This window comes from Streptomyces sp. CC0208 (assembly GCF_003443735.1).
In the GTDB taxonomy this organism is placed as follows: domain Bacteria; phylum Actinomycetota; class Actinomycetes; order Streptomycetales; family Streptomycetaceae; genus Streptomyces; species Streptomyces sviceus.
The window spans coordinates 5,473,655-5,935,027 of the sequence record NZ_CP031969.1; the positions used below are offsets into that span (position 1 = coordinate 5,473,655).

411 protein-coding genes, 9 tRNA genes and 3 pseudogenes (2 of these 423 only partly in view) are annotated in these 461,373 nt (G+C 70.4%); 231 read left to right on the forward strand and 192 right to left on the reverse strand.

The genetic code is table 11. The features are described from left to right. From D1369_RS25140 to D1369_RS25155, 5 genes are all read left to right on the forward strand, one after another. On the forward strand, positions 1-847 hold the 3' end of the coding sequence (locus tag D1369_RS25140) for a (2Fe-2S)-binding protein (protein WP_007382392.1). Its footprint begins 1,037 nt before the window's first position; only the last 847 of its 1,884 coding nucleotides appear in the window; its start codon lies off the left edge, out of view; it ends in the stop codon at positions 845-847. Then, positions 844-3,153 (forward strand): molybdopterin cofactor-binding domain-containing protein, encoded by a 2,310-nt coding sequence (locus tag D1369_RS25145; protein ID WP_007382391.1) that lies wholly within the window; start codon positions 844-846, stop codon positions 3,151-3,153. Before D1369_RS25140 ends, D1369_RS25145 begins: the two co-directional genes overlap by 4 nt. Continuing rightward, positions 3,150-3,278 (forward strand): hypothetical protein, encoded by a 129-nt coding sequence (locus D1369_RS44565; RefSeq protein WP_007382390.1) that lies wholly within the window; start codon positions 3,150-3,152, stop codon positions 3,276-3,278. Before D1369_RS25145 ends, D1369_RS44565 begins: the two co-directional genes overlap by 4 nt. A gap of 34 nt (positions 3,279-3,312) precedes the next feature. Further along, positions 3,313-3,843 (forward strand): AAA family ATPase, encoded by a 531-nt coding sequence (locus D1369_RS25150; RefSeq protein WP_037900256.1) that lies wholly within the window; start codon positions 3,313-3,315, stop codon positions 3,841-3,843. Between the two features lie 144 nt (positions 3,844-3,987). Further along, on the forward strand, positions 3,988-5,145 hold the full coding sequence (locus tag D1369_RS25155; RefSeq protein ID WP_037900253.1) for an SUKH-4 family immunity protein: 1,158 nt from the start codon (positions 3,988-3,990) through the stop codon (positions 5,143-5,145). Here the strand turns inward: D1369_RS25155 and D1369_RS25160 are convergent. Beyond that, positions 5,100-5,696, reverse strand: a complete 597-nt coding sequence (locus D1369_RS25160) for an FABP family protein (RefSeq protein WP_037900251.1) — start codon at positions 5,694-5,696, stop codon at positions 5,100-5,102. The genes D1369_RS25155 and D1369_RS25160 overlap by 46 nt on opposite strands. Positions 5,697-5,804: 108 nt before the next feature. Further along, positions 5,805-5,876 (reverse strand) — tRNA-Cys (locus tag D1369_RS25165). Between the two features lie 201 nt (positions 5,877-6,077). On the opposite strand from D1369_RS25165, the gene D1369_RS25170 reads away from it, so the two are divergent. The 4 genes from D1369_RS25170 to D1369_RS25185 all read left to right on the forward strand — a co-directional run bounded on the left by D1369_RS25170 (position 6,078) and on the right by D1369_RS25185 (position 11,438). After that, positions 6,078-7,544, forward strand: a complete 1,467-nt coding sequence (locus D1369_RS25170; protein WP_007382386.1) for an MFS transporter — start codon at positions 6,078-6,080, stop codon at positions 7,542-7,544. A gap of 197 nt (positions 7,545-7,741) precedes the next feature. Next, complete coding sequence (locus tag D1369_RS25175; RefSeq protein ID WP_007382385.1) at positions 7,742-9,532, forward strand: DEAD/DEAH box helicase; 1,791 nt, start codon at positions 7,742-7,744, stop codon at positions 9,530-9,532. A 306-nt stretch (positions 9,533-9,838) separates the two neighbouring features. Further along, entirely contained in the window at positions 9,839-10,480 is a 642-nt protein-coding gene (locus tag D1369_RS25180) for a helix-turn-helix domain-containing protein (RefSeq protein ID WP_007382384.1), read from the forward strand. A 166-nt stretch (positions 10,481-10,646) separates the two neighbouring features. Further along, a complete protein-coding gene (locus D1369_RS25185; RefSeq protein WP_007382383.1) occupies positions 10,647-11,438 on the forward strand; it encodes a S16 family serine protease in 792 nt (263 codons plus the stop codon). 23 nt (positions 11,439-11,461) lie between these two features. On the opposite strand, the gene D1369_RS25190 is transcribed toward D1369_RS25185, so the two are convergent. The 7 genes from D1369_RS25190 to D1369_RS25220 form a co-directional block, all read right to left on the reverse strand. Beyond that, positions 11,462-11,644, reverse strand: coding sequence for a hypothetical protein (locus D1369_RS25190; protein WP_007382382.1), 183 nt, complete (start codon positions 11,642-11,644; stop codon positions 11,462-11,464). 11 nt (positions 11,645-11,655) lie between these two features. Continuing rightward, entirely contained in the window at positions 11,656-12,231 is a 576-nt protein-coding gene (locus tag D1369_RS25195) for a helix-turn-helix domain-containing protein (protein ID WP_037900247.1), read from the reverse strand. A gap of 73 nt (positions 12,232-12,304) precedes the next feature. Beyond that, a complete protein-coding gene (locus tag D1369_RS25200; protein ID WP_007382380.1) occupies positions 12,305-13,270 on the reverse strand; it encodes a glycine betaine ABC transporter substrate-binding protein in 966 nt (321 codons plus the stop codon). Positions 13,271-13,724: 454 nt separating this feature from the next. Beyond that, positions 13,725-14,528, reverse strand: coding sequence for an ABC transporter permease (locus D1369_RS25205; protein WP_007382379.1), 804 nt, complete (start codon positions 14,526-14,528; stop codon positions 13,725-13,727). Next, positions 14,525-15,769, reverse strand: coding sequence for a betaine/proline/choline family ABC transporter ATP-binding protein (locus D1369_RS25210; protein ID WP_007382378.1), 1,245 nt, complete (start codon positions 15,767-15,769; stop codon positions 14,525-14,527). Before D1369_RS25210 ends, D1369_RS25205 begins: the two co-directional genes overlap by 4 nt. Then, complete coding sequence (locus D1369_RS25215) at positions 15,762-16,409, reverse strand: ABC transporter permease (RefSeq protein ID WP_007382377.1); 648 nt, start codon at positions 16,407-16,409, stop codon at positions 15,762-15,764. Before D1369_RS25215 ends, D1369_RS25210 begins: the two co-directional genes overlap by 8 nt. A 23-nt stretch (positions 16,410-16,432) precedes the next feature. Further along, positions 16,433-16,915: an Lrp/AsnC family transcriptional regulator gene (locus D1369_RS25220; protein WP_007382376.1), complete on the reverse strand. Its 483-nt coding sequence runs from the start codon at positions 16,913-16,915 to the stop codon at positions 16,433-16,435. 126 nt (positions 16,916-17,041) lie between these two features. Here D1369_RS25220 and hppD point away from each other — a divergent pair, with 126 nt between their 5' ends. From hppD to nthA, 5 genes and pseudogenes are all read left to right on the forward strand, one after another. Beyond that, positions 17,042-18,187: a 4-hydroxyphenylpyruvate dioxygenase gene (gene hppD / locus D1369_RS25225; protein WP_007382375.1), complete on the forward strand. Its 1,146-nt coding sequence runs from the start codon at positions 17,042-17,044 to the stop codon at positions 18,185-18,187. Positions 18,188-18,433: 246 nt separating this feature from the next. After that, positions 18,434-18,604: pseudogene (locus D1369_RS25230) on the forward strand (SDR family NAD(P)-dependent oxidoreductase); the annotation flags it as partial. Positions 18,605-18,676: 72 nt separating this feature from the next. Next, positions 18,677-18,958, forward strand: a complete 282-nt coding sequence (locus tag D1369_RS44570; protein WP_037900241.1) for an SH3-like domain-containing protein — start codon at positions 18,677-18,679, stop codon at positions 18,956-18,958. Then, positions 18,951-19,259: an SH3-like domain-containing protein gene (locus D1369_RS44575; RefSeq protein WP_037900240.1), complete on the forward strand. Its 309-nt coding sequence runs from the start codon at positions 18,951-18,953 to the stop codon at positions 19,257-19,259. The genes D1369_RS44570 and D1369_RS44575 overlap by 8 nt, the downstream gene beginning before the upstream one ends. Further along, positions 19,249-19,833: a nitrile hydratase subunit alpha gene (nthA, locus tag D1369_RS25245; RefSeq protein WP_007382373.1), complete on the forward strand. Its 585-nt coding sequence runs from the start codon at positions 19,249-19,251 to the stop codon at positions 19,831-19,833. The genes D1369_RS44575 and nthA overlap by 11 nt, the downstream gene beginning before the upstream one ends. On the opposite strand, the gene D1369_RS25250 is transcribed toward nthA, so the two are convergent. Beyond that, positions 19,811-21,301 carry a tetratricopeptide repeat protein gene (locus tag D1369_RS25250; RefSeq protein ID WP_118082619.1) on the reverse strand — a complete coding sequence of 497 codons (1,491 nt, stop codon included), beginning with the start codon at positions 21,299-21,301 and terminating at the stop codon, positions 19,811-19,813. The genes nthA and D1369_RS25250 overlap by 23 nt on opposite strands. 92 nt (positions 21,302-21,393) lie before the next feature. On the opposite strand from D1369_RS25250, the gene D1369_RS25255 reads away from it, so the two are divergent. After that, positions 21,394-22,800, forward strand: coding sequence for an FAD-linked oxidase C-terminal domain-containing protein (locus D1369_RS25255; protein WP_007382370.1), 1,407 nt, complete (start codon positions 21,394-21,396; stop codon positions 22,798-22,800). 16 nt (positions 22,801-22,816) lie between these two features. On the opposite strand, the gene D1369_RS25260 is transcribed toward D1369_RS25255, so the two are convergent. Beyond that, on the reverse strand, positions 22,817-23,329 hold the full coding sequence (locus tag D1369_RS25260; RefSeq protein ID WP_007382369.1) for an SsgA family sporulation/cell division regulator: 513 nt from the start codon (positions 23,327-23,329) through the stop codon (positions 22,817-22,819). A 298-nt stretch (positions 23,330-23,627) separates the two neighbouring features. Here D1369_RS25260 and D1369_RS25265 point away from each other — a divergent pair, with 298 nt between their 5' ends. Continuing rightward, entirely contained in the window at positions 23,628-25,247 is a 1,620-nt protein-coding gene (locus D1369_RS25265) for an RDD family protein (protein ID WP_118082620.1), read from the forward strand. Positions 25,248-25,336: 89 nt separating this feature from the next. Next, positions 25,337-25,966, forward strand: a complete 630-nt coding sequence (locus tag D1369_RS25270; protein WP_037900234.1) for an RDD family protein — start codon at positions 25,337-25,339, stop codon at positions 25,964-25,966. Between the two features lie 1,040 nt (positions 25,967-27,006). Here the strand turns inward: D1369_RS25270 and D1369_RS25275 are convergent. Further along, complete coding sequence (locus D1369_RS25275; RefSeq protein WP_037900231.1) at positions 27,007-27,267, reverse strand: hypothetical protein; 261 nt, start codon at positions 27,265-27,267, stop codon at positions 27,007-27,009. A 337-nt stretch (positions 27,268-27,604) separates the two neighbouring features. Between D1369_RS25275 and D1369_RS25280 the strand changes: the two genes are divergently transcribed. Further along, positions 27,605-29,956, forward strand: coding sequence for an immune inhibitor A domain-containing protein (locus D1369_RS25280; protein ID WP_007382364.1), 2,352 nt, complete (start codon positions 27,605-27,607; stop codon positions 29,954-29,956). Between the two features lie 113 nt (positions 29,957-30,069). Next, positions 30,070-30,414, forward strand: coding sequence for a hypothetical protein (locus tag D1369_RS25285; protein WP_007382363.1), 345 nt, complete (start codon positions 30,070-30,072; stop codon positions 30,412-30,414). Between the two features lie 16 nt (positions 30,415-30,430). Here the strand turns inward: D1369_RS25285 and D1369_RS25290 are convergent, their stop codons facing one another. Further along, positions 30,431-31,018: an isochorismatase family protein gene (locus D1369_RS25290; RefSeq protein ID WP_007382362.1), complete on the reverse strand. Its 588-nt coding sequence runs from the start codon at positions 31,016-31,018 to the stop codon at positions 30,431-30,433. A gap of 228 nt (positions 31,019-31,246) precedes the next feature. Next, positions 31,247-32,593, reverse strand: coding sequence for a nicotinate phosphoribosyltransferase (locus D1369_RS25295; RefSeq protein WP_007382361.1), 1,347 nt, complete (start codon positions 32,591-32,593; stop codon positions 31,247-31,249). A gap of 58 nt (positions 32,594-32,651) precedes the next feature. Here D1369_RS25295 and clpS point away from each other — a divergent pair, with 58 nt between their 5' ends. From clpS to D1369_RS25335, 8 genes are all read left to right on the forward strand, one after another. Continuing rightward, complete coding sequence (gene clpS / locus D1369_RS25300; RefSeq protein WP_007382360.1) at positions 32,652-32,969, forward strand: ATP-dependent Clp protease adapter ClpS; 318 nt, start codon at positions 32,652-32,654, stop codon at positions 32,967-32,969. Positions 32,970-33,010: 41 nt separating this feature from the next. Next, positions 33,011-33,613 (forward strand): DUF2017 domain-containing protein, encoded by a 603-nt coding sequence (locus tag D1369_RS25305; protein WP_037900226.1) that lies wholly within the window; start codon positions 33,011-33,013, stop codon positions 33,611-33,613. Positions 33,614-33,936: 323 nt separating this feature from the next. Continuing rightward, on the forward strand, positions 33,937-35,397 hold the full coding sequence (locus D1369_RS25310; RefSeq protein WP_007382358.1) for an amino acid permease: 1,461 nt from the start codon (positions 33,937-33,939) through the stop codon (positions 35,395-35,397). 75 nt (positions 35,398-35,472) lie between these two features. After that, positions 35,473-35,895: a M67 family metallopeptidase gene (locus D1369_RS25315; protein ID WP_007382357.1), complete on the forward strand. Its 423-nt coding sequence runs from the start codon at positions 35,473-35,475 to the stop codon at positions 35,893-35,895. A gap of 40 nt (positions 35,896-35,935) precedes the next feature. Beyond that, positions 35,936-36,958: a LacI family DNA-binding transcriptional regulator gene (locus D1369_RS25320; protein WP_037900211.1), complete on the forward strand. Its 1,023-nt coding sequence runs from the start codon at positions 35,936-35,938 to the stop codon at positions 36,956-36,958. An 88-nt stretch (positions 36,959-37,046) separates the two neighbouring features. Next, positions 37,047-37,142, forward strand: coding sequence for a putative leader peptide (locus D1369_RS44790; protein WP_020121180.1), 96 nt, complete (start codon positions 37,047-37,049; stop codon positions 37,140-37,142). Between the two features lie 115 nt (positions 37,143-37,257). Continuing rightward, positions 37,258-37,536, forward strand: a complete 279-nt coding sequence (locus tag D1369_RS25330; RefSeq protein WP_007382355.1) for a MoaD/ThiS family protein — start codon at positions 37,258-37,260, stop codon at positions 37,534-37,536. A gap of 6 nt (positions 37,537-37,542) precedes the next feature. Next, a complete protein-coding gene (locus tag D1369_RS25335) occupies positions 37,543-38,493 on the forward strand; it encodes a cysteine synthase (protein WP_007382354.1) in 951 nt (316 codons plus the stop codon). Positions 38,494-38,509: 16 nt separating this feature from the next. Here D1369_RS25335 and D1369_RS25340 read toward each other — a convergent pair whose 3' ends face one another. Then, complete coding sequence (locus D1369_RS25340; protein ID WP_007382353.1) at positions 38,510-38,962, reverse strand: type II toxin-antitoxin system PemK/MazF family toxin; 453 nt, start codon at positions 38,960-38,962, stop codon at positions 38,510-38,512. Between the two features lie 234 nt (positions 38,963-39,196). On the opposite strand from D1369_RS25340, the gene D1369_RS25345 reads away from it, so the two are divergent. Continuing rightward, positions 39,197-39,949 carry an MBL fold metallo-hydrolase gene (locus tag D1369_RS25345; RefSeq protein WP_007382352.1) on the forward strand — a complete coding sequence of 251 codons (753 nt, stop codon included), beginning with the start codon at positions 39,197-39,199 and terminating at the stop codon, positions 39,947-39,949. A gap of 71 nt (positions 39,950-40,020) precedes the next feature. On the opposite strand, the gene D1369_RS25350 is transcribed toward D1369_RS25345, so the two are convergent. Together D1369_RS25350 and D1369_RS25355 are read right to left on the reverse strand one after the other, a co-directional pair. Then, positions 40,021-41,274: a PTS transporter subunit EIIC gene (locus D1369_RS25350; protein WP_118082621.1), complete on the reverse strand. Its 1,254-nt coding sequence runs from the start codon at positions 41,272-41,274 to the stop codon at positions 40,021-40,023. A 103-nt stretch (positions 41,275-41,377) separates the two neighbouring features. Beyond that, positions 41,378-42,670 (reverse strand): PTS transporter subunit EIIC, encoded by a 1,293-nt coding sequence (locus D1369_RS25355; RefSeq protein ID WP_037900206.1) that lies wholly within the window; start codon positions 42,668-42,670, stop codon positions 41,378-41,380. A gap of 125 nt (positions 42,671-42,795) precedes the next feature. On the opposite strand from D1369_RS25355, the gene D1369_RS25360 reads away from it, so the two are divergent. The 4 genes from D1369_RS25360 (at position 42,796) to rdgB (ending at position 44,977) form a co-directional block, all read left to right on the forward strand. Beyond that, the gene (locus tag D1369_RS25360; RefSeq protein ID WP_007382349.1) at positions 42,796-43,029 is read left to right on the forward strand and encodes a PTS glucose/sucrose transporter subunit IIB; all 234 of its coding nucleotides are present in this window, start codon (positions 42,796-42,798) and stop codon (positions 43,027-43,029) included. 47 nt (positions 43,030-43,076) lie between these two features. Continuing rightward, positions 43,077-43,814 (forward strand): ribonuclease PH, encoded by a 738-nt coding sequence (gene rph, locus D1369_RS25365; protein ID WP_007382348.1) that lies wholly within the window; start codon positions 43,077-43,079, stop codon positions 43,812-43,814. Between the two features lie 145 nt (positions 43,815-43,959). Then, a complete protein-coding gene (locus tag D1369_RS25370; RefSeq protein WP_007382347.1) occupies positions 43,960-44,364 on the forward strand; it encodes a hypothetical protein in 405 nt (134 codons plus the stop codon). Positions 44,365-44,374: 10 nt separating this feature from the next. Next, entirely contained in the window at positions 44,375-44,977 is a 603-nt protein-coding gene (gene rdgB, locus D1369_RS25375) for an RdgB/HAM1 family non-canonical purine NTP pyrophosphatase (RefSeq protein ID WP_007382346.1), read from the forward strand. A 53-nt stretch (positions 44,978-45,030) separates the two neighbouring features. Here rdgB and D1369_RS25380 read toward each other — a convergent pair. The 4 genes from D1369_RS25380 to bcp all read right to left on the reverse strand — a co-directional run bounded on the left by D1369_RS25380 (position 45,031) and on the right by bcp (position 47,042). Next, positions 45,031-45,114, reverse strand: a tRNA-Leu gene (locus tag D1369_RS25380). Next, complete coding sequence (locus D1369_RS25385; protein WP_037900202.1) at positions 45,114-45,788, reverse strand: HNH endonuclease; 675 nt, start codon at positions 45,786-45,788, stop codon at positions 45,114-45,116. The genes D1369_RS25380 and D1369_RS25385 overlap by 1 nt, the downstream gene beginning before the upstream one ends. After that, complete coding sequence (locus D1369_RS25390) at positions 45,785-46,435, reverse strand: HNH endonuclease signature motif containing protein (RefSeq protein WP_007382344.1); 651 nt, start codon at positions 46,433-46,435, stop codon at positions 45,785-45,787. Before D1369_RS25390 ends, D1369_RS25385 begins: the two co-directional genes overlap by 4 nt. Before the next feature lie 139 nt (positions 46,436-46,574). Continuing rightward, positions 46,575-47,042: a thioredoxin-dependent thiol peroxidase gene (bcp, locus tag D1369_RS25395; RefSeq protein WP_007382343.1), complete on the reverse strand. Its 468-nt coding sequence runs from the start codon at positions 47,040-47,042 to the stop codon at positions 46,575-46,577. A 93-nt stretch (positions 47,043-47,135) separates the two neighbouring features. On the opposite strand from bcp, the gene D1369_RS25400 reads away from it, so the two are divergent. Both D1369_RS25400 and D1369_RS25405 read left to right on the forward strand, forming a co-directional pair. Then, positions 47,136-47,465, forward strand: a complete 330-nt coding sequence (locus D1369_RS25400; protein ID WP_007382342.1) for a DUF3618 domain-containing protein — start codon at positions 47,136-47,138, stop codon at positions 47,463-47,465. Between the two features lie 44 nt (positions 47,466-47,509). Beyond that, the gene (locus tag D1369_RS25405; RefSeq protein ID WP_007382341.1) at positions 47,510-47,860 is read left to right on the forward strand and encodes a co-chaperone GroES; all 351 of its coding nucleotides are present in this window, start codon (positions 47,510-47,512) and stop codon (positions 47,858-47,860) included. 62 nt (positions 47,861-47,922) lie between these two features. On the opposite strand, the gene D1369_RS25410 is transcribed toward D1369_RS25405, so the two are convergent. Then, entirely contained in the window at positions 47,923-50,334 is a 2,412-nt protein-coding gene (locus D1369_RS25410; protein ID WP_037900199.1) for a transglycosylase domain-containing protein, read from the reverse strand. Positions 50,335-50,536: 202 nt separating this feature from the next. Here D1369_RS25410 and D1369_RS25415 point away from each other — a divergent pair, with 202 nt between their 5' ends. From D1369_RS25415 to D1369_RS25430, 4 genes are read left to right on the forward strand one after another with little or no spacing between them, the layout of a single operon-like run. Next, entirely contained in the window at positions 50,537-51,337 is an 801-nt protein-coding gene (locus D1369_RS25415; protein ID WP_007382339.1) for an ABC-2 family transporter protein, read from the forward strand. Continuing rightward, positions 51,330-52,151: an ABC transporter permease gene (locus D1369_RS25420; protein WP_007382338.1), complete on the forward strand. Its 822-nt coding sequence runs from the start codon at positions 51,330-51,332 to the stop codon at positions 52,149-52,151. Before D1369_RS25415 ends, D1369_RS25420 begins: the two co-directional genes overlap by 8 nt. A 14-nt stretch (positions 52,152-52,165) precedes the next feature. Further along, the gene (locus D1369_RS25425; protein WP_037903356.1) at positions 52,166-53,161 is read left to right on the forward strand and encodes an ATP-binding cassette domain-containing protein; all 996 of its coding nucleotides are present in this window, start codon (positions 52,166-52,168) and stop codon (positions 53,159-53,161) included. 33 nt (positions 53,162-53,194) lie between these two features. Beyond that, positions 53,195-53,896 (forward strand): DUF1707 domain-containing protein, encoded by a 702-nt coding sequence (locus D1369_RS25430; protein ID WP_007382336.1) that lies wholly within the window; start codon positions 53,195-53,197, stop codon positions 53,894-53,896. Positions 53,897-53,974: 78 nt separating this feature from the next. Here D1369_RS25430 and D1369_RS25435 read toward each other — a convergent pair whose 3' ends face one another. Next, the gene (locus tag D1369_RS25435) at positions 53,975-55,309 is read right to left on the reverse strand and encodes an SGNH/GDSL hydrolase family protein (protein WP_037900196.1); all 1,335 of its coding nucleotides are present in this window, start codon (positions 55,307-55,309) and stop codon (positions 53,975-53,977) included. Positions 55,310-55,504: 195 nt separating this feature from the next. Between D1369_RS25435 and D1369_RS25440 the strand changes: the two genes are divergently transcribed. The 3 genes from D1369_RS25440 (at position 55,505) to D1369_RS25450 (ending at position 59,206) form a co-directional block, all read left to right on the forward strand. Then, positions 55,505-56,881: a DUF445 domain-containing protein gene (locus D1369_RS25440; protein WP_237557629.1), complete on the forward strand. Its 1,377-nt coding sequence runs from the start codon at positions 55,505-55,507 to the stop codon at positions 56,879-56,881. 81 nt (positions 56,882-56,962) lie between these two features. Continuing rightward, positions 56,963-58,417 carry an MFS transporter gene (locus tag D1369_RS25445; protein ID WP_007382333.1) on the forward strand — a complete coding sequence of 485 codons (1,455 nt, stop codon included), beginning with the start codon at positions 56,963-56,965 and terminating at the stop codon, positions 58,415-58,417. Positions 58,418-58,834: 417 nt separating this feature from the next. Continuing rightward, entirely contained in the window at positions 58,835-59,206 is a 372-nt protein-coding gene (locus D1369_RS25450; RefSeq protein ID WP_037900195.1) for a VOC family protein, read from the forward strand. Positions 59,207-59,213: 7 nt separating this feature from the next. Here the strand turns inward: D1369_RS25450 and D1369_RS25455 are convergent, their stop codons facing one another. After that, positions 59,214-59,516, reverse strand: coding sequence for a hypothetical protein (locus tag D1369_RS25455; RefSeq protein ID WP_007382331.1), 303 nt, complete (start codon positions 59,514-59,516; stop codon positions 59,214-59,216). A gap of 154 nt (positions 59,517-59,670) precedes the next feature. Here D1369_RS25455 and D1369_RS25460 point away from each other — a divergent pair, with 154 nt between their 5' ends. Together D1369_RS25460 and D1369_RS25465 are read left to right on the forward strand one after the other, a co-directional pair. Next, positions 59,671-60,096, forward strand: coding sequence for an Hsp20/alpha crystallin family protein (locus tag D1369_RS25460; RefSeq protein WP_007382330.1), 426 nt, complete (start codon positions 59,671-59,673; stop codon positions 60,094-60,096). Positions 60,097-60,189: 93 nt separating this feature from the next. Next, on the forward strand, positions 60,190-60,627 hold the full coding sequence (locus D1369_RS25465; RefSeq protein WP_007382329.1) for a DUF2267 domain-containing protein: 438 nt from the start codon (positions 60,190-60,192) through the stop codon (positions 60,625-60,627). Between the two features lie 18 nt (positions 60,628-60,645). Here D1369_RS25465 and D1369_RS25470 read toward each other — a convergent pair whose 3' ends face one another. Further along, the gene (locus D1369_RS25470) at positions 60,646-61,029 is read right to left on the reverse strand and encodes a hypothetical protein (protein ID WP_037900192.1); all 384 of its coding nucleotides are present in this window, start codon (positions 61,027-61,029) and stop codon (positions 60,646-60,648) included. Positions 61,030-61,205: 176 nt separating this feature from the next. Between D1369_RS25470 and D1369_RS25475 the strand changes: the two genes are divergently transcribed. Next, positions 61,206-61,781, forward strand: coding sequence for a GNAT family N-acetyltransferase (locus D1369_RS25475; RefSeq protein ID WP_007382327.1), 576 nt, complete (start codon positions 61,206-61,208; stop codon positions 61,779-61,781). Continuing rightward, positions 61,778-62,320, forward strand: coding sequence for an HAD domain-containing protein (locus D1369_RS25480; RefSeq protein WP_007382326.1), 543 nt, complete (start codon positions 61,778-61,780; stop codon positions 62,318-62,320). The genes D1369_RS25475 and D1369_RS25480 overlap by 4 nt, the downstream gene beginning before the upstream one ends. 49 nt (positions 62,321-62,369) lie before the next feature. On the opposite strand, the gene D1369_RS25485 is transcribed toward D1369_RS25480, so the two are convergent. After that, positions 62,370-62,756 (reverse strand): hypothetical protein, encoded by a 387-nt coding sequence (locus D1369_RS25485; RefSeq protein WP_158680129.1) that lies wholly within the window; start codon positions 62,754-62,756, stop codon positions 62,370-62,372. A 92-nt stretch (positions 62,757-62,848) separates the two neighbouring features. Then, entirely contained in the window at positions 62,849-63,265 is a 417-nt protein-coding gene (locus D1369_RS25490) for an SsgA family sporulation/cell division regulator (RefSeq protein ID WP_007382324.1), read from the reverse strand. Between the two features lie 195 nt (positions 63,266-63,460). On the opposite strand from D1369_RS25490, the gene D1369_RS25495 reads away from it, so the two are divergent. Continuing rightward, positions 63,461-65,251, forward strand: a complete 1,791-nt coding sequence (locus tag D1369_RS25495) for a sigma-70 family RNA polymerase sigma factor (protein WP_240436096.1) — start codon at positions 63,461-63,463, stop codon at positions 65,249-65,251. A gap of 11 nt (positions 65,252-65,262) precedes the next feature. Next, positions 65,263-66,060, forward strand: a complete 798-nt coding sequence (locus D1369_RS25500) for an SAM-dependent methyltransferase (RefSeq protein WP_037900188.1) — start codon at positions 65,263-65,265, stop codon at positions 66,058-66,060. Positions 66,061-66,071: 11 nt separating this feature from the next. Here the strand turns inward: D1369_RS25500 and D1369_RS25505 are convergent, their stop codons facing one another. The 3 genes from D1369_RS25505 to D1369_RS25515 form a co-directional block, all read right to left on the reverse strand. Then, positions 66,072-66,374, reverse strand: coding sequence for a zinc-ribbon domain-containing protein (locus D1369_RS25505; RefSeq protein WP_007382321.1), 303 nt, complete (start codon positions 66,372-66,374; stop codon positions 66,072-66,074). Positions 66,375-66,551: 177 nt separating this feature from the next. Beyond that, the gene (locus D1369_RS25510; RefSeq protein WP_007382320.1) at positions 66,552-67,220 is read right to left on the reverse strand and encodes a hypothetical protein; all 669 of its coding nucleotides are present in this window, start codon (positions 67,218-67,220) and stop codon (positions 66,552-66,554) included. Positions 67,221-67,311: 91 nt separating this feature from the next. Next, on the reverse strand, positions 67,312-68,136 hold the full coding sequence (locus D1369_RS25515) for an ATP-binding cassette domain-containing protein (protein WP_007382319.1): 825 nt from the start codon (positions 68,134-68,136) through the stop codon (positions 67,312-67,314). 137 nt (positions 68,137-68,273) lie between these two features. Here D1369_RS25515 and D1369_RS25520 point away from each other — a divergent pair, with 137 nt between their 5' ends. After that, positions 68,274-68,882, forward strand: a complete 609-nt coding sequence (locus tag D1369_RS25520; protein WP_037900187.1) for a dihydrofolate reductase family protein — start codon at positions 68,274-68,276, stop codon at positions 68,880-68,882. A 22-nt stretch (positions 68,883-68,904) separates the two neighbouring features. Here the strand turns inward: D1369_RS25520 and D1369_RS25525 are convergent, their stop codons facing one another. The 3 genes from D1369_RS25525 to D1369_RS25535 all read right to left on the reverse strand — a co-directional run bounded on the left by D1369_RS25525 (position 68,905) and on the right by D1369_RS25535 (position 71,162). Further along, complete coding sequence (locus D1369_RS25525; RefSeq protein WP_007382317.1) at positions 68,905-69,894, reverse strand: BtrH N-terminal domain-containing protein; 990 nt, start codon at positions 69,892-69,894, stop codon at positions 68,905-68,907. Between the two features lie 207 nt (positions 69,895-70,101). Beyond that, positions 70,102-70,317, reverse strand: coding sequence for a DUF397 domain-containing protein (locus D1369_RS25530; RefSeq protein ID WP_007382316.1), 216 nt, complete (start codon positions 70,315-70,317; stop codon positions 70,102-70,104). Continuing rightward, positions 70,317-71,162, reverse strand: coding sequence for a helix-turn-helix transcriptional regulator (locus tag D1369_RS25535; RefSeq protein ID WP_007382315.1), 846 nt, complete (start codon positions 71,160-71,162; stop codon positions 70,317-70,319). Before D1369_RS25535 ends, D1369_RS25530 begins: the two co-directional genes overlap by 1 nt. 204 nt (positions 71,163-71,366) lie before the next feature. On the opposite strand from D1369_RS25535, the gene D1369_RS25540 reads away from it, so the two are divergent. Then, on the forward strand, positions 71,367-72,008 hold the full coding sequence (locus D1369_RS25540; protein ID WP_007382314.1) for an ATP-binding protein: 642 nt from the start codon (positions 71,367-71,369) through the stop codon (positions 72,006-72,008). 58 nt (positions 72,009-72,066) lie between these two features. Here the strand turns inward: D1369_RS25540 and D1369_RS25545 are convergent, their stop codons facing one another. Then, positions 72,067-73,101 (reverse strand): hypothetical protein, encoded by a 1,035-nt coding sequence (locus D1369_RS25545; RefSeq protein WP_007382313.1) that lies wholly within the window; start codon positions 73,099-73,101, stop codon positions 72,067-72,069. Positions 73,102-73,202: 101 nt separating this feature from the next. On the opposite strand from D1369_RS25545, the gene D1369_RS43070 reads away from it, so the two are divergent. Continuing rightward, positions 73,203-73,778, forward strand: a complete 576-nt coding sequence (locus D1369_RS43070) for a hypothetical protein (protein WP_158680128.1) — start codon at positions 73,203-73,205, stop codon at positions 73,776-73,778. A 37-nt stretch (positions 73,779-73,815) separates the two neighbouring features. On the opposite strand, the gene D1369_RS25550 is transcribed toward D1369_RS43070, so the two are convergent. Next, the gene (locus D1369_RS25550) at positions 73,816-76,956 is read right to left on the reverse strand and encodes a DEAD/DEAH box helicase (RefSeq protein ID WP_037900183.1); all 3,141 of its coding nucleotides are present in this window, start codon (positions 76,954-76,956) and stop codon (positions 73,816-73,818) included. Positions 76,957-77,342: 386 nt separating this feature from the next. Between D1369_RS25550 and D1369_RS25555 the strand changes: the two genes are divergently transcribed. Next, entirely contained in the window at positions 77,343-78,107 is a 765-nt protein-coding gene (locus tag D1369_RS25555; RefSeq protein ID WP_007382311.1) for an SDR family oxidoreductase, read from the forward strand. A gap of 129 nt (positions 78,108-78,236) precedes the next feature. Here D1369_RS25555 and D1369_RS25560 read toward each other — a convergent pair whose 3' ends face one another. After that, positions 78,237-79,085: a hypothetical protein gene (locus D1369_RS25560; RefSeq protein WP_007382310.1), complete on the reverse strand. Its 849-nt coding sequence runs from the start codon at positions 79,083-79,085 to the stop codon at positions 78,237-78,239. A 373-nt stretch (positions 79,086-79,458) separates the two neighbouring features. Here D1369_RS25560 and D1369_RS25565 point away from each other — a divergent pair, with 373 nt between their 5' ends. Both D1369_RS25565 and D1369_RS25570 read left to right on the forward strand, forming a co-directional pair. After that, the gene (locus D1369_RS25565) at positions 79,459-79,938 is read left to right on the forward strand and encodes a hypothetical protein (RefSeq protein WP_237557628.1); all 480 of its coding nucleotides are present in this window, start codon (positions 79,459-79,461) and stop codon (positions 79,936-79,938) included. 236 nt (positions 79,939-80,174) lie between these two features. Then, positions 80,175-80,531: a hypothetical protein gene (locus tag D1369_RS25570; RefSeq protein ID WP_007382308.1), complete on the forward strand. Its 357-nt coding sequence runs from the start codon at positions 80,175-80,177 to the stop codon at positions 80,529-80,531. A gap of 63 nt (positions 80,532-80,594) precedes the next feature. Here D1369_RS25570 and D1369_RS25575 read toward each other — a convergent pair whose 3' ends face one another. After that, a complete protein-coding gene (locus tag D1369_RS25575) occupies positions 80,595-81,605 on the reverse strand; it encodes an SEC-C domain-containing protein (RefSeq protein WP_007382307.1) in 1,011 nt (336 codons plus the stop codon). A 116-nt stretch (positions 81,606-81,721) separates the two neighbouring features. After that, positions 81,722-83,194, reverse strand: coding sequence for a hypothetical protein (locus tag D1369_RS25580; protein WP_007382306.1), 1,473 nt, complete (start codon positions 83,192-83,194; stop codon positions 81,722-81,724). A gap of 324 nt (positions 83,195-83,518) precedes the next feature. Here D1369_RS25580 and D1369_RS25585 point away from each other — a divergent pair, with 324 nt between their 5' ends. Further along, a complete protein-coding gene (locus D1369_RS25585) occupies positions 83,519-84,307 on the forward strand; it encodes a class E sortase (protein WP_007382305.1) in 789 nt (262 codons plus the stop codon). 628 nt (positions 84,308-84,935) lie between these two features. Here D1369_RS25585 and D1369_RS25590 read toward each other — a convergent pair. Further along, positions 84,936-86,327, reverse strand: a complete 1,392-nt coding sequence (locus D1369_RS25590; RefSeq protein WP_037900179.1) for an MFS transporter — start codon at positions 86,325-86,327, stop codon at positions 84,936-84,938. A gap of 68 nt (positions 86,328-86,395) precedes the next feature. Between D1369_RS25590 and D1369_RS25595 the strand changes: the two genes are divergently transcribed. From D1369_RS25595 to D1369_RS25610, 4 genes are all read left to right on the forward strand, one after another. Further along, the gene (locus D1369_RS25595; RefSeq protein ID WP_037900174.1) at positions 86,396-86,923 is read left to right on the forward strand and encodes a helix-turn-helix domain-containing protein; all 528 of its coding nucleotides are present in this window, start codon (positions 86,396-86,398) and stop codon (positions 86,921-86,923) included. A gap of 38 nt (positions 86,924-86,961) precedes the next feature. Continuing rightward, on the forward strand, positions 86,962-87,267 hold the full coding sequence (locus D1369_RS25600) for a DUF6412 domain-containing protein (RefSeq protein WP_086023254.1): 306 nt from the start codon (positions 86,962-86,964) through the stop codon (positions 87,265-87,267). An 86-nt stretch (positions 87,268-87,353) separates the two neighbouring features. Continuing rightward, positions 87,354-88,067 carry a YidC/Oxa1 family membrane protein insertase gene (locus tag D1369_RS25605; protein WP_007382301.1) on the forward strand — a complete coding sequence of 238 codons (714 nt, stop codon included), beginning with the start codon at positions 87,354-87,356 and terminating at the stop codon, positions 88,065-88,067. A 127-nt stretch (positions 88,068-88,194) separates the two neighbouring features. Then, positions 88,195-89,052 carry a fumarylacetoacetate hydrolase family protein gene (locus D1369_RS25610; protein WP_007382300.1) on the forward strand — a complete coding sequence of 286 codons (858 nt, stop codon included), beginning with the start codon at positions 88,195-88,197 and terminating at the stop codon, positions 89,050-89,052. A gap of 122 nt (positions 89,053-89,174) precedes the next feature. Here D1369_RS25610 and D1369_RS25615 read toward each other — a convergent pair whose 3' ends face one another. The 3 genes from D1369_RS25615 to D1369_RS25625 are packed head-to-tail and all read right to left on the reverse strand — an operon-like array spanning position 89,175 to position 91,670. Then, positions 89,175-90,032 (reverse strand): LLM class F420-dependent oxidoreductase, encoded by an 858-nt coding sequence (locus tag D1369_RS25615; RefSeq protein WP_037900173.1) that lies wholly within the window; start codon positions 90,030-90,032, stop codon positions 89,175-89,177. A gap of 58 nt (positions 90,033-90,090) precedes the next feature. Beyond that, complete coding sequence (locus D1369_RS25620) at positions 90,091-90,600, reverse strand: heme-degrading domain-containing protein (RefSeq protein WP_037900170.1); 510 nt, start codon at positions 90,598-90,600, stop codon at positions 90,091-90,093. Continuing rightward, complete coding sequence (locus tag D1369_RS25625) at positions 90,597-91,670, reverse strand: Gfo/Idh/MocA family oxidoreductase (protein WP_037900168.1); 1,074 nt, start codon at positions 91,668-91,670, stop codon at positions 90,597-90,599. The genes D1369_RS25620 and D1369_RS25625 overlap by 4 nt, the downstream gene beginning before the upstream one ends. 48 nt (positions 91,671-91,718) lie before the next feature. Here D1369_RS25625 and D1369_RS25630 point away from each other — a divergent pair, with 48 nt between their 5' ends. The 6 genes from D1369_RS25630 to D1369_RS25655 all read left to right on the forward strand — a co-directional run bounded on the left by D1369_RS25630 (position 91,719) and on the right by D1369_RS25655 (position 98,230). Next, entirely contained in the window at positions 91,719-93,041 is a 1,323-nt protein-coding gene (locus D1369_RS25630) for an ROK family transcriptional regulator (RefSeq protein ID WP_118082622.1), read from the forward strand. 460 nt (positions 93,042-93,501) lie between these two features. After that, positions 93,502-94,944 carry a non-reducing end alpha-L-arabinofuranosidase family hydrolase gene (locus D1369_RS25635; protein WP_202477003.1) on the forward strand — a complete coding sequence of 481 codons (1,443 nt, stop codon included), beginning with the start codon at positions 93,502-93,504 and terminating at the stop codon, positions 94,942-94,944. Between the two features lie 262 nt (positions 94,945-95,206). Further along, positions 95,207-95,962 carry a hypothetical protein gene (locus tag D1369_RS25640; RefSeq protein WP_007382294.1) on the forward strand — a complete coding sequence of 252 codons (756 nt, stop codon included), beginning with the start codon at positions 95,207-95,209 and terminating at the stop codon, positions 95,960-95,962. A gap of 113 nt (positions 95,963-96,075) precedes the next feature. After that, a complete protein-coding gene (locus tag D1369_RS25645; protein WP_007382293.1) occupies positions 96,076-96,855 on the forward strand; it encodes an HAD-IIA family hydrolase in 780 nt (259 codons plus the stop codon). Between the two features lie 121 nt (positions 96,856-96,976). Next, entirely contained in the window at positions 96,977-97,522 is a 546-nt protein-coding gene (locus D1369_RS25650; RefSeq protein ID WP_007382292.1) for a hypothetical protein, read from the forward strand. Positions 97,523-97,528: 6 nt separating this feature from the next. Beyond that, positions 97,529-98,230 carry a class F sortase gene (locus D1369_RS25655; RefSeq protein WP_118082623.1) on the forward strand — a complete coding sequence of 234 codons (702 nt, stop codon included), beginning with the start codon at positions 97,529-97,531 and terminating at the stop codon, positions 98,228-98,230. 280 nt (positions 98,231-98,510) lie between these two features. Here D1369_RS25655 and D1369_RS25660 read toward each other — a convergent pair whose 3' ends face one another. Further along, on the reverse strand, positions 98,511-99,290 hold the full coding sequence (locus D1369_RS25660) for a GAF and ANTAR domain-containing protein (protein WP_037900163.1): 780 nt from the start codon (positions 99,288-99,290) through the stop codon (positions 98,511-98,513). A 162-nt stretch (positions 99,291-99,452) separates the two neighbouring features. Here D1369_RS25660 and D1369_RS25665 point away from each other — a divergent pair, with 162 nt between their 5' ends. Continuing rightward, positions 99,453-100,493 (forward strand): glycoside hydrolase family 6 protein, encoded by a 1,041-nt coding sequence (locus D1369_RS25665; protein ID WP_007382289.1) that lies wholly within the window; start codon positions 99,453-99,455, stop codon positions 100,491-100,493. 98 nt (positions 100,494-100,591) lie between these two features. On the opposite strand, the gene D1369_RS25670 is transcribed toward D1369_RS25665, so the two are convergent. The 3 genes from D1369_RS25670 to D1369_RS25680 all read right to left on the reverse strand — a co-directional run bounded on the left by D1369_RS25670 (position 100,592) and on the right by D1369_RS25680 (position 105,119). Beyond that, positions 100,592-102,529, reverse strand: a complete 1,938-nt coding sequence (locus tag D1369_RS25670) for a kelch motif-containing protein (RefSeq protein ID WP_007382288.1) — start codon at positions 102,527-102,529, stop codon at positions 100,592-100,594. Then, positions 102,526-104,520 (reverse strand): cellulose synthase catalytic subunit, encoded by a 1,995-nt coding sequence (locus tag D1369_RS25675; protein WP_007382287.1) that lies wholly within the window; start codon positions 104,518-104,520, stop codon positions 102,526-102,528. Before D1369_RS25675 ends, D1369_RS25670 begins: the two co-directional genes overlap by 4 nt. A gap of 525 nt (positions 104,521-105,045) precedes the next feature. Further along, a tRNA-Lys gene (locus tag D1369_RS25680) sits at positions 105,046-105,119 on the reverse strand. 153 nt (positions 105,120-105,272) lie between these two features. Between D1369_RS25680 and D1369_RS25685 the strand changes: the two genes are divergently transcribed. From D1369_RS25685 to D1369_RS25705, 5 genes are all read left to right on the forward strand, one after another. Continuing rightward, positions 105,273-106,607: a peptidoglycan-binding protein gene (locus tag D1369_RS25685; RefSeq protein ID WP_007382286.1), complete on the forward strand. Its 1,335-nt coding sequence runs from the start codon at positions 105,273-105,275 to the stop codon at positions 106,605-106,607. A gap of 40 nt (positions 106,608-106,647) precedes the next feature. After that, positions 106,648-107,757, forward strand: coding sequence for an SPFH domain-containing protein (locus tag D1369_RS25690; protein WP_118082624.1), 1,110 nt, complete (start codon positions 106,648-106,650; stop codon positions 107,755-107,757). A gap of 96 nt (positions 107,758-107,853) precedes the next feature. Next, the gene (locus D1369_RS25695) at positions 107,854-108,459 is read left to right on the forward strand and encodes a lytic polysaccharide monooxygenase (RefSeq protein ID WP_007382284.1); all 606 of its coding nucleotides are present in this window, start codon (positions 107,854-107,856) and stop codon (positions 108,457-108,459) included. A gap of 94 nt (positions 108,460-108,553) precedes the next feature. Further along, a complete protein-coding gene (locus D1369_RS25700) occupies positions 108,554-108,988 on the forward strand; it encodes a DUF3592 domain-containing protein (protein ID WP_037900160.1) in 435 nt (144 codons plus the stop codon). 42 nt (positions 108,989-109,030) lie between these two features. After that, positions 109,031-110,677, forward strand: coding sequence for a long-chain-fatty-acid--CoA ligase (locus tag D1369_RS25705; RefSeq protein ID WP_007382282.1), 1,647 nt, complete (start codon positions 109,031-109,033; stop codon positions 110,675-110,677). Positions 110,678-111,054: 377 nt separating this feature from the next. Here D1369_RS25705 and D1369_RS25710 read toward each other — a convergent pair. The 6 genes from D1369_RS25710 to ehuB form a co-directional block, all read right to left on the reverse strand. Next, positions 111,055-111,128, reverse strand: a tRNA-Lys gene (locus D1369_RS25710). A gap of 157 nt (positions 111,129-111,285) precedes the next feature. Then, positions 111,286-112,044 carry an IclR family transcriptional regulator C-terminal domain-containing protein gene (locus D1369_RS25715; RefSeq protein ID WP_037900158.1) on the reverse strand — a complete coding sequence of 253 codons (759 nt, stop codon included), beginning with the start codon at positions 112,042-112,044 and terminating at the stop codon, positions 111,286-111,288. Positions 112,045-112,264: 220 nt separating this feature from the next. Next, on the reverse strand, positions 112,265-113,041 hold the full coding sequence (gene ehuA, locus D1369_RS25720) for an ectoine/hydroxyectoine ABC transporter ATP-binding protein EhuA (protein WP_037900152.1): 777 nt from the start codon (positions 113,039-113,041) through the stop codon (positions 112,265-112,267). A 10-nt stretch (positions 113,042-113,051) separates the two neighbouring features. Continuing rightward, positions 113,052-113,702: an ectoine/hydroxyectoine ABC transporter permease subunit EhuD gene (gene ehuD, locus D1369_RS25725; protein WP_007382279.1), complete on the reverse strand. Its 651-nt coding sequence runs from the start codon at positions 113,700-113,702 to the stop codon at positions 113,052-113,054. Then, on the reverse strand, positions 113,702-114,397 hold the full coding sequence (gene ehuC, locus D1369_RS25730; RefSeq protein WP_007382278.1) for an ectoine/hydroxyectoine ABC transporter permease subunit EhuC: 696 nt from the start codon (positions 114,395-114,397) through the stop codon (positions 113,702-113,704). The genes ehuD and ehuC overlap by 1 nt, the downstream gene beginning before the upstream one ends. Further along, the gene (ehuB, locus tag D1369_RS25735; RefSeq protein WP_007382277.1) at positions 114,394-115,299 is read right to left on the reverse strand and encodes an ectoine/hydroxyectoine ABC transporter substrate-binding protein EhuB; all 906 of its coding nucleotides are present in this window, start codon (positions 115,297-115,299) and stop codon (positions 114,394-114,396) included. The genes ehuC and ehuB overlap by 4 nt, the downstream gene beginning before the upstream one ends. Before the next feature lie 97 nt (positions 115,300-115,396). Here ehuB and D1369_RS25740 point away from each other — a divergent pair, with 97 nt between their 5' ends. Next, positions 115,397-115,891, forward strand: a complete 495-nt coding sequence (locus D1369_RS25740) for a DUF3830 family protein (RefSeq protein WP_007382276.1) — start codon at positions 115,397-115,399, stop codon at positions 115,889-115,891. A gap of 3 nt (positions 115,892-115,894) precedes the next feature. Here D1369_RS25740 and D1369_RS25745 read toward each other — a convergent pair whose 3' ends face one another. Together D1369_RS25745 and D1369_RS25750 are read right to left on the reverse strand one after the other, a co-directional pair. Continuing rightward, complete coding sequence (locus D1369_RS25745) at positions 115,895-117,307, reverse strand: amidase (protein WP_118082625.1); 1,413 nt, start codon at positions 117,305-117,307, stop codon at positions 115,895-115,897. A gap of 21 nt (positions 117,308-117,328) precedes the next feature. Further along, positions 117,329-118,276, reverse strand: a complete 948-nt coding sequence (locus D1369_RS25750; protein ID WP_007382275.1) for a D-2-hydroxyacid dehydrogenase — start codon at positions 118,274-118,276, stop codon at positions 117,329-117,331. A gap of 198 nt (positions 118,277-118,474) precedes the next feature. Between D1369_RS25750 and D1369_RS25755 the strand changes: the two genes are divergently transcribed. Beyond that, the gene (locus tag D1369_RS25755) at positions 118,475-119,320 is read left to right on the forward strand and encodes an aspartate/glutamate racemase family protein (RefSeq protein ID WP_037900149.1); all 846 of its coding nucleotides are present in this window, start codon (positions 118,475-118,477) and stop codon (positions 119,318-119,320) included. Continuing rightward, complete coding sequence (locus D1369_RS25760) at positions 119,317-120,048, forward strand: hypothetical protein (protein WP_007382273.1); 732 nt, start codon at positions 119,317-119,319, stop codon at positions 120,046-120,048. Before D1369_RS25755 ends, D1369_RS25760 begins: the two co-directional genes overlap by 4 nt. A 72-nt stretch (positions 120,049-120,120) precedes the next feature. Here the strand turns inward: D1369_RS25760 and D1369_RS25765 are convergent, their stop codons facing one another. After that, a complete protein-coding gene (locus tag D1369_RS25765) occupies positions 120,121-120,387 on the reverse strand; it encodes a hypothetical protein (RefSeq protein ID WP_118082626.1) in 267 nt (88 codons plus the stop codon). Between the two features lie 175 nt (positions 120,388-120,562). Between D1369_RS25765 and D1369_RS25770 the strand changes: the two genes are divergently transcribed. Further along, a complete protein-coding gene (locus tag D1369_RS25770; protein WP_007382271.1) occupies positions 120,563-121,684 on the forward strand; it encodes an LLM class flavin-dependent oxidoreductase in 1,122 nt (373 codons plus the stop codon). Here D1369_RS25770 and D1369_RS25775 read toward each other — a convergent pair. After that, positions 121,681-123,495: a GGDEF domain-containing phosphodiesterase gene (locus D1369_RS25775; RefSeq protein WP_037900145.1), complete on the reverse strand. Its 1,815-nt coding sequence runs from the start codon at positions 123,493-123,495 to the stop codon at positions 121,681-121,683. The genes D1369_RS25770 and D1369_RS25775 overlap by 4 nt on opposite strands. 284 nt (positions 123,496-123,779) lie before the next feature. On the opposite strand from D1369_RS25775, the gene D1369_RS25780 reads away from it, so the two are divergent. Then, positions 123,780-125,063: a M6 family metalloprotease domain-containing protein gene (locus D1369_RS25780; RefSeq protein WP_007382269.1), complete on the forward strand. Its 1,284-nt coding sequence runs from the start codon at positions 123,780-123,782 to the stop codon at positions 125,061-125,063. 96 nt (positions 125,064-125,159) lie between these two features. On the opposite strand, the gene D1369_RS25785 is transcribed toward D1369_RS25780, so the two are convergent. The 7 genes from D1369_RS25785 to D1369_RS25815 all read right to left on the reverse strand — a co-directional run bounded on the left by D1369_RS25785 (position 125,160) and on the right by D1369_RS25815 (position 131,490). Beyond that, a tRNA-Lys gene (locus D1369_RS25785) sits at positions 125,160-125,233 on the reverse strand. Continuing rightward, positions 125,224-125,811, reverse strand: coding sequence for a bifunctional DNA primase/polymerase (locus D1369_RS25790; RefSeq protein ID WP_007382268.1), 588 nt, complete (start codon positions 125,809-125,811; stop codon positions 125,224-125,226). The genes D1369_RS25785 and D1369_RS25790 overlap by 10 nt, the downstream gene beginning before the upstream one ends. A 127-nt stretch (positions 125,812-125,938) precedes the next feature. Beyond that, complete coding sequence (locus tag D1369_RS25795; RefSeq protein ID WP_007382267.1) at positions 125,939-126,307, reverse strand: hypothetical protein; 369 nt, start codon at positions 126,305-126,307, stop codon at positions 125,939-125,941. A gap of 118 nt (positions 126,308-126,425) precedes the next feature. Beyond that, the gene (locus tag D1369_RS25800; RefSeq protein ID WP_007382266.1) at positions 126,426-127,781 is read right to left on the reverse strand and encodes an AAA domain-containing protein; all 1,356 of its coding nucleotides are present in this window, start codon (positions 127,779-127,781) and stop codon (positions 126,426-126,428) included. After that, on the reverse strand, positions 127,778-129,370 hold the full coding sequence (locus D1369_RS25805; protein WP_007382265.1) for a hypothetical protein: 1,593 nt from the start codon (positions 129,368-129,370) through the stop codon (positions 127,778-127,780). Before D1369_RS25805 ends, D1369_RS25800 begins: the two co-directional genes overlap by 4 nt. An 85-nt stretch (positions 129,371-129,455) precedes the next feature. Beyond that, positions 129,456-130,586, reverse strand: a complete 1,131-nt coding sequence (locus D1369_RS25810; protein WP_118082627.1) for a hypothetical protein — start codon at positions 130,584-130,586, stop codon at positions 129,456-129,458. Further along, complete coding sequence (locus D1369_RS25815; protein ID WP_007382262.1) at positions 130,537-131,490, reverse strand: phosphatase PAP2 family protein; 954 nt, start codon at positions 131,488-131,490, stop codon at positions 130,537-130,539. Before D1369_RS25815 ends, D1369_RS25810 begins: the two co-directional genes overlap by 50 nt. 209 nt (positions 131,491-131,699) lie before the next feature. Between D1369_RS25815 and D1369_RS25820 the strand changes: the two genes are divergently transcribed. Then, complete coding sequence (locus tag D1369_RS25820; RefSeq protein ID WP_007382261.1) at positions 131,700-132,296, forward strand: histidine phosphatase family protein; 597 nt, start codon at positions 131,700-131,702, stop codon at positions 132,294-132,296. A 32-nt stretch (positions 132,297-132,328) separates the two neighbouring features. On the opposite strand, the gene D1369_RS25825 is transcribed toward D1369_RS25820, so the two are convergent. Beyond that, positions 132,329-133,735: a tetratricopeptide repeat protein gene (locus D1369_RS25825; protein ID WP_118082628.1), complete on the reverse strand. Its 1,407-nt coding sequence runs from the start codon at positions 133,733-133,735 to the stop codon at positions 132,329-132,331. Between the two features lie 265 nt (positions 133,736-134,000). Here D1369_RS25825 and D1369_RS25830 point away from each other — a divergent pair, with 265 nt between their 5' ends. After that, the gene (locus tag D1369_RS25830; protein ID WP_237557627.1) at positions 134,001-134,381 is read left to right on the forward strand and encodes a hypothetical protein; all 381 of its coding nucleotides are present in this window, start codon (positions 134,001-134,003) and stop codon (positions 134,379-134,381) included. 66 nt (positions 134,382-134,447) lie between these two features. After that, entirely contained in the window at positions 134,448-135,317 is an 870-nt protein-coding gene (locus D1369_RS25835; protein ID WP_007382258.1) for a fused MFS/spermidine synthase, read from the forward strand. Between the two features lie 9 nt (positions 135,318-135,326). On the opposite strand, the gene D1369_RS25840 is transcribed toward D1369_RS25835, so the two are convergent. Next, on the reverse strand, positions 135,327-135,836 hold the full coding sequence (locus D1369_RS25840; protein WP_007382257.1) for a hypothetical protein: 510 nt from the start codon (positions 135,834-135,836) through the stop codon (positions 135,327-135,329). A gap of 98 nt (positions 135,837-135,934) precedes the next feature. Between D1369_RS25840 and D1369_RS25845 the strand changes: the two genes are divergently transcribed. From D1369_RS25845 to D1369_RS25900, 12 genes are all read left to right on the forward strand, one after another. Further along, positions 135,935-136,639 carry a response regulator transcription factor gene (locus D1369_RS25845; RefSeq protein ID WP_037900141.1) on the forward strand — a complete coding sequence of 235 codons (705 nt, stop codon included), beginning with the start codon at positions 135,935-135,937 and terminating at the stop codon, positions 136,637-136,639. Further along, complete coding sequence (locus D1369_RS25850; protein WP_037900139.1) at positions 136,636-138,045, forward strand: HAMP domain-containing sensor histidine kinase; 1,410 nt, start codon at positions 136,636-136,638, stop codon at positions 138,043-138,045. Before D1369_RS25845 ends, D1369_RS25850 begins: the two co-directional genes overlap by 4 nt. Before the next feature lie 74 nt (positions 138,046-138,119). Further along, on the forward strand, positions 138,120-139,520 hold the full coding sequence (locus D1369_RS25855) for a cellulose binding domain-containing protein (RefSeq protein WP_037900136.1): 1,401 nt from the start codon (positions 138,120-138,122) through the stop codon (positions 139,518-139,520). A gap of 201 nt (positions 139,521-139,721) precedes the next feature. Next, a complete protein-coding gene (locus D1369_RS25860; RefSeq protein ID WP_007382253.1) occupies positions 139,722-141,026 on the forward strand; it encodes an extracellular solute-binding protein in 1,305 nt (434 codons plus the stop codon). A gap of 13 nt (positions 141,027-141,039) precedes the next feature. Beyond that, entirely contained in the window at positions 141,040-142,017 is a 978-nt protein-coding gene (locus D1369_RS25865; RefSeq protein WP_007382252.1) for a sugar ABC transporter permease, read from the forward strand. Then, complete coding sequence (locus D1369_RS25870) at positions 142,014-142,910, forward strand: carbohydrate ABC transporter permease (protein ID WP_007382251.1); 897 nt, start codon at positions 142,014-142,016, stop codon at positions 142,908-142,910. Before D1369_RS25865 ends, D1369_RS25870 begins: the two co-directional genes overlap by 4 nt. Before the next feature lie 26 nt (positions 142,911-142,936). Next, the gene (locus tag D1369_RS25875; protein WP_007382250.1) at positions 142,937-144,250 is read left to right on the forward strand and encodes a glycoside hydrolase family 36 protein; all 1,314 of its coding nucleotides are present in this window, start codon (positions 142,937-142,939) and stop codon (positions 144,248-144,250) included. Next, positions 144,247-146,235 carry a beta-galactosidase gene (locus tag D1369_RS25880; protein WP_037900132.1) on the forward strand — a complete coding sequence of 663 codons (1,989 nt, stop codon included), beginning with the start codon at positions 144,247-144,249 and terminating at the stop codon, positions 146,233-146,235. The genes D1369_RS25875 and D1369_RS25880 overlap by 4 nt, the downstream gene beginning before the upstream one ends. A 257-nt stretch (positions 146,236-146,492) precedes the next feature. Further along, a complete protein-coding gene (locus tag D1369_RS25885; protein ID WP_007382248.1) occupies positions 146,493-146,804 on the forward strand; it encodes a trypco2 family protein in 312 nt (103 codons plus the stop codon). After that, positions 146,788-150,969: a trypsin-like peptidase domain-containing protein gene (locus D1369_RS25890; protein ID WP_158680127.1), complete on the forward strand. Its 4,182-nt coding sequence runs from the start codon at positions 146,788-146,790 to the stop codon at positions 150,967-150,969. Before D1369_RS25885 ends, D1369_RS25890 begins: the two co-directional genes overlap by 17 nt. 65 nt (positions 150,970-151,034) lie before the next feature. Continuing rightward, the gene (locus D1369_RS25895) at positions 151,035-151,244 is read left to right on the forward strand and encodes a type II toxin-antitoxin system VapB family antitoxin (RefSeq protein WP_007382246.1); all 210 of its coding nucleotides are present in this window, start codon (positions 151,035-151,037) and stop codon (positions 151,242-151,244) included. Further along, on the forward strand, positions 151,241-151,660 hold the full coding sequence (locus tag D1369_RS25900) for a PIN domain nuclease (RefSeq protein ID WP_007382245.1): 420 nt from the start codon (positions 151,241-151,243) through the stop codon (positions 151,658-151,660). The genes D1369_RS25895 and D1369_RS25900 overlap by 4 nt, the downstream gene beginning before the upstream one ends. 74 nt (positions 151,661-151,734) lie before the next feature. Here the strand turns inward: D1369_RS25900 and D1369_RS25905 are convergent, their stop codons facing one another. The 4 genes from D1369_RS25905 to D1369_RS25920 all read right to left on the reverse strand — a co-directional run bounded on the left by D1369_RS25905 (position 151,735) and on the right by D1369_RS25920 (position 156,565). After that, positions 151,735-153,177, reverse strand: a complete 1,443-nt coding sequence (locus tag D1369_RS25905) for a GH1 family beta-glucosidase (protein WP_007382244.1) — start codon at positions 153,175-153,177, stop codon at positions 151,735-151,737. Positions 153,178-153,294: 117 nt separating this feature from the next. Continuing rightward, entirely contained in the window at positions 153,295-154,203 is a 909-nt protein-coding gene (locus tag D1369_RS25910) for a carbohydrate ABC transporter permease (protein ID WP_007382243.1), read from the reverse strand. A gap of 11 nt (positions 154,204-154,214) precedes the next feature. Beyond that, positions 154,215-155,228: a sugar ABC transporter permease gene (locus tag D1369_RS25915; RefSeq protein ID WP_007382242.1), complete on the reverse strand. Its 1,014-nt coding sequence runs from the start codon at positions 155,226-155,228 to the stop codon at positions 154,215-154,217. Positions 155,229-155,233: 5 nt separating this feature from the next. Continuing rightward, a complete protein-coding gene (locus D1369_RS25920; protein ID WP_007382241.1) occupies positions 155,234-156,565 on the reverse strand; it encodes an extracellular solute-binding protein in 1,332 nt (443 codons plus the stop codon). A gap of 371 nt (positions 156,566-156,936) precedes the next feature. Here D1369_RS25920 and D1369_RS25925 point away from each other — a divergent pair, with 371 nt between their 5' ends. Next, positions 156,937-157,992 carry a LacI family DNA-binding transcriptional regulator gene (locus D1369_RS25925; RefSeq protein ID WP_007382240.1) on the forward strand — a complete coding sequence of 352 codons (1,056 nt, stop codon included), beginning with the start codon at positions 156,937-156,939 and terminating at the stop codon, positions 157,990-157,992. 72 nt (positions 157,993-158,064) lie between these two features. Continuing rightward, positions 158,065-158,844: a serine/threonine protein kinase gene (locus tag D1369_RS25930; protein WP_082319560.1), complete on the forward strand. Its 780-nt coding sequence runs from the start codon at positions 158,065-158,067 to the stop codon at positions 158,842-158,844. Between the two features lie 9 nt (positions 158,845-158,853). Here the strand turns inward: D1369_RS25930 and D1369_RS25935 are convergent, their stop codons facing one another. Then, a complete protein-coding gene (locus D1369_RS25935; RefSeq protein ID WP_007382238.1) occupies positions 158,854-159,750 on the reverse strand; it encodes an SDR family oxidoreductase in 897 nt (298 codons plus the stop codon). Between the two features lie 174 nt (positions 159,751-159,924). On the opposite strand from D1369_RS25935, the gene D1369_RS25940 reads away from it, so the two are divergent. Then, positions 159,925-160,800, forward strand: coding sequence for a LysR family transcriptional regulator (locus tag D1369_RS25940; protein WP_037900130.1), 876 nt, complete (start codon positions 159,925-159,927; stop codon positions 160,798-160,800). A gap of 49 nt (positions 160,801-160,849) precedes the next feature. On the opposite strand, the gene D1369_RS25945 is transcribed toward D1369_RS25940, so the two are convergent. From D1369_RS25945 to D1369_RS25960, 4 genes are all read right to left on the reverse strand, one after another. Beyond that, positions 160,850-160,925: transfer RNA gene (locus D1369_RS25945), tRNA-His, on the reverse strand. Positions 160,926-161,001: 76 nt separating this feature from the next. Further along, a complete protein-coding gene (orn, locus tag D1369_RS25950; RefSeq protein ID WP_007382236.1) occupies positions 161,002-161,604 on the reverse strand; it encodes an oligoribonuclease in 603 nt (200 codons plus the stop codon). A 102-nt stretch (positions 161,605-161,706) separates the two neighbouring features. Further along, positions 161,707-162,936 carry a helix-turn-helix domain-containing protein gene (locus D1369_RS25955; RefSeq protein ID WP_118082629.1) on the reverse strand — a complete coding sequence of 410 codons (1,230 nt, stop codon included), beginning with the start codon at positions 162,934-162,936 and terminating at the stop codon, positions 161,707-161,709. 377 nt (positions 162,937-163,313) lie between these two features. Beyond that, on the reverse strand, positions 163,314-163,619 hold the full coding sequence (locus tag D1369_RS25960; protein ID WP_007382234.1) for a hypothetical protein: 306 nt from the start codon (positions 163,617-163,619) through the stop codon (positions 163,314-163,316). A 334-nt stretch (positions 163,620-163,953) separates the two neighbouring features. Between D1369_RS25960 and D1369_RS25965 the strand changes: the two genes are divergently transcribed. Beyond that, positions 163,954-164,481 (forward strand): universal stress protein, encoded by a 528-nt coding sequence (locus D1369_RS25965; protein ID WP_007382233.1) that lies wholly within the window; start codon positions 163,954-163,956, stop codon positions 164,479-164,481. A 225-nt stretch (positions 164,482-164,706) separates the two neighbouring features. Here D1369_RS25965 and glmS read toward each other — a convergent pair whose 3' ends face one another. Then, the gene (glmS, locus tag D1369_RS25970) at positions 164,707-166,524 is read right to left on the reverse strand and encodes a glutamine--fructose-6-phosphate transaminase (isomerizing) (RefSeq protein ID WP_007382232.1); all 1,818 of its coding nucleotides are present in this window, start codon (positions 166,522-166,524) and stop codon (positions 164,707-164,709) included. 13 nt (positions 166,525-166,537) lie between these two features. Continuing rightward, on the reverse strand, positions 166,538-166,795 hold the full coding sequence (locus tag D1369_RS25975; protein ID WP_007382231.1) for a hypothetical protein: 258 nt from the start codon (positions 166,793-166,795) through the stop codon (positions 166,538-166,540). 165 nt (positions 166,796-166,960) lie between these two features. Here D1369_RS25975 and D1369_RS25980 point away from each other — a divergent pair, with 165 nt between their 5' ends. Beyond that, the gene (locus D1369_RS25980) at positions 166,961-168,523 is read left to right on the forward strand and encodes a metallophosphoesterase family protein (RefSeq protein ID WP_037900128.1); all 1,563 of its coding nucleotides are present in this window, start codon (positions 166,961-166,963) and stop codon (positions 168,521-168,523) included. 11 nt (positions 168,524-168,534) lie between these two features. Here the strand turns inward: D1369_RS25980 and D1369_RS25985 are convergent, their stop codons facing one another. The 12 genes from D1369_RS25985 to D1369_RS26040 all read right to left on the reverse strand — a co-directional run bounded on the left by D1369_RS25985 (position 168,535) and on the right by D1369_RS26040 (position 184,102). After that, positions 168,535-169,428 (reverse strand): DUF4429 domain-containing protein, encoded by an 894-nt coding sequence (locus D1369_RS25985; RefSeq protein WP_007382229.1) that lies wholly within the window; start codon positions 169,426-169,428, stop codon positions 168,535-168,537. 23 nt (positions 169,429-169,451) lie between these two features. Beyond that, positions 169,452-171,131, reverse strand: coding sequence for an RICIN domain-containing protein (locus tag D1369_RS25990; protein WP_118082630.1), 1,680 nt, complete (start codon positions 171,129-171,131; stop codon positions 169,452-169,454). Positions 171,132-171,296: 165 nt separating this feature from the next. Next, positions 171,297-173,069 (reverse strand): IucA/IucC family siderophore biosynthesis protein, encoded by a 1,773-nt coding sequence (locus D1369_RS25995; protein WP_007382226.1) that lies wholly within the window; start codon positions 173,067-173,069, stop codon positions 171,297-171,299. After that, positions 173,066-173,617: a GNAT family N-acetyltransferase gene (locus tag D1369_RS26000; protein WP_007382225.1), complete on the reverse strand. Its 552-nt coding sequence runs from the start codon at positions 173,615-173,617 to the stop codon at positions 173,066-173,068. Before D1369_RS26000 ends, D1369_RS25995 begins: the two co-directional genes overlap by 4 nt. Continuing rightward, on the reverse strand, positions 173,614-174,891 hold the full coding sequence (locus tag D1369_RS26005) for a lysine N(6)-hydroxylase/L-ornithine N(5)-oxygenase family protein (protein ID WP_007382224.1): 1,278 nt from the start codon (positions 174,889-174,891) through the stop codon (positions 173,614-173,616). Before D1369_RS26005 ends, D1369_RS26000 begins: the two co-directional genes overlap by 4 nt. After that, positions 174,875-176,317, reverse strand: a complete 1,443-nt coding sequence (gene desA, locus D1369_RS26010) for a lysine decarboxylase DesA (protein WP_007382223.1) — start codon at positions 176,315-176,317, stop codon at positions 174,875-174,877. Before desA ends, D1369_RS26005 begins: the two co-directional genes overlap by 17 nt. Positions 176,318-176,461: 144 nt before the next feature. Continuing rightward, positions 176,462-177,271, reverse strand: coding sequence for a siderophore-interacting protein (locus D1369_RS26015; RefSeq protein WP_007382222.1), 810 nt, complete (start codon positions 177,269-177,271; stop codon positions 176,462-176,464). Between the two features lie 34 nt (positions 177,272-177,305). After that, positions 177,306-178,352 carry an ABC transporter substrate-binding protein gene (locus tag D1369_RS26020; protein ID WP_007382221.1) on the reverse strand — a complete coding sequence of 349 codons (1,047 nt, stop codon included), beginning with the start codon at positions 178,350-178,352 and terminating at the stop codon, positions 177,306-177,308. Between the two features lie 128 nt (positions 178,353-178,480). Continuing rightward, complete coding sequence (locus D1369_RS26025; RefSeq protein WP_007382220.1) at positions 178,481-179,641, reverse strand: acyl-CoA dehydrogenase family protein; 1,161 nt, start codon at positions 179,639-179,641, stop codon at positions 178,481-178,483. Positions 179,642-179,648: 7 nt separating this feature from the next. Then, positions 179,649-180,569 (reverse strand): hydroxymethylglutaryl-CoA lyase, encoded by a 921-nt coding sequence (locus tag D1369_RS26030; RefSeq protein WP_007382219.1) that lies wholly within the window; start codon positions 180,567-180,569, stop codon positions 179,649-179,651. Further along, complete coding sequence (locus tag D1369_RS26035; protein ID WP_007382218.1) at positions 180,566-182,479, reverse strand: biotin carboxylase N-terminal domain-containing protein; 1,914 nt, start codon at positions 182,477-182,479, stop codon at positions 180,566-180,568. The genes D1369_RS26030 and D1369_RS26035 overlap by 4 nt, the downstream gene beginning before the upstream one ends. A gap of 6 nt (positions 182,480-182,485) precedes the next feature. Next, complete coding sequence (locus D1369_RS26040) at positions 182,486-184,102, reverse strand: carboxyl transferase domain-containing protein (RefSeq protein ID WP_007382217.1); 1,617 nt, start codon at positions 184,100-184,102, stop codon at positions 182,486-182,488. A gap of 97 nt (positions 184,103-184,199) precedes the next feature. Between D1369_RS26040 and D1369_RS26045 the strand changes: the two genes are divergently transcribed. The 3 genes from D1369_RS26045 (at position 184,200) to D1369_RS26055 (ending at position 186,960) form a co-directional block, all read left to right on the forward strand. Next, entirely contained in the window at positions 184,200-184,793 is a 594-nt protein-coding gene (locus tag D1369_RS26045; protein ID WP_007382216.1) for a TetR/AcrR family transcriptional regulator, read from the forward strand. A gap of 106 nt (positions 184,794-184,899) precedes the next feature. Then, the gene (locus D1369_RS26050) at positions 184,900-186,057 is read left to right on the forward strand and encodes an acyl-CoA dehydrogenase family protein (protein ID WP_007382215.1); all 1,158 of its coding nucleotides are present in this window, start codon (positions 184,900-184,902) and stop codon (positions 186,055-186,057) included. Between the two features lie 36 nt (positions 186,058-186,093). After that, entirely contained in the window at positions 186,094-186,960 is an 867-nt protein-coding gene (locus D1369_RS26055) for an acyl-CoA thioesterase II (RefSeq protein ID WP_007382214.1), read from the forward strand. A 7-nt stretch (positions 186,961-186,967) separates the two neighbouring features. On the opposite strand, the gene D1369_RS26060 is transcribed toward D1369_RS26055, so the two are convergent. Both D1369_RS26060 and D1369_RS26065 read right to left on the reverse strand, forming a co-directional pair. Then, a complete protein-coding gene (locus tag D1369_RS26060) occupies positions 186,968-187,756 on the reverse strand; it encodes a phosphatase (RefSeq protein ID WP_007382213.1) in 789 nt (262 codons plus the stop codon). Between the two features lie 70 nt (positions 187,757-187,826). Next, positions 187,827-189,293, reverse strand: coding sequence for a PucR family transcriptional regulator (locus tag D1369_RS26065; protein ID WP_205574490.1), 1,467 nt, complete (start codon positions 189,291-189,293; stop codon positions 187,827-187,829). Positions 189,294-189,432: 139 nt separating this feature from the next. On the opposite strand from D1369_RS26065, the gene D1369_RS26070 reads away from it, so the two are divergent. The 3 genes from D1369_RS26070 to D1369_RS26080 are packed head-to-tail and all read left to right on the forward strand — an operon-like array spanning position 189,433 to position 193,572. Further along, positions 189,433-190,881 (forward strand): sodium:solute symporter, encoded by a 1,449-nt coding sequence (locus D1369_RS26070; protein WP_007382210.1) that lies wholly within the window; start codon positions 189,433-189,435, stop codon positions 190,879-190,881. Positions 190,882-190,924: 43 nt separating this feature from the next. Then, the gene (speB, locus tag D1369_RS26075; protein WP_007382209.1) at positions 190,925-191,893 is read left to right on the forward strand and encodes an agmatinase; all 969 of its coding nucleotides are present in this window, start codon (positions 190,925-190,927) and stop codon (positions 191,891-191,893) included. Next, a complete protein-coding gene (locus D1369_RS26080) occupies positions 191,890-193,572 on the forward strand; it encodes a thiamine pyrophosphate-binding protein (protein ID WP_007382208.1) in 1,683 nt (560 codons plus the stop codon). Before speB ends, D1369_RS26080 begins: the two co-directional genes overlap by 4 nt. Before the next feature lie 12 nt (positions 193,573-193,584). Here D1369_RS26080 and D1369_RS26085 read toward each other — a convergent pair whose 3' ends face one another. The 3 genes from D1369_RS26085 to D1369_RS26100 all read right to left on the reverse strand — a co-directional run bounded on the left by D1369_RS26085 (position 193,585) and on the right by D1369_RS26100 (position 198,563). Continuing rightward, entirely contained in the window at positions 193,585-194,391 is an 807-nt protein-coding gene (locus D1369_RS26085) for an endonuclease (RefSeq protein ID WP_007382207.1), read from the reverse strand. A 204-nt stretch (positions 194,392-194,595) separates the two neighbouring features. Further along, entirely contained in the window at positions 194,596-196,095 is a 1,500-nt protein-coding gene (locus D1369_RS26090) for an FG-GAP and VCBS repeat-containing protein (protein ID WP_007382206.1), read from the reverse strand. Between the two features lie 251 nt (positions 196,096-196,346). Beyond that, positions 196,347-198,563: a glycosyltransferase family 39 protein gene (locus D1369_RS26100; protein WP_007382205.1), complete on the reverse strand. Its 2,217-nt coding sequence runs from the start codon at positions 198,561-198,563 to the stop codon at positions 196,347-196,349. Between the two features lie 143 nt (positions 198,564-198,706). Here D1369_RS26100 and D1369_RS26105 point away from each other — a divergent pair, with 143 nt between their 5' ends. The 5 genes from D1369_RS26105 (at position 198,707) to D1369_RS26125 (ending at position 206,610) form a co-directional block, all read left to right on the forward strand. Further along, positions 198,707-199,549: a serine hydrolase gene (locus D1369_RS26105; RefSeq protein WP_007382204.1), complete on the forward strand. Its 843-nt coding sequence runs from the start codon at positions 198,707-198,709 to the stop codon at positions 199,547-199,549. Positions 199,550-199,738: 189 nt separating this feature from the next. After that, positions 199,739-200,797, forward strand: a complete 1,059-nt coding sequence (locus D1369_RS26110; protein WP_037900126.1) for an esterase-like activity of phytase family protein — start codon at positions 199,739-199,741, stop codon at positions 200,795-200,797. A gap of 70 nt (positions 200,798-200,867) precedes the next feature. After that, a complete protein-coding gene (locus D1369_RS26115; protein ID WP_007382202.1) occupies positions 200,868-204,596 on the forward strand; it encodes an ABC transporter ATP-binding protein in 3,729 nt (1,242 codons plus the stop codon). 74 nt (positions 204,597-204,670) lie between these two features. After that, positions 204,671-205,060, forward strand: coding sequence for a hypothetical protein (locus D1369_RS26120; RefSeq protein WP_007382201.1), 390 nt, complete (start codon positions 204,671-204,673; stop codon positions 205,058-205,060). 110 nt (positions 205,061-205,170) lie between these two features. Next, positions 205,171-206,610, forward strand: coding sequence for a S28 family serine protease (locus D1369_RS26125; protein WP_007382200.1), 1,440 nt, complete (start codon positions 205,171-205,173; stop codon positions 206,608-206,610). 22 nt (positions 206,611-206,632) lie between these two features. Here D1369_RS26125 and D1369_RS26130 read toward each other — a convergent pair whose 3' ends face one another. Beyond that, positions 206,633-207,274, reverse strand: coding sequence for a hypothetical protein (locus tag D1369_RS26130; protein ID WP_007382199.1), 642 nt, complete (start codon positions 207,272-207,274; stop codon positions 206,633-206,635). A 132-nt stretch (positions 207,275-207,406) separates the two neighbouring features. Further along, positions 207,407-209,191, reverse strand: a complete 1,785-nt coding sequence (locus D1369_RS26135; protein ID WP_037900121.1) for a glycoside hydrolase family 3 protein — start codon at positions 209,189-209,191, stop codon at positions 207,407-207,409. A 359-nt stretch (positions 209,192-209,550) separates the two neighbouring features. Here D1369_RS26135 and D1369_RS26140 point away from each other — a divergent pair, with 359 nt between their 5' ends. The 3 genes from D1369_RS26140 to D1369_RS26150 all read left to right on the forward strand — a co-directional run bounded on the left by D1369_RS26140 (position 209,551) and on the right by D1369_RS26150 (position 211,764). Continuing rightward, positions 209,551-209,808, forward strand: coding sequence for a hypothetical protein (locus D1369_RS26140; protein ID WP_007382197.1), 258 nt, complete (start codon positions 209,551-209,553; stop codon positions 209,806-209,808). 77 nt (positions 209,809-209,885) lie between these two features. Continuing rightward, entirely contained in the window at positions 209,886-211,124 is a 1,239-nt protein-coding gene (gene aroA / locus D1369_RS26145) for a 3-phosphoshikimate 1-carboxyvinyltransferase (RefSeq protein WP_037900119.1), read from the forward strand. Positions 211,125-211,131: 7 nt separating this feature from the next. Further along, positions 211,132-211,764 carry a GNAT family protein gene (locus D1369_RS26150; RefSeq protein ID WP_007382195.1) on the forward strand — a complete coding sequence of 211 codons (633 nt, stop codon included), beginning with the start codon at positions 211,132-211,134 and terminating at the stop codon, positions 211,762-211,764. A gap of 150 nt (positions 211,765-211,914) precedes the next feature. On the opposite strand, the gene D1369_RS26155 is transcribed toward D1369_RS26150, so the two are convergent. The 3 genes from D1369_RS26155 to D1369_RS26165 form a co-directional block, all read right to left on the reverse strand. Next, a complete protein-coding gene (locus tag D1369_RS26155) occupies positions 211,915-213,261 on the reverse strand; it encodes a VanZ family protein (protein WP_007382194.1) in 1,347 nt (448 codons plus the stop codon). A gap of 82 nt (positions 213,262-213,343) precedes the next feature. Continuing rightward, entirely contained in the window at positions 213,344-213,715 is a 372-nt protein-coding gene (locus tag D1369_RS26160) for a hypothetical protein (protein ID WP_050789703.1), read from the reverse strand. A 375-nt stretch (positions 213,716-214,090) separates the two neighbouring features. After that, positions 214,091-215,179 carry a LysR family transcriptional regulator gene (locus D1369_RS26165; RefSeq protein WP_007382192.1) on the reverse strand — a complete coding sequence of 363 codons (1,089 nt, stop codon included), beginning with the start codon at positions 215,177-215,179 and terminating at the stop codon, positions 214,091-214,093. 51 nt (positions 215,180-215,230) lie between these two features. On the opposite strand from D1369_RS26165, the gene D1369_RS26170 reads away from it, so the two are divergent. Next, positions 215,231-215,809, forward strand: a complete 579-nt coding sequence (locus tag D1369_RS26170) for an alpha/beta hydrolase (protein WP_037900116.1) — start codon at positions 215,231-215,233, stop codon at positions 215,807-215,809. Here D1369_RS26170 and D1369_RS26175 read toward each other — a convergent pair. The 4 genes from D1369_RS26175 to D1369_RS26190 all read right to left on the reverse strand — a co-directional run bounded on the left by D1369_RS26175 (position 215,793) and on the right by D1369_RS26190 (position 219,975). Then, the gene (locus D1369_RS26175) at positions 215,793-217,028 is read right to left on the reverse strand and encodes an MFS transporter (protein WP_007382190.1); all 1,236 of its coding nucleotides are present in this window, start codon (positions 217,026-217,028) and stop codon (positions 215,793-215,795) included. The genes D1369_RS26170 and D1369_RS26175 overlap by 17 nt on opposite strands. A gap of 84 nt (positions 217,029-217,112) precedes the next feature. After that, positions 217,113-217,913 carry a sugar phosphate isomerase/epimerase family protein gene (locus D1369_RS26180; protein WP_118082632.1) on the reverse strand — a complete coding sequence of 267 codons (801 nt, stop codon included), beginning with the start codon at positions 217,911-217,913 and terminating at the stop codon, positions 217,113-217,115. 448 nt (positions 217,914-218,361) lie between these two features. After that, a complete protein-coding gene (locus D1369_RS26185) occupies positions 218,362-219,300 on the reverse strand; it encodes a bifunctional helix-turn-helix transcriptional regulator/GNAT family N-acetyltransferase (RefSeq protein ID WP_007382188.1) in 939 nt (312 codons plus the stop codon). 78 nt (positions 219,301-219,378) lie between these two features. Further along, entirely contained in the window at positions 219,379-219,975 is a 597-nt protein-coding gene (locus D1369_RS26190; protein WP_007382187.1) for a dihydrofolate reductase family protein, read from the reverse strand. Positions 219,976-220,935: 960 nt separating this feature from the next. On the opposite strand from D1369_RS26190, the gene chvE reads away from it, so the two are divergent. Further along, entirely contained in the window at positions 220,936-222,027 is a 1,092-nt protein-coding gene (gene chvE / locus D1369_RS26195; protein WP_007382186.1) for a multiple monosaccharide ABC transporter substrate-binding protein, read from the forward strand. Positions 222,028-222,047: 20 nt separating this feature from the next. On the opposite strand, the pseudogene D1369_RS26200 reads toward chvE, so the two are convergent. Both D1369_RS26200 and D1369_RS26205 read right to left on the reverse strand, forming a co-directional pair. Continuing rightward, positions 222,048-222,182, reverse strand: a pseudogene (locus tag D1369_RS26200) (IS3 family transposase); the annotation flags it as partial. Between the two features lie 96 nt (positions 222,183-222,278). Next, a complete protein-coding gene (locus tag D1369_RS26205; protein WP_037900113.1) occupies positions 222,279-222,746 on the reverse strand; it encodes a lamin tail domain-containing protein in 468 nt (155 codons plus the stop codon). Between the two features lie 539 nt (positions 222,747-223,285). Here D1369_RS26205 and D1369_RS26210 point away from each other — a divergent pair. Next, positions 223,286-223,594, forward strand: a complete 309-nt coding sequence (locus D1369_RS26210; protein WP_240436097.1) for a hypothetical protein — start codon at positions 223,286-223,288, stop codon at positions 223,592-223,594. 155 nt (positions 223,595-223,749) lie between these two features. Here the strand turns inward: D1369_RS26210 and D1369_RS26215 are convergent, their stop codons facing one another. Together D1369_RS26215 and D1369_RS26220 are read right to left on the reverse strand one after the other, a co-directional pair. Next, positions 223,750-224,052, reverse strand: coding sequence for a DUF6292 family protein (locus D1369_RS26215; RefSeq protein WP_007382181.1), 303 nt, complete (start codon positions 224,050-224,052; stop codon positions 223,750-223,752). Positions 224,053-224,538: 486 nt separating this feature from the next. Continuing rightward, positions 224,539-225,585 carry a LacI family DNA-binding transcriptional regulator gene (locus D1369_RS26220; RefSeq protein ID WP_007382180.1) on the reverse strand — a complete coding sequence of 349 codons (1,047 nt, stop codon included), beginning with the start codon at positions 225,583-225,585 and terminating at the stop codon, positions 224,539-224,541. A gap of 295 nt (positions 225,586-225,880) precedes the next feature. On the opposite strand from D1369_RS26220, the gene D1369_RS26225 reads away from it, so the two are divergent. The 3 genes from D1369_RS26225 to D1369_RS26235 are packed head-to-tail and all read left to right on the forward strand — an operon-like array spanning position 225,881 to position 229,016. Continuing rightward, the gene (locus D1369_RS26225; protein ID WP_037900112.1) at positions 225,881-227,038 is read left to right on the forward strand and encodes a Gfo/Idh/MocA family oxidoreductase; all 1,158 of its coding nucleotides are present in this window, start codon (positions 225,881-225,883) and stop codon (positions 227,036-227,038) included. After that, positions 227,035-228,189 carry a dihydrodipicolinate synthase family protein gene (locus tag D1369_RS26230; RefSeq protein ID WP_007382178.1) on the forward strand — a complete coding sequence of 385 codons (1,155 nt, stop codon included), beginning with the start codon at positions 227,035-227,037 and terminating at the stop codon, positions 228,187-228,189. The genes D1369_RS26225 and D1369_RS26230 overlap by 4 nt, the downstream gene beginning before the upstream one ends. After that, complete coding sequence (locus D1369_RS26235; protein WP_007382177.1) at positions 228,186-229,016, forward strand: sugar phosphate isomerase/epimerase family protein; 831 nt, start codon at positions 228,186-228,188, stop codon at positions 229,014-229,016. Before D1369_RS26230 ends, D1369_RS26235 begins: the two co-directional genes overlap by 4 nt. A gap of 206 nt (positions 229,017-229,222) precedes the next feature. Here the strand turns inward: D1369_RS26235 and rbsD are convergent, their stop codons facing one another. The 5 genes from rbsD to D1369_RS26260 form a co-directional block, all read right to left on the reverse strand. Beyond that, entirely contained in the window at positions 229,223-229,612 is a 390-nt protein-coding gene (rbsD, locus tag D1369_RS26240; protein ID WP_007382176.1) for a D-ribose pyranase, read from the reverse strand. Beyond that, positions 229,609-230,511 (reverse strand): ribokinase, encoded by a 903-nt coding sequence (locus D1369_RS26245; RefSeq protein WP_007382175.1) that lies wholly within the window; start codon positions 230,509-230,511, stop codon positions 229,609-229,611. The genes rbsD and D1369_RS26245 overlap by 4 nt, the downstream gene beginning before the upstream one ends. Positions 230,512-230,577: 66 nt before the next feature. Then, positions 230,578-232,515 carry a substrate-binding domain-containing protein gene (locus D1369_RS26250; protein WP_007382174.1) on the reverse strand — a complete coding sequence of 646 codons (1,938 nt, stop codon included), beginning with the start codon at positions 232,513-232,515 and terminating at the stop codon, positions 230,578-230,580. Continuing rightward, positions 232,505-234,031, reverse strand: a complete 1,527-nt coding sequence (locus D1369_RS26255; protein ID WP_037900110.1) for a sugar ABC transporter ATP-binding protein — start codon at positions 234,029-234,031, stop codon at positions 232,505-232,507. Before D1369_RS26255 ends, D1369_RS26250 begins: the two co-directional genes overlap by 11 nt. Continuing rightward, entirely contained in the window at positions 234,028-235,047 is a 1,020-nt protein-coding gene (locus D1369_RS26260; RefSeq protein WP_007382172.1) for a LacI family DNA-binding transcriptional regulator, read from the reverse strand. The genes D1369_RS26255 and D1369_RS26260 overlap by 4 nt, the downstream gene beginning before the upstream one ends. A gap of 127 nt (positions 235,048-235,174) precedes the next feature. On the opposite strand from D1369_RS26260, the gene D1369_RS26265 reads away from it, so the two are divergent. Together D1369_RS26265 and D1369_RS26270 are read left to right on the forward strand one after the other, a co-directional pair. Next, a complete protein-coding gene (locus D1369_RS26265) occupies positions 235,175-237,427 on the forward strand; it encodes an ATP-dependent RecD-like DNA helicase (RefSeq protein ID WP_007382171.1) in 2,253 nt (750 codons plus the stop codon). 231 nt (positions 237,428-237,658) lie between these two features. Beyond that, on the forward strand, positions 237,659-238,948 hold the full coding sequence (locus D1369_RS26270; protein WP_007382170.1) for a citrate synthase: 1,290 nt from the start codon (positions 237,659-237,661) through the stop codon (positions 238,946-238,948). A gap of 822 nt (positions 238,949-239,770) precedes the next feature. Here D1369_RS26270 and D1369_RS26275 read toward each other — a convergent pair. Together D1369_RS26275 and D1369_RS26280 are read right to left on the reverse strand one after the other, a co-directional pair. Then, positions 239,771-241,993 (reverse strand): heavy metal translocating P-type ATPase, encoded by a 2,223-nt coding sequence (locus tag D1369_RS26275; protein WP_037900107.1) that lies wholly within the window; start codon positions 241,991-241,993, stop codon positions 239,771-239,773. A 20-nt stretch (positions 241,994-242,013) separates the two neighbouring features. Then, positions 242,014-242,253, reverse strand: a complete 240-nt coding sequence (locus tag D1369_RS26280; RefSeq protein WP_020116519.1) for a heavy-metal-associated domain-containing protein — start codon at positions 242,251-242,253, stop codon at positions 242,014-242,016. 126 nt (positions 242,254-242,379) lie between these two features. Between D1369_RS26280 and D1369_RS26285 the strand changes: the two genes are divergently transcribed. Then, positions 242,380-243,423 carry a zinc-dependent alcohol dehydrogenase family protein gene (locus D1369_RS26285; protein ID WP_007382167.1) on the forward strand — a complete coding sequence of 348 codons (1,044 nt, stop codon included), beginning with the start codon at positions 242,380-242,382 and terminating at the stop codon, positions 243,421-243,423. On the opposite strand, the gene D1369_RS26290 is transcribed toward D1369_RS26285, so the two are convergent. The 4 genes from D1369_RS26290 to D1369_RS26305 form a co-directional block, all read right to left on the reverse strand. Continuing rightward, complete coding sequence (locus D1369_RS26290) at positions 243,404-243,970, reverse strand: GNAT family protein (protein ID WP_007382166.1); 567 nt, start codon at positions 243,968-243,970, stop codon at positions 243,404-243,406. The two genes, D1369_RS26285 and D1369_RS26290, sit on opposite strands and share 20 nt — an antisense overlap. 81 nt (positions 243,971-244,051) lie before the next feature. Further along, the gene (locus tag D1369_RS26295) at positions 244,052-244,252 is read right to left on the reverse strand and encodes a MerR family transcriptional regulator (RefSeq protein ID WP_031037805.1); all 201 of its coding nucleotides are present in this window, start codon (positions 244,250-244,252) and stop codon (positions 244,052-244,054) included. Positions 244,253-244,667: 415 nt separating this feature from the next. Continuing rightward, positions 244,668-245,441, reverse strand: a complete 774-nt coding sequence (locus D1369_RS26300) for a helix-turn-helix domain-containing protein (RefSeq protein ID WP_037900104.1) — start codon at positions 245,439-245,441, stop codon at positions 244,668-244,670. 233 nt (positions 245,442-245,674) lie between these two features. Further along, positions 245,675-246,592 (reverse strand): sugar phosphate isomerase/epimerase, encoded by a 918-nt coding sequence (locus D1369_RS26305; protein WP_007382164.1) that lies wholly within the window; start codon positions 246,590-246,592, stop codon positions 245,675-245,677. 131 nt (positions 246,593-246,723) lie between these two features. Here D1369_RS26305 and iolC point away from each other — a divergent pair, with 131 nt between their 5' ends. The 10 genes from iolC (at position 246,724) to D1369_RS26355 (ending at position 261,690) form a co-directional block, all read left to right on the forward strand. Beyond that, a complete protein-coding gene (iolC, locus tag D1369_RS26310) occupies positions 246,724-247,674 on the forward strand; it encodes a 5-dehydro-2-deoxygluconokinase (RefSeq protein ID WP_007382163.1) in 951 nt (316 codons plus the stop codon). Beyond that, positions 247,671-248,552 carry a hypothetical protein gene (locus D1369_RS26315; RefSeq protein ID WP_037900103.1) on the forward strand — a complete coding sequence of 294 codons (882 nt, stop codon included), beginning with the start codon at positions 247,671-247,673 and terminating at the stop codon, positions 248,550-248,552. Before iolC ends, D1369_RS26315 begins: the two co-directional genes overlap by 4 nt. Before the next feature lie 10 nt (positions 248,553-248,562). Continuing rightward, the gene (gene iolB, locus D1369_RS26320) at positions 248,563-249,378 is read left to right on the forward strand and encodes a 5-deoxy-glucuronate isomerase (RefSeq protein ID WP_007382161.1); all 816 of its coding nucleotides are present in this window, start codon (positions 248,563-248,565) and stop codon (positions 249,376-249,378) included. Continuing rightward, positions 249,375-251,252 (forward strand): 3D-(3,5/4)-trihydroxycyclohexane-1,2-dione acylhydrolase (decyclizing), encoded by a 1,878-nt coding sequence (gene iolD / locus D1369_RS26325; protein ID WP_118082634.1) that lies wholly within the window; start codon positions 249,375-249,377, stop codon positions 251,250-251,252. The genes iolB and iolD overlap by 4 nt, the downstream gene beginning before the upstream one ends. 16 nt (positions 251,253-251,268) lie before the next feature. Next, positions 251,269-252,771 (forward strand): CoA-acylating methylmalonate-semialdehyde dehydrogenase, encoded by a 1,503-nt coding sequence (gene mmsA, locus D1369_RS26330; RefSeq protein WP_007382159.1) that lies wholly within the window; start codon positions 251,269-251,271, stop codon positions 252,769-252,771. 161 nt (positions 252,772-252,932) lie between these two features. Further along, on the forward strand, positions 252,933-254,324 hold the full coding sequence (locus tag D1369_RS26335) for an APC family permease (RefSeq protein WP_007382158.1): 1,392 nt from the start codon (positions 252,933-252,935) through the stop codon (positions 254,322-254,324). Positions 254,325-254,539: 215 nt separating this feature from the next. After that, positions 254,540-257,164 carry a CocE/NonD family hydrolase gene (locus D1369_RS26340; RefSeq protein WP_007382157.1) on the forward strand — a complete coding sequence of 875 codons (2,625 nt, stop codon included), beginning with the start codon at positions 254,540-254,542 and terminating at the stop codon, positions 257,162-257,164. Further along, complete coding sequence (locus D1369_RS26345) at positions 257,161-258,030, forward strand: ABC transporter permease (RefSeq protein WP_007382156.1); 870 nt, start codon at positions 257,161-257,163, stop codon at positions 258,028-258,030. Before D1369_RS26340 ends, D1369_RS26345 begins: the two co-directional genes overlap by 4 nt. Before the next feature lie 147 nt (positions 258,031-258,177). Beyond that, positions 258,178-259,698, forward strand: coding sequence for a von Willebrand factor type A domain-containing protein (locus D1369_RS26350; RefSeq protein ID WP_007382155.1), 1,521 nt, complete (start codon positions 258,178-258,180; stop codon positions 259,696-259,698). 72 nt (positions 259,699-259,770) lie between these two features. Continuing rightward, complete coding sequence (locus D1369_RS26355; protein ID WP_007382154.1) at positions 259,771-261,690, forward strand: AMP-dependent synthetase/ligase; 1,920 nt, start codon at positions 259,771-259,773, stop codon at positions 261,688-261,690. Between the two features lie 76 nt (positions 261,691-261,766). Here the strand turns inward: D1369_RS26355 and D1369_RS26360 are convergent, their stop codons facing one another. Continuing rightward, positions 261,767-262,165 (reverse strand): rodlin, encoded by a 399-nt coding sequence (locus D1369_RS26360; protein ID WP_007382153.1) that lies wholly within the window; start codon positions 262,163-262,165, stop codon positions 261,767-261,769. Between the two features lie 242 nt (positions 262,166-262,407). Between D1369_RS26360 and D1369_RS26365 the strand changes: the two genes are divergently transcribed. The 3 genes from D1369_RS26365 to D1369_RS26375 all read left to right on the forward strand — a co-directional run bounded on the left by D1369_RS26365 (position 262,408) and on the right by D1369_RS26375 (position 264,241). Beyond that, the gene (locus tag D1369_RS26365) at positions 262,408-262,824 is read left to right on the forward strand and encodes a rodlin (protein ID WP_037900102.1); all 417 of its coding nucleotides are present in this window, start codon (positions 262,408-262,410) and stop codon (positions 262,822-262,824) included. Between the two features lie 263 nt (positions 262,825-263,087). Further along, on the forward strand, positions 263,088-263,315 hold the full coding sequence (locus tag D1369_RS26370; protein ID WP_037900099.1) for a chaplin: 228 nt from the start codon (positions 263,088-263,090) through the stop codon (positions 263,313-263,315). Between the two features lie 146 nt (positions 263,316-263,461). Then, positions 263,462-264,241 carry a chaplin gene (locus D1369_RS26375; protein WP_240436098.1) on the forward strand — a complete coding sequence of 260 codons (780 nt, stop codon included), beginning with the start codon at positions 263,462-263,464 and terminating at the stop codon, positions 264,239-264,241. 74 nt (positions 264,242-264,315) lie between these two features. Here the strand turns inward: D1369_RS26375 and D1369_RS26380 are convergent, their stop codons facing one another. After that, a complete protein-coding gene (locus D1369_RS26380; RefSeq protein WP_007382149.1) occupies positions 264,316-265,602 on the reverse strand; it encodes an NAD(P)-binding domain-containing protein in 1,287 nt (428 codons plus the stop codon). After that, positions 265,602-266,918, reverse strand: a complete 1,317-nt coding sequence (locus D1369_RS26385) for a hypothetical protein (RefSeq protein WP_037900093.1) — start codon at positions 266,916-266,918, stop codon at positions 265,602-265,604. Before D1369_RS26385 ends, D1369_RS26380 begins: the two co-directional genes overlap by 1 nt. Before the next feature lie 123 nt (positions 266,919-267,041). On the opposite strand from D1369_RS26385, the gene D1369_RS26390 reads away from it, so the two are divergent. Continuing rightward, entirely contained in the window at positions 267,042-268,355 is a 1,314-nt protein-coding gene (locus tag D1369_RS26390) for a glycosyl hydrolase (RefSeq protein ID WP_037900091.1), read from the forward strand. A gap of 19 nt (positions 268,356-268,374) precedes the next feature. Here D1369_RS26390 and D1369_RS26395 read toward each other — a convergent pair whose 3' ends face one another. Genes D1369_RS26395 through D1369_RS26435 form a run of 9 tightly spaced genes read right to left on the reverse strand, consistent with a single transcriptional unit; the run spans position 268,375 to position 279,161 of the window. Next, on the reverse strand, positions 268,375-269,472 hold the full coding sequence (locus D1369_RS26395) for a GNAT family N-acetyltransferase (RefSeq protein WP_007382146.1): 1,098 nt from the start codon (positions 269,470-269,472) through the stop codon (positions 268,375-268,377). After that, complete coding sequence (locus D1369_RS26400) at positions 269,469-270,119, reverse strand: lipopolysaccharide biosynthesis protein (protein ID WP_118082635.1); 651 nt, start codon at positions 270,117-270,119, stop codon at positions 269,469-269,471. The genes D1369_RS26395 and D1369_RS26400 overlap by 4 nt, the downstream gene beginning before the upstream one ends. Then, positions 270,116-271,261, reverse strand: coding sequence for a glycosyltransferase (locus D1369_RS26405; RefSeq protein ID WP_118082636.1), 1,146 nt, complete (start codon positions 271,259-271,261; stop codon positions 270,116-270,118). Before D1369_RS26405 ends, D1369_RS26400 begins: the two co-directional genes overlap by 4 nt. Before the next feature lies 1 nt (position 271,262). Continuing rightward, positions 271,263-272,015 carry a polysaccharide deacetylase family protein gene (locus D1369_RS26410; protein ID WP_037900085.1) on the reverse strand — a complete coding sequence of 251 codons (753 nt, stop codon included), beginning with the start codon at positions 272,013-272,015 and terminating at the stop codon, positions 271,263-271,265. Further along, a complete protein-coding gene (locus D1369_RS26415) occupies positions 272,005-274,035 on the reverse strand; it encodes a lipid II flippase MurJ (protein ID WP_240436099.1) in 2,031 nt (676 codons plus the stop codon). The genes D1369_RS26410 and D1369_RS26415 overlap by 11 nt, the downstream gene beginning before the upstream one ends. Continuing rightward, positions 274,032-275,399, reverse strand: coding sequence for an O-antigen ligase family protein (locus D1369_RS26420; protein WP_037900082.1), 1,368 nt, complete (start codon positions 275,397-275,399; stop codon positions 274,032-274,034). Before D1369_RS26420 ends, D1369_RS26415 begins: the two co-directional genes overlap by 4 nt. A 6-nt stretch (positions 275,400-275,405) precedes the next feature. Then, positions 275,406-276,830, reverse strand: coding sequence for an exopolysaccharide biosynthesis polyprenyl glycosylphosphotransferase (locus D1369_RS26425; protein WP_118082637.1), 1,425 nt, complete (start codon positions 276,828-276,830; stop codon positions 275,406-275,408). Continuing rightward, the gene (locus D1369_RS26430) at positions 276,827-278,002 is read right to left on the reverse strand and encodes a glycosyltransferase (protein WP_118082638.1); all 1,176 of its coding nucleotides are present in this window, start codon (positions 278,000-278,002) and stop codon (positions 276,827-276,829) included. Before D1369_RS26430 ends, D1369_RS26425 begins: the two co-directional genes overlap by 4 nt. Positions 278,003-278,051: 49 nt before the next feature. Beyond that, positions 278,052-279,161, reverse strand: coding sequence for a DUF3344 domain-containing protein (locus tag D1369_RS26435; protein ID WP_007382139.1), 1,110 nt, complete (start codon positions 279,159-279,161; stop codon positions 278,052-278,054). A gap of 257 nt (positions 279,162-279,418) precedes the next feature. Here D1369_RS26435 and chpG point away from each other — a divergent pair, with 257 nt between their 5' ends. The 8 genes from chpG to D1369_RS26475 all read left to right on the forward strand — a co-directional run bounded on the left by chpG (position 279,419) and on the right by D1369_RS26475 (position 284,187). Beyond that, on the forward strand, positions 279,419-279,658 hold the full coding sequence (gene chpG, locus D1369_RS26440; protein ID WP_037900077.1) for a chaplin ChpG: 240 nt from the start codon (positions 279,419-279,421) through the stop codon (positions 279,656-279,658). Positions 279,659-279,824: 166 nt separating this feature from the next. Next, positions 279,825-280,337 carry a hypothetical protein gene (locus D1369_RS26445; RefSeq protein WP_037900073.1) on the forward strand — a complete coding sequence of 171 codons (513 nt, stop codon included), beginning with the start codon at positions 279,825-279,827 and terminating at the stop codon, positions 280,335-280,337. 148 nt (positions 280,338-280,485) lie between these two features. Further along, positions 280,486-280,767 (forward strand): hypothetical protein, encoded by a 282-nt coding sequence (locus D1369_RS26450; RefSeq protein WP_007382136.1) that lies wholly within the window; start codon positions 280,486-280,488, stop codon positions 280,765-280,767. Positions 280,768-280,952: 185 nt separating this feature from the next. Continuing rightward, a complete protein-coding gene (locus D1369_RS26455; RefSeq protein ID WP_007382135.1) occupies positions 280,953-281,453 on the forward strand; it encodes a DUF5949 family protein in 501 nt (166 codons plus the stop codon). A 37-nt stretch (positions 281,454-281,490) separates the two neighbouring features. Next, positions 281,491-282,063, forward strand: coding sequence for a vitamin K epoxide reductase family protein (locus tag D1369_RS26460; protein ID WP_037900072.1), 573 nt, complete (start codon positions 281,491-281,493; stop codon positions 282,061-282,063). Positions 282,064-282,186: 123 nt separating this feature from the next. Further along, positions 282,187-282,699, forward strand: a complete 513-nt coding sequence (locus D1369_RS26465) for a hypothetical protein (protein WP_007382133.1) — start codon at positions 282,187-282,189, stop codon at positions 282,697-282,699. A 158-nt stretch (positions 282,700-282,857) separates the two neighbouring features. Continuing rightward, on the forward strand, positions 282,858-283,337 hold the full coding sequence (locus D1369_RS26470; protein WP_037900069.1) for a tyrosinase cofactor: 480 nt from the start codon (positions 282,858-282,860) through the stop codon (positions 283,335-283,337). Next, on the forward strand, positions 283,321-284,187 hold the full coding sequence (locus D1369_RS26475; RefSeq protein ID WP_007382131.1) for a tyrosinase family protein: 867 nt from the start codon (positions 283,321-283,323) through the stop codon (positions 284,185-284,187). The genes D1369_RS26470 and D1369_RS26475 overlap by 17 nt, the downstream gene beginning before the upstream one ends. Positions 284,188-284,327: 140 nt before the next feature. Here D1369_RS26475 and D1369_RS26480 read toward each other — a convergent pair whose 3' ends face one another. The 3 genes from D1369_RS26480 to D1369_RS44795 all read right to left on the reverse strand — a co-directional run bounded on the left by D1369_RS26480 (position 284,328) and on the right by D1369_RS44795 (position 286,046). After that, positions 284,328-284,627: a chaplin gene (locus tag D1369_RS26480; protein ID WP_037900068.1), complete on the reverse strand. Its 300-nt coding sequence runs from the start codon at positions 284,625-284,627 to the stop codon at positions 284,328-284,330. A gap of 138 nt (positions 284,628-284,765) precedes the next feature. Beyond that, a complete protein-coding gene (locus D1369_RS26485) occupies positions 284,766-285,725 on the reverse strand; it encodes a D-2-hydroxyacid dehydrogenase family protein (protein WP_007382129.1) in 960 nt (319 codons plus the stop codon). A 96-nt stretch (positions 285,726-285,821) separates the two neighbouring features. After that, positions 285,822-286,046 (reverse strand): TrmO family methyltransferase, encoded by a 225-nt coding sequence (locus D1369_RS44795; protein WP_346426751.1) that lies wholly within the window; start codon positions 286,044-286,046, stop codon positions 285,822-285,824. Between the two features lie 929 nt (positions 286,047-286,975). Here D1369_RS44795 and D1369_RS43075 point away from each other — a divergent pair. Further along, the gene (locus D1369_RS43075; RefSeq protein WP_158680126.1) at positions 286,976-287,854 is read left to right on the forward strand and encodes a hypothetical protein; all 879 of its coding nucleotides are present in this window, start codon (positions 286,976-286,978) and stop codon (positions 287,852-287,854) included. Here D1369_RS43075 and D1369_RS26495 read toward each other — a convergent pair. The 5 genes from D1369_RS26495 to D1369_RS26510 all read right to left on the reverse strand — a co-directional run bounded on the left by D1369_RS26495 (position 287,820) and on the right by D1369_RS26510 (position 294,986). Continuing rightward, the gene (locus D1369_RS26495; RefSeq protein ID WP_007382127.1) at positions 287,820-290,006 is read right to left on the reverse strand and encodes a DNA methyltransferase; all 2,187 of its coding nucleotides are present in this window, start codon (positions 290,004-290,006) and stop codon (positions 287,820-287,822) included. The two genes, D1369_RS43075 and D1369_RS26495, sit on opposite strands and share 35 nt — an antisense overlap. Positions 290,007-290,247: 241 nt before the next feature. Continuing rightward, on the reverse strand, positions 290,248-291,276 hold the full coding sequence (locus D1369_RS43080; RefSeq protein WP_158680125.1) for a HEPN domain-containing protein: 1,029 nt from the start codon (positions 291,274-291,276) through the stop codon (positions 290,248-290,250). Between the two features lie 9 nt (positions 291,277-291,285). Continuing rightward, positions 291,286-292,560 carry a DUF262 domain-containing protein gene (locus D1369_RS26500; protein WP_007382125.1) on the reverse strand — a complete coding sequence of 425 codons (1,275 nt, stop codon included), beginning with the start codon at positions 292,558-292,560 and terminating at the stop codon, positions 291,286-291,288. Between the two features lie 1,126 nt (positions 292,561-293,686). Then, positions 293,687-294,199 carry a GNAT family N-acetyltransferase gene (locus D1369_RS26505; protein WP_007382124.1) on the reverse strand — a complete coding sequence of 171 codons (513 nt, stop codon included), beginning with the start codon at positions 294,197-294,199 and terminating at the stop codon, positions 293,687-293,689. Between the two features lie 13 nt (positions 294,200-294,212). Then, the gene (locus D1369_RS26510) at positions 294,213-294,986 is read right to left on the reverse strand and encodes a GntR family transcriptional regulator (protein WP_007382123.1); all 774 of its coding nucleotides are present in this window, start codon (positions 294,984-294,986) and stop codon (positions 294,213-294,215) included. A gap of 134 nt (positions 294,987-295,120) precedes the next feature. Between D1369_RS26510 and D1369_RS26515 the strand changes: the two genes are divergently transcribed. The 13 genes from D1369_RS26515 to D1369_RS26570 all read left to right on the forward strand — a co-directional run bounded on the left by D1369_RS26515 (position 295,121) and on the right by D1369_RS26570 (position 302,434). Further along, on the forward strand, positions 295,121-295,468 hold the full coding sequence (locus D1369_RS26515) for a hypothetical protein (protein WP_007382122.1): 348 nt from the start codon (positions 295,121-295,123) through the stop codon (positions 295,466-295,468). Between the two features lie 5 nt (positions 295,469-295,473). After that, complete coding sequence (locus D1369_RS26520) at positions 295,474-296,817, forward strand: FtsK/SpoIIIE domain-containing protein (protein ID WP_007382121.1); 1,344 nt, start codon at positions 295,474-295,476, stop codon at positions 296,815-296,817. 82 nt (positions 296,818-296,899) lie between these two features. Continuing rightward, on the forward strand, positions 296,900-297,112 hold the full coding sequence (locus tag D1369_RS26525) for a hypothetical protein (protein ID WP_007382120.1): 213 nt from the start codon (positions 296,900-296,902) through the stop codon (positions 297,110-297,112). Next, positions 297,109-297,309, forward strand: a complete 201-nt coding sequence (locus tag D1369_RS26530) for a hypothetical protein (protein WP_007382119.1) — start codon at positions 297,109-297,111, stop codon at positions 297,307-297,309. The genes D1369_RS26525 and D1369_RS26530 overlap by 4 nt, the downstream gene beginning before the upstream one ends. A gap of 73 nt (positions 297,310-297,382) precedes the next feature. After that, positions 297,383-298,066: a DUF2637 domain-containing protein gene (locus D1369_RS26535; RefSeq protein WP_007382118.1), complete on the forward strand. Its 684-nt coding sequence runs from the start codon at positions 297,383-297,385 to the stop codon at positions 298,064-298,066. Positions 298,067-298,088: 22 nt separating this feature from the next. Further along, on the forward strand, positions 298,089-298,283 hold the full coding sequence (locus D1369_RS26540; protein WP_007382117.1) for a mobile element transfer protein: 195 nt from the start codon (positions 298,089-298,091) through the stop codon (positions 298,281-298,283). Between the two features lie 14 nt (positions 298,284-298,297). Then, positions 298,298-298,453: a hypothetical protein gene (locus tag D1369_RS43085; RefSeq protein WP_007382116.1), complete on the forward strand. Its 156-nt coding sequence runs from the start codon at positions 298,298-298,300 to the stop codon at positions 298,451-298,453. Between the two features lie 12 nt (positions 298,454-298,465). Next, positions 298,466-298,780 carry a hypothetical protein gene (locus D1369_RS26545; RefSeq protein ID WP_007382115.1) on the forward strand — a complete coding sequence of 105 codons (315 nt, stop codon included), beginning with the start codon at positions 298,466-298,468 and terminating at the stop codon, positions 298,778-298,780. Positions 298,781-298,869: 89 nt separating this feature from the next. Further along, positions 298,870-299,076: a hypothetical protein gene (locus D1369_RS26550; RefSeq protein WP_007382114.1), complete on the forward strand. Its 207-nt coding sequence runs from the start codon at positions 298,870-298,872 to the stop codon at positions 299,074-299,076. Then, positions 299,073-299,486 carry an ASCH domain-containing protein gene (locus D1369_RS26555; protein ID WP_007382113.1) on the forward strand — a complete coding sequence of 138 codons (414 nt, stop codon included), beginning with the start codon at positions 299,073-299,075 and terminating at the stop codon, positions 299,484-299,486. Before D1369_RS26550 ends, D1369_RS26555 begins: the two co-directional genes overlap by 4 nt. Then, positions 299,479-300,846: a replication initiator protein RepSA gene (gene repSA, locus D1369_RS26560; protein ID WP_007382112.1), complete on the forward strand. Its 1,368-nt coding sequence runs from the start codon at positions 299,479-299,481 to the stop codon at positions 300,844-300,846. Before D1369_RS26555 ends, repSA begins: the two co-directional genes overlap by 8 nt. Then, positions 300,843-301,040, forward strand: a complete 198-nt coding sequence (locus D1369_RS26565) for a helix-turn-helix domain-containing protein (RefSeq protein ID WP_007382111.1) — start codon at positions 300,843-300,845, stop codon at positions 301,038-301,040. Before repSA ends, D1369_RS26565 begins: the two co-directional genes overlap by 4 nt. After that, a complete protein-coding gene (locus tag D1369_RS26570; protein WP_007382110.1) occupies positions 301,040-302,434 on the forward strand; it encodes a site-specific integrase in 1,395 nt (464 codons plus the stop codon). Before D1369_RS26565 ends, D1369_RS26570 begins: the two co-directional genes overlap by 1 nt. A 178-nt stretch (positions 302,435-302,612) precedes the next feature. Here the strand turns inward: D1369_RS26570 and D1369_RS26575 are convergent. Beyond that, positions 302,613-302,685: transfer RNA gene (locus tag D1369_RS26575), tRNA-Arg, on the reverse strand. Between the two features lie 323 nt (positions 302,686-303,008). Between D1369_RS26575 and D1369_RS26580 the strand changes: the two genes are divergently transcribed. The 6 genes from D1369_RS26580 (at position 303,009) to D1369_RS26605 (ending at position 310,296) form a co-directional block, all read left to right on the forward strand. After that, a complete protein-coding gene (locus D1369_RS26580; RefSeq protein WP_007382109.1) occupies positions 303,009-304,616 on the forward strand; it encodes a dynamin family protein in 1,608 nt (535 codons plus the stop codon). A 3-nt stretch (positions 304,617-304,619) separates the two neighbouring features. Further along, positions 304,620-306,560 (forward strand): YfjP family GTPase, encoded by a 1,941-nt coding sequence (locus D1369_RS26585; protein ID WP_037900067.1) that lies wholly within the window; start codon positions 304,620-304,622, stop codon positions 306,558-306,560. Between the two features lie 196 nt (positions 306,561-306,756). After that, a complete protein-coding gene (locus D1369_RS26590) occupies positions 306,757-307,218 on the forward strand; it encodes a single-stranded DNA-binding protein (RefSeq protein WP_007382107.1) in 462 nt (153 codons plus the stop codon). A gap of 282 nt (positions 307,219-307,500) precedes the next feature. Further along, positions 307,501-308,913: a TQXA domain-containing protein gene (locus D1369_RS26595; protein ID WP_007382106.1), complete on the forward strand. Its 1,413-nt coding sequence runs from the start codon at positions 307,501-307,503 to the stop codon at positions 308,911-308,913. Positions 308,914-308,945: 32 nt separating this feature from the next. Then, the gene (locus D1369_RS26600; protein ID WP_007382105.1) at positions 308,946-309,308 is read left to right on the forward strand and encodes a hypothetical protein; all 363 of its coding nucleotides are present in this window, start codon (positions 308,946-308,948) and stop codon (positions 309,306-309,308) included. A gap of 544 nt (positions 309,309-309,852) precedes the next feature. Continuing rightward, positions 309,853-310,296: a cytidine deaminase gene (locus tag D1369_RS26605; protein WP_007382104.1), complete on the forward strand. Its 444-nt coding sequence runs from the start codon at positions 309,853-309,855 to the stop codon at positions 310,294-310,296. On the opposite strand, the pseudogene D1369_RS44010 reads toward D1369_RS26605, so the two are convergent. Next, positions 310,292-310,654 (reverse strand): annotated as a pseudogene (locus D1369_RS44010) (hypothetical protein); the annotation flags it as partial. The gene D1369_RS26605 and the pseudogene D1369_RS44010 sit on opposite strands and share 5 nt — an antisense overlap. A gap of 288 nt (positions 310,655-310,942) precedes the next feature. Here D1369_RS44010 and ettA point away from each other — a divergent pair. From ettA to D1369_RS26625, 3 genes are read left to right on the forward strand one after another with little or no spacing between them, the layout of a single operon-like run. Continuing rightward, on the forward strand, positions 310,943-312,607 hold the full coding sequence (ettA, locus tag D1369_RS26615) for an energy-dependent translational throttle protein EttA (RefSeq protein ID WP_118082639.1): 1,665 nt from the start codon (positions 310,943-310,945) through the stop codon (positions 312,605-312,607). Positions 312,608-312,613: 6 nt separating this feature from the next. Beyond that, positions 312,614-313,027 (forward strand): thioesterase family protein, encoded by a 414-nt coding sequence (locus D1369_RS26620; RefSeq protein ID WP_118082640.1) that lies wholly within the window; start codon positions 312,614-312,616, stop codon positions 313,025-313,027. Further along, on the forward strand, positions 313,024-313,692 hold the full coding sequence (locus tag D1369_RS26625; protein ID WP_118082641.1) for a hypothetical protein: 669 nt from the start codon (positions 313,024-313,026) through the stop codon (positions 313,690-313,692). Before D1369_RS26620 ends, D1369_RS26625 begins: the two co-directional genes overlap by 4 nt. A 7-nt stretch (positions 313,693-313,699) precedes the next feature. Here D1369_RS26625 and D1369_RS26630 read toward each other — a convergent pair whose 3' ends face one another. The 5 genes from D1369_RS26630 to D1369_RS26645 form a co-directional block, all read right to left on the reverse strand. Continuing rightward, positions 313,700-314,656, reverse strand: a complete 957-nt coding sequence (locus tag D1369_RS26630; RefSeq protein WP_007382101.1) for an ABC transporter ATP-binding protein — start codon at positions 314,654-314,656, stop codon at positions 313,700-313,702. Continuing rightward, entirely contained in the window at positions 314,653-314,796 is a 144-nt protein-coding gene (locus D1369_RS43090; protein WP_158680124.1) for a hypothetical protein, read from the reverse strand. Before D1369_RS43090 ends, D1369_RS26630 begins: the two co-directional genes overlap by 4 nt. Beyond that, complete coding sequence (locus D1369_RS26635) at positions 314,793-317,573, reverse strand: ABC transporter permease (protein WP_118082642.1); 2,781 nt, start codon at positions 317,571-317,573, stop codon at positions 314,793-314,795. Before D1369_RS26635 ends, D1369_RS43090 begins: the two co-directional genes overlap by 4 nt. After that, positions 317,566-320,772, reverse strand: coding sequence for an FtsX-like permease family protein (locus tag D1369_RS26640; protein ID WP_162951075.1), 3,207 nt, complete (start codon positions 320,770-320,772; stop codon positions 317,566-317,568). The genes D1369_RS26635 and D1369_RS26640 overlap by 8 nt, the downstream gene beginning before the upstream one ends. A 186-nt stretch (positions 320,773-320,958) precedes the next feature. Next, positions 320,959-321,372, reverse strand: coding sequence for a globin (locus tag D1369_RS26645; protein ID WP_031052899.1), 414 nt, complete (start codon positions 321,370-321,372; stop codon positions 320,959-320,961). 68 nt (positions 321,373-321,440) lie between these two features. Between D1369_RS26645 and D1369_RS26650 the strand changes: the two genes are divergently transcribed. Next, complete coding sequence (locus tag D1369_RS26650) at positions 321,441-322,421, forward strand: methyltransferase domain-containing protein (protein ID WP_118082644.1); 981 nt, start codon at positions 321,441-321,443, stop codon at positions 322,419-322,421. Positions 322,422-322,445: 24 nt separating this feature from the next. Here D1369_RS26650 and D1369_RS26655 read toward each other — a convergent pair whose 3' ends face one another. The 7 genes from D1369_RS26655 to D1369_RS26685 all read right to left on the reverse strand — a co-directional run bounded on the left by D1369_RS26655 (position 322,446) and on the right by D1369_RS26685 (position 333,455). Next, the gene (locus D1369_RS26655; RefSeq protein WP_118082645.1) at positions 322,446-324,221 is read right to left on the reverse strand and encodes an FHA domain-containing protein; all 1,776 of its coding nucleotides are present in this window, start codon (positions 324,219-324,221) and stop codon (positions 322,446-322,448) included. A gap of 49 nt (positions 324,222-324,270) precedes the next feature. Further along, on the reverse strand, positions 324,271-325,617 hold the full coding sequence (locus D1369_RS26660; protein WP_007382092.1) for a VWA domain-containing protein: 1,347 nt from the start codon (positions 325,615-325,617) through the stop codon (positions 324,271-324,273). Positions 325,618-325,715: 98 nt separating this feature from the next. Next, positions 325,716-327,038 carry a protein phosphatase 2C domain-containing protein gene (locus tag D1369_RS26665; RefSeq protein ID WP_007382091.1) on the reverse strand — a complete coding sequence of 441 codons (1,323 nt, stop codon included), beginning with the start codon at positions 327,036-327,038 and terminating at the stop codon, positions 325,716-325,718. Then, positions 327,039-329,567, reverse strand: a complete 2,529-nt coding sequence (locus D1369_RS26670) for a serine/threonine-protein kinase (protein WP_007382090.1) — start codon at positions 329,565-329,567, stop codon at positions 327,039-327,041. Continuing rightward, positions 329,564-330,892, reverse strand: coding sequence for a hypothetical protein (locus D1369_RS26675; protein WP_007382089.1), 1,329 nt, complete (start codon positions 330,890-330,892; stop codon positions 329,564-329,566). Before D1369_RS26675 ends, D1369_RS26670 begins: the two co-directional genes overlap by 4 nt. A gap of 56 nt (positions 330,893-330,948) precedes the next feature. Continuing rightward, positions 330,949-332,013: a glutamate ABC transporter substrate-binding protein gene (locus D1369_RS26680; protein WP_050789880.1), complete on the reverse strand. Its 1,065-nt coding sequence runs from the start codon at positions 332,011-332,013 to the stop codon at positions 330,949-330,951. A 26-nt stretch (positions 332,014-332,039) separates the two neighbouring features. Next, entirely contained in the window at positions 332,040-333,455 is a 1,416-nt protein-coding gene (locus tag D1369_RS26685) for a hypothetical protein (RefSeq protein WP_050789702.1), read from the reverse strand. A 257-nt stretch (positions 333,456-333,712) separates the two neighbouring features. Here D1369_RS26685 and D1369_RS26690 point away from each other — a divergent pair, with 257 nt between their 5' ends. Next, the gene (locus D1369_RS26690; RefSeq protein WP_240436182.1) at positions 333,713-334,294 is read left to right on the forward strand and encodes an AAA family ATPase; all 582 of its coding nucleotides are present in this window, start codon (positions 333,713-333,715) and stop codon (positions 334,292-334,294) included. On the opposite strand, the gene D1369_RS26695 is transcribed toward D1369_RS26690, so the two are convergent. The 8 genes from D1369_RS26695 to D1369_RS26730 all read right to left on the reverse strand — a co-directional run bounded on the left by D1369_RS26695 (position 334,282) and on the right by D1369_RS26730 (position 343,236). Further along, positions 334,282-335,253: a BadF/BadG/BcrA/BcrD ATPase family protein gene (locus D1369_RS26695; protein WP_037900060.1), complete on the reverse strand. Its 972-nt coding sequence runs from the start codon at positions 335,251-335,253 to the stop codon at positions 334,282-334,284. The two genes, D1369_RS26690 and D1369_RS26695, sit on opposite strands and share 13 nt — an antisense overlap. Further along, positions 335,244-336,509, reverse strand: a complete 1,266-nt coding sequence (locus D1369_RS26700) for a 6-phospho-beta-glucosidase (RefSeq protein ID WP_007382084.1) — start codon at positions 336,507-336,509, stop codon at positions 335,244-335,246. The genes D1369_RS26695 and D1369_RS26700 overlap by 10 nt, the downstream gene beginning before the upstream one ends. 6 nt (positions 336,510-336,515) lie before the next feature. Beyond that, positions 336,516-337,409 (reverse strand): carbohydrate ABC transporter permease, encoded by an 894-nt coding sequence (locus tag D1369_RS26705; protein ID WP_037900059.1) that lies wholly within the window; start codon positions 337,407-337,409, stop codon positions 336,516-336,518. Between the two features lie 2 nt (positions 337,410-337,411). After that, positions 337,412-338,353: a sugar ABC transporter permease gene (locus D1369_RS26710; protein ID WP_007382082.1), complete on the reverse strand. Its 942-nt coding sequence runs from the start codon at positions 338,351-338,353 to the stop codon at positions 337,412-337,414. Between the two features lie 2 nt (positions 338,354-338,355). Further along, positions 338,356-339,711, reverse strand: coding sequence for an ABC transporter substrate-binding protein (locus D1369_RS26715; RefSeq protein ID WP_007382081.1), 1,356 nt, complete (start codon positions 339,709-339,711; stop codon positions 338,356-338,358). A 54-nt stretch (positions 339,712-339,765) separates the two neighbouring features. Next, positions 339,766-340,959, reverse strand: a complete 1,194-nt coding sequence (locus D1369_RS26720; protein WP_007382080.1) for an ROK family transcriptional regulator — start codon at positions 340,957-340,959, stop codon at positions 339,766-339,768. A 182-nt stretch (positions 340,960-341,141) separates the two neighbouring features. Next, positions 341,142-341,981: a hypothetical protein gene (locus D1369_RS26725; protein WP_118082646.1), complete on the reverse strand. Its 840-nt coding sequence runs from the start codon at positions 341,979-341,981 to the stop codon at positions 341,142-341,144. A 151-nt stretch (positions 341,982-342,132) separates the two neighbouring features. Next, on the reverse strand, positions 342,133-343,236 hold the full coding sequence (locus D1369_RS26730; RefSeq protein ID WP_007382078.1) for a mechanosensitive ion channel family protein: 1,104 nt from the start codon (positions 343,234-343,236) through the stop codon (positions 342,133-342,135). 282 nt (positions 343,237-343,518) lie between these two features. Between D1369_RS26730 and D1369_RS26735 the strand changes: the two genes are divergently transcribed. Then, positions 343,519-344,055: an HNH endonuclease gene (locus tag D1369_RS26735; RefSeq protein ID WP_007382077.1), complete on the forward strand. Its 537-nt coding sequence runs from the start codon at positions 343,519-343,521 to the stop codon at positions 344,053-344,055. A gap of 90 nt (positions 344,056-344,145) precedes the next feature. On the opposite strand, the gene D1369_RS26740 is transcribed toward D1369_RS26735, so the two are convergent. Genes D1369_RS26740 through D1369_RS26750 form a run of 3 tightly spaced genes read right to left on the reverse strand, consistent with a single transcriptional unit; the run spans position 344,146 to position 346,753 of the window. Further along, positions 344,146-345,528: an FtsX-like permease family protein gene (locus D1369_RS26740; protein WP_007382076.1), complete on the reverse strand. Its 1,383-nt coding sequence runs from the start codon at positions 345,526-345,528 to the stop codon at positions 344,146-344,148. After that, complete coding sequence (locus D1369_RS26745) at positions 345,525-346,223, reverse strand: ABC transporter ATP-binding protein (protein WP_007382075.1); 699 nt, start codon at positions 346,221-346,223, stop codon at positions 345,525-345,527. The genes D1369_RS26740 and D1369_RS26745 overlap by 4 nt, the downstream gene beginning before the upstream one ends. Continuing rightward, positions 346,220-346,753, reverse strand: a complete 534-nt coding sequence (locus D1369_RS26750) for a PadR family transcriptional regulator (RefSeq protein WP_007382074.1) — start codon at positions 346,751-346,753, stop codon at positions 346,220-346,222. Before D1369_RS26750 ends, D1369_RS26745 begins: the two co-directional genes overlap by 4 nt. 197 nt (positions 346,754-346,950) lie before the next feature. Here D1369_RS26750 and D1369_RS26755 point away from each other — a divergent pair, with 197 nt between their 5' ends. The 3 genes from D1369_RS26755 to D1369_RS26765 all read left to right on the forward strand — a co-directional run bounded on the left by D1369_RS26755 (position 346,951) and on the right by D1369_RS26765 (position 349,596). Next, positions 346,951-347,163 (forward strand): hypothetical protein, encoded by a 213-nt coding sequence (locus D1369_RS26755; RefSeq protein WP_037900058.1) that lies wholly within the window; start codon positions 346,951-346,953, stop codon positions 347,161-347,163. Further along, on the forward strand, positions 347,164-349,218 hold the full coding sequence (gene malQ, locus D1369_RS26760; protein WP_007382072.1) for a 4-alpha-glucanotransferase: 2,055 nt from the start codon (positions 347,164-347,166) through the stop codon (positions 349,216-349,218). 81 nt (positions 349,219-349,299) lie between these two features. After that, positions 349,300-349,596 carry a hypothetical protein gene (locus D1369_RS26765; protein ID WP_007382071.1) on the forward strand — a complete coding sequence of 99 codons (297 nt, stop codon included), beginning with the start codon at positions 349,300-349,302 and terminating at the stop codon, positions 349,594-349,596. Between the two features lie 45 nt (positions 349,597-349,641). Here the strand turns inward: D1369_RS26765 and D1369_RS26770 are convergent, their stop codons facing one another. Both D1369_RS26770 and D1369_RS26775 read right to left on the reverse strand, forming a co-directional pair. Next, complete coding sequence (locus D1369_RS26770) at positions 349,642-350,208, reverse strand: TetR family transcriptional regulator (RefSeq protein ID WP_007382070.1); 567 nt, start codon at positions 350,206-350,208, stop codon at positions 349,642-349,644. A 232-nt stretch (positions 350,209-350,440) separates the two neighbouring features. Next, the gene (locus tag D1369_RS26775) at positions 350,441-350,950 is read right to left on the reverse strand and encodes a MarR family transcriptional regulator (protein ID WP_007382069.1); all 510 of its coding nucleotides are present in this window, start codon (positions 350,948-350,950) and stop codon (positions 350,441-350,443) included. 104 nt (positions 350,951-351,054) lie between these two features. On the opposite strand from D1369_RS26775, the gene D1369_RS26780 reads away from it, so the two are divergent. From D1369_RS26780 to D1369_RS26795, 4 genes are all read left to right on the forward strand, one after another. Further along, a complete protein-coding gene (locus D1369_RS26780) occupies positions 351,055-352,002 on the forward strand; it encodes an EamA family transporter (protein ID WP_007382068.1) in 948 nt (315 codons plus the stop codon). A gap of 39 nt (positions 352,003-352,041) precedes the next feature. Then, positions 352,042-353,373, forward strand: a complete 1,332-nt coding sequence (locus tag D1369_RS26785; protein ID WP_037900054.1) for a sigma-70 family RNA polymerase sigma factor — start codon at positions 352,042-352,044, stop codon at positions 353,371-353,373. A gap of 67 nt (positions 353,374-353,440) precedes the next feature. Continuing rightward, a complete protein-coding gene (locus tag D1369_RS26790; protein ID WP_037900050.1) occupies positions 353,441-354,199 on the forward strand; it encodes an SDR family oxidoreductase in 759 nt (252 codons plus the stop codon). Positions 354,200-354,356: 157 nt separating this feature from the next. Beyond that, complete coding sequence (locus tag D1369_RS26795; protein WP_007382065.1) at positions 354,357-355,607, forward strand: M14 family zinc carboxypeptidase; 1,251 nt, start codon at positions 354,357-354,359, stop codon at positions 355,605-355,607. A gap of 25 nt (positions 355,608-355,632) precedes the next feature. Here D1369_RS26795 and pepN (D1369_RS26800) read toward each other — a convergent pair whose 3' ends face one another. Next, the gene (pepN, locus tag D1369_RS26800) at positions 355,633-358,209 is read right to left on the reverse strand and encodes an aminopeptidase N (RefSeq protein WP_007382064.1); all 2,577 of its coding nucleotides are present in this window, start codon (positions 358,207-358,209) and stop codon (positions 355,633-355,635) included. Between the two features lie 149 nt (positions 358,210-358,358). On the opposite strand from pepN (D1369_RS26800), the gene D1369_RS26805 reads away from it, so the two are divergent. After that, positions 358,359-358,838, forward strand: coding sequence for a DUF1203 domain-containing protein (locus D1369_RS26805; protein ID WP_037900048.1), 480 nt, complete (start codon positions 358,359-358,361; stop codon positions 358,836-358,838). A gap of 102 nt (positions 358,839-358,940) precedes the next feature. On the opposite strand, the gene D1369_RS26810 is transcribed toward D1369_RS26805, so the two are convergent. After that, positions 358,941-359,957, reverse strand: coding sequence for an aspartate-semialdehyde dehydrogenase (locus D1369_RS26810; protein ID WP_007382062.1), 1,017 nt, complete (start codon positions 359,955-359,957; stop codon positions 358,941-358,943). A 305-nt stretch (positions 359,958-360,262) separates the two neighbouring features. On the opposite strand from D1369_RS26810, the gene D1369_RS26815 reads away from it, so the two are divergent. Together D1369_RS26815 and D1369_RS26820 are read left to right on the forward strand one after the other, a co-directional pair. Further along, complete coding sequence (locus tag D1369_RS26815) at positions 360,263-360,787, forward strand: sigma-70 family RNA polymerase sigma factor (RefSeq protein ID WP_007382061.1); 525 nt, start codon at positions 360,263-360,265, stop codon at positions 360,785-360,787. Between the two features lies 1 nt (position 360,788). Next, positions 360,789-361,493, forward strand: a complete 705-nt coding sequence (locus D1369_RS26820; protein ID WP_037900045.1) for a hypothetical protein — start codon at positions 360,789-360,791, stop codon at positions 361,491-361,493. 63 nt (positions 361,494-361,556) lie between these two features. Here D1369_RS26820 and D1369_RS26825 read toward each other — a convergent pair whose 3' ends face one another. Together D1369_RS26825 and D1369_RS26830 are read right to left on the reverse strand one after the other, a co-directional pair. Continuing rightward, complete coding sequence (locus D1369_RS26825) at positions 361,557-364,850, reverse strand: S8 family serine peptidase (protein WP_037900043.1); 3,294 nt, start codon at positions 364,848-364,850, stop codon at positions 361,557-361,559. A 242-nt stretch (positions 364,851-365,092) separates the two neighbouring features. Next, entirely contained in the window at positions 365,093-365,635 is a 543-nt protein-coding gene (locus D1369_RS26830; RefSeq protein ID WP_007382058.1) for a CGNR zinc finger domain-containing protein, read from the reverse strand. Positions 365,636-365,757: 122 nt separating this feature from the next. Here D1369_RS26830 and D1369_RS26835 point away from each other — a divergent pair, with 122 nt between their 5' ends. The 6 genes from D1369_RS26835 to D1369_RS26860 all read left to right on the forward strand — a co-directional run bounded on the left by D1369_RS26835 (position 365,758) and on the right by D1369_RS26860 (position 372,123). After that, on the forward strand, positions 365,758-366,201 hold the full coding sequence (locus D1369_RS26835; protein WP_037900040.1) for a VOC family protein: 444 nt from the start codon (positions 365,758-365,760) through the stop codon (positions 366,199-366,201). A gap of 2 nt (positions 366,202-366,203) precedes the next feature. After that, positions 366,204-367,085, forward strand: coding sequence for a pyridoxamine 5'-phosphate oxidase family protein (locus tag D1369_RS26840; protein ID WP_007382056.1), 882 nt, complete (start codon positions 366,204-366,206; stop codon positions 367,083-367,085). A gap of 9 nt (positions 367,086-367,094) precedes the next feature. Further along, the gene (locus D1369_RS26845; RefSeq protein WP_007382055.1) at positions 367,095-367,541 is read left to right on the forward strand and encodes an NUDIX hydrolase; all 447 of its coding nucleotides are present in this window, start codon (positions 367,095-367,097) and stop codon (positions 367,539-367,541) included. Between the two features lie 233 nt (positions 367,542-367,774). Further along, positions 367,775-369,541, forward strand: a complete 1,767-nt coding sequence (locus D1369_RS26850) for a TIGR03767 family metallophosphoesterase (protein WP_007382054.1) — start codon at positions 367,775-367,777, stop codon at positions 369,539-369,541. Positions 369,542-369,640: 99 nt separating this feature from the next. Further along, positions 369,641-370,777 carry a serine hydrolase domain-containing protein gene (locus D1369_RS26855; protein ID WP_037900038.1) on the forward strand — a complete coding sequence of 379 codons (1,137 nt, stop codon included), beginning with the start codon at positions 369,641-369,643 and terminating at the stop codon, positions 370,775-370,777. A gap of 143 nt (positions 370,778-370,920) precedes the next feature. Then, positions 370,921-372,123: a glycosyltransferase gene (locus tag D1369_RS26860; RefSeq protein WP_118082647.1), complete on the forward strand. Its 1,203-nt coding sequence runs from the start codon at positions 370,921-370,923 to the stop codon at positions 372,121-372,123. A gap of 67 nt (positions 372,124-372,190) precedes the next feature. Here D1369_RS26860 and D1369_RS26865 read toward each other — a convergent pair whose 3' ends face one another. Together D1369_RS26865 and pepN (D1369_RS26870) are read right to left on the reverse strand one after the other, a co-directional pair. Beyond that, the gene (locus D1369_RS26865) at positions 372,191-373,249 is read right to left on the reverse strand and encodes a hypothetical protein (protein WP_037900036.1); all 1,059 of its coding nucleotides are present in this window, start codon (positions 373,247-373,249) and stop codon (positions 372,191-372,193) included. A 206-nt stretch (positions 373,250-373,455) separates the two neighbouring features. Further along, positions 373,456-376,050: an aminopeptidase N gene (gene pepN / locus D1369_RS26870; RefSeq protein WP_037903315.1), complete on the reverse strand. Its 2,595-nt coding sequence runs from the start codon at positions 376,048-376,050 to the stop codon at positions 373,456-373,458. Between the two features lie 136 nt (positions 376,051-376,186). Here pepN (D1369_RS26870) and D1369_RS26875 point away from each other — a divergent pair, with 136 nt between their 5' ends. Beyond that, a complete protein-coding gene (locus D1369_RS26875) occupies positions 376,187-376,849 on the forward strand; it encodes a DsbA family protein (protein ID WP_007382049.1) in 663 nt (220 codons plus the stop codon). Between the two features lie 267 nt (positions 376,850-377,116). Here the strand turns inward: D1369_RS26875 and D1369_RS26885 are convergent, their stop codons facing one another. Together D1369_RS26885 and D1369_RS26890 are read right to left on the reverse strand one after the other, a co-directional pair. Further along, complete coding sequence (locus D1369_RS26885; RefSeq protein WP_007382047.1) at positions 377,117-378,541, reverse strand: FGGY-family carbohydrate kinase; 1,425 nt, start codon at positions 378,539-378,541, stop codon at positions 377,117-377,119. Between the two features lie 21 nt (positions 378,542-378,562). Further along, the gene (locus tag D1369_RS26890; RefSeq protein ID WP_007382046.1) at positions 378,563-379,606 is read right to left on the reverse strand and encodes a 2-hydroxyacid dehydrogenase; all 1,044 of its coding nucleotides are present in this window, start codon (positions 379,604-379,606) and stop codon (positions 378,563-378,565) included. A gap of 97 nt (positions 379,607-379,703) precedes the next feature. On the opposite strand from D1369_RS26890, the gene D1369_RS26895 reads away from it, so the two are divergent. The 3 genes from D1369_RS26895 to D1369_RS26905 all read left to right on the forward strand — a co-directional run bounded on the left by D1369_RS26895 (position 379,704) and on the right by D1369_RS26905 (position 382,869). Next, positions 379,704-381,146, forward strand: coding sequence for an FGGY-family carbohydrate kinase (locus D1369_RS26895; RefSeq protein WP_118082648.1), 1,443 nt, complete (start codon positions 379,704-379,706; stop codon positions 381,144-381,146). A gap of 304 nt (positions 381,147-381,450) precedes the next feature. Continuing rightward, positions 381,451-382,080 carry a histidine phosphatase family protein gene (locus D1369_RS26900; RefSeq protein WP_007382044.1) on the forward strand — a complete coding sequence of 210 codons (630 nt, stop codon included), beginning with the start codon at positions 381,451-381,453 and terminating at the stop codon, positions 382,078-382,080. Between the two features lie 12 nt (positions 382,081-382,092). Further along, positions 382,093-382,869 carry an SAM-dependent methyltransferase gene (locus tag D1369_RS26905; protein ID WP_007382043.1) on the forward strand — a complete coding sequence of 259 codons (777 nt, stop codon included), beginning with the start codon at positions 382,093-382,095 and terminating at the stop codon, positions 382,867-382,869. A gap of 171 nt (positions 382,870-383,040) precedes the next feature. Here the strand turns inward: D1369_RS26905 and D1369_RS26910 are convergent, their stop codons facing one another. The 7 genes from D1369_RS26910 to D1369_RS26940 all read right to left on the reverse strand — a co-directional run bounded on the left by D1369_RS26910 (position 383,041) and on the right by D1369_RS26940 (position 390,819). Further along, positions 383,041-384,426 carry an amino acid permease gene (locus D1369_RS26910; RefSeq protein WP_007382042.1) on the reverse strand — a complete coding sequence of 462 codons (1,386 nt, stop codon included), beginning with the start codon at positions 384,424-384,426 and terminating at the stop codon, positions 383,041-383,043. A 112-nt stretch (positions 384,427-384,538) separates the two neighbouring features. Continuing rightward, positions 384,539-385,435 carry a TauD/TfdA family dioxygenase gene (locus D1369_RS26915; RefSeq protein ID WP_007382041.1) on the reverse strand — a complete coding sequence of 299 codons (897 nt, stop codon included), beginning with the start codon at positions 385,433-385,435 and terminating at the stop codon, positions 384,539-384,541. Between the two features lie 14 nt (positions 385,436-385,449). Next, on the reverse strand, positions 385,450-386,787 hold the full coding sequence (locus D1369_RS26920; protein WP_007382040.1) for an LLM class flavin-dependent oxidoreductase: 1,338 nt from the start codon (positions 386,785-386,787) through the stop codon (positions 385,450-385,452). Further along, entirely contained in the window at positions 386,784-387,518 is a 735-nt protein-coding gene (locus D1369_RS26925; protein WP_007382039.1) for an ABC transporter ATP-binding protein, read from the reverse strand. Before D1369_RS26925 ends, D1369_RS26920 begins: the two co-directional genes overlap by 4 nt. Continuing rightward, complete coding sequence (locus tag D1369_RS26930; protein WP_007382038.1) at positions 387,494-388,342, reverse strand: ABC transporter permease; 849 nt, start codon at positions 388,340-388,342, stop codon at positions 387,494-387,496. The genes D1369_RS26925 and D1369_RS26930 overlap by 25 nt, the downstream gene beginning before the upstream one ends. Further along, positions 388,339-389,421, reverse strand: coding sequence for an ABC transporter substrate-binding protein (locus D1369_RS26935; protein WP_007382037.1), 1,083 nt, complete (start codon positions 389,419-389,421; stop codon positions 388,339-388,341). The genes D1369_RS26930 and D1369_RS26935 overlap by 4 nt, the downstream gene beginning before the upstream one ends. Before the next feature lie 180 nt (positions 389,422-389,601). Next, complete coding sequence (locus D1369_RS26940; protein WP_007382036.1) at positions 389,602-390,819, reverse strand: ROK family protein; 1,218 nt, start codon at positions 390,817-390,819, stop codon at positions 389,602-389,604. A 421-nt stretch (positions 390,820-391,240) separates the two neighbouring features. Here D1369_RS26940 and D1369_RS26945 point away from each other — a divergent pair, with 421 nt between their 5' ends. Next, positions 391,241-391,816, forward strand: coding sequence for a biotin transporter BioY (locus D1369_RS26945; protein ID WP_007382035.1), 576 nt, complete (start codon positions 391,241-391,243; stop codon positions 391,814-391,816). Between the two features lie 186 nt (positions 391,817-392,002). Here the strand turns inward: D1369_RS26945 and D1369_RS44015 are convergent, their stop codons facing one another. The 3 genes from D1369_RS44015 to D1369_RS26955 all read right to left on the reverse strand — a co-directional run bounded on the left by D1369_RS44015 (position 392,003) and on the right by D1369_RS26955 (position 393,560). Next, entirely contained in the window at positions 392,003-392,347 is a 345-nt protein-coding gene (locus tag D1369_RS44015; RefSeq protein ID WP_237557626.1) for a hypothetical protein, read from the reverse strand. Further along, positions 392,316-392,744 carry a hypothetical protein gene (locus tag D1369_RS44020; protein ID WP_240436100.1) on the reverse strand — a complete coding sequence of 143 codons (429 nt, stop codon included), beginning with the start codon at positions 392,742-392,744 and terminating at the stop codon, positions 392,316-392,318. Before D1369_RS44020 ends, D1369_RS44015 begins: the two co-directional genes overlap by 32 nt. 90 nt (positions 392,745-392,834) lie before the next feature. Continuing rightward, a complete protein-coding gene (locus tag D1369_RS26955) occupies positions 392,835-393,560 on the reverse strand; it encodes an LPXTG cell wall anchor domain-containing protein (RefSeq protein ID WP_037900031.1) in 726 nt (241 codons plus the stop codon). A gap of 194 nt (positions 393,561-393,754) precedes the next feature. On the opposite strand from D1369_RS26955, the gene D1369_RS44580 reads away from it, so the two are divergent. Then, positions 393,755-396,559 (forward strand): serine/threonine protein kinase, encoded by a 2,805-nt coding sequence (locus D1369_RS44580; RefSeq protein ID WP_276147311.1) that lies wholly within the window; start codon positions 393,755-393,757, stop codon positions 396,557-396,559. Positions 396,560-396,628: 69 nt separating this feature from the next. On the opposite strand, the gene D1369_RS26965 is transcribed toward D1369_RS44580, so the two are convergent. Further along, positions 396,629-398,041 carry an amino acid permease gene (locus tag D1369_RS26965; protein WP_037900026.1) on the reverse strand — a complete coding sequence of 471 codons (1,413 nt, stop codon included), beginning with the start codon at positions 398,039-398,041 and terminating at the stop codon, positions 396,629-396,631. Between the two features lie 205 nt (positions 398,042-398,246). Here D1369_RS26965 and D1369_RS26970 point away from each other — a divergent pair, with 205 nt between their 5' ends. Further along, positions 398,247-398,732, forward strand: a complete 486-nt coding sequence (locus D1369_RS26970) for a ribose-5-phosphate isomerase (protein WP_037900024.1) — start codon at positions 398,247-398,249, stop codon at positions 398,730-398,732. A 230-nt stretch (positions 398,733-398,962) separates the two neighbouring features. Then, entirely contained in the window at positions 398,963-399,772 is an 810-nt protein-coding gene (locus D1369_RS26975) for a DNA-formamidopyrimidine glycosylase family protein (RefSeq protein ID WP_007382031.1), read from the forward strand. Between the two features lie 10 nt (positions 399,773-399,782). On the opposite strand, the gene D1369_RS26980 is transcribed toward D1369_RS26975, so the two are convergent. Next, positions 399,783-401,012 (reverse strand): GNAT family N-acetyltransferase, encoded by a 1,230-nt coding sequence (locus tag D1369_RS26980; protein ID WP_007382030.1) that lies wholly within the window; start codon positions 401,010-401,012, stop codon positions 399,783-399,785. A 169-nt stretch (positions 401,013-401,181) separates the two neighbouring features. Between D1369_RS26980 and D1369_RS26990 the strand changes: the two genes are divergently transcribed. After that, complete coding sequence (locus D1369_RS26990) at positions 401,182-402,363, forward strand: PP2C family protein-serine/threonine phosphatase (RefSeq protein WP_007382029.1); 1,182 nt, start codon at positions 401,182-401,184, stop codon at positions 402,361-402,363. 173 nt (positions 402,364-402,536) lie between these two features. Further along, a complete protein-coding gene (locus D1369_RS26995; protein WP_007382028.1) occupies positions 402,537-402,995 on the forward strand; it encodes an HD domain-containing protein in 459 nt (152 codons plus the stop codon). On the opposite strand, the gene D1369_RS27000 is transcribed toward D1369_RS26995, so the two are convergent. Then, positions 402,992-404,119 (reverse strand): acyltransferase family protein, encoded by a 1,128-nt coding sequence (locus D1369_RS27000; protein ID WP_007382027.1) that lies wholly within the window; start codon positions 404,117-404,119, stop codon positions 402,992-402,994. The genes D1369_RS26995 and D1369_RS27000 overlap by 4 nt on opposite strands. A 365-nt stretch (positions 404,120-404,484) precedes the next feature. Between D1369_RS27000 and D1369_RS27005 the strand changes: the two genes are divergently transcribed. After that, entirely contained in the window at positions 404,485-404,679 is a 195-nt protein-coding gene (locus D1369_RS27005) for a hypothetical protein (protein ID WP_007382026.1), read from the forward strand. 76 nt (positions 404,680-404,755) lie between these two features. On the opposite strand, the gene D1369_RS27010 is transcribed toward D1369_RS27005, so the two are convergent. Then, positions 404,756-404,826 (reverse strand) — tRNA-Gly (locus tag D1369_RS27010). A 375-nt stretch (positions 404,827-405,201) separates the two neighbouring features. Here D1369_RS27010 and D1369_RS27015 point away from each other — a divergent pair. The 5 genes from D1369_RS27015 to clpX all read left to right on the forward strand — a co-directional run bounded on the left by D1369_RS27015 (position 405,202) and on the right by clpX (position 410,021). After that, a tRNA-Pro gene (locus D1369_RS27015) sits at positions 405,202-405,278 on the forward strand. Positions 405,279-405,459: 181 nt separating this feature from the next. Further along, the gene (gene tig, locus D1369_RS27020) at positions 405,460-406,848 is read left to right on the forward strand and encodes a trigger factor (protein WP_007382025.1); all 1,389 of its coding nucleotides are present in this window, start codon (positions 405,460-405,462) and stop codon (positions 406,846-406,848) included. A gap of 369 nt (positions 406,849-407,217) precedes the next feature. Next, the gene (locus D1369_RS27025; RefSeq protein WP_050789879.1) at positions 407,218-407,823 is read left to right on the forward strand and encodes an ATP-dependent Clp protease proteolytic subunit; all 606 of its coding nucleotides are present in this window, start codon (positions 407,218-407,220) and stop codon (positions 407,821-407,823) included. A gap of 70 nt (positions 407,824-407,893) precedes the next feature. Further along, positions 407,894-408,574 (forward strand): ATP-dependent Clp protease proteolytic subunit, encoded by a 681-nt coding sequence (locus tag D1369_RS27030; protein WP_007382023.1) that lies wholly within the window; start codon positions 407,894-407,896, stop codon positions 408,572-408,574. Positions 408,575-408,734: 160 nt separating this feature from the next. Then, positions 408,735-410,021, forward strand: a complete 1,287-nt coding sequence (gene clpX / locus D1369_RS27035) for an ATP-dependent Clp protease ATP-binding subunit ClpX (protein ID WP_007382022.1) — start codon at positions 408,735-408,737, stop codon at positions 410,019-410,021. 73 nt (positions 410,022-410,094) lie between these two features. Here the strand turns inward: clpX and D1369_RS27040 are convergent, their stop codons facing one another. Next, entirely contained in the window at positions 410,095-411,084 is a 990-nt protein-coding gene (locus D1369_RS27040) for a hypothetical protein (RefSeq protein WP_007382021.1), read from the reverse strand. 136 nt (positions 411,085-411,220) lie between these two features. Between D1369_RS27040 and D1369_RS27045 the strand changes: the two genes are divergently transcribed. The 15 genes from D1369_RS27045 (at position 411,221) to D1369_RS27115 (ending at position 431,532) form a co-directional block, all read left to right on the forward strand. After that, entirely contained in the window at positions 411,221-413,851 is a 2,631-nt protein-coding gene (locus D1369_RS27045; RefSeq protein WP_007382020.1) for a valine--tRNA ligase, read from the forward strand. Between the two features lie 129 nt (positions 413,852-413,980). Beyond that, a complete protein-coding gene (locus D1369_RS27050; RefSeq protein ID WP_007382019.1) occupies positions 413,981-415,465 on the forward strand; it encodes a folylpolyglutamate synthase/dihydrofolate synthase family protein in 1,485 nt (494 codons plus the stop codon). A gap of 10 nt (positions 415,466-415,475) precedes the next feature. Further along, positions 415,476-415,868, forward strand: coding sequence for a DUF4233 domain-containing protein (locus tag D1369_RS27055; RefSeq protein ID WP_007382018.1), 393 nt, complete (start codon positions 415,476-415,478; stop codon positions 415,866-415,868). Between the two features lie 62 nt (positions 415,869-415,930). Next, positions 415,931-416,344, forward strand: a complete 414-nt coding sequence (ndk, locus tag D1369_RS27060) for a nucleoside-diphosphate kinase (RefSeq protein WP_007382017.1) — start codon at positions 415,931-415,933, stop codon at positions 416,342-416,344. A gap of 309 nt (positions 416,345-416,653) precedes the next feature. Further along, complete coding sequence (locus tag D1369_RS27065; RefSeq protein WP_004931372.1) at positions 416,654-417,673, forward strand: rod shape-determining protein; 1,020 nt, start codon at positions 416,654-416,656, stop codon at positions 417,671-417,673. 115 nt (positions 417,674-417,788) lie between these two features. After that, on the forward strand, positions 417,789-418,736 hold the full coding sequence (gene mreC, locus D1369_RS27070) for a rod shape-determining protein MreC (protein ID WP_118082649.1): 948 nt from the start codon (positions 417,789-417,791) through the stop codon (positions 418,734-418,736). A gap of 11 nt (positions 418,737-418,747) precedes the next feature. Further along, on the forward strand, positions 418,748-419,425 hold the full coding sequence (mreD, locus tag D1369_RS27075) for a rod shape-determining protein MreD (protein WP_118082650.1): 678 nt from the start codon (positions 418,748-418,750) through the stop codon (positions 419,423-419,425). 80 nt (positions 419,426-419,505) lie between these two features. Next, positions 419,506-421,755, forward strand: a complete 2,250-nt coding sequence (mrdA, locus tag D1369_RS27080; RefSeq protein WP_007382013.1) for a penicillin-binding protein 2 — start codon at positions 419,506-419,508, stop codon at positions 421,753-421,755. Further along, positions 421,752-422,951: a rod shape-determining protein RodA gene (rodA, locus tag D1369_RS27085; protein ID WP_007382012.1), complete on the forward strand. Its 1,200-nt coding sequence runs from the start codon at positions 421,752-421,754 to the stop codon at positions 422,949-422,951. The genes mrdA and rodA overlap by 4 nt, the downstream gene beginning before the upstream one ends. 64 nt (positions 422,952-423,015) lie before the next feature. Beyond that, on the forward strand, positions 423,016-424,515 hold the full coding sequence (locus tag D1369_RS27090; protein WP_007382011.1) for a CYTH and CHAD domain-containing protein: 1,500 nt from the start codon (positions 423,016-423,018) through the stop codon (positions 424,513-424,515). Positions 424,516-424,591: 76 nt separating this feature from the next. Then, on the forward strand, positions 424,592-426,562 hold the full coding sequence (locus D1369_RS27095) for a TIGR03960 family B12-binding radical SAM protein (RefSeq protein WP_007382010.1): 1,971 nt from the start codon (positions 424,592-424,594) through the stop codon (positions 426,560-426,562). A 190-nt stretch (positions 426,563-426,752) separates the two neighbouring features. Next, on the forward strand, positions 426,753-427,286 hold the full coding sequence (locus D1369_RS27100) for a CbrC family protein (protein WP_037900017.1): 534 nt from the start codon (positions 426,753-426,755) through the stop codon (positions 427,284-427,286). Positions 427,287-427,416: 130 nt separating this feature from the next. Then, the gene (locus tag D1369_RS27105; RefSeq protein ID WP_240436183.1) at positions 427,417-428,124 is read left to right on the forward strand and encodes a S1 RNA-binding domain-containing protein; all 708 of its coding nucleotides are present in this window, start codon (positions 427,417-427,419) and stop codon (positions 428,122-428,124) included. 353 nt (positions 428,125-428,477) lie between these two features. Then, a complete protein-coding gene (locus D1369_RS27110; protein ID WP_007382007.1) occupies positions 428,478-431,105 on the forward strand; it encodes an NACHT domain-containing protein in 2,628 nt (875 codons plus the stop codon). Between the two features lie 181 nt (positions 431,106-431,286). Continuing rightward, positions 431,287-431,532 (forward strand): hypothetical protein, encoded by a 246-nt coding sequence (locus D1369_RS27115; protein ID WP_240436101.1) that lies wholly within the window; start codon positions 431,287-431,289, stop codon positions 431,530-431,532. Between the two features lie 36 nt (positions 431,533-431,568). Here D1369_RS27115 and D1369_RS27120 read toward each other — a convergent pair whose 3' ends face one another. The 3 genes from D1369_RS27120 to D1369_RS27130 form a co-directional block, all read right to left on the reverse strand. Continuing rightward, positions 431,569-432,408 (reverse strand): class II glutamine amidotransferase, encoded by an 840-nt coding sequence (locus D1369_RS27120; RefSeq protein ID WP_007382005.1) that lies wholly within the window; start codon positions 432,406-432,408, stop codon positions 431,569-431,571. 105 nt (positions 432,409-432,513) lie between these two features. Further along, on the reverse strand, positions 432,514-433,212 hold the full coding sequence (locus D1369_RS27125; RefSeq protein WP_007382004.1) for a DUF899 family protein: 699 nt from the start codon (positions 433,210-433,212) through the stop codon (positions 432,514-432,516). A 163-nt stretch (positions 433,213-433,375) separates the two neighbouring features. Next, positions 433,376-433,960: a TerD family protein gene (locus D1369_RS27130; RefSeq protein ID WP_007382003.1), complete on the reverse strand. Its 585-nt coding sequence runs from the start codon at positions 433,958-433,960 to the stop codon at positions 433,376-433,378. A 94-nt stretch (positions 433,961-434,054) separates the two neighbouring features. Between D1369_RS27130 and D1369_RS27135 the strand changes: the two genes are divergently transcribed. From D1369_RS27135 to D1369_RS27220, 18 genes are all read left to right on the forward strand, one after another. Continuing rightward, positions 434,055-434,582: a GNAT family N-acetyltransferase gene (locus D1369_RS27135; RefSeq protein ID WP_037900014.1), complete on the forward strand. Its 528-nt coding sequence runs from the start codon at positions 434,055-434,057 to the stop codon at positions 434,580-434,582. Positions 434,583-434,597: 15 nt separating this feature from the next. Further along, positions 434,598-435,785 (forward strand): hypothetical protein, encoded by a 1,188-nt coding sequence (locus D1369_RS27140; protein WP_007382001.1) that lies wholly within the window; start codon positions 434,598-434,600, stop codon positions 435,783-435,785. A 48-nt stretch (positions 435,786-435,833) separates the two neighbouring features. Further along, on the forward strand, positions 435,834-436,598 hold the full coding sequence (locus tag D1369_RS27145; RefSeq protein WP_007382000.1) for a TIGR03936 family radical SAM-associated protein: 765 nt from the start codon (positions 435,834-435,836) through the stop codon (positions 436,596-436,598). A gap of 263 nt (positions 436,599-436,861) precedes the next feature. Next, positions 436,862-441,067: an Rne/Rng family ribonuclease gene (locus D1369_RS27150; RefSeq protein WP_118082651.1), complete on the forward strand. Its 4,206-nt coding sequence runs from the start codon at positions 436,862-436,864 to the stop codon at positions 441,065-441,067. 211 nt (positions 441,068-441,278) lie between these two features. After that, positions 441,279-442,346: a glucose-1-phosphate thymidylyltransferase gene (locus tag D1369_RS27155; protein ID WP_007381998.1), complete on the forward strand. Its 1,068-nt coding sequence runs from the start codon at positions 441,279-441,281 to the stop codon at positions 442,344-442,346. Then, positions 442,343-443,329 carry a dTDP-glucose 4,6-dehydratase gene (rfbB, locus tag D1369_RS27160; protein WP_007381997.1) on the forward strand — a complete coding sequence of 329 codons (987 nt, stop codon included), beginning with the start codon at positions 442,343-442,345 and terminating at the stop codon, positions 443,327-443,329. The genes D1369_RS27155 and rfbB overlap by 4 nt, the downstream gene beginning before the upstream one ends. Continuing rightward, positions 443,293-444,222, forward strand: coding sequence for a dTDP-4-dehydrorhamnose reductase (gene rfbD, locus D1369_RS27165; RefSeq protein ID WP_050789701.1), 930 nt, complete (start codon positions 443,293-443,295; stop codon positions 444,220-444,222). The genes rfbB and rfbD overlap by 37 nt, the downstream gene beginning before the upstream one ends. Next, entirely contained in the window at positions 444,219-446,219 is a 2,001-nt protein-coding gene (locus tag D1369_RS27170) for a glycosyltransferase (protein ID WP_007381995.1), read from the forward strand. Before rfbD ends, D1369_RS27170 begins: the two co-directional genes overlap by 4 nt. 8 nt (positions 446,220-446,227) lie before the next feature. Beyond that, entirely contained in the window at positions 446,228-446,821 is a 594-nt protein-coding gene (rfbC, locus tag D1369_RS27175; RefSeq protein ID WP_007381994.1) for a dTDP-4-dehydrorhamnose 3,5-epimerase, read from the forward strand. A 206-nt stretch (positions 446,822-447,027) separates the two neighbouring features. Beyond that, positions 447,028-447,348 (forward strand): 50S ribosomal protein L21, encoded by a 321-nt coding sequence (gene rplU / locus D1369_RS27180; protein ID WP_007381993.1) that lies wholly within the window; start codon positions 447,028-447,030, stop codon positions 447,346-447,348. 14 nt (positions 447,349-447,362) lie between these two features. Further along, the gene (gene rpmA, locus D1369_RS27185) at positions 447,363-447,617 is read left to right on the forward strand and encodes a 50S ribosomal protein L27 (protein ID WP_007381992.1); all 255 of its coding nucleotides are present in this window, start codon (positions 447,363-447,365) and stop codon (positions 447,615-447,617) included. A gap of 134 nt (positions 447,618-447,751) precedes the next feature. Further along, positions 447,752-449,188 carry a GTPase ObgE gene (gene obgE / locus D1369_RS27190; protein WP_007381991.1) on the forward strand — a complete coding sequence of 479 codons (1,437 nt, stop codon included), beginning with the start codon at positions 447,752-447,754 and terminating at the stop codon, positions 449,186-449,188. Positions 449,189-449,289: 101 nt separating this feature from the next. Beyond that, positions 449,290-450,807 carry an FG-GAP-like repeat-containing protein gene (locus D1369_RS27195; protein WP_007381990.1) on the forward strand — a complete coding sequence of 506 codons (1,518 nt, stop codon included), beginning with the start codon at positions 449,290-449,292 and terminating at the stop codon, positions 450,805-450,807. A gap of 202 nt (positions 450,808-451,009) precedes the next feature. Beyond that, positions 451,010-452,560, forward strand: coding sequence for an alkaline phosphatase D family protein (locus tag D1369_RS27200; protein WP_007381989.1), 1,551 nt, complete (start codon positions 451,010-451,012; stop codon positions 452,558-452,560). Continuing rightward, positions 452,557-452,931 (forward strand): hypothetical protein, encoded by a 375-nt coding sequence (locus D1369_RS27205; protein WP_007381988.1) that lies wholly within the window; start codon positions 452,557-452,559, stop codon positions 452,929-452,931. The genes D1369_RS27200 and D1369_RS27205 overlap by 4 nt, the downstream gene beginning before the upstream one ends. Positions 452,932-453,037: 106 nt before the next feature. Continuing rightward, positions 453,038-454,537 carry a bifunctional cytidylyltransferase/SDR family oxidoreductase gene (locus D1369_RS27210; RefSeq protein ID WP_007381987.1) on the forward strand — a complete coding sequence of 500 codons (1,500 nt, stop codon included), beginning with the start codon at positions 453,038-453,040 and terminating at the stop codon, positions 454,535-454,537. A gap of 131 nt (positions 454,538-454,668) precedes the next feature. Continuing rightward, positions 454,669-456,726, forward strand: a complete 2,058-nt coding sequence (locus tag D1369_RS27215) for a hypothetical protein (RefSeq protein ID WP_007381986.1) — start codon at positions 454,669-454,671, stop codon at positions 456,724-456,726. Between the two features lie 163 nt (positions 456,727-456,889). Continuing rightward, the gene (locus D1369_RS27220; RefSeq protein ID WP_007381985.1) at positions 456,890-458,083 is read left to right on the forward strand and encodes a glycosyltransferase family 2 protein; all 1,194 of its coding nucleotides are present in this window, start codon (positions 456,890-456,892) and stop codon (positions 458,081-458,083) included. Here the strand turns inward: D1369_RS27220 and D1369_RS27225 are convergent. Then, positions 458,067-460,079, reverse strand: coding sequence for a hypothetical protein (locus D1369_RS27225; RefSeq protein WP_162951076.1), 2,013 nt, complete (start codon positions 460,077-460,079; stop codon positions 458,067-458,069). The genes D1369_RS27220 and D1369_RS27225 overlap by 17 nt on opposite strands. 158 nt (positions 460,080-460,237) lie before the next feature. Next, positions 460,238-461,373: the 3' portion of a hypothetical protein gene (locus D1369_RS27230; RefSeq protein WP_050789699.1), read on the reverse strand. It continues 868 nt past the right edge of the window; only the last 1,136 of its 2,004 coding nucleotides appear in the window; its start codon lies beyond the right edge, outside the window — the gene reads right to left on this strand; its stop codon occupies positions 460,238-460,240.

The window sequence follows — 461,373 nt, forward strand, 5'->3', positions numbered from 1 at the left end:
CCTCGGAGAGGACTTGGCGGCTCCCAGTGCCCCCGAGGGCGCCGAAGAGGCCGTAGAAGCCGCTGACGGCCCCGCCGAGCCCGGTGCCGAGCACGCCCCGGCCGCGGGCGACGACGAACCGGCGCCGGAAGCGGCCGAGGAGCACGCGAGCGACGCCGCCGAGGACCAGGACGAGCCGGCCCCCGTGTTCCCCGGTGAGGAACACCCCCTCGCCTCCTACGTCCTGCGCGTCAACGGCGTCGACCGTCCCGTCACCGACGCGTGGATCGGCGAGTCGCTGCTCTACGTGCTGCGCGAGCGGCTCGGACTCGCCGGTGCCAAGGACGGCTGCTCGCAGGGCGAGTGCGGGGCGTGCAACGTCCAGGTCGACGGACGGCTCGTCGCCTCCTGCCTGGTGCCCGCCGTGACCGCCGCCGGCAGCGAGGTCCGTACCGTCGAAGGACTCGCCGAGGACGGCCGGCCCTCGGACGTGCAGCGGGCGCTCGCCCGGTGCGGCGCCGTGCAGTGCGGCTTCTGCGTGCCCGGCATGGCGATGACCGTGCACGACCTCCTGGAGGGCAACCCCGCGCCCACCGAGCTGGAGACCCGCCAGGCGCTGTGCGGCAACCTCTGCCGCTGCTCCGGCTACCGGGGTGTCGTCGACGCCGTCAAGGAGGTCGTCGCCGAGCGCGAGGCCCACGCGAAGGGCGACGCTGAGACGGACGGCGACGAGGCACGTATTCCGCACCAGGCGGGCCCCGGAGGCGGAAGCGTCCACCCGTCGGCGTTCGACTCACCGGGGTTCCCGAACGCCTCCGGATCACATGAGCAGGCGTACGGACAGGGACAGGACGGAGGCCAGGCGTGAGCAACGAAGCCGCCACCGCGACCACCGCCGCGGAGGCAGCACCCGCCCCCGAGCCGATTCCGCACGGCATCGGCGTCTCCCTGCCGGCCTCCGACGCGCGCGCGAAGACCGAGGGCACCTTCCCCTACGCTGCCGACCTGTGGGCCGAGGGCCTGCTGTGGGCGGCCGTCCTGCGCTCCCCGCACGCGCACGCGCGCATCGTGTCCATCGACACCTCCCACGCGCGTGAGATGCCCGGAGTCCGCGCGGTCGTCACCCACGAGGACGTGCCCGGCAGCCCGGTCCACGGCCGCGGCAAGGCCGACCGCCCGGTCTTCGCCTCCGAGGTCGTCCGCCACCACGGCGAGCCCATCGCGGCCGTCGCCGCCGACCACCCCGACACCGCGCGCATGGCCGCCGCCGCCGTCATCGTCGAGTACGAGGTGCTCGACCCGGTCACCGACCCGGAACAGGCCTTCGAGGCGGAGCCGCTGCACCCCGACGGCAACCTGGTCCGGCACATCCCGCTCCAGCACGGCGACCCCTCCGCGACCGGCGAGATCGTCGTCGAGGGCCAGTACCGCATCGGCCGCCAGGACCCCGCCCCCATCGGCGCCGAGGCAGGACTCGCCGTGCCCCGCCCCGACGGCGGTGTCGAGCTCTACCTCGCCTCCACCGACCCGCACGGCGACCGCGACACGGCCGCCGCCTGCTACGGCCTGGAGCCCGAGCGCGTCAAGGTCGTCGTCACCGGCGTCCCCGGCGCCACCGCCGACCGCGAGGACCAGGGCTTCCAGCTCCCGCTCGGCCTGCTCGCGCTCAAGACCGGCTGCCCGGTCAAACTGACGGCCACGCGCGAGGAGTCCTTCCTCGGCCACGTCCACCGTCATCCCACGCTGCTGAGATACCGCCACCACGCCGACGCCGACGGCAAGCTGGTGAAGGTCGAGGCGCAGATCCTGCTCGACGCGGGCGCCTACGCCGACACCTCCTCGGAGGCCCTGGCCGCCGCCGTGGGCTTCGCCTGCGGGCCGTACGTCGTCCCGAACGCCTTCATCGAGGGCTGGGCCGTCCGCACCAACAACCCGCCCTCCGGCCATGTCCGCGGCGAGGGCGCGATGCAGGTGTGCGCCGCCTACGAGGCGCAGATGGACAAGCTGGCCAAGAAGCTGGGCGTCGACCCGGCGGAACTGCGCCTGCGCAACGCCCTCGCCACCGGGGACGTACTCCCGACCGGCCAGACGGTGACCTGCCCGGCCCCGGTCGCCGAACTGCTTCAGGCGGTACGGGACTTCCCGCTGCCCGAGCTGCCCAAGGACACCCCCGAGGACGAGTGGCTGCTGCCCGGCGGCCCCGAGGGCGCGGGCGAACCGGGCGCGATCCGCCGGGGCGTCGGCTACGGCCTCGGCATGGTGCACATGCTGGGCGCCGAGGGCGCGGACGAGGTCTCCACGGCGACCGTACGCGTCCAGGACGGCGTCGCGACCGTGCTCTGCGCGGCCGTCGAGACCGGCCAGGGCTTCACCACGCTGGCCCGCCAGATCGTCCAGGAGACGCTCGGCATCGACGAGGTCCACGTCGCCCCCGTCGACACCGACCAGCCCCCGGCGGGCCCGGGTGCGCGCGGCCGCCACACCTGGGTCTCGGGCGGCGCGGTGGAACGCGCGGCCAAGATGGTCCGCACCCAGCTTCTCCAGCCCCTGGCGCACAAGTTCGGCATGTCCACCGAGCTGCTCCAGATCACCGACGGCAAGATCACCTCGTACGACGGAGTCCTGTCGACTACCGTCACCGAGGCCATGGACGGCAAGGAACTGTGGGCCACCGCCCAGTGCCGCCCGCACCCCACCGAACCCCTCAACGAGATCGGCCAGGGCGACGCCTTCGTCGGCATGGCGTTCTGCGCGATCCGCGCGGTGGTCGACGTAGACATCGAACTCGGTTCGGTGCGCGTGGTCGAGCTGGCGCTCGCCCAGGACGTGGGCCGGATCCTCAACCCGGCCCAGCTGGAGGCCCGTATCGAAGCGGGCGTCACGCAGGGCGTCGGGATAGCGCTGACGGAGAACCTGCGCAGCGCGCGCGGGCTGATCCGCCACCCGGACCTGACGGGGTACGCCCTGCCGACGGCTCTGGACGCGCCGGAGATCCGGATCGTCAAGCTCGTCGAGGAGCGGGACGTGGTCGCCCCCTTCGGCGCGAAGGCGGCCAGCGCGGTGCCGGTGGTCACGTCACCGGCGGCCGTCGCCTCCGCCGTGCGCGCGGCCACGGGCCGCCCGGTCAACCGGCTCCCGATCCGCCCGCAGGCCGCGGTGGTGACGGACCGGTGAGCACGCCAGGGCAGGAGCCCCGCGAGTACGAACCGCCGCCCGGTCTGGGCAAGTTGGCGCTGTGGATCCTGCTGTTCGTGGTGGCGGCGATCGTGGTCGTGGTGGGCGGCGTGTACTTCACCTGATCGAAGTGCCTTCGGCCGTCGGGGGGTTCACGTGATGCGCGGGGTCGTCCTGGTCACCGGTGTGATGGCGGCCGGGAAGTCGACGGTCGCGCAGGCGCTCGCGGAGCGGTTGCCGCGGGCGGCGCATGTCCGCGGCGACGTGTTCCGGCGGATGATCGTGTCGGGGCGCGAGGAGTACACACCCGGCGCCTCCGACGAGGCCGTCGCCCAACTCCGTTTGCGGCACCGGCTGTCGGCGGCGACGGCGGACGCCTACGCCGAGGCCGGATTCACGGCGGTCGTGCAGGACGTCGTCCTGGGCGAGGACCTGACGGCGTACGTCGGACTGGTCCGGACCCGGCCGCTGTACGTCGTGGTCCTGGCACCGGACGCCGGGACGGTGGCCGCCCGGGAGACGGCCCGGACGAAGACGGGTTACGGGCCCGCCTGGACGGTCGCCGCGCTGGACGAGGCACTGCGGGAGTCGACCCCGCCGGTCGGGCTGTGGCTGGATTCCTCCGCGCAGACCCCCGCGCAGACGGTGGAGGCGATTCTCGCGGGGCGGGAACGCGCGAGGGTGGCCTGACGTCTCCTTGGTACGGGGGTTGATACGGGGGCGTTGTCAGTGGTGGCGCGTAGTGTTTCGAGCAGTGGGGGACGAGCGCAGGCCCGACGGGTTCGCCGTGCCGTGCCCGGCCAGGGGACTGCGTACGAAGCACACGGGGGAGCCATGAGCACGACCGATGCCGCCGTAGCGGCGATCAGACTGACCGAGGACGAACTGCAGCCCTACATCTCACATGTGTCGACCCGCCGCTGGCTCAGCGGCCCGGGACTGCCCGGCGACAGCGACCTGTTCACCTTCGAGGAGCTGCGCAGGGAGGGTCTGCGGACGGTGGCGGACGCCACCGGCGACCCGGCCGGCCTGCTCCGCGAGGAGCTGCGCGACCAGTTGGTGATAGGCGGACTCACGGACCTGCACGGCAGGGAGAGGGAGTCGGTCCTGCTCGACGGGGTCACCGGCGAGGTCTCGACGACGGCGTTCTTCCCCGCCCGCCCCGACCTGATGGACCGCACCCCCCTGGCGCCGTCCCTGCCCACCCTGGTCCGCTTCGCGGCGGCCACGGACGAACTGACGGAGGTGCGCGGCCAGTTCGCCGCGTACGCCGGCCGCTTCGGTCCCACGGCCGTGGAGGACGCGACGCGCCAGCTGCTGACCGTGTTCGAGGAGGGCACGGGCGGCGATGTCCCGACGTTCTGGAAGATCGCGGCCCTGATCCGCCCCCTGACCCTGGTGGCGGGTCCCGGCACGGACTCCGGCCTGGCCCTGGACCTCCCGCCGCGTCTCCTGGACCAGGAGTTCGGCCGCAGCCATGTCGTCCGCTTCGAGGACATCGACTTCCCGTCCACGCTCACGCACGCCCCGACCCGGCGCTTCCTCGCCGAGACGGGCCTGCCCGAGGACGGCGTCCTCTTCCACACCGACCCGGACGCCCCGCTCCCGACCCTCGCCGAGCACCGGGCCGACCATCTGACCGCCCTCCCGCCCCGCGCCGGCCACCTGATCGTCCTCGGCCATCTGATCGAGGACAACACCCTGGTCGTCGACGGCGAGACGGGCGAGGTCCTGAACTGGAGCGAGCGCGAAGGCACACTCCATCCCCTGAACACCGACATCTCCACGCTCGCCTTCACCCTGTGGCTGCTGCACCGGGAGCGCCGGATAGACGAGTCGCTCGCCCACGAGCTGACCAACACGCTGTACGTCCAGGTCGCCAAGACGATGATCCGGGCCCTGTCCACCATCGACCCCACGGGCACCACGACGGACGCGGACTGGCACTACTGGACGGAGCTGTTCCAGGACGAGGTGGGCGGGGTGCTCTGACCGGCTGCGCGCCGCAGAGTCGCCGAGAGGTGGTGCTGCAGGGGCTGCCCGACCGCCGCGAGCTCGTGGACGAACGTGAAGGTGTCGCTGTCGCCGTCGGGAGCCAGGGTGTAGCGCCGGCGCGTGGCTGTCACCTCCTTCGCGGTCGGGGTCAGCGCCACGGTGTGCGTGGCGAGATCGACCGCGCCCTCTCCCGCCTGCCCGACCAGGATCTCGGTGATGCCGGTGGGCTGGGTGACCAGCGCCTCCACCCGCCCGCCCGGCTGAACCCGCCACCACCCGCTCTCCCGCGCCGCGGGCCGCAACGGCGCCCCGTCCCCGTCGAGCAGCCAGGCCCGGGCCTCGTACCGCAGAAAGGGCCGCCCGTCATGACTGAAGCGAACCTCCTGCGCGTACGCGAAGTCGCCATCGAGCGTCGGATACCCACCTCGCCCCCGCCCCCGCCACACCCCCAGAAACCCGAGCACGGGCTCGAGCAGCGGGTGCGGAGCAGGCGCCTGCTCCACCCCCAGGGCATCAGGAAAGGGAGGCTCCACCACACCGTCAACCACGCCCGCACGCCTCCTCACCCACGACCACTACTGCCGCAAGCCTAGGGCGCCGCCCCACAGGGCAAGGGGCGGCACCTCGAACGAGATGCCGCCCCTTGCCCACAACAGAGGCCGTGGCGGGAATCGAACCCGCGTAACTCGCTTTGCAGGCGAGTCCCTGAACCACTCGGGCACACGGCCGGGGTAACCCGGTGACTTGACCGTAGGGGGGTGTGGGGGGTGGTTCAAGGGGGGCGTGGGGGCTGCAACGGGACTGCCATACGCCGTTCACGAACGGGACGGGACCGGTGGGGATCGGCTGTGGTCGTACGACCAAGGTCTCAGGCCGGAGCGTGCTTTCGACAGGGGTCAACCGGGGCTGTGGCCCTTACTCTGGCGGGCATGGCTGTCCTGGAACCGCGTGACACCGGTGTCACCGATGACCCTGAGGTCCCGTCCGTCGACGAGGTGGAGGAGGGGGTGCTGGGACGTTCGTACCGGGCGCTGAGCATCGGCATCGTGTCCGTCGTGCTGCTGATCGCGTTCGAGGCGACCGCCGTGGGGACCGCGATGCCGGTCGCGGCGCGGGAGTTGGACGGGGTAGCGCTCTACGCATTCGCGTTCTCCGGGTACTTCACCACCAGCCTGTTCGGGATGGTGCTGGCCGGGCAGTGGGCGGATCGGCGGGGGCCGCTCGGGGCGTTGAGCGGTGGGATCGCCGCGTTCGTCGCCGGGTTGCTGTTGTCCGGGACCGCCGGCGCGATGTGGCTGTTCATTCTCGGGCGGGCCGTGCAGGGGTTCGGCGGCGGGCTGGTCATCGTGGCGCTGTACGTCGTCGTCGGGCGGGCCTATCCGGAGCGGCTGCGGCCCGCCATCATGGCCGCGTTCGCGGCCGGGTGGGTGGTGCCGTCGATCGTGGGGCCGCTCGCGGCCGGGGCGGTGACCGAACACCTCGGGTGGCGGTGGGTGTTCGTCGGGATTCCGGTGCTGGTGGTCTTTCCGCTGGTGCTCGCGCTTCCGCAGATACGGCGGCGCGCGGCGGGCCCGGTCGACGGCACCGACGGACAGGTCTCCTTCGACCGGCGCCGCATCCGGCTCGCCCTCGGGATCTCCCTCGGCGCCGGACTCCTCCAGTACGCGGCCCAGGATCTGCGCCCCCTTTCCCTGCTCCCGGGTCTCGCGGGCGTGGCGCTGCTCGTGCCGGCTGTGCTCGGGCTGCTTCCGCGCGGGACGTATCGGGCGGCGCGGGGGCTGCCCTCCGTCGTGCTGTTGCGCGGGGTCGCGGCGGGGTCCTTCGTGGCCGCCGAGTCCTTCGTGCCGTTGATGCTGGTCACCCAGCGGGGGCTGTCGCCGACGCTGGCCGGGTTCTCGCTCGCGGCGGGCGGGGGTACGTGGGCGCTGGGGTCGTGGGTGCAGTCGCGGGCGCGGGTGGAGCCGTACCGGGAACGGCTGATGACCGGCGGCATGGTGCTGGTCGCGGCCGCGATCGCCGGTGCGCCGAGCGTGCTGATCGACTCCGTGCCGGTGTGGATCGTCGCCGTCGCCTGGGGGTTCGGCTGCTTCGGGATGGGGCTGGTGATCTCCTCCACCAGCGTGCTCCTGCTGCAGCTCTCCGCGCCGGAGGAGGCCGGTACCAACTCCGCCGCCCTGCAGATCTCCGACGGTCTGTCGAACGCGGTGCTGCTGGCGGGGGGCGGTGCGGCGTTCGCGGCGCTGGGCGGCGGGACGGTGGGTCATACGGTGACGGAGGCGTCCGGCTCCCATCCGGCCGCGTTCGCCGTGGTATTCCTTCCGATGGCGGGGGTGGCCCTGGCGGGGGCCTGGGTGACGACCCGGCTGCGTGCCGGAGCCGAGTCTTCCGGTACATGACCGGCCCAAGATCGCGGCCCACCTGCCGCGCTTCGCCCGCTGACTGTGACCTCGGTCCCACCCGCGGGGGACCCGGCCCCGTCCGCGCGTTGACACCACCGGCCCGCCGGTAAGGTGACCCGGTCGTCATACACAGCCGAAGACACCGCGAAGACACCGCGAAGACACCGCCGAACCGCTCGACCCCGACGGAGACCGTGACTACCACCGCCGCCTCCTCCCATCACCTTTCCCCCGCCTTCCCCGGCCGGGCCCCCTGGGGCACCGCCAGCAAGCTGCGTGCGTGGCAGCAAGGGGCGATGGAGAAGTACGTCCAGGAGCAGCCGCGTGACTTCCTGGCCGTCGCGACGCCGGGGGCCGGTAAGACGACCTTCGCGCTCACGCTCGCGTCCTGGCTGCTGCACCACCATGTCGTGCAGCAGGTGACGGTCGTCGCGCCGACCGAGCATCTGAAGAAGCAGTGGGCCGAGGCGGCGGCGCGGATAGGGATCAAGCTCGATCCCGAGTACAGCGCGGGGCCGCTCGGCAGGGACTACCACGGCGTCGCCGTCACCTACGCGGGTGTGGGCGTACGGCCCATGCTCCACCGCAACCGGGTCGAGCAGCGCAAGACCCTCGTGATCCTCGACGAGATCCACCACGCCGGTGACTCCAAGTCCTGGGGCGAGGCGTGCCTGGAGGCCTTCGAGCCCGCCACCCGCCGGCTCGCGCTCACCGGTACGCCCTTCCGGTCCGACACCAACCCGATCCCCTTCGTGACGTACGAGGAGGGCAACGACGGCATCCGGCGGTCGGCCGCCGACTACACCTACGGGTACGGCAACGCGCTGGCCGACCATGTCGTGCGGCCCGTCATCTTCCTCTCCTACAGCGGGCAGATGCGCTGGCGGACCAAGGCCGGTGACGAGATCGCCGCCCGGCTCGGCGAGCCGATGACCAAGGACGCGATCAGCCAGGCCTGGCGTACGGCCCTGGATCCGCGCGGTGAGTGGATGCCGAGCGTGCTGCGCGCCGCCGACCAGCGGCTCACCGAGGTCAGGAAGGCCATCCCGGACGCGGGAGCGCTGGTCATCGCCTCCGACCAGGACTCCGCCCGCGCCTACGCCAAGCTCATCCGCGAGATCACCGGCAACAAGGCGACCCTCGTGCTGTCCGACGACGCCGGGGCCTCGAAGAGGATCGACGACTTCAGCGAGAGCAACGACCGGTGGATGGTCGCCGTGCGGATGGTGTCGGAGGGCGTCGACGTCCCCCGGCTGGCGGTGGGGGTGTACGCCACCACCATCTCCACGCCGCTGTTCTTCGCCCAGGCCGTCGGCCGTTTCGTACGGTCCCGGCGGCGCGGCGAGACCGCCTCCGTCTTCCTGCCGACCGTGCCCGATCTCCTCACCTTCGCCAACGAGATGGAGGTGGAACGGGACCACGCCCTCGACAAGCCGAAGAAGGAGGGCGAGGAAGACCCGTACGCCGACTCCGAGAAGGAGATGGAGGAGGCGAACAAGGAGCAGGACGAGGACACCGGCGAGCAGGAGCAGTTCGCCTTCGAGGCGCTGGAGTCCGAGGCCGTCTTCGACCGGGTGCTGTACGACGGCGCCGAGTTCGGCATGCAGGCCCACCCCGGCAGCGAGGAGGAGCAGGACTACCTCGGCATTCCGGGCCTCCTTGAGCCGGACCAGGTGCAGCTCCTGCTCCAGAAGCGGCAGGCCCGGCAGATCGCGCACAGCCGCAAGAAGCCGGACACCGAGGCGGACCTGCTGGAGCTGCCCGCCGAGCGGCGGCCCGTCGTCTCGCACAAGGAGATGATGGAGCTGCGCAAGCAGCTCAACACCATGGTCAGCGCGTACGTCCATCAGAGCGGCAAGCCGCACGGTGTGATCCACACCGAGCTGCGCCGGGTGTGCGGCGGGCCGCCGAGCGCCGAGGCCACGGCCGGGCAGTTGCGGCAGCGGATCGCCAAGGTGCAGGAGTGGGCCACCCGGATGCGGTGACGACCGCGTCCGCTCGTGCTCGGCGACTGTCACACCGTACGTATCAGGACAAACGGAGTGGTCCGTACCGGCTGCTGCCCGGATTCTGGACGGAGGCTTCCGCTGAGCGAACCCCCTTCGCTACTGTCACGCTACGCACACGCCCCGTGGCAGCGCCGCCGCGGAGCGCAGCCGTGAAGCGACGCGGCCCGGTAAGAGACCGGGCCGCCGGCCGATCGGCGGCCTCTGAAGCGCGTCGCCGACGGGACTCGGTGACGCACCGCCGCTCGGAGGTTGCCGACCTCACCACTTGGAGGAGTGGGCGTCGTGACCGCGGAGACCTCTCAGACGCTTGACCGGGGACTGCGTGTCCTCAAGCTCCTGGCCGACACGGACCACGGGCTCACCGTCACCGAGCTTTCCAACAAACTGGGTGTGAACCGGACCGTGGTGTACCGGTTGCTGGCCACGCTGGAGCAGCACGCCCTCGTACGGCGTGATCTCGGCGGGCGAGCCCGGGTGGGGCTGGGAGTGCTGCGCCTCGGACGGCAGGTGCATCCGCTCGTACGGGAGGCCGCGCTGCCCGCGCTGCGGTCGCTCGCCGAGGACATAGGGGCAACGGCTCATCTCACACTGGTGGACGGCGCCGAGGCGCTGGCCGTGGCCGTCGTGGAGCCCACCTGGACGGACTATCACGTGGCCTATCGGGCCGGGTTCCGGCATCCACTGGACCGGGGCGCCGCGGGTCGGGCGATTCTCGCGGCCCGGCAGCAGGGGTTCGGGGACCCGGGGTACCTGCTGACGCACGGGGAGCTGGAGGCCGGCGCCAGCGGGGCGGCCGCTCCTCTGCTCGGGGTCACCGGCGTCGAGGGCAGTGTCGGGGTCGTGATGCTGGCGGACGCGGTGCCGGAGCGGGTGGGGCCGCGGGTGGTGGACGCGGCACGGGAGGTCGCGGAGGCACTGCGTTGAGCGCGGCGCGTCCTGGCGGACGGCCACTGCCGGTCCCGCGCACACCGGGCATCGGCGTCGAACCGCTCCCCGACACGTCCTACGGCGTTTCGCGCGCGCGAGACGGGATCCGTACGCGGCCTGACCGGCTCGTGGCCGGAAGTGGCCGCCGCGTTAGATTGATCTCGTGCTCTCTCGTCTCACGCGCCCCCAGGCCGTCGCCGTCTGCGCCCTGCCCGTCGTGGCACTGGTCGCCACGGCCCTCTTCGCGCCGCTGCCGTTCGCACTGGCGCAGCCCGGGATGACGGCGAACGTCCTCGGCAAGAACGAGGGCGCGGCGGTGATCACGATCTCCGGGGCCAGGACCCGTACGACGAGCGGGCAGCTGCGGATGACGACCATCGAGGCGACCGGGCCCGACACACATGTCTCGCTCGGCGACCTCTTCGACAGCTGGTTCCGCACCGACCGGGCCGTCATGCCCCACGACGCGGTCTACCCGAGCGGGCAGAGCGTCAAGGAGATCGAGGAGCACAACACCGCCCAGATGAAGGAGTCCCAGGACGCGGCGACCCAGGCGGCCCTCGGCTACCTCAGGCTCAGCGACGACAAGGTCAAGGTCACGCTGAAGCTCGCGGACGTCGGGGGGCCGAGCGCGGGGCTGCTGTTCACCCTGGGGATCATCGACAAGCTCGACGGTGACGGCGCCGGGGGCGACCTCACGGGCGGCCGCGTCATCGCGGGGACGGGCACGATCGACGCGCACGGGACGGTCGGCGCGGTGGGCGGTGTGGCACTGAAGACGCAGGCCGCGAAGCGGGACGGGGCGACGGTGTTCCTGGTCCCGAAGGACGAGTGCGCCGACGCGAGGGCGGAGCTGCCGAAGGGGCTGCGGCTGATCCCGGTGACGTCCCTGAAGGGGGCGGTCGGCGCGCTGACCGCGTTGGAGTCGGGCAGGGGGTCCGTCCCCGCCTGTTAGTGCTGCTGGTGCTGCTGGTGTTGCTAGTGCGCGAAGGCGGGCCTCGGGGAGGCCAGCCGGAGGCCGACCTCCACGAGGGTCCAGCCGAGCCGGGTCCTGATGGCGTACGGCCGCCTGGCCTGCGCGGCCAGGCGGTGGGCGGCGGCCTCGGCGCGGAGGTCGGTGGCGCGGGTGTGGTGCAGGGCGAGGTGGGTCTCGGGGTGCATGGCGGGGCCTCTCAGTCCGTCTCGATGGGGAACAGGTGCGTGTGGATGCGTACTTGCTCCGCGTCGGGGTCGTCGTCGGTGACCCGGCCGCGGTAGTCGCTGATCAGGGCGTGCATCTTGTCGACGAGCTCGGCGCCCAGTTCGGGTGTGAGCTGGAGCGTCGCGTCGCTCATGTCGGCGGAGCGGATCCAGTCCTTGGACCAGCGCTCGCGGGTGTGGAGCCAGTTGGACAACTCGCGAGCGTGGGTGGCGGCCACCTCGTGCAGGAAGATCTCGGCCATCCCGCGCAGTTCCGGTCCCGCCCCGTCCAACTCGGTGGCGTCGAAGGTCAGGCCGTCGGCCGCGGCCTTCCACCAGCGCTCGCGCCCCTTACCGTGCTCCGGGGCATCCGCGATGAAGCCGTATTCGGCGAGCTGTCGCAGGTGGTAGCTGGTGGCGCCGCTGGACTCGCCCAGCCGCTCGGCGAGCATCGAGGCGGTGGCGGGGCCGCGTCGGCGCAGGGCGTTGAGCAGTTCCATCCGCAGGGGATGGGCCAGCCCGCGCAGTGAACGGGCGTCGAGTTTCCGTATGTTGGGCTCTTCCGGCATGAGTACAAAGGTATCTCTGCAAAGGCTTCTTTGCAACGGGTTCTTTGTAACTCGGCCCGGCGAGGGCCGGCTCCTACTTCACGAACCCCTCGGCCTTCATCCAGTCCAGCGCCACCTCGTGCGGATCCTCCCCGGCCACGTCCACCTTGGCGTTGAGCTCCCGCGCCACCGTGTTGTCCAGCCTCTTCGTGACCGGGTCCAGTACCTCCGCGATGGCCGGCCACTTCTTCAGGGACTTGGAGTTGATCTCGGGCGCCGCGTTGTAGTTGGGGAAGAACTTCCGGTCGTCCCGCATCACCGCGAGGTTCATGGACTTGATGCGGCCGTCGGTCGTGAAGACCTCCCCGTAGCGGCAACTGCCCTTCGCGACCTGGGTGTAGATGATCCCGGTGTCCATCTGGGTGAGGTTCTTCGCCGGGATGCTCATCCCGTACGCCTTCTCCATGCCCGGCAGTCCGTCGGCGCGGTTGGCGAACTCGCTCTCCACGCACAGCGTCACCGCGCCGGGGTCCTTCTTGGCCAGCGCGGCCACGTCGGAGAGCGTCCTCGTGCGGTACTTCCGGAAGGCGGCCTGGTTCATGGCGAGGGCGTAGGTGTTGTTCAGGGGCGCCTTCGGCAGCCACGTCAGCCCGTTGTCCAGGTCGGCCTTCCGCACCGCCGCCCACTGTTCCTGCGGGTCGGCGATCGGCTCGCTGTGGCCCTGGTACGTGATCCACGCCGTGCCCGTGTACTCGTACATCCCGTCCGCGTCCCCGGACTTGACCGCTTCCCGGGCCCCGACCGATCCCTGGATCCCCGTGCGGTCGAGCACGTCCGCCCCGGCCGCCTGGAACGCGATCCCCATGATCGCGCCGAGGATCAGCTGCTCGGTGAACTCCTTCGACGTGACCGTCAGATCCGCACCCTTGAGCGGCTCACCCCGACCGATCGACCCCGGCTTCACGTCGTCGACCATCGGGGAGCCACTGGTCAGCCCACAGCCGGCCAGCACGGCCAGCACGGCCAGCACCGCGGCGAGTGTCAGACGGGTGCGTCTCACGTGGTCGCCTCCCAGGGCCGTGGTGTGTGGGGTCGGTGGGTTGGTCGGGGTGGGGTGGGGCTTCGGGGGGCGGCGGTAGGGGAGCCGCTGGTCGGTCCGCAGCCGGACAGCACGGCCGGCGCCCCGGCGAGTGTCAGACGGGTTCGTCTCACGTGGTCGCCTTCAGGAGCCGTGGTCCGTGGGGCCGGTGGGTTGGTCGGCATGGGCCGGGACTTGAGGTCGTCGGCCGTGCGGGGGCGCAGCCCGCAGGAGGTGGGTGGGGCCGGTGTCCTGGTCGGCGCCAGACGCCTCCGCCTTACGTCCCCGTCTCCAACCCTCCTGGCCCGGCCGGCCGGTCGGTCAGCAGGGTGGGTCGCTGTGAGTGTGGAGCTCAGGGTCAGGGCGTCGAGGGCGCGGCCTCGTTCGACGTAGGTTGCCGGGTCTGCGGTATCGGCGTTGATCGGGCGCTGGCGGCTCATGTCTCCGCCTCCAACCCCCGTGGCCTGAGCAGCAGTTCCGCCAGTGAGGCCAGCCAGTCGACCAGTAGGGCGAGGGTCACTGTGAGGATCGAGCCCAGGATCAGGACCGGCATCCGCTGGTTGGTGATGCCGGTCGTGATCAGGACGCCGAGGCCGCCGCCACCGCCGAAGGTCGCCAGGGTCGCCGTGCCGACGTTGAGGACCAGGGCCGTACGGACGCCCGCGAGGATCAGGGGGACGGCCAGCGGGAGTTCGACGCGGGTCAGTGCGCCCAGGGGGGACATGCCGATGCCGCGTGCCGCCTCCAGCAGGGTCGGGTCGTTCGCCTTCAGGCCCGCGATGGTGTTGGACAGGACGGGCAGGACGGCGTAGGCGACGATGCCGATCAGGGCCGCCTTCGTGCCCGTGCCGAGCCAGATCACCAGCAGGGCCAGCAGGCCGATCGCCGGGGTCGCCTGGCCCATGTTGGCGACCGCCATCGCCACCGGGCTCACCTTCCGGAAGGCGTCGCGGGTCAGCGCGATCCCCAGCGGGATCGCGATGATCAGCACGAAGAACGTCGAGATCACCGTCAGTTGCACGTGCTGCCACAGGGCCTTGGACACCTGCCCGTTCGACAGCGCGTTCTCGGTGAGCGGGTCCAGGTCGGCCTGCGCGAACCACAGCCAGGTCGCGAGCAGCACGGCGAGCAGGAACACGGGCAGGAAGGTCAGCTTCCGCCAGGTCACGCGTCTTCTGGGCGCGACCGGCGGGGGAGGAGCGGCCGTCTCCTCCAGCTCGGGGGCCTCGGCAGCCGTCACGCCTTCCGCCCCCCTCCGTCGGCGCCCTCCTGCTCGGCGTGCGTCCGGTCGGCCCTGATCTCCTCCAGTTGGTGCTGGTGCTCCATGGCCTCGAGCCGGTCGGCCTCCAGGAGCTCGTGCACGGAGTTCATGAGCGTCTCCATGTCGACGACCCCCGTGTACTCCCCGCGCCCCCCGGTCACCGCGACCCGCCCCGCGCTGTCGGTCAGCACCGCCTCCAGCGCGTCCCGCAGGGTCGCGTCCCTGGTCACCGTGTCGCTCACCAGCGTCCCGGCCCGCGCCAGCGACCCCTTGGCGCGCATCATGTCGCCGCGCCTGAGCCACTTGTAGGGCCGCCCGCGCCGGTCGAGCAGCAGGACCTCGTTCGTCCCGCTGGCCCGGAGCTTGGTGAAGATCTCCTGGAGGGGGTCGTCGACCGTCACCGTCGGATAGTCGGTGATCTCCACATCCCGTACCCGGGTGAGGTTCAGCCGCTTCAGCGCCGCCCCGGCGCCGACGAACCCGGACACGAAGTCGTCGGCCGGGTTGGTCAGGATCGCCTCCGGGGTGTCGAACTGGGCGATGTGGGAGCGTTCGCGCAGCACGGCGATCCGGTCGCCCAGCTTGATCGCCTCGTCGAAGTCATGGGTCACGAAGACGATCGTCTTGTGCAGCTCGCGCTGGAGCCGGATCAGCTCGTCCTGGAGATGGTCACGGGTGATCGGGTCGACCGCGCCGAACGGCTCGTCCATCAGCAGGACGGGCGGATCGGCCGCGAGTGCCCTCGCCACCCCCACCCGCTGCTGCTGGCCGCCGGAGAGCTGACGCGGATAGCGGCCGTGGAACTCGCCGGGGTCGAGCCCGACGAGGTCGAGCAGTTCCTCCACACGGTCGCCGATCCGGCCCTTGCCCCAGCCGATCATCCTCGGCACGAGCGCGATGTTCTGCGCGACCGTCATGTGCGGGAAGAGCCCGGCCGACTGGATGGCGTAGCCCACCTTGCGGCGCAGCTTGACCGGATCGATGTCGGTCACGTCCTCACCGTTGATCCGGATGCGGCCACCGGTCGGCTCGATCAACCTGTTGATCATCTTGAGCGTGGTCGACTTACCGCATCCGGACGGACCCACGAAGATGACGGTCTCGCCCGCCTTGATCTCCATGCTGACGCTGTCCACGGCGGGCTCCGGAGCGCCGGGGTACCTCTTGGTCAGGTGCTCCAGCTCGATGGACGCACCTGAGGCGCCGGACGTCTCAGCCACGGATCCCCCTCGGAATGGTCAGCCGTCCGATCAGGACGTACGCGGCGTCGAACAGCAGGGCGAGGACGATGATCCCGAGCGTGCCGGCGAGCACCTGGTTGAGCGCGTTCTTGCTGCCCAGGGAGGCGATGCCGCGGAAGATCTCGTTGCCGAGGCCCGGCCCGGAGGCGTAGGCGGCGATCGCGGCGATGCCCATCAGCATCTGGGTCGAGACCCGGATCCCGGTCAGGATCGGCGGCCAGGCGAGCGGCAGCTCGACCCGCACCAGGCGCATGACCCGGGACATCCCGATGCCCGTGGCCGCGTCCACCAGGGCCGGGTCGACCCCGCGCAGGCCCACGATCGCGTTCCGCACGATCGGCAGCAGCCCGTACAGGGTCAGGGCGATCACCGTGGGCGGGACGCCGAGCCCCACGACCGGGATGAGCAGACCGATCATGGCGAGCGAGGGAACGGTCAGGATCGTCGAGGTGGCCGTCGTGGCGAGGTCGCCCGCCCACTCGCTGTGGTAGGTCACGACCCCGATCAGCACCCCGATCAGCGTCGCCACGACCATGCACTGGAAGACGACGCTCGCGTGCTGGTAGGCGTCCGCGAGCAGCTGCTGGTGGCGGTTGCCGAGGTACTCCCAGAAGGTCACACCCGCTCACCCCAGTGGCTAGGTCACTCCCGAAGGGCCGCATCCCCCGCCGCCTGCTCCACCAGCGGGATGATCCGCAGCGGAACGGGGTTCTCCATGACGATCGCGGTGGCGGCCCGGACGATCCCATCGAAACCGACGACCCGGTCGATCACACGTTGGAGATCGGCGTTGGAGCGGGCCACAAGGCGGCACAGCATGTCCCCGCTGCCGGTGGTGGTGTGCAGCTCAAGGACCTCCGGCACGGTCGCCAAGTGCGCCCGGACATCGGCCCCTTGCCCCTGCCGGATCTGGAGCGTGGCGAACGCGGTCACCGGATAGCCGAGCGCCGCCGGATCGACCTGCGGACCGAATCCCCGGATGACTCCGTTCGACTGAAGCCGGTCAAGCCGTGCCTGCACGGTCCCCCGGGCCACCCCCAGCCGCCGGGACATCTCAAGGACACCGATCCGCGGCTCGCGCGCGAGGAGCACGATGATCCGCCCGTCCAGTGCGTCGATCCCCACAGCGGCCTCCCGGAGAGATGGTCATCCTGTACAGAAAGGCCGCCGATACGGCCGTATCGCTGAACATGTTGTCCAGTGGATACGGGAACTATTGCGCACCTTGCAGAGCGGGGCCAGGCTTCGCCCATGACGCAGACCACACACCACACTCCCGACACCGCCCGGCAGGCCGATCCCTTCCCGGTCAAGGGAATGGACGCGGTCGTCTTCGCCGTCGGCAACGCCAAGCAGGCGGCGCACTACTACTCGACCGCCTTCGGTATGCGGCTCGTGGCCTACTCCGGACCGGAGAACGGCAGCCGCGAGACCGCGAGCTACGTGCTGGAGAACGGCTCCGCCCGGTTCGTGTTCACCTCGGTCATCAAGCCCGCCACCCCCTGGGGCCACTTCCTCGCCCAGCACGTGGCCGAGCACGGCGACGGCGTGATCGACCTCGCCATCGAGGTCCCGGACGCCCGCCGCGCCTACGACTACGCCCTCGAACACGGCGCCCGCTCGGTGGCCGAGCCGTACGAGCTGAAGGACGAGCACGGCACGGTCGTCCTCGCCGCGATCGCCACCTACGGCGAGACCCGCCACACCCTGGTCGAGCGCACCGGCTACGACGGCCCGTACCTGCCCGGCTTCGCCGCCGCCGCCCCGATCGTCGAGCCGCCCGCCCACCGCACCTTCCAGGCGATCGACCACTGCGTCGGCAACGTCGAGCTCGGCCGGATGAACGAGTGGGTCGGCTTCTACAACAAGGTCATGGGCTTCACGAACATGAAGGAGTTCGTGGGCGACGACATCGCCACCGAGTACAGCGCGCTGATGTCGAAGGTCGTGGCCGACGGCACGCTCAAGGTGAAGTTCCCGATCAACGAGCCCGCCATCGCCAAGAAGAAGTCCCAGATCGACGAGTACCTGGAGTTCTACGGCGGCGCGGGCGTCCAGCACATCGCGCTGAACACCAACGACATCGTGCAGACCGTGCGGACCATGCGCGCGGCCGGAGTCCAGTTCCTCGACACCCCCGACTCCTACTACGACACCCTCGGGGAGTGGGTCGGCGACACCCGGGTGCCGGTCGACACGCTGCGGGAGCTGAAGATCCTCGCCGACCGCGACGAGGACGGCTATCTGCTGCAGATCTTCACCAAGCCGGTCCAGGACAAGCCGACCGTGTTCTTCGAACTCATCGAGCGGCACGGCTCGATGGGCTTCGGCAAGGGCAACTTCAAGGCGCTGTTCGAGGCCATCGAAAGGGAGCAGGAGAAGCGGGGCAACCTCTAGGCCGTCTCCTCCGACTCGCCGCGGCCGGCGGCGAGTCGGGCGACCTGCTGCCGGGCCACGCGCGGCCACGTGCGGATCCGGACCGAGGCCGCCGCGAGGAACGGCAACGGCCGGGCGCCACCCGCTTCCGCCTCTTCGACGGCGCCACGATCCGCCGCCGCCTCGACAACAAGCCCCGCCACCGGATCCGGGACCTCGACGCCTTCGTGGGCCGCGCGTCGTAGGGGAAGCGGATCCGCGGGACGAGACGCGTGCCGGGAGCTGGTCCGGGAGGCCGCCGCGTGGGGTGGTGGGCTGACCGCCCCGGTCAACAACGCCGGCGTGCAGCCCACCCAGCCCCTGCCCGGGATGACGGCCGCGCGGTGGCGGGCCGTCGTGGACACCAACCTCGGCAGTGTCTTCGCGTGCACCCAGGCTCCGTGCCCCCTTTGATCCGCCCGGCAGGGCGGCAGCGTGTCCCGGTCCGCACAAGCCTCGTAGGCTGGCCCCATGGCCAGGATCAACGACGTGGGCGGCACGCAGGGATTCGGCGCGATCGACACCACCGACGACACCGAGCCCTTCCGTGCGGACTGGGAGGCACGGGTCGTCGGCCTCTTCAACACCCTGCGCGCGCAAGGGGTCTTCAACACGAACGAGTTCCGGGACGCGATCGAGTCGATGCCGCCGGGGGAGTACCTGGCGGCGTCGTACTACGAGCGCTGGTTCACCGCGATCTGCGCCCTGCTCGAACGCAAGGGCGTGATCGAGCCGGGTGAGCTCGATGACTGACGCGGCCCCCGACCGTTTCCCGCCCGGCACCCGGGTCCGCACCTACCGCCACGACCCGCCGCACCACACCCGCCTGCCGCGGTACGCGCGCGGCAAGCGGGGCGTGGTCGTCGAGCCGGAGGGCCCCGGCGAACTGGCCGACCTCAGCGCGCAGGGCCGCGGGGACGCGCCCGTCGAGCAGATCTACGCGGTCCGCTTCGAGGCCCGCGACCTGTGGGGCGAGGGCGACCACCACGTCGTACTGGACCTGTGGGAGAGCTACTTGGAAGCGGACGAAAGGAGCGGGTCCGATGAGCGGTGACCACCACACCGACGCGACGATCGCCCGGCGGGTACGGCGCCTGGAGACCCTCCTGGAGGAGAAGGGGCTGATCACCGGCGAGCGGCTGGACGAGGCGATCGACGCGTTCCTCGCGGAGTCCTCACCGGCGAACGGCGCCCGGGTCGTGGCCCGCGCCTGGACCGACGACGCCTACCGGGCCCGGCTGCTCGCGGACGGCACCGCCGCCGTGCAGGAACTCGGGTACATGGACGGCTCGTACCAGCGCCTGCGGGTCGTGGAGAACACCGAGTCCCACCACAACGTCATCGTCTGCACCCTGTGCTCCTGCTACCCGCTGCGCCTCCTCGGCCCGTCCCCCAGCTGGTACAAGTCCGAGGCCTACCGCTCCCGTGTGGTCCGCGAACCACGGGAGGTACTGCGGGAGTTCGGTCTCTCGCTTCCCGGATCCGTGGACATCACGGTGTGGGACTCCAGCGCGGAAACCCGCTACCTGGTGCTGCCGCGCAGGCCGGACGGCACGGAAGGGCTCGGCGAGGAGGAGCTGGCCGCGCTGGTGACGAGGAACGCCCTCATCGGTACGGCCGCGGTGTGACCGCCTTCGCATCCGCCGCCGCCCCGTCCGCCGCCGCCCCGTCCGCCGCCGTTCCGCCCTCGTCCGCCCCGCCCTCCTCCGGCAGCCCCTCGTCCGGCACGTCCCCCAACGCCGCCAACGCCTCCCGCGCCGCCCGCACCCCCGAGGGCGAGAAGTAGGGGTTGATCTGCAGGGCCTCCCGCAGATGCCGGCGCGCGGGGGCGTACCGCTGCGACGCCCGCTCGATCATGCCCAGGTGATACGCGTACGGCGCGCTGCGCACCCCGCCCCCGTGCACCTTGTCCGTCGCGATCCGGGCGTACCGCAGGGCCTCCCGGTCCTGGCCGGCCCGGTGCAGTGCCCACCCCAGCGCGTCGGCCACCGCGATCCCCGGCTGCCGCAGCCACTCGGCCCGCAGGCGCCGCACCGCGGACGCCGGATCGCCGTGGTCCGCCTCGAACTGCCCGAGCACCAGCTCCTCGTCCGCCCCGCCCGCCGCGGCGCGTTCCACCGCCGCCCGCAGCAGGTCGTACTGCACCCGGGCGGCCTGTCCCAGCCCCAGCGACTCGTACAACTCGCCCAGTTCCAGGGCGTACTGCGGCAGCGGCTGCTTCGCGAGGGCCGCCCGGTAGGCGTTCAGGGCCTCCGTCGTGCGGCCGAGCGCCGCGAGGGCCCGGCCCTGACCGGCCTGGGCCGCCCGCTGGTCGGGGTCGATCCGGACCGCCTCCTGGAAGTGGCGCAGCGCGTCCTCGCGGTCACCGCGCTCCCAGGCGAGCTGCCCGGCCCGCTCCAGATACGCGGCCCGCTCGGCCGGGGCCCGCGCGCCCGCCGCCGCGTCGGCCAGCTGGGCCGCCGCGTCCTCCCGCCAGCCCCGGTCCCGGTACACGGCCGCCGCCCGGGCCATCACCGCCGGCCCCGACCGCAGCTCCGTCAGCCGCTCCAGAGCCCCACGGGCCGCCTTGTAGTCACCGAGCCCCGTGTACGCGTCGATCAGCGCCGGATACGTCGTCCACCGCCTCGGCTCCAGCTGCCGCGCCTCCTCGCCCCAGGTCCGCGCGGTCCGGAAGTCCCGGCGCGTGTTCGCGAGGACGGCCAGACCCTCGAGGGCCTCGGCACTCCTGCGCACCTTCAAGGACGTCCGCAAACTGTCCTCGGCCTTCGCGTAGAACGTCGTGTCGGCGGTCCGCCGCCCCTGTTCGACGTACGCCGTCCCGAGCACCGCCCACGACTGGGCGTCCTCGGGATGCCGACGCAGCCGGCTCTCCCGCTCGCCGATCAGGGCCGCCAGGTCGGGCAGCGCGGCCGACACGCCGGCGGCGACCGCCGTCAACGCCTGGGCGCCCGGGGCCGGGCCGGGCGCACGGGTCGCCGTCCGCTCCGCGGGCAGCAGCATCAGCACCGTACCGAGCACCGCGCAGCCCGCGACCGCGGCCAGCACCACACGCCCGTGCAGCCGGGCCCGGCGGCTCTCCGTGGCTTGCTTCTCCATGGCGCTCACTGTGCGTCAATACGACGACCACACCCCGGCGCTCGGCAGTCGGCGCTGGTGGGGTTCACACCGATGGCCCCCGGTGCGACGCTGTGATCATGAGCCGTATCGAAGCCCCCCGCGACGAGGTCACCGGCAACCTCGTCGACCGTCTGCTGAGCGGTCTGCCCGCCGAGGCCGTCCTCGCCGACCCGGACGTCACGGTCTCCTACGCCAACGACATGGCGAGCTTCTGCCCGGCCGGCACCCCCGCCGTGGTCGTCCTGCCGCGCACGGTCGAACAGGTCCAGCACGTCATGCGCATCGCCACCGAACTGCGGGTCCCGGTCGTCCCCCAGGGCGCCCGCACGGGCCTGTCGGGCGCGGCCAACGCCTCCGACGGCTGCATCGTGCTGTCCCTGACGAAGATGGACCGGATCCTGGAGATCAGCCCCGTCGACCGCATCGCCGTCGTCGAACCCGGCGTCGTCAACGCCACCCTCTCCCGCGCGGTGAACGAACTCGGCCTCTACTACCCGCCGGACCCCTCCAGCTGGGAGATGTGCACGATCGGCGGCAACATCGGCACCGCGTCCGGCGGACTGTGCTGTGTGAAGTACGGGGTCACGGCGGAGTACGTCCTCGGACTGGACGTGGTCCTCGCCGACGGGCGGCTGATGTCCACCGGCCGCCGTACCGCCAAGGGGGTCGCGGGGTACGACTTGACCCGCCTGTTCGTCGGTTCCGAAGGCTCGCTCGGGATCGTCGTACGGGCGACCCTGGCCCTCAGACCGAAGCCGCCCGCGCAGCTGGTGCTGGCCGCCGAGTTCTCCTCCGGGGCCGCCGCCTGCGACGCCGTGTGCCGGATCATGGAGGGCGGGCACGTGCCGTCCCTCCTCGAACTGATGGACCGTACGACCGTCAAGGCCGTCAACGACCTGGCGCACATGGGACTCCCGGAGACCACCGAGGCCCTGCTCCTCGCGGCCTTCGACACCACGGACCCGGCCGCCGACCTCACCGCCGTCGGCGCGCTGTGCGAGGCGGCCGGTGCCACCCAGGTCGTCCCGGCCGAGGACGCGGCCGAGTCGGAACTGCTGCTCCAGGCCCGCAGGCTCTCCCTCACCGCCCTCGAAGCCGTCAAGGGCACCACGATGATCGACGACGTGTGCGTGCCCCGCTCCCGGCTCGGCGAGCTGCTCGAAGGGACCGAGCGGATCGCCGAGAAGCACCGGCTCACCATCGGTGTCGTCGCCCACGCGGGTGACGGCAACACCCACCCCACGGTCTGCTTCGACGCCACCGACCCCGACGAGGCCGGCCGGGCCCGCGAGTCCTTCGACGAGATCATGGCGCTCGGCCTGGAGCTCGGCGGCACGATCACCGGGGAGCACGGGGTGGGCGTACTGAAGAAGGAGTGGCTGGCGCGCGAGATCGGCCCGGTGGGCGTGGAGATGCAGCGCGCGGTGAAGGGGGTCTTCGACCCGCTGGGGATCCTGAACCCGGGCAAGCTGTTCTGAGGCCTCGCGGTACGGCTCACTCCCCGTCCTTGGACTCGTCGCTCGGCCAGGGGTCGCACAGCCACAGGTCGTCGGCCGATGGGGGTCCCCCCGCTTGAGCGGAGCCGAAAGTGGGGGAGGGCGCCAGCAGCTCGGCGAGACCGTCGTCGATACCGAGCTGCTCCGCCTCGGTGCCCGGGGGGACCGCCCGCAGCGTGCGCTCCAGCCAGGCCGAGACCTGCGCGGCCGGGGCCTCCAGGAGGGCGTCGCCGTCGGGGGAGCTCAGCGCCATCAGCACGACACCGTGGCCCGCGACCTTCGTCGGCCACACCCGTACGTCCCCGTGCCCGCACGGGCGGAAAACCCCCTCCACGAGCAGTTCGCGGGCGAAGGTCCAGTGGACGGGGTGGTCCGAGCCGATGTGGAAGGTGACGTGGACGGCGAAGGGGTCGTCGCTGCGGTAGCCCAGCCGGGCCGGGACCGGGATGCTGCGCTCGGGCGACAGGATGAGTTGGAGCTCCAGTTCGCGCTCTACCACCGTGTGGTGCATGTCGTTCGTTCCTCTCTCGGCTCTCGTCCGGGTCCCGCGGTGGGCCCGTACGAGGGAGAGGGGGCAGGGGGCGGGATCATTACGCGGGTTCGGCGAACTTTTTTCCGGGCGTACGGCGGCAGGCGTCACGGCCGGCGTCACGGCCGGCCTCACGGCCGGTACGAGGGCCGGTATCACGGCCGGTGTGAGGTCGTGCTCAAAAGGGGTGGGTCCGGTGGGACTGGCGGTGGGTCTTGCGCCGGTCTGATAGATGTGGAGCCCCCTCTATTGACCCCCGAGCAGATACGGGACGACGGACATGAGCGCCCCAACCCCGGCCCCCGGTGACGACAGGCCCCGCGAGGGCTACTACCCGGACCCGTCCATTCCTGGATACGTCCGTTACTGGAACGGTGCCTCCTGGGTGCCGGGCACCAGCCGTCCCGCCCCGGCGGACGGCGAACCGCTCGCACCGCCGGCCGGCCCGGGCTCCGAGCAGGCCCCGTCGCCGGTGGAGGAGACGGGCCCGCACTTCTTCGACGAGGACCCGGCCGAGGCACCCCCGCACCCCGACACCCAGCACGGCAGCCGTCCCGAACCGGCGTCCGCGTGGGCCGCCGACCGGGCCCACCAGGGGGGCTTCGGCGGTGACCAGGACCGCCGGGTCTCGTGGGGGTCCCCGCAGGCGGCCGCGCAGGCTCAGCAGGGGGCGCCCCAGGGGGTTCCGCACCAAGGGGGTCAGCAGGGGCCGCAGGGAGCTCAGCACGGCGTACCGCGGACTCCGCAGGGCGCCGACCCGAGGGTGCCCGGTCCGGGGCGGCCCGCCGAGGGTTCCGCGCCGGTCCAGCCGGACGGGCAGGCGGCCCGTACCGACGGCACCGCGACGATCCCGCCCGCCGAGCCGGACGAGGACGGCGGCACGCGCGTCTTCCGCAGACCCACGGCCGGGTCCCAGCAGGCGGGGGCGGCCCAGCAGTCCGACGACGGCACCATGAAGTTCCGCGCGCTCTCCCCGCGCACGGCGCAGCAGGGCGCGGGGCCCGGGGCGCAGAGCGGAAGCACACCCGGACCCGCGTATGCCGGTCCCACCGCACAGGGCGGCCCGACGGCCGGCGCGCAGCCCTCCGAGGCCCCGGGCTTCGGTGCCGGCAAGGCGGCCGCCGAGCGCGCCGCGGCGGCCGGTGCCGCGGGCCCGCAGGGTCCCGCCGCCGCCGCTGCCGCGCCCCTCGCCGGCCCCCAGCAGTCCGCCCCCGTCCCCGGCCCGCAGACGGCTCCTCCGGGGGTGCCGCAGCAGGGCGTCCCCCAGCAGGCCACTCCCATGAGCGCGGGTCCCGGTGGCGGTCAGCCGTCCTGGGCCCAGCAGGTGCACCGGCTCGCCGGGCCGGACGCGGAGCAGCCCGTCCCCTGGAAGCCGCCGGTCGAGGACATCTTCCAGGCGGCCGCCCGCCGCCAGGCCTCCGCCAGGCCCGCCGGCCTCGGCAAGCGCCTGGCCGCGCGTCTCCTCGACACCCTCGTCGTGGGCGCCGTGACGGCCGTGGCCGCGGTCCCCCTCGGCACCAAGGCGGCCGACCACATCAACGAGAAGATCGACGCGGCCAAGCTGTCCGGCGAGACCGTGACGATCTGGCTGCTGGACGGCACCACGTCGGTGTACCTCGCCGTCGTGGTCGCCGTGCTCCTCGTCGCAGGCGTCCTGTACGAGGCGCTGCCCACCGCCAAGTGGGGCCGCACCCTCGGCAAGAAGCTGCTCGGCCTGGAGGTGCGGGACATCGAGGGCCACGAGCCCCCGGCGTTCGGCGCGGCTCTGCGCCGCTGGCTGGTCTACAGCGTCCCGGGCCTGCTCGGCATCGGTCTCGTGGGTGTCGCCTGGTGCCTGTTCGACCGGCCGTGGCGCCAGTGCTGGCACGACAAGGCGGCGCATACGTTCGTGGCGGGCTGAGCGGGTCCGGCGAACGGCGTAGGGGATTCGGTACTCCGGACGGCCGCTCGCCGGATGCGGAACCGGGGGGTTCGCGGTCGACTCGGGCCATGAGCAGTGAACCGCCCCCCGGCTCCGGCCAGCAGCCGCCGGATGACGACCCGTTCAGGAAACAGCCCCCGCCGGCCGAGGGCTCGGGATCGCCGTACAGCACACCGCCCCCGCCCTACGGGGACACCCCCGGCGGCGACCCGTACGGCGGCGGCTCCTACCCCACCGACCCGCTGGCCGGCATGCCGCCGCTGGCGCCCAGCGGCCGACGCACGCTGGCCCGCATCATCGACATGATCCTGGTGGCCATCGTCGTCGGGCTGGTCACCTGGGGCTTCGGGGTGAACGAGTACGACGTCAACGGCGACGACGTGCAGTACGGCAAGTCGCTCGCGCAGTCACTGCTCGCCGCGGTGCTCTACATCGCCTACGACACCATCATGATCACCCGGTCCGGGCAGACCCTCGGCAAGAAGTGGCTCGGCATGCGGGTGGCCAACCTCGACAACGGCTCCACGCCCTCCACCCAGACCACCCTGATCCGCTCAGCGGTCCTCTGGATCCCCTTCGCCTTCTGCTGCGCCTGCATCTGGACCGCCATCTCGGGCGGCTGGAGCTACTTCGACAAGCCCTACAAACAGGGCCTGCACGACAAGGCGGCGAAGACGGTGGTGGTCAGCACGGGCTGACTCCGACGGTTCGATCGTCACCCGCCCGGGAAGCGAAGGGCTCGCTGGGTCCGGAGCCAACCGGCCCGACCGGGAGCACCGAACGGTCGACGGCGGTCCCGGGCCAACGTGGTGCTGGGGCGGCGGTGTTGGAGCCCGGGGTGTCGCATTGGGCACGGGCTCGTTGGCGGTGCGGCCAGGTCGGTGGCGGCGGGGCCTGAGGCGCGTCTCCGGGACGGCCTGTGTGCCTGCGTTGGGCGCGGGCTCTTCGGCCTACGGAGGAGCGGATGGGGCGACGTGGCCGGACTCGTGACGGCGGGGCCGGAGGCGCGACCTCGGGACCGGCGCGGCGGGGCGAGCGGTCAGCAGCGCCGCGCGCACGCGACGCCCGATGCGGCGCACGTGGTGCTGGGGCGGCGGGGCCTGAGGCGCGTCTCCGGGACGGCCTGTGTGCCTGCGTTGGGCGCGGGCTCTTCGGCCTACGGAGGAGCGGATGGGGCGACGTGGCCGGACTCGCGACGGCGGGGCCGTAGGCGCGACCTCGGGGCCAGCGCCGCGGTGCTGAGCGGTCAGCAGCCGCGCGCACGCGACGCCCGACGCGGCGCACGTGGTGCTGGGGCGGCGGTGTTGCAGCCCGGGGTGCGGCATTGGGCACGGGCTCGTTGGCGGTGCGGCCAGGTCGGTGGCGGCGGGGCCTGAGGCGCGTCTCGGGGACGAGCCTGTGTGCCTGCGTTGGGCGCGGGCTCTTCGGCCTACGGAGGAGCGGATGGGGCGACGTGGCCGGACTCGTGACGGCGGGGCCGGAGGCGCGTCCCCGGGACCGGCGTGGCGGGGCGAGCGGTCAGCAGCGCCGCGCGCACGCGACGCCCGACGCGGCGCACGTGGTGCTCGGGCGTGAGCCTTGGCGCTTGTGGTCGCGCAGCGGGTGCGTGACTGCCGAGCCGTCGGCAACCGATGGCGGACGCCACGCCCGCCTCGGCGCGCACCCGGCGATGCGAAAACGACGCCCGCCCCGACGAACCCGGACCGACCCGGAGCACCCGCCTAAGCGAACGCAGTGCTCACGCGGCGGTCTTGGAGTGCGTGGCCGCGGCGGGGACGGGCTCCTCCGTGCGGCGTTCGGCGGGCCTGTTCAGCGCGACGACGCGGGACTTCGGCTGCGGCACCGTCATGGCGACCAGCAGGCCGAGGACGAGCGCCGAGACCGCGATGACCGCGGTCCCCACGGCCGAACTCGTCTGCGACAGCAGCAGCATGGCGAGCGTCGAGCAGATGACGGTGATCGAACCGTAGGCGATCTGTGCGGCGGTCGGACGAGGCATGGCAATCGTGTCCTCGGAATCGGGGGTCCACGGGGGACGTCGGCCTGGCATTCCGCCGACGTCCGGGCGTTCCGCCAATCGACTCTAATCGCCTGTGTGCCCGACTGGAACGAACAGTAAGCGTGACCTAACCAACAGTGCCGGAGCACAGGGGGCGCACGGAGTCATGACGTCCATCAAGTGGACAGTCGTGCGCGCCTGTCGTGTTGCGGGCACGTGTCCGCAATACGAACACCGGCTCCCAATAATGCACTTGTCGGGTCCAAGTCAAGATCTGTCTTTTCTCCCCAACCTTTAGTCAAATACCGGTCACTTGCCTGATAGGGGAGAGGTACAAGTGACGGACAGATCCTGGACGTTCAGGACGGCAGCAACGGTCGTGGCGATAGCCGCGGCCTCGGCCACGTTCTCCACGTTCGCCGTGGCGCAGGCCGCGGACAGCTCCGCGAAGACTTCCGCGGCCGACCGGCGCGACCCGCAGCCGGCCAAGGCCAGGGAGCACGACTTCGACGGCCCGCTGACCAAGACCCAGGAGGCGCAGCGAAAGGAGGCGCTCGACCAGGTCATATCCGGGGACGCGGCGGTCAAGAACCGAGGCGGCTCCCAGGTGGTCGAGCTCAAGAGCCGCAAGGGCGACAGCAAGTACGTCGAACTCGGCCGCGAGAAGACCGACAAGATCTTCACGATCCTCGTGGAGTTCGGCGACCAGGTCGACCCCCGCTACGGCGGCACGGCCGGCCCGCTGCACAACCAGATCGCCAAGCCGGACCGCAAGACGAACAACAGCACCGCCTGGCAGGCGGACTACAACCAGGCGCACTTCCAGGACCTGTACTTCGGCACCGGCAAGAAGACCGAGTCGCTGAAGAAGTACTACGAGAAGCAGTCCTCGGGCCGCTACTCGGTCGACGGCGAGGTCACCGACTGGGTCAAGGTCCCCTACAACGAGGCCCGTTACGGTTCCAACAAGGCCTCCACCGGCGCCTGGTACGCGGTCCAGGACGGCGTGAACGCCTGGGTCGCCGAGCGCGAGGCGGCCGGTGACACCGCCGCCGAGATCAAGACGGAGCTGGCCCAGTTCGACCAGTGGGACCGCTACGACTTCGACGGCGACGGCAACTTCAACGAGTCCGACGGCTACATCGACCACTTCCAGATCGTGCACGCCGGCGAGGACGAGTCCGCGGGCGGCGGCGCCCAGGGCGAGGACGCCATCTGGGCGCACCGCTGGTACGCCTTCGGCACCGACGCCGGCTCCACCGGCCCGGACACCAACAAGCTCGGCGGCACCCAGATCGGCGACACCGGCATCTGGGTCGGCGACTACACCATCCAGCCGGAGAACGGCGGCCTGGGCGTCTTCGCCCACGAGTACGGCCACGACCTCGGCCTGCCCGACGAGTACGACACCTCCGGCGGCGGCGAGAACTCCACCGGCTTCTGGACGCTGATGTCCTCCGGCTCCTGGCTCGGCACCGGCAAGGACTCCATCGGCGACCTGCCCGGCGACATGAACGCCTGGGACAAGCTCCAACTGGGCTGGCTCGACTACGACGTGGCCACGGCCGGCAAGCGCTCCCACCACAAGCTGGGCGTCGCGGAGTACAACACCAAGAACCCGCAGGCGCTCGTGGTCCAGCTGCCGAAGAAGACGGTCACCACCCCGGTGGTCACCCCGGCGCAGGGCGCGACCCAGTGGTGGAGCGGCAGCGGCAACGACCTGCGCAACACCCTGACCCGCCCGGTCGACCTGACCGGCAAGTCCTCGGCGGCGCTGACCCTCGACGCCTGGTGGGACACCGAGAAGGACTACGACTACGTCTACGCGGAGGTCTCCACCGACGGCGCCAACTGGACGCCGATCGACGGCACTCTGGCCGACGGTACCGCGATCCCGCGTGACGGCAGTGGCAAGCCCACCCTCACCGGCACGGTCGAGGCGTACCAGAAGCTGACCTTCCCGCTGAACGCCTACGCGGGCCAGAAGATCCAGCTGCGCTTCCGCTACCAGACCGACGGCGGGGTCGCCCAGAAGGGCTTCACGGCCGACGAGATCACGGTGACCGCCGACGGCGCGACCCTGTTCTCCGACAACGCCGAGACGGCGGACGCCGCCTGGACCGCGAACGGCTTCTCGCGCATCGGCTCCTCGATCACGGACGAGTACGCGCAGTACTACCTCGCCGAGAACCGCCAATACGTGTCGTACGACAAGGTGTTGAAGGTCGGCCCGTACAACTACGGCTTCTCGAAGACCCGTCCGGACTGGGTGGAGCACTACGCCTACCAGAACGGTCTGTTGATCTGGAAGTGGGACACCTCCCAGGCGGACGACAACACCAGCCAGCACCCGGGCGAGGGTCTGATCCTCCCGGTCGACTCCCACCCGACCGCGCTGAAGTGGTCCGACGGCACGCTGATGCGCAACCGCATCCAGGCCTACGACTCCACCTTCAGCTGGTACCCGACCGACTCGATCACGCTGCACAACGCCGACGTCGCGACGAAGATCAAGTCCAAGCCGGGCGTCCCGGTCTTCGACGACGGCACGTCGAGCTACTACGACGCGACGAACCCGCTCGCCGGTGTCAAGATCACTGACACCGACACCCGGATCAAGATCGTCAAGGAGCCCCTGGACGGCTCGACGATCACGCTCCAGGTCGGACCTTCGGCCAAGAAGAAGTAAAACCGCAGGTCAAAAGCGTATCGGCGGCAACCCCTGGCGGGTTGCCGCCGATCGTGTTTAGGTGCGTCCTGTGGCTTCCTTATTGACACCGACACCCACGGGGGTATGACCGCATGGCCGCAGGAGGTTTCTGCAAGCTGCCGAACGGCAGGGTGGTGGTGGCGCTGAACCTGCCCCGCCCGCCCGCCGACGGCTATGGCAGCGTGCGGGTACTGGTCCACGCCCACAACCGGGCGCGCGCCCTGACCAGGCTGCGCAACCTGGGGCTGCGGGCGGTGTACCTGCGCGGCAACGGCGCGCCCCCCACCCCCGACGAGATCACGGCCGTACTCCACCACCCGGACGGACTGATATGGCGTACCGCCCCTGACAACGCTGTCGCGGGCGGACCCGAGCTGGTCCAGGAGCTGTGGCATCCGATCAGGTCACTCCTGAGGAGGCCGGCGGCACCGGCCTGAGCCCGGGTGCCGCTGCCTAGACGACCGGCTTCCCGGACAGCTCCACGCCCGCCTCCCGCAGCTCCTCGATCGCCCGCTCGGTCGTCGCCTCGGCGACCCCGGCGGTGAGGTCGAGGAGGACCTGCGTGCGGAAGCCCTCCCGGGCCGCGTCCAGCGCCGTGGCCCGTACGCAGTGGTCCGTGGCGATTCCGACCACGTCCACCTCGGTCACCTCCCGCGCCCGCAGCCAGTCGCTCAGCGTCACGCCGTTCTCGTCGGCGCCCTCGAACCCGCTGTACGCCGCCGCGTACGCCCCCTTGTCGAAGACCGCGTCGATCGCCCCGGAGGCGACGGCCGGCGCGAAGTTCGGGTGGAACCCCACGCCCTCGGTCCCGGCGACGCAGTGCGCGGGCCAGGAGTGCACGAAGTCGGGGTTGTCGGCGAAGTGGCCGCCGGGCGCGATGTGGTGGTCCCGGGTGGCCACCACGTGCTGGTAGCCGGAGCCCGCCGCCTGCCCGATCAGCTCGGTGACGGCGGCGGCCACATCGGCGCCTCCGGCCACCGCGAGACTGCCTCCCTCGCAGAAGTCGTTCTGCACGTCGACGACGATCAAGGCGCGGCGCATGTGGGTGTCCTTCGACTAAGAGTGAACTTACGAGCCTAGAGACTTCGGGGACCGGGCGGGAGGGGGCATTGCGGGGCGCGTTCGGGACGACAGCCGCCGCGCCCGTCCGGCGGATCACGCCGGCGTCGCGCGGGCCGGTGCGCCGAGCTGCGGCGTTGTCGTCGGTTGCCGGATCCGCCGTGCTCGAACGACCTCGTGCGGGAGCCGGCCCGATCGGCCGGACAGACCCTAGCTACCCGTGCGCGCGTTGACATACTCCGTCGGAATGACCGGCTCCCCGCGCGAGAGCTGGGTCGCCGACAGCGGCAGGTTGGCCCGGGCGGCGGCATGCCGGTCCCGTACGACGTCCAGCGGCTCGCGGGCGACGACCTCGCCGCCCTTGACCAGCTCCACCAGCAACTGCCGGTCCGTGAGCCCCGCCGGGACGGGCCCGGTGCCCACCACCTCGGCCTCCGCGATCCCCTCCGCGTCCAGCCGCCGGGCCGCCCACTTGCGGCCGCCGACCGAGGTCTTGCCTCCGGACGACTTCTTCGCGACCGGGATCAGCGGTGCCTTCGGGTCGTCGGACTCGGCCCGCGCGACCAGCTTGTAGACCATCGAGGCGGTCGGATGCCCGGACCCGGTCACAAGCTGGGTGCCGACGCCGTACGCGTCCACCGGGGCCGCGGCCAGCGAGGCGATGGCGTACTCGTCGAGGTCGGAGGTGACGATGATCCGCGTCCCCTTGGCGCCCAGCTCGTCCAGCTGCTGCCGCACCCGGTGCGCGACCAGGAGCAGATCGCCGGAGTCGATGCGCACGGCCCCCAGCTCGGGCCCGGCGACCTCGACGGCCGTACGGACGGCCTCGGTGACGTCGTAGGTGTCGACCAGCAGGGTGGTGCCCCGGCCCAGCGAGTCCACCTGTGCCTGGAAGGCGTCCCGCTCCTGGTCGTGCAGCAGGGTGAAGGCGTGGGCGGAGGTGCCCACCGTCGGGATGCCGTAGCGGAAACCGGCCGCGAGGTCGGAGGTGGTGGCGAAGCCGCCGACGTAGGCGGCGCGGGCGGCGGCCACGGCGGACAGCTCGTGGGTGCGGCGGGCGCCCATCTCGATCAGCGGCCGGTCACCCGCGGCCGAGGACATCCGGGAGGCGGCCGCGGCTATCGCGGAGTCGTGGTTGAGGATCGACAGGATCACGGTCTCCAGGAGCACGCACTCGGCGAAGGAGCCCTCCACCCGCATGATCGGCGAGCCCGGGAAGTACACCTCGCCCTCCGGGTAGCCCCAGATGTCGCCGCCGAAGCGGTAGGAGGCGAGCCAGTCCAGGGTCTCCTCGTCGACGATGGAGCGCTCGCGCAGGAAAGTGAGGACGTTCCCGTCGAAGCGGAAGTTCTCCACCGCGTCCAGGACCCGGCCGGTGCCCGCGACGACGCCGTAGCGCCGCCCTTCCGGCAGCCGCCGGGTGAAGACCTCGAACACGCTGCGCCGCTCGGCGGTACCCGCCTTCAGGGCGGCCTGCAGCATGGTCAGCTCGTACTGGTCCGTGAAGAGCGCCGTCGAGGGAACGTCCACCGGCAGCCCAAGGTCCGCTGTGTTCATAACAACGGATGCTACCCCACTTCGCGTCAGTGTGACGATTTGTGGGACGCGTGGCAGCATGGGCCGTGTGACGTCACCCGCTCCCGTAGAGATCGAACGCACCGAGTCGGCGGAGGAGGTCTTCGCCGTACCCGAGCCGGACGTCCCCTGGGTCACGATCGTCCACAACGACCCGGTCAACCTGATGAGCTACGTGACCTACGTCTTCCAGACGTACTTCGGCTACTCGAAGGACAAGGCCACCAAACTGATGCTCGACGTCCACCACAAGGGCCGGGCGGTCGTCTCCAGCGGATCCCGCGAGGAGATGGAACGCGACGTGCAGGCCATGCACGGCTACGGTCTGTGGGCCACCCTCCAGCAGGACCGGAAATGACCCGACCCCGCCCGCAGGACCGGAAGTAGCGACAATCCCTGATGCCCGGAACCTTCGAACCGCTCCCTGGCGGCGGCGCGGCCGTCGCCCTCGATGACGTCGAGATCTCCATCATCCGGTCGCTGGCCGTCCAGCTCCTGGAGCTGATCGGTCCCGGACCCGCCGAGGACGCCTCCGACGACCCGCTCGCCGAGCTCTTCACGGACGGCCCGAGCGAGCCGCCGTCCGACCCGGTCCTCAAGCGACTCTTCCCGGACGCCTACAGCGACCCGGAGGGCACTCCCGGGGCCGAGGCGGCCGAGGAACAGCGGGCGTACTCCTCGGAGTTCCGCCGCTACACCGAGAACGACCTGCGCACCGGCAAGCGCGAGAACGCCCTCGCGGTGGTCCGCTCCCTTGACGCACTGCACTCCGGGGGCGACGGCGGGGCGGTCCTCAAGCTGTCGACGGGCGAGTCCCAGCAGTGGCTCGGCGCCCTCAACGACCTGCGGCTCGCGATCGGCTCCCGCCTCGACATCACCGACGAGGAGGACACCGACCTCCTCTACCGGCTCCCGGACGAGGACCCCCGTAAGCCGATGGTGATGGCGTACCTGTGGCTGGGCGGTCTCCAGGAGACCCTCGTGACCACCCTTATGCCGTGAGATGTGACGATTCCGTGTTCGCTCAGAGGACGCTCAAATCCGGATAACGATCATGTCACCGCACTGACGGCATTCGCGTATTCCGGGTGCCGTTTGTCCCCTTCTTCCTGTGACCTGCGCCATATCCGGCACGGGTGATCAATGCTGCGGCCGTGATAAATCTTCACGACCGCCCGGCGAACACCACCCGTATGTTCGGCCGGGTGCGCCACCGAGCCGGCAACCGCCGGCCAGGCACGACTCCATTCAATCCGGGGGGATCGAAACCCGATCCGAGGCCGACCAGAGGCCCGGTTCGGCATGGAGAAAGGCGCACCACACACATGACCTCCGCTCAGGTCGAAGACAAAGGCTCAGGCTCGGAGAAGGCCCCGAACGCGTCCGAAGCGAACGCGTCCGAAGAGGGGTACGAGCGCGGACTCGGCAGCCGCCAGGTCCAGATGATCGCGATCGGCGGCGCCATCGGCGTCGGCCTCTTCCTCAACGCCGGGGCGAACATCGCCAAGGCCGGTCCGAGCCTCATCCTGATGTACGCCGTCGCCGGCGTGATCATCTTCTTCATCATGCGGGCCCTCGGCGAGCTGCTGCTCTACCGCCCGGTCTCCGGTTCCTTCGCGGAGTACTCCCGCGAGTTCCTCGGCCCGTTCTTCGGCTACTTCACCGGCTGGACGTACTGGCTGCTGTGGGTCGTCACCGGCATGGCGGAACTCACCGCCGCCGCGATCTACGTCAACTACTGGTTCCCCGCCGTCCCCCAGTGGACGACGGCCCTGGTCTTCCTGGTCGTCCTGTTCGTGGCCAACCTGATCTCGGTGAAGCTGTTCGGCGAGATCGAGTTCTGGTTCTCGATGATCAAGGTCACCGCCCTCATCGGCATGATCGTGATCGGTCTCGGTGTCCTGACCTTCGGCTTCAGCGCGGCCGGCGACACCGCCGCGGTCTCCAACCTCTGGGCCTTCGACGGTTTCTTCCCGAAGGGCGTCGGCTCGTCCCTGATGACCCTCCAGGGCGTGATGTTCGCCTACCTCGCCGTGGAGCTGGTCGGCGTCACCGCGGGTGAGTCCGAGAACCCCGAGAAGACCCTCCCCAAGGCGATCAACACCCTGCCCTGGCGCATCGGCCTCTTCTACGTCGGAGCCCTCACCGTCATCCTGTGCGTGGTGAAGTGGACCGAGTTCGCGGCGGGCGTCAGCCCCTTCGTGAAGGCCTTCGCCGTGATCGGCATCCCGGCGGGCGCCGGAATCGTGAACTTCGTCGTCCTCACCGCGGCCCTGTCCTCCTGCAACTCCGGCATGTACTCCACGGGCCGCATGCTGCGCACCCTCGCCGACAGCGGAGAGGCCCCGCAGGCCTTCAACAAGCTCTCCGTCACCCGCACCCCGGCGCTGGCCATCACGGTCTCGGTCCTCTTCATGGGCATCGGCGTGGTGCTGAACTACGTGGTGCCGGAGAAGGCCTTCGGATACGTCGTCTCGGTCGCGACCGCGGCGGGCATCTGGACCTGGCTGATGATCCTGGTCAGTCATGTGCGCTACCGCCGCGAGGTCGTGGCGGGGCGTCTGCCCGCGTCCTCCTTCCCGGCACCGGGCGGCTCGGTCGGCAGCTGGATCGCGATCGTGTTCCTGCTCTTCGTGACCGGCCTGATCGCGTACGACGCCGACTCGCGCGTGTGTCTGTACGTGATGGCCGGATGGGCCGCCGCGCTGGGCGTCGGCTGGGTTGTCCTGAAGACCCGGAACCCGGAGATCGTGGACCGGCGTGACCCGGAGTCCGAGAAGGTCTGAAGCCAGTAAGTCCGGCATGTGGGCCGTCCTGTACCGATCCTCGGTACAGGACGGCCCTCTGCTTATCCTTTCGGCATGCTGACCATCACCCAGGCCCTCGTCGACCAGATCGTCGCGCACGCGCGCAAGGACCACCCCGACGAGGCGTGCGGAGTCGTCGCGGGCCCGGCCGGGTCGGACCGCCCCGAGCGCTTCATCCCCATGCTCAACGCCGCCATGTCGCCGACGTTCTACGAGTTCGACTCCGGCGACCTGCTCAAGCTGTACCGCGAGATGGACGACCGCGACGAGGAGCCGGTGGTCATCTACCACTCCCACACCGCGACCGAGGCCTACCCGTCCCGCACGGACATCTCCTACGCCAACGAGCCCGGCGCCCACTACGTCCTCGTCTCCACCGCCGACACCGACGGTCTCGGCGACTTCCAGTTCCGCTCCTACCGGATCGTCGACGGCGAGGTCACCGAGGAGGACGTGAAGATCGTCGCGGCGTACTAGGCTCGCGGGTACGGACCGACTTCCCGTACTGGAGAAGGTGTTGACACCGCACACGCACGGACGACGGCCCACCCTGGAGGATGTCGCACGACGTTCGGGGGTGTCGAGGTCCACGGTGTCACGGGTGATCAACGACGAGCCGAGAGTGAGCGCGGAGGTCGTCGAACAGGTCCGCCGGGTCATCGCCGAACTCGGCTACGTGCCCAACCAGGCCGCCCGCCAACTCGTCACCCGCCGCACCGGCGCCGTCGCCGTGGTCGCCAGTCAGCCGCAGAACCGGCTCTTCCTCGACCCGTTCTTCGACTGCCTGCTGCGCGGAGTACGCCGCGAACTCGCCGAGCACGGCGCCCAGGCCGTCCTGCTGTTCCTGGACGAACCCGACGACCACACCCGCGTCGCCGACTACCTCGGCGGCGGCCATGTCGACGGCGCCGTGCTGTTCTCCCTGCGCCCCGGCGACCGGCTCCACGAGATGGCCGACCGGCTCGACATCCCGGTCGTCTTCGGCGGCCGCCCCCTGCCGCGCGACGGCGACACCGTGCGCCCCCACGCCTACGTCGACGGCGACAACCGCGGGGGAGCCCGGCAGGCCGTCCAGCACCTCGTCTCCCTGGGGCGCACGCGGATCGCGACCGTCACCGGGCCCCACGACCAGGAGGACTCCGCCGCCGAACGGCTCGCCGGCTACCGGGACGTCCTCCCGGACGCACCGCCCGAGCTGACCGAGCGCGCCGACTACACCGAGCAGGGCGGCGCCGACGCCATGGCCGCCCTCCTCGACCGGGACCCCGGCCTGGACGCCGTCTTCGTCGCCTCCGACCTCATGGCCGCGGGCGCGCTGCGTACCCTGCGCGAGCGCGGCCGCCGGGTCCCCGAGGACGTGGCGGTCATCGGCTTCGACGACCTGACCGAGATCAGCGAGGCGACGGACCCGCGGCTGACCACGGTGCACCAGGACGTGGAGCGGATGGGGCGGCTCATGGCCCGCCTCCTCTTCGACCGACCCGCACAGCCGCCCTCGGTGGTCGTACCGACCCGACTGGTGGTCAGAGCCTCCGCCTGAGCTGCCGCATCTCAGCGGGCGGGCCGATTCCGTCCGCATGGTGGGATCACATTCCGGGACCCGGACCGGGAATCGATACGATGACCCCATGGTTTCTTACGACGTGAGCGAGAAGACGCCGGGCACCCTGCTCGTGGCGCGGCTGCACGTCGACCTGTGCAGGCTCGCCAGCGCCATCTGTTGACGCTGCCCCTGCCGCCGTTAGGCCGTGAGCCGCGGCGCCTCACACACGCACGACCCGCTGTTCCAGCGCTGCCGCGCGCCACCGACCAGACACCATCCGACAGGAGCCCTGAGCCATGGCCATCGAGGTCCGCATCCCGACCATCCTCCGCACCTACACCGACGGCCAGAAGGCGGTGGAGGGCAACGGGAACACCCTCGCCGAGCTCTTCGCCGACCTCGAGACCCGGCATGCGGGCGTCCAGGCCCGCATCGTGGACGGCGGCGAGCTGCGCCGCTTCGTCAACGTCTACCTGAACGACGAGGACGTCCGCTTCCTCGACGGCATCAACACCAAGCTCACCGACGGCGACAACGTCACGATCCTGCCGGCCGTCGCCGGCGGCATGGCCTGATCGTCGATGCGCTACGACTCCCCGCTGGCCGCGGTGGGCAACACCCCTCTGGTGCGCCTGCCGCGGCTCTCGCCGTCCGCCGACGTACGCATCTGGGCGAAGCTGGAGGACCGCAACCCGACCGGCTCGGTCAAGGACCGCCCCGCCCTGCACATGATCGAGCAGGCGGAGAAGGACGGCCGCCTGACCCCGGGCTGCACCATCCTGGAGCCCACCTCCGGCAACACCGGCATCTCCCTGGCCATGGCGGCCAAGCTCAAGGGCTACCGCATGGTCTGCGTGATGCCCGAGAACACCTCCCAGGAGCGCCGCGACCTGCTCGGGATGTGGGGGGCCGAGATCATCCCGTCCCCCGCCGCGGGCGGCTCCAACACCGCCGTACGGGTCGCCAAGGAGCTCTCCGCCGAGCACCCCGACTGGGTGATGCTCTACCAGTACGGCAACCCCGACAACGCCGGCGCCCACTACGCGACCACCGGCCCGGAGATCCTCGCCGACCTCCCCTCGATCACCCACTTCGTCGCGGGCCTCGGCACCACCGGCACCCTGATGGGCGTAGGCCGCTACCTGCGTGAGAACAAGCCGGACGTGAAGATCGTCGCCGCCGAGCCGCGCTACGACGACCTGGTGTACGGGCTCAGGAACCTGGACGAGGGCTTCGTACCGGAGCTGTACGACGCCTCGGTGCTGACCACCCGCTTCTCCGTCGGCTCCGCCGACGCGGTCACCCGCACCCGCGAGCTCCTCCAGCAGGAGGGCATCTTCGCGGGCGTCTCCACCGGCGCCGCCCTGCACGCGGCGATCGGCGTCGGCAGCAAGGCGCTGAAGGCGGGGGAGTCCGCCGACATCGTGTTCGTCGTGGCCGACGGCGGCTGGAAGTACCTCTCGACGGGCGTCTACACCGCCGCGACCACGGAGGAAGCGATCGAGACGCTGCAGGGCCAGCTCTGGGCGTGAGGTTCCGCGCCTCGCCCTACGTCGCCAGGTGACGGACCTGATCCCACAGGACCGGGTCCACCACCCCCGCCTTGCGCCGGAAGTCCCCCACCGGCACCTCCCGCAGCTCGTCCGTCTCCAGGAAGCTCGCGCGCCCCTGAGCGTCGCCCACCGAGCCCGGAGGCAGTGGGATCACCCCGGCCCGCTCGTCGTGGTACTTGCTGGTGATCTTCGCGACGGTCGCGCGCCGGCCGCGCACCGACAGCACGAGACACGGCCGGTCCTTGGCTCCCGGCCCGTCCTCGTACGGCACCACCGCCCACCAGATCTCGGCGGGCCGCGGCCGCCCGCCCGTCGTACGCCCGGACGGCCGAGTCGTACGGTCCGCGCGGCCCCGGGGCCGGTGCCCCCGCCCCCACCCGTCCACGAGCGTGGCGACCAGCGCGAGCAGTATCACCGCGGCGAGCGCGAGCCACCAGGACGTGTCCATGAGGACGACGTTACCGGCGCGCGATCTGCCCCGCGCGCCCTCTGCGGAACCCGTGACCCCTCTCTCACTCCCCACACGCCCCTGGTCCAGCCGAACCGGTGACAGCACAGGTGAGTTCGCCCACAACAGCCCTTGGCGGAGGAGCGACCGGAGGTTTTGCGCCTTACGCTCGACGGACCGCACGACCCCCGTCTCTTTCCCAGAAAAGTTCCCGCCAGCGGAGGTTTCTTTTTTATGAAGCTCACCGTCGTCGGCTGCTCGGGGTCGTTCCCGTCCGCGGAATCGGCCTGCTCGAGCTACCTCGTCGAGGCCGACGGCTTCCGGCTGCTTCTCGACATGGGCAACGGTGCCCTTGGCGAGCTGCAGCGCCACTGCGGTCTCTACGACCTCGACGCGATCTTCCTCAGCCATCTGCACGCCGACCACTGCATCGACATGTGCGCGTACTTCGTCGCGCGCTACTACCGCCACGACGGCGGCCGCTGCGACCCCATCCCGGTCTACGGCCCCGAAGGCACCGAACACCGTCTGACCACGGCCTACGCCGACACCCCCACCGCCTCCTCCATGAGCGAGGTCTTCGACTTCCACACGGTCAAGCCGTCCACCTTCGACATCGGCCCGTTCACGGTCCACACGGAACGAGTGGCGCACCCGGTGGAGGCGTACGGCATCCGCGTCGAGCACGGCGGGAAGTCCCTGACGTACTCCGGCGACACGGGTCTGAGCCCCGCCCTGACCGAACTCGCCCGCGACACCGACCTGTTCCTGTGCGAGGCCGCCTTCACGCACGGCAAGGAGAACATCCCCGACCTGCACCTCAACGGCCGCGAGGCGGGTGAGACCGCGACCCGGGCAGGCGCCCGCCGCCTGGTCCTCACCCACATCCCCCCGTGGACCGACCCCCAGGTCAACCTCGCCGACGCGCGCGCGGTCTTCGACGGCACGGTGTCCCTGGCGACGCCGAGGCAGTCGTACGAGATCTAGCCCCTACGACATGGCGAAGGCCCCCGGAGCGGTTCAGGGCTCCGGGGGCCTTCGCGTGCGTCAGCGGGTTCTCACGCCTTCGTGAGGTCCTCGATCTCCTCATCGGGCTCGCGGCCCGGGGTGGGGAGGTTGAACTTGACGATGGCGAAGCGGAAGACGGCGTAGTAGATGGCGCCGAAGACCAGGCCGATCGGGATGATCAGCCAGGGCTTCGTGGCCAGGTTCCAGTTCAGCCCGTAGTCGATGACGCCCGCGGAGAAGGTGAAGCCCGCGTGGACTCCCAGCGCCCAGGTCACCGCCATGGAGACGGCGGTCAGGACCGCGTGGATCGCGTAGAGCACCGGCGCGATGAACATGAACGAGAACTCGATCGGCTCGGTCACACCCGTCACGAAGGAGGTCAGCGCGAGCGAGATCATCATGCCCATCACGGCCTTGCGGCGCTCGGGGCGGGCGGAGTGGGCGATCGCGATCGCGGCGGCCGGCAGACCGAACATCATGATCGGGAAGAAGCCCGCCATGAACTGGCCGGCCGTCGGGTCACCGGCGAAGAAGCGGGTCAGGTCACCGTGCACGACGGCGCCCGTGGCGTCCTTGAAGTCGCCGATCTGGAACCAGGCGACGGAGTTCACGAACTGGTGCATGCCGATGGGGATCAGGGCGCGGTTGATCAGACCGAACAGCCCCGCACCGAAGGCGCCGAGGCCGGTCATCCACTCGCCGAAGTTGGAGATGACCTCACCGATCGGCTCCCAGACCAGACCGAAGAAGACGCCCATGAGGGTACCGACGAAGGCCATGATGATCGGCACCAGGCGGCGGCCGTTGAAGAAGCCGAGCCAGTCCACCAGCTTGGTGCGGTGGAAGCGCTGCCACAGCACGGCGGACAGCAGACCCATGATGATGCCGCCGAGGACACCGGGGTTGTTGTAGGTCGCGGCTATGTCCGCACCGGCCTGGACCTTCGCCTCGGTCACCGGGAAGGCCTTCAGCACGTTGCTGTAGACCAGGAAGCCGACCACGGCGGCCAGCGCGGTGGAGCCGTCGGACTTCTTGGCGAAGCCGATGGCGACACCGATACAGAACAGCAGCGGCAGGTTGTCGAAGATCGCGCCACCGGCGGTGGCGAACACGGACGCGACCTTGTCCCAGCCGAAGCCGTCCTTGCCGAACACATCGGGCTGGCCGAACCGGAGCAGGATCCCCGCCGCCGGCAACACGGCGATCGGGAGCTGCAGGCTTCGGCCGACCTTCTGCAGGCCTTGGATAAGACCGGCTCCCCGCTTCTTGGCGGGGGCCGCCGTTGTCTCGGTGGCGGTGCTCATGACGCTTCCTCCATCGGGTGGTGGTCTACACCACTCAGTGGTGTAGACCTGTTGTACACGATGGGGGCGTTATAAGGAACCCGTCAGTTCTGCAACCGGAGGACTACACCTGGGTGACGTCCTCGACCTCCTCCTCGGGCTCCCGGCCCGGCGTCTTGAGGTCGAACTTCGTGATCGCGAACCGGAAGATCACGTAGTAGAGGACCGCGAAACACAGGCCGATCGGCACGATCGCCCACGGTCTCGTCGCGAGGTTCCAGTTGATGACGTAGTCGATGAGACCGGCCGAGAAGCTGAAACCGTCATGCACCCCCAGCCCCCACGTCACCGCCATCGACACCCCCGTCAACACCGCGTGCACCACGTACAGCAGCGGCGCGACGAACAGGAACGAGTACTCGATCGGCTCGGTGATCCCCGTCACGAAGGACGTCAGGGCCACGGAGAGCATCAGGCCGCCGATCTCCTTGCGCCGCCCCGGCCTTGCACAGTGCGTGATCGCCAGCGCCGCCGCCGGCAGCGCGAACATCATGATCGGGAAGAACCCCGAGGTGAACTGCCCCGCGTTCGGATCCCCCGCCAGGAACATGTTGATGTCGCCGTGCACCTCGGTGCCGTCCGGCTTGGTGTACGTCCCGAACTGGAACCAGATGGGCACGTTCAGGAACTGGTGCAGCCCGATCACCAGCAACGCCCGGTTCGCCACACCGAACAGCCCCGAACCCCACGCCCCCGCGCCCTTCAGCCAGTCGCTGAAGCTCTCGAGACCGTCACCGATCGGCGGCCACACCCACAGGCACAGCGCGGCGAACACGATCGCCACGAACGCCATGATGATCGGCACCAACCGCCGCCCGTTGAAGAACCCGAGCCAGTCCACCAGCTTCGTGCGGTGGTACCGCTGCCAGAAGAACGCCGTCAGCAGCCCCATCACGATGCCGCCGAACACCCCCGGATTCTGGTAGGTGAACGCCACCACCGTCTGGTCCACCGTCGCCTGGCACCCGATGCCCTGCACAGCCTTCGCCCCGCTCGGACAGTCCTCCGGGAACTGCCTCAACACCGAGTAGTAGACGAGGAATCCGGCCACCGCCGCCAGCGCCGTCGACCCGTCCGACTTCTTCGCCATCCCGATGGCCACACCCACACAGAACAGCAACGGCAGCCCCAGCTGACCGTCGAGCAGGGCCCCACCCGCACCCGCCATCACCTTGGAGACGTTCGTCCAGCCAAGACCGTCGTCCCCGAACACGTCCGGCTGTCCGAGCCGGTTGAGGATGCCCGCGGCCGGCAGCACGGCGATGGGCAGCTGAAGACTGCGGCCCATCTTCTGCAACCCCTGGAACGCCGACTGCCACCGCCGGCGCGCGGGTGAGATCTCCGTCTCTGAACTCATCAGTTGGCGACCGCCTGTCGGGTGGTGTAGACCAGTCACGGACGATGGTTGCTGTGACGTCATCTTTCGGTACGTACAGCGCAATCGCCCGCGAAGTTGGGCCACCTGTGCAGGAGGAGAACGACATGGCCACCAAGGCAGAGAAGATCGTCGCCGGACTCGGCGGCATCGGCAACATCGACGAGATCGAGGGCTGCATCACGCGCCTGCGCACCGAGGTCCACGACGCGGCCCTAGTCGACGAAGCCGCCCTCAAGGCCGCCGGCGCCCACGGCGTCGTCAAGATGGGCACCGCCATCCAGGTCGTCATCGGCACCGACGCCGACCCGATCGCCGCCGAGATCGAGGACATGATGTGAGCTGAGCGCGCCGAAAGCCCACCCGGGAGGCCGATAGGCTCGACGCCATGTCTCGAATCGACGGCCGCACCCCCGAACAACTCCGCCCGGTCACCATCGAACGCGGCTGGAGCAAGCACGCCGAGGGCTCCGTCCTCGTCTCCTTCGGCGACACCAAGGTCTTCTGCACCGCCTCCGTCACCGAAGGAGTCCCCCGCTGGCGCAAGGGCAGCGGCGAGGGCTGGGTGACCGCCGAGTACTCCATGCTGCCCCGCGCCACCAACACCCGCGGCGACCGCGAGTCCGTCCGCGGCAAGATCGGCGGCCGCACGCACGAGATCAGCCGCCTCATCGGCCGCTCCCTGCGCGCGGTCATCGACTACAAGGCGCTCGGCGAGAACACCATCGTCCTCGACTGCGACGTCCTCCAGGCCGATGGCGGCACCCGCACCGCCGCCATCACCGGCGCCTACGTTGCCCTCGCCGACGCCGTCGCCTGGGCCCAGGGCAAGAAACTGATCAAGGCCGGCCGCCGCCCGCTGACCGGAACCGTGTCCGCCGTCTCGGTGGGCATCGTGGGAGGGGTGCCCTTGCTGGACCTCTGCTACGAGGAGGACGTCCGCGCCGAGACCGACATGAACGTCGTCTGCACCGGCGACGGCCGCTTCGTCGAGGTCCAGGGCACCGCCGAGGCCGAGCCCTTCGCCCGCGACGAGCTCAACTCCCTCCTCGACCTCGCGGTCCTGGGCTGCTCGGAACTCACCGTCCTGCAGAGCAAGGCGCTCGATACGGTCCTCGAAAGGTAAAGGGACCGCCAAGAACGGTGGCCGGCGCGCGCAACCCGACCCGCCGTCCCAGCGTCTTCGGGAGTACGGGCGCCCGCTGTGCACAAGGGGCGCCCGGCCAGTCAACGGGGGCCTCCCGAGGCCTGCCACAGGGAGGAACAGATCCATGGCCGCGAGCCGACGCCGCCGAAGTCGCCCTATCACCATCGCCGCCGCGGTGGCCGCCGTAGCGCTCACGGCCGGCCTCACCACCGGCTGCGACGCCGTCAGCAAGGCCCTGGACTGCGTCCAGACCGCCGAGGCCGTCGCCGACAGCGTCACCGACCTCCAGCAGGCCGTGGAGAACGCGTCGAACGACCCCACCCAGATCGACGAGGCCCTCGCCGCCATCGACCAGAACCTCGACGAGATCGGCGACAAGACCGACAACGCCGACGTCAACCAGGCGGTCGACCACCTCAACTCCGCCGTGTCCAACGTCCGTACGGCGGTCAAGAACGGCGACGAGACCCCCGACCTGAGCCCCGTCACCGACGCGGCCGGCGAACTGACCAAGGTCTGCACGCCGTAATACTGGTGGCATGACCCGCCTGATCCTCGCCACCCGCAACGCCGGCAAAATCACCGAGCTCCACGCGATCCTCGCCGACGCAGGTCTGCCCTTCGACCTCGTCGGCGCGGACGCGTACCCCGAGATCCCCGACGTCAAGGAAACCGGCGTCACCTTCGCCGAGAACGCCCTCCTGAAGGCCCACGCCCTGGCCCAGGCCACGGGGTTGCCGGCGGTCGCCGACGACTCGGGGCTCTGCGTGGACGTCCTGAACGGCGCTCCCGGCATCTTCTCGGCCCGCTGGTCGGGACGCCACGGAGACGACAAGGCCAACCTGGAACTGCTCCTGGCCCAGCTCTCGGACATCGCCGACGAACACCGAGGCGCCCACTTCGCCTGCGCGGCGGCACTCGCCCTGCCGGACGGCACGGAGCGGGTCGTCGAGGGCCGGCTGCGGGGCGTCCTGCGTCACACCCCGGTAGGCACGAACGGCTTCGGCTACGACCCGATCCTCCAGCCGGAGGGCGAGACACGGACGTGCGCCGAACTGAGCGCCGAGGAGAAGAACGCGATCAGCCACCGGGGGCAGGCGTTCCGGGCGCTGGTGCCGGTGGTGCGGGAGTTGTTGGGCTGAGGTAGAAGCGGACACGGCCTGCGCATCGATGCTCGATTCGCAGGCCGTTTAGGTGCGGCGGAAGGGATTCGAACCCTCAAGCCCGATCAAGGGCCACAGGACCTAAACCTGCTGCGTCGCCGTTGCGCCACCGCCGCTAGCCGCCTGCCATCGTACCGGGAGCCGCTCGCCGCTTTCCGCCTCCCCTGCACCAGGTGCTGGTGATCGCGTGGCAGTTGGGGCACAGCAGGCGCAGATTCTCGCGCCGGTCATCGCTCCAGTCTCCATTGATGTGATCGATCTCCAGGGTCATGGGCCTGCCGAACCACTCGGGTCCGACACCGCACCGTGCGCACTTCTCGGGTACTCCGACTTCGTTCAGGGCGCGGCGTAGGAGCTTTGTCGCCGTTCGGTGTCCGTTCTCGTGCTGAACCAGCACCTCGTCATGGGGCTTGGCGTTCGGGGCCGGTCTTCCCCGCTGGTGCGCCTGGCCCAAGAAGTGTGCCGTCGTGAGGTGATCGTCGGCGATCCATTCACGCAGCTTCCGTCTCTGCGCACCATTGTCCGCGCGGTCCAAGTGGCGCAGTACCTCTGCCAGCGAAGTCGACTCGGCAACTGCCGTCCGTAGTTCGTCGGGGGTGGGCCGGGCGGATCTGCCGCACGGGCGGAAGTGCGAGATGTCGATGTCGAAGTGGGCGAATCGCTTTGTGAGGTACTTGCGCAGATAGCCATATGGCCGGGTGCCGAAGAAGGCGATGACCTGGTCGAGGTCGGAACACCGGGCTGCCGCCTCGGTCAGCCGCTCGCGGGTGTAGTGCGTACCGCTGGTCATGCGGCGCGCCCCTTCCCGCGACCCCGGTAACTGTCCGTTGTCGAGTGGCAGTTGGGACACAGCAGCCGCAGGTTTCCGATGCGATTGTTCCGCCAGTTACCGTCGATGTGGTCGACCTCCAGCGGGAGCGGCTCCCCGAGCCACACGCCCTCGATCCCACATAGGGCGCATCGCTCATCCACCCCCTCCTCGCGCATCGCTCGCTTCAGGCGGCTGCTCGGTACCCGTCGGGCATCGGCCGAGGTGTCCTCGACGAGGATCTCCTGGGCGGTCCGGCGTCGCTGGTTGTACCGCTGCCGCTCCGTACGAACCACCAGCGAGAAGTGGGAGGTGTCGATGCCGTGTGCCTTGATGCGGCGCGAGATGTTCGTGTGGTGGCCGCCGACCATCCCCAGCCCGAGCCGCCGTAGGACCTCGTTGACGCTTGTCGACACGGCGACCACTGGTTCCAGGACTTCTCTTGTCCACTTGACGCCCTCCCGCTCGAAGTGCGAGACGTCCACTCCCAGCTTCTTCATCCGCTCGTGCACATACCGGCGCTTCCAGCTCTTGGGATCCACCCCCAACCTTTCGCAAGCCTCCGACAACGTCCGAGCCCCCCGAGCCGCCTCCTCCATCCGCTCCTTGGTGTACGCACTGGCCCCCACCGAACCCCCTCCGTCCCCGACCGCATGTTCGCGACCTCGTACGGAGTAACGAACCGCTTATCGGACAGTCACGCCCGAAACGTAAAGCGGCTCGCCCCGGGTGTTCCGGTGCGAGCCGTTCGGCAGGGGGACGTGGGGCTCAGATACCCAGGTCCTTGATGATCTTCGCCACATGGCCCGTCGCCCGGACGTTGTACAGGGCCCGTTCGACCTTGCCCTCCTCGTCCACGATGATCGTGGAGCGGATGACGCCCATGTAGGTCTTGCCGTAGTTCTTCTTCTCGCCGTAGGCGCCGTAGGCCTCGGTGACGGTCTTGTCCGGGTCGGCGAGGAGGGTGACCTTGAGGGATTCCTCCTCGCGGAACTTCGCCAGCTTCTCCGGGGCGTCCGGGGAGATGCCGATGACGTCGTAGCCCGCGCCGGCCAGCACCTCCAGGTTGTCGGTGAAGTCGCAGGCCTGCTTCGTGCAGCCGGGGGTCAGGGCGGCCGGGTAGAAGTAGACGATGACCTTGCGGCCCTTGTGGGCGGAGAGGGACACGTCGTGGCCGTCGGCGTCGGGGAGGGTGAAGGCGGGGGCCACGTCCCCGGGCTGGAGTCGCTCGCTCATTGGGTCAGCCTAACCGGGGGTCCTGACAGTGCGGGCGCGGGCGGAACTGACAGACTGTCCAGGACAAGTAGCAGCGACCCCGGAGGCTCTACCGTGGCGGACACGTCGGACATCAGAACCCCGGCGCAGATCGAGGCGGACATCAAGCGCCGCCGCGAGGTGCTGGCAGACACGCTCGACGAGATCGGGGTGCGGGTGCACCCGAAGACGATCGTCGGCGACGCCAAGGCCAAAGTCGTCTCCAACATCGACCACACGCTCGGGCGGGCGTACGTCTCCGTCAACAAGGCGGTCACGGACGTGAAGGCCCAGTTCGTGGACGAGGAGGGCGCTCCTCGCCTGGAGCGTGTCCTGCCCGTCGCTCTCGTCGCCGTGGGACTCGTGGGGCTGCTCGCCCTGGGAACCCGGCGCCGCAAGGGCTGACCCGGCCGCGTACACGGGCGTCGAGGACAGGTAGGTTCAGTGGCGTGAGCGCCAAGAGAAACGACACCCCGCAGGACAAGCTGCCCATCCGGATGCTGCACGACCGCGTACTCGTGCGGCAGGAGAACGGTGAGGGCGAGCGGAGGTCGGGAGGCGGCATCCTCATTCCCGCCACCGCGGCCGTCGGACGCCGGCTGGCCTGGGCCGAGGTCGTCGCCGTGGGGCAGAACGTACGGACCGTGGAGCCGGGTGACCGGGTGCTGTACGACCCGGAGGACCGGGCCGAGGTCGAGGTGCGCGGGACCGGTTACGTCCTCATGCGTGAGCGTGATCTGCACGCCGTGGCGGCCGACCGGTTCGAGGGCTCCGAGGACTCGACGGGCCTGTACCTGTAGGCAGCGGTCCGAAAGGGGCCGGTGACGACGTCACCGGCCCCTTTCGCCGTGTCGCGGGACGGTCAGTCCCGTCTGGACGTGCTCACCAGGCCCGCGCCCTCCGTCGTCGCCCCGCCGCTCGGTGTGTCTCCGGTGGTGCCGCCGGTCGTCTCGCCCGTCGCGCCGCCGTCGGTGGTGCCGCCGTCGGTCGTGGTGCCGCCGTTGTTGGTGCCCCCCGTGGTCCCGCCCGTGGTCGTGCCGCCGTCGGTCGTGCCCCCGGTGGTGCCGCCCGTCGTGGTGTTGCCGCCGGTCGTGGTCGTGCCGCCGTTGTCCTGGCCCCGGGTCGGCCCCTCGGTCTGGCCCTCGGTGTCCTGGCCGCCGGTGGTGTCGCCCGTGGTGCCGCCGTCGTCCTGGCCGCCCGTGGTCGGGTCGACGGGGGCCTGGCTGCTGGGGGCCTGCTCCTCGGCGCCCTCCTGGAGTTCGAGGTCGAACTCGCCGGCCGGCTTCCCCTTGAGGGCGGCCTTGGTGTACTGCGCCCAGATCTCGGCGGGCGGTCCGCCGCCGTTGACGCGCTGCAGGCCCATCGCGCCGTACAGCGACTTGTGCGCGGCGGTCACCGGGTCCTGGCCCATGACGGAGACGACCGTGGCGAGTTCGGGGGTGTAGCCGGCGAACCAGGCCGCGGTGTCCTCCTCGGCGGTGCCGGTCTTGCCCGCGGCGGGGCGGTCCGCGCCCTGGGCGGCGGTGGCGGTGCCGTTCTCGACGACGCTCTGGAGGATCGAGGTGGTGGTGTCGGCGGCCTCGCGGCTGACGGCCTGCTCGGTCTTCTGCCGGGGCAGCTCGACGGTGTCCTCGCCGTCCCTGGTGATCTTGTCGATCATCGTGTACGTGCCGTGCCGGCCGTGGTTGGCGAGGGTGGCGTAGGCCTCCGCCATGTCGAGGACGCTCGCGGTGTTCACGCCGAGCGCGATGGACGGGGACGCCGTCAGGTCGGGGGTGTCGGAGGGGATGCCCAGGTCGATCGCGGTCCGCTTGACCTTGTCGGAGCCGACGTCGACGGCCATCTGCGCGTACACCGAGTTGACGGACCTGTTGGTGGCCTCGCGGACGGTGATGTCGCCGTAGGAGTCCTGGTCCTCGTTCTCGGGGGCGTAGGTGCCGCCGTTCCACCCGACGACCGGCCGCCTGTTGGTGCCGTCGTAGTAGGTGTTGGGGGTGATGAGCTCGCCGTCCTGGGTCTCGGAGTGGTTCTGGACGGCTGAGGCGAACACGATGGGCTTGAAGATGGAGCCGACCTGGAAGTCGCCTCGGGTCGCGCCGTTCGTGTACTGCTTGACGTAGTCGATGCCGCCGTACACGGCAACGACCTTGCCGGTCTTCGGGTCGACGGAGGCGCCGCCCGCGCGGACGTAGTTGTCGGCCTTGTTGTTCTTCTTGTCGAGCTTCTTCATCACCTGGTCGTTCACCGCCTTCACGAAGGCGTCCTGCTTGCTCTTCTCCAGGGTGGTGGTGATGCGGTAGCCGCCCGCCTCCAGCTGGTCCTTGGTGAGGATCTTGTTCTTGATGATGTAGTCCTCGACCGCGTCCTTGATGTAGCCGCGCTGCCCGGACAGGCCGGTGGAGACGGTCTGCTCCTTGGGCATCGGGAACTTCAGTCCGGTGCGCTCGGACTGGGCGAGCCAGCCCTTCTTGACCATGCCGTCCAGGACGTAGTTCCAGCGGGCCTGGGCCGCCGCCTTGTTCTCGGGGTGCGCGACGACGTCGTACTCGCTCGGCGCGTTGACCAGCGCGGCGAGGTAGGCGGCGTGGGCGGGGTCGAGGTCGACGGCGTCCTTGCCGTAGTAGGCCTGGGCGGCGGCCTGGATGCCGTAGGCGTTGCGGCCGAAGTAGCTGGTGTTGAGGTAGCCCTCGAGGATCTGGTCCTTGGACTTCTCGCGGTCCAGCTTGATCGAGATGAAGAACTCCTTGGCCTTGCGGGTGACGGTCTGCTCCTGGGCCAGGTAGTAGTTCTTCACGTACTGCTGGGTGATCGTGGAGCCGGACTGCTTGCCCTTGCCGGTGGCGGTGTTCCAGCCGGCGCGGAGCATGGCCTTGGGGTCGATCGCGGACTCGGTGTAGAAGTCGCGGTCCTCGGCGGCGAGTACGGCGTGCTGGGCGTCCTTGGAGACCTGTGCGAGGGAGACGTTCTCGCGGTTGACCTCGCCGTCGCGGGCGAGCTGGCTGCCGTCGGCGTAGAGGTAGACGTTGGTCTGCTTCATGGCGAGCGCGTTGGCCGGCGGGATGTTGACCATGGAGTAGCCGAGGAAGAACAGGCCGGCCAGGGCGATCAGTCCGATGACGAAGGTGCCCAGCAGCATGCGCCAGGTCGGGATCAGCCGTCGCCAGCCGGTGCGCTTGGGCCGCTTGGCCTTGTTCTTCCCGTCGGGCTCTGCGGGCGCCTGTGGGTCTGTCGGTGCCCAGCCCTCGGTCGTCGGCTGCTGCGGCTGGTCGCTCATCTCGTGCACGGACTCCTGTTTCGCGTCGTACGTTCCCGTACGACCTCGTACGCCTTCTGCGTCCCCTGTTGAAGACTCTCGCACCCTGCGTTCCGTTCCCGGATATGGCGCGCGTCTCGCCGGGAAAATGGGTGGCCCGCCCTGTCACCTGCGCACTAGGCTCCTGCGCTTTGGTGCCGGCGGGCCGAGGAGGGCTGTTGATGTGGGTTCCTGGCGGTTGTACGCGGCCGTCGTGGCAGGGGGATTCCGACGATACGCGACATATCGCGCGGCAACGTTCGCGGGGGTGTTCACCAACACCGTCTTCGGTGTGATCCTCGTCTACACGTATCTCGCGCTGTGGGACGAGAAGCCCCATCTGGGGGGCTACGACCAGGCGCAGGCGGTCACCTACGTCTGGCTGGGGCAGTGTCTCTACTCGACGCTGGCCATTCAGGGCGGCGGTGCCGAGAAGGACGTGATCGAGCGGATCCGCACGGGTGAGATCGCGGTCGACCTGTACCGCCCGGCCGATCTCCAACTGTGGTGGCTGGCGAGCGACTTGGGCCGTGCGCTGTTCCAGCTGATCGGGCGGGGCGTGATCCCCTTCGTGTTCGGCGCGCTGTTCTTCCCGATGGCGCTGCCCACCGACGTCATGTCCTGGGCGGCCCTGCTCGTGGCGCTGGCGCTGGCGATGGTCGTCAGCTTCGGGATCCGCTATCTGGCGGCTCTGAGTGTGTTCTGGCTGATGGACGGCATGGGGATCATGCAGGGCGTGATGATCACGGGCGTCTTCTGCTCCGGCATAGTGTTCCCGCTCAACGCCTTCCCGGGCGTGCTGGGCGACATCGTGCGGGCGCTGCCGTGGGCGGCGCAGCTCCAGATGCCGGCGGACGTGCTGATGGGGGAGACCGACCCATTCGGCGCGTACGCCTTCCAGGCGACCTGGGCGGTGGTGCTGCTGGCGGCCGGGCGGCTGCTGCAGTCGGCGGCGACCCGGCGGGTGGTGGTGCAGGGTGGCTGAGACGTCCCGTCTGGGCGAGGGGGTGCGCGCCTACTGGCTGATCGCCGGCATGTGGATCCGGTCCGCGATGACCTACCGCACCTCCTTCGTCGTCACGATGTGCGGCAACCTGCTGATGACCGGTCTGGACTTCGTCGGGATCCTGCTGATGTTCTCGCAGGTCGACTCGCTGGGCGGCTGGGGGCTGCCCGAGATCGCCTTCCTCTACGGCCTCTCGGTGACCGCCTTCGGGATCGCCGACCTGGTGCTCGGCTCGATGGACGTGCTGGGCTCGCGGATCCGGGACGGCTCCTTCGACATCCTGCTGGTGCGGCCGGCGCCGGTGCTCGCGCAGATCGGCGCGGACCGTTTCGCGGTGCGCCGCCTGGGCCGGATCACCCAGGGCGTGGTGGTGCTGGGGTGGGCGCTGACCTCGGTGCACGTCGACTGGAGTGCGGCGAAGGTGCTGCTGGTGCCGGTGATGGTGGTGAGCGGCGCGGCGATCTTCTGCGCGGTGTTCGTGGCGGGCGCGGCCTTCCAGATCTTCGCGCAGGACGCCTCCGAGGTGCAGAACGCGTTCACTTACGGCGGTACGACCCTGCTGCAGTACCCGCCGACGGTGTTCGGGAAGGACTTCGTGCGCGGGGTGACGTTCGTGCTGCCCCTCGCCTTCGTCAACTGGGTGCCGGCCTCTTATGTGTTGGGCAGGCCGTACCCGCTGGATCTGCCGCGGTGGGCGGCCTTCACCCCGCCGCTGGTGGCGGTGGCGTGCGCCGCGCTGGCGGGGCTCGCGTGGCGGGCAGGGCTCGGGTCGTATCGGAGTACGGGGAGTTAGAGGTGGACGTGGCGATGGACCAGGCGGCGGACGGGGCGACGGGCGCCTTCATTGAACTCGACCGCGTCGAGAAGGTCTTCGACGTGCGCAAGAAGACCGGTTTCCTCAAACGGGAGCGGCGCCAGGTGCGGGCGGTCGACTCGATCTCCTTCACCGTGGCGCGCGGCGAGATGGTCGGGTACATCGGCCCGAACGGTGCCGGCAAGTCGACGACGATCAAGATGCTGACGGGCATCCTGACCCCGTCCGGCGGCCGGCTGCGGGTGGCCGGCATCGACCCGTCCCGCGAGCGCACCCGCCTGGCCCACCGGATCGGGGTCGTCTTCGGACAGCGGACCACGCTCTGGTGGGACCTCCCGCTGATCGACTCCTACAAGCTGATGCACCGCATGTACCGCATCCCGGACGCCCGTTACCGCGAGAACCTCGACCGCTGCGTCGAACTCCTCGAACTGGCCGACCTGTTGGACGTCCCGGTACGACAGCTGTCCCTGGGCCAGCGCATGCGGGGCGACATCGCGGCGGCCCTGCTGCACGATCCCGAGGTGCTGTACCTGGACGAGCCCACCATCGGACTCGACGTCATCTCCAAGGCCAAGGTGCGGGGATTCCTGCGGGAGTTGAACACCGAGCGTGGCACGACGGTCCTGCTGACCACCCACGACCTCCAGGACATCGAGCAGCTCTGCTCACGCGTGATGGTCATCGACCACGGGCGCCTGATGTACGACGGTCCGCTCGCCGGACTCCACGAGGTGGGCGAGAGCGAGCGCACCCTGGTGGTGGACCTGGAGCGGGAGTTGCCGCCGATCGAGGCGGCGCCCGCGCGCGTGGTGAGGGTGGAGGGACCGCGGCAGTGGCTGGCGTTCCCGGCGTCCGAGTCGGCGGCGGCGCTGGTGGCGCGGGTCGCGGCGGAGTATCCCCTGGTGGATCTGTCGGTGCGGGAGCCGGACATCGAGGCGGTGATCGCAAAAATGTATGCGGGAGAAGCGGAGAAAGCGGTGTCGTAGCCGTGGGGGGAGGTAACTCGTAGGCTGCCTCACATGACGGAAGAACTCCCGGAGCTGCGTGCCTCCGACGCCGATCGTGAGCGAGTCGCCGAGGTCCTGCGGGACGCCCTCGCCGAGGGGCGGCTCGACATGGAGGAGTTCGAGGAACGGCTGGACGCCACGTACCGGGCGCGGACGTACGGCGAACTCGCGCCGATCACCCGGGACCTGCCGGTCGGGCAGGTGGCCGTTCCCAAGGTCGACATGCTGAAGCGGCCCGAGCAGGACGGGAGTTGGGCGTCCCGGATCGTCGGCGGCGAAGGCTCCTCGACGTGGGCCGTCGCCGTGATGTCCGGGTTCCAGCGCAAGGGGCGGTGGACCGTGCCCCGGCGGTTCAACTGCTTCGCCTTCTGGGGCGGCGGGGACATCGACCTGCGGGAGGCGAACTTCGCCGCCGGCGAGGTCGAGATCAACTGTGTCGCGATCATGGGCGGGATGCAGGTGATCGTGCCGCCGGGGGTCGAGGTCGTGGTGCGCGGGATCGGGATCATGGGCGGGTTCGACCACCGTGAGGAGGGTGTCCCGGCGGAGCCGGGGGCACCTCGGGTGGTCGTGACCGGGTTCGCGTTCTGGGGCGGCGTCGGGGTCGAGCGGAAGGTCACCAGGGCCGAGCGGCAGCGGCTCCGTGAGGAACGGCGGCAGCAGCGGCTGGAGCGCCGGTCCGCTGCGCGGGAACTCCGACGCGGGGAGCACTGAGCGGTCGGGGGCGGGTGCGGGGCTGTATCGATGTGCGGCTCCGCCGCGTGGGCGCGACCGGCCCCCACCGGCCCGCGGTCACAGACGTGCCGCCGCCGAACCCTTCAGGTACTCCAGATCGAACGAGTCCGCCATCCGCTCGTACCCCTTGTCGTTGGGGTGGAGCCGGTCCCCCGAGTCGTACATCGAGCGGAGGCTGCGGGGGTCGTAGGGATCCCTCAGCGCCCTGTCGAAGTCGATCACCGCGTCGTAGACCCTGCCCGCACGGATCTCCGCGTTGACGGTCTGGCGGACGCCCTCGCGGGCCTCGGTCCAGGTGGTGCGCTTGCCGACGGGCATGAGGGTCGCGCCGACGACCTTGATGCCGCGCGCGTGCGCCTGGCGGACCAGGTCGCGCAGGCCGGTGAGGAGTTCGTGGGGGTCGACGGTGCCCGGCGTGCGGAGGATGTCGTTGATGCCGAGGTCGATGACCACGATCTTGACGTTGGGGCGGTCGAGCACGTCCCGCCGGAAGCGGCGGATGCCCGCCTGGTTCTCCAGGGGGCGGCCCCGGGCGTCCGCGAGGACCCGGTTCCCGCCGATCCCCTCGTTGACGACGCTGTAGCGGGGCAGTTCCCGCCCGGTGGCGAGCGCGGTGCGCAGGCGCCGGTTCAGGAAGTCCGGCCAGCGGGCGTTCGCGTTGGCCGTGGAGTTCTTGCCGTCGGTCAGCGAGTCACCGAAGGCGACCACCGTGCCGTCGGCCTCGTCGCTCAGCACGTCCAGCGCGGTGAGATACCGCCAGTGGTCGACCTGTTCCGTGTACCCCGTCCCGGTCTCGTCGGCGGTGAGGTCGCCCGGCCCTGCGTACGAGGTCTGCCGGGCCGTCGGGTGGTAGGTGACCGGGCCGGACAGGGTGGGGGAGTAGGTGGTGACGAGGACGTCGGCGCCCGCCGGGACGGCCAGGGTGACGGCGTCGCTGAGCACCTGCCCGCCCGCCGCGATGACGACCGTGGTGTTGCCGGCGAACGTGAGCCGCCGCGTGGTGCCCGACTGCGCCGCGGGGGTCCCCGGGGCGGCGGCGAGGGCGAGTGACGCGTGCGTGATGGTCAGCGGGGTCCGGCCGTAGAGATTGGACAGCGTGATACGGGCACTCGTACCGCCGACGCTGGTGTGGACGACGTTGCGGACGGAGCGGCCGGTCATGCCCTCGGTCCCGGTGCCGGGTTCGGCGCCGACCGGGGAGGCGGACCAGGTGCCGACCCAGACTCCGGCGGAGGCGGGCGCGGCGGAGGGACGGGCGGGCCGGGCGCCGGACAGTGAGGTCCGGTCCGCGGTGCCGGTGTCGGCCGCCACTGAGACGTAGAGGGCGGTGGACAGGGCCGCGATCAGGGCGACGATCGCGGCGAGCAGGGCGTAACCATGACGCCGAGTCATGCGGTGTTGTTCTCCTAGGGCGATGGGAGCCCGGGGCTCCGATCTGATGAACTCATGATGAGGCATGCATCGGGGGAGAAGTGACGAGACCCCCTTCCGGTTCCCTCGTCCGGATTGACGCCGGGAACTCCTGTTCTGTTCCAGGAGTCGGTCAGGAAGGGACAATGTGTGAGGGATCACCGAACGGTGGAGCGGATGGAACGCACGAAACCTGAGGAAACGGCACCGGCCGACGTGGAGCCGCAGGCCCGGAGCGACGGAGCCGTGACGTCCACGAGCCGCGCCGCCCCCGCCTCGGCCGTACGTGCGATGAACACCTTCAGCGAGGCCGACCTGGAGAAACAGCGCGGGGTGCGGCGCATGAAGCTCACCGCGACCGGGCTGCTGCTGTTCGTGGCCGTGGTGTACGTCCTCGCCAAGTGGGCTGACAACTCCGGGGCCGGGCCCTGGGCCGGCTATGTCGCCGCGGCCGCCGAGGCCGGCATGGTCGGTGCGATGGCCGACTGGTTCGCGGTCACCGCCCTCTTCCGCCACCCCCTCGGCCTGCCCATCCCGCACACCGCGATCATCCCCACCAAGAAGGACCAGCTGGGGGTGTCGCTGGGCGAGTTCGTCGGCGAGAACTTCCTCTCGGAGGACGTCGTACGACAGCGGCTGCGGGCCGTGGGGATCGGCAGCCGGCTGGGCGTCTGGTTGGCCGATCCCGAGCACGCCGACCGGGTCACGGCGGAGCTGTCGGCCGCGCTCAGGGGCGCCCTGACCGTGCTGCGGGACTCCGACGTCCAGGCCGTGGTCGGCGAGGCGATCACGCGGCGGGCCGACGCCCAGGAGATCGCGCCCGGCATCGGGAAGATGCTGGACAAGGTCGTCGCCGACGGCGGGCACCGGCGGGTCGTCGACCTGGTGGTGGCCCGGGCCCACGACTGGCTCGTGCTCCATGACGAACAGGTCATGGACGCGGTGCAGGGGGGCGCGCCCGGCTGGACCCCGCGGTTCGTCGACAAGAAGGTCGGCGAGCGGGTCTACAAGGAGCTGCTGCGGTTCGTGACCGAGATGCGGGACATGCCGTCCCATCCGGCGCGCGGAGCGCTTGACCGGTTCCTGACGGACTTCGCGTCCGACCTCCAGTCCGACACGGACACCCGCGCGCGGGTCGAGCGGCTCAAGGGCGAGGTGCTGGGGCGCGGCGAGGTGCAGGACCTGATCGCGTCCGCCTGGACCGCCGTACGGTCGATGATCGTCTCCGCCGCCGAGGACGAGCGCAGCGAGCTGCGGCTGCGGGTACGCGCGTCGCTGCTGTCGCTGGGCGCGCGGATGGCCGTCGACCCGAAGGTGCAGGCGAAGGTCGACGGCTGGGTGGAGGGGGCCGCGGTGTACGTGGTCACCACCTACCGGCGGGAGATCACCTCCCTCATCACGGACACGGTGGCGGGCTGGGACGCCGAGCACACGACACGGAAGATCGAGGCGCACATCGGCCGCGACCTGCAGTTCATCCGGATCAACGGCACGGTGGTCGGATCCCTCGCGGGGTTGTTGATCTACACGGTGTCGCGGGCGCTGGGGGCGTAACCGGGCAGGTGGCGGGCACACGGGTGGGGTTCGCCCGATGAGGAGCTCGACGACGAGCTCGACGAGGAGGGGGGCCCTTCCGTGACCACCGCTCAAGCCGGTACCGGCCGCACCGTGACGACCGACATCCCCGCCAGACTCGACCGGCTTCCCTGGTCACGCTGGCACTGGACGATCGTCATCGGACTCGGCACCGTGTGGATCCTCGACGGCCTGGAGGTCACGGTCGTCGGCAACATCGCAAGCCGGCTGTCGGAACCGGGGAGCGGCCTGTCGATCTCCTCCGGGCAGGTCACCGGTATCGCGGCGGCGCTGTACGTGGCGGGCGCGTGCGTGGGGGCGCTGTTCTGGGGGCGGCTGACGGACAAGTGGGGCCGCAAGAAGCTGTTCATGATCACGCTGGCGGTGTATCTCGCGGCCACGGCGCTGACGGCGGTGTCCTTCGACTCCTGGTGGTTCTTCCTGTTCCGCTTCCTGACCGGGTTCGGGATCGGCGGGGAGTACGCGGCGATCAACTCCGCGATCGACGAGCTGATCCCGGCGCAGTACCGGGGCCGGGTCGACCTGATGATCAACGGGAGCTTCTGGCTGGGTGCGGTGGGCGGCTCGCTGCTGTCGATCGTCGCGCTGAACACGGACTTCTTCGCGAAGGACGTGGGGTGGCGGCTGACGTTCGCGCTGGGTGCGGTGCTGGCGTTCGTGATCCTCTTGGTGCGACGGCATGTGCCCGAGAGTCCGCGGTGGCTGCTGATCCACGGGCGGGACGAGGAGGCCGAGCGGATCGTCTCCTCGATCGAGGAGCGGGTGGAGGCGGAGCGGGGTGGCGAGGCTCTGCCGCGGCCCGAAGGTGAGCTCACGATCCGTCAGCGGCGGAGCGTGACGTTCGTGGAGATCGCGCGGACGGTGTTCTCGGACTACCGGCGCCGGTCGGTGCTGGGGTTCTCGCTGTTCATCGGGCAGGCGTTCCTGTACAACGCGATCACGTTCGGCTTCGGGGCGATCCTGACGACGTTCTTCGACGTGCCGACGGGGGACACCGGGTACTACTTCGCGGTCATCGCGATCGGCAACTTCTGCGGGCCGCTGCTGCTGGGGAAGCTGTTCGACACGGTGGGGCGGCGGGTGATGATCTCGTCCACGTATCTGCTGTCGGGGCTGCTGCTGTTCGGGACGGCGTGGCTGTTCGACCGGGGCTCCCTGAGCGCGGCCACGTTGACGGCGTGCTGGTGTGCGGTGCTGTTCTTCGCGTCGGCGGGGGCGTCGAGCGCCTACCTCACGGTGTCCGAGGTGTTCCCGATGGAGACGCGGGCCATGTCGATCGCGTTCTTCTACGCGCTGGGCACGGCGGCGGGCGGCATCAGCGGACCGCTGCTGTTCGCCGACCTGACGAGTACGGGGAAGGTCGGGGACACGGTGCTGGCCTTCCAGATCGGCGCGGGGTTGATGTGCGCGGCGGGGTTGGTGGCGGCGTTCTTGGCGGTGCGGGCGGAGGGGCGGTCGTTGGAGGACATCGCTAAGCCGCTGACGGCGACGTGATGTGGGTGCGGGTTGGGTGGGGGCGGGTGTTTGTGCGCAGTTCCCCGCGCCCCTGATGCCTGCGGCGGCCTGCGCGGCCTCGGTGGGGCTTGTGTAGCGCCTGCGGTGTGGTTTGGGGTCGGGGCCGGGGTGGGGGGTGTCCGTCCTCGGTCCGGCGGTTCTGCTGCTTGAGCAGGGCTCTGTAACGGACGCCGGCCGCTGCGGGCGGACACCCCCCACCCCGTCCCCTTCCCGCCGTACGCGGCCAACGGCCCACGGCCCATTCCGACTCGGGTGACTGCACCCACCTAGGGGCGCGGGGAACTGCGCGACCAGCCCCCACGCACCCGCACCCGCCCGACGACCCGACCCGGCACCCCCCTAGGCGTCCTGTGGGAACGTCGATGTCAGAAAAGGCCGAGAGACGAGGAGCCTGCCGTGAGTATCCGCAGGGTCGTGCCCGACATCCACGTCGAGTCGGGGGAGGCGTTGACCGCCAACCGTGAGTTCTACGGGCTGCTCGGTTTCGAGGAGGTCATGGACATGGGGTGGGTCGTGACGCTGGCGTCGCCCGCCAACCCGTCCGCCCAGATCAGCTTCCTCACCGAGGAGCGCACCGCCCCCGTCGTCCCCGACCTGAGCGTGGAGGTCGAGGACGTCGACGCCGTGTACGCGCAGGTCCTCGCGTCGGGCGCGGAGGTCGTACGGGAGCTGCGGGACGAGGAGTGGGGCGTACGGCGCTTCTTCGTCCGGGATCCGAACGGGCGGGTGGTGAATGTGCTGACCCACCGGTCCGGGGGAGACCGGTGAGATCCGCTCAGGCGTTGCGGTCGGCCACCGCCCACGACGCCAGCGCCACCGCGCCCGCCGCGCCGAACACCGCGGGCCACGCGCCCACCTTCTTGGCCAGCGGGTGGGACCCGGCGAACGCGGCCACGTACGCGGCCGTCAGCGCCCCGGCCGCCTTCCCGCCGGCCCGCACCCGCCACTGCTGGGCCGCCGCGGCCCCGGCGACGGCCAGCACCGCTCCGCCCAGTTGCCGCTTCCTCGTCCAGCGGGCCACGCCGTACCCGCCGACGAGTCCGCCCGCCGCGACCACGGAACTGGGAACCTTCGCCATGTCTGCCTCCTCGGTCGATGTGGGTCGAGGCTAGCTCCGGAACAGGGGCGCAAAACGAACCTGAGTCGGGGCTTGTCAAGTTTCCTGGCTTCGAGCTATATAAGAAGGCGTAGGGCATCGCACAGCGGAGTCTGTGGAAAGGAGATGGACTGTGATGCTCATGCGTACCGACCCCTTCCGTGAGTTCGACCGGCTCACGCAGCAGGTTTTCGGTTCCAACGCCCGTCCCGCCGCGATGGCGATGGACGCGTACCGGTCGGGTGACGACTTCGTCGTCCACTTCGACCTCCCCGGTGTCGACCCCGAGACGATCGACCTGGACGTCGAGCGCAACGTCCTGAACGTCCGCGCCGAGCGCCGTCTGCCCGCCCCCGAGGGCGCGGAGATGATCGTCGCCGAGCGCCCCACGGGCTCCTTCACCCGTCAGCTCTTCCTCGGCGACACCCTCGACACGGAACGCATCGACGCCTCGTACGACGCCGGTGTCCTCACCCTGCGCATCCCGGTGGCCGAGCAGGCCAAGCCGCGCCGCATCCACATCACGGGCGGCGACAGCGGCCGCAAGCAGATCAGCCGCTGACCGCGGCGGCCGAAGAACGAACGAAGGCAGTCGCGCCCCCGCGGGCCCGGCAGGTCCGCCCGCGGGGCGCAACGACCCCCAGGAGACCCGTACATGAGCGCACTCAGCGCGGAACGAGCTACCAGAACGACACGGTGGAGCGACCTCGTCGACGCCGTGCGGGATGCCGGGCAGTACCCGAGCCAGGCGGAGGCGGAACAGGTCGTCCGCGTCGTCCTGTCCGCTCTCGGCGGCCTTGTCACCGGCGACGAACGTGTCGACCTCGCCCGGGCCCTGCCCGAGGAGGCCGCCAGGCTTGTCGCCTCCCGGATTCCGCTCAACAGGCCGTTGGCCGCACCGCGGTTCGTGGACGCGGTGGCCGGCCGCATCGAGGGCGCGACGTCGGCGACGGCCCGCTGGGACGTCAGCTCGGTCCTGGGCGTGCTGCCGGAGCTGGTGGGCGACGAGCTCGTCGATCGAGTTCTGGCCCAACTGCCGTCCGGCTACGCCCTGTTGTTCGGCAAGGCGGAGCTGACCCCGGCGGCGGCCTGACGCACCCGCCCGCCCCGCCTAGAGGGTTTCGCCCTTCCGCGCCTCGGCCCGCAGCCGCAGCTCCGTCACATACCCGGCGGAGACGACACAGCCGGCGGCGGCGAGGGCGAAGCCCACGGCGGCGGGATTGACGTAGGCGGGAATCACATCGGCGGTGTAGCTGCCGCCGCCCGTCATCTCGCAGTCGAACGAGAGGGGGGTGAAGCTCACCGAGTAGTCGATGACATGGACGGCCCGGTCGTCCCCACGGCACGGGGGGATCGGCGCCGAGCCCGTGCCGCCGTCCTCCGCCTCCAGGAACGCCCCGGCCAGATGCAGCAGCCCCCACACGTACACGGCGACCGCCCCGCTCCCCGCGAGCACGGCGGTGCCGCGCAGACGCGAAATCAACGACGACGACATTCCGGCCCCCTGACTGCCTCGTTTCCGGGTCCGCAGAGTTCAGCAGCACAGGAGGCGTACGGCTGTGACGGAGCCCACACCTCCGGCAACAGGGCTGTCACAGACCGGTGGTGGAAAACGGCTGGCGCGAAGGGCGCGGGCGGGCGAGTCTTCCCTCACACGATGAGGAGGGGCCGATGGCGTACGTCTTCCTGGAGACCGAACGGCTGCGGTTGCGGGCATTCGCCGAGACCGACGTCGACCATCTCGTGGCCCTGGACGGCGACCCCGAAGTGATGCGCTTCCTCACCGGCGGCACACCGACACCCCCCGAGACGATCCGCGCCCGCACCCTGCCCCGCCTCCTCCACGACCACCCCGGTCTCGGCACCCGTGGCTTCTGGGCGGCCGAGGAGAGGTCCACCGGCACCTTCCTCGGCTGGTTCGAGTTCCGCCCCCTCGACGACGACAGCCCGGCCGTCGTGGAACTCGGCTACCGCCTCAACCGGGCCGCCTGGGGCCGGGGTTACGCCACGGAGGGCTCCCGCGCCCTCATCGACAAGGGCTTCACCGACCTCGGGGTCCAACGCGTCACCGCCAACACCATGACGGTCAACCGGGCCTCCCGCCGCGTGATGGAGAAGTCCGGCCTGACCTTCCTCCGTACGTTCTTCCGTGACTGGCCGGAGGCGATCGAAGGCTCCGAGCAGGGCGAGGTGGAGTACCACCTCCTGCGCGGGGACTGGGAACAACGCCGACGCGAGCAGCCGTGAACGCCGGCCGCGCTCTCCTCTATCTCGACGTGGACGGCCCCCTGAACCCCTACGCCGCCCGGCCCGAACGCCGACCCGAGGGGTACACCACCCACCGCATGAAGCCCGACGGCTGGATCGCCCAGCACCCCGGCCTGCCCCCGTCCGCCGTCAAGCCGCTGCGGGTCTGGCTCAACCCCGACCACGGGCCCGCGCTGCTGGCCCTGGCGGACCGCTACGACCTCGTCTGGGCGACCACCTGGCGGCAGGAGGCGAACACCTTCATCGCCCCCGTCCTAGGCCTTCCGGACCTTCCCGTCGTCGACTGGCCCACGACTGTCACCCCCGGCCCGAACGGCACCTTCTGGAAGACCCGCCACCTCGTCAGCCACGCCGGCGGCCGCCCCTTCGCCTGGCTCGACGACGAACTCGACGACCGGGACCGGCAGTTCGTGGCCGCACACCATGACGGCCAGGCCCTGCTGCACCGCGTCGACCCCCGACTCGGGCTGCGGGAAGCGGACTTCGCCGAGCTCGCCGCCTTCGCCCGGAGCCTGTGACGCCGGTCCGGGCCTCAACGGGCCATGCCGCCAGGTGCGTTCGCGTGCGTCAGGGAACGAGCGTGAAACTCGCGCGGTAGCTGTAGCCCGGCATGACGGGCGTGAACGCGAAGCCGTGCCCCATGGTGAGGATGTCCGTGTAGCCGTCGGGGTGGTCGACGTCGTTCATGACGTAACTGATGGTGTAGGAGACCTTGGCGGGAGTCGACCCCGACCACTCGTAGCAGGTCAGGTACTGCGGGTGCTCGTCGAAGTCCCTGACGGCCGAGGGGTTGTCCGCACTGAGATAGATGTGGCGGATGTACTGCGGAGCACTGGACCAGTCCTGGCAGATGACCTCGGTCACCGGGACGGCTGCCGAGGCGGTGGAGCCCGGTGCGGTCAACAGCACGAACAGGGCGGCGGCAACAGCCGGCAGGACAGCAGGTCTTCGCATGGTCAGCTCCATGGATTCGCCGTTGGGCCACTCATTCTGACAACGGCCGCCACCTTCCACAGGTCGGAATCGAGCCCCTGCCGAGCGCCGTCTCACACCTCGTCGAGCAGCGAGGCGAGGCCGTGATCGAGGTCCGGGCCCAGGTCCTCGGCGCCGGGTTCGACGACGTCGTAGGAGCGCAGCAGGAAGCGGCGGAGGCCGGCCGTGCCGAAGCGGATCACGGCGAGGCCGAGCGGTGAGTGGAACTCGATGACGGTCCGGGCCCATCCGCACGGCCGTATCCGTACGTCCCCCTCCCCGGCCGGCGACCCGAGTCCCTCCTCCAACAGCGCCCGTCCGAACATCCACGTCAGGCCCTCGCCGTCGGCCGAGACATGCGCGGGGAAGTCGATGTGCACGGCGAACGGCTCGGCGGAGCTGTAGCGCAGGGTGGGGCGCACCGGGAGTTCCGGGTGGCCGGGGGTGATCAGGCGGGCGCGGACGGTCTGTCTCAGGGTGGTGAGGCGCATGAGCGGCGGTCTCCGTCTCGGGTGTGCGGTGTGGGTCAATTGCCTTGTCGAGCCCCAGAAGTACCGATCGATTACGCGGGGCCGGAGTTCGTTCATGTGATCTGAATCACGGCCGGAACTGAATGGTTGAAAGTTCTGTCATCTACGCTGACAAACCCTTTCGCCCCCGACCGCCGGGAACTGGAGCGTTCCTGCATGACCGATCGACCGGCCCGAGTGCCCGCCCGGACGTCCCCCTCCACGACCGCAGAGACCGCCGTGACCGCCGAGTACGTGCGGATCTACGAGCAGGAGCAGCCGCGCCTCGTCGCGTATGCCCGCTCGCTCACCCGTAACACCTGGGCGGCCGAGGACCTCGTCGCCGAGGCGCACTTCCGCGTCTGGCGGCGACTGTCCGCGGGACACGAGATCGACAACGTCCCGGCGTACCTCATGACGACCGTCCGGCACCTCGCGTCCTCCGTCGCGAGCGCCACGCACGAGACCCCGCGGGACCCGCAGGTCCCCGAGCAGGCGTCGGCCGGACACGCGGCGGCCGGACATGCGGCGGACCCGGCCGAACAGGTCTCCGCCACCGACCTGTTGGTGCGTGTCCTCGGCGAACTCCCCGAACGCTGGGTGCGCGCCCTGTGGCTCGCCGACGCCGAGGGCCAGCCGCTGGAGACGGTCGGTCGGCAGATCGGCGCCAAGCAGGGCGCGACGGCCGTACTGCTGCACCGCGCCCGCGAGGGCATGCGCCAGGCGTTCCTGCGCTCGCAGACCGAGGCCCCCGACGATCCCGCGTGCGAGGTCCACTGGGTCCGGATGCCGGCCTACGTCCGCGGCAACGCGACCCCGCGCCAGTCCGAGCGCCTCCTCGCCCACGTCGACGCCTGCGACGGGTGCCGCGGCCGCCTCGCCGTCCTGATCCGCGCCAACGACCGGCTGCCCGCGCTCGTCGGCCCGGCGCTGCTGGTCTTCGTGGTGGGCGGCGGCACGGGGAAGTTCCTGGCCTCTCTGACGGCCGGGTCCGCGGGGGCGGCTTCGGTGACCGGCCAGGGTCTTCTCCACACGGCCCGTGCGGCGGGCCCGAGGACCAAGGCTGCCCTCGCCTCCGGTACGGCGGTCGCGGCGGCCGTAGCGGTCGTACTGACTCTCGGCCTGAACGAGTCCCCCGCGACGGTCACTTCGCCGGGGCGGGGGCCGGTGGCGCAGGGGCCGGTGGCGGAGGATCCGGTGGCGCAGGGCCCGGCGGCCCAGGATCCGTCCGCGGGGCCGTCCGCGGGGGCGGTGGGGGAGACGCCGGGGGTTGCCCTGTCGGTTGGGGCCGAGAGGGCCCGGGGTGGGGTTCGGGATCGCGCTCGGGGCGACGAGGCGGGTACGGACGTCACCGGGGACGCCGGGGACGGTTCGGGCGGTTCGGCCGGTTCTGAGGGTGGGGGTGCCATCGGCGATCCCGGGACGCCGGAGGTGCCGGACCCCGGGCCCAGTCCTGCGGAGCCCTCGCCGGGGGATGAGCAACCGGAGCCGCCCGCGGAGCCGACGCCGGTTCCGCCGAAGAAGCAGCAGCCCAAGCCCAAGCCCAAGCCCGAGCCGAGGAAGCCGAAGCCCGGCGCGCCGGGGGACGAGACGCCCGTACCGGAGCCCGGCACGCCAACGCCCGCTGATCCTCCGCCCGCTGATCCTCCGCCCGCTGATCCTCCGCCGGTTGAGAACCCGCCGGTTGAGAGCCCGCCGGTTGAGGAGACGCCGGACCCGCCGACGTACTCGGAACCCCCGACCGCGCCGGAGTCGCCGCAACCACCGGCTCCCCCGGCCGCACCGGAACCCCCCGCCACCCCGGCCCCTCCGCCCCCCACCGGCGACGACTGCGGACCCGAACCCGTACCCGTACCCGAACCCGGGTCTGATCCCTTCCTCGGAACATCCGTCCCCGACAAGGGAGTTGAACCCGGCGTAGGGACAGCTGACGTGAGCCTCGCCGGTCAGGAGGTCGGGGCCGCCTGAGAGGAGCCCCCGTGGGAGAGAACGGCTTTCGCGCGCAGGAGATCGACACCAGCAAGCCGCACCCCGCACGGATCTACGACTACCTCCTCGGCGGCAAGGACAACTACGAGGTGGACCGCCAGGCCGGCGAACAGCTCGTCGCGGCGGCCCCGGAGGCGCGGATCGGCGTACGGGCCAACCGTGCCTTCCTGCGCCGGGCCGTCCGCCACGTCGTCGGCACCGGCGTCCGGCAGATCCTGGACATCGGCACCGGCCTGCCCACCTCGCCGAACGTCCACGAGACGGCCCTGGAGGTGGCGTCGGACATCCGCGTCGCCTACGTCGACAACGACCCGATCGTGCACAGCCACGCCGGCGCCCTGCTCAGCGCCGAGGGCACGACCGGCATCGTCCTGGCCGACCTGCGCGACCCGCGGGCGATCCTGGAGGCCCCCGACGTACGAGCCGTCATCGACTTCGACGAGCCGGTGGCCCTGCTCCTGGTCGCCGTCCTCCACTTCCTCGCGGACGCGGACAAGCCGCAGGAGATCATCGCCACCCTCCGCGACGCCCTCGCTCCCGGCAGCCACCTGATCCTGTCCCACGCCACCGGGGACTTCGCCGACCGCAGCGGGGCGGCGGCTGTCTACCGCAAGGCCACGGCCTCCATGAACCTGCGCACCCGGACCGAGATCGAGCGCTTCTTCGACGGCTTCGAGCTGCTCGACCCGGGCGTGGCCCAGGTCCCGTTCTGGCGCCCGGACACACCCCCGCCGCCCCGCTCGCACGAGATCGGCTTCTTCGGCGGGGTGGCCCGCAAGTCCGGCTGAGACCTCAGTCCTCAGTGCTGGTACGGCTGCTGCGGGGCCTGACCGCCGTACACCTGACCGCTCTGCCCGCCACCGGCGGCGGCCTGCGCCTGCAGCTGCTCCGCCTCCTGCGCGTTCACCTTGTTCTCCGCCCCGCAGAAGGTGCACTGCGTCGCGTACTTGGTGGAGATCGGGAACAGCGGCACGAAGAACAGCGTGAACTTCGTGACCCGCTTGCGCAGGGTGTGCGCGGCCGGGTTCCCGCACCGCCCGCACACCAGGGTGAGTATCGCGAGCTGGTACAGGTATCCCTTGGTGCCAAAGAGGATGAGCATGGTGTCGTCGCCTTCCGGGGTCGTTGCTTGAGAGGCAGTATCCCCGCAGCCGACGCCCGACCGCTCAGAGCTGCGGCAGTACGTGGTCGAAGAAGACCAGGCCCTCATCGAGGACAGGATGCAGCCCGGCGACCTTCTCTGCTGTGATCCAGCGCACGGTACGTCTGTCGGTGACCGTCATCCGGGCTCCTGACCGATGGCGGCGCCGACGCGGCCGGCCGCCCGCGCAGAGGTCCACCAGCTCGCCACGACCAGGGGCAGCACGGCCAGCAGAGGCAGCAGCGGGAAGCGGGAACCGGTGCCGTCGGAGGAGAACGCGGCACGGACGGCCGCGTTCGCCGGTGAGGCGGAGACCACCAGCAGCAGCACCGAGCCGATGAGCAGCGTTCCGGCCGCGCCCGCCGTCGTGCGCACCAATGGGGGACTGCCGACCGCTCCCAGCGCGCTGCCCGTCAGGGCGCAGACCAGGCCGGTGGCCAGACCGCCGCCGAGCACCGACGCCACGTTCTGGGGCGTCCGGCAGACCAGCAGGGAGCCCGCTGCCGCGAAAGTCACCAGCGCCAGACCGAGGACGAGGGGGATGACGAGCGCGGCGAACTGAGGTCGGCGGGTGCCGGTCGCGGCGGCGAGACAGGCGCGGGCGGCCGGCGGTTCCGCGGCCAGCAGGGAACGGGTGAGCCAGGCGAGGGCGGGCACCAGCACGGCGGCGTTCCAGCCGAGCTGACTGCCGAGCCGGGACTGGCCGTCCAGTGAGATCGCCACCAGCCCGGCGTACAGCACCACGGGCGGGAGCCAGCGCTGGGAACGCAGCAGGAGGGCGCCGTAGTAGCGCAGGAGCGCGGTCAAGGTCGGCCTCCGGCCAGGTGGGAGTCCTGCGCCCAGATCGGGGCGTGGGCGCCGTCCGGGACCCCGCCGTAACACCGAAGCCGCCCCCTGCTCACCGCTGTCCCCCGCTCACGCGCCGGACGTGAGCCCCCGGCTCGGCGAGCAGCGCGCGCAGCACCGCGTCCGAGTGGGCCTCGTCCGTCTCCAGCCGAACGCCCCCGTCCGCAAGCACGCCGACCGCCCGCACGCCGGGCAGCGCGGACAACTCCGCCACCCCGCCCGTCAGACCTGTGCAGTCGATCCGCACCGGCGCGCCGACGACCTCCCGCGTCACGGCGACCGTGCCACCGTCGACGGTCCACCGCAGATCGGTGCGCTCCGCGAGCCGGGCCGGATCATGATCGACGTAGACCACGGTCGCGCCCTCCGCCACCCGCCGCTCCACCTCCTCGTCCAGGGCGACCCGCGAGTCGGCGTCGAGTCCCGTCCATGCCTCGTCCAGCACCAGCAGTTCCGGCTCGGCGAGAAGTGCCTGTACGACCGCCACCTTCTGGCACGTCCCCTTGGACAGCCGGGCCAACGGCCGCCCCGTGTGCTCCTCGGCCCCGAACCGCGCCAGCAGCCGCGCCCCGCGCCGCTCCGCCTCCACGTCCGACAGACCGTGCACCCGCCCCATCAGCCGCAGATACTCCAACGCGCCGAAGGGCAGCGCGGGCGGGAAACGCTCCGGCACGTATGCAGTACGCGCCGGCCGCCCGAGCACCCGCCCCCGATCCGGCCGTGCCGCCCCGGCGACCACCCGCAACAACGTCGATTTCCCGCACCCGTTGGCGCCCTGGACCCGGATCAACCGACCGGTCGGCAACTCCAGATCCACATCACGCACCACCCAGGGCCCACGCCACCCGTAGCGCAGCCCGACCCCCTCAAGTCTCACCCGGCCAGGATAGGAGGGAGCTCGGTGCGGTGTGATGTGGTGCGCCCTGGCTGAGCCCCTACGGCATGTCGAACGTGCCGTCCCCCGATCGACGTGAGAGTGAAGCAGGCACACCCAGGACCCCAGGAGCCCCCGTCATGACCGTAACCGCCGACCTGGCCATCTCCCTCGACGGCTGCATCGCCGGCACCGACGTCACCCTCGACAACCCCGGCGGCACGGGCGCCGAACCCCTCTTCGAGTGGATCCACAACCTGGCGAGCTGGCGCGAACGCCAGGGCATGACGGGCGGCGAGGAGAACCGTGACTCCGAGCTGATGCGGGAGTGGTTCGACGCGACGGGGGCAGTGGTGATGGGCCGCACGATGTACGACACGGGGGCGGACTTCTGGGGCGAGGACCCGCCGTTCCGCACCCCCGTCTTCGTCCTCACCCACCGCCCTCGCCCCACCCTGGTCAAGCAGGGCGGCACGACCTTCACCTTCGTCACGGACGGCATCGACAGCGCGCTCGCCCAGGCCAGGGAGGCCGCCGGGGACAGGAACGTGGACATCGCGGGCGGCGCGAGGACGGTACGGCAGTACCTGCGGGAGGGGCTCATCGACGAGCTGCAGCTGCATGTGGTGCCGGCGCTGCTGGGGGACGGGCTGCGGCTGTTCGAGGGGGTGGGGGCGGGCCGCCTCGAACAGGTGAGGGCGGAGGCCACGCCTCTGGCGACCCACCTGAAGTACCGCATCGTGAAGTGACCTGTCTGCACCGGGACTCGGTTCAGCCCTCCAGGCGGCTCAGCGCCTCCATGGCCTCGCGCTCGATGCGTGACAGTTCGAGAAGGGCGGTGCCCGCCTGTACGAGGAACTGCTCATCCCCCGACTCACCGGCCTCGCTGATCAGCGCCGCGACCTCGGTCCACAGGGCGGCCGCCTCGGCGTACAGCCGGTGCCCGGTGCGCAGGTGATCACTGTCGACGAACTCGGCACACTCCGCGAGGAAGTCACGGTAGAGATTGCGGAACAGGGCGCCGCCCGTACCGGCCTTCTCCATCAGGAGGGCGGCCTGCGGCAGGTCCCGCCGCGGGTCGTCGGCCCGCTGGAGCCAGGTGAGCACCAGCTTGCCGCTCTTCTCGATGCCGCGGTGACCCAGGTTGGCGATGGGTGGGTTGAGGAAGGCCTCCGCGCAGCCGGTGATGGCGGGAACGACCGCTTCGTGAAGGGAGGACAGCCCGTGGGGAGCGGTGAGGGTGAAGGACCGGTGCTTGGCGGTCATGGGCCCACGCGCGGCCCTGGCCTCGGCCAGACTCGTCAGACTGGTGGAGACGGCACCCCCCTGCTGCTCGGTGTCCACGAGATGGGCGACCCGGTCGTCATAGCCGTACATGGCGACGACATGCCCCCCGAAATGCACCTTCGCCGTGAAGTAGTCCAGGTGATAGCTGTCGAGCTGCAGCCCGAGGGGCCGACCGGCGCCGATCGCCTCCACTACGTCGGCCCACGCCTTGCGGGGCGAGGCGGTCTCCCGTACGGCGAGCTCCAGGCCCAGTGCGTCCGCCAGGTTCCGCGTCAGCTCGAACGGCTTGACCCGCCCCCCGAGGAAGGGGAAGTCCATCCTCCTGCTGTCCCAGTAGATGAAGGACAGGCCACGGCCGAGCCCGAAGAGCATGGGTTCGGAGAGATCGATGCGCTGGTGGCGGAGGAGTACGCCGAGGGTGGTGGTTTCGCAGTGGTGGGTGGCGCGGACATCGATGCCGTCTACGGCGGTCACTCGATGCCCTCCTGGTCGGGAGCTTGGTTCCGTTCATCATCGCCGCGATGACGCCGCTCACCGCTCACCGCTCATCGATTTCTCGCTTCAGCCGTTCCGTGAGATCGATGCCTTCCCGCACAGCCGTGTCGATCACGGTCGTCTGCTTCTTCAAGTTCTCTTGTTTACGCGGAGTCAACGCAGCCCATGCCTACTGCGAGGTGAACCTCAGAGCGTCGGCTCAACGGGGAAGGGAAGGGGCAAGTTGACGCTCGCCAGGAACTTGGCCCAGGCTCCCGCTGATATGACGAGGTACCGGCGCTCAGGTGCCTTGGAATCCCGTACGAGGATTTTGGGCTGAACGACGGCGGCTTCCACGCACTCGGTCCCGCTGCCTCCGCTGTAGGAGGACTTGAACCACTCGTGCGTCGGTGCCTTCGTCATCAAAGCTCCTTGCTTATACGGCGGATGACCGCCGTCGAGGACTCAAGGTCGAGCGCCTGTGCGCTGAGGTACTCGAACGCCAATCTATATCGCTCCAGTTCGCGTTGCTTCTCCATGAAGAGGCCGCCTCCGAGCAAGTCCACGTACACCACGTCGAGTTCAGGCGTGGGTCCCCTTAGGACGGCAAAGCTGCCCACGGAAGCCGCGTGCGCACCCGACGAGAAGGGGAGTACCTGGACGGTGACGTGTGGTCGTTGCGCCATGGTGAGTAGGTGCTGGAGCTGGTCCTGCATGACCTCGCAGCCCCCAACTCTGCGCCGCAGTGCCGCCTCATCGATGACACACCACAGCAGCGGGGGTTCCTTCCGTTCGAGGAGCTCCTGCCTCTTCATGCGGATGTCGACCATGTGCTGAACTTCGCGCTCGGGGCACTGCACTTCCGAAGCCCGGTGGACGGCTTCCGCGTAGGCGCGGGTCTGCAGGAGACCGGGGATGTACATGCAGGCGTAGTGGTCTTCGCGTACGACCTCGTCCTCAAGCGTGAGCATGAGGTTCATCGACTCGGGGATGGGGTCGTCGAGTGAGCGCCACCAGCCCTGGATCTTGGCGCCTTTCGCGAGTTCTACGAGGGCAAGACGTTCCTCGTCGGAGGCGTCGTACTCACGGCAGAGGGCGTCAACGGCCGGCCACTTGACGGTGCCCTCCTTCGTTTCGTAGCGGCTCAGGGTCGCCTTCGAGATGCCGACGCGGGCGCCTGCCTCTTCGAGGGTCAACCCCTTTCGCTCGCGGAGACGACGGAGGTCGGCGCCGAGTTGGCGCCTTCGTGTCGTGGGTCCAACTGCCATTCCTGCGGCCCTTCGTGTCGATCTAGCAGATCGTCCTGGTTATCCCAAGGAGACGGCAAGGTGGCGTGCGCCGGGGGCGCTCGTGGTCTGCCTGCACCACCAGAGGTACGAGATGAGAGTTCCATTTTGAGAGTTCCGGTGCAACTCTCTGTATGCGGACAGTTGCGCCCCGCAACTCAACCCAGACCAATGAGGTGTTGATGGATGGACTGCATCGCTGGTGTCCCGAGGAAGCCCTGGAGTCTCCCCTTCACTGCGGATCCGCAGGAGGTCGCGGCGCTCCGGCGGATCATGCGGCTTCACTTGGGGCTGTGGGGCCTTCATGGTGTCGTCGATGCCGCTCAGCTCTGTGTGAGCAAGCTCGTGTCGAACGTCATCAGGCACGTGGGCGCCGGTACGCCCGCCACCCTTGTGGTGTCCATGAGCGGACCTCGGCTACGGATTGAGGTCCACGACTCCGACACCCGCGCCCTGCCGGTGCTCCTCGATGCCGGACTGGATGCTGAGTCCGGTAGGGGCATGTCGCTGGTCAGTGCTGTTACTGACCGTTGGGGCGTTCAGCTTCGGGCCGACCAGAAGGTGACGTGGTGTGAGCTGCCGACAGGGTTGCCCTCAGCCGAGGGGCACTCCGGGGGCGCTCGTGTGAATCGGGCGGAGGCCTTGCTGAGCGATTACGGCTGCCAGCATGCGCACCCGGGGCGGGCCAGGGACAGAGTGATCGCACTGGTCGAGGAAGCAGCAATCGATGTCGTTGTCGATGTCTTGCATTGGCTGAGGGCTCATGGGCACGACGCCGACGAGGCCCTTGATCGTGCACAGACGCGCTTTGAGGCTGAGGCTGAGTAGCTGACGGAGGACTACCGGCGCCCGCACCGATAGTCCTCCGGCTCAGCCCCTTACCCGCTCAGGAGGCCAGGGCAGGACAATCCGTGCAGCGGAAGCCAAAAGCGCTGCCCGATGTCGTTGTGCCTGCGCCGAACTCAGAGAAACCGCCGCTGTCATTTTGGTACACGATGCCAATCCCGTGTTCAGCGAGCAGATCACGGAGATCTTCGCGGGGGAGCGTCGGTGTGAGCACCATCAGATGGAGGGGCTGGTCGTGGCTGAGACGTCTCAAATAGCGTCGCGCATGGAGGAGTTGAGCTAGAGCTTGAGTGATGGACTCGCTAGCTGCACTACCTGTCGGCTCATACAGGGTGTTGTTCGTCTGGTTGTAGAGGTCGAATACAAGTTGAGACGTCGAGTTGCGCATCGACAGCTCCAACTGAACGATCGTTTCCCCGGCGGCAGCCTCCCGATCCTCGAAGGCATCTGCCAGATCATCTCGGGTCGCCATCCCCACCTGGTCGCCGCTGATCGGCTGCTGTTGGCGCCTTTGTCGTCGGTAGGCCCGGGCGAGACGACCTGCGGTCCGATGTAACCGAAATCTGGAAGTGGGCGCTGGCTGGAGCGTGTCAGAAGCCTCCCGGATACAAGGGCCGATGGGGCGCAGCCGGAAGACAATGACATTGCGGTCGTGACCTAGTTCGTCTTTGGCTTCCCGTATCTCGAACGGGTTGCGATCGTCAACCTTGAACTGGCCTATGTACCTGTGTGTTCGTGTGTCGCTTCCCGGAACTTTCCCCACGGCAACAAATAAATGTAGAGTACGCCCCTTGGTGGCATGCTCCAGAATCGCGGCATTTCCGCCACTGAGGGTCTGGTTGCCGCGCTTACCGGCTCCGGTGTAGGTGAATACGGGGCCTATGTCATCATCTTCGGCGAGCCATCCGTCACGGTATCCGTAACGCTCGCCAACCTTGCTGTCGGAGAATAAGAGGACGTTTCTCTTCTCCTTCGCCGGACAGATTCCTGCATAACCACTGCCGCCAAGTACGGGATGGATGTCTGCGCGAGTGAGGACGTCACCGGGTTGAAACCCGGGTGTGGGAGTTGCCATGGGTCGAGGTTAATAGCTTCAGCGGTCACAGAGTGCAGGAAGTGGCTCAGTCTGGCGGGAGGGGCGTTGTGATAGCTCTGGGATCCAGCGAGGATGGTGCGATGAGTGATGCTACGGGGACGGTCATCTCGGGCGTTATCGCTTTCGCGGCTGCGGTGATCGGGGCTGTGATCGCTGGACGGTACGCCAAACGTGGAGCGGAAGCGGGCGGGCGTAAGGCGGTTGAGGCAGCGCTAGCGCAGGTACATGGCCAGGCGGCAGCGGAGCACTGGCAATGGGTGCGCAGCCAGAGACATCAGTCCTTTGCTGCCCTCCTTGCGGCTTATGCCGCCCTTGACGAAGTGCTTGCCCGTATCGCACCTGGGGTGCGCATTGGGACTGGGTTTGATGAGGCGACAGGGCGAGAGGTGCGCGAGCGTGCACTCGAAATGCAGGCTAAAACCAGCCAATTGGCACTATGGGGTCCAATTGAGGCAAACTCTTTGGCTTACGCCATCATGGGAAAGTCGGTGGCGGCCGTGCGTGCCTTGCTGCACATCGAGAGTGTGAGTGCGCCTAGCCCTAGCGTTGATTGGTCCAGTTTTGAGCGTGCTAGGGATGAGATGGTGCAAGCGCACGCAACCTTCCTTCAGCGGGCTGGTGAGATTATTCGCGATCCCCGGCAGCCGGTCGGGTAGTGGCCTCGTGCTGCTAGTGGAAGCAGAGATGACCTTCCTAACCCGCAGCGATAGCCGAGTACGACCAGACGTCCGCAGGCAACTCATGATGTAGCTGCCAGGTGATCGCCATCGGTTTGCTGCCCTCATGCCGGACGTAGGTCGCAGGCCCGAGCAGCATCCACGGTTGGGCTTTGCCGATGTCGGTGTCTTTGTAACGCCGCATGAACAGCAGCACGTGGCTGCCGCGTTGGACATGCTCTCGGTAGCGCAGACCAGTGGGGGAGGTCTCTGCGGTGGTGCTCTGGGACTCCCAGTGAAAGAGCGAGGGGCTCAGCGCGTAATCCTTGTACCTGACCGTGGGGGAGAAGTCCTTCTCGTTCTTCTCGAGCGTGATCAGTAGTGCGTCCGTCTGGTTTGGCTGGTCCCACAGGACGCCCTGCGCGAAGGAGCCAGGCATCTGCCCGTTGAGGCGAGCGACACCAAGCGCGGCCAGGATCTCCGAGCGGTTGTACGCGCTGTGGATCTTCAGAGGAATATGCGTGTGTGGGCCTTCCAAGGGGATGGGGAAGTGATCGGCTTGGCCCATTACGTAGCTGAGGACCTGGCGCAGTTCGCTACGAAGGGATCGCTGTTCGCGGAGTGATTCCAGGCCTTGCGTGTAGGAGTCGAATCCACCGGCCTTGTCCCAGAGGTTGAAGAAGAGCATGCGCGCATACGTCTTGTCTCTTGGATTCAAATCCTCGTACGTAGGGGCGTTATCGTTCAGCAGGCGAGTATATGCCTCGGCGCGCTCTAGGTCGTCGACATGGAGGAACGCATGCACGCGCTTCAGTAGGTCTTCCTCGCCGGGCTGTTCAGGTAGCTCAGCCAGGCCGGCGCGGCGCAGGACGGATGTCCACGAGTTACTTGACTTGTACAACTCCTTGATCTCGCGTCGGCTCTCCCTGAGGTAGTCCGCCAGGCGCGGTGTACTGAAGGCCCTGGCTTCTTTAGCTAGGGTCTGAACGGTTGCCTTGATCTGGGCGCGGATGTTGTCCAGCACGATGTCCTTGGATTTACCTTCAAGGATGATCTGGCAACCGGACGGCAGCAGGGGAAAGTCATGCTCAGCGTGTTCAAGGAGGCGATTGCGCGACAGGTTGGTCATCGCCCGGAACTGCTCCTCGAATCGGAACTCCGCACGATGCTGACCAATGAAGTCGAGCACCGTGAGTACCGGCTTGTCCGGCGTGCGGCGCAGTCCCCTGCCGAGTTGTTGGAGGAAGACGGTGGCGCTGTTCGTCGGCCGGAGCAGCAGCAACGTATCGACGTCGGGGATGTCCAAGCCTTCGTTGAACAGGTCTACGGAGAAGATCACCTGGAGCTCTCCAGCCTTGAGTTCGGCGAGGATCCGCTCGCGAATCTCGGGCTTGGACTCGCTGTCCAAGGCTGCAGCCTTAATTCCCGCTTCTTGGAAGCATTTCGCCATGAAATGAGCATGCTTCCGGGTAACGCAAAAGCCGAGGGCCCGCATGTTCGTCGGGTCGGAGACCTTGTCTCGTACCTGTTTGATGACGATACGAGCCCTGGCATGGTCGGCGGAGAACAAATCACCGAGTTGGCTTTGATCGTATGTGCCCGAACGCCAGTTGAGGCGGGTGAGGTCCGTGCCGTCGGGCACACCGAAGTAGTGGAACGGGCACAGAAGATCGTTATCTAGCGCCTCCCATAGCCGCATCTCGGCAGCGATCCTGCCCTCGAAGAACTCGTCCTGTACATTGAGCCCATCGGCCCGTTCGGGAGTGGCGGTCAGGCCGAGAAGCTGCTTCGGCTTGAAATGGTTGAGAACACGGCGATATGTCGTAGCCGTAGCGTGATGGAACTCGTCGACGACGATGATGTCGAAGTGTTCCGGAGTGAATTGTTCGAGCCGCTGGCCGGTAAGCGACTGGACGCTGGCAAAAACGTGCTGCCAGTCGCGCGGTAGCTCGCCGCTGAAGAGTGGCTCACCGAAGGACGCGTCGTCGAGCACTTCGCGATACTTGCGCAGTGACTGGTTCAGGATCTCCTTACGGTGTGCCACGAAGAGCAACCGCGGGTACTTCTTGCCGCCCCACTGTTTGTGCAGGCTGCGGTAGTCAAGGGCGGCCATGACGGTCTTGCCGGTACCGGTAGCGGCTACCAACAGGTTGTGAGAGTGACCGCGGACCTCCCGCTCGACGCGCAGGCGCTCCAGCATGTCGGCCTGGTGCGGGTAGGGCCGAACCTCAAGGCCGGAGAGGCTGATCTTTGAGTCCTGGGGAGACGTTGAGCTACCGGCCACGCCCAACGCTTCGTCCAACTTGAGGGCGTCGCGAGCTGGATCGTACGTCTCAAAAGCGATGTCGTTCCAGTAGGAGTCAAAGCTGGCCTCGAACTTGTTCAATACAGCCGGTGTCGCCACGGATGACAGGCGTACGTTCCACTCTAGGCCGTCGAGAAGTGCTGCCTTGGAGAGGTTGGAACTGCCTACATACGCGGTATCGAAGCCGCTGTTGCGGCGAAACAGCCAGGCCTTGGCATGGAGGCGGGTTGAGCGGGTCTCGTAGTTGACCTTTACCTCGGCGCCGAAATCTTGGACAAGACGGTCCAGGGCGTGCCGGTCGGTAGCGCCCATGTACGTCGTGGTGATGACGCGAATGGGTACGCCGCGATGGGCGGCTTCACGAAGTGAACTCTCCAAAACGCGGATGCCATACCACTTGACGAACGCGCACAGCAGGTCGATGCGGTCGGCCGTGGCCAGCTCTGCGCGCAACTCGGCGCCGAGGTTGGGGTCGTCCGGGGCGTTGGTGATCAACGCGGTTTCAGAGAGGGGCGTCAACGGGCGAATCGCGTAGACACCGGGGGCTTCCTGCTCCGCGAGGGCGAGCAACTGTCGGGGGCCGTCGATGATGGCGCTGCTGCGTGCACTCTCGTTCAGTTCGGGCGCGCTACGTGTCAGCGATTGCAGGATCTCGTTGGCGACGGCTACCTGCTCCTGCTGCGGCAGTTGAGCCAACCGGCGGCCGATGGTTTCGCCGATATACCTAGCCAGCACGTGTGGGGTGGACTCTGCGGTGACCTCTGCGTCGATGGCTTTCCAGCCTGCAGCTTCGAGTCCCTGTATCTGGTCGTGCAACGCCTGAGTGACCAGCCGTTCGTGGACGCCAGCCCTGAGGTCACCCGATTCCGTCACGACCGCTCCCTCGTTCCCTCGCGCCGATGTGGATCTGTTCTAACAGCAGTCACTGACAATCGAAGGCGTTGTGTCGAAAAGTGATCGTTTTCAAGCCGTGGTTGCCGTAGATGCCACCCGCTTCCTTGCAGTGTCGTGCTTCCACGGCCTGCCTCAAGGGCGCTCCAGCACGGGGGAGAAGGGAGGCGCAGTCCTGGTTCGATGGTGCGCCGAGTTTGTCTGGCGGCTGACGGCCGGTGGGGGCGCGGGTGTGGATCGCGTGGGCTGAAGAGTGCGCCCCAGGGGCGTGATCTCCTGTGCAGTGTCCTGCCGAGGTCGGTTCGGCGGGTCCGATGGCCTCCGGCCGAAGCCCTGGGTGGCTGCCCGCCGCGGATATCTTGTCCGCCATGACTCAGATCCTGAGAAGCGGTCAGCATCACGAGCCCCTGGTCGGCAAGGTCGTCGTCGTGACCGGCGCGGCCCGGGGGCAAGGGGCCGCCGAGGTTGCCGCGTTGGGGCGGGCCGGGGCCACGGTGGTGGGGGCTGATGTGCGGCCGGAGGGCAGTGAGTGCCGGCGGCTTGATGTCAGTAGTGAGGCCGACTGGGCTGAGTTCGCCGCTGAGCTCAAGGAGACGTACGGCCACGTGCATGGGCTGGTCAACAACGCCGGGATCATTCAGCGGGATCGGATCGACAGTGTTCGGGCCGAGGACTTCGCGCAGGTGCAGGCCGTGAATACGGTTGGGCCGTTGCTGGGGATTCAGTACCTCGCGCCGCTCATGCCGCCCGGGTCGTCCATCGTGAACGTCGGGTCGTCTGCTGCGCTCACCGGGTACTACCCCGTTGCGTACACCGCCAGCAAGTGGGCTCTGCGCGGGGTGTCCAAGGTTGCCGCGATGGAGCTGGGGCCTCGGGGGATTCGGGTCAATACCGTGCATCCCGGGTACATCGAGACCGAGATGACCGCCGGGGCCACGGAGGCTTTCCGGAACGCGATGCTCGGGGAGACGCCGTTGGGGCGGAGCGGGAGCGTTGATGACATCGCTCCGCTTGTGGTGTTTCTGATCTCCGATCAGTCCTCGTTCATCACGGGGGCGGAGATTCCCGTCGACGGCGGGCTCAGCGCGCACGGCGGGGTCAAGTCCATCTCGGATGCGATGCGGGCCGACTGAGGGGGCTTGCTCGCGGTCCCGTCTCCTGCCTTGTTGCCGTCGGACTGCCCGCCTCTCCGGTGTGATGCCGGGCGCCTTGATGCATGGCGCCCGGCACCGGATTGCCGACGCGTGGTGCTGTCGGACTGGTTACCTGACGTCGACGAAGTCGCCGGGTGCCGTCGCCGCGGCGGTGGTCGGCGTGCCGGCGAAGACGTAGCGGTAGTAACCGTCGACCGTGGCCTTGGTGGTGGTCTCCAGGACGCCGGTGCTGTTCGTCTTGACGGTCTTGAGCGTGGTGTAGGTGTTGCTGCCCTTCTTGCGGAACTGAAGCTTCGCGGGCTGGGACACATAGCCCGCGAACTTGCCCGTCTGCCAGTTCGCGCGGGCGAGCTTGCCCGTGACCGTGATGGTCTTGCCCTTCTTGACCGGCTCGGGTGTGGCGTTGGCGGTCAGCGTGGAGGCCTTCTTGATCGAGACGGTGGCGACGTCGTCGTTGTAGCTGGCGTTCGCGTACAGGTCCCAGCCACCCAGGAACAGCTTCCAGATCCCGGCCACACCGTTGTCCTTCATGTCGGTGGCGGGGTGGATGTTGAAGACGGCCTTGCAGGTGTACGTGCCCTGGGTCGCCGTCTCCGTGCAGTTGGGGTCGTCGTCCGTCCCCAGACCGCCGGTGATGCCCTCCGTGGTCGAACTGTCGGTGCCCTGCCACAGGAAGGCCTCGGTGACGGCGACGCCGCTCTCGTCCTTGGCGGTGTAGGTGACGGTGACGGTCTTCGTGCCGGTGGTGCCGAGGACGATGTCCTTGCCCCCGTTGATGACCGCGCCCGAGAACTTCATGTTCCCCAGCGAGTCCCTCGGCTGAACGGACTGCGAGGTGAAGGAACTGAGCTTCGCCTCCGCACCCGGCCGTACCGCCGCCTGGGCGGCCACCGGAAGAGCGAGCGCGGACAGGACGACGGCGCCGGAGATGGCGGCGGCCGCAACGCGTATACGCATGAATCCCCCACGGGAAAGTGAGAGGCCCGCCCAAGTCCCCCCTTGGCCAGGCCTGTTGATCTCCGCATCATATGGACACGCTTCACAGCCAGTGAAGATCCTTTGGGTAAATAGTGTGTCTTTCCCGGCGCGTGGGGGTGGTGGTCCGGTTGGCCGGCAGCTGCTCAATCGCCGATGCGATTCTGCGGCTTCGCGTGCAGGGGCGGTGAAGCACTTCTCGCCCGTGTGTCCTTGCCGACGGCGAGGTCGCGCCGGTTTGTCGCCATCGGGTAGGGATTTCGTGAAAAGGCGGGTGGCCGTTCTGTGGCAGGCGGAGCATTCCGGTGCACGTGTCATGTACCGGATCGACGACGTCGCACCACGGGAGTTGCGGATGAAGCGTTTACGGAGAACACAGCTGCTCGGCCTCGGCGTCATGGCGCTGATGCTCGGGCTGGTCGCCGCTCCGACCGCGCAGGCGGCGCCGACCGGTGCGACAACTGCCGCCGCTCCCGCGGCCGTTGAGTGCAGCGGCAGCTGGGACGGCAAGAACTACTGGGCCAAGAGTCCTTCAGGGAGCAGCGGGGGTGGCTACGCGCGCACCTACTGGAACGCCTCGACCAAGCAGAACTGCGCGAAGTTCTTCTCCAGCCCCTACGACGGGCAGGCGTCCAACATCACGCTGTATCTCTTCGACGAGAGCGGCGACTACTCCTCCGACCCGCCGCAGGAGCATCCGGCGAACTACCACTACTACGCCGGGCCGCTCTACACCTGGTTCGACGCGACCAACAGGTGCATCCACCTGGGCGGGTCACTGGTCCGGGGTGGTGTGAAGTACACCCTCAGCACCCCTGACATCCGGTGCGGCTGATCCAGCGGCGTTGAACCGTCCAACGGCACCGAGCCCTTCATGGGTGCCGTCGGGCCGCCCGCTTCTTGTGAGCGGGCGGCCCGGAAGGACGGGGCCCAGGCGAGTTCAGGGTCGGTCGCTCGTCATGTCGGCCGGGATCGGGGGCGCGCCCTTCGCGTCTCGCCCGCGCGCCGGGTGAGTCGGCGGCTTGAGGCCGGAGGAGGTGGATTGTCAGTGGGCGTCGCCATGATGGACCCGTGGATGATCTCGCTGCGCTGCGGCAGGAGTTCTCGGGGGCCGAGGACGCGTTTCTTGTGATCGTGATTCGGGATCACCGGTGGGACAAGGGGGCCTTCTCCCGGCTGGAGCGGGCGATGCGGGGCGTGTGTGAGGCGTACGAGGAGTGTGGTCGGCAGGACTTGCCGCGGTGGCTGGTGGAAGGGTTCTGGCTGTGTGCCGACTGGCTTCCTGATCAGACGGAGCATCCCCGGTTTCCCAGGCCGGAACCGCCGGCGTATTACGAGGCGGCTCTGACGAGGTTGCGCGATCTTCAGTACTGGCTCGTGACGGGAGAGTCGCCGTACCTGCCCGGCAGCGCGGTGGCAGAGCTGTAGGACCACTCCGAGCCGGCGAAAACAGCAGGGGCCGAGTTGGATTTCCTCGGCCCCCTCACCGCGTCACTCCCCGTGACACTCCCCATACCCCCGCCCCGACCCGCACCAGCAAGCCGTCCCCCGCTGCGGCGGCCACTCCACCGCGCGGCCCCGTGCCGCCAGAGTTGTCGCGTACTGGGGGAGCAGGGAGGTCTCCGCAGGGGACATGCCCTCCGAGGCGGCGAAGGCCTCGTACGACGGGACCGTGCCCGACACGATGCCCAGGTTCGCCGTGCCGGAGGCGGCGAGCTCGCGCAGGGACGCCTCTATGGTCGCCAGGTGCTCCTCGTGGGAGGGGTACTCCGAGGACAACGAAGGGTACGCGCTCAGCAGTTCCGTCAGTTCGGGGGCGGACCAGTGCAGGACCGCCACCGGGAAGGGGCGGGACAACGCCGCCCGGAACGTGCCGAGTTCGGCGCGCAGGCGGGAGATCTCCGCCTCCAGCTCCGCCGGGTTCTCCGAGCCGAGGGACCAGACGCGCTTCGGGTCGTGCAGTTCGTCCAGGGAGACCGGGGAGACGTGGAGGGTGTCCGCCAGGACGTCCCAGTCGTCGTGGGCCAGGCCCAGCATGCGGCGGACGCGGTGGCGGCCGAAGAGGAGGGGATGGGCGGAGTACGGGGGCTCCGCATCGTCCGTCAGGAGGACTCTCGCGCCCTCCGTGAACGTCTCCTGCGCCTGCTCCAGCTCGTCGTGGGACTCCAGGGCCTCCGCGACGATCACCCAGGGGGCCGGGTCCCGGGGGGCCGCCACGCGGACGCCCTCGATGATCGCGCGGGCCTCGGCCTCGTGGCCGTACTCCCAGAGGTTCGCGGCCTTCAGGGCACGGACGAGAAACGGGTTGTCCAAGCCCTCCTGCGCGGCCAGCAGGCGGTCGTAGAGGGAGGACGCGGCGGGGCGGTCGCCGGCCAGCTCCAGATGGGCCGCGGCCTGCACGAGCAGGGCTTCGGCGTCCTCGGGATACCGGTCGGCGGTCCGCTCCAGGCGCGCCGCTTCGGCGTTGTGGTCGACGTTCTCGGCAGGCGTGTCGGGGCGCATGGGTGACACCGTACTGCCGATCAGTGACAAAGAAGAGGGAGGTGCAGGCCAGGGCCCGGTTAACAGGAGAAGAGCCCCGGGCCCGGCCCGCACCCCCCGCCCCTTCACGTGTCACCTCAGATCGTCACGCCGTCGATCTGCAGCGTCTGCACCGCCTTCGCCGCGAACGGCACCGCCACCGACTTCCCGCTCAGGAAGGTGTTGGAGTACGAGGCGTACTTGTCGCCACCCGTCGTCACCGTGTTCCAGCGCGGGACCAGGCCGCCGGAGCCGCCCGTCACCGTCGTGAACTTCGACAGGTCGAAGGTCAGGGTCTGGGCCGAGGTGGAGGTGTTCAGGGCCACGATGACCAGGCGCTTGGCCGAGGAGTCGTAGGCCGCGACCGCGTTGCTCACGCCCGTGTCGATGATCTTCATGCCGGGGCGGATGTGGCGGCTGAACTGGGCGAGCACGTAGTACTTCGTCTCGATCGCGCCGGCCTGAAGGGTACTGGCGTCGTACTTGATCACTCCCCAGCCCGCCGTCGGGTCCATGACCTGCCAGTAGACCCAGGCCGTGGGGTGCAGCCAGCGGAAGTCGTAGAGGAGGTTGAAGGCCGTGGTGTAGCCGGTGCCGTCGCTGTCGCCGGTCTCGGAGTTCCACAGCTTCTTGCCGGCCGTCGTGACCACGTCGGTGTAGAGGAGGTCCCGGCGGCCGTTCGAGCCCTGGTAGCCGTGCACGTTGACCTGGTTGACGTACCCCTTCGTCGTCGAGCTGAAGGAGTTCCAGGTGGTGCGGGCGAGGTCGTAGCTGGTCTCGTCCGAGGCCGAGATCTTCACCCCGGTCAGGCCGCGGTTGTTCAACTCGCTGCGCAGGTACGGCAGTACGGCCGACTGGACCGACGCGTCCATGTGGCAGCCCTCCTGCGTGCCGGTCGCCGTCCACCAGGACGAGGAGGGCTCGTTGAAGGCGTCCACCGTCGAGAAGTTCACACCCCAGTTGTTCTTGGCGTACAGGGCGGTCGCGGCGAGGTGGGAGGCGTGCTGGCGGTAGTTCCAGGTCTGGAGGTTGTTGCCGCCGCCGGAGGCGCCGGAGGGGTTGTGGTTCTGGCACATCCACCACATAGGCGAGTTGGCGAACAGCTCGCTGACAGCCCCTCGCTGCGTCGCCTTCACCAGCATCGCCCGCTGGTTGGCGTCCGCCGTCCAGTCCCAGGCCGAGGACGTCGGGTCCTCGTTGTTCCAGTCCTGCCAGTAGCCCTCGATCTGCTTGAAGGCGGGGATGTTCGGCGAGGCGGTCATCGACGTGCCGCCCACGGAGTTCCAGCTGGACGCGCCCAGGTTGTAGCGGGCGATGTTCAGGCCGAGGCCGGGGAGCGAAGTGCCGTTGTAGGAAGTCGACTTGGTGGTGAAGAAGATGTCGGCGAAGTCGTCCCGGGCGCCGAACACGTTGGCCCACCAGGCCAGCGAGGTGCCCCAGCCCTCCCAGGTGCCGTACGACGTTCCCGGGCTCACCGCGATCGTGGCGTCCGCACGGGCGGTACCGGTGGCCAGGGCGCTGCCGAGGAGGGTGCCTCCTGCGGCTGTCAGCAGCGTTCTGCGTCGGATCATGGCTACTCCGAACTCCGATGGATCGACGCGGCCGTGTGACCCGCGTCGTGGCCTGCCCCGTTCATGCCACGTCGAAGCATCGGGTGTGGCCAATGGGGTTGTCGAGAGTTCTGACAGCCCTTCTTACAACCGGTGGAGGAAGTTCGGTATACCGGACGCGCCGACGGCTTCGCCGCCTCCAGGTCTGCCGCTGCGCCGCCACCCGTCGACCGCTTCGCCGACGCCCCGTCCACCGTCCCGCCCGCTCTACGAGGCCCTCGACCCTGGTGACTTGAAGGTCCTGCCCTTATCGTGCGGGCGGCCCCGGCCGAGGAGGCGTGACCCATGCGGCAGCGCATCATGCACCACGGAGCCCGGCGTCGGCGCGAGCGTCGCCGGCGCGCGGTGTGGACCGGCGGCGAACTGCTCGTCACCGTGGGCGTCGTTCTGTTGCTGCTCGTCGTGCACCAGCTGTGGTGGACCAACCGTGAGGCCCGGGAGGGTGCTCAGCGCAGGGTCGAGGCGCTGGAACGGGAGTGGGGACGGGGTGGGGGAGGCGACGCCGGTACGGCCGCGGACTCCGGGTCCGCGCCCCCGTCCTCTGCTACGGCGGCTCCGGGATCCCGGGCCGGTCAGAACCCCGGCGCCGCCACCCCGGACTCCACCACCCCCACGCCCGACCTCTCCCAGGCGTACGCCGTCCTCAGCATCCCCCGGCTGCGCCTCCGCGTCCCCGTCGCCGAGGGGGTCGGCAAGCGGAGCGTCCTCAACAAGGGGTACGTCGGTCACTATCCCGGCACCGGGCAGCCGGGCGGCGCCGGGAACTTCGCGCTCGCCGGGCACCGCAACACCCACGGCGAGCCCTTCCGGTACATCAACAGGCTCGCGCCGGGGGACACCGTCCGGGTGGAGACGCGGAGCGCGGTCTACACGTACGCCGTGGACAGGACCCTGCGCCAGACCTCGGCCCGCGACTCGGGAGTGATCGGTCCGATCCCGCGCTCGACGGCCCATCCCGCCCACGGCTACACCACGCCCGGTCACTACATCACCCTCACCACGTGCACCCCGGAGTACACGTCCCGGTACCGGCTGGTGGTGTGGGGCAAGCTCGTCTCGACACGCCCGCGTTGACGGCGTCACCGCTCCGACGATCCCGGCACGCGGGAGCGTTGACCGCGTCACCGCGCCGGAACTCCGACTGCCGAGGGTGTGGATGGCGTCTCTTCTCTCGCAGTCTGACCACGCGGCGGTGTTGCAGGCGTCACCGCTCCGGCCCTCGGACTGCCCGTCGGCGTCGATGGCGTTCACCGCTCCCGCAGTCCTGGTAGGCGGCGGTGGTGACGGTGTCTCTGCTCTCGCGGTTCCAGGGGCGGCGTTGCTGGCGTCAGCGCTCCGACAGCCCGACCACGCAGGAGCGTTGACCACGTCACCGCTCCGACAGCCCGACCACGCGGCGGCGTTCCCGGCGTCACCGCTCCGGCACTCGGACTGCCCGCCGGCGTAGACGGCGTTCGCCGCTCCCGCAGTCCCGGTACGCGGCGGGTGTTGGCGGCGTCTCTGCTCTCGCGGTTCCAGCGGCGGCGCTGCCGGCGTCAGCGCTCCGACAGTCCACCGCGCGGGAGGGTTGACCGCGTCAGCGCTCCGACAGTCCACCGCGCGGGAGGGTTGACCGCGTCACCGCTCCGACAGCCCGACCACGCGGCGGCGTTCCCGGCGTCACCGCTCCGGCACTCGGACTGCCCGCCGGCGTGGACGGCCTTCACCGCTCCCGCAGTCCCACCACGCTCGCCGCCGCCACCAGTGCCAGTCCCGCCGACACCAGCATCGCGATGTCCGCGCCGTGGGCGAGGCCGCCGCCGGAGGAGGTGGCGATCGCGATGGTCAGGGCGACTCCGGCGCAGGAGCCGATGTAACGGAAGGTCTGCTGGGCGCCCGAGCCCATCGCCGCCCGCGCGGCCGGGACGGACTCCACGGCCAGCAGCGGGAGCGCCGCGTTCAGCAGGCCGCTGCCGATGCCGGCCACCACGAGGCCGGGGAGCAGCCGTACCCAGGAACCGGCGTCGAGCGAGCCCAGCATGGTCAGGACGCCCGCCGCGTGCAGCAGGAAGCCGATCGCGAGCTGCCAGCGCGGCGGCACCCGGCCGGCCAGGCGCCGGACCTGGAGGGCGACCACGAAGGACAGGCCGGACCAGAGGAGGAAGAGCCAGGCCGTGTCCATCGCGGACAGGCCGACGGTCTGCTGGAGGAGGGCCGGGAGGAAGCTGAACAGGCCGATCACCGCGAGACCCGTGAACAGTCCGCTGGAGGACGACGCGAGGAAACGGCGGTGGCGCAGCAGGCCCAGGTCGAGCATGGGGGTGGCCGAGCGGCGTTCCACCGCGGCGAACACGGCGAGCAGGACCACGAACGCCAGCACCAACAGGCCGACCGGTGCCCGCAGCCAGCCGTCCCGGCCCAGGGTCAGCGCGGCCACCAGGGCGACCAGGGCGAGCCCGAAGGTCACCGCGCCGGCGAGATCCGGGCGGCCGCCGCGCGGGGCCCGGGACTCGGTCAGGAGCCGTGCGGACAGGGCGGCCACTAGCACGGCGGCGGCGCCGAGAACGCCGTAGGACACTCTCCAGCTCGGCATCGCGCCGCTCAGCAGGGGGCCGACCGCGATGCCGCCGCTCACGAACGCGCCCCACACGCCGGTCGCGTGCAGACGGCCCCTGGGGGAGGGGAAGGCGTGGACGATCAGGCCCAGGCTGCTCGCGAGGAGCGCCGCGCTGGCCGCGCCCTGGGCGATCCGGGCCAGCGTGAACAGCCAGGTGGACGAGGTCAGGGCGCCGAGGGCGGTGGTGAGGCCGAGGGCCAGGGTGCCCGCGACGAAGATCCGGCGGCGGCCGTAGTCGTCGGCGAGGCTCCCGGCGACCAGGAGGAGGGCGGCGAGGCCGAGCGGGGTGCCGTTCAGGAGCCAGGCCTGGGCGGACAGCGGGGTGTGCAGGTCGGCGGCGACGTCGGGGAGCGTGACCATGGGCGCGGTGTACGTCATGAGGGCCACGGCGGTCGCGGCGCTGGTCAGGGCCAGGGTCGCGGAAGGGCGCGGGGAGGCTGGGGCCGGGGCGGCCGACACCTTCGCCTCCACGAGAGTTCGTTCACTGAACCTAGTCATGGCGAGAACCGTAGCAGAGTAGGTTCGGTCATTGAACCCACAGGCGGAAAGTGGTTACAGTGGGCGCCATGGCACTGGGCAAGGACTACGCGACACAGGAATGCTCGATCGCCCGCGCGTTGGAGATCGTCGGCGAGCGCTGGACCCTGCTCGTCATCCGGGACGCCCTCTACGGCGTCCGGCGCTACAACGACTTCCTCGTCCACCTCGGCATCCCGCGCGCGGTCCTCGCCGCCCGCCTCCAGATGCTCACCGAGGAGGGGATCCTCGAGAAGCGCAGGTACCAGGACTCCCCGCCGCGCGACGAGTACGTCGTCACCGACCGCGCCATCGCCCTGTGGCCCGCCATGCGCGCCCTCGGCCGCTGGGGCCGCGAGCACTACGCCGAGACCGTGCTGCGCGTCTTCCGGCACGCCGAGTGCGGCACCGAACTCGGCTCCTACGGCGAATGTCCCGCCTGCGCGATCGTCGTACCGGTCGCGGAGGTGCTGATGGTGCCGGGCCCCGGACTCGATCCGGACCCGGCGGATCCGGTCAGCCGGGCGCTGCTCAAGCCGAAGAGGCTCTTGCAGCCGATCGCGGTCGATCAGGTATAACCGGGGGAGGACTCGCAGCGAGAGGGGGAGTGGCCGTGATGCGCGACTGGACGACACCGCGCCCCGCCGCCCTGCTGCTGTTCCTCGTCCTCGACCTCGTCCTCCTCGACGCCGGCAGCTTCTCCGCCGCCGTCGCGCTGGCCGCCACCGCGGCGGCCGGCTCCGCGCTCGCCGCCTGCTCGCTGATCGCCTCGCGCTGCGCGCCCGCCGTACCGCCCACCCGGGTCCGCACCGCCATCCGCGACCGCGCCCGCCGTACGGCCTTCCTCTCGCAACGCGACCCCGACGCCAAGGGCCGCCCCCGCCCCCGAGCGCCCGGTCACGCCCTCCCGGCGACCGCGTAGGGGCTCACTCTTCAGGGACACCCCGCGCGGGTCGTCATGCCGCCTTCTTCGCTTCCGGCACGACGAGACCCCCGGAGGGCTCACCCATGTCCGTCTTCGCTGATCTGGTCCAACACCTCGCCGACCTGCTGCACCCCCTGTTCGGCGCCACCGCGGCCGCCGCCGCGATCGTCCTGTTCACCGCTTTCGTACGACTGCTCGTGCACCCCCTGTCCCGCGCCGCCGCCCGCGGCCAGAAGGCCCGCACCAAGCTCCAGCCGAAGATCGCCGAGCTGCGCAAGCAGCACAAGGACCAGCCCGACAAGCTCCAGAAGGCGGTGCTGGCCCTGCACGCAGAGGAGAAGGTCTCACCGCTGTCCGGCTGTCTGCCCGGGCTGTTCCAGCTCCCCGCGTTCTTCCTGCTCTACCACCTCTTCTCCAACACGACGATCGGCGGGAAGGCAAACGAACTGCTCAGTCACCAACTGTTCGCCGCGCCGCTCGGCGGCCGCTGGGCGGACGCGCTCGGAGACGGCGGGATGTTCAAGGGAGCGGGGCTCGTGTACGTCTGCCTGTTCGCATTCGTGGTCGTGGTGGCGACGTTCAACTACCGCCGCACGAAGCGGATGATGGCCACGAACCCGGTCATGCCGGTGACGGACGGGCAGCCGGTGCCCGGGGCGGGCGCGATGACCAAGCTCATGCCCTTCATGTCCTTCTTCACGCTCTTCACCGTGGCGGTGGTGCCCCTGGCCGCCGCGCTGTACGTGGTGACCAGTTCGACGTGGGCCGCGGTCGAGAGGGCCGCCCTCTACCGCTGACCGGCATGGTGACGGTCCAGTACGTGAACCGGGTATTGCGGACCGGACGCTCAGCTTGGAGGATCGACCAGTCATCCGATGGCTGCACCCACCGGGTGGCGCCCCGCGATCGAGGGAGATTGTGATCATGAAGTTGCTGCGAGTCGGTACGGCGGGAACGGAGACGCCCGCGCTGCTCGACGCCGACGGGGTCCTGCGGGACCTGTCCGGTGTCGTGGACGACATCGACGGGACGCTGCTCGCCGACGACGCGGCACTCGGCCGGGTCCGCGCGGCCGCGGAGGCCGGGGACCTGCCGGCGCTGGACGCCACGGGGCTCCGCGTCGGGCCGCCGATCGCCCGGATCGGGAAGATCGTCTGCATCGGCCTGAACTACCACGACCACGCGCGCGAGACGGGAGCCGAGCCGCCCGCCGAGCCGGTGATCTTCTTCAAGGCTGCGGACACGGTGGTCGGGCCCTATGACACGGTTCTGGTCCCCCGGAAGTCGGTGAAGACCGACTGGGAGGTCGAGCTGGCGGTCGTCATCGGGCGTACGGCCCGGTATCTGTCGTCCGTCGAGGAGGGACTCGCCCACGTCGCCGGATACGCGGTGGCGCACGACGTGTCCGAGCGGGAGTTCCAGATCGAGCGCGGCGGGACGTGGGACAAGGGGAAGAACTGCGAGACCTTCAATCCCCTCGGACCGTGGCTGGTGACCGCGGACGAGGTTCCGGACCCGCAGAGCCTGTCCCTGAAGCTGTGGGTCAACGGCGAGCTGAAGCAGAACGGTACGACCGCCGAGCAGATCTTCCCCGTCGGTGAAGTGGTGCGGTACGTCAGCCAGTTCATGACGCTGTACCCCGGTGATGTGATCAACACGGGTACGCCCGCGGGGGTCGCGATGGGGGAGCCCGAGCCCAAGCCGTATCTGCGGGCCGGGGACGTGGTGGAGCTGGAGATCTCGGGGCTCGGGCGTCAGCGGCAGGAGTTCAAGGACGCGTAGACGCTCCGCTGGGGGAACCGGGAACTGCGCCTTGTTCGGCGGCTGCGGGCCGTCTGTGGCTTGTCGCGCCCACGCGGCGGAGCCGCATATTGATACAGCCCCGCGCCCCTGGTAGCTGATCTTCACGCCAGTAGCGATGCGAGGTTGCGCCAAGCCTCCCTCGTGAGGGTGTAGCGCGGGCCGCCGTCCACGATCTGCAGGGCCACGTGGTCCGCGCCCGCCTCGGTGAACTCGCCGATGCGGGCGCGGATCCGGTCGTCCGTGCCCCAGGCGAAGACCGCGTCGACCAGGCGGTCGCTGCCGCCGTCCAACAGGTCGTCCTCCGTGAAGCCGTTGCGGAGGAAGTTGTTGGTGTAGTTGGGCAGGCCCAAGTAGATGGCCAGGCAGTCGCGGGCCACGGCGCGGGCCCGCGCGGGGTCGGACTCCAGGACGACCTTCAGCTCCGGGGCCAACAGGGGCGCCTCGCCCAGGAGTTCACGGGACCGTGCCACCTGGTCCGCCGTGATCAGGTACGGGATCGAGCCGGCCGCGCGGTCCCGGGCCAGCTCGATGGTCCTCGGGCCCAGCGCGGCCAGGGCGCGGCCCTCGGCCGGGACTCCCGCCTTGTCCAGGGCGTCCAGGTAGGCCACCAGGGCCGAGTACGGGCGCCGGTACTGCTCGGCGAGCTTGGCGTGGCTGACGCCCAGGCCCAGGACGAAGCGGCCGGAGTGGGCGGCGTTCAGGTCGGTGAAGCTCGCGGCGGCGGTCTCGGGTTCATGGTCCCAGATGCTCTGGATGCTGGTGCCGACGACAATCCGGGACGTCGCATCAAGGAGCGGGGCGGCGTTGGCGGCCGAACTGCTGCCGCCCAGCCAGATCGCGCCGAACCCGAGTTCCTCCAACTCGGCGGCGGCCTCGGCGCGTTCGCCCCGCAGTGCCGGGTCTTCGCCGCGCAGGCCGCCGCCGTTCCAGATGCCGTACTTTCCGATGATCTGCTTCATGGCAGGTGCCAACGCGGGAGAACCCGGCGATCATTCCTGTTCCGCCGACGGGCTTCCGTCAACGGTCCTTGCTCAGGAACTCCTCCAGCGCCTCGACCACGAAACGGTGGTCCTGGAGCTGGGGCAGGCCCGAGACCGTCACGGTGCCGACGACGCCCACGCCCTCCACCGTGATCGGGAAGGAGCCGCCGTGCGCCGCGTACTCGTCCGGGTCCAGACGCGAGGACTCCTCGAAGGTGCTGCCCTTGGCGCGGAAGCGGGCTCCGACCAGGTAGGAGGCGGAGCCGTAGCGCTCCACGACCCGGCGCTTGCGGTCGATCCAGGCGTCGTTGTCCGGGGCGGAGCCCGGCAGAGCCGCGTGGAAGAGCTGCTGGCCGCCGCGGCGGATGTCGACGGCCACCGGGGCCTGCCGCTCCCGGGCCAGCTCCACCAGCAGGGAGCCCAGCGCCCACGCGTCCTCGTAGGTGAACTGCCGGAAGACCAGGCGGCGTTCCTGCGCCTCCAGCTCCTCCAGCGGCGGGGTGAGTTCCGGCTGGAACTTCGGGGTCAGCCCGGTGTTGTGCGTCACAGCTGCACCGCCACTCCGTCGTGGGCCGAACGGCGCGCCGCCTCCAGTACGTCGAGGGCGGCGGCCGCCTCCAGCGCGGTCACCGGGTTGGTGCCGCCCTCGGTGAGGGCCCTGGTCACGGCCGCATAGTAAGCGGGGTAGTCGCCGGGGAGGGTGGGGACGGGGCTGCCGCCGCCCGTCACGGGGGACTCTCCCGCGCCCAGCCGGCCCCACAGCGACTCGGGCTCCCGGCCCCAGCCGGCCGCGGTGCCGGGGCGCTCGCCCTCCCTCAGGGCCGCCTCCTGCGGGTCCAGGCCGTACTTCACATAGCCCGCCTTGGAGCCCAGCACCCGGAAACGGGGGCCGAGTTGGGCGGTGGTGGCGGAGACATAGAGGTGGGAGCGGACGCCGTTCGCGTGGGTGATCGCGATGAACGTGTCGTCGTCGATCTCGGCGCCCGGGCGGCGGACGTCCGCCTCGGCGTACACGGAGGCGGCGGGCCCGAAGAGGGTCAGGGCCTGGTCGACGACATGGCTGCCGAGGTCGTAGAGCAGACCTCCGATCTCTGCCGGGTCGCCGGACTCGCGCCAGCCGCCCTTGGGCTGCGGCCGCCACCGCTCGAAACGGGACTCGAAGCGCCAGACGTCGCCCAGTTCGCCCTCGTCGAGGAGGCGGCGCAGGGTCAGGAAGTCGTTGTCCCAGCGCCGGTTCTGGAAGACGGACAGGAGCAGGCCGCGCTCCTCGGCTCGGGCGGCGAGCTCGCGCGCCTCGGCCGCCGTGCCGGCGATCGGCTTGTCGACCACCACCGGGAGACCGGCCTCCAGGGCGGCGGTGGCGAGCGGGACGTGCGTCTTGTTGGGGGACGCGATGACGATCAGGTCCAGTTCGGCGGCGCGGGCGAACAGTTCGTCGGCGCCTGCGACGGTACGGACGTCCGGGAACTCGGCGCGGGCCTGTTCCTGCCGCTCGGGGTTCGAGGTGACCACCGTGTCGAGGGTGAGGCCCTCGGTGGCGGCGATCAGCGGGGCGTGGAAGACGGAGCCCGCGAGGCCGTAGCCGACGAGGCCCACGCGGAGGTCAGCAGCAGTCATGCCCTCCACTTTCGCAACGGTGTTGCCAAAGTGCAAGCGTGACGGAGAATGGCAGGCGTGAACAGGACGAACGGCGGCGTCAACCTCCCGGCCCTGCGCAGCCACAACACCGCGCTCGTGCTCGACCTGCTGCGGGGCGCGGGCACCGGGGGAATCAGCCGACTGGAACTCGCCGAGCGGACCGGGCTGACCCCGCAGGCCGTCAGCAAGATCACCGGGCGGCTGCGGGAGACGGGCCTCGCGGTGGAGGCGGGACACCGGGCCTCGACAGGCGGCAAGCCACGGACCGTCCTGCGGCTGGTGCCGGGGGCGGGCCACGCGGTCGGCATCCACCTGGACCGGGACGCGCTGCGGGCGGTGCGGGTGGATCTCGCGGGGACGGTGGTTGGCGAACGGTGCGCCGCGGTGGACCTGGGGGCGGGGGCGGAGGCCGTCGTGGGGGCGGTCGCGGGGGAGGTCGAGGCGCTGGTGAGGGGGGTGCGGGGAGAGGACGGGGCGGGAGGCGTCGGAGAGGTGGAGGCCGGTTCGACGGTGGGCACCGCCGGGTCGTCGGAACCGGGGGTCGTGTCGGCGGCGAGGGCGCGAGGGCGGAACGCGGGGGGAGTCGCCGGGGCGGAGGCGGGTTCAGCTGCGGGCGGCGCCGGGGCGGCGGTGCTCGGGTCCGATGCCAAGGGTGTTGCTGCGCGGTCGGATTCCTCGCGTCCCGCCGCCGGCGCCCTCCCCGCCCTCCTCGGCGTCGGCGTCGCCCTCCCCGGCCCCCTCGACCACACCCGGGGTGTGCTGCACCGCGTCACCGGTTTCCCCGAGTGGGACGGCTTCCCCCTGCGGGACGCGCTCGCGCGGCGGCTCGGGGTGCCCGTCGCGGTCGACAAGGACACCAACGCGGCCGCGCTCGGGCTCGCGGTCGCGGGGGAGCGCGGGTCGTTCGCGTATCTGCATCTCGGTACGGGCCTCGGTGCCGGGCTCGTCATCGGCGGGACCGTGCACCGGGGTGCGCGGACCGGGGCCGGGGAGTTCGGACACCAGGTCGTCCAGCTCGACGGGCCGCCCTGCGACTGCGGTGACCGGGGCTGCGTCGAGGCTTTGTGCCTGGCGGCGGTGGCCCGCGGCGACCTCGCCGAGGCGGCACGGGTCCTCGGCATCGCGGCCGGCAACCTCGTCGGCCTGCTCGACATCGACCTGGTCCTGCTGGGCGGCCGTACCGTCACCAGCGCCCCGGACCCGTTCCTACGAGGGGTCGAAGCCGTCCTCGACGAACGCGCCCGGCGCACCGGCGAGGAGCCGGTCCCCGTCCGCACCGCGCCCGACGAGGTCGCCGAAGGCGCGGCACAACTCGTCCTGGCCCCACTCTTCGGCCGGGCCGACGCCTGACGCACGAAACCGACGGAGGTCTTCATGCCGGGGGCATCATTCGTACGGCGCGGGGCTGGTCCTGTGGGCGGTGGGACGGGTGTGCACGGCCCCGTCGGACTGCGTTCGCGGCCCGGACGGTCTCGACCTGGGCGTCGTCCGGGCGGACGAAGAGCCTCGGGTGAGCGACCTGGTCGGGGTCCGTAATGATCGCTAAGCCCCGCCCGTACCGCTACCTGATGCTCACGCCGGAGACCCGTACAACCACGGGACTTGAAGCCGCCTGGTTTCGGCCTGCGAACGTTTCTGCCCGTGAATTTTGCGCAAGGTATTGACGCTGATCACCGGAACCTTAATATCCAGTTGCTCGATACTTCGACCCGTGTTCGCCATGTCGAACACTCTGGGCCGCACCGCACCGCCTCCGGACAGCCCCTGACGGGCCAACCGGAGCCGCTTGCTCAAGGATGACGAGGCCCTTATGCGCAGACGTAGTTTCCGTCTCAGACGCCCGTCTGCGGTGCTCGCCGCCACGGTTGCGGCTCTGGCCGCGTTCGCGGCGCTGCTCGTCGCCGGCCCGGCTCAGGCGGCCACCACCAGCGATGTGCGCGGTGTTGATTCCGGCCGGTGTCTCGATGTGTCGGGCTTCAGTCAGACCGACGGCGCGAACGTGTACATCTGGGACTGCCACGGTGGAATCAACCAGCAGTGGACGTTGACGGACAGCAGCCAGTTGACCGTGTACGGCAACAAGTGCCTGGATGCCCGGGGCGGCGCCACCACGGCCGGGACCCCGGTGCAGATCTGGACGTGCACCGGCAGTGACAACCAGCAGTGGCGGGTGAACCCCGACGGCACGATCGTCGGCGTGCGGTCCGGGCTGTGCCTGGAGGCCTCGGGCTGGGGCAAGACCAACGGCACGGAGGCGCGGCTCTGGTCGTGCCATGGCGGCGCCAACCAGAAGTGGACCGGTCTGTCAGGGGCGAACAACATGTGTGCTCTTCCGTCGACGTACCGCTGGACATCGACCGGCCCGCTGGCGGAGCCGAAGGCGGGGTGGGCCTCGCTCAAGGACTTCACCAGCGTCGTCCACAACGGCAAGCACGTCGTCTATGCCACGACGCACAACACCCTCGCCGGTGACGACGGGCGCTGGGGACTGACGACCTTCAGCCCCTTCACGAACTGGTCCGACATGGCCACCGCCACCCAGAACACGATCCCCTTCGACGGCATCGCGCCGACGCTGTTCTACTTCGCCCCGAAGAACCTCTGGGTGCTCGCCTACAACGGGGGTTGGCCCTACAGCTTCTCCTACCGCACTTCGAGCGACCCCACCAACCCCAACGGCTGGGGCCCGCAGCAGGAGCTGTTCACGGGCACCCTCCCGAAGGGGGGTCCCCTCGACGTGACCCTCATCGGCGACGACACGAACATGTACATGTTCTTCGCCAACGACGAGGGCGACATCTACCGCGCCGGCATGCCCATCGGCAACTTCCCGGGCACCTTCGGCTCGGTCACGAAGATCATGAGCGACACAGCGCTCAACCTGTTCGAGGCGCCGGAGGTCTACAAGGTCCAGGGCCAGAACCAGTACCTCATGATCGTCGAGGCCCAGAACTACACAGGGTACGGCCGCTACTTCCGCGCGTTCACGGCCACCAGCCTCGACGGCACGTGGACACCGCAGGCCGGGGCCGACACCGTGACCAACCCCTTCGCCGGCAGTGCCAACAGCGGCGCGACGGCCTGGACCAGGGACATCAGCCACGGCGATCTGGTTCGCACCAACCCCGACCAGACCAAGACCATCGACCCCTGCAATCTGCAGTTCCTCTATCAAGGGCGCGACCCCAGCACCGACGGCGGGGACTACGGCACGCTGCCGTACCGGCCGGGCGTATTGACACTGCAGCGCTAGCCGGCGTCGCAGCGAGCGATCAGGAACGGGTCGAGCACGGCCCTCCGGGGAGTCATCACGCGGTCCTGACTGCGTGGGCCGCCTCCACGCGGGGGGCCGCGTGCCGCACCGCCCGATCGGCCTCGCCAAGCCGCTCCGGCCGCGAGGCGGGACCTCGACGCCCCGAGCCGTGCGCCCCGCGTCCGCTGATCGAGGGGACTTCGCGGGTCGGACGGTGCGGCATCACACGGTGGCCGATCCCGCCCGGCATGGTCATGTGTTCATGCGACGGTATGTGCACGGCCATACGCCCGCCCTTCTCGGCCTCGCGGCGGCAGCCGCCCTGATGTCCGCTTCCCCGGCGACAGCCGGCCCGGCCCCGGCCCCCGACCCCGTCGGCCAGTCCTGCGCCCCCGCCGACCGGGCCTTCCCGCTCACCACCCGTATCCACGGCGGTCCCGCCGCTTACGAGCCCGGTGGTGGCTTCGGTACCTGGTATCTGGATCTCGTCAACACGACCCGGCACACCTGCGCCGGGATCCACCCCGTCGTCGTCCTCGTCGACAAGCGGCACGCCCTGAAGCCCGCGCAGGCCCGCCTGGAGTTCTACGACGGCCCCCGCACCCGCGCCGTCCGGTTCGAGTCCACCGACGGGGACGAACTCGTCGGGGCGTTCGGCGGTGCCGGGCTCACCGTCGGCCCCGGAAAGACCCTCACCGTGAAGGTACGGCTCGCGCTCGCCGCGGACGCCGTACCGAACGAGGTCACCGCCAACGCGGCCGTCGTCCAGCGGCACGGCGACGACGGCGACTGGGTGGGGCAGTCCAACGACTACCGCTTCGGCATCGGCTCCGTCGCGGACACGCCGTCCGACACCCCCACCACCCCCGCCACCCCCACCCCGGACGGCCTCCCCTTCACGGACGCGGCCGAGGAACTCGCCACCACCGGCCCCGCCATGGCCGCCGCCGCCCTCGCGGCCGTCGCCCTCCTCCTGGTCACCGCGGGCGCGATCCTCCGGGCCCGCGGCCGCCGCTGACCCCAGACCTTCCGGGACCTGTCCCCTGCCGGCCATTCCCCCAAGATCCGGCCACTGTCTAGGCTGGGGCCGACGCAGCACGGCGTACACGCGTACGGCAGGAGATCCCGCACATGGCAGACCGCAAGCCCATCGATTCGTGGCTCACCGACATGGACGGTGTACTCATCCACGAGGGCGTGCCCATCCCCGGCGCCGACGCCTTCCTCAAGAAGCTCCGTGAGTCCGGCAAGCCCTTCCTGGTGCTGACCAACAACTCCATCTACACCCCGCGCGACCTGCACGCCCGTCTGCGCCGCATGGGCCTGGACGTCCCGATCGAGAACATCTGGACCTCCGCCCTGGCCACCGCGCAGTTCCTGGACGACCAGCGGCCCGAGGGCACGGCGTACGTCATCGGCGAGGCGGGTCTGACCACCGCCCTGCACGACATCGGTTACATCCTCACCGACCACGAGCCGGACTACGTCGTCCTCGGCGAGACCCGTACCTACTCCTTCGAGGCCATGACCAAGGCGGTCCGGCTCATCAACGACGGCGCCCGTTTCATCTGCACCAACCCCGACGAGACCGGGCCCTCCGCCGAGGGCGCGCTGCCGGCCACCGGTGCCGTCGCCGCCCTGATCACCAAGGCGACCGGCAAGCAGCCGTACTTCGCGGGCAAGCCCAACCCGCTGATGATGCGCACCGGACTCAACACCATCGGCGCGCACTCCGAGACCAGCGCGATGATCGGCGACCGCATGGACACCGACGTCCTGGCCGGCATGGAGGCCGGCATGCAGACCTTCCTGGTGCTCACCGGCCTGACCCGGCCCGAGCAGGTCGAGGACTTCCCGTACCGGCCCTCGAAGGTCGTGGACTCGATCGCGGACCTCGTGGACCGCATCTGAGACCTGGTCCGAGATGGTCCGAGACCTGAGCCGAGACTGACCCGAACGGAGCAACGCGGCACCCCCTCGGGATGCGGGCCCGCGGCCCCCGGGGGACTCTCCAGATATCTGGAGGTTCACGATGGGTTCACTACACCTCACTCTCTGTACCGCGGCCCTGGCTGTCGCCGCCCTCGCCCCGACCGCGCAGGCGGCCCAGGCGGCGGACGGCGGCGGAGTCTCGGTGACCCCGTCGACCCCCGCTCCCGGCGCCGACCTCGCACTGCGGGTGACCGGGTGCGCGGGCAGGACGGCCACCGCCGCCTCGGCCGCGTTCGTCGCGGACGCCCGGCTGACCGGGGCCGGCGGCGGCCTCAGCGGCGAGACCCGCGTCCGCTCCTCGATCGAGCCCGGCCCCTACGACGTGCGGATCACCTGCGCCGACCTCGAGATGAAGGGCAGGATCACCGTCGCGGCGGCGAAGGGCGGCACATCCCCGTCGGCCCCGGCGACCCCGGCCGCCCCCGTCGACGCCGGCGGCGGCTGGACCGCCACCCACCTCTCCGCCATGGAGCCGCACGCCGTCACGCCCGGCACCGGGCACGCGGTGACGGGCCTGGTGCTCGCCGGGGTCGCGGCGGTGGCCGTCGTGCTGCGCCGCAGCCGCCGGAGTTGCGGGACGGACTGAGCTGCGATGTCCGACCGTTTCCTCGCCCAGGAAGGCGGCCCCGCCCACCGCGGACACGTCCTCGGGACCGGACGGCTGCTGACCGGCCTGACCTGGGCGGTGCTGCTGCTCGGGCTGTGGCTGTGGGGGGCCGACGTCACGGACGTACGGCACGGCGTGTCCGCGCCGACCACCGGTGACCTGGCCGCGGTCGGGCGCCCGCCAACGTCAGTCGAACTGCCGCCCGCCGCACGGCCCCTGACGGGAGCGCTGCCGCAGCGCCTCGACATCCCGGACCTCGGGGTGCAGGCGCCCGTGGTGGCCCGCGGTCTGGACGCCCGGGGCGCCCTCGACCCGCCGCCCTTCGACCAGCCCGGCGTCGTCGGCTGGTACGCGGCCGGCGCGAAACCCGGGGCCGCCGGGACCGCGCTGATGGTGGGACACCTCGACACCGAGACCCGGCCCGCCGTCTTCCACGGGATCAGCGCCCTGAAGCCGGGGGAGACGGTCCGGGTGATCCGTGACGACGGCAGGGTCGCCGAGTTCACCGTCGACGACGTGCGCGTCCTCACCCGCGAGGGCTTCGACGCCCACCAGGCCTACGGCCCGCGCCGGTCGGGCCGCGCCGAACTGCGTCTCATCACCTGCGGCGACACCTTCGACCGGGCGAGTCGCAGCTACACGGCGAACGTGATCGTCTCGGCGTATCTGACCGGCACCGGCCTGTAGGACTCCCGTGGGCGTTACCTGGCCCGGTCGGCGACCCGCTCCCCCCGAAGCCGCCGACCGGGCTGGTCCTCGACCGCGCGTGCTCGGGCTGCGGGAGTAACCCGGCGACGGCACGGGAGGCCTGGAGGCTCGGTGGTGATCACTGCGGCCAGGGGCTGGGGCCGTAACCAATGAGGAGACTCTAGAACAGGTGAGCGCCCGGGCCTAGAGGCTGTTGGAGCTGCTGGACGCCAAGTCCCCTGCCGTGGCTCTCCGCCACACACCCTGGTGGTCCGGGGTTCTACGCGGGTCCGTCCGTGCTCCGGTCGATCTGCCGGCGCAGTTCGGCGTCGTCCGCGACGCCTTCGATGACCGCGCTCGCCACCTGGTCCAGGGGCAGCCGATGGCGTCGCGCGTACTGCCGTAGCGCCATGAACGCCTGGTCTGCGGGGACGCTCCAGCGCTCGGCGAGCATCCCCTTGGCCTGCTCGATGCGGACCCTGCTGGACAGGGCTTTCTGCAACTGACCGGACAGGGTGCGGTACCGGGCGTAGGTGTGACGGTTCTGCAGACCGAGGGCGGCGGCGTCGGCGAGGGCCTGGGCGACATGGAGCTCGGAGGTGACGTCGTCGGCCGGGGAGGTGCCGGGCAGCGTGGGCGCGAACACGTTGAGAGCGCCCAGCAGGTTCTCGCTGCGGCGCAACGGCACCGCGAACGTTGTCACGATGTCGTGCCGCAGGGCCCGTTCGGTGAAGTCGGGCCAGCGGGCGGCCGCATGGGCGACCCGTATGGAAACCGGTGGTACGGGCCGCCCCGAGCCGTAGCTGTCCAGGCAGGGTCCGCCGCCGTGCTGCGCCTCCAGCAGGTCCAGCGCCACCTGTTCGTGCCGGCTGCTCGCGGCCAGCGACACCGACCGGCCGCCGTCGATGAGCATCACCCCGGCCGCCCGCGCGTCGAGCAGTTCCACGCAGTGGTCGGAGACCCGTTGTAAGTACCGGGTGGCCTCGAAGCCCTCGACGAGGGTGTCCGCCGCCTCCACCAGTGCCGAGGCCAGCCGGATCTCCCTGGTGGCGTACCGCATCGCTGAGCACTCCCCTTCATCGACGAGCGCCCCGTACGAAGCGCACCCACCCCGACCTTCGGGGCTGTAACAGCTCCTGGACAAGGCTCCGGCGACCTCGTGGGCGGCGCGACCGATGTGTCACGATTGAGACTTGCCACAGTGCACCCAGGGGGGAATTGGATGTACGTCAGCAGGGGGGCCAGGAGGGCGGCCCGCGCACGGGCGTCCGCGGCGGTGCTGGGGGCGGCACTGCTGCTCGCCGCGTGTTCGTCGCCGGAGGATCCGAAGAAGGAGGGCGACGGCGACAAGGCCGGCGCCGGGATCACCCAGCAGCCCAAGGAAGCCGACCCGTTCTGGGTCAACCCGGACGGCAACGCGGCCAAGCAGGTCGCGGCGTACCGGAAGAGCGGCAAGGACGACGAGGCCGAACAGATCCGCAAGATCGCCCAGCAGCCGACCGGCGAGTGGATCGGCCCGGAGAACCCCGAGCAGGAGGCGCGCGGCTTCACCGAGGCCGCGGACCGGGCCGGCCGTACGGCCCTCCTGGTCCTCTACAACATCCCGCACCGCGACTGCGGCCAGTACTCCCAGGGCGGCGCCGCCGACGGCAACGCCTACCGGACCTGGATCGACGGCGTGGCCGCGGGCATCGGCGACCGCTCGGCGACGGTGATCCTCGAACCGGACGCCGTCCTGCACCTGGTCGACGGCTGCACCAAGGACGAGTTCCACGAGGAGCGCTACGACCTGCTCACCGGCGCCGTCGAGAAGCTCAAGTCCCTGAAGAACACGAAGGTCTACCTGGACGCGGGCAACGCGGGCTGGGGCCACCCCGACCAGATCTTCGAACCCCTGAAGTGGGCCGGCATCGCCAAGGCCGACGGCTTCTCGGTGAACGTCTCCAACTTCTACTCCACCAAGGACTCCATCACCTACGGCAAGCAGCTCTCCGCCAAGGTCGGCAACAAACACTTCGTCATCGACACCAGCCGCAACGGCAACGGCCCGTACAAGGACGGCGACGAGAACGAACGCTGGTGCAACCCACCGGGCAGGGCCCTGGGGGAGACGCCGACGACAAAGACAGCGGACCCGCTGGTGGACGCCTACCTGTGGGTCAAGCGCCCGGGCGAGTCGGACGGCGAGTGCAAGGGCGGCCCGAAGGCGGGCGAGTGGTGGCCGGCCTACGCCTTGAAACTGGCCCGAGGTTCGGACACCTAGGCGCGCGGGGCTGTATCGATTTGCGGCTCCGCCGCGTGGGCGCGACCAGCCACAACGCTCCCGCACCCGAAGTCATAGGTGCGGGAGCGTTCTTGAAGCTAGGGAACTCGAACCCACTGAGCCTTGCTGGGCGTCCCCTGATCGTCGTCGACGAACAGCATGTACCACCCCGACTGCACCAGGTTCTTGTTCCCCGGCACCGTCACCTTCACCTTGTCCCCGGACACCGTGAACTTCAGCTCGACGGACCGCTGATCCACATCCGTCACATGAGTCGACGCGCTGGGCCGGATCAACCGAACCTTCTTGATCACGGAAGCCTGCGGAGACGTGAACGTCCCCGAAGCCCCCCGGGCGATCGTCTGCGGCCCCCCGGACAGCGAAGGCCGGGAATCCCGGTACAGATACGGCGGGGTATAGATCTCGATCCGCTGCTCGAAGACACCCGGCTTCGTGTTCGCCTTGTCCCCGTACAGCGAGTCCGACCCGAAGAACATCACCCGCCCGTCCGGCAGCAGCAGCGACCCGGAGTGGTAGTTGCGCCCCACCAGCGGATCGGCCACCGACTCGAACGTGTTGGTTTCCGGGTGGTACAGCCGGGCCTGAAGGATGTTGGAGTCACCGCGCCCGCGATAGTCCTCCGACCCGCCCGACACCAGCACGGTGTCGTCGGGAAGGATCGACGCCTGCGGATACCGCGTCCCCTTCTCCAGCGTCGGCCCGTCCACGAACCTCGGGCTGTCCGCCTTCATGTCCACGATCCGCGTCCGGTTGCTGGAGAGCTTGGACTCGCCGACCCCGCCGCCCCCGATCACCATGAACTTCTCGTCCTGCGCCGGCGGCAGCAGCACGGTGCCGGAGGTCTCCATCTTGTTCGCGTCGCTGAGCCCGGGGATCTTCGTGAACTTGTTGCTCTCCACGTCCCAGATGCCCGGCTCACGCCCGACGTTGTCCGGCCCGTACCCCGCGTTCGACCCCGAGTAGAAGACCTTGCCGTTCTGCAGGAGGAACAGCGCGGGATACGTCGGGAACTGACGGACCTTCGAGAGGTACGTCCACTTCCTGGTCTTCGGGTCGAACACCTCGTTCTTGCCCGGCACCAGCTGCCCGATGTCGTCGAGCCCGGAGACACTGAGGACCTTGCCGTCGCTCAGGGTGGTGAGCGTCGGATACCAGCGGGCCTCCTTCATCGGGTCGACCTTGATGTACTTCTCGGCGACCGGATCGAACTCGAAGGCGTCCCGGATCCCCTGGAAGTCCTTCTTGTCGAGCGCGAGCTTCTGCGCGATGCCGTAGGTGTTGCGGGCATCAGTCCCGGTCAGACCTTGGATCCGGTAGTTGTCCTGGGTACCCGTCTCGTACTTGGCGCCGCTCTTCTGCGCCTCGACGTAGATCCGCCCGAGGCCGGGATCATTGCGCAGGAACTTCCCGGTCCTCTTGTCGAAGACCTTCGTGGCCCGCTCCACGACGACCGGGTCCCTGGACACGAACGTCTTGCCGTTCTCCTTGCCGGTGAACCTGGTGCCCGCCGGCAGGGTGATCGGCTGGTCCGGGTTCTCGTTGTGGACGATCATCAGGCCGCCGGCCTTGGTCACGTCACCCTTGAGCTTCTCGTAGCGCTTGGTGCCACCGGCGATCAGCAGATTGCCGTTCGCGAGCTGGGTGTGCCCCGTGCAGAACAGGTCCTTGGGCGTCGGCACCTTCTTGATGGTGCCCTTGACCGGGTCCCAGATCCGGGTGTCGAACTTCTTCGCGTCGAAGTTGTCCTGGTTGTTGCCCGACCCCGCCACCAGCAGCACCTTGCCGGTGCGCAGCAGCGCCGCGTGGATGGTGTTCTGCCGGTACTTCTCGGGGAAGTCGACGATCTCCCACTTGCCGTTCTCGGCTTTGTACTCGGGTTTGTTGATCTGGTACTGGTGGTATTTCGCCGTCCCGAAGCGGTACAGCCACGGGCCGTTCATCCCGGCCAGCGCGAGCACCACCGCCGTACCGATCGCGAGCCGACGGGCGCGGCGGCGGCCTGCACGGTCGTTCATTCCTTACGTCCCCCAAGTCCACCGAGGGCGATCTGCATGGTCTGGTCGGTGCCCTCGTCGTGCGTGTGCGAGTCCACCCAGCTCGGCTTCTGGGCCGGAGCGTGCGGGGCGGCCGGCAGCGGCTGCGGCTGGTACTGCGTCCGCGCCGAGGCCTGCGCCGGAACCTGAGCCGGAACCACTGCCTCCGGCGGTGCGTCGGCAGGCTTCTTCTTCGCCTGTCGCAGCATGTGCCGCCAGGTGAAGATCGGTGTCGCGGTGATCAGCATGGCGAAGGTCGCCCAGATGATCATCGCGGGGTGCGAGTGCCCGAGGGCGATACCGGCACCGATCGAGCCGCCGAAGATCAGGATGAAGTACCAGTGGTAGCGGAAGGTCGCGAACCACCGGTCGGGGCTGGCCGAGTCGCCCTTGGGCGTGACCACGAACTTGCTCTTGCGCCGCAGCAGCGAGTCGACCAGCGCCTTCGCGTACAGCGGGGCGGACAGCGCCGACATCACCATGCCCGCGACACCGCCGGAGCCCTCGGGCTCGTGCGGGGAGACGTTGTGGCGGCGGTTCCAGATGTACAGGCCGATCTGGAGCGCGGAGGCGTTGCCGTAGAGCATCAGCCACACGGTGGGGTCGATGTTCACACCCGAGGCGCCCAGGCCCAGGAACAGCGTGCAGCTCAGGGCCGCGAGGATCCAGTTGAGGGCGGACATCGGGTAGAAGATGATCATCATCGTGTAGTTGAAGAGCTTGCCCGGCGGCAGCGAGTACCAGCCCTTCCAGTACTGCTTGAGGATCGTCTCGTACGTCCCTCGCGACCAGCGCATCTGCTGGGTGAAGAAGTCGGTCCAGGCGCTGGGGCCCTCACCGACGGCGAGGACGTCCGGCGTGTAGACCGAGCGCCATTTCCTCCCCGTGGCCGGGTTCTTGTGGCGGTGGATCTCGAAGCCGGTGGCCATGTCCTCGGTGATCGAGTCGTACAGGCCGCCGATCTGCTTCAGCGCCTTGATCCGTACGGCGTTGGAGGTGCCCACGAACATCGGGGCGCCGTACTTGTTGCCGGCGCGCTGGATCAGCGCGTGGAAGAGGAACTGCTGGGACTCGGCGGCCTTGGTGACGAAGTTGTCGTAGTTGCCGTAGACCTGCGGGCCGATCACGAAGCCGATGTCCGGGTCGCGGAAGAAGCCGAGCATCCGCTCCAGGTAGTTGGGCAGCGGCACGTGGTCGGTGTCCACGGAGGCGAAGAAGTCGTACTGGTCGCCGTGCGCGTCCAGCCAGGCGTTGTAGTTGCCGTGCTTGGTCTTGGCGCGGTGCGGTCCCTTGGGCTGGTTCCACTTCTCGATGCCCTTGCGGGAGAAGTGGTGCACGCCGAGCCGGGCGCACACCTCCTTGACCGCCGGGTCGTCGCCCTCGTCCAGGAGCCAGACGTGCAGGAGGCCGCGGTGGCGGATCCTGACCGCGGCTTCCAGAGTCTTCGTCACCATCTCCAGCGGCTCCTTGCCGGGCACGAAGGAGGTGAGGAAGGCCACTCTGGTGCCGGTCTCGGGCACGACCGGGATCGGGTCACGGGCGACCAGGGTGGCGTGCGCGTTGGACAGGACGTTCATGCAGCGGAAGAACTCGATCAGACCGATCGAGACGAGCATGACGATGTCCAGGGCCGGCAGCCACGAGAAGGCCGGGTAGTCGCGCTCGGTCCAGTGCTCCGGCTGGAGCAGCCAGGCCAGCAGGACCAGCGAGAGCAGCGGGGCCGCGGCGAGCATCAGGGCGACCCTGATGCGGTGCGGCTCCTGCGAGATCAGCGAGCGGTACTGCACCTTGTAGGGCCGGCCCGGGTCGGGCTGGGTGAGGGGGCCGGCCAGTCTGCTGTAGTGCTCGTAGTCGTACTTCGGAAGGGTCTTCTTTATCCGGCGCAGTGTGCCGGTCCCCTGCGAAGGCAGCCTGAGCTGAGTGGTGTCGGACGGGTCGAAGTTCTGCCGGGCGCCCGTCGGCGTCGACGTCATGAGTCATCCCCCCACACGCGAACGAACCGCGTGTTGTCGTTTCCTTACGGCTGCTCCGGTCCCCCTCGACCTTCACAGACGCATCAGTGGTGGGCCGCAGTCACCACACTCTTCACAGCGGTAGACAGGCAAAAGCGACCTTCCGGTTGCAGACGCCCCCCTCGGCATCCTCCGAAGCGGGGCCCCTTTCCCCGCAACACCGGCAACCGGCTCCATGCCCCCCAAGTGCCGCGTATACGCAGCATCTTGAAAACCAGGGTTCTACGGTGCTCATCATGATCGCAAGATGCGAAACGCGGTGTTTACCGGTCATACGCGTTCATTGTGGTTCCTGTGGGGCCTTGTGGAGTCGTTGCGGACATCCATACGACCGCCGGCCCACTCCGGTTCACGCCCCCCTTTCATGCGGAAAGGCCCCGCCTGGGCGAGCAACCTTCCGTCGCATCCCCGGCCTCCGGCTGCACCGAAGCAACTCGTCCAAATCATGACAGGCCCCCCGCTTTCACGGAGGGCCTGTCATTGTCGTGCGCCGCCAGGGACTCGAACCCCGGACCCGCTGATTAAGAGTCAGCTGCTCTAACCAACTGAGCTAGCGGCGCCTGCTGACCTGGGCAACTCTACCCGATCGGGGAGGGTGCTCCGGATCGACGTACATCATTCGGACCGTCAGCATGCGCGTCGGGGCGACAGTTGAGAAACTGACGAATGTGCACAGTTGCGGACATTTCTATCTGGAGTGTGAGGGGCGTCGCATGGAGACTCCGGTATTCGAGGAAATCGATCCCGCGAGCGACTGCGACTGCCCCGGATGCGTCCACTGGCGGCGCGTGCTGCCCCGGTCGACCGGCGGTCACCCCGCCGCCACCCGGGCCGTGATCCTCGCCGCCGCCGCCTCCACCGCCTTCGGCGCGGTCCACACGGCCCCGGCCTTCGCCGCCTCCCACGTCCCGGCCCGCCCGGGCGTTCCCGCGGTGGACGAGCCCGACACCCCCCAGGGCCACAAGGCCCCCCTGCACGGCCCCGGCGGCAGACCGGGGGCCGTCAAGGCGCCGACCACCACCCGTGCCGACATCATCCGGCGGGCCAAGCAGTGGGTCGCCGCGAAGGTGCCGTACAGCATGTCCGCCTACTGGGACGACGGCTACCGCCAGGACTGCTCGGGCTTCGTGTCCATGGCCTGGAACCTGCCCGGCAACGAGTGGACCGGCAGCCTGGGCCAGTACGGGATCAGGATCGCCAAGGACGACCTCCAGCCCGGCGACATCCTGCTCTTCCACAACCCGGCCAACCCCGAGCAGGGCTCGCACGTCGTCATCTTCGGCGGCTGGACGGACTACACACGCACCTACTACCTCGCCTACGAGGAGACCCGCCCGCACGCCCGCGGGCAGGCGACCCCGTACGCCTACTGGAGCAACTCGGACCGGTACGTCGCCTACCGGTACAAGGGGCTCGCGGGCGCGGCGACGGGCGGGGAGCCGGCCGCGTCCGGGCCGGACAACGCCAAGCCGGCGGCCCCGGACGTGACGCCCTACCCGGGTGCCGCCTACTTCGGTCCCGGGGCCAACAACAAGTACGTCACCCAGCTCGGCCGCATGCTCGTGGAGCGCGGCGCCGGGCGCTACTACACCTCCGGCCCCGGCCCCCGCTGGACGGACGCGGACCGCAGGGCCACCCAGGTGTTCCAGCAGGCGCAGGGCTGGCGGGGTGAGGACGCGGACGGGCTGCCCGGGGCGCGGACCTGGACGCTGCTGGTGACCGGCAAGGGCAAGGACATCGAGAAGGGCGTCGAGGCGGCAGGCGGTCGGACCGGGACGGCGGGGCCCTCGGCGCACTCCTCGCACGGCGTTCCCGGCTACCCCGGGCGCGCGATGTTCCGGCCCGGCGCGACCAATGAGTACGTCACCCAGCTCGGCAGACAGCTGGTGAAGAAAGGGTTCGGCAAGTACTACACGACCGGGCCGGGTCCGCGTTGGGGCGAGCCGGACCGGCGGGGCGTCGAGGCGTTCCAGCGAGCCCAGGGCTGGCGGGGCGGCGCGGCGGACGGCTACCCGGGGCCCGAGACCTGGCGGCGGCTCTTCTCGTAACCACCTGTGGTGACATCTGGCGCGGAGGCTGGAGACACGCATGACTACGACCACTTCACCCACACCGGAGTCCGAGGGGCACGCCCGCCCGGCCCGGCTCATCCAAAACGAGGCGACCACCGAGATCCCGGTCCATCTGCTCTTCCGTGACGACCCGGACCCGGTGTCGGTACCGCTGAAGCCCGCGGTGGTGGCCCGCCGGCAGGGCACCGGAGAACAGCCCCGCCTGCGCAGGCCCGACCAAGTCACCCCGCGCCCCGCCCCCGTCGTCGACCCCGAACTGGCCGAGCGTCCCGCGCGGGTGCTGCCCGGCTCGGTGGGCGTCCTCGCCGGCACCTGCGGGGTGGCCGGGTGCGCGGTCACCTCGTGGTGGGCCGGCGTGCTGCCGCGGCTCGCACTGGAGGCGTTCAGGGTCCCGGCGTTCGCGGGCGCGGGCCTCGGCCCGGCGCAGTGGGCGGCGTACGCCGGAGCCGGTGCCCTCGGTCTGTTCGGCTTCGGCGGACTGGCCCGCGGCCGGACCGGGCGGGCCTGGGTGCTCGGACTGTTCGGCCGCTACCGGGGGACCGTCCGGCGCACCGGCCTGATGTGGGTCAACCCGCTGCTGCTGCGCCGCCGGGTCGACGTACGGCTGCGGCACTGGCGCGGCGAGCCGATGCCGGCCGCCGACCCGAGCGGGGTCGCGCTCCGGGTCGTGGTCCTCGTGGTGTGGCGGGTGCGCGACACCGCGCGGGCCACGCTCGGCGTCGACGATCACGAGACGTACCTGCGCGAGTGCGTCGAGGCCGCGCTCGCCCGGGTCCCGGTGGAGGCGCCGGGCTCGGGCCGCGGTTCGGCCGACGCGGCGGGGGAGGCGCTGACCCGGCTGGTGGCCGCGGAGACCGCGCCCGTCGGTGTCGAGGTGTTCTCGGTCCAGCCGCTGCGCGTCGAGTACGCCCCCGAGGTCGCCGCCGCGATGCACCGGCGCCGGATCGCCGCGCTGGACGCCCAGCACCGGTCCACCATGCTGACCTCGGTCGTGGACTCGGTCGAGGACACGGTGACCCGGCTGACCATGCGGGGCCTGGTGGAACTGGACGACTACGAACGCAAGGCGCTGGTCAAGGACTTGACGGTGGCGTTCTGCGCGGGCCGCGGAGAACAAGGGGCGTAGTTGGTATGGACATGGTCAACGCTCAGTAATAATCTGGGACTTGGTCTAGACCTGCAAGCTCACTGAACCTCCCCCACGTTCTCCAGGAGCGGCAGCATGCGCACAAAGACCAAGTGGTACGCCGCCGTGGTGGGCCTCGCCACCACCGGAGCCCTCGTGCTCTCCTCCGGCGGCGCCAGCGGCCACGGCTACACCGACCTCCCCATCAGCAGGCAGAAGCTCTGCCAGAACGGCACCGTGACGAACTGCGGCGACATCCAGTGGGAGCCGCAGAGCGTCGAGGGCCCCAAGGGCTTCCCGGCCGGCGGACCCGCCGACGGCCAGATATGCAACGGCGGCGTGAGCCGCTTCAGCCAGCTCAGCGCGCCCAGGACCCCGTCGGGCACGGCCTGGCCTGCGACCAAGGTGACGGGCGGCCAGAGCTACACCTTCCGCTGGCAGTTCACCGCCATGCACGCCACGACCGACTTCAAGTACTACGTCACCAAGGCGGGCTGGAACCAGAACCACAACCTGGCCCGCTCCGACCTCAACCTCACCCCGTTCCTGACCGTCCCCTACAACGGCCAGCGACCCCCTTCCACCCTCTCGCACAGCGGCACCCTGCCGTCCGGGCTCAGCGGACGGCATGTGATCGTCGCGGTGTGGACGATCGCCGACACGACGAACGCGTTCTACGCCTGCTCGGACGTCACGTTCTGAGCATCGCTTGAGACAGTCCAGACGTCCCCCGGGGTAGGTTCCCCCACACGATCACGCGATCACGTGATCGGTGCCTGACCTCGGGGGATCTGTCATGGACGTCTTCTTCTACCTCATTCCCGTCCAGCTCATGGCCGTGGCCCTGTTCGGCGCGTACCTCATGGTGCGGCGCTGGCTCCGGATACGCAGCGCCTGGCGGAGCGGGCTGACCGCCGAGGGGCGGTGCCTGCGGGTGTACGCCGTGGCGCACGGCGGCGGCGACAGCCGGGTGCGCACGAGCCTGCGTCATGTATACGAGTTCAGGGCCCGGGACGGCCGGGCCGTCCGGTTCGAGGAGGAGGGCGGTCCGGGGACGACGCTCGAGGGCGATATCGTCACCGTCCACTACGCCGACGGCCCGGACGTCGTGGCGACGGCCCGTCCCGGCCGTGGCGGACACGGGTGCGCCGCCTGCGCGGTGATCGCCATGGCCGGCGTGGTCGTGCTCGTCTGCGCGGTCTTCATGATCGCCCTCACCGCGATGTCCTAGACCCCTCCACATCTGACGAACCGTCAACTACCGTACGCCCCCATGAACTCCAGGAGGCGTACGGTCGCGGAGCTCGTCGCAGGGCGGTGGGGCGACCACCGGCCCGGACTGTGGTTCGAGGGGCGGGTGCTCACCCACCACGACGTGGCGGCGAGCGCCGCCGTCCGGGCGGCACTGCTCACCGACCTGCTGCCGGGCGCCGGGGCCCACATCGGCGTGCTGCTCGACAACACCCCTGAGTACCCCATGTGGTTGAGCGCGGCGGCCCTCGCCCGCGCCGCCGTGGCCGGCATCAACCCCACCCGCCGGGGTCCGGAACTCGCCCGGGACATCCTGCACACCGAGTGCCGCCTGCTGGTCACCGAACCGTCCCAACTCCCCTTGCTGCGCGGCCTCGACCTCCCCGGTGTCCGCCTGCTGGTGACCGGCACCGAGGAGTACGACACCCTGCTGGCGCCCTACGCCGGCGCCGAACCGGACGCCTCCCGCGCCGCTCCCGCCGACCGGCTGCTGCTCTACTTCACCTCCGGCTCGACCGGCGCCCCCAAGGCCGCGCTGTGCTCCCAGGGTCGCCTCGCCGCCGCCGGGCGCTCGCTGGCCGAACAGTTCCGGCTCGGCCCGGACGGGATGCACTACATCTGCATGCCGATGTTCCACGGCAACGCGGTGATCGCCGACTGGGCGCCCGCGCTGGCGACCGGGGCGGGCATCGCGCTCAGGCGGCGGTTCTCGGCCTCGGGGTTCCTGGCGGACGTGCGCGCGTACGGGGCGACGTACTTCACCTATGTCGGCCGGGCGATCCAGTACGTCCTGGCCACCGAGGAGCGCGAGGACGACCGGGACAACCCGCTGCGGCTCGGCTTCGGCACGGAGGCGGGGGCGGTGGACGCGGCGGCCTTCGAGCGGCGGTTCGGGGTGCGGCTGGTGGAGGGGTACGGGTCCTCCGAGGGCGGCGCGGCGATCCAGTGGGCGCCGGGGACTCCGCGGGGCGCGGTCGGACGGGCGGGGCGCGGGCTCGTCGTACTCGATCAGGAGACGGGGCAGGAGTGTCCGCCGGCACGGTTCGACGCGGCCGGGAGGCTGCTGAACGGGGACTCGGCGATAGGGGAGCTGGTGAACAGGGCCCCGAACCCCTTCGAGGGGTACTGGCGCAACCCCGAGGCGGAGGCCGAGCGCCGCCGGGGAGGGTGGTACTGGACCGGAGACCTCTTCTACCGGGACGCGGAGGGGTACCTCTACTTCGCGGGGCGCACCGACGACCGGCTCCGCGTCGACAGTGAGAACCTGGCCGCCGCGATGATCGAGAACATCCTCGCGCGCTACGAGGGGGCGGTGGCCGTCGCCGTCTACGCGGTGCCCGATCCGGTGACCGGGGACCAGGTGATGGCGACGATCGCGGGAACCTTCGACCCGGAGACCTTCGCCGACTTCCTCGCCGCCCAGCCCGACCTCGGCACGAAGATGGCGCCCAGTTTCGTGCGGGTGGTGGACCGGATGCCGGTCACGGCAACGAACAAGATCAACCGAGCGCTGCTCAGGAAGGAGGGCCTGCGCTGCACGGACCCGGTGTGGTGGCGGCCGCCGGGGACACGGACGTACCGACGCCTGGAAAACGCCGAAGGGCCCTTCGCTCCCACGAAAGGCCCTTCACCGGTGCGCCGCCAGGGACTCGAACCCCGGACCCGCTGATGCTGTGTCTTCTGGGGGGTAACCCCCAGACCCCCAGCCGCCGTCTCGGCTCTCGGGGGAACGCCGAAGGGCCTCTCGCTCCCACGAGAGGCCCTTCACCGGTGCGCCGCCAGGGACTCGAACCCCGGACCCGCTGATGCTGTGTCTTCTGGGGGGTAACCCCCAGACCCCCAGCCGCCGTCTCGGCTCTCGGGGGAACGCCGAAGGGCCTCTCGCTCCCACGAGAGGCCCTTCACCGGTGCGCCGCCAGGGACTCGAACCCCGGACCCGCTGATGCTGTGTCTTCTGGGGGGTAACCCCCAGACCCCCAGCCGCCGTCTTGGCACTCGGGGGGAACGCCGAAGGGCCTCTCGCTCCCACGAGAGGCCCTTCACCGGTGCGCCGCCAGGGACTCGAACCCCGGACCCGCTGATTAAGAGTCAGCTGCTCTAACCAACTGAGCTAGCGGCGCATGACTCTCGCCCTCCGCCTTCGGCGGCTGGCGACAGAGAAAATACTACCCGGTCTCAGAGGGTGCTTCTGACCACGCTCGAGTCGACCCACCCAGGGGCGCGGGGGCGACCAGCCCCCACGGCCCGCGGACGACGGGCGGCCTTCCTGCCCCGCTCCTAGATCGCCAGGGACAGCAGTACCGGAGCCGCCCCCCTGTTAAGGCGGTCCGTGGCCTGGCGCAGGCGGTGGGCCTGGTCGACCGGCAGGGACAGCGCGAGGCATCCCACCAGCGACCCCGCGGTGATCGGCACCGCCGCGCACACCGTGCCCACCGCGTACTCCTGGAGGTCGAGGTGGGGGACCGTCGGCGGCTGGGCCTCCAGGCGGGAGAGCAGCAGCTTGTCGTTGGTGATGGTCCGCGAGGTGAGGCGGGTCATGCGGTGCCGGGAGAGATGGTCCCGGCGGCCGTTGTGGTCGAGCTGGCTGAGCAGGCTCTTGCCGAGCGCGGTGGCGTGCGCGGAGGAGCGGAAGTCCACCCACTCGTTGACCGCCGGGGTCGCGGGGCCGTCGGCGTACTGGGCGATGGTGACCTCGCCGTCGACGTACCGGCTGATGTAGACGGCCGCGCCGATCGAGTCGCGCAGTTCGTCGAGGGTGCGCTGAAGCTGGTCGCGCAGGGCCTGGTCGCGTTCGTGGGTGGAGCTGAGCCTGGTCAGGGCCTCGCCCGTCACATACGCGCCGTCGGCGACCTGCTCGACGTACCCCTCGCGGCGCAGCATCCTCAGGAGCGTGGTCAGTCGCTCCGGGTCGAGGCCGGTGGTGCGGGCGAGTTCGGCGTCGGTGATTCCGGCGGTGTGCCGTGCCACGGTCTCCAGGACGCGCAGTGCGTCCTGGGCCGAGTGGTACGGCGCGGTCGGCTCGTGCTTCAGCGCCACGGTGTTCCCCCTGCGCTCGCTCGGTCGCACTACTACTGGGCCGTAATCCAGACAGCGATCCCCTCCACGATAACCGGCAAAAGGCTTGTAGTGAGCGGCTGTTGACGAGATTCCGTCCCCGGGCCGTGCCTCTCAACAGGGGCGCTGACACGCTGGCATATGCCAAAGGCATGACCCGGGTCCGGGACCTCGAAGGTTGAACCCTGTTCACTTCTCGCGGTCAGAGAACCGCGCTCAGAAATTCCCGGGTCCGGTCCTGTGCGGGGTCGCTGAAGATCTTCTCCGGCGGTCCCGACTCGATGATCCGGCCCGAGTCGAACATCAGGACCTGGTCGGAGATGTCCCGGGCGAAGTTCATCTCATGGGTCACGCAGAGCATCGTGATGTCGGTGGTGCGGGCGATGTCCCGCAGTACGTCGAGGACGCCGGCGACCAGTTCCGGGTCGAGCGCGGAGGTCACCTCGTCGAGCAGCAGCACCCGGGGCCGCATGGCCAGTGCCCGGGCGATCGCCACCCGCTGCTGCTGCCCGCCGGACAGCTGGGTCGGCCGGGCCCCGGCCTTGTCGGCGAGCCCCACCAGGTCGAGCAGCTCACGCGCGCGTGCCTCCGCCTCGTCCTTGGACATGCCGAGCACGGTGACGGGCGCCTCGGTGATGTTCCTGAGGACCGACATGTTCGGGAACAGGTTGAACTGCTGGAAGACCATCCCGATCTTCTTGCGGACCTCGCGCAGCTGCTTCTCCGGCGCCGGGAACAGCTTCTCCCCGTCCACCGTGACCGTCCCCTCGTCGGGCTTGGTCAGCGTCATCAGCATGCGCAGGATCGTGGTCTTGCCGGACCCGGAGGGGCCGATCAGCGTCACGTGCTTGCCGGAGTCGACGGAGAAGTTCAGCCGGTCCAGGACCGTGTTCGACCCGAAGCGCTTGGTCACGTCCTCGAAGCGGATCAGCTCACTGCCGTCCACCGGCGGGTTGGTGTTCGCGTCGGGTTCTTTCATGAGGGGAGTGTCAGCGGACAAGACGTCGCTCCAGGGATCGCAGAAGAAGGGAGGCCAGATAGGAGATGACGATGAAGGCCACGCCGATCACGGTCAGCGGCTCGGTGAACTGGAAGTGCTCCTGGGCGAACAGCCGCGCCTGGCCGAGCATCTCCAGGACCGTGATGACCATCAGCATCGGGATGTCCTTGAGCATCGAGATCACGTAGTTGCCGAGGGCCGGCACGACCCGGCGGATCGCCTGCGGCAGGATCACCACCTGCCAGGTGCGCACCCGCGGGAGGTTCAGCGCCGTCGCCGCCTCCCACTGGCCGGCGGGCACCGCCTCGATACCGGCCCGGTAGACCTGCATCGTGTACGTCGAGTAGTGCAGGCCGATCCCGATGACACCGGTGGCCAGCGCCGAGAGGGTCACGCCCCACTCGGGCAGCACGTAGAAGAGGAAGAACAGCTGGACCAGCAGCGGGGTGTTGCGCACGAACTCCGTGACCACCCCGACCGGCCAGCGCACGAACCGCGAGGGCGCGCGCATCAGCAGCGCCCACACCAGGCCCAGCACGAACGAGATCAGCGAGCCGAGCGCGAGAGCCTGCAGGGTGACCAGCAGACCGTCCCAGAACTGCGGCATGAAGTCGCCTACGGCACTCCAGTCCCACTCCATCAGACACCACCTCCGACCGGCTCGGGCACCTTCACCTCACGGGTGGGCGCCTTGCCGACCCCCGCCTTCAGCTTCTTCTCCAGGCCTCGCATCAACCGCGTGAGCAGGAAGGCGATCACGAAGTAGATGAGCAGCAGATACGTGTAGATCCCGGCGCTCTCCTGGAGGGCTAGCCGCACCAGGTTGCCGCTGAACGCCAGGTCGCCCATGCCCATCACGGACACCAGCGCGGTGCCCTTGAGCAGCTCGATCAGCAGGTTTGAGAAGGGCGGGATCATCTCCGGCACCGCCTGCGGCAGCAGGATCAGCCGCATCCGCTGCCAGGGCGTGAAGCTCAGCGCGATCCCGCCCTCCTGCTGGGCCGGGTCGACCGCCCCCAGCGCACCGCGCACGATCTCGGAGCCGTACGCCCCGTAGGTCAGTCCGAGCGCGAGCGTGCCCGCCCACATCGGGACCAGTTGCCAGCCGAAGGCCGGGGGCAGCACGAAGAACACCCAGAAGATCATCACCAGCGCGGAGGTCCCGCGGAACACCTCGGTGTAGAAGCCCGCGAGGAAGCGGACGATCCACAGCCGGTGGGTGCGCGCGACGCCGACCACGAAGGACACGGCGGCGGCGAGGATCGCGCTGAAGAACAGCAGCTGGACCGTGGTCCAGATGCCCTTGAACACCAGTTCCCAGAGTCCGGAGGTCATCCGCCGCAGAGCTCCTTCGCGGTCAGGTCCGTCATCTCGGCCCGCGTGAACCCGAAGGGCTTGAGGATCCGGAGCAGTTCCCCGCTCTTCTTCAGCTTCCTCAGCTCCACGTTGAAGGCGTCCCGCAGGTTCGTCTCGGTGCGGCGGAACGCGAAGGCACCGCCGTCGATGTGCGGCTTGCCGTCCACGGTCGGGGTGAAGGCCTTCGTCGCCTCCGCCTTGGCCGATTTCTTCACCACCTCACGGGTGGTGAGCGCGGTCCCGGCGAACACGTCGACGCGCCCCGCCTCCACCGCGTTCAGCCCCGCGACCTGGTCGGGAACGATCAGGATGTCGCTCTCCTTGTATCCCGCCTCGACGGCGTACCCGATCTCCGCATAGCCGGTGCCGGTGGCGAACTTCGCCTTCTTCGCGACGACGTCCTTGTAGTTGTGAAGACCTTTGGGATTTCCCTTGCGCACGATGAAGGAATCGAGCATCTGGTAGTCGGGATCGGCGAAGATCACCTGTTCGCAGCGTTCCGGGGTGACATACATCCCGGCCGCAACGACATCGAACTGCTGTGAATTCAGCCCGGGAATGAGCGAGCCGAACTCGGTGGGCACGGGCTGCACCCGGTCCACGCCGAGCCGCTTGAATATGACCTTCGCGAGTTCGGGTGCCTCGCCGGTCAGGTCGCCGTTCTTGTCGATGTACCCGAAGGGGATCTCACCTGCGATTCCCAGCCGTACGACGCCTGCCGCTCTGAGCCGGTCGAGCAGTTCACCGCCTCCGGTGGTGGAGGCGGTGGCCACGCGGGAGCAGCCGGCCGCGCCCAGTGCGCCGAGCGCCGCCACCCCCGCGAGCAGCGACCGGCGGGTGGTCCCGGATATGTGTTCGCCGTGTTCCAGTGGTGGAGCCATGGCGGCGCGGCTACCCGACCGGATGCGACTTATGCGGATCGATTTGAGCCCTGTTTTTTGCCGAGGCCCTCTTGACCGGCGGGGGACCATGGAGTGCATGGCTGACCGATACATCGAAGTCTCGCTGGTCAAGCGCGGGATCACGGCGACGGCAAAGCTCCTCGACGACCGGGCGCCGATCACCTGCGCGGCCGTATGGGACGCGCTTCCGCTCGCCGGTGACGTCTATCACGCGAAGTACGCACGCAATGAGATCTACGCCCTTTTCCCGCCTTTCGCGGAAACAGAGCCACCCCTGGAAAATCCGACAGTTACCCCGATTCCCGGAGATCTCTGCTATTTCTCCTTCGCGGGCACGGAACTCGGCACGAAGTCCTACGGCTACGACCGCGAGGTCCGCGCGGGCACGACGGTGGTCGACCTGGCCCTGTTCTACGAGCGCAACAACCTGCTCCTGAACGCCGACGTCGGCTGGGTGCCGGGCATCGTCTGGGGCCAGGTGGTGGAGGGTCTTGACGCCCTGGCCGAGGGCTGCAACGACCTCTGGCGCTCGGGCGCCCTCGGCGAGAGCCTCCGTTTCAGCCGGGCCTAGCCCTCACTCCGCGTGGGCCGCGACGGGCGGCCGGATGCCCGCTGCCTCCGCCTCGTACAGGGCGTGGGCCGCCCGCAGCACCAGGTCGTCCCGGTGCCGGGCCGCCACGATCTGGAGGCCCACCGGCAGCCCGTCGCCGTCCGTGCCGACGGGCACGCTCGCCGCCGGCTGCTGCGTCATGTTGAAGGGGTACGTGAACGGCGTCCACCCCGTCCAGCGGTGCTGCCCCGAGCCCTTCGGGACCTCCATGCCCGCCTCGAACGCGGTGATCGGCAGGGCCGGGGTGACCAGCAGGTCGTACGAGTCGTGGAAGCGGCCCATCCGGCGCCCGAGGTCCATGCGGACGTCCACCGCGGCCAGGTAGTCGAGCGCGCTCATGCGGGTCCCGAGGGCGCAGATCTCCCGGAGCCCCGGGTCCAGCACCTCCCGCTGGTGCGGCCCGAGATGCTGGGTCACCCGGGCCGCCCCGCTGAACCACAGGGTGTGGAAGGCGTCCACGGGATCGGTGAAGTCGGGGTCGGCCTCGGTGACGTACGCGCCGAGTCCGGCCAGCCGCTCCACGGCACGGCGGACCGCGGCCGCTACCCCCGGCTGTACGGCCACCTGGCCGCCGAGGGACGGTGAGTAGGCGATCCGCAGCCCGCGCACCCCGCCCGACAGGGTCGCCGAGTACGGACCGGCCGCCGGGCCCAGCGCCGACCAGTCGCGGGAGTCCGGCACGCCGATGACGTCGAGCAGCAGCGCCGCGTCGGCCGCGTCCCGGGTCATCGGGCCGACGTGGGCGAGGGTGCCGAAGGCGCTCGCCGGGTAGAGCGGCACCCGCCCGTACGTCGGCTTCAGGGCGAAGATCCCGCAGAACGCGGCCGGGATCCGGACACTGCCCCCGCCGTCCGTGCCGAGCGCGAGCGGCCCCGCGCCGAGCGCCACGGCAGCCGCGGCACCCCCGCTGGAGCCGCCCGCGGTGCGCGTCGGGTCGTAGGGATTGCGGGTCACGCCCGACAGCGGGGAGTCCGTGACGCCCTTCCAGCCGAACTCCGGAGTGGTCGTCTTGCCGAGGAACACGGCGCCCTGCTCGCGCAGCCGGGCGACGGAGGGCGCGTCCTCGTCCCAACTGCCGCTCTCCGAGATCGTTTTGGAGCCCTTCAGGGTCGGGGCGCCGCGCGTCAACAGGATGTCCTTCACCGTGACCGGGACGCCGTCCACCGCGCCGCACGGCTCCCCGCGCCGCCAGCGGTCGGCCGACGCGCGCGCCTGCGCGAGGGCTTCCTCACCGGTCAGCCGTACGAACGCGTTCACCTCCGGCTGGATCCGCTCGGCCCGCTCCAGGGCCGCCCGGGTCGCCTCCACGGGGCTGAACTCGCCCTTGCGGTAACCCTCGACGAGTTGTACGGCGGTCAGTCCGGTGAGGTCCTGCATCTGCTGCCCCTCGTTCGACGTTCAGTGCCCTGGTACGTACCCGCGCTTCTTGTCGACCACGTTCGGCAGTGATCTGCCCGCTTCCCAGCGGTCGTACAACTCCACGAACTGCTTGCCGAGTTCATCGCGCCAGCCGATCGTGTCACCGCTCATGTGCGGGGACACGATCAGACCCGGGACCCGCCACAACGGGCTCTCGGGCGGCAGGGGTTCGGTGTCGAAGACGTCGAGCGCGGCCCCGGCGATCCACCGCTTGGACACCGCCTCCACCAGCGCCTCCTCGACGACCAGCTGACCCCGGCCGATGTTGATGAAGCGGGCGGAGGGCTGCATCATCCCGAAGCGGCGGGCATCGAACATGCCGTGCGTCTCCGCGGTGAGCGGAGCGGCCGCGATCACCCAGTCGGCGCGGGCCATCAGCCGGTCGAGGTCGTCGGGGCCGTGGATCCCGGTGCGCGAGCGGCGCCCGACCAGGGCGGTGACGATCCCGAGCGCCTTGAGCGTGCTCGCGATCGCCCGGCCGATGGGCCCTGACCCGACCACGCAAGCGCGTGTGCCGGCCACCCGCTGGGACTCCCGGTGCCGCCACACGCCCTCGCGTTGAAGCTCCAGGGTCCGGGGCAGGTCCTTGGCCATCGTCAGGACCAGCGCGGCCACGTACTCGGCGATCGGCTGGTCGAAGACCCCGCGCGCGTTGGTCACCCTCGTGTCGGAAGCAGCGAGCTCGGGGCACATCAGGTGGTCCACGCCCGCGCTCGCCGTGTGCACCCAGAGCGGTCGCGGGCCCTCGCCCGGCCACGCGTCCCGCACCGCGGTCGAGGTGAAGTCCCAGACCAGCAGCACGTCGGCGACCGGCAGCCGCGCGGCGAGCCCGGCCTCGTCCGTGTGCAGGATCCGGGCCCGGCCGGTGAGGCTCCCGAGGCGCGGCGGGGGGTCTGCGTCAAGGACCAGAAGGACGGGGACGGACATCGAGGCACCGTTTCTACGGATTATCGCGGGGCTTGCCGGACGTCTGACGTGGGCGGGAACACCGGCGGCAACCCCGGGGTGACGTGAGCGTGACATGGGCGGATTGACCACGCTCGCACCCGAACCTACCTTCGTCAACACGGGCGTTGCGCACGTTCCGCTGTCCCTCCGTCTCTCACCGTGAGGCCGGTCTTCGCCATGGACGTTTCGTTTCTAGGTGGTCCGCGCCCTCAGCGCGGTGTCGGTGTCGTCGCACCCTTCGACTTCGCGCTGGATCGCGAGCTGTGGCGCTGGGTCCCCGACGAGATCTCGCTCCATCTGACCCGTACCCCGTATGTCCCCGTCGAGGTCAGCCTCGACCTGGCCCGGCTGGTCAGCGAGCACGAGACCCTGCACGAGGCGGTGCGCACGCTCAACGCCATCGCCCCCGAGGTCGTCGCCTACGCCTGCACCTCCGGCAGCTTCGTCGGCGGGGTCGCCGGGGAGCGCGCCATGTGCGCGGCCATGACCAGGGCGGGCGCGGTCCCGTCCCTGACCACGTCCGGTGCCCTCCTGGACGCCCTCGTCGAACTCGGCGTGCGCCGGGTGGCGCTGGTGACGCCGTACACGGTGTCGGTGACCAGGGCGCTGGAGGAGTACGTCGCCGAGGCCGGCGTCACCGTCACGGGCTGCGCCTACATGGACCTGACCCGGCACATCTGGAAGGTGCCCTACCGGCAGGTCTCCGAGATGGCCCACAAGGCCGTACGGGCCGACGCCCAGGCGCTGTTCATCAGCTGCACCAACCTGCCGACGTACGACGTCATCCCGCAACTGGAGGCGGAACTGCGGATACCGGTGATCTCGGCCAACCAGGTGACGATGTGGGCGGCGTTGCGCCGACTGGGTACCCGAGCCGTGGGACCGTACCAGGCGCTGATCGACCCGGCGGCGAGGACCGGTCCCGTGCGCCCGGACCTACCGGGCCTGCGCCCGGAGATTCCGGGTCTGCCGGAAGTCCGGGGCCTGCCGGACGAAGAACAGCAGCAGGAAGGCTGGACATGACCGCACTCGGATTCCTCTACCCGGGACACTCCGCCGAGGACGAGTACCCACGCATCGAACAGCTCCTGGGCAGCGACATCCGTCTGGACGTCGTCCACACCGACATCGGCACGGACGCCCACCGCGTGGACGCCCTCCTTGAGATGGGATCGCCCGAGCGGCTCGCCGCCGGCGTCGAGGAACTGCGCATGTCGGGCGCCGAGTCCGTCGTCTGGGCCTGCACCAGCGGCAGCTTCGTGCACGGCTGGGAAGGCGCCCAGGAGCAGGTCCGCACCCTGGCCCGGACGGCCGGCATGCCCGCCTCCTCGACCTCCTTCGCGTTCGTGTACGCGGCCCAGGAGATCGGGGCCGGACGGGTGGCGGTCGGGGCGACCTACCCGGACGACGTGGCGGGGCTGTTCGCCGAGTTCCTGCGGGCGGGCGGGGTCGAGGTCGGCCAGGTCCGCGGCGCCGGGATCATCACCGCCGCGGAGGTGGGCACCTGGGGCGAGGAGGAGGTCTTCGCGCTGGCCCGGGAGGCCGACTCACCGGACGCCGAGGCCGTGCTCCTCCCGGACACGGCCCTCCACACGGCCGGCCACATCCCGGCCCTGGAGAAGGAACTCGGCAAGCCGGTCCTCACCGCGAACCAGGTCACCGTCTGGGAGGCCCTGCGGCTGACCGGCCGCCGGGTGAACGCTCCGGCGATGGGGGCGCTGTTCACACGGGAGCCACTCGTCCAGGTGTGAGGCGGACGGCTTCAGACGCTCACCGTCGGCGTCCTGCGGGGCGTCGGCGGTGAGCGCCCCGAGGTGTCCCGCTCAGAGCCGGGTCCGCCCCCGGCGCCGGATGCCGAGGATCCGCATGGTCAGACCGATCGTGAGCAGGGCGAGGGCCACCACGCTGTACGCCCACGAGCCGGTGCCGCGTACGGCGTCGATGGTGGCCAGAATCACCCACAGGGCGGCGACGACACTCAGCGCGGTCCACGCGATGTCGGCGATGCGGATGGACAACTGGGCGCGCTGTGCGGTGCCGGGTTCGAGTGGCCCGAGGTCCGACGGCTGAGGTGTGTTGTCCCGCGTCATGGGCGACCCCTTCCGGTTTGTGAGGTTGTGCGCTCCGGGTACCCGAGGGCCTCTGGGGCAAGCGGTCAAGTGGCCTACGGGATACGGAAGGTGGGACTCCAGGGAGACCTGTGACCCCGCCCGGGAATAACCGGGGACACTCTCCTGTTGTTGCCGTGACGACAGCGCACGGCTCATGAGCAGGAGGCACCCCACCGTGGCGGAAGACGAGATCCGAGGTACTGCACAGGGCACCGCCCCCGTACCTCTCTCGGTACTCGACCTGGTCACCGTCGGCGCCGGACGCACGGCCACCGACGCCCTGCGCACCAGTGTGGCCATCGCCAGGCTCGCGGAGTCCCGCGGCTTCCACCGCTACTGGGTCGCCGAGCACCACTCCATGCCGGGCGTGGCGTCCTCCTCGCCGGCGGTGATCCTCGCCCACCTCGCCGCCCACACCAGCCGCATCCGGCTCGGCTCGGGCGGCGTCATGCTCCCCAACCACGCCCCGCTGGTGATCGCGGAACAGTTCGGCACGCTGGAGGCGCTGGCCCCCGGCCGGGTCGACCTGGGCCTCGGCCGGGCCCCGGGCACGGACGGCGCCACCGCGGCCGCCCTGCGCCGCAGCGACCGGCTGAACGAAGGCGCCGACGACTTCCCCCAGCAACTCGCCGAGCTCACCCGCTTCCTGGACGACGACTTCCCGGACGGCCACCCCTACCGCCGTATCCACGCCGTACCCGGCCCCGTCCAGGCGACCTCGCCCGGCGGTGTCCAGTCCCCGCACCGCCCGCCCGTCTGGCTGCTCGGCTCCTCCGGCTTCAGCGCCCGCCTTGCCGGCTCACTCGGCCTGCCCTTCGCCTTCGCGCACCACTTCTCGGCACAGAACACCATCCCGGCCCTGGACCTGTACCGCGAGTCCTTCCGGCCCTCCGCGGTCCTGGCCGAGCCGTACGCCCTCATCGGCGTCTCCGCCCTCGCCACCGACGACGAGAAGGAGGCCCGCCGCCAGGTCCGCGCCGCCGCGCTCAGCATGATCCGGCTGCGCACCGGCCGCCCGGGCCTGGTCCCCACCCCCGAGGAGGCGGAGGCCTACGAGTTCAGCCCGATGGAGGAGGAGTTCGCCACCTCCTGGAACGCCAACGTCGTCCACGGCACCGCCGACGAGGTCCGCGCCGGCCTCGACGACCTCCACAAGCGCACCGGCGCCGACGAGCTGATGCTCACGGGCAACGCGCACAGCGGTGACGTACGGCTGCGTTCGTACGAACTCGTGGCGGACGCCTACGGCCTTCCGGCGGCCGCCGCGGCCTCCTAGGCCTGCACGCCCATCAGCCCGGAGATACGATCCGGCGACACCGGCCGCGAGTACAGCCACCCCTGGCCGGTGTCGCAGCCGATGCGGCGCAGCCGGCTGGCCTGGGCCGAGGTCTCGACGCACTCCGCGGTGACGGTGAGACCGAGGCGGTGGGCCAGCTGGATCATCGCCTCGACGACGACCTCGTCGGCCGGGTTCGGGGGGACGCCCTCCCCCTCGTACTGGAAGCCCCGTACGAAGGAGCCGTCCAGTTTCAGGACGGAGACCGGCAGACGGCTGAGGTAGGCGAGGTTCGAGTAGCCGGTGCCGAAGTCGTCGATCGCGATGCCGACGCCCATGTCGCTCAGCGCCTGGAGGGCCTGGAGCGGACGGCCCGCCGAGCCCATCACCGCCGACTCGGTGAGTTCGAGCTGGAGCAGGTGCGGGGCCAGGCCGGTCTCCGCGAGGGTCTCCGCCACGTCCGCGACCAGGTCGGAGTCCCAGACCTGACGGACCGCCACGTTGACGCTGACGAAGATCGGCGGCTCGTCGGGGTGGTCCAGCTGCCACTGCCGGGCCTGGCGGCAGGCGGTGGCCAGGATCCAGCGGCCGAGCGGGACGATCGAGCCGTCCTCCTCGGCCAGTTGGATGAACCGATTCGGCGTCAGCATCCCGAACTGCGGGTGATCCCAGCGGATGAGCGCCTCGACACCGCGCAGCCGGCCGTCCTCCATGCAGACCAGCGGCTGGTACTCCAGCCTGAACTCGCCGCGCTCGATGGCCGGGCGCAGTGTGGAGGCGAGGGCCTGACGGGTCATGCGGTGGGCGTTGCGCTCGGGGTCGAACAGCGTCCAGCGGTCCCGCCCGTCTGCCTTGGCCCAGTACAGCGTGGTGTCGGCGGCCTGCATCAGCCCCGTCGCCGAGGTGCCCGCCGCCCGCCGCTCGACGACCCCGATCGACGCCGACACCGACATCCGGTGGCCGGAGAGGTCGAAGGGCGCCTGGATCGCCTTCAGCAGGGACTCGGCGAGGTCGGCGAGCTGTTCCGTGCCGGTGGAGTCCTCGACGAGCAGCGCGAACTCGTCACCGCCCAGCCGCGCCACCAGGGGAGCGGTCGCCCGGTCGTGGCCGGCCTCGTCCGCGCAGCGCGTCAGGCGCTCGGCGACGGCGGCCAGCAGCCGGTCGCCGACCCGGTGGCCGAGGGTGTCGTTGACGGCCTGGAACCCGTCGAGGTCCAGATAGCACAGCCCGATCCGGCCCGTGCCGCCCTGCTCGTACGACTCCGGCTCCAGCGCGGCCGTCAGCCGCTCGAAGAACAGCGTGCGGTTGGGCAGCCGGGTCACCGGGTCGTGCATCTGCAAGTGCCGCAGCCGGGCCTGCAGTTCACGGCGGGCGGTGATGTCGGCGACGGAGAGCAGGACGCCGGGGGAGCCGTGTGCGTCCCCGGCCAGCGGTGTGACCGTGATCTGCGCCCACATGGAGTGCCCGTCGGGATGCTTGAGCCGGCGCTTGCAGCGCAGCTTCGCCTGACGGCCGCGCAGCACCTCGCGATAGGCGTGCCAGGTGCGCGTGTCCGAGGCCAGGTCCACGAGGTCGGCGGCCGGGGTCCCGGTCAGCTCCTCGGACGTGGCGCCGAGCAGTTCCCCGAACGCGGGGTTGGCGTCGACGACCGTGCCCTCGCGGTCCACCACGGCCATGGCCAGCGGCGCTGCCGCGAAGGCCGCCCGATGCGACGGGGGATCGGGACGAAAAGGTGTCGCGATATCACTCTCTGTAACGGCTGACCCGTCGAGGTCTGCCGCGACCGCCGGCCCTTCGGACGTTCCGTTCACCGCTAGCTCCCGCAGTGCACTCGATCGCTGTCCGCGCAGGAAAGTGTGCCGATCATAGAGGCTGCCCCCAGGCCCTTCCAGCCATTGCCCAGTCTCGGGGACCGGCAACCCCTTCTGCCAGATCGTTTCTGCCCGCAGCTGGACGGGTTCTTCAGGCCGGAGACCGGTTGTGACGTTCCGTGAGTGATTCGGGGGTGTCGGCCGGTTCAGCAGGTCACGCCACCTCACTCGTCCGGTGCAGATAAACAGGGCGTAGTACCGCAAATCATCACAGGCTGGGTGCGGTGTCCCGTGAACCGCTCCCGGAGGTCCCGTTGCCGCGCTCGTTTCCGCGCACTTTTCCGCGCCCGCCCCTGCGCAGCACCGCCGCCGTGTTCACCACCATGGCGGCCCTCGCCGCCACCTCCCTCGTCACCGGGCCCTCGGTCGCCGGGCCCTTCTCCTCGGCGCCCTGCACGCTGGAACGTACCGAGGCGCATCACTCGGAGGGCCTGGACACCTGGAACAGCGCCTATCCGCGTCCGGCCCGCGCCCTCGACGCGGTGATGGTCTTCCTGTCCTTCCCGGACGCCCCACCGCTCACCACCCCGGCCCAGCTGACCGCCGATCACTTCCCGGCCACCACCCGCTTCTTCGAACGTGCCTCCTACGGCCGGTTCACCCTGCGCCCGCACCCGCTGCGGCACTGGATCCGGATGCCGCGCCCGTCGACGGCGTACGCCATACAGCGCGACTGGAGTGCCGCGGACCGGGGCACCTACCTCCGGGACGCGCTCGCCGCGGCGGACGGGGAGGTCGACTTCTCCCGCTACGACGTCGTCTACTTCGTCGCCGACCCGGACGCGCCCGGCGTCGACTCGGACGCCACGAAGGTCGTCAACCTGGACGTGCCGCTGCGGGCCGACCACACGGACATCCGCCGGGTCGTCACGGTCTTCGAGAAGCACCCGCCGGACCGTCTGGTGCTGGCCCACGAGACCGGGCACGTCTTCGACCTGCCGGATCTGTACCACCGGCCGATGGACGGCAAGGGGGACTGGGACACCTATGTCGGCGACTGGGACCTGATGGGCAGCCAGTTCGGCCTGGCCCCCGATCTGTTCGCCTGGCACAAGTGGAAACTGGGCTGGCTGGAGCGGCGGCAGGTGGTGTGCGTACGGGGGCCGGAGCCGACGCGGCTGACACTGGAGCCGGTCGAGACCGGTCCCGACCGCGCCGGGATCTTCGGACTGGGGCGCGGCACGAAGCTCGCGGTCGTACCCACGGGGGCCGACAGCGCACTCGCCTTCGAGGCGCGCGAGGCGGTGGGCAGCGACGCGGCGGCCTGCCGGCAGGGGGTGCTGGTCTACCGCGTCCACAGCGGCGAGGCGTCCGGCGGCGGCCCGATCCAGGTGATCGACGCCCACCCCCGCACCGAGGCCTGCTGGGAGAACTCCGTCTACCCCCCGCTCGCGGACGCCCCCGTCGGCGTGGGCGAGACCTTCCGGGTGCCGGGCGAGCACGTCCGCGTGAAGGTGACGGGACGGACGACCACGGGGGCGTGGGACGTGGAGATCGCCGTCGGGTGACTTCCTGGCCGACGGCCCGGTGCCCAGAGGGGTGTGCCGAGCGACCCGTCTCCACGCCGAAGGCCCCCCGCTTTCACGGAGGGCCTTCAGTGTCTGTGCGCCGCCAGGGACTCGAACCCCGGACCCGCTGATTAAGAGTCAGCTGCTCTAACCAACTGAGCTAGCGGCGCCTGCTGACGTCGTAGACCTTAGCATCCTGATCGGCTGGGGGAAAAATCGATATCCGCACGGCGGTGCGGGCCGCGCGGACGGCTGCCCAGAGCAGGATTTCCGGGCCCGGCAGCCAGGGGTGACGGGTGTCGGGGGCGACCAGCCAGCGCGAGGTGAGTGCGGATTTCGCGGCGCTGAGCGGGGCCGGTACGGTCACCGCGTCGCCGGTGCCGTGGCACAGCAGGGGCGGGATCGCCCCGGTACGGCCGAACTCCTCCCACCGCAGCAGGGACGGCAGCCGCTGTGCCGTGCCCGGCGCCGCGAACAGGAGCATCCGGCCCCGGAACGTGGCCACCGGCCCCGAGCCCGGACCCTCGTCCCACAGCCGGTCGAGCATCCGGCGCCCGAAGACCGCGGGAGCGCTGACCACGTCGAAGGCGGTGCCGCAGGGCAGGACGACCGGGGCGGCGGGGTGGTCCTCCCACAGCGACAGGGTGCTGCGCGGATACGTTCCTGCCGAGGCGAGCCAGGCGGCCCCGTCCGCGGTGACGCCGCAGACGTCGAAGCGGTCGGTGAACGGTTCGTCGCGAGTGCTCATGCCGTCTACATCTACGGGGCGTGAGGGGGCCGTTCCGCAGGGTTGCGGGAAATCGGGACAGGAGAGGGCGGGGAGGGGTATCTTGCCCGCCTGGCATATGCCACGTGGGCTTCACGCGGCGTGAGCTTCACACGGGGTCGGCGTGTCCCGCTCCGCCCTCCGCCCCGCGCAGCAGATCCCGGCCGAACTCGACCATCTTCTTCGCGTAGTCCTCGGTCCACTCGGCGCGCTCGGCGATGTCCGCCGTCGTGAGCCGGTCGAAGCGCCGGGGGTCGGCCAGCTGGGCCGCCGCCATCGCCTGGAAGTCCACGGCTCGGTCCGCCGCAGCGCGGAAGGCCTGCGCCAGCTCGGTGGACCGGGTCAGCAGCGCGCGCGGGTCGTCGATCGACTCCAGGTCGAAGAAGTGCTCCGGATCTTCGGCCACCTGCGCGGGCTCGAACAGCAGGGGCGCGGGGCGCAGCCGCGGCTCGTTCCGACGCGGCGTGGGCTCCGCCATGTCTTCATCCTCCTCGTATGTCGTCCGTACCGACGGCCCGCCTGTGGAAGGCCACCGTCCATTGTCCCGCGCCCGTGCAAGAGGGCGGGTCGCCTCCGGCGCATTCCAAGGCCGACGGTCACGGCCGCCACGCCACCCGGTGTTCCGCCAGCCGCGCGAGCACCGCGTGGTTGGCCTCCCAGCCGTCCGGGAACTTCACCAGCGTTCCCAGCTGGACCGGTTCCGTGGACGGGTAGTCGTCCAACAGGTCGCTCACGCCCGCGCGGCACACCACGACGCAGGCGTGGCGGTGGCGGGAGGCCAGGACGCACAGGCGGCCAGTCTCCAGGTGGAAGGCGGTGGCGTCGGGCCGGCCGGAGAGCGGGTGGAGGACGACCGTGACGTCGTACTCGCGGCCCTGGAGACGGTTCGCCGTGTCGACGGTGACGTCCGTGACACCGAGGTCGGCCAGCGCCGCACGGACCGCCGCCGCCTGGTCCCGGTGCGCCGTGCCCACCGCGATGCGGTCGGCCGTCAGCGGCGCGGGATCCGGTGAGCGCTCCGACGTGGCCGCCCCGCCCCGGTCGAGGAGACGCCGTACGACCGCCGCGACCGCGCGCACCGCCTCCGGGTCCGTGCGCGGGGTGTGCCGGGCGGGCAGCTCCAGCAGACCCCAGCCGGACTCCGCCGCCGCGTCGATCACCCGGTCGGGGCCCGAGCCGTCCGAAGGGACGCCGAAGGTGAGGCGACGGTCGCCGTGATCCGTGCCGCTGCGGAAAGGCGTGTACGGGTAGAAGGCGTCCGAGACCAGGGGCGCGGCCGAGGCGGGGAGCCGCCAGGACACCGGCAGCCGGTGCTGGGGCAGTTCGGGGTTGTGGGCCAGCAGGGTCGTCACCGCCGAGGCCGAGGGGTCGTACGACAGCCCCGCCCACTGCTCGCTGCCCACGATCGCGAACGGGTCCAGCTGCCCGGGGTCGCCCACGAACAGCGCCCGCTCGAACAGCCCCGCGACCGCCAGCAGCGCGTCCGAGCGCATCTGGTACGCCTCGTCGACGATCGCGTGCGCCCAGGGCTCGTCGGTCTTCACATGCCCCCACTTGGCGGCCGTGGAGATCACGACGGGCAGCCCGGTCAGGTCCCCCGCCTTCGCCGACTTGCGGACCTGGGGCAGGTCGTCCAGCGCCTTGTCGTACGGGTCGGCGTCACTACTGTGCAGCCGCCCGACGGGCAGCTCGGGGTTCTTCTCGGCGAGCCTGAGGACCAGGTCGTCCACCTGGGCGTTCGTCTGCGCCACGACCATCAGGGGGCGCCCAGCGTCGGCCAGTTCGAGCGCCGCGCGGACCACGAGGGTGGACTTGCCGGCGCCGGGCGGGGAGTCGACGACGACACCGCGGTGGGTGCCGTGCAGGGTGTCGTGGAGGATCGCGTCGGTGGCCCGCGCGGCCTCGGCGCCGGGGTCGAAGGCCCGGCGGTCCCCGGGGGCGTGGGTGGTCACAGCACGTCCTCCGGGGTCAGGGGATCGGCACTCTCCTGCACGGCCTCACCGGGCGGCCCGCCGTGCGTCCAGGGCGTGTCCTCCGGGTCGGGCAGCTTGGCGCCGCCGCGCTGCTCGTGCTCGAAGAGCGTGAAGCACACCCGGTCGCCCTTCTCGGGGACGGACCCGGTCTCCGGCTCCTTGCCGCGGCCCATCTTGTCGAGGATCTTGAGGACGACCAGCGCGCCCTCCTCCTCGGACCCCACGAACTCGGCCGACTGCGGCTTGCCGCCCAGCGAGCGGTACACCTTGGCCCGCTCGCCCAGATGCGGCGGGTCGTCGGTCCGTACGGTCACCAGCGGGCGCGGGCTCGGCCGCTTGCCCTCGCTGTACGTCATGACGACGTCCGTGACCTCCCCGGCGAACGCCTCACCGGACAGCCGCCGCCCGGCCATCACCAGCGGGTCGTCGAGTGCCTCCTGCGCCTCCAGGCGGGCCTGTTCACGCTCGCGCGCGGCAAGCTTGTTGGCGGCGGTGACCGCGTCGTCGCGGCGCGGCTGCGGGGGCTCGCCCGCCACGACCCGGTCGCGGTGGCTCGTGAACGACCAGCGGTCGCGGGTCCACCGCTCCTCGACATGCGCCCCCTCGGGCAGCGCCCGCAGCAGGTCCACACCCCGCCACACCGCGTCCCAGGTGGGGCGGGTGCGACTCGCGACGAGCGCGCGGATCTCCTGTTCGGCCGCGGTGAGCATGCCGAGCCGGTCGTCGGCCTCCAGACCGTCCTCGGCTGCGGCGAGGGCGGTACGCGCGCGGTCGTAGCGCTCGAAGGCGGGGGCGAGCAGCTTGTTGTCGAACGCCGGGTCGGTGGCGGGACCGGCCGGCGGGTGCAGCAGCTGGCCGCGGTCGTCCCGGGCCAGCTCGGCCTCCAGGGCGGCCTCGGCGCCGGACCGCCCCTGCGGCGGGTCGATCCAGGCGAGCAGCGCGCCCAGATGCTGGTCCTCCAGCGTGGACTGGCCGGTGCACCAGTGCCGGCCCAGCACGTCCGTCATCGCGAGGAGCAGCGAAGAGCCCGGCACCCGGGCCCGCTCCCCGAAGTGGGTCAGCCACCGGCCCAGCAACGGCACCCGGGGCGGGGCCGGATACGGGGTCTCCGGGTCCTGCTCCGCCGTACGCCGAAAACGCATGGAGCGCCCGAGCAGCCGTACGAAATCGACGCCCGCGCGGCTCGGCAGGATCAGCTGGGGGGCGTCCGCGCACAACTCGACCTCGACCTTGATCCGCTTGCCGGTCTCCGGATCGGTCTCGTTGCGCTCGGCGGCCTCCACCGACTCGGCGTATCCGTCGACGTACGGCAGCACGATGTCCGCCAGTTCGGCGAGGAACGCGAACCTGAGGTCGCGGTCCCGGGGCTGCGGTACGACCAGGAGGTGCGGGGCGTCCCGGTCGGTGCCCACGAGCGCGCCGAGCGGGGCACCGGCCTCGCCCGCCGTGGTGAGCGGGACCAGGACGAGGGGGTGCTCGGAGAGGTGTCGGTGCAGGACGGTCGCGGCGGGCTGGGCGCGGCCGGTGCTCACCGCTTCCAGCCGGGCGAGGGTCGTGATCAGGGACACGGTGGCTCCTCGTGACGCGGGGCCGTGGGGAGGCCGCGAGCGGGCGTGACGTGGGGCGGCGCGGGGGCCCGGCGCGGAGGCGTACTCACCGCGCGGCACCCCCCGGCACCGCGTCCAGCGCTTCGGCACGCAGCTCGGCGGCTCTCCGCAGCGCCGCCACCGCCGGGTCGTCCGGGTCGCCGGCCTCGCCGCGGGCCGCCGCCAGGACCTCCCCGACCGTCGTCAGACCGCCCAGTTCCGCGCGCACCGAGCGGCCCAGGGAGGTCACCGTGCCGGCCGCGCGGGAGCGGTCCCGGCAGTGGAAGGCCAGTTCGCACGCGGACAGGCACTCGGGGGCGTACGTCGCCGGGACCGACTCGACCGCGGCGGTCAGTTCGGCGGCGGGCAGGTCCGGGGCGAAGCAGGTGCCGTCGGGCAGGGCGTCGGCGATGTCCTCGATGCGGGTGAGGCGGGTCAGCTGGCGGGCGGTGACCGCGCGCTGCTTGCGGATGTCGACGGCCGAGGCGGTGGGCAGGTTGGAGAAGTCCTTGGGGCAGACCAGCAGGACCCGGTGACGGACCTGCGGAGCCGGCTCCAGGCGGGCGGCGACCTCCTCCAGCGCGAGGACGTACACCGCGGCCTGGCGGGCGGCCGCGCCCACCTTCGAGGGGTCCGCCGAACCGTCCAGCATCGGGAAGGACTTGATCTCCACGACCGTCCAGCTGCCGTCCGGGTGCACCACCACCGCGTCCGGCTCCAGGAAGGCGGGGGAGCCGGCGACGTCGAGCGCGAGCATGGGGTGGTCGAGCAGCGTCCACCCCTGCGCCTCGGTGGCCTCGCGCAAGGCGAGGGCCGTGCGCGCGGTACGGCCCTCGGGGCCGATCGCGGTGAGGTCGGGCACGTGGGCCTCGGTGGGCGGCTCGGCCCTCCGGTCCAGCCGCTCGTGCACCAGCCGCAGCAGCTCCGCGCCGCCGTCCGCCTTGACCTTGGCCTCGAAGGCGTTGCCCCGGGTCAGGGCGAACTGCGACTGCCCGAAGGCGGCCGGCGAACCCAGCGCGCTCGCCAGCGCCGTCTTGTTCACCCCGGCGCCGTCGAGGATCGCGCGCCGCTTGCACCCGGGGTTCGCGGCGAGCGCCGCCAGGGCGCGCGCGTCCAGTGCCTTGGCCGGTACCTCGGGTCCGCGCAGCTCAGCGAGCCGCTGCCGGAGCGCCGTCCCCCGCGTCCGTGGGAGCGGCACTCGGCTCGGCTCCGCCTGGGAAGCGTGACTCGCGCTGCCGTGGAATGTGCTCACCCGCGGAAGTCTGGCATCCGCCACTGACAATTGATGCCTCTGTGTCCCGGGAGGCGGCGGAAACGGTGGCTATCCGGGCGCGGACTCCTGCTATGGCCCGCTCGGCCGCCCGGCTGACGTACGGGGCGAGCAGGAACCCGAGCCCCATCACCACCGCCCCCGCGGCCGCGTCGAGGAAGTAGTGGTTCGCGGTGCCCATGACCACGATGGTGGTGATCAGCGGGTAGGCGACGGCCGCGGCCTTCGTCGTACGCGTCCTGCCGTAGCGCCACAGCATCACACCGCACCACAGGGCCCAGCCGACGTGCAGGCTCGGCATGGCCGCGTACTGGTTCGTCATGCCGCCCATGCCCCGCGGGGCGCTCGCCTCGCCGCCCCACCAGCCGTACGAGCTGTACTGGGCCATGGTGTCGACGAAGCCGTGGCTCGCCGAGAGGAGGCGGGGCGGGCAGGTCGGCAGCAGGGTGAAGCCGATCAGACCCATGAACGTCGACGTCATCAGCCAGGTGCGGGCCGCGCGGTAGTGCACGGCATGCGAGCGGAAGAGCCAGATCAGGACGGCCGGGGTGACCAGGTAGTGCAGCGAGGCGTACCAGAAGTCGGCCGGTACGCCGATCCAGGTCTGGCTGGTGAAGAGCCGGTTGAGCGGGTGCTCGGCGTTGAGGTGCAGGACCTTCTCGACCTTGAGGATCGCCAGGCCGTGGTCCACGGCGCCCGTGACATCGCCCCTGGCGAGGAGCCGGCCGGCGCTGTAGCAGGCGTACACCAGCAGGATCAGGGGCAGCTCCGTCCACCAGCGCAGCCGCGTCTGCGGGACTGCCTCGGTGCCTGGTGTCTCGGTCAGCGGCATCCGATCCTGTCCCCCTTCGTTTCGCGCGGCGTCCGGCGGTCCTTGTCCGGGGGTGCCACTTTACGGCGTATGTGCGGGCCCCTGTGGAGTGCCCCCACGCAGCGCCTTCGGTCCACGAAGACGCTGAGAACGCCCGTCGGGTTGCCCTCCCACAGGGTGCGCGATGATGGAGGCGTTCCGCCTCCGCTTTCCCCCGGAAAGGTTTCTCCATGGCACCGCGCATCCTGCTGGCCCGGCACGGACAGACCGAGTGGTCGCTGTCCGGCAAGCACACCGGCAGGACCGACGTGCCGCTCCTGGAGGAGGGCCGGCGGGGCGCCAAGCTGCTCGGCGAGCGGCTGCACCGGGCCCCGTACGACGGCCTTCCCGGGGTGGAGATACGCACCAGCCCGCTGGTACGCGCGCGGGAGACCTGCGAACTCGCCGGGTTCGGGGAGCGGGCGGCCACCTGGGACACGCTCATGGAGTGGGACTACGGCACGTACGAGGGCATGACCCCGGACGAGATCCAGGCGGTGCGGCCGGGCTGGCTGATCTGGCGGGACGGGGTTCCCGACGGGGAGTCCCTGGCGGAGATCACTTCTCGCGCGGACGAGGTCGTCGCGTGGGCGCGCTCGGCGGACCGGGATGTGCTGGTCTTCGCCCACGGGCACATCCTGCGGTCCATCGGCGCGCGATGGCTGGGGTTGCCGCTCGACTTCGCGGCGCGGGTACGGCTTAATCCGACGTCCTTGTCTGTGCTGGGCTGGGCCTATGGAGAGCCGGCGATCGAGAGCTGGAACGACCTGGGGCATCTGGGGGCGTAGTCGGTGCGGCCCGCAGCCGAAGAACAAATCCGTCACGTGGACCTCGGCGTCGATGCATGGCGTTCCAGAAACGCCGAGACCCCCGGCGCCCTACGATGCGGCAGCAGCACCCTCGCCGTCGCCGCCAGCATCGTCTGGATGCGGGACGACTGGACCTCGCCCAGCAGCTCCAGCACCCGCAGCCCCGCCGCCGCCCCCTCGTCCGGGTGGCCGCAGCGGGCCAGGTCGTCGGCGAGCTCGGCCGTGTACAGCGCGATGTTGCGGGTGAAGTGCGGGTCCTGGAGATCCGCCGCGCGGCGCGCGTGCCGGGCGGCCCGGCGCCAGTCGCCCAGCGTGGACCAGCACTGCGCCTCCAGGCCCTCCAGCTCGGCCTCGCCGTAGAAGCTCATCCACTCGGGGTCGGCGTCCGAGTGGCCCCGCTCGAAGTAGGCCTGCGCGCGGGCGAGCGCCTGCTCGCACCCGGTGCGGTCGGCGAGCCCCGCCCAGCCGCCCGCCTCGCGCAGCGCGAGCAGCGACATGAGCCGGGCCGAACCCAGGGGCCGGGCGACCCGTTGGGCTGCCTGCGCGGCCCGTACCGCCTCTCGCGGCCGTCCCGCGTCGCGCGCGAGGAATGCGGTGTTGCAGAAGGCGTGCGCCTCCAGGGCGTCGTCACCGGTCACCCGGGCCGTCGCGAGGGCCTCCGCGTAGTGCGAGCGGGCATCGTCGAACCGCCCGGAGTCGTGCGCGAGCCAGCCCACCGAGATGGCGAGTTCACCCGCGCCCGAGTGCAGCCGGTCGGCGGTCGTCTGCCGGGTCGCGCCGGCGTCCAGGAGCGCGTAGGCGGCGCGCAGGGGAGCCGCCGCGCGCTGGTACAGGCCGTCGGCGCCGTGCCGGTCGTCGAGCAGCCGGATTCTGCGCACGGCCTCTTCCAGGGCGCCCGCCTCGCCCGTCCCGGCGCGGCGGACCGGCCGTCCGGCGGCCGCGGCGTCGAGCGCGAGCCCGAGGGGGCCCAGTGAGGCGGCGGCGACGGTGGCGCCCCCGCCGGTCATGAATGCGCGACGCAGCACGTCGCTCTCCTCGTAGTTGTCGTACGTCTCGTCGGGGTCCTGCGTGTCCTGCGTGTCATACGGCTCGTGCGTCCCCTGTGTCTCACTCGGGGGGCGCCCCCGGCGTCCGCGTACGGAGGCGCGGGAGGCGAAGCCCAGGTCGGAGAGCGTGCGGCCGGGGAACATGTGCAGGAACACCCGCTCGTACGCGTAGTTGGGGCAGCGGATCTCGCCCGCCTCGACACGGCCCACATAGCGTGCGTCGCAGCTGACGCTCTCGCCGATCTCGCGCGCGGCCCGTCGCACCATCGCGGCGAACTCGGCCGGCGAGCGCTGTCCGCGCAGGCGCCGGAACTCGAGGTTCGGCCTCGGTGGTGTGGGGGACTGGGACGAGGTCACCATTGACGACGCCATGGCCGGGTCCTCTCGTGCGAACCGTCGAACCATGCCGGGGGTGGGGCGAGTTGACTGGTTTGTCAGTGTGACGCCCTGTTTCCGGCGGGCAAGAACGTACCTGTTGTGTCCGGGTCGCCATGCGGGGTTTGGCTACAAACCGGATATCTCATCCGGGATCCGCCATGAACTGCCATCCTTTGCGGCGGACTTTCGCCGTAGCCGTTGACGTCGGCGCGCGTTGAACTTCCCGGAGTCGGACGAGGGTTCCTTGGTGGAGGCCGCGATGGAGATCAGCCGGAGCGTCAATCCCTGTACGCCGGTGTCGTGCGACGTGGTCACGGTGCCGACGCGACACGGCCTGGAGGCCGTCGACATCCTGCGGCGGGGGATGAGTGAGGGCGTCGGGCCCGTGCTGCACGACGACGGTGGCCAGACCTTGGGGTTCCTGGTGCCGCCGGGGACGGCGGCGGGCTGGGACGTGCCGGGGAGCACCTGCACGGAGACCGACGGCCGGGGGCTGCGGCTGGCTCCGGAGCCGCCCGTGGAGGGGGCGGACTGGCTGCTGCCGCCGGGAGACGCGGATCTGGCGACGGACCCCGCGGTGCTCCGGGCGGCACTGGGCGAGGCGGCGAGACTGATCGAGGCCGCGGACAATTGCCGTTGACCGGCAGCCGGCCGTTCCCACCGGCCCGCGGACGCGGGAAGGTCTTGCGCCGCGGATAATGGCGTAGTGGGTAAGTCCAAAAGCTCTCGCCGTGGCAGCCCGGCCGCCGATGCCGTCGTCGAACCCGTCGACGGCGGCCTCGCCGAGCTCATCCCCGACCGGGAACGCCCGCACGCGTGGACGCTGCTCATCGACGGCGCCCCCCAGTCCCACGTCGACCTCGACGACCCACGCCACCTCTCCTTCGAGTACCAGCGCCGGCTCGGCCACGTCATCGACCTGGTCGCGCCCCCGAACAAGCCCGTGCACGCCGTACACCTCGGCGGCGGCGCGTTCACCCTCGCCCGGTACCTCGCCGCCACCCGGCCCCGCTCCACCCAGCAGGTCGTCGAGCGGGACGCGGCGCTCGTACAACTGGTCCGGCAGAAGCTTCCGTTGGAGCCGACCGCGCGGATACGCGTGCGGTCCGTCGACGCCCGCGAGGGTCTCGCCAAGGTCCCCGACGGATGGGCCGATCTCGTCATCGCCGACGTGTTCAGCGGAGCCAGGACCCCGGCACACCTCACCTCCACCGAGTTCCTCGACGAGGTCCGAAGGGCGCTCAAGCCGGGCGGTCGCTACGCCGCCAACCTCGCCGACGGACCGCCGCTCGCCCATCTCCGCGGCCAGATCGCCACCGCCGCCGCCCGCTTCCCGGAACTCGCCCTCGTCGCCGACCCGACGGTCCTGCGCGGCAAACGCTTCGGCAACGCCGTACTCGTCGCCTCCGACACCCCCCTGCCGATCGCGGAACTGACCCGCCGGGCCGCCTCCGATCCGCACCCCGGCCGCGTCGAACACGGCAAGGCGCTCCTCGACTTCACCGGAGGGGCCGTACCCGTGACGGACGCCGAGGCGGTGGCCTCCCCGGCGCCGCCCGCGTCCGTGTTCCGATGACCCGGTGAGTCAGTAGGTGCCGATCTCCACCCGCGGCGGTCCGTCGTGCCAGGTGCAGAACACCGACACCCGGTCCGCTCCCGAGCTGAACTCCACCCGGATCCACGACTCCGTCTTCCACACCTGCATCGACCAGCCGGTGCCCGGCGTCGCGGACACCAGGGTCGCCGACTTGTCACCGAGGTCGAAGACCGCGCGGCCGCCGTCGGTGTCGTAGCTCCTGACCTTGCCGGAGGCGGTGGGGGAGGGGCTCTTCGCGGAGAGGGTCGGGCTCGCGGTCGGGGCACTCGGCGTCGGTGCGGGGCTCTTCGACGGGGTCGCCCGCCCGGTCCGCGTCGGCGTCGGCGACGCCAGCGGCTTCGACTCCTGCGTGGTCGCCTCGGCCGCCGTGATGGGCAGCGCGCGCGGCGGATCGTAGGCCGTGCCCGCCATGACCGTGTGGACACCCCACCAGGACAGCGTGACCGCCGCGCCCGTGGCGAGCAGCCAGGCCAGTACGTGTACGAGTCCTCTGCGCATCGCCCGCCATACTGCCTCACGCGTCCCACGGGCCGCACCCGGACTGAGTTGTCCACAGGCCCCGACCGTGCTCGCCCGAATCGCGTACGGTGCGGCGCATGGCAAGTGTGCTCGTGGTCGAGGACGACCAGTTCGTTCGTTCGGCGCTCATCCGGCACCTGACCGACGCGGCACACACCGTGCGCAGCGTGGGGACGGCGCTGGAGGCGCTGCGCGAGGTCGCCCATTTCCGTTTCGACGTGGTGATCCTGGACCTCGGTCTGCCCGATCTCGACGGGTCCGAGGCCCTGAAGATGCTGCGCGGGATCACCGACGTCCCGGTCATCATCGCCACCGCCCGGGACGACGAGTCGGAGATCGTCCGCCTGTTGAACGCCGGGGCGGACGACTACCTCACCAAGCCCTTCTCGGTCGAGCACCTCTCCGCCCGGATGGCCGCCGTCCTACGACGGTCCCGGGCCGCCGGAGGCGACGCACCGCCCGAGACCGTGCTGCGCGTGGGCGGCCTGAGCGTCGACCCGCTGCGCCGCCAGGCCGAACTGGACGGCGTCCGACTCGACCTCACCCGCCGCGAGTTCGACCTGCTCGCCTTCCTGGCCGCCCGGCCCGGGGTGGTCGTCCCCCGCAAGGAACTCCTCGCGGAGGTCTGGCAGCAGTCCTACGGCGACGACCAGACGATCGACGTCCATCTGTCGTGGCTCCGGCGCAAGTTGGGCGAGACGGCAGCGCAGCCCCGCTATCTGCACACCCTGCGGGGCGTCGGCGTGAAGCTGGAACCACCGGGCGGGGGGCTGCCGCTGTGAGATGGGCTCTGGTCAAGGTCTGCCTGGCGGTCACCACCATGGTCGTGGTCGCCTTCGCCGTCCCGCTCGGCCTCGTCATCAAGGAGATGGCCCGGGACCGCGCGTTCTCCAACGCCGAGCGGCAGGCGGCCGCCGTCGCCCCCGCCCTGTCCATCACCACCGACCGCGACCAGCTGGAGCGGGTCGTCGCCTCCGCGGGCTCGGACGCCGGGATGGCCGTCCACATACCGGCCGACGGTGAGGGACGGAGCGCTCAGCAGGCCGTGGACATCGGACGGCGCCGGGCCGCCGCCGACGACATCGCGACCGTGCGCCGACTGGGCCGCGCCTCCACCACCGAGGTGCCCGGCGGCTCCACCCTCCTCCAGCCGGTCGCGCTCAGCTCCGGCGAGATCGCCGTCGTCGAGGTGTACGTCCCCGAGTCCGAGGTGAGCAACGGCGTCGCGACCGCCTGGGCGGTGCTCGCCGGCGTCGGCATCGCGCTCGTCGTCGGCTCGGTCGCGGTCGCCGACCGGCTCGGCGTCCGGATGGTGCAGCCCGCGCAGAAACTCGTCGAGGGCGCCCACGAGCTGGGGGAGGGGAAACTGGGGTCGAGGGTGCCCGAAGAGGGGCCGACCGAACTCAGGCTGGCAGCCGTCGCGTTCAACTCCATGGCCGACCAGGTCGTCCAACTGCTCGCGAACGAAAGGGAGCTGGCCGCCGACCTGTCCCACCGGCTGCGCACCCCGCTGACCGTGCTGCGGCTCAACGCGGCCTCGCTCGGGGACGGTCAGGCCGCCGAGCAGACCCGGGCCGCGGTCGCGCAGCTGGAGCGCGAGGTCGACACCATCATCCGTACCGCCCGGGAGGCCAAACCGCAGACCGCGGCCGCCGGGCCCGGCGCCGGGTGCGACGCGGCCGAGGTGGTCCGCGAGCGGATGGGGTTCTGGTCGGCGCTCGCCGAGGACGAGGGCCGCAAGTGGCGGGTGGCCGGCACCGAGCGGCCGGTGCGCATACCCGTGGCCCGGGCGGACCTCGCCGCCGCCCTCGACGCCCTGCTCGGCAACGTCTTCCGGCACACCCCGGAGGGCACGGCCTTCGCGGTCGACGTGCACAACGGCGAGGACGCGGTGATCGTGCTCGTCTCCGACGCGGGACCCGGCATCCGCGACCCCGAGGCCGCCATGGCCCGCGGGCGGGGGTCCGGCAGCACCGGGTCGACCGGGCTCGGGCTCGACATCGTCCGGCGGCTCGCCGAGGCGACGGGCGGGGACGTACGGATCGGGTCGTCGGTGCTGGGCGGCACCGAGGTGCGGGTCTGGATCCAGCTGGACGGGCGGGAGCCGGTGCGCCGGGGACACCGGGTGCGCAGGCGCAGGACCGGCAGACTGGTCTCGACCTTTAACCGACCCCGATCCCTTCCTTAAGCGCGGCCTAAGATCCTCAACGCCCGTCCTGATCAGGTCATTTGCCCGATTCCGGATCGCTAGCGTGCCACGCCATGAGCATGCATCGGCGCAGACTGAACGGCAGGAACAAGGCGATCGGCGGGGTGGTCGCCGCCGCCGTGGTGGGGACCGGCGCGGTCCTGTTGAGCGGGACCGCCCAGGCGGCCGGGATCGGCGCCGCGTACACGAGGACGAGCGGCTGGTCCACGGGGTACACCGCGCAGTACGTCGTCACCAACAACAGCGGGGCGGCGGACCTGGCCTGGAAGCTGGAGTTCGATCTGCCGTCGGGCTCGAAGCTCGGCTCCCTGTGGAACGCCGAGTCGGCGGTGAGCGGGCAACACGTCACCGTGACCTCGGCGAAGTGGGACACCGACGGGCTGGCGCCCGGCGAGTCGGTCACCGTCGGTTTCGTCGTCAACGGCGCCGCCGACCCCACCGGGTGTCTCGTGGACGGCGCGAAGTGCTCCGCCGACGACACCCCCGACCCCAAACCCACCGCCACACCCAAACCCACCGCCACACCCACAGCCACCCCGACCTCCACCGCTTCCCCCTCGAAGGGCGACGGCTTCGCCCCCTACGTCGACACCTCCCTCTACCCCGCCTTCGACCTCCTCGCCGCGGCCGACGCCACCGGCGTGAAGGACTACCACCTCGCCTTCGTCACCGACGGCGGCGGCTGCACCCCCAAGTGGGGCGGGGTCACCGACCTGGCGAGCGACGCCGTGGCCGCGCAGATCGGCGCGCTGCGGGCGAAGGGCGGTGACGTCCGGGTCTCCTTCGGCGGCGCCTCCGGCTCCGAGCTGGCCACGACCTGCTCCTCGGCGGACGCGCTGGCGGCGGCGTACGGCAAGGCCGTGGACGCGTACGGCCTCACCAAGGTCGACTTCGACGTGGAGGGCGGGGCGCTGCCGAACACGGCCGCGAACACCCGGCGCGCGCAGGCGATCGCGAAGCTCCAGGACCGCCACCCCGGCCTGGACGTCTCCTACACCCTCCCGGTGATGCCCGAGGGCCTCACCCAGGACGGGGTCGACCTGCTCGCGAACGCCAAGTCCAACGGCGTGCGGATCGACACCGTGAACATCATGGCGATGGACTACGGGGCCTCGTACAGCGGGGACATGGGCACCTACGCCGAGCAGGCGGCCACGGCCACCCAGGCACAGGTCAAGGGTGTTCTGGGGCTGTCGGACAGCGCCGCCTGGAAGGCGGTCGGGGTCACGCCGATGATCGGGGTCAACGACGTGGCCTCGGAGATCTTCAAGGTCGAGGACGCCACCCAGCTCGTGGCCTTCGCCAAGGCGAAGGGACTGGGCCCGCTGTCGATGTGGTCCGCCACCCGGGACAAGCAGTGCCCCGGCGGTGCGAAGCCCTCCGCCGACGCGAGCTGCAGCTCGGTCGTCCAGGCCCCGTTCGCCTTCTCGAAGGCCTTCGCCGCCTACAACTGAACCCACCGGCGACGAGGCTCCTGGGTCACTGGTAGGCAGGGATGTCGGTCACGTTTCGACAAATCGGGTCGATAACTATTGACGCATGACCTGACATACCGCTGTCATTGCGCCACCGTGTTCGGTCAAGTTGGTTTCTGGTCGATTACGACTGGTCTCCGAATCCCTCCATGACCGAACCCCTGCCTTCAGGAGCCGTACATGCGTGATCTCTCGTCTTCCCTCCCTTCGCCCAGCCGTCGTGGTGTGCTCAAGGGGGTGGGTGGTGCCGCCCTCCTCGGCGCGGGTATCCCGTTGCTGTCCGCCTGTGGCAGCAGCGGCAGCTCCAGCGACCCGAAGACCGTGAGCCTGGGGTCGAACGCGTCGGACGCGGTGCCGAAGAAGGCGTTCGCCGAGATCTACGCGGCCTTCAAGAAGCAGTCCGGGATCACGGTCGACGTGAACACCAAGGACCACAACACGTTCCAGGAGCAGATCAACTCCTACCTCCAGGGCACGCCGGACGACGTGTTCAACTGGTTCGCCGGGTACCGGATGCAGTTCTTCGCCGCGAAGAACCTCGCCTCCCCGATCGACGACGTGTGGGACAAGATAGGCGGCAACTTCCCGGACGCCATGAAGAAGCTGTCCAAGGGCGCGGACGGCAAGTACTACTTCGTGCCGCTGTACACGTACCCGTGGGCGATCTTCTACCGCAAGAGCGTCTTCCAGCAGCACGGCTACGAGGTCCCGACCACGTGGGACCAGCTGGTCGCCCTGTCCAAGCAGATGAAGAAGGACGGCCTGGTCCCGATCGCGTTCGGCGACAAGGACGCCTGGCCGGCGATGGGCACCTTCGACCAGATCAACTTCCGCCTCAACGGCTACGACTTCCACGTGGAGCTGATGGCGGGCAAGGCCGCGTGGACCGACGCCAAGGTCAAGGCCGCCTTCGACCACTGGGCCGAGCTGCTGCCCTACCACCAGGACGGTTTCATGGGCCGCACCTGGCAGGACGCCGCCCAGACGCTGGTGTCCAAGAAGGCCGGCATGTACCTGCTGGGCTCCTTCGTGGCCCAGCAGTTCACCAACAAGGCGGACCTGGACGACCTGGACTTCTTCGCCTTCCCGGAGATCAACCCCGCCTACGGCCAGGACACCGTGGAGGCGCCCACCGACGGCTTCATGGTCTCCAAGGCGCCGAAGAACAAGGCCGGTGTCACCAAGCTGCTCGAGTACCTGGGCACCCCGGCGGCGGAGCAGATCTACCTCAAGGCCGACTCCAGCGTGGTGGCCGCCTCCAGCAAGGCCGACACCTCCTCCTACACGCCGCTGCAGAAGAAGGCGTACGAGATGATCTCCGGCGCCAAGAGCCTGACCCAGTTCATGGACCGCGACTCGCGCCCCGACTTCACCTCGACGGTGATGCAGCCCGCGCTGCAGAAGTTCCTCCAGAACCCCAAGGGCGTCGACAGTCTGCTGGCCTCGATCGAACGCCAGAAGAAGACGATCTTCGCGTCCTCCTGAGCTGAGCGGCTGAATGACTACCGACATCAACACGAAGAGCCCGGAGGCGGCCGCTGTGCCGCCTTCGGGCCCTGCCCCTGTCAAGCGGGTCCCGCAGGGCCACAAGCGTCTGCTGACCCGCCGTGACCGCATCACACTCGCCTTCATGGCGGGCGTGCCCACGGTCCTGCACGTGGCCCTGGTCTGGGTCACCGCGCTGGCCTCGATCGCCCTGGCCTTCACCAGCTGGGACGGCATCGGCTTCGACTCCATCAAGTGGGTGGGGCTGGACAACTTCAAGCAGTTGTTCACCGACAACCCGCAGTTCTGGCCCGCGGTCGAGCACAACATCATCTGGTTCGTCGTGCTCATCCTGATCCCGACGCCGTTCGGCCTGTTCCTGGCCGTCCAGCTGGACAAGAACATCCGCTTCTCCCGCCTCTACCAGACCGCGTTCTTCCTGCCGGTCGTGGTCTCGCTGGCGGTGACCGGGTTCGTCTGGCAGCTGGTCTACAACCCCGACACCGGTCTGATCAACAGCCTCATCGGGGCCAACAAGCCCGGCCACTACATCGACTGGATCGGCGACCCGCACCTGAACCTGTGGGCCGTGCTGATCGCCGCGTCCTGGCGGCACACCGGCTACATGATGATCCTCTATCTGGCCGGTCTGAAGGGCGTGGACCCCTCCTTGCGGGAGGCCTCCTCGCTGGACGGCGCGAACGAGTGGCAGACGTTCAAGAACGTCATCTTCCCCACCCTGCGCCCCACCAACACCGTCGTCCTGGTCGTCACGATCATCGAGGCGCTGCGCGCCTTCGACCTGGTGTTCGTCTTCAACAAGGGCGCCCAGGGCACCGAGCTGCTGTCGATCCTGATCACCAACAACATCATCGGTGAGTCCAGCCGGATCGGTTACGGCTCGGCGATCGCCGTGGTCCTGCTGGTCATCTCCCTCGCGGTCATCATCCCGTACCTGATCGCGACCTTCCGGAAGGAGCGGCGCGCATGAGCACCACCGTCGCCACCGGCGCGCCGGCCAAACAGCGCACGCCTGTCCGCCCCGCCCGGGTCCTGCTGCACGTCTTCCTCGCCGGCACCGCGCTGGCCTGGCTGGCACCGCTGCTGTGGGCGGTCCTCGCGGCCCTGCGGCCGTACTCGGAGACCAGCAACAAGGGCTACGTGTCCTGGCCGGACACGCTGAACCTCGACAACTTCAAGAACGCGTTCCAGCAGTCCGACATGCTGCACTACTTCGGCAACACCCTGCTCATCGCGGTCCCGGCCGTGCTGATCACCCTGGTGCTGTCGTCGATGGTCGCCTTCTACGTCAGCCGCTTCGACTTCCGCCTCAACATCGCGCTGCTGCTCGTCTTCACCGCCGGCAACCTGCTGCCGCAGCAGGTCATCATCACCCCGCTGTACCGGATGTACCTGCTGATCGACCTGCCCGGCATCACCATGAGCGGCAAGCTCTACGACTCCGCGCTCGGCCTGGTCCTGATCCACGTGGCGTTCCAGTCCGGCTTCTGCGCCTTCGTGCTCAGCAACTACATGCGGATGCTGCCCCACGAGCTGACCGAGGCCGCCCTGGTCGACGGCGCCTCCGTGTGGCGTATGTACTGGCAGATCGTGCTGCCCCTGTGCAAGCCCGCGATGGCCGCGCTGGGCACCCTGCTGTCCATCTGGATCTACAACGATTTCTTCTGGGCGATCGTGTTGATCTCGACCGGCGAGAACATGCCGATCACCTCGGCCCTGAACAACCTCTCCGGCCAGTACTTCACCGACCCCAACCTGGTCGCCGCCGGCGCCCTGCTCACCGCGATCCCCACCCTGATCGTCTACTTCGTGCTCCAACGCCAGTTCGTCAGCGGACTGACCCTCGGCGCCAACAAGGGCTGACCGCCCGCACCTGAGAGAGAACCACCGTGCCCCACCCCTTCACCCCGCTCGCCTCCGTGCCCGTGGACCCGCGCAGGGCCCGCGTGCACGAGGAGGGCTGGCAGTCCTGGAGCCCCAGCGGCACGTACGCCCTCGGCGACAAGCCGTACCGCCCGACGAACGACAACTGGGCGACGGTCTGCTACCGCCCGGGCGTCACCGTCCCCGAAGGCACCTTCCAGGGCGAGGGCCTGCTGGCGCTCGACCCCGGGGACGGATCGCCGGTACGGCTGTGGGCGGCGCCGGACCCCACGCATGAGGTCCCGTCGATCCGTCTGGTCGCCGCGGACTCCGTGGCGGAGGTCCTGGCCGACGGCCCGGTGAAGGAGTTCACGGGCACGGACATCCAGTCGGTGCTGGCCGAGTGGGCCGCCGGACTCGGGGTCGAGACCCCCCGGACGGCGCCCACCGTCTGGTGCTCCTGGTACGAGTACTTCACGGGCGTCACCGAGGACGACATCCACGAGAACCTCCGGGCGATGGACACCCTCGACCTGCCCGTCGACGTCGTCCAGATCGACGACGGCTACCAGAAGGCCCTCGGCGACTGGCTCACCCTCTCCGGCCGCTTCCGCTCCCGCGCGGGCATCGCCGACGCGATCCGGGCGCGGGGCCGTCGGGCCGGCATCTGGACGGCCCCCTTCCTGGTCGACCCGGCCAGTGACCTGGCCGCCGAGCACCCCGACTGGCTGGTCGAGGACCTCGACGGAGGCTTCCTGCACGCCGGCCGCAACTGGGGCCACGACCTGTGCGTCCTGGACACCACCCACCCCGAGGCGGCGCAGTACCTGACGTCGGTCTTCAGCACCCTGGTGTCCGAGGGCTACGACTACTTCAAGGTCGACTTCCTGTACGCGGGAGCGCTGGAAGGCGTACGGCACTCCTCCGCGGACGCGCTCACGGCCTACCGGGACGGCATCCGGCTGATCCGCGAGGCGATCGGTTCCCAGGCGTACCTGCTCGGCTGCGGCGCGCCGATCCTGCCCTCCGTCGGCCTCTTCGACGCCATGCGGGTCAGCCCCGACACGGCCCCGCACCGGCGTCCCGAGGCCGGCGACTACAGCCAGCCGGGCCAGGACCCGGCCGAGTTCACCGGCGCGGGCCGCCAGTGGCAGCACGGCCGGCTGTGGGTCAACGACCCCGACTGTCTGATGGCCCGCCCGGCTGTGGAGACCCGCGAGCGCTGGGCGGCCCACGTGGAGGCGACGGGCGGCCTGATGGCGTCGAGCGACCGCCTGCTGTCCCTGGACCTGTGGGGCGTGGAGACGACCCGCCGCCTGCTCGCCGGAGACGTCCGATGATCGCGGAGGGCATCGCCTACGGCGGCGACTACAACCCCGAGCAGTGGCCCGAGGAGGTCTGGGCCGAGGACGTACGCCTCATGCGTGAGGCGGGCGTGAACATGGTCAGCGTCAACATCTTCGCGTGGGCGCTCCTCGAACCCCGCGAGGGCGAGTACGACTTCTCGCGCCTCGACAGGATCCTCGCCCTGCTCCACGAGCACGGCATCGCCGCCGACCTGGCCACACCGACGGCGGCCCCACCGGCCTGGTTCTTCCGCAAGCACCCGGAGGCCCTGCCGGTCGACAAGGACGGCCGGAGACTGTCGTACGGCAGCCGCCAGACCTTCTGCCCCTCCAGCCCCGCCTACCGGGAGGCCGCCCTGCGGATCGCCCGGGCGCTCGGGGAGAGGTACGCAGACCACCCGGCGGTCGTGATGTGGCACGTCCACAACGAGTACGGCTGCCACAACGCGGAGTGCTACTGCGACGTGAGCGCGGAGGCGTTCCGGGTGTGGCTGCGGTCGCGCTACGGCGATCTGGAGACCCTGAACCACGCCTGGGGTACGACCTTCTGGAGCCAGTGGTACTACGACTGGGACGAGATCATCCCGCCCCGCGCCACCGGTGCCGTGCCCAACCCGACCCACCAGCTGGACTGGCGGCGCTTCTGCTCCGACGAGCTGCTGGCGCTGTACAGGGCGGAGCGGGAGGTGCTGCGGGAGGCCGCGCCTTCGGTGCCGGCCACCACCAACTTCATGGTGATGTTCGCCTTCGACGCGCTGGACTACTGGCGCTGGGCGCCGGAGCTGGACGTCGTCTCCAACGACCATTACCTGCGTTCCACCGACCCCGAGTCGCAGATCGACATCGCGCTCAGCGGCGACCTGGTCCGTTCGCTGGCTGGCGGGCCGTGGCTGCTGATGGAGCACTCCACGGGCGCGGTGAACTGGCAGCCCGTCAACAGGGCCAAGACGGCGGGGGAGTTGCGCCGCAACGCCCTGGCCCACGTCGCGCGCGGCGCCGACGGCATCGCCTACTTCCAGTGGCGGGCCGCCAAGGCGGGCGCCGAACAGTGGCACTCGGCGATGCTCCCGCACGCCGGCACGGACAGCCAGATCTGGCGTGACGTGGTCGCGTTGGGCGCGGACCTGAAGGCGCTGGCTCAGGTGCGGGGCAGCACCAGCCCCGCCTCGGTCGCCGTCGTCTGGGACTGGAACGCCCGCTGGGCCCTGGAACTCCCCTCCCAGCCCAGCGAGGCGGTCCGCTACCTGGACATGGTCCGGGCCTGGTACGAGCCGCTGTGGCGGTCGGGCGTGGCGGTGGACTTCGTTCATCCGACGGCGGACCTGTCGGCGTACCGCCTGGTGCTGGCCCCCGCCCTGTACCTGGTCGACGACCCGTCGGCGGCCAACCTCACCGGTTTCGCCTCGGCCGGCGGCACGCTGGTCGTCGGCTTCCACAGCGGGGCCGTCGACGCCAGCTGCCATGTCCGCCTGGGCGGTTACCCGGGCGCCTTCCGCGAGGCCCTCGGCGTCCGCACGGACGAACTGTTCCCGCTGCTGCCCGGTGAGTCCCTCGGCCTGAGCGACGGCGGCACGGCGTCCCTGTGGTCGGAGCGGGTGCACCTGGAAGGCGGGGAGGCCGTCACGTCGTACACCTCGGGCCCCCTGACCGGAGTCCCGGCGGTCACCCGGCACCCCTACGGCGAGGGCGTGGCCTGGTACCTGGCCACCCACCCGGACCCGGACACCCTCGCCGCCCTGCTGGACCGCATCCGCACCGAGGCGGGGGTGGAGCCGGTGCGTCGGACACCGGAGGGGGTGGAGGCGGTGCTGCGCCGGGGCGAGGACGCGGACTACCTCTTCCTGATCAACCACGGGGAGCGGGCCGCCGAGGTGCACGTGGCCTCCCGGGCAACCGAGTTGCTCAGCGGCAGGGGCATCGACGGCGGCCGGGTGACGGTGACGCCGGGCGACGTGGTGGTCGTACGGGAATCACGCTGAGAGGCGGTCGAGGCCCACACCGGCCGGTGTGGGGTCGGCGGCCGTCTGACCGGTCCCGGCGCTGCCGCGCTGACCACGGGCAGCCGGGACGACATCGCGAACCGCCCGACGTACACCGTCCTCGGAACGTGTCCGCCACTTCGCCGCCGTCGCCACGGCCGCGGCGTTCCTGGTGACCAGTGACCCTGGCCGCGGTGTTGGCAGTGGTGGTGCTGCGGTGACTTGTACCATCTGAGCACGCTGCACTAGGGGGACGCGTGATCGAACTGGCCGACATGATCCGGGAGTTGCGCGAACAGCTGACGACCGCTCTCACGGACGGCGACGGCAGGATGCTGCGCTTCGAGTTGGGGCCCGTGGAGATCGAGGCGTCCGTCGCCGTGACGCGGGAGGGCGGTGGGGACGCGAAGGTGCGACTGTGGGTGGTCGATGCCGGGGCGAACGGGAAGTACGGGCACGCGGAGACACAGCGGGTGACCCTCACGCTCACGCCGAAGGTGGTGCCGCCGGGCGGGGGAGCAGGGCGGACCGCGCTGATCACGGGTGACGAGGTTGACGGGGAGGTCTGAGCGGGGGCTCGGGCCGGGGCTGCGGGCGGAGCGGGTCGCCGAGGTCATCGTCCGCCGATCCGGCCGGGGCGGCCGCGGCTCGGGCTATCTCGTGGGGCCGGGAAGGGTGCTCACGGCCGCGCATGTCGTCGAGGGCGCCGAGCAGATCCGTGTCCGTTTCCAGGCCGACCGGCCGGGGGAACGAGCCGTCGAGGCGGTGGTGGCGTGGGCGCACGACGGGATCGACATCGCCGTATTGAAGCTGCCGTCGGACGCGTACGACGACGTCTCGCCCGCCACCTCCTTCGGTACCGTCGGCGACCAGGACGCCGTCCTCAGCTGTACGGCGATGGGCTTTCCCCGCTTCAAGCTCCGTACCAACGCCGAGGGCCGGCGCTTCCGGGACACCGAGCACATGGACGCGCGATGCCCGGTGCTGGCCAATCGGCGTGAAGGAACGCTGGACTTGAGAATCACCGCGCCGCCCGCCGAGGATCCGGATCCCGAACGGGACCCGTGGGAGGGCATGTCGGGAGCGGCCGTCTTCAGCGGTGGGCATCTGGTCGCAGTGGTGAGCAGGCATCACCGCAGCGAGGGCACCGGACGGATCGCGGCGGGACGGATCGACCGCTGGGCGGAGACACTGAAGGGCGACGAACTCGCCGAGCTGAGCGATCTGTTGTCGTACGACCTCGCGGCACTGTCCGCCACCTGCCCGCCGGACCTCCCCGACCTCGTCCAGGAGATCTACCGTGCCCAACTCGCGGACATCGCACCCGAGTTGCTCGACGAGCGGGATTCCGAGCTGGCGGACATCGTCTCCTTCTGCGGCGGAATGGAACCGTACCGCTGGCTCCAGGGGCGGCCGTGGGCGGGAAAGACAGCGCTGGCGGCGTGGTTCGCGCTGCATCCACCGCGCGGGGTCGTGCCGGTGTGGTTCTTCATCACCGCGCGATACGCGGGGCAGTCCGACTCGGACGCGTACGCGGCGGCGGTTGTCGACCAACTCGCCGTCATCGCCGGCCGTGAACCGGCCATGACCGGTTCCCCCGCCGCCCGCGACGGCGAACGACGACTGCTGCTGAAACAGGCGGCGGAACGGGTCGCGCGGGACGGCGGCACGCTGCTCCTCGTCGTCGACGGCCTGGACGAGGACCAGTCCCTGCTCCCCGGCGGCAGCGGCACCAGCATCGCGTCCCTGCTGCCGGAACGCCTCCCGCCCAACGTCCGTGTCCTGGTGACGAGCCGGCCGAGCCCCGGCATCCCGCCGGATGTCGGCGGCGGGCACCCCCTGCGGCGCTGCCCGGTCGTGGAACTCGCCACCTCGGGGGCGGCACGGCACACCGAGCACGAGGCCAAGTTCGACCTCCGACGGGCCCTGGACGGTGACCGGTTGGAGCGGGACGTGGTCGGTCTGCTCACCGCGGCGCGGGGCACCCTCAGGGTCGACGACCTGCGGGAACTGACGGGCAGACGACACAGTGAGCTGAGTCGCAAACTCGACAGCGTCTTCGGCCGGATCCTGCGGCTGCGCGGTGGCGGCTTCGATAGCTCCGCCGACATGGACGTGACGATGTACACGACCAGCCGAGGCTATCTGTTCGCCCACGAGACCCTGCTCGCCGCGGCCCAGGACGAATTCGGCCCGGACATCGAGGAGTACCGCTCGCGCCTGCGCGCCTGGGCGGAGACCTACGAACGCCGTGGCTGGCCGGACGAGACCCCGCCGTATCTGCTCCAGCCCTACGGCCGACTGGTCGCGCTGGACCAGGACGCGCCCCGGGCCGTCGCTCTCGCTGTGGACCCCCGCCGAGGCGACCGGCTGCGGGAGGCCACGGGCAGCGACGCGGCGTGCCTCGCGGAGATCGCCGCGGCGCGGGAGACGGTGCGGCGGACCGCGCCCGACGACCTGGGCGCGCTGGCGGCGCTCGCGGCCGTGGAGGATCTCGTGGCCCGGCGCAACGAGTACCTTCACCCGGACATCCCGGCCGTTCATGCCCGTCTCGGCAGGGTCCGGCAGGCCATCGGCCTGGCCCGCAGCGTCTTCGACCCCCGCAGTCGCGCCCGGGCACTCCTCGCCGTGGCACGTGTCCTCGCGGAGGCGGGAGACCGGCGGGCGGTGGGGCTGGCGGAGGAGGGAATGCGGCTGGCCGAGGAGGCGGGGGCCCGCAGACCGTCCGTCGTCTGGGAGGCGCGGGGCCTGCGGGCCGTGGTCCTGGCCCTGGCGGGCCGAGGGGAGGAAGCGCTGCGGGTACTGCCTGCGTCGGACCGCCGTCCGCCACCTGTGAAGGAGTTCGTGGAGGCACTGGTCATGACCGCCACGGCACTGGGGAGTACGCCGGGAGCGGCCGAACTGCTCCGGCTGGCGGAGGAGTCCGCCGAGAGGATCGAGTTCCTTCCGCACCGCGTCCGCGTGATGGTGGGCATCGCCGAGGCATGGTCGGCGTGCGGCTGCACGGAGGACGCGGCACGGCTCCTCCACGCGGTCACCGGGCTCGCCCGGGACGACACGGACAATTTCGGCAGCCTTGCCGCGGTCGTTGCGGAGGCACTGCGCGAGACACATCCTCGCGAGGCCGCGCAACTGCTCTCCCTGGCCGTCGCGAAGCTGGACAAGGGAGCGCTCGCGCCGTGGAAGGGGGCACGGTTCGGCGTCGTGTGGGGGCTGGTGCCGTTCGGTGTCGGCTGGGGGCGGAAGGTGACGTACGGCGATGTCTGCGCCCTCGTGGCGATGGGCCGTACGGCGGAGGTCCAGCGGTTGATGGAGAGCGAGGATCCCTCCGGCGACCTGGAAGCCCAGATGTTCGCGTGGTCGTTCGTCGCCGAGGGGTGGGCCCGCAGGGGAGCAGCGACCGAGGCGTGGTCGGCTCTCGAATTCCTTACGGCGGCTCGCCACCTCTACGGCGACGACGGCTCCTTCCGCCGAGTTGCCCAACGTCTCGCGGAGGCCGGCGCCGCCGAACGACTGGAAGCCGCTCTGACCACCCTCGCGTACCCCTCGTCTCGCGGCATGTCGTGGTGGGACGCTGCCGAAGGGCTTGCTGTTCTCGCCGACCACTTCGCTGTCGACGACCCCCAGCGGTCGCTCGGACTTGTTCACCGGGCCGAGCACGGGCACGGGCTGGGGACCGGGCCGGTCCTTCGCATCGTTCAGGAACATCTCGCCGCACTGGCGGGCGCGTTGGCCACCGTGGGCCGACCCGACGAGGCCGATCGGCTCCTGGCGACGATCAGTGCGCCCGGTGCCGACGCCTGGGGCCACGCCGTCGTGTCCATGGCCGTCTCGCGCAGTGATCCGGACCGGGCCAGGCGGCTGGCCCGGCGGGCGGTCGAACTGTCCTTCACCGGCGGGGAGTACGTGTCCCCATGGGCCAGGACGGCCGCTGTCCAGGCGCTCGGGTGGGCCGGCGCGGCGGATGCCGTCGAGCAGGTTCTCAGCAAGGAGGAGGCGCGGGTGAGGCCGTACGATCACGTCCTCGCCCGTGTGGAGGCAGCCGCCGGCCTGTGGGTGTGGGACCGAAACATGGCAGGTCACCTGCTCGACGAGGTGCTCCTGCACGTCCGCGGGGACGACGCACGACTGTACGCACACCTGCTCGTCGCCATCGGCCCCCACGACGGCGAGTGCAGCGCTCGCGTCAGGCAGCTCTTGGAAACCCGTGAATTCCGTGATGTGCGTTTCCAGCGCTCGACAGACGTGCTCCTCAGCCTCATGACCGCCGTGACCGACCCTGCGGCTGCCCGGTGCCGCCTCGACGCGATGGCTTCGCAGGCTGATGGGCGTCCCTGGCCCGACACCAGTTCCCAGGGCGGAGCGGCTCTCGCCTACGCGGCTCTCGGGGACGACGACACGGCCCGCACGCTGGCCCGAGGCGGAGCCTGGCCCGAGCAGCGGGCGGAGGTCTTCGCGCACTTGGCCGCATATGCCGCTCTGCTGCCCTGCGACCGAGTGCCGGTTCCGATCAACGCGGAGAGCCCCAATGGCGCGCCTCTCGCCCGCCGCATGGCCACGCTCCTCCTCCCGCCCCCGTCCGGCCCCGACCTCCGCCGAGCCAGAGCCTTCCTCGCCGAGGCACTCACCCAGGACGGCTGGCATCATGCCGCTCCGGTTCTCGCCGCGATCGATTCCGGGGCCGTTCTGCGCCTCGGGAACGCGGTCTTCGCGAACTTGAGGCCCGGCGACTGAGGCTGCCGTGGGCAGGACGTGCTGGATATACTCGGTGAAGCACTGGATATCCAGGAGGGCGTCGCATGACCAAGACCCTGATCGACATCGACGAGCAACTCCTGGCCGAGGCGGCCATAGCGTTCGGTACCAGGACCAAGAAGGACACGGTCAATGCCGCGCTGAGGGAGGGCGTCGAGCGCAAGAAGCGGGCGCTCGCCCTCGCCAGGCTCGCGGCGCGGGCCGACGCGGGGGACTTCGACGAGTTGCTCGACAAGGAGAACTACCGTCGATGAGCGCGACCGCCTACCTCATCGACACCAGCGCGCTGGTCCGCATCCTGAAACACCCCGCCCGTCCCCGATGGGAAAAACCCCTGGAAGAGGGGCTCATCTCGCGCTGCCCCATGACGGAGGTCGAGTTCCTCTACAGCGCCCGGAACGCCGAGGACCGGTCCGAGCTGGTCCAGGACCTGGACGCGTTGTTCGGCTGGACGCCACTGGACGACCGGGCCGTGTCCCGGGCCTGGGACGTGCAGCGTGAGCTCACCGAGAAGGGGCAGCACCGCTCCGCCGGAGCCGTGGACCTCCTCGTCGCCGCGACGGCCGAACTGCAAGGGCTGACCATGCTCCACTACGACAACGACTTCGAGACCATCGCCTCGGTCACAGGACAGCCGACCCAGTGGCTCGCGGCGCCGGGCAGTCTCTGAACCAGGGGTGACGGCGGGGCGCGGCACCCCCCTCGGCCGCCGCGCCCCTTCCCCGTCCCCCGTCTCCACGGTGGCTACTGGATGCTGTGGACGTCCGGGAGGGTGCCCGTGCGGGCCGCCCGGCCGTACCAGAGGGCACTGGACTTGGGTGTCCGTTCCAGCGTGGTGTAGTCGACGTAGACCGCGCCGAACCGCTTCTCGTAGCCGTACGCCCACTCGAAGTTGTCCAGCAGGGACCACAGGTAGTAGCCGCGGACGTCCGCGCCGTCGGCGATCGCGCGGCGGACCGCGGCGAGGTGGCCGTGCAGGTAGGCGATCCGCTCGGGGTCGTGGACCCGGCCGTCGGGGTCGGGCTTGTCGTCGTAGGCCGCGCCGTTCTCCGTGATGTAGAGGGGCAGACCGGGGGCCTCACGGGTGTAGCGCATGATCAGGTCGTGCAGGCCCGTCGGGTCGATCGTCCAGCCCATCTCCGTGCGCTCGCCCGGCGTCTGGTGGAACGTGACGTCGTCCGCGCCGGGCCAGGGGGAGTGGTCGCTGCTGCCGTGGCCGTCGGCGCGGGGGCCGGCGGCGTCCGGGTCCGCGGCCGAGACCAGCGCGGGCGTGTAGTAGTTGAGGCCCAGCGCGTCGAGGGGCTGGTTGATCAGGGCCAGATCGCCGTCCTCGACGAACGACCAGTCCGTGATCAGCTCTGTCGCCGTGATCAGCGTCTGCGGATAGGCGCCGTGCAGGATCGGCCCGTGGAAGACGCCGTTGGCCAGGTCGTCGATCTTCTGCGCCGCCGCCAGGTCCGCCGGGTCCTGCGAGAAGGGCCTGACGACCGAGGAGTTGAGGCTGAGCGCCACCGAGTTGCGGGCCGGCATTGACGCGCGTAGGGCCGAAGTGCCCAGTCCGTGCGCGAGGTTGAGCGTGTGCGCCGCCCTCAGTGAGGCAGCCGGATCCGTGCGGCCCGGTGCGTGCACCCCGGAGGCGTAGCCCAGGAAGGCCGCGCACCAGGGCTCGTTGAGGGTGATCCACTGCTCCACCCGGTCGCCGAGCGCCTCCCCGACGATCTGCGCGTACTCGGCGAAGCGGTACGCCGTGTCGCGCTCCGGCCAGCCGCCCGCGTCCTCCAGCTCCTGGGGCAGGTCCCAGTGGTACAGCGTCACAGCCGGCTTGATGCCGTGCGCGAGGAGCTCGTCCACCAGCCGGCGGTAGAAGTCCAGACCCCGCTGGACCGCGGGCCCGCGGCCGGTCGGCTGCACCCGGGACCAGGAGATGGAGAAGCGGTACGCCGTCAGGCCCAGGTCGGCCATGAGCGCCACGTCGTCGCGGTAGCGGTGGTAGTGGTCGACAGCGATGTCACCGTGCTCGCCGCCCGCGGTCTTGCCGGGCGTATGGCTGAAGGTGTCCCAGATGGAGGGCGTACGGCCGTCCTCCCGCACCGCCCCCTCGATCTGGTAGGCGGAGGTCGCGGCTCCCCACAGGAAGGCGGGGGGAAACGTCACCGGGGTCGTCGACGGCGTTACGGACTCAAGCATGGAAGCGCTCCCATCAGGGGTCGTGAGACCTACTGGTAGAGGGGGAGGGGAGGGGGATGGGAAGGGCCGAGGCGACGGTGCCCCGGCCCCCTGAAGCGAGATCCCCGACGTACGAGGTCAGCCCTTCACGGCACCCTGCATGATGCCGCCCACGATCTGCTTGCCGAAGATCGCGAAGACCAGCAGCAGCGGCAGCGTGCCGAGCAGCGCGCCCGCCATGATCAGGGACTGGTCGGGCGTGTAGCCGCGTCCCAGGCCCGCGACAGCGACCTGGACGGTCGGGTTACCGGTCTGGGTCAGGACCAGGAAGGGCCACAGGAAGTCGTTCCAGGTCTGCACGAACACCAGCATGCCGAGCACGGCCATCGCGGGGCGCGCGGCCGGGAACACCACGTGCCACACCACGCGCCAGCTGCTCGCGCCGTCCACCCGGGCCGCCTCGATGATCTCGTCCGGCAGCGCCTGGAGCAGGTACTGCCGCATGAAGAACACCCCGAACGCGCTCACCAGCGACGGGAAGATCACCGCCTGGAGCTGGTCGGTCCAGTCGAGCTTGGCGACCATCATGTACAGGGGGATCACGCTCAGCTGCGGCGGCACCATCATCGTGCCGATGACGAGCAGCATCAGGGCGCCCCGCCCGCGGAACCGCAGTTTGGCGAAGGCGAACCCGGCGATCGTCGACAGGAAGACGACGGTGACCGCCGAAACCCCGGCCACGAACGTGGTGTTGAAGAACGCCTCACCCAGGTTGGCGTCGTTCCAGGCGATGTCGAGGTTCTTGAAGAGGTTCGCGCCGAACCAGAACGGCGGCGGAGACTCGGCCAGCCGGTTGTTGTCGCGCGAGGCGGCGATCGCCGTCCACGCCAGCGGGAACAGCGAGACGATGCTGAACACGGCCAGGATGAGATAGGCGACGGGGCCGGCGTGCAGCTGCCCACCCGCGCGCGCGGCCTTCATGCCACGTGCGCGATGGGGCGGCTCGGGCGCCGCGTCGGCCGAGGGTTTGGTCAAGGTCGTCGTCACGGCCGGTTCTCCTAACTGCTGGCGCGCAACCGGCGCGAGATGACGTAGTTGACGATGCCGATCACGATGAGGATCAGGAACATCGTCCAGGCGATCGCCGAGGCGCGGCCCAGGTGCTGGTTCACCCAGCCCTGCTCGTACAGGTACAGGCCGAGCGTCTGGAACTGGTGTTCCGCGCCTCCGGAGGAGCCCTTGTTGACGTCGAACAGCAGCGGCTCGCCGAACACCTGGCTCGCCCCGATGGTCGACACCACGGCCGTGAACAGGATCGTCGGACGCAGCGACGGCAGCGTCACATGGAGGAACTGCCGCCAGCGGCTCGCCCCGTCGAGGGCCGCGGACTCGTACAGGTCGAGCGGAATCGCCTGCATCGCCGCCAGGTAGATCAGCGCGTTGTAGCCGGTCCAGCGCCAGACGATGATCGTGGAGACGGCGATCTGCGAGGGCCACTTGTCGCCCTGCCAGTCGATCGCGTCGACGCCGACGAAGTGCAGCGCCCAGTTGATCATGCCGTAGTCGCGGCCGAAGAGCAGCACGAACACCAGGGAGGCGGCGGCGATCGAGGTCGCGTACGGCGCGAGCATCACGACCCGGAAGAAGGTCGAGGCGCGCAGTTTGTAGTTGAGGATGTGGGCGATGCCCATCGCCATCATCAGCTGCGGAACGGTCGAGATGATGCCGATGGTGAGGGTGTTCTTCGCCGCGTTCCAGAAGAACTCGTCGTCGAAGATCCGGGTGTAGTTGCGCAGCCCCACCCAGCTCATGTCGGTCGGCGCCGTCAGTTCCACCTGGTGCAGCGAGGCCCAGCCCGTGTAGATCAGCGGGAACAGGCCGAACGCGAGGAACAGCACGAAGAACGGCGAGACGAACGCGTACGGGCTCCAGCGCATGTCGCGCTGCCAGCGGCGGGAGAGCCGGGCGCGCTTTTTGGCCGCCTCGGGCGATACCACGTCGGCCGGCGGGCGGCCCGGGGCCGCGCCCCCCTCCTTGGCGGGGGGCGCGGCGATGTCGTTGCGGGTGGCCATACGGGTCACTGGTCCAGGTTGTTGTCGATGGTCTTGACCGCCGTGTTCCAGGCCTCCACCGGCGACTTGCCCTTCGTCACCAGGATGACGCCGTTGTCCGACAGACCCTGCATGATGATCTGGTCCTTCGGGCCGATCACCTGCACCGGGGCCGACTTGGCCGCCTCGGCGAAGACCGGGCCGATCTTGTCCGTACCGGTCATCTCGTTGGTGGCGCCGGTGACTTCGGGCATGGTGTAGGCGGCCGGGGCGCTCGGGAAGCTCGCCTGCACCTTGAACAGCGTCGCCTGCTGCTTCGGTGCGGTCAGCCAGGTGATGAACTCCTGGGCCTCCTTCACGTGCTTGCCGCTCTTCGGCACGGTGAGGAAGGTGCCGCCCCAGTTACCGCTCTTGGGCGAGGTGGCCACGGCCCACTTGCCCTTCGAGTCCGGCTGCGCGTTGCCCTTGATCGTTCCGAGCATCCACGGCGGGCAGGCGATCGCGGCGAACTTGCTCTTGGCGATCGTGGTGTTCCAGGACGCCTGGAACTGCGTCTGAGGCTGGACCAGACCCTCCTGGGCGGCCTTGGCGGTCAGGTTGAACCCGGCGCGGATGGCGGGGTTGGTCTTGTAGATGACCTTGCCGGAGGAGTCGTAGAACTTCTCCTTCTCGCTGCTCAGGATCGCGTTGAGCAGACCACCGGGGGAGTCCATGAAGTAGGTGCCCTTGGGCGCCTTCGCCTTGTACTGCTCGCCGACGTCGACGAGCTTGGACCAGTCGCCCGCCCACAGCGCGGCGACCTTGTCGGGCTCCGTGGGCAGACCGGCCTGCTGGAAGAGGTCCTTGCGGTAGCAGATCGCCATCGGACCGACGTCCGTGCCCAGGCCGATCGTCTGGCCGTCCTTCGTCGTGGCCTGCTGCCACTTCCAGTCCAGCCAGTTGCTCTTGTCCACGCCCGCGACCTTGGACATGTCCGTGAGCTTGTCCGCCTGCGTGGCGGTGACCTCGGCGATGTTGGCGACCTCGACGGCCTGGACGTCCATCAGGCCGCTGTTGGTGGTGAGGTGGTTGACGAGCGGCGGGTAGTAGTTCTCGTTCCGCTCGATGACGTTCTGGCTGATCTTGATGTTCGGGTGGAGCTTCTCGTACTCGGCGTAGAGGCCGGCTTCCTTGAAGCCCATGGTGCCGAACAGGCCCACGGTGATCGTGGTCTTGCCCTTGCCGCCGCCGTCCGACGAGCCGGAACCGTCTCCGTCGTTGCCGTCGTCGGCACAGCCGGCCAGCAGCCCGGCGCCCAGCGACGCGACGGCCGCGAGGACCACCACCCTGTTGCGGGCGGTTCGGGTACGTGCTCGCATTGCGTCCTCCTGTTGCCCTGACGTGCCGACCCCCCGGCCAACTGCGTTGTTGGGCCCGTTACTTGACTGCTGCGGCTCGGGCGGGGAACGTGCGGGATGTTTATGTGTCAGGTACCGTGGGAGCGCTCCCACTCGTGATGTGTTGAAGGTTCGCGGGTTGGAGCGAGGGTGTCAAGGGCGTCGACGCGGAGAGATGCGTTCAGTTATCAGCCCGTTAACTGGACCGCCTCGGCCCGTCCGGCCTGAGAGGACGAGGCCCCCTTCGGGGAGGAAGAGGGGGCCGGGGGCGGCAGCCCCCGTGACGTCCACCTCATCAGGCAGGACTGTTAGATTCCAGGCCAGCAAGAGACACGGCGGGGAAGGCGGAGCCCATGGCAAGCCACGGAGCGCGGAGCCGAAGCGGTGGCCGGCCCACCCTCGAGGAGGTCGCCGCACGCGCCGGCGTCGGCCGGGGCACCGTTTCCCGGGTGATCAACGGCTCGCCCCGGGTCAGTGACGCCACACGTGCGGCCGTCGAGGCGGCCGTCGCGGAGCTCGGGTACGTCCCCAACACGGCCGCACGCGCCCTGGCGGCCAACCGTACGAACGCGATCGCGCTGGTCGTGCCCGAGCCGGAGACACGGTTCTTCGCGGAGCCGTACTTCTCGGACATGCTTAAGGGCGTCGGCGCCGAGATCTCGGAAACCGAGATGCAGCTCCTGCTGATCTTCGCCGGTAGCGACCGCGAACGCCGCCGGCTGGCCCAGTACCTGGCCGCGCACCGGGTCGACGGCGTCCTGCTGGTGTCGGTGCACGCCGACGACCCGCTGCCCGACCTGCTCTCCCAGCTGGAGATCCCGGCGGTCATCAGCGGCCCGCGCTCGGCGGCGGAAACGCTCCCGTCCGTGGACTCCGACAACTACGGCGGCGGGCGCTCGGCCGTGGAGCACCTCCTGGCCGGCGGCCGCCGCACGATCGCGCATATCACCGGCCGCCTCGACGTGTACGGCGCCCAGCGGCGCGTCGACGGCTACCGGGACGCGCTGCGCGACGCGGGCCACGAGGTGGACGAGCGGCTGATCGAGCCCGGTGACTTCACCGAGGAGGGCGGCCGCCGGGCGATGACGAACCTGCTGGCCCGCCGCCCCGACCTGGACGCGGTCTTCGCCGGCTCGGACGTCATGGCGGCCGGCGCCCGCCAGGTCCTGCGCGAGGAGGGCCGCGGCATCCCCTCGGACGTGGCCCTGATCGGCTACGACGACTCGGCCATAGCGCGCCACATGGACCCGCCCCTCACCAGCGTCCGCCAGCCCATCGAGGAGATGGGCCGCCACATGATCGACCTGCTCCTCTCGGAGATCGCCGACCGCCGCCCGGCGGTGTCCCGGGGACTGGAGCGCAGGCAGGTCGTCCTGGCCACGGAACTGGTGGAGCGGGCCTCGTCCTGACCTCTTCGATCATTCGCTTCCGCAGCCGCGCCCGGGGCGGATCGGCCGGGGCGCCCGATCCCGGTGAAGGTCATGACTGCCCATCCCCTGCTGGACGTTGACGAGGTCCCCGAGACCGAGCCGTACCTGCGGAGCGTGGGCGAGGTGTTCCGTTCCTTCCGCGAACAGGACTCCGGCTGCCTCTCCCACGGCGTCCGGCTCCCCGACGGCAGCCGCTGGTTCGTGAAGGAGGCCACCACCGAGCGGGGCCGGCGCTCCCTCGACCGCGCCTGGGCCTTCCACGGGACCGTCCGGCATCCGGCGATCGTCCCGCAGCTGCACCGGATCGCCGTGGGGGACCGCCGTACGGCCGTCGTCATGCCGTGGCACGACGGCGAGATCCTCTACGACCCCACGGCCCGCGCCCGCTTCCGCGCCCTGCCCCTCGCCCGCGTCCACCACGCCCTGGACCGGGTGCTGGACGCCCACCTCGCCGTCGAGGCCGCGGGCCAGGTCGCCGTCGACCTCTACGACGGTGCGTTCCTCTACGACTTCGACGCCCACGAGCTCCGCCTGATCGACCTCGACGACTACCGCCCGGGCCCGTTCGTCCTGACCGAGGACCGCCTCCCCGGCTCCACCCGCTTCATGGCGCCCGAGGAGTGGCGGCGCGGTGCCACGATCGACACCCGCACCACCGTCCATGTCCTCGGCCGCACCGCCCGCCTGCTCCTGGACGCCGGCCCGGGCGAGGACGCCTTCCGCGGTACGGCCGCACAGCTCGCGGTCGTGGAGCGCGCCACGCGTTCCGTACCCGGCGAACGGTTCGGTGGCGTACGGGAGTTGGTGGAGGCGTGGCGGGCGGCGTCGTAGCGCGGGGGCTCAGGCGGTCTTGAAGTAGTGGCCGGCCTCCAGGTCCGGGATCAGTGCGGCGTGCTCCGGCCGCCAGCCGAGCAGCTCCCGGGTGCGTGCGGCCGAGGCCCGCATGTCGATGGCGGCGAAGCGGCCGAGCCAGCCGAAGTGGTCCGTCGCCTCCTCGGGGGCGACGCTCGCGACCGGCACGTCGAGCCCACGCCCGATGGTCTCGGCGATCTCGTGGAAGGGCACCCCCTCGTCGCCGATCGCGTGCAGCCGCACGCCCGCCGGGGCCGCCTCCAGCGCCAGCCGGAACAGCCGGGCCGCGTCGAGCCGGTGGACGGCCGCCCAGTGGTTGGAGCCGTCGCCCACCATGGCGGAGACGCCCTTGTCGCGCGCGTGGTCGATGAACATGGGCACGAAGCCGAGGTCGCCCTCGCCGTGCACGCTCGGGGGGAGCCTCAGCACCGACGCGCTCACCCCGCGTTCGGCGAGCGCGAGCGTCGCGACCTCGGAGGCGAGCCGGTGATGGCCGGGGGAGCCGGGGTCGGCCGGGTCCTCCTCGGTGCCGACGCGTCCCGGTGCGGTCAGCAGTCCCGAGGTGACCACGAAGGGCTTGCCGGTGCCTTCGAGCACCTCGCCGACGGCCTCGATCGCCTTGAGGTCGGCCTCGCCCGAGGCGGTCAGGTTGGTGAAGTCGTGGATGAACGCCAGGTGCGCGACCCCGTCCGCCGCCTCCGCGCCCCGGCGCAGACTGTCGAGGTCGGTCAGGTCCCCGCGGTGCACCTCCGCGCCCGCGGCCTTCAGCGCCTCCACGGACCGGTCCGAGCGGGCCAGGCCGACGACCTCGTGCCCGGCGTGGAGCAGTTCACGGGTGACGGCGGAACCGACGAAGCCGGTCGCACCGGTGACAAATACACGCATGATGATCCTTCGCTGCGAAGAGTGAATGACGAGTGAACGCCTCTTCAGCCTGCGAAGGCGGGGCCGCACCAGTCCAAAGCCTGTTTCGCATGGCGCAATACGGATCAGGCATCACCGCAGGTGGGAGGTGCTGTGACCCGGAAACGGCCACTGCGGTGGACGTACGCTTCAGGCATGACCGACCTCGACCTCCGGCTGGTCCGGTACTTCACGGCCGTCGCCGAGCACCGGCACTTCGGCCGGGCCGCCGACGCGCTGCACGTCACGCAGCCGTCGCTGAGCCGGCAGATCCGCCGCCTTGAGCAGCAGCTGGGCGCGCGACTGCTGGAGCGGACCCCGCAGGGCAGCCGGCTCACCGAGGCGGGAGAGGTCTTCCTGCCCCGGGCGAAGGCACTGCTGCGTTCGGCGGCCCAGGCGGCGAGCCTGGCCCGGGCGGCCGCCGAGCCGAGCCGGATCACCGTGGGGTACACGGCGGGGATCATCGTCACCCCGGCGGTGCGCGCCCTGCGTGAGCGCTTCCCGGACGCCGACGTCAGGACCGCGCACGTCGACTGGGGCGAGCGGACCACGGTCCTGCCCGAGCTCAGGGTCGACGTCCTGGTGACGCGGCTGCCCTTCCCGACCGACGGGGCGCAGGTGACGGTCCTCTACGAGGAGCCCCGGGTGCTGGTGCTCCCGGTCGGCCACCGTCTCGCCGGCAAGGAGTTCGTCACGCTCGACGACATCGCCGACGAGCCGCTGGTCCGGGTGGCCGACCCGGTCTGGAACGCGTACTGGCGCATCGACCCCCGGCCGGACGGCCGCCCGGCGCCCGACGGACCCCTGGCCCACGCGCTGGAGGACAAGTTCGAACTCGTCGCCTCCGGACAGGCCCTGTCCATCACGGCGTTGCCCCGGGCCGGCACGCTCCGGCCCGATGTCACCGCGGTCCCGCTGCACGGTGTCGAGCCGGCCCATGTCGTCCTCGCGACCCGCGCCGAGGAGCGGAGCCGGCTGGTCGCGGCCTTCCGCAAGGCCGCGGGGACCTTCCTGAAGCCGTCCGACTCCTGAAACGACCTCAGCCGGTGACCTTGTTTCCAAGGTCACCGGCTGAGGTGAATGGGGTGAGTGACGGGACTTGAACCCGCGGCCACCTGGACCACAACCAGGTGCTCTACCAACTGAGCTACACCCACCATGTTCGGCTGTTCGGATTTCTCCGACCGGCCGAGAAAAAGTGTACAGGGTCTGAAGGGGTGCTCGCGCCCGGCTTTATTGCGCAGGCAGCACGTGCCTCGCGGCGATCGTCTTCGCGGTCTCGGAGTCGGGTCCGGGCTGCGGGACGAAGATCGCCTCGCGGTAGTAGCGCAGCTCCGCGATGGACTCCCGGATGTCGGCGAGGGCGCGGTGGTTGCCGTTCTTGTCCGGGCTGTTGAAGTAGGCCCGCGGGTACCAGCGCCGGGCGAGCTCCTTGACGGAGCTGACGTCCACGATGCGGTAGTGGAGGTAGTCCTCCAGGGTGGGCATGTCCCGGAGCAGGAAACCGCGGTCGGTGCCGACGGAGTTGCCGCACAACGGGGCCTTGCCGGGTTCCTTGACATGCTCGCGGACGTAGGCGAGGACCTGCTCCTCGGCGTCGGCGAGGGTCGTCCCGCCGGCCAGCTCGTCGAGCAGCCCGGACACGGTGTGCATCTGACGCACCACCTCCGGCATCGTCTCCAGCGCCTGGTCCGGGGGGCGGATGACGATGTCCACACCGTCGCCGAGCACGTTGAGCTCGGAGTCGGTGACGAGGGCGGCAACCTCGATGAGCGCGTCGTCGGACAGCGAGAGGCCGGTCATCTCGCAGTCGATCCACACCATGCGATCGTTCATGCGAACACCCTACGGCTGACGTTCGCTTTTGTGGCGCCCCGGTCGGTGCCGGAGAACCGGAACGCCGGGCGGGCCTGCGCAGGCCCGCCCGGCGTCAGGACGTCACGCGCCGCTGCGCTGCCCCGGAAGGCTCGCCCGGCCTCCGCCGACGTACAGCTCGCGGCCGTTGTCGGAGGGCGGGCCCACGGGGGCCGGGGTGCGGCGGGTCTGGAGCGGTACCGGACCGCTCTCCGGGTGCAGCGGGACGGGCGCGCTGGGCGTGGGACCCGTCGGGCCCCCCACCGGACCGTCGCTGTCCACGGGCCTGTCGCCCTGCGGACGGCGGGCCCGGTACGCGGCCCGGTAGGCGGCCGGGGACGAGCCCAGCTGCCGCCGGAAGTGCCCGCGCAGCGCCACCGGCGAGCGGAAGCCGCAGCGACCCGCGACCTCGTCCACCGAGTAGTCCGACGTCTCCAGGAGACGCTGTGCCTGCAGCACCCGCTGGGTGATCAGCCACTGCAGCGGGGCCGAACCCGTCAGCGAGCGGAACCGGCGGTCGAACGTACGACGGCTCATGTACGCCCGCGCCGCCAGCGTCTCCACGTCGAACTGCTCGTGGAGGTGCTCCAGCGCCCAGGCGACGACCTCGGCGAGCGGGTCGGCGCCGATCTCCTCCGGTAAAGACCTGTCGAGGTAGCGCTCCTGACCGCCCGAGCGGCGCGGCGGGACCACCAGTCGGCGGGCCAGGGCCCCTGCCGCCTCGTTGCCGTGGTCCGTCCGCACGATGTGGAGACAGAGGTCGATTCCGGCCGCGGTACCGGCCGAGGTCAGTACGTCGCCGTCGTCCACGAAGAGTTCTCGTGGATCGACGTGCACCGACGGGTAGCGCTTGGCCAGCGTCGGTGCGTACATCCAGTGTGTCGTCGCGGGGCGGCCGTCCAGCAGGCCCGCCGCCGCCAGCACGAAGGCGCCGGTGCACAGCCCTACTATGCGGGCGCCCTCTTCGTGCGCTCGGCGCAGTGCGTCGAGCGCTTCCTCCGGTGGCGGTGAAGTGATCGAGCGCCAGGCCGGTACGACGACCGTGCCCGCGCGTGAGATCGCTTCCAGGCCATGCGGTGCGGTGAGTTCCAGGCCCCCTGTGGTCCGCAGTGGGCCTTCCTCGCCGCCGCACACCAACAGTCGGTAGCGCGGCACGCCGGCGTCCTGGCGGTCAATCCCGAACACCGACAACGGTATGGAACTCTCGAAGATGGGGCCGCCGCTGAACAGCAGCACCGCGACGATCTCCTTGCGGCGTCGCCCGGAAAGCTTCCGGGCCGCGGCTTCCGGCGCGGCAGTGGAGTCGTGGCTCATACTGCTAAGCCCCCCTCGGTGGTCGCGGCTCCTCGGTTGTGTCGCTCCTGCACGTTTCCCCTCGGTCCTGCACGAGTCCCCCGCCGTAAGACGTCAAGATCGAATCTACTGTGTCGCGTGCTGTCGGCGTGACCGGTTGGTCATCCGGCAGATTGTCGACTTGGCAACTTGGCGTAAAGCATTCGATCACGAAGCGTTGCACTCGTGGGCCGCGCAGGGAAGTGCGCCTTGTGGCAGTGGCTAATCCACGTAGGGTGCACGGGGCCTTCGAGACCCTATCCGTGCAGGTGGAACGGGGGTTGGGGGGTGTTTGGACCAAGGGACACGCCCACCGTGGAAGTTGGCTGAAAAGAATCGTCGCGGTGCATGGAAACCGGTCAGCCGACCGGTGTATTTCCCCCGGTGTGACGACCGCCTCGACGGGCCCCGGCACCGCTCCGGTGATGACGGCCGCGACGGGGCGCCCGCTCCTCCTGGGCCAGGCGGGCCGCGCCGCGCTCCGACTGGCGCAGGAGGATACGGCAGACGGCCGTCACGGCGGCGAGGCCGAAGGCGGTGCCCGTCGCGCCGGCCAGTGAGGTGCCGTACCAGAGGAGCACCACGGGGACGAGGACGCAGCTGAAGGCCGCCCAGCGGACCACTTCCGTGGTGGTGTCCTCGGCAGGCGGTCGGTGTCCGGTCATCGTGTGCTCCCTGGGGCGTCTCCCTGCGGCGTGGCTCACGGGTTCAACGCGTGTTCGACCCTTCGGTCACTGTGTCGAGGGCCGTCCGGTGGGCCGGGGCGGGAGCGGCCACGGGAATCCTGTGCAAACCGCCTGTACGGCGCAGCAACCATTGCGTTACGGGCGCCCCCTCGTGCATGCTCCCTGGAACCCCCACGGACGGTGGGCGGGCTCTGGGCCAAGGAGGCTTCGCGCCGTACCCTTGAGGGTATGGGGTTGGGAAGATGATTCCCGGACACAGCTCCGCCGCACACTGTCGTCCCTCCCACACAAGGATCACAACGCCGAGACAGCCATGGCCGGTCACGAATTCTTCGAACCAGCGGACCGCAAGCGGCCTGTCGCCGATCCCACGGCGGCCGAGCCCCTGGCGGCGGAAGAGTCACGCCACTCCTGCGACCCCGCCTTCAAGCACGGCGTCGTGGTGGGCTTCGACGGCTCCACGTCCAGCGAGCGCGCTCTCGCCTACGCGATCGGCATGGCCCATCGCTCCGGCTCGGGCCTGATCATCGTGCATGTCGCCAACCGGCTGCCCACCACCGTGTGGGCCGGCTGCGAGCCACCGGTCTTCGTCGACGTGCCCGACCACCGCACCGAGGTGCTCGGCCTGGAGCTCGCCTGCGCGGACTACCTGGCCGAGGTCCCCTGGATCCTCGTGGAGCGCGGCGGGGACATCTGCCACGAACTCGAGGAGGTCGGGCGGGAGTACGAGGCGGACGCGATCGTCGTCGGCTCCACCCACGGCATCGTCGGGCGCATCTTCGGCTCCGTCGCGGGGCGGCTCGCCAAGCGGGCGAAGCGGCCCGTCATCGTCATTCCCTGACGCGTCAACTCGTCGTTCGCCCAGGTGAGATGGGCGAATCTACTCGCGCGTAGGGGTGTTTGTGTCTTTGTGAAGGGCATATAGCGGTCACGGGCTGCCGGGCCGGGGCGTGACGGTCACCGGGCCAAGTGGCAGCCGGTGTCGGGGTATTGGGCGACCCCGGCACATCGAACGGACCCCCCGTGAGCGGTGGCATCGCGTGGGGGTCCGTCCTGCGAGGACCTTCTACTCGACCGTCACCGACTTGGCGAGGTTCCTGGGCTTGTCGATGTCCCGGCCCAGGGCCAACGCGGTGTGGTAGGCGAGGAGTTGGAGGGGGATGCCCATCAGGATCGGGTCCAGCTCGTCCTCGTTCTTCGGGACCACGATGGTCTCGTCGGCCTTCTCCTGGTGCTGGTGGGCGACCGCCAGGATGCGGCCGCTGCGGGCCTTGATCTCCTCCAGGGCGGCGCGGTTCTTCTCCAGGAGGTCGTCGTCGGGGACGATCGCGACCGTGGGGAGGGCGGGCTCGATCAGGGCCAGGGGGCCGTGCTTGAGCTCGGAGGCGGGGTAGGCCTCCGCGTGGATGTAGGAGACCTCCTTGAGCTTCAGGGAGGCCTCGCGGGCCACCGGGTAGCCCCGGACGCGGCCGATGAAGAGCATCGAGCGGGCCTCGGCGTACTGCTCGGCCAGCTTCCTGATGTGCTCCTCCTGCTCCAGCATCTCGGTGATCTGCGCGGGCAGCTTGCGCAGGCCCTCGATGATCCGCTTGCCGTCGCGGACCGAGAGGTCGCGGGTGCGGCCCAGGTGCAGGGCGAGCAGGGCGAAGGCCACCGTCGTGTTGGTGAAGCACTTGGTGGAGACCACGCAGACCTCGGGGCCCGCATGCACGTAGATGCCGCCGTCCGCCTCGCGGGCGATCGCCGAGCCGACCACGTTCACCACGCCCAGAACCCGCGCGCCCTTGCGCTTCAGCTCCTGGACGGCCGCGAGGACGTCGTAGGTCTCACCGGACTGGGAGACGGCGATGTAGAGGGTGTCGGGGTCGACGACCGCGTTGCGGTAGCGGAACTCGGAGGCGGGCTCGGCGTCCGCGGGGATCCGGGCCAGCTCCTCGATCATCTGGGCGCCGATCATGCCCGCGTGGTACGAGGTGCCACAGCCGAGGATCTTCACGCGGCGGATCTGGCGGGCCTCGCGGGCGTCCAGGTTGAGGCCGCCGAGGTGCACGGTGGAGAAGCGGTCGTCGATGCGGCCGCGCAGCACGCGGTCCACGGCGTCGGCCTGCTCGTGGATCTCCTTGTGCATGTAGGTGTCGTGGCCGCCCATGTCGTAGGAGGCGGCCTCCCACTCGACGGTGGTGGGCTCGGCCGTCGTGCGGGTGCCCTCCGTCGTGTAGGTGCGGAAGTCGTCGGCCTTGAGGGTGGCCATCTCGCCGTCGTCCAGCGTCACGATCTGCCGGGTGTGGGCGACCAGCGCGGCGATGTCGGAGGCGACGAACATCTCCTTCTCGCCGATGCCGAGGACGACCGGGGAGCCGTTTCGGGCCACCACGATGCGGTCGCTGAAGTCGGCGTGCATCACGGCGATGCCGTAGGTGCCCTCGATCACCCGCAGGGTGTCGCGGACCTTGTCCTCCAGCTTCTCCGCCTGGGAGCGCGCGATGAGGTGGACGAGGACCTCGGTGTCGGTCTCGGAGAGGAACTCGACGCCGTCCGCCTCCAGCTTGCGGCGCAGGTCGGAGGCGTTGTCGATGATGCCGTTGTGGACGACGGCGACCTTGAGGTCGGCCGACATGTGCGGGTGGGCGTTCACGTCGGAGGGGGCGCCGTGGGTGGCCCAGCGGGTGTGGGCGATGCCGGTGGTGCCCTTGAAGCGGGCCGGGACCTTGGCCTCCAGGTCGCGCACCCGGCCCTTGGCCTTGACCATCTTCAGGCCGGCCGTCTTCGGCGAGGTGACGACGATGCCCGCCGAGTCGTAGCCGCGGTACTCGAGGCGCTGCAGACCCTCCAGGAGCAGTGGGGCGACATCGCGCTTCCCGATGTATCCGACAATTCCGCACATAAAGATGTGTCCCCTAGCCGTAGACCATGCGGCGCAGCTGCCTCAGCGTCAGCTCCGGCGGCGCCACCGCTCGATATTTCAGGTCCGCCTCGATCCGTCCGAAGATCTCCGCGTTCACCAGGCCCTGGGCCTGGAGTTCGCGGTGGCGGCGACGGACGAATTCCTCGGTCGTCTCGTCGAAGAAGGCGAGCACGTCCTGGATCACGCGCAGCGCCTCGCCCCGGCTGAGGGGCGTGGACCGCGTCAGATGATCAACAAGTTCGTCGTGCACCCGGTAGATCCTGGGGTACCGGAAGCCGTTTCGCAAGAATCCTGCCCGATATCGGGCAACGAGCTGTTGATGCTCTTATGAACCTCTGTTCGCAAGCTGTCCATCCTGCGTCTCACACCTCGTCGCTCATAGCGACGAGTTTCAGACGCCATGGACATTCCTCGCATGGGCGTACCCGAGCAGCTCGCCGACCGCATGAGCATGGCCGAGCAGCACGAGTACCTGCGCACCAGATTCTCCCGCCGCAACGTGATCAGGGGCGGTGCCGTCACGCTGGGCGCCGTCGCCGGCGGCGCGTTCGTCCCGGGCGCCGTCGCCCAGGCCGCCACGCCCACCCAGACCTTCGCCTCCGCCACGACCGTCGACGGCGCCCTTGTCGCCCCCTTCGGCCGCCACCTCGCCTGGGGCAACGACCCGCGCACCGAGATGACCGTCTCCTGGCAGGTGCCGGTCGCGGTCAAGAAGCCCTTCATCCGGATCGGCGCCCGCCCCTGGGACCTCTCCCGCAAGATCGAGGCCGAGGTGCGCACCCTGTACACCCCGGCCGGCGTCGGCGCCAGCGCCGACCACACCCAGTACTACCTGCACGCCAAGCTGACCCACCTGCGCCCCGGCCAGACCTACTACTACGGCGTCGGCCACCAGGGCTTCGACCCCGCCGAGCCGCACCTGACCGGCACCCTGGGCACCTTCACCACCGCGCCCGCCCACAAGAAGCCGTTCACCTTCACGGCCTTCGGCGACCAGGGCGTCAGCTACCACGGCCTGGCCAACGACAGCCTGCTCCTCGGCCAGAACCCGGCCTTCCACCTGCACGCCGGCGACATCGCCTACGCCGACCCGGCCGGCGCGGGCAAGACCGCCGACACCGGCTTCGACTCGCGGGTGTGGGACCAGTTCCTCGCCCAGACCGAGTCGGTCGCCAAGTCCGTGCCGTGGATGGTGAGTTACGGCAACCACGACATGGAGGCCTGGTACTCGCCCAACGGCTACGGCGGCGAGGAGGCCCGCTTCACGCTCCCCGACAACGGGCCGGACAAGGCCCATCTGCCGGGCGTGTACTCCTTCGTCTACGGCAACACCGCGATCATCTCGCTCGACCCGAACGACGTCTCCTTCGAGATCCCGGCCAACCTCGGCATCTCCGGCGGCACCCAGACCACGTGGTTCGAGAGGCAGCTGAAGAAGTACCGGGCCGCGAAGGACATCGACTTCGTCATCGTGTTCTTCCACCACTGCGCCTACTGCACCTCCACCGCGCACGCCTCGGAGGGGGGCGTGCGCCAGGAGTGGGTGCCGCTGTTCGAGAAGTACACCGTGGACCTGGTCATCAACGGCCACAACCACCAGTACGAGCGCACCGACGTCATCAAGGGCGACAAGGTCGCCAAGAAGCTCCCGATTGGCGCGACCGCGTACCCGGAGACCGAGGGGGTCGTGTACGTCACGGCGGGCGCCGCGGGCCGCAGCCTGTACGCGTTCACCGCGCCGGACTCCTACGAGGGCCACCTCAACGAGCAGGACTCCGTCGCCTCCTTCGTCAACACCAAGGACGGCAAGGTCAACGAGACCGTCGCCTGGTCCCGGGTGCGCTACCTCAACTACTCCTTCCTGCGCGTGGACGTGGAGCCCGCCGCCAAGGGCCACTACGCCAGGCTGAAGGTGTCGGGCATCGCCGAGACCGGTGACCGCATCGACCACTTCACGGTGGCGCGCAGGGCGAAGTAACCCGCCTCGGATCACATCCGCCCGAGGATCGCCTGCTTGGCCATCGTGAACTCCTCGTCCGTCAGGACACCCGTGCGGTGCAGCTCACCGAGCTCGCGCAGCCGGCGCAGGAGGGCATCGTGACCGTCCTCGGCGGAGCCGACCGGAGAAGAAGGCGTCTGCGGTCGTATGTCCGGTGTTCTCCGTACGTCGATGGCGGCGGCCCGGGCCGGGTGCGGAAGCCTGGCCTGGACCGCCGCCGCGACCAACGCCATCAGCGGGTCCTTCTTGAAGCCCCACAGCTCCACCGCGTTGGGGTCGTACTTCGGCGGGGCCTTGGTCGGGGCGTGCCGCACGGTGAAGCGCAGGTGGCCGTTCTCCAGGCCGACCGCGGGCTGCCACTCCACGGCGACGACGTCGGTCAGGGCGAGGGTGCGGGGCCCGGCGGAAGCCTTGGCGTCCTCCGTCTTCCAGTTCCACTCCAGACGGATGCGCTCCCCGTCGAAGGCGGCGGTGCCGTCGCCGGCGGAGACGGACAGGGGCACGGCCGGGCCGGGGAGCAGGTACGCGGTGACCGGATCGGTGGGGACCTCGTCCAGAAGCAGGGCGCCCCGGACCTCGTCCACGAAGTACTCGGCGACGCCGTAGCGGTCCGACTCGACGGTCAGCTGGTACGGGTCGTGCGGCTCGCTCAGCCGGCCGCCCGTCGCGTGCAGCAGGGGATCGGCGCCGTCACGCAGTCGCAGCCTCAACCGGCCGCTCTTCTTGCCCTGTTCGAGGGAGATGCCCGCCAACGCGCCCAGTGGCACGACGAGTTCACCCAGCGACCTGCGGAGCAGCCCGACGCTCTTGTCCCTTCCCGGCGTCAGCCGCAGAGCGTCGCCGTCGAAGACCCACGTGCCGTCCCTCTGGAGGATTTCCGCCATGGGGAAATTCTGGCATCCGGGGCTCAGCTGCCCAGCGCTTCGGCCAGGGCGTCGTCGAGAACGAAGCGGATCGCGCTGCCCGCGGTTCCGGTCGGCAGCATGCGGACCTCGCCGTTCGTGACCCCCACGGCGATGGCCGGGTTGTCCTGACAGACCAGGCTGAAGGTGCTGTCCTGGTGTGCCTTGAGGAGGAACGCCTGGTCCTCGGGATAGGGGGCGGCGGCTCCTTGCAGGTAGGCGCACGGCCGCAGCTGCATGGGGTCGCCCGCGGCCCGGTAGCCCGCGATGTCCAGGCAGAACGTCGACGCCACGTGCCGCAGACCGACAGCCCCGCCACCGATGTCGACGACTTGCCACTGCTGTCTCGCGCCCCCGTCGCAGGCGGCCGGCGCGGGGATGCCGTCCCGGGACTCACCGGCGGTGGCGCCGACACAACTCCCGGGCTCGGCCGCAGCCTTCAGCGCGACGGTGGCGAGCACGGTTCCCGCCCCCGGGGAGACCGAGGGCGAGGCCGAGGGGGACCGTGGGGGCCCGGCGGGCGGCGGACCGTAGGAACCGGTGGGCCGCTCGCTCTGCCCGACACCGGAGAGCAGACTCAGCGCCACGGCGGTGGCGGCGGCGGTCACCACGACGGCCACGGTGAGGGCGAGCACCGGGCGGCGGGGACCGGGGCCGGAGTCGGTGGGCAGGGGTGTGCTCGGGGCGGGGGGCGCCGGGGGAGAGGCGGAAGGGGTGACCGGGCTGTCGGCGGTGGCGGGGGCGCCCTGGGCGGAGTGTTCCGCGACGTGGGACATCCCGGGCCGGGCCGGCGTCTCCGGCCGCGCCACCGGCCCGGTCCCCGAGCCCGTGAGCACCCCGGAACCGGCCCGCGCTCCCCGCACCCGTAAGGCCGCCTTGGCCCACACCCCCGGCCCGGTCCGTGACGTCCTCTCCGGGGGCGTAGGGCGGCCGTTCCGCGCTCCCGCCCTCGCCGCGCGGTAGTCCGGGCCGCCCCACACCAGGAGCCGGTCGACGAGCAGGGGCCGTAGCTCCGGTGTGCCCCCCGACGTGAGCGTGCGCAGCAGCGCGATGTCGTGGGTGCAGAACGCGCAGGTCTCCAGGTGCTGTTCGAGATCGGCCGGGGTCTCACGATGGGTGCCGCGGGCGATCGCGCCGAGCATGCCGCCGTAGTGCACACAGCGCGCGTCGGCCGTGTGCTCGGCGCGCAGTCGCAGGAAGGCGTCGGCGAGCCGGGAGCGGGCCGACTCGGCCATCGACGCGGCGAAGTCCTGCGAGGTGTTCAACACCCGGGCCGCACAAGCCGGTTCGCCCTCCGCGAGGCACAGCCACAGCGCGGCCCGCGGCTGGTCGGCCAGCTCCCCGAACGCCCGCAGCAGCAGCGCGTCGTGCTCCACGAGCCGCAGCGTGTCCGTGGTACCGAAGGTCTCGCCCGCCCGCCGGGCCCAGTCCCGGAAGCCGGGGCGGAGCAGTCCGGCACGGTCGTCCCGCAGCCACCCGAAGGCCGTCCGCCGTACGTCGGCGAGGAGGGCCGTGCGCGCGGCGGGCCCCGGCCGGCCCCTCAGCACCTCCGCGGCGAGGTCCGCCGCCGTGGCCGGCCTGCCGCAGAACGCGCCCGCGTAGGCGTGGACGGCCGCGACGTCCTCCGCCGGGAAGCCTGTCGACGGGGCGTACAGGGCTTGCTGGGGCGTGTGCTCGGACATCATCGTCTCGTCTCCCCCAAGGAGCGGTCACGGCAAGATGTGGACCGTAGTGGCACTCACTATGACGATGCCGTGCAGCCTGTGTGCTCCAGAGGCACGAGAAGAGCCGGAAAAGGACGGGGCGCGGGAGGACCGTACTCCCGCGCCCCGCCTGGCTGTTGGGCCGTTCTACAGGCCCGCGACGGGGTTGTTCAGCGTGCCGACCAGCTGGAGCGCGCCCGACGGGTCCGCGAGGTCCACCATCTGCCGGTTGTTGCGCAGCTGGAGGCGGTTGAGGCAGGAGAGGGCGAACTCGGGCGCGAACATGTCGTACTGCGCGAACTTGTCGGCCAGTTCCGGCACCGAGTGCTGGTAGTCGCGGGTGACCTCGGCGACCGTGCGCCAGAAGTCCTCCTCCTCCAGGATGCCCTCGGCGGCGAGGTTCGCGGCGAGGAAGCGGAAGAAGCAGTCGAAGACGTCCGTGAAGATCGACAGCAGCTTCTTGTCGTCGGGGACCTCCACCCGCAGCCGCTCGACCGCGGGCGGCAGGACCGCCTCCGGGTCCATGACGGCGATCTCCTCGGCGATGTCCTTGTAGACCGCCCGCTCGACCACGCCGTCCTTCAGGACCAGGATGACGTTCTCGCCGTGCGGCATGAACACCAGGTCGTAGGCGTAGAAGCTGTGCAGCAGCGGGGTGTAGTAGGCCCGCAGGTAGCGGCGCAGCCAGTCGGTCGGGGTGAGCCCGGACCGCTCGATGAGCGCGCCCGCGAAGGAGCGGCCCTCGTGGTCGACGTGGACCAGGGAGGCCATCGTCGCGAGCGACTCGCCGTCCTGGAGGGACGGGACCGGGCTCTCGCGCCACAGCGCGGCCAGCATCTTGCGGTACGGCGAGTAGCGGTCGGTGGCGGCCTCGTACTCAAGGTGCCGGTAGCCGACGGCCGCCCGCTCGCGGATGATCGTCAGGCCCGTCGACTTCAGTACCGGGTCGCCCTCGATCAGCCCGGCGAGCCAGTCGTTGATGGCCGGGGTCGCCTCCATGTACGCGGCCGAGAGTCCGCGCATGAAGCCCATGTTGAGGACGGACAGGGCCGTCTTCACGTAGTGCTTCTGGGGGTTCGACCGGTTGAAGAAGGTCCGGATGGACTGCTGGGCCAGGTACTCGTCGTCGCCCTCACCGAGGCACACCAGCAGCTCGCGGGCGACCTCGGCGGCGAAGGTGACGGTGAGCTTGTTCCACCACTGCCAGGGGTGCACCGGTATGAGGAGGTAGTCGGCCGGGTCGAGGCCCTTGTCGCGCAGGACGCCGTAGAAGCGCTCGACGGTGTCCTCGCCAAGCTCCTGGCGTACGAAGCTCTCGTACTCGATGCCGACCCCGGCCGTGAAGGCGGCGCGCGAGCGGTGGGCGGCGAGCCAGACCAGGCGGACCGGGCTCGCGGTCTCGGGGGCGTACGAGAGGTACTCGTGGATGCCGAAGCCGAGCCGGCCGTTGTTGGCGACGAAGCAGGGGTGGCCCTCGGTCATGCCGGTCTCGATGTCCTGGAAGTCGGCCTTCGCCAACTCGGCCACCGGGACCTGGGGTTTGGTGAGCTTGTAGCAGGTGCCCGACAGGGTGGAGGAGATCTCCTCCAGGTAGACCGGCAGGATCTCGTCGCTCAGGCCGAGGGTGTCCTTCAGCTCGACGAAGAAGTCCAGCGCGGCGAGGGGGAGTTCGGTCCCGTCGCGGTGCCGGGTGAGGGAGTCGGCGTCGATCTGCCAGTGGTCGAGGGCGCGGCGTACGGCCGTGAAGTCGTAGCGGGTCTTGCCGTCGTCGCTGCGGACGACGTACTGGTCCTTGTCCGTCTCCTCGGGCTCGATCAGCCGCTCGTGCGCGAACTCGGCGAGGCCCTTGCGGATCAGCAGGCGGTTGGCCGTCTCCCAGCGCTCGGGGGAGAGGTGGGCCACGGCGTCAGCGAGGCTCATACGGCCACCCCCGTGGCGGCCGAGAACTGCTCCCGCGTGCAGAAGCTCAACAGGGCCTTCTTCTCCGGCTTCTGGATCACGCGCTCGGGCACGAACCCGACCGCCTCGTTCAGGGCGTGGACGGCCTTGTTGGAGACGTCGGGCTCCACGACGACCCGCCGGGTGGCCGGGTCCTCGAAGAGGTGGGCCATCACGGCGGTGATGACGGAGCGGGTGAAGCCGTGCACGGGCCGGTCGGTGGCCGGGGTGAGGAAGTGCATGCCGACGTCACCGGGCCGGGGCTCGTACAGCCCCACCAGCTCGCGGTGGGCGGGGTCGTACTTCTCCATCAGGAAGGCGGGCTCACCGTCCCTGTCGAGGCCCAGCAGCGCGTGGTGGTGCTCGTCGGCCGCGATGTCCATGTAGGCCCGCTCGACGTCCTCCAAGTTCGTGTCCTGCATCATCCAGAACGCGGCTTTGGGGTGGGTGACCCACCCGTGCAGCAGCTCGGCGTCCTTCAGGGGGTCGAGAGGGCGGAAGGTGAAGGTGCCCACGGCGGTGGTGCTCATACGGAAAACTCCTGGAACGCGATCGTCTTCTCGACCGGGTAGTACTCGGTGCCGAGCAGCTCTCGGATGATGCAGCTGTTGCGGTAGGCGCCCATGCCCAGGTCGGGGCTGGTGATGCTGTGGGTGTGGACGCCGGCGTTCTGCAGGAAGACGCCTCTGCCCGTCACGTCGATCGCATAGGCGCGGGACACGTCGAAATTGCCCTGGGAGTCGTAGACCAGTCGGTCCTTGACCGGTGCCAGGAACTCCGGCTCGGCGTACTTGTAGCCGGTCGCCAGGACCAGGCCCTGCGACTCGATCTCGAAGTCCTTGCCCTGCTCCTCCTGGCGGAAGGCGAGCGTGTACGTGCCGTTCTCGTGACGCGCGCTGTTCAGCGAGGAGTTGGTGAGCAGCCGGGTGGGGACCGGGCCGGCGAGGTTCTTCTGGTAGAGCAGGTCGAAGATCTCGTTGATGAGGTCGCCGTCGATCCCCTTGAACAGGCCCTTCTGCTCGGCGGTGAGCCGGTAGCGGGTGGCCTCGGGGAGCTCGCGGTAGTAGTCGATGTACTCCGGGGAGGTCATCTCCAGCGTGAGTTTGGTGTATTCGAGGGGGAAGAAGCGGGGGGAGCGGGTCACCCAGTTCAGCCGGTAGCCGTGGACGTCGATCTCGCCGAGCAGGTCTTGGTAGATCTCCGCGGCGGACTGCCCGGAGCCGACGATCGTGATCGACTCCTTCTTCACCAGCTCGCTTCTGTGCTGCACATAGCGGGAGTTGTGGATGAAGTCGCCGTCCAGACCCTGGCAGGCCTCCGGTATGTACGGCGGGGTCCCGGTGCCGAGGACCAGGTGGCGGGCGCGGTACACGTCACCGGCCGACGTCGTCACGACGTACAGGTCGTCCTCGTACCGGACCTCCGTCACCGTCGTGCCGAAGCGGATGCTGCTCAGCTTGTTCGCGGCCCAGCGGCAGTAGTCGTCGTACTCCACCCGCAGCGGATAGAAGTTCTCGCGGATGTAGAACGAGTACAGCCGGCCTTTCTCCTTCAGGTAGTTGAGGAAGGAGTACGGCGAGGTCGGGTCGGCGAGGGTGACCAGGTCCGACATGAACGGGGTCTGGAGGTGGGCGCCGTCCAGGAACATGCCGGCGTGCCACTCGAAGTCGGGCTTCGACTCCAGGAAGATCCCGTCGAGTTCGTCGATGGGCTCGGTGAGGCAGGCCAGGCCCAGGTTGAACGGGCCCAGCCCGATCCCCACGAAGTCGTGGACGGTGGACGGGTTTTCAGGACGCGCGGTCAAGGGACTCTCCCAGGTACTGCTCGGCGTGGCCGGCGATCAGGTCGAGGACGACGGACATGTCCTCGACCGTCGTCTCGGGGTTGAGCAGGGTGAACTTCAGGTAGTGGCGGCCCTGGACCTTGGTGCCCGCGACCACCGCGTCGCCGGAGGCGAACAGGGCCTTGCGGGCGTACAGGTTGGCGCGGTCGATCTCGGCCGGGTCGGTGACCGAGGCCGGGATGTAGCGGAAGACCAGCGTGGAGAGGCTCGGTGCGACGACCACGTCGAAGCGGGGGTCGGCGGCGAGCAGCTTCCAGCCCTCGGCGGCCAGGTCGCAGACCTCGTCGAAGAGCCGGCCGATGCCGTCGGCGCCCATCACGCGCAGGGTCATCCACAGCTTGAGCGCGTCGAAGCGGCGGGTGGTCTGGAGGGACTTGTCGACCTGGTTGGGAATGCGTTCCTGCACCATGCGGCGCGGGTTGAGGTACTCCGCGTGGTAGGTGGCGTGGCGCAGCGTGGACGCGTCGCGGACCAGCACGGCGGACGAACTCACCGGCTGGAAGAAGGACTTGTGGTAGTCCACGGTGACCGAGTCGGCGCGCTCGATGCCGTCGATGCGGTCCCGGTACTTGACCGAGGCGAGCAGCCCGCAGCCGTAGGCGGCGTCGACGTGCATCCAGGTGCCGTACTGCTCGCACAGCTCGGCGATCTCGGGCAGTGGGTCGATGGAGCCGAAGTCGGTGGTGCCGGCGGTGGCGACGACGGCCATCGGGACCAGGCCCTCGCGGCGGCAGCGCTCCAGCTCGCGGGCCAGGGCCACGGTATGCATCCGCTTGTCCTGGTCGACGGGGATCGAGACCACGGCGTCCGGGCCGAGGCCGAGCAGTTTGGCCGACTTCTTCACGCTGAAGTGGCTGACCTCGGAGGCGAAGACGCGCAGTTCGGCCGTCGTGTCGGCCTTGGCCTCCTCGCGGGCCAGCAGCAGCGCCTGGAGGTTGGACTGCGTCCCGCCCGAGGTGAACACGCCGTCGGCCACCGGGCCCAGACCGATGCGCGCGGTCGTCCAGTCGATCAGCTTGCGCTCGATGAGGGTGCCGCCTGCCGACTGGTCCCAGGTGTCCAGGGACGAGTTGACGGCGGAGAGGATGGCCTCGCCGAGCACGGCCGGGATGACGACGGGGCAGTTGAGGTGGGCGAGGTAGCGGGGGTGGTGGAAGTAGACCGCGTCCCGGAGGTAGACGTCCTCCAGCTCGTCGAGCACCGCCGTGGTGTCCAGCAGGGGCTTGTCGAGGTCGATCGCGTCGATGCGGGGGGAGAGGGCGTCGACGGTGATGCCGGTGAACGGCCTGGTGGTGGTGGCGAGTTTGGCCGCCACCCGCTCTATTCCTTCGGTCACGGAGCGGCGGTAGCTCTCCGCGGTCGTGTCGTTGAGCAGGTGCGAGCGCATCAGGGGGTCCTCCGGTGGGGACGATCCGTGCGGGACGGACGGGGCAGGAGCGGGGCGGGTAGCCGCTTCAACTTAGGTAAGCCTAACCTAATTAACTTGCGGGAAAACCTGCCCCTCCCGTGACCGGCGTCACGTCGACGGGAGTTACTCGGCCGCTCGCAGCTGTTCCTCGGTCATCCCCTGCCGCCAGTACCCGACGAAGGTGACCCGGCGCCGGTCGATCCCGCGCTCCCGCACGAAGTGCCGCCGCAGCTCCTTCACGCACCCGGACTCGCCGGCGATCCAGACGTACGGCCGCTCGGCGGGCGGGAGTTGGGCATCGCGGATGGCGTCCAGTGCCTTCTCCCCGACGAGCCAGGTGATCTCGGCGTCCGCGTCGGTCACGAGGTCCTGGATGTCCCCGGCGTCGGACACCTCCAGCCAGACGCGGGCGCGTTGCCCGGCGGGGAGGGCTTCGAGGATCGCGGAGACCGCGGGCAGGGCGGTCTCGTCACCCCACAGCAGCACCAGGTCGGTGTCCTGCGGCGGCCGGAACCGGATCGCCCGGTTGTCGGCGACGGCGGGCCCCAGCAACTGGACCCGGTCCCCGGCGGTGGCCCGCGCGGCCCACCGGGAGGCGGGTCCGGCGGGCTCGTGCAGCACGAAGTCGATGTCGATCTCGTCAGGATCGCGGCGCAGGCCCCGCAGGGTGTAGGACCGCATCACCGCCCGTACGTCATCGGGCAGTTCCCGCCACGCCTGCCACCACCCGTCCCCGAGCTCGACGGGAACCCCGGGCTCGGTCCGCCCTTCGGCGGGGAGGAACAGGGAGAGGGACTGGTCGTGCCCGTCGGAGAAGAAGTGCTGGAGATCCTCCCCGGTGAAGCTGACCCGGACGAGAGACGGCCCGAGCCGCCTCGTCCGTGCCACCTGAAGGGAGAAGAAACGGAACGGGGCGGCTACGGCCGTGGTCATACAAAACTCCCGGGGCTCAGGAAGACATGAACGGTCAGCTGACCTTCTTCGCGGTCTCGATCGCCTTCGCGAGGTTCTCCACCATCGCCACGCACTTGTCGTACGACAGGATCGGCTCCGGCGACCGCGCGATGACCTGCCCCGCCTTCACCGCGGGCAGCTTCTTCCAGGTCGCCTCGGTGATGTCGGCCGGCTGGATCGTGGCCGTACGGTCGTCCATCATGATGATGTCGGCCGCGTATTTGTCGACGTTCTCCCAGCTCAGCGACTCGTACCAGCCGCCGGATGCCTTCAGTACGGAGGCCGAGGGCTCCACGAAGTTCACGCCGAGCGCCTTGAAGTACTCCAGGTCGACGGAGAGGTTGGTGCCGGAGACGTAGAAGACGTCCTGGGCCGCGGACCCGGCGAGCACCTTGATGTCGGGGTGGGCCTTGGCGGCGGCACGCAGCCGCTGCGACGCCGACTCGAACCGCTTCTTCGCGTCGGTGACCTTCGCCGCCGTCATGTCGGCGCCGAGGGACTCGGCCAGCTCCCACACCTTCTGGAGCGGTGTGGTGATCTGGCGGTCGTAGACGGAGACCGCCACGCTGGGCGCCAGCTTGGCGATCTTGGACGCGGAGGCCGCGGGGACGTACCAGAGGGTGCCGGCGCTGTCGAAGGTCGTGGTGATGAGGACCTCGGGCGCGAAGGCCGCGTACTGCTCGACGTTGAACTGGTCCCACACGTTGCCGAAGACGGTCAGCTTGCTGACGTCCATGTCGCCGGCCTGGACGTCGGCCTTGCCGTCCTTGGTCTTGGTGGGGCCGAAGACGCCCTTGACCTCGATGCCGTAGTCGTGGAGCGCGGCGGCGACGCCGACGAAGGCGACGATCTTCGTGGGGACCTTGTCGAGCTTCACGGTCGTGCCGCGGTCGTCCTTGAAGGTCCATGCCCCGGACTTCGCGGCCGTGGTCCCGTTGCCAGAGCCCTCGCTGCTGGAGTCGTCGTCACCGCAGGCCGCGAGCACGGCCCCCAGGCCGAGTGCGCCGCCCGCGGCGAGGATGCCACGGCGGGTGAGATGGGCGGCTCGTGCGTTGGACATGTGTGGCTGCTTTCGAACGGGGCGGAGCGCCCGCCGGACTAGTTCGAAGGTAGGTTAGCCTAACCTCATCAAATGTCCAGAAGGCGGGTGCCGCCCCGTCGAAGCGGTGGGTCCCCTGTGAGCTGCGCTTAACCCACCAGCCCCAACTCCCGTGCGATCAGCATCCGCTGGACCTCGCTCGTGCCCTCGCCGATCTCCAGGATCTTCGAGTCGCGCCACATCCGGGCGACCGGGTACTCGTTCATGAAGCCGTATCCGCCGTGGATCTGGGTGGCCTCACGGGCGTTGTCCACGGCGATCGTGGAGGAGTACAGCTTGGCGAGGGCCGCCTCCTTCTTGAAGGGCTCGCCCAAGACCAGGCGTGAGGCCGCGTCCCGCCAGGCGAGGCGGGCCGTGTGGGCCTTCATCTCCATGTCGGCGATCTTGAACTGGATCGCCTGGTTGGCGCCGATGGGCCGCCCGAAGGCCTCCCGCTCCTTCGCGTACTTCACCGACTCGTCCACACAGCCCTGCGCGAGCCCGGTCCCGAGCGCCGCGATGGCGATCCGGCCCTCGTCGAGGATGCGCAGGAACTGGGCGTAGCCACGGCCCTGTTCGCCCAGCAGGTTCGCCGCCGGCACCCGGACGTCGGAGAAGGACAGCTCACGGGTGTCCGAGGCGTTCCAGCCGACCTTCGAGTACGGCGCCGCGACCGTGAAGCCCGGGGTGCCCGAGGGGACGATGATCGCGGAGATCAGGGGCTTGCCGTCCGGCTTGCGCCCGGTGACGGCGGTGACGGTCACCAGGCCCGTGATGTCGGTGCCGGAGTTGGTGATGAAGCACTTGGTGCCGTTGATGACCCACTCGTCGGTGTCCGGGTCCAGGCGGGCCGTCGTACGGGTCGCCCCGGCGTCGCTGCCGCCGTCCGGTTCCGTGAGGCCGAAGGCGCCCAGGATCTCGCCCGAGCACAGCCGGGGCAGCCACTCGCGCTTCTGCTCCTCGGTGCCGAACAGGTGGATCGGCATGGCGCCCAGGGAGACGCCGGCCTCCAGGGTGATCGCCACCGAGGAGTCCACGCGCGCGAGTTCCTCCAGCACGAGGCCGAGGGCCAGGTAGTCGCCGCCCATGCCGCCGTACTCCTCGGGGAACGGCAGTCCGAACAGGCCCATGCGGCCCATCTCGCGGACGATCTCGTAGGGGAACTCGTGGTGTTCGTAGTACTCGCCGATCTTCGGCGCCACGACGTCATGGGCGAACTGCTCGACGGTACGGCGGAGTTCTTCCAGCTCGGGGGAGAGGCGGTGGTCCATCGGGGGTTCACTCCTGGTGGGAGAGGGCGCGGACGGTGCGGGACGGGCTGGGTCGGCCCAGGTGTTCGGCCATCCAGGCGCTGGTGGCGACGAGACGGCCGAGGTCGACACCGGTGTCGATGCCGAGGCCCTGAAGCATCCACACGAGGTCTTCGGTGGCGAGGTTGCCGGTGGCGGACCTGGCGTACGGGCAGCCGCCGAGGCCGCCCGCGGAGGCGTCGACCGTCGTGACCCCGTGTTGCAGGGCCGCGTAGGTGTTGGCCAGTGCCTGGCCGTAGGTGTCGTGGAAGTGCACGCCCACCTTCTCGACCGGGACGCCGAGTTCGGTCAGCAGCGCCCGCACGTGCCCCGGGGTCGCCACTCCGATGGTGTCGCCGAGGCTCAGCTCGTCGCAGCCCATGTCGAGCAGGGCGCGGCAGACCTTGGTGACCTGGGGGATCGGAACCGCGCCCTCCCACGGGTCGCCGAAGCACATGGACAGGTAGCCGCGGACGTGCACGCCCTCGGCCTTGGCCCGCGCGACGACCGGGTCGAACATCGCCAGGGCCTCGTCGACCGTGCGGTTCAGGTTGGCTTTGGCGAAGGACTCGGTGGCACTGGCGAACACGGCGACGCGGCGGGCTCCGAGGGCCAGCGCGCGATCCAGGCCGCGTTCGTTCGGGACGAGGACCGGGAGGTCCACGGGCAGGTCGGCGATCTGCGGGAACAGCTGCTCCGCGTCCGCGAGTTGGGGCACCCACTTCGGGTGGACGAAGCTCGTCGCCTCGATCGTCGTGAGCCCGGCGTCGGCCAGGCGGCGCACGAACTCCGCCTTCACCTCCGTCGGCACGGTCGACTTCTCGTTCTGGAGGCCGTCGCGGGCGCCGACCTCGTGGATGCGGACGCGGGCCGGGAGCCCTGCTTCGGCTACGACCATGGGGAGTGTCATTTCTCCTCCTCCACCGGGGTGATGACCGCCAGCACCTGGTCCATGGCGACCGTGGTGCCCGGCGTGACGTCCAGCTCGGCGACCGTGCCGGCGTGCGGGGCGGAGATGACGTGCTCCATCTTCATCGCCTCGACGACGAGCAGACTCTGCCCGGCGGCCACCTCGTCCCCGACCGCCACCTTCACGACGGTCACCGTGCCGGGCATGGGGGCGGTGAGCGAGTCGGCACCGGCGTGGGCGGAGCGGGTGAGGGACGCGGCGACCGGGTCGTGGTCGCGCACGTGCCAGGCGTCGCCGTCGCGGCCCACCCAGTCGGCGGCGCGGTGGAAGGTGTGGCGTACGCCGTCGAGGGTGACCGAGACCTGGTCCTCGGTGACGGTGTGGGCGCCGCGCGGGACGTGCTCGACAGGGTCCTGCACCCGCAGATGGAAGCCGACGGGCTTCGGGGTGCCTCCCATCCGCCAGCCGCTGGGCACCGAGAACGGGTCGGTCCAGCCGTCGCCTTCCGGCCGCAGCCCTGAGAGCCGTACGGCCGCCGCCGCCTCGTACACCTCCTCCGGTACGTCCGTGGAGACCAGGTCGGCCACCACGCGCTCGACCAGCCCGGTGTCCAACTCGCCCTTCACCACGTCCGGATGGGCCAGCAGCCGGCGCAGGAACCCCGCGTTGGTCTGCACGCCCAGCGTGACCGTCTCCGCGAGAGCCGCCCGGAGCTTCCTGAGCGCTGTCGCACGGTCCGGGCCGTAGGCGATGACCTTGGACAGCATCGGGTCGTACAGGCTGCCGACCTCGGTGCCCTCGCTGAGCCCGGAGTCGGTGCGGACGCCGTCGCCCTGGGGTTCGTGGAGCCGGAGCACGGTGCCGCCGGACGGGAGGAAGCCCTTTGCGGGGTCCTCCGCGCAGACGCGGGCCTCGACCGCGTGCCCGGTCAGCCGGACGCCCTCCTGGCCGTACGGCAGCCGCTCGCCCGCCGCGACCCGCAGCTGCCACTCCACCAGGTCAAGGCCGGTGACGAGCTCGGTGACCGGGTGCTCCACCTGGAGGCGGGTGTTCATCTCCATGAAGTAGTACGAGGACGGATCGTCGCCGGGCACGATGAACTCGACGGTGCCCGCGCCCCGGTAGCCGCAGGAGCGGGCCGCCTCGACCGCGGCCTCGCCCATCGACGCGCGCGTGTCCTCGTCGAGGAGCACGCTGGGCGCCTCCTCGATGATCTTCTGGTGCCGGCGCTGGAGGGAGCACTCGCGCTCGCCGAGGTGGATCACGTTGCCGTGGCCGTCGGCCAGCACCTGGATCTCGATGTGCCGGGGCCGGTCCACCCACCGCTCCACGAGCAGGGTGTCGTCGCCGAAGGAGGTGCGGGCCTCGCGGCGGGCGGCGGCGATCTCCTCTTCGAGGACCGTCAGGTCCCGGACCAGCCGCATGCCCTTGCCGCCGCCGCCCGCGCTGGGCTTCAGCAGCACCGGGGCGCCCAACGCGCGTGCGGCCTCGACGAGTTCGGGGTCCCGGCCGCCGGGCACGACCGGTACACCGGCCGCCTCGACGGTCTCCTTGGCGCGGATCTTGTCGCCCATGAGGGCGATCGCGTCGGCGGGCGGCCCGATGAAGACCAGCCCGGCGTCGGCGCACGCGCGCGCGAAGGCCGCGTTCTCGGCGAGGAAGCCGTAGCCGGGGTGGACGGCCTGGGCGCCGGTGCGGGCGGCGGCCTCCAGGAGGCGCTCGGCGGACAGATAGCTCTCGGAGGCCGGCGCCGGTCCCAGGCGTACGGCGGTGTCGGCCTCCCGGACGTGCCGGGCGTCGGCGTCCGCGTCGGAGAAGACGGCCACCGAGCGCACGCCCAGGGCGCGCAGGGTGCGGATGACGCGGACCGCGATCTCGCCCCGGTTGGCGACAAGCACTGTGTCAAACATGGGTCCTCACATCCGGAAGACGCCGAACTGGGGGTCGCCCAGCGGCGCGTTGGCGCAGGCGGTCAGGGCCAGGCCGAGGACCTGACGGGTGTCGAGCGGGTCGATGACCCCGTCGTCCCAGAGGCGGGCCGTGGCGTAGTAGGCGTTGCCCTGGCGCTCGTACTGGGCGCGGATCGGGTCCTTGAAGGCGTCCTCGTCCGCCGCGGACCAGCTTTCGCCGCGCTGCTCCAGCTGGTCCCGCTTGACGGTCGCGAGGACGGACGCGGCCTGCTCGCCGCCCATGACGGAGATCTTGGCGTTGGGCCACATCCACAGGAAGCGGGGGGAGTAGGCCCGGCCGCACATGGAGTAGTTCCCGGCGCCGTACGACCCGCCGACGACCACCGTCAGCTTGGGCACGCGCGTGCAGGCGACCGCGGTCACCATCTTGGCGCCGTGCTTGGCGATGCCGCCGGCCTCGTAGTCCTTGCCGACCATGAAGCCGGAGATGTTCTGCAGGAACAGCAGCGGGATGCCGCGCTGGTCGCACAGCTCGATGAAGTGGGCGCCCTTCTGGGCCGACTCGGAGAACAGGATGCCGTTGTTGGCCACGATCCCCACCGGGTGGCCGTGGATCCGGGCGAAGCCGGTGACCAGGGTCTGCCCGAACTCGGCCTTGAACTCGGCGAACCGGGAGCCGTCGGTGATCCGCGCGATGATCTCGCGGACGTCGTAGGGGGTGCGGGAGTCCACCGGCACCGCGCCGTAGAGGCCGTAAGGGTCCACCTTGGGCTCCACCGCGGGCTCGACGGACCACGGCAGCGGCCCGCGCGCAGGGAGCGTGGCGGCGATGTTCCGGACGATCCGCAGCGCGTGCGCGTCGTCCTCGGCGAGGTGGTCGGTGACGCCGGAGATCCGCGAGTGCACCTCGCCGCCGCCGAGCTCCTCCGCGGTGACGACCTCGCCGGTGGCGGCCTTCACCAGCGGGGGACCGCCGAGGAAGATCGTGCCCTGGTTGCGGACGATGACGGCCTCGTCGCTCATGGCGGGGACGTAGGCGCCCCCGGCCGTGCACGAGCCGAGGACGGCGGCGATCTGCGGGATCCCGGCCCCCGACATCCGGGCCTGGTTGTAGAAGATCCGCCCGAAGTGTTCGCGGTCCGGGAAGACCTCGTCCTGCATGGGCAGGAAGGCGCCGCCGGAGTCCACGAGGTAGATGCAGGGCAGGCGGTTGTCGAGGGCGACCTCCTGCGCGCGCAGGTGCTTCTTCACCGTCATCGGGTAGTACGTGCCGCCCTTGACGGTGGCGTCATTGGCGACCACGACGCACTCGCGCCCGCTGACCCGCCCGATCCCGGCGATGACCCCGGCGGCCGGGGCCTGTCCGTCATACATCCCCTCGGCCGCGAGGGGGGCCAGCTCCAGGAAGGGCGAGCCGGGGTCGAGGAGGGTGTCGACCCGGTCCCGGGGCAACAGCTTCCCGCGCGCGGTGTGCCGCTCGCGCGCCCTGTCCCCGCCGCCCAGCCTGGCCGCCGCGAGCTTGTCCCGCAGCTCGTCCACGAGGGCCCGGTGGGCCTCCTCGTTGGCCTTCCAGGCCTCCGACGCGGGGTCTGCCGCGCTCGTCAGCTCGGGTGCCTGATCCATGTCCCGCGGTCCCCTCACCCAGTGCTCGCCTGTTAATGAGCGTTAACCATTTCCTTCAGGTTAACGACCGCTAACCTCCCTGTCTAGAATTGCTCGCATGGCCACCAGAACCGACGCCCCCACTCGCCGCGAGCAGATCCTCAAGGAGGCCGCGCGGCTGTTCGCCGAGCGCGGGTTCCACGGCGTGGGCGTGGACGAGATAGGCGCCGCCGTCGGGATCAGCGGGCCCGGCCTCTACCGGCACTTCCCGGGCAAGGACGCGATGCTGGCGGAGCTGCTGGTGGGGATCAGCGGCCGGCTCCTGACCGGCGGCAAGCGCAGGGTCGCCGAGTCGGACGGCGGCGACCCCGAGGCGCTGCTCGACTCCCTGATCGAGGGCCACATCGACTTCGCGCTCGACGACCGCCCCCTGATCACCCTGCACGACCGCGAGCTGGACCGCCTCCGGGACAGCGACCGCAAGCTGGTGCGGCAGCTCCAGCGGCAGTACGTCGAACTGTGGGTGGAGATCCTGCGCGAGGTCTACCCCGCACTGGCCGAGCCCGCCGCCCGCTCGGCCGTGCACTCCGTCTTCGGGCTCCTGAACTCCACCCCGCACCTGGGCCGCCCCGGCTCGCTCCCGGGTCGCGGCGCCACCGCGGAGCTGCTGCACCGCATGGCCCGGGGGGCGTTCGCGGCCGCGGCGGCGTGACGAGCGTTACGGGATCAGCTCTGGACGCGTCTCCTTACCGGCCGGTACCTTTGACCTCTGAGCAAGCGCTTAGACATGGACTCTCAGTCAGGTGGAGGTGGCGGCGGTGCGCCGTACGGTGTTCAACGAGGACCACGAGGCGTTCCGGGAGACCCTGCGCGCCTTCATCGAGGCCGAGGTCGTCCCCGTCTACGACGAGTGGTTCCAGGCAGGCCAGGCGCCGCGCGACTTCTACTACAAGCTCGCCGAGCTCGGCATCTTCGGCATCCGCGTGGACGAGGAGTTCGGCGGCGCCGGCATCGACTCGTACAAGTTCGAGGCCGTGATGTACGAGGAGACCGCACGCGCGGGCGTGCAGTTCGGCGGCTCCGGTGTGCACGTCCTGCTCGGCCTGCCGTACATCAAGATGCTCGCGACCGACGAGCAGAAGAAGCGGTTCCTGCCGAAGTTCGTCTCCGCCGAGGAGATGTGGGCCCTCGCGATGACCGAGCCGGGCACCGGCTCCGACCTCGCGGGCATGAAGACCACCGCCAAGCTCTCCGAGGACGGCACGCACTACGTCCTCAACGGCGCCAAGACCTTCATCACCGGTGGCGTGCACGCCGACCGCGTGATCGTCTGCGCCCGCACCTCCGCGCCCACCGCCGAGGACCGCCGCTTCGGCATCTCCCTGTTCGCCGTGGACACCAAGTCCGAGGGCTACTCCGTCGGCCGCAAGCTCGACAAGCTGGGCCTGAAGACCTCCGACACCGCCGAGCTCGCGTTCGTCGACGTCAAGGTCCCCGTCGAGGACCTCCTCGGCGAGGAGAACAAGGGCTTCTACTACCTCGGCCACAACCTCGCCTCCGAGCGCTGGGGCATCGCCTACGGCGCCTACGCGCAGGCCAAGGCCGCCGTCCGGTTCGCCAAGCAGTACGTCCAGGAGCGCACCGTCTTCGGCAAGCCGGTCGCGTCCTTCCAGAACACCAAGTTCGAGCTGGCCGCCTGCCAGGCCGAGGTCGACGCGGCCGAGGCCGTCGTGGACCGCGCCCTGGAGGCCCTCGACGCGGGCGAGCTGACCCCCGCCGAGGCCGCCAGCGCCAAGCTGTTCGCCACCGAGGTCGCCCACCGCGTCATCGACCGCTGCCTCCAGCTGCACGGCGGCTACGGCTTCATGAACGAGTACCCGATCGCCCGCCTGTACGCGGACAACCGCGTCAACCGCATCTACGGCGGCACCAGCGAGATCATGAAGTCGATCATCGCGAAGGACATGGGTCTGTAAGCCGCCCGCAATCACCGGCCGGTACAAAAGAACCCCATGAGCCAGGCACTTCAGGACCTCCTCGATCTGCTCGACCTAGAGCAGATCGAGGAGGACATCTTCCGCGGCCACTCCCGCCCCGCCGTCGTCCCCCGCGTCTTCGGCGGGCAGGTCGCGGCGCAGGCGCTGGTCGCCGCAGGGCGCACGGTCCCCGAGGACCGGCTCGCCCACTCCCTGCACGCGTACTTCCTGCGGCCCGGCGACCCGGGCGCGCCGATCGTCTACACCGTCGACCGCATGAACGACGGCCGGTCCTTCACCGCCCGCCGCGTCCTCGCGGTCCAGCACGGCCAGCCGATCTTCGCCCTCTCCGCCTCCTTCCAGCGGCACGAGGACGGCTTCGACCACCAGGCCGCCATGCCGGCCGCCCCCGACCCGGCCACGCTGCCCACCTCCGCGGACCGGCTGCGCGGCTACGACCACCTGGATCCCACGGTCGTGGAGCGGTTCCTGGAGGCCCGCGAGGCGATCGACCTGCGGTACGTCGACGAGCCGCCGTTCGGAAAGTTCGGCGAGCCGCGCGAACCGCACTCCCAGGTCTGGTTCCGCACCAACGGCAAGCTCGCGGACGATCCGCTGCTGCACGTCGTCCTCGCCACGTACGTCTCCGACATGACGCTCCTCGACTCGATCCTGCTCGCGCACGGGCGCGGCGGCTGGGCCGTCGGTGACGTCGTCGGGGCCTCGCTGGACCACGCGATGTGGTTCCACCGCCCCTTCCGCGCCGACGAATGGCTCCTGTACGACCAGGAGTCCCCGTCGGCCTCGGGCGGCCGGGGCCTGGGCCAGGCCCGCATCTACACGCAGGACGGCCGGCTGGCCATCTCGGTGATCCAGGAGGGCGTGGTCCGCGCGCCCCGGTGACCGACGCCTACGACAGGCCGGCCTCGCTGAGCAGGTACGCCGTCATCGGGTCGTAGTGGCGCGGGCTCACCACGTGGTCGTCGAGGGGCACGGTCACCTGGACCGTGCCCTCGGCCTCCGCCAGGAACAGCGCCGGGTCGTTGGAGTCGGCGTAGCCCATCGCGTCCACCCCGTGCCGGCCGGCGTAACCCGCCCAGCCGTGGTCGGCGACGACCAGGTCCGGCAGCGGGCGGCCCTCGCGCTCCAGGGCCGTGAGGACGGCCTTCATCGGGTCGCCGGAGTGGGTGTGCCACAGCGTCGCGCCGTGCTCCAGGACCGCCACGTCCGCGAACTGCATGACGTACCCCTCGTCCGTCTGGAGCCCGTCCGGGATGACGACGATCTCGCAGCCGGCGGTGCGCAGCGCGGCGGCCGTGGCGTGGTGGACGTCGAGCAGGCCGCCGGGGTGGCCGGTGGCGAACAGCACCCGCTGCGCCCCGTCCGCCGCCTTGCGCAACCGGGCCGCCATCCGCTCCAGACCGGCGACGGTCAGCTCCGGGTCGATGGTGTCCTGTCCGTACCGGTACTCCGGGTCGTCGTTGACCCCCACCCGCTCCGCCATCACCGCGAGCACGTCCTGCTCGTCACTCCAGCGGTCCCCGAGCTCAAGGCCGAACCAGTAGTGGCGGTTGCCGTTCGCCAGCTGGCGGTAGTGGGAGAGGTTGTTCTCCCGCGGGGTGGCCACCTCGCCCGCGATACGGGTCTTCACAAGGTGGTCGACGAGCTCGGCGCGGCTGGGTGTCCCGGGTATCGGCATGTCTCCCATTCTGAGGCACGTCCTCACGGGACCGCCGCGCATCCCGCCCGCTGGGACGCGGGTCACGCGATCATGGTCGCCGCAGCGCGAACCACAGCTCCATCCGTACGTCCGGGTCGTCCAGGTCCAGCTCCAGCAGCGCCGCGCACTTCGCGATCCGCTGCCGCACGGTGTTGCGGTGCACGTCCAGGGCGACCGCCGTACGGTCCCAACTGCCGTGCAGGGACAGCCAGGTGCGGAGGGTGTCGGTGAGGGCGGGGGCGTTCTCGAAACGGGCCAGCAGCGCGCGGGCGTGTGCCTCGGCGTCCGCCTCCGGCACCAGGTCGGCGAGCGCGGGCTGGGCCCCGTACCGGACGAGCTCGGCGCGCAGGGCCCGGGCGCGGGCCAGCGCCCGCTCCGCCTGGGCGTCGGCGACGGCCCACTCCGCCGGTCCGGCGACGGCGCTGACCCCGAGCGTCCACCCCGGCTGCGGGCCCGGTTCCCGCTCGGCGGGCAGCAGCACCCGTACGACATCCCGCGCCACGTCGATGAGCGGCGACCCGAGCGCCGCGCCGAGGGCGGAGGCGGCGATCGGGTCGGGAGCGGTGGACGTGTCGGGCCGGGCGTGCACGACGACCCACCGCACGCCACCGAGGAGCGGCGCCACGTCCTCGGCCGACGCCCCCAGCAGCAGCCGCACCAGAGCGGACGACCGCGCGGCCTCCGACCCGCTCTGATGCTCACCGGTGAGCAACGACAGCAGGACGGCGGCGACGGAGGCGATGGTGTGATCACCGGGGTCACGGTGGGACGCGGCGACCCCGAGCACAAAGCCGCGCCCGGCACCGAGGGAGTAGGCGGCGAGGTGGACACCGGCGGTCGCGTGGCTGGCGGAGGTCGGCGTCCCGGGGCCGGAGGGGCGTACGACCTCCGCGAGTCCCGTCAGCGCCTCCCGGGCGGTCGTGCCCACCGGTCGCCCGGCGGCTGCGACCTCCACCCCGTCCGGCCCGTACAGCACGGCCCACCCTCCGACCCGCTGCGCCAGCTGCCGCAGTACGGACGGCACCGGATCCGGGCGGGCCGCGGCCGCGGCCAGGCTCTGCTGGGCCTCGGTCACGCGGCGCAGTTCCGCGTGGCGGGCCTGGGCCATCAGCTGCCACACCGCACGGGCCACCCCGGAGAAGGTGGTGCGGGGCGGCACCTCCAGGAGGGGCAGCTCCCACGCGTCGCAGGCGGCGACCAGGGCGCGGGGCACCGTGTCGTGGACCGGGGCCAGGCCGAAGCCGAGGGCCGCGCCGCCCGCCGCCACGACCCGGGAGACGTAGTCGTCGAAGTAGGTGCCCGAACCCGCCGCCTCCGGAATGTGCACCCCCGCCGTCAGCAGCAGCTCACCGCCCAGCAGATACGGGTACGGGTCCGCCATCTCCGAGGTGTGCGCCCAGTGGATCACCGTGGACGGGTCCGAGGGCCCCGCGATCTGCCGCAACCCGAGATCCTCGCGGGCCAGCAGTGCGGCCAGCGGGACCGGCGGGGTGGGTGGGACAGCCGGGTCCGGCATGGTGGACGTTCCCTCCATCCAGTACCGCTCGAATGGATGAAACGTACACTTCGCAGTCGCTTTCCGGCCACCTAGTGTCGACGCAGACCGGCAGGCCGCAGACCGGCAAGGTGCAGATCGGCAGAAGGAGGGCTCCGACATGGCCGTCGACTACACGGTGATCGTCGTCTATCTGGTCGGCATGCTCGCCATGGGCTGGTGGGGCATGCGCCGCGCCAGGTCCAAGAGCGAGTTCCTGGTCGCCGGGCGCCGCCTCGGACCCGCCATGTACTCCGGGACCATGGCCGCGATCGTCCTCGGCGGCGCCTCCACCATCGGCGGCGTGGGCCTCGGCTACCGGTACGGCCTCTCCGGCGCCTGGATGGTCTTCACGATCGGCCTCGGTCTGCTGGCCCTGTCCGTCTTCTTCTCCGCCCGCATCGCCCGCCTCAAGGTCTACACCGTCTCCGAGATGCTGGATCTCCGGTACGGCGGCCGGGCCGGGGTCATCTCCGGCGTGGTCATGTGGGCGTACACCCTCATGCTCGCGGTCACCTCGACCATCGCCTACGCCACGATCTTCGACGTCCTCTTCGACATGAACCGGACCCTCGCGATCGTCCTCGGCGGCTCGATCGTCGTCGCCTACTCCACCCTCGGCGGCATGTGGTCCATCACCCTCACCGACATGGTGCAGTTCGTGGTGAAGACCATCGGCGTGCTGCTCCTGCTCCTGCCCATCGCCGTCGTCAAGGCGGGCGGCTTCGGCGAGATGAAGGCCAAGCTCCCCACCTCCTACTTCGACCCGCTGGGCATCGGCGGCGAGACGATCTTCACCTACGTCCTGATCTACACCTTCGGCATGCTCATCGGTCAGGACATCTGGCAGCGCGTCTTCACCGCCCGCAGCGACACCACCGCCAGGTGGGGCGGCACGGTCGCCGGCACCTACTGCCTCGCCTACGCCCTCGCCGGCGCCGTCATCGGCACGGCCGCCAAGGTCCTCTACCCCGACCTCGCCAACGCGGACGACGCCTTCGCGACCATCGTGAAGGACGAACTCCCGGTGGGCGTAAGGGGCTTGGTGCTGGCCGCCGCGCTCGCCGCCGTGATGTCGACGTCCTCCGGCGCGCTGATCGCCTGCGCGACCGTGGCGAACAACGACATCTGGTCGCGGCTGCGGGGGAGGCCGGTCGAAGGGGAGCACGACGAGGTCCGGGGCAACCGCGTCTTCATCCTCGTCATGGGCGTGGCCGTGATCGGTACGGCCATCGCGCTCAACAACGTCGTCGAGGCCCTGACCGTCGCCTACAACCTCCTCGTCGGCGGTCTCCTCGTCCCGATCCTCGGCGGCCTGCTGTGGAGGCGCGGCACCGCCCAGGGCGCGCTGGCCTCCGTGGCCGTCGGCGGCCTCGCCGTCATCGCCCTGATGGCCGGCTACGGCATCCTCGCCAACGAGCCCGTGTACTACGGCCTCCTGGCCTCCCTGGTCGTCTACGTCGCCGTATCCCTGGCGACCCCGGCGACCGACACCGCCGTACTCGAGGCGTGGCGTGATCGCCTCGCCGGGCGCGGCGAGGTTCTCGAACCGGTCCCGGCACCCCGGTAGACCGGACGACAGCGAACAGAAGACAGAAGGAAGGCACCCGATCATGAGCTCCCCCGAGACCCCCCGCGGCCCCGTCGACTCCTCCCGCATCCCGCGCTACGCCGGACCCGCGACCTTCGCCCGGCTGCCGCGCCTCGACGAGGTCGGGCGGGCCGATGTCGCCGTCGTGGGCGTGCCCTTCGACTCGGGTGTCTCCTACCGGCCCGGCGCCCGCTTCGGCGGCAACGCGATCCGTGAGGCGTCCCGGCTGCTCCGGCCCTACAACCCGGCGCAGGACGCGTCCCCGTTCGCGCTGGCGCAGGTGGCGGACGGGGGCGACATCGCCGTGAACCCGTTCAACATCAACGAGGCCGTCGAGACGATCGAGGCGGCCGCGGACGACCTCCTCGGCACCGGCGCCCGCCTGATGACCCTGGGCGGCGACCACACCATCGCCCTTCCGCTGCTCAGGTCCGTCGCGAAGAAGCACGGCCCGGTCGCCCTGCTGCACTTCGACGCCCACCTCGACACCTGGGACACCTACTTCGGCGCCGAGTACACGCACGGGACCCCGTTCCGGCGGGCGGTCGAGGAGGGCATCCTGGACACCTCCGCCCTCTCCCACGTGGGCACCCGCGGGCCGCTGTACGGCAAGCAGGACCTGGACGACGACGAGAAGCTCGGCTTCGGCATCGTCACCTCGGCGGATGTCATGAGGCGCGGTGTGGACGAGGTCGCCGACCAGCTCCGGCAGCGCATCGGGGACCGTCCGCTCTACATCTCCATCGACATCGACTGCCTGGACCCGGCGCACGCGCCCGGCACGGGCACGCCCGAGGCGGGCGGCATGACCTCCCGCGAGCTGCTGGAGATCCTGCGGGGTCTGGCATCGTGCAACCTGGTGTCGGCGGACGTCGTCGAGGTGGCCCCCGCGTACGACCACGCGGAGATCACGTCGGTGGCGGCCTCCCACACCGCCTACGAACTGACCACGATCATGTCCCGCCAGATTGCAGAGGCCCGCGCGCAGTGACTCACGACCACGACCTGGTGCTCCGTCCGACGGAGGCGCAGATTTCCGCTGCTCTCAACCCTCCTCCCGGCCGTAACGGCGGAGACCTGGTCGTGGAGACGCTGGCCGCGCTCGGCGCGACGACCGTCTTCGGCCTGCCCGGCCAGCACGCGCTCGGCGCGTTCGACGCACTCCGGCGCTCCGACCTGCGGTACATCGGCCTGCGGGTGGAGAACAACGCGGGCTTCGCGGCGGACGCGTACGGCAGGATCACGGGGGAGGCGGCGCCGCTGCTGCTGTCGACGGGACCGGGGGCGCTGACGTCCCTGGCGGCCCTCCAGGAGGCGGCCGCCGCCTCCGCCCCCGTGCTGGCGATCAGCAGCCAGATCCCCACCGCCGGTCTCGGCGGTGGCCGTCACGGCTACCTCCACGAACTCCCGGACCAGTCGGCCTCCTTCAGGGGCGTGGTGAAGTCGGTCCACACCGTTCGCGCCCAGTCCCAGATCCCCTCCGCGATCGAGGCGGCCTGGACCTCGGCCCTGACCGTCCCGCACGGGCCGGTGTGGGTGGAGATCCCGCAGGACGTGCTGCTCGCCGAGACGTCGATCCCGGTGGTGACGGGCGGCGACGCCTTCCCCGAGGAGCTGCCGCCGCGCCCCGAACTCACGGCGGTGGCGGCCGACCTGCTGTCGAACGCCGCCCGCCCGGCGGTCATCGCGGGCGGCGGAGTCGTACGTTCCGACGCCTCGGGCAAGCTGCGACAGCTGGCGGAGACGCTGCGGGCCCCGGTGGTCACCACCCCCGGCGGCAAGGGCGCCTTCCCCTGGACGCACCCCCTGTCCCTCCAGTCCTGGATCGAGGACCGCCACACCACGGACTTCCTGGAGGACGCGGACGTCCTCCTGGTGGTGGGTTCGGGACTGGGGGAGTTGTCGTCGAACTACCACACGTTCAGGCCCCGGGGCCGGGTGATCCAGATCGAGGCGGACCTCGGCAAGCTGGAGGCCAACCACCCCGCGCTGGGCATCCACGCGGACGCGCGACTGGCGTTGCAGGCACTCCTGGAGACGGTGTCGCCGAGGAAGGACGAGGAGGCTCCGGAACGGGTGCGGGAAGTGCTGGCCCGTGTCGCCGACCGTATCGCCGCCCAGGAACTCACCCTGGAACAGGATGTGTTGGCATCGGTCCGCCGGGCGCTGCCCGCCGGCTCCCCGTCCTTCTGGGACATGACGATCCTCGCGTACTGGGCATGGTCGGCGTTCGACGCCAAGGGCCCCAACCTGCTCCACTCCGCCCAGGGCGCCGGCGGTCTGGGCTACGGCTTCCCGGCGGCGCTCGGCGCGGCGGTGGCCGACCCGACCCGCCCGGTCCTGGCGGTGTCGGGTGACGGAGGGGCGCTGTACTCGATCGCCGAGTTGGCCACCGCCCGCCAGTACGACCTGAACGTCACCTGGCTGATCGTCGACGACGGCGGCTACGGCATCCTGCGCGAGTACATGACGGACGCCTTCGGCCAGGTGACCGCGACCGAGCTGACCCGCCCGGACTATGTGGCACTGGCCGAGTCCTTCGGAGTCCCCGGGGTCCGTACGACCCCGGAGACCCTCGCCGACGACCTGTCGAAGGCGCTCGGCTCACCGGGGCCCTCGGTGGTGGTCCTCCCGGCGGTGCTGCGGATGTTCGCGCCCACGCATCTGTAGGACGCGCGGCGCCTACCAGATCGCCTCGACCCACTCCGGGTGGTCGATGAACGGGTTGCGGTTGTGCTGGTAGGTGTCGTAGATGACCTGGTTGCGCTTCTCCTCGAAGGCGCTGGGCGGGTCCGCCTCGTTCCAGGCCTTGAGGACGGAGAGCTTGCCGATGTAGGGGTTGGAGCCGTTGTTGACCTTCTCGTTGGGCTCCAGGTCGGCGAAGCCGTCGCCGCCGTCGTAGCGCACGGCCATGTAGAGGATCATGCGGGCCACGTCACCCCGGTCCGCGGCGCGCGGCGCGAAGGAGTCGGAGTCGACGGTGCTGCCGCCGCCGTTGGTGACGGCGCTGCCGCCGTTGTCGAAGTCCAGGTTGCCGCGGATGCTGTTGATCTGGACGTCCGCGGGGCGCAGGTGGTGCAGGTCGGTGCCGGGCCCGGTCACCTCGCCGAAGTCGCCGTGGGACTTGGCCCACACGTGCTCACGGTTCCAGTCGCCCGTGTCACCGCCGTTGAGGGACTTGCTGCGGGAGACACCGCTGTACAGCAGGATCACGTTGCTGCTGTTGTTCGGGTCCTGGTCGGTGACCTTGAGCGCGTCCCAGACCGCGGAGTACGAGATCTTCGAGACGTTGGCGCTGATGATCGTGTGCAGGGAGGACTTCAGGCTCGTGCCCGTCTTGCCGACCGCGTTCTTGTAGTACGTCGTGTCGTACGCGGTGGTCGTGGCGGCGGCCGGGGTCGTGGTCACGACCGGGGCGGTGAGCCCGGCCAGCACGGCGGCGGTGGTGAGCGCCACCGACTTCCAGCTGCGGTTGCGTGTCGCCAGCATAAAGGGGGTCCCATCTACGCGGGTTGAATGGAGGCGGCAGATGGGAGCGTGACATGGACATGCGGTCGTGTAAATGGATGGCACGTGTCCATTGAGTGACCTGAAACGGCAAATCGGGCCTTGTCTACGCGAGTTGACACGCCGAACGGCCCCCGGCACGTGATCGGGGGCCGTTCGCGATGGACTCGAGGGAGGGAAGGCGGGCTAGTCGGCGAAGAGAGCGCCGAACTGGGCGGAGCCCGAGGTGGAGACGCCCACCGAGGTCACCGACAGGGCGCGGGCGCCGGTCGTGCCGATCTTCGTGCCGGTGGAGGGCAGGTAGGTCACCGCTCCGTCGCCGCCGTCCTCGTACGACCCGATGACCAGGTCGGCCCTGCCGTCGCCGTTGACGTCGTCGAGCTTGACGTCGGCGCCGAACAGGTCGCTCTTCTCGTCGGTGCCGGGGACGCCCGCCGTGCTCTGCGCGAAGGACTGCAGGCCGGTGGAGGTGTTGATGCCACTCGCGGAACCGTACATGACGGTGACCATGCCGGCGTTGGTGACGCTGCCGAGGTCCTCGTTCGGGGTGGAGACGACCAGGTCCTGGTAGCCGTCGCCGTTGACGTCGCCCAGGTCCAGGTCCCAGCCGAAGGCGTCACCCTTCTCCGAACTGCCGGGTACGTTCCCGGTGTTCTGGGTGATGCCGGTGGTCGAGGCGGGGCCGGACGCGGAGCCGTAGGTGATGCTGACCTTGCCGCCGTTCGCGGAGTCCGGGATGGTCCGGCCGTCGCCGGAGGTGGCGTCCCAGCCGGCGCCGGTGACGATGTCGCCGTAGCCGTCGCCGTTGATGTCGCCGATGCCGGTGACGATGCCCGGCTTGAGGGTCTTGACGCCCGCGACGCTCAGACCGCTCGCGGTGCCCGGCACCCAGTAGTTGGTGTTCCAGCCGTTGTCCGTCTGCGTCTCGTAGCCGTCGACCACCAGGTCGGTGCGGCCGTCGCCGTTCACGTCGCCGGCGGTGAGCTGCTCGGGGCCGTAGGGGAAGCCGGACGAGCCGGGCATGATCGGCGGCTTGATGGTGTAGCGGCCGCCGGGCAGGCCGGTGGAGCTGCTGAAGCCGCCCTTGTACACGTAGAGGGTGGCGGAGGAGCTGCCGACGGCCAGGTCGGCCTTGCCGTCGCCGTCGAAGTCGCCGGCGGCCAGGGACAGGCCCCAGTTGTCGTGCGAGGAGACGGCCGGGTCCGGTACGTCGCTCGCCTTGCCGGTGAGGCCGCTCGCCGAACCCCACAGGATCGCGAGGGCGCCGCCGTCGGTGTCGGTGCCGACCTTCTCGTACGGCGAGGCCACGGCGAGGTCGTCGTAGCCGTCGCCGTTGAAGTCGGCGTAGGCCGTCGCGCCGCCGAACAGGTCTCCGGTCTCGGCGTTGCCGGGCACGGTACCGGAGTTCTGGCTGAGGACCGTGCGCTTGGCCGAGGTCACGCCGGAGCCGGTGCTGCCGTAGAGGGCGACGACCTGGCCGGCGTTGGCGTGACCGCTGACGGAGGCGGTGGCGGCCGTGGCCAGGACGTCGCCGATGCCGTCGCCGTTGAAGTCGGCCTTCGCGACCTTGAACGAGTCGGCGGCGGTGGCCGTCGTCGCCGAGACCGTGAGCAGACCGCCCGTCAGCGCGGCAGCGGCGGCCGTCGCGAGGGCGAGTCTGAGGTGCCGGTGGTGCTTCTGGTGCATGCGGGATTCTCCTGCGGCATGCGGGGGACGCCGGGGACGGCATCCGCGTCGATGGGGTGCGGACCGTCCGTGTTTGCCTGGTGTTGTCCTCCGGGACACGGGCGGTTGGCGATCAGGAGACCTTTGGTGGGGCCCGAGGGTTGTACGTGATGCGGCGGGTTCTTCGGCGGCGGACATCGGGCGTACGCCGATGTCCCGCGCCCTTCCGGAAGTGCGGGACATCGGCGTAGGGCGGACAGCCGGTGCGGTGGTCAGCCGACGTCCGAGGGGTCCAGTCGGTAGATCGTCGAGGTGCTGTTCGACTGGCTGCTCTGCGAAGAAGAGCTGCCCGTGCTGTAGTCGCTCTCCTTCACCGCCGTGCCGTTCTTCTGCACCCAGCTCGTGATCTCCTGGCTGAGGCTGCTGTTGCCGCCCATGCCACCGCCGCCGAGCTGGACGTAGTGCAACTCGCCCTTCTTCACCAGCTCCTTGAGCCGGGTCAGGGTCATCGCCCGGTCGGTGCCGGTGAAGCCCCACATGGAGATGACGGGCTTGTGGGTGCTGAGGATCAGCTGGCCGGCACTCTGCGAATTGGACACCGCGAGCAGCCACTTGGCACCGTCCTGGTGCTTCTCCAGGTACGAGACCAGCGCGCTGTCGACGCTGCCGCCCATGCCGCCGCCACCGCCGGGGCCGCCCCTCGCGCTGCCGCTGCCGGTGCCTGTGCCGTCGGGAGGTGTGCCGCCGCCCGGGAACTCCCCGTTCGTGCCGCCCGGCGCGCCGCCCTGCGGGAGTTCACCGTTGCCGCCACCGGGCTGCATCTGGCCGTTGCCACCACCGTTGCCGCTGTCGCCGCCGGGGAGTTCCCCGTCCCCCTGGCCGCTGCCCTGCCGGGTGCCGCCTGGCAGCTGGTCGCCGAAGCCACCTCGGCCACCCCCGCCGCCGGGACCGCCCATGCCGCCCCCGGTCGACGGACCCGCCGTCGGGTTGGTGCCGCCCATCCCGCCGATGGTGGCGGAGAAGGCCGGCGAGGCGGCGTACGCCGTCGGACCCGCGAGGGCCGCCACGACCGCCGCGGCGACCGACACCCCGAGCAGCCGGAGCCTCGTCCCCGAGGCCGCCGTACGGAAGACGAACAGGCCCACGATCGCGAGGGCCATGACCACGCCGACGACCGGCCACAGCCAGGTGTTCCAGCCGGTGGCCCGGCGCAGCAGCACGATCGCCCAGACGCCGGTGACCGCGAGCCCGGCCGGCAGCACCCAGGACCACCGGACGTCACCGCTGCGGAAGGCGCGCCACAGCATGACACCGCCCGCGCCGGTCAGCGCCGCGATGCCCGGGGCGAGCGCGGTCGTGTAGTAGGGATGCATGGTGCCCTCGGCCATCGCGAAGGTCAGGTAGTGCAGCACCAGCCAGCCGCCCCACAGGACGAGCGCCGCCCGGGTCAGGTCGGTGCGCGGGGCGCGGCCGCACAGCAACAGGCCGGCGACGAGCGCGAGGAAGGCGAAGGGGATCAGCCAGGAGATCTGGCCGCCGAGGATCTCGTTGAACATCCGGCCGATGCCCGCGGTGCCGGCGAAGGTGCCGCCTCCCCCGCCTCCGCCGCCCCCGCCGTTGCCCTCGCCGCCGAGGACCCGGCCCAGGCCGTTGTAGCCCATGATCAGGTTCCAGGCGGAGCCGTCCGTCGAACCGCCGATGTAGGGCCGTTCGTCTGCCGGGACGAGCGAGACCGCCGTCGCCCACCAGAAGCTGGAGACCGCCAACGCCACCGCCGCGAGGGCCAGGTTGACGGCCTTCTTCTTCCAGCCGAGCTTCGAGGCGTACACGTACACGGCGAAGACGGCCGGCAGGGCGATGTAGCCCTGGAGCATCTTGGTGTTGAAGGCGAGTCCGAACAGGACCGCGGAGCCGATCAGCGGCAGCAGCCTGTCGGTGCGCACAGCGCGCAGCGCGAGGGCCGCGCCGCCCACCATGAGCAGTACCAGGATCGTGTCGGGGTTGTTGTCCCGGTTGATCGCGACGGTGATCGGGGTGAGCGCGAGGACGAGCGCGGCGAGCGCGGCCGCCGCGTGCCCGAACACCCGCTTCACGGAGGTGTGCAGGATCCAGATGGTGCCGAGGGCGGCCGCTGTCTCGGGCAGCATCATCTGCCAGGTGCCGAAGCCGAAGACGCGGCACGACAGCCCCATGATCATCAGGGCGAACGGCGGCTTGTCGACGGTGAGGAAGTTCCCCGCGTCGAGCGACCCGAAGAACCAGGCCTTCCAGCTCTGCGTACCGCTGTAGACCGCGGCGCTGTAGAAGCTGTTGAGGCTGTTTCCGCTCAGATTCCAGCCGTACAGGACGCCGGCCAGCACCAGGATCGCGAGCAGGGCGGGCAGCGACCAGCGTGGCGCCTTGTCCGGGGGTGCCGCGGTGAGGGCCGGTGGTGGCCAGTCGGCGGACACGGTCTCGGTGGGGGAGTGGGGATCGGTGGCAGATGTCACCCGGGCATCGTGCGGAGGCGGCTTGGGTGAGGGCTGTGACGTACCTGGCGCCATCCTGTGAAACTGCCACGCGTTAGGTAACGACTCGCACAACCATTCCCCATGCGTACAACCATTCCCCCGCACCCGAGAGTCAACAGGGCATGACACGGGGGATATCGAGATACACGAAATGGATCGCGACGGGCGCGCTGGCCGCGTGCGTCGCCGCCGCCGCTCCGGCCGCCGCCGCGACCGCACCGGCCGTCAGCTGCACGTCCGCCAAGGCGGGCCTCGCCGACAAACTCAAGCGGGACATCACGTCCGCCCTCGCCAACCGCTCCGGCACCGTCGCCGTGGGCCTCTACGACCGTACGACCAAGACCACCTGCACCCTGCGTTCCTCCACCGCCTACGACTCGGCGAGCGTGGTCAAGGTGACCGTCCTCGCCACGCTTTTGTGGGACGCGAAGAAGCACAACAGGTATCTGACCGACACCGAGACCACGCTCGCCAAGGCCATGATCACCAAGTCGGACAACGACGCGACCAGCAAGCTGTGGCGGCAGCTCGGCCTGACCAAGATCAAGGGCTTCCTCGCCGCGGCCGGCATGACCCAGACCAAGCCGGGGGCGAACAACTACTGGGGCCTGACCCAGATCACCGTCACCGACGAGCAGAAGCTGCTCAAGCTGGTCACCGCGAAGAACACGGTCCTGAGCGACAACTCACGTGCCTACATCCTCAAGTTGATGGGCCAGGTCATCTCGTCGCAGCGTTGGGGCACCCCGTACGGCGCCGGGTCGGGCATCGCCTGGCACGTCAAGAACGGCTGGCTCCAGCGCTCCACCCACGGCTGGCGGGTGCACAGCGTCGGCACCTTCACGGGCGGCGGCCACGACTACATGATCACGGTGCTCACGCACGGCAACAGCACCATGAACTACGGCATCACCACGATCCAGGGCGTCTCCAAGGTCATCCACCGGGACCTCGCGGCGAGCTGAGCCGAAGCCTGCCGGACTCCCGCACGTCCGTGCCGCCGTTTGCTGCGCTGGGCTTGGGCGGGGCGCGCCTACAGGGGGGGCCGGTGCCGGTGCGGGACCTGCGCCACGACGGGCCCTTCGCCACCTTGCCCGTCGGCGCTTCACGGCACGGACTCCCGGGCGTCACCGACCCGGCCTACGGTGACGCGCATGCAGCTGAGAACCGTACTCGCGACCACCACCGCGGCCCTGGCGGCGGCGGCCTGTCTGACAGTGGCAGGACCCGCCGTCGCCTCGGCCCCGGCTCCGGTGAACCACGCCTGCTCGCCGTCCGTCTCCCTCGACCGCTTCTCCGACGTGCTCGACAAGACGACGTACGACGGCACCTTCGTCGGCAACCTCTCCGCGCTCGCCGTGGACCGGGACGGCTCGCTCGCCGCCCTCTCGGACCGCTCCGCCCTCTTCGACCTGGACGAGAGGACCCTCGCACCGGAGTCGGTTGTCCCGCTCGCCGACGAGAAGGGCGCCGCGCTGGACTCCGAGGGGCTGGTGATCGACAAGGACGGCACCCGGCTGATCACCTCCGAGACCGAGCCGTCGATCCGCCGCTACAGCGCCGACGGCAGGATCCTGGACCGCCTCCCCGTCCCGGCCGCCCTCCAGGTCGCCCCGGCGGGCCGCGCCACCGCGAACCAGACCTTCGAGGGCCTGACCCTCATGAACGGCGGCCGCACCCTGCTGGCCTCCATGGAGTACGCGCTCTCCGGTGACACGGCCGGAACCGTCCGCTTCCAGACCTGGACCCGGACCAAGAACAACCACTTCAAGCCCGCCGCCCAGTACGCCTACCGCACCGACGCCGCCTTCCTCGGCGTCCCCGAGGTCCAGGCCCTCCCCGACGGCCGCCTCCTCGTCCTGGAACGCGGCTTCACCTCCGGCGTCGGCAACACGGTCCGCCTGTACCTGGCCGACCCCCGCCACGCGACGGACACGAGCGGCATCGAGAACCTGACGGGCCAGTCCGGCGTACGGCTGATCAGGAAGACGCTGCTCACGGACATCGCGAGCTGCCCCACCCTGGGCGCCACGGCGAAGCAGCCCCAGCCGAACCCCCTCCTCGACAACATCGAGGGCATGGTGGTCACGGGTCACCAGAAGGGCCACGAGAAGGGCCAGGAGAAGGGCCGCCTGAAGGTCCTCCTGGTGAGCGACGACAACCAGAACGCGGTGCAGACCACCCGGTTCTCCTACCTGAGCGTGCGGGTCTGACCCTCGAAAATGTTGCGGAGGGATGAAATCCGCTTCCGTCCGCGTTGGTGCCTTCCGGTAGATCAGGACGATGGACGAACCGGAGGGCACCCGCGTGACACCGCAACGGGGATGGGCGCGACGACTGGCCGGGTACGCCTGGCGCTACCCCAAGGACGTCGTACTGGCCCTGGGCTCCTCCCTCGGCGGCATGGCCGTCATGGCGGTCGTCCCCCTGATCACCAAGGTGATCATCGACGACGTCATCGGCGACCACAGCAGGGACATGGCTCCCTGGGCGGCCGCCCTCGTCGTGGCCGCCGTCCTCGTCTACGCCTTCACCTACGTCCGCCGCTACTACGGCGGCCGCCTCGCCCTCGACGTCCAGCACGACCTGCGCACGGAGATGTTCGGCACGATCACCCGCCTCGACGGGCGGCGCCAGGACGAGCTGTCCACCGGCCAGGTCGTCGGCCGGGCCACCAGCGACCTCCAGCTGATCCAGGGCCTGCTCTTCATGCTCCCGATGACGATCGGCAACTTCGCTCTCTTCGTGATCTCCCTGGTCGTGATGGCCTGGCTGTCGATCCCGCTCACCCTGGTCGCCCTCGCGGTCGCCCCGGCCCTGTGGTGGATCGCCAAGCGCTCCCGCTCCAAGCTGCACCCCGCCACCTGGTACGCCCAGGCCCAGGCCGCCGCCGTCGCGGGCGTGGTCGACGGCGCGGTCAGCGGCGTACGCGTGGTGAAGGGCTTCGGCCAGGAGGACCAGGAGACCGGGAAGCTCCGGGAGGTGGGCCGCCGCCTGTACGCGGGCCGCCTGCGCACGATCCGCTTCAACTCGAAGTACACCCCCGCGCTCCAGGCCGTCCCCGCCCTCGGCCAGGTCGCGATGCTCGCGCTCGGCGGCTGGCTCGCGGTCCGCGGTCACATCACGCTCGGCACCTTCGTCGCCTTCTCCACCTACCTCGCCCAGCTCGTGGGCCCGGTCCGCATGCTCGCCATGGTCCTCACGGTCGGCCAGCAGGCCCGCGCCGGCACCGAGCGCGTCCTGGAGCTGATCGACACCGAGCCGTACCTGAAGGACGGCACCAAGGAACTGCCCGCCGACGCTCCGGCCACCGTCGAGTTCGACGACGTGTCCTTCGGCTACGACCACGAGCGCCCGGTTCTCGACGGGCTCAGCTTCGAGATCCGCCCGGGCGAGACCCTCGCGGTCGTCGGTTCCTCCGGCTCGGGCAAGTCCACGGTCTCCCTGCTCCTGCCGCGCTTCTACGACGTCACCCACGGCGCCGTCCTCATCGGCGGCCACGACGTCCGCGAGCTCACCCTGGACTCCCTGCGGTCCGCGATCGGACTGGTCCCCGAGGACTCCTTCCTGTTCTCGGACACGGTCCGCAACAACATCGCCTACGGCCGACCCGACGCGACGCAGGAGGAGGTCGTGAAGGCCGCCCGCGCCGCTCAGGCGGACCGTTTCATCGCCGAGCTCCCCGAGGGCTACGACACCACGGTCGGCGAGCACGGCCTCACCCTCTCCGGCGGCCAGCGCCAGCGGGTCGCGCTCGCCCGGGCGATCCTCACCGACCCGCGCCTGCTCGTCCTCGACGACGCCACCTCCGCGGTGGACGCCCAGGTCGAGCACGAGATCCACGAGGCCCTGAAGCAGGTCATGGAGGGCCGCACCACCCTGCTCATCGCCCACCGCCGCTCCACGCTGAACCTCGCCGACCGCATCGCCGTCCTGGAGAACGGCCGCCTCGCCGACGTGGGCACCCACGAGGAGCTGGAGAAGCGCTCCGCGCTCTACCGCCGCCTGCTCACCGACCCCGACGGCCTCGGCGGCGTCTCCCCGGGCCACGCCCGGCCGGCCGCCGTACAGGAGGACACCTCCGTACGCGACGAACTGGACGCCGAGTTCGACGCCGAACGCGGGGTCACCCCCCGCCTGTGGACCGGCGACCGTGAGCGCAAGGACCTGGCCCTGGCCGGCACTCCGGCCACCCCCGAACTCCTCGCCGAGGTCGACGCGTTGCCCCCGGCGACGGACATCCCCGACATCGACGAGGCCCGCGCGGTCACGCCCGAGGAGTCGTACGGCCTGCGGCGGCTGCTGCGGGGCTTCGGACCCCCGCTGCTGATCAGCCTGGGCCTGGTCGCCGTGGACGCCGGTATGGGTCTGCTGCTCCCGGTGATGATCCGGCACGGCATCGACGACGGTGTCTCGCGGATGGCCGTCGGGGCGGTCTGGACGGCGACCCTGCTCGCCCTGCTCTCGGTGCTCGTCCAGTGGGCGGCCCAGATCGGCGAGACCCGGATGACCGGCCGCACCGGCGAACGGGTCCTCTACTCCCTCCGCCTGAAGATCTTCGCCCAGCTCCAGCGGCTCGGGCTCGACTACTACGAGCGGGAGCTGACCGGCCGGATCATGACGAGGATGACGACGGACGTCGACGCCCTCTCGACCTTCCTGCAGACCGGCCTGGTCACCGCGTTCGTCTCGGTCGTCACCTTCTTCGGCATCATGGTCGCCCTGCTGGTGATCGACGTACAGCTGGCGCTGGTCGTCTTCGCGACGCTGCCGCCGCTGATCGTCGCCACGTACTTCTTCCGCAAGGCGAGCGTGAAGGCGTACGAACTCGCCCGTGAGCGGGTCTCGGTGGTCAACGCGGACCTTCAGGAGTCGGTGTCGGGGCTCAGGATCGTGCAGGCGTTCCGCCGGGAGCGGGACGGTGGGGCGCGTTTCGCGGAACGCAGCGACAGCTACCGCCAGGCCCGTATCCGGGGCCAGTGGCTGATCTCGATCTACTTCCCGTTCGTCCAGCTGCTGTCCTCCGTCGCCGCTGCGTCCGTACTGATCGCGGGCGCCGGCCGGGTGGACGCGGCGACCCTGACGACCGGCGCGCTGGTCGCCTACCTGCTGTACATCGACCTGTTCTTCGCCCCGGTCCAGCAGCTCTCCCAGGTCTTCGACGGCTACCAGCAGGCGACCGTCTCCCTGGGCCGCATCCAGGAACTGCTCCAGGAGCCGACGTCCACGAAGGCGGCGAGGGAGCCCCTGGAAGTCCTCTCGCTGCGCGGTGAGGTCGCCTTCGAGGACGTGCGCTTCGCGTACGGGGACGACGAGGAGGCCCTCGGCGGGATCGACCTGAAGATCCCCGCCGGGCAGACGGTCGCCTTCGTCGGAGAGACGGGCGCGGGCAAGTCCACCCTGGTCAAGCTGGTGGCCCGGTTCTACGACCCGACGGGCGGCCGGGTCACGGTCGACGGCACCGACCTGCGCGCCCTGGACCTGACCTCCTACCGCCACCGGCTCGGCGTGGTCCCCCAGGAGGCGTACCTCTTCCAGGGCACGGTCCGTGACGCCATCGCCTACGGCCGCCCGGACGCCACCGACGCCGAGGTCGAGGCGGCGGCCCGCGCGGTCGGCGCCCACGAGATGATCGCCACGCTGGAGGGCGGCTACCTCCATGAGGTCGCCGAACGCGGCCGCAACCTCTCGGCCGGCCAGCGCCAGCTGATCGCGCTGGCCCGCGCCGAGCTCGTCGACCCGGACATCCTGCTCCTGGACGAGGCCACGGCGGCCCTGGACCTCGCCACCGAGGCCCAGGTCAACCAAGCCACCGACCGCATCGCGGGCCGCCGTACCACCCTCGTCGTGGCCCACCGTCTGACGACCGCGGCCCGTGCGGACCGGGTCGTCGTGATGGATCATGGCCGTGTGGTCGAGGACGGCACCCACGACGAACTGCTCGCGCTGGAGGGGCGGTACGCGGAGCTGTGGCGGACGTTCGTCGGGGAGCCGGTCGAGGTGTCTCGCTGACGATCGTGCAACCGTCCGACATACGTTGTGCGTCCGTACACCTGTACGCCCAGACAGCTGCGGGAGGGACGGCAGTGAAGAGTGGAGCGATACGGCGGCTCGCGACGGGGCTGGCCGTGACAGTGGCGGCCGGGATGCTCGGGGTCGCCGTGCCGGGGCAGGCGCACGCCGCGGCCACGTCGTGCGAGGGACGCAAGGTCAGGTCGTTTCCGTTCTCCACCGGCACGGTGGAGGTCTACAAGCGGCGCGGTTACGTGTGCGCGATCACGCTTCCCAAGCGTCCCGGGGTCCGCCAGTACATGAAGGTGTACCTGCGCGCGTACGGGCTGCTGCCGGTCGAGGACGCCGACAAGTACAAGTACCGCGCCGGACCCGTCACCGTGCACGCCGGGCAGCGGAAGGTGTGGGTGAAGGGCCAGGTCGGCCGGGGCACATACGACTCGGACGGCTGGATCCGGCTCTGAGGCACAGGTTGCTCACAGGGTTTTCCCCATCAACAGGCCATCTCCCCTGGTGCGGACCGGTGTTGCGCCGCTAGCGTCCGGCGCACATCTGTACTCACAGGGGAGGGTGCATGCGCAAGGCGCTCAGATGGCTTCTCACACTGGTCGTGCTCATCGGCACGGTCGGCACGGCGGGGGCGGCCACCGCCGCCGAGCCGGGAGCCCAAGGCACCGGTGCCACCGCCGACATCAAGGATCAGCTCCTCGCCGTCCCGGGGATGAGCCTGATCGAGGAGAAGCCGTACACCGGTTACCGCTTCTTCGTGCTCGACTACACCCAGCCCGTCGACCACCGGCACCCGTCCAAGGGCACGTTCCAGCAGCGGATCACCGTGCTGCACAAGGACGTCAGCCGGCCGACGGTCTTCTACACCGGCGGCTACAACGTCTCCACCACGCCTCGGCGCAGCGAGCCGACCCAGATCGTGGACGGCAACCAGGTCTCCATGGAGTACCGCTTCTTCACCCCCTCCAGGCCCGACCCGGCCGACTGGACCAAACTGGACATCTGGCAGGCCGCCAGTGACCAGCACCGCATCTTCAAGGCGCTGAAGAAGATCTACCCGAAGAACTGGCTCTCCACGGGCGGCTCCAAGGGCGGCATGACCGCCACCTACTTCGAGCGCTTCTACCCGCGGGACATGGACGGAGTCGTCGCCTATGTCGCGCCCAACGACGTGGTGAACAACGAGGACTCGGCCTACGACCGCTTCTTCGAGAAGGTCGGCACCAAGGAGTGCCGCGACCGGCTGAACGCGGTGCAGCGCGAGGCCCTGGTGCGGCGCGAGCCGCTGGAGAGGAAGTACGCCGACTACGCGGCGGCGGAGGGTCTCACCTTCACCACCGTCGGCAGCCTCGACAAGGCCTACGAGGCCGTCGTCCTCGACTACGTCTGGGGCTTCTGGCAGTACAACCTGCTGGCCAACTGCGGTGACGACGAGCTGATCCCGGCGAACGCGAAGACCGCGACCGACGACCAGATCTGGAACTCCGTCGACACGATCTCCGGCTTCTCCGCCTACGCCGACCAGGGTCTGGAGACGTACACGCCGTACTACTACCAGGCGGCCACCCAGCTCGGCGCACCGACGATCAAGTTCCCGCACATCGAGAAGAAGTACATCCGGTATGGCTACCAGCCGCCGCGCAACTTCGTCCCGCGCAGCATCCCGACGAAGTTCCAGCCGTACGCGATGCGGGACGTGGACACCTGGGTGCGCAACAACGCCCGTCACATGCTGTGGGTCTACGGCCAGAACGACCCGTGGGGCGCGGAGCGGTTCCGCGTCGACAAGGGGGCGAAGGACGCGTACGTGTTCACCGCGCCCGGCATGAACCACGGGGCGAACGTCGCCGGTCTGGTCGCCGACCAGAAGGCGTTCGCGACGGCCAGGATCCTCGCCTGGGCGGGCGTCCCGGCGACGGCCGTCGCCGCGGCGAAGCCGCTCGCGAAGTTCGACACGAAGCTGGACGTACGGGACGTGGAGCGCGAGCCCACCCTGCGTCCGTAGTCCGCGGCGCGCCCGGCCGGGCTCACAACGGCCGGGCGCAGCCCACCGGCTGGGGGCCGCCGAGCTGGACATACAGGGCCGTCGACAGCGGGCACCTGCTGCGCGCGACGACCGCCTTCACCACCTTGTACTGCGGTTTCCGTGCGCCCCTGCCGTCGCAGGCGGTCTCCCTGACCTGCCCGCTGCCCGAGCCGTACACGCAGTCGCCGACGATGGTCCGCGGGCCGCCCCCGCCGCCAGGGTCGCCGGGATGCGGCGGCTGGAGGTTGCGCATGCAGGCGTAGCCCTGCGGCACCGCCCCGTCACCGTCCTCGTCGGAGATCCGGCTCTGCTCACTGATGTGCAGCACGAAGTCGGTGGTGGCCGGGCAGGGCGGCCCGTCGGCCGTGGTGCCGTCGTGCCGGGCCACGACCCGGGCCGCGGCCCGCTCGCCGGAGCAGGGCACCTCGGTGAAGCTGGTCTTGCCGAAGGAGCTGCACTCGTCGATGGCGAGGAACACCGCGCCGAAACCGGAGGCCCGGGTCGTGGACGGCGGGACGGGGGCCGTGACGGCGGACCCCTCACCGTTCTCCCCACCGGCCGCCGACTGCGTACACCCCGTCAGCAGGGCGGCGAGCAGCACCGCCAGTACGTACACCACCCCCGTGGACACCCTGTCGCGCATCGCCATCCCCCCGGCCTACCCCCGCGTCCAGCGTGACCGCCGCGGCGGGGCCACGCCAGACATGTGGGGTCCTTTGCGCCTTTCGGGGGTGATGTACGAGTTGCGAGTCGTACGGAAGCTACGCCCCCCGCGCTATCGGCCGTACGACAGCCCGTACCCGACCGGGTACAGCACCTTCGCGGGATCATCCGCCCGCTGCACCGGCACCGGCAGCCTCCCGTGCGGTGCCGCCTTCCCGGCGATCACCCGTGCCGCCGCCCGCAGCTCGACGTCGGTCCAGGAGTAGGTCGCCAAGTACGCAGGAACTGAGGGCAGTTGGGCCACGTCGTAAGGGTTGCGGATGGCGACCGCCACCACCGGCCTCCCGGTCGCCAGGAGCTGCTCGACGAGGGTCCTCTGGGCCGCGGTGATGTTGTACGTCCCCACGACCACCGCGTCCGCCTGCCGTGCGGCCGCGACGGCCTGGGCGACCACGGCCGCCGAGGGGGCCGTACCGGTCGACAGGGCGGTGGCCGTGAAGCCCAGCTCGGTGAGGGCGGCGGCGAGGACCCCGGTGGGCGGGCCCGTCGTACCGGACGGGGAGGCGGGGTCGGCGCCCACGACGAGCAGCTTGCGGTGGGTGCGGCGGGACAGGGGCAGCAGCCGCTGCTCGTTGACCAGCAGGGTCGTCGTGCGCTCGGCGATCCGGTCGGCGGCGGCGAGGTGGGCCGGGGTGCCGACGGTCCGGGTGACGCCGCCGTGGCTGACGTAGGGCTCCTCGAAGAGCCGCAGCCGGGCCTTGAGCCGCAGGATCCGCAGGACCGACTCGTCCAGCCGCGCCTCGGTGAGCTCTCCGTCCTGTACGGCCTTCAGGACGGCGTTCCAGGCCACGTCCAGAGAGGGCGGGTTGAGGAGCTGGTCGACACCGGCCTTGAGGGCGAGGACGGGCACGCGGTCGTCGCCGTACTTCGTGCGGACCCCCTCCATGCCGAGGGAGTCGGTGACCACGACCCCGTCGTAGCCGAGTTCGCCGCGCAGGATGCCGGTGAGGATCGGGTGGGAGAGGGTGGCCGGGTCGCCCGAGGCGTCGAGGGCCGGGAACTGGATGTGCGCGGTCATGATCGAGGCGATGCCGGCGCGGATCGCGGCCCGGAAGGGGACGGCGTCCAGCTTCTCCCACAACTCCCGGCTGTGGGTGATGACCGGGAAGCCGTAGTGGCTGTCGACCGCGGTGTCCCCGTGTCCCGGGAAGTGCTTGGCGGTCGCGGCGACCCCGGCGCCCTGGTAGCCGGCGACCTCGGCGGCCACGAGCCCGGCGACCTCCTGAGGCTCCGAGCCGAAGGAACGGACCCCGATGACCGGGTTGGCCGGGTTGACGTTGACGTCGGCGACCGGGGAGTAGTTCTGCCGGATGCCGATTGCCTTGAGCTCCTGCCCGGCGACACGGCCGAGGGTCCGGGCGTCCTTCCGCGAACTGTCGGCGCCGATGGCCATGGCGCCCGGGAAGAGGGTGGCGGGCTCGCCGACCCGGCAGACGATCCCGTGCTCCTGGTCCGTGGAGATGAGGACCGGCAGGCCGCGCGGCTGGTGCAGCGAAGCCTTCTGGATGCCGTTGGAGAGGTCGGCGATCTGGTGCGGATCACGGGTGTTGTGCGCCCAGGTGAAGTAGATGATCCCGCCCACCCGGTACCTGGCGATCATCTCGGCGGCCGTACGGACGCCGATCTCCTTGAGGTTGGCGTCGATGTCGGCCTGGTCGGGGGCGGTGGCGGAGTGGCCGTAGACCCGCATCACGAAGAGCTGGCCGACCTTCTCCTCCAGTGTCATACGGGAGACGAGGGAGCGGAGCTTGTGGTCGTTCGCGTGTGCGGTCCCGCTGAGGGCGAGTGAGGCGGCGGCGCCTGCCGTGGCGGCGAGGACGGTACGTCTGGAGGGCACGTGCGCTCCTTCCGGAGGTGATCCGCTGAAGGAAACTTCCGTGGGGTCACCAATATCCGGGAAGTTTCTGCCGGTCAAGGGAGCGCACAGTAACCAGGAAGGGGCCGCCATCGGCGCAGTTGGAGGGGGGCGCGCCGATGACGGCATGCTGCCGGCCGCAGTACGGAGGAGAGGGTGTGGTCAGCGTTCGCAGCCAGCAGCGAGGCCGACGCCGTACCGCGGTGACTCTCCGGCAGCTTGCCGGTTGGACGAGTGGGGGCGGGGCCAGGTTCCCGGCTTCCGCCCGATTTCCCCAAGTTGGTGTGGCCGGGGTCAACGGGACGGATGAGTCGGCGACTTGTGCGGCGTATGGTTGATGGATGGGTCAGTTGATGCCGCTCCTGATCATCGTCGGCGCACTCGTCGTGGTGCTCGCCCTCTTCACCGCCCTGGCCGGGCATGTCCGTCGACGGGGCACGGCCGGCGGCGGCCTGCGTGGGGCGATGGCAGCCTACGACGAGGCGTTCCACGGGACGGCGGCCGACTCGTACTACGAGATCCAGGTGCAGACGGACCGCAGGTCGCCGCTGCCCGACGACCGGTGGAAGCGGGGGCCGCGCTCCGGGCGCCGCGCCTGAACGGGTCCATCGCGTGGTGGGGTCCATCCCGTGGACGTGCCGGCGTCGGGGCTGCTCGTGGGGCGATCATGAGGGGCATGCCCGCCCTCTCCCTCCCCGGCTCCAAGTCCATCACCGCCCGCGCCCTCTTCCTGGCCGCCGCGGCCGACGGCGTGACCACCCTCGTACGCCCCCTCCGCTCGGACGACACGGAGGGCTTCGCCGAGGGACTGGTGCGGCTCGGCTACCGGGTGGGCCGCACGCCCGACACCTGGCAGGTGGACGGCCGCCCGCAGGGACCGGCGGTCGCCGAGGCCGACGTGTACTGCCGTGACGGCGCCACCACCGCCCGCTTCCTGCCCACCCTGGCCGCGGCCGGCCACGGCACGTACCGCTTCGACGCCTCGCCCCAGATGCGCAGGCGACCCCTGTTGCCGCTCTCGCGTGCGCTGCGCGACCTGGGCGTGGACCTGCGGCACGAGGAGGCGGAGGGGCACCATCCGCTGACGGTGCGGGCGGCGGGCGTGGAGGGCGGCGAGGTGACGCTGGACGCGGGCCAGTCCTCCCAGTACCTCACCGCGCTCCTGCTGCTGGGCCCCCTGACCCGCCAGGGCCTGCGCATCCGCGTCACGGACCTGGTGTCGGCGCCGTACGTCGAGATCACCCTCGCGATGATGCGGGCGTTCGGCGTGGAGGTGGCGAGGGAGGGCGACGTCTTCGTGGTCCCGCCGGGCGGCTACCGCGCCACGACCTACGCGATCGAGCCGGACGCGTCCACAGCGAGCTACTTCTTCGCGGCGGCGGCGCTGACCCCGGGCGCCGAGGTGACGGTGCCGGGGCTCGGCACGGGCGCGCTCCAGGGCGACCTCGGCTTCGTGGACGTCCTGCGGCGGATGGGCGCGGAGGTGTCCGTCGGCGCCGACGCCACCACGGTCCGGGGCACCGGCGAACTGCGCGGCCTGACGGCCAACATGCGCGACATCTCGGACACCATGCCGACGCTGGCGGCCATCGCCCCCTTCGCCTCCGCCCCGGTCCGCATCGAGGACGTGGCCAACACGCGGGTGAAGGAGTGCGACCGCCTGGAGGCCTGCGCGGAGAACCTGCGTCGGCTGGGCGTGCGGGTGGCCACGGGCCCGGACTGGATCGAGATCCACCCGGGACCAGCCACCGGGGCTCAGGTGACGTCGTACGGCGACCACCGCATCGTGATGTCCTTCGCGGTCACCGGCCTTCGGGTCCCGGGAATCTCGTTCGACGACCCGGGATGCGTACGGAAGACTTTCCCCGGTTTCCACGAGGCGTTCGCGGAGCTGCGCAGGGGCATCGGGAGCTGAACGGGCGTTGAGTTTCCAGCTGGAAGGACCGGTCCTGGCAGGCGAGTTGGTGCGCCTGGAACCGCTGGACCACGGACACACGGCGGACCTGGCCGTGGCGGCGGAGGAGCAACGCGGTACGTACGCGTACACCTGGGTGCCCAGGGCCCACGAGGTCGAGGACTACGTCGACGCACAGCTCGCGCGGGCGGCGACGGGACGGCTGGCGCCCTACGCCCAGGTGTCGGTGGCGACGGGCCGGGCGGTGGGAGCCACGTCGTTCTGGGAGCCGCGGTGCTGGCGCTCGGACGATCGGCTCGACGCCGTCGAGGTCGGGTTCACCTGGCTGGCGGCCTCGGCACAGGGCACGGGCATCAACGCCGAGGCCAAACTGCTGCTCTTCCGGCACGCCTTCGAGGGGTGGGGCGTCTCCCGCGTCGACCTGAAGACGGACGCCCGCAACGCCCGCTCCCGCGCCGCGATCGAGAGCGTCGGCGCCCGCTTCGAGGGCGTCCTGCGCAACTGGTCCCGCTCCTGGGCCCCCGGCGAGGACGGACTGCTGCGGGACTCGGCGATCTTCTCGGTCACGGCGGAGGAGTGGCCGGGGTGCCGGGGGCGGTTGGAGGAGCGGGTGGCGGGGTTCTTGGCGGGGCGGGGGTAGTTGCCGGTTCTTGTGCGGTGGTGGGGTGCTTGGCCGCCTCACCCATGGCGCCGGAGTAGCACCCGGATGGAACGGGTCATGATGCGAGGGCGAGGTTGTGCATGTGGGTGACGGCCTGGACCGCGTGGTGAGAACCTTGTGCAACACCCTTTAACTCTGCGGGGACACAGGCTGGCCCGTCGGCCTGGAGAACGTCTGCCGAGACTGGATCGCGCCCGAGTGTGCGTTCACGTTGACCACGGCTCCGGAACTGCCGCAAGAGACCACGACGCGCCACACCGCCTGCCAGGAACCGTGCTCTCTGACGGCCAGCAGTTCCCCCGCATCGACTTTCTTGCATGATGGCATGGTCTTGGATGCCGTCGCGGCGGCTGCTTCCTTACTGACGAGGACTTCCGGAACGGAAACGTCCGGAGCCGCGTGGACGGACATCTGGGAGATGCGCCCGGCGCGGTCGACCTCAACGTCGAGCCGCATGGGCATGAGGACACCATGGTGGTATCGGCGCCAGCTCACCATCCAGCCCAAAGCAGCGTTGTCGCCGACCCCGGACACCTCCACCCGGCTGCCCGGGAGGCCCCAGGGGTAATGCTCGCGCGCATAGGCGGTCGCCACGTCTTGAGCCTGCCGGGGAGTGCGCGGACGGACGGTCACACCAGGCACGGGGAATCCGGTCTCTGCACCCTTGTCGGACATGTCAAGGCTTGCCGTGACATCCGTCGAGTCGGGCCAGGACACCTGCAGAAATCCGGCAGGGAGCCCGACGATGAGCGTGCCGTGCTTCGCGTTGGGCGATGATGCGTACTGGACATCCTTGATGGCGAAGTGGTCGCCGAACGCGCCGGACACGGCCTTCTCGGCAGCCCTCCTCTGAGCAGCACTGGCAGTACTGACTGCATCGGTCGCGGTGACGCTGTGAGGGTGAATTGACGCTGCCCATACGGTGCACAGTGCTGCGACCAGCCCGACAGCGCTGATGGAGGTCGGCCTGACTCGGAAGGTCCACGGAGTGAGGGAACGCGAGTCCCGCCTGACCAACAGCAACCCGCAGAGTGCTCCGAGCAGGGCGCCGGCGGAGTTGGTCACGAGGTCGCTGGTGTCACAGGCCCGCCCGATCGAAGGGATGGCGCCTTGCGCGGTTTCGATGACGGAGGACAGGCCGACGCCGACACAAACGGGAAAGGCCAGACGTCGTGTGACCAGCGTCCCGAGGAGCCCGGCGGGGACAAACATTGCCATGTTGAGAAGCCCCTGCACCGTGGTGAAGGGTTCGAACACGTCGCGGTTGACGACGCAGTTCGCTGCCACCTGGGAGCCGCCAGTGGACCACATGGTCAAGCAGAGCGCACCGACAAGGGACGCCGCCCACATGCCGACCAGAACCGGACGCTCCGTTCTGCTCGCGGAAAGCCGGAAAGCGACCGTGCCGGCCCCGGCTGTAATGATCAAGGCAGTAATGATGAAGACGGTCTGCCCTCGGAACACGGCTTCCAGCACAACGGACCCTTAGGGAAGAGGAATCAGTGAGGACCTGGTTGCCTCCTCTGCGATGCGACCGCAGAGGAGGGCAACCGACGGACTAGCAGTTCTTGGTGGGCGGAGTCTGGAAAGTGGTGCCGCCGGAGTACAGCAGGCCGACGTCGGGGTTGCAGGTAGCGGACGGCGACCACTGGTAGTTCTGCTGGTACGAGGTCGAACACGTCACGGTCGGGCTCCAGTGGTTGGTCCCGCTGCGCAGGTAGCCGAGTTTGCATGAGACGGAACTGCCGGACGCCTTCCCGTACTCCACATCGACGTAGGTGCCCTTGCTCGTCTCGTGGAGGTAGAGCGTTCCGTTGGAGAGCTTGGTGCAGACGTCCCAGTTCGTGATGTAGCCGTTCGACGGGCACGAGGTGTCGACAGCATGGGCGCTGGTGGCGCCGAACAGCGGTATCAGTGCGGCTGACGCCACAACTGCGACGCTGCGGATGCGTGCGTTCATTGTATGTCTCCCATGTCCTTATGTGATCTTCACGCTGATGCGCGCCGGACCGTACCAAGATCATCTCTGCCTGGTCAAAAGCAGGGCGAGGCTGGGTGGTTGGCCCCTGTGTGGCTCCGGCTGCGCGACGCGGGAACGGGATTGATGCTTCACAGATCATGCGCAATCGCAGTGCCCTGTGATCGGACCTATGTTCGATTCGCGGTGAAGTCGATCTCGGCATCGGGCATGGAGATGCGCGCTCGGGGTTGAGGAACCGCTGGTAAGCCCGCGGGCCGAGCCGCCGCGGAGCCAAATGCCGTCCGGCACGCGCGACCCCGGGCCGTACCTTGATGTATCCCTCACCTACGACGGTGCGAAGGCCGTCGAGGTCGCCGGCGGCTCGCCCCGTAGTCCGGTCGTCAAGTCCTGCGACCCGGAGTCCACTTCGGGGCGCGGCCTGCTCCTCGTGGAGGCACTAGCCGATTCTTGGGAGGTGCCGCGGCGGGAATTCGGGAAGTCGATCTGGGCCCGCGCGGTGGTGTGCAGCTGATCCAACACCACCCCCAGCACTGCGTCTGCCTCCGCTCCTGCCCGTATCGCCGCGAACACATGCCGTGCGGGTGGCGGGTCACCCTCCACTCGCAGCAGGGCCAGGTGCCGCGAGGCGTACACCGGCCGCACCATGCGAGGGAGCAGGGCCACCCCCTGCCCCGCCTCCACCAGCGCCGCCAGCGCACCCCAGTCGTTCACCGCGTGCCGGATGTCCGGGGTGAATCCGGCCGCCGCGCACACCGACCGCGCCACCGCGCCCACGCAACTGCGCGCATCCCCCACGATCCATGCCTCCGCGGCCAGTTCGCGCAGGTCGACTCGGTCCCGGCCGGCCAACCGGTGGCCGGCCGGGACGGCGATGTCCATCACGTCGGTGAACAACTCGGTACGGCTGTAGCGGGCGTCCGTGTGCGGGGGCGCCGCCGCGAAATGCACCGCCACGGCCACATCGACCTGGCCCGCGTCCAGCGCCGTGAACAGCTCCGGCGGTTCGGACTCCATCACGTCGATCCGGACCTGGGGCAGGCGATCGGCCAGCGCCCGCAGTACGCCCGGCAGCAGGCCGAGGATCCCGCTCGACAGACAGCCGATCGTCACCGACCCCCGCCCGCCCTCCCCGTAGGCCCCCAAGTCGGCCCGCGCTCGCTCCAGTTGTGCCGCGATGGCGTCGGCGTGACCCAGCAGCACACGTGCCTGACCGGTCAGCCGTACGCCTCGGCCGTCCTTCTCCGTCAGCGGTACGCCCGTCTCGCGGGCCAGCGCCGCGATCTGCTGCGAGACGGCGGACGGGGTGAGGTGCAGGGCCTCCGCCGTCCTCGCCAGACTGCCCCGGCGCTGGAGCTCGCGCAGGACGGTCAGCCGACGCAGGTCGATGGTGAAGGGTTCGCTTACCTGTTCCACCGTGAAAGATTAACTGGACCTGTCTGTCGGCGATCGGAAACCATCGACGCCATGACCGCCTACCTCATCCTCCACGGCTGGCAGAACCACCGACCCGACAAGCACTGGCAGCACTGGCTCGCCGACCGTCTCACCAACCTCGGCCACCACGTCACCTACCCCCAGCTGCCCGACCCCGACGACCCCGACCTCGACACCTGGCTCACCGAACTCGCCCGGCATCTCGGTCGACTGCCTGCCACCGGAGAGCGTGTCGTCATCGCCCACAGCGCCTCCGCCCTGCTGTGGCTGCACGCCGTCTCACGCGGGCTCGTGAAGCGCGGCTCCGCCGACCGCGTGCTGCTCGTCGCCCCGCCCTCCGCCTCCGTCCTCGGACACCATCCCGAGGTCGCCGAATTCGCCCCGCCCGCCCTCGACTTCAGCCTCCCCGGCGCCACCCGCCTGGTCGCCGGCGACGACGACCCGTACTGCCCGGAGGGGGCCCGCGAGACCTTCGGCGAGCCGCTCGGCATCCCCGCCGATATTCTCCCCGGCGCCGCCCACATCGACCTGGACGCCGGCTACGGCTCCTGGCCCGCCGTCCTGGACTGGTGCCTGGACCCGGATGCGCGGATCACGCCTCGCCCGTAACCGGAACCGCCCGCAACTGAGGTGTGCTCGCCCCGACGTACCCCACCGCCGCCACGCACATCAGCCCGCCCGTGATCAGTGCCGTCACGCCCGAGCTCCAGCCCGCGACCAGGCCGCCGCGCAGGTTGCCCAGGTGCGGGCCCGCCTGGCCGACGGTCATCTCGGCGGCCGTGACCCGGCCGAGCAGGGCGTCGGGGGTGTGGGTCTGGACGATGGTCGTGCGGGAGAGGACGGCGAGGGCGTCCGCCGCGCCGGCCAGCGCCAGGATGCCGAGCCCTGCCCAGGCGCTGGTGGTCAGGCCGAACAGCGCCAGGGCCGCACCCCAGGTCGCCGACGCGCACAGCATCACCGGACCGGGGCGGCCCAGGCGGGTGACCGGGCCGGAGAAGACCGTCGCCGCGACACCCCCCACCGCGAGCGCGGACAGGAACAGGCCGAGCGTGCGCGGGTCGCCGCCGAAGCGCTCCTCGTTGACCAGCGGGAACAGGCTCACCGGCATGGACAGGACGGTCGCGGCCAGATCGGTCAGCAGCGCGCCGCGCACCACCCGGTGACCGGTCAGGAAGCGCAGCCCGTCCAGGACACCGTGCAGACCGGGGCGGGACTTCTCGCCCTCCGGCGGCAGCGCGGGCAGGCCGTAGGCGCCGTAGAAGGACATCGCGAAACTCAGGGTGTCCAGGAGGTAGCAGACGCCGATGCCCCACCAGCCGAGCACGACCCCGGCGACGGCCGGACCGACCAGCATCATCGCCTGACCGGTGACCTGCTGGAGCGCGAGTCCGGCGGCCACCTGCTCCCTGGGCAGCAGCCGCGGCACGAACACACCGGCGGCGGGCGCACCGAGCGCGGCGAAGGAGGTCTGCGCCGCCACCAGCAGCAGGACGACCATCACCGGCGCGTGCCCCGCGAAGCCCTGCACGGCCAGCAGCAGGGAGCAGACCGCCGAGCCGACGGTACCCGTGAGGTACACCCGGCGCCGGTCGGCCCGGTCGACCCAGGAACCCGCGAACAGGCTCACCCCGACCATCGGCACCGCCTGCGCGACGCCGACCGCGCCGCTCCAGACCGTGCTGTGGGTCATGTCCCACACCTGGTACATGACGGTGACCGTGGTCATGAAGGTGCCGAGCGTGGACACCGTGCGCCCGAACAGGAGCCGCCGGAAGACGGGTGAGGTGCGCAGGGGCCGTACATCGAGGAACGTACGGCTGAGGCTCATGACACGGGAAGCGGGGGAGGGGCGGGCTGAGGCACCCGGGGACGGTACCGGGCCGTGTCCGTCCCTGCCAGCGATTAGTGGCCGTCAGGCGGAGTCGTTCAGGAGCCGGGCCAGGTGGTCGCGCCCCGCCTCCAGCAGCTCCTCCAGCGGCGCGGCCGCCTCGTACCAGCGCTTCTCGTACTCCCAGCACAGCCAGCCGTCCCAGCTGTGCCGGGAGAGGACCTCCACGCACTCCGCGAGCGGCAGGACACCGGTGCCGAGCGCGACCGGGGTGGTGTCCTCGGCCGAGGCGATGTCCTTGACCTGGACGTATCCCAGGTGCGGGGAGAGGGCCGCGTAGGTCTCGGAGGGCTGTTCGCCGCCGAGCCAGGTGTGCATGACGTCCCAGAGCGCGCCGACCTGACGGTGGCCGACCGGGCCGAGGACCCGGATCGCGTCGGCACCCGTGCGGTGCGAGTCGTGGGTTTCGAGGAGGATGCGTACGTCGAGGTCGCCGGCGTACTCCGCGGCTGTACCGAGCCGCCGGGCGGCCGTGGCGTCGGCCTCCTCGCGGGACTGGTCGGAGGCGGCGCCGGGGAAGACGCGCACGAAACCGGCGCCGAGGTCGCGGGCGAGGTCCAGGAGACGGTGGATCTCCTCGACCACGGGTTCGTCGTCACCGGGGGCGGCCACGCGCGCGTACCCGGCGAGCCCCAGCACCTCCACGCCGGCCGCCTTGAACTCGGCGACCGCGTCGGCCCGTTCGGCGAGCCCGATACCGGGGTGCACCGGCTCCTCCGGATGCGCGCGCAGTTCTACTCCGTGATAGCCGTACGTGGTCGCGAGCCGCAGCACGTCGGTCAGGGGGAGGCCGGGGACACCGAGGGTGGAGAACGCCAGTTTCATGCGCCTACTCTCGCCCGGTGGAGTCGGTGAGGTCCAGTCCGGGCGGGGTGGCGGGCGGCGAGTGGCTCAGCCGACGGCCGGCTCGGCCTGCCTGGCGGCGGCGGGCAGGGTCGGCCTCGGCTCGGGCGGCGGGCCGGGTTACGGCTTGGCCGATGGGGTGAGCCACGCCCCGCTCGACCGGCGCAGGTGGGCTTGGCCCCGGAGCAGGGACCTGGCGGCGGGCTCAGCCACGGCCCGATGGACCGGCAGCCCGATGGACCGGCAGCCCGGTGGACCGGCAGCCCGATGGACCGGCCGCCTGGTGGACTGGCAGCCCGGTGGACCGGCAGCCCGATGGACTGGCTCGGCCACTCACGACCTGACCGGCTCAGCCAGTTCGCAACCCGACCGGCTCAGCCACTCACAGCCTGACCGGCTCAGCCAGTCACCGGCCACACCCCCGTCACCGTCACGTACCCGTACCCGTCCCGGTCAGATCCAGCCGCCAGTCCTGCCCGTTCAGGTCCTTGCCGAAGGAGCGGTGGGGTTTCTCGGCGGCCAGGACGAAACCGTGCCGCTGGTAGACGCGGCGGGCGGCGGTGAGCACGTCGTTGGTCCACAGCACCAGGTCGCGGTAGCCGACCCCGCGCGCGAAGTCGACGACGGCCGACACCAGCCGGTCCCCGATACCGAGCCCGCGCGCCTCGGGCTCGACGAGGAGCAGCCGCAGCCGGGCGGTCGCGGGCGCCTCGTCCCGTACGCACATCACACAGCCCACCGGCCGCCCGTCCAGCTCGGCGATCCACACCCGCTCCAGATGCGGATCGTGGTCCTCCGCGAAGTCGGCGACGATCCTCGCGACCAGGGCTTCGTAGTCGGCGTTGAAGCCGTACTCGGCGGCGTAGAGGGCCGCGTTCCGGGCCACGATCCAGCCGAGGTCACCGGGACCCGGCTCGCGCAGCAGGACGTCCTCGCGGCGGGGAGGGCGGCCGTCCGACAGGAGGGTACGGACGGTCCGCATCGCCTCGGAGAGCCGGGGCCGGTCGGCGGAGGGGACGGTCGCGAGGAGCGCACCCACGGATTCGTCGGCGCGCTCGGCGAGCAGCGCGGCGGTCTCCCGGCCGCGTGCGGTGAGGGTGACCCGGCGTCGGCGCGGATCGCGGTGCGAGGTCGTACGCTCGATCAGTCCGTCCTGCTCGAACTTGTTCAGGATCCGGCTCAAGTACCCGGCGTCCAGCGAGAGTTCGGCGCGCAGGTCAGCCGCGTCGGTGCGCGGCGAGTGGGCGAGCTCGTACAGGACGCGGGACTCGGTGAGGGTGTACGGCGCGTACAGCTGGCGGCTGTAGTCAAGGGCGCCGATGACGTTCGTGTAGAAGCGGTTGAAGGCGCGGATGTCCTGGACGGTCATGATCGGTTCGACCCCCGGATACTTGACTCAGTCAGAGATACCGATGGACCGAGCGTAGGACGTCCGCGCCCGCCGCGGCTACCCCTCGGTGGCGGGCCGGTAGACGCACAGCTGCACGCCGGTCTTCCCGGTGACCGTGGACACCAGCTCGAAGGGCCGCTTCGCGCCGTCCTCGGGGAAGATCGACTTGCCGCCGCCGAGCAGTACCGGCATCACGATCAGCTGGAGCTCGTCGACGAGCCCCTCGCTGATCAGGGTGCGGACGAGAGTGGGACTGCCCATCATCGCCAGCTCGCCGCCCTTGCGCTCCCGCAGCTCACGGATCCGCGCGACGGCCTCGGAGCCGGGGATGCGCTCGGTGTTGTTCCAGGTCAGCTCGGAGTCGTCGAGGGTGTCCGTGACGACGTACTTCTTCAGGGAGTTCAGCCGGTCGGCGAAGGGGTCCCCCGCGCGCTCCGGCCAGGCCCCCGCCATCGTCAGATACGTCCGCCGCCCGTACAGCAGCGCCTCGGCCCGCTCCATCCCCTCGGTGAACGCCGGGCCGAGCACCTCCGGGTCGAAGTAGGGGTGCGACCAGCCGCCGTGCGCGAAGCCGCCGTCGGTGTCCTCCTCGGGCCCGCCGGGCGCCTGCACGACCCCGTCCAGACTGATGAACTCACTGACGACGATGCGCATGGGACTCACTCCAGTTCCTAGTCGATTACGGCAGTACAGACCGGGGTGGGGCACGGAACTCATCGGTGAAGGGGGAGCGTTGTCGGGGTGACGGTCGCCCTCGGGTGCGGCCGCCGTCGACGGACGGGCCGTGCCTGCGCAGGTCGTCAAGCGAACCGACCCACACACGAGCTCCTGGAACAGGCACTCGGCACCCCCGCCCTGCCGACACCCACCCAATGCCACCAGCGCGCCCGCTCACAGCCGAACGGCATGGAGATGCCCGTCCCGCCCAGGCGCCTCGCCCCCTCTGCTCCGTGGGGAGGCCGAAAGCGGCTTTGAACATCTCTCTGTAACCGTTCCAGTTCGTACCGTTGACACCCCGTACACGGCACCTTACTGTCACGCCAACTTCCGAACGTTTGTCGATATTTCGAACACACGAAAGGCAATTGCCCTGCACCCCCGGAATCAGCACGCACGTGGCCGGAACGCCGTGGCGCAGCCCGACGTAGGTACAGGAGCACGCCGGCAAAGGGAGCACGAGAGTCGGCGATGCCAGGCCGTAGCAACGCACTGATCGGCGATGTGCGAGATGCCGAGGCGTCTGAGCACCGACTCGAGCAACGTGCCGGGCCGGCCTGATCGCAACCGTGCGAGCGAGGTTCGCCGGTTGCTCGCTCGCCTTGAAACCCGTGCACCAAGACCCCGACGACCTCGGCTGCTGCGTGCGGATCGGCGAGGGCGCCGAAACTGATCCGCCCCGGTGCACCCCTCAGTCCGAAGTCCGGTCCGCCCGGGGATCTGCCCGTACGGCACTCGTCTGCGACGCCTGCCCCTGCCACAGCGCCCGGGAGCGCGAACAGCGCTCCGACTCGCTCTCGACCTGTCTGCCGAGCGCCCGGCTCGCTCCACCACTTCCCCCTCGACGTCTGGTCCGCCGGAATCCCTCAACGATGAGAAGGACAAGGAACGATCGCCATGTTCAACCGAAGAACCGCCCTCGCCTCCCTCGCCGGAGCCGCCTCTCTCGCCCTCACCGCGTCCGCCTGCGGCCAGAGCAGCGTGCGCAGCTCCGAGGGCACGTCCGTGGGCGGTACCGTCGGCGTCGCCATGCCGACCCGGTCCTCCGACCGCTGGCTTACCGACGGCAGGAGCATCGTCAAGGACCTGAAGGGCAAGGGGTACAAGGCCAAGCTGGTCTACGGCGACGACGACCCGAAAGCCCAGGTCTCCCAGATCGAGAACCTGATCAAGCAGCGCGTCGACGCACTGATCATCGCGGCCATCGACGCCAGGTCGCTGAACGGCGTGCTTCAACAGGCCGCCGCTGCGCACATTCCGGTGATCTCCTACGACCGGCTCATCCTCGGCACCAAGAACGTCGACTACTACGTCTCCTTCGACAACGAGATGGTCGGCCGGATGCAGGCTTCCCACATCATCAAGAAGCTCGGACTGGAGGACGGTAAGGGTCCGTTCAACATCGAGCTGTTTGCCGGCTCCCCCGACGACAACAACACCAAATACTTCTTCGAAGGTGCGATGGCCCGCTTGCAGCCGTTCCTGGACAGCAAGCAGTTGGTCGTCCCGTCGGGTCAGACCAAGCTCAGCCGGATCACCACCTTGCGCTGGGACGGGCCCACCGCGGAAAAGCGCATGAGAGGCATTCTCGCCACGTGGTACCAGAGCAAGAAGGTCGACGCGGTCCTGTCGCCGTACGACGGCATCTCCAGGGGGGTCCTGTCCGCGCTGAAGTCAGACGGCTACGGCTCCGGCAGCGAGCTCCCGGTCATCACCGGTCAGGACGCCGAGCCTGCCTCGGTGAAGTCGATCATCGCGGGTCAGCAGTCGGAGACCGTCTACAAGGACGTCCGCGAACTCGCCGGGGCCGCCGCAGACATGGTCGACGACATACTCAAGGGCAGGCGTCCGCGGATCAACAACAGACGCGACTACAACAACGGCGTCAAGAACGTGCCCGCCTACTTGCTGCAGCCGCAGAGCCTCGACGAGACCAACTATGACGTTCTGATCCGGGACGGTTACTACACGGCCGATGAGCTCAAGTAGCGACGGGCCTTGACCTCGAATCTTGCGGCCTGGAGCGTCTCGCGTTTGAACGCCGCGTTGAAGGACTCGGCGAGCGCGTTGTCTGCGCTGGAGCCGATCGCGCTCATGGACTGGCGGACGCCGGCTTGGTTGCAGGCGTCGGCAAAGGCCCGACTGGCGCGCCTGAGTGACGGAGGGCCCGGCCGGGCGAGCCGGCCGGGCCCTCCGTCGCCCCGCGGCATCACCTCGAGCCGCGGGTGTGGGAAGCAAGGTCAGTGGTGGCGGCCACCGTGGCGGTGGTGGCCCCAGGACGCGTCGTCGATGAAGCGGTCGTGGTCGTTGCGCAGGGTGGCGGTGTCGGAGTGGTTGTCCCACACCTCGTTGTGGCGGTCCATGTAGAGGTCGCTGTCGGTGTCGCGGCCCCTGCCGGTGTGGACGCGGACCGTGGCGCGCCCCTCAAGGCGGTAGTGGTCGAAGGTGTAGGTGTCGCCGTCCTCGTTCGTCAGAGTCCAGCCGTCGAGGTTGACCGTGCGGCGGGAGGTGTTGGTGAGCTCCACCCACTCCTTGTTCAGCGAGCGCCGCGAACGGTCGTCCCAGCCGGGTGAGTCGTACTGGACCGCGCTGATCTCCACCTTCGTGCGGTCGGGCCGGGCGTGGTCGGCGGCCGACGCCGGCAGCGCGACTGCCCCGACGATCGCGGCGGCCGCGAGAGCGGCGGCGGACAGGCGACGGGCGGTCACCGTGGAAGAAGACACAAGGCCCCCAGGCTGTACGGGCACCCGCCCGCCCCGGGGCCCTGACAGCAGAGCGGGTGGGACGGGTTGGTGCGGTGTGCGGGTGGCGGCCGGTCGGCCGCACACCCACACCATGGCCGTGTCGTGCAGGTGGTGAACGCGATACGGGCGGTCCGTTACTGTTCATCCGCATTGCTGTGACTGTCGCTTGTATCGTCCATTCATGCGGCATATGCGCGAAGTTGACGCCCCGCCATGCCGAGATCACGTACGGGTGTTGGCCGCCCCACCGTTATCACCAGGACGCGCCACCCCACCAACCGCACGACCCTCACCCGTGAGTGTGTAACAGCGCTCGGACTCTGCGCCGGTGCTGTTGCCTACGGGCGGCTGGTCAGGCGCGGCCGGCCTGCAGTTGTACTGGTCGGAGAACACGATGAGCCGCCGATGACGCCGTCGGCGTGACATCGCCCGGCAACCGCAACCACACACAGCCGTCCGGGGCTCTCCCCCTGCACATCCACTCCCTGCTGAAGGAGACCGACGTGAGCCTTGCCCTTGACCACCACACGCCGCACACCTTCGTCGACCCCTACGCCGCCGACCCGGCAGAGACGGCCTGGCCCCCGGCCGCCGGGCAGGACACCGACTGCCTGCTCCCGCCGCCCAACCCCGGCGAGCGCCTCAGCATCCTCATCAGCCCCCGCGACCAGCGCCGCCTGGCCCTGCACGCCGCACTGACCGCCGCCGGCATCCCGCCCCGGCCCGAGGACCGCGACGCCATCGACCAGCTCAGCACCCTGTCCCCCAGCATCAACACCACCCTGCAACGCTGGCTGAACCACACGCTGTGAAATGGACGCGCACACACGAGGTCCGCCCATGCGCGCTGGGCTCGTGCCAGACGACGCATGAGGTCGGGCAACCTTTACGCCGTCGCACCGCGCCCGTATGCGGCCCGCACCGCCTCGACCGCCTTGCTCATAGGTGTCGGCCTGGGTGTCGATCGTCAGCTGCCCACCCGGCCCGCCCGCACCTCCTGCGCGCCGTCCCACCCCTCCCGGTACTCCACGTCCGGCAGCCTGCGGAAGCGCACCAGTTCCTCCGCCACGTCGGCCACCCGCTCCGGGTCCGCGATGGGCGTGCGCAGGGCCGTGATCACGGTGTAGAGCAGCACGTCGTAGGAGTTGAGTCCGGTCAGGGCGTAGTACCAGCCCTGGCGTTCCTCCCAGTCGAGCCGGATCCCGCCTTGGCCGCTGGTGCGGGAGACGTCCCAGGCGAGCGTCATGTAAGTGGTCAGGCCGCGCTCCATGCCGTGGTGGCTGGCCCGACGGTGCCTGGCGGGATACCCCGATGGGTGAGGGCGTCGTCGACGGCCTGGACGTAGGGCCAGTGCGGCGTCCCGTGGGGTGCACCGCGTGATCCTGGCGGGTCCAACAGCACGGGTCTACCCGCCAGGCGCCGCGGGGAGGCACGCTCCGGCGGCCAGATCGCCAGGGACCTCGCCGTGTTTGTCACCTGGGTCGACACCGAATGCCGACGTCTGGGCCGACCGACGTCATCCCCCCGGACGAGCGCGGCCGCCTCACCGCCTCCCGGTTCCGGCGCACCCTCGCCTGATGCTCCAGGGGTGCGCCGGCTCCTACGATTCCGGGTTCCCCGACGGATACGGCTTCGGGGACTGGCTCTACCGCTTGGAGATCCTCGCCGACGACACCCAGGCCCTCGAAGACGGGGAGCACGTCAGCGCCCTGCCGCCGACGCCTGATCCGAGGCGCCCCCGACGACCCCCGCACCCTCAACCCCGCGGCACCCCCGAAGACCCCCGAACCATCAACTCCCCCCGCACGGTCGCGATCCCCCCGGGCGGCGGCTCCTCCCGCCCCATCGCGATCCGCCCCGCCCGCGCCCCCGCCTCCGACAACGGCAACCGCACCGTCGTCAGCGCCGGCACCGCGTCGATGCTGAACGGCAGGTCGTCGAACCCGGCGACGGACACGTCGTCCGGAATCCGCAGCCCCGAGTCCCGCAGGGCCGCACACGCCCCCAGCGCGACGGAGTCGTTCGCGGCCACCACAGCCGTCAACGACGGATCCCGCCGCAGCAGCTCCAGCGTGGCCTCGTACCCGGACCGCCGGTCGTAGCGGCCGTACACGGTCCACCGGGGGTCCTCCTCGATCCCGTGCGCCGCCAGGGCCGCCCGGTGTCCCTCCAGCCGGTGCCGGGTCGTCGTCCGCTCCTCGGGGCCCGCGATGTAGCCGAGCCGCCGGTGCCCGAGCCCGATCAGGTGCTCGGTCAGCTCGCGACCCCCGCCCCGGTTGTCGAAGGTCAGCGCGAACGCCCCGGTCTCCGGCGCCGGCGGCCGCCCGCACAGCACGATCCGCGTCCCCGCGTCCGCCAGCTTCCGCAGCTTGGCGGACATCGCGGCCTGGTGCGGCGCGGCCTCCGTCGCCCCGCCCGTCAGGACGACCGCCGCCGCCCGCTGCCGCTGGAGCAGGGTGAGATACGTCAGCTCCCGCTCGGGGGAGCCCCCGGTGTTGCAGACGACCCCGAGCCGCTCACCGCCCGCGCGCCCGCCCGGCCCCCCGATCTCCGACTGGATCGCACCAGCCATGATCCCGAAGAAGGGGTCGGCGATGTCGTTCACGAGGATCCCGACGAGGTCCGAGGTGGCGGCGGCGAGCGAGCTGGCCGGTCCGTTCAGCACGTAGTCCAGCTCGTCCACGGCCCGCAGCACCCGCTCACGGGTGGACGCGGCCACGGGGTAGTTCCCGTTCAGTACGCGCGACACCGTCGCGGGGGAGACCTGGGCGCGGGCCGCCACGTCCGCCAGGGTCACCGTCATCTCGTCGTCCTCCGGTTGCGCGCCTCAGCGTGCCGCAGCGTGCCGCGGTGAGCCCTGGCGCATCTCAGTCGTACTCCGTCGTACACGCGGGCCCCCACGGCCCGGTTCCGAGCCGACCTTAAGGCCAATACCCCCGGTTGTTCGCCCCCTCGAACAACTCGCCCCCGTCGCGCTCTTGTCCAGACCGCTGGTCAGAGGCTAGCTTCTTCTTAGATAGAAAGCGCTTGCTGTAACGCTCATCAGTAGGGCGTGCGCGGCGCGCACAACCGCGTACGACTCCTATGAAGGGACTGACGTGACACGCAAGACGGTGCGTATCGCCATGAACGGTGTGACGGGGCGCATGGGCTACCGCCAGCACCTCGTCCGCTCGATCCTCGCGATCCGCGAGCAGGGCGGTCTCGACCTCGGCGACGGCAACGTGCTGTGGCCCGAGCCGATCCTCGTGGGTCGCCGTGAGCACGCGCTGAAGGCCCTCGCCGAGCAGCACGGCCTGGACCCGGCGAACATCTCCACCGACGTGGACGCGGTCCTCGCCGACCCGACCGTCGAGATCTACTTCGACGCCCAGGTGACCTCCGCGCGCGAGGAGGCCATCACGAAGGCGATCGCCGCCGGCAAGCACATCTACACCGAGAAGCCCACCGCCACCGGCCTGGACGGCGCCCTGGAGCTGGCCCGCCTCGCCGAGGCGAAGGGCATCAAGCACGGCGTCGTCCAGGACAAGCTCTTCCTGCCGGGCCTGCTCAAGCTGAAGCGCCTCATCGACGGCGGCTTCTTCGGCCGGATCCTCTCGATCCGCGGCGAGTTCGGCTACTGGGTCTTCGAGGGCGACTGGCAGAGCGCCCAGCGCCCGAGCTGGAACTACCGGGCCGAGGACGGCGGTGGCATCGTTGTCGACATGTTCCCGCACTGGGAGTACGTGCTCCACGAGCTCTTCGGCCGGGTGAAGTCCGTGCAGGCCCTCACCGCCACCCACATCCCGCAGCGCTGGGACGAGAACGACAAGCCCTACGACGCCACCGCCGACGACGCCGCCTACGGCATCTTCGAGCTGGACGGCGGCGCCATCGCCCAGATCAACTCCTCCTGGGCCGTCCGCGTCAACCGCGACGAGCTCGTCGAGTTCCAGGTCGACGGGACGGAAGGCTCCGCCGTCGCCGGTCTGCGCAACTGCCGCGTCCAGCACCGCAGCGCCACCCCCAAGCCGGTCTGGAACCCGGACATCCCCGCCACCGAGGTCTTCCGCGACCAGTGGCAGGAAGTGCCGGACAACGCAGAGTTCGACAACGGCTTCAAGGCCCAGTGGGAGCTCTTCCTCAAGCACGTCTACGCCGACGCCCCCTACCAGTGGGACCTCCTCGCCGGCGCCCGCGGTGTCCAGCTCGCCGAACTGGGCCTGAAGTCCTCGGCGGAGGGCCGCCGTCTCGACGTCCCGGAGATCTCGCTGTGACGATCCAACTGCCCACCGGAAACGGGGGATTCAAGGCGTACGAGCCCCGCGAGGAGCCCTTCGCCGCCACCCCCGGCACCCCCTTCACCTCCCGTACGGTCTTCTCGGCGGCGCACGTCGTCGCCGACCCGTTCGCCGACACGACGCCGGACTCCCCGGCCGCCGTCGACTGGGACGCCACCCTCGCCTTCCGCCGCCACCTGTGGTCGCACGGACTCGGGGTCGCCGAAGCCATGGACACCGCCCAGCGCGGGATGGGCCTGGACTGGGCGGGCGCGGCCGAACTGATCCGCCGCAGTGCCGCCGAGGCCAAGTCCGTGGGCGGTCTCATCGCCTGCGGTGTCGGAACCGACCAGCTCACCGGCCCGGCGACCCTGGACGAGGTGCGGGCGGCCTACGAGGAGCAGCTCGCCCTCGTCGAGGAGTCCGGCGCCCAGGCCATCCTGATGGCCTCCCGGGCGCTCGCGGCCGCGGCCAAGAGCCCCGAGGACTACCTGGAGGTCTACGGCCACCTCCTGCGCCAGGCCACCGAGCCGGTCGTCCTGCACTGGCTGGGCCCGATGTTCGACCCGGCCCTGGAGGGCTACTGGGGCTCCAGCGACCTCGACGCGGCCACGGACACGTTCCTCCAGGTCATCGCCGCCCATCCGGACAAGGTCGACGGCATCAAGGTCTCGCTCCTCGAAGCCCGGCGCGAGATCGACATCCGCCGCCGGCTCCCGCAGGGGGTGCGCTGCTACACCGGCGACGACTTCAATTACCCCGAGCTGATCGCGGGCGACGACCAGGGCTTCTCCCACGCCCTGCTCGGCATCTTCGACCCGCTGGGTCCGCTCGCGGCCGAGGCGGTCCGCGTCCTGGACACGGGTGACGCCAAGGGCTTCCGCGAACTCCTCGACCCCACGGTCGAGTTGTCCCGCCACCTCTTCCAGGCGCCGACCCGCTTCTACAAGACGGGCGTGGTGTTCCTCGCCTGGCTGGCCGGCCACCAGTCGCACTTCACGATGGTCGGCGGCCTCCAGTCGGCCCGTTCCCTCCCGCACTTCGCGCGCGCCTACGAACTCGCCGACGGCCTGGGTCTGTTCCCGGACCCGAAGCTGGCCGAGGAGCGCATGAAGAACCTGCTGTCCCTGTACGGGGTGACTCAGTGACCGACCTGTCCCGCTTCTCCATCAACCAGATGACGGTCAAGCAGCTGTCACTGCCGGAACTGGTCGCCGCCTGCCGCGAGCTGGGCATCGCCAACCTCGGCCTGTGGCGCGAGCCCGTCCAGTCGTACGGCGTCGAGGAGACGGCCAAGCTGGTCCGTGACGCGGGTCTGACCGTCACCACGCTGTGCCGGGGCGGCTTCTTCACGGCGATCGACCCGGACGAGCGGGCCGCCGCCCTGGACGACAACCGGCGCGCGGTCGACGAGGCCGCCACCCTCGGCACCGACACCCTGGTCCTGGTCTCCGGCGGCCTCCCGGCCGGCTCCAAGGACCTGCACGGCGCCCGTGAGCGCATCGCGGACGCCCTGGCGGTGCTGGGCCCGTACGCGGAGGAGCACGGGGTGCGGCTGGCCATCGAGCCGCTGCACCCCATGTACGCCGCGGACCGCTGTGTGGTCTCCACGCTCACCCAGGCCCTCGACCTGGCCGAGCGCTTCCCCGCCCAGCAGGTCGGCGTCACGGTGGACACGTACCACATCTGGTGGGACGACCACGCGCCCGCGCAGATCGCCCGGGCGGGCGCGGGCGGCCGTATCCACACCTTCCAGCTCGCCGACTGGACGACCCCGCTGCCGGAGGGCGTGCTGAACGGCCGCGGGCAGATCGGCGACGGCGCGATCGACATGCGGGAGTGGCAGCGGTACGTCGAGGCGGCCGGGTACACGGGCGCCATCGAGGTCGAGCTGTTCAACGACGCGCTGTGGGCCCGCGACGGCCGCGAGGTCCTCGCCGAGACCGCCGAACGGTTCGTGACGCACACCCTCTGAAAGGTCTCCCGCGGGCCCTGACAAAAAAATCCGGAAGACCGTACAACCCTTCCCGCACCTGGCCGGTCGTACTTGGCATCAGGACTCTTGGAGGGGGATCCGGGGGGATCGCGGGGGTTCTGACGGGGAGGGAAAACCGAGGGGCCCGGTCCATGGACCGGGCCCCTCGAAACATCTCCGCGGGCGGTTGTCGGAACGGGCGGGTGTCAGAAGAAGACCCCGCAGCGCAGCAGCACATTCGCGTACGGGCGTGCCTCGCCCGTGCGTACGACCAGCCGCGCGCCCGCCGACAGCACCTTGAGCTCCTCGTGGGAGACCAGGCGCAGTGCGGGGAAGCGGGCGTCCAGCAGCTCCGCGGCCGCCGGATTGGCGTCCCGCACCTCCGCGGCCGCCGTGCCCCCCTCCACGACCAGCTCGGCGAGCAGCCCGTCGAGGACCTCCGCGAAGGACGGCACCCCGGCCCGGAAGGCCAGGTCCACCACGCGCGGCCCGTCGGGGATCGGCATCCCGGCGTCGCACACCAGCACCCCGTCCCCGTGCCCCAGCTCGGCCAGCGCGCCGGAGAGCTGACGGTTGAGTATCCCGGCCTTCTTCACGGCGCCCCGACCTCCTCCGCGGTGGGGAAGGAGTCCTGCGCACCCTTCCGGGTCACCGCGACCGCCCCGACCCGGGACGCGTACGCGGCCGCCTCCGCCAGTCCGGCACCGGCCCCCAGCCGGAACGCCAGCGCCGCAGTGAAGGCGTCTCCCGCGCCCGTCGTGTCCACGGCGTCCACCTTCACCGACGCCACCCGGGTCACGCCCGCCGAGGACGCCACCAGCGACCCCTCGGCGCCCAGCGTCACCACCACCGACCGCGGTCCCTTCGCGAGCAGCAGCCGCGCCCAGTCCTCCGGCACGTCGCTCACGCACGCGTCCCCGAGGATCACCTTCGCCTCGTGCTCGTTGACGATCAGCGGATCACAGGCGGCCAGGATCTCGGTGGGCAGCGGCCGCGGCGGCGACGGGTTCAGCACGAACCGGCTGTCCGGCGACAGGTTCCGTACGACCTCCACGACCGTCTCCAGCGGGATCTCCAGCTGGGTCGACACCACCCGGGAGGCGTGGAAGAGGCTGACCGCGGCCCGCACGTCCCCCGGTGTCAGACGCCCGTTGGCGCCCGGTGAGACCACGATGCTGTTGTCCCCCGACGGGTCGACGGTGATCAGCGCGACCCCCGTCGGCGCCCCGCCCACCAGCACCCCCACCGTGTCGACCCCGGCCGCCCGCAGCGAGTCGAGCAGCAGCCGGCCGTGCCCGTCGTCGCCGACCCGGGCCAGCAGGGCCGTACGCGCGTCCAACCGGGCCGCCGCGACCGCCTGGTTGGCGCCCTTGCCCCCCGGGTGCACGGCCAGGTCCGAGCCGAGCACCGTCTCACCGGCCGCCGGCCGCCGCTCCACGCCGATCACCAGGTCGGCGTTGGCCGACCCTACGACCAGAAGGTCGTAGTCGTACATGAGTGACTCCCCTAGTCAGTGACGCGGGGCGGGCGGTCGAAGCGACCGCCCGCCCTTACGCCGTCGTCAGCCCGTGAAACCGGCCACGTTCTCCTTCGTGACCACCTTCACCGGCACCTTGATCGTCTCCTCGACCTTCTTGCCCTGAAGGGCCTTCAGCGCGTTGTCCACCGCGATTTTGCCGAGTTGGGAGGGCTGCTGTGCCACGGATGCGAAGAGCGTGCCGCCCTTGACCGCGTTCAGGCCGTCCGGGGTGCCGTCGAAGCCGACCACCGAGACCGACTTGCCGGCCTTGGAGCCCAGCGCCTTGATCGCGCCGAGCGCCATCTCGTCGTTGGCGGCGATGACGCCCTGGACGTCCGGGTGGGCCTGGAGCAGGTTCGACATCACGTCGAGACCCTTGGTGCGGTCGAAGTCGGCGGGCTGCTGCGCGACGACCTGGATGCCCGGGTAGGCCTTCAGACCCTGCGCGAAACCCTGCGCCCGCTCACGCGCCGCCGACGTACCGGCCTGGCCCTGGAGGATCACGATCTTGCCCTTGCCGCCGAGCTTCTCGCCGATGGTCCTGGCGGCGAGTTCACCGCCGGCGATGTTGTCGGAGGCGACCAGCGCGTCCACCGACGCCTTGTTGACGCCCCGGTCCACCGCGATGACCGGGATCTTCGCCTTGTCGGCGGCCTTCACCGAGTTGCTCGCCGCGTCCGAGTCCACCGGGTTGACGATGATCGCGCCGAGGCTCGAACTGGTGAAGTTCTGCAGTTGGTTGGCCTGCTGGGAGGCGTCGTTCTGGGCGTCCGTGACGGTCAGGTCCACGCCCAGCTTCTTCGCCTCGGCCTGGGCGCCCGACCGGATCTGCACGAAGAAGGGGTTGTTGAGCGTGGAGAGCGACAGGCCCACCTTCGGGTTCGCCGTCGAGGACGAGTCGTTGTGCAGGAAGGAGGTCGCGCCGACGATCGCCACGGTGACCACGGCCGCGAGACCGTACGTCGCCGCCTGGCGCCCCTTGCCGCCCTGCGGGGCACCGGCCACCGGGGTCGCCCCGGCCTTGCGGCGCAGGGTGTCCAGGAGCACCGCCAGCGCGATGACGACACCGATGACGACCTGCTGCCAGAACGCGGACACGTTCAGCAGGTTGAGGCCGTTGCGCAGTACCGCGAGGATCAGCGCGCCGATCAGCGTCCCGGACGCCTTGCCGGTGCCGCCCGCGAGCGAGGCGCCGCCGATGACGACCGCGGCGATCGCGTCCAGCTCGTAGCCGTCGGCGGCCTGCGGCTGCGCCGAGGACAGCCGGGCGGCTAGCACGACACCCGCGACGGCCGCGAACACACCGGAGAAGGCATAGATGGCGAGCTTCTGCTTCTTCACGCGGAGACCGGAGAGGCGGGCCGCCTCCTCGTTGCCGCCGATCGCGTACATGGAGCGGCCGATGTACGTCCGTCCCAGCACGAAGGCCGCGAGGAGCCCCATGACGACCATCACGAGGACGGGCACCGGCAGCCAGCCGCCGAGCGTGTCACCGAGGTGCGAGACGGAGTCGGGGAAGGCGATCGGGGAGCCCTCGGAGATCACCAGCGACAGACCGCGCGCGACGGAGAGCATGGCCAGCGTCGCGATGAACGGCGGGAGTTTGCCGTACGCGATGAGGAAGCCGTTGACGAGACCGGCCGCGATGCCGGTGACGACGGCGAGCACCACCGCTATGAAGACCGGTACTCCGTGCTGCGTCGCGCTCCAGGCGAGCACGGTGGCCGACAGGGCCGCCACCGAGCCGACCGACAGGTCGATGCCCGCCGAGACGATCACGAAGGTCACACCGAAGGCGAGGATGGCGGTCACGGCCGCCTGGACGCCGACGTTGAGCAGGTTGTCGGTGGTCAGGAAGTCGCCGGACAGCGCCGACATGGCGATGACGAGGACGATCAGCGCGGTCAGCGCGCCGTTGTCGAGCAGGAGACGGCGCAGACCACCCGCGCTCGCCCCGCTCTTGAGCGTGTCAGTGGCCACCGGGGGCCTCCTTCTCGGTCTTGACGGTGTTCGTACTGACGGCGAGTGCCATCACGGAGTCCTGGGTGGCCTCGTCGGCGTCGAGTTCGCCGGCGATCCGGCCCTGAGCCATCACCAGCACCCGGTCGCTCATGCCGAGCACCTCGGGCAGATCACTGGAGATCATCAGGACGGCGGCACCGGCCGCGGTGAGTTCGTTGATGAGCTGGTAGATCTCGACCTTGGCGCCGACGTCGATCCCGCGCGTGGGCTCGTCGAGGATCAGCACCTTGGTGTCGGCGAGCAGCCACTTGCCGATGACGACCTTCTGCTGGTTGCCGCCGGAGAGCGTCCTGACGTGCTGGTGCAGGCCCGCCATCCGGACCCCGAGCTGCTCGGCGATCCGGGCGGCGGCATCCCGCTGGCCCTTGATGTCGACGAGCCCCGCGCGCGTGGCGGCCCGCATGGTCACCAGACCGAGGTTCTCCTCGACGCTCTGGTCGAGCACCAGGCCCTGGCCCTTGCGGTCCTCGGGGATGAGGCCGATCCCGGCCGCCATGGCCGCGCCCACGTCATGGCCCCTGAGGGCGGTCCCGCCGACCTTCACGCTTCCCTTGTCGTACGGGTCCGCGCCGAACACGGCCCGCACGACCTCGGTACGACCGGCCCCGACAAGGCCGGCGATGCCGACCACCTCACCGGCGTGCACCTCGAAGCCGATGTCGTGGAAGACGCCGTCCCGGGTGAGGCCCTCGACCTTGAGCAGGGCCGCCCCGGTGTCGCCGCGCTCGCGCGGGTACTGCTGCTCGATCGAGCGCCCCACCATCAGGCGTACGAGTTCGTCCTCGGGCGTGGTGGCAGGCACCTGCCCGACGGACTTCCCGTCCCGGATGACCGTGACCCGGTCACCCAGCGCGGCGATCTCCTCCAGGTGGTGCGTGATGAAGACGATGCCGACGCCGTCCTCGCGCAGCGTGCGCACGATCGCGAAGAGCTTGTCGACCTCCTCGGAGGTGAGCACGGCGGTCGGCTCGTCCATGATCAGCACGCGCGCGTTCAGCGAGAGCGCCTTGGCGATCTCGACCATCTGGAGCCGGGCGATGCCGAGTTCGCGGACCCGCGCGCGGGGCGAGACGTTCACGCCGACCCGCTTCAGGAGCACCTCGGCGTCGGCCTCCATCGTCTTCCGGTCGATCATCCCGAACCGGCGCGGCTGCCGGCCCAGGAAGATGTTCTCGGCGACCGTCAGATCGGGGACGAGGTTGAACTCCTGGTAGATGGTGGCGATGCCCAGCCGCTCGGCGTCCTGCGCCCCGCGGATGTGCACCTCCTCGCCGTCCACCAGAACGCGGCCCTCGTCGGGGTGGTAGGCGCCCGACAGCATCTTGATCAGCGTGCTCTTGCCGGCGCCGTTCTCGCCGAGCAGTACGTGCACCTCGCCCCGGCGCAGGTCGAAGTCGACGCCGTCGAGCGCGACCACTCCGGGGAAGGACTTCCGTATGCCCTCGATGCGCAGCAACTCGTCCTCGTTGCTCACGACGTGCTCCTTTGCACAGGGTTGGGGTCCTCGCCGCAGGAGCGGCGGACCACGAGACGGGCGGGGAGGGTGACCGACTCGGGTGGCCGCCCCTCGATGCGGTCGACGAGCGCGCGCACGGCGGCCCGCCCCAGCTCGCCCGTGGGCTGGGCGATCGCGGTGATCGGCGGATCGGTGTGCACGAACCACGGGATGTCGTCGAACGCGGCCAGGGCGAGGTCCTCCGGCACGCGCAGCCCACGCGCGCGTACGGCGTCCAGCGCGCCGAGTGCCATCAGGTTGTCGGCCGCGAAGACGACCTCGGGCGGCTCGGGCAGGTCGAGGAAGCCCTCGGTGACCCGCCGCCCGCTCTCGGCCTGGAAGTCGCCCTGCCCTATGTAGGCGTCGGGCAGCTCCAGGCCGTACGCCTGGAGAGCCTCACGGAAGGCCGCCACGCGCTCCTGGCCGGTCGTGGTGGCGGCGGGCCCGGCGATGATGGCGAGCCTGCGGTGCCCGAGGCCGTGCAGGTGAGCGACGAGATCGCGCACGGCGGCCCGCCCGTCGGCCCTGACCACCGGCACGGCCACGCCCGGGATCCACCGGTCCACGAACACCATCGGCGTCCCCGCGCGCACGGCGTCCAGCATCAGCGGGGAGCCGCCGTCGGTGGGGGAGACGAGGAGTCCGTCGATCCGCCGGTCCAGCAGGTTCCGTACGTGGTGGTCCTGCAGATCCGGGCGCTCGTCGGCGTTCCCGATGATCACGCTGTAGCCCAGCGCGCGGGCCTCCTCCTCGACGGAGCGGGCCAGCTCGCCGAAGTAGGGGTTCAGCACGTCGCTGATGACCAGGCCGAGGGTGTGGGTCTGGTCGGTGCGCAGGGAGCGGGCGACGGCGTTCGGGCGGTAGCCCAGGGCCTCGACGGCGGCCAGCACGCGGGTGCGTGCGTCCGCGCTGACCGATGGATGGTCGTTGAGGACACGCGACACCGTGGCGACGGAGACCCCCGCCTCGGCAGCGACGTCCTTGATACTCGCCATCGCCGCTCCACCTCCTTGTGGAATCGATTACACGACTTCGCGTAGGAGGATTGGAATCGATTACACGGCCAGAGGCAAGACCTCGATACCGGATCGTGATGTCAGACCCCGGCGGTACGGTCGGATCATGACCGATCAGGCGGGGGCCTCCACGGGCGAACGACGACTGGCCGTACTCGAAGGCGTACTGGAACGCATCACGTACGCCAACGAGGACAACGGCTACACGGTCGCCCGAGTCGACACCGGCAGAGGCGGCGGCGACCTCCTCACCGTCGTCGGCGCGCTGCTCGGCGCCCAGGTCGGGGAGTCGCTGCGGATGGAGGGGCGGTGGGGCTCCCACCCGCAGTACGGCAAGCAGTTCACCGTCGAGAACTACACGACCGTCCTGCCGGCCACCGTCCAGGGCATCCGCCGCTATCTCGGATCAGGGCTCGTCAAGGGCATCGGGCCCGTCTTCGCCGACCGCATCACCCAGCACTTCGGCATCGACACCCTGAAGATCATCGAGGAGGAGCCGAAGCGGCTCGTCGAGGTCCCCGGCCTCGGACCCAAGCGCACCAAGAAGATCGCCGACGCGTGGGAGGAACAGAAGGCGATCAAGGAGGTCATGCTCTTCCTCCAGACCGTCGAGGTGTCCACCTCCATCGCCGTGCGCATCTACAAGAAGTACGGCGACGCCTCGATCTCCGTCGTGAAGAACCAGCCCTACCGGCTCGCCTCCGACGTCTGGGGCATCGGATTCCTCACCGCCGACAAGATCGCCCAGTCCGTCGGCATCCCGCACGACAGCCCGGAGCGCGTCAAGGCGGGCCTCCAGTACGCCCTTTCGCAGTCCACCGACCAGGGCCACTGCTACCTCCCCGAGGAACAGCTGATCGCCGACGCGGTCAAGCTCCTCCAGGTCGACACCGGCCTCGTCATCGAGTGCCTCGCCGAACTCGCCGAGCCCGACGAGGAGTCGGGGCAGGAGCCGGGGGTCGTCCGCGAGAAGGTCCCCGGCCCCGACGGTCATGAGGTCACCGCCGTCTACCTCGTCCCCTTCCACCGCGCCGAACTCTCCCTCTCCGCCCAGCTGTTGCGGCTCCTGCGCACCGACCAGGACCGGATGCCCGGCTTCCGTGACGTGGCCTGGGACAAGGCGCTGGGCTGGCTGAAGTCCCGTACCGGTACCGAGCTCGCGCCCGAGCAGGAGGCCGCCGTCAGGCTCGCGCTGACCGAGAAGGTGGCCGTGCTCACCGGCGGCCCCGGCTGCGGCAAGTCCTTCACCGTGCGTTCGATCGTGGAGCTCGCCCGCGCCAAGAAGGCCAAGATCGTCCTCGCTGCCCCGACCGGCCGGGCCGCCAAGCGTCTCGCCGAGCTCACCGGCGCCGAGGCCTCCACCGTCCACCGGCTCCTGGAGCTGAAGCCCGGCGGCGACGCGGCCTACGACAAGGACCGCCCGCTCGACGCCGACCTGGTGGTGGTCGACGAGGCATCCATGCTGGACCTGCTGCTCGCCAACAAGCTGGCGAAGGCGGTGCCTCCGGGCGCACACCTGCTGTTCGTCGGGGACGTCGACCAGCTGCCCAGCGTGGGCGCGGGGGAGGTCCTCAGGGATCTGCTCGCCGAGGGCGGCCCGGTCCCCGCGGTGCGCCTCACGCGCGTGTTCCGCCAGGCCCAGCAGTCCGGTGTCGTCACCAACGCGCACCGGATCAACGCCGGGCAGCATCCCGTCACCGAGGGCATGAAGGACTTCTTCCTCTTCGTCGAGGACGACACCGAGGAGGTCGGCCGGCTCACCGTGGACGTGGCGGCCCGTCGGATTCCGGCCAAATTCGGGCTCGACCCGCGCCGGGACGTCCAGGTGCTCGCCCCCATGCACAGAGGCCCCGCGGGCGCCGGCACCCTCAACGGCCTGCTCCAGCAGGCCATCACCCCGGGCCGCCCCGACCTCGCCGAGAAGCGGTTCGGCGGCCGGGTCTTCCGGGTCGGCGACAAGGTCACCCAGATTCGCAACAATTACGAGAAGGGCGCCAACGGCGTCTTCAACGGCACCGTGGGCGTCGTCACCTCGCTCGACCCGGTCGACCAGCGCCTGACCGTGCTGACGGACGAGGACGAGGAGGTGCCGTACGAGTTCGACGAACTGGACGAACTGGCCCACGCGTACGCGGTGACCATCCACCGTTCCCAGGGCAGCGAGTATCCGGCCGTGGTGATCCCGGTCACCACCAGCGCGTGGATGATGCTCCAGCGGAACCTGCTGTACACGGCGGTCACCCGCGCCAAGAAGCTCGTCGTCCTGGTCGGTTCGCGCAAGGCCATCGGTCAGGCGGTGCGCACGGTCTCGGCGGGACGGCGGTGCACGGCGCTGGACTTCCGGCTCGCGGGCCGGTGACGAGCGTCAATGGTGAGGCAACACAAAAAATGATCGATCAAATGAGTCACGTGGATCACAGAGCCCTTCCGGAAGCGGGTGGAGAGGGGCAGGATGAGCAAGTTGGCGGCACTCAGTGCCGCTGATACGCCCAACGGCCGACCCCGAGTGCACTCTCCTGCGCCAAATGGGGGATGGTAGAGACAGTCAGGGCAACCTCGAAGAAGAGGCACAACGTCGGTGAGGGATGACGTGAGCGACAACTCTGTAGTAGTGCGGTACGGCGATGGCGAGTACACCTACCCGGTGATCGACAGCACCGTCGGCGACAAGGGCTTCGACATCGGAAAGCTCCGCGCCCAGACCGGTCTGGTCACCCTGGACAGCGGCTACGGCAACACCGCGGCCTATAAATCCGCCATCACCTATCTCGACGGCGAGGCCGGCATCCTCCGGTACCGCGGCTACCCGATCGAGCAGCTGGCCGAGCGCTCCACCTTCCTGGAGGTCGCTTACCTCCTTATCAACGGTGAGCTTCCGACCGTCGACGAGCTCTCGAGCTTCAAGAACGACATCACGCAGCACACCCTGCTGCACGAGGACGTCAAGAACTTCTACCGGGGCTTCCCGCGCGACGCCCACCCGATGGCCATGCTGTCGTCGGTCGTCTCCGCGCTGTCCACGTTCTACCAGGACAGCCACAACCCCTTCGACGAGAAGCAGCGCAACCTCTCGACGATCCGCCTGCTCGCCAAGCTTCCGACGATCGCGGCGTACGCGTACAAGAAGTCGATCGGCCACCCGTTCGTGTACCCGCGCAACGACCTCGGTTACGTCGAGAACTTCCTCCGTATGACCTTCTCGGTCCCGGCGCAGGAGTACGAGCCCGACCCGGTCGTGGTCTCCGCCCTCGACAAGCTGCTGATCCTGCACGCGGACCACGAGCAGAACTGTTCGACCTCGACGGTCCGCCTCGTCGGCTCGTCCCAGGCGAACATGTTCGCGTCGATCTCCGCCGGCATCAACGCCCTGTGGGGCCCGCTGCACGGCGGTGCCAACCAGTCCGTCCTGGAGATGCTGGAGGGCATCCAGGCCTCCGGCGGTGACGTCGACTCGTTCATCCGCAAGGTGAAGAACAAGGAGGAGGGCGTCCGGCTGATGGGCTTCGGCCACCGGGTCTACAAGAACTTCGACCCGCGCGCGAAGATCATCAAGGCTGCCGCGCACGACGTCCTGTCGGCCCTCGGCAAGTCCGACGAGCTGCTGGACATCGCGCTCAAGCTGGAGGAGCACGCGCTCTCCGACGACTACTTCGTCTCGCGCAGCCTCTACCCGAACGTCGACTTCTACACGGGCCTGATCTACCGCGCCATGGGCTTCCCGACCGAGATGTTCACGGTCCTGTTCGCCCTCGGCCGCCTCCCGGGCTGGATCGCCCAGTGGCACGAGATGATCAAGGAGCCGGGATCCCGCATCGGCCGCCCGCGCCAGATCTACACGGGCGTGGTCGAGCGCGACTTCGTGCCGGTGGAGCAGCGCTGACACCTGCCGGTGAGCTGGGGGCGTCGCTCGGGCGGCGCCCCTTCAGTGTTTCCGGTGCGTGGACGTGTCCCTTGTCGGGCGTCCGCGTCAGATCTGCACGGGTGTCGTCGAGCGGGACTTCGTCCCGGTCGAGCAGCGCTGACATTCAGGTCGGTCGGGGGGTCGGCTGCCGGTTTCCGGGTGACCGGTCCCACTCAAGGGGCGCAGGGAACTGCGCGACCAGCCCCCACCGGGTTGCAGTCGAACGACGACGTACAGCACCACGAACCCCCCGGCTCGATCCGTGAAGCGAAAAGCGGAAGGCGCCCTGGCGACGGTCCCCCCACGGGCCGGCGTCCAGGGCGCCTTCCCATGTCCCGGTGCGGATTCCCCCCACGGGATCCGGCCGGGCGTCTGAGAGACCAGCGCCTGAATTCGCTGTCTTCCGGTATTGCTGTCACTGCTGTTTGAGCAGAACGAGCAAAACTCCTCGTACTGCTCCAGTGTGCGGTCTGCCGGGACAGCGCACGGTCGGGAGGGCCGCTCAAAGCTTCCCTAAGTGCGTGCCCCGGCAACGCAGCTCCGAGGAAGTCCCCCAAGACATCCTCAGACGTCAGTCGGCGCCCCCCAAGACGCTGCCTGACATCGCCAACTTAGACCTTCGAACCCCTTCGATGGTTACGTTCGCATCACTGTGATCTGCGTCTCTTGCAAATGTCCGTTAGATACGCAAGAGCCCGGATACGGCGAACAGGACCCCGGCGTAAGGACGATGCGCGAGTCTTGTGAAGAGCTTATGTGAGTGGGGCTCCGGACTCCAGAGGGGGGTCCGTCAAAGGATCCTCAACGGAAGGCACGCAGCCGCAGGCTGTTGGTCACCACGAACACCGAGGAGAACGCCATCGCCGCCCCGGCGATCATCGGATTCAGCAGCCCGGCCGCGGCCAGCGGCAGCGCGGCCACGTTGTAGCCGAAGGCCCACACGAGATTGCCCTTGATCGTCGCCAGGGTGCGTCGGGAGAGCCGGATCGCGTCCGCGGCCACCCGCAGGTCCCCGTGCACCAGGGTCAGGTCCCCCGCCTCGATCGCCGCGTCCGTCCCGGTCCCCATGGCGAGCCCCAGGTCGGCGGCGGCGAGCGCGGCCGCGTCGTTGACCCCGTCGCCGACCATCGCGACGACCCGGCCCGCGTCCTGAAGCCGCCGTACGGCGTCGACCTTGTCCTCGGGCAGCACCTCGGCGATCACCTCGTCGATCCCGACCGTGCGGGCCACCGCCTCGGCCACCGTCCGGTTGTCCCCGGTCAGCAGGACCGGCGTGAGCCCCAGCGCCCGCAGCGACCGCACCGCCTCCGCGCTGGTCTCCTTGACCGCGTCGGCGACGGCCAGGACACCGCGTGCCACGCCGTCCCACCCGACGACGACAGCCGTACGACCGCCCCGCTCGGCCTCTTCCTTCGCCCGGGCCAGCTCGGCGGGCAGCACGTCGAACAGCCGCCCCACGGCCACCTCGTGGCCCTCCACACGGCCGCGTACGCCCTTCCCCGGGACGTTCTCGAACCGCTCGGCCTCCGGCAGCGGTCCCACCCGCTCCTCGGCGCCCACGGCGACCGCCCGGGCGACGGGATGCTCGGAGGCGTGCTCCAGGGCGCCCGCGAGCCGCAGCACCTGCTTCTCGTCGGCGCCGTCGACGACGTAGACCTCCTGAAGCGTCATCCGGCCGGTGGTGACGGTGCCGGTCTTGTCCAGGACGACGGTGTCGACGCGCCGCGTGGACTCCAGGACCTCGGGGCCCTTGATGAGGATGCCGAGCTGGGCGCCGCGCCCGGTGCCGACCATGAGCGCGGTCGGCGTGGCCAGGCCCAGCGCGCACGGACAGGCGATGATCAGCACGGCGACGGCCGCGGTGAACGCGGCGACGGTGTCCCCGGTGGTGCCGAGCCAGGCCCCGAAGGTGGCCGTCGCGATGAGGAGGACGGCCGGCACGAAGACCGCGGAGACCCGGTCGGCCAGCCGCTGCACCTCCGCCTTGCCGTTCTGCGCGTCCTCCACCAGCTTCGCCATCCGCGCGAGCCGTGTGTCGGCCCCGATCCGGGTCGCCGCCACGACGATCCGTCCGCCGGCGTTGACGGTCGCGCCGGTGACGGCGTCCCCGACACCGACGTCCACCGGTACCGACTCGCCGGTCAGCATCGAGGCGTCCACGGCCGAGGCGCCCTCGACCACGGTGCCGTCCGTCGCGATCTTCTCGCCCGGCCGTACGACGAACCGGTCCCCGACGGCCAGCCGCTCCGCCGGGATCCGCACCTCGCGCCCGTCCCGCAGCACGCTGACGTCCTTGGCGCCGAGCTCCATCAGAGCCCGGAGAGCGGCCCCCGCGTGACGCTTGGCGCGGGCCTCCAGATAACGGCCGAGCAGGATGAAGGCGGTGACTCCCGCCGCCACTTCGAGATAGATCGTCGAGGCACCGTCCATGCCGCCGACGGTGAGCTCGAACCGCTCCCGCATGCCCGGCATCCCCGCGTCACCGAAGAACAGGGCCCACAGCGACCAGCCGAACGCGGCGAGGGTCCCGACCGAGACGAGGGTGTCCATGGTGGCCGCGCCGTGCCGGGCGTTCGTCCAGGCGGCCCGGTGGAAGGGCCACGCGCCCCAGACGACGACGGGCGAGGCGAGGGTCAGCGCGAGCCACTGCCAGTTGTCGAACTGGAGGGCGGGGGCCATGGAGAGCGCGATGACGGGGACGGCCAGCGTGACGGAGACGAACAGCCGCTGCCGCAGGACGGCGAGCTCGGGGTCCGTGTCGTCGCGGTCGTCGGGCCGCTGTACCGGGGGCGCCGGCTCCTGTGCCGTGTAGCCCGTCTTCACGACGGTCGCGATCAGATCGGCGACCTCGACCCCCGCGGGGTAGACGACCTTCGCCTTCTCGGTCGCGTAGTTGACCGTGGCGGTGACGCCGTCCATCCGGTTGAGCTTCTTCTCGACCCGGGCGGCACAGGACGCACAGGTCATCCCGCCGATGACGAGCTCGACTTCGGACACGGGTGCTATCGGGGCCGTGGTGGACATGTGCACTGCTCCCAGGGTGATCAGGCCTTGCCGACGAACTCGAAGCCGGCCTCGTCCACAGCGGCCCGCACGGCTTCCTCGTCCAGCGGCTCCGCCGACACGACCGTCACCTCACCGGTGGACGCGACCGCCTTCACGGAGCTGACCCCCGCGATCTCGGAGATCTCACCGGAAACGGAACCCTCGCAGTGCCCGCAGCTCATCCCGCTCACCTTGTAGACGGCGGTGACGGAACCCGGGGTATCGGTCTGGGCGGTCATGTCGTTCTCCTCGTGGAGGCGTGTGGGGTTACCGCGCACAGCCTATACCCCTAGGGGGTATTTCTCCAAGAGGTGCCGGTGGCTGCCACGATGTACCGGCAGACGAGAACGGCGAGGGAGACGCGGATGCGAGCGGTTGTCTTCGACGAGTACGGCGAACCCGCACAGGTACGGGACGTGCCCGACCCCCGCCCGGCGGACCACGGAGTGGTCGTCCGAGTGGAGGCCACGGGCCTGTGCCGGAGCGACTGGCACGGCTGGCAGGGCCACGACCCGGACATCACCCTCCCGCACGTGCCGGGCCATGAACTCGCGGGCGTGGTGGAGGCGGTCGGCCCCCGGGTGGGCACCTGGCGGCCCGGTGACCGGGTGACCGTCCCCTTCGTCTGCGCCTGCGGCACCTGCGCGTCCTGCGCGAGGGGCGACCAACAGGTCTGCGAGCGCCAGACCCAGCCCGGCTTCACCCACTGGGGCTCGTTCGCCCAGTACGTGGCGCTGGACCACGCCGACGTGAACCTCGTGGCCGTGCCGCAGGACATGTCCTTCGCCACGGCCGCCTCGCTCGGCTGCCGCTTCGCCACGGCGTTCAGGGCCGTCGTGCAGCAGGGGCGGGCCACCGCGGGGGAGTGGGTCGCGGTGCACGGCTGCGGCGGCGTGGGCCTGTCCGCGGTGATGATCGCGGCGGCCTCGGGGGCCCGGGTGGTGGCCGTGGACGTGTCTGCCCAGGCCCTGGCCCTGGCGAGGAAGTTCGGTGCGGCGGAGTGCGTGGACGCGACCGGCACTCCGGACACCGCCGCGGCGATCCGCGAGCTGACCGGCGGCGGGGTCCAGGTGTCCCTGGACGCCCTCGGTTCCCCGGCCACCTGCGCGGCCTCCGTCGACTGCCTGCGCCGGCGCGGCCGGCACGTCCAGGTCGGCCTGCTGCCCTCGCCGGACGGGACGACCCCGGTCCCCATGGCTCGCGTGATCGCCCTGGAGCTCGAACTCCTCGGCAGTCACGGCATGGCCGCCCACACCTACCCGCCGATGCTGGAGCTGGTCGGCTCGGGTGTGCTGCGACCGGATCTGCTGGTCACGTCCACGATCCCCCTGGACGCGGCCCCGGACGCCCTCGCGGCGATGGGCACGGTCCCCGGGGCGGGGGTGACGGTCATCGAGCCGTGGAGCTGAGGGCGGCCCACTCGCGGTCGAGGAGACCCATGACCACCCAGTCCACCCACTCGCCGTCCCGCAGATCGGCCTCCCGCCGCACCCCCTCGACCGTGAAGCCGGCCTTCTCGTAGACCCGCAGGGCGCGGGCGTTGTGACGGTAGACCTCCAACTCGATCCGGTGTAGACCGAGTTGCTCGAAGCCGTAACCGACGACGAGACGGGTGGCCTCGGTGCCAAGGCCGCGTCCGCGGCCCCCGGGCCCGATGAGCGTGCGGAAGGTGCAGTTGCGGGCGGCGGGATCCCACTCGTGCAGGACGACCTCGCCGACCAGTTCCCCGGTGGCGCGGTCGGTGACGGCGAGGTCGAGACGGTCGGTCTGCCCGGACCGGGAGCCATACCAGGACCGCAGCCGCTCGGGGGTCGGTTCGTCGGCGGGGGCACCGGTGAAGCGGCGGACCTCGGGGTCGTCGATGATCTCCCCCATCACCTCCGCGTCCGCCTCCGTGAACGGCCGCAGCACGGTTCTGTCGCCAGTCAGCACGGGGGTGACGGAGAAGTCGCTCATGGGCGGACTGTGTCAGACACGGACTCCTACCGGCCCGTGATTTTCGGCGGTCCGGCGCCCCCGCCGACGCCCGCGTCGACCTCAGTCCTCTCTCCGCCCCCGGTTCCCCGGCCGGGACGCGACCCACGCGCGCACGGTGTCCGCGTACCAGAAGGGCTTGCCGCTTTCGACATGGTCGGGCGGCGGCAGCAGTCCGTGCTTGCGGTACGACCGCACGGTGTCCGGCTGCACACGGATGTGCGCCGCGATCTCCTTGTACGACCAGAGCCTTCGGTCGGTCATGTGGGGCACCTCCTCGCGCGCGCCGCGGCGGCGGCCGGGAACGGCCGTCGGGGGTACCGGGCGCTGCGCTGGCGATCACAAAGCCTGCGCCTCGTGAACGACCTGTGGTGACCGTCGGTCAGGGGTCGTGCGCGGGGTGTGACGGGAAGTCCGCGTACCCGGGACATGTGTGACACGGAAGAGGAGTTTGTGACAGAGGTGACGCAAAGGCGCACGCGGGCGTGCGGGCGCGGCGCGTTGACTTACGGCGCGAGGTCATAATGCCCGTGGCGCGAGTGGGCCGGACCCGCTGCGTCGGGCCCGGCCCACCGGCTCCCCCCGGCCGTCCCCCCGGATCAACCGGTCGGACGCGCACAGCGTGCGGTCAGCCGGGCCTGTCGGTCTTGGAGAAAACCGCACTGCTCCCCGGCGCCCCTCAGATGAGGACCAGGCTCGTCGCCTCGCCGTCCATCCGGTCCCCGGGCGGGGCGGCGGCGGGCGGCCGGCGCCGGGCCGTGGTGAACTCCCCCGGCGTGCACCCGGTCATCGCCTTGAACTCGCCGCTCAGATGGGCCTGGTCGTAGTACCCGCAGGTCGCCGCGGTCTCCGCCTGTCCGTGCCCCGCGGCGAGCAGCCGCCGCGCCCGCTGCAACCGCAGCACCCGCGCCGCAGCCTTGGGCCCCAGCCCGATCTGCTCCCGGAACCGGTTCTCCAGATGCCGCACGCTCCACCCCACCTCCTCGGCGAGTCGCCGCACCGGCATGGCCCCACCCGTCCGCACGAGCTCCGACCAGGCCCGCACCAATCGGGCCGAACACGGCGTACCGGCGTCCCACCATCGCGCGAACACCTCGTCCAGCAGCCGGAACCGCGCCTCCCATGAGGGCAACGCGGCCAGCGCGCCGGAGAGTTCACCGACGCGCCGGTCCAGGGCATGGGGGAGCGCGTCGGGATCGACGGTGCGATTGGCGAGCTCGTACTGAGGGGTGCCGAAGAGGGTGAACGCGGCCCAGGGGGCCAGCATCACCTCGACACCGGAGAGCCGTCCGCCGTGCTCCCCGACGGCGGGAGTGGTGGTGGGCCCGCAGTAGACGGAGACGAGGGTGTCGGGGGCCCGCCCGGCGCGACTGATCCGCACCGGCTGATCGAACCCCAGGAACAAGGTCGCGGCCCCGACAGGCGCCTCGAGCCGCCGCCGGGGCCGGTCCATGGCCAGCCGAACCCCGCGATAGCTGAGCACCCCGGGCCGCAACCGTGGATGAGGCGATCCGAGAGCGAATTCCCAGGAACCCCCGGGCTCGCGCCCGGTACGGACCAATATCATCGCCCCAGCCTTACAGCGAAAGGGCAACACCACCACCCCAGGGGCGCGGGGAACTGCGCGACCAGCCACTCGCGAGGGGCGCACGCGAGATCAGAGAACCCGCCACCCCATAGGCGCTCCTACGCCCCGCAGGACCTCAGGAACGCCCGAGTCCGCTGGGCGATCGGCAACGGCTTGTCCGGCTCGCACGGGTACATGTCCTGCTCGACGATCGCGAACAGATCCACGTCCAGCTTCTGGGCGGCCTCCAGCACGGGACCGAGCGCCGGCACACCCGAAGGCGGCTCGCACATCACGCCCTGCGCCACCGCGGGACCGAACGGCGTCCCCTTGGCCCGCACGTCGGCCAGGATCTCCGGGTCCACCTGCTTCAGGTGCAGATACCCGATCCGCGACCCGTAGGTCTCGATCAGCTTGACGCTGTCCCCGCCGCAGTAGGCGTAGTGCCCGGTGTCCAGGCACAGCGACACCAGGTCGGAGTCCGTGGCGTCCAGGAAGCGGACCACGTTCTCCTCGCTGTCGATGTGGGTGTCGGCATGCGGGTGGACGACGATCTGAAGGCCGTACTCCTCCTTCACCCGCTGCCCCAGGCGCTCGGTCAGCGAGCCGAGGTTGTGCCACTGCTCGGGCGTGAGCGTGTCGGGCTCCAGCACCTCACCCGTCTTGTCGTCCCGCCAGAACGACGGAATCACGACCAGGTGCCTGGCGCCCATCGCCTGGGCGAGCACCGCGTTGTCCGCGACATGGGCCCAGGTCTTCTCCCACACGGCCTCACCGTGGTGCAGGCCGGTGAAGACGGTGCCGGCGGACACCTTCAGGCCACGCCGGGAGACCTCCTCGGTGAGCACCGCGGGGTCGGTCGGCAGGTACCCGTACGGACCCAGCTCGATCCACTCGTAACCGGAGTCCGCGACCTCGTCGAGGAAGCGCTGCCAGGGGACCTGCTGGGGATCGTCGGGGAACCACACACCCCAGGAGTCGGGGGCCGACCCGATCCGGATGCGGGACAGTGAGGGCAGAGGCGCGGGCGCTGTCATGCCGGTCAGCTTCGGTTCGGACAGCAAGCGCTGTCAAGGTCTCGTCCGAATGTCTGGACAAAACATTGACAGGGCTCGGCGTCCGGGGCTACAAACGCCGGGAGAGCCGACGCAGGTACGAAGGGAAGCCGATGGGGTACGACCTGATCACCATGGGGCGGATCGGTGTGGACCTGTATCCACTCCAGACCGGTGTCCCGCTGCCGCAGGTGACGTCCTTCGGCAAGTTCCTCGGGGGCTCGGCGACGAATGTCGCGGTCGCCGCCGCCCGCCTGGGACGGCGGACCGCGGTGATCACCCGCACCGGCGACGACCCCTTCGGCACCTATCTGCACGAGGCCCTCCAGGGCTTCGGCGTGGACGACCGCTGGGTCACCCCGGTCCCGGGTCTGCCGACCCCCGTCACCTTCTGCGAGGTCTTCCCGCCGGACGACTTCCCGCTGTACTTCTACCGGCAGCCCAAGGCCCCCGACCTGGAGATCGACGCCCACGAGCTGGACCTCGACGCCATCCGCGAGGCGAGCGTCTTCTGGATCACCGGCACCGGACTGAGCGAGGAGCCCAGCCGTACGGCGACACTGGCGGCCCTCGCCCACCGCGCGAAGTCCGGCACGACGGTCTTCGACCTCGACTGGCGTCCCATGTTCTGGAAGGACCCGGCCGAGGCCCGCCCCTTCTACGAAGAGGCCCTGCGCCACACCACCGTCGCCGTCGGCAACCTCGACGAGGTCGAGGTCGCGACCGGAGTGCGCAAGCCCCGCGAGGCGGCCCAGGCGCTGCTGGACGCCGGTGTCGAGCTCGCGGTCGTCAAGCAGGGCCCCAAGGGCGTCCTCGCCGTGGACGACAAGGGCAACGAAGCCGAGGTCCCGCCCCTGCCCGTCAACGTCCTGAACGGCCTCGGCGCAGGTGACGCATTCGGCGGCTCCCTCGTCCACGGCCTCCTCGAAGGCTGGGACCTGGAGAAGATCATGAGCCACGCCAACGCGGCCGGCGCCATCGTCGCCTCCCGCCTCGAATGCAGCTCGGCGATGCCGACGGTCACCGAGATCGAGGACGCGGTCGCGGCGGGAGCGGTCAAGTGAGCCTGGACATCACCGAACTCCTCCGCCTGCGCGCCGAACGCCCCGAGGCGATCTCCGAGGCGGCGGCCCGCCGTACCCGCAGGCCGCTGCTGAACGACAGCGGCCGCCTCATGATCGTCGCCGCCGACCACCCCGCCCGGGGCGCGCTCGGCGTCGGCGGCAACCGGATGGCGATGGCCAACCGCGCCGACCTGCTCGAACGCCTCTGCCTGGCGCTGTCCCGCCCCGGCGTCGACGGCGTCCTCGCCACCGCCGACATCCTGGACGACCTGCTGCTGCTCGGTGCCCTCGACGGCAAGGTCGTCATGGGCTCCATGAACCGCGGCGGCCTCCAGGGCGCGAGCTTCGAGCTCGACGACCGCTTCACCGGCCACCGCCCCGAGGACATAGAGCGGCTCGGCTTCGACGCCGGCAAGCTGCTCCTGCGCATCGACTACGACGACCCGGGCTCCCTGACCACCCTGGAGTCCACGGCCCGCGCCGTCGACGACATGGCCGCGCGCCGGCTCCCCGTCTTCGTCGAGCCGTTCATCAGCGGCCGCACCACCGAGGGCAAGGTCAGGAACGACCTGTCCGCCGAGGCCGTCACCAAGTCGATCGCCATCGCCTCGGGCCTGGGCGGCAGTTCGGCCTACACCTGGCTCAAGGTCCCGGTCTGCGACAACCCCGACGACATGGGCGAGGTCATGGCCGCCTCCACGCTGCCCGCCGTGCTCCTGGGCGGCGAGGTCGGCGACGACCAGGACGGCGCGTACGAGAAGTGGCGCGGCGCCCTCCAACTGCCCACCGTGCGCGGCCTGGTGGTCGGCCGTTCGCTGCTGTACCCGGCGGACGGCGACGTGGCCGCCGCCGTGGACACCGCCGTAGGACTGCTGTGAGGGCCGCCGCATGACACAGAACGAGCTGTACGTCCCCAAGGGTGCCTCCGCCAACGCCCAGTACGCGGTGGACATCGACCCCAAGCGGGCCGGCTGGGCCCACAGCAGCCTGCGGATCGTCGAGCTGGCAGCCGGCGGCACGCACACCTTCACCTCCGGTGACAGTGAGTGGATCGTGCTTCCGCTGGAAGGCGGCTGTACCGTCCACGTAGGTACCGAAGAGTTCCAACTCCTGGGCCGGGAAAGCGTGTTCGCCGGAGTCTCGGACTTCGCGTACGTGCCCCGGGACGCCCAGGCAACGATCGCCTCCGGCGCGGGAGGCCGCTTCGCCCTGGCAGGAGCGAAGTGCGAGCGACGACTCCCCGCCCGCTACGGCCCCGCGCCGGAGGTCCCCGTCGAAGAGCGCGGCAGTGGCACGCAGTTGCGGCACGTCCGCAACTTCGCCTCCGCCGACGCCTTCGACTGCGACAAGCTCATCGCCGTCGAGGTGGTCACCCCCGGCGGCAACTGGTCCTCGTATCCGCCGCACAAGCACGACGAGCACCGGCCCGGCGTGGAAGCCGAGTTGGAGGAGATCTACTACTTCGAGATCGACGGCCCGAACGGTTTCGGCTATCAGCGCGTATCTCCCTCCCGTGAGGGCGGATCCGACGTCCTCGCCGAGGTCCGCTCCGGCGACGCCGTCCTCGTCCCCGACGGATGGCACGGCCCGTCCGTCGCCCAGCCCGGCCACGACATGTACTACCTGAACGTCATGGCGGGGCCGGGTGAGACGCGGGAGTGGCGGATCTGCTTCCACCCGGACCACACGGAGGGGTACCGATGACCACCCGCCTGACCGTCGCGCAAGCGCTGGTCCGCTTCCTGGCCGCCCAGTACACCGAACGCGACGGTGTACGGCAGCGGTTGATCTCCGCGACCTGGGGCATCTTCGGCCACGGGAACGTGGCCGGGCTCGGCCAGGCACTTGTCGAGTACGCCGACGACATGCCGTACCACCAGGGCCGCAACGAGCAGTCCATGGTGCATGCGGCCGTCGGCTACGCCCGCCAGTCGAACCGCCTGTCCACGCACGCGGTGACGACCTCGATCGGCCCGGGCGCCACCAACCTGGTGACGGGCGCGGCCCTCGCGACCATCAACCACCTCCCGGTCCTGCTCCTCCCGGGCGACATCTTCGCCACCCGAGTCGCCGACCCGGTCCTTCAGCAGCTCGAAGTCCCGTACGCCGGTGACATATCGGTGAACGACTGTCTGCGGCCGGTGTCGAAGTACTTCGACCGCGTCACCCGCCCGGAAGCCCTGATCCCGGCCGCCCTCCAGGCCATGCGCGTCCTCACCGACCCGGTCGAGACCGGCGCCGTGACGCTCGCGCTGCCCCAGGACGTCCAGGCCGAGGCCCACGACTGGCCCGAGGAGTTCTTCGCCGAACGCACCTGGGTCGTACGACGTCCGGGCGCCGATCCCACCGAACTCGCCGAAGCCATCAGCCTGATCAGGTCGGCCGAGCGCCCCCTGCTCGTCGCCGGCGGCGGGGTGCACCACAGCCGCGCCGAGGAGGCCCTCGCCGAGTTCGCGGACGCCACCGGCATCCCGGTCGCCTCCACCCAGGCCGGCAAGGGCTCCCTGCGCCACGACCACCCCCAGGACGTCGGCGGCGTCGGCCACACCGGCACCGCCACCGCCAACGAACTCGCCCGCCAGGCCGACCTGGTGATCGGCGTCGGCACCCGCTACACCGACTTCACCACGGCCTCCGGCACCCTCTTCGCGGGCGACGGCGTCCGCTTCCTCAACCTCAACATCGCGCCCTACGACGGCCACAAGCTCGCCGGGGCACCGCTGGTCGCGGACGCCCGCAGCGGCCTGACGGAGCTCACCGAGGCTCTTCAGCTGCACGCGCACCGTGTCCCGGGCGTGTACGTCGACGAGTACACGCTCGACAAGGAGCGCTGGGAGCAGCGCGTGGACGCCTGCTACGAGGCCGACGAGCCCGACATCAGGCCGACCCAGCCGCAGGTCCTCGGCGCGCTGGACGCGCTCGTGGACGAGTCCGACGTGATCATCAACGCGGCCGGCTCCCTCCCCGGCGACCTGCACAAGCTGTGGCGCGCCCGATCGAGGGACCAGTACCACCTGGAGTACGGCTACTCCTGCATGGGCTACGAGATCCCGGCCGCGATCGGTGTGAAGATGGCCGCTCCCGACCGCAACGTCTGGGCGCTGGTCGGCGACGGAACGTACCTGATGATGCCGACGGAGATCGTCACGGCCGTACAGGAGGGCATCGCGATCAAGCTCCTCCTGATCCAGAACCACGGCTACGCCTCCATCGGCGGTCTGTCCGAGACGGTCGGCGGCGAGCGGTTCGGCACGGCGTACCGTTACCAGTCCGACGACGGTACCTACACGGGCGCCCCGCTGCCCGTGGACCTGGCCGCCAACGCGGCCAGCCTCGGTATGCGCGTGCTGCGCGCGAAGACCGTACGAGACCTCCGCGCCGCACTCGAAGCGGCCCGGGCGGCCGACACTCCCACATGTGTCTACGTCGAGACCGAAACGGCCGACACAGTGTCGGGCCCGCCTCCGGCGCAGGCCTGGTGGGATGTACCTGTGGCCGAGACCGCGACGCGCGCGTCCGCGGTGAAGGCCCGTGAGCTGTACGAACGGCACGTCTCAACCCGACGCCGCCATCTGTGAAAGGGAGTACTCGGTCATGACGAAGATCGTCAACCACTGGATCGGCGGCAAGACCGTCGAAGGCGCGTCGGGCAACTACGGGCCGGTCACCGACCCGGCGACCGGCGCGGTCACCACGAAGGTCGCGTTCGCCTCGGTCGACGAGGTCGACGCCGCCGTGGGCGCCGCGAAGGACGCGTTCCAGACCTGGGGCACCTCCTCGCTCGCCAAGCGCACCACGATCCTGTTCCGCTTCCGGGCGCTGCTGGAGGCGAACCGGGACGCGATCGCCGAACTGATCACCGCCGAGCACGGCAAGGTGCACTCCGACGCGCTCGGTGAGGTCGCGCGCGGTCTGGAGATCGTGGACCTGGCGTGCGGGATCACCGTGCAGCTGAAGGGCGAGCTGTCCACCGAGGTCGCCAGCCGCGTGGACGTGGCGTCGATCCGCCAGCCGCTCGGTGTCGTCGCGGGCATCACGCCGTTCAACTTCCCGGCCATGGTGCCGATGTGGATGTTCCCGATCGCCATCGCGACGGGCAACACCTTCGTGCTGAAGCCGTCCGAGAAGGACCCCTCGGCCTCGATCAAGATCGCTGAGCTGCTCGCCGAGGCCGGTCTGCCCGACGGCGTCTTCAACGTCGTGCACGGCGACAAGGTGGCCGTCGACCGGCTCCTGGAGCACCCGGACGTCAAGGCCGTCTCCTTCGTCGGCTCGACCCCGATCGCCCGCTACATCCACACCACCGCCTCCGCCAACGGCAAGCGCGTCCAGGCGCTGGGCGGTGCCAAGAACCACATGCTGGTGCTGCCGGACGCCGACCTGGACGCGGCCGCCGACGCGGCCGTCTCCGCCGCCTACGGCTCCGCGGGCGAGCGCTGCATGGCCATCTCCGCGGTCGTCGCGGTCGGCGCCGTCGGGGACACGCTGGTGGAGAAGATCCGCGAGCGCGCCGAGAAGATCAAGATCGGCCCCGGCAACGACCCGGCCTCCGAGATGGGCCCGCTCATCACGAAGGTGCACCGCGACAAGGTGGCCTCCTACGTCGAGGGTGCGGCGGCCGAGGGCTGCGAGGTCGTCCTGGACGGCACCGGGCACACGGTGAAGGGCTTCGAGGACGGCCACTGGATCGGCATCTCGCTCCTCGACAAGGTCCCCACCACCGCCAAGGCCTACCAGGACGAGATCTTCGGCCCGGTCCTGACCGTGCTGCGCGTCGACACCTACGAGGAGGGCCTGGCGCTCATCAACGCCTCCCCCTTCGGCAACGGCACCGCGATCTTCACCCGGGACGGCGGCGCCGCCCGCCGCTTCCAGCTGGAGGTCGAGGCCGGCATGGTCGGCGTGAACGTCCCGATCCCGGTCCCCGTCGGCTACCACTCCTTCGGTGGCTGGAAGGACTCGCTCTTCGGCGACCACCACATCTACGGCAACGACGGCACGCACTTCTACACCCGCGGCAAGGTCGTCACCACCCGCTGGCCCGACCCGGCCGACGCCCCCACCGGCGTGGACCTGGGCTTCCCGCGCAACCACTGAGGTTTTTTCCCGGCGGTGTCCTGCGGTTCCCGCAGGACACCGAAGCGCGGCGGTGACAGCCAGTTCCTGACGTATACGGCAACCCAATGGCTCTCTGGCTACGAAATCCGTAGCAGGAGAGCCATTGACGTGCGGGTTTCGTCGGGGTTGCATGCAGCACCATGACCGACACCCTCCGCCCCGCCGACACCGTCGTCGCCCAGGCACCGGAGCACGGCCACGCCAAGCTCAACCGCTCCATCGGCGTGGTCGGCGGCACTCTCCTCACCCTGTCGTGCGTCACCCCGGCCTCGACCCTCTTCGTGGTCGTCCCCGACCTCTTCGGCTCGCTCGGCACCGCCACCGCCCTGACGATCGCCATCGGCTCCCTCCTCTGCGTCGCCGTGGCGTTCTGCTACTCGGAGCTGGGCACCCTCGTCCCCAGCGCGGGCGGCGAGTACGCGATCGTCTCGACGCTGGCGGGACGGCTCGCGGGCTGGCTCGTCTTCGTGCTCTCCCTCCTGGTCGTCATGATCGTCCCGCCGGTGATCGCGATGGGCACGGCGGACTACCTGGCCCCGGTGATCCACCTCGACCCCTCCCTGGCGGGCGCCGGAGTCATGCTCCTGGCCACCCTCGCCGGCCTCCTCGACCTCCGCGCCAACGCGTGGATCACGGGCGTCTTCCTGGTCCTGGAGGTGATCGCGGCGGCCGTGGTGGCACTGCTCGGCTTCACCCACGCGGAACGCGGCCCGAGCAGCCTCCTGTCCCTGCAGGTGGCGGGCGCGCACGGCGGCACGGACCCGGTGACGGCCATGCTCGTCGTCTCCGGACTGGCCATCGCCCTCTTCGTCACCCAGGGCTTCTCGACCGCCGTCTACCTCTCCGAGGAACTGGAGAACCCCCGCCGCAACGTGGCCCGCACGGTCCTGGCCACCCTCGCGATCTCCACCGTGATCATCCTGGTCCCGGTGGCCGCGATCACCCTGGGCGCCTCCGACCTGACCGAACTGACCGGCGGCGACATCAGCGCCATGGTCACGGCCTGGTCCGACTCCGCGGTCGGCACCTTCGTCAGCCTGTGCGTCGCCCTCGCGATCATCAACGCCGGCATCGTCATGGTCATCCAGAACTCCCGCGTCCTGTTCGCCTCGGCACGGGACAAGGCCTGGCCGGCCCCGGTCAACCACGTCTTCTCCAAGCTCGGCCGCTTCGGCTCCCCCTGGGTCGCCACCCTCGCGGTCGGCATCCCGGGAGCGGCCCTGTGCTTCGTGAACCTGGACACGCTGTACGGCGTCACCGGCGTCTCGGTGACGGGCATGTACCTGCTCGTCGCGATCGCCGCCCTGCTGTCCCGCCGAGGCCACCACCGGCACACCCCCGCCTGGCGCATGCCCCTGTGGCCCGCGATGCCGGTCCTCCTGATCGCGGTCCTGACGTACGTCCTGACCCAGCAGGAGACGGAGTACTTGCTGTGGACGGGAGGGATCACAGCGGCGGCGACTCTGTACTGGGCGCTGTACCTCCGCCCGCGCAGGGACACGAGGTGGCTGGTCTCAATTCCGCAGGACTGATCGCCCCTTGATCGCCCCGTAGGGGCGCAAAGGGGCGCGGGGAAACTGCGCGACCAGCCACAGCGAACCCGCAGACGGCCGTGAAGAGGACGCACCACCCCCGTAGCCGTACCGCACCCGCTGTACACGACGCACCCCCATCCACCCCCAGGATGGCCCGCGGTTCAGCCCTCGGAGGGCACGTCCCCGCCCGCTTCACCCCGTACCGTTGAGACATGGATCTTCGACGCCTCCGGAGGCCACGGTGGATCGCCGCCGCGGCCTCCGTCGTCGTGCTCGCCGCCGCCGGGACCTGGACGGCCGCCGCCTCTGACGACCCGCCCCCGGTGCACCGCACGGACCAGATCATGGCGATCGACGGCGTCCGCATCGACACCTCGTACTTCACGACGAACGGCACCGGAAGGCGCCCCGCGGTCCTCTTGGGCCACGGCTTCGGCGGCAGCAAGAACGACGTACGCCAACAGGCGCAGGACCTGGCGAGAGAGGGCTACGCGGTCCTGACCTGGTCGGCGCGAGGCTTCGGCAGGTCGACGGGCAAGGTCGGCCTCAACGACCCGAAGGGTGAGGTCGCCGACGTCTCCCGGCTCATCGGCTGGCTGGCGAAGCAACCCCAGGTCCAGCTCGACAGGCCCGGCGACCCCAGGGTCGGCGTGGCGGGCGCGAGCTACGGCGGCGCGGTCTCCCTCCTCGCCGCAGGCCACGACCGGCGCGTGGACGCGATCGCCCCGTTGATCACGTACTGGAACCTCTCGGACGCCCTCTTCCCGAACGGCGTCTTCAAGAAGCTCTGGGCCGGCATCTTCGTCAACTCGGCGGGTGGTTGCGCCAAGTTCGAGCCGCAGATCTGCGCGATGTACCAGCGGGTGGCCCAGTCCGGCGTCCCGGACGCGCAGGCCGAGAAGATGCTGGAGGAGCGCTCCCCGTCGGCCGTCGCCAAGGACATCAAGGTCCCCACCCTCCTCGTGCAGGGCCAGACGGACTCCCTCTTCCCCCTGAACCAGGCCGACGCCGCCGCGAAGGCGATCCGCGCGGGCGGCGCCCCCGTCGCCGTCGACTGGATCGCGGGCGGCCATGACGGCGGTGACCTGGAGACGAGCCGGGTCCAGTCCCGCGTGACGCACTGGTTCGACCGCTATCTCAAGGACGACAAGAGCGCCGACACCGGCCCCGCCTTCCGCGTCACCCGCACCCTCGGCACCGATACCGGCGACGGCGAGACCCGCCTCACCGGCGTCACCGCCGACACCTACCCGGGGCTGGAGAGCGACGACCACAAGATCGCCCTGACCGGCCGCGAACAGGACTTCGCCAACCCGGCCGGGGCCGGCCCGCCCGCCGTCTCGGCCCTGCCGGGCCTCGGCGGTGGCGGTCTCTCCCAGCTCTCCTCCCTCGGCGTCGGCGTCTCCCTCGACTTCCCGGGCCAGTACGCCGCGTTCGAGTCGGCCCCGGTCAGGGACGACCTCCGGATCACCGGTTCGCCGACCGTCACCGTCCACGTGAAGTCGACGACCGAGGACGCGGTCCTGTTCGCCAAGGTGTACGACGTCGGCGCGAACGGCCGGCAGACGCTGCCCTCCCAACTCGTCGAGCCGATCAGGGTCGAGGGGGCCAAGGCCGGCAAGGACGTCACGATCACCCTCCCGGCGATCGACCACGACATCGAGGACGGCCACCGCCTCCGCCTGGTCCTCGCCTCCACGGACCTCGGCTACGCCTCCCCGACGGCCCCGGCGACGTACACCGTCTCCCTCAAGAGCGACCTGAACGTCCCCACCGCCCTCGGCGAGAAGACCCCCCAGGCCCCCCTGCCCGCCTGGGTGTGGTGGCTGCCGCTGTCCGGCGCCGTGCTCGCCCTGATCCTCGTGGTGACGGGCCGCCGCCGTACCACGGCCCCCGCCGCCCCCGAGTCCGAGCTGGCCGAAATCCCCCTGCAGATAACCGACTTGAGCAAGCGGTACGCCAAGTCCGCCGACCGGTACGCGGTCCGCGACCTGTCCTTCCGTGTCGAGAAGGGCCAGGTCCTCGGGCTGCTCGGCCCGAACGGCGCGGGCAAGACGACCACCCTGCGCATGCTGATGGGCCTGATCAGGCCGGACGGCGGCGAGGTCCGCGTCTTCGGCCACGCGATCGCGCCCGGCGCCCCCGTGCTCTCCCGTGTCGGCGCCTTCGTCGAGGGCGCGGGCTTCCTCCCGCACCTGTCGGGCCGGGAGAACCTGGAGCTGTACTGGCGGGCCACCGGCCGCCCGCCCGAGGACGCCCACCTGGAGGAGGCGCTGGAGATCGCCGGTCTCGGCGACGCGCTCTCCCGCGCGGTGCGCACCTACTCCCAGGGCATGCGCCAGCGCCTGGCCATCGCCCAGGCCATGCTGGGCCTGCCGGACCTGCTCATCCTCGACGAACCGACCAACGGCCTCGACCCGCCGCAGATCCGCGAGATGCGCGAGGTGATGATCCGTTACGCGGCGGCCGGACGCACGGTCATCGTCTCCAGCCACCTCCTCTCGGAGGTCGAGCAGTCCTGCACCCACCTCGTCGTCATGGACCACGGCAAGCTGGTCCAGGCGGGCCCGGTCGCCGAGATCGTCGGCTCCGGCGACACCCTCCTGGTCGGCACGGCCGTACCGGTGGAGGAGCCCCTGGCCGAGAAGGTCGCGGCCCTGCCGGGCGTGGCGTCGGCGCTCACCACCGACGACGGTCTCCTCGTACGGCTCGACACGGACGGCAGTGCGGCACGTCTGGTCGCCGACCTCGTCCGGCTGGAGGTCCCCGTGGAGTCGGTGGGCCCCCACCGCCGCCTCGAGGACGCCTTCCTCACCCTGATCGGAGACTCCGCATGAGCAGCAGCACGCTGACCGGGCGCGCGGAGGTCGCCGACGGCTACCGCGCCGGCCGTACGCTGCCGATCCGGGTCGAGCTGGTACGGCAGTTGAAGCGCCGCCGCACCCTCGTCATGTTCGGCATCCTGGTCGCCCTGCCCTTCGTCCTGCTGATCGCCTTCCAGCTGGGCGGCGGACCGGGCTCGGGCAACACCCGCGTCAACCTGATGGACACGGCGACGGTGTCCGGGGCGAACTTCGCCGCGGTGAACCTCTTCGCCTCCGCGGGCTTCCTGCTGATCGTCCCGGTCGCGCTGTTCTGCGGGGACACGGTCGCCTCGGAGGCCGGCTGGTCCTCCCTGCGCTACCTGCTGGCGGCGCCCGTACCCAGGGCCCGTCTGCTGTGGTCGAAGCTCGTCGTCGGGCTCGCTCTCAGCCTGGCCGCGATGGTCCTGCTCCCGCTGGTCGCCCTCGCGGTCGGCACGGCGGCCTACGGCTGGGGCCCGCTCCAGCTCCCCACCGGCGGCGCACTGGAACCGGGCACGGCGGCGCAACGCCTGCTGATCACGGTGGCGTACCTCTTCGTCTCCCAACTCGTCACCGCCGCCCTCGCGTTCTGGCTCTCCACCCGCACCGACGCCCCCCTCGGCGCGGTCGGCGGCGCCGTCGGCCTGACCATCGTCGGCAATGTGCTGGACCAGGTGACGGCCCTCGGCGACTGGCGCGACTTCCTCCCCGCGCACTGGCAGTACGCGTGGCTGGACGCCGTACAGCCGAAGGTGCAGTGGTCCGACATGATCCAGGGCACCTCCCTGTCGATAACGCTCGCCCTGGTGCTGTTCGCCCTGGCCTTCAGGGGTTTCGCCCGCAAGGACGTGGTCTCCTAGGTCAACGGAAGATCTCCCACCGGTCTCGACGGGCCCTCTCCGTGCCCCCTTTGAGACCCATCCGCAACGCTCCGTAGCGCACGCTCCGGCCCCCCGGCCCGTCACAGTCGCATAAGCCGACGTCAACAGGCCCAGGGGGTACGGACGATGGAGCGACAGCGGACACGACAGGTGATGCTCACCCTCGCACTGGCGGGCGGCCTGCTGCTCACCGGCTGCGGCGCGGGTGACGGAGGAAGCAAGAACAGCGCGGACGGAGCGAGGGGAGGCTCGTACGACTCGGGCTTCCCGGCCCCGGACCAGCCGCAGGGCGAGCAGGACCCCGACGAGTCCCGCGGCGACTACGTCACCCCGTCCCCGGACTACCTCTCCACCTTCGCCCTCGACGTCGACACCGCCTCCTACGGCTACGCCCGCCGCACCCTCGCCGAAGGCCGCCGCCCCGACCCCTCGACGATCCGCCCCGAGGAGTTCGTCAACAGCTTCCGCCAGGACTACGACCGCCCCGACGGCAACGGCTTCACGGTCACCGTCGACGGCGCCCGCACCAGCAAGGACGACTGGTCCCTGGTCCGCGTGGGCCTGGCCACCAGGAGCGCCGGGGAGAACGCGGACGAACGCCCGCCCGCCGCCCTCACCTTCGTCATCGACATCTCCGGCTCCATGTCCGAACCCGGCCGCCTCGACCTCGCCCAGCGGTCCCTCGACACCATGACGGAACGGCTGCGCGACGACGACTCGGTCGCCCTCGTCACCTTCAGCGACCGGGCCAGGAAGGTCCTGCCGATGACCCGCCTCGGCGGCCACCGCGACCGGATCCACGAGGCGATCGACGGCCTGGAGCCGACGTACTCCACCAACCTCGGCGCGGGCGTCGAGACCGGCTACAAGACGGCCGTCGAGGGCCTGCGCAAGGGCGCCACCAACCGGGTCGTCCTCATCTCCGACGCCCTCGCCAACGACGGTGAGACCGACCCCGACGCCATCCTCGAGCGCATCGACACCGCCCGCCGCGAGCACGGCATCACCCTCTTCGGCGTCGGTGTCGGCAGCGACTACGGCGACGCCCTCATGGAACGCCTCGCCGACAAGGGCGACGGCCACACCGTCTACGTCTCCGGCGACGACGCCGAGAAGGTCTTCTGCGAACAGCTGCCGCAGAACATCGACCTGACCGCCCGCGACGCCAAGGCCCAGGTCGCCTTCGACCCCGAGACCGTCGCCTCCTTCCGCCTCGTCGGCTACGACGACCGCCGCGTCGCCGACGACGACTTCCGCGACGACCGGGTGGACGGCGGCGAGGTCGGCCCCGGCCACACGGTCACCGCGCTCTACGCGGTCCGCACCCGCCCCGGTGCCGACGGTCACCTCGCCACGGCCACCGTCCGCTGGCAGGACCCCAGGACCCGGGCTCCGCACGAGAAGTCGGCCGGCCTTGAGACCTTCGACGACTCGCTGCGGGACGCCGGCCCCCGCTTCCAGGTCGACGCGGTGGCCGCCTACTTCGCCGACGCCCTCCGGGACACCGCCACCGACAACCGCCTTCCCGGCAGGCCGTCCATGAGTGAACTCGCCGACTGGGCAGACGAGTTGGGCGACCGGACCGAGGACAACGCGGTACGCCGACTCGCCGACTCCATCCGCCAGGCACGGCACCTCGCGGACTGACTCCGGACCCATTGACCTTTTCTTACTTGCGAGTAAGTTGACCACCCAGTCGGAGCCGACCGGGGAGCCACCATGGGCGTACGCAAGGACCTGAAGCGGGCGAAACAGCGCACCGACCTGGCGAGTCGCACCGCGGTCGAGGTCATCAGGGGCGAGGACGGTGTCGTACGGGAGGCACGGACACCGGCCCTCGCCCCGCGCCCGACGACCGGCAGCATCGCCGACCTCCCGTTCACCAACGCGGCCGAGACCCCCGACACCGTGGTGCTGCGCCGCCGGGAGACGACAGGCTGGCGTCCGGTCACCGCCCGGGAGTTCGCCGACGAAGTCACCGCCGTGGCCAAGGGGTTGATCGCCGAAGGTCTCGAACCGGGCGGCCGGGTCGCGGTGATGTCCCGCACCCGCTACGAGTGGACGGTCCTGGACTTCGCGATCTGGGCGGCCGGCGGCCAGACGGTCCCCGTCTACGCCACCTCCTCGGCCGAGCAGGTGGAGTGGATCGTCCGGGACTCCGGCGTGCGCCACTTCTTCGTGGAGACCGACGACAACCTGGCCACCGTGACCGCCGCCGACTACCCCCCGCCCGACTTCGTGCGGTACTTCCAGATCGACAGCCACGACCTGGCCGCCCTCAGGACCAAGGGGCTCGACGTCCCCGACGAGGAGGTCACCAAGCGCCGCGCCGCCCTGACCCCCGACACCATCGCCACCGTCTGCTACACCTCCGGCACCACCGGCCGCCCCAAGGGCTGCGTCCTCACCCACGCCAACCTGCACGCCGAGGCCGCCAACACCGTCGAACTGCTCCACCCCATCTTCAAGGAGGTCACCGACCAGACCGCCTCCACCCTGCTGTTCCTCCCGCTCGCCCACATCATGGGCCGCACCCTCCAGATCGCCTGTCTGATGGCCCGCATCGAGATCGGCCACTGCCCGAGCATCAAGCCCGACGAACTCCGGCCCGCGCTCAAGGAGTTCCGCCCGACCTTCCTCGTCGGCGTCCCGTACCTCTTCGAGAAGATCCACGCCACCGGCCGCGCCACCGCCGAGAAGCTGGGCCGCGCCGCCTCCTTCGACCGCGCCCACCGCATCGGCGTCCGCTTCGGCGCGGCGTACCTGGACAAATTCCTGGGCCGGGGCAAAGGGCCGGGCCCCGGCCTCTACGCCGCCTGGGGCCTGTACGACCTGCTGGTCTACCGCCGTATCCGCAAGGAACTCGGCGGCCGCACGCGCTACGCCATCAGCGGCGGCTCACCCCTGGACCGTGAGCTCAACCTGTTCTTCTCCGCCGCCGGAATCATCATCTACGAGGGCTACGGCCTCACCGAGACCAGCGCCGCCGCCACCGTCGTCCCGCCCCTCGGCCCCCGCCCCGGCACGGTCGGACAACCGGTTCCCGGCACCGCGATCCGCATCGCCGACGACGGCGAGGTCCTCATCAAGGGCGGGATCGTCTTCGGCGCCTACTGGAACAACCCCGAGGCCACCGACGCCGTCCTGAAGGACGAGTGGTTCGCCACCGGTGACCTGGGCGCCCTCGACGAGGACGGCTATCTCACCATCACCGGCCGCAAGAAGGACCTCCTCGTCACCTCCGGTGGCAAGAACGTCTCCCCGGCCGTCCTGGAGGACCGCCTGCGCAGCCGGGCTCCCGTCGGCCAGTGCCTGGTCGTCGGCGACAACCGTCCCTTCGTCGCCGCCCTGATCACCCTCGACCCCGAGGCGATGACCCACTGGCTGTCGGTGCGGGGCCTGCCCGCCGACACCCCGCACTCCGAACTCGTCGAGGACGAGCGGCTGCGCGCCGACATCCAGAAGGCCGTCGATCACGCCAACGCGGCCGTCTCCCGCGCCGAGTCGATCCGCGCCTTCCGGCTTATCGAGGGGGAGTTCACCGAGGACAACGGCATGCTCACCCCGTCCCTGAAGGTCAAGCGGAACGTGGTGACGGCGGCCTACGCGGAGGAGATCGAGGCGCTGTACCGGCGCTGACACGCCGAAGGGGCCGCCGAGATGCTCGGCGGCCCCTTCGGCCTCGACCAGGAGGCCGGGATCAGTGGCCGGACTTCTAGTCGTTGGACTCCGCGGCGGTGGACAGGATCGACACGTCCTCCAGCAGGTGGGCCAGCGCCCCGTCCCGCTTGGCCTGGGTGGAGTTCTCGGCACACTGCTGGGTCTGCTGGTCCGACAGGATCGGGACATCCTGGACGTTGACCACCTGGAGCACACCGATGGGCAGGTCGCTGACAGCGAGGCAGGGCTTGTTGAAGGAACCCTGGATCAGCGCCATCTGCGGGCTCATGTTCCCGTAGGTGCTCGAGTTGCCGAAGCTCTGCCACGCGCCGTTGCCGTTCGCCACGGTCGGCCCCTGGTCGTTGCCGATCGCGAGTGCCTGCGGGGCCGCGGCGGCGGAGGCACCTACGGCGGACGCGGCCATCGCCGCGGTGGCAACAATCTTCTTGATCACTGGCCAGTCCTTTCTGAGGAAGCCCCGTGGACCGGAGCTTTCTGGCTAACTGCGCGCCCGCGACGAGGTTTCTCCCGTTCACTCCGACGGCGGATAGCGGCCGAGAGCCCCGCCGGAACCCGGTGCCCGAGGGGCCCCAAGTCGGCAATAGGGCCAATGGAGTGAACGCCCGCAACCATTCCTCACGTGCCGGGTTGATGTGGCCGTAGGGCACTGTGTCGCTACGAGGAAAGGAACGCGAAGTGCTTAAGAAGGCAATGGCCGCCGCGGCGGCCGCCGCTTCTGTCGTGGGAATGTCGGTGGCGGCAGCTCCGACGGCGCTTGCCATCGGCAACGACAACGGGCCGACCGTGGCGAACGGTAACGGCGCCACGTCGTCGTTCGGCAATTCGGCGACCAAGGGTGACATGAGCCCCCAGCTCTCGCTGGTCCAGGGCACGCTCAACAAGCCGTGCCTCGGCCTGAGCGACACCAACGTCGGCGTTCTGCAGGTCGTCAACGTCCAGGACGTGCCGATCCTGTCGGACCAGCTGACCCAGCAGTGCTCCGACAACTCCACCCAGTCCAAGCGGGACGGCGCGCTGTCGCACGTCCTCGAGGACCTGTCGGTTCTGTCGGCCGCCACCGAGGCAACGGAAGCGGCCCACGGAGAGAAGTAGGGCGAATCCGACTGACCGGGCGGTCCGCGGCATTGTCTGCGGGCCGTCCGGGTTTTTCGCGTGGGCCTTTTCCCGTGTGGGCGACGGTGAAATGAGTGACGGCACAGGGCGATCGAGTGAATTCTCCCGCGCCACGCGTTCGGTAGTTTCTCCGTCGGCTATCCCTCGTTCTACAGGCTGCAGGTCATGACGCGAGCCGCTCCGTCTGCGCTCGCTCGGTCACACGCCGACAAAGGGGCATGACCGCAGAGAAGGGAAATCTCATGAAGAAGACCGCCGCTGTCGCCGCGGGCGTGATCATGGCCTTCGGCGTGGCCGCCCCGGCCTTCGCGGACGCCGAAGCCCAGGGTGCCGCCATCGGTTCCCCGGGTGTCCTCTCGGGCAACGTCGTCCAGATCCCCATCCACGTGCCGGTCAACGTGTGCGGGAACACGGTCAACGTCATCGGTGCGCTGAACCCGGCGTTCGGCAACGTGTGCGTGAACGACTGACCTCGTAACACCTCAGCCGTACCGGCTGTCCTGGCCGGCCTTGGACCGCTCGATTCCGTCCGGGGCCGGCTTTTCCCACTTCTACAAGCAGGAAGACAACGAGATTGCGACAGACCCTGAGTAGGGGAATGGTCGCGGCCGCCGCCGTGACAAGCATTCTGTCCCTGTGCAGCAGCAGCCCCGTCCTCGCCGACACGCGCACGAGCGGGGCCGCCACGGATTCGGCCGGCGTCCTGTCCGGCGACAGTGTGGCGGCGCCCGTCGATGTCCCCGTCAACGCCTGCGGCGACTCCGTCGACGCGGCCGCCGCGCTCAACCCGGCGTTCGGTAACTCCTGTGCCGTCGAACCGAGTTCGGGCACACACGGTACCCGTGGCGTGCCGCACGGCGACGATTCGGGTTACGGCGACGACTCCGGGCAGGAGGGGGGCGGCGGTTACGGCGACAACCCGGGGCACGAGGAGGGCGGCGGTTACGGCGACAACCCCGGGCACGAGGAGGGCGGCGGCTACGGCGACCACACGCCTCCGCCGGACGACCACCACACGCCACCTCCTGGTGGCCATCACACACCTCCGCCGGGTGGGGATCACACCCCTCCGCCGGGTGACCACACTCCGCCTCCTGGTGGGGACCACACGCCTCCGCCGGGTGACCACACTCCGCCTCCTGGTGGCGATCACACTCCGCCTCCTGGTGGGGACCACACCCCTCCGCCGGGTGACCACACGCCGCCTCCCGGTGGCGATCACACGCCTCCGCCCGGGGGCGAGCACACCCCGCCTCCCGGTGGCCACCACATGCCCCCGCCCCAGCTGCCCCACACCGGTGCCGAGGCCATGCTGGCCGCATCGGGTGCCAGCGCCGCGATGATCGTGGGCGGGGTCGTCCTGTACCGCCGGGGCCGAGCCGCCTCCCGCCGATAGTGCGCCGGGTGCCGGACAGCGAACGTCCGGCACCCGCGGCCCGGTACACGCGGCAGACCCCGGGCCGGCCCGCGTCAGCCGCGCGCGTCCGCCGGTGCCCCGCTGTGCCCCCGCCTCCCCGGCGCCGGCACCACCGCTCCCACGTCCCCGGCCCGCAGCCTGCGTCGCACCCCCCGCACCAAGGTCTCCGCCGTGTAGGCCGCCCCCTGGACGAACCGCATCGCCGGGCCGAAGCCCGGGGCGGTGATCAGGCCGGCCAGGAAGAGGCCGGGGTGGGAGGACTCGAAGGCTGAGGTCACCCGAGGTGAACCGGCCCCGGTCCTGGTGAGGCCGGTGCGCAGCTCGGGATCGAGAAGGGTCAGACGGTCACAGCCGGCCGTGAAGCCCGTGGCCGCGATGACGTGTTCGGTTTCCAGAGACGCCAGGACTCCGGGCCCCTCGGCACCTGTCCGGTGGACCACCTCCAGCCGTACCCCGTCCCCGTCCCTCACCGATCGGGCCGCCGCGACCTCGTGGCCGGGCAGTACCTCCACCGCCCCCTCGACCCGCTCCCGCACCCACCACGCGCCCGCCGGGCCGAGTGCCGTCGCGGCGACGCGGGCCCGGGTCGATTCCGGGAGGCGATGGAAGAGGCCGGGGCGTTCGGAGTAGAACCAGTTGCGCCAGCCGCAGCCCAGGCCGCTGTGCGGGGCGCGGGCCGACTGCCACCAGGGGCGTTCCCACGGCGGTGGCACGTCGTTCCAGGACAGGTGGGCGGCACGCACCAACACCCGTACCCGTGTGTCCTGTTCGGCGAGGAGGGCCGCGGTCTCCAGGGCCGCCTGGCCGCCGCCGACGACCGTCACGTCCCGGCCGCGGAAGCGGGAGAGGTCGTGGTGGTGGCTGCTGTGCGAGACGAGGGACGGGGGCAGGTCGCGCAGGGCCGGCGGGATCTCGACGAAGGGGATCACGCCGACCGCCAGGGCGACCGTACGGGCGTACACGGACTGGCCGTCCTCCGTGACCGCCTCGAAGCCGCCGGGGCAGGGGGTCACCCGGGTCACGGTGCGTTCGTCGACCTCGGGCGCGGCGTTGCGCGCGAACCACAGGCCGTACTCGGCGAACGTCTCCACCGGGATCGGCTCCCCGTGCCGGGCCGCCACCCCCCGGTCCGCGCAGTACCGGTCCAGCTGCCAACGGCCGTGCGGGTCCGAGAGGTTGGAGGCCCAGGGCTCCGACTTGAGGAACATGCCGCGGGGCATGTGGTCGCGCCAGGACGCCATGGGCCGGCCGAAGACGCGCAGTCTCAGCCCGGCGGCCGCGGCGTGGGACGCGATGGACAGGCCGTAGGGCCCGGCGCCCACCACCAGCAGGTCGTACATCAGTAACTGCTCGCCTTCTCGTCAGAGACGTCTTCGGACAGATCGCGGGACATGGCGTGGGGCAACTCGATGGTCTGGGGGGTGGGTGCCGCGTGGTGCCCGGCGGGTGCGGGGGTGTGTGCCGAGGCCCCGGCGGCCGCCCCGCGTACGCGGTCCAGCAGCCGACCCGACACATGGCGCGCCCACAGGCCCCACAGCGCCTGCCCGGGGCCCTGGTCGTCCCGGGCGTTCCAGGCCAGTTCGCGGCCGGCGGGAGGGGCGGGCCGCAGCGCGGTCAGCGGCGCGTAGTTCTCGACCACGAACTCCCGCCCCGGCAGCGGCACGCCGTCCGGCAGCGGACGATGGGTCAGGTCGAGGTGCAGGGCGCGTACGACGTCCAGCCCGGCGGAGTCGGTGAAGAGCCGGAACTGCGCTCCGGGGCGTGGGTTGAAGTCGAGCAGGTGATAGCGCCCCGTCGCGCCGCAGCGGCGGAAGTCGAGGTCGAAGATGCCGCGGTAACCCAGCTTGGCCGCCAGCCGCTCGGCGAGCAGCTGTACCTGCGCGTTGGGTGCCCAGCGACCCACCGCCGTCAGCCCGGCGCCGCGCGGCCAGGCCCGTGTCTTGACGCCGGGGCCGCCGCCGCGCACGGTCCCGGAACGGTCGGCGTATCCGTGGAAGAACCAGTCCCGGTCCGGACCCGGAGGCAGGAACGCCTGCAGCAGCAGTCGGCTGCCGGCCTCCCCGGTGCGCAGGTACAGGTCCCGCGCCTCCTGCGCCGAGCGGACCACGCTCGTGCTGCGCAGTCCGGTCCCCGGGGGCACGAGCCAGGGCCTGCTCCACTTGGCGATCACCGGGAGCCCCAGTCCCCGGGCGGCGCTCTCGGCGTGCTCGGCGCTCTCCGGGATGACCGTCTCCGGATGAGGCACGCCCGCCGCCGCGCACACCTCGGCCAGTTCCGCCTTGTCGGCGACGCGTTCGGGCAGCGTGCCCGGCTGCTGGGGCAGCAGATAGGCGGGGGCCAGTTCCTCGCGCAGCCGGCCCACCGCGATCCCGCTCGCGTCGTCCATCGGGATCAGCACGGCCGGACGCGCGACGCCGGTCGCGATCCGGCGCAGTGCGGCGGCGATGTCACCGAGGGAGGCGCCGGGCGGCGGCGGGGGGTGGATCTGGCGTACGAAACGGGATTGCCGTACCGGACTTCCGGTGGAATCCGCGACGAGATGGACGTGGACCCCCGCCCTGCCGAGTGAGCGTACGGCCCCCAGTGTTCCGTGGTGAAAGGGATTGCGGTCGATCCGCAGCAGGACGGCGGGAACTCGGGTGTCGAGCAGCAACACGGGCATTTTCCTTCGGGTGGTTTCACTCGGGCGGGCGATCGGTGCACTCGAAAGCCGTAACCACGGTGGCGTTGGTCATATTGATGTGACTGAGTGTCAGTTATCGGAGAGAAAGGAGCAGGCATGTCCTCACAGCAGCGAGGGGCCCGTTCCCGACGACTGGCGGTCACCACGGCGGCGGTCGCCGCGTCGGTCGTCCTGGCATCGGGTCCCTGTTTCGCCGCGGGGACGGCGCGGGTCGCCGATCCGCCCGCTCCGACACCCACGGTCGCCCCGCCGATCCCCGCGTCGGCGGTCACCCCGCCGGCCCCGACGATCCCGCCGGTGCCACCGGCCCCGGCCACGCCGACCTCACCGGCGAAGAGCGGTCCGGCCTTCGGCGCCTACCTCGACTATGGCCCCCGAGGCGTGGCCCGCATCGCCGAGCTCAGCCACTGGCTGGGCGGTGCCGAGCTGCGCGTCGGGCACACCTATCTGCCCGGCGACCGCTGGACCAACATCGAGGGCCGGCACGGCTTCCTCGACGTGTGGGCGGACTGGCGTACCCGGCAGGCCGACCGGATGCTGGTCCTCAACGTGCCCATGATGGAGCGCAACGAGGAGAACGTCTCCGACTCCGAGGTACGGCAGCTGCTGCGCCGGGGCGTCGCCGGGGAGTTCGACCGCCACTTCCGCGCGCTCGCCGAGCGGCTGGTCGAGCTGAAGGTGCCGGACACGGTCGTCGTCCTCGGCTGGGAGATGAACGGCACCACGTACACCCACCGCTGCGGACCCGACCCGGAGGCGTGGAAGACGTACTGGAAGCGGATCGTCACCACGATGCGCGCGGTGCCGGGCCAGAAATTCCGCTTCGACTTCGCTCCGAGCCGCGGCCGGGACGCCGTTCCCTGGACGGAGTGTTATCCCGGGGACGACACGGTCGACATCATCGGAATGGATTCGTACGACCAGCCCAGCGGACTGTCGTTCGAGCAGCAGGTGACAGAGCCGTACGGCCTCCAGGCCCAGGTGGATTTCGCGAAGGCGCACGGAAAGGCCATCTCCTATCCGGAATGGGGGCTTTTCCGCAACGGTGACAATTCCGAGTACATGCGGGCCATGCTCGCGTGGATGGACGCGCACAAGCCGCTGTACAACACGCTGACGGACTACTGTCCGCACGGTGTCTGGCAGTGCGCCGACAACCCCAGGTCCTCCCAGGTCTACCGGTCCGTGCTCTCCGGCCGCACCGAGAATCCGACCCCGGAGCCGACCAAGCCCGGCGGGACCACCACACCGACCACTCCGCCCACACCGACGACTCCGGCCGTTCCCACCGCACCGGTCACGCCCGTGCCCCCGGCCAACTGCTCGCCGCTGCAACTGGGCGACTGGGTCGAGTACTGGCTCGGCGGGAAGCTGTGCCTGCGCCTCGACTGGTGGTCGCGCAGCCGGTGAACCCCAGGCGGCGGGTCGGTCACGGCCCGTCGCCACCGCGCTCCCTCCACCGTCGCACCAGTTCCTTGCCCAGCCGCCGGGCGGCCACGTCGCACAGCGTCGCCGACAGCAGCGGGGCGGTGCGTCGCCGGGCCAGCAACAGCCGCTGGTTGACGACCGGTTCGGGGCGCCAGTGATGCTTGTAGGGCTCGTTGCCGCGCAGCAGGCTCAGCGTGCCGCGTCCGCCGGCACGGGTGTGCTCGGCGCACGCGTCCAGCAGCATCACCGCCACGTCCGCCTTGCACTCCCGCAGCCGCGGGTGGGCGCCGTAGAGATAGCCGCCCGCCAGCCGTCGCGACAGCAGCGTCAGGTCCACCGCCACCACGTCCTCGCCCAGCCGGAACTCGGTGACGACGGCGTCCCCCGTGCGCACCATCGGCCCGACCGACCGCACCAGGTGGTCGCAGAACCGTGTCCGCAGATGCTCCGACGTCACCTTCCGTCCCTGCCACTGGAGCTGGTGCAGCTCCAGCAGCCGCCGCAGCGCCGTGTCGACCTCCTCCGGCCGCACCACCTGACGCTCGACGCCGAGCGCGGTCAGCTTGCGCAGCTTGGCCCGCACCCGCTGGGCCTTCGCCGAGGGCAGCCGGGCGACCAGTTCGTCCATGGGCACGGCGGGCAGCTCCAGGCACAGCGAGTCGCTGACCCGGCGGCGCGGTCCGTGCCAGCGGTCGTAGATCCGCTCGGCCGCGCCCCCGGGCCGTACCTCACGGAAGTCGATCAGTGCGGTGCGGGCCACCGAGGCGAGCCCCTCGGTCAGCGCGGTCACCGCCTCCTCGCCGCGCTCGTCGTCCAGCAGCACGTCCCCGTAGTCGGAGATCGCCCCGCCGAGCGGCACGAGGGTCGGCACCGGACGGCGTACCCGCATCAGCGGGGCGGCGGCGACGAGTTCGCGGCCGTCGCGGACCAGCAGGAGGCGCAGCCGGCCGCGGCTGCCGTAGGACAGCCACCACGAGTGCAGCCAGGCGTGGCTCTGGAACGGGGTCGCCGCCGCGCACCTCCCGTACAACTGGTGCCAGTCCGGGGCGAGTTCGGCGAACGCGCTGTCGTCGGTGACGAGTTCGACGCTGTACTTCACAGCTGTCCGTGGACATCGGCGGCGGTGGCCGGGCTCGGCACGGACGGTGGCCGTGCGGGTTCGTCCGTGGCCCGGCGGGGCCGGACCAGCAGCACAAGGCCGCCGAGCAGACCGCCCGCGCTCGCCCCCACCAGACCCGTCACCGCCGGGGACGCCGAGGACGGCCCGCCCGGACGGGTGGCGCGGGCGAACTGCCGGAGCTCGACGTGGGTGTCGGCCCGGGAGTCGGTCGCGTGCCGGGTCAGCGCGCGCGAGACGGCGTTGGCCATGTCGACGGCGAGGTCCGGGCTCGAGGAGGTCGCCGTGATCGCCACCATCGGGGCGTCCGGCGAGGTCGCCGTCTGCACGCTCGACTCCAGCGTCCGCACCGGCACACCCGCCCACACCTGCGCGTCCCCGAGCACCGCGAGCTGCGTGGCGACCCGGCCGTAGGCCTGCGCGAAACCCAGCGCGGTCGCGGAGTCGGACTTCTCGATCGGTACGGCGACGACATAGCTGGTGGCCGTGTACGTCGGCGTCCTGACCAGGCCGTACGTGCCGCCGAGCAGACCGCCGGCGAGGACACCGGCCGCGAGCAGGGACCAGGCCGGCAGCGCCCTCACACGGGCGGGGGACGGGCGGCGGGGGCCGGTGGGATTCTCGGTCATGAGGAACTGACTCCGTGAGGTGACGAGGGCGAGGAATGGGCGGCCGCGTAGACGTCCATGAGCCGCGCGGCGCTGCGGGCGATGCTGTAGTGGTGGGCGGCGTCGGGTGCGGTGCGCGCGAGGGGGCCCTCGGCGCGGGCCGCCACCAGCGCCCGGGCGAACGCGTCGGGACCCCCGGTCACGCGGCGCGCGGCCGGCGCGGAGTGCGGGGGCAGGTCCTCGACCGCCGGACAGGCGGCGTAGCGGACCGGCAGCCCTGCGGCCAGGGCCTCCACGACGGCCAGTCCGAACGACTCCTCGGGGCACGGCGAGGCGAGCAGATCCATCGCGGAGGTGAGCGAGGGGAGGTCGGGGCCGGGGGAACCGTCGGGTACGCAGGGGCGTTCGCCGGTGAACAGGACGCGGTCCGCCACCCCGGCCGCGTGCGCGGTGCGCCGCAGGACGTGCTCCTCGGGCCCGCCGCCGACCAGCAACAGCCAGAAGTTGTCCGGGAGTTGGGCGAGGGCGTGGATGAGTACGTCGAACCGCTTGGCCGCCGTGAGCCGGCCGATGCCGCCGACGACGTACGCGGTCTCCGGAAGCCCGAGTCGTTGGCGGGTGCGCAGCCGCTGTGCCGGGTCGAAGCGGAAGCGGTCCAGGTCGATGCCGTTCGGGACGACCGCGATCCGCGGGCCGGGCACCCCCCAGCGCCTGAGCCGCTCGGCGACCGTGGGGGAGACGGCGACGGTGGCCCGGCCGAGCCGCTCGCTGGCCAGATACAGCGCCCGGACACCCGAGGTGAGGCTGCGCCCCTCCATCTGCGAGTCGCCGAGCGAGTGTTCGGTGGCCACCACCGCCCGGACGCCCGCGAGGCGCGCGGCGAGCCGGCCGTAGACGCAGGCCCGGTAGAGGTGGGTGTGCACGAGGTCGTAGCGGCCCCGGCGGATGAGCCGGACCAGCCGGGGCAGCGCGGCCAGGTCGCGGTTGCCGGCCATGCCGAGGTGTGTGACCCGCACCCCGTCCGCGACGAGCCCGTCGGCGACCGCGCCCGGGTTGGTGAGCGTCACGACCTCGCAGTCGACGGGCAAGTGGCGCAGCAGGAGCCGCAGTTGCTGCTCGGCGCCGCCGACGCCGAGGCCGGTGATGATGTGCAGGGCCCTCATGTCACAGACCTTCCACGGGACGGCGCCGCAGCCGGTGCAGCCGGTACTTGAGGAACAGGCGTACGGCGTCGTCGTTCTGTCCGACGTGGACGCGGGGGAGGGCGAGCGGCCCGGTGAGCGGGCCGGGGTCGATGGCGCAGGCGTAGCGGTACCCAGCGCTCCGTACGGCCTCGACGGTCCGCCGGTCGAGCGTGCCGTAGGGGTAGCAGAAGCCCTCCACCGGCGCCTCGAGCAGGTCCTCCAGCACGGCCCGGCTCTCGACGACCTCGGCCTTCAGCCGGAGGTCGTCCGCCGCCGTCAGGTCGATGTGCGTCAGCCCGTGCGAGCCGACCTCGATCCCCGCCCGTGCCGCCTGCCGGATGCCGTCGGCCGTCAGGAGCGGCTTGCGGGGCCCCAGCGGGTCCCAGGCGTTGTCGCCGCCGAGCCGGCCGGGCAGTACGAAGAGGGTGGCGCCGAAGTCCAGCCGGCGCAGCACGGGCAGGGCGTGGTCGACGAAGTCGGCGTAGCCGTCGTCGAAGGTGAGTCCCGCAAGGCGCCGGCCCTCGCCGCGCGCGCGTGCGGCCAGCAGTTCGGCCATGGACACACCCCGCACACCCCGCACGGCGAGCCATCTCAGCTGCCGTTCCAGCCGGTCGGGAGTGACGGTGATGCGGTACGGGTCGTCCGGGCAGTCCGTCACCGAGTGGTACATCGCCACCCAGGGAGCGGGGCCGGGGCGGGGCGCCGTACGGGTACCGGCGGAGTCAACGGCCATGCGTGAGCCTTCGGGTGAAGGTACGGGCGGCGACCCGTACGGAACGGAGGGCGGGTGCGAAGCCCCGGGCGCCCAGGGCCAGGCCGAGCAGCACGAACACGGCGGCCACGGTCGCCGCCCCCGCGAGCAGTCCCGGCAGCGGCCCCCCGGCCCGGCTCGCGACGAGCCCGCCCGCCGGCGTCGCGACCGCGGCCGCGCACACCGGCCGGCTCAGCTCCGCGAGCACCTGCCGGGTACGCACGGGGATCCCGCGCGGGACGCCCCGGTGCGTCGTCCCCATGCCGGCGAGCAGCAGCGACGCCGTCACGGTGATCCCGGCGGCGTTGGCGGCGGCGATCCCGGACACGCCCCAGGGGGCCGCCGCCCAGGCGCCGGACCACGAGGTGACGAGGATGCCCGCGGCCATCGCGCAGACCGGGTACCAGGTGGGGCGGCCCGCCGAGAAGTACGAGCGGACCAGTACGCCGACCATGGTCTGACCGAGCAGCCCGAGGGCGTACACGCGCATCACGCCCGCCGTGGCCGTCGTGTCCCGGGCGGTGAACGCGCCGCGCTGGAAGAGGAGTTCGATGATCTGCGGGGCGCACGCGATCACCGTGGCCGCACCGAGCAGCACCATGCAGGCGGCCAGCGCCAGGTCCCGCTCCACACGGGTACGGGCCCGCTCGGTGTCGCCGTCGGCCAGGGCCCGCGCGACCACCGGGAAGGTGACCGTGCACAGCATCAGCGACAGGGTCATCGGGATCTGGGCCACCTTCTGCGCGTAGTTCAGGTGCGAGATGGCCCCGGCGGGGAGAGTGGATGCGAGGAAGCGCTCGACGAGGACCTGGGACTGCCGGCACAGCGCGAAGAGCAGGATGGGGGCGACGAGCGCCAGGGTCACCGCCCGGTCCGGGGTCTCGGCGGGCTCCTCCCGGCGCACCGGGGAGTGGCGCAACTGCCGCCACACCGCGGGGAGTTGGACCGCCACCATGAGGGCACCGCCCGCCGCGACACCCACGGCGGCCGACCGCACCCCCCAGTCGCCGCCCAGCACGAACATCGCCGTGATGATGCCGGCGTTGTACGCCACGTAGATCGCGCCCGGCATCAGGAACCGCCGGTGCGCCCGCAGCGCCGCGCTGCAGTACCCGGCGAGCCCGAAGCTCAGCACACAGGTCGCGGTGAGCCGGGTGCAGTCCACGGCCAGGGCGGGGTCGGGCAGGCCCGGAGCCAGCGCCTCGACCAGGTAGGGGGCGGTGGCGACGATCAGCGCGGACGCGGCGACGAAGACCAGGGTCAGGCGGGGCAGGGTGGCGGCGACGAGGGCACGGACCGGGTCGCCGGGAACACCCCGGGCACGCCGGGCCAGGGCCAGGCTGAACGCCGGGATCAGCACGAAGGCCAGCCCGTCCTCGATGAGCAGCGTGGACGCGAACTCCGGCACGGTCCACGCCACCAGGAAGGCGTCCGTCCCGCTCCCGGCCCCGAACAACCGCGCCAACGACTGATCCCGCACCAGCCCGAGCAACGCCCCGGCGACGGACAGCGCGGCGGTGACAGCGGTGGCTTTGGCGAGGAAACGACGGGAGACGGGCGGAAGCTCGGGAACACCGTGACCCGGCCTGGCAGCGGTACGCGCCGAGGGAACGGGAAGCGGGCCGCCGACGGGGGCCTTCGTCCCGGCTCGGGACTCACCGGGGCCGGGGCGCTCGTAGGCGGGGCCGGGAGCGGAGTGGGAGCCGTGGGTGTCGGAGGCGAGGCGGGGATCCGAGCTGGAGCCGACTGCACCGGAGGCGGGGCCCGGGGCATAGTGCGAACCGAGGGACCCGGAGGTGGGGCCGGGGAAGGGGCGCCATTCGGCGGAGCGGGAGACGGGGTCGGGTTCGGAGTTGGAGCCGGGGCATCCGAAGGCGGGGCCGGAGTCGGAGCTGGAGCCGCCGCCGTCGTAGGCGGGGCCGGAGCCGGAGGGATCCGCCCCGGCCGACCCGGAGGGGCCCGTCCCGGCCGACCCGGAGGCATGAGGAGGCGTCACCGTCATCGGGTTCCGGCCTCCTCGGCCTCGTCGGCGGCACCGGCCCGCGCCGTCACGGAACCGGCCCCGGCCCGCACCGGCACGGCACCGCTGCCGACCAGCGCCCACCACGCCACCACCCCGAAGCACACCGCGGTCAGCACCGTTGAGGGGCCGCCGATGTCCGCGTACGCGAAGTCCGTCAGCTGCCACACCAGCAGCCCGCAGCCGACGAGCGCGCAGTCGAGCCCCCGCCCGGACCCGCGCGCCCGCACCAGCCCCCGCAGTCCGCACACCAGCAGCGCCAGCCAGCTGCCCGCGAGGGCGAGCAGGCCGACCAGGCCCTGTTCGGCGAGCACGAGGAGGTACATGTTGTGCGGGGACAGCAGCGGCTGCCGGCGGAAGGCCGCACCCGCGCCCTCCGTGTCACTGCCGGCGGACAGGGCCAGCGAGGCGTGCGCGTCCCGCTGTTCGGGGAAACCCTTCAACCCCACGCCCATCAGCGGCTGTTCGCGCCACATGCCGACGGCCGCCGCCCACATCGTGTACCGGTCGGTCACGGACTGGTCGGGGGCGTCGGTGACCCGCGTGATGCTGCTGATCCGCTCCTGCAGCTGCGCCGAACCGACCCCGAACCCGCCCACCAGGATCACGCCGACGGCGGCCACCACGGCCCCCACCACCAGCGCCCGCCGCAGCCCGGCCAGCACCAGCTGCACCGAGCAGGTCACGGCTGTGGCGATCCACGCACCTCGGCTGAAGGACAACGCGAGCGGCAGCAGCAGCGCGAGCGCGCACCCGGCGGCGACCGCCCGCTGCCGTGCCGACGCCCGTCCGAGCGCCAGCCCGAGCGCGCAGACCAGCCCGAAGGAGACGATGGTCGCCATCCCCATCACGTCCGCCGGCCCGAAGGTGCCGACGGCCCGGATGTCCGCCCCCTGGTAGGAGGCGCCGGTCCCGGTCGCGTACTGGTGCACGCCGATCGCGCCCTGCCACCCGGCGAGAGCCACCAACGCCCAGGCCAGCAGCCGGAAGTCACGCCGGTCCCGGACCAGCAGCAGCACGGCCGCCGGGACCACCACGAAGACCTGGAGGTAGCGGCCCATGCCGGTGAGCCCGGCCACCGGTGAGGACGCGCCCACCGCGGCGACGGCCAGAGCGGCCACCGGCAGGCCGAGCACGGCGGCCGCCGTCCGTGACAGGGGCCGCCGCCGCTCCCGCAGCAGACGGATCACGCAGTACAGCACCACCAGTCCGGAGACCGCGTCGGCCGGTCCCGCACCGCTCTCGGCGGTCGGCGACACCGGCAGCGCCAGCAGGGCGACCACGGCCACCACCGGCAGGACGGGAGAGAACTCCCGTACCCGCGGCAGGCTCAGGGCGAGACTCATGCGCGCTCAGCTCCCCGTCGGACGCACGAGCGCGGCCGCGGTGCGCAGCAGGATGCAGAAGTCCTGCCACAGCGACCAGTTGTCGATGTACGCGTTGTCGAACCGGCAGCGGTCCTCGATCGAGGTGTCACCGCGCAGGCCGTTGATCTGGGCGAGCCCGGTGATGCCGGTCCGCATCCGGTGACGGGCCGCGTAGCCGGGGTAGGTCTGGCTGAACTTCGCGACGAAGTACGGGCGTTCCGGCCGCGGACCGACCAGGCTCATGTCGCCCCGCAGGACGTTCCACAGCTGGAGCAGTTCGTCCAGCGAGGTGCGTCGTAGGAAGCGGCACAGCCACGGCATCTGGTGCTCGTTCGCCACGCTCCAGCGCGTCGCCGCCTCGTGCGCGTCCACCGGCCGGTGGGTGCGGAACTTCAGCAGCGTGAACGGCTTCCCGTCCTTGCCGATCCGCTCCTGCCGGAACACCACGCCCGGCCCGCCGCTCAGCCGCAGCGCCACCGCGCACACCAGCAGCAGCGGACTGACCAGCAACAGCAGCGCCCCGGACACGGCCACGTCCAGCGCCCGCTTCCCGGCACTGCCGCGCCGCCGCGACCCGATCACCAGACGCCGGCAGGAGAACCCGGCGAGCTGCTCCCGCATCTCGTACGACGGCGACTCCGCGTCGATCTCCCACACCGCGCAGCCCGACTCCGCGAGCGCCCGCAGCAGCGGCCCCTGCCGGGACCGTACGGACGGATGCACGGTCAGGACCTCCCGTACGCCGTTCTGGATGAGCGCCCGCTCGACCTCCTCGCCGGTCGTCAGCACGGGCAGCCCCTCACCGCCGTCGGGCTCCTCGGTCACGATCCCCACCGGCCGTACCCCGCAGCCCGGATGGCGCAGTACGGCGGCGGCCACGCGCTGCGCGGTCGCCGCGGGGCCGATGACGAGGGCGGCGCGCGGACGGACCAGCCGGGCCACGCGCTGTTGCCTGCGCACGAGGCCGCGGCCCACGCAGGCCGTCACCGACTGGAGCAGGAAGCCGACGAGCAGGGTGGTCGCCGGGAGCGCCCGGTCCGCGTCGTACGAGGCCGGCGCGGCGGCGACGAGCAGCCAGGCGACCGCGATCCTGGCGCAGACGGCGGGCAGTTCGTCGAGGACGCCGGCCACCTGACGGGGCGGATGCGGGCGCAGCAGCATCGACGCCGACACCAGCAGTGCCACGAGCAGCGGCCGCCACTGGGCGCCGCTGAACGCGAGCGTCCCCACGAGGCCGGCGACGAGGTCCGCGGTGAGCAGCGGGACCGGGGACGCGGGGCGGGCCGGGGGCCGGCGGGCGGGGAACCGGAATCCCGCTCCGGGGCCGCGCGGCGGCAGGATCGAGACGGCTGAGAATCCGAGGTCCCGGGCGTGTCCGCCGGGGGAGGGGACGGTGCTTTCCGCGGTCACGAGTGGATTGGCTCCCTGTACTCGGTGGGCGCGAGGCGCGCGGCGGGCTCGGCGTCGAGCAGGTCGCGGTACAGGCCCGCCACCGCCTCGGACGCGCGCCGCACGTCATGGGTGGACAGGACGTGACGGCGCCCCTGGTGGCCGAGCGACTCGCGCAGCGGCGGGTCGAGCAGCAGTGCGGCGACGGCGTCGGCCAGAGCCGCCGGGTTCTGCGGGGGCACCAGGCAGCGCGACGCGAGCGCGGGCGGCAGGCTCTCCCGGGCGCCGTCCACGTCCGTCATCACCACGGGCCGCCCGCAGGCCATCGCCTCCAGCGGGGCGAGCGCCATGCCCTCCCAGCGCGACGGCAGGACGACCAGATCGGCGGCCCGGTACCAGGGCACGGCATCGGCGACGGCCCCCGCGAAGCGCACGGACTCCGGGGCCCGTGCGCGCAGCACGTCTCGTTCCGGTCCGTCCCCCACCAGCACGAGCCGGGCGCCCGGCACCCGTCGCAGCACCGCGTCCCACGCCCGCAGCAGGACGTCCTGCCCCTTCTGCCGGCACAGCCGCCCCACGCACACCACGAGCGGCGCCGCCGGATCGACCCCGGGAAGAAGCCTTGCCCGTACGGTGTCCGCCGCGGCGGGACGGAAGCGGTCGGTGTCGATCCCGTTGGGGATCACGCTCCACCGTCCCGCGATCCCGGCCCGCAGCCCGGTCCGGCGCTCCGCCTCGCTGACGCACACGGTCCGCGCGGACCAGCGCGCTGCACGCCGTTCCCAGCCGAGCGCGAGGGCGGCGGTCACGCCGCCGACCGCCTCGAACGACCAGGCGTGCGGCTGGAACACGGTCGGGATCCGTCCCCGCACGGCGATCCGCCCGGCCAGTCCGGCCTTCGCGCTGTGCGCGTGCACCAGATCCGGCCGCACCTCCTCGATCACCCGGGCGAGCCGCCGTACCTCGCCGACGAGTGCGGGCCCCGGGGAGCGCGTCGCCTCCCACCGCCGTACATCCGCGCCCAGGTCCCGCAGGCCCGCGGTGAGGGGAGCCTCCGGGCAGGCGACCGTGACGTGCAGGCCGACGGCGACCTGGGCCCGCACCAGGTCCGTCACCACCCGGGCGACCCCGCCGTCCACGGGTTGCGTGAGGTGCAGGACCCGCGGCCTGGGGTCGGTTGCTGACTGCTGCATTGCGGGGTTTCCTCGCTCACGGACGGGCTCGGGACGGGCCGGAACGCGCCTACTGCCGGGCATCGACGACGACGAAGAGCGCACCGGCCCACGCCGCGTCCCGGTGGGAAACGAGCCGGAAGGCCAGGTGGTCACCGCCGCGCCACAGAGCGTTTCCGAGTTCGAACACGTCCGAGTCGTAACCGAGGGTGTGCGCGTAGGAGGGCACACGCTCCGGCGCGGACGCCCCCGCCTCGGAGATCGTCGAGTTCAGTACGTCGTCACGGGGGTCGGCGGGACCGGAGAGCACGGTGTTCGAACCGCGGCCGGCCGAAACGGTGAACGAATCACCCGTACGGCCGCGGTCGCCGTCGTACACGACGACCCCCACCCGGCCGGTGCCGTTCCTCGCCAGGCGCAGCCCGCCCACGCGGATCTCCTGGGCGGTGCGGGCGTTCAGGGCGTCGAAGCCGTCCCAGACGGCGAGGTGCCGCAGCGGCTGGTCCGGGTTCTCGTAGGCCACCATCAGCGTCCAGCCGCCCCACGCCCCGGCCGTCGACCTGCCCATCGCCACATTGACCTGCGCCACCGTGTACAGGCCCGAACCGCTGTCCCGGACCAGCTTCGTGACGTCCGCCGAGGCATGGAAGGCGTCCACGCCGTGCGTCACCCGGTGGCCCACCACGGTGTCCGCGAGCAGGGCCTTGTACTCGCCGCCCGGCTCGGCGATCAGCACCCGCCCGTTGTCCTTCGGCGGCTTCTGCTCGCCCACCCGCAGATTGCCGCCCCAGTACAGCCGCGCGTACGTCACCCGCGAGCCCTGGGGCAGCCGGACCTCGGCGCGGGAGGAGTTGTAGGTGTTGGGGTCGCGGTCCACGTCGACGTAGAACATGTCGAAGTCGCCGTTGACCCCCTTCCCGCCCGCGCGTACGGCCGGGCAGGCGGATGCGGCCCGCGGGCCGGAGGCACGGCAGCTGATGGACGTGTTGGCCGCGCGGACGATGCCGCCGTGCTGGGTCGCGCGGTACCGCTCCGTGAAGGGGAGCCGCTGCGCCTGCGCGGTCGGCGGGGCGGGCGGGGCGGGCGTCACCGCTTCGGCGCGGACCGGCGCGCACGGGGCCGCCAGGGAGAGCACGCCCGCCATCGCGCGGCGCAGCAGTGGACCCGGGGAATTACGCATGACCGGCGGTGCCCTTTCGGGAAAGTACGGCGCCCCGTGCGTGCGACGTGCTGTCTGTGGGGGCGTCGGGAGGTCCGCAACTCTAGCCGCGATTCGGACTATTTCTGGCATATGCGTCAACTGTGTCGGAAACGCATGTCCGAGGTTTCCGTAGATCACCCCATTGGCGGCACAACCCGCGCGGGCGCCGCGCGTTGACACAACGCCGGGCATCCCGCCCGGGTGTGTTGTGTCAACCCCCCAAGGAGCAACTCTCCATGTCGCGTATCGCGAAGGGCCTGGCCCTGACCTCCGTTGCCGCCGCGGCCGTCGCCGGTGGTGCGGGCATCGCCGCCGCCGACAGTGGCGCGCAGGCCGCCGCCGCCCACTCCCCGGGCGTGCTGTCGGGCAACGTCGTCCAGGTCCCGGTTCACGTTCCGGTCAACGTCTGCGGCAACACCGTCGACGTCATCGCCCTGCTGAACCCGGCGTTCGGCAACCAGTGCGTGAACGACTGACGTTCACACGTCACGCCTCGACCGGCCGCCCTCCCGTGTTCCTGCGTGGGAGAGCGGCCGGTCTGCGCTGCCCCGAACGGGGGACGCGGGGCGATCGACCGGTTGCGGGGCACGGGGCGTGAATTCACGGTGGGCACAGATCCGATGCTCGTCGAAAGGAACACCCATGCGTGGTCTGCCCGCACGGCGTATCGCGTCCACCGCACTCTGCGCCGCCCTCCTGGTCGCCGTCGCAGGTCCGGCCGCCGTCGCGGGTCCGGCCCGGGAGCACACCCGTGCGGCGTCCCGTGTGCCCCTCCCCGACGCGGAGACGCTCCTCGCCCAGGTCAAGGGCCTGAGTGACCTCGGCGGCGTCCTCACGCCGGTCACCGACCTGCTGAACTCCGTGCTCAAGGCCGACAACGGCCAACTCCCCGCCGACGAGGCGACCAGGCTCGGCACCGCCGTGAAGGACGCCATCGCCAAGGTCACCCCTACAGCGCCGACGACGCTGGCCGCGCCGCAGAAGGCGATCGACGAGCTGATCAAGGCGGTGACCTCGGGCGACGCCGCTCAGGTGGCCACGGCGGTCACCCACTCGGTGACGAGTCTCGTCAACACCGTCGCCGCGACGCTGCCGGGCGGCAAGCTGCCCGCACCGAGCCTGCCGAGCCTGCCGACGCCCGGCCTGTCGAGCTAGGCCCGCCGCCTCTCGTACGCGCTGAACGGTCCAGTCGGCGGGATTTCATATGAGGACTCATAGGAGGAGTTTCCGCTCCGGTCGCAACTCGTTGGGCACGGCGTCAGAATTCCCTCTGGCGACATGAGTTGCCGAAGAAAGGAACACGATGAAGTCCCTGAAGGCCGCTGCTGTCGTTGCCGGTTCCCTGGTCCTCGCCGGTGCCGCAGCGCCCGCGTTCGCCTACAACAGCGCCGACCTCACGCCCACCAGCCTCAACGGCGCCGTGAACGCGCTCACCAGGGGTCCCATCGACGTGATGCCCCTGCAGCACCAGTCGAACGCGCTCGACACCGAGAACAAGGACTCCGTGCTCAACCCCGTGAAGGGTGCGACCCGGGACCTGAACAACGACGGCGGAATTGTCGGCGTTCTTCCCGTGGGCGGCTGAATCCGCTTTTCCCGGCACCGCAGCAATCCGGGAAAAGGGCCGATTCCGTGGTGGCGTCCAGGGCCACGGGATCGGCCCTTCGCTGTTCGAGTCCGTCCCTCGTTCGTGTGGACGGACGGCGGCCCGTCGCCCGCTCGGGTGAGAACGCGGCCGGCGGCCCTCCGGAGCGTCGCTATGGTCGCCCGGTGACCTCAACCTCCAGCGAAACCCGGCCCTTGCGCTCCGCCGACCTGGGCACCGTCGTCGTACTTCCCTGGAGCGGGGAGAACGCCGACGGCATCGACATCCCCCACCTCCTGGTCTGCTCCGTCGGGAACGCCGAGGGCGGTCCGGAGGCGACGTCCGCCGCGGTCGAGCGGCTGCTGACGGACAACGGCCTGCCAGTCGGACGGGAGCTGGTCGACGGCATCGCCAGGCCCAGTCTCCCGGTCGGGCTGCTCGTCGTCGCGGGCCAGGCCGTCCTCACCATGCCGCGGCTCAACGTCCAGTGCACCGTGCCGCCGGAGTGGCTGGAGGCGGTCGAGGCGCGCGGGTTCGCCTACCTGATCTTCACCACCCGCGCCTGGACCGAGGCCGAGCCGGGCGAGTCCGTCGATCCGGAGGCGCTCGCCGAGTTCGTCAACGCCGACGAGACCCTGGACGCCGCCGCGCACATCGTGCTGCCGGCCCGCAGCCTGCGCGCCTGACGCCGTGGCCGGCCCGGGGCAGCACCCGCGAGCACCCGTGGGCGCGGGCCGTGCCTTCGCCCTGCTGCTGGTGATCACGGGGGCGGCCGGGCTGCTGGCCTCCTGGGTGATCACGCTCGACAAGTTGAAGCTGCTCGAGGACCCGGACTTCACCCCCGGGTGCAGCCTCAACCCGGTGGTGTCCTGCGGCAGCGTGATGGAGAGCGACCAGGCCTCGGCCTTCGGGTTCCCCAACCCGATGCTGGGCCTGGTCGCCTACGGCGTCGTGATCTGCGTCGGCGTGAGCCTGCTCGCGGGCGCCCGCCTGCCCCGCTGGTACTGGCTGCTCTTCGGCACCGGCTGCCTGTTCGGCGTCGGGTTCGTGTCGTGGCTGCAGTTCCAGTCGCTGTACCGGATCAACGCGCTGTGCCTGTGGTGCTGTCTGGCGTGGGCCGCCACGATCCTGCTGTTCTGGTACGTCGCCTCGCACGCCGTACGCCATCGGTTCCTGCCCGCGCCCGCCCCGCTCAGGACGTTCCTCGACGAGTTCACCTGGGTGCCCCCGGTGCTGCACATCGGGATCGTCGGCATGCTGGTCCTGACCCGCTGGTGGGACTTCTGGACGAGCTGACCGGCGCTGTCGGTTCGTCGTACTACTGCGGCACCCGGGGGATTCTTGCGCTGGTGACCGCCCCAGGATCGTTACGCGATAAGGACGTTGAGCCCCCGAACCCTGAAAGGGACCGCACCTGTCATGAAGTCGACCCCCCGAACCCTTGCCGCCGTCGTCACCGGCGTCGCGGCCGCCATGGGCTCTGCCGCCGCGCCCGCCGTCGCGGTCGGCACGGTCCCCGTCCCGGTGCCGCTGGAAGCCGCGGAGAAGACCCTCCACATGGAGCTGCCCAGCCTGAGCGGCGAGATCCCGCTGCCGAAGCCGGGCAAGCCGGACGGACCGCAGTTCGTCGAGGGCCGGCTCCTCCCCGCGCGGACCCTGCCGCAGCTGCCGATCACCGGCGGCCTGCCCGGCGCGGGCATGCGCGCGCCCGTGCCCCACGTCCTCGGAACCGGCTTCGACCACGCCGATGTCGGCGTACCCGCCTCCGACCTGCGCACCCTGTCGCCCGGCCTGAGCGTGGACGCCCCGCTGACGCGGCCGAACCCCGACCACATGGGCCTGCCCGACACGAAGCTCCCGGAGGCAGGCATCCTCGCCCCGGTCCTGCAGACGGCGCCCGGCGCGGACCTGGGCACGGGACCGGGCCTGTAGGACCGCACCCACGCGGCGAACTCGGCACAGGGGCCCGGAGGCCGGGCAGTGGCACCCGGGCCCGCAGGCTCCCCGGGACCACCCGGACCGCGGGAGTGACCACAGGGGCCCTCGGGCGGTTACGGCTGTGTACATCGGAACCGGACGAGGAGTGCACGATGGTCGTCAGCGTCGGTGGGGTAGTGGCGAGCGCCGAAACAGGGGCGGTGAGACCCGGGCCGGTGCGCACCGCGCGACGGGACGCGCTGCGCGGGCTGCTCGTCACGGCCGTGGCGCTGGCGCTGGCCCCCGTCGTCGCGGCCTCCCGGCCGGTGCGCCGGTCCGCGCGATCAGGGGACCCGGCCGACCAGTTCGACGAGACCCATCGCGGCCGGCGCATCCGCGGCTCGCGGATGATCGCCGCCGGACACCCCGTCGACGCCGCCCCGTGGCACGTCACCGTGGACGGCCGACCGCTGCACCTCATGCGCCGCGCCGACGGCAGCTGGCTGAGCATGGTCGACCACTACCGCTCGTACCCGACCCCTCTGGAGGCGGCCCGCGCGGCCGTCGACGAACTGGGGCCGGGACAGCGGCTGCGCGACACGACCACGGCCGACCACGCGCACATGGGGGGACACCATGGTGTACACGCGTAAGGACGTCAGCACGCTGACCGCCGCCGAGAAGCGGCGGTTCGTGCAGGCGATGCTGGAGCTCAAACGGCGCGGCGAGTACGACGAGTTCGTGCGCACCCACATCCAGTACTACGTCTCCGACGGCGAGGGCGGCCTGCGGACGGCCCACATGGCGCCCTCCTTCCTGCCCTGGCACCGCCGCTTCCTGCTGGACCTGGAGCGGGCGCTGCGCCGGGTGGACTCGTCGGTGACGGTGCCGTACTGGGACTGGACCCGGGACCGTACGACGACGTCCGCGCCCTGGACCAAGGACCTCCTCGGCGGCAACGGGCGGCGCTCGGACCGCCAGGTGATGACCGGGCCGTTCGCCTACGCGAGCGGCAACTGGACCCTCACGGAGGGCGTCACCGACGCGGAGTTCCTCACCCGGGACCTCGGGCGCGCCGCCGCTCCCCTCGCGCTGCCGACCAGGAGCGAGCTGGAGGGAGCGCTCGCCGACCCCGTCTACGACGTCTCGCCCTGGAACTCGACGGTCACCAAGGGCTTCCGCAACAAGCTGGAAGGGTGGGGAAGCGGCCGGGGCAGTGCCGCCTGGCGCAACCACAACCGGGTGCACCGCTGGGTCGGCGGTGCCATGGTCGGCGGCGCGTCCGTCAACGACCCCGTCTTCTGGATGCACCACGCCTTCATCGACCTGTGCTGGTACCGCTGGCAGCGGCGGCACGGCGGCGCCCGCTATCTGCCCGCGAGGCCGCCCGGCCCGGCGAGCGACCAGTACGAGCGGGTGGTGGCACGGCACGAGAAGCTGCCGCCGTGGGACGTGACGCCGGATCAGCTGGAGGACGTCAGCGGGATCTACCGGTACGCCTGAGTGCCGCGACCCCGCGACCCCGCGGCCCCGTCTGCGGTGCCCTGGGACCCTGGGGTCGGACAGGGGACCGGACATGGGACCGGACAGGGGAAGAGCCCCGGCGCTCGAGGTGCCGGGGCTCTTGTGCCGCGTACGGACGATCAGCCGCCGTAGCTGCTGTGCCCACCCGGGCCCGGGTTGCCCTTGTGGCTGTCGCCGCCACTGATGTTGGCGCAGGTGTTGCCGAAGGCCGGGTTCAGCAGACCGACCACGTTGACGGTGTTACCGCACACGTTGACCGGGATGTGGATCGGGACCTGAACGACGTTGCCGGACAGGACGCCGGGCGAGCCGATGGCCGCGCCGTCGGCAGTGGCGTCCGCCAGGGCCAGGCCGGCGCCGCCGATGACCACGGCACCGGTGCCGAGGACGACACCCGCTGCCTTCGCGATGCGAGACATCACGTTCTCCTTCTGATCGGTGAGTGCGGCGGCAGGACGAGCCGTCGCACTTCCCCTTCAACGCGAAGGTTCACTCCTGGTAACGGCGTTCTTGCGCGGATCACCCTTCTTGAGGCGGAGAGCCGGCTGTCGCACCTCTCAGGGGAGCCGCCGTACGGGTGCACCCGCCAGGTAGGCCTCGATGTTCTCGACGGCCTGGCCGTAGTAGGTCGCGTAGTTGGCCCGCGAGACATAGCCCAGGTGCGGGGTGGCGAGCAGGCGCGGGGCTGTGCGCATCGGGTGGTCGGCGGGCAGGGGCTCGGTGTCGAAGACGTCGACGCCCGCCCCGGCGATCCGGCCCTCGTGCAGGGCGGCCAGGAGCGCGTCCTGGTCGACGATCGCCGCGCGCGAGGTGTTGACCAGGTAGGCGGTGGGCTTGAGCAGGGCGAGTTCGGCGGGACCGAGCAGGCCTCGGGTGCGGTCGCCGAGAGCGAGGTGGACGGAGACGAAGTCGCTCTCGGCCAGCAGCTGTTCCTTGGAGCCGGCCAGCCGCACGCCCACCTCGTCGGCCCGCTCCCGGGTGAGGTTCTGGCTCCAGGCGCTGACTTCCATTCCGAAGGCGAGCCCCACCTGCGCCACCCGGCCACCGATCTTCCCGAGGCCGAGCAGTCCGAGCCGGCGGCCGTGCAGGTCGGCGCCGACGGTGGACTGCCAGGGGCCGTTGGCACGCAGGGCGTTGCTCTCCTCGACGATCCCGCGGGCCAGGCCCAGCAGCAGCGCCCAGGTCAGCTCGACCGGCGGGGTGGACGAACTCGCCGTACCGCAGACGGTGACGCCGTGCGCCTCGGCGGCCGCGTAGTCGATGACGGAGTTGCGCATGCCGGAGGCTATGAGCAGTTTCAGCCGGGGCAGGCGGGCGATGAGGGAGGCCGGGAAGGGGACGCGCTCGCGCAGGGTGACCACGATGTCGGCATCGGCGAGAGCGGCGGCCAGGGCGTCCTCGTCGGCGAAGTGGCCGGCGTGGGAGACGACGTCGACCCGGTCCGCGAGCGGTGACCAGTCGGCGGACTCGGTCGCCGCCCGCTGGAAGTCGTCGAGCACGGCACAGCGCAGACGCATGTCGGTCCTTCCCCCTGCTTGATCCGGTGCCTGGTCCGGTGCCTGGTCCGGTCGGGGTGATCGACTCTACGCCGCCGCACTGTCAGGGCCGTGCTGTCAGTAGTGGTCGCGCATGATCTCGGTCGCCCAGGCGGGCTGGTCCGTGGGGCCCTGCGGGCCGAACTCGGCCAGGTAGGGCTTGATGCCGAGGACCGGGGTGCCGTCGACGGCGTCCAGGCCCTGGACATGGATGTCGAGGCCGTCGGTGCGCGGCAGCCGGCAGCGGGAGACGCCGATGCGGTGGGGACGGTTCTTGCCGCGCTGGGCGAAGACGCCGACCAGCGGCCAGTCGGTGTGGCCGCGCGGATGGCGTGCGCCGGTCTAGATCCGCTCCACCGGCACGCGGTCGAAGTGGTGGACGATCTCCAGGTGTGAGAAGCCGTCCAGCCCGGCGAGCGCCTCGGTCCCGAAGCGGTCCGCGTCCAGCCGTACGACGGCGGTCTCCTTGTTCCGGACGCACGTGCCCCTTTCCTTGCTGGACCCGCGCTCGCACCACCCCGGGGCGCCTGGCCACAACCGCCGCACGCGGCGGACATGAAAAAACCCTCTGCCCGAACCGCGTGGTCAGAAGGTGTTTGCGCCCCCGGCAGGACTCGAACCTGCGGCCAAGCGCTTAGAAGGCGCCTGGTCCTTGCAGTGCAGCGCCGTCCTGACCAGCTGCGTTGTCCGCGGAGGCCCCTACCGGCTTCGAACTTCGACACGCATTCGACTGTGGAGGCCGGTGAGACGCGCTTCACTGGTCTCGTGGAACTCGTTGAGCGACCGATCAAGTGGGACCAGCAGAAGCACGCTGCTGGCACGGAGTCTCATGCACAACGCTGCGCCTGGGGCGCTCCTTGTAGCCGTAAGGCGAGTTGGAGCGTTCACGTGCAGGACAAGGGTGGAGACAGCTGGTGGGCTGTCTGCGAAGAACACCGTGGCTCCTCAGTGGTCTTGAACGCTAGGCGTCCTGCTGAGTAGCACACGGCTCCGGAGGCCGCCGCCGGATCACCGGTTTCGGCAGGTCAGCGGCGGCGGCTGCCGCTTCGCGCACTCTGCTCGTCCACAAATAGGCCACAGTACGCCGTGGGGTGGTCGATGTGGCCTCGGATCCCGCAGATTCTCAAGATCGCCCCCGTGGCAGACGTGACTCGTGTTAGTCATGCTGCGTGAGGCATACGTACAGGAACGACCAACCCCCAACCGACCTGCCAGCAGCTGCCTTCGTTGCCTTGACGCAGTCGCTGTTTGACAGGCAGGGCATACCTATCCCCTTCACGCTACGTGGGAAGGGCGAGACGCAAGATGACCCCTTCGACGAGCACATCGCTGACGTGTTGGAGCGGACCCTCCCGCCAGAGCTGCGTGTCCTCCGCGCTGGAAAGCCACTTGTCAACCCAGACATTGTGCTCGCGCGGCCAGAGGAGTATCGGCTACTAGCAAATGGGGGAGAAGACTTCGATACAAGGTCGATTGTCGCTATCGAGGTTAAGAAGATCTCCCCGGATAAAGCGACCGGCTTGCCGGCGCGTGGTTCCGGGATGGATTACAACAGCACACCTCCTTGTGAAACCGTGCGTCTGTACTCGGAGCGCAACGAGGAGATCCTGGTCCCCTCCTTCTATCTCTTCGCGTTGCTCGGCCAGGCGCACGATACGCAACAGGTCTACGTCGAAAGTATGGCCTTGGTTGCAGGAGCTGCACTAAGCAAAGACACCGATCTGTACGATCGAATCACTGGCAGACGTAAGAAGGCGATTGGTCTGGGCACATATGGTGATGGCGCGGACCGGCAACGCCCTATGCTCGTCTTTGCCAATCCTCTGGGTTGGTCATGGATGCAAAAGCAAGCAACGCTCATCAGCGAGAGGGAAGATCTTCACGAAGAGTTTCCAGATCTTGCTTACGTTCGCTCCATCACCCGTTCGTGGAAACCCGTAGAAGGTCTGCAACCCAGGAAGGAACGATTCCACTGCTACCGTGTCGCGGCTTTGGATTCAAGAGTGGAGGATCCTGTCGAGGACCCATTCCCGACTCCCAAAAAGCGAACTGAGGAAACCGCTCAGCGGGGCAGATTTAAGATCGACCTGCTTCGCGACTCGATTTTTTAGGTTCCACGTTAAGCTCAGTGGCGGCCTTGAAGACTTCCCTTTCAGCATCGATCGAGAGCTCTTCAAGGCTCGCAGTGCAATCGGGCAGCGTGTGAAGTGCTAGGACGGAGCCCCTAATAACTGACTCTACGTCGGCATAGCCGACAGTGATTCCCGCGTCAAGGCACTCACGCAAGGCAGTGACAGCCCTCTTTCGAACTGCACTGGCCGTCGTGGGCAGGGCAGAGGTGACCTGATCAGCTTGCCGACAAACAACGATCGAGTCCAGGTTTGATGGATTGGCAGCACTGGACTTGATGGTGCTTGTGCTCATCTCTGCCTTGACCGGCTGAACCGCCGTAACTACCAGCCCGGCGGTTTCCAGGGCCTTGACCAATTCAATCCATCCAGCAATCCGCGCTTGGTGAAAAGTGAAGGCTAGGATACCGCTCGGCTTGAGAATGCGCGCACACTCCTTCCAAACGGCCGCGATAGCGTGTCCAAATTCGCCAGGGTCCGCAGACTGAACTTCTTCCGTGTGCCGGGTGGTTCCAACATCAGTTGGGTAATCATCGAACGGTTGAATCTGACGGAGCCATGCATGGAAGAAGTCGGCAAGCTCACTGTAGTGAACATTGTCCATGAATGGCGGGTCGGTGATCACCAAATCGACGGAGTTGTTCGGCAGATCGAAGGAGGCCGAAGACCCACACTGCACATATGCACTGGAGCGCTGATGCTGAAGGTCTTCTGCGCTGCCAAGCTGAAGCGACAAAGGCACGGAAAGATTAAATGCCCGTTCCGGCTTTCCATCGACGGGAACGAGGTCATGCGGTTGCTGCTTATATTCCCATGCGCGAAGGATCCGAGATTTATATAGCGTAGAGAAAGACCCAGAGGAAACGGGTGTCCCCCAAGGATGCGCTTCCAAAGGCGTACGCTCGGGCTTCAGCACGTGGTTAGAAAACATATGACGTACTGCTCCCGTACCTTCACCCTTGAAGGAGCAGAAAAGGTTGTTGAACTCCAGCACTCCCGAGAAGAGCGTCGCCAATGCTTCCCGTTCCGGACTGGAATCGAGGTCCCGAATAGCAGATCCGAGCAAGCCCATACTGTACAGCTGACGGGCGTTAAAGAAATGCTTCCACTCTCTGTAGTTCCAGCGAATTGCCTGACGAGTGTTGTAACCGTCATCAAGCGTACCGGCCGGCAGGACGAGATGTTCAGCTTGCTCTGCGAGGAGCCTCACGGCCTTCTCGTACAGTGCAATGTCGAATTCATCAATCGGTTCGTACAGGCGCGTGCCGTCATTTGAGAGCACTTGCTTTGCGTACATACGCATTTTCGGCGGCTGATCGCCGAGTGAGTCAAGAACCTTGGTTTCGTGGCCCTGCTGGCACGTCATCACCGCACGGTTGACTGGACCTGTCAGGCTTGACACTTGCCGGCAGGACCCACACTCGATCTGCTTATCCTCAACGACGTTTACAATTTCGACCGCATGGCAGTGAGGACAAATAGCCTTGCTGTTAGGGTACTTCTTTGGATACGCGTGCTGTGCGAAGACATATCGGCTGAACAGCTCGACTGGAGGTGAGCTGGGCGGGCAGTGCGGGCACTGCGCCAGAGCAACCCAAAAGTAATAGAGGACCGTACGCCCGTGCTTGTCGCGATGGAGCTCGTCGATGTCACGACGGACTCGGGCTTCAACCTGCTTGTAGACGCTTTCCAGTCGCGCCAGATCCCACTGAGCCAACGCTTGCCGCTGCACCAGGGTGGCTACCGGGTTAATATCTCGGCCAACCACTTTTGCGCCTAGCTTGGCGGCTTCCGCTAGCGTCGTCCCGGAGCCGGCGAAGGGGTCGCATACGACGAGATCTTCGAGTCGCAAGGCGTTGCTGTAACACTCGACGGCGTCTTGCTCGCTCTCTGCCACAGCGGCCGCGAGGATCCCTCGAAATACCGAACCCAGCCTTTGTGCCCACCATTTGTGCGTGTGTGTCGCTGGGCGGTGTACTTCCTTGCGCCAAGACTCCCGTTCAGCTGCGGCGGACACCAGCCCTGCAGGGAAGGCTGTCTCCAGCGCAGACACCGGTGGCACCGCGTTCCTTGAGATCTGCGCCGGCTCCGCATTGCCCGTGCTGAACATGCTCTCTTGCTCGAAGATCGTCACTTACTCCTCCAGGATCGCTCTAAGTATCTACCGTCGCCGTGCGTCCTGGAACCCGCCCTGGCAGGGTGGTGCAAGAAGGCTGATGACTGCACGATCTGTCGGCTACATGACCGCAGAACACGCTCTGAAGCTGACACAAGCAGCTCGGTGCGTCTGCTGCGGTGGGGTGCATCGAGGCCAGTGCTGCTAGCCAATGACTGGCAGCCGGCGAAGACGACGTCGTCTGGGCATGTAACGAAAACTATTGTAGTGCTCTGAAATCATCATCGTACAAAATTTCTGCGACTTCGAGTGGAATAGTCGAGATTTTTCCGCCAAATTTAACCGGCGGATCAACTGTAAGGCCCACTACCCCTTCCTTATCGCGCATTGACTCCCGCAAAACTGAATCAGTGGAGACTGAGTCGTCTTGAAGAGAGGTGATTTTTGCGGCTCGAAGGCGCTGAGTGCTCCTTTCAAACCCGAACAATACCTCTCCTACGGACAGTTCTACAGAACTCAGTTCGATAAGGTGGGCCTTAGGTTGCTCGTAATATTTCGTAACGTACCCCACGTCTAGGGAGCTGATGGAATTGAATGTTGATTTCCGAAGCTCATCGAAAAGGGCGGCAACCAGCCACTTCAAAACGTTGGCAACTCCCGACAAAACGTCCGGCTCAAGCAAGTCAGGGTAGTCGCCATGCGAGATCTCGTTTCTTCTGTTGACAAGATCCAGAAGTAGACTGTCCAGATCAGCGTAAATCCCATTGAGGATGCCATTCTCGAAAGCATCGAGATCCAATGCCTTGGTGATGGCGTCTAGTGATACATTGACGCGGCCGAAAATCTCGGACAGGATGCCAATTTTTAGATTATTGTCATGGTAGCTGAGCGCGGTGCCACTTATCTTGAATTCTGTTCCGCCGTCCAAACAGGAGGCGAGGCATCTGACCATGTGGTCTGTGTCATCGCGACTCAGCCGACCTCCGCTGTCACGATTCAGGAGCCTACGGGCTTGCTCGTCGTGAGCTTTACGAAGCGCTTCAGGCACTTTCTCGTATTCCGTAAATAGGATGTTCGTGAAACTTGCGTACTTCTTTACGATGTCATCTACGAACTGCTCCAGTGCCCCGTACATGTTGATGACGGTTCCGGAGTATATCATCCGCCGCCATTCGGCACTGCGTGCGGAGGATACGGTTTCCGGCATAGTGCGCAGGTTTTGGTCGAAGTGAAGCACGGAAAGGACTTCATCGAACCGAGCTACGGCGGATCTCAGGACGGTGTGCATGACTGCACCTCAAGCCAGGTGAGAGTCGAGGAACCCGAGGTAGAGCCGATTTCGCTCTTCTAGATCCCTAGAGTTAACTTTCCGTCCGTCGATTCGATCGCCGTTTTCCTGATAGAACCGTGGAAGATCAGCTTGAATCTCGGCGCTTTTTTCTGTGAGGGCTTCTGCAGCAGAAAGCCGCTGGCTGAATGCGAGCATAAGCGGCTCGTAAGCCACTACTGCTGGCTCTTCAATCCACTGCCATGCGCCTTTACGGTGGCGATAGAGCCAAAATGCCTGTTCGCCCAAGACCTGCTCAACTAGATCAGCAGTCCGTATGAAGAGGAGGCGTAGTTCTTCGATGAGCTCTTCACTGTAACGGTTTGCGGCCCCAAGATATGAGTCAAGGTATCCTCGTAGATTACGGCGATGCCCGACTCCACCAGCCAAGCGTTGACGGTACGCGAAGAAGCGCAGGACCAATTCAACATCATACATGGACCGATAAAATGGATGTGCGGAAATGGGATCGTCATCGCCATCCGCTGTGCCCTCTGGGGCCGTCATTCCCCACAGTCGACGAAAACTCGGCGTCTCTGCGAGGTCCAAGCAAAGTCTATTCATTCGTCCCGGAAGGAGAGCATTCCGGGATTCTTGGGGCGTCAGGTCGACACCTCCGCTGTTGATGCGTTCGAAAACCAGCTGCTTCAGAAGATCGGCTTCCTCTGGCGTTTTTCCCGTTTCGTGGAGAAGGATCACGGCGCTGAGATATCGCCGGCCGATGATGCGGCGAGTTACGTCGTCGATGGACGAGAATGATTTCCCGTTGAGATCGGGGAAATACTCAAGATCCTGAAGCTCATATGAGTCTTTGTAAAACTCGGAGATCGCCGTCAGCCTTTGGAGGCCATCCATGACTTCGAACTGGCTTAGCTCTGCTTCGTACAAAAAGATGGGCGGGATCGGCACGTTAAGCATGATCGATTCAATGAGCCTGGACCTCTTCGGAATGTCCCACCGGTGACGTCGCTGGAAGTCCGGGTTTAGATTCCATTCCGCACTGCCTACAAGATCGGGGATCTGTGCAACTTGGTATCGCGCCTGTTCGGTGACGATTCTGAAGTCGGTCTGTCCGCGGCGAACGACGTTTTCTTTCTCGGCGTATCCCTGGAGTGTTGAGGTCGACGGGATGGTGAAGTCGATTTTTTCGCCGGGCAGGAGGTCAAGTTTCTGGCTGTCGGCAGCTGTTTCGGCCCCTTCAGTCGAAGCCCAGTCGTCCTGGTTCTCTTGCTGAGACGAAGGCATGCGCCTATTTCCCCCTCGGTCTGCTTTTGCTCGAGTATGTTCTGATGTGACTGCTTGGCGGCAGGAATTTCGATTGACGGAGTTCTCTTAGTTTCCCGTCTCGTATGTCCGGTACCTAGCCTGTTCTCGTGGTTGCGGCCAGCGCAAGTGATCGGTCTCCTGGCTTGCCGTCAGCCTGAGGGTAACGATCACATGTTATAGGCGAAAGACTTCGGTAGACGGAGGCTCCTGCTCAGATTCACCAGTGGTGTTGGGGCTCTGAAGTAGGGGTGGGGGATTGCGGATGCTGAGCACGGCTGACCTGGTGAGCCGGTCACGTGCCGTGGGTGCCTGAGGCCCGTGTCTCCGCAGGCGTGCACGCGGTCGGCGGAGGGACTTTGGCCGGGAGCTGCTTTGGCGCGAGTGATCATGGCCCCGTAAGCTTCCGGCGCGTCGGGCAGTCTGTGGACCTGCCCGTTAAAGCACGACGTTGGGGCCATGATCTTCGAGGCTCGCGCCAAAGTGGCTGGCTAAAGTCGCGGAGCCGGCCGCCCCAGCCACGGAGGGGTTCTCCGTCTCTCATGGCTGCGCCCGCCGTCCGGCCGGTGGCCTGGTGCGCGGATCAGCGGGTCGTACGAACGCCCGCGCATCTGGCAGCGTCGGCCCGCATGCTACCGCCACCACGATCCGGCCTCTATCGGTAACACAAAGCGTCTTTGACCTGGGCCGTTGGGGATCACCGTTCGTCCCCGTGCCCGTGTTGGAATGTGGCCGCTGTGTGCGGCGACGGACGGGCGGCGACGTGCGGCCGGTGGCGAAGACATGGAGGCGGCGCGGCGGCGACCGGCCGGCGCCGCCGCGCTTGCGCGGCCCTCGGTTTGATCCGACCTACTGGTGTAGGCAACCGGTGGAAAGGGTGCGACGTGGCCCCGGAAGCGGGGCGTTTGGGTCGAGCTGCTGTTGCGTCTTTCCCTTCCTGAGGCCGGATCGTGGCGGCGGTGGCATGCGGGCGGGAGGAGCGGCCGTTGATGCGCTTGGGCGGAGTGTGCGGCGGTCGGGGTGGCGATGATCGACCAGCGCCGTCGGCCGCCAGACGAGCGAGCGCAGCGAGCCTTGATGAAGTAGGGAAAGTTCTACCGCGTCGGGATCAAGGGCTCGGTGCGACGTAGCACACCGCGTCGATGCTCTGGCCGTTTCCGTAATGGTGCGGGGCCCGGCCGATCTCGCGCCAACCGAGCCGTTCGTACAGCCGTATGGCGGCGGAGTCTTTGGTCATCACATCCAGGACGAGCCGAAGCCCATGCTCGCTGCCGTAGCTCATGGCGGCCTGCATCAGGCGCTCACCTACGGCGTGCTTCCTGGCCTCCTTGACGACGAACAACCTGGCCAGGACGGCCACTTGGTCTTCCCTGTCTCCACTCTGCTGCATCCATAGAGACACTGCGTCCTCACCGCGGGGGCGCATGATCGCTACATGTCCGACGGTCGTCCCGTCGAGCTGGCCCACCCAAGCGGCGATCACGTCGGTAGAGCGCAACCATTCCTCGGGGTGATCCACCCCTTCGACTGGATAGCCGTCGGTCGTGTGCACCTCCACCAACGCTGATGCGGCGCCGGCCAGATCGGTGTCTTCGAAGGGACGAACGATCACAGATTTCACGTGCGGCTCCTAGTCACTCAACTGGTAGCTCGTAGAGCAATCCGGTTTGGTCGGCTCGATGCACATAACGCGAGACCTCGAAGGGGACACCCTCCTGGTCAAGGCTCGTGTGCAGTACTTCGAGGACTGGAACGCCGGGGAGGATTTCGAGGATTGCCGCCTCTTCAGGCGTGGGCATTCGTGCGCTGATCTCGTCTCGGACTCGTGTCATGACGTGCCCAAGTTCCTCTAGACGGCCGTAGATGCCGTCCTTCCCGGTTTTGGGCTGCATGAGCAATGTTCCCTGCGCTTCGTCCCATCGGAGGTAAGTGGAGACGATTTGGACCGGCACATCATCGGCGAAGTAGTGGTTTTCCCGGTGGACAACGCTCTCCTCGCCCGCGGGCACCTGCAAGCGTTCAGCGACGTCCGCTGGCGGCCTCTCGCGAGCAATGGACGGGACCTCGACCCTCGGCACTTTGCCCTGGCGCCTCGCCTCCAGTCGGAACGGCGTCAGTCCCGTCTCGCGGTTTTTGAGCGAATAGCGATCACTGCCGAACCGGAACAGCCTCTGCGGCTCACGCACGAAGACGCCGCTTCCATGCTTGGCCGTGACGAGCCCCTGTTCGGCGAGTATCCGGATCGCCTCGCGGGCGGTGTTGCGTGCCGAACCGTACGTCTCGGCTAGCGCACGCTCCGACGGCAGCTTGTCGCCGCTTCGAAGCTCTCCATTCTCGATCTGACGGCGGAGATCTTCAGCGATGCGCCTGCTGGGCGGCTGCGGAGTCGAGGGACGGGCGGACGTCATGACGGGAGTCTAGCAACTGGCTCAAGCCACCTTGTTGACCCGGGCGCCGGCGTGTGCTCAACTGGCTTAAGCCAGTAAGTGGCTCAAGCCAGTTGGCGCACTCCAGGTGTGCCACGAACAAGGAGCGATGCATCATGCGTCAGATTCCCGTCGACACGTCCGCGATGACGGTCATGCTGATCCAGGTTCCGGAGAAGAAGGTCAAGAACCGGGAGACCGGTGAGGTCGCTGTCGACAAGACGTCGGGCAAGGTGCTCTACAACGTCAACGTTGCCGTGATCGTGGACGGTCGTCCGGACGCGGTGACGATCGTGGTCGCCGAGGACGGCATTCAGACCGACCTCATGCCGGGCATGCCGGTTGAGCTGCCGGGTCTGGTGGCCCGCCCGTGGGAGAACGACTTCGGGCACGGCATCTCCTACCGCGCGATCGCGGTCGCCGCGAAGCAGCTCACGCCGGCCGGCTCGAACGGCAAGGGCTGATCGTCATGGCCAAGCTGCTGCTGATCGCGTTAGCGGTCCTGGTCGCGCTGGCGCTGCTGCTGAGGTGGCGCCGCCCGGTCTGGTACTGGCTGAGCTTCGGCATCGTCCTCGCGGTGGTGCGGGTGCGCTTTCGCTACGCGGCCGTGATGGAGGCCTGCCATCTGACGGTGCCCGCTTCGCGGATGCGTCGGGCGCTGGCCCGGTGGATGAAGAAGCCGGTTCCGCAACAGCGGGTGCCGCGGCTGCTGTGGATCCGCCCGACCCGCACCGGTCTGCGGCTCCGGATCAGGATGTGGCCCGGGCAGGATGCGTTCGAGTTCGCCGCCGCTTCCGACCGGCTGCGGCACTCCTTCGGCGTCCATCAGGTCACCTCCCGCGAGATCAAGCCGGGTGTCATCGAGATCGCTCTGACCGGCTATGACGTCCTCAAGCGGGTGCAGATGCCGGCTACGACGGAGCGTGATCTGTTGAAGATCCCGCTTGCGCTTGTCGAGGACGGCAGCGTGCACTACCGCGACTACCGGCAGGTGCCGCACTCGATCACGGTCGGCGCGATCGGCACTGGCAAGTCCGTCACCCAACGCACCTTGATCAAAGAACTCGCCTCGCAACCGGTCGCGCTGGTCGGCATCGACTGCAAGAAGGGCGTCGAACTCGGTCCGCTCGCGCGTCGGTTCTCCGCTCTCGTCGACAACCCCGACGATGCCGCCGACCTTCTCGAAGCGCTCATTGCTCGGATGGAAGTCATCTACGACGTCATCCGTCGCGCGCAGCGCATCAGCGCGGACACCCCGGATGCGGAGATCGCCGCGAACATCTGGGATCTTCCCGAGGATCTGCGGCCGGTGCCGATCGTGGTCACCATCGACGAGATCGCCGAACTCGCGCTCAGCACGAAGAAGAACGACCCGCGCCGCGACCGCATCGTCAAAGCCCTGGTCCGCCTTGCCCAACTCGGCCGCGCAGCCGGCATCTTCCTCGACATCTACGGGCAGCGCTTCGGCTCCGAACTCGGCGACGGCATCACCATGCTGCGTGCCCAGCTCACCGGCCGGATGGTGCACCGCGTCAACGATGAATCGACCGCCAAGATGGCGTTCGGCGACATCTCCCCGCACGCCGTGTTCGCCGCGATCCAGATCCCCAACGAACGGCGCGGGATGGCCGTGGTCGGCTACTCCACCGGTGAATGGGTGCGCATCCGCACCCCGCACACGACCATGCGGCAAGCCGTGGCGGCCTGCAACAAGTACGCGCATCTGGTCCCGGATATCCCGGAGTTGGCCCGCTTCGGCCCGCTGCTCGACCTCGCGCCCGTCCGGGCCCCCGCGGTGGCTGAGGCCGCCTGAACCCTCCCCGCTCCACGGCCGGCGTGACCGCCCTCGCGCCAGATCCCTACCCGAGCCATGCCTAAAGGAGGGAGAGCCTGCCATGTGCCCCCGCTGCGATGACTTCGCCCGCACCGTGCGGATGCTCGGCTCCCTGGCCCTGTACGCCGATGCCGACGGCTCCGACCTGCTGTTCGTGGAACTGGTCGGCCCTGCGCTCGCCGCGTCCCTGCCGGAGCCGCCGCCCGGCTTCCTGCCGCCCAGTTACGACCCGAACGAGGGCCCCGAGTACCCCGGCGAGGGGTGGACGCCGTGACCGCCGCGAAGAAGACGACCGCCCGCCGTAAGGCCACCGCTCCGAAGCCGGAGCCGGCCGTGTGCCCGGACTGCGACGGCAAAGGCGAGATCACCGAAACCGTCCAGGTCGGCGGCCGTAAGAAGCGCCTTACCGACGACCAGCAAGCCGCCCTCTGCGTGACGTGCTGGGGCTCCGGCGAAGCCCCCACCGACTGACCCCGCCAGGACAGGGCGGCCGGACCTGACCCCCGCCCCTCCCTGGCCCAACTCCTCTGAAGGAGGTGAAGACATGACCCGCTCGATTCGCCCCGACGCCGTGCTCGTGCAGGCCGTGATCGCCGGCGCCCTGTCCTTCGCCCACCTGCACGACCTCGCCGCCGCGGCCGGACAGACCGGCTGGAAAGCCTGGGCCTACCCGATCAGCGTCGACCTGCTCTTGGTGGCTGCATGGCGCCGGCTGCGCGCCGATGGCCCGTCTCGGCTGGCCTGGTGCTGGTTCCTGATCGCCCTCATCGCCTCGCTGGGCGCCAACGTCGCCACGGCCGGCTTCCTCGACCTCGCCCACCCGCCCGCCTGGCTGCGCTTCGGCGTCGCCGGCTGGCCCGCCCTCGCCTTCCTCGGCGGCACCCTCCTCGCCCACGCCCCCGACCACCCCGCAGACACGATGGACACGGCCCCGCCGCCCGTCCCGGCCGTCCTCGACGTGGAACGCGAACCGACTCCCACCCCCGCACCGACCCCAGAGCCGACAGCGATGCCCGCGACTGAGGAACCTCCGGCCCTGCCAGTCGCCGACTCAGCGCCGGCTCCTGTCTCCGCTATGCCGGTTCCGGCCGCTCTCGTCGAACACGCCCGCAAGATCGCAGCCGACCACACGGCCCGCACCGGGGCTCCGATCGACACCGCTACCCTGCGCGCCCGCCTCGGCGTACCCGCCCCCATGGCGGACGCCATCGCCGCCCAACTCGCCTGAAATCGAAAGGAGTTGACCCCTTATGGGTCTCTACCAGATCTGGAACGAGATGCACCGCGTGGGCACCACCGCGATCGGCGGCGGACCCGACCGACGTACCGGCGAGATGAAGTACGTCGCCGCCTGCGAAGCCGAGGACTGCGGCTGGTCGGCCGCCTACGACTCCTACGAGGCCGCCATGGTCGCCGCCCGCGGCCACCGCTGCCCCGTCCGCTGAAGGGAGATCACACCGTGTCCGTGCCGCTGTGGTTCTTCATCGCCTGCCTGGGCCTGGTCGGCGTCAAGCTCGTCCGGCCGCCCTGGTGGCTCGTGATCGTCCTGCTGATCGGCGGCTACCTCCTCGCCGACAGCTTCCTCGCCCCCGCCATCGACACCGCAACCAAGTAAGGAGACCCCGCCATGATCCGACCCAAAATCCCCGTCAACCCGACCCCGACCGGCCTGACCACCCCGCCCGCCGTCATCCAGCCGACCAGCATCACCACCGGCGCCCCGACCCCGCCGCCGGCCCCGATGGCGCCTGTCGCAACGCGGCCCACCGTGCAGCTCACCCCCGGTGCGGTCGTCACCGTGGCCGGAGCCGGTATCGCTGTCGTGCTCGTGGTCGGCGCCGTCCTGGTCTCGATGCTTCTCGCGGTCGCCATCACCGGCGCCTCGCTCGCCATCTGCGCCCTGGTCGTCCGCTCGATCCTCACCACCGACACCCGACGCTGACCGGCCCCCGGAGCGGCCTCTGTCGCCAAACTTCGTCCGCTCCGGGCGCCGTCCCACTCCGAACCAATGATCCGGAAGGAACCTCCATCATGACCGGCCACACCCCGGCCCCGCACACCCCGGCGCGGATCTGCCCGAACTGCGACGGCTTCGCCACCGCCGCTATACCCTCCGGCACCCGCCACCCCGACGGCACCCGCGTCCTGCTCCACGTCGACTGCGGCACCTGCCACGGCACCGGCACCCTGCCCCTGCGCCGCCGCCTCACCGCCGCGGGTGTGGTGGTGGCCGCATGACCACACTCGAGCGGCCCGAAGTGCGGGCACTGACTCTGTGGCAGCCCTGGGCCTCCGCCATCGCCTACGGCACCAAGCGGATCGAAAACCGCCGCTGGTCCACCGACTACCGCGGCTGGATCCTCCTCCACGCCGGCGTCACCATCGACCCCAGCGCCAAGTACGCGGTCATGGCCCGCCCCTTCCTCAACCGCCCCCAACCGATCGGCGCCATCCTGGGCTGGGCCCGCCTCGACGACTGCCACGCGGACGACGGCATGTGCACCCTGTGGTCCGCCCGCGGACAGTGGCACTGGCACCTGAGCGACGTTCACCGCCTGCCCCGGCCGGTGCCCTGTCCCGGCGCCCGCGGTCTGTGGACCCCCACTCCCGACCTCCTCGACTCGGTGCGGGAGGCGGCCCGTGTCTGATCTCCTCATGGACCCGGTCACCCTCAACGACCTGTTGCGGGTGGCCTCCGCCCCCGACTTCGAACGCTGGCAGCAGCAGATCCACCGCACCGGAGGCTGTGCCGACCCCATTCACTTGCAAGGTTGGACCACCCGCACCGACAAGAGCACCGGTGAGGTCCTGCACCACTACAGCACCCAAAACGAACCCGGAAGCCGGCTACGGATCGCGTGCGGCAACCGCCGCGCTTCTCGCTGCCCCTCCTGCGCCTACACCTACGCCGGCGACACTTACCACCTCATCCGAGCCGGCCTCGCCGGAGCACCGGAGCGCGACATCCCCAGCGCCGTCCGGGATCACCCGCGGGTCTTCGCAACCCTCACAGCACCCAGCTTCGGGCCCGTCCACAACCAACCTGACCACGCACGCTGCCGCTGCGGCCAACGCCACCCCGACGACGACCCCGCGATCGGCACCCCGCTTGACCTCCACACCTACGACTACGCCGCCGCCGTGCTGTTCAACAACCATGCGGGCGAGTTGTGGCAGCGCTTCACCAACCGCCTGCGCCGCGAGATCGCCGCCCGCGCCGGCCTCTCACAGCGCGAACTCAAAGAGGTCTGCCGGCTCTCCTACGGCAAGGTCGCCGAATTCCAAAAGCGCGGCGCCATCCACTTCCATGCCGTGATCCGGCTCGACGGACCTGATGGACCCGACTCCCCGCCACCCTCCTGGGCCAGTACCGAACTGCTCACCGACGCTATCCGCGCCGCCGCCACACACCCCTACACGAGCGTCAGTGTCCCGGCTCGCGGCGACCAACCCGCCCGCACCTTCCAGTGGGGCACGAAGCTCGACGTACAACCCGTGAAGGCGTTCGGCGACGATGACGACATCACCGAGCAGAAGGTCGCCGCCTACATCGCCAAGTACGCCACCAAGGCTGCCGAGGACACCGGCACCCTCGACCGGCGCATCGGTGAACTCGCCGAACTCGACAGCCATGGCGTCTCCGACCATGCCCGGCGTCTGATCACCGCATGCCGCGACCTCGACCCGCTCTACCCCGACCGCCGCCTCTGGGCCTGGGCCCACATGCTCGGCTTCCGCGGCCACTTCAGCTCCAAATCCCGCCGCTACTCCACCACCCTCGGCGCCCTGCGTCAGACCCGCGCCGACTATCGCGCCGCCCAAGAACGCGCCGCCCTCGGCCTCGACGCTCGCGAGCCGGACACCGTCCTGGTCCTCGCCGACTGGCGGTACGCCGGCCACGGCCACACCCCTGGTGAGTCCGCCCTCGCCGCCACCATTGCCTACGACCTCGCCCTCAACCGCGAAACCGCCCGCGAAGCTCTGCGCAGCGAAGGGAGCGCAGCATGACCACGGCCCTCCGAACACGCAACATGCTCACCCTCGCTGAGGTGTGTGAAGAGCTGAAGATCTCGCGCTCGACCTTCTACGACTGGCGAGCCAAGAGGCGTGCGCCGCGCTGTATCAAGCTCCCGAACGGGGATCTTCGGATACGGCGGAGCGACCTCGACATCTGGCTTGATGACCGTGAGGACGCCGCCTGATGGAGACGACATACGACGTCAAGATCTACAAGATCCTCACGTACAAGGGCGCCCGCAAGACCACGTACACCGTGCGCTGGGTGGTCGCCGGTAAGCGCTGGCGTGAGCCCTTCGACACCGTCGCGCTCGCTGAGGGCTTTCGCTCCGAACTGATCCAAGCCACGGGCAAGGGCGAAGCCTTCGTCATCGCTACCGGGCTGCCGGTCTCCCACCGTTCCAAGTCGGCCGCGATGAGCTGGTACAAGTTCGCCGTTCAGTATGTCGATGCGCGCTGGTCCCAACTTGGCGGCAACAGCCGCAAGAACACCGCCAAGACCCTCACGGCGGCCACCATTGCCCTGCTCCGCGCCAAGCCCACCCAGTTCGATCCCATGGCCGTGCGCACAGCGTTGCGAGAGTGGGCGTTCAACGCGAATCGCCGGCCGGATGCTCCGCGGGACGTGGCGGCCATCCTGCGATGGGTGGAGCGGAACTCCCTTCCTGTCTCGGTCTGGGAGGACCCGGAGAAGGTCGACGACGTCCTACGGGCCATGGACACGCGGCTCGACGGCAAGCAGGCGGCAGCGTGGTCCCGCAAACGCCACCGCCGAATCCTCAACGTCGTCATGAGGTACGCCATCAGGCGGCGGATCCTGCGGACCAACCCCCTCCCCAAGGGCAAGGAGGCGACGACAGCCACCAAGACCAGCAACGCCGTTGACAAGCGCAGTTTGATGAACGCCGATCAGGCGGCAGCGCTCCTCGACTGGATCCGTCGGCGTCCGCGGGGAGGCAAGCGTCTGCACGCCTTCTTTGCCACGCTGTACTACTGCGGACCGCGCCCCGAAGAGGCTGTCGCCATGCGCGTGCGGGACGTGCGCCTGCCCGACGTCGACGCTGACGACCAGTGGTGCGAACTGATGATCCACACCGCGACTCCCGAAGTCGGCAAGCAATGGACCGACACGGGAGAGATTCACGAACGGCGCGACCTCAAGGGCCGTGCTGAAGGGGACACACGCACGGTGCCGGGCCATCCCGCGCTGACGCGCATCCTGCGGCAGCACATCGAAGACGAAGGGCTCAAGCCGGGTGATCTTCTCTTCCAGGGTGAGAACGGCAGCATCCTCGCGGGCTCCGTGATCCGACGGGCCTGGCGCAGCGCTCGTCAGGCGGTCTTGGCTCCGCACGTCTTCGACTCGCCGACCGGCAAACGCGTGTACGACAACCGGCACACCCGCCTCACCAAATGGCTGAACGACGGGATCCCACCCGCGCAGGTCGCCGAGTGGGCCGGCAACAGTGTGCCCGTGCTGCTGGCCACATACGCCCGGTGTGTCGACGGACAACTGCCGGACCTGAAGAAGCGACTTGAAGCCGCCGGCGACCTCCCCGAGCCGCCCGACGCTGGTTGATCTTCGGCCAAAGAACTTCGACACGTATTCGACACAGCCACCCGCAAAAACCCGGTGACAGCCGGACAGCCCCGGAGTCCTCCCTTGATCGGCAGGGGAGTGCCCGGGGCTTCGTCGTGTCGAGCGATACCCGCTCTGAGCAGCAAAAACGCCCTCCCGAAGGAGGGCGGAGACTGTGCGCCCCCGGCAGGACTCGAACCTGCGGCCAAGCGCTTAGAAGGCGCCTGCTCTATCCACTGAGCTACGGGGGCCGGGTGTGGTGGCCTCTGTCTTGGGGTGCCCGGGTGTGGGCCGTTCCGTGACGTTGCCGGGGACAAGGATAGGGCTCCTGCGACCTTGTCCCTGTTGCTTCGCCTCCGTGGCTCGATGTGGAGGTTCAGTGAAGCGGTCCTGATAATCGCAGGCAGGTACGAATCGTGCATCGCTTTTGGCGCCTGGCGCACCGGGTGTTGTGCACTCGTTATGCCTGGACTGTGCCTGCGTCCCAGTCGTCCCTTCCGTCCCTTGTGTCCGGTCGGCGCGCAGACATAGCCATATGCTTCAGAATTCCCCTAAAATTGGGCATTCTTCACATGTGGTGACCTTGGACGTACGGCCTCAGCTGCTCGACGCACTCTCCGCCCTGCGCGACCGTGTCGCCGCCGCACGCTTCCCGCTGCCCCTGGCGGGGGCCCCACGCGCGCGTGCCAACCGCGACGAACTGCTCGCCCAGCTCGACGACTATCTGGTGCCCCGGTTGAGGGACCCCGAAGCGCCGCTGCTGGCCGTGGTGGGCGGTTCCACCGGTGCCGGCAAGTCGACCCTCGTCAACTCCCTTGTGGGGCGGCGGGTGAGTGAGGCGGGCGTGCTGCGGCCCACCACCCGGACACCGGTGCTGGTCTGCCATCCGGAGGACCATCACTGGTTCAGCGGAATGCGCGTACTGCCCGACCTCACCCGCGTGTGGGTGCCCCACCACGAGCCCGGCGACGAACTCCTGCTGCCCGGCGAGAACCCCGCGCGCGTGCTGCGCGTCGAGACCGCCGACACCCTCCCGCCGGGCCTCGCGCTCCTGGACGCGCCCGACGTCGACTCCCTGGTGGCCGACAACCGCACACTCGCCGCCGAACTCATCTGCGCCGCCGACGTCTGGATCATGGTCACCACGGCCGCCCGCTACGCCGACGCCGTCCCCTGGCATCTCCTGCGCACCGCCAAGGAGTACGACGCCACGCTCGTGACCGTCCTCGACCGGGTGCCGCACCAGGTCGTCTCCGAGGTCTCGCGGCAGTACGGCGCCCTGCTCGCCAAGGCGGGCCTCGGCGACGTGCCCCGGTTCACGGTGCCGGAGCTGCCCGAGTCGGCCTGGGGCGGAGGGCTGTTGCCGGCCACCGCCGTGGCATCGCTGCGGACCTGGCTGGTCCACCAGGCGCAGGACCCCGCGGCCCGGCAGCACGCCGTCGCCCGTACGGCCCACGGTGTCCTCGCCTCCCTCAAGTCCCGGATGCCCGAGCTGGCCGCCGCGGCCGCCGCCCAGTACGCGGCCGCGCTACGGCTCACCAGCGCCGTCGAAGGGGCGTACGACAGCGAGTACGCGCGCGTGCGGGGGCGGCTCCAGGCCGGCGCCGTGCTCGCGGGTGACGCCCTCAAGCGCTGGCGGGCCTTCCCCCTCGACTGCACCGCCGCGGAGCTCCTGGACGCCCTGGTGGAGAGCCTGGGCGCACTCCTGCTGTGCGCGGTCGCCGCCGCCGACGAGCGTGCCGACGAGGCCTGGCGGCGTGAACCGGCCGCGGCCGCGCCGGAACTGACGAACCGTGACCCGACCGCGGAGAGCGCCGAACACCGGATCGGGATGGCCGTACGGCGCTGGCGGCGGGAGCTGGAGGAGTACGCCGAGGAGGAGATCCGCGACCTCGACCGCGGGGTCGCACCCGACCCGGAGACGGTCGCCGCGCTCGTCGCCACCGCACTCCTTGGCGGACGCCGGGCGCGGGTCGCCGGTGAGGGGCTCGCCGAGCGGATCGGCGCCCACGGGGCCCTGCGGCTGCGCGACCGGGGCGGACGGCTGCTCGCCGAGCACCTCGACCGGGTCGTGCACACCGAACGCGAGCGCCGGCTCGCCCCGCTCGACGCACTCGACGTACACCCCGAACCCCAGGCCGAACTCATCGCCGCGCTGTCCGTACTGCAGAAGGAGAGGTGACCGATGACCGCCGTCACGGATCAGGACCACACGGAGCGGGCGGGGGACGCCGGACCGGAGAACGGGGAGGGGACGGTCGAGGAACCCGTGGAGGGCGACGCGGACATGGGCGGGAAGGACGGGCACACGCGCGTGGAGAGTGCACAGGGCGGTCCCGCGCGGGCGGGAGCGGGGCAGCGGCGCGCGCGGGAGGAACCCGCACACGCGCGCGGAGAGGCCGGGGAATCCCCCGACGGGCCGGTCGACGCCGACGCCGACGCCGCGGGCGGCTGGGACGACGGGCTCATCGCACGCCGGGTCACCGCGGAAACCGAGCAGGCCGCTGCCGTGGAGGTCCGTGGTCCCAACGCCCCACCCCCGGCCCCGCTCACGTACGACGGCCCCCTGCGCTCCCGTCTGGACGCGCTGCGGGAGCTGGTCGGGCTCTCGCGGGCCCGGCTCGACAGCCGGACGCTCGCCGAGGCCGGCCAGGTCCTGGACGAGGCGGCCGCCCGGCGCAGGCTCTCCGGGCAGCACACCGTCGTCGCCATCGCCGGCGCGACGGGCAGCGGCAAGTCGCAGCTGTTCAACACGCTCGCCGGAGTGGCCATCTCGGAGACCGGCGTACGCCGGCCCACCACCGCCGCGCCGATCGCGTGCAGTTGGAGCGACGGTTCGGCGAGTCTCATCGAACGGCTCGGCATCCCGCCCCGGTTGCGGCGACGCCCGCTGCAGAGCGCCGAGTCGGAGGCACAGTTGCGCGGGCTCGTCCTCATCGACCTGCCCGACCACGACTCGGCGGCCGTTCAGCACCGCGAGCACGTGGACCGGATCCTGGCGCTCGTCGACGCCGTCATCTGGGTCGTCGACCCCGAGAAGTACGCCGACGCGATGCTGCACGAGCGCTATCTGCGCCCCATGGCGGGCCACGCGGAGGTCATGTTCATCGTCCTCAACCAGATCGACCGGCTGCCCGGGGAGGCCGCCGAGCAGGTCCTCGACGATCTGCGGCGGCTGCTGGACGAGGACGGGATCGCCCTTGGGGAGTACGGCGAACCGGGCGCGACCGTGCTCGCGCTGTCGGCGCTCACCGGGGACGGCATCGGTGAACTGCGGGAGGCGCTCGGTCAGTTCGTGGCGGAGCGCGGGGCTCCCGCGCGGCGGATCGCGGCCGACGTGGACGCGGCGGCCTGGCGGCTGCGGCCCGTGTACGCGACGGGCCGGCGCACCGGGCTGAGCGAGGAGGCGCGCGACGACTTCGCCGCCCGGCTCGCGGACGCGGTCGGTGCCACCGCGGCGGGCGAGGCGGCCGAACGCGCCTGGCTGCGCAACGCCAACCGCGCGTGCGGGACGCCCTGGCTGCGGCTGTGGCGCTGGTACCAGGACCGGCGCGAACCTGCCACGGGACGGCTGCCGTTGCGCGCCCACCCCGACGAGGAGGCGACCGCGCGGCAGCGTGTCGAGCAGGCCGTACGGACGCTCGCCGACCGGGCCTCGGCGGGACTGCCCGCGCCGTGGGCGCAGGCGGTGCGTGAGGCGGCCGTACGCGGCTCCCAGGGGCTGCCCGAGGCGCTGGACGAGCTGACGGCGAGGGCCGGGCTGCCGCCGGGCCGTCCGCCGCGTCCGGGCTGGTGGCCGGCGGCGGTGCTGGCTCAGGCGTCCATGACGCTCCTTCAAGTCGCCGGCGGACTCTGGCTGGTGGGCCAGATCGTCGGGGTCATGGCGCCGAACCTGGGGGTTCCGGTGCTGCTGATGGTGGCCGGCATCATCGGCGGCCCGCTCGTCGAGTGGAGCTGCCGGATGGCGGCGCGCGGGCCCGCGCGCCGGTACGGCGTGGAGGCGGAACGGCGGTTGCGGGAGGCGGCGTCCGGGTGCGGACGGGCGCGGGTGCTGGATCCGGTCGCGGCGGAGCTGCTGCGTTATCGGGAGGTTCGGGAGCAGTACGGCAGGGTCGTCGGGGTGTGACGGGCGGTCCTGTGGACCGGGTCCCTCGTTCGGGTGGCGGAGTTTTCCACAACCCGGGGACGGTCCACAGGGCGCAGCGGGCTCGGCCCGGCGGAGGCAGTCTGGCTTCGCGGCGATCGCGGTGACGTGGTCGGCACGCAGACAGCAGCAGCCGTACGGGACGGGCCCGTACGCATGTCCGGGAGGGGTTCCAGCGATGAACGAGACCATGATCTGCGCGGTGGGCAACGTGGCGACACAGCCGGTGTACCGGGAGTTGGCGACGGGTGCGTCGGTGCGGTTCCGGCTGGCGGCGACGGCGCGCTATCTGGACCGCGAGAAGAACGAATGGACGGACGGGCACACCAACTTCTTCACGGTGTGGGCCAATCGCCAGCTCGCCACCAACGTGGCCGGGTCGATCAACGTGGGTGATCCGGTGGTCGTGCAGGGCCGGTTGAAGGTGCGTTCGGAGACGCGTGAGGGGCAGTCGGCCTGGACCTCGGCCGACATCGACGCGGTGGCGATCGGCCATGACCTCGCGCGCGGCACCTCGGCCTTCCGGCGCACCCAGCGACCGGAGAACACCGTCGCGGGGTCGACCACGCAGCCGGAGCCTGCCTGGGAGACACCGTCGGGCGAGGCCGCGGACCGACAGGAACCCGTCGCGGTGACGTGACGCCGACGGGGGCGAGGCGGCTCCGATCTCGGCGCCGCCTGACCGAAGTGCGGCTTATCGGCGAATGCGTTCCGGATGACTCCGGTCGATTTGTCGATAAGCCATACGGGTGGAAGGCCGTGGCGATAACGATTCCGAGTCGGATCGATCTTCCGACCGCATCCCCGGGAAGAGGGGGGCGGCCGCGTCCCTAGGATGCCGAACACAGCTCCCGGGGCTACTGATTCTGCTGGTGGGACCACCAGCCCGCTCGACAACGGGGCCTGCTCGAAGGGGAATTCCGTGTTTTCTGCGTTCTCTGCGCTGTCCGTGCGCGGACGGGGTGCGGCTCGCCTCGCGGCCATCACGCTCGTCTCCGGCCTGCTCGCCGCCGGTGCGACGGTGGCCGCCGCCGGCACGGCGTCGGCGGACGAGGCGGCGCAGAACCAGAGAGGGGCGACCGCCACCATAGGGGGCCTGAAGACCTACGGCGACGCGGTGATACACGAGACCGACGGCGATCTCCAGGTGTCGGCCGGGCTGTTCGAGATGTCCGTCGAGGGCGGCGGAACCCTCCAGACGTACTGCGTCGACCTCTACAACCCCACGCAGAAGGACGCCAAGTACCACGAGACCGACTGGAGCGGCACCTCGCTGGGCGCCAACAAGGATGCGGGCAGGATCCGTTGGATCCTGGAGAACTCCTACCCCCAGGTCAACGATCTCGCGGAGCTCGCCGCCAAGGCCGGTATCGCCGCGGGACTGACCGAGCAGGACGCGGCGGCCGGCACCCAGGTGGCGATCTGGCGCTACTCGGACGACGCGGACGTCGACGCCGCCGACCCGCAGGCGGAGAAGCTCGCGGACTACTTGGAGAACAGCGCCCGTGACATCGCGGAGCCGGCGGCGTCGCTGACACTCGACCCGCCCGCGGTCTCCGGCCGGCCCGGCGAGCTGCTCGGCCCGGTGACGGTGCACACCAACGCGGCCGGTGCCACGGTCACCCCGCCGGCGGACGCGGCCATGAGCGGCGTGCGGATCGTCGGCAAGGACGGCAGGCCGGCGACCTCCGCGAGCAACGGCAGCGAGCTCTACTTCGACGTCCCCGAGGACGCGGCGGGGGGTTCGGCCGACCTGACCGTGCAGGCCTCGACCACCGTGCCGGTCGGCCGTGCGTTCGCCTCCGAGAGCCGGAGCCAGACCCAGATCCTCGCCGGCTCAAGCGAGTCGACGGTCTCGGCCACGGTGAGCGCGACCTGGGCGAAGCAGGGTGCCGTACCGGCCCTCTCCGCGGTGCGGAACTGCACCGAGGGCGGCCTGGACATCACGGCGGTGAACCAGGGCGACGAGGAGTTCGCCTTCGAGCTGATGGGCACGGAGTACGCCATCGCGGCCGGCGAGTCCCGGACCGTGACGGTCCCCCTCCAGGAGGACCAGGCGTACGACTTCACGATCACCGGCCCCGACGGACTCGCCAAGCGCTTCACCGGCGTCCTCGACTGCCGCACCCGCAGCAGCGAGACCGGCGCCACGACCCAGACCCTCAGCGAGCCCAGCCCCGCCACGGTGGCCCTCCCCACCACCGACGTCAACCTCGCCGAGACGGGCGGCTCCGCGACCACCCCGCTGATCGCCGGTACCGCCATCGCCCTGGTCGTGATCGGGGGCGCCGCACTGGTCCTCACCGGCAGGAAGCAGAACCGGGCGCGGGACTGACCAGGCGCCTCGGTGACGGGCAGAATGACGTCATGACCAAGCCATCCGCATCGCCGGAGCGTCACTCCTCATCCGACTCGGTGCTGTCCCTGTGGTCCCAGGACTCGGTGCTGTCGATCGGCTCGGTGGGCTCGGTGCTGTCCATCGGTTCCGTGGGCTCGGCCCTCTCGGTCGGCTCGATCGGCAGCGCCCTGTCCGTGGGCTCGATCGGCTCGGCCCTGTCGCTGATCTCGGCGGGCTCGTGGCTGAGCACGGGGTCGCTGCTGTCGGCGCAGTCGACGTGGTCGGTGCTGTCGTGGCGCTCGTCCCAGGGGCTGATGCGGTCCGCGGGGGTGGCGGGGGCGGTGGCGGTGGGGGCGGCTGTGCTGCTGGCCGTGCGCGGGACGGGCGACTGATCCGGCGCGCCGGTCAGGACGTCGGCGTGACCGAGGGCCTGTCCGGACGCGCTGCGGTCCCGGTTTTTCGGGCGGGGAAGGGGCAGCGGTCACGGGCCGACCGTGGACCCCGGCGATCTCGTCGTGCACGGCCGCGATGGTGAGGCGGGTGGCGTGTACGGGGTCCGCATGTCGAGGGTGGGCGTCGAGGGCGTGGGATCGTCACCTGGGCCGGGGGGCCGGTGTGGCGGGATGGGCCTCGTCATGAACGGACGATGTCCAGCCCTGAGCTGAGGTCGCCGAGCGTGGCGTACAGGGCGTCGGCTCGGCCGCGGACACACGTGTCCTCAGGTGCGGCGGCGGAGCGCTCTGACACGGAGTCGCCGCCCAGGCGCGTACATCGGCACGCCCGCTCCACGGTGTGTGGGTCGACGGCGGGCGGGATGGGAGTTGGGGTGGGTGGTGGGTTACGGCTGGATAGCACGGCCCGCAGCAACAACTGATGGGCGCCTCATTGCACGCCAAGCACACTTACAGTCGAGACGGGCCATGCCAGACTCCCCACATGAACCTCGACCAGGCCCTCATAGATGCTGCCGTGGATCTGATGGATAGGCGTTGGCGCTTGGATGAGCCGGGTGGTGCAGCGGCTATTCGGCTAGCCGACGGTGGAATCCTTACCAGCGTTGGCCTCGACAACCTGCACGGCTCGGTCGCGCTGTGTCAGGAGACCGGGGCATTCATCCAGGCCTATACGCAGGACCGCGCCGTTGTCGCCTCCGCCTGCGTCTGCCGGGACTTGGAGCACCACAGGATTCTGATCCTTCCTCCCTGCGGTGTCTGCCAGGAGCGGCTCGCACTTTGGGGGCCGTCCGTGGAAGTCGCCGTCCCACAAGAAGATGACCCGACTGGGTGGGAAGCGCGGACCCTCGCAGAGGTGAACCCCTACTACTGGGGGCGACAATTCGCTGACGGACAGTGGCCTTCCGGAATACAGCATGCAGAGTGAAGTCGGCGTCTTTGAGGCCTTTGGCCGGGTCGACTTGATGGAGCAGCGACGACCCAGGGTGGCTGGCGGCGACCCACTGGCGATCCATGGCGCTGATCTCGTCGTCGACCCAGATGAACGGCTGGCCGTTGGCCCGCAGAACCAGGGGACGGGTTTCCCAGTGCAGGCCGCGCGGGCCTTCCTCAGTGCAGACGTCCGGCCACTCCAGCCCGGGCGGCTTCGACAGTCCGATGCGTGGGGCGACGGTCTCGTTCGCTTCCTCCATCCAGGTCGTGGCCCATATGAGGCGGCAGTCCAGGGCCATGAGACGCGCGCCGATTCCAGGGTCGAGCCGTTTCAGCAATGGGTTCCCCTGATCGACCGGCGTCGAGGAAAAGGAGGGGGCGCTCCGCTGCGCTTGTCACGGCGGCACGAGAGCCCGGCGCGGTAGGGGAGCGGCACCCTCGGGCTGGGCCGTCTCTGGGCCGTCCGACGCTCCCCGAGGCCACGCAACGATGACCAACAGTGACAGTTGAGCCACGGCTGTCAGCCACGAACCCCCAGGTCACAGGGCCCCAGCCAAACGGGTTACCACCCAAGGCTGGACCTCAGGCAAGATGGGGTGTATCTGCCCACTGCCAGATTTCAAGCTGCCGGACGGTTTCTCTTGGCTGAGTACATCTACACCATGCGCAAGACGCGCAAGGCAATCGGCGACAAGGTCATCCTTGACGACGTCTCGCTGAACTTCCTGCCTGGCGCGAAGATCGGTGTGGTCGGCCCGAACGGAGCCGGTAAGTCGACCATTCTGAAGATCATGGCGGGGCTGGAGCAGCCGTCGAACGGCGATGCCTTCCTGTCGCCGGGTTACACCGTGGGGATCCTGCTTCAGGAGCCGCCGCTGAACGAGGAGAAGACCGTCCTGGAGAACGTCCAGGAAGGCGTCTCCGAGGTCAAGGGCAAGCTCGACCGGTTCAACGAGATCGCCGAGCTCATGGCCACGGACTACTCCGACGCGCTGCTCGACGAGATGGGCAAGCTGCAGGAGGAGCTCGACCACGCCAACGCGTGGGACCTCGACGCTCAGCTGGAGCAGGCCATGGACGCGCTCGGGTGCCCGCCCGGCGACTGGGCCGTCACCAACCTCTCCGGTGGTGAGCGCCGCCGCGTGGCGCTGTGCAAGCTGCTGCTGGAGGCTCCTGACCTGCTGCTTCTCGACGAGCCCACCAACCACCTCGACGCCGAGTCGGTGAACTGGCTGGAGCAGCACCTCGCGAAGTACGACGGCACCATCGTGGCCGTGACCCACGACCGGTACTTCCTGGACAACGTCGCCGGCTGGATCTGCGAGGTCGACCGCGGCCGCCTGCACGGCTACGAGGGCAACTACTCCAAGTATCTGGAGACCAAGCAGACCCGTCTCAAGGTCGAGGGTGCGAAGGACGCCAAGCGCGCCAAGCGGCTCAAGGAAGAGCTGGAGTGGGTGCGGTCGAACGCCAAGGGGCGCCAGGCCAAGTCCAAGGCCCGTCTCGCGCGGTACGAGGAGATGGCCGCCGAGGCCGACAAGATGCGGAAGCTGGACTTCGAGGAGATCCAGATCCCGCCGGGCCCGCGGCTCGGCAGCATCGTCGTCGAGGTCTCCAACCTCACCAAGGGCTTCGGCGACAAGGTCCTGATCGACGACCTGAGCTTCACGCTGCCGCGCAACGGCATCGTCGGCGTCATCGGCCCGAACGGCGCCGGCAAGACCACCCTCTTCAAGATGATCCAGGGCCTGGAGGAGCCGGACTCCGGCACCATCAAGGTCGGCGACACGGTCAAGATCTCGTACGTCGACCAGAGCCGCGCGAACATCGACCCGAAGAAGACGCTGTGGGCGGTCGTCTCCGACGAGCTCGACTACATCAACGTCGGCCAGGTCGAGATGCCGAGCCGGGCCTACGTCTCGGCCTTCGGCTTCAAGGGCCCGGACCAGCAGAAGCCGGCCGGTGTGCTCTCCGGCGGTGAGCGCAACCGTCTGAACCTCGCGCTCACCCTCAAGCAGGGCGGCAACCTCCTGCTCCTCGACGAGCCGACCAACGACCTCGACGTCGAGACCCTCGGTTCGCTGGAGAACGCGCTGCTTGAGTTCCCTGGTGCGGCCGTGGTCGTCTCCCACGACCGGTGGTTCCTGGACCGGGTCGCCACCCACATCCTCGCCTACGAGGGCGAGTCCAAGTGGTTCTGGTTCGAGGGCAACTTCGAGTCGTACGAGAAGAACAAGATCGAGCGGCTCGGGCCGGACGCCGCCCGTCCGCACCGTGCCACCTACAAGAAGCTGACCCGGGGCTGATCGATCTTGCGCTACGTCTACCGCTGTCCCCTGCGCTGGTCGGACATGGACGCCTACGGCCATGTCAACAACGCGGTCTTCATCCGCTACCTGGAAGAAGCCCGTATCGACTTCCTGTTCCGCCCGGAAAAGGACTTCAAGCAGGGGTCGGTGGTGGCGCGCCACGAGATCGACTACAAGCGGCAGCTCGTCCACCGGCACCACCCGGTGGACATCGAGCTGTGGATCACGGAGATCAGGGCCGCGTCCTTCACCATCACCTACGAGGTGAAGGACGACGACCTGGTCTATGTACGGGCCTCCACGGTGGTCGTTCCGTTCGACTTCGAGGCGCAGCGGCCGCGCCGGATCACCTCTGAGGAACGGGAGTTCTTGGAGGGGTACCGGGACGACGACGAGGAGGAGGCCGTCGCCGCATGACGGTGCTCCACCTGGCCGACGAGGGGGAGGCCGCGGATCTCGCCGCCTTCCTCTCCCGGCTGCTCCACTACGACCGCTCGGCCGCGGTACGGCTCCAGGGGACCGGCACCGCGCTCGCCGTCTTCGGGCGCCCGCCGTCCTTCGAGGTGCTGGCGATCCGGGCGGTACGGCTCGCCAAGCCGTACGAGAACGGGCTCGACGTCACGCTCGACGTGACCGTGTCCGCAGGGGAGTTGCTGGAGTCCCTGGACGAGGGCGCGGGTACGGCCGTCGTACCGGCGGCGGTGACCGGGCCGCCGTGGGCCGGAGTGCTGCCGCCGCGCGGCGGATGGCAGGCGGTGCCCGGACTGCCGCGGCCGGAGGAGCTGCGGGCGCTCGTCCACTCCGGGGTCGCCGAATTCCGGTCCCGTACCGAGGAGTTGGACTCCGAGGCACGTACCCGGGCCGAACTCGACCGGATCGGGCGGGAGATCTGGTCCCGGACCGTGGGGAACACCCGGCTGCCCGTGCGGGCCGTGCACGCGGCCCAGTCGCTCGGATTCCTGCGGCCCGGTGGCGACGTGGCGCTCTTCGCGTCGGGCGCCTGGCTGCGGTTGCGTACCCCGTACGGCTCGATCGCCGTACGCCAAGGGGGACTTGGGACCCTCGGCGTCAGCGTGCGCTGATCGGCTGTCAGTCCCGGTCGCTGTCGTCCGGCCATACGCCGATGTGGTCGGGCTCCAGTTCCAGCGCGACCCTGTCGCGCATGCCCAGCGCCTCGGTGTACTCCTTCGGGAGCTGGAGGCGGCCTGCGCGGTCGAGCATCGCGTACTCCCTCGCCACCAGCGTCTCGTGGCCGGTCGTCGCGTCCACCTGGCTGCGGCGCAGGACCTCCGTGGAGGTACGGCCGTCCCGGATGGCCACCGTGCGCCGGACCTCTCCCGCCACCGCCTGGTCGTGGGTGACGATGACGATCGTCGTGCCGAGCTGTTCGTTGGCGGTGCGGAACGCGGCGAAAATCTGTTCCGCGGTGTGGGAGTCGAGTTCGCCCGTAGGTTCGTCGGCCAGCAGGACTGACGGGCTGTTGGCCAACGCCACCGCTATCGCCACGCGTTGCTGCTGGCCGCCCGACATCTGGTGGGGGCGGCGGTTGCGGCAGTCGGCCACCTCCAGCAACTCCAGGAGTTCCAGGGCGCGTTCGGTGTGGGCGCGGCGGGGCGTCCGGGAGCCGGAGAGCTGGATGGGGAGGGTGATGTTCTGGGCCGCGGTGAGGTAGGGCAGCAGGTTGCGGGAGGTCTGCTGCCAGACGAAGCCGACCGTCCGGCGCCGGTAGGCCAGACGGTCCTTCGCGGTCATGGTGAGGAGGTCGTGGCCCGCGACCCTGGCCGCACCGGCGGTGGGGGTGTCCAGGCCGGCGAGGATGTTCATGAGGGTGGACTTGCCGCTGCCGGACGCGCCCACCAGGGCCAGGAGTTCGCCCTCCCGGACGAGCAGGTCGAGGCCCTGGAGGGCCTGGACCTCCACGCCGTCCGTGGTGAAGACGCGGACGAGCCGGTCGCAGGTGATCAGGGCGTCGTGGCCGTAGGTGGGGCGGGAGCGGGCCTCGGTCGCCTTGCGGGCGAGGTCGGTGAGGGTGGGGTTCGTGGTCACTGGCCGTCTCCTGTGAGGGCGCCTGTCGATGTGCCGCGCTGTGTCGTCGGGCGGCTGCCGGCCTCCTCGGCCGGGGAGTCGCCGTAGCGGCCTGAGCGACCGCGGTTGAGGTTGAGGCTGAGGCTGACGAAGTCGCTCATCTCGCGTCCCCCGCTCTCAACTCCCGCACCGAGCCCCGTCTGCCCGACCACCACGCCTGGCCGATCCCCATCGCCACCGCCAGCAGCAGCACGGCCGTCGCCGGTATCGCCAGGGAGAGGGCGTCCGTGCGCAACTCCGCTCCCGCCGCGTCGTGTTCGGTCGTGGGGAGGGCGATGGCCGTCAGGTCGATGCCCGGGGACAGCAGGCGGATGGTGGCCCAGCCCGTGAGGGTGCCGCCCAGGGCCGCCAGGATCGCCTGGGGCAGGGACTCCAGGACCAGCAGGCGGCGGCCCGACGCCCGGGTCAGGCCCATCGTGCGCAGGCGGGCCAGCAGGGCCGTGCGTTCGGGGGCCGTGCGCAGAAGGGCCAGGAGGAGGGCCAGGACCGCGTATCCGGTGCCGGCCGCCACCGCCGTGGCGTAGACGCCTTCCGCGCCGGTCTGGAGGGGGGAGTCGACGTAACGCTCCCGCTCCTCGGACCTCAGGTGCACGGACGCCGCCTTGGGGGCCGCCTTGCGCAGAGCGGCCCCGTCCAGGCCCTTCCCCGTCAGCAGCAGAGTCGTCGGCCGTGCCAGCGCCGGGCTCAGCGCCTCGCGGTTCACGATCAGGAAGTCCGAGCCCCGCACCGCCGGCGTGCGGTCCAGGACGGTGGTGATGCGGACGGTGAGCGAGCTGCCGTCCGGGAGGAGGACCGGGAAGGGACGGGTGCCGTACGTCCGGGCGGTGGCCGTGGAGGCCAGGGCCGGGGTCGTACCGCCGACGGCCCGGGCCGGCAACCGGGCCGCCGCGAAGGCACCGATGTCCGTCCGGGACGACAGTGCCGCGTAGTCCGCGGGGTGCACCCCGACCAGAGGCACCGACTGTGCTCCGTTCTCCGGCTCCGCGTCGTCGGTGACGCTCACCGCGGACAGGTCGCTCACCCCCGGTGACCTGCGCAGCCGGTCCGGCAGCCCCGACGGGAGCGGCGTCGCCGTCTCCACGCGCGCGTCGGCGCCGGTCGCGAGGAGGGACGCGTGGTCGCGGGCCTCCTGCACGCCCGCCAGGACCGAGCCGCCGAAGGCCGCCGTGGTCAGGGCGGTCAACAGGGCGAGGAGCGGCAGGACGGCGGAGGCCGAGGTGCGGCCGGCCCGGGCCAGGGACAGATGGGCGAGGGCACCGCGCAGGCGGGCGGCCGGGCGGGCCAGGCCCCGCAGCGGCAGCGGGTACAGGCGGACCAGGACCAGGGCGGCGATCACGCCCACCAGCACGGGTGCCAGGGAGACGAGGTCGTCGGAAGCGCCCGACGTGCCGCGCCGGCGCAGCGACTCCACCGCCGCGGCCGCCAGCACCAGCAGGGTCAGCTCGGCGACCGTACGGCGCCGGGACGGTCGTACGGCGGAGATGTCCTCGCGGCCGGTGTGGACGCGGACCACGCGGTGGGCGGCCGCCGCGCGCAGGGGGAGGGCCGCGCAGGTGACGGCGGTGACCGCCACGGCGGCCACGATCGCGTACCGGAAGCGGCCCTCGGGGACCGCGACCAGCGCGGCGGCCAGGCCCAGGGCGCCCGCCGGGACGGCGACGACCGCCGTCTCGGCGAACAGGCGGGCCGTCAGACCCCGCAGGGAAGCGCCCCGGGCCCTCAGCAGGGCGAGTTCGCTGCGGCGGCGGTCGGCGGTGAGGCCGCCCGCCATCAGGAGCACGACGGCGGCGACCGTGCCGGTGCCGACCGCGGCGACCGCGACGAGCGGGGCGACCGACTCGCGGGACCGGTCGTAGGCGATGAGCACCTCGTCGAGGTCGGTGAGGACCTCGGTCTGGCCGGTGATCTGCGTCAGCTCGGTCACCGGACCGTCGATCTTCAGGCGCACCTTCCGCAGGGCCGGACCGGCCTCCAGGGAGGCGAGGGCGGACCGCAGGGCCGGGGCGTCACGGGCCCGGAGAACCTCCTCGGAGGGCGCCAACTGCCAGTAGCGCTCCGGGCGTCCCGGGGTGGCCAGCAGGACCGAGGCCCCCTCGGGGGCGATGAGCAGGGCGCCGAGCCAGTGCATGTCCACGGACGGCAAGGGCTCGCGGACCAGGGCCGGGGTGCGCAGGATGGACACGGTGGACCAGTAGGCGCCCTTCGGGTCGTGCGGGGTGACGAGGCCCGTGATCCGGACGGGGAGCGTGCGGCCGGTGGCGGGCACGTGGATCACCGAACCGACCTTGATGTGGAGTGACTTGGCGGTCTCCACGGTGACCGCGGCCTCCAGCTCCGGTGCCGCGGCGGTCACGTCCGCGTCCGCGCGCGGCAGCCGTCCCCGGGCGATCGAGGCGTGGGCGCCGAGGCCCGCCTGGGCGACCAGGGTCACCTCCGCGGGCTTGCCGGTGGGCCTCGGCAGCCACGGGTCCGGTACCGGGATGTCCTGGGTGGTGCGCACGCCGTACGTCGACTGGTCCGGGTCGAGGGCGAGCGCGCGCGGGACCTCGGCACGGACCTGGGCGTACTGCCGGGCCAGCAGGCGGGGGCGGAGGACGTCCTCCCGCTCGTGCGGGGTGAGCATCATGGACGGCGGCGGGGCGTACACCTCGACGCTTGTCCGGTCGGGGCGGGCCTGCTCGGCGGCCCGGCGCAGCCCGGAGTCCTCGTAGCGGTCGACCGCGCGGGGGAACGCGGCCGCCAGGCACGCCGTCAGCGCGACCAGCAGCGCGAGCCAGAACGCGGTGCCGGGCGCGGTCCGCAGCCGGGTGCGCACCCAGGGCACGGTCGGGCCGGAGGCCTCCGGCCCGCTCTTCCTGAAGAACCTCACCTCACTCACCCCCCTCACGCAGCGCCCGCGCCGGATCCGCCCGCCGCAGCGCCAGCGCCGCCGTCACCAGGAGCGGGGCGAGGGCCACCGCCGCCAGCAGCGCGGCCGCCTGCGGGAGCGGTAGCTGGACCAGGACCCGCGGGACCGGTCTGGTCGCCTCGTCCGTCAGCACGATCAGCGGCACCACCGCCCGGGTCAACGCCGTGCCCAGCAGCGCGCCCACCAGCAGCGCGAGCACCACCAGGACGCCCTGTTCCACGGCGACCGCCCGGGCCAGCCGGCGCCTCGGGGCCCCCAGGGCGCGCAGTACGGCGAACTCCGCGCCGCGTTCCCGCAGGGACCCCGCCGCGCTCACCGCGAACCCGACCGCGGCCAGCGCCGCCGCCACCGCGGACGCCGCGGCGAACGCGGCCTCGGGACCCGCGCCGAACGGGTCGTCGCGCAGCTGCCCGGCGAGTTCGTCCCGCACCACGACCTGAGCGGGGTCCATGTCGGGCCGGGCCCGCAGCGCCGCCGCGACCCTGCCCGACGCGCCGGGCTCCGTCGACAGCCACCATTCGGTCGGCTCCACAGCGCGGCCGGACTCCTCCTGCAACTCCCGGTTCACGGTCCGCAGATCGATCAGCAGCGCCCCGCCGTCGTCCGAGACGGTGGGCAACTCCCGTATCACGCGCACGATCCGCACCGGTACCGTCTCTCCGTTCAGCGGCACGTCCAGGCTGTCCCCGACGGACGCGCCCGTCGAGGCGAGGAAGCTCTCGGTGGCGACGGCCGTGATCCTGGCGGCCTTCGGCTGCGGTGCCTCCAGGTGGACCGTCAGCAGCCCCGAGCTCCAGACGTCGTCCCCTGGGATGAACCCGGTGCCGTAGTCCACGCTCAGCCCCCCGGGTCCCGAACTCATGCGAGGGGTGGTGGGTTTGGTCTTGGGGTCCGGCGTGGCACTCATCCCGTCGGTCTGCGAGTCGGTCTGTGAGTCGGCCCGCCAGTCGGTCGGCGACGCGAGCCGCCGTCCCGTCCCTTCGGTGTCCGTGGTCGTCAACTCGGTGACGGTGAGGCGCTGTCGGTCGGCCTTGCCGCTCGGGACGGTGACGACCAGGTCCAGGGTGGTGAGGGTCAGCGGGCCCCCGGCCACGTAGACGTCCAGCGGGTGGGGCCGGCCGTCGGCGGAGAGCTGTCCGGCCGGGAGCCGGTAGGGGGTGCCGTAGGCGTCCACCAGGGTGACGGCGACCTGTCCCGTCGTGCTCGGGACCGAGCTGTGCAGGGTGGCCGTCAGCCGCAGCCGGGCCGTGCCCGCGGGCACCTTCACCCCCGCGATCGCGCCATTGGGGCCGAGACCCTGGAGCAACGGTCCGGAGTGCAGGTCGGGACGGATCAGCACCGAGGCGCGCGAGGTGTCCAGCGCCAGCACCGTCGCCGACCGGCTGCCGGACAGCGGCAGTTCGGACCGGGCGGCGGGGGCGGTCTGCCGTACGCCCGCGACGGCCGCGTACTGCTCGGTGCGGCCGAGGCTCGCGTTCCCGGAGGTCAGCACCCGCACCGGCGCTCCGGCACGGAAGTCCGCCTGGTCGGACTGCGAACGGTTCCAGGACGCGCCCTGCCCGATGGCCAGCATGCCCAGCGCCATCGCGAGGACCAGCAGCAGCACCGGGCCCGCCCCGCGCATCGGGCGGCGGGCGATCTGCCAGCCCGCCAGGGCCGCGGTCAGCCCGCGGCCGCCGGTCGCCCGGCGTTCGGCGAGCCGGGCCAGCGGCGGCAGCAGCCGCAGCGTCAGGACGGTCCCGGCCAGCAGCGCGAGCGCGGGTGCCGCCACCAGCAGCGGATCCACCCCCAGCGTGCCGGAGGTGTCGTCGGACACGGCACCGGAGGTCTGACGGCTGAGCTGGAAGTACGCCACCCCGGCCACGGCCAGCAGCCCCAGGTCCGCGCCCGAGCGCACCGCACCGGGCAGCGTCCGGGCCCGGCCGCGCGCGAAGGATGAGGTCAGCGCGGGCAGGGTCACCGCCAGCGCGCACCCGAACGCCACCGCCCCCGCCACCAGCCACACCGCGGGCCGCCCGTCCGACGGCACCTCCAGGTGCAGCCCGATCCGGGCCAGCGGTCCCCGCCAGGCCAGCATCCGGGTCAACGGGGCCGCCAGCAGCGGCGCGCACAGCAGAGCGGGCACCGCGAGCAGCGCTCCCTCCAGGGCGGCGAGGCCCGCGATCCGGGCACGCGAGGAGCCGCGGGCCAGCAGCAGCCGGCTCTCGCCGGTGCGTTCGCTGCTCAGCAGCCCCGCCACCAGCAGCAGGGCGCAGCCCGCGAGGAGCATCAGTTGCAGGGCGACGATCAGCAGGGTCGAGCGGGAGACGAGCAGGGAGCGGTCGGTGCGGTCGAGGACCTCGGGGAGCGAGGTCGAGGCGGTCGTGGCACCGTCGAGGGAGGGCTCCTTGCGCAGCGCCGCGTTCCCCGCGACGGCCGACTTCCGCAGCGCGTCCGAGCGTGCGGTCGTCACCGTCGCGAAGTCGGCCGACACCACCCACCCCGACGTCCCGACGCTCACCGTCCCGTCGGTCAGGACCGCGGGATCGGCGAGCAGGGGGCCGTACGTCGTGAAGTCGAGCTTGTTGATGCCCCGCCCGCGCAGGTCGTCGAGGAGCCAGTACGAGTCGTCCGTGCGGACGGGCCGGTACAGGCCGGTCACGGTGACCCGCACCGCCGGGCCGCGCAGCCGGTCGGTGAGGGTGAAACGGGCGCCGGGGCCGAGGTGGAGGGCGCGGGCGGCGGTCTGCGGGAGCGCCACCTCGACCAGCCCCCGGGCCGGCCGGGGCAGCCGCCCCTCGACCAGCCGCAGACGGCTGCGGTCCAGGGCCGCGAAGTGGGTCAGATCCGGGTCCCCGGACCGTGCCGACTCGGGCTGCAGCGACCGCGGCAGCGCGTACGGGCCCGACCGCAGGGACGTCCGCACTCTCACCGGCAGCCCGTCGAAGGTCTGCCGCGCCACCTTGCGTACGGCGGTGTCGGCGGCCGTACGGCGGTCCTCGGGTACGTCGGCCTTGACGACCAGCGCGGTGTCGGCGGCGTTGCGCGGGTCGTCGAGGGAGTGGCGCAGGGCCGCGTCACCGATCGCGCCGGAGTAGGCGGTGAGGGTCGCGAGGACCGCCGTGGTGAGCAGGACCGTGAGCAACGCGGCGGCGAGCAGCAGCCGGTGCGCCCGCGCACGCAGAAACACCAAACGTGCGATTCCCCCGAACCCCGTCACCCGGCCCCCCGCCGTGTTGTGCCAGATCTTTGGCGAGGATGTCAGAGGGGACAGTCACGGGTAAGCGCTTGTAGCGACGGCTTGACCGGATTGTGACCGGAATCCGGTGCCGGTCAACCGGAAAGCGACCGGAATCCGACACTCAACGAGTGGTGATCAGTCGGCGGTGTTCACCATCGAAGCGGCCGCGTACGTCAGGTAGTTCCACAGCTGTGTCTCGTGCTCCTCGGACAGGCCGAGTTCGTCGACGGCGTCCCGCATGTGCCTCAGCCACGCGTCGTGCGCCTCGCGGTTGACGACGAAGGGGGCGTGCCGCATGCGCAGCCGGGGGTGGCCGCGGTTGTCGCTGTACGTGGTGGGGCCGCCCCAGTACTGCATCAGGAACAGCGTGAGGCGCTCCTCGGCCGGGCCGAGGTCCTCCTCGGGGTACATGGGCCGCAGGACCGGGTCCTCGGCCACCCCCTCGTAGAAACGGTGGACGAGGCGGCGGAAGGTCTCCTCCCCGCCGACCTGCTCGTAGAAGGTCTGCGTCTGAAGCGTGCCGCGCCGGATCTCTTTCACGTCCACCATGGTCTCAGACGGGGTGGACGAGGACTCAAGGCTTAGGACCTCCTGCGCCCAGGGTGCAGAGTGGAGGTATGGGCGCGCACGCTCTCGACAGGGACCTCGCCGAACTCGCCGCCGGGGCGCGGGCCGCGCTGGTGCGGGAGATCGACGCGAGCGGGGCCTGGGCCGCCGACCCGCGATGGCGGGCGGCCTTCGAGGCGGTGCCCCGGCATCTGTTCGTGCCCTACTACTACGTCGGGGTCATGGGGGGCTACGAGCGGCGCTGGGGCGAGAGCCCGGACCGGCGCACCCGGGAGAAGTGGGTCCGCGGGGCCTACGCCGACGCCCCGCTGGCCACCCGGCTGCGCGACGGCGAACTGGTCTCCTCCAGCAGCCAGCCCTCGCTGATGGCGATGATGCTGGCCGAGCTGCGAGTACGCGACGGCGACCGGGTCCTGGAGATCGGCGCCGGCACCGGCTACAACGCGGCCCTGCTCGCGCACCGGCTCGGCGACGACCGCGTCACCACCGTCGACCTGGAGCCGGAGATCACCGAGGCGGCGCGCAGGCATCTGGCCGCCGCCGGGTACCACCCCGTCGTCGTCACCGGCGACGGCGCGCGCGGGGTGCCCGAACGCGCCCCCTTCGACCGGATCATCGCCACCTGCACCCTGGCCTCGGTCCCGGCCGCCTGGCTCGCCCAGTGCCGCCCCGGCGCACGCATCCTGAGCCCGCTCGCCACCGGCCTGATCGCCCTGACCGTGCGGGACGCCCGGCACGCCGAGGGGCGATTCCTGCACACGCCCGCCTACTTCGTGCCGCTGCGTGGCGCGGACCGGCCGGACGAGGGACCCGCGGATCTGGACGCTCTCCCGCGCCCGGCCCGGGAGAGCGAGCTGTTCCGGTTCCTGCTGGTCCTGAGCCGCGGCCGCCTCGAACCGCGGGAGGCGTACGCGTTGTGGGAGCGGGAGGGACAGCCGCGTCGTGAGCGGTACGGCATCACGGTCAGCGGAGACCGGGAATGGGCGTGGCTGGACGACCCGGAGGGACCGTGTGCGTGGCCCCTCCGGTGACGTGGCCGTTCTCAGCCGGGGCGGCTAACCGCGGCGGATCGTGATCGTCGTCCAGGCGCCGACGTGCACCCGGTCGCCGTCCTGGAGCGGCACCGGCACGAAGGGCGTGATGGGCTCCTCGGCGCCGTTGACCGTGGTGCCGTTCGTCGAGTTCTGGTCCACGACCGCCCAGGAACCGTCCGGCTGCTGGACCAGCACCGCGTGCTGGTGCGAGACGCCCGGGTCCTCCGGCGGCACCGACAGGTCGACATCGGGGGTGTCACCGGTGGAGTGCCGGCGGCGGCCGATGGTGACCTGGTTGCCGGTGAGCTGGCGCTGCTGCTCGGGGGAGTACGCGGGCAGGTTCAGGCCCGCGGCCTCGGGGCCGGAGCGCTGCATCATCGCCATGAAGTAGTCGCGGTCCGGGCCGATGGTCGCCGTCCAGGTCGCCGGCTGCTGCGGGAAGGACGGGCCGGGGGGCGCGGGCGGGGCCTGGGTGGACCCGGGCTGCGGGTAGCCGTAACCGCCGGGGCCGGGGTTGTTGCCGGGACCACCGGGGCCACCAGGACCTCCGGGGCCGCTGGAGGACGGCGGGGAGAGGACCCAGTCGTCGGCGCCGCCGCCACCGTAGGGCGTACCACCAGGCTGGCGCCGGTTGGTCTCCTGCGGGAAGGCGGGCGGGGCCGAGGCGCCCTGCGCCTGGAAGCCCTGCGGGGCACCGCTCGTGGCACCGGGGCCGCCGGGCGGGGTCGGGCCCGGGGGCGGCGGGACCGGGCGGGAGGGGTCCGCACCGAAGTGCGGCGGACCGCCGGGGCCACTCGGGCCGGGGCGGGACGGGTCGCCGGGGAAGCCCTGCGGCGCACCGGGGCCGCCGGGGCCGGGCTGGGTGGGCGGGCCGCCGAAGCCCTGGGGGCCGCCGGGGCCACCGGGGCCGGAAGGAGCCTGGGACGAGCCGGGCTGGGGGTAGCCGTAGCCGCCGGGGCCGGCGGGGCCGCCGGGACCACCCGGACCGGGCTGGTTGGGGAAACCGGAGGGGCCGGGGCCACCGGGTCCGCCGGGACCGTTCGGGAAACCGGAGGGGTTGGGCGCACCGGGACGCCCGGGGTCGCCCGGGAAGCCCTGCTGGCCACCTGGGCCGGACTGACCGGGGCCGCCGGGGTAACCGGAGGGGCCGGGACCGCCGGGCGCGCCAGGGCCGCCCGGGAAACCGGAAGGACCGGAGGAGCCGGGGCCGCCGGGGCCGGGGCGGGACGGATCACCGGGGAAGCCCTGCGAACCGCCAGGACCACCGGGCCCACCCGGACCACCGCCGGGGCCGCCCGGACCCGAGCGGCCCGACGGCTCCGAGCCGAAGGGGATCGGTTCTGCGGGACGGTTCACCTGGGACGGGCGCGAGCCCTGGTACTCGTACGAGTCACCGCCGCCGCCGAAGGACGGACCGGGACCCGCCTGCTGCTGGAAGTGCGAGGGCGGGCCGCCGGAGCCGGCCGGCGGGCGCGGGGCGGCCGGGGTGTACGAGGTCGCCGTGTTCGTCAGGAAGTTCCACCGGCACTCCTCGCAGAAGGGCGCACCGCCCTCACGGGGCGTACGGCACTGCGGGCAGAGCTCCGGCTCGGGGTCCGGTACGGAGGACAGCGGGGGACGTCCACCGGGCTGTCCCCCAGGACCGCCGGGGCCGCCGGGCGGCGGGAAGCCGTAGCCGCCTCCACCCGGACCGGGCGGCGGCGGAGGGGGCGGAGGTACGGCACCGGCCATGCGGTGACCGCAGACCTCGCACCAGTCGTCGGAACCCGACTGGTGTCCGTTCGGGCAGGTCGGCATGTCGGCGCTTCCCCCTCTCGGATCAGGGAACTTCTACGTCGGTAACTGTCTACTTCTTTACACGAACTGTCTTTGTCGACCGAGTCTCGAGAGTCATCTCGTCGGCCTCCTCGACCTTCGCCTTCAGTCGCACAGTACCTGTCGTGGCGTCGACCACGTCGACCACCTTCGAAAGGAGTTTCGCAGTATCGGCGTTCCCGGAGTCGTTCGCGAGCTGAACGGCCCGGCCCAGTTTGGCCGTTGCTCCATCTATATCGCCCGCTTTGCGGAGATCCAGCCCCTGTTGGATGGCCTGTGCCAGTTCGGCCTGGCCGGTGTAGTGGGCGACCTGGGGGTTGATCGACGTCGAGGCGACCATGTCGTCGGTCCACACGGCCCTGACGAGACCCTGTGCGCCCAGGTTCTGCGGGGTGCCGTCGGGCTGCGGGACGACCAGCGAGACCCGGGCGGCGAGCATCTCCTGGCCGATGTTCGCGGCCGGGACCTCGACGCAGACGTGGTAGTCACGGGACTCGTCTCCCCAGGAGCCGGTGGGGTAGTCCCCGGCCCGCGGACCGGCCTCGGTGCGGCGGTCGGTGAGCTCCTCGACGGTGGGCGCGACCTGCTTGACGAACTTGATGGTGGTGCCCACCGGAGTCCACACGCGGAGGGCGACGTCCGCGACCTCCTTGCCCATGGCCGTCTCCATCATCTGCGTGAAGTCGGCGGCGAGGGCCGCGGGGTCGGCGACGATGTCGGCGGTGCCGAGCAGGGCGGAGGCGATCCCTGTGACTTCTTTCACTTCCCAGTCGGTGCCCACACCCCGGGCGTCGCAGGTGAAACGCCCCGCGCAGGAGTCGAGGGCGGCCTTGAGATCCTCCGGCGACTCGTGCTCGTTGCGCCCGTCGGTGAGCAGGATGCCGTGGCGGATGGCGACGTCCGCCGAGGACAGCAGGCGGTCGGCGAGGCGCAACCAGGTCCCGATGGCCGTGCCGCCGCCCGCGCTGAGCCTGCGCAGTGCCTGTTTGGCCTGGTCGCGGGTGGTGGCGTCGGCGACCGCGAGGCTGCCGCCCCCCGGATACACCTCCTTGGCCACGTGGGTGCCGCCGATCACCGCGAAGTGCACACCGTCGCGCAGGGTGTCGATCGCGGCGGCGGTGGCGTCGCGGGCGTTGCGCATCTTGGTCGGCGGGTAGTCCATGGAGCCCGAGCAGTCGACCATGATCGCGACCGCCGCGGAGGGGCCCTGCCCCGCCGTCCAGAGGTGCGGGGCCCCGACCGCGCTTCCGATCGTGCCGCCGCCGGTCGAGGTCACCGTGACGATCGCGTTGACCTCGCGGCCGCCCTCGGGCAGGTACTCGTTCTGGTAGACGTCCATCGCGAACTGCGGCACGTTCGACTTCGAGAAATTGGCCATGCCTACTCAAATCCCCCTCGCGAACCCCACATCCATGGGGCGATGACTGATCGCGGACCGGTCCCCTCCGGTCCGCCGAGGCCTCCCCGTGTACGGCCTCAGGCCGATCCTGCCCCCTGCACAGGGGTCGGGAACGGGACGACGGCCACTGTTACGTTGTCGTGGCCCCCGCCGTCCAGGGCGTGACCGACCAGCACCCGGGCGGTGTGCAGCGGGCGCGCGGCGGCGTCGGCCGGCACGGCCTGAGCCATCTCGTCGGCCGCCTCCGCGTAGTTCCACAGACCGTCGGTGCACACCACCACCACACCAGGCCGGTCCGGCTTGAAGGAAGCGGTGTGCGGGTCGAGTTCGTAGGCGTCCGCGCCGAGCCAGCCGGTGATCGCGTGGGCGCGCTCGTCGGCGTACGCCTCGGCCTCGTTCATCAGGCCCGCGGCGACCATCTGCGCGGCCCAGGAGTCGTCCTCGGTGAGCCGGGCCGGGGGTGAACTGCGGTCCGTGGGCACCCAGTAGACGCGGCTGTCGCCGACCCAGCCGACGACCAGCAGGCTCGGGGTGACGACCGAGCCGACGATCGTGCACGCGGGGGCGTTCTGGTGGGGCTGGTGCTCGCGGGCCGTGGCGGGTTCCCCGGCGAGCGAGTTGACCGCGCGGGAGGCGGCGACGATCGCCTCGTGCAGGGCCTGCTGGGGGTGGGTGCCCTGGGGCAGCGCGGCCAGCAGCGCGTCGGCCGCGGCCCGGGAGGCGGCCAGGGAGGCGTCGTCGGGGCGGGTCGCGGAGGACACGCCGTCGCAGACGACCGCGAAGGTGGCCGGTGAGCCGTCGGGCAGCACGCTGGTGCCGAGGGTGAAGGCGTCCTCGTTGCGGTGGTGGCGCAGGCCGCGGTCGCTGACGGCGGCGATCGGGCCGATCTCCTGCTCCATGTGGTCGCGCTCACGCGGCTGGGCGTGCCCGCAGTTCTCGCAGTATCCGTCGTCGTCGACCCGGCCCGCGCGGCAGGCCACGCACACTTTGGTCCCCTCGGCCGGGGTGGGCGTCTGGGCGGCCACCCGCGGGTCGGGCGCCTGAAGGACGTACTCGTCGGGCTCCGGGGGCCGGTCGAAGCGCACGCCGGAGGCGGGGGAGACCGGCGACCCGAGCACCGGGCCGGACTGGGGCGGCACCGGTGGCAGTTCGTGCTCGCCCGACGCGGCGGCCCGCAGGTCGGTCGGCAGATGGAGCTCCGCCGGGGGGTGCGGGGCCTGCGGCCAGGGGCCGCCCGGAGGCGCGCCGTTCAGGGCGACGGTCGGGTTGTCGTCCGGCCGCGCCGGGACGGCGGACAGGTCGTATCCGCACGCACCGCAGAAACGGTCGCCCGACTCGAGGGGTTCCTCGCAGCTCGGGCACCTCGAAAGGGCGGTCTGCTGGGGCATCTGCGACATCAACTACACCCACGTCCGGGGGCGGTAACGGTTGGCTCGTTCCACCAGGTCGATCCTCTCCTCGCCGCGCTGCGCGAGACGGGCCAGCGCGCGGTACGAACGCTCCAGGCCGAAGCGCAGTCCTCGCTCGTCCAGTCCGCTGCCGAGCAGTGCCCGTCCCCCGGTGGCGGGGGCGACGGAGTCCTGGCCACCGGAGAGTATCCAGTCCAGGGCCGCGCCCAGCACCTCGGCCGACAACTGCTCGCGACGCGCCGGATCCAGTCCGTACGCGTCCAGCGCCTCGACCTGCCCGGCGGCGGCGGTCAGGTCGTCCAGGAAGGGTACGTCGCCCGCGGTCGCGGTGCGGCCACGCAGCCGCGCGCGGACGGCCGCCACCCGGGCGCCGGTGTAGTGGATGGAGGACTCCGGCACCGACTCCAGCGTCCGCACCGCGCTGCGGCGGTCCCCGGTCGCCAGTTGCACGCGTGCGAGGCCGAACGCGGCGCTCACATAGCTGGGGTCGGTCGACCAGACCAGGCGGTAGTACTCGGCTGCGTTGTCGAGCTGGCCGAGCACCTCCGCGCACAGGCCGAGGGCGAGCTTGGGGGCGGGCTCGCCGGGGAAGGCGTCGTAGATCGCGTCGAAGGCGAGCGCGGCGGCCTCGTGGTCGCCGGTCACCAGGGCGGCCACGCCCCGGTACCAGACCACCCGCCAGTCGTCGGGCCGCTCGTCCTCAAGCCGCCGCAGCGCCTCGTCCGCGGTGTGCGCGTCGCCGTTCTCCAGCCAGGCGCGGACCTGCCTGAGCCGTGACTCCGCCGACGGGGCCGGCGCGGCCGCGAGGGCGCCGAGCAGCTCCGCGGGCGCGGTGGTCATGAGCCCCGCGAGGAAACCGGCGTTGGGGTCGGAGGGGTCGACGTGGGGGACGGGCAGCGCGAGGGAGGCGACGGGAGCGTTGACCGGCTTGACGAGGGACTGAGGGGCACCGAGGACTCCGCCGCCCGGCCGCTCGGCACCCGCGCCGCCCACCGCATGGGAGGCCTTCCGGGCAGGCAGCACCCGTCCCCCCAGCCGCGACACCTCCCCGTCCAGCTTCGGGAACAGCTCCGTGTCCGTGACCCGCACTTCGGGGCCGAAGAGGGTCGACAGGGCGGGTCTGGCGCGGCCCGTCTGCAGGGAGACGACCTCACGCAGCACCCCCGTCAGCTGGTCCGACATCTCCTGCGCGGAGGCGAAACGGCGGGCGGGGTCGGGGTCGGTCGCGCGCACCAGCAGCCGGTAGAAGGACTCGTACCGGCGGAAGACCTCGATGTGGTCGGGGTCGGGCAGCGAGTCGACGAAGACGTTGGTGTAGCCCTGGAAGTCGAAGGACAGCACGGCCAGGGTGCGGCCGACCGTGTACAGGTCGGAGGCGACCGAGGGGCCCACATCGGCGACCTCGGGCGCCTGGTAGCCCACCGTGCCGTAGATGGCCGACTCCTCGTCGTCCATCCTGCGCACCGCGCCCATGTCGATCAGCTTGAGCTGGTCCTCGGTCTGGATGGCGTTGTCGACCTTGAAGTCGCAGTACAGGAGGTTGCGGCTGTGCAGGTGACCGAGTGCCTCCAGGGCCTCGATGCCGTAGGCGCACGCCTGCTCCACCGGCAGCGGGTCCCGCTTGCCGTCGGCCGAACGGCGGCCGTTGGCGATCTCCTTCAGCGACTTGCCGCCGACGTACTCCATGACGATGTAGCCGTCGAGCGAGCCGGTGCGCTGGTCGAGATGTTCCACGAAGTTGTAGATCCGCACGATGTTGGCGTGCTCGATCTCCGCGAGGAAGCGCCGCTCGGAGATCGCGGCGGCCATGGCGTCCTGGTCGCCGGTGTCCAGCAGGCCCTTGAGGACCACCCAGCGGTCGGACACCGCGCGGTCCACGGCGAGATAGACCCAGCCGAGACCGCCGTGCGCGAGGCAGCCCGCGACCTCGTACTGGCCGTGCACGATGTCGCCGGACTTCAGCTTCGGCACGAACGAGTACGGGTGGCCGCACTTGGTGCAGAAGCCCTCGGTGCGCCCGGACTTCTCCCCGCGTGAACGCCCCACCGGGGCACCGCAGTCGGAGCGCGAGCAGAACCGCTTGCGCTCGGGCACCTCGGGGTTCTCCAGGACCATCACGCGCGGGTCGGGCCGCGGCACCCCGGGCACCTCGACGAGCCCCGCGCCGAGCCGGCCGCGCCCGGTCGAACCGGCGGTCGAGCCGGAGCCGCGCACCGACACCGAGCGGCCCGTGGACTTCCCGGAGACCGAGCGCGAGAGCCGTCCCGACACCGAGCGCCGTGACTTCGACGAGTGCGAGGACGTCCGCGCGGAACCGCGGCCGGTGGCGCGCGCACTGCCGCTGCCCTGCGAGTCCCTGCCGTCGCCCGCCGTACCGGAGCGCGACGAGCCGGGCCGGGCCGCCCCGGCCGGGAGGACCGGTGCGAGACCACAGGTGTCGCAGTACAGCTCGCCGCCGCCCATGTCCTCGTACGTCCCCTCGCAGCCGGGCCGCTGGCAGGGCTGCTGTTCCTGACTCATGACGACTCCCCCCTCCGGTCCTCGGGCCCGCTCTGCGGCACCCGCGGGGCGCCCAGCAGTTCGGCGACCGCGTGCTGGTAGCGCAGCACGGCCTGTTCGGCGACCCTCAGGTCGCAGGGCGCGCTCCACAGCATCCGCCGGGCCGCGTCGTACCGCTCGATCAGGAACGGGTCCTCGGCCAGGCCGTGCCGGGCGACCTTCGCCTTGTACGCGTCGAGCCGGCCGCGCAGTTCCGCGCGGATCGCGAGCGGCGCGGTGACCGCGGTCAACGACTCGCGGGCGCGCAGCAGTTCGTCCTCCGCCTTCTGCTCCAGGGACTCCAGGAGCGGGGACAGGCGGTGCCACTGGGCGTGTCTGCGGTACTCGGCGGCGGTCGCCAGCTGCTCCTGGAGAGCGGTCGGCGGTCCGCTGACGACCGGCACCTCGGTGGCCGCGATCTTCGCGAGGACCTCACCGCGCGCGAGGCGGGCCTCGGCGAGCGTGCGGTCCGCGCGGGAGAGCACGTCCCGCAGCTTGACCAGCCGGGCCTCGGCGTCCTGCCGGACGGTGAGCACCGCGTCGATCTCCCGGCGCACGTCCTCCAGGGCGCGCGCCTCACGGTCGTACGCCGTGGTGTCCGGTCTTCCGCCGCCGGGGGCCGAACTTCCCGGCGCGGGCTGCCAGAAGGCGAGCGGGTCGGAGATCACCTGCTCGCGCAGCGAGGTGAGGGTGCGGGTGATGCGCTCCAGGTCGTCCCCGGACGGGTGCTCCCCGGGGCGTACGCCGACGGAGTGCGCGAGCCGGCGGGTGCGCTGGAGTTCGGCGGACAGCAGGTCTATCCGGGCGGGCAGTGCGGACCACACCGCGTCGGCGGCGACGACCATGTCCAGGCTCGTCGCGTACAGCTCGTTCATCCGCTCCACGAGCGTCACCAGCGAGAACCTCTCACTGAGTTTGCCCGAATTGCCGTGCAGGGTGGGCGCGTTGGCCGTGGCGGTCGCCGAGCCCGCGACCGTGACCGACTCGCCGCGCAGCAGCTCGGTCAGCTCCACCAGGTCCTCGCGGCTGGACCAGCGGCGGCGGGAGCGGATCCCGCGGGCGGAGTGCAGCGCGTCCGAGTACGCGTCGAAGTACGCCCACAGCAGGGTGATCGACGCGTCGGCGGACTCCCAGCGCTCCTTGGTGACCCCGGTGAGCTCGGCGCCCTCGAGAAGCCTGCGGCCCGCGTGGTCCTGAAGGGCGAGGAGTGAGGTCTCGATCGCCTCGTGCTCCGCGCCGAGCCGCGCCAGCGCACGGTCCACCTCGTCCCGGTCCATCACCGGCCCAGGGGGTCCCGTGACGCCCATCGATCACCTCTCGCTGCTGAAGTGTTGCTGGGTGGTTGTCTGATTGTGACGATGCGTCAGTTCTTGCGCAGGTACTTCGGTGGCGGCGGCTCCGACTTCGCCGAGCTCTTGTCCAGTGTGGCCGACAGCCACCTGTCGTACGACGCCTGCCAGCCGTCGGTGGTGTCCTTGCGGTAGTCCACCAGGACCTGGTTGACCCGGCGTACCAGGTCGTCGGCGTCGCTCTTCATCGCCACGCCGTAGTACTCGGTGGTGAAGGGGGAGCCCTTCAGTTCGACGGTGGGGTCCTGGGCGGCCTGGCTTGCCGCGAGCGCCCCGTCGGTGACCACGGCGTCGACCTCACCGAGCTGGAGCCTGACGAGACAGTCCAGTTGGTTGGGCACGGTGGTCCTGAGGTCCGCGGAGGCGACGAGCTTCCCCGCCCTCTTGTCCTCGTCCAGCTGGCTGAAGGCGGTCGAACCCTCCGCCGTGCAGATCTTCTTGTGCGCCAGCGTGCCGTCGTAGCCCTTGATGTCCGAGGACTTGGGGGCGAGGACCTGCTGCCCCGTCTTGAAGTACGGCGCGGAGAACGCCACGTCGGCCAGGCGCTTGCAGTTGATCGTCATCGTGCGCACGACCATGTCGACCCGGCCCTTCTGGATCGCCGGGATGCGCTGGTTGGTGGGGATCGCCTTGAACTGCACGGCCTTCGGGTCACCGAGGATGTCCTGCGCGATCCGGTGCACCAGGTCGATGTCGAAGCCCTCCAGGTCGGCTTTCGGCCCGCTGTTGGGGTTGCGGTAGCCCCAGCGGTAGCTGTTCTGGTCGACGCCGACGATCAGCTTGCGCTTCGCGCCCTCGCGGGCCTTGATCTTGTCTATGGTCGTGCCGTCCGCGCTCGACGGGGACAGCGTCTGCTCCTCCGGGTGCGCCTTGATCGCCGGGTTGTCGCACGGCTTGTCGTCCGCCGTCTGGTCGGCGCGGGTCAGGCCCGGGCCGCCGGTGCCCGGGCTGCCGTCCGCGCGCGACTGGGCCAGCGGCAGCAGCAGTGCGCAGGCGAAGCCGAGGACCAGGGCGCAGACGGCCGCCATCGCCCCGACGCCGCCCCAGCCCCTGAGGCCGGCCCGCACACGTCCACGCATCCGTATCAGCATTGTCGCGCCCCCTCTCACCGGTACTCCGACAGCCTGCGCCCGATGCCCAGCACCGCGCCGGCCGCGCCCAGGACGGCCAGCACGGCGGCACCCGCCGACAGTCCGGTCATCGCGCCCAGACCGTCACCCGCCGAGCGCTGGAACTCGGCCTCCTCCTGCTTCAGGGCCTTGGCGAGGTTGTCGTCGACGCTGTCGAAGCACTCACCCGTCGCGCCCTTGGGGCCTATGACCCGCAGCAGTGCCTCTTCGTAGTTGCCGTTGTCGTCCTGCTCGCGGGCCGCGGTGTGGCGCTGCTTCCACACCGCCATGTTGCCCTCGGCCGCGGTCACCGGCTGCTTGCCGCTGCTGTCGTCGGCGAGCTTCGACGCCTGGGCCAGGCCCTTGCCGAGGGCGTCCATGTCCTTGTCGAAGTCGTAGTCGTAGGCGTCGTAGGTGACGTCCTCGCCCTGGGCGTTCTTCTTGGTGATCGTCTCGGCGCCGCGGGCCACCAGCGTGAGGTTCTCGTTGCCGCGCGCCTTCAGGGAGGCGATCCGGGCGTCGTGCAGCACGTTGAGCGAGCGCACTCCGTGGTCGTAGGAGTCGTTGAGGCCCGCGCGGGCGACGGTGTGCCCGACGACCAGCCACAGCAGCACCACGGTCGCCGTCGCGGTGGCCGCGACCAGGCCGTGGTTGAGGACCCGGTTGGTGCGCCGGTAGTTGCGGTGCTGGGCCCAGGCGAGCCCGGCGAGCGCCAGGACGCCGAGGCCGATCGCGGCCCACGGGTAGGGCGTGGCGTCGGCGTAGTCGGCGCGCAGCCGCTGGTTCTCGCTCGTGTAGAGGTTCTGCGCCTTCGGGAGCATCTGGTCCTGCATCTTCTCGTTGGCGTAGCGCAGATACGCGCCGCCGACCGGGAAGCCCTGGCGGTTGTACGTACGGGCCCGCTCCACCAGGCCCTTGTACTCCGGCAGCAGGGTGTTGAGCTCGGCCACGGTCCTCGCGGCGGGGGAGTCCGGGTCGGAGTTCGAGGCGGCCCTGACCAGACCGGCCGCGGCCAGGTCGATGTCCTTCTCGTACAGCTCGCGGGAGGCGGTCGTCTCCTGGCCGCCGGCGAGGAAGGCGCTGGAGGCCGCGGTGTTGGCGTCGGCCAGGTAGCGGTAGATGTCGGCGGCTGCGCTGCTGAGCGGCTGGCTCTTGTGCAGCACGTCGTCCGCGGCGGCGGCCCGGTCGTTGGTCTGCCAGGCGGTCACCGCACCGAAGAGGACGACGAGCAGGGCGAGTGCCGCACCGATGATGCGCAGCCGGCCCGGCTCGGTGGTGGCGGCCGCGCGCAGCTGGTCGAAACCCTCCGCGAAGGCCGTACGACGAGCGGGTGCCCGGCCCGGTGCGGCGGTCGGCGGGGGTGCCTGCGGGGCCGGGGCCGCAGGGCCCGGCTGCGGCGGCACGGCCGGCATCGTGGGCACCCCGGCACCCGGTGGCGCCGCGCTGCTCTTCGGCGGGTGTGTCACTGTTTGACCTCCCCCATGGTCATCCCTCGCCGCAAGTATCGCTGCCGGGACCGACATCCGCACCGGGCTTCACTCGATCTTGATCGGATCGCAGCGGATCGCCCGTCGGCGGCTCCGCGTTCCGCACCACCCCTTGCCCATCAATACGCCCCTGGAATCGGTTCGGTTCCCCCGGGGCGCGTAGGGTCGCCGTCGTGCGCGGGGTGCGAGTGGTGATGATCGGCGGAACGTCGAACACCGGTAAGTCCACGGTCGCCGGGGCGGTCGCGGAACGCCTCGGCTTCACGCATCGCTCGACGGACCTGCTGGCGAGACACCCGGGGCGGCCCTGGCGCACGCCGGAGCGGGAGGTGCCACCGCATGTGGCCGAGCACTACGCCACCCTCGGCGTCGACGAGTTGATCGACTCGGTCCTGGCCCACTACGAGCGGCTCTGGCCCCGCGTCGAGGAGCTGGTCGGGGCGCACGCCGCCGGTCCGGGGCTGGTCCTGGAGGGCTCCGCCCTGTGGCCGGAGCGGGTCGCCGCGCTGGACGCCCCGCACACGGCCGCCGTATGGCTCACCGCCGGCGAGGACGTCGTACGCGCCCGGATCCGTGCGGGCGGGCGCTACGACGAGGCGTCCGAGGCGGAGCGCGCGCTGATGGACAAGTTCCTGGCCCGGAGCGTGCGGTACCAGGAGCTCATGGTGGAGACCGTCGACCGGCTGGGACTGCCCCGCGTCGACGTCGGACACGACATGACCGTCTCCGAGGTGGCCGACGCGGTGCTCGCTCAGGCCTCGTAGTACGCCCGCACTCTCTCCTGCACCCGCGGTGACGCCCCCGCCCGGTCCAGGCCGAGGAGCGCGGCGCCGAGGACCGGACGCGCCGTCACCACCTGGGGCACGGCCTTCGGGGCGCGGGCCGCCAGGAGATCCCGCACCCCGTCGTCCAGTTGGGGGTGCCGGGCGGCCAGGACACTGCCGCCGAGCAGGACCGGGGTCTCCTCGTCGAGGAGGTCGAGGCGGGTCAGGGCCACCGTCGCCATGGACACCACCTCGTCGGCCAGGCGGTCGACGAGCGAGCGGGCCACGGCGTCGCCGGCGGCGGCCGCGGCGAAGAGCACCGGGGTCAGTTCGTGGCGGCGGGCCGGGGCGATCTCCTCCAGGTGCAGGGCCTCGATGAGGGCGTACATGGACGCCAGCCCGAAGTGGAGCGGGAGCACGCGCGCGAGGTCGGTGTCGGCGCCCCGCCCGTCCTCCGCGCGGGCCGCGTGCCACAGCGCCTCCTCGGCGAGGCCCCAGCCGCCGCCCCAGTCGCCGGAGATCCGGCCGAGCGCGGGGAAGCGTGCGGTACGGCCGTCGGGGCGCATGCCGACGCAGTTGATGCCCGCGCCGCACACCACGGCGACCCCGCGCGGTTCGGTGATCCCGGCCCGCAGGATCGCGAAGGTGTCGTTGCGGACCTCCACGTCCGCCCCCCACGCGCGCGCGTGCAGCGCGGCGGCCAACTGCCGCTCCTCCACCGGGAAGTCGGCGTTGGCGAGGCACGCCGAGACGTGCTCCACGGAGCTCACCCCGGCGGCGGCGAAGGCCCGCCCGACCGCGTCGGCGACGGTGTCCACCGCTGCCTCGACGCCCACCACCGGCGGCCGGAACCCGCCGCCGCGGGCCGTGGCGAGGACGCTTCCGTCGGCCGCCACGACCGCGACGTCGGTCTTGCTGTTGCCCGCGTCGACGGCGAGGACGCATGCGGTCAGGCCCACGCGAGATGCTCCCGGTTGTGTGCGATCAGTCGGTCGGTGAGGCCCTCGGCGTACGCGTACTGGCCGACGAGAGGATGGGCGAGCAGCGCCTTGAAGACCCGGTCCCGGCCGCCCCGCAGGGCCGCCGCCAGCGCCAGGTCCTCGTACGCCGTCACCTGCGCCATCAGCCCCGCGAACAGCGGGTCCACGGCCGGCACCGCCAGCGGGGTGGGACCGTTGGGGCCCACCGCCGCCTGCACCTCGATCACCGCGTCGGCGGGCAGGAAGGGCAGCGTGCCCCGGTTGAGGGTGTTGACCACCTGGTAGGGACTGCCGCCCCCGCCGAGCAGCCCGGCGGCGAGGTCCACGGCCGCCTCCGAGTAGTAGGCGCCGCCCCGCTTCGCGAGCAGCTCCGGCTTCTCGTCCAGGGCCGGGTCGCCGTACATCTGGAGCAACTCCCGCTCCATGGCCGCCACTTCGGCGGCCCGGGACGGCTTGGTGCCGAGTTCCCGTACGACCTCGTCGTGCGCGTAGAAGTAGCGCAGGTAGTACGACGGGACCACGCCGAGCCGGTCGAGGAGCGGGCGCGGCAGGTGCAGGTCGGCGGCGATCGTGTCGCCGTGCCCGGTGAGCAGCTTGGGCAGGACGTCCTCGCCCTCGGGACCGCCGAGCCGTACCCCGGTCTCCCAGGTGAGGTGGTTGAGGCCCACGTGGTCGAGGTGGACGTCGGCGGGCGTGACGCCGAGCAGAGCGGCGAACTTCCGCTGGAAGCCGATCGCCACGTTGCACAGCCCGACCGCCTTGTGCCCGGCCTGCAGCAGGGCGCGGGTGACGATTCCCACCGGGTTGGTGAAGTCGATGATCCAAGCGTGCGGGTTGGTCCGGCGGACCCGTTCGGCGATGTCGAGGACCACCGGGACCGTGCGCAGCGCCTTGGCGAGGCCGCCCGCGCCGGTCGTCTCCTGGCCGACGCAGCCGCACTCCAGCGGCCAGGTCTCGTCCTGTTGACGAGCGGCCTGGCCGCCGACGCGGAGCTGCAGGAGCACGGCGTCGGCGCCGTCCACGCCCGCGTCCAGGTCGGACGTGGTGACGATACGGCCGCCGTGGCCCTGCTTGGCGAAGATGCGCCGGGCGAGACCGCCGACCAGCTCCAGGCGCTCGGCGGCCGGGTCGACGAGGACGAGTTCCTCGACGGGCAGGGTGTCGCGCAGGCGGGCGAAGCCGTCGATGAGTTCGGGGGTGTAGGTCGAGCCTCCGCCGACCACGGTGAGTTTCATGTCCGGTTAACCCTTCACTCCGGTCAGCGTGACGCCCTCGACGAACGCCTTCTGCGCGAAGAAGAACACGAGGATCACGGGGGCCATGACCAGCACGGTCGCGGCCATGGTGAGGTTCCAGTCGGTGTGGTGCATGCCCTTGAAGGACTCCAGGCCGTAGCTCAGCGTCCAGGCGCTCTGGTTCTCCGAGGCGTAGATCTGCGGTCCGAAGTAGTCGTTCCAGGCGTAGAAGAACTGGAACAGGGCCACGGCCGCGATCCCGGGCTTGGCCATGGGCACGACGACCTTCAGCAGGGTGCGCAGATCGCCGCAGCCGTCGACCTTGGCCGCGTCCACGTACTCGTTCGGGATCGTCATCAGGAACTGCCGGAGCAGGAATATCGAGAACGCGTCCCCGAACGCCATCGGGATGATCAGCGGCCACAGGGTGCCGGACAGTCCGAGCTGCTTCGCCCAGAACAGGTACATCGGGATGATGACCACCTGGGGCGGCAGCATCATCATCGAGATGACCAGCATCAGGGAGAGATTGCGGCCCCGGAAGCGGAACTTGGCGAGCGCGTACGCCACCGGGATCGACGACACGACCGTAAGGACTGTTCCCAGTCCCGCGTAGACCAGCGTGTTGCGCCACCAGGTCAGGAAACCCGGGGTGTCGAAGACCCGCCTGTAGTTGCCCCACTCCCAGGTGTGCGGGATCAGGTCGCGGCTGAGTGCCTGGCTGTCGCTCATCAGCGAGGTCAGGAACACGAACACGAAGGGGAGGGTGAAGAAGAGCGCGGCGGCGATGCCGAGCGAGTGGATCGCCACCCACTCCAGCAGGGCCTTGCGGCGGGCCGTGCGCTCGGCGGGCGAGGCGGGGGTCTTCAACTCCACCGGGCGGTCCAGTACTTGGGTCATGGTCAGTCACCTGCCTGGATGAGACCGCCCCGGCGCCGCATCAGGAACGCGGTGAACACCATCGACAGGGCGAAGAGGACGAGGGCGACGACACACGCGGAGCCGTAGTCGAAGCGCTGGAAGCCGAGGTTGTAGACGAGCTGGGGGAGGGTCAGCGTGGACTTCTCCGGATAGCCGGGCTCGAACTGCGTGCCCGCGCCCTGGATCACTCCTGAGGCGACCTTCCCGGCGATCAACGGCTGTGTGTAGTACTGCATCGTCTGGATCACACCGGTGACGACGGCGAACATCACGATCGGCGAAATGTTGGGAAGGGTTACATACCGGAAGCGCTGCCACGCCGACGCCCCGTCCAGCTCGGCGGCCTCGTACTGCTCCTGCGGCACATCCAGCAGCGCGGCCATGAAGATGACCATCAGGTCGCCGATGCCCCACAGGGCGAGCAGGGTGAGGGCCGGCTTCGACCAGGTGGGGTCGTTGAACCAGCCGGGGGCCGGGATGCCGACCTTCTCCAGGATCGAGTTGACCGGTCCGGTACCGGGGTTGAGCAGGAAGGCGAAGGCCATGGTGGCGGCGACGGGCGGGGCCAGGTAGGGGAGGTAGAACAGCGTCCGGAAGACCCCCGTGCCCGTCTTGATCTTCGTGATGAGCAGACCGACGCCGAGTCCGAAGACGACCCGGAGGGACACCATCACCACGACCAGCCACAGGGTGTTGCGCAGGGCGGGCCAGAAGAAGGGGTAGTGCTCGAAGACGTAGGTCCAGTTCTTCGTCCCGCTCCAGGTCGGCGGCTTGAAGCCGTCGTAGTGCATGAACGAGAAGTAGACGGTCGAGAGCAGCGGATAGGCGAAGAAGACCGTGAAGCCGATCAACCAGGGCGACATGAAGGCGGCCGTACGAAGCGCCGACCGGCGGCGCTTCGAGGCCAGAGTGACGGTGCTCATCGCTACTTCGCCTGCGCGATGTCCGTGTCGATCTGCCGGGCCGCGTCGGCGAGGCCCTTCTTCAGGTCGGTGACCTTGCCGCTCTCGTAGGCGTAGCCGAGGTCCTGGACGGTGGTCAGGTAGACACCGCCGTTGATCGAGGACGGGGCGGTCGTCGAGTTCGGGTTCGCCGCGATGTCGAGGAAGGTCTTGAAGCGCGGGTCGTACTTCAGCTTCGGGGACTTCAGGGCCGCGAGCGTCGAGGGCACGTTGTGGATGGCGTTGGAGAAGCCGACCACCGCGTCCGTGTCGGTGGTGATGTACTTGAGGAACTCCCAGGCCGCGTTCTGCTTGGTGCTGTTGGCGGCGATGCCGGCGATGGTGCCGGTGATGTAGCCCTTGCCGTACTGGTCGGCCTGGTCGTCGGGGACGGGCAGCGGGGCCACGCCGATGTCGAAGCCGGGCTTGGCGTCCACGGCCATGCCCAGGCGCCACTCACCGTCGAGCTGCATGGCGACCTGGCCGGTCTGGAAGGGGTGCTTGGGGCCCCACTCGTCGCCGAGCCCCGCGCGGTACTTCTCCAGCTTCTGGTACCCGCCCAGCCCGTCGACGAGCTTCTTCTGGAGGGTGAAGGCGGCGGTGACGGCCGGGTCGGTGGCGATCGTGGACTTGCCCGACTTGTCGAAGTAGGTGGGCGAGAACTGGCCCATGTAGTGCTCGGTCGTGGTCTCCCAGCCGTGGTAGTTCGGCATGAAACCGAGCTGCTTGTAGGTGCTGCCCTGCGTGATCGTCAGCTTCTTGGCGTCCGTCTCGAACTCGGACCACGTCTTGGGTGGACTCGTGATGCCGGCCTTCTCGAACGCCGTCTTGTTGTAGTAGAGCCCGTAGGCGTCTCCCAGCAGCGGTGCGGCACAGCGGTCGCCGTCGAACTGCGTGTACTGGTTCATCGCGGCCGGGAAGGTGGTGTCCGGGTCGATGCCCGACTTCTTGAAGAACGGGTTCAGGTCGACCAGCGCGCCCGAGGAACAGAACTTGCCCACGTTGTTCGTGGTGAACGACGAGATGACGTCCGGGGCCTTGTCGCCGCCCGTGCGCAGCGCCTGGTTGATCTTGTCGTCGGTCATGTTGCCGACGACGTTGACGTGGATGTTGGGGTGCGCCTTCTCGAATCCGGCGACCAGTGCCTTCACCCCCGCCACCTCGGAGTCCGCGCTCCAGGCGTGCCAGAAGTTGATGGTCGTCTCCTTCGAGGCGTCGTCGTCGGCGCCGGAGGAGGACTGTCCGGTACAGGCGGTGGTGACGAGCACGGCGGACACGGTCAGGGCAAAGGCCGCTTTTCGGGCGGATGAGGGTATGGCGGAGGAGATGGCTGTGCGCATGACGGGGTCTCCCAGGGACGGGCGGTGAGATGAGGGTGTGGGGGAGTACGGGGGTCAGCGCGAGGTGTCGAAGACCTCGTCGCGGGTGGCCGCCAGCGCGCTCTCCAGCGCGCCGCGCAGCACGGGGTGTGCACGGACGGCGCCGACGACCAGCCGGGGCCGGGAGGCTGCCAGCTCCTCCAGCTCGGCCTGGACGAGGGCGCGCAGGGTGTCGCCGCCGGCGGTGAGCGAGGCACCGCTGAGGACGACGAGTTCGGGGTCGAGGACGGAGACGAGGGAGGCGAGACCGGTGGCCAGACGGGTGGCGTAGGTCTCCAGGAGCAGCCGGCCCAGGACGGTGTCCTCGGTGGCGGCCCGCTCGACGAGGGCGGCGGCGACGTCGGCGTACGGTCCCGAGGGGATGTCCGTCATGCCGAGCTCTCGGGCGAGGTGGGGGATGGCCTGGGAACCGGCGAGCTCCTGATAGCCACCACTGTTGGCCTTGGTCACCTGCCGCACCAGAGGCGCTCCGGGAACCGGCAGGAAACCCACCTCTCCGGCGCCCCCGGTCCAGCCGCGGTGCAGCCGTCCGCCGAGGACCAGGGCGGCACCGAGACCGCCCTCGTTCCACAGCAGTACGAAGTCCTCGTGTCCGCGGGCTGCCCCGAGCCGTTGCTCGGCCACGGCGACGAGGTTGACGTCGTTCTCGTACTCGACCGGCATCGGCAGCGCGGCGGCGAGTTCGTCGAGGAGGGTCGGGCTGTGCCAGCCGGGGAGGTGGGAGGCGTAGCGCAGCCGGCCCGTGCCCGGGTCGAAGGCGCCCGGGGTGCCGATGACGAGCCGGTGGACGTCGCCCCGGGCGAGCCCCGCCGCCTTCACCGCACCGTCGAGGGCGTCGGTGACCTGCCGTACGACGGGCTGGGCGGGCCGGCGTCCCGGGGTCGGCAGTTCGTAGGAGCCCACCGTGCGGCCGGTGATGTCGGCGACCGCGGCGAGGACACGCTCGGGGGTGACGTCGAGCCCGGCGGCGTACGCGGCGCTCGGGTCGACCTCGTAGAGCTGGGCGTTGGGGCCCGGCCTGCCCTCGGTGGTACCGGTGGCGAGGACGAGCCCGGAGGCCTCCAGGCGGGCCAGGAGCTGGGACGCGGTCGGCTTGGACAGGCCGGTGAGCTTGCCGATCCGGGTCCGGGAGAGGGGGCCGTGCTCCAGCAGGAGGTCGAGCGCGGCACGGTCGTTCATGGCGCGCAGCGTGCGTGGTGTGCCTGCCATGGGTGCCCCTCTCCGTGACTGCCGGACGACTTTACTGTCCGGCGACTGTTAGGAAGGTTTCCTATCGGATGCACCGGAACTTAGGTCTGGACCACCTGTCCGTCAAGGGGGGAACGGCAAACCGCCCCCGCAGGAAACGGAGTCGTTACCTGCGGGGGCGGTGGAGAAGCGGGGGAAAGCGCCTACCGGACGTCGATGAAGTCGCCGGGGGCCGTCGCCGAGCCGGTGGTGGCCGTACCCGTGAAGACGTAGCGGTAGTAGCCGTCCTTGGTGGCCGTAGTCGTCGTCTTCAGCGCGCCGCCGGTTCCGGAGGTCACCGTCTTGACGGTGGTGTAGGTGTTGGTGCCCTTGGCGCGGAACTGGAGGGTTGCCTTCTGGGAGGTGTAACCCGTGTACCTTCCGGCCTCCCAGTCGGCCCGGGTCAGCTTGCCGGTGACCGTGATGGTCCCGCCCTTCTTCACCGGCTCGGGCGCCGCGTCGGCGGTGAGCTTCGCCGCGCGCTTGACCTGGACGCCGCTGCCGAGGGGGCCCCATGCGTCGAAGGCGTAGCCGAGGTGGATGTGGCCGTCGGAACCGTCGTTGTCCTGGTCCATCGTGCTGTAGAGGCCGGCCGCCTTCCAGGTGGTGGCGTCCGAGGCCGAGTACAGGGTGTCCTCGGGGGCGATCACCAGGGTCTCCTTGCACGACTCGGTGACGGTGGTGTCCGTCGTCGCGGTCGTCGTGCAGGTGGGCATGTCCTCGGGCTCGATCTCGTTCGACATCCTGCTGAGTGTGCCCCGGTAGAGCAGGACGCCCGCGAAGGTGGTCTTGTAGTCGACCGTCAGATCGGAGGGGCGGGTCAGGGTGTACGTCACCGGCACCTTCACGGCGGCGGTGGTGCCGACGGTGACCGCCTTGCCGTTGTTGACCGTGACGGCGGAGAAGACCAGGTCGGGCGAGGTGGTCGCGGACGCGGCGGGTGCCAGCAGACCGGTTAGAGCCAGGGCACCGGAGACGGCGGTGCCTATGGCGAGCTTTCTCATGTGTTTCCCCACATTCGAAACGGGCCCCTGGGCGTTGCGCTCCAGAACAAGGGCCCGCTGTGTGGGTGACCCTAGATGATCACCGGATGTGGCCGGAATGGGGGGTTCACGTGAAGAGGGTGAGAATCCGGGCGGCTCTCCGTCAGGCCGGCTACTTCGGCGCCGGACGCTGAACCGGTGCCGACACGAGCGGGGAGGCCGCCGCAGACTGCGGCGACTCGGAGTTGGCGAAGACCGACGGGGCCGCGACCGCCGCGGCCGGGTCGGCGGACTCCTCGTCGGCGGGGACGGTCGCGCCGCCGACGATACGGATGTCCGCCGCGTCGAAGGCGCGCTTGACGCGCCAGCGCAGCTCGCGCTCGACCGTGAGGGACTTGCCGGGCATCGTCTTGGCGGAGACCCGCACGACCATGGAGTCCAGCAGGACGCTGTCCAGGCCGAGGACCTCGATCGGGCTCCACAGGAGCTCGTTCCAGGGCTCCTCCTTGCTCATCTTCTCGGCGACCTCGCCCAGCACCCGCTTGACCTTGTCGAGGTCCTCGGAGGCCCGCACGGTCACGTCCACGCCGGCCGTCGCCCAGCCCTGGGAGAGGTTGCCGATGCGCTTGACCTCGCCGTTGCGGACGTACCAGATCTCGCCGCTGTCGCCGCGCAGCTTGGTCACCCGGAGGCCGACCTCGATGACCTCGCCGGAGGCCACGCCCGCGTCGATGGTGTCGCCGACGCCGTACTGGTCCTCCAGGATCATGAAGACACCGGAGAGGAAGTCCGTGACGAGGTTGCGGGCGCCGAAACCGATCGCCACACCCGCGACACCGGCCGACGCCAGCAGCGGGGCCAGGTTGATCTCGAAGGCGCCGAGGATCATCAGGGCCGCGGTGCCCAGGATGGCGAAGCTGGCCACCGAGCGCAGCACCGAGCCGATCGCCTGCGAGCGCTGGTGACGGCGCTCGTTGTTGACGAGCAGACCGCCGATCGAGGTGCCGTCGACCGCCTGGGCGGTGCGGTTCATCCGGTCGATCAGCTTGGTGATGGCCCGCCGCACGACCATTCTCAGCACGCCGGCGATCACCAGGATCAGCAGGACCCGCAGACCGATCGCCAGCCAGGTCGACCAGTTCTGCTCGACCCAGCTCGCGGCGTTCGTCGCGCTCTCCTGGGCGTCCTGGAGACTCGGCACGGCCGGCGTCGAGGTGTCCGAGGGGGACGGCGACGGCGACGGACTCGCGGCCAGTAGGACGGCGGACAAGGACACGGCAGGTACCTCCAGGTGCTGCGTCTGCCTTCCGGTACGGCGGTCAAGGTCACGAAAAGGTCACCGGTAAGGCAGGCACACCACACTAACGGTGCATCGTGTGTGGATCGTTGCAATGTTCAGGGGAGAGACGGCTCTCACCTGGGGATGAAGAAAGGTGTGGTCGAAAACACTCCCAGCCCGTTACCGGGACATGGTGGCGTTTCTCCCGGCCTAGAGGGGAGACTGACTGCAGTTCGTCCCGGCGCGAGCCACGCGCCGCCGACGCCCAAGGAGGCATCCGTGCCGCATGTCCTGGTACTCAACGCGTCGTACGAGCCCCTCGGCGTCGTACCGCTCCGCCGCGCGCTCGTCCTCGTCCTGGAGAACAAAGCGGTCTCCCTTGAGGAATCCGGCGCCTACATGCACAGCGCGACCGTCACAGTCCCCGCACCCAGCGTGGTCCGGCTCAAGCGATTCGTGCGGGTCCCCTATCGGGGGCCCGTTCCTCTCACCCGCAGGGCGCTCTTCGCCCGCGACGGGGGCCGGTGCATGTACTGCGGTGGCGTCGCAACCAGCGTCGACCACGTCATCCCGCGCAGCCGCGGGGGCAAGCACGTCTGGGACAACGTGGTGGCGTCCTGTCGCCGGTGCAACCACGTGAAGGCCGACCGGCATCTGTTCGAGATCGGCTGGCGGCTGCGCCACAAACCCGCTCCGCCCACCGGTCTGGCCTGGCGCATCATCGGCACCGGGCACAGGGACCCGCGCTGGCTGCCGTACTTGCAAGCGTACGGCGCGGAGGACGCCATGGCCCGGATCGACGGCATCTCAGCCTGACGACGATCCGGGCCTTTGTGTTGCCGCACACAGCGGCTCGGATCCGGCCCCGGAGGCCCCCCGCGCCTCCGGGACCGGAAGATCAGCGCGTCAGCTGTGCCGGAGTTCCGCGGGGCGGACCGAGCGGCGCAGCAGCGGCAGTGACGTGGCGGCGGCCAGCAGACAGGCCGCGTACACCGCGAGCGGGACCAGGAGAGCGGCGTACGGCAGGGCCGTGCCCGACCGCTGCGCGGCCAGTGACGCGTACCAGAAGCCGATCGCCGTACCGCCCAGGCCCGCCACCGCGACCGCGGGAGCCAGCGGCAGCGCGGTCTCCAGGAGCAGCGCCCTGGCCAGCACCCGGTGCGGCACCCCGGCGGCGACCTGGGCGGCCAGCCCCCGGCGCCGGGTGGCGAGGGACTCGACGGTGCCCACGGCCAGCCCCGTCACGGTCAGCGCGAGGGCGACGAGGATCGCGGCGGCCGTCAGGTCGATGCCGGTCGTGTAGTACCCCAGGTCCGTCGACAGCGTCCCCTCGCGGCGCATGGTGTGCAGGGTCTCCAGCAGCACCTGGCGCACGCCCACGAAACCCGCCCCCACGACCGTCACCAGCAGCACCGCGGCGTGCGTGCGGGCGGCTGCCCACGGGTCCTCCCGCAGCCGTTCGGCCGCGATCAGCAGTGCGGGGCTCTGGGCCCGGGACGCCAGGGCCCCGCCCAGCCGCCGGGCCGTCGTACCGGCCAGCGACACCGTCGCGACCCCGACGAGCAGGACCACGACGAACAGCGCGGGCGGCCCGAGGGCGAGGCGGACCGGGCGGCCGGTGAACGACGACACGCCGACGAGCAGTCCCGCGACCCCGAGCAGCGCGCTCACCGCCCGCAAAGCCCGCCCCGGACCCCACACAGGCCGTACCCGCCGGACCCAGCCCAGCGGTGAGGCCACCACGCGTCGCAGCGACAGCGCGCTCACGGCCGCCCCCAGCACCGGTACGGCCACGGCGACCAGGGCGATCCCGGTCCAGGCGAGCGCGGTGGGCCGGGCCCACAGGTGCAGCAGCAGCGGTACGCCGAGGGCCGTGGCGGTCAGCGAACCCGCCAGGCAGGCCGGCCCCGACTCCAGCGCCGCGATCCGCCGCACCTGCCACGCACCGGCCCCCGCCAGCCGCAGCGTGGCCAGCCGCCGGTCCCGGTGCACCGCACCGAGGCGCGCGCACTGCCCGAGGAACCCGAGCACCGGGACGAGCAGCAGCCCCATGACGCACCCCACGTTCCGCCGGTCGCTCGCGGAGTTGAGCAGTCCGTCTCCGAAGGACACGGAGTAGTACCCGTCCAGGGAGTTCAGCGCGACGATCGCCAGCCCGATCCCCGTCGCGAGCCCCGCCCCGCCGGCCGTGAGCCCGATCCGCCACCACTCCCGCCGGTCGGAACCGCGGGTCAGCAGCCAGGCCATCCGCAGATCGGCGCCCCAACGGGCTGCCGAGCCGGCGCTCATGCCGTCACTCCCACCGCAACAACGGCCCCGTCGGCCATCCGCACCTCGCGGTCCGCGTACGCGGCCACCTGGGCGTCATGGGTGATCAGCAGGACCGCCGTGCCCGACTCGCGGGCCGTGTGGACCAGGGCCGTCATGACCTGCTCGCTCGCCAGGGAGTCCAGCGCGCCGGTCGGCTCGTCCGCGAAGACGACCTTCGGTCCGGTGATCAGGGCCCGGGCCAGCGCCGTCCGCTGGGCCTGCCCGCCGCTCATCTCGCCGGGCCGCAGCCCGGCCTGGCCGCGCACTCCGAAGCGCTCCAGCCACTCACCGGCCCGCGTGTGGGCGTCGGCGCGGGTCAGGCCCGCGAGCAGCAGCGGCAGCGCCACGTTGTCGAGCGCCGTCAGTTCGGGGATGAGCTGCCCGAACTGGAAGACCACGCCGAACTCCGTACGGCGCAGTTCGCTCAGCCGCTTCTCGGGCAGGCGGTCGAGGCGCTCACCGGCGTAGGACACCGAACCCTCGTCCGGTCCGACGATCCCGGCCAGGCAGTGCAGCAGCGTCGACTTCCCGCTGCCGCTGGTGCCGGTGACGGCGAGGATCTCGCCCTCGTCCAGCCGGACCGAGGCGCCGCGCAGGGCCTGTGTCGGGCCGTACGCCTTGACGAGCCCGCGCCCTTCGAGCAGTGGCACCGTGACGTCCCCCTTGGTGTTCATGCCGAGTCGACCTCGGCGGTCAAAGTGGTGAGCCGGGCCGCCGTGGTGGTCATCCAGCGGAGGTCGGCGTCGAGGTGGTTGAGGGCGTAGTCCGCCGAGAGCACGGTCGCGAGGTCGGCCCCCTTGGCGGTCTTGACCGCCGTGAGCTCCCGCATCCGCGCCATGTGGGCGGCCCGCTGGGCCCGCAGATAGGCGTCCGGGTCGCCGCCGGACAGGATCGAGACGACGACCTTGGCGAAGATCTCGTTGGTCACGAAGGGTGCGGGCGGGGCGATCTGCCCGGCCCACTCGGCCAGCTCACGCGCGCCCGCCTCGGTCGAGCGGTACCTGGTGCGCTCCGGCCCGCCGTCGGAGTCCGTGCCCTCGACCTCGGCGAGACCGTCCCGGACCAGGCGCTGGAGGGTCGTGTAGACCTGCCCGTAGGCCAGTGGACGGGCCTCGGGGAAACGGTCGTCGTGGCGTCGCTTGAGGTCGTAGCCATGGCTCGGCCCTCCGGCGAGCAGCCCCAGCAGGATGTGGCGGATGCTCATGGCGAATCAGTATGCACCACGTATATGTACTGAGTGAATAGTAATCGGCGGACGATCGGCGGACGATCGGTGGACGGGGAAGGACGGAGCCACGGAACATGACGAAAAGCACGTTCTCCCCTCTGGTACGTCTGTCGTCGCGTCCTGTGGGTAGGGCTGCGGTAACCCCCGTCGTCGTACTCGACAAGGAGGCCCCCGTGGCCGCATCGGCACCCCTTCTGCTCCCGGCCCTGTCCAAACCCGAGGCGCCCGCTGAACACTTCTGTGTCTTCAGCGCCGAGGGCGCCTGCACCGAGACCCCGCTCACCAGCGAACCACCCCTGCCCGACGCCGAGCCCCTCACCAGCGAGCCGCCGCTCGCCGACGCCGCCGCCCTGACCAGCGAGTCCGACGCTTACCTGGAGCCGTAGATGGTGGCGCCCCCCGGTCCGGAGCTGTCCCGGCTCGCCGAGTCGTACGGCATCGCCACGTCCTACCGCCCCTCCCCGGACCGTACGGTCGCCGCCTCCGCCACCGCCGTCACCCTGGCCCTGGCCGCCCTCGGCGTCGACGCCGGCGACCCGGCCGCCGCCCTCGCGGCCCGGGAACGCGAACTGCGCGCGCGCCTGCTGCCGCCCACGGTGGTGTGCTGGAGCGGCAGCCCGCCCGCCTTCGTCGCCGACCTGCCCGCGGGCACCCGGCTGCGCATCACCACCGAACAGGGCGAGACCCGCGCCGCCGCCGACCAACTCCCGCCCGGCGTCCACCGGTTGACCGCCACCGCGCCCGACGGCCGCACCGCCGACGCCCACCTGATCGTGGCCCCGCCGCGACTGCCCGCGCCGCCGGGGCGGTCGTACGGCCTCCTCGTCCAGCTCTACTCCCTGCTCTCGCAGCACTCCTGGGGCATGGGCGACCTCGGCGACCTCGCCGAACTGACCTCCTGGGCGGGGCGTGCGCTCGGCGCCGGCTTCGTCCAGGTCAACCCGCTGCACGCGGCCGTGCCCGGCGCCCCCACCGACCCGTCCCCCTACCGGCCGTCCTCGCGCCGCTTCCCCGACCCGGTGCACCTGCGGATCGAGGACATCCCCGAGTACGCCCAGGTCGCGGACTCCGACCGGCTGCGGGCCCTGCGCGAGCGGGCCGGGCGGCTGCGGGAATCCGTGCTGGAGAAGGGCGCGCTGATCGACCGGGACGCGGTGTGGGAACTGAAGCGGGAGGCGCTCGAACTCGTCCGCGAGGTCCCGCTCGGGCCCGGCCGCCGCGCCGCCTACGCCGACTATCTCGCCGAGGGCGGCCAGGCACTGGAGGACCACGCGACCTGGTGCGCGCTGGCCGAGGCGCACGGCTCGGACTGGCGCGGCTGGCCCCCCGGCCTGCGTGACCCGCGATCCGCCGAGACGGCCCGCGCCCGCGGTGAGCTGATGGACCGCGTCGACTTCTTCAGCCGCCTCGCCTGGCTCACCGAGAGCCAGCTCGGCGCGGCCCAGCGCACCGCGCGGGAGGCGGGGATGCCGGTGGGCGTCGTCCACGACCTCGCGGTGGGCGTCCATCCCGAGGGCGCGGACGCGTGGGCCCAGCAGGCGTACTTCGCGGCCGGGATGTCCGTGGGAGCACCTCCGGACGCCTTCAACGCCCGCGGCCAGGACTGGGGCCTGCCGCCGTGGCGCCCGGACCGGCTGGCGGAGTCCGGGTACGCGCCGTACCGGCAGCTGCTGCGGGCCCTGTTCCGGTACGCCGGCGCGCTGCGCATCGACCACGTCATGGGCCTGTTCCGGCTGTGGTGGGTCCCGCAGGGGCAGCCGCCCACGGAGGGCACCTACGTCCGCTACGACGCGGAGGCGATGCTCGCCGTGCTCGTCCTGGAGGCCTCGCGGGCCGGGGCGGTGGTGATCGGCGAGGACCTCGGCACCGTCGAACCCGGGGTGCGGGAGGCGCTGCGCCAGCGGGGCGTGCTGGGGACCTCGGTGCTGTGGTTCGAGCGGGACTGGGAGGGCGACGGACGTCCGCTGCCCCCCGAGCGGTGGCGTGCGGACTGTCTGGCGACGGCGACCACGCACGACCTGCCGCCCACGGCCTCACGTCTGACCGGGGAGCACGTCGAACTCCGGGACGGGCTCGGCCTGCTGACCCGGCCGCTGGACGAGGAACGCGCGGAGGCCGCGGCGGACACGGGGGAGTGGCTGGAACTGCTGGCCCGGCTCGGTCTGCTGCACGGCACCGGCGGCGGCGCCGACCCCTCCTCCGAGGAGGCCCAGATCCAGGCCGTGCACCGGTACCTGCTGAACACCCCGGCCCGCATGGTCGGGGTCTGGCTGCCGGACACGGTGGGGGACCGCCGGCCGCAGAACCTGCCGGGGACGTGGGACCAGTATCCGAACTGGCGGTTGCCCATCGCGGACGGGGAGGGGCGGGCGATGACGCTGGAGGACCTGGCGGGTTCGGCCCGCCTGCACGCCTTGGTGGAGGTGCTGAGGGCACCGTAGGGGCGGGCGCCCACGGGCCCGGGACGCCTCATACGGCACCCCGGACGCGCGGCCCGAACCGCCGTTGGATACTTTGACTCCGTGGACAAGAAGAACGCCCTGCGCGCCGGCGCCCTGGTGGCCGGTACGACGCTGATGATGCTGCTCATGTCGTCCCCCGCCTCCGCGCTGACCCGTGACGACGGCGACGACCCCGGCACGGGCCTGAGCGTCATCGAGACGCTGGGCCTCTTCGTCGTGGCCCCGCTCGTGCTGTTCGGGGTCATCGCCGGCCTGGTGATGGTCCTGGACAAGTCCAAGGAAGAGCACCGGGTGACCAGCCGCAACATCAGGACCAAGCCCACCGAGGCCGAGGCCAAGGCCGGCTCGAAGGCCTGACCCCACTTTTTCCGGGGCGCCGACGGCGCCCTTCCCGTCGCGTTCTCAGGGGCTCGGCGCGGTGAGGTAGCGCTGCACCGTGGGCGCCAGCCACGCCACGATCTCCTCGCGGGCCAGCGCCACGGTCGGCGGCAACCGCAGGACGTACCGGGTCAGCGCGAGCCCCAGCAGTTGGGTGGCGGCCAGCGCGGCCCGCGCGGGGGCCTGCTCCGGGTCCGGACACACCAGCAGGGCCGCCGGCATCACCTGTTCCTGGAAGATGCCCTGCATCCGCTCCGCCCCGGCCTGATTGGTCGCGCCGACCCGCAGCAGCGCGGTGAGCACCTCGTTCTCCTCCCACAGGTCGAGGAAGCGCGACACGAGCGCGCGGCCGATGTCGTGCCGGGGCAGTGAGCCGGGCTCCGGCAGTCCCAGGTCCACGGAGACGGCCGCCGCGAACAGGCCCTCCTTGTTGCCGTAGTAGCGCATCACCATCGACGGATCGATCTGTGCGTCCTTGGCGATGGCGCGGATGGTGGCCCGCTCGTAGCCGTCGGTGGCGAAGCGCTCGCGGGCCGCGGCGAGGATCGCGTCGCGGGTGTCATCGGAGCGGCGGCGGGGGGTTTCGGTCATGCCGACGATCGTAGGTCAACGTCTGTTGGCCAACAAGTGTTGACGCTGTATCGGGGTGGCACTACCTTCGTCAACGGGCGTTGGCAACAAGCGTTGGCAACAGGAGGCCGCGCCACCGTGGTCGAGAGGTACCCGCACCGCGTCAGCAACCTCTCCCGCGCCTTCGCCCTGCATGCCCGCCCCCTCGAACAGCTCGATGCCCGGGGTCAACGGGTACCGTCCGGGTGGTCCGTTAGTGCTCTGAGTCCTGCGTGCCCGCGAGCAGCTTCCGCAACAGGTCGGCCAGTTGGTCGGCCTGTTCGTCGTCGAGGGGGGACAGGGCCGCCGTCTGGGCGGCCAGGCCCGCTGCCACCGCCTCTTCGATGACGGCCAGCCCCTTCTCCGTCAGGGTCACCTGGAGGCCCCGGCGGTCGTGGGGGTCGGGGGAACGGCGCAGGAGGGCGGCGCGCTCCAGTTTGTCCAGGCGGCCCGTCATGCCACCCGTGGTGAGCATCAGCGTGGAGGAGAGCAGGCGGGGGGAGAGGGTGTACGGCTCACCGGCGCGACGCAGGGTGGCGAGGACGTCGAACTCGCCGCGGGAGATGCCGTAGGGGGCGTACACCTTCTCCACGCGGTCGCCCATGGCGCGGGACAGGCGGTAGATGCGCCCGAAGACCTCCATGGCCCTGGTGTCGAGATCGGGCCGCACGGCCGCCCACTGCTCGATGATCGCGTCGACGGCGTCCTTGCGCTCTGCACTCATGCACCGAGTATCCGCAGGCTTCGGCTCGTCCGCAAGAAAGTGGCTTGCGGAAAAGTAGCTTAGGGGTAAGCTACTTTCTTGTAAGTCAACACTGAGAGGGAGTCATGAGGAAGCCGACCACGAACCGCCCCGCCACCATCCTTCTCACCGCCCTCGCCCCCGTCTCCTGGGGCACCACCTACGCCGTCACCACCGAGTTCCTCCCCGCCGACCGGCCGCTGTTCACCGGCATGATGCGTGCGCTGCCCGCGGGGCTCGTGCTGCTCGGCCTCGCCCGGGTGCTGCCGCGCGGTGTCTGGTGGGGGAAGGCAGCCGTGCTCGGCGCGCTGAACATCGGGGCCTTCTTCCCGTTGCTGTTCCTGTCGGCGTACCGGCTGCCGGGCGGGATGGCCGCGGTGGTCGGCTCGGTGGGGCCGCTGATCGTCGTCGGGCTGTCGGCCGTGCTGCTGGGGCAGCGGCCCACCGCCCGGAGCGTGCTCACCGGACTCGTCGCCGCGTTCGGCGTCAGCCTGGTCGTGCTCAGGGCGGCCGGGGCTCTGGACGCCGTCGGAGTGCTCGCGGCGCTCGCGGCCACCGCCTCCATGTCCGCCGGCACCGTGCTGACCAAGCGCTGGGGCCGCCCCGAGGGTGTCGGCCCGCTCGCCCTCACCGCCTGGCAGCTCACCGCCGGCGGCCTGCTCATCGCGCCGCTCGCCCTCCTCGTCGAGGGCGCCCCGCCCGCGCTCGACGGGCGCGCGGTCGGCGGCTATCTCTACCTCGCGCTGGCGAACACGGCGGTGGCGTACTGGCTCTGGTTCCGCGGCATCGGCCGCCTGACCGCCACCCAGGTCACCTTCCTCGGCCCGCTGTCCCCGCTGACCGCCGCGGTCGTCGGCTGGGCGGCGCTGGGACAGGCGCTGACGCCGGTGCAGCTGGCGGGCATGGCGCTGGCCTTCGGCGCGACGGTGGCGGGGCAGCTGGGGGTACGGCAGCCCAGGGTCGGCCGGACGTTCGGTCCCGCCGGTGGGAAGGGGGCGGCGGAGGCGCTGCGGGGCGTGCCGAGGGCGTTGTAACGTCACCCCGTCCCGCGTTACGCAACTCCCGGAGGACCCGTGGACGCAGGCAACTGTCCGGTGTGCGGGAAGCCCCTTCCCGCACGGGCCGGCCGTACCGGACGCGGCTCCCTCTACTGCTCCGCCGCCTGCCGGCAGAAGGCCTACCGGGAACGGCGCCGGCCCGGGGGCCTCACTGTGCAGGGGCTCATCGACGACATCGGGCGGCAGGCGGGGCTGCTGGCGCCGCAGCCCGCGGCCGCCCTCTACTCGACCGTCACCGAACTCTCGGAATCCGTCGCACAGTTGAGGCGGGTGGCCCGCACGGTACGCGACACCACGCAGGATGCCGGGGACTCGGCGGCTCCCGGAGATTCCGTAACGGCAACGCCCGTGACGCAACTCACCGAAACCGAGTTCGGCGCCCTCAGCGAGCAGTACCGCCGGGAGATCCAGGTGCACTGCTACCGCATGACGGGGTCGTACGACGAGGCCGAGGACCTGGTGCAGGAGACCTTCCTGCGGGCCTGGCGGGCGCGGGACGGATTTCAGGGGCGGGCGAGCGCGCGGACCTGGCTGTACCGGATCGCCACCAACGCCAGCCTGGACCTGCTGCGCCGGACCGCGCGCCGCCCGCAACGGTACGAACCGCTGCCGGGCATGAACCACGGCCACGGGGAACCGCCCACCCGTATCACCTGGTTGCAGCCCTACCCGGACGACGAGACGCCCCTCACCGAGGAGCACGAGCAGCCCGAGTCCGCCGCGGTCTCCCGCGAGACCCTGGAGCTCGTCCTCCTCGCCGCGATCCAGCATCTGCCCCCGCGTCAACGGGCCGCACTCGTCCTGCGCGACGCCCTCGGGCTGACCGCCGCCGAGACCGCCGAGGCCCTGGAGACCAGCGTGGCCTCCGTCAACAGCGCACTCCAGCGGGCCCGGCCCACCCTGCGCGCACACCTGCCCCGGGAGCGCTCGGACTGGCGGGCCACCGTGCCCACGGAGGGCCAACAGGCCGTACTGGACCGGTACATGGCCGCCGTCGGACGTCTCGACTTCGCGGCCATGGCCGAGCTCCTCACCGAGGACGTCACCCTCACCATGCCGCCGAACCCGTTCTGGTTCGTCGGCAGGGACGCCATCATCGACTTCGTGCGGGTCAGCCTCGATCCCGCCTCCCCGATGTTCCTCGGGCACTGGCGCAGCCTGCCCACCCGGGCCAACGGCCAGCAGGCGGCGGCGCACTACGTCCGCAGGCCGGGTACGAGCGTCTACCGGGCCCAGGTGCTGGACGTCCTGCGCTTCACCGACCAGGGCCACGGCGACCGCATCGCGGAGATCACCTCCTTCGAGCCGCACCTCTTCCCCGCGTTCGGACTTCCGCTGCGGCTGTGACGATGAGCGCCGAGAGAGTCGTACGTCTGCATGGATGTCACGTACGCACCACTTCCAAGGAGTCACCATGCTGCTCACCGACAAGACCGCGATCGTCTACGGCGCCGGCGGTTCCATCGGCGGGGCCGTCGCCCGGGCCTTCGCCGAGCAGGGTGCGAGGGTCCACCTCGTCGGCCGTACCCGCACGACCCTGGAGGCGGTGGCCGCGGACATCAAGGACGCCGAGGTGGCCGTCGTGGACGCGCTGGACGAGGCGGCCGTGGAGGCGCACGCCGAGCAGGTCGGGGACATCGACATCTCCGTCAACCTGGTCACGCGCGGCGATGTGCAGGGCGCGCCGCTGACCGAGATGCCGGTCGAGGACTTCCTGCGGCCGGTCACCGACGGTCTGCGCGCCAACTTCCTCACCGCCCGCGCCGCCGGACGCCGTATGGCCGCGCGCGGCTCGGGTGTGATCCTCGCTCTCAACAGCGGTTCCGCGCACGGCAGTCCGATGATGGGCGGCACCGGTCCGGCGGACGGGGCGATCGACACGCTCGTGCGCAACCTGGCGATCGAGCTGGGGCCGCGCGGGGTGCGGGCGGTGGGGCTGTGGGTGGCCGGGGTGCCGGAGACGTTCACCGTGGAGAAGCTCTCCGCGGTCAACCCGGCGATCGACGAGAGCGCCATCCAGGGCATCGTCGACCAGCTCGCCGGGATGCGCATGACCCGCCGCAACCCCACGCTCGCCGAGGTCGCCGCCACCGCGGTGTTCCTCGCCTCCGACCACGCGGGCGGCATCACGGGCACGTTCGTCAACGCGACGGGCGGGATGGTGTCCGTCTGAGCTTGCGGCTCCGCCACCAGGTGCGCAACGCCGACGACCAGCACCACGCTGTACCGGGATCAAGAAGATCGTGATTCGCCCGCTGGACAAGAAAGAGACCACTGGGGACAGTAATTCCCAGGGTGCTTGATCGGATCACCAGCGTGGGAGGACCGGCGTGCGGACTTCGCTCTATCCGGGAGTCGACGAACTGGAGCGAAGGGCCCGCACGCTGGTCCGCGCCGCCCCCGGCCTGCTGCGGCTGAGCCGGGTCGGAGAGAGCCGGGCCGGGCGCCCGCTGTGGCTGCTGTCCGCCGGACGCGGCGAGCGCCACATCCTCGCCGTCGCGGGCGCGCACGCCAACGAACCCGTGGGTGGCGCCTCGGCGTTGCGGCTCGCCGCCCTGTTCGCCCGCAGGCCCCAGCTGCTCGAAACTCTCGGCTGCACCTGGCACTTCCTGCTCTGCCTCGACCCCGACGGGGCGCACCTCGCGCACGGTTGGCAGCCGGAGGAGCCGGAGCCCTCGCTGACGGAGTGTCACCGGTACTTCTACCGGCCCGCGTTCGCCCGCCAGCCGGAGTCGCTGCCCGTGCCTCCCGGGAAGCCGCTCCCCGAGTCGGCCGCGCTCGTCCGGCTCCTCGACGAGCTGCGGCCCGTGGCCCAGTTCACCCTGCACGGCATCGAGTTCGGCGGTGCCTTCGTGATGATGACGCGGGAGGTGCCCGGCGCCGCGGACGCCTTCCGGGAGACGGCGGCACACCTGCGCGTACCCGTCGACCGGGACCCCGTCGACGGCCCCGACTGGCGGCTCGACCCGCCCGGCGTCCTGGTGCTGCCCGACGGCCACGACGAGGGCGAACGCGACCCCAGCGGGTACGTCGCCGAGAGCACCTGGTTCCATCCGCGCCGGCACGGCACCCTGACCACCCTGATCGAGGCCCCCGCCTGGGCCGTGCCCTCGGTGAGTGACGCCCGGCCGGTCACCGACCCGGACCGCGCGGCAGCCCGGCTGGGGGAGGTGCTGCTGGGCCGCACCCGGGAACTCGCGGCCGTCCTCGGGACGCGGCTCGACACGGCCGTAGCGGAGGATCTGGCGCCGCTGCGGGTCGCCGCGCGGGAACTCCTCGACGTGGCGCCGTCGATCGTCGCGAGCTGGGCGGCGGAGGAACCCGGGCGGTTCCGCGGCCACTTCGCCAGCCGGGGGATCTCCGCCCGCCGTATCCCGCTCAGGGTGGCGGCGATGGCGAGCCGCGCCCTGGCCCGCACCGACCCCCGGACCGTCGAGATCCTCGACGACCTGGTGCGCGAGTGGAGCCAGGAGCTGGAGAAGACGTACGACCTGCGATGGGTGCCGGTGGCCGCGCAGACCGGGCTGCACGTGCGGACGATGCTGACCACGGCCCGGCTGGTGTGCGGGGGAGGCGGATGACCGGGGCCACCCGCCTCCCGCCGGCCTACTGGTCCGCCAGCGCGTCCGCCGCCTGGGCCTTCAGCGCGCGCTCCACGCCCGCGCGGGACTCGGAGACGAGCCGGCGCAGGGCCGCGTTCGGCTCCGCCGCAGCCAGCCAGGCGTCCGTCCTGTCCAGGGTCTCCCGGGAGACCTGGAGCGACGGGTAGAGACCGACCGCGATCTGCTGGGCGATCTCGTGCGAGCGGGACTCCCAGATGTCCTTGACCACCTCGAAGTACCGCTCCGTGTACGGCGCGAGCAGCTCGCGCTGGTCGGTCTGGACGAAGCCGCCGATGACGGCCTCCTGGACGGCGTTGGGCAGCTTGTCGGACTCGACGACCTGCGCCCAGGCCTCCGCCTTCGCCTCCGCGGTCGGCCGCGAGGCACGGGCCGTCGCCGCGTGGCGCTCACCGGCCGCGGTCCTGTCCCGCTCGTACTCGGCGGCGATCTCCGACTCGTCGTAGCGGCCCACGGAGGCCAGCCGCTGCACGAACGCCCAGCGCAGCTCGGTGTCGACGGCCAGGCCCTCGACGACCTGGGAACCGTCGAGCAGCCCCTCCAGGAGGTCCAGCTGCTCCGGCGTACGGGCCGTCGCCGCGAACGCCCGCGCCCACGCCAGCTGGTGGTCGCTGCCGGCCGCCGCGGACCGCAGGTGGGCCAGCGTGGCGTCGGTCCAGCGGGTCAGCAGGGTCTCGCGGGCGGTGGGGGCGGCGTACAGCTCGATCGCCAGCTTCACCTGCCGGTGCAGCGACTGCACGACACCGATGTCGGACTCCTTGCCGATACCGGAGAGGACGAGGGAGAGGTAGTCGCGGGTCGCGAGCTCCGCGTCCCTGGTCATGTCCCACGCCGACGCCCAGCACAGCGCGCGCGGGAGGGACGACTCGAAGTCGCCCAGGTGCTCGGTCACGAAGGCCAGCGACTGCTCGTCGAGGCGGACCTTGGCGTACGACAGGTCGTCGTCGTTGAGGAGCACGACCGCCGGACGGCGCTTGCCGACCAGCTGCGGTACGGCCGTCAGCTCGCCGTCGACGTCCAGCTCCACGCGCTCGTCGCGCACCAGCTTGCCGCTGTCGTCGTCGAGTTCGTACAGGCCGACCGCGATGCGGTGCGGCCGCAGGGTCGGCTCGCCCTTCGCGCCGGCGGGGAGCGCCGGGGCCTCCTGGCGGATCGCGAAGGAGGTGATGACACCGTCCGCGTCCGTCTCGATCTCGGGGCGCAGGATGTTGATGCCGGCCGTCTGCAGCCACGCCTTGGACCAGGCCTTCAGGTCACGCCCGGAGGTGGTCTCCAGGGCGCCCAGCAGGTCGGACAGGCGTGTGTTGCCGTACGCGTGCGCCTTGAAGTACGCCTGTACGCCCGCGAAGAACTCGTCCTCGCCGACGTAGGCGACGAGCTGCTTGAGGACCGAGGCGCCCTTGGCGTACGTGATGCCGTCGAAGTTGACCAGCACATCGTCCAGGTCGCGGATCTCCGCCATGATCGGGTGCGTGGACGGCAGCTGGTCCTGGCGGTACGCCCACGTCTTCATGGAGTTGGCGAAGGTGGTCCAGGAGTGCGGCCACCGGCTGTCCGGGGCGTACGCCTGGCAGGCGATGGAGGTGTAGGTGGCGAACGACTCGTTCAGCCACAGGTCGTTCCACCACTCCATGGTCACGAGGTCGCCGAACCACATGTGGGCCAGCTCGTGCAGGATGGTCTCGGCGCGCATCTCGTACGCGGCGTCGGTCACCTTGGACCGGAAGACGTACTGGTCGCGGATGGTGACCGCACCCGCGTTCTCCATCGCGCCCGCGTTGAACTCGGGCACGAACAGCTGGTCGTACTTCTTGAACGGGTACGCGTAGTCGAACTTCTCCTGGAACCACTCGAAGCCCTGCCGGGTCACCTCGAAGATGGCGTCCGAGTCGAGGTGTTCGGCGAGCGAGGGGCGGCAGTAGATGCCCAGCGGCACGGACTGGCCGTCCTTCTCGTACACGCTGTGCACCGAGTGGTACGGGCCGGCGATCAGGGCCGTGATGTACGACGAGATCCGCGGGGTCGGCTCGAAGACCCAGACGTCGTCCTTCGGCTCCGGGGTCGGGGAGTTGGAGATGACCGTCCAGCCGGTCGGCGCCTTCACGGTGAACTGGAAGGTGGCCTTCAGGTCCGGCTGCTCGAAGGAGGCGAAGACGCGGCGGGCGTCCGGCACCTCGAACTGCGTGTACAGGTACGCCTGCTCGTCGACCGGGTCGACGAAGCGGTGCAGGCCCTCACCGGTGTTGGTGTACGCGGCGTCGGCGACGACCCGCAGGATGTTGCGGCCCTCCAGCAGGCCGGGCAGCGCGATCCGGGAGTCCTTGAAGACCTCCGCCGGGTCGAGCGGGTCCCCGTTCAGCGTGACCTCGTGAACGGTGGGAGCGACGAGGTCGATGAAGGACTCGGCTCCGTTCTCGGCCACGTCGAAGCGCACCGTGGTCACGGACCGGTAGGTACCGCCCTCCTGCGCGCCGGAGAGGTCGAGATCGATCTCGTAGGACTCGACGCTCAGCAGCTTCGCCCGCTGCTGAGCTTCGTCGCGAGTCAGGTTTGTGCCAGGCACGCGGTCATCTCCTCGTTATGTGTAGCTTCGGCGGTTCAGTCATCCTTCCACGAACTGTCTCCGACGGATCGGGGGATTACCCTGCGGATCGGCGGCGCCCCGTCCGATTTCCGCCGGTCATCCGTGTGCGTCTCCGTCAGCCTGGTCCCATGACGACCTACACCGCACGCCCCGTCGACTCCACCGCCCTCAAGGAACTGCGCACCGCCGACGACGCCGGCCGCCCCCTGTCCCCCTTCCCGGACGAGGAGGGCGGTGCCCCGCTCCGCTGCTGTCTGCGCCGCAGTCGGCCCGGTGAGCGGATCGCGCTCGTCTCCTACGCGCCCCTGCGCCGCTGGTCGGCCGAGACGGGCGCCGAGCCCGGGGCCTACGACGAGCAGGGTCCCGTCTTCATCCACGCCGACGAGTGCGCGGGGCCGGAGGGGCGCGAGGGGTACCCCTTCGCCGACGCTCACCGAACCGTCCGCCGCTACTCCGCCGACGGACGCATCCTCGGCGGTGAGCTGGTCGAGGCCCCCGACGACGACGCCTTCCGAAACGCGTTCGACGACCCGTCCGTGGCGCTCGTCCACGTCCGGGCCGTCGAGTACGGCTGTTTCCTCTACGAGGTGCGCAGGCCCCCGGCCTAGCCCTTGAGGTCGGCGGTCACCGGCTCCGCACATGTCCACGCCGACGAGTGCGCGGGGCCGGGCGGGCGCGACGGGTGCCTCTGAGGTGCGCAGGCCCCCGGGCTAGCCCTTGAGCTCCGCCGCCACCAGCTCCGCGATCTGGACCGCGTTCAGCGCGGCGCCCTTGCGGAGGTTGTCGTTGGAGATGAACAGGGCGAGGCCGTTGTCGACCGTCTCGTCGCGGCGGATGCGGCCGACGAAGGAGGCGTCCTGGCCGGCGGCCTGCAGCGGGGTCGGGATGTCCGAGAGGGTCACACCGGGGGCACCCGCCAGGAGCTCCGTCGCGCGCTCCGGGGAGATCGGGCGGGCGAAGCGGGCGTTGACCTGGAGGGAGTGTCCGGAGAAGACCGGGACGCGCACACAGGTGCCGGAGACCTTCAGCTCGGGGAGTTCCAGGATCTTGCGGGACTCGTTGCGGAGCTTCTGCTCCTCGTCGGTCTCGTTCAGGCCGTCGTCGACGAGGTTGCCCGCGAAGGGGAGAACGTTGAAGGCGATGGGGCGCTTGTAGACCTGCGGCTCGGGGAAGTCGACCGCCGAGCCGTCGTGGGTGAGCTTGTCCGCCTCGGCGGCGACCTTCTGCACCTGGCCGTGCAGCTCCGCCACGCCCGCGAGGCCCGAGCCGGACACCGCCTGGTAGGTGGTGGCGATCAGCGTCTGAAGGCCCGCCTCCGTGTCCAGCACCTTCAGGACCGGCATCGCGGCCATGGTGGTGCAGTTCGGGTTGGCGATGATCCCCTTGGGGCGGTCCGCGATCGCGTGCGGGTTCACCTCGGAGACCACCAGCGGGACCTCGGGGTCCTTGCGCCAGGCGGAGGAGTTGTCGATCACGACCGCGCCCTGCGAGGCGACCTTCTCGGCCAGCGCCTTCGAGGTCGCGCCGCCCGCCGAGAACAGCACGATGTCCAGGCCGGTGTAGTCGGCCGTCGCCGCGTCCTCCACCGTCACGCCGTCCAGGACCGACCCCGCCGAGCGCGCGGAGGCGAACAGGCGCAGCTCCGTGACCGGGAAGTTCCGCTCCTTGAGGATCCCGCGCATGACCGTGCCGACCTGTCCGGTGGCTCCGACGATTCCGACCCTCACGGTGACTCCCTCTGCGTGTCCTGGATGTGTCTGCGGCTTTTCCATCATGCGGCCGACCCGGGTCAGCCTGTCCAATTCTTTGTGCTCCATGCTCGAGGACTGGGACGCCCGCAGTCCTCGAGCCCTTGCGGAACTCGCGTCGCACCCCGGCTGAGCTGGAGAAATTAGCCCCCCTGCGGCCCCGGGCCGCAAGCCGTGCGGCGCGTCCCGCCCGGTGTGACGTACACCTCGGAAGATTTTCCCCGGGCCCCGTCGAACGTTTCCCGCCCCACGGGCGTCGTAGGAGAAACGCGGGGAGGGGAGGGGTGTCGGTGCTGCGCAGAATCGCCCGCCGAACCCAGGGGGACGACCCCCTGGACGCGGCGCAGGAACGCCGGGTGCGGGCCGTGCTCGCCCTGGGCGGGGTGCCGCAGGCGGACCTGCCGGACGGGGTGCAGCAGGTCCGCCTGCGGTTGCTGGAGCGGGCGGCGAAGGGGTACGAGGCGCCACGGGACGTGTCCGCGTGGGCCGCCGTCGTCGCCTCCAACCTCGCCATGGACTGGCACCGGGCAAAGAAGCGCCAGGAGCGGCTGGGGGAGCGGCTGGCCTCGCTGCGCCAGCACGAGCACCCCTCGGGGGAGGACACCAGCGTGCTCTCCCTGGCCGTCGCCCAGGGCCTGGACGAGCTGCCCGACCAGCAGCGCCAGGTCCTCGTGCTGCGGTTCTTCGCCGATCTGCCGGTGCGCTCCATCGCCCAGGAGCTGGGTGTCCCGGAGGGCACGGTCAAAAGCCGCCTGCACACGGCGGTGCGGGCCCTGCGCGCCCGCCTGCACGAGGACGAGGTGGTGTGACATGAGCGCCGAGAACGAGACGTACGACAGCGACGCGCTCATGGCCGCCATCACCGGCGAGGAGCCCGGCGACGAGACCCGCGCGGACCCGGCGTTCCTGGCCGAGTACCGGGCGGCCGAGGCCGACCTCGGGCTACTGAGGGAGCAGCTCGGAATCCTCGGCGAGAGGCTCGCCGAAGCGCCGCCCGCGCCGAAACCCGTTCCCCTGCGGCCCTCCCGGACCGCCCGCCGGCGCGCCCGCACCCTGGCCTTCGGCACCCTCGCGGCGGCCGCCGTCGCGAGTGCCGTCACGGGCCTCGGCTGGCTCCTCGGGCACAGCGGTGCGGACAGCCTGAGCTCGGCCGACTCGGGGTCGTCCAAGGCGGAAGCCGGCGTCCGCTTCGGCAGCCCGTCCTACCTGGCCTGCGCCACCACGGTCGCCGAGGGCGAGGTCACCGCGGTCAGGGAACTCCCCGCAGCCGGGGAACTCCAGGTCACCGTGCACGTCAGCCACTACTACAAGCCGACACTCGGGGTGAAGGACCTCACCTATGCGATCGGCGAGTACGACCTCCCCGAACCCCTCACCAAGGGCACCCGCGTCCTGTTCGGCGTGACCGGGGGCGCGCCGAGCCCCGACCACTGGGTGGTCGGCGAGCAGGAGATCGCGCGGGAGCGGGCCTGGGTCACCGCCTCGCTCCCGGCCTCGCGCGGGCTCGGCTGCTAGGGCACGAGAAAGGGCGGGCGCCCTCACGGACGCCCGCCCCTTTGATCGCCGTACGGAGAAGTGTTACGGCGTGACCTTCTCGATCTTCACGTTGCCGACGCCCGCGACTGTGCCGCGCGCGTTGACGAGGCTGACCTGGCCGAAGAACTCACGGCCCTCCGGGGCGGCCGCCAGGGCGGTGACGCTGCCGGAGACGGTCGTCGAGGCGCCCGTGGCGAGCTTCACCGGCGCGTCCGAGACCGAGACGGTGCCCAGGGTGCTGGAGAAGAACACGTCCTGGTAGTCGTACGCCGTGGAACCGGCCGGGACGGCGTACCCGATGACCTGGATCGTGTAGGTGCCGGCGGCCGGGGTGGCCACCGAGACGGCCTCCTCCGAATCGCCGTCGGCGGAGCGACCCACTTCGGTTCCGGACGCGTCGTACACGAACAGGTCCAGGTCGGCGGAGACGTCGGAGACGTTGCCGATGGCGACGTCGAGCGACTTGGCGCCCGCGGGCACCTCGACCGTGGTGGTCTGGGTGGCGCCCTCGGTGATGGTCGGACGGGCCGTCTTGGACGAGCCGAGCGGGCCGCCAGCCAGCTTGCCGTCGATCGCGGCGAGGGTGTTGGTCACCTTCCAGGAGGCGGTGGCCGGGGTGCCGACCTTGGCCTCGGGGACGGTCACGGTCTCCGGGTCGAAGACCGCGCTGTAGACGGCGGCGTCCAGCTTGTACGGGTTGTCGAGCAGCGGCGAGGTGCGGCGCGACTCGACCTCGATCTCCCAGACACCGGCCTGCGGGTCGGCGTAGGAACGGGCGTCGGCCTTGCAGCCGTTGCCGTCGAGGTAGTTGTTGTAGCAGTACGGGGTGCCGGTGTTGTCGACCGGGACGCCGTAGGGGTTGATGGCGATGAAGCGGGTCTGGCTCTTGTCCTTCAGCCCGCCGATCGCGACCTCCAGCGACTTGGCGCCCGCGGGCACGGTCACGAAGTACGACTGGGTGCTGTTGCGCTGCACGGTGTTCGACGCGGTGTAGGTGTACTTCACCGGCGCCGAGACGACGACCGTGGTGAGGATCTGCTGGTCGAGACCCTCGGTCTTCGGGTCGTCGACGACCAGGATCGCGCTCTTGAGGCCAGCGGACTTCGGCTGGGCCTGGACCTTGACGGTCACCGGCTGGTTCAGCGGGAGGCTGATGTCGTCCTTGCCGAGGATCCGGAAGGCGCTACCGGCGTTGTTGTGGAAGTGCAGCTCGTGGCGGAGCGCCTTGGCCGAGCCGGACGTACGGGTGATGGTGACGTCGTACGTCTTCTTCTGACCGGCCTTCAGACCGCCCTCGCGGTCGTAGATGCCCGTGCCGTAGCCCGGGGTCTTCAGCAACTGGTCGATCGCGGTGTCGACCGGGGCCTTGACCGTGTAGTTGTGGGCGGTGGCGCCGTGCCTGATGGCGTCCCAGGCGTCCACGATGTCGATGAGGCCCGCGCCCTCCTCGTACGCCTGCACACCCTTGATGTGCTCGGCGGTCGAGGTCAGGGCGGTGCGCAGGGTGGCCGGCGTCAGCGCGATGTGCTTCTGCTTGGCGGCCGAGATGAGCAGCGCGGACGCGCCCGCGGCCTGCGGGGAGGCCATCGAGGTGCCCTGGAGCATCGAGTAGCCGGCCGGCAGCGTGTAGCCCGACTCGGCGACCGGGGAGCCCGGCAGCCAGGTCTGCGTGGTGTTGATGGCCGCACCCGGGGCGGACAGGGTCGGCGTGAAGCCGCCGTCCTCACGCGGACCGCGCGAGGAGAACGGCATCATCGCGTACGACTTGCTCACCTGCGAGCCGTAGTTGGCGGCCCAGGTCGCCTTGGAGATGGTCGCGCCGACGGAGATGACCTTGTCGGCCAGACCGGGGTCGCCGATGGTGTTCGCGCCGGGGCCGGAGTTGCCCGCGGAGATCACCAGCTGGACGCCGTAGGTGTCGATGAGGCGCGTGTAGAGCTCGGCGCGCGCGTTGTTGCCGTCGTTGAGCGCGGGCAGGCCGCCGATCGACATGTTGACGATGTCGACCCCGCGGTTGACGACGAGGTCGATCATGCCCTCGGTCAGCGCCACGTTGGTGCAGCCGCCGGTCCAGGTGCAGGCACGGGAGGAGACGATCTTCGCGCCCGGGGCCGCGCCGTTCATCCGGCCGCCGAAGAGGCCGTTGGCGGAGGTGATGCCGGCGACGTGGGTGCCGTGCTCGGACTCGATGACGCCGATGTTGACGTAGTCGGCCTTGCTGCCCGCGGCGTCGTAGACGACGTCCTTGCGGATCTCGACGACGAACGGCTGGCGCTCGGCTACGTCGGTCGCCGGGTTGTCGGTGCCGAAGTAGCCGACCTGGAACCCGTCCTTGTACGGCTTCATCGGGGTGTCGTCGGAGAAGTCGTTGTTGTTGTTCAGGTCGACCCGGACGGTTCCGGCGGCCGCGTCGTACAGCACGCCCCAGACGTCGGTGGTGTCGCCGTCGCGGTTGGCGTCGCCCTTGGCGTCACCGCCGGCGGTGGCCGACTCGCGGAACAGGTTGAACTGGTAGGAGCCCGCCGGGGCCTTCCAGGTGGCGCCCGCGATGGTGAAGGTCGGGCCGCTGACGGGGTTGTTCATCCGCCGCCAGGTGGCGTCGGCGTCGGAGACCGGGTCGGTCGACGTCACCCAGTCGACGATCTTCCGCTCACCGGTGGTGGTCTTCTGCAGGGCCGGGTGGCCGAGGTCCACACCCGAGTCCAGGATGCCGATGGTGACGCCGCGGCCGTCCGCCTTCGGGTGCTCCTTCACGAAGTCGACGGCGCCCGTCTCGAAGGACGGGTTGTACGGGTTCTGGGCGGGCGTCTTCGCGCTCGGCGCAGGGTACGTCTTCGCGGCCTTGTGCGCGGCGCCCTTGGCGGTGTCGGCGCTCGGCGTCGGGTCGTCCAGCGCGATGTCCTGCTTGACGTCGATGCCGTGCACGGAGGAGAGCTTCGCGGCGGCGGCGATGGCCGAGTCCGCCTTCGCGGTGGGGACGGTCGCCCGGACGTAACCGAGCTTGTCGTACGTGAGGCCCACCAGGCCGCCCTTGACCGCGTCCAGCTCCTCGGCGACCTGCTCGGTCTTGCCGGGGGCGGTGGCGACCATCAGCGTGATGTTCTTGGCGCCGTCGGCCTTGGCCTCGGCGAGCGCGTCGGCGTCGTCCGAACCGAGCTTCTCGTCGGCGGACTTCAGGCCCGGGTCCGACGCCGCAGCGGTGGTGCCCGTGTCCGCGGAGAAGGCCATGGGTATCGGCCCCGCCGCGGAGAGCGCGGCGACCAGTCCGGCGGCCGCGGCTATGCGCGCCACACGTCTCGCGCCCGATATAGGAGCGCGCTGGGGGGTGAGGGTCATCGGCATCCCTTGTAGGTAAAGGAACGAGCGGGTCTGTGACCGGGACCGATCGGTCCTGGCCACGGCTATCCGGAAGAAGACCCCGGATGACCGCCCAGCTTTACGCATGGGAAAGATGTTTAGGGAGAGTTGACCGAATCGATATGGGTGTATGGGGAAAACCCGCGATGGCCTTTAGGGGCATTGGCGAAGGTGCGTGCGAAAGCGGGCAATTCGCCCTACGGGCCCTTGGGGCGGTCTTTTCAGGCGTCCTTGGTGCGCGCGTAATGCCGGGACGCCTTCGCGCGGTTGCCGCAGGTCGCCATCGAGCACCAGCGCCGGGTGCCGTTCCTCGACGTGTCGAGGAAGTGCAGTACGCACGACTCGTGGGCGCATGACCGGATCCGGTCCGGCGCGGTGCCGAGCAATTCCAGGTAGTTGCGGGCGGCGAGCCAGGCGGGCCCCCAGTCGGGGTCGCCCAACTCGGGTCGTTCCACCGGGCCTTGGGGGGTGAGCGCGACCCGGACCCGCCCGTGTTCCAGCACCGCGTCGACCAGCGGGGCCCCCTCCTCCAGCGACCCGTCCACCGCCGTGCGCAGGGCCTGTCGGGCCTGCCGGACGTGCCGCAGCATCCTGCCGTCCGCGACGTGGTCACCGCTCAGCCCGGCCGAGTCGAGCCACACCCGGAGCCCGTCGACATCGGCGAGGAGGTCCTGGAGGGTCCCCTCGCCCATCCACTGCGTGTTGAGCAGATCGAGTGCGAGCGGTTCGCCGGTGAGCGGGCGGGGGTCGCGGGGGGCGGGCATGCGGGGCTCCCTTCCATGCTAACCGCTCAAGCGTACGTGACTGGTTGCGCTCGTCATCTCTAACCCTTAAAGTCACTTACAAGGGTTAACCATGCGGGTTGGCCAAGCTGAAGGGGACAGCCGTGACCTTGCGCACCGGCCACATCGGCCTGAACGTCACCGACCTCGACCGTTCGCTCGCCTTCTACCGGGACGTCCTCGGCTTCACGCCCCTCGCCGAGGGCAAGGAGGAAGGCCGCCGGTACGCCTTCCTCGGCGACGGCGAGACCCTCGTCCTCACCCTCTGGCAGCAGGCGGAGCAGCCGTACGGACCCGATCGCGCGGGCCTGCACCACCTCGCCTTCGAGGCGGACTCGATCGAGCGGGTCAGGGAGTACGAGCAGGCGCTGCGGGCGTACGGCGCGGACTTCGCCCACGAGGGCGTGGTCGCCCACCGCGAGGGCGCGGGGTCGGGCGGCATCTTCTTCCACGACCCCGACGGCACCCGCCTGGAGATCTCCGTGCCGAGCGGCGCCGAGGAGGCACCGGCCCCCTCCGGCACCGCCCCGACCTGCGGGTTCTTCTAGTCGTGGGCGTCTATCACGCGGGCTCTCGGACCGTGCAGGACCGGGTGGGCGTACGCGAGCAGGCCGATCACGTGGGCCGCTCGGTCGGCCGGGGCATCCGGGACGTCGCCGCGGCCTTCCTGGAACTCCAGCCACTGCTGGTCGCCGGTGCCGCGGACCCCTCGACGGGCCGGGTCTGGGCGTCCCCGCTCACCGGGGCGCCGGGGTTCGTGAGGGCGACGGGACCGCACCGTGTCTCGGTCACTGGCCCTTGGCTGCCGGCCGACCCTCTCGCGACGGCGTTCGCCACCCCCGGCACCCCCGTCGGCACGATCGCCCTCGATCCCCGCACCCGCCGCCGAATGCGCCTCAACGGCCGACTCGGGCCCACGGCACGGGGGTTCGCGATCGAGGCCGACCAGGTGTTCGCGAACTGCCCCAAGTACCTGCAGAAGAGGGAGTCGTACGAGGTCGTGGCCGACCGGCGCGGCGGCGACCCACTGCGCGGCACCGAACTCACGCCCGGGCAGGCCGAGTTCGTCACCGCGGCCGACACCTTCTTCCTGGCCTCCGTGCACCAGGACGGGGCCGACGTCAGCCACCGGGGCGGCAACCCCGGTTTCGTGCGCGTCGATTCACCGGGAGAGCTCAGCTGGCGCGACTACCCCGGCAACTCCATGTTCCTGACCCTCGGCAACCTCGCCGCGGACCCCCGGGCCGGGCTGCTGTTCCTCGACTGGACGACGGGCAGCACACTCCAGCTGACCGGCGAGGCGCACACCGAGTTCGGCCCGGAGCGCAGGGTCCGCTTCACCGTACGGGAGACCGTGGAGACCCCGTCGGCGCTCCCGCTGCGCTGGTCCGCGCCCGAATACTCACCGGCCAATCCGGATCCGGCGGGCTAACTTGCCTGTATGCGCAAGACGTTGAGGGTGGCGGCCTACGCCATATGCGTCCGTGACGAACAGATCCTGCTGGCTCGCTGGCTCAACGACGGCCTGCCGGAGTGGACGTTGCCGGGCGGTGGTATGGAGCACGGCGAGCACCCCTGTGACACGGTTCTGCGGGAGGTGGTGGAGGAGACGGGATACCGCGTCGAGGTCACTGGTCTGCTCGGTGTCAAGTCCCGCCACGTCACCCTTCCTCGCCGCTTCGGCCGCACCGTCGACCACCACGGCGTGGGACTGATCTACGAGGCCCGGGTCACCGGAGGCGAACTGCGGTACGAGGTCGGCGGCTCCACCGACATGGCCGAATGGCACGACCTGGACGCGGTACCCGCGCTGAAACGCGTGCCCCTGGTCGACTACGGCCTGCGGCTGTGGCGGGAGCGGCCGGTGGCCGGGCGGCCCGGGGAATAGGTGTCGTACCCCGGAAGATGAACACGGAGTGACCGCCTCCGGGCCGTTCGACGAGCGCTCCTGAACGCGCAGGGTGGCCCAAGATCCACGTACGGTGATCGGCGTTGCGCGTTGCCGTCTCGTTCACGCGCAGGTCATTCCCGGTGCCAAGCATCCAGAGCGAGCGGGTTGTTCGCGAACGCGATCACCCCGCGACCACTGCCGACGCAGTTCGCACTCGGGGAGATCGCGCCATGTCGCGCACACGCTCTGTCGCCAGCACCACGCCGGCGGTCCACCGTCGCACCGTCCTCGCCGCCGCCGGTGCGGCCGCCGTCTCCGCGGGCGTCGGCTACGCCCTGCGGCCCACCGACAGCCAGGCCGCCACGACCACCGGTGCCGCCGAGGCGCCGGTGGCCCAGACCGTCCACAAGGCCGCCGTCCCCGTCGAGGTCCCCCTCGCCCCGTACACCCGCGGCACCACCGTCGCCTCCGTCGCCACCCCGCGCACGAGCTCCGGCTACCGGCGGCTCGGCGACGGCGCCGGCTGGAGCCGCAAGGTGCGCGCCGAGCTCGCCGCCCCGAAGTCCGGGCGGGCCGGCCGGCGTACCTCCCTGGCCGCGTTCGTGCAGTTCACCGACCTGCACCTGATGGACAGCCAGCACCCGATGCGCCTGGAGTACCTGCGCTCGACCGACGTGCACGCCTGGCGGCCCCAGGAGGCGCTCACCGTGCCCGGCGCGATCTCGCTCGTCGAGCGGGTCAACGCGCTGCGCGGCGGCCCCGTCACCGGCGCCCCGCTCCAGTTCGCCATGACGACCGGCGACAACACGGACAACAACTCCCGCCACGAGCTGGACTGGTTCCTCACCGTCATGAGCGGCGGCCGCATCACCCCCAACTCCGGGGACCCGCGGCATTACGAGGGCGTCCAGAACAGCGGACTCAAGCAGTACTGGCAGCCCGACTCGACCACCCGCGACCAGGACAAGCAGCTCGGCTTCCCGCACCTGCGCGGCTATCTCGCCGCCGCGATACGGGAGGTGAACAGCCCCGGCCTCACCATCCCCTGGTACTCCACGGTCGGCAACCACGACAGCCTGCCGCTCGGCTGCTACGGCCACGGCGACTCCTGGCTCGCCGAGTACGCCGTCGGCGGCAAGAAGCTGATGTCACTGCCCGCGTCCGAGTCGAAGAAGCTCCAGGACATGATCCGGAAGGCAAGCGACCCGCAGGGCCACCACTTCCGCGACCTGCTCAAGGCGCACGCCCGGAACATGCGCTCGGTCACTCCCGACGAGCGGCGCGCCCCCTACACCGCCCGCGACTACCTCACGGCCCACCTCGACCCCGCGTACCGGGGCGTGGGCCCGGTCGGCCACGGCTACTCCACCGCCAACCTCGACGCGGGCACCCAGTACTACAGCTTCCGCATCGCCGACGACGTCGTGGGCATCAGCCTCGACACCACCGACCCGGGCGGCCACTACCAGGGGTCCATCGGCACCAAGCAGCTGCGCTGGCTGGACCGGACGCTGCGGGAGAACAAGGACTCCTTCGTCGTCGTCTTCAGCCACCACACCAGCGACTCCATGGACAACCTCCGCCGCGACCCGGCCCACCCGGACGAGCGGCGCTACGGCGGCCAGGACGTCGTCGCCCTGCTCGCCAGCCACAGCAACGTCCTGGCCTGGGTCAACGGTCACATCCACCGCAATGTGATCAAGGCCCACTCGGCCCCCGACGGCCGCTCCTTCTGGGAGATCTCCACCGCCTCCCACATCGACTTCCCGCACCTCGCCCGGGTCATCGAGCTGGCCGACAACAAGGACGGCACGATCTCGATCTTCACCACCCTGGTCGAGTCCGCGGCTCCCCACCGCACCGACTTCGCCGACCTCTCCCAGACCGGCCTCGCCGCCCTCTACCGCGAACTCGCCTACAACGCGCCGGGTTCGAGCAACAAGCTGGGCGGCGCCTCGGGGGACCGGAACACGGAGCTGGTGCTGAAGAAGGGCTGAAACCGGCCCAACCGGCAGCGCCGGCCTCAACCTTCCCCTCCCGGCGTGGGTCTCTCCCGCCGATCACGCCGACCGGGTGTGCCCGAACAGGGGGAAGACATGACCGTACGTACGACTGTGGTGGTCGGGGCGACTGCCGTGGCACTCACGACCGGCCTCGCCGCTCCGGCGATGGCGGCCGGGTCCGACACTCATGCGGCCACCCGGCAGGCCGTCCGCGCCGCGGTGCAGGACGGTGTGCCCGGGGTGACGCTCACCGCGAGGGACGGCCGCAGCCCCTGGTCGACCACCGCCGGGACGGGCAACCTGAGGACACACGCACCGCGCAAGGCGGACGACCGCTACCGGGTCGGCTCCATCACCAAGACCTTCGTCTCCACCGTGCTGCTCCAACTGGAGGCGGAGGGACGGCTGTCGCTCGACGACACGGTGGAGAAGTGGCTGCCCGGCGTGGTCCGCGGCAACGGCCACGACGGCAGCCGTATCACCCTCCGGCAACTCCTCAACCACACGAGCGGGATCTTCAACTACACCGCCGACGAGACGTTCGGGCGCACGTACTTCCTCAAGGAGGGCTTCTTCAAGCATCGTTACGACACCCAGAGCCCCGGACGGCTCGTCGCGGTCGCCATGGCCCACAAGCCGGACTTCGCGCCGGGCACCTCCTGGAAGTACTCCAACACCAACTACGTCCTGGCGGGCATGGTGATCCAGAAGGTCACCGGGCGCTCGTACGGCGAGGAGATCCGGCACCGGATCATCGACCCGCTGCACCTGAGCGCCACCTCGGTCCCCGGCACCCGCGTCACCGTCCCGAAGCCCAGCAGCCGGGCCTACTCCAAGCTCGCGCAGACGGCGACGGGGCCGACGTACGACGTCACCGAACTGAACCCCTCGCTCGCTTCCTCGGCGGGCGAGATGATCTCCGACTCGGCCGACCTGGACCGCTTCTACTCGGCCCTGCTGAAGGGCAGGCTGCTGCCCCCGAAGCAGCTGAAGGAGATGAAGACCACGGTGCCCGTCGAGGGGGTCCCGGACGCCGGCTACGGCCTCGCTCTCCTGGACCGGAAGCTCAGCTGCGGAGTCCATGTCTGGGGGCACGACGGCGGCATCCACGGCTCCTCCTCCGTGGCCGTGACCACGGCCGACGGCCGGCACTCCCTCGCCTTCAACTTCAACGGCGACTGGTCGGGGGACGCCGACGCGGTGGTCGAGGCGGAGTTCTGCGGCGAGTAGGCGCGCCGACTCGGACACGAAGCACGCAGTTCATCCGGACGTAACGTCTGTACCGCCTCATATCGGCTAACCCGCACTTCACGGGGATGGCTCGATTTGAGTGCAAGGCGGGTGGTCGTGTGCGTACGGGACGCGAGCTGCGAGTGCTGTCGGTCTACGAGGGTTTCTTCTCCGGTGGGGCCCGGATCGTGCACAGCGACATCGTTCTGGGTCTCACCGAGGGCGGCCAGCACCATCGGGTGCTGAGCCTGTACGGCGAGGTCCACCGGGAGGCGACCCGGCAGCGGATGACGGACGACACCTGCTACCGGGCGCTCACCGCGGCAGGCGTGGGCGTCACCTCCCTCGGACGCACCTTCCGCGGCACCGGTGATTCGGCCGACTTCACCGGGCCTGAGCTGGCCGAAACAGCCCGGGCGACGGCCGGCGCGGACGTCGTGCTCTCCCTGAAGGAACAGCCGCTGGGGCTGCTCAACCAGGCAGGGCTGCCGCGCCGCCCGGTGGTGGTCTGTCTGCACCGCTCCGACCCGGAGAACCAGGGCGCCGCCCTCGACGAGCTGAAGGCCGCCATCGCCGACGGCACGGTCGTGGCCTGCGTCTGCTGCGCCGAGTCGACGAGGGACGCGTACCGGGCCGCCGGGATCCCCGCCGAGCTCCTCCATGTGATCCCCAACGGCGTCGACCTCTTCCGCTTCCGCCCGGACGCGGCCCGCCGCCTCGCGCTCCGCACGGAACTCGGCATCGACCAGGCGGCCCCCGTGGTCGTCTTCGCCGCCCGCTACGACGCCATGAAGAACGTCCCCCTGCTGCTCGCCGCCGCCCGCGCCTGGCTCGGCCGGGTCCCCGACGGGCAGGTGCTGATGTGCGGGGCGGGCATGACGGCGGCGAACCCCGGGCTCACCGCGGACATCGCGACGGCGTTCCGAGGGGCCCCGGCCCTCGCGGACCGGGGACTGCGCCTGCTGGGTGTCCGGCGCGACATGGAGACGCTGTACGCCGCCTCGGACGTCGTCGCCCTCACCTCCGCCTGGGGCGAGGCCGCCCCGCTGTGTCTGATCGAGGGCATGATGTGCGGCGCGGTCCCGGTGGCGACCGACGTCGGCGACAGCGCGGCGATCGTGGCGGGGCACGGCCTGGTCACGGCCCCGGACCCGGAGGAGATCGCGGCGGCCTGGTCCCGGGCGGCGGCGGCCCGCACCGACCTCGCCCCGGCCCTCGCCGCGAGCCGCGAACGCTTCAGCCGTACGCGGATGATCGCGTCGTACGCGGCCCTGCTGGACCGTGCCGCCGCGGGCGCCGTCCGCCCCGCGCTGCCCGACCCGCTCCAGCGGCCGCACACGCAATGAGGAGGGGCCCCGGCTCCCCAGTGCCGTGGCCCCTCCTCTCCCCTCCTGGTCCCGCCCCGGTCCGTCACTACCGGGGCAGCACCACGACATAGGCGGCGGGATCTCGGTCGCCGGAGGCCATCAGAGCCGTACGGACCACCGTCGCCTGCTGTTCCATCGCCTCCCGGAGCTTGCGCGGGGTGATGTGGACGACCGTGATGCCGAGCCGCTCCAGGTGCTCGCGCTTGCGGGCGTACTCCGACCACAGCTCGTCGTCGTCCTGCCGGTGGCCCTGACGCGGAGCGCGGGTGTCCAGCTCCACCGCGACCGCCTGCTCCGGCCAGTACGCGTCCAGGCCGCCCAGGTGGGGGCCGCCCGGCAGCCTCAGGTCGACGTTCCACACCGGGTCGGGGAGGCCGTACTCCGCGACCATGCGGTACAGGCGGTCCTCCGCGATGGCGCGGCCCTCGGCGAGCAGGGAGTCCACCGCGTCCACCACGTGCGGGCGGTTGAGCAGCTTGGCGTTGGTCAACTCCCGGACCACTGCGGCCGGTTCGCAGTGCCCGCCGCGCACCGCCTCGGTCAGCAGCCGGCGTACCGCGCCCGCGTCCGTCAGCTCGGTGACCGCGTCGGCGAGGGCGCGCGGCACCGGGGCGACCGGGAGGCCGGTGACCTGTTCGGCGGCGGGGAGCGCCGAGGTGCGGACGATCCGCGCGCCGTCCGCCGAGCGCAGCCGGCGCATCCTCGGGACCAGGACGTCGATCCGGTCCAGGGAGAGCAGCGGCGGGGTCGAGCTGAAGCCGTGCAGGGTCAGCGCGGCCAGGCCGGTGATCATCGCCTCCGCGTACACCGGGCGGTGCGGCTCCTCCGCGCCCGGCTGCGTCGGGACCCCGGCGCTCTGCTCCCGTGCCGCGTACATCAGCACCGCGTGCAGCCGCTCCTCGCTGGTCGGCGGGCCCGGGTGGAGCAGGAAGACACCGGGGAGGATCTGCTGCCAGGGGCCGCCGGGCCGGCACTGCTCGTTGGCCTCCGCGACCGAGACGCCGGTCGCACGCAGCCGGCCGGCCGTCACGACACGGCGGTGCACCTCGGAGAGGTGACGCAGGGGGCGGGGGGAGAGCGGGGGGACCGGGGTGTTGTGGTTCATGCGACGGAGATTCCCGCCTTCGGACCGCCCGATAACCGCTGTTACACGCCTGTCGACAAATGCGGACAAGACAGTACTAAAGGACGGGTGTTCGGGTGCCGAGCAGGCAGCGAAAACCCCTGGTCCATTCGGGTGGGACCAGGGGTTACGGCTCCTATTGACCGTATTTCGTAACGGCTACCGGACGCCCAAGCTCAGGCCAAAGGTCACCCGTGGTTGACGGGGTTGACGGCCTGCGCGTCGCACTCCTGCCCCCGCAGCGCCCGCGCCAGATCGTCCCGCCCCTCCAGCACCAGTCTGCGCAGCGCCGGCGCCGCGTCCTCGTGGGCCGCGAGCCACGCGTCGGCCGCGTCCAGCGTCGCCCGCGAGTCCTGGAGGGAGGGGAACAGCCCCGAGACGAGGTTCATCGCGATCTGGATCGAGCGGTCCTTCCAGATCCGCTCGATCGCCGCGAAGTACTTCTCCGTGTACGGCTCCAGCAGGTTCCGCTGGGACGGCTGCTCGAACCCCGCGATCGTCGCCTCGGCCAGCGCGTTGGACAGCGCGTCGGACTCCACGACCTGCGCCCACGCCTGCGCCTTGACCGCCTCGGAGGGCCGGGCGGCCAGGCAGCGGACCTGGTGGCGCTTGCCGGAGGCGGTGTCGTCGCGGGCGAGCTCGGCGGCCAGCGCCTTCTCGTCGGCGACCCCCCACACGGTCAGCGGCTGCAGGAACGCCCACCGCAGCTCCTGGTCGACGTCCAGCCCCTCGATGGCCGACGTGCCGTCCAGCAGGCCCTGCAACAGGTCGAAGGCGGCCCGGCCCGCGGCCGTCCGCGCGAAGAACCGCGCCCACGCCAGCTGCTGCTCGCTGCCCGGCTCGGCGGCGAGCAGCTCCCGCTCGGCCCCCTCGGCGAGCAGCACCGCGCCCGTGTCCCGCCACTCGGGCGCCGCGTAGTGCACGAGCGCCGACTCGGCCCAGGCGTGCAGCATCTGCAGGACGCCGATGTCGGACTCGCGGCCCGCGAAGCGCAGCACGATGTCCACGAACTCCCTGGCCGGGAGCAGCGCGTCCCGCGTCATGTTCCACAGCGCCGACCAGCACAAAGCACGGGCGAGCGGGTCGGTGAGGTCGCCGAGCCCCGCCTTCAGGGTCTCCAGGGAGCCCGCGTCGAAGCGGGTCTTGCAGTACGTCAGGTCGTCGTCGTTGACCAGCACGAGCTCCGGCGCCTCGGCACCGGCCAGTTCCGCGACGACCGTACGCGGGCCGTCGACGTCCGCCTCGGCACGCGCGTACCGCTCCAGCGCCCCTGCGGGCGTACGGCGGTACAGCCCCACCGCTACCCGGTGCGGCCGCAGCTCCGGGTGCGACTCGGCCGCCTCCTGCACGACCGCCAGCTCGTCGATGCGCCCCTCGGCGTTCAACAGCACCTGCGGAGTCAGCGAGTTGACCCCGGCCGTCTGGAGCCAGGACCGCGCCCATGTGCCCATGTCCCGGCCGCTGGTCTCCTCCAGGACGGACAGCAGGTCGCCGAGCCGTGTGTTGCCGTACGCGTGCCGCTTGAAGTAGCGCCGGGCGCCCTCCAGGAACGCGTCCTGTCCGACGTACGCGACGAGCTGCTTCAGTACGGAGGCGCCCTTGGCGTACGTGATGCCGTCGAAGTTGAGCTTGGCGTCCTGGAGGTCGCGGATGTCGGCGGTGATGGGGTGCGTGGAGGGCAGTTGGTCGGCGCGGTAGGCCCAGGCCTTGCGGCGGTTGGCGAAGGTGATCCAGGCGTCGGTGAAGCGGGTCGCGCCGACGTTGGCGAAGGTCCCCATGAAGTCCGCGAAGGACTCCTTCAGCCACAGGTCGTCCCACCAGACCATGGTGACCAGGTCGCCGAACCACATGTGGGCCATCTCGTGCAGGATGACGTTGGCCCGGCCCTCGTAGGACGACCGCGTGACCTTGCCCCGGAAGATGAACTCCTCGCGGAAGGTCACCAGGCCCGGGTTCTCCATCGCACCGAGGTTGTACTCGGGCACGAACGCCTGGTCGTACTTCCCGAAGGGGTACGGGTAGTCGAAGTGCTCGTGGAAGAAGTCCAGGCCCTGCTTGGTGACGAGGAAGACGTCGTCGGAGTCGAAGTGGGGGGCGAGCCCCTTGCGGCACAGGGCGCCGAGGGGGATCTCCAGGCGGGTGCCGTCGTCGAGGACGCGCTCGTAGGAGTCCGTCACGTAGTGGTAGGGACCCGCCACCACACACGTGATGTACGTCGAGATCGGCTTCGTCTCCGCGAACCGCCAGACCCCGTCGCTCTCCGTCCCGACGCCGTTGCTCCACACCGTCCAGCCCTCCGGCGCCCGCACCTCGAAGCGGAAGGGCGCCTTGAGGTCCGGCTGCTCGAAGTTGGCGAAGACGCGGCGGGAGTCGGCCGGCTCGTACTGCGTGTAGAGGTAGACCTCGCCGTCCTCGGGGTCGACGAAGCGGTGCATGCCCTCGCCGGTGCGGGAGTAGGCGCACTGCGCGTCCACGACCAGTTCGTTGTCCGCGGCCAGGTCCTCCAGGGCGATCCGGGAGCCGTCGAAGACCTCGCCGGGGTCGAGGTCCCGGCCGTTCAGCGAGAGGGCCGTGACGCTCGGCGCGATCAGGTCCGCGAAGCTCGTCGCCCCCGGCTCGTTGCACCGGAAGCGGATCGTGGTCACCGACCGGAAGGTGCGCGGACCGTCCCCGGTCTCGTCCCCGACCGCCGAGCGCAGGTCGAGGGACACCTCGTACCCGTCGACGGACAGCAGGGCGGCCCGCTCCCGGGCCTCGTCACGGGACAGATTCTCACCGGGCACGGCGATGCTCCCTCGGATGGTGTTCAGCATGCGGACAGGCCCGATCCTGCCATGTGCCCCTGACATCGGTCAGCCGGGAATGGGGTGGGCGGGGAGCGGTGTTGCCGGTGGAGACGAACACTTCTCTAGGAGACCCATGTCCGAGACCGCGAGCACCTCCGGCAAGACCCCCGTCGACTTCTGGTTCGACCCGCTGTGCCCCTGGGCCTGGATGACCTCCCGCTGGGTCCTGGAGGTCGAGAAGGTCCGGGACATCGAGGTGCGCTGGCACATCATGAGCCTGGCGGTGCTGAACGAACCGAAGATCGACGAGCTGCCCGAGGAGTACCGCGAGCTGCTTGAGACCAAGGCCTGGCAGCCGATCCGGGTGGTCACCGCGGCCTGGCAGAAGCACGGCTCCGACATCCTCGGCCCGCTGTACACCGCGCTCGGCACCCGTATCCACAACGAGGGCCAGGGCCCGACGCGCGAGGCCGTCGAGGGCGCTCTGGCGGACGTCGGCCTGCCCGCCGACCTGATCGAGTACTTCGACCAGAAGGACTTCGAGTTCGACGCCGAACTGCGCGCCTCCCACAAGGAGGGCATCGACAAGGTCGGCCAGGACGTCGGCACCCCGGTCATCGCGGTTCCCGGCCCCGACGGCGAGCAGATCGCCTTCTTCGGCCCGGTCGTCACCCCGGCCCCCAAGGGCGAGGAGGCCGCCCGCCTGTGGGACGGCACGCTGGCGGTCGCCTCGGTTCCGGGCTTCTACGAGATCAAGCGCAGCCGCACCAAGGGCCCCGACTTCAGCAACCTGTAGTCACTTCTCCGGCTCGGGGAAGGAACCCCCGTCGTTCTGGTCCCCGAGCCGCTGATACCGCAGACACCCTTCCCGTGCACACCGGTAGTACGAGCCCAGGCGCGTGTGCCTGGGCTTGCGCTCCCGGACGAACCTCTGCTCGTCATCAGTGAGCCCGCGAAACTCCTGAAGACTCCCACCGCAATTCGAGCACCTCATGAACACCGTGCACTCCAGTCCACCCAGGGGCGCGGGGAACCGCGCGACCAGCCACGACGAGACCCGCGGCTAACGTCCGGCCCGCCCCCGAGCCACATCCAACCGTCCCAAATGCTCCTGGAACCCCTTGGAGTAATACGCGCAACGCCCCGGATCCGGCTCGACAACGGCCGTCGGTTCGGTCCACACCTCCGCGTCAAGAGAGACCCCGTACTGCTCGGCCGCAGCCAGCACCGCCCCCCGGGCACCCACCTCCCCCTCCACAACCCTGAGCGGCCGCCCGAGCACATCGGCCAGCAACTGCATCCACGCGGAACTCCGGGTCCCCCCACCGCACACCGCCAGCGACCCCGTCAGCCCGGCCGCCTCCAGACAGTGCCGAGCCGCGTAACCGATCCCCTCACAGGTCGCCCGGATCAGATCGGCAGGCGTCGTCTCCAGCGAGACCCCCGTGAGCTCGGCCCGCAGATGAGGCTCGACAAAGGGAGCCCGCTCCCCTGAGGGAGCGAAGTACGGCAGCACCCGCACCCCGTGCGCCCCCGGCGGAGTCGACGCCAGCAGCTCGTCCACCTCCGCGTGCGTGACGCCCGTCGTCGACAGCACCCAGTCCAGCGCGGCGGTCCCGACCATCGCCGGCATCGCCCGCAGCCGATGCCCGTGCCGGTCGGTGGAGATGTACAGGCCGGCCGGCTCACCGGTCAGATCGAGCTCGGTCGTGGCGACCAGCGCGGCGAGACAGGTCCCCACGATCAAAAGACCGTCCCCGGGCTCAGTGACCCCCGCCCCCAGCGCACAGGCCGGCAGGTCGTACGGCCCGTTCGAGATCCGTGTCCCGGACGGCAGCCCTTCCCGGGTCTCGCCCGTGGTGATCGGATCCCCGACGGGCGGCAGCAGTCGCCGGCGACGGGTGAGCCCGAGGAGCTCCACCACCCGGTTGTCGTACGACCGGGTCCGCGGGTCGAGGAACGGCATGGACGCGTCCGACACGTCCGTCGTCGCCCGCGCGGCGCCCGTGAGCCGCTGGAAGACCATGTCCTTGCAGTACACGGCGGCCGCGGCGGCGTCCAGGGACTTCGGGTCGTACCGGTCGAGCCAGGCCAGCAACGGCCCCGGCGAGCCCGGGAACATCGCACCGCCGGTCCGCCGGAACACCGTCTCGAACGTGCCGTCCGCGAGCCACTGGTCGAGCAGTTGGTGCGCCCGCCCGTCCATCCAGGACAGCGCGGAACGCACCGGCCGCCCCTCCTTGTCGACCAGCCACACCCCGTCGCCCTGCCCGGTCAGCCCGGCCAGCTCCACCGGCTCCGGCACCCGCCCGGTCAGCTTGCCGAGGACGTCGACGACGGCGCCGTAGACCTCGTCCATGTCCTGCTCGACGAACCCGCCGTGCAGGGAGAGCTCCACCGGGCGCGACTCGACGGCCAGTTGACGGCCCCCGCTGTCGAAGGCGGCGGCCTTGACGACGGATGTGCCCACATCAATACCGACGTACATGCGGATTCCCTCCTACGACCGTCAGGTCAGGCAGTGCGCCAACCGCTCCCCACGCGCCCAGCGGCCCACCTCCTCCGCCGCGATCCTCGCCGCCTTCTCGGCCACCGCGCGGCTCGCCCCGCCGAGGTGCGGGGTCAACACGACCCGGTCGGCCAGGGCGCGCAGCCGGGAGTCCGGTGGCAGCGGCTCGTGCTCGTAGGTGTCGAGGGCCGCCGCCGACACCCGGCCGGCTTCGAGGGCGTCGCACAGGGCGCCCTCGTCGATCAGCGGGCCGCGGGCCACGTTCACCACGACCGCCCCCTCGGGCAGCAGTGCCAGCTCGCGGGCGCCGATCAGGCCGCGGGTCTCGGCGGTCAGACGGGCGTGCAGGGTGATCACCCGGGAGCGGGTGAGGAGCTGGTCGAGGGAGGACACGCGCAGACCGTGGATCTCGCCGCGCACATAGGGGTCGTACACCATCACCTGCGCCCCGAAGGCGCACAGCACACGGGCGACCCGGCTGCCGACGGCGCCGTAGCCGACGAGTCCGACGGGCAGGTCCTCCAGCTCCAGGCCGCTGTGCTCGTACGTGTAGTAGGCCGCGCCGCCCTCCCAACTGCCCTGTCCGGCAAGGAGGTCGTGGGCCTGCGGGATGCGGCGCACGGCGGCCAGCAGCATGCCGACGGTGAACTCGGCGGTGGCGGCGGCGTTGCGGCCGGGCGCGAAGCACACCCGTACGTCACGGGCCTTGGCCGCGTCGAGGTTCACGTTGACCGGGCCGCCCCGGCACACGACGACCAGCCGCAGGCTGTCGGCGGCGTTCAGCACCCGCTCGGTGACCGGGCCCATCTGGGTGACGAGGACTTCCGCGCCGTCCAGCGCCTCGATCAGCTCGTCCTCGGCGTCGCTCGCCTCCGTCACCTCCGAGACGGGCCCGAAGGGCTCCAGGGGCCAGCCGAGCGTCAACTCCTTCGTCTTCGCGCTGATGCCGCCCAGCTCGGCCTCGACGGCCCCGGCGATCAGCCCGGGCAGGACGAAGTGGTCGCCGGCCGCCACGACACGTACGGGATCGGTCCTCTGGGTCATCGTCGACCTCCGGATCGTCGCTTCACTGAGACGATGTTGAGCCGCGAGTCCCGGGTACGCATAGACCCCGTGCGGGTGGGAGGCTCCGATGACAGGGATGACGGACGAGAACGAGACGGCGTGGCTGGGGATCGACCTCGGCACCCAGAGCGTGCGCGCGCTGGCGGTCACGGCCGACGGAACCGTGCTGGGCCGGGGTTCCGCCCCGCTCGGCGGCCGGCGCGAGGGCGTGCGGCACGAACAGGAGCCGGGGGAGTGGTGGGAGGCGGTGCGCACGGCGTCCCGTTCCGCGCTGCTCACCCTGACGGGTGTACGGATCGGCGGACTCGCGGTGTGCGGGACGTCGGGGACGGTCCTGCTGACGGACCCGGAGGGCCGGCCGACGAGCCCGGCGCTCATGTACGACGACGGACGCGCGGCGGGTGAGGCGGCCGGGCTGCGGGCGGCGGGGCTCGCCGTCCAGGACACGTGGGCGCTGCCGAAGGCGCTGTGGCTGGCGCGGGAGTACGGCCGCGGCGGGGAGGGCGGCCGGGTGACCCACCAGCCCGATGTCGTCACCGCGCGCCTGGTCGGCGGGCCGGTGCCCACCGACTCCAGCCACGCCCTCAAGACGGGCTACGACGTCGAGCGCGGCGCCTGGTCGGACGTCGCCTTGGACCTTCCCGAGGTCGTTCTCCCCGGTACCCGGCTCGGCGAGGTCTGCGCGGCCGCCGCGGAGGCGACCGGCATCCCCGCCGGCACGCCCGTCGTCGCCGGGATGACCGACGGCTGCGCGGCCCAGATCGCCGCGGGCGCCCTGCGGCACGGGTCCTGGAACTCGGTGCTCGGCACCACGCTCGTACTGAAGGGGGCGACCCCGGATCCGGTCCGGGACCCGAGCGGCGTGGTCTACAACCACCGCGCGCCGGGCGGCACCTGGCTGCCCGGCGGGGCGTCCAGCGTGGGCGCGGGGGCGCTGCCGGCCGATGCGGACCCCGGGGCCATGGATGCCCGGGCGGCCGCGTACGAGCCGTCCGGCGCGGTGGCCTACCCGCTGGTGTCGCGGGGGGAGCGGTTCCCCTTCCGCGCCCCGGACGCCACCGCCCTGCTCCTCGGCACCCCCGCCGACGACGCCGACCGCTGGGCCGGGCTCCTCCAGGGCGTCGCGTTCGCGGAACGCCTCTGTCTCGACTACCTGCACCACCTGGGCGCCCCGCTCGACGGCCCCCTCACCTTCACCGGCGGCGCGGCCCGCAGCCCGTACTGGAACCAGCTCCGCGCCGACATCCTCGGCCGCCCGGCCCGCGTACCGGAACAGACCGAACCGGCCCTGGGCATGGCCGCGTTGGCGCTCCACGGCACCACCGGCACCCCCCTGGCGGAAGCTGCCGAACACATGGTCCGCATCCGCACGATCGTGGAACCACGCCCCGCCCGCACGGCACTCTTCGCCGAGCCGTACGCCCGCCTCCTCGACGAACTCACCACGCGCGGCTGGCTGTCACCAGAGCTGGCAGCCCATGCGCGCGGCCGCCTGACGGATGAGAAGGCAACACGATGACCCCGCTCCCGCGAACTCACCGCCTGGGGCCGGCTCCTCACACCGGTCCCCGCTCAGACGCGTGGTCGTCTGGCGTGGGTGGCGGCAGCGTCATGACCGTGCTCCCGCCCTGTGAGGGGCGCTCGGTGTGGCGGCGACTTCGTTCGGGTGTCTGCTCAGCGTGTTCCCGCCCGGGCCGCGGGTACTTCTGGCCGCTCCGGGTAGCCGCTTCCCGGCCGGTGGCGGTCCCGCGTGGTGCTCCTGGCCGCTCCTCGATCACGGCCCATCCCGCCCCGACCCCGACCCCGAACGAGCGGACTGCTTCATGAGCGCGCGTACGACCCTGCTGCTGGCCCGGCACGGGCAGACCATCTGGCACGCCGAGAACCGTTACGCGGGTGTGAGCGACATCGGGCTCACCGACAAGGGCCGGGCCCAGGCGGAGGCGCTCGGGCGGTGGGCCGGCGTACACCGCCCCGACGCGATCTGGACGTCACCCCTGTCGCGGGCGATCGCCACCGCCGACCCGGCCTGCCGTGCCCTCGGCGTCTCCCCGCACCGCGAACCCGGCCTCAGGGAGTGCGACTTCGGGGTGGTGGAGGGCCGTACCCTCGCGGAGTTCGCCGCGGAGGTGCCCGACGCGGCCGAGGCCTTCCGCGCGGACCCGGTGGCCTACCCGTTCCCCGGCGCGGAGGACCCGGCGGCGGCCGCAGCCCGGGGCACGCAGGCACTGCGCCGCATCGCCGCCGCCCACCCCGGCGAGCGCGTCCTCGTCGTAGCCCACAACACCCTGCTGCGGCTGACGCTGTGCACGCTGCTGTCGATCCCGCTCGGGGAGTACCGCAGAGTGTTCCCGCGGTTGCGCAACGCGGCGATCACCGAACTCCGCCTCGACCAGGACGGATCCGCCGCACTTCTCTCCCTCAATGTGCCGTGCGAGCAGGACCGGTCGTAGCACGATAGGAACATGACGGAGATCGACACCTCGGTGCCGCATTCGGCCCGGATCTGGAACTACTGGCTCGGCGGCAAGGACAACTACCCCGTCGACGAAGCGGCCGGCGACGCCTACACGGCCGTCTTCCCCGGCATCGTCACGATCGCCCGCAGCAGCCGCGCGTTTCTCGGCCGCAGCATCCGGTACCTGGTTCAGGAGGCGGGCGTCCGCCAGTTCCTGGACGTCGGCACCGGGCTGCCCACGGTCGACAACACCCACGAGGTCGCCCAGCGCTTCGCCCCCGAGTCGAAGGTCGTCTACGTCGACAACGACCCGCTGGTCCTCGCCCACGCCCGCGCCCTGCTCACCTCCACCCCGGAGGGCGAGACGGCGTACGAGGACCTGACGCTCTACGAGCCGGAGAAGATCCTTCAGGCGGCCTCCCGGACCCTCGACCTCACCCGCCCCACGGCCCTGATCCTCAGCGGCATCCTCGGACATGTCGGCGACTACGACCTGGCCCGCGAGCTGGTCGGCCGGCTGGTGGCGGGCCTGCCCTCGGGCAGCTACCTGTGTGTCAACGACGGCTCCCGCGGCACCGACCCGGACTACGAGCACGCCCAGGACGCCTACAACGAGACCGGTGCGGTGCCCTACTTCCTGCGTCCGGTGGACAAGATCGAGGCGTACTTCGAGGGCCTGGAGCTGGTGGACCCGGGCGTGGTGTCGGTCCCGCTGTGGCGCCCGGACGGCGACACGGTCCCGGCCCCGATCGGCCAGCACGGCGGCCTGGGCCGTAAGGCCTGACCGACCCCGGGAAGCCCCCGCGAGTCACGTCCTCGCGGGGGCTTCCGCCCGCTGCCCGCCTGCGTGAGGGTGAGAAGACGATCACGAGGCGGGAGGCTCAGGCGCGATCCCGAACCTCTTATTGCAACCAGGTTGCAACTACACGCTAGCAACAAAAAGATCCCCGCGGGGTCAGACCTCGGCACGCGCCTTCTGCCACGCGTAGCCCGCACCGGCCAGGACCAGTGTCAGGCCGCCCGTCCAGTACAGCTGCACCCGCGTGCCCGGCTCCCGGGCCATCAGGACGAGGATCGCCGCCATGCCGGCCAGAGCGACCCAGGTCAGGTACGGGAAGGCCCACATGCGCACGGTCAGCCGCTCGGCCGCCTCGCGTTCCAGCGCGCGGCGCAGCCGCAGCTGGGAGACGGCGATGAAGGCCCAGACGACCAGGATGACCGCGCCGATCATGTTGAGGAGCCACGCGAACACGTCATCGGGGCGCCAGTAGCTGAGGACCACGCAGACGAACCCGAAGACGCTGGAGGCGAGGACCGCGAGGCGGGGGACACCGCCGTGGACGCGGCCCAGGGCGCCGGGACCGAGGCCCCGCTCGACCAGGGAGTAGGCGATGCGGGAGGAGCCGTAGACGTTGGCGTTCATCGCGGACAGGAGGGCGACGAGGACCACCACGTTCATGAGCTGTCCCGCTCCCGGGATGCCCAGTTCGTCGAGGGCGGCGACGTACGGGCCCTTCTCCACGACCGCCTTGGAGTCCCAGGGGACCAGGGTGACGATGACCGCCATCGAGCCGACGTAGAACAGCGCGATGCGCCACATCGCCGTCCGGACCGCGCTCGCCACCCCGCGCACCGGGTCCTCGGACTCGGCGGCCGCGATGGTGACCGTCTCCAGGCCGCCGTACGCGAAGACGGAGGCGAGCAGGCCGACGACCAGGCCCTCGCCGCCGCCCGGGAAGAAGCCCCCTCGGCCGGTGAGGTTCGCGGTGCCCGGAGCGTCCGTGCCGGGCAGGACGCCGGCGATGGCCAGCACTCCGAGGATCAGGAACAGGGCGATCGCGGCCACCTTGAGGGCCGCGAACCAGAACTCGAACTCGCCGAAGTTCTTCACCGCGGCCAGGTTCGTGCCGCAGAAGACCAGCATGAACAGGGCCACCCAGGCCCACTCGGGGGTCCCCGGGAGCCAGCCGGTCACGATCTTCGCGGCGCCGATGCCCTCCAGGCCCACGGCCGTGCACAGCAGGATCCAGAAGGACCAGCCGACGGTGAAGCCCGCCCAGGGGCCGAACGCCCGCTCGGCGTGCGCGGAGAAGGAGCCGGAGGAGGGGTGTGCGGCCGACATCTCGCCGAGCATCCGCATCACCAGCATCACGAGGAGTCCGGAGAGCGTGTAGGCGAGGACGATCGACGGGCCGGCCGCGGCGATCCCCGCGCCGGAGCCGACGAACAGTCCGGCGCCGATCACCCCGCCGAGGGCGATCATCGACAGGTGGCGCTGCTTGAGGCCGTGGGGCAGGGAGGCGTCGGACCCTGGTGGGGTCTTGACCGTGGTGCTGGGCATGGGCGGGTTCGTCCAGTGCGTGAGACGGGCAAAAACGCCCACAGTCTGGGCGGTCTTCCCTGGTCAGAGGGGAGACCGCCCACTATGCGGACCCATCGGGCACCGGCTGTGACTACGCGGCTACGGCGGTGTAGTGCGAGGCGTCGCCCTGGATCGAGTAACTCTCCTTGCCCTCGATGCCCACCGGGACGTCCCCGGCGACCGTCACCCGGTGCAGCCGGCGCGGCAGACCGTCGTAGTTGTCGACGGCGTAGTGCTGGGTGATCCGGTTGTCGAACAGCACCAGCTGGTTCTCCGACCAGCGGTGGCGCAGCAGGTTCTCCGGGCGGGTGACATAGGACTGGAGCAGGTCGAGGAGCTTGCGGGACTCGCCCGTCGACAGGCCCACGATCCGCTGCGCGAACCCGCCGATGAACAGTCCCCGTTCACCGGTCAGCGGGTGGACCCGGACCACGGGGTGGACGGTGCGGTACTTGATCGAGGTGAACTGGGCGCGCCGGGCGGCCTGTTCCTCGTCCAGCGTCTCCTCCGGTACGGCGTAGTCGTAGTCGTTGGTGTGCTCGGCCCACAGGTCGTCGGCGAGGCGCCTGAGGGGCTCGGGCAGGTCCCGGTAGGCGGCCGCCGAGTTGGCGATCAGGGTCTCGCCGCCGTACGGCGGGATCGTCAGGCTGCGCAGGGTGCTGGCCTGGGGCGGGTTGAGGACGAAGGTGACGTCGGTGTGCCAGTGGTTGGCGGCGCGGCCGCCCTCGCTGTCGACGGGCAGGACGTTCGGGGCGCCGTCGACGGCGGGCACGGTCGGATGGGCGGTGGTGAGGTCGCCGAAGTGCCGGGCGAAGGCCTGCTGGCCCTCGTCGTCGAGGTGCACGTCGCTGAAGACCAGCGCCTTGTGGGTGTTGAGGGCGTCACGCAGAGCCGCGGCCGTCTCCTCGTCGAGCGGCTCGGCGAGGTCGACGCCGAAGACCTGGGCGCCGATGTTCGCGGTGACCTTGCGGATCTCGATACCGGACATGGGAGGGGTCCTTCCTAGACGTAGGCGGGCTGGACGTGCTGGTTGGCGGGGCGGGGGAGGCCGTAGCGCTCCCGCAGGGTCCGGCGCGGGCCGTATTCCGTGCGGAGCAGGCCGCGGGTGCGCAGGATCGGGACGACGTGGTCGACGAAGGCGTCCAGGCCCGAGGGGAGCACCGCGGGCATGATGTTGAAGCCGTCGGCGGCGCCCTGGGTGAACCACGTCCCGATGGCGTCGGCGACCTGCTCGGGGGTGCCGGCGAAGGTGAGATGACCGCGCCCGCCGCCGAGCCGTCCGATCAGCTGCCGCACGGTGAGCCGGTCGCGCCGGGCCAGCTCCACGACCAGCGTGTAGCGGCTCTTGGCGCCCTCGACGGCGGACTCGGGCGGCAGGTCGGCGGGCAGCTGGCCGTCCAACTCCAGTGTCCCGGAGGGAAGTTGCAGCAGCCGCTCAAGGTTCGCCACCCCGTGCCGGTGCACGATGTGGTCCTCCAGCTCCTGTTCCTTCGCGAGCGCCTCGGCCTCGGTGGCGCCGATGACGGGGACGATGCCGGGCAGCACCTTGATGTGCTCGGGGTCCCGACCGGCCGCCGCCGTACGGGACTTGAGGTCGGCGTAGAAGGCCCGCGCGTCCTCGATGGTCTGCTGGGCGGTGAACACGGCCTCCGCGTAGCGGGACGCGAACGCCTTGCCGTCCTCGCTCGAACCCGCCTGTACGAGCAGCGGGTAACCCTGGGGTGTGCGGGGCACGTTGAGGGCGCCCTCGACGCTGAAGTACGTTCCCCGGTGGCGGGGCGGGTGGACCTTCGCGTCGTCGCCCCAGACGCCGGCCGCCTTGTCGCCGACGATCGCGTCGTCCTCCCAGCTGTCCCAGAGCTTGAGGGCCACGTCGAGGAACTCGGCGGCTCTCGCGTACCGCTCGGCGTGCGCGGGCTCCGCGTCCAGACCGAAGTTGCGGGCGGCCTCCGCGCCGGCCGTGGTGACGATGTTCCAGCCCGCCCGGCCGCCGCTGATGATGTCCAGCGAGGCGAACTTCCGGGCCAGGTTGTAGGGCGAGTTGTAGGACGTGGAGGCGGTCGCGATCAGCCCGATGTGCTCGGTGGCCGTCGCCAGCGCGGTCAGCAGGGTGAGGGGCTCCAGCGCACCGGCGGGCCGCTGTGCGAGGTTGCTCCACAGCTGCGGTCCGTCGGCGAGGAAGAGCGAGTCGAAGGTCCCGCGCTCGGCGATCCGGGCGAGGTGGACGTAGTGCTCGAGGGAGACGTGCGCGAACGGGTCGCTCTCGGGCAGCCGCCAGGAGGCCTCGTGGTGGCCGGTGTTCATGAGGAAGGCGTTGAGGTGGAGCTGTCGTGCGGTCATGCGTGGTCCTCCGTGACGCCGAGCGCGGCCAGCAGTCGTTCGCGGTACTCGCCCAGCAGGGGATCCCGGTAGGAGCGCGGGTGCGGGCGGTCGATGGTCAGGTCGAGGCCGATACGGCCCTGTTCGAGTACGAGCACCCGGTCGGCGAGCACGATGGCCTCGTCCACGTCGTGGGTGACGAGCAGCACGGACGGCTGGTGGCGCTTCCACAGCTCCCGCAGCAGCGCGTGCATCCTGATGCGCGTCAACGCGTCGAGCGCGCCGAACGGCTCGTCGGCCAGCAGGAGTTCGGGTTCGCGGACCAGGGAGCGGGCGAGAGCGGCGCGCTGGGCCTCGCCGCCGGACAGTTCGCTCGGCCAGGCGCGTTCGCGGCCCGCCAGTCCCACCTCGGCGAGTGCCTCCCGGCCCCTTTGCCCGCCGTCGGTGCCGTTCGTGCCGAGGAGGACGTTGTCCAGCACCCGTCGCCAGGGCAGCAGCCGGGAGTCCTGGAAGACCACGGACACCCTTTCGGGGGCGGTCAGTTGTCCGCTGCCCACCACCTCGTGGTCCAGGCCCGCCACCGCCCGCAGCAGCGTGCTCTTGCCGGAGCCGCTGTGCCCGAGCAGGGCGACGAACTGTCCGGACGGGATGTCGAGGTCGATACCGTCGAGAACGGTCCGCCCGTCGAACGACCGGGTCAGGCCCCGCAGTTGTACGGCCGGCCGGGTCAGCTGCTCAGTGTGCGTCGCCATGACAGCACCCTCCGTTCGACGAGACGGACCGCGCTGTCGGAGACCAGGCCGAAGACGCCGTAGACGACGAGACCGACGAGGATCACATCGCTCTGGCCGTAGTTCTGGGCCTGGAACATCAGGTAGCCGAGTCCGCTGGTGGCGTTGATCTGCTCCAGGACGACGAGGCCCAGCCAGGAGCCGGTGACGCCGAGCCGGAGTCCCACGAAGAATCCGGGCAGCGCGCCGGGGACGACGATCTGCCGTACGAACGCGAACCTCGACAAGCCCTGGACCTCGGCGAGTTCGACGAAGCGGTGGTCGATGCCGGACAGCGCGGCATGGGTGTTCAGATAGATCGGGATGTACACGACGATCGCGATGATCGCGATCTTGAAGGTCTCGCCGATGCCCAGCCAGAGGATGAACAGCGGGATCAGACCGAGGGTCGGGATCGCCCGGTTGATGTTCACCGTCCCGTCGATCAGCGCCTCGCCGGTCCGGCTGAGCCCGGCGGCCAGGGCCAGCAGGACGCCGGCGACCAGGCCGATCGCGAACCCGGCCGCGGCCCGCTGGAGCGAGGTCAGGACGTCGGTGGGCAGCGTCCCGTCCGTCCACAGGTGGACGCCGGTCCGCACCACCGTCCACGGCGGCGGGATCGCGGCCGTGTCGAGCCGGCCGGCGGCGGAGGCGGCGGCCCACAGCGCGAGGAACAGGGCCGGTCCGGTGAGCCGGGCGGCGGGCAGCCGCCTGCCGGGGGAGAGCCGGCGGCGCCTGCGGACCTGGGGCGCGTCCTCGGCCGGGGCGGCCGCGACGACGGCTCCGGTCGTGGTCACGGCGCTCACCTCCGGTACTCCGCGCTCACGGACTTCGCGGCGATGCCCTCGAAGCGGTGGTCGAACAACTCGCCGACGTCGAACTTCTTCACGAAGCCGCCCTGCGCCAGCAGATCCGCGGTCTCCTGCTCCCACTTGATCGCCTCGTCCCAGCTCGGCGGGAAGAGCGGCTTGTTGGCGAGTGCGGTGACGGCCTTCGCCTGGGCGAGGGTCAGGTTCTGCGTCTTCACGTAGAACTCCTCGTTCCAGATGTCGGGGTTCTCGTACGTCCACACCTGGCCCTTGGCCCAGTACGGGATGTAGGCGGCGACCGCGGCGGCCTTCGCGGGGTCGCCCAGCACGGAGGTCGGAGCCCACAGCAGGTTGAGCAGGTCGACCACGTCGGTGGTGATGGCGTGGGCGCCCTTGGGCTCGTACTGCTGGAGGTAGGCGGGCGCCTGGCTGTTGGCGAGCGGGGCCACGTCCACCTGGCCGGACTGCAGGGCCGTGAAGAACTGGTTGCTGGTGAGCGGGACCAGCTTCACCTCGTCGTACGCGAGCCCGGCCTTCTTCAACGCCCGCAGCAGCACGACACCTTGGGCCTGTCCCTGCGAGAACGCGAGCTTCTTGCCCTTGAAGTCCTCGACCGTGCGGATGTCGCTGCCGGGCTTCGTGGCGAAGAGGTAGTTCGGCTTACGGGTGATGTTGATCGCGACGATCTTGGCGTCGAATCCCTGGAAATGCGCCTGGATCGGCGGGATTCCCGCGTTGTTGGCGACGTCGAGGGAGCCGGAGCGGAAGGCGTTGATGACATCCGGGCCGGCGCTGATATTGGCCCAGCTCGACACCTTGAACGGAGGATCACCCAACCTGCCGAGTTTCAGCTGTAGTTGCTGGGTGCCGGAATACGAGGCGATCTTCAGGCTCGTGCCGGCCGGGACCTTGGCGGCGAGCGGGGCGGACAGGGCGTCCTTGCTGTCGGCGGCGGCACTGCTGTCGGCGCAGCCGCTGAGGCCGGCGACACCGGCCGCGGCGCCGAGGACCGAGGAGAGGAACAGCCGCCGGTCGATGCCGGACGTGCTGATTCCGGACGTGCGGGAAAAGGGCATGGGAAGACTCCCTGAATCAGTGCAGGAGAAAGTCACGGAGAAATGCGTTCATGCAGGGGAAATGAGCGCGTCACGCGGGGCAACGTGTCAGCAACAAAGGGCGCGACAGTACAGGTGCGGGCTCATGAACAGGATGTTCGCGGTCCTGGGGAACCCCTGTCAACATTCGGAGTTTCTGAATTAAATAGCCTCAGGTGACGCGGCCAACGGATCTCGGTAGAGCACGTCGAGCGCCACCGAACCGCCCGCCACGGCAAGGACGGAATCCGGGAAACTCGACGGAATGACGGAAGCCGCTCGGTCGTCGCCGACGCCCTCGCGCAGGGCGCCGAGGCAGTCCTCCCGGTGGAGGATGCCCACCTCGGTCACCACGACCGTCTCCGGGTTCAGCACGTCGAGGAGCAGCCGCGCGGCCCGCCCCACGGCGCCCGCCCGCTCGGTCAGCAGCCGGGCCGCCACCGGGTCGCCGGCGGCCGCCGCCGCGACCACGTGCATCGGGTTCACGCCCTCCACGATCCCCGCCTGCCGGGCCCGCCGGCACAACGTCCGCTCGCTCAGCTCGGCCTGCAGGCACCCGGTGCGCCCGCAGTCGCAGGGCTCGGTGCCGCCCGGCACCGGGAGATGGGCGATCGCGCCCGCCTGGGAGCGCGGGCCGTGATGCACCTCGTCGTTGGTGGCGAACGCCGCGTCCACCACGTTGCCGACGAAGAGATGCAGCACACTCCGGCTGCCGCGCGCCCGCCCGAACAGCCGCTCCGCGTTGACCAACGCCCGCGCGTGCCCGTCCACATGGACCGGCAGTCCGGTCCGGGCGCCGAGCACGTCCCGCACCGGCACCTCGTGCCAGCCCAGCAGGGGGTGCTCGACCACGGTCCCGGAGTCCCGGTCCACCCAGCCGCCGGCCGCGAAGCCGACGCCCAGGCAACGCAGCCGCGGGGACCGGGCGAGGAGCGCGCCGAGTCCGTCGGCGGCCCGCGCCAGGATCGCGTCGGCGCCGACGCCGGTGCCGGCGCCGACGCTGTCGCTGTCGGCTCCGTCGTGCCGGAGCTCCCGTACGGCCACCACCCGGCCGCGCAGATCGAGCAGCGCCACGGTCGTATAGGGGACGGCCACATGGACCCCGCCCACGACGAACTGTGTCTCGTCGAGGTCCAGGGGCACATGGGGTCGGCCCACACCCTGGGACTGCCGGGGCACCTCCGACTCACGGATCAGGCCGAGTTCGGTGAAGCGCGAGCAGTAGTCGGTCACGGACGCCGGGGACAGTCCGGTCAGCCGGGCGATGGTGCTGCGGGCCACCGGACCGTGCTCCAGCACGGATCGCAGGACGACGCTGGCGCTCGTCCGGCGCCGGGATGTGGAAGGGGGAGCGACAGGGGGTGCCGCGGTACGGGGCATGGAAGACCGTCCTCGGGAACGGGGCCGACACGTCTCGGAGGATGAGGCGCGCCGGAGCCCGCCTCACACCGGACGGCGACAGACAGCCGTGCCCACGCGTCGCAGGTCGACATGGCGACGCGAGGAGAAGTACCGGGACTGGGCGACCATGTCTGGAAGGGTAGGTCAGAAACCGTGAATCCGACCAGACCACTAGGGTTCATTGGTGAGTCCCCACAGCGGCGTGATCCCGCGCCCCTGTAGCCGGGCCCACCTCACCTCAGTGACAGGCATCACGCCGTACCGGGTGTAACCGGCATCCTTTGTCCGGAGCCCACCAAGCCCCCGCTCCCCCCTTTGTCGGGCGCTGACGGTGATCGGCCGGAACACGCTGGGATAGCGTCACGATGTCCCTCGCCGTTCCCACCCTCGCGGAGTCCCCATGAGCACCGCCGTCGCCCCCGTCCGCACCGGCCAGGTCCTCGCCGACCTGATCCCCGCCTCCCGCGTCCGGGACGTCGCGCTCGTGGTGGGCGGCGCCGCGCTCACCGGCCTCGCGGCCCAACTCTCCGTGCCCGTGCCGGGTTCCCCGGTGCCGGTGACCGGCCAGACCTTCGCCGCGCTGCTCGTCGGCACGACCCTCGGCGCCCGCCGCGGTGTCGCCTCCCTCGCCCTGTACGCGCTGGCCGGCCTCGCCGGGCTCCCGTGGTTCGCCCAGGGCACCTCCGGGTTCTCCGTCTCCTTCGGCTACATCCTCGGCATGATCCTGGCTTCCGCCGCCGTCGGCGCCCTGGCCCGCCGCGGCGCCGACCGGAACGTGTGGCGGACGGCAGGTGCCATGCTGGTAGGCGAGGCGATCATCTACGCGGTCGGCGTCCCGTACCTCGCCTACGCCGCCGACATGTCGCTGTCCGCCGCGGTCGCGGCCGGCCTCACGCCCTTCCTCCTCGGCGACGCCCTCAAGGCGGCCCTGGCGATGGGCGTCCTGCCGACCGCCTGGAAGCTCGTCAAGCGCTGACGTCCCTCCTGAAGAGGCTCGCCGGGTCGTACCGCGACTCCAACTCGGCGAGCCTCTTGCGTGTTTCGGCGTCGTACAGCCCTTCGGTCCGGTCTCGGCCCCGAAGGCGAAGTGACGGTACGGCCGAGGGTGACGAGCGCGAGGAGCGCGAACGCCGGGTCCAGCAGCGCACGCGCCCGCAGCCGCTCACCCATGGTCAACAGCCGTACCAGGAAACGCCCTTCGCGGTACGGCACCGAGTTCGGCGCCGGCCGCGCCAGCGCGCCGCCCAGGTGGTTGAGCTGTACGACGACCTCCCCCATCCCCGGAGTCCGGCCCGGTCCGTGCGAGCAGCTCACCGGCCCGTTCCACGTCCAGTTCGCCGAGCACCGCGCTGTCCCCGTAGTAGCTGTGCGGGGCGTCGGGGTCGCTGTGGATGGTGCGGCTCTCGGCGTACGGCATCTCGCGCAGCGAGTCCGCGAGCACCGGGCCGAGCTCCCGCAGCGGGGCGGCGAGTCGGTCACCGTCGGCGCCCGTGTACGCGACCCGCACGGGAGACGACGTACCGCCCTCGCAGGCGCGGCGGCAGCGCCGGGACGTCCGGATACGGCACGGCCGCGAAGGACGAGTTCAGGGTGGCCGGGACGGTCCGGGGCCACTCCTCGTACGCCCGCAGCAGGGCCGTCGGATCGACCTCGCGGCTGTCGAAGGCGAGCGAACCGCCGTAGAGCCTCCGCACAGGGACGAGTCCGATCTCCAGCTCGGTGACGACCCCGAGGCGGTGGCCGCCGCCGAGAAGGCCCCAGTACAGCTCGTCCCCCTCGGTGACCTGCCGCAGCCGGCCGTCCCCGGTGACCACGTCGAGGGAGCGGACCGGGAACACGAGGTCGGGTCGCAGGGCGAACCCGGTCTGGAAACTGGTGACTTCGTCGTGGATCGAGCTGTTCATGCCGGACATGCTGGAGGCATAACCTGACAGCTTCCGTCAGGTTATGCCTCCGCCGGTCTTCCGCCGGGTTCCTCGGTTTGCCGCTCCGGATCAGACGGTGTGCCGCGGCCGCCGCTGCGACCACCACAGCCCGGCCATGCCCGCCGCCATCAGCGAGGCGCCCGCGGCCCCGAGCGGCAGCAGCTCACGTTCCGCGCCGGTCTTCGGCAACTCGCTCGGGGTGTCCCCGCCCGGTGCCACCGGCTTGTTGTCGGTGCCCAGGAGCAGCGGGGTGGCCGGGGCGTTCGGCGACGGGTTCGTCGTACCGAACGGAACCGGGCCCTGCTGCCAGAACGTCTTCTTCCCGTCGCCGGTCTGCACCGGCAGACAGATCTTTCCGGTCTTCTTGAGATCGAATGTCGCGTCGACGGCGTACGACTTCGACTTACCGGCCGCGAGATTGTCGATGGGGCAGACGAATCCGCTGTTCGAGCCCTCCGGCAGATCCTTTTCTTCGATCGGAGAGCAGCCTTGAACGTTTTTGACCGTAAGGCCGTCGAAACCGACGACCAAGAGCCTGATTTTTCCGCTGTCCTTGCTCCCGTCGTTCTTCACGCCCGCCGTGAGGTCGGTCTTCTGCGAGCTGTTGTCGACGGAGATCTTCTCCGGCAGTGTCGTCGTCAGCTTCACACCGGCCGGCGCCTCGTCAACGGCCTTTCCCCCCTTGCTGCTGGCGGGTCCCTCGTCCGCGCTCGCGGTGCAGGAAAAGATCATCACCGTCGAGAAAGATGCCGCGACCAGCGATCCGGCAATGGTCGTCATACGACGAGAACTCATGTTCGCCCCCCTTGGCTGCGCCTGAATTCGCAGTACTTGAAGAGGTACCACAAGATTTCTCCGCACTATGCTGGTACGGCGCGAAGTGTGACCATTGTGTTCCACTCGGGACATCGTTGAGGGGGTGCAGCGGATTGCCGGGGAATACGGGAGACACGGGAAATGCGAGGCGCGGCGGAGTTCCAGGGCTCCTGGTGACAGGGCGTTATCGCCTGGTCGAGAGTATCGGCCAGGGGGGAATGGGGCGGGTGTGGCGGGCCGCCGACGAAATGCTCGACCGGCAGGTCGCGGTCAAGGAGATGCGGATCGACGGCCTCGACGCGGAGGACACCCGCACCCGCCGTGAACGGACCCTGCGCGAGGCCAGGGCCACGGCCCGGATCGACCACCCCAACGTCGTACGGGTCTACGACGTCGTGGACGAGGGCGAACGCCTCTGGATCGTCATGGAGTTGGTCAAGGGACGCTCGCTGGAACGGATGACCGTGGAGGACGGCCCGCTCGGCCCACGCGACACGGCGCTCCTCGGCCTGGGGCTGGTGCGGGCTCTGCGCCAGGTCCACGCGCGAGGCGTCCTGCACCGGGACATCAAGCCCGGGAACGTCCTGGTGGAGTCCGGCGACCGCACCGGCCGCCGGATCGTGCTGACGGACTTCGGCATCGCCGCGATGCAGGACGCCAAGGCGCTCACCATGGTCGGCATGCTCGTCGGCTCCCCCGACTACATGGCCCCCGAGCGGGTCTCCGGCCGCCCGCAGGGTCCGCCGTCGGACATCTGGTCCCTCGGCGCGACCCTGTGCGCGGCCCTGGGCGGCCGCTCCCCCTTCTCCCGCGACACGACCCTGGCCACGCTGCACGCCGTCCTCTACGAGGAGCCGGAACTCCCCGCGGCGGCGGGCCCGTTGACCGACATCCTCACGGCCCTGCTGGAGAAGGACCCCTCGATACGCCCGAGCCTGGACGAGGCGGAGGCGGCCCTGCACACGGTGGCGTTCCCGGCGCCTACGCCGACTTTGCGGATGGAGGGCGCGCCGGGTGCAGGAGAGGAGGACTCTGCGCGAGGGGCGGAGTCCGGACAGGCTGATGGGGCGCTTCAGTCGGCGGCGGCCTCGGCATCGGAACGGGCGGGGACCTCTGCACCGGCGTGGGCCGAGGGAGAGCTGAGGGGCCCCAAAGATCCGAGGGGGCCGGAAGCTTTTGGGACGCCGGGTGGTTCGGGCACTTCGCCGGCGCGGGGTGCGGGCGGAGTCGCCGGAGCGAGGCAGGCGTCCGAAGGGCTGAGCGGTCCGGGGAGCGCGGAGGGACCCGGTGCGCCGGACGGCCCGGGATCACCGGACTTGCCGGGACCCTTGAGCGATGTGAGGGGAGACGCTCCGGACGCGGTAACTCTGCCGGGACCGCCCGCTGGTTCAACGGACACGTCGGAGCCCCCGCCGGTGAGGTGGACAAAGCAGGAGCTGCCCACACCGGCCGACCCGGAGACGCGGGTCGTACGGGCGGTACGGGATCCGCGGGTGCCGGAGCCGGAGACCGAGGCAGCTGTAGGTGACCCTGCCGAGGTGGAGGATGCGGTGCCGGGCCTCTCGGGTGCGAGTAGCGCCACGCGCTCGCACACGGCGCCGGAGCCCTCGGATGCCGTACCGCCCGGGCATGAGTCCCCGGAGGCGGGTGTGGCCCGAGATCCGGGCTCGTCGTCTGACGGGGCTCGGTCCGTCGCTGCGCCGGACGGGACGGGAGGAGAGGGCTCGGCCCCGGACGCGGCGGACGCGGCCGTAGCCGCGAGGTCCGAACTCGGCCTCCCCGACGAGCCGTTCGCGCCGCCCCGACTCCCGGCGCCGTCGGCCGACCAGCGCGCCAGTGCCTCCACCGAGGCTGTCTCAGAGGAGCGTTCGGAGGTTCGGTCGCAGACGCCGCCCGGGAACTCAGGGGGAGCCGCACTCCGGGCAGGTGCCACCACGACCAGTACGCCCCTCGCGAGCGCCCCCACTCAGGACTCCCTCGCGGCGGGCGTCCCCACGGAGCACTTCCCGATGCCGGACGCGCCGACACGGGACACCCCCACGCACGCGGCCTCCGCTCCCACCCGTGTCGGTCCGGTACCGCCGACCCGCCGCCGACCCCACCACCCCGACCCTGCCCGTCCCGCCCCCGCATCAGAGTCGCGAGGCACCGTCCACCCCGGCTCCAGCAGCGACGAACCCGCCGCCGGCCCCCGTACCGATCCCGGCACCCCCGCCCACCCCCGCCCCGGCCGGGACCCCGACTCCGACCCCGACCCCGCCCTGATCCTGGGTCCCCACCCGCACCGCATCCCCCCGGGCGAACTCCCCGGCCCCGCCCGCCCCGCCACTCCCCGCAGGGGCCGGCGCCGGACCGCCCTGGTCGCCGCCGGAAGCGTGGTCGCCGCGAGTGCAGTCGTCGTCGCGATCATCCTCGCCACGACGTCCGGCTCGCCCGGTGACGACAGGGCGGACAGCTCCACGTCCGCCTCCGCCTCCGCTTCCTCCTCGGCGCCCGGCGCCTCCACCCCCGGCACCCCGTCCTCCACCGTCGAGGGCACCGCCCGCCCCCGTTCGCTCCCACCCGGCGCACACGAGGAGGCCGGCGGATTCGCGTGGAAGACCCCCAACGGCTGGCGGCGGGACGTGAAGACGGGAGCCGAGGTCCACTACACCTCGCCGGACGGACGGCAGGAGCTCGCGGCCAAGTCCTCGCTCGCCCGCGGCGACCTGATGGAGACTTGGAGGACCTCCGAGCAGAACGCCCACCAGGGCCAGGACTACCGCAAGATCCGCTTGGAGGAGACGACGTTCCGCGATCACCCCGCGGTCGTCTGGGAGTACACCTTCACCCTCGGCGGCGTCCCCTGGCACGCCCAACTGCTCGGCTTCAACGCGGGCGACAAGTCGTACCAGATCAACACCTGGTACCAGCCGGACATCGAGACACAGGCTCTGGAGACGTACGAGAAGGTCAAGGACAGCTTCACCGTCCTGTGAGCACACTCGGGAAACGCACACGAAAAGGGCCCCGCGGCACACGCCACGGGGCCCCGCTCACACGTCCGTTCAGCTGACGGAGACCTTGTCCGTCACCTCACCCGCCGGCGCGGCACCCGCCCGCCCGCGTCCGGCCTTCTCCTTCACCACGGCGATGACCAGCACCACCGCCGCGACGAGCAGCGACAGCAGCACGGTCTCCCGTCCGTCGTGCTCCGTGTCGGTCAGCATGTAGCCGAGGACGAACACGATCAACGCGGCCGTCGCCCAGGTCAGATACGGGTACAGCCACATCTTCACGACCAGCTTCTCCGGCGCCTCCGCCTGGATGATCTTCCGCATCCGCAGCTGCGAGAAGCAGATGACCAGCCACACGAACAGGGCCACCGCACCGGAGGAGTTGACGAGGAAGAGGAAGATCTTGTCGGGGGAGAGGTAGTTGAAGAACACCGCGACGAAGCCGAACACCACCGACGCGAGGATCGCGGCCATCGGCACACCCCGGCCGTTGACCCGCGCGAAAGCCTTCGGCGCGTCCCCGCGCTCACCGAGCGAGAAGGCCATCCGGGAGGCGGTGTAGAGGCCGGAGTTGAGACAGGACAGCACCGAGGTCAGCACGATGAAGTTCATGATCTGACCGGCGTGCGCGATCCCGAGGGAGTCGAGCGCGGCGACGTAGGAGCCGTCGTCCTGGATGGACTTGGAGTCCCACGGCAGCAGGGCGACGACAACGAAGATCGAGCCGAGGTAGAAGACCGCGATACGCCAGATGATGCTGTTGGTCGACTTGGTCACGGCCCGCTGCGGGTCCTCCGACTCACCGGCCGCGAGCGTGGCGATCTCGCTGCCCATGAAGGAGAAGACGACGAGCAGCACACCGGTGAGGATGGCGCCGGGCCCGTGCGGCAGGAAACCGCCGTGGTCGGTGAGGTTGGAGAGCCCCGCCTGGTCGGCGTCGACGCCCGGCAGGACGCCGAACACGGCGAGCAGGCCGATGACGATGAACGCGCCGATCGCGACGACCTTGATCCCGGCGAACCAGAACTCGAACTCGCCGTAGGACCCCACGGAGACGAGGTTGGTGGCGGTCAGCACCACCATCACGATCAGCGCCCACCCCCATTGCGGTACGGCGGGTATCCACCCTTCGAGGATCTTGGCGCCGGCGGTCGCCTCGACGGCGAGCACGACGACCCAGAAGAACCAGTACAGCCAGCCGATGGAGAAGCCGGCCCAGCGCCCGAGGGCCCGGTCGGCGTGCGCCGAGAAGGAGCCGGAGTTCGGGTTCGCGGCGGACATCTCACCGAGCATCCGCATCACGAGGACGACCAGCGTGCCGACGAGGGCGTACGAGAGCAGGATGCCGGGGCCGGCGGTGGCGATACCGGAGCTGGAGCCCACGAAAAGGCCCGCTCCGATGACACCGCCGATGGCGATCATCGAGAGGTGACGGTTCTTGAGTCCGGCCTGGAGACCAGTCATACGGGGAATTCCTTCGTGCCTGGTGTGGGGATTCCCGCACGAGCGGTGTACGGGTCGGTCCAGTGAAACGGAGGCAAAGAAGTTCGTGAACCTTTGAATCCAGATTGTTACTTGAGGTTTCCTTGAGGTTCCATTGTCGGGTCCATAGTTTTCCTGGCCGACACCCGGGGCTGCTGCCCCGAAACAGCCGTGTCACACTCATCTCATGCGCGTGTATCTCGGCTCCGACCATGCGGGCTTCGAACTCAAGAACCACCTCGTCGACTGGCTCAAGGCGGCCGGCCACGACGTGGTCGACTGCGGCCCCCACATCTACGACGCCCAGGACGACTACCCGCCGTTCTGCCTCCGCGCCGCCGAGCGCACCGCCGCCGACGCCGACTCCCTCGGCATCGTGATCGGTGGCTCCGGCAACGGCGAGCAGATCGCCGCGAACAAGGTCAAGGGCGTCCGGGCGGCCCTCGCCTGGAGCGAGGAGACCGCGTCGCTGGGCCGCCAGCACAACAACGCCAACGTCGTCGCGGTCGGCGCCCGCATGCACTCCGCGGAGGAGGCGACGAAGTTCGTCGAGACCTTCCTCGCCACCCCGTTCTCCGGCGACGAGCGCCACCAGCGCCGCATCGACATGCTGTCCGCCTACGAGACGACGGGCGGCCTGCCGGCGATCCCGGCCCACCACCCGCAGCAGTAGCCTCCGGCGGTGGGGCGGCGGGGGTTGTCGGCCGGGTGCGGGTGCGTGGGGGCTGGTCGCGCAGTTCCCCGCGCCCCTGACTGGGTCACCTGCGCGAAATCCAGCCCCTTCGGCGTTTGAGGAGCAGGGGTCGAAGGGGGGCAGCGCCCCCTGGTGACGGGACGGGTAGGGGCGGCGGGGGCGAAAAAGGCCGGCAGCCACCCCCACCGGCAGACGACGAAGGAGCCACCGTGCCTGAAGGGCACACCATCCACCGCCTGGCCCAGGACTACGCCGCCGCCTTCCAAGGCGCGAAACCCCACGTCACCAGTCCGCAGGGCAAGTTCTCCGACGCCGCCGCCCTCCTCACCGGCTCCGAACTCACCCGCACCGAGGCCCACGGCAAACACCTCTTCCTCGGCTTCCGGGACACCGACTGGGTCCACATCCACCTCGGCCTCTTCGGCAAGGTCACCTTCGGCCCGGCCCCCGCACCCCCGCCCACCGACACGGTCCGCCTCCGGCTCGCGAACACCACGGCCTACGTCGACCTGCGCGGCCCCACGACCTGCGCCCTGATCACCCCCGCCGAGAAGCGGTCGATACACGACCGCCTCGGCCCGGACCCCCTCCGCGAGGACGCCGACCCGCACACCGCGTACCGGCGGATCTCCCGCAGCCGTACGACGATCGCCGCCCTGCTGATGGACCAGAAGGTCATCGCGGGCGTGGGCAACGTCTACCGCGCTGAGGTCCTCTTCCGGCACCGCGTCGACCCGTACCGCGCGGGCAAGGACCTCACTCCCGCCGAGTGGGACGCGATCTGGGCCGACCTCGTCGAGCTCATGCGCGAGGGCGTCCGGAACAACCGCATCGACACCGTCCGCCCCGAGCACACCCCGGAGGCGATGGGCCGCCCGCCCCGCGTCGACGACCACGGCGGCGAGGTCTACGTGTACCGCAGGGCCACCCTGCCCTGTCACATCTGTGGCGGCGAGATCCGCACCGCCGATCTCGCCGCCCGCAACCTCTTCTGGTGCCCGGCCTGCCAGAGCCGGTGAGGACAGGGCCCTAGAACCCGTGCGGCAGCCAGGGCGCCACCGCCGACCCGAACCCCACCGCCGCCTCGGCCAGCGCCCCCTTCCGCACCTCGCGCACCAGTCCGGCTCCCGCCAGCGAGGCGAGGCTCACGCCGCCGAGATAGGCCGCTCCCAACTCCCGTACGGACAGGGCGAGATCGGCCGTGTCCGTGGTACGCGCGCACGACGCGCCCTTCGCGTCCCCGCTGAGCCGCCAACGCCCGCTGTTCCAGGGGCAGAAGGAGTCCTCGACCTCCAACACCACGTCCACCGGCGTCTGATAGGTCCGCGCCTCCAGCGCGGCCCCCACGTCCACCAGCCGCACATGCAGCGAGTCCCGCACCAGCAGCGAGCAGCGGCGGACGTCGGAGACCAGGTACTGCCAGGCCTCGTCGACCGGTCGCCGCCGGGCGTCGATCCGTGAGGTGAGGTCGAGGTCGAAGAGGAATCGCCACAGCGCGCCGTGCGTGGCCGGATCCAGCGCCTCCAGGTCGGAGACCACCACCGTGCCCTTGGGCCCGGCCGGCTCCCAGTCCGCCTTGACCCGGTACCGCACGAACCCCACGACCTCCCCGTCCCGCTCCGCCACCACGCACTGCAGCGGCGAGGCACCACCCCGGTCGCTCTCCGGGTCGAGCAGCCACAGCCGCTCCCAGCCCGGGACGCGGGCGACCATCCCGGGCCGCCGGGGCACGAGCCGGGCGTACACCGCCTCGCACGCGTCGAGCACGTCGGCGGGCGCCGCGTACCGCAGCCGTACGTCGTCCGTGCCGGGCGGCACGGACAGCCGTACCCGGGTCGTGTCGATCTCGGCGTTGACGTGGTAGGTGCCCACGCCGTACCCGAACCGGCCGTAGATCACCGGCTCGGAGGCGGTGAGCACGGCCAGCGGCTCGCCCCAGGAGCGCACGTCGTCCAGCTGGCGGCGCATCATCGAGGTCAGCAGCCCGCGCCGCCGGTGCGTGCCGGCCACGCTGACCATGGTGACGCCGGCCGCGGGCACGGAGGCGCCGCCCGGCACGGTCAGCCGGAAGCCGAACGCCCCCGCCGTCCCCACGCACCGCTCGCCGTCCCAGACGCCGATGGAGCGGTCGTACGCGGTGAGCTCACGAAACAGCTCCCGCTCCTCGGCCGACTCCGGAACCCCGCCGAAGGCGCGGATCAGGCTGCCGTACCACTCGTGCCAGTCGTCCTGCCGAAGCACCCGCAAGTCTGTCCCCATGAACCATGCCTACCAGGGCGTTGCGGGAGGAGCGAGAGAATTTCGCCGGGGCCCGTCGTGAGCCGTGGCGGGTACCGCCCTTGAACCACTGTGAAGTTGAACCTCGCACGGGGGACAAGTCGTACCTCCTGTGCCAAGCAGGGGGTTCGACGGATAAGGTCCCGAACTAATGGCAGCAGGACGAGAGCGGCGCGCGGAAGCCGATACGTTCACGGCCCGGTTGAAGATGCAGTGGCACCGGGTCCGCGTCGGGCTGCGCAGAAGCGCCGTGGACTACTTCCGCGGCGACGGCTCGGACTGGGTCGCGCTCGCAGGGCTGCTCCTGACCGTCCCGGTGATCACGGCCGTCACCTTGATGAACTCGGTGTGGTGCTCACCGTCCGCGCTGGTCCTGCCCATCGTCGCCGGCGGTCTGCTGCTGCGCCCGGCGAGCCTGCTCGGTCTGTACGCGGCGGCCGCGACCGCCCTGATCGTGGAGTCGGTGCGGCTCGGGCCGTACACCGAGGGGCCGTCCCGGGTCACCCCGGGCGTGGTCCTGGTCGTGGCCGCCTGCGGCTCCTTCGGCCTGCTGATCGCCCAGTTCCGCAGCCGGGTCGGGGTGCCCTGGCGGCGCGGCGGCACCATGCTGTTCGACCTGCGCGAACGCATCCGGGTGCAGAGCAAGCTGCCGCACCTGCCGCAGGGCTGGCACCGGGAGATGGCGCTGCGTCCCGCGGGCGGGCAGTCCTTCTCCGGCGACTTCGTGGTCGCGGCCCGTACGAACGGCGGCCGGACGCTGGAGGTCGTCCTGACGGACGTCTCCGGCAAGGGCATGGACGCGGGATCCCGTGCCCTGCTGCTGTCCGGGGCGTTCGGCGGCCTGCTGGGTTCGCTGCCCCCGCACGCCTTCCTGCCCGCCGCGAACGGCTATCTGCTCCGCCAGGACTGGGACGAGGGCTTCGCGACCTCGATCCACCTGGTCCTGGACCTCGACTCCGGCGACTACGAGCTCTACTCGGCCGGCCATCCGCCGGGGCTTCAGCTCAGCGCGGGCAGCGGCCGCTGGGAGGAGAAGGCCGCGGAGGGTCCTCTCCTCGGTGTCTACGACGGTGCCCAGTTCGACCCGGTCAAGGGATCACTGCGTCCCGGTGACGTCCTGATGCTCTTCACCGACGGTCTGGTGGAGACGTCCGAACGCGACATAGTCGAGGGCATCGACCGGCTGACCGGGGAGGCCGACCGGTATGTGGCCGGCGGCTTCCACGGCGCCGCCTGGCATCTGATCGAGGCGGTGGCGAAGGACGTCAACGACGACCGGGCGCTGCTGCTGATCTGCCGCGAGGGGCCCACGGCTCAGGCGATGCCGCACTAGCCGTCCGCCTTACCTGTCTTTGTGTCGGCTGTGTCGTTCGTGTAGTTCGTCCCGGGAGGAGCCGTACCTACCGCGGCTCGTCCACGGGGCCTACGCGGGCACGACCATCGCGCTCGGCCTCACCGTGGTCGGCCCCGGGCCCGCGCGCCGCTGCGGCGCGACACACTGGAGGAATGACCGACGAGTTGACCCTGGCCGAGGTCGAGGCTCTCGCCCGCGCCGCACACGAGGGCCAGACCGACAAGGCCGGCCGGCCCTACGCTGAACACCTGAGGGCCGTCGCCGAGGGCGTACGCGCGCGAGGCGGTGACGACGACCAGATCGCGGCGGCCTGGCTGCACGACGCCGTCGAGGACGACGCCCTTCCCGAACACTGGCTCGACGAGGCCGCGTTGAGCCGTCGTACGAAGGACATCGTGCTCGCCGTCACCAAGCGGGCCGGAGAGCCGCCCGAGGCGTACGCCGGGCGCATCCTGGCGACCCCGGGCGCGCTACTGGTGAAAGTAGCCGACCTGGCGCACAACGCGGACCCGGCGCGCCTGGCGGTCCTCGACGAGGCGACCCGCACACGACTGACCGAGAAGTACGCGGGAATGCGTGCGCTTCTCGGTCTGAGCCGCGGGTCCGTCTAGACGCCGGCCTTCTCGCGCGGCGCCGCCTTCCGCTCGCGCGCCCGGGCCACGTCGGGGGCGTCCTTCTTGAACGCCCAGTTCATGTCGGGCTCCATCACGAACCGGAAGACCCGGCGCACCGGCGCGGTGCACAGCAGGGTGACGGCGATCGCCGCCAGGGCGCTCACGAAGAGCTCACCGGCCGGCCGGTGCAGCCAGGCGTGGTCGAACCAGTCCGCGAAACCGGCGCCCTTGATCAGGAAGCCGTGCAGCAGATAGCCGTACAGCGTGCCCGCGCCGAGTGCGGTGAACCACATGCGCCGGCCCGGCACCCAGGCGAAGAAACAGGCCGTCAGCAGCAGCGAACTGCCGAACATGGCCAGCACCATGACCGGGCCCGTCCACCAGGGCGCGCCCATCTCCTGGACGGCGTTGCGGTGGTAGAACCACTCGGTGTTCATGCGCGGCACCGCCCACCAGCCGACCGCGAGGGCGGCCGCGAACACCGGCACCGCCACGATCCGCACCGAGCGCCGGCGCACCATTTGGAAGTGCTCGGGCTTCATGACCAGGCCCAGCACGAAGTACGGCAGGAACTGCAGCACCCGCTGGAGATCCAGGTCGTCGCCGATGTCCGGGGTCACGGAGGCCAGCATCGCGATGCCGAGCGCGAGCGGCAGCGGCCACCGCACCAGCTTCCATATCGGTGTGGTCAGCCGCCAGATGAACAGCGCCACCAGGAACCAGGTCAGGAACCACGGGTCCAGGAGGCTGATCTCCATGCCCGGGTCGTGGTCCGCGTAGCGCTTGAAGAGGGAGTACGCCGTCTCGAAGACGATGTACGGCACCGCGACACCGGTGACGAGCCGCTTCAGCCGGTCCGGCCGCATGTCGAAACTGCGCGAGAAGAAGCCGGAGATGACGATGAACGCCGGCATGTGGAACGAGTACACGACCGTGTACACGCCCTCCAGGATCCGGCTGTCGCCCTTGAGTGGCTCCCAGGAGTGCGCGACGGCCACCAGGACGATCGCCAGGTACTTGGCGTTGTCGAAGAAGGCGTCGCGTTCTCTGCCGGGAGGCGCGGTTTGCGGGCTCTCGGGCGAGCGCGGACGGGGGACGGCGTCGGCGGCGGCTGGAAACATCTGAGGCACCCTAGCCCCGGCTGTGTGTTTCCGTAAATCCAGCCGTCTCGTGGCCGGTTGTTCACTTCTGAGCCGTCTTCAGCAGGCCTGTATTGTCAGGATTAATCCCCCTGAAAAGCCGCATAACCGTGGCTGTCGCACCACTGTGGCGATGCTTCGAATTCCCTGCGGACGGAATGTGCGGACGAGGTGACCGGAGACCGAAGGGAACCGGCCAGGGGGTGCGGGGCGTGTATCGGCATGGCCAAACGTTGGCTCACCGGCCGCATATGCGGGCCGCGTTGGTGGCACGATGGTTCTGGCGGGGGTCGCGGGGTCGCGTCCCCGGGCCGGGAGAGCGGGACCGACCGAGGGTGTGATCAGTTGTGGCCATTTCGCTGTCAGTGGTGCTGCTGTTGGGGATCATCCTGGTGGTGTTGATGCGGGGAGGCTCCATCAAGGCAGGCCCCGCCATAGTCGCGGTGCTCTTCGGCTTCTTCCTCGCCTCCACCGGCATGGCCGACGACATCCAACGCTTCCTGGACTCGATAGCGGAGACCATCAACTCGATCCAGTTCTAGCCCCGCACCACGGGACGGACACATCGAAAGGCCTCCGGCCCGATCCCCTGGGGGACCGGGCCGGAGGCCTTCTCGGAGCGGGCGACGGGAATCGAACCCGCGTAGCTAGTTTGGAAGACTAGGGCTCTACCATTGAGCTACGCCCGCACAGCAGGCGCCGCGGTCAGGTGACCGACGGCACGAATGCATCGTACCGGGTCGTCACCCCTCGCCGCACACCCCTTCCGTCCGACTCACGGACGAGCGTGGGTGTGACACCTGACCCCCTCGTGCCACACCGGCCACACCGGCCACAGCGGCACACGGCCCGGGATCGTGTGCGGCCGGCTGCGATGCGCCCGGCCGCGAGGTACGGCACCGTGTCCGCCCGCCCGCGGCGCGTGGCGTCCGGGTTCGATTCATCCGGCCCGGCAGGGCTTGGAGGCCGCTCAGGTGGGCGGTGTCGGACCGTTCCCGGGCCCTGGCTCGGGAAATGCGGCAACCCCGCTGCCTGCGGGCATGTACCCTACGTGTCGCACCAGACGGGGTGTGGCGCAGCTTGGTAGCGCGTCCGCTTTGGGAGCGGAAGGCCGTGGGTTCAAATCCCGCCACCCCGACCACCTGCGCGATCAGCTCGCGTGACCGAGTCCGTGATCGCCTTTGGGGCGTGTCGCCGCTGCCGTTACTATGCAAGCTGCACGCCCGTGTGTCTCTCCTACTAGAAGTCCTCCGGGCGGCTATCCGCCGGAGCCGTTCTGGCCCCGGCAGAATCCGAGAAGTCAGCCACAAGGAGACCGAACCGTGAAGAGCGCCGTGGAGACCCTGAACCCGACTCGGGTTCGGCTCAGCATCGAGGTGCCCTTCGAGGAGCTCAAGGACAGCCTCGACGCGGCGTACAAGAAGATCAACCAGCAGGTCACGGTGAAGGGCTTCCGGAAGGGCAAGATCCCGGCCCGCGTCATCGACCAGCGGTTCGGCCGCGGTGCGGTGCTGGAGGAGGCCGTCAACGACGCGCTTCCCAAGTTCTACACCGAGGCGGTCAACGAGGCCGAGATCGACGTCCTCGGCCAGCCCGAGGTCGACATCACCGAGCTGAAGGACGGCGAGACGCTGAACTTCACCGCCGAGGTCGACGTCCGCCCCGCCATCGAGATCCCGGACTACTCCGGCATCGAGGTCGAGGTCGACGCGGTCGAGGTCAGCGACGAGGACGTCGACAAGGCCGTGACCGAGCTGCGTGAGCGCTTCGCGTCGACCTCCCCGGTCGAGCGCGCCGCCGAGGACGGCGACGTCGTCACCATCGACCTGGAGGCCAAGGTCGACGGCGAGGTGCTGGAGGACGGCGTCGCCAGCGGCGTCTCCTACACCATCGGCTCCGGCGAGCTGCTGGACGGCATCGACGACGCCGTGAAGGGCCTGGAGGCCGGTGGCGAGGCCACCTTCGCCTCCGAGCTCAAGGGCGGCTCCGCGGCCGGCAAGGAGGCCGAGGTCACCGTCAAGGTCACCCAGGTCGCCGCCCGCGAACTGCCCGAGCTGGACGACGAGTTCGCGCAGCTCGCCTCCGAGTTCGACACCCTCGACGAGCTGAGGGCCGACAGCCGCAAGCGCCTCGAGAACATGAAGCAGTACGACCAGGCCACCCAGGCCCAGGAGCGCGTCCTGGAGAAGCTCCTGGAGCTCGTCGAGGTGCCCGTCCCCGAGAAGCTCCTCGAGGACGAGATCAACACCCGCAAGCACAACCTGGAGCACCACCAGCTCGGCCAGATGGGCCTCGACCTCGAGAAGTACCTCGAGATCCAGGGCAAGACGGTCGAGGAGTTCGACACCGAGACCAAGGAAGCCGCGGTCAAGGGCATCAAGACCCAGTTCGTGCTCGACGAGCTCGTCAAGCGCGAGAAGCTGAACGTCAACCAGGAGGAGCTCACCGAGCACCTCATGCGCCGTGCCGCCTCCTCCGGCATGTCCCCCGACCAGTTCGCCCAGGCGGTCGTCGAGGGCGGTCAGGTCCCGCTCCTCGTCGGCGAGGTCGCCCGCGGCAAGGCCCTGGCCGTCGTGGTCGAGGCCGCCACGGTCAAGGACACCAACGGCGAGGTCATCGACCTGGACGACGACGAGGACGAGACGGCCGAGACCGTCGAGGCCGCCTCCGAGGAGACCCCGGCCGAGGCCGAGGAGAAGACCGAGGGCTGAGCCCACGGCATCTCGAACGTCGTAAAACGCGGCGAAACGTCGGCGAACCTCGGCGAACGTCGTAGGAAGGGCCCCGGAGACGCATGTCTCCGGGGCCCTTCCGGCATGGGGCCCGAGGACCCGGCCCGGGGCGTGGGGAACCGCGCGGCGAGCCACGAATCGCCCGCGCGCGGCACCGGACCGGCGATACCACGGCGCTACGCCCCCGGCGAACACCCCCCTTACCGGGATTCCCCAAGGGGACCAGCGCGTTAGGGTCCATGAGTACCAGGGCAGGGAAGTCCCTCGAACTGCCCAGCCCCCGGACGGGAACACGTGAGACGGCCCGGCGCCGTCGTAAGACGAGCAGGTGGATACGTGACGAATCTGATGCCCTCCGCCGCCGGCGACCCCTCCATCGGTGGTGGCCTCGGTGACCAGGTCTACAACCGGCTGCTCGGCGAGCGGATCATCTTCCTCGGCCAGGCGGTCGACGACGACATCGCCAACAAGATCACCGCGCAGCTGCTGCTCCTTGCCGCTGACCCGGAAAAGGACATCTACCTCTACATCAACAGCCCCGGCGGATCGATCACCGCGGGCATGGCGATCTACGACACCATGCAGTACATCAAGAACGACGTGGTGACCATCGCCATGGGCCTCGCGGCCTCCATGGGCCAGTTCCTGCTCAGCGCGGGCACCCCCGGCAAGCGCTTCGCGCTGCCGAACGCCGAGATCCTGATCCACCAGCCGTCCGCCGGCCTCGCCGGTTCGGCCTCGGACATCAAGATCCACGCCGAGCGGCTGCTGCACACCAAGAAGCGCATGGCCGAGCTCACCTCGCAGCACACCGGCCAGACCATCGAGCAGATCACCCGCGACTCGGACCGCGACCGCTGGTTCGACGCCCACGAGGCCAAGGAATACGGCCTCATCGACGACGTGATCGCCACGGCCGCCGGTATGCCGGGCGGCGGCGGCACCGGGGCCTGAGCCCCATGCGGGGCCACAACACCCCCGCGCAGCCCCTCAGCCGACCGCCCAAGCCCCTAGGAGACAGACAGTGAACGACTTCCCCGGCAGCGGCCTCTACGCCCGCACCGAGGCCGAGTACACCGGCCCGCGCGCCGAGTCCCGCTATGTGATCCCCCGTTTCGTCGAGCGCACCTCGCAGGGCATCCGCGAGTACGACCCGTACGCGAAGCTCTTCGAGGAGCGCGTGATCTTCCTCGGCGTGCAGATCGACGACGCCTCCGCCAACGACGTCATGGCGCAGCTGCTGTGCCTGGAGTCGATGGACCCCGACCGGGACATCTCGGTCTACATCAACAGCCCCGGTGGCTCCTTCACCGCGCTGACCGCCATCTACGACACGATGCAGTTCGTGAAGCCCGACGTCCAGACGGTCTGCATGGGTCAGGCGGCCTCCGCCGCGGCGATCCTGCTGGCCGCCGGTACGCCCGGCAAGCGCATGGCGCTGCCCAACGCGCGGGTGCTGATCCACCAGCCGTACAGCGAGACCGGTCGCGGTCAGGTCTCCGACCTGGAAATCGCCGCCAACGAGATCCTCCGGATGCGCGCGCAGCTGGAAGACCTGCTGGCCAAGCACTCCACCACGCCGATCGAGAAGATCCGCGAGGACATCGAGCGCGACAAGATCCTCACGGCTGACGACGCCCTGGCGTACGGCCTGATCGACCAGATCATCTCCACCCGGAAGATGAACAACGCCGCCGTCCGCTGACGCGGCCCCGTAGGATATGCCGCCCCTTGGCACAGTGCACGTCAAAGTGAACCCTGCCAAGGGGGGCCCGAACGGGGGGCCCGGCAAGGTACCGTCGGACATAAGGCAGCACCAGGAGCCGCTGGACCTAGGCGTCTCCCAGGCGAAGGGGAAGCACACCGTGGCACGCATCGGTGACGGCGGCGATCTGCTCAAGTGCTCGTTCTGCGGCAAGAGCCAGAAGCAGGTCAAGAAGCTCATCGCAGGGCCTGGTGTGTACATCTGCGACGAGTGCATCGATCTCTGCAACGAGATCATCGAGGAGGAACTCGCGGAGACGAGCGAGGTGCGCTGGGAGGAACTGCCCAAGCCCCGCGAGATCTACGAGTTCCTGGAGGGCTACGTGGTGGGCCAGGAGTCGGCCAAGAAGGCCCTCTCCGTGGCGGTGTACAACCACTACAAGCGCGTCCAGGCCGGCGAGAACGGCGGCGGCAGCAGCCGTGACGACGCGATCGAGCTGGCGAAGTCCAACATCCTCCTGCTGGGCCCCACGGGCTCCGGCAAGACGCTCCTCGCCCAGACCCTCGCCCGCATGCTGAACGTCCCGTTCGCGATCGCGGACGCGACGGCGCTCACCGAGGCGGGCTATGTCGGCGAGGACGTCGAGAACATCCTGCTCAAGCTGATCCAGGCGGCCGACTACGACGTCAAGAAGGCCGAGACCGGGATCATCTACATCGACGAGATCGACAAGGTCGCGCGGAAGAGTGAAAACCCGTCGATCACGCGGGACGTGAGCGGCGAGGGCGTGCAGCAGGCCCTCCTGAAGATCCTCGAGGGCACCACGGCCTCGGTCCCGCCGCAGGGCGGACGCAAGCACCCGCACCAGGAGTTCATCCAGATCGACACGACGAACGTCCTGTTCATCGTGGGCGGTGCCTTCGCGGGCCTGGAGAAGCTCATCGAGTCCCGGGCGGGCGCCAAGGGCATCGGCTTCGGCGCGACGATCCGCTCCAAGCGCGAGCTGGAGGCCAAGGACCAGTTCGAGGACGTCATGCCCGAGGACCTGGTCAAGTTCGGCATGATCCCCGAGTTCATCGGCCGCCTCCCCGTGATCACCTCCGTCCACAACCTCGACCGTGAGGCTCTCCTCCAGATCCTGGTCGAGCCGCGCAACGCGCTGGTGAAGCAGTACCAGCGCCTCTTCGAACTCGACGGCGTGGAGCTGGACTTCGAGCGCGAGGCGCTGGAGGCCATCGCCGACCAGGCCATCCTCCGCCAGACCGGCGCGCGCGGCCTGCGCGCCATCATGGAAGAGGTCCTCCAGGGCGTCATGTACGAGATCCCGTCCCGCAAGGACGTGGCCCGCGTCGTCATCACGGCGGACGTCGTCCACTCCAACGTGAACCCGACGCTGATCCCGAGGGACGCGCGCGGCCGCGGCCCGGGGGAGCAGAAGACGGCGTAACGCCAGCACGCAGAACAGCCGAAGGGGCCCCGGTCAACAGACCGGGGCCCCTTCGGTGTTGAGAGGGCGTACGTCAGGCCTTGACGCGCACGTCGTTGCGGACCTTGGCGGTCAGTGCGGCAGCTTCGTCCATCGAGGTGCTCTGGCCCTTGGCGAGGCTGGCCACGTCGAACGCCAGCACGTAGGTGACCGTGCTGTGGTCGGCCCAGATGCAGAACGGCATCGTCACGGTCTGTCCGGACTCGGTGGTCTGGATTTCCTGGCACTTCATGACGCCGTTCTCAAAGCCGGCGGGCTTGAACTCCTTGGGGCTGCCGACGACCTTGCCGCTGTCGGCGTCCTTCCCGGCGTCCTTCGTGACCCGGCTGAACATCTCGTCGACGACCCCCTCAGGGTTGTCGATGGTGCCGTACACACCGGCGAACATCAGGTTCTTGGAGGTGAGACCCGACCCTGCGGTGTAGCCCGCGCTGACGCCCTTGGGGTCCTTGACGCCCCACGACTCCGCGTCGTTGATGTCGTCCTTGGTCATCCCGCCGATCCCGGTGTCGCTGCCCTTCTTGTACTCCCCGCCGAGGATCGTCGCCGGTGTGGCCAGCTTGTGCGCCCCGTCGTCCGCTATGTCCGACCCGCTGCCCCCGTTCCCGCCCCCGCCGAGCACGAGGTACGCGCCGACCGCGATCGCGGCCACGACCGCCACCGCGCCGATGATGATGCCGATCTTCTTCCCGTTGCCGCCCCCCGGCGGAGGGGGCTGCGGGACGCCGTAGGGGGCCTGGCCGTACGGCGGCTGCTGGCCGTACGGGGCCTGCTGGCCGTAGGGCGCCTGCGGCTGGCCGTACGGCGGGGTCTGCGGAGGGACGCCACCCTGCTGCGGATAGCCGTAACCCGGCTGCTGCGCGGGCTGCTGAGGCGGCGGGGGCTGCTGGGGGTAGCCGTAGCCGGGCTGGGGCTGGCCCTGCGGCGGCTGGCCGTAGGGGCCCGCCTGGCCGTACGGCCCGGGCTGCTGCGGCTGCCCGGGCTGCTGGGGCTGTCCGTACGGGCCCGGCTGGTTGTGACTCATCTCTGGGTTCCCCTCCAGATGCTTATGTGTTCCCGACATCCTGGCTCAGGCCCAGGCGGCACACCGCAGCGGGGCCCCCACCGTTACAGAACAAACGCGTTTCGGGACACACCCGGGACACCCCTAAACTGACCCCGTGACCGAGAACGCTCAGCAGCAGCCCACAGCGCCCAGCACCGAACTGCCGACCCAGTACGCGCCGGCCGAGGTAGAGGGGGCGCTGTACGAGCGCTGGGTAGAGCGCGGTTACTTCACCGCCGACGCCAAGAGCGACAAGCCCCCGTACACCATCGTCATCCCGCCGCCGAACGTCACCGGCAGCCTGCACCTCGGGCACGCCTTCCAGCACACCCTCATGGACGCCCTGACGCGTCGCAAGCGCATGCAGGGCTACGAGGCGCTGTGGCTGCCGGGCATGGACCACGCCGGTATCGCCACCCAGAACAAGGTCGAGCAGCAGCTCGCCGAGGAGGGCAAGTCCCGCCACGACCTGGGCCGCGAGGAGTTCGTCGAGCGCGTCTGGCAGTGGAAGGAGGAGTACGGCGGCCGGATCCTCGGCCAGATGCGGCGCCTCGGTGACGGCGTCGACTGGAGCCGTGAGCGCTTCACGATGGACGAGGGCCTGTCCAAGGCCGTCCTCACCATCTTCAAGCGGCTCTACGAGGACGAGCTGATCTACCGCGCCGAGCGCATCATCAACTGGTGCCCGCGCTGTCTGACGGCCATCTCCGACATCGAGGTGGAATACCAGGAGGACGCGGGCGAGTTGGTCTCCATCCGCTACGGCGAGGGCGAGGACAGCCTCGTCGTCGCGACCACGCGCGCGGAGACGATGCTCGGTGACACGGCCGTCGCCGTCCACCCCGACGACGAGCGCTACCAGCACCTCATCGGCAAGCAGATCAAGCTTCCGCTCACCGACCGCACCATCCCGGTCGTCGCCGACACCCACGTCGACCCCGAGTTCGGCACCGGCGCGGTCAAGGTGACCCCGGCGCACGACCCGAACGACTTCGAGATCGGGCGCCGCCACGACCTGCCGTCCCTGACGATCATGGACGAGCACGGCGTCATCACGGTCCACGGCCCCTTCGTCGGCCTGGACCGCTACGAGGCCCGCTCGGCGGTCGTCGGCGCCCTCAAGGAGCAGGGCCGGATCGTCGCCGAGAAGCGCCCTTACATGCACTCCGTCGGCCACTGCTCGCGCTGCAAGACCACGGTCGAGCCGCGTCTTTCCCTGCAGTGGTGGGTCAAGGTCGGCCCGCTCGCCAAGGCCGCCGGTGACGCGGTCCGCGACGGCCGCGTCAAGATCCACCCCGAGGACATGTCGAAGCGCTACTTCGACTGGGTCGACAACATGCACGACTGGTGCATCTCGCGCCAGCTGTGGTGGGGCCACCGCATCCCGATCTGGTACGGCCCCGACGGCGAGGTCGTCTGCGTCGGACCGGACGAGGAGCCGCCCGGTACGGAGGCGGAGGGCTGGACCCAGGACTCCGACGTCCTGGACACCTGGTTCTCCTCCGGCCTGTGGCCGTTCTCCACCCTCGGCTGGCCCGAACAGACCGAGGACCTGCGGAAGTTCTATCCGACCGACGTCCTGCTGACCGGCCACGACATCATCTTCTTCTGGGTCGCCCGGATGATGATGTTCGGCCTCTACGCCATGGACGGCCAGGCCCCCTTCCACACCATCGCGCTGACCGGCCTGGTCCGGGACGAGTTCGGCAAGAAGATGTCGAAGTCGAACCCCAACGCGGTCGACCCGCTGGTCTGGATGGACGCCTACGGCTCCGACGCCGTCCGCTTCACCCTCGCCAACGGCGCCAACCCCGGCGCGGACGTGCCGATCGGCGAGGACTGGGTCAAGGCCTCCCGGAACTTCACCAACAAGCTCTGGAACGCCACCCGCTTCGCCCTGATGAACGGTGCCACGGTCGAGGGCCCGCTCCCGGACGCCTCCGAGATGTCGGCGACGGACCGCTGGATCCTGTCCCGGCTCAACACGACGGTCGCCCAGGTCGACGCGTACTACGACGACTACCAGTTCGCCAAACTCGCCGACGCGCTCTACCACTTCGCGTGGGACGAGGTCTTCGACTGGTACGTCGAGCTGTCGAAGACGACCTTCTTCGCGGGCGGTGAGCAGGCCAGGGTCTCCGGCCGGGTCCTCGGCGAGGTCCTCGACGTGACGCTGCGGCTGCTGCACCCGGTCATCCCGTTCGTCACGGACGCCCTGTGGACCACCCTCACCGGTGGCGAGTCCCTGGTCGTCGGCGAGTGGCCGGCCGACAGCGGCTTCCGCGACAAGGACGCCGAACTCGAGATCGAGCTGGTCCAGCGGGTCGTCACCGAGGTCCGCCGGTTCCGCAAGGACCAGGGCCTCAAGGACGGCCAGAAGGTCCCGGCCCGCCTGGAGCTCACCGGCACCCCCCTCGCCGCCCACGAGGCCGCCATCCGCCAGCTCCTGCGCCTCCAGCCGGAGGGCGAGACCTTCGCGGCCACGGCGACCCTCCCGGTCGCCGGTGCCACGGTCGCGCTGGACCTCTCCGGCACGATCGACGTGGCGGCGGAGCGCAAGCGCCTCGCGAAGGACCTCGCGGCGGCCGAGAAGGAGAAGGCCCAGGCGACGGGGAAGCTCGGCAACGAGGCGTTCCTCGCGAAGGCCCCGGACAACGTGGTGGACAAGATCCGCGGCCGCCTGGCCAAGGCGGACGAGGACATCAAGAGGATCCAGGAGCAACTGGACAGGCTTCCGCAGGCATGAGCCACCCAGGGGCGCGGGGCCGCATTGATATGCGGCTCCGCCGCGCGGGCGCGACAAGCCACGGACTCCCCGCGCCCGCCGAACAGGACCAGCCACTCCCTTCCGAAGGCGCGGCCCTAAACTGGCCCTGTGAGCGACACCGACCCCTTCGACGAGATCATCGCCAACGAGACCGACCGAGACCCCGACCTCGCGGTCATCGAGGCCGGCAGCCGCACCCTGCGCACCCAGGGCGGCCCGCCGGAGGCCGACGTGCCCGCACGCCCCGAGGACCCCGAGGTCGACAAGGCTCTGCGCGAGGTCGAGGCGGAGCTCGCCACCCGCTGGGGCGAGACCAAGCTGGAGCCCTCCGTCAGCCGCATCGCCGCCCTGATGGACATCCTCGGCGAGCCGCAGCGGTCGTACCCCTCGATCCACATCACGGGGACGAACGGCAAGACCTCGACGGCCCGCATGATCGAGGCCCTTCTCGGCGCCTTCGAACTGCGCACGGGCCGCTACACCAGCCCCCACGTCCAGTCCGTCACCGAGCGCATCAGCCTGGACGGCGCCCCGATCTCGGCCGAGCGGTTCATCGAGACGTACGAGGACATCAAGCCGTACGTCGAGATGGTCGACGGGCAGCAGCAGTACCGGCTGTCCTTCTTCGAGGTGCTGACCGGCATGGCGTACGCCGCCTTCGCGGACGCGCCCGTCGACGTGGCCGTCGTCGAGGTCGGGATGGGCGGCTCCTGGGACGCCACCAACGTCATCGACGGCGATGTCGCCGTGGTCACCCCCATCGACCTGGACCACACCGACCGGCTCGGCGAGACCCCCGGGGAGATCGCGGTCGAGAAGGCCGGGATCATCAAGCAGGACGCGACCGTGGTCCTGGCCCAGCAGCCGGTCGACGCGGCGCAGGTCCTGCTGAAGAAGGCCGTCGAGGTGGACGCGACCGTCGCGCGTGAGGGGCTGGAGTTCGGGGTGGTCTCCCGGCAGGTCGCCGTCGGCGGGCAGCTGCTGACCCTGCGCGGCCTCGGTGGCGAGTACGAAGAGGTGTACCTGCCGCTGCACGGCCCGTACCAGGCGCACAACGCGGCCGTGGCGCTCGCCGCCGTGGAGGCGTTCTTCGGGGTGGGCGCCCAGCGCGCGGACCGGCTCGACATCGACACCGTCCGCAAGGCCTTTGCGGCCGTCTCCTCCCCGGGCCGCCTCGAAGTCGTACGGCGTTCCCCGACCGTCGTCCTGGACGCCGCCCACAACCCGGCGGGCGCCCGCGCCACCGCCGAGGCGGTCGGCGAGGCCTTCGACTTCAGTCGGCTGATCGGTGTGGTGGGCGCGAGCGGCGACAAGAACGTGCGGGGGCTGCTCGAAGCCTTCGAGCCGATCTTCGCCGAGGTCGTGATCACCCAGAACTCCAGTCACCGCGCGATGGACGCCGACGAGCTCGCCGCGATCGCCGTCGAGGTGTTCGGCGAGGAGCGCGTCCAGGTCGAGCCTCGGCTGCCGGACGCGCTGGAGGAGGCGATCACGCTGGCCGAGGAGGACGGCGAGTTCGCGGGCGGCGGTGTGCTGGTCACCGGGTCGGTCATCACGGTCGGCGAGGCCCGGCTGCTGCTCGGAAGGGGCTGAGTCACCGGCCATGCGTACGCTCTGTGCATCGACCCTGATCGGCGAGTTCTTCGTCGTCGGCTTCGCCGCGCTGGTCGCGATGAAGGACCCCGACCTGGCCGGCTCCACGGTGTGGACGGTCAGCGGGATCGCCATGTTCCTGTGTCTCGCGCTGTGCGGGGTGGTGACCCGGCCCGGCGGCATCGCCCTCGGCTGGGCGTTCCAGATCGCCCTGATCGCCTCCGGCTTCGTCGTGCCGACCATGTTCTTCATGGGCGCGGTCTTCGCGGCCCTGTGGTGGGCCTCCGTGCACTACGGCCGGAAGATCGACGAGGCGAAGGCGAGATTCGCCGCCCAAGCCGCCCAAGCCGAGCAAGCCCCCCAAGCCGCCCAGGCGGGCTCCACTACACCTGACGCTGTGTGACGAGCGCACCGACACGCCCTGTAATCTCGTCCCACCGCACATCAGCAGGTAAGGAGCCCCTCGTGAGCCAGCGCACCCTCGTCCTCCTCAAGCCCGACGCCGTCCGTCGTGGCCTGACCGGCGAGATCATCAGCCGTATCGAGCGCAAGGCCGGCTGGCAGATCACCGCGCTGGAGCTGCGCACCCTGGACCAGGACACCCTGGAGCAGCACTACGGCGAGCACAAGGGCAAGCCCTTCTACGAGCCGCTGGTGGAGTTCATGGCGTCCGGCCCCGTCGTCGCGCTGATCGTCGAGGGCGAGCGGGTCATCGAGGGCGTACGCCAACTGGCGGGTCCGACCGACCCGATCGCCGCCGCGCCCGGCTCCATCCGGGGGGACTTCGGCGTCATCGTCCGGGAGAACCTCATCCACGCCTCCGACTCGGAGGAGTCCGCCGAGCGCGAGGTGAAGATCTTCTTCCCCGGGCGCGCATAGGTCCCGTGCGTAGGTTTGGTGGCATTTTCTGAGGGGGCGTCAGCCCGCTCCGGCGTCTGACCTGGGGCGGCCGTACATTTTCGGCCGTCCTTCGGCATATGCGTGCCGATCGGGGGAACGAGTGCCCCCTATGGACCGTCTCCACAAGCGAGGCGGCGTTCGATCTGCTGACAATGGCGAAGACCCTCGCACAGTGTTCGTGCAGGCGCGTCTACGATGGAAGCCTTCACGTCACAGCACCCACTTCGCCGACCTGAAATGCCCTCAAAAGCTCCCAGGAAGGCCAGACGAATCCTGATGGGGAACTCAATGTCGTTCATCGGCCGTGACATGGCTGTCGACCTCGGGACCGCCAACACGCTGGTGTACGTCAGGGGTCGCGGGATCGTACTCAACGAGCCGTCCGTCGTCGCGATCAACACGAACACCGGTGGAATCCTGGCTGTCGGCGCCGAAGCGAAGAAGATGATCGGGCGGACCCCCGGCAACATCGTTGCCGTGCGGCCGCTGAAGGACGGCGTGATCGCCGACTTCGAGATCACCGAGCGGATGCTGCGCTACTTCATCCTGAAGATCCACAAGCGGCGGTATCTCGCGAGGCCGCGTGTCGTCGTGTGTGTCCCCTCGGGCATCACCGGCGTCGAGCGCCGCGCCGTCATCGAGGCGTCGTCCCAGGCCGGCGCCCGCCAGGTGCACATCATCGAGGAGCCCATGGCGGCCGCCATCGGCTCCGGCCTGCCGGTCCACGAGGCCACGGGCAACATGGTGGTGGACATCGGCGGCGGCACCACGGAGGTCGCGGTCATCTCGCTCGGCGGCATCGTCACCGCCCAGTCCATCCGGGTCGCGGGCGACGAGCTGGACAACGCGATCATCCAGCACATCAAGAAGGAGTACTCGCTCCTGCTGGGCGAGCGGACGGCCGAACAGATCAAGATCACGATCGGTTCGGCGTACGACCTCGACGCTGACGAACACACCGAAATCCGTGGCCGGGACCTCGTCTCCGGGCTGCCCAAGACCGTCGTCATCTCGGCCGCCGAAGTGCGCAAGGCGATCGAGGAGCCCGTCAACGCCATCGTCGACGCCGTCAAGACGACCCTCGACAAGTGCCCGCCGGAGCTCTCCGGCGACATCATGGACCGCGGCATCGTCCTCACCGGCGGCGGCGCCCTGCTGCGCGGGCTCGACGAGCGGCTGCGCCGGGAGACCGGCATGCCGATCCACATCGCCGAGGACCCGCTGGACAGCGTGGCGCTCGGCTCCGGGAAGTGCGTCGAGGAATTCGAGGCGCTCCAGCAGGTGCTGGACGCCCAGCCGCGCAGATGACGTAACTCTTCGATTCCGCCGTACGGGATGATCTCCTCTCGTGCGGCGGATCGTTGATATCGAGGCATAAGCTCCCACAAACGCAACTTCAATAAGAAGGGCACGGCCGCCGCACGTGAGGGACACACGAGAGAGCCGGCTGCTCCTGGTGCTGCTGATCGCCGTCGCGTTCGCGCTGATCACGGTGGACATCCGCGGCGGGGAGGACTCGCCGGTCGACGGTGCCCGGCAAGGCGCGGCCGCGGTGTTCGGCCCCATCGAGAACGGTGTGTCATCCGCGGTCGACCCGGTCGGCAACGCCGTCTCCGCCATCCGCGACTCCGGCGAGCGGCACGACCGGCTCGCCGAGCTGGAGAAGGAGAACGCCGCCCTCAAGGCCAGGCTCGGCAGCGACGACCGCAACTCCAGCCGGCTCAAGCAGCTCGACAAGATGCTGAAGATCGCCGGCGAGGGGCAGTACGGCATCAAGGGCGCCCAGGTCATCGCCATAGGAGCGGCCCAGGGCTTCTCCTGGACCATCACCGTGGACGTCGGCGCCAACGACGGCATCCGGCGCGACATGACCGTCCTCAACGGCGACGGACTGGTCGGCCGCGTCACCACCGTCGGCCCCAACACCGCCACCGTGCTCCTCGCCAACGACCCCGACTTCACCGTCGGCACCCGCATGGAGGCCGGCGACGAGCTCGGCTTCGCCTCCGGACAGGGCGACCGCCCGCTGCGCGTCGAACTCCTCAACGGCAAGGCCGAGGTGAAGAAGGGCGACCGCCTGGTCACCTTCGGCTCCCAGGCCGACAAGCCGTTCGTGCCCGGTGTCCCGGTCGGCGTGGTCTCCCGCGTCGACCCCTCCGGCGGCGACCTCACCCGCACCCTGTACGTCACGCCGTACGTGAGCTTCAGCAAGCTCGACATCGTCGGCATCGTCGTCCAGGTCCCGAAGAAGGACCCGCGCGACACGGTGCTGCCCGCCAAACCCAAGCCGACGCCCACGCCGACCGTGACGGTCACCGTCACCCCGTCCGCCAATGCGCCGGTCGGCGGCCAGATCCAGCAAGAGCAGTAGGAGCTGTAGTCATGCGCGTCAACCGGATCCTGCTGTCCTCCGCCCTGATCGTGGTCGCCCTGGTCGTCCAGGTGAGCGTTCTCGCCCGCCTCCACCTCCCGGGCGCCGTCCCCGACCTGATGCTCCTCACCGTCCTCGGCCTCGCCCTGGTCTACGGCCATGTCGGCGGCGCCCTCGTCGGCTTCGGCGCCGGTCTCCTCGCCGACCTCGCCCCGCCCGCCGACCACGCCGCCGGGCGGTACGCCCTGGTGCTGTGCGTCATCGGCTACCTCGCCGGGCTCGCCAAACCGGAGAACGGCAGACTCAAGTCGGCCACCGGCCCCATGGTCGTCGTGGTCGCCGCCGCCATCGGCACCACCCTGCTGTACGCCGGTGTCGGCGCCCTCGTCGGCGACACCGCCGCCCGTCATGTGGGCCTGCCCAGCCTGCTGTTCACCGCCGCCCTGTACGACCTGCTGCTCGCCCCGTTCGTCGTCCCCGGCATCATGGCGCTCGCCCGCCGCGCCGACAACGACCCGCTCGCCGAGGCCGGTTCCGGGGCCAAGTCGGCGGACATCTCCTCGGGCTGGCTCTCCTCGGGCACGGGGCTGAGGATCGGCGGCCAGCGCGGCGGCCTCGGCAGCCTGAAGACCAAGGCGCGCACCCGTACCGCGCGGGTGGGCCGCATCAAGGGGGTCAAGCGGCTGTGACCCCACGCGAGTCGGCGGACCGCGTTCACAGGTTCGCCGTATATGACACGTACACACACTGAGAGGGGGCGGCAGCCGCAGTGACCAATATCCCCGAGACCGGACGGACCCCACGGGTCCAGATCCGACTCGTCGTCATCCAGATCCTCGTGCTGTCCCTGCTCGGCACCCTCGGCGGCCGCCTCTGGTACCTCCAGATCCGCGAGGGCGACGCGTACGCCAAGGAAGCCTCCGGGAACCACGTCCAGCAGGTCGTCGAGCCCGCCGTGCGCGGCTCGATCCTCGACGCCCGGGGAGTGGCCCTGGCGGACAACGAGACCCGCCTCGTGGTCTCGGCGTCCCGCACCGACCTGCTGAAGATGAAGGACGACGGCAAGGCCGTCCTCACCAAGCTGGCCAAGGTCCTCGGCATGTCCGCCAAGGACGTCATGCTCAAGGTCCGGCTCTGCGACGCGAAGACCCCCCAGCCCTGCTGGAACGGCTCGCCGTACCAGCCGATCCCCATCACCGACGAGGCCACCCCCAAGCAGGCCCTGCAGATCCGCGAACGCGCCGAGGACTTCCCCGGCATCAGCGCCGAGCCGCAGGCCGTGCGCCGCTACGCCGCCCCCGGCAAGGCGAACACCGCCCAGGTCCTCGGCTACCTCTCCCCGGTCACCGACGAGGAGATCACCAAGGCCCAGAACACCGACTCGCCCTACCTGCGCTCCGACCAGGTCGGCCGCTCGGGCCTGGAGCGCCAGTACGACAAGGAACTGCGCGGCAAGGCGGGCGTCACCCGCTACGAGGTCGACAACCTCGGCCGGGTCATCGGCCAGGCCGAGGCCGACGAGGCCCAGCCCGGCGCGAACCTCGTCACCAGCATCGACGCCCGTGTCCAGCGGGTCGCCGAGTACGAGCTGCACCAGGCGATGAAGACCGCCCGCGAGCAGTTCGACAAGATCACCGGCGAGAACTACAAGGCCGACTCGGGCGCCGTCGTCGTGATGGAGGCCAAGACCGGCCGGATCGTCGCGATGGCGTCCGCCCCGACCTACGACCCGAACGTCTGGGTCGGCGGTATCTCCGCCAAGGACTACAAGCAGCTCACCGGCAAGGGTTCCGACTACCCGCTGCTCAACAGGGCCATACAGGGTCAGTCCGCGCCCGGTTCGACGTTCAAGGTGGTCTCCACGGCCGCCGCGGTCGAGGCCGGCTACGAGTGGGACGGCGGCTACCCCTGCACCAGCTCGTACTCGGTGGGCGGCCAGGTCTTCAAGAACTTCGAGGGCGAGAGCTTCGGCCCCATCTCGCTGGGCCGGGCGCTCGAGGTCTCCTGCGACACCGTCTTCTACGGCCTCGCCGACCGGGAGTGGAAGAAGGACGGCGGCATCAACCCCAAGAAGGGTGAGCCGAAGGACTACTTCTACAAGGCCGCCCACCAGTTCGGCCTCGGCAAGGAGACCGGCATCGACCTCCCCAACGAGGTCACAGGCCGCGTCCCCGACCGCCAGTGGAAGGAGTCGTACTGGAAGGCCAACAAGGACGCGTGGTGCAGGACCGGTAAGAAGGACGGCACCTACGTCGAGAAGATCGCGTACGAGAACTGCCTCGAAGGCAACAAGATGCGCGAGGGCGACTCCATCAACTACTCCATCGGTCAGGGCGACACCCTCGTCACCCCGATCCAGGAGGCCAGGATCTACGGGGCGCTCGCCAACGGCGGGACCATGTACCAGCCGAGCATCGGCAAGGCGATCATCAGCGCCGACGGCAGGACCGTCCAGGAGATCAAGCCCAAGCCGACCGGCAGACTTCCGGTCAGCAAGGCCACCCTCAAGGGCATGGACGCCGCCCTGGAAGGCGTCGTCACCCGCGGTACGGCCGCCTGGAAGTTCGGCGGCTGGCCGCAGGACAAGATCCCGCTGCACGCCAAGACCGGCACCGCCGAGGTCTACGGCAAGCAGACCACGTCCTGGCTGGCCACGTACTCCAAGGACTACACGGTCGTCATGACGATCGCCCAGGCCGGTACCGGCTCCGGCGCCTCGGGTGAGGCCGTGCGCCACATCTACAACGCCATGTACGGCGTCTCCGCCGACGGCACCATCAACAAGAAGAACGCGCTGCTGCCCACCCCCGAGAAGAGCCTGCCCAAGGTCCAGACCGACGGGACCATCAAGTCCCCGAAGATCGCCAAGGACCCGGCCAAGGACCAGCGGGCGAGCCAGGAGGCCACGCCCGAGCCGGACGCGACGCAGCAGGGCGCGACTGTGAACACGCCGACCAACGGGAACCGTGACACCCGCAGGCGGCGCCGCAAGAGGGGGAGCCGGAGGATGCTCACATGACCGGGGCGAACAGCTTCCAGGTCTCCGGGTACGGCCCCGCACGCGCGGGCTGGACCCGGCTGCTGGCCCGCGACTCGCTCGCCCGCCGGCTGGACTGGCCGATACTGTTCTCGGCCCTCGCCCTGTCCCTGATCGGCTCGATCCTGGTCTTCTCGGCGACCCGCAACCGCACCGAGATCAACCAGGGCGACCCGTACTTCTTCCTGATCCGCCACCTCATGAACACCGGCATCGGGTTCGCCCTGATGATCGGCACGGTGTGGGTCGGCCACCGCACCCTGCGCACCGCCGTGCCCCTGCTGTACGGCGCCTCGGTCTTCCTGCTCCTGCTGGTCCTCACCCCGCTGGGCTCCACCGTCAACGGCGCCCACTCCTGGATCGTGCTCGGCGGCGGCTTCTCGCTCCAGCCCTCGGAGTTCGTGAAGATCACGATCATCCTCGGCATGGCCATGCTCCTCGCGGCCCGCGTCGACGCGGGCGACAAGCCCTACCCCGACCACCGCACGGTGCTCCAGGCCCTGGGCCTCGCCGCCGTCCCGATGCTGATCGTGATGCTCATGCCCGACCTCGGGTCGGTCATGGTCATGGTCATCATCGTGCTCGGTGTGCTGCTCGCCTCCGGCGCCTCCAACCGCTGGGTCTTCGGGCTCCTCGGCGCGGGCACGCTCGGCGCGCTCGCCGTCTGGCAGCTCGGCGTGCTCGACGAGTACCAGATCGCCCGCTTCGCCGCGTTCGCCAACCCGAGCCTGGACCCGGCCGGCGTCGGCTACAACACCAACCAGGCCCGGATCGCCATCGGTTCGGGCGGGCTGACGGGCGCGGGACTCTTCCACGGCTCGCAGACCACGGGCCAGTTCGTGCCGGAGCAGCAGACCGACTTCGTCTTCACCGTCGCCGGCGAGGAGCTGGGCTTCGTCGGCGCGGGCCTGATCATCGTCCTGCTCGGGGTCGTCCTGTGGCGGGCCTGCCGGATCGCCCGCGAGACGACCGAGCTGTACGGCACGATCGTGGCCGCCGGGATCGTCGCCTGGTTCGCCTTCCAGTCCTTCGAGAACATCGGCATGACCCTCGGGATCATGCCGGTCACCGGCCTGCCGCTGCCGTTCGTGTCGTACGGCGGATCGTCGATGTTCGCGGTGTGGGTGGCCATAGGGCTGTTGCAGTCGATCAAGGTGCAGAGGCCGATGTCGGCGTAGCCGGGGTCAGCCGGGTGGCGTTGACCCTCTGCCGCAACCCGGGGCCGAGCACTAGATTTGAATCATGGCGGACACCAAGCGGGAGATCGAACGCAAGTATGAGTCCGAGGACAGCGGTCTGCCCGACCTGACCGGCGTCGCCGGGGTCGAGGCCGTCGTCGACAAGGGTGTCGCGCATTTGGACGCCACCTACTACGACACACCCGACGAACGCCTCATGGCGTCCTCGGTCACCCTGCGCCGCCGCACAGGTGGCTCGGACGCCGGCTGGCACCTGAAGCTCCCCGTCTCCGAGGGCGTACGCGACGAGATCCGGGCCCCGCTCTCCGACACCCTCCCCGACGAACTCGCCGCCCTGGTCCGCTCCCGCGTCAGGGATGTCGAGCTGCTGCCCGTGGTCCGGCTGCGTTCGGAGCGCGATGTGCGCCACCTCCTCGACACGGACGGCCGGCTGCTCGCCGAGGTCAGCGTGGACGCCGTGCACGCCGAGCGGCTCAGCGGCGGCGTCGGCGACGCCCAGTGGACCGAGATCGAGGTGGAGCTCGCCGACGGCGGCGACCCCGCCTTCCTCGACAAGGTGGAGAAGCGGCTGCGCAAGGCGGGCGTACGGCCGTCCGGGTCCTCCTCGAAGCTGGCCCGGGCCCTGGCCGAGACCGCGCCGAAGAAGAAGCTCCCCGTCACCGGCGCCCCGGTGACCGCCGGCGACCACGTCCTCGCGTACGTCCGCACCCAGCGGGACGCGATCGTCGCACTCGACCCGGCCGTCCGCCAGGACGTCGAGGACTCCGTGCACGGCATGCGCGTCGCCACCCGCCGACTGCGCAGCACCCTCAAGTCGTACGGCAAGGTCCTCGATCGGGCCGTCACCGACCCGATCGGCGACGAACTGAAGTGGCTGGCCGGCGAACTGGGCGTGGACCGGGACCGCGAAGTGCTCAGCGAGCGCCTGTCGGCCGCCCTGGACGAGGTGCCGGGGACCTTGGTCTCGGGGCCCGTGGCCGAACGCCTGAGCACCTGGTCCGGGGACAAGCCGGGCGGAGCGAGCGCGCGCCTGATCGGGGTGCTGGACTCCCGGCGCCATCTCGCCCTGCTCGACGCCCTGGACGCGCTGATCGCCGACCCGCCGCTGCTGAAGGCGGCCGGGAAGAAACCCCACAAGGTGATCGCCAAGGCCGTACGGAAGGACTTCCGCAAGGTCTCCGGACTCGTCGGGCACGCCCTGGAGCTGGAGCCCGGCACCGACCGGGACGTCGCGATCCACGAAGCCCGCAAGAAGACCAAGCGCACCCGCTACGCGGCCGAGGCGGCCCGCCCGGCCCTCGGCGACCCGGCCAAGACCGTCGTCAAGTCCATGAAGGCGCTCCAGAACCTGCTGGGGGAGCACCAGGACAGCGTGATGGCCCGCCAGACCCTGCGCGAGGTGTCCGCGGTCGCCCACGCGGCGGGGGAGAGCGCCTTCACCTACGGGCTGCTGTACGGGCGCGAGGAGCAGCGGGCGGCGGCGGTGGAGGCGGAGCTGCCCGGCTTCTGGGGCGGGATCAAGAGCGAGGCGGACGCCCTCTGACCTTCCGGGCGTACGGCGGGTGGCCGCGGCCGCGTTAGGCTAGATGGTCACCCCTGTCCGTCCATGGAAGTGCGAGATGTCAGCCGAAACCGCCGCGTCGGTGTTCCCGCAGCTCGAAGCTCTGCTCCCGCATGTGCAGAAGCCGATCCAGTACGTCGGCGGTGAGCTCAACTCCACCGTCAAGCCGTGGGAGTCCTGCGACGTCCACTGGGCACTGATGTACCCGGACGCGTACGAGGTGGGACTGCCCAACCAGGGCGTCATGATCCTCTACGAGGTCCTGAACGAGCAGGAGGGCGTCCTCGCCGAGCGCACGTACAGCGTGTGGCCGGACCTGGAGGCGCTGATGCGGGAGCACCGGGTCCCGCAGTTCACGGTGGACAGCCACCGGCCGGTCGGCGCCTTCGACGTGTTCGGCCTGTCCTTCTCCACGGAGCTGGGCTACACCAACATGCTGACGGCGCTGGACCTGGCGGGCATCCCGCTGGAGTCGAAGGACCGCGGCCTGGACGACCCGATCGTGCTGGCGGGCGGCCACGCGGCCTTCAACCCCGAGCCGATCGCGGACTTCATCGACGCGGCGATCATCGGCGACGGCGAGCAGGCCGTCCTCGACATGACGAAGATCATCCGCGAGTGGAAGGCGGAGGGCCGGCCCGGCGGCCGCGAGGAGGTCCTCTTCCGCCTCGCTCGCACCGGTTCGGTGTACATCCCGGCGTTCTACGACGTCGAGTACCTCCCCGACGGCCGTATCGCCCGCGTGGTCCCCAACAAGTCGGGCGTCCCGTGGCGCGTGTCCAAGCACACGGTCATGGACCTGGACGAGTGGCCGTACCCCAAGCAGCCCCTGGTGCCGCTCGCCGAGACGGTCCACGAGCGCATGTCCGTGGAGATCTTCCGCGGCTGCACCCGCGGCTGCCGCTTCTGCCAGGCGGGCATGATCACCCGCCCGGTCCGCGAGCGCTCCATCACGGGCATCGGCGACATGGTGGAGAAGGGCCTGAAGGCGACGGGCTTCGAGGAGGTAGGCCTTCTCTCCCTGTCCTCGGCGGACCACTCGGAGATCGGCGACATCGCGAAGGGCCTGGCGGACCGGTACGAGGAGGACAAGATCGGCCTGTCCCTCCCCTCCACCCGCGTGGACGCCTTCAACGTCGACCTGGCGAACGAACTGACCCGCAACGGCCGCCGCTCGGGCCTGACCTTCGCCCCCGAGGGCGGCTCGGAGCGCATGCGCAAGGTCATCAACAAGATGGTCTCGGAAGAAGACCTCATCCGCACGGTCTCCACGGCGTACGGCAACGGCTGGCGTCAGGTGAAGCTGTACTTCATGTGCGGCCTGCCCACGGAGACGGACGAGGACGTCCTCCAGATCGCCGACATGGCGACCAAGGTGATCGCCGAGGGCCGCAAGGTCTCCGGCCAGAACGACATCCGCTGCACGGTCTCGATCGGCGGCTTCGTCCCCAAGCCCCACACCCCCTTCCAGTGGGCCCCGCAGCTCTCGGCCGAGGAGACGGACGCCCGTCTGGCCAAGCTCCGCGACAAGATCCGCGGCGACAAGAAGTACGGCCGCTCGATCGGCTTCCGCTACCACGACGGCAAGCCGGGCATCGTGGAAGGCCTCCTGTCCCGCGGTGACCGCCGCATCGGCGCCGTGATCCGCGCCGTCTACGAGGACGGCGGCCGCTTCGACGGCTGGCGCGAGCACTTCTCCTACGACCGCTGGATGGCCTGCGCCGACAAGACGCTGCCCGCCTTCGGCGTGGACGTCGACTGGTACACGACCCGCGAGAAGACGTACGAGGAAGTCCTCCCCTGGGACCACCTCGACTCCGGCCTCGACAAGGACTGGCTCTGGGAGGACTGGCAGGACGCCCTCGACGAGACAGAGGTCGAGGACTGCCGGTGGACGCCTTGCTTCGACTGCGGGGTGTGTCCGCAGATGGACACGCAGATCCAGATCGGACCGACCGGGAAGAAGCTGCTGCCTCTTACGGTCAAGAACGGTGGTCCGGCGCCGGCTTCGAGCGGGCACACCCACTGACGGTGGGCGAGGCATTCGATGGGGTGATTGAGGCGCTGACGGGGGGCTGGCGAGGCCGAGTTGACGGCTGCACTGTCCGCGGTCGGCGTCTCGCTGCCTAGCCCGTCGGCGTCGCCGGCGCCCCTCCGTACGCCTCTGCCGGGCCCGGGGGCTTCGTTGGACATCGTTTCTGAGGTGGAGTGGGTCTGAGATGAGCGCTGCCCTGCCCGTATTCCGCTATCACCCTGATCCTGTTGCGAGCGGCTCCATCCGCGAGGGCGCCGAGACCTGCGTCTGTTGCGAACGCAGTACCGGGTGGATCTACACCGCGACCTTCTACACGGCCCAGGACGTCGACGGGCAGTTCTGTCCCTGGTGCATCGCCGACGGCAGTGCCGCTGCACGATTTGAGGGTGAGTTCACCGACTCGTACGGGCTCGCCGGGGTCAGCGAGGAGATCCTGGAGCATGTCACCCGCCGTACCCCTGGCTTCCATGCCTGGCAGGACCCGCATTGGCTCGTGCACTGTGACGACGCGGCCGCCTTCGTCGGGGAGGTCGGACACACCGAACTCGCTGCCCACCCCGAGGCACTCGACCAGCTTCGGACCGACCTGCGGTTGGGTGGGTGGCACGACGCATCGCAGCTGGAGAGCTTCCTGACTCACCTGGGGCAGGGCGCAAGCGCCATGCTCTTCCGCTGCACCGTCTGCGGCACCCACCTCGCCTACGCCGACGCCTCGTAGCCAAGCCTGGCCCAGACGTGCCGTTCCCGATGCGTTGGCTGGGCAGGACGTCCGGCGGTTTCTGGCGGAGATCCGTGTCGGTGACGTGTGTCGTGGGAAGGTCGCTTTGGTTTCTCGGTCCGAGATGTCGGTGCTTTTGGACGACTTCACCGACCGGCCGCTCGGGACGGTGGGGTCGTTGGACGGTTCCTGGCGTCGGCATTTCTCCGACGTTGCCGTGGTCGGGCAGAGGGTCGCCGGCGAGGTGACTGCCGTTGATCTCGATGCGGGCCGGGTGCGGTTGTCGATGGCGGCCACGGAGAACCCGGAGCTCTGGGCGTTCCTCAAGCGGCTTCGTCATGGGGAGCTCCTGTCCGGCACGGTGGCGGCGATCGAGCGTTTCGGTGTCTTCGTGGCGCTGGATGAGGGTCCTGAGCATCCGGTGTATCCCGGCGTCGGCTTCATTACGTATCCCGAGTTGTCCTGGCGTCGTTTCGAGACGGCGTCCGATGTCGTTGAGGTCGGGCAGCGGGTGTCGTGTGAGTTCTTGCAGTTCGACACATGGAACGGGGAGGCTCGGCTGTCTCTGCGGGCGATGCAGCCGGACCCCTTCGTGGTGTTCGTCGACGGCGTCGTGGTGGGACAAAGACTGAGTGGGAGGGTGACGAAACTTGTCCCGTTCGGTGTCTTCGTGGAGCTCGCCGACGGTATCGAGGGCTTGGTGCATCTGTCTGAGCTGAACTCGGTGCCTGTGGCGGCGCCGGAGGATGTCGTACAGGTCGGCGATCAGGTGACGGTTGTCGTCACGGACGTCGACCGCGACCGACGCCGACTGTCGCTCTCTCGGCGACAGGCTTGAGCGGTTGGGGTCCGGACCGTGTCCGCAGATGACAGCACATCCAGATCGGTCCGACGGGGAAGAAGCTTCTGCCACTGACCGTGGTGCCAGCTGGTTGGTTCCTTGGCGTTCGGGATGCTCGCGGGACTCACCTGTTCCCGGTGGGCTTGGCGAGTGTTCCCGGAGGTGTCATGCGCGAGTTGCCTTACCTGTCCACGGCCAAGCTCGGAGAGTCTTCCCGACTCTTGTGAGTCCTTGGACGCCTACGACTGGATGGAGGGCAGGCCTCTGCCTTTGGCGGAAATCCTTTCACTTTGGCCCCACTAGTGCATTCAGCAGCCCTAGCCGGCCTCGGAGTTCTATGCTGACGCACCATGGAACCGGTGAGCATTGGGGCTCGACTCGCATCGAGCGTCGTTGGCCCGTTGGTGAAGAAGCTGTTTGTGGTGGACGGGGCCGGTGCGGGGCTGGTTGATCGCCCGGTGCGCGTCTCCCAACTAGTTTCGTTCCGGGGAGAGAAGCGGACTCTCTCGGACTCTGATCTCCGCAAGGTCGCAGAAGAGTTGGTGGATCGCGCGGCGCAGTCGACCGGAGTGTCGGAGCGCCTTGCTAATTACGAGCAACGCGCAGTGGTGAACGCCGTAACACACTCACTCAGTTCCCTGGGGCATATTGACATGGACGATGTCCAAGCCGTCCGGCTCGGCTATCTGGAACTATCTCGACTCCTGCGGTCGAGCAACCAGGCAGCCACAATTGGCCTCTCAAGCGATGCAGTGTTACTGCACGCAAATGTTGTAGATACAGCATGCTTGCACATCTTGCACTTCTTCACTACGAGATCCACCTTCGTGCCGCGCACGTTAGTCGAACAAAGTCGCAGGATCGAAGAAATCTCTTCGAAGATCGATGTACTTATTCTGCGGAATCCCTCCCCGGCGGACGGCGGTTTCGAAGAACGATACGCTCGCTACATCTCTAAAAAGCATGGCAAGTTAACCATTTTCGGCCTTGATCTGTCCGAATCTTCGGCCTCCTGGCCTCTCGAAGCGGCATACTTGAGCTTAGAAGCGACCGAGACTGCGGTTGGCGAGGTTCCGCTGATACTCCCCGCCGAAAAGGTTCTTGCAGGGCGTCATCGGGTGTTGTTGCGAGGAGTCGCAGGTTCCGGAAAAACCACGCTCGTGCAGTGGTTGGCGGTCAGTGCCGTTCGTAACGACCTCGATGAGCGGCTCCTGTATCTGCATGGGTTGGTGCCGTTCGTGCTCCCCCTGCGGTCACTGACCCGAGCGGGCGCAAGGCTGCCCGCCCCGGACGAGTTCCTTGCTGCCATAGGATGCCCGATTGCCCATGCCCAGCCCACAGGCTGGTATGACCGTGTTCTCACTGCAGGGCGTGGGTTGATGTTGGTCGACGGAATCGACGAGATGCCTGAGGAGGAACGCGAGGAAGCCCGTAACTGGCTGAAAGATCTCATCGGTTCATACCCCAAGAACCATTGGCTTGTGACGTCTCGTCCCTCGGCCGTACGAGAACACTGGTTAGCAGATGAGGGGTTCTCAGAACTGGATCTTTCGCCCATGAGTCGCGACGACGTCGCCGCGTTCATCAAACGTTGGCATAAAGCGGCTGGAAGTGCAGATGCGTATGGAAAGGAATTGCTCTACGCGATACGCTCCAAGCAAGAACTCGCCCGGCTTGCCACCAACCCGCTGATGTGTGCACTTATTTGTGCCCTGCATCGCGATCGTAGGGGATACCTTCCCGATGGGCGTAAAGAGCTTTACGACGCGGCTCTGTCCATGCTGCTGTCCAGACGAGACCGGGAGCGTGGTGTCTACAAGGTGGGTGACATGCGTATCGGCGAAACCCACCAAGTCCAGTTGATCCAGAAACTGGCCTATTGGTTGATCCGCAACGGCCGTTCAGAGATGGATAAACGCGATGTGCTGGACCTGCTGTCCCAAGCGCTGACGGCGATGCCGCGTGTCGCGGAGCAGGGAACGGTGAACCAGATCTACCAACATCTTCTAGTTCGAAGTGGCCTGCTTATAGAGCCAGTTGAAGGCACAATGCAGTTCATTCACAGAACATTTCAAGACTACCTCGGAGCGAGAGCTGCCGTGGAGAGCCTTGATTTCGACTTCCTGGGCGGCAACGCCCACCTTGACCAGTGGGAAGATGTCATCCGAATGGCTGTGGCTCATGCGCGCCCAGCAGAACGGACCCGATTGCTAACCAGCCTGGTCGAACGTGGCGACTCTTCCGCAGATATTCGTCACCGCCTTCATTTGTTGGCTGCGGCATGCTTGGACGACGCCACAGAGCTTGATCCTTACGTGCGAATCGAAGTTCAACAGCGTGCCGAGATGCTTATTCCTCCCCGTTCCTTCGCTCAGGCTCGCGGGCTCGCAGACGTGGGGCCGGTTGTACTCGAACTACTGCAAGGTCCGGAAGGTCTTACTTTGGACGGAGCCTTCTTCACTGTCCTGGCTGCTGTTCGGGTCGGGACCGATGCGGCTATTTCTGTGTTGACTCGTTTTCGGTCCGCAGATGATTTAAGAGTGCGTACGGAACTGGCTCTAGCGTGGAGTCGATTCGACACGGACCGTTATGCTGAAGAAGTCATCGCCCATCTAAAGGAGGAAGGCTTCTATTTCGTGGTTTCGAGCAGTCGGGAACTTCAGGCTTTGCGTCGATTCGGTGGAAGGCCGCTAGTGAAGGTCGTCTCACCCATCAGTCCGGAAGAGATCAAACGATACTGTGTGGCTGATCGCCTCGTTGGGCTTTGCATCGCGGCCGATCTACGTTGTTCCTGGGACTGGCTCGATAAATTTCCCCGCCTTACACAGCTAACGTTGGAGACTTCCCTGCCTGAAATCGATGTGAGTTCGCTGCGACAGGTATTTTCTCTCCGCACCCTTCAGCTACCAGTCGGCACGAGGGTCGTCGGAGCGGAACGGTTGTCTCCAGGCCTCGAGATCAAAATCGGTGCTGATTGATTGGCTTCCATGGCCTCCCGCCGATAGCGGAGAGGTTGACCGTCGGTGCCAGGATGCGTTTGGTGCCTCTGGGAGCACGTATCGATCGCCGCATGGTTTGTTCCGTGCGCTGTGCTCGTCTGCAATCCCTGGGCGGATATGATCCGTGCATGGTTTTAGGCCCGTCGGCTTATGACCGCAGATGGGCACGCAGATCCAGATCGGACCGATCGGGAGAAGCTGTTGCCTCTTACGGTCAAGAAACCTCATGGGCTGCCACATTCATCAACACCGCTGGCAGAAGCTCAAGATGCTGATCCTCCGGCGGCGCGTGCGCGAGTTCTGCTCCGGCTTGTTCTCAGACGGCAAAGCCGCCCTTGTCACCCTCGCAGCGCTGGGCAGCTTCCTTTCCGGGCTGGTGGCGCTGATTCCAGGTGTTGCTGTGTGACACGACCGCGCTCTCTGCGGCGGGGCGGGCCGGAGGCTACGGATGGGGGAGTTGGGGCTGGAAGGGGTGGAGCATGTCCTGGCCCGGCTGGACGAGGCCGTAGCTGCTCTCGGGTACCTCGTTCCAGGCGCCGGGCAGGTCGCCCAGGGGCTCGGAGACGACGAGGCGGGTCTCTTCCCCGACCTCTTGGAGGAACTCGGCGTCCGGGTGGAGCGCGCGCAGGGAGTCCACCCGGGTGCTGTAGAAGAGGGACCGCGACGAGCCCTCGCTGGAGTAGCGGAAAGCCCATAGGCGGTCGCCGTCGGCGAGGGCGACGGTCATCTGGACGGGGTGGGGGACGCCGTGTCTGCGGGCTGTCTCCTCGACCAGGCCGACCATGCGGGCCACGGCACCCGGCGGGTCCTCGGTGAGACCGAAGGTCAGGGACAGGTAGAACATCAGCTCGGAGTCGGTGGAACCCTCCATCTCGGGGTAGAGGGCCGGGTCGACGGCCAGGGCCAGGTCACGTCTGAGCTGATGGAACTCGTTGATCATGCCGTTGTGCATCCACAGCCAGCGGTCCCTTCGGAAGGGGTGGCAGTTGGTCTGCTGGACGGCTGTTCCGGTCGTCGCCCTGATGTGGGCGAAGAACTGCCCCGAACGGACGTGGTGAGCGACTTCCTGAAGGTTCCGGTTGTTCCAGGCGGGGCCCACGTCCCGTAGCACCGCCGGTGTGGTGAGCTCCTGCGCGTACCAACCGATGCCGAAGCCGTCGCCGTTGGTTGTCTCCACCCCCATGCGGGAGTGCAGGCTCTGGTCGATCAGATTGTGGCGGGGCTCGAACAGGACACGGCTGAGAAGGACGGGCGTACCTGAGTAGGCGATCCAGCGGCACATGTGTGCACTCACCTTCCTCGCGCGAAGGGCGGCGTCACTCCTGCCACCAGTATGGACCGCCCGGGCGAGGGGAGCAGGGCGTGGCGCCCCCGCCCGGGGTCGGGGTCAGCGCCCGTCGCCCGCGCTCGGGCCGTAGAGCGCTGCGATGTCCTTGGACGTGGCCCAACGGCTGTAGGTGGGGGACTGGGGCCAGCCTTCGGGGGAGTCCTGCCATTCCTCCTGGCGGCCGTAGGGGAGGAGGTCGATCAGGGCGAAGGTGTGGCTGAGCTGCTCGGTGCCGCGGCCGTTGGTGTGCCAGGTGCGGTAGACGGTGTCGCCGTCGCGCAGGAAGACGTTGACCGCGAAGCCGCCGTCGGGCGGGGCGCCGACGTCGGTCCCGAAGGGGCTGTTCGCGGTGGAGTACCACGGCATCCTGTTGCCGACCCGCTCCTTGTAGGCGAGCGCCTCCTCGATCGGGCCCTGGGTGACGATCACGAAGCGTGCGTCGTAGTTGTCCAGGAACTCAAGGCGGGTGTACTGCGAGGTGAAGCCGGTGCAGCCCGGGCACTGCCACTCCTGGCCGGCGAACCACATGTGGTGGTAGACGATCAGCTGGCTCTTGCCTTCGAAGACGTCCGCCAGGCGGACCGGGCCGTCCTCGCCCTCCAGGGTGTAGTCGGGCATCTCGACCATCGGCAGGCGACGGCGTTCGGCCGCGACGGCGTCGAGCTCGCGCGTCGCGGCCTTCTCCCGGGCTCGCAGTTCCTCGAGCCGGTGCTCCCACGTCGCGGCGTCGACGACGGGAGGCAGTGCGTGTGCGGTCATGGGTCCCTCACAGAGTGCGTAGGCGGCTTTCTCCTGTGCGAGGGCAGACCCCGTGGGGCTTCGGAATTCATCGGTGGGGGAGGGGGAGAGGTGAGGGGAGGGCCGCTGGGCCGCTGAGAGCGTGGCCCTTCCCCCGGGGTCTCCCTGCTCCCCCCGGCCCCCGCTACTTGCTCACGGCGAAGCGCATCAGGGCCAGTTCGTCGCCCTGCTTGATCTTTCCGGTGGTGTTGATGACTTCGAGCTTCCAGGTGGTGCCGACCCGGACCGCCTTGGCGACCGCGCAGCCGTTGTCCGTGGTGAGCATGCTCGGCCAGATGTCGGCGACCTGCTGCGAGCTGCCGCCGGTGGCGTCGTAGACCTTGAAGCTGATGTTGCGGGCCTTCTGGAAGGAGCTGCCCTTCTTGTAGGCGGCGGCGACGAACACGATCGAGGTGATGTGCGGCGGGAGTTTCGCGAACTCGACGGTGACCGTCTCGTCGTCGCCGTCCCCGTGGCCGGTCTGGTTGTCGCCGCTGTGGAGCAGGGAGCCGTTGCCTATGGGGTCGAGCGAGTCGAGGCCCGCCAGGCGCACCGGGTCGCCGTCGTGCATGGCGATGGCGATCAGGTCGAGGTCCGTGCCGGTCTTGCGGCGGAACTTGCCGATCACCCCGCCGCTGGCACCCGCGGTGGGGTCCCAGGAGACCCCTATGGACAGATGGGTCACGCCGTCCAGGTCGGCGGGGCCGTCTTCCTTCGTAAGCGTAATCATGGGGACATAGTGCACGGGCTTTCACGTCGTCCGGCACCGCGGGCCCGTGCAAAACCCGTGGCCGGGTGGGTCGGGGCCTCGTCATCATGGGGTGATGCCGCAGCTGACCGTGCCCGACGTCCGGTTCCACGCCTCCTACCTCGACGCCGTAAGGGAGTTCACCGAAGCGGGCCAGGACCCGGCCGTGCTGGAGAGCGGGTGGCTCGGACCGCACGCGGAGGTGTTGCGGGAGCCCGCGGGGTTCGCGGCCTTCGTGGAGATGCTGCGCGCGGAGACGCGGCGGCCGCGCCGGCCGGACTGGGTGCCGATGACGAACCTCTGGTACGTCGAGGACGACACCTTCCTCGGCAGGCTCTCGATACGGCACCGGCTCACCCCGCACCTGCTGGAACTCGGCGGCCACATCGGGTACGTGGTCCGCCCCGGCGCCCGGCGCCAGGGACACGCCAAGGCCATGCTCGCGGCCGCCATGCCCGTCTGCCGTCAACTCGGCGTCGACCGGGCCCTGGTGACCTGTGACGCCACCAACACGGCGTCTCGTAAGGTGATCGAGGCCAATGGCGGAGAATTCGAGGACCGGCGCGGTGCAAAGCTGCGGTACTGGATCCGTACGGGGAACTGAGGCGTCTACGTCGTTATGGACCTGGAGAAGCAGCCCGCGCCGCAGTCGCCCCCGCCCGAGGGATGTCTGACCGTCGCGATTCGCATCCCCGTACGCATCGTGGTGCTCGTGCTGGTCGTGCCCGTGCGGCTCGTGTGGGACGCGCTCGTGGTGGTGGGGCGCTTCCTGCGGGACAGCGTGCTGCGGCCGCTGTGGCGGGCACTGGTCGTCTGGCCCTGCGTGGCCCTGTGGCGCTACCTGGTCGTGCCGTTCGCCAAGGCGGTCGGATGGCTCGGCAAGGTGCTTCTCGTGATCCCCCTGGTGTGGCTGTACCGGTATGTGCTGACGCCGGTCGGGCACGGCATCGCCTGGACCGTGCGGGGAGTGGGTGCCGGGCTGGCATGGGTGTACGCGCGCGTGCTCACTCCGGTCGGGCACGGCGTCGTGTGGCTCCTCAAGGGCCTCGGTGCCGGGCTCGTCTGGATCTTCACAGTGATCGGGCACGGCATCGCGGCCGTCGTGCGGGGGATCACGTGGGTCCTGCGGGGCATCGTGGCCGGGCTGACGTGGGTGTACGCGCGCATGTTCACGCCGGTCGGGCACGGGATCGTATGGCTCCTCAAGGGCTTCGGAGCCGTGCTCGCCTGGATCTTCACGCCGGTCGGGCGCGCGATCGTCTGGTGCGCCAGGGGGCTCGCGTGGCTGGCGAGTGCCGTCGTCACCGGTATCGGTGTCGGCCTGTACTGGATCGCCCGGATCCTGCTCGTGCTGCCCGCCGTCGCCCTGTGGCGCTGGATCCTCGCGCCCGTGGGAAGAGCCCTCGCCGTCGTCGGCCGGGAGGTGTGGGACGCGCTCGGGCACGCCTGGCGGATCGCCGGGCACATCTCCCTCGCCGTCGGCCGGTTCCTCGGGACCCTCTTCCGGTGGGTCTTCGTCGAGCCGGTGCGCTGGGTGTACCGCGAGATCCTGACCCCCGTCGGACACGTGATCCGGGACACGGTGCTGCGTCCCGTCGCCGAGGCCGCGCGCAGTGTGGGCCGCATCACCCGGGCCACGCTCGCCTCCGCCCGGGAGTCCGTACGGCAGGCCCGGGCCGACGTCCGGCGGATGCTCTTCGGCGCGGACGCGGACACCCGTGAGCGTGAGCTGGTGGCCCGGCGGGAACCGACGGCCGCCGACACACGTACTCTTGGTAGCAGTACGACCGCACTCACGAAGGACTGAGCGACACTGGGCAAGCGACAGCCCGAAGGCCCGCCGCCCGCACCGGCGGTGCAGCGCATCCGACTGCGCTACACCAAGCGCGGCCGCCTCCGGTTCACCAGCCACCGTGACTTCCAGCGCGCCTTCGAGCGTGCGCTGCGCCGTGCCGAGGTGCCCATGGCGTACTCGGCGGGGTTCACGCCGCATCCGAAGGTGTCGTACGCCAATGCCGCACCCACCGGCACGGGCAGTGAGGCGGAGTACCTGGAGATCGCGCTCACGCAGGCGCGCGACCCGGAGAAGCTGCGGCTCCTCCTCGACGAGTCGCTGCCCGCCGGACTCGACGTCGTCGACGCGGTCGAGGCCCGCACCTCGGGACTCGCCGACCGGCTCACCGCTTCCGTGTGGGAGCTCAGGCTGGACGGCGTGGACCCGGCCGAGGCCGGGCGCGCGGTCGCCGCGTTCAACTCCGCCGAGGCGGTCGAGGTCCAGCGCACCACCAAGAACGGCCTGAGGACCTTCGACGCCCGCCCCGCGGTCGTACAACTTGAAACGCACAGTGAACCTGCTGATAGGCCGACCGACCAGCCCTGTGCGATACTGCGGCTGGTTGTTCGGCACGTGACGCCTGCCGTTCGACCCGACGACGTCCTGTCCGGTCTCCGCGCCGTGGCCGACCTGGCGCCGCCGGTCCCCGCAGCGGTGACCAGGCTGGCGCAGGGGCTGCTCGATGAAGAGACCGGCACGGTGACCGACCCGCTCGCGCCCGACCGCGAGGCAGTCGAGGCCCACTCAACGGCCGAAGCGACTGCCACCGCGAAGGCGCCGGCGTAAGGAAGGTCCCGCGAAGGACGGGCGTCGTAGCGCAGCCCTCGTACTCGGGAGCCACCTGGGTCGGGCGGCGCACCGACCACAAGACTTTCGCCAGGCCGTACCCAACAAGGGCGTACGGAACCGGCGAGACAGGACACAGAGAGCTCCCGTGCGGCGCCCGCGCCCCGGACGGCGGCACCGCGCATCGCGCGAGCCGCGGACGTCACCGGCATCTTCGCCGGACCAGGCGCGGCGCCCGGGAGCCTGACGGGAGACAAGCCCGCATGCTCGAACCGACCGAACCCATCGAGGGTTCCGAACAGAACACCCCGAGCGACACCCTGCCGCCGCGTCGTCGGCGCCGTGCCGCGTCCAGGCCGGCGGGACCGCCGGTCGCCGCCCCGGGCGGCGAGGAGGTCGTCGCTCCGGCCATACCGGTCGCGGAGGCCGAGGACCTCGTCACCGACGAGGAGGAGAAGCTCGACGAGAACGTCGAGAACACCCAGAGCCCCCAGGCGGAGGAGCCGGCCGAGGCCGCCGCGCCCGCCGGGCGTCCGCGTCGGCGTGCGACGCGCCGGGCGTCCGCCCCGGCCGGGGCGCCTGCGGCGGCTGAGGCCGCCGAGACCGTGGTGCCTGCGGTGGCCGCCGAGGCGCCCGCCGAGACCGCGGCCGCGGACAGCGCGCCCGCCGTCGAGGACGCGGCTCCGCCCGCCGGGCGTACCCGTCGGCGCGCGACCCGTCGGGTGTCCGCGCCCGCCGGTGAGGCCGCAGTCGGTGAGGCCGCCGAGACCGTGGTGACCGCCGAGACGCCTGCCGCGGCCGAGAGTGCCGAGGAGGCACCCGCTGCCGAGACCGCCGCGCCCGCCGGGCGTACGCGCCGCCGCGCCTCGCGCCGCGCCGCCGCACCCGCCGGTGCTCCGGAGGCCGCTGAGTCCGTGGCCGCGGCGCCTGCCGCCGTCGAGGTCGCCGAGACGGTCGAGCCGGCGGTCGCGGAAGCGCCCGCCGAGACCGTCGATGCCGAGGACGCGAGCCCGCGTCGTACCCGCCGCCGTGCCACGCGTCGCGTCTCCGCGCCTGCCGGTGCCCCCGAGGGCGAGGCCGTCGAGGCCGCGCCGTCCGAGCCGGTTGCCGAGGTCCCCGCCGTGCAGGAACCCACCGCTGAGGCCCCCGTCGAGGAGGCCGCCCCGCGTCGTGGCCGTCGCCGGTCCGTCCGTCAGGCCGCCACCGGGTTCTCCGAGCCCGCCCGGCGCGGTGCCGCGGCCGTCGCCGATGCCGAGGAGGAGGACGGGTCGCCGCGTCGGCCCGCGCGGCCCGCGGTCGCCGTGTTCCAGGCGCCCGTCTTCACCGAGCCGCAGTTCCAGACCCCGCAGCGGGCCGCCGCCGAGGCCGCCGCGGAGGCGGAGGCCGGGCAGAGCGAGCCGGACGAGGCCGTCGAGTCCGCCGAGCCGGTCGAGGAGGTCGCCGAGGAGCAGACCGGGTCGCGGCGCCGCCGCAGGCGCCGGGGTGCCGGTGACGAGCCCGAGGTGCGGGAGACCGCCGCCGAGACCGTCGTGGAGGAAGAGGAGACGGACGAGGCCGCCGAGGACTCCGCCGACGGGGACGACAGCGAGGAGTCCGGGTCGCGGCGTCGCCGTCGGCGCGGTGGCCGTCGCCGTCGTCGCGGCGAGTCCCCCGAGGCCTCCGGTGACGAGGACGCGGAGGACTCCGACGAAGCCGCCGAGGACACGGGGCGGTCCGCGCAGGACGAGGACGACACCGAGCACGACGACGAGGACGACGAGGACGCCCGTTCGGACGAGTCCGGCGGCTCCAGTTCCAGCAGCCGTCGCCGCCGTCGCCGCAGGCGTCGGGCCGGTGACTCCTCCGTCGACGCCGAGCCCGGTGACGGCGACCCGGAGCGGACCGTCGTCAAGGTGCGCGAGCCGCGCGCGAAGGCCGAGCCGTCCGACGAGGTGCAGTCCATCAAGGGCTCGACCCGTCTGGAGGCCAAGAAGCAGCGCCGTCGTGAGGGCCGTGAGCAGGGGCGTCGCCGCGTCCCGATCATCACCGAGGCCGAGTTCCTGGCCCGCCGTGAGGCCGTCGAGCGCGTGATGGTCGTCCGGCAGAGCGGTGAGCGCACCCAGATCGGCGTCCTCGAGGACGGTGTGCTCGTCGAGCACTACGTCAACAAGGAGCAGGCCACCTCGTACGTCGGCAACGTCTACCTGGGCAAGGTCCAGAACGTACTGCCGTCGATGGAGGCCGCCTTCATCGACATCGGCAAGGGCCGCAACGCGGTGCTGTACGCCGGTGAGGTCAACTTCGAGGCGCTGGGCATGGCCAACGGGCCGCGCCGCATCGAGTCCGCGCTCAAGTCCGGCCAGCCCGTGCTCGTCCAGGTGACGAAGGACCCGATCGGGCACAAGGGCGCGCGTCTGACCAGCCAGGTCTCCCTCCCGGGCCGCTACCTCGTGTACGTCCCCGAGGGCTCCATGACCGGCATCAGCCGCAAGCTGCCCGACACCGAGCGCGCGCGTCTGAAGACCATCCTCAAGAAGATCGTCCCCGAGGACGCGGGCGTCATCGTGCGCACCGCCGCCGAGGGCGCGAGCGAGGACGAGCTGCGCCGCGACGTCGAGCGGCTGCAGGGTCAGTGGGAGGACATCCAGAAGAAGGCCAAGAGCGGCAACGCCCCGACGCTGCTCTACGGCGAGCCGGACATGACCGTCCGGGTCGTCCGCGACATCTTCAACGAGGACTTCTCCAAGGTCGTCGTCAGCGGTGACGAGGGCTGGGAGACCATCCACGGATACGTCTCGCACGTCGCGCCCGACCTGGCCGACCGGCTCCAGAGGTGGACCTCCGAGGTCGACGTCTTCGCCACGTACCGGATCGACGAGCAGCTCGCCAAGGCTCTGGACCGCAAGGTCTGGCTGCCCAGTGGCGGTTCGCTGGTGATCGACCGGACCGAGGCGATGGTCGTCGTCGACGTCAACACCGGCAAGTTCACCGGCCAGGGCGGCAACCTGGAGGAGACGGTCACCAGGAACAACCTGGAGGCGGCCGAGGAGATCGTGCGTCAGCTCAGGCTGCGCGACCTCGGCGGCATCATCGTCATCGACTTCATCGACATGGTCCTGGAGTCCAACCGGGACCTGGTGCTCAGGCGTCTGCTGGAGTGCCTTGGCCGGGACCGGACCAAGCACCAGGTCGCCGAGGTCACCTCGCTGGGCCTGGTCCAGATGACCCGCAAGCGGGTCGGCCAGGGCCTGCTGGAGTCCTTCTCGGAGACCTGCGTCCACTGCAACGGCCGCGGTGTCATCGTGCACATGGAGACGCCGACCTCCGCCGGTGGCGGCGGCAAGCGCAAGAAGCGCGGGCGCGGCGGCGACGGGCACGAGCACACCCACGAGGCCGCGGCCGTCGTGGAGGCGCCGGAGGACATCGAGGTCGAGACCGAGGCGGAGCTCGCCGCCGAGGTGGCCGAGCCGATCGCCCTCACGCCCACCGAGTTCGCCCCCGACGAGGAGCTGTACAGCAGCGTCGCCGAGGCGGAGGCCGCGGCCACGCGCGGGCGTGGCCGTCGCAGGGCGAGCCGCCGGGCGTCCGCGCCGGCCGGTGCCCCGCGGGGCGGAGGGTCGCGCAGGTCGGGTGGTGCCGAGGCGCCGGCCGACCAGGAGAGCCCGGTCTCCGAGGACGTCGAGGTCCCGACGGCTCAGGCCGTACCGGCCGAGGCGGAGATCGCGCGTCCGGTGCAGCCGGAGACGGCCGCCGAGGCGCAGGCCGAGCCGGTCGCCGCGGAGGACCCGGTGGTCGAGGCGGCTCCCGTGAGTGAGCCCGCCGCCGACGAGGCCGCTCCCAAGGGTCGTACCCGTCGCAGGGCCACCCGCAGGGCGTCGGCTCCGGCCGGTTCCCCGGCGGGTGCCGAGGCGGCCGTGGTGACGGTCGCCGAGGCCGCGCCGGTGGTCGAGGCGCAGGCCGAGGAGGTCCCGGTGGCCGTGTCGGCCGAGCCCGAGGTCGTCGCCGAGAGCGCCGCTCCGGCCCGTCCGCGTCGCCGTGCCGTCCGCAAGGCCACCGCGCCCACCGCGTCCGAGGAAACGGCCGTCGTGGTCGAGGCGCAGGCCGAGGAGGTCCCGGTGGCCGTGTCGGCCGAGCCCGAGGTCGTCGCCGAGAGCGCCGCTCCGGCCCGTCCGCGTCGCCGTGCCGTCCGCAAGGCCACCGCGCCCACCGCGTCCGAGGAAACGGCCGTCGTGGTCGTGCCGTCGGTCGAGACGCCGGTCGACGTGGAGGAGCCCGCCGAGGAGGCGGCTCCGGCCAAGAAGACGGCCCGCAAGACGGCCAAGAAGGCCACGGCGAAGAAGGCCGCGACCAAGAAGACCGCTGCCAAGAAGACGGTCGCGAAGAAGACCGCCGCCAAGAAGACGACCGCGAAGAAGGCGGCGGCCAAGAAGACGGTGGCGGCCGAGCAGCAGTCGCCGGGGTCCGTCTCCACCCAGGCCGACGAGGCCTGACGGACGGTCACCGCATAATTTCAGCCGTCTGAAGATCGAAATCCGCCCTTGGTTCGCCTGGGGCGGATTTCGTGATTCTGTGGGTATTGCGTCCGACGGAAAGTTGTCAACCGGTGATCGATCATGTGAATGGCCGGTGAATCCCCGGCCTGTCCCCAGGGTTATGATGTGAGCCGAGATTGACGCTTAATTTAGACAAATAGGGATTTTCGTGAAGGCTCTCGTGCTCTCCGGGGGAGCGGGCACCCGCCTCCGCCCGATCACCCACACCTCCGCCAAGCAGTTGGTGCCGGTCGCCAACAAGCCGGTGCTGTTCTACGGCCTGGAGGCGATCGCCGAGGCCGGAATCAGCGAGGTCGGCATCGTCGTCGGCGACACCGCGGACGAGATCCGGGAGGCGGTCGGTGACGGCTCCCAGTTCGGGATCAAGGTCACCTACATCCCGCAGGACGCGCCGCTGGGCCTCGCCCACGCCGTCCTCATCGCGCAGGAGTTCCTCGGTGACGAGGACTTCGTCATGTACCTCGGCGACAACTTCATCGTCGGTGGCATCACCGGTCTGGTGGACGAGTTCCGCGCCGAGCGGCCCGAGGCACAGATCCTGCTGACCCGCGTCCCCAACCCCACCTCCTTCGGTGTCGCCGAACTCGACGGCGAGGGCCGCGTGGTGGGCCTGGAGGAGAAGCCGAAGCAGCCCAAGAGCGACCTGGCGCTCGTCGGCGTCTACCTGTTCACCCCGGCCATTCACGAGGCCGTCCGTTCCATCGAGCCGTCCTGGCGCGGCGAGCTGGAGATCACCCATGCGATCCAGTGGCTGATCGACCAGAAGCGTGACGTCCGCTCCACGACCATCTCCGGCTACTGGAAGGACACCGGCAACGTCACCGACATGCTGGAGGTCAACCGGTCCGTCCTGGAGACCGTCGAGCCGGTGAACGAGGGCACGGTCGACGAGAGCAGCGAGATCATCGGCCGGGTCCGCATCGAGGCGGGCGCCAGCGTCAGTGGCAGCCGGATCGTCGGTCCTGCCATCATCGGTGCCGGCACGGTGGTCAACGACGCCTACATCGGTCCGTTCACGTCCGTCTCCGAGGACTGCCGGATCGAGGACAGCGAAATCGAGTACTCCATCGTGCTGCGCGGCTCGTCCGTGACCGGCGTGCGCCGCGTGGAGGCCTCGCTCATCGGACGTGACGTCGAGGTCACGCCCGCGCCCCGTAACCCCAAGGCACACCGGCTCGTGCTCGGTGATCACAGCAAGGTGCAGATCTCTTCATGACCACTCGGATTCTGGTGACCGGCGGTGCCGGCTTCATCGGCTCGCACTACGTCCGTACCGTGCTCGGCCCCCAGGGCCCCGGTGACGTCTCGGTCACCGTCCTGGACAAGCTGACCTACGCGGGCAACCCGGCCAACCTCGACGAGGTGCGCGAGCACCCCGGATTCGCCTTCGTGCAGGGCGACATCTGCGACCCCGAGCTGGTCGGCAAGCTGATGGCCGAGCACGACCAGGTGGTGCACTTCGCCGCCGAGTCGCACGTCGACCGTTCCATCGACGGCGGCGCCGAGTTCGTGCGCACCAACGTGGTCGGCACCCACACCCTCATCGACGCGGCCCACCGCGCGGGCATCAAGACCTTCGTGCACATCTCCACCGACGAGGTCTACGGCTCGATCGACGAGGGTTCCTGGCCCGAGACGCACCCGCTGGAGCCCAACTCGCCGTATTCCTCGGCGAAGGCGTCCAGCGACCTGATCGCGCTGTCGTACCACCGCACCCACGGCCTGGACGTGCGCGTGACCCGTTGCTCCAACAACTACGGGCACCACCACTTCCCCGAGAAGGTCATCCCGCTCTTCGTGACCAACCTCCTCGACGGCAAGAAGGTCCCGCTGTACGGCGACGGCGGCAACGTCCGCGACTGGCTGCACATCGACGACCACGTCCAGGGCATCGAGCTGGTGCGCACCAAGGGCCGCGCGGGCGAGGTCTACAACATCGGCGGCGGCACCGAGCTCTCCAACAAGGAGCTCACCGGGCTGCTGCTGAAGGCGTGCGGCGCCGACTGGGAGACCAGCGTCGAGTACGTCGAGGACCGCAAGGGCCACGACCGCCGCTACTCCGTCGACTGCACGAAGATCCGCGAGGAGCTCGGCTACGAGCCCCGCAAGAGCTTCGAGCAGGGCCTCGCGGAGACCGTGCAGTGGTACCGCGACAACCGCGCATGGTGGGAGCCGCTGAAGGAGCGGGCCGCGCTGTGACCGACAACCGCACCTGGCTGGTCACGGGCGCGGGCGGCATGCTGGGCCAGGACGTCCTGGCCCGGCTGGCCCAGTCGGGGGAGCGGTTCGTCGCCCTCGACCGCAAGGCGCTGGACCTCACCGACGCCGACGCCGTGAGCGCGGCCCTCGAAGAGCACCGGCCCGCCGTGGTCGTCAACTGCGCCGCCTGGACGGCCGTCGACGACGCCGAGACCCGTGAGGACGAGGCGCTCGCCATCAACGGCGACGGGCCGCGCAATCTCGCGGAGGCCTGCGCCCGCACCGGCGCCGTCCTGCTGCACGTCTCCACGGACTACGTGTTCGCCGGGGACGCTCAGGAGCCGTACGCGGAGGACGCCCCGACCGCGCCCCGCAGCGCCTACGGCCGCACCAAGCTCGCCGGGGAGAAGGCGGTCCTCGGGATCGAGCGCGGCTACGTCGTCCGCACCGCCTGGCTCTACGGCACCGGCGGCCCCAACTTCGTCAAGACGATGATCAAGCTGGAGGGCGTCAAGGACACCCTCGACGTCGTCGACGACCAGCGCGGCCAGCCCACCTGGAGCGCCGATCTCGCGGGCCTGCTGGTCGAGTTGGGCCTCGGTGCCCTGGCCGGCACCGCCCCGGCCGGCGTCTACCACGGCACCAACTCCGGCGAGACCACCTGGCACGGCTTCACCCAGGAGATCTTCCGCCTGCTCGGCGCCGACCCGGACCGGGTCCGCCCCACCACCAGCGAGGCCTTCGTGCGGCCCGCTCCGCGTCCCGCCTACAGCGTCCTCGGTCACGGCCGGTTCGCCGAGGCCGGCATCGAGCCGCTGCGCGACTGGCGCACGGCTCTCACCGAGGCCTTCCCGGAGATCCACCGGGTCCATCTGAAGGAGAACACGGCGTGACGGTCAAGGTCAGCGTCGTCATCGCGGTCTACAACCCCGGCAAGTACGTCGAGGACTGCATCACGGGCCTGCTCCGGCAGAGCCTGACCCCCGACGAGTTCGAGGTCTTCTTCGTCAACGACGGCTCCACCGACGAGACCCCGGCCCGCCTGGACCAGCTCGCCGCCGAGCACCCGCACTTCCACCTCATCCACCAGGAGTCCTCCGGCTGGTCGGGCAAGCCCCGCAACACCGGCATCGAGGCCGCTCAGGGCGAGTACGTCATGTTCGTCGACCACGACGACTGGCTCGGCGACGAGGCCCTGGAGCGGATGTACGACTACGGCAAGGCCAACGAGGCCGACGTCGTCGTGGGAAAGATGGCCGGCATCGGACGCCCGGTCCCGCAGGAGCTGTTCCGGGTCAACCGGCCGCGCGCCACCGTCGCCAACGCGCCGCTGATCGACAGCCTCACCCCGCACAAGATGTTCCGGCGGGAGTTCCTCAACGAGCACGGGATCCGCTTCAAGGAGGGTCGCCGTCGGCTCGAGGACCACGTCTTCGTCGTGGAGACCTATCTCCGCGCGAAGAATGTCTCCGTCCTCGGCGACTACCTGTGCTACTACCACATCACCCGTGACGACGGCTCCAACGCCGGCTTCCAGCGCTTCGACCCGGTCGGTTACTTCGGCAACCTGCGCGAGGCCCTCGACGTCGTCGAGGAGCTCACCGAGCCCGGTGCGCTGCGCGACAAGCTGTTCAGCCGCTGGCTGCGCAACGAGATGGTCGAGCGGCTGCGCGGCCAGCGCCTCCTCAAGCTCCCCGAGGACTACGCCGAGGAGCTGTACACCGAGATCCACAAGGTGGTCACCGAGCGCTTCGGACCCGGTGTCGTGGCCCGTCTCGGCCTCACCCAGAAGGTCGTCGCCGGGCTGATCTTCGCCGACCGCTACCAGGACATCCGCACCCTCGCCGAGTGGGAGGCCGGGATCAAGCCCACCGGCGAGCTCACCTCGCTGGAGTGGCGGGACGGCACCCTGAGCGTCGGCTTCGACTCCGAACTGCACATCGGCGACGAGCCGATGACCTTCCGTCAGGAGGGCGATCGCCGGCTGCTCGGCCTGCCGCTGTCCGACGAGGCCCTCAAGGCCCTCGACGACCAGGGCATCAAGCTGGACGCCCCGCTCGCCAAGAGCGACGTGGACCTGGTGGTCCGGCACCGCGAGGACGCCCGCCAGTTCTACCTCCCCGTCAAGAGCGAGCTGCACGAGGTTCCGGCCGGGGACGGTGCCTTCCGGCAGCGGATCTCCGCCCGCGCCGAGCTCGACCCCGAGACTGCGGCCTCCGGCGCCCCGCTCGACAAGGGCATCTGGGACCTGCACCTCAGGATCAAGTCCTGCGGCTGGAGCAAGGAGACCCGGCTCGGCGCGGTGCGCGGCGAGGACGTCGAGGCCGGCCGCCTGGCCGCCCTCACCGGCGAACCCGCACGGCTCGTCCTGCCGTACTGGACCGACGGTCCTGGCAACCTCTCGCTCGACGTCGACCAGCACACGAACAAGCTGGAGGGCGAGGCGGTCGCCTTCATGCCGCCCGCCGAGGCCGCGGTGGAGGGTTCCGTCGTACGGCTGCCCCTGCCGCTGCACATCGCCGCGACCGGCGGAGACACCGTTCAGCTGCGCTTCGAGCGCAAGAACGTCGGCAAGTACCCGGCCGACGCCACGCTGGACGGCCGCATCGCCACCGCCACGCTGCCGCTGGAGAAACTCACCGGCATGCGCTGGGCGGTCCGGGTCGGCGTGCCCTCCGCGGCCCGCGGGGAGCGCAAGTGGACCCGGCTCCCCGTGGACGTCGTGGTGGACGCCGACGGCACCGCCAAGGTGATCGACCGGCACACGCCGTCCGCCACGAAGAAGGCCGCTCCGAGCGCCCCCAAGAAGAAGGCCGCCGCGCCGCGCCCGCTGTGGCGCCGGGCCGCCGGGCGTATCAAGCGCGCCCTGACCAACCAGAAGAAGGGCTGAGCCCCGCGATGCGACCCCTTTCCATCTCCGGTGCCTGGGTGTTCGAGCCGAAGGTCTTCCCCGACGGCCGGGGCAGCTTCCACGAGTGGTTCAAGGCCCCCGTCTTCGCGGAGGCCGCAGGCCACTCGCTCGGGCTGGCCCAGGCCAACATGTCGGTCTCCAGCCGAGGCACCCTGCGCGGCATCCACTTCGCCGACGTGCCGCCCGGGCAGGCCAAGTACGTCAAGTGCGTGCGCGGCGCGGTCCTCGACGTGATCGTGGACATCCGGGTGGGCTCTCCCACCTTCGGCCAGTGGGAGATCGTCCGCCTCGACGACCAGGACCACCACGCCGTCTACCTCTCCGAGGGACTCGGCCACGGGTTCATGGCGCTCACCGACGACGCCACCGTGGTCTACCTGTGCTCGGAGGGCTACGCGCCCGAGCGTGAGCACGGCATCCACCCGCTCGACCCGGAGATCGGCATCGAGTGGCCCGACGGGGTCGCCCCGCTGCTCTCCCCCAAGGACGAGCAGGCGCCCACCCTGGCCGAGGCCCGTGAGCAGGGGCTGCTGCCCTCCTACGAGGAGTGCGTGGCGTACCGGGAGAGCCTCGGCTCCTGACGCGTGGGTTTGAACGCGACGGGGCCCGGTTTGACCCGTTCGGCTGCGGCCCCGTAACCTAGACCGTCGGCGTGTCCACTGGTGACACGCCACATCCCCGTAAACCTCTTCCTCTCGGGTCGCTGTTCTGGCCGGGAGAGGCCGCTCGTTCTGCCGGGCGGCTGGACTGCGGGGGTGCCGTTCCCGAGCGAGAGAGTGAGATCCGCGTGTACGCCATCGTGCGCAGCGGTGGTCGCCAGCACAAGGTTGCTGTCGGCGACATCGTTGAGGTTGACAAGATTTCCACTGCCAAGGTTGGCGACACGGTCGAGCTCTCGACCCTGCTCGTTGTCGACGGCGACGCTGTGACCAGCGACCCGTGGGTCCTGGCCGGCATCAAGGTCCAGGCCGAGGTCGTGGACCACCACAAGGGCGTCAAGATCGACATCCTTCGCTACAAGAACAAGACCGGCTACCGCCGTCGTCAGGGCCACCGCCAGCAGTACACGGCGATCAAGGTCACTGAGATCCCCGCGGCTGCGAAGTAAGGGACTGAGGAGAGATGGCACACAAGAAGGGCGCATCGTCCACCCGTAACGGTCGTGACTCCAACGCTCAGCGCCTCGGCGTGAAGCGCTTCGGCGGTCAGGTCGTCAACGCGGGCGAGATCCTGGTCCGCCAGCGCGGTACCCACTTCCACCCGGGTGCGGGCGTCGGCCGTGGCGGCGACGACACGCTGTTCGCGCTGAACGCCGGTGCGGTGGAGTTCGGTACCCACCGTGGCCGCAAGGTCGTGAACATCGTTCCGGTCGCCTGAAGCATCAGGTAACTGATTCAGGCAGCTGATCGGAAGCTTTCGCGAGGCGGACCTCACTTCCCTGGTGGGAAGGCGGGTCCGCCTTTCGCGTGTTACTGAAGTAGTACTCGTACCGTTTTTGGAGGCACCGAACCATGACCACCTTCGTGGACCGCGTCGAACTGCATGTCGCCGCGGGTAACGGAGGTCACGGCTGTGCCTCCGTCCACCGGGAGAAGTTCAAGCCGCTCGGCGGTCCCGACGGCGGAAACGGCGGACGGGGCGGCGACGTCATCCTGACCGTCGACCAGTCCGTCACCACGCTGCTCGACTACCACCACTCCCCGCACCGCAAGGCCACCAACGGCAAGCCCGGTGAGGGCGGCAACCGCTCCGGCAAGGACGGCCAGGACCTGGTCCTGCCGGTGCCGGACGGCACCGTCGTCCTCGACCGGCAGGGCAACGTCCTCGCCGACCTGGTCGGGCACGGCACCTCGTACGTCGCCGCCCAGGGCGGCCGCGGCGGCCTCGGCAACGCGGCGCTGGCCTCCGCCCGCCGCAAGGCCCCCGGGTTCGCGCTGCTCGGCGTGCCCGGCGACCTCCAGGACATCGTCCTGGAGCTCAAGACGGTCGCCGACGTGGCCCTGGTCGGCTACCCGAGCGCGGGCAAGTCCTCGCTGATCTCGGTGCTGAGCGCGGCCAAGCCGAAGATCGCCGACTACCCGTTCACCACGCTGGTCCCAAACCTGGGCGTGGTCACCGCCGGCGACACCGTCTACACCATCGCCGACGTGCCGGGCCTGATCCCGGGCGCCAGCCAGGGCAAGGGCCTCGGTCTGGAGTTCCTGCGGCACGTGGAGCGCTGCAGTGTTCTCGTGCACGTCCTGGACACCGCCACGCTGGAGTCCGACCGCGACCCGGTCTCCGACCTCGACATCATCGAGGCGGAGCTCAGGGAGTACGGCGGCCTCGGCAACCGTCCCCGCATCGTCGTCCTGAACAAGATCGACGTGCCGGACGGCAAGGACCTCGCCGAGATGGTGCGGCCCGATCTGGAGGCGCGCGGCTACCGCGTCTTCGAGGTGTCCGCCGTCGCCCACATGGGGCTGAAGGAGCTGTCCTTCGCGCTCGCCGACCTGGTCGGCACGGCGCGGGCCGCCAAGCCCAAGGAGGAGGCGACCCGGATCGTCATCCGGCCCAAGGCCGTGGACGACGCGGGCTTCACCGTGGTCCGCGAGGAGGACGGGCTGTTCCGGGTGCGCGGCGAGAAGCCGGAGCGCTGGGTGCGGCAGACCGACTTCAGCAACGACGAGGCCGTCGGCTACCTCGCCGACCGTCTCAACCGCCTCGGTGTGGAAGAGCAGTTGATGAAGGCGGGCGCCCGTTCGGGCGACGGCGTCGCCATCGGCCCCGAGGACAACGCGGTCGTCTTCGACTGGGAGCCGACCGTCATGGCCGGCGCCGAGATGCTCGGCCGGCGCGGCGAGGACCACCGCTTCGAGGCGCCCCGGCCCGCGGCCCAGCGCCGCCGGGACAAGCAGGCCGAGCGGGACGAGGCCGCGCAGGAGTTCGACGACTTCGAACCCTTCTGAGTGAACGGCGGGTGACGTCCCGTCATCCCCGAAGGCAACCAACCGCCCTTCCTGTGAGTCGTACGGAGCAATCCGTACAACCGTCACAGGAAGGACGAGGCATGCGCGTACAACGAAGAGGGTGGCGTACAGGGCTCGCCGTCGTCCTGGCGGTCGGCGGCGCGGTCGCCCTGCCCGCCACCGCGGGGGCCGCGGCCGCCCCGCACCAGGTGCGGGACGACTTCAACGGGGACGGCTACGCGGACCTCGCGGTGGCCGCGCCCGACGGGACCGTCGCCGGGAGGGCGAAGGCCGGGTTCGTCGGCGTGCTGTACGGCTCGGCGAGCGGTCTGAAGTCCTCGACGAAGCAGGTGTTCAGCCAGAACACGGCGGGCGTCCCCGGCGGTTCCGAGGCGGGCGACCGGTTCGGCAGCGCGCTCACCACCGCCGACCTGGACCGGGACGGGTACACCGACCTGATCGTGGGCGTGGGCGGCGAGGACAGCGGTTCCGGCCGGGTGCAGGTCGTCTGGGGCGGCGCCCGCGGTCTGGCGGGCGGTGCCACCCTCGCCTCCGGTGCTGCCGGCGACCGGCTCGGCGCCCAGGGACACCTCGCGGTGGGGGACGTCGACGGGGACGGCGCGACCGATCTGCTGACGGCGGTGGACCAGTACGGCCTGGTGGTGTCCGGCGGCCCCTTCACCCGCTCCGGCTCCGCCACCGGGGAGCGCCAGGTGGTGAAGGACAGGTACGCAAGCCGCGTCCTCGACCTCGACGTCGGCGACCTCAACGGCGACGGGATCACCGACGTCGTGGCCGCCCAGACCGGCACCGACACCTTCGACTCCCGGCGAATCGCGTACTGGTGGGGCACCAAGGACGGCCTCACGCCCTGGACCCTGGTCTGGGACATCGACGGTGCCGCGCTCCAGGGCGGTGAGAACCTCGCCGTCGGGGACGTGAACCGGGACGGCTACGCCGACATCGTGGTGGGCCGGGCCGTCGACGGCTACGAGAGCGACCATGACGCCTACCGCGCCAAGGGCGGCCGCGTCGCCTGGATACCCGGCACCTCGGGTGCTCCTGACGGTGTGTCGGCCCAGTTCGTCAACCAGGACAACCCCGGCGTCCCCGGCACCGCCGAGAAGGGCGACCGCTTCGGCACCGACGTGCAGCTCGCCGACGTCGACGGGGACGGGTACCTCGACGTGGTCACCGGCGTGCCCGGCGAGGACCTGGGCCCCGCCACCGCACCGAACTCCGTCAAGGACGCCGGCGCGGTCGTCGTGCTCAGCGGCCGGGCCGACGGGCTGACCGGGGTGGGCTCCCACCAGGTGGTCACGCAGGACAGTCCGGGGGTCCCCGGGGCCAGCGAGAAGGGCGACGCCTTCGGCGGGGCGGTCCATGTGGGTGACGCGAACGGCGACGGACTGGCCGACGTCGCGGTCGGCGCGCCCGGCGAGAACGCGGGCGCCGGGTCCGTGTGGTCCTTCCGCTCCCGCGCGGAGTACGTGGTCTCGCCCGGTGGTGTACCGATTCCGGCCACCGTTCTGGGGCCGAACGGCACGTTCACCTTCGGCCACACTCTCCTCGGCACCACCGCGGCGAAGGCCCGTCTGGGCTCGGAATTCGCCAACTAGAACCCAAAAGATCGTCAGTCGGCAGTGTCCTGAAGGCCGTTGCGCCGGGATCACGTTCATCATGTGATACCCGAGTCGCAACGGCTCTTCTGTTGTCTACCTATTTGTCATGCACGCGAACACTCTGGTTCAACGCACGGATCACCCCGAAGCGTGAGCTTCCAGGGTGCCCAAGAGGTCAGCGACGTAAGGGAGTTCGCCCATGTACGGAGCAGCATCACCCGGCCGACGCCGCTTTCTGACCGCCGGCGCCGCCGTGCTCGGCGCCGCCGCCTCCGCCCAGCTGTGGCTGCCGGGCACCGCGCGAGCGGCGGAGCCCCCGCTGCCCGACGGGGTGTTCAGCCTCGGGGTGTCCTCCGGTGACCCGCTGCCCGACGGCATCGTGCTGTGGACGCGGCTCGCCCCCGATCCGCTGAACGGGGGAGGCATGCCCGACCGGGTGGTGCCGGTCGAGTGGGAGCTCGCCGAGGACGAGCGCTTCAGAAAGGTGGTCCGCCGGGGCACCGCCCAGGCCCTGCCCGCGTACGGGCACAGCGTCCACGTCGACGTACGGGGCCTGCGCGCGGGCCGTACGTACTGGTACCGCTTCCGCGCCGACGGCCAGCTCTCACGCACCGGCCGCACCCGCACCGCCCCCGCCCGGCACAGCTCCGGCGGCAGCCTCCGGGTCGCGCTCGCCTCCTGCCAGAACTGGCAGAACGGCTACTTCACCCCGTACGCCGACATGCTGGACCAGGACCCCGACGTCGTGCTGTTCGTCGGCGACTACATCTACGAGTCGGCACCGTCGTCTGCGGGTCCGCGCCGGCACGAGGGCACGGGGGAGCCGTACAGCCTCGTCCAGTACCGCAACCGGTACGCCCAGTACCGCACCGACCCGGACCTCGCCGAGATCCACGCGAACGCGCCCTGGGTGGTCACCTTCGACGACCACGAGGTCGACAACGACTGGGCCGGCGAGATTCCGCAGGACCCCGCCAAGCAGCCGCACGACGCCTTCGTGGCCCGGCTGACGGCGGCCTTCCAGGCGTACTACGAGCACATGCCGGTGCGCGCCACCGCCGTCCCGAACGGCCCGCACATCCAGATGTACCGGCGGCTGGAGTTCGGCCGCCTGGTCCGGCTGAACGTGCTGGACACCCGGCAGTTCCGCAGCGACCAGGTCACCAGCCAGGCCGCCGCGCAGGACCCCTCGCTCACCATGCTCGGCGCCGAGCAGAAGCAGTGGCTGCTGGACTCGCTGCACGGCTCACCGGCCCGCTGGAACCTCATCGCCTCGCAGATCATGATGGCCGAGACCGACATCCTGCCCGGCGAGGGCAAGCTCTGGTACTACGACGCCTGGGACGGCTACCAGGTCGAACGCAACGCCCTCCTGGAGGAGTTCAGGAGCGTGCGCAACCCGGTCGTGCTCTCCGGCGACCGCCACCTCACGATGATCAGCGACCTCAAGGAGGACTACGCCGACCCGTCCTCCCGGGTCGTCGGCGCCGAGTTCGTCGGTACGTCCATCTCCAGCAACGGCGACCAGGACCAGGCCGCCTTCCACGCCCAGTGGGACCCGCTCATGGCCGACAACCCGCACTGGAAGTTCATCGACGCCCACCGCGGCTACCACCTCTTCGACATCGACCGGTACGGCATCGACGCGCAGGTCAGGGCCGTGGACACGGTGGTCAGGCCGGAGGCGACGGCGAGCACGCTGGCGCAGCTGCGGGTGGACGCGGGCAAGCCGGGGGTACGGCCCGCGTGAGGACCGCCGAGCAGCCCAACCCCGAACAGCTCCTCGGGCTGCCCGAGAATCTCCTCCGGCCCGTTCCGGACGCCGCGAATCGTTCTCTTGCTCTCACCGAGACCGAAATGCTGCGGAATCTTAACAAGGAATTCCGTGGCAATGGACTGACGGACGAGTTGTATTCCAAGCTTGTCCGCAACGGTGCCGTCATGCATATGAAGAACGCGTGCAGCCCCTCGCCCGAGGACGTGAAGATCCTCACTCCGAAGTGGGCCGTCGAGGTGGGCGTGCGGATCATCGGCGATCCCGGGCTCATGTCCGCCGCGCCGAGGACGCCCGCCCTGGACGGGATCCCGGCCCCGGTCGTCGTTACCGGCAGTGCAAGATGAATGACAGGTAGCGCGTACATATGCAGTGAACGGCGGTCACCTTGCACAGCGGTAACCGCAAGTGGGACCATTTCCTCGTTCCCTGTCGCCCCGAGGTAGGTCTTCTGTGTCCCAGCACATCGCCAAGCCCCGTACCACCGCAGTGATCCTGGCCGGTGGTACCGGTCAGCGGGTGGGTCTCTCGATCCCCAAGCAGCTGCTGAAGATCGCCGGCAAGGCAGTCATCGAGCACACCCTGACCACCTTTGAGAAGGCCGACTCCATCGACGACATCATCGTCCTGATGGCGCCGGGCTACGTGCCCGACATAGAGAAGATCGTCGCCAAGGCCGGGTTCACGAAGGTCAAGAAGATCATCGAGGGTGGCTCCACCCGGAACGAGACCACCGAGCGCGCCATCGCGGCCCTCGGTGAGGACCTGGCCGAGGGCGAGGACCTCAACGTCCTGTTCCACGACGCCGTGCGCCCGCTGCTCTCGCGGCGCGTGATCGACGACTGCGTGGTCGCCCTGGAGCGCTTCCAGGCCGTCGACGTCGCCATCCCGTCCGCGGACACCATCATCGTCACGCGCAAGCACGGCGACGACGGCGAGTTCATCACCGAGATCCCGGACCGCTCCCGGCTGCGCCGCGGCCAGACCCCGCAGGCCTTCAAGCTGTCCACCATCAAGCGCGCCTACGAGGTCGCCGCCGGGGACCCCAACTTCCAGGCCACGGACGACTGTTCGGTCGTGCTCAAGTACCTGCCGGACGTGCCGATCCACGTCGTCGCGGGTGACGAGTACAACATGAAGGTCACCCAGCCCGTCGACGTCTTCATCGCCGACAAGCTCTTCCAGCTCGCCTCGACCGCCGCTCCCGAGCAGGTCAGCGACGAGGCCTACCGCGAGCTGCTCAGCGGCAAGACCATCGTCGTCTTCGGCGGCTCCTACGGCATCGGCAAGGACATCGGCGAGCTCGCCGAGGCCTACGGCGCCAAGGTGTACGCGCTGGGCCGCTCCACCACCGGCACCCACGTCGAGAACCCGGAGGAGGTCGACGACGCGCTGTCCAAGGCGTACGCCGAGACCGGGCGCATCGACTACGTCGTCAACACCGCGGGCGTGCTGCGCATCGGCAAGCTGGCGGAGACCGACAACGCCACCATCGAGGAGGCGCTGAAGGTCAACTACCTGGCCCCGGTGCAGATCGCGCGCTCCTCGTACAAGTACCTGGCGGAGACCAAGGGCCAGCTGCTGCTGTACACCTCCAGCAGCTACACCCGCGGCCGCGCCGAGTACAGCCTGTACTCCTCGACCAAGGCGGCGATGGTCAACCTCACGCAGGCCCTGTCCGACGAATGGGCGGGTGACGGCGTCCGGGTGAACTGCATCAACCCCGAGCGCACCGCCACGCCCATGCGCACCAAGGCCTTCGGGCAGGAGCCCGCGGGCAGCCTGCTGTCCTCCGAGGCGGTGGCCCGCACCTCGCTCGACGTGCTGCTCTCCGAGCTGACGGGGCATGTCATCGACGTCCGCCAGCAGGACCCGACGGCCTCCGCGGGCCAGGCCTCCGGCTTCGAGGCCGCGCTGGCCAGTGTCCTGGACCGTCAGGATGGCGTGGCATAATCAGGGACAAATAGTCTTCGGTAAATTCAGGCCTCTGTGGCTGCCCGTTCCTGGCGCATTCACAGGGGCCTGAAGCCTTAAGCACCGTTTAATTCGTAAACAACCGGCATCCCTCCCAGAGCAGGTTTTCAGTGATAAGCACTGCTATTCGCGTCGCCCGGGTGGGCAGCGCGGCCGAGCTGGTCGCGGCGGTCCTCATGCTGGCGGGTTTCCCCGCCATAATGGTGGCCGCGCTCATCCCGAGCGTCCCCGCCTTCGCGGCCGCGACCGCCGTCACGTACCTTGCGGACCACTATCTGCACCGCAAGGGCAGTTATCTGATCAACCGCCTCAGCAAGGTGCGCGCCGGACTCTCGATCCGCTTCCTGATCAGACAGCTCCTGCTGATCCTGCTGCTGGCCCGGCTCGACCTCTCCAACAACCTGATCTTCTACGGGGCCACCGCCTGCTTCATCGCGTTCTACGGCCTCCAGGCCCCGCACGGCGCGCTGGTCACGCTGATCCGCAACCGCCGCCGGCTCCCGGTCGCCACCCGCAACGTCGACCTGGCCTCCCGCCTCCGCATCCCGGACGCCCCGCCGCTGGGCCTGCTGAACCGGTCGGCCGAGAAGATGCTCCACCTCGACCTCGCGGCCGTGGTCGGCATACTCGTCGCCGCCGCGATGGACTCGACGCTGCCGGGCTTCATCGGCATCGGCGTGACGATAGTGCTCGGCTCCCTGTACGTCCTCGCGCTGATGCCGTACGTGCGGGGCAAGAAGGTCCCGCCGAACGCGGACAAGGTGCTCGCCAAAGTCGACGAATGGCTGCGCGACTACCAGCCGGAGACGGTGCTCTACTTCTCCGGCTCCAAGGACTCCGTCTATCAGGTCAACATGTGGCTGGAGACCATGGAGCAGCTGGACTCCCGGCCGCTGATCATCCTGCGTGAGCGCGTCATCCTGCAGAACCTCGCGCCCACCACGGTCCCCGTCATCTGCGTGCCCGGAGGGGTGCACCTGATGAACATGGACCTGTCCTCGGTGCGCGTCGCGCTGTACGCGGCGAACGTCGGCAAGAACATCCACCTGCTGCGCGTGCCCACCATGAAGCACGTCTTCATCGGCCACGGCGACAGCGACAAGCTGGCGAGCGTCAACCCGTTCAGCAAGGCCTACGACGAGGTGTGGGTGGCGGGCCGGGCCGGCCGCGACCGCTACGCCATCGCCGACGTCGGTGTCCGCGACGAGGACATCGTCGAGGTGGGCCGCCCGCAGCTGGCGCCGATCCAGAACGGGCAGGGCGTGCCCGAGGACCGGATGGCGACCGTGCTCTACGCGCCCACCTGGGAGGGCTGGGACGGCAACCCGGGCAACACCTCGCTGATGCTGGCCGGCGAGAACATCGTGCAGAAGCTGCTGCAGGCCGACCCGCCGGTCCGCGTCCTCTACAAGCCGCACCCCTTCACCGGCACGGTCCTGCCCAAGGCGGGCGCCGCGCACCAGAAGGTCACCGCGCTGATCGAGAAGGCCGCCGCCGAGCGCGCCACGGACCCCCGCTTCCAGGCCGACGCGAGTGTGACGGCCGCGGCCAAGGCCGAGCTCGCCCGCATCGAGGCGCGGCTCGCCGCCCTGGTCGGCAGTGGCGGCGACAAGGGCGACGAGGCCGAGGCCTCTCGTGACGGTGTGGTCGACGTGGCCAAGCACGAGGAGATCGCCCGGCTGCGCGGCGAGTGGAACGACGCGTACTGGCGTGCCTTCCCGGTGTGGGAGCACCGGGTGGTCACGGGCGCCGAACCGCGGCTGTACGACTGCTTCAACGTCTCCGACGCGATGGTCTCCGACATCTCCAGCGTGGTCTCCGACTTCATCGCGAGCGGCAAGCCGTACGCGGTCACGGACTCCGCGGAGCTGGGTGTGGAGGAGTTCAAGCGGCAGAACACCGCGGTGCGGGCGGCCACGATCCTGTCCAACAAGGCCACCGAGCTGGGCGAGCTGCTGGACGCGGTCCGTGATCCGGCGGCCGACCTGCTGGCCGAGGACCGCGTGGAGCTCAAGCAGTACCTGCTCGGACCGGACGAGCCCACGTCCATCGAGCAGTTCAACACCGCGGTGGCCAACCTCGCGATCAAGGCCGAGGCACGCAACGTCGGCCAGGAGTCACGGGCGGCGGCCTCCGCGGCGGAGGCCGAGGCCACGACCAAGGCCTGACCTCCCCTTCGTAAAGAAAGGGCCCGGTTTTCGGGGGTGATCCCGAAAACCGGGCCCTTCCCGCGTATGTCCCAGTGCCGGAAGCAACTTTTGCCCCCGGTCGGCCGTCTAGGGGATTGCCCCTGAGCGGATTCGGGGGAAACGGACCGTTACTGGGGAAGAAGTGACCGTTGTGCAGCCTGATGTGACCGTTGTCATCGGGGCCTACGAGGCGATGCCGTACCTGGTCGACTGCCTGGCCTCCGTCGAGGCGCAGACGATCGGTCACGCGCGCATCGAGGTCATCGCGGTCGACGACGGCTCGGCGGACGGCACCGGCGAGTACCTGGAGGAGTTCGCCGCGCGCACGTCCCTCGACGTCACGGTGATCCGGCAGGACAACTCCGGCGGCCCCAGCGGCCCGCGCAACGTCGGTCTGGGCAAGGCGACCGGGCGGTACGTCTTCTTCCTGGACGCCGACGACCGGCTCGGCCCCGAGGCTCTGGAGCGGATGGTCGCGATGGCCGACCGCAACGGCACGGACGTCGTCCTCGGCCGGGTCGAGGGCGTCAACCGCAAGCCGCCGACGTCGATGTGGGGACAGAGCCTGGAGCGCACCGACGTCTTCTCCTCCAACATCAAGTTCACGCTGAGCGCGCAGAAGCTGTTCCGCCGCGCGTTCCTCGAACGGCACAGCATGCGCTTCGACGAGTCCCTGTGGACCGGCGAGGACGCCCTGTTCACCATGGAGGCCTATCTGCGGGCCGACGGCGTCTCCGTGATCGCCGACCACACCTGCTACTACCTGGTGGGCCGCGAGGACGGCAAGCACGTCACCAGGACCGGCAGCCACACCCTGCGCTTCGACTCCGCGCGCGCCCTGATGACCCTGATCGCCGACATGGTCCCGCCGGGCGCGAGACGCGACGCGCTGATGGTCCGCCCCTTCCTCGTCACCCTGCTCCCGCAGTTCGGCCCGAAGTTCCTCAAGGACGGCGAGGCGGTCCGCCAGGAGAAGCTGGAGCTGGCGAAGCCCCTGGTGGACGCCTACTGGACCGGCGAGGTGGCCCACCGCCTCCGGGTCCACGAACGTCTGCGGCTCCAGCTGGTGGCGATGGGCCGCCCGGACCTCCTGGTGGAGGTCCTGGAGTTCATGAGGGCGAAGAAGACCCCGCAGCCGGTGCTGGAGAAGGGCGGCCGCCGGGTGTATTTCGCCTACCCGTTCTTCCGCGATCGGTCGACGGGCCTGCCCGACTCCGTCTACCTGGCCGAGCCGCGCGAGGCCCGGGAGGTGCCGGGCTACCGGGAGGTCGGCGTCGACCAGTTGCTGCGGCGGGCGGTCCGCAAGGCGCGCCGGGTCCTCACTCCGGCAGCGTGAGCGTCCCCGAGGCGCACACCGTCTCCTCGTCCCGCCGCTGCCCCGGCAGCCTCCGCCTCCGGGCCACCGCGCTCAACGCCTGAACGGCCATGTCGAACCGTTCCTGCGAACTCGGCTCGTCCGGCCCCAGCAACCGCCGCTTCAGCGCGGCGCGAGCACCCACGAGTGCGTCCCGCTCCGGATGCCGTACCGCGTCCAGCAGCGCCGGCACCCCCGCCGCGTCCGGCGTCAGCACGGTCGCCGCCCCCGCCGTGGGGAAGGCCGCACGGAACGCGGTCTCGCTCAACCCGCTGGTGTTCGCGACCGCGTACGGCTTCCCGCTCGCCAGGAAGTCGCTGACCACGCTGGACACATCGCTGATCAGCAGGTCGGCCCGGTTGAAGCAGGCGTACAACGCGGGCCGGGCGTCGGTGACGACCTGGTGCTCCCACTCCGGCAGCGAGGCCCAGTACGCACGCTCCCAGGCCGCCGTCGCCCGGGCCACCGCCTCCGCGCGGCCCGGCTCCGGCGTGGACTGCAACAGCATGCGCTCGACCGAGTCCGCGGCGGTCCGGAAGGAGGCGAGGGTGAGCCGGTCCAACTCCTGTGCCCTGCGGGAGAGTTCACCGTCGTCGACGGGCCGCTCTCCGGCCCGCTCCCGGTTCGCCGCCCGGACCAGCTCACGGATCCTGAGGTCCGCCGCGCCCGCCCGCGCGTCCACCGACCCGGTCAGCGGATGCGGTTTGTACAGCAGCCGTACCCCCGGGTCCGCCAGCAGCGCCCGCACGAGGTTCTCGCCCGCCTCGATCACCGAGGTGTTCCCGGGGTTGCCGTCCCAGCCCTCCCAGGTCGGGGCGTACAGCACCGTCGTGTACGTCCCGGTCGGCGGTCCCTCGTAGGGCCGTACGGCGTCCAGCTGCGGGCGGCCGATCTCCACCACGTCCTTGTCCTCGACGCCGACCTGGGCCGCCGCGTACCGCTCGCGGGCCGCGGGACCGGCCACCCACACCTCGTCGTAGGCCTTCGCGTACGGGTTGCAGGAGGACAGCTTGTCGCTCTCGCCGTGGTTGACGAACGTGTGCTTGATCGTCGGGATGCGCAGGACCTGGGAGGTCTTGCCGGAGTTCGAGGGGTGGATGAGGACCTGGAGTGTGGACTGCTCCAGGCGCAGCAGCGTGGACACCTTCGGCAGGCAGATGATCGGCAGGTCGGTCGCGGCGATCTTCTGCATCATGAACCGCTCGCGCAGGACGACGACCGGCCTCCCGCCGAGCTTCGCGAGCGGCTCCAGCCACATGTTGGCCTGGTAGGCGGAGGAGACCCCGCCGGAGAAGTACAGGCCGACGGTCGGCCGGTACGCGGCGAGCCACGCGTCGAACCAGTCCAGCACCTCCTGCTCGCCCGCCGGACGCCGGCTCGGCAGCAGCCGTACGAGAAGGTCGTAGAGGCCCATGAGGGCGAGCCCCAGGGACATCGCGATGCCGAAGGCCGCGCACCGGGGCTCACCGGTGGCCGCCGTGGTCAGCAGGCCCGTCGTGGCGGGCAGGCCGTGGACCAGCAGCCGGGGGCCGGGGCGGCGCAGCAGGGCGGGCGGGGCCGGGGTCAGACGGAGCGCGGAGGCGTCGATGTTGCGGGTGACCACCGGGAGGGTCCGGGTGCGGCGGACCAGGACGGAGACCGCCTGGATCGCGCAGTGCAGCGCGTAGAAGGCGAGCAGACCGGCCACCAGCACCGTGTACGCCGTCTCCTCGGCCTCCGGGGTCAGCCGCAGCAGGCCGAGGACCAGCAGCAGGTCGCGCAGGACGTGCCGCACGGTGATGTCCGCGTGGGACTTGGCGAACAGGGACACCATGCCGCGCTGCCAGCGGTGCAGAACGCCCTCGACGGCCAGGGAGGCGGCCGTCGCGGCGAGCAGCAGCGGGACGTGCGGACGCAGCGCGGCGACGGCCTGGGCGACGACCGCGGCCGCCAGGACGGCGGCGACGAGCGCTCTCGTCGCGGTCTGCCGGCCCGGCAGCCGCAGCGCGGACCGGAGGCGGGGGAGGCGTTTTCGCACGGGGGACACTCCAGGGTCGTCGCGAGACGGACGCCCTGGTTAACGCGTGCCGACCTCCCGACGACACGCGCGTGTCCTCCGCCTTGCCGGGCGGGGAGGTGGTATGCGCGCAGGTGCCGTCAGGCGAGCGGGGCGAGAAGGTCCTCGGCGCGCTCCGCCGTCGAGCGGTCGGCCAGGTCGTTGACAGCCGCGTTGAACCGCTCCATCGAGGTCGGACGGTCCGGACCCAGCACGTACTCCTTGAGCGTGCGGCGCCGCGCGGCCATGGGGTCGTGCAGGGGTTCGCGGACCGAGCGCAGGATCTCCGGCAGCCGGGTGCAGGCCCGGTCGAGCAGATAGGCGCCGCCCGCGGTGGTGTAGGCGGCCCGGAACTCCTCGTCGGGCAGGTCCAGGGCGTTGGTCAGGACGTACGGCTTGAGGCTGGCCACGAAGTCGGCGACCACCGAGGAGACGTCGCTGACGAGGAGGTCCGCCTGGTTGAAGCACTCGTACAGGGTGGGGAGCTGGTCGAGGATCACGTGGTGCCGGGTGCCGCTCCGGCTCGCCCAGAAGATCCGGTGCCACTCGTCCCGCAGTTCCTGCCACTCGGCCGCGCCGTCCCCGTCCGGGACCCGCGCGTCCCGCAACTGCTGGGCGTCGTCGCCCTCGTGTCGGCCGGACATCTCGTCCAGACGGGCCCGGATCTCCTGGAGCCGGGCTCTCGCGGCCTCCGCGCCCTTTGCTGCTTTTGCGCCTTTGTCCTCGTCCTCCCGAAGCAGCTCCCTGATGGTCCGGTCCGCGGCGGCCGCCTCGGCCGAGCGCTTGCCGGTGAGGGGGTGCGGCTTGTAGATGATCCGCACGTTCTCCGCGAGGAGCCCCTCGATCAGCGGTACGCCCATCGGGATCAGGGAGGTGTGGCAGTCGTCGTCGCTCCAGCCCTCCCAGGTGGGCGCGTAGAGGACGACGGGCACCGGGCCGGGGACGTGCTCGGCGTGCGAGCGGACCGGGGCCAGCTGCGGACGGCCCACCTCGACGATGGCCTCGTCACTGATGGCGTGCCGGACCCTCTGGTAGCGGTCCCGACCCGCCTTTCCGGCCACCCAGATCTCGTCGTACACCTTGCTGACGCGGTTGCTGCTGGCGAGCTTGTCGCTGTCGCCATGGCCGATGAAGACGTGCTTGGCCTCGGCGACCCGCAGCATGTGGACGTTCTTGCCGGCGTTGCCGGGATAGAGCACGACCTGGACGCCGGACAGGTCCAGCTCCGCCAGGTCGT

Coding starts and splice junctions, on each gene's coding strand:
- D1369_RS26445 (WP_037900073.1), top strand. CDS start 279,825: ATGCGTGGTCTGCCCGCACGGCGTATCGCGTCCACCGCACTCTGCGCC.
- D1369_RS26535 (WP_007382118.1), top strand. CDS start 297,383: ATGACCCGCTCGATTCGCCCCGACGCCGTGCTCGTGCAGGCCGTGATC.
- D1369_RS26710 (WP_007382082.1), bottom strand. CDS start 338,353: ATGAGCACCGTCACTCTGGCCTCGAAGCGCCGCCGGTCGGCGCTTCGT.
- D1369_RS26660 (WP_007382092.1), bottom strand. CDS start 325,617: ATGGCCAATTTCTCGAAGTCGAACGTGCCGCAGTTCGCGATGGACGTC.
- D1369_RS26350 (WP_007382155.1), top strand. CDS start 258,178: ATGGAGCGACAGCGGACACGACAGGTGATGCTCACCCTCGCACTGGCG.
- D1369_RS25625 (WP_037900168.1), bottom strand. CDS start 91,670: ATGACTGCTGCTGACCTCCGCGTGGGCCTCGTCGGCTACGGCCTCGCG.
- D1369_RS26845 (WP_007382055.1), top strand. CDS start 367,095: ATGCGCAAGACGTTGAGGGTGGCGGCCTACGCCATATGCGTCCGTGAC.
- D1369_RS26105 (WP_007382204.1), top strand. CDS start 198,707: ATGACACGGGGGATATCGAGATACACGAAATGGATCGCGACGGGCGCG.
- D1369_RS26925 (WP_007382039.1), bottom strand. CDS start 387,518: ATGGCGACGCACACTGAGCAGCTGACCCGGCCGGCCGTACAACTGCGG.
- D1369_RS27090 (WP_007382011.1), top strand. CDS start 423,016: ATGGCGGACACCAAGCGGGAGATCGAACGCAAGTATGAGTCCGAGGAC.
- D1369_RS25485 (WP_158680129.1), bottom strand. CDS start 62,756: ATGCGAAGACCTGCTGTCCTGCCGGCTGTTGCCGCCGCCCTGTTCGTG.
- D1369_RS25770 (WP_007382271.1), top strand. CDS start 120,563: ATGAGCAGGAGGCACCCCACCGTGGCGGAAGACGAGATCCGAGGTACT.
- D1369_RS26060 (WP_007382213.1), bottom strand. CDS start 187,756: ATGCCGATACCCGGGACACCCAGCCGCGCCGAGCTCGTCGACCACCTT.
- D1369_RS25980 (WP_037900128.1), top strand. CDS start 166,961: ATGGGCGTACCCGAGCAGCTCGCCGACCGCATGAGCATGGCCGAGCAG.
- D1369_RS26400 (WP_118082635.1), bottom strand. CDS start 270,119: ATGACCGAGAATCCCACCGGCCCCCGCCGCCCGTCCCCCGCCCGTGTG.
- D1369_RS26215 (WP_007382181.1), bottom strand. CDS start 224,052: ATGGAGCGCGGCCTGACCACTTACATGACGCTCGCCTGGGACGTCTCC.
- D1369_RS26130 (WP_007382199.1), bottom strand. CDS start 207,274: ATGCGCGACAGGGTGTCCACGGGGGTGGTGTACGTACTGGCGGTGCTG.
- D1369_RS27000 (WP_007382027.1), bottom strand. CDS start 404,119: ATGTTTCCAGCCGCCGCCGACGCCGTCCCCCGTCCGCGCTCGCCCGAG.
- D1369_RS26450 (WP_007382136.1), top strand. CDS start 280,486: ATGAAGTCCCTGAAGGCCGCTGCTGTCGTTGCCGGTTCCCTGGTCCTC.
- D1369_RS26275 (WP_037900107.1), bottom strand. CDS start 241,993: ATGTCCACCACGGCCCCGATAGCACCCGTGTCCGAAGTCGAGCTCGTC.
- D1369_RS26875 (WP_007382049.1), top strand. CDS start 376,187: ATGTCCGAGACCGCGAGCACCTCCGGCAAGACCCCCGTCGACTTCTGG.
- D1369_RS25745 (WP_118082625.1), bottom strand. CDS start 117,307: ATGCAGGACCTCACCGGACTGACCGCCGTACAACTCGTCGAGGGTTAC.
- rodA (WP_007382012.1), top strand. CDS start 421,752: ATGACCGGGGCGAACAGCTTCCAGGTCTCCGGGTACGGCCCCGCACGC.
- D1369_RS25870 (WP_007382251.1), top strand. CDS start 142,014: ATGAGCACCACCGTCGCCACCGGCGCGCCGGCCAAACAGCGCACGCCT.
- D1369_RS25290 (WP_007382362.1), bottom strand. CDS start 31,018: ATGCGCCGCGCCTTGATCGTCGTCGACGTGCAGAACGACTTCTGCGAG.
- D1369_RS27095 (WP_007382010.1), top strand. CDS start 424,592: ATGTCAGCCGAAACCGCCGCGTCGGTGTTCCCGCAGCTCGAAGCTCTG.
- D1369_RS25170 (WP_007382386.1), top strand. CDS start 6,078: ATGGCTGTCCTGGAACCGCGTGACACCGGTGTCACCGATGACCCTGAG.
- D1369_RS25600 (WP_086023254.1), top strand. CDS start 86,962: ATGCGCGACTGGACGACACCGCGCCCCGCCGCCCTGCTGCTGTTCCTC.
- D1369_RS26485 (WP_007382129.1), bottom strand. CDS start 285,725: ATGCGTCTGCGCTGTGCCGTGCTCGACGACTTCCAGCGGGCGGCGACC.
- D1369_RS25920 (WP_007382241.1), bottom strand. CDS start 156,565: ATGCGAGCACGTACCCGAACCGCCCGCAACAGGGTGGTGGTCCTCGCG.
- D1369_RS26655 (WP_118082645.1), bottom strand. CDS start 324,221: ATGCCGACCTGCCCGAACGGACACCAGTCGGGTTCCGACGACTGGTGC.
- rfbB (WP_007381997.1), top strand. CDS start 442,343: ATGACCACTCGGATTCTGGTGACCGGCGGTGCCGGCTTCATCGGCTCG.
- D1369_RS25585 (WP_007382305.1), top strand. CDS start 83,519: ATGCGGCAGCGCATCATGCACCACGGAGCCCGGCGTCGGCGCGAGCGT.
- D1369_RS25605 (WP_007382301.1), top strand. CDS start 87,354: ATGTCCGTCTTCGCTGATCTGGTCCAACACCTCGCCGACCTGCTGCAC.
- D1369_RS43070 (WP_158680128.1), top strand. CDS start 73,203: ATGAGTGATGCTACGGGGACGGTCATCTCGGGCGTTATCGCTTTCGCG.
- D1369_RS27120 (WP_007382005.1), bottom strand. CDS start 432,408: ATGTGCCGCTGGATCGCCTACTCAGGTACGCCCGTCCTTCTCAGCCGT.
- ehuC (WP_007382278.1), bottom strand. CDS start 114,397: ATGACCTCCGGACTCTGGGAACTGGTGTTCAAGGGCATCTGGACCACG.
- ehuA (WP_037900152.1), bottom strand. CDS start 113,041: ATGAAAGAACCCGACGCGAACACCAACCCGCCGGTGGACGGCAGTGAG.
- D1369_RS25855 (WP_037900136.1), top strand. CDS start 138,120: ATGAGCATGCATCGGCGCAGACTGAACGGCAGGAACAAGGCGATCGGC.
- D1369_RS25940 (WP_037900130.1), top strand. CDS start 159,925: ATGACCGACCTCGACCTCCGGCTGGTCCGGTACTTCACGGCCGTCGCC.
- D1369_RS25260 (WP_007382369.1), bottom strand. CDS start 23,329: ATGCACCACACGGTGGTAGAGCGCGAACTGGAGCTCCAACTCATCCTG.
- chpG (WP_037900077.1), top strand. CDS start 279,419: ATGTCGCGTATCGCGAAGGGCCTGGCCCTGACCTCCGTTGCCGCCGCG.
- D1369_RS26055 (WP_007382214.1), top strand. CDS start 186,094: ATGAGCCAGGCACTTCAGGACCTCCTCGATCTGCTCGACCTAGAGCAG.
- D1369_RS25530 (WP_007382316.1), bottom strand. CDS start 70,317: ATGACGAAGGCACCGACGCACGAGTGGTTCAAGTCCTCCTACAGCGGA.
- D1369_RS26895 (WP_118082648.1), top strand. CDS start 379,704: ATGACGGACGAGAACGAGACGGCGTGGCTGGGGATCGACCTCGGCACC.
- speB (WP_007382209.1), top strand. CDS start 190,925: ATGAGCTCCCCCGAGACCCCCCGCGGCCCCGTCGACTCCTCCCGCATC.
- D1369_RS25840 (WP_007382257.1), bottom strand. CDS start 135,836: ATGCGCAGAGGACTCGTACACGTACTGGCCTGGCTGCTCGCCACGGGC.
- D1369_RS26020 (WP_007382221.1), bottom strand. CDS start 178,352: ATGTCCAACGCACGAGCCGCCCATCTCACCCGCCGTGGCATCCTCGCC.
- D1369_RS26070 (WP_007382210.1), top strand. CDS start 189,433: ATGGCCGTCGACTACACGGTGATCGTCGTCTATCTGGTCGGCATGCTC.
- D1369_RS25880 (WP_037900132.1), top strand. CDS start 144,247: ATGATCGCGGAGGGCATCGCCTACGGCGGCGACTACAACCCCGAGCAG.
- D1369_RS27140 (WP_007382001.1), top strand. CDS start 434,598: ATGGACCTGGAGAAGCAGCCCGCGCCGCAGTCGCCCCCGCCCGAGGGA.
- D1369_RS26780 (WP_007382068.1), top strand. CDS start 351,055: ATGAGGAAGCCGACCACGAACCGCCCCGCCACCATCCTTCTCACCGCC.
- D1369_RS26185 (WP_007382188.1), bottom strand. CDS start 219,300: ATGACCGTCCAGGACATCCGCGCCTTCAACCGCTTCTACACGAACGTC.
- D1369_RS26970 (WP_037900024.1), top strand. CDS start 398,247: ATGCGCGTGTATCTCGGCTCCGACCATGCGGGCTTCGAACTCAAGAAC.
- D1369_RS25270 (WP_037900234.1), top strand. CDS start 25,337: ATGAGCAGTGAACCGCCCCCCGGCTCCGGCCAGCAGCCGCCGGATGAC.
- D1369_RS27065 (WP_004931372.1), top strand. CDS start 416,654: ATGTCGTTCATCGGCCGTGACATGGCTGTCGACCTCGGGACCGCCAAC.
- D1369_RS27130 (WP_007382003.1), bottom strand. CDS start 433,960: ATGATTACGCTTACGAAGGAAGACGGCCCCGCCGACCTGGACGGCGTG.
- D1369_RS26415 (WP_240436099.1), bottom strand. CDS start 274,035: ATGACGGTGACGCCTCCTCATGCCTCCGGGTCGGCCGGGACGGGCCCC.
- D1369_RS26555 (WP_007382113.1), top strand. CDS start 299,073: ATGACCACACTCGAGCGGCCCGAAGTGCGGGCACTGACTCTGTGGCAG.
- D1369_RS26115 (WP_007382202.1), top strand. CDS start 200,868: ATGGACGAACCGGAGGGCACCCGCGTGACACCGCAACGGGGATGGGCG.
- iolB (WP_007382161.1), top strand. CDS start 248,563: ATGACACAGAACGAGCTGTACGTCCCCAAGGGTGCCTCCGCCAACGCC.
- D1369_RS26000 (WP_007382225.1), bottom strand. CDS start 173,617: ATGAGCACCACCGCCGTGGGCACCTTCACCTTCCGCCCTCTCGACCCC.
- D1369_RS25740 (WP_007382276.1), top strand. CDS start 115,397: ATGGCTGACCGATACATCGAAGTCTCGCTGGTCAAGCGCGGGATCACG.
- malQ (WP_007382072.1), top strand. CDS start 347,164: ATGGTGGCGCCCCCCGGTCCGGAGCTGTCCCGGCTCGCCGAGTCGTAC.
- D1369_RS25705 (WP_007382282.1), top strand. CDS start 109,031: ATGAACTCCAGGAGGCGTACGGTCGCGGAGCTCGTCGCAGGGCGGTGG.
- D1369_RS26650 (WP_118082644.1), top strand. CDS start 321,441: ATGGGCGCGCACGCTCTCGACAGGGACCTCGCCGAACTCGCCGCCGGG.
- D1369_RS25315 (WP_007382357.1), top strand. CDS start 35,473: ATGCTGACCATCACCCAGGCCCTCGTCGACCAGATCGTCGCGCACGCG.
- D1369_RS26370 (WP_037900099.1), top strand. CDS start 263,088: ATGAAGAAGACCGCCGCTGTCGCCGCGGGCGTGATCATGGCCTTCGGC.
- D1369_RS25350 (WP_118082621.1), bottom strand. CDS start 41,274: ATGAGCACCGCCACCGAGACAACGGCGGCCCCCGCCAAGAAGCGGGGA.
- rph (WP_007382348.1), top strand. CDS start 43,077: ATGTCTCGAATCGACGGCCGCACCCCCGAACAACTCCGCCCGGTCACC.
- D1369_RS25830 (WP_237557627.1), top strand. CDS start 134,001: ATGGAGATCAGCCGGAGCGTCAATCCCTGTACGCCGGTGTCGTGCGAC.
- D1369_RS25930 (WP_082319560.1), top strand. CDS start 158,065: ATGACTGCCCATCCCCTGCTGGACGTTGACGAGGTCCCCGAGACCGAG.
- D1369_RS26065 (WP_205574490.1), bottom strand. CDS start 189,293: ATGCCGGACCCGGCTGTCCCACCCACCCCGCCGGTCCCGCTGGCCGCA.
- D1369_RS44790 (WP_020121180.1), top strand. CDS start 37,047: ATGGTTTCTTACGACGTGAGCGAGAAGACGCCGGGCACCCTGCTCGTG.
- D1369_RS25615 (WP_037900173.1), bottom strand. CDS start 90,032: ATGAAGCAGATCATCGGAAAGTACGGCATCTGGAACGGCGGCGGCCTG.
- chvE (WP_007382186.1), top strand. CDS start 220,936: ATGTTCAACCGAAGAACCGCCCTCGCCTCCCTCGCCGGAGCCGCCTCT.
- D1369_RS26220 (WP_007382180.1), bottom strand. CDS start 225,585: ATGACGGTGACCCTGGCGGACGTGGCGGCCCGCGCCCAGGTCTCCCCC.
- D1369_RS25675 (WP_007382287.1), bottom strand. CDS start 104,520: ATGACGTCGACGCCGACGGGCGCCCGGCAGAACTTCGACCCGTCCGAC.
- D1369_RS26890 (WP_007382046.1), bottom strand. CDS start 379,606: ATGACCCAGAGGACCGATCCCGTACGTGTCGTGGCGGCCGGCGACCAC.
- D1369_RS25310 (WP_007382358.1), top strand. CDS start 33,937: ATGACCTCCGCTCAGGTCGAAGACAAAGGCTCAGGCTCGGAGAAGGCC.
- hppD (WP_007382375.1), top strand. CDS start 17,042: ATGACGCAGACCACACACCACACTCCCGACACCGCCCGGCAGGCCGAT.
- D1369_RS26675 (WP_007382089.1), bottom strand. CDS start 330,892: ATGGGCGTCACGGGACCCCCTGGGCCGGTGATGGACCGGGACGAGGTG.
- D1369_RS25825 (WP_118082628.1), bottom strand. CDS start 133,735: ATGGCGTCGTCAATGGTGACCTCGTCCCAGTCCCCCACACCACCGAGG.
- obgE (WP_007381991.1), top strand. CDS start 447,752: ATGACCACCTTCGTGGACCGCGTCGAACTGCATGTCGCCGCGGGTAAC.
- D1369_RS26750 (WP_007382074.1), bottom strand. CDS start 346,753: ATGAGCATCCGCCACATCCTGCTGGGGCTGCTCGCCGGAGGGCCGAGC.
- glmS (WP_007382232.1), bottom strand. CDS start 166,524: ATGTGCGGAATTGTCGGATACATCGGGAAGCGCGATGTCGCCCCACTG.
- D1369_RS25580 (WP_007382306.1), bottom strand. CDS start 83,194: ATGATCCGACGCAGAACGCTGCTGACAGCCGCAGGAGGCACCCTCCTC.
- D1369_RS26465 (WP_007382133.1), top strand. CDS start 282,187: ATGAAGTCGACCCCCCGAACCCTTGCCGCCGTCGTCACCGGCGTCGCG.
- D1369_RS26515 (WP_007382122.1), top strand. CDS start 295,121: ATGCGTCAGATTCCCGTCGACACGTCCGCGATGACGGTCATGCTGATC.
- D1369_RS26625 (WP_118082641.1), top strand. CDS start 313,024: ATGACGGTGCTCCACCTGGCCGACGAGGGGGAGGCCGCGGATCTCGCC.
- D1369_RS26470 (WP_037900069.1), top strand. CDS start 282,858: ATGGTCGTCAGCGTCGGTGGGGTAGTGGCGAGCGCCGAAACAGGGGCG.
- D1369_RS25195 (WP_037900247.1), bottom strand. CDS start 12,231: ATGCCGGAAGAGCCCAACATACGGAAACTCGACGCCCGTTCACTGCGC.
- D1369_RS26480 (WP_037900068.1), bottom strand. CDS start 284,627: ATGTCTCGCATCGCGAAGGCAGCGGGTGTCGTCCTCGGCACCGGTGCC.
- D1369_RS25965 (WP_007382233.1), top strand. CDS start 163,954: ATGGCCGGTCACGAATTCTTCGAACCAGCGGACCGCAAGCGGCCTGTC.
- D1369_RS44020 (WP_240436100.1), bottom strand. CDS start 392,744: ATGAACAGCTCGATCCACGACGAAGTCACCAGTTTCCAGACCGGGTTC.
- D1369_RS26920 (WP_007382040.1), bottom strand. CDS start 386,787: ATGACCGCACGACAGCTCCACCTCAACGCCTTCCTCATGAACACCGGC.
- D1369_RS27135 (WP_037900014.1), top strand. CDS start 434,055: ATGCCGCAGCTGACCGTGCCCGACGTCCGGTTCCACGCCTCCTACCTC.
- D1369_RS25610 (WP_007382300.1), top strand. CDS start 88,195: ATGAAGTTGCTGCGAGTCGGTACGGCGGGAACGGAGACGCCCGCGCTG.
- D1369_RS26585 (WP_037900067.1), top strand. CDS start 304,620: ATGACCGCCGTCACGGATCAGGACCACACGGAGCGGGCGGGGGACGCC.
- D1369_RS25545 (WP_007382313.1), bottom strand. CDS start 73,101: ATGGCAACTCCCACACCCGGGTTTCAACCCGGTGACGTCCTCACTCGC.
- D1369_RS25455 (WP_007382331.1), bottom strand. CDS start 59,516: ATGGCGAAGGTTCCCAGTTCCGTGGTCGCGGCGGGCGGACTCGTCGGC.
- rpmA (WP_007381992.1), top strand. CDS start 447,363: ATGGCACACAAGAAGGGCGCATCGTCCACCCGTAACGGTCGTGACTCC.
- D1369_RS25430 (WP_007382336.1), top strand. CDS start 53,195: ATGACGGAAGAACTCCCGGAGCTGCGTGCCTCCGACGCCGATCGTGAG.
- D1369_RS25335 (WP_007382354.1), top strand. CDS start 37,543: ATGCGCTACGACTCCCCGCTGGCCGCGGTGGGCAACACCCCTCTGGTG.
- D1369_RS26910 (WP_007382042.1), bottom strand. CDS start 384,426: ATGCCCAGCACCACGGTCAAGACCCCACCAGGGTCCGACGCCTCCCTG.
- D1369_RS25865 (WP_007382252.1), top strand. CDS start 141,040: ATGACTACCGACATCAACACGAAGAGCCCGGAGGCGGCCGCTGTGCCG.
- ehuB (WP_007382277.1), bottom strand. CDS start 115,299: ATGGCTCCACCACTGGAACACGGCGAACACATATCCGGGACCACCCGC.
- clpS (WP_007382360.1), top strand. CDS start 32,652: ATGGGCCGTGTGACGTCACCCGCTCCCGTAGAGATCGAACGCACCGAG.
- D1369_RS26410 (WP_037900085.1), bottom strand. CDS start 272,015: ATGGCCGTTGACTCCGCCGGTACCCGTACGGCGCCCCGCCCCGGCCCC.
- D1369_RS25555 (WP_007382311.1), top strand. CDS start 77,343: ATGACTCAGATCCTGAGAAGCGGTCAGCATCACGAGCCCCTGGTCGGC.
- D1369_RS25695 (WP_007382284.1), top strand. CDS start 107,854: ATGCGCACAAAGACCAAGTGGTACGCCGCCGTGGTGGGCCTCGCCACC.
- D1369_RS25250 (WP_118082619.1), bottom strand. CDS start 21,301: ATGGAGAAGCAAGCCACGGAGAGCCGCCGGGCCCGGCTGCACGGGCGT.
- D1369_RS25660 (WP_037900163.1), bottom strand. CDS start 99,290: ATGCGGTACGCCACCAGGGAGATCCGGCTGGCCTCGGCACTGGTGGAG.
- D1369_RS25470 (WP_037900192.1), bottom strand. CDS start 61,029: ATGTCGTCGTCGTTGATTTCGCGTCTGCGCGGCACCGCCGTGCTCGCG.
- D1369_RS25275 (WP_037900231.1), bottom strand. CDS start 27,267: ATGCCTCGTCCGACCGCCGCACAGATCGCCTACGGTTCGATCACCGTC.
- D1369_RS25595 (WP_037900174.1), top strand. CDS start 86,396: ATGGCACTGGGCAAGGACTACGCGACACAGGAATGCTCGATCGCCCGC.
- D1369_RS26550 (WP_007382114.1), top strand. CDS start 298,870: ATGACCGGCCACACCCCGGCCCCGCACACCCCGGCGCGGATCTGCCCG.
- D1369_RS25895 (WP_007382246.1), top strand. CDS start 151,035: ATGACCAAGACCCTGATCGACATCGACGAGCAACTCCTGGCCGAGGCG.
- D1369_RS26725 (WP_118082646.1), bottom strand. CDS start 341,981: ATGAGAAAGCTCGCCATAGGCACCGCCGTCTCCGGTGCCCTGGCTCTA.
- D1369_RS26500 (WP_007382125.1), bottom strand. CDS start 292,560: ATGCCTTCGTCTCAGCAAGAGAACCAGGACGACTGGGCTTCGACTGAA.
- D1369_RS25265 (WP_118082620.1), top strand. CDS start 23,628: ATGAGCGCCCCAACCCCGGCCCCCGGTGACGACAGGCCCCGCGAGGGC.
- D1369_RS26405 (WP_118082636.1), bottom strand. CDS start 271,261: ATGAGGGCCCTGCACATCATCACCGGCCTCGGCGTCGGCGGCGCCGAG.
- D1369_RS26955 (WP_037900031.1), bottom strand. CDS start 393,560: ATGAGTTCTCGTCGTATGACGACCATTGCCGGATCGCTGGTCGCGGCA.
- D1369_RS26300 (WP_037900104.1), bottom strand. CDS start 245,441: ATGGACCGGCCCCGGCGGCGGCTCGAGGCGCCTGTCGGGGCCGCGACC.
- D1369_RS26435 (WP_007382139.1), bottom strand. CDS start 279,161: ATGCGTAATTCCCCGGGTCCACTGCTGCGCCGCGCGATGGCGGGCGTG.
- D1369_RS25935 (WP_007382238.1), bottom strand. CDS start 159,750: ATGCGTGTATTTGTCACCGGTGCGACCGGCTTCGTCGGTTCCGCCGTC.
- iolC (WP_007382163.1), top strand. CDS start 246,724: ATGGGGTACGACCTGATCACCATGGGGCGGATCGGTGTGGACCTGTAT.
- D1369_RS25795 (WP_007382267.1), bottom strand. CDS start 126,307: ATGGCGGAGCCCACGCCGCGTCGGAACGAGCCGCGGCTGCGCCCCGCG.
- D1369_RS25915 (WP_007382242.1), bottom strand. CDS start 155,228: ATGGCCACCCGCAACGACATCGCCGCGCCCCCCGCCAAGGAGGGGGGC.
- D1369_RS25655 (WP_118082623.1), top strand. CDS start 97,529: ATGTCCGACCGTTTCCTCGCCCAGGAAGGCGGCCCCGCCCACCGCGGA.
- D1369_RS26830 (WP_007382058.1), bottom strand. CDS start 365,635: ATGCCCGCCCCCCGCGACCCCCGCCCGCTCACCGGCGAACCGCTCGCA.
- D1369_RS27040 (WP_007382021.1), bottom strand. CDS start 411,084: ATGAGTCACAACCAGCCGGGCCCGTACGGACAGCCCCAGCAGCCCGGG.
- D1369_RS25985 (WP_007382229.1), bottom strand. CDS start 169,428: ATGGCGGAAATCCTCCAGAGGGACGGCACGTGGGTCTTCGACGGCGAC.
- D1369_RS25495 (WP_240436096.1), top strand. CDS start 63,461: ATGACCGATCGACCGGCCCGAGTGCCCGCCCGGACGTCCCCCTCCACG.
- D1369_RS26345 (WP_007382156.1), top strand. CDS start 257,161: ATGAGCAGCAGCACGCTGACCGGGCGCGCGGAGGTCGCCGACGGCTAC.
- D1369_RS25755 (WP_037900149.1), top strand. CDS start 118,475: ATGGACGTTTCGTTTCTAGGTGGTCCGCGCCCTCAGCGCGGTGTCGGT.
- D1369_RS25820 (WP_007382261.1), top strand. CDS start 131,700: ATGGCACCGCGCATCCTGCTGGCCCGGCACGGACAGACCGAGTGGTCG.
- D1369_RS27125 (WP_007382004.1), bottom strand. CDS start 433,212: ATGACCGCACACGCACTGCCTCCCGTCGTCGACGCCGCGACGTGGGAG.
- D1369_RS26600 (WP_007382105.1), top strand. CDS start 308,946: ATGACCAAGCCATCCGCATCGCCGGAGCGTCACTCCTCATCCGACTCG.
- D1369_RS25995 (WP_007382226.1), bottom strand. CDS start 173,069: ATGAGCCTCGCTGACGCCGTGGCCCACCTCTCCCCCGAGCGCTGGGAG.
- D1369_RS25425 (WP_037903356.1), top strand. CDS start 52,166: ATGGACCAGGCGGCGGACGGGGCGACGGGCGCCTTCATTGAACTCGAC.
- D1369_RS44570 (WP_037900241.1), top strand. CDS start 18,677: ATGGCCAGGATCAACGACGTGGGCGGCACGCAGGGATTCGGCGCGATC.
- D1369_RS25990 (WP_118082630.1), bottom strand. CDS start 171,131: ATGATGTCCGAGCACACGCCCCAGCAAGCCCTGTACGCCCCGTCGACA.
- D1369_RS26045 (WP_007382216.1), top strand. CDS start 184,200: ATGGCCACCAGAACCGACGCCCCCACTCGCCGCGAGCAGATCCTCAAG.
- D1369_RS26545 (WP_007382115.1), top strand. CDS start 298,466: ATGATCCGACCCAAAATCCCCGTCAACCCGACCCCGACCGGCCTGACC.
- D1369_RS26290 (WP_007382166.1), bottom strand. CDS start 243,970: ATGAGCGACTTCTCCGTCACCCCCGTGCTGACTGGCGACAGAACCGTG.
- D1369_RS26510 (WP_007382123.1), bottom strand. CDS start 294,986: ATGACGTCCGCCCGTCCCTCGACTCCGCAGCCGCCCAGCAGGCGCATC.
- D1369_RS26140 (WP_007382197.1), top strand. CDS start 209,551: ATGGGTCAGTTGATGCCGCTCCTGATCATCGTCGGCGCACTCGTCGTG.
- D1369_RS26965 (WP_037900026.1), bottom strand. CDS start 398,041: ATGACTGGTCTCCAGGCCGGACTCAAGAACCGTCACCTCTCGATGATC.
- D1369_RS25925 (WP_007382240.1), top strand. CDS start 156,937: ATGGCAAGCCACGGAGCGCGGAGCCGAAGCGGTGGCCGGCCCACCCTC.
- D1369_RS25505 (WP_007382321.1), bottom strand. CDS start 66,374: ATGCTCATCCTCTTTGGCACCAAGGGATACCTGTACCAGCTCGCGATA.
- D1369_RS26285 (WP_007382167.1), top strand. CDS start 242,380: ATGCGAGCGGTTGTCTTCGACGAGTACGGCGAACCCGCACAGGTACGG.
- D1369_RS25815 (WP_007382262.1), bottom strand. CDS start 131,490: ATGCCGCTGACCGAGACACCAGGCACCGAGGCAGTCCCGCAGACGCGG.
- D1369_RS26940 (WP_007382036.1), bottom strand. CDS start 390,819: ATGCCCCGTACCGCGGCACCCCCTGTCGCTCCCCCTTCCACATCCCGG.
- D1369_RS26825 (WP_037900043.1), bottom strand. CDS start 364,850: ATGACCCTCACCCCCCAGCGCGCTCCTATATCGGGCGCGAGACGTGTG.
- D1369_RS26380 (WP_007382149.1), bottom strand. CDS start 265,602: ATGTACGACCTGCTGGTGGTGGGCGCCGGGCCCTACGGCCTGTCCATC.
- D1369_RS26565 (WP_007382111.1), top strand. CDS start 300,843: ATGACCACGGCCCTCCGAACACGCAACATGCTCACCCTCGCTGAGGTG.
- iolD (WP_118082634.1), top strand. CDS start 249,375: ATGACCACCCGCCTGACCGTCGCGCAAGCGCTGGTCCGCTTCCTGGCC.
- D1369_RS26770 (WP_007382070.1), bottom strand. CDS start 350,208: ATGACCGAAACCCCCCGCCGCCGCTCCGATGACACCCGCGACGCGATC.
- D1369_RS27100 (WP_037900017.1), top strand. CDS start 426,753: ATGAGCGCTGCCCTGCCCGTATTCCGCTATCACCCTGATCCTGTTGCG.
- D1369_RS26245 (WP_007382175.1), bottom strand. CDS start 230,511: ATGTACGACTACGACCTTCTGGTCGTAGGGTCGGCCAACGCCGACCTG.
- D1369_RS25650 (WP_007382292.1), top strand. CDS start 96,977: ATGGGTTCACTACACCTCACTCTCTGTACCGCGGCCCTGGCTGTCGCC.
- D1369_RS25590 (WP_037900179.1), bottom strand. CDS start 86,327: ATGACTAGGTTCAGTGAACGAACTCTCGTGGAGGCGAAGGTGTCGGCC.
- D1369_RS26700 (WP_007382084.1), bottom strand. CDS start 336,509: ATGAAACTCACCGTGGTCGGCGGAGGCTCGACCTACACCCCCGAACTC.
- aroA (WP_037900119.1), top strand. CDS start 209,886: ATGCCCGCCCTCTCCCTCCCCGGCTCCAAGTCCATCACCGCCCGCGCC.
- D1369_RS25370 (WP_007382347.1), top strand. CDS start 43,960: ATGGCCGCGAGCCGACGCCGCCGAAGTCGCCCTATCACCATCGCCGCC.
- D1369_RS25790 (WP_007382268.1), bottom strand. CDS start 125,811: ATGAGCACTCGCGACGAACCGTTCACCGACCGCTTCGACGTCTGCGGC.
- D1369_RS25575 (WP_007382307.1), bottom strand. CDS start 81,605: ATGCGCCCCGACACGCCTGCCGAGAACGTCGACCACAACGCCGAAGCG.
- D1369_RS27115 (WP_240436101.1), top strand. CDS start 431,287: ATGGGCACGCAGATCCAGATCGGACCGATCGGGAGAAGCTGTTGCCTC.
- D1369_RS25330 (WP_007382355.1), top strand. CDS start 37,258: ATGGCCATCGAGGTCCGCATCCCGACCATCCTCCGCACCTACACCGAC.
- D1369_RS25665 (WP_007382289.1), top strand. CDS start 99,453: ATGTACGTCAGCAGGGGGGCCAGGAGGGCGGCCCGCGCACGGGCGTCC.
- D1369_RS25955 (WP_118082629.1), bottom strand. CDS start 162,936: ATGAGCCACGACTCCACTGCCGCGCCGGAAGCCGCGGCCCGGAAGCTT.
- D1369_RS25410 (WP_037900199.1), bottom strand. CDS start 50,334: ATGAGCGACCAGCCGCAGCAGCCGACGACCGAGGGCTGGGCACCGACA.
- D1369_RS25285 (WP_007382363.1), top strand. CDS start 30,070: ATGGCCGCAGGAGGTTTCTGCAAGCTGCCGAACGGCAGGGTGGTGGTG.
- D1369_RS26520 (WP_007382121.1), top strand. CDS start 295,474: ATGGCCAAGCTGCTGCTGATCGCGTTAGCGGTCCTGGTCGCGCTGGCG.
- D1369_RS26015 (WP_007382222.1), bottom strand. CDS start 177,271: ATGACCACGGCCGTAGCCGCCCCGTTCCGTTTCTTCTCCCTTCAGGTG.
- D1369_RS26170 (WP_037900116.1), top strand. CDS start 215,231: ATGACCGCCTACCTCATCCTCCACGGCTGGCAGAACCACCGACCCGAC.
- mmsA (WP_007382159.1), top strand. CDS start 251,269: ATGACGAAGATCGTCAACCACTGGATCGGCGGCAAGACCGTCGAAGGC.
- D1369_RS26590 (WP_007382107.1), top strand. CDS start 306,757: ATGAACGAGACCATGATCTGCGCGGTGGGCAACGTGGCGACACAGCCG.
- D1369_RS25630 (WP_118082622.1), top strand. CDS start 91,719: ATGGCAGGCGTGAACAGGACGAACGGCGGCGTCAACCTCCCGGCCCTG.
- D1369_RS26025 (WP_007382220.1), bottom strand. CDS start 179,641: ATGGACCACCGCCTCTCCCCCGAGCTGGAAGAACTCCGCCGTACCGTC.
- D1369_RS25340 (WP_007382353.1), bottom strand. CDS start 38,962: ATGGACACGTCCTGGTGGCTCGCGCTCGCCGCGGTGATACTGCTCGCG.
- D1369_RS25360 (WP_007382349.1), top strand. CDS start 42,796: ATGGCCACCAAGGCAGAGAAGATCGTCGCCGGACTCGGCGGCATCGGC.
- rfbC (WP_007381994.1), top strand. CDS start 446,228: ATGCGACCCCTTTCCATCTCCGGTGCCTGGGTGTTCGAGCCGAAGGTC.
- D1369_RS26525 (WP_007382120.1), top strand. CDS start 296,900: ATGTGCCCCCGCTGCGATGACTTCGCCCGCACCGTGCGGATGCTCGGC.
- D1369_RS26420 (WP_037900082.1), bottom strand. CDS start 275,399: ATGAGTCTCGCCCTGAGCCTGCCGCGGGTACGGGAGTTCTCTCCCGTC.
- D1369_RS43090 (WP_158680124.1), bottom strand. CDS start 314,796: ATGAGCGACTTCGTCAGCCTCAGCCTCAACCTCAACCGCGGTCGCTCA.
- D1369_RS26850 (WP_007382054.1), top strand. CDS start 367,775: ATGTCGCGCACACGCTCTGTCGCCAGCACCACGCCGGCGGTCCACCGT.
- D1369_RS26705 (WP_037900059.1), bottom strand. CDS start 337,409: ATGACCCAAGTACTGGACCGCCCGGTGGAGTTGAAGACCCCCGCCTCG.
- D1369_RS26670 (WP_007382090.1), bottom strand. CDS start 329,567: ATGAGTCAGGAACAGCAGCCCTGCCAGCGGCCCGGCTGCGAGGGGACG.
- D1369_RS26995 (WP_007382028.1), top strand. CDS start 402,537: ATGACCGACGAGTTGACCCTGGCCGAGGTCGAGGCTCTCGCCCGCGCC.
- D1369_RS26125 (WP_007382200.1), top strand. CDS start 205,171: ATGCGCAAGGCGCTCAGATGGCTTCTCACACTGGTCGTGCTCATCGGC.
- D1369_RS25685 (WP_007382286.1), top strand. CDS start 105,273: ATGGAGACTCCGGTATTCGAGGAAATCGATCCCGCGAGCGACTGCGAC.
- D1369_RS25690 (WP_118082624.1), top strand. CDS start 106,648: ATGACTACGACCACTTCACCCACACCGGAGTCCGAGGGGCACGCCCGC.
- D1369_RS27200 (WP_007381989.1), top strand. CDS start 451,010: ATGTACGGAGCAGCATCACCCGGCCGACGCCGCTTTCTGACCGCCGGC.
- D1369_RS25635 (WP_202477003.1), top strand. CDS start 93,502: ATGCGCAGACGTAGTTTCCGTCTCAGACGCCCGTCTGCGGTGCTCGCC.
- D1369_RS26715 (WP_007382081.1), bottom strand. CDS start 339,711: ATGCGCACAGCCATCTCCTCCGCCATACCCTCATCCGCCCGAAAAGCG.
- D1369_RS26265 (WP_007382171.1), top strand. CDS start 235,175: ATGACCGATCAGGCGGGGGCCTCCACGGGCGAACGACGACTGGCCGTA.
- D1369_RS25305 (WP_037900226.1), top strand. CDS start 33,011: ATGCCCGGAACCTTCGAACCGCTCCCTGGCGGCGGCGCGGCCGTCGCC.
- D1369_RS44575 (WP_037900240.1), top strand. CDS start 18,951: ATGACTGACGCGGCCCCCGACCGTTTCCCGCCCGGCACCCGGGTCCGC.
- D1369_RS26775 (WP_007382069.1), bottom strand. CDS start 350,950: ATGAGTGCAGAGCGCAAGGACGCCGTCGACGCGATCATCGAGCAGTGG.
- D1369_RS25190 (WP_007382382.1), bottom strand. CDS start 11,644: ATGCACCCCGAGACCCACCTCGCCCTGCACCACACCCGCGCCACCGAC.
- D1369_RS26295 (WP_031037805.1), bottom strand. CDS start 244,252: ATGACCGACCGAAGGCTCTGGTCGTACAAGGAGATCGCGGCGCACATC.
- D1369_RS26790 (WP_037900050.1), top strand. CDS start 353,441: ATGCTGCTCACCGACAAGACCGCGATCGTCTACGGCGCCGGCGGTTCC.
- D1369_RS26030 (WP_007382219.1), bottom strand. CDS start 180,569: ATGACACTCCCCATGGTCGTAGCCGAAGCAGGGCTCCCGGCCCGCGTC.
- D1369_RS25385 (WP_037900202.1), bottom strand. CDS start 45,788: ATGACCAGCGGTACGCACTACACCCGCGAGCGGCTGACCGAGGCGGCA.
- D1369_RS25645 (WP_007382293.1), top strand. CDS start 96,076: ATGGCAGACCGCAAGCCCATCGATTCGTGGCTCACCGACATGGACGGT.
- ehuD (WP_007382279.1), bottom strand. CDS start 113,702: ATGGAGTGGGACTGGAGTGCCGTAGGCGACTTCATGCCGCAGTTCTGG.
- D1369_RS43080 (WP_158680125.1), bottom strand. CDS start 291,276: ATGCACACCGTCCTGAGATCCGCCGTAGCTCGGTTCGATGAAGTCCTT.
- desA (WP_007382223.1), bottom strand. CDS start 176,317: ATGCGCTCGCACCTGCTCAACGACACGACCGCGGAGAGCTACCGCCGC.
- D1369_RS25905 (WP_007382244.1), bottom strand. CDS start 153,177: ATGCTTGAGTCCGTAACGCCGTCGACGACCCCGGTGACGTTTCCCCCC.
- rfbD (WP_050789701.1), top strand. CDS start 443,293: ATGGTGGGAGCCGCTGAAGGAGCGGGCCGCGCTGTGACCGACAACCGC.
- D1369_RS27150 (WP_118082651.1), top strand. CDS start 436,862: ATGCTCGAACCGACCGAACCCATCGAGGGTTCCGAACAGAACACCCCG.
- D1369_RS26915 (WP_007382041.1), bottom strand. CDS start 385,435: ATGTCCGGTATCGAGATCCGCAAGGTCACCGCGAACATCGGCGCCCAG.
- D1369_RS26680 (WP_050789880.1), bottom strand. CDS start 332,013: ATGCGTGGACGTGTGCGGGCCGGCCTCAGGGGCTGGGGCGGCGTCGGG.
- D1369_RS25490 (WP_007382324.1), bottom strand. CDS start 63,265: ATGCGCCTCACCACCCTGAGACAGACCGTCCGCGCCCGCCTGATCACC.
- D1369_RS26180 (WP_118082632.1), bottom strand. CDS start 217,913: ATGAAACTGGCGTTCTCCACCCTCGGTGTCCCCGGCCTCCCCCTGACC.
- D1369_RS25640 (WP_007382294.1), top strand. CDS start 95,207: ATGCGACGGTATGTGCACGGCCATACGCCCGCCCTTCTCGGCCTCGCG.
- D1369_RS26280 (WP_020116519.1), bottom strand. CDS start 242,253: ATGACCGCCCAGACCGATACCCCGGGTTCCGTCACCGCCGTCTACAAG.
- D1369_RS25150 (WP_037900256.1), top strand. CDS start 3,313: ATGCGCGGGGTCGTCCTGGTCACCGGTGTGATGGCGGCCGGGAAGTCG.
- D1369_RS26740 (WP_007382076.1), bottom strand. CDS start 345,528: ATGAGCGCCGGCTCGGCAGCCCGTTGGGGCGCCGATCTGCGGATGGCC.
- D1369_RS25960 (WP_007382234.1), bottom strand. CDS start 163,619: ATGACCGGACACCGACCGCCTGCCGAGGACACCACCACGGAAGTGGTC.
- D1369_RS26110 (WP_037900126.1), top strand. CDS start 199,739: ATGCAGCTGAGAACCGTACTCGCGACCACCACCGCGGCCCTGGCGGCG.
- D1369_RS26900 (WP_007382044.1), top strand. CDS start 381,451: ATGAGCGCGCGTACGACCCTGCTGCTGGCCCGGCACGGGCAGACCATC.
- D1369_RS25540 (WP_007382314.1), top strand. CDS start 71,367: ATGGACTGCATCGCTGGTGTCCCGAGGAAGCCCTGGAGTCTCCCCTTC.
- D1369_RS26980 (WP_007382030.1), bottom strand. CDS start 401,012: ATGGGGACAGACTTGCGGGTGCTTCGGCAGGACGACTGGCACGAGTGG.
- D1369_RS25155 (WP_037900253.1), top strand. CDS start 3,988: ATGAGCACGACCGATGCCGCCGTAGCGGCGATCAGACTGACCGAGGAC.
- D1369_RS26040 (WP_007382217.1), bottom strand. CDS start 184,102: ATGGATCAGGCACCCGAGCTGACGAGCGCGGCAGACCCCGCGTCGGAG.
- D1369_RS27025 (WP_050789879.1), top strand. CDS start 407,218: ATGCCCTCCGCCGCCGGCGACCCCTCCATCGGTGGTGGCCTCGGTGAC.
- D1369_RS25845 (WP_037900141.1), top strand. CDS start 135,935: ATGGCAAGTGTGCTCGTGGTCGAGGACGACCAGTTCGTTCGTTCGGCG.
- D1369_RS26430 (WP_118082638.1), bottom strand. CDS start 278,002: ATGCAGCAGTCAGCAACCGACCCCAGGCCGCGGGTCCTGCACCTCACG.
- D1369_RS25750 (WP_007382275.1), bottom strand. CDS start 118,276: ATGTCCGTCCCCGTCCTTCTGGTCCTTGACGCAGACCCCCCGCCGCGC.
- D1369_RS26085 (WP_007382207.1), bottom strand. CDS start 194,391: ATGCTGGCGACACGCAACCGCAGCTGGAAGTCGGTGGCGCTCACCACC.
- D1369_RS25440 (WP_237557629.1), top strand. CDS start 55,505: ATGGAACGCACGAAACCTGAGGAAACGGCACCGGCCGACGTGGAGCCG.
- D1369_RS26340 (WP_007382157.1), top strand. CDS start 254,540: ATGGATCTTCGACGCCTCCGGAGGCCACGGTGGATCGCCGCCGCGGCC.
- D1369_RS26605 (WP_007382104.1), top strand. CDS start 309,853: ATGAACCTCGACCAGGCCCTCATAGATGCTGCCGTGGATCTGATGGAT.
- D1369_RS26855 (WP_037900038.1), top strand. CDS start 369,641: ATGACCGTACGTACGACTGTGGTGGTCGGGGCGACTGCCGTGGCACTC.
- D1369_RS25760 (WP_007382273.1), top strand. CDS start 119,317: ATGACCGCACTCGGATTCCTCTACCCGGGACACTCCGCCGAGGACGAG.
- D1369_RS25295 (WP_007382361.1), bottom strand. CDS start 32,593: ATGAACACAGCGGACCTTGGGCTGCCGGTGGACGTTCCCTCGACGGCG.
- mreD (WP_118082650.1), top strand. CDS start 418,748: ATGCGCGTCAACCGGATCCTGCTGTCCTCCGCCCTGATCGTGGTCGCC.
- D1369_RS26685 (WP_050789702.1), bottom strand. CDS start 333,455: ATGCCGGCCGTGCCGCCGCAGCCGGGCCCTGCGGCCCCGGCCCCGCAG.
- D1369_RS26475 (WP_007382131.1), top strand. CDS start 283,321: ATGGTGTACACGCGTAAGGACGTCAGCACGCTGACCGCCGCCGAGAAG.
- D1369_RS26090 (WP_007382206.1), bottom strand. CDS start 196,095: ATGCACCAGAAGCACCACCGGCACCTCAGACTCGCCCTCGCGACGGCC.
- D1369_RS25345 (WP_007382352.1), top strand. CDS start 39,197: ATGAAGCTCACCGTCGTCGGCTGCTCGGGGTCGTTCCCGTCCGCGGAA.
- D1369_RS26190 (WP_007382187.1), bottom strand. CDS start 219,975: ATGCGCATCGTCGTCAGTGAGTTCATCAGTCTGGACGGGGTCGTGCAG.
- D1369_RS25700 (WP_037900160.1), top strand. CDS start 108,554: ATGGACGTCTTCTTCTACCTCATTCCCGTCCAGCTCATGGCCGTGGCC.
- D1369_RS26570 (WP_007382110.1), top strand. CDS start 301,040: ATGGAGACGACATACGACGTCAAGATCTACAAGATCCTCACGTACAAG.
- D1369_RS26035 (WP_007382218.1), bottom strand. CDS start 182,479: ATGTTTGACACAGTGCTTGTCGCCAACCGGGGCGAGATCGCGGTCCGC.
- D1369_RS26745 (WP_007382075.1), bottom strand. CDS start 346,223: ATGAACACCAAGGGGGACGTCACGGTGCCACTGCTCGAAGGGCGCGGG.
- D1369_RS26355 (WP_007382154.1), top strand. CDS start 259,771: ATGGGCGTACGCAAGGACCTGAAGCGGGCGAAACAGCGCACCGACCTG.
- D1369_RS25765 (WP_118082626.1), bottom strand. CDS start 120,387: ATGACGCGGGACAACACACCTCAGCCGTCGGACCTCGGGCCACTCGAA.
- D1369_RS26865 (WP_037900036.1), bottom strand. CDS start 373,249: ATGAACCACAACACCCCGGTCCCCCCGCTCTCCCCCCGCCCCCTGCGT.
- D1369_RS26175 (WP_007382190.1), bottom strand. CDS start 217,028: ATGAGCCTCAGCCGTACGTTCCTCGATGTACGGCCCCTGCGCACCTCA.
- D1369_RS26260 (WP_007382172.1), bottom strand. CDS start 235,047: ATGGCGAGTATCAAGGACGTCGCTGCCGAGGCGGGGGTCTCCGTCGCC.
- D1369_RS26335 (WP_007382158.1), top strand. CDS start 252,933: ATGACCGACACCCTCCGCCCCGCCGACACCGTCGTCGCCCAGGCACCG.
- D1369_RS25520 (WP_037900187.1), top strand. CDS start 68,274: ATGACCGTAACCGCCGACCTGGCCATCTCCCTCGACGGCTGCATCGCC.
- D1369_RS26935 (WP_007382037.1), bottom strand. CDS start 389,421: ATGCCCTTTTCCCGCACGTCCGGAATCAGCACGTCCGGCATCGACCGG.
- D1369_RS25475 (WP_007382327.1), top strand. CDS start 61,206: ATGGCGTACGTCTTCCTGGAGACCGAACGGCTGCGGTTGCGGGCATTC.
- D1369_RS26305 (WP_007382164.1), bottom strand. CDS start 246,592: ATGACAGCGCCCGCGCCTCTGCCCTCACTGTCCCGCATCCGGATCGGG.
- D1369_RS27055 (WP_007382018.1), top strand. CDS start 415,476: ATGCGTACGCTCTGTGCATCGACCCTGATCGGCGAGTTCTTCGTCGTC.
- D1369_RS26540 (WP_007382117.1), top strand. CDS start 298,089: ATGGGTCTCTACCAGATCTGGAACGAGATGCACCGCGTGGGCACCACC.
- rdgB (WP_007382346.1), top strand. CDS start 44,375: ATGACCCGCCTGATCCTCGCCACCCGCAACGCCGGCAAAATCACCGAG.
- nthA (WP_007382373.1), top strand. CDS start 19,249: ATGAGCGGTGACCACCACACCGACGCGACGATCGCCCGGCGGGTACGG.
- orn (WP_007382236.1), bottom strand. CDS start 161,604: ATGAACGATCGCATGGTGTGGATCGACTGCGAGATGACCGGCCTCTCG.
- D1369_RS25560 (WP_007382310.1), bottom strand. CDS start 79,085: ATGCGTATACGCGTTGCGGCCGCCGCCATCTCCGGCGCCGTCGTCCTG.
- D1369_RS25465 (WP_007382329.1), top strand. CDS start 60,190: ATGAGCGCACTCAGCGCGGAACGAGCTACCAGAACGACACGGTGGAGC.
- D1369_RS25860 (WP_007382253.1), top strand. CDS start 139,722: ATGCGTGATCTCTCGTCTTCCCTCCCTTCGCCCAGCCGTCGTGGTGTG.
- D1369_RS27195 (WP_007381990.1), top strand. CDS start 449,290: ATGCGCGTACAACGAAGAGGGTGGCGTACAGGGCTCGCCGTCGTCCTG.
- D1369_RS25565 (WP_237557628.1), top strand. CDS start 79,459: ATGAAGCGTTTACGGAGAACACAGCTGCTCGGCCTCGGCGTCATGGCG.
- D1369_RS26945 (WP_007382035.1), top strand. CDS start 391,241: ATGAGCACCGCCGTCGCCCCCGTCCGCACCGGCCAGGTCCTCGCCGAC.
- D1369_RS26990 (WP_007382029.1), top strand. CDS start 401,182: ATGGCAGCAGGACGAGAGCGGCGCGCGGAAGCCGATACGTTCACGGCC.
- D1369_RS25355 (WP_037900206.1), bottom strand. CDS start 42,670: ATGAGTTCAGAGACGGAGATCTCACCCGCGCGCCGGCGGTGGCAGTCG.
- D1369_RS25670 (WP_007382288.1), bottom strand. CDS start 102,529: ATGAACGACCGTGCAGGCCGCCGCCGCGCCCGTCGGCTCGCGATCGGT.
- D1369_RS25435 (WP_037900196.1), bottom strand. CDS start 55,309: ATGACTCGGCGTCATGGTTACGCCCTGCTCGCCGCGATCGTCGCCCTG.
- D1369_RS26720 (WP_007382080.1), bottom strand. CDS start 340,959: ATGGCAGGCACACCACGCACGCTGCGCGCCATGAACGACCGTGCCGCG.
- D1369_RS26905 (WP_007382043.1), top strand. CDS start 382,093: ATGACGGAGATCGACACCTCGGTGCCGCATTCGGCCCGGATCTGGAAC.
- D1369_RS27110 (WP_007382007.1), top strand. CDS start 428,478: ATGGAACCGGTGAGCATTGGGGCTCGACTCGCATCGAGCGTCGTTGGC.
- D1369_RS26390 (WP_037900091.1), top strand. CDS start 267,042: ATGTCCTCACAGCAGCGAGGGGCCCGTTCCCGACGACTGGCGGTCACC.
- bcp (WP_007382343.1), bottom strand. CDS start 47,042: ATGAGCGAGCGACTCCAGCCCGGGGACGTGGCCCCCGCCTTCACCCTC.
- D1369_RS25900 (WP_007382245.1), top strand. CDS start 151,241: ATGAGCGCGACCGCCTACCTCATCGACACCAGCGCGCTGGTCCGCATC.
- D1369_RS26645 (WP_031052899.1), bottom strand. CDS start 321,372: ATGGTGGACGTGAAAGAGATCCGGCGCGGCACGCTTCAGACGCAGACC.
- D1369_RS26805 (WP_037900048.1), top strand. CDS start 358,359: ATGACGACCTACACCGCACGCCCCGTCGACTCCACCGCCCTCAAGGAA.
- D1369_RS26885 (WP_007382047.1), bottom strand. CDS start 378,541: ATGTACGTCGGTATTGATGTGGGCACATCCGTCGTCAAGGCCGCCGCC.
- D1369_RS25535 (WP_007382315.1), bottom strand. CDS start 71,162: ATGGCAGTTGGACCCACGACACGAAGGCGCCAACTCGGCGCCGACCTC.
- D1369_RS25460 (WP_007382330.1), top strand. CDS start 59,671: ATGCTCATGCGTACCGACCCCTTCCGTGAGTTCGACCGGCTCACGCAG.
- D1369_RS26820 (WP_037900045.1), top strand. CDS start 360,789: ATGAGCGCCGAGAACGAGACGTACGACAGCGACGCGCTCATGGCCGCC.